Genomic DNA, 461,373 nt, shown 5'->3' with positions numbered 1-461,373 from the left:
CCTAAAGATTGATGATAAGGAGTGAATATGAAAGACAACGATTCATCCCGCTATAGCAAGTTGCTTGAGCAAATATCTGACTGGGTGGCGAAATCGGTAGAGCAGGATGTGGTAGACCTGATCGCCATTCAGTCCAGGGCAAAAGCCTATCTGCAGGCAGCCGGTGAGCTGAGCAAGGAAGAGATGCGTTTACTGGAAAACACCTTGACCAGAGATCTGGAAACCTTTGCGCATCATTGGCAGCAAGATGCCGATGCTTCTCCCTGGTGGCAGGCAACGAAAGACAAGTTATGGTCACTATTGGCTGATGCGTCGGATAAAAGTGGCTTAGCCCTGCATGAGTCCCTGCGGGACATTCAACATCAGGGTATCTATCATGTTGGTGAATTGGTGGCACTGGGCGAGCTTGAGTGTACCCGCTGCCATCACCGCCACTCAGTAACCCATGTTGAAAAAATTCGTCCCTGTCTGGAGTGCGGACATGAGCGATTTTCCCGGGCGCTAACGCACTCGCTTTAATAGGCATTGCTGCTGGTAAATCCTTTACACAAGGTCATAACAATGATTCTTAAATCAAAACTTATTGACCAGTTGTGTATATAGTCGAGATCGTATTCGACACGTTTGGCCATCTTACCAAGGGTTTCCGTTTCACCGCGAAAGCCGTTGATCTGCGCCCAGCCGGTGATGCCCGGTCGAACTTTATGCCGCAACATATAGCCTTCTATCAGGCGACGATATTCCTCGTTATGCGCAACTGCATGCGGGCGAGGGCCGACTATGGACATACGGCCTTGCAACACATTGATAAACTGCGGTAATTCGTCCAGTGAGGTGCGGCGCAAAAATGCGCCCAAGGCTGTAATTCGAGCGTCATTGCGGGTTGCCTGCCTGACCTTGCTGCCATTGTCCTGGCTGGTCATGGAACGAAATTTGTAAACCAGAATCGGTTTTCCGCCCAGTCCATAGCGCACCTGCTTAAAAATAGCCGGGCCGGGTGAGGTAAGTTTTACCGCTATGCCAATCAACAGCATGGGCAGAGCAATTGCTAAAAGAATTAAACTGGAAAGCAGGATGTCTTCAATGCGTTTGAGTGTGTTATTGGCCCCCTCAAAAGGGGTGTCAAAAACACTCAAGGTTTGCACCTCACCAACATTCTGCCATCTGGCGTTTAATAGGTTATAAGTGAAGAAGTTCGGAATGATGTAGACATTCGCTGTGGTGTCACTGCAGTGCTGGAGCAGTTCAAGTATGCGTTGTTCAGCGGACATCGGCATGGCAATATAGATGTGATCCACCTTGCGGGCTCGAGCCAGAGCTATTGCTTCATCAGTATTACCCCGCACATGTGCAGTAAGCGAATCCGGAAGACGGGCCAACTGCCGATCGTCAAACAGCCCTTCAAAACGGATACCCAGTTGATGGTGGCGTTGCATTTGCTCGATCAGCGCGGCAGCCACTTGTGTTGCCCCCAAAATGATGGCACTTCTGGTGTTATGACCGCGACGCCTGGATACTGCCAACAACCAGCGGAAAACCAGTCGCCAGGCGTTTAAAGACACAAAGCCTGAAATTATCCAGGCGACGATAGTGTTTTTTTGAATACTTGGCGCAGAGTCAAATAAAAACAGGCAGGAAATGGTGAGCAGCGCCGTTAATAACCAGGCGCTAGAGACGATTTTAAGCATTAACATCGATGACGCGGTACGCCAGGAGCGGTAAATATCCATAGCTTCTGCGCAAATCATGTAAATCACCACATTCACCAGCAACAGCACAACATAGGTGCTATTTAAAGGGAGTTGCCAATAGAATAAAAACCCTGCGTAAGACAAGCTGATAAGCAATAAATCCACCAGTCGGTAAGCGGTTGCAAAGCTGTTTTGGTGTGACTGTATAAAGCCTTGGCCCTGTTGGATGTTAGCTGGTGATCGCATCTGTCTCTCTCCCTGTATTGTGCCACTGGGGGCGTACTGACTAAATTGGCCAACCCTGTCGTAAAGCCGCGACAGCGTCTGTTTTGTGCTCAAAGCCTATTCACATGCCTGCTGGCGCTTCACTACACTGAGTTGCAAGTTAATGTGTCGTCTGCACAGCCCCTCTTATTCACACCCTTGTCCCTATTCAGGGACATAAATTCGCTGTAAACCCCTGAAAAAGGACCCAGTATCCGCGCATGGCGGCTTACTCTTCACCGGCATGTCGCATCAGTCGTGGCCTGCAGCGCCTGTTAACACTGGACTGAGCAATGGGCATACCAACAGAGAATTGTTACTGGCATGTAACTGGCATAGTCGTGACCCATATGAGCAATCAGGGAGCGACAATGACAGCTGTTTGTAACCGAATTCTCAGCAGCATCTTCTGGTGTTTAATACTGTTTGGTGTGGAAACGGCCTGGGGGCAGGACGGGCAAAGTGAAGAAACTGGCTACTACCAACTGGACTCGGGGGATCTGATTCAGATTACGGTATTCGGCCAGGCCGATTTGTCATTGCGCAGACGCTTGCCTGAAACCGGCATCATTCATTACCCCTTTCTGGGCGATATCCAGGTTGCAGGTCTTACTGCCCGACAATTAGAAGCTCAAATTTATCAGGGTCTGAAAGACGGCTATCTGGTCGCCCCGTCAGTATCCGTATCTATTGAAGACTATCGGCCCTTTTTTATCGACGGCGAGGTGAAGCGACCTGGGGGCTATCCATTTCAGCCTGGGCTGACCGTTGATAAAGCTGCCGCTTTGGCCGGAGGCTATACCGAGCGAGCGTCCCGCAGCGATATACAGATTCTGCGTAATCAACAGAAACAGCCTCAACGCTTTGATGCCAGCCCCACTGATAAAGTCCTGGCGGGCGACATCGTGACCGTCAAGCAGCGCTTTTTTTAATGGATGGTTTTATGCACAAGGAACACAGGAGCGCGATTTATGTCCCGGGATGACAGAGCGCAAATACCGGCCAGCTTGTTGGAGCCAGGGACTTTGGATTTTACCCAGCACTGGCAAACACTTATCAGATGTAAGTGGTGGATTCTGTCCTTTGCACTGCTGGGCGCAATGTTAACTGCTTTTGCTTTGCTTTTTGTGACGCCGCGTTATCAGGCTTCAGCCACCTTGATGATTGAAGCGCAGGAAAGCAAAGTGCTGTCCATTGAAGAAGTGTACGGGCTGGATTTCAGTCGCAAAGAATACTTTCAAACCCAGCATGAGGTATTGCGTTCGCGGCATATAGCACAGCGGGTGGTTGATGAACTGGGCTTGGCTGAACATGCCTATTTTGATCCCGACCAGCAACCGCCTTCGGTGCTGCCAGTTGGACGCTGGTTAAGCGAATTTCGGCAATGGTTAAAACAGCAACTACCAGCGCTTGCGGAGCGGGGCGAAAGTGAAGCAACTGAGACCAGCCAAGCGCAAAGTCATAATAAAAAAGTCATAGATAGTTTCCGGGCTGGCCTGAGCATAATTCCGGTTAAGAACACGCAAATGGTGATCATCGCCTACGAGAGTCCCTCACCCTGGTTGTCCGCACAGATAGCCAATAAGGTTGCCGAGGTCTATATCGACAATTACCTGCAAGCAAAGCTGGACATGACGAGTAAGGCTGCATCCTGGCTGAACGACAGCTTGGCAGGCCTGAAAACTAAACTCAGTGTGGCAGAAAAGCGTCTGGCAGATTTTTACGAGCAGGAAAAGCTGGTGGATCTGGATGGTGTCGTTGGCTTAGCGGCTGACGAGCTGCAGGGACTTAATGAGCAGCTTCTGCACGCGCAAAATCGTCTGGAACAAAGCCGCACTATTTACCAGCAGGTCAACCTGCAAAGTGCCGACATGTCAACCTTGTCGCGATTGCCGGAAGTCTTAAATCATCCTTCCATTCAGAACGTCAGACGGGCGGAAATTGAAGCCCAGCGCAAGCACTCGGATTTAAGCAAGGTATTTGGTCCGAAGCACCCGCGCATGATTTCCGCTCAGGCAGAGCTGGATACGATTCGTCAGAACTTTAACAGCCAGGTTCGGGAGTTAGTGTCTGGGATCAATATCGACTATCAATCTCTCCAGTCCCAGGTACAAGGGCTTAAAACGGCCGTTGAACAAGCTAAGCAGAATTTTCGTCGGCTGACGGCCTTAGAAACCCAGCATAAAGCCTTGCAACGAGAAGTGGACATCAATCAGCAGATGTATAACGCCTTTTTCACCCGCCTTAAAGAGACCAGTGAACTCGAAGGGTTTGAAAGCGCGAATGCCAGAGTGCTGGATAGCGCTCAGGTACCTTCAGTACCCAGTAAGCCCAATAAACAGCTGTTGGTATTGCTGGCGCTGGTTGTCTTTGCGGTACTGGGGGGGATCCTGGCCATAGTCCTGGATACCTTGTACAACGGCATTCGCTCGGTCAGGGATGCAGAACGAAAACTGGGATACCGCACTTTAGGGGTTATACCCAAACAGAAAAAACCACGCCGCAAAGATTTACCACTGCGCCATTATTTCCAGTCTGACCAGCATAGTTTTACTGAAGCCTTTCGCACCTTACGCACCAATTTGATGATGCTCACCGTGGAGTTTGAGCAGCGTACCTGGATTGTGACCTCCAGTGTCCCTGGTGAAGGTAAAACCATGACATCTGCCAATCTTGCCTTTGCCATGGGACAACTTGGCAGGACCTTGCTGGTGGACACCGACCTTCGGCGCAGCAGCTTGGCAGGCCTGTTTGAGCAACCCCAATTTCAACCTGGTTTGTCCAATGTTTTGTCAAATACTCACAGGCTGGATGAGTGCATCGTTAAGCTGCCTGAGTGGGAGATTGACTTGTTAACTGCGGGTTCACCCTCTGCAAACTCCCAGGAGTTACTCGCTTCTCAGCGTTTTGGGCAGATGATGAATAAGCTCAAAGCGCACTATCAATACATCATTCTGGATTCGGCACCGACGCTGGCGGTCAGTGATGCGTTAGTGACAGTGCCACACTGCAACGCACTCGTTTACGTGGTGAAAGCTGAAGCGGCCACGGCTCACCAGATTAAAGCCGGACTGAGCCGGTTTATGCAAAGCGGTTGCAGGATTGATGGTGTGGTTCTGAATCATCTTGATATCAAGAAAGCCAGCAAGATGGATGGTTACCAAGCGGCTTACGAGCAGTATGGCTATGGGGTACCTGCAGGCTAGGGGAGGTTGTTAGGCAGTGGGCCTTTACAACTTGAAATAAGCAAAACAGGAGTTAAACCATGAGATTAGAAGATGTCAGGTTTACCCAGGTTGGCGGATTGCGCACCGCCTGCGTTACCCGGGCGGAATTGGTGGATGTTATTGCGCAGAGAATTGCGGCGTACCGGCAACACCAAAGATTGGAGGACGAGCTGTCACCCATGTTGGTGTTTGATTCCAATGGCCAGGGTATTTCCATCGCGAACAGCAATCCCAATTTTATGGGCATTCTCAGACAGGCTGACCTGATCCATGCCGACGGCCAAAGTGTGGTGAAAATGTCCAGACTGTTTGCCGAACATCAGATCCCTGAACGAACCGCAACGACCGACACCATTCACGATATCCCTAATCATCACAAAGGCCGGCTTCGCCATTTCTTACTGGGTGGGCATAAACGCGTTGTAGAAGAGTGCGCCAAACGTCTGGAAGCCAAGTATGCAAATTTTGCGGTGGCTGGCACCCACGACGGCTATTTTACCAAGCACCAGGAAAAAGCCCTGTTAGATCGCATCAACCGTGTGCAACCCGATGTGTTGTGGGTCGGCTTAGGTAAGCCAAAAGAACAGGCGTTTTGTACCCGCAATAAGTTGTGGCTGCATGTGCCGGTTATCATCACTTGTGGGGGCTGTTTTAACTACATTACCGGTGACTATAAACGTGCGCCTTTGTTTATGCAGCGTATGGGCTTGGAATGGTTGCATCGGGCCGCCACTGAACCCCGCAAGTTGTTGTGGCGATATCTGACCACAAGCCCACATGCCATTTACTGTGCTTATAAGCACCGTCTCAGGTAGTGGAGGAAGAGATGAACAAGCCCGGGCATGTGTTATTTCTGCATAAGTTTTTCTTTGTTGATGGCGGCGTAGAGCGGGTGTCGCAGAATCTGGCCGACGGTTTGCAGCGCTTGGGGGTGACCTGTTCATTCTTCGTGTGGGATACCCAGGGTGATGCGGCGGCGGGCTACCAACAACTGGCAAAATCCTATGCCACAGCAACACCCTGCCAGCGGTTGGGGCGGGTTGGCAAACTTAAGCAGCTTATTACCTGCCTGAGGGAATGGCGGGTCGATGCGATAATCGCGGCGACCGAAACGGCTAATATGCTGGCATTTGCCTGTAAGCTGTATATGCCTGCCCTACATGTTATTTATACCCGCCATAGCGCACTGGATACACAAGAGCAGCGGCTGCCGGTGTGGATGGTTAAAGCGCTGTATAACATATACGCCATGCAGCGCTGCACTATTGTCGCGGTATCCAAACAATTACGTGATGAGTTGAAACGGGTGGTGAGGATCCCTTACTCACGGATCCTGTGCATTCCCAATGCGGTTATTCACCCCAAGCTGTTTGAATTGGCAGCGAAACCGACAGAGGTGTTACCCGCTGGCGCCTATTTCTGCGCGGTAGGACGCTTGGTGCAAGAGAAAGGTTTTGATTTGCTGTTGCTGGCCTATGCCCGGGCTTACAAGAGGGAACCTGAGTTGGCATCGCTGATGATTGTCGGCGCGGGTATTGAAGAAGCCAACCTTAAACAGTTGGCAGGTCGGCTGGGAGTTGAACATAAAGTGCGCTTTACCGGCTTTGTCAGTAACCCCTACGCGCTGATGCGTCATGCCCTGGCGTTTGTCTTGTCCTCCCGCCATGAGGGGATGCCAACGGTGATGATAGAAGCCATGGCCTTAGGCTGTCCGGTGATTGCATTTGACTGTCCAACCGGGCCATCTGAGCTGCTGGCAGGCGGCGAGCTGGGCATCTTGGTGAAAGCACAAGATGTTACGGCCTTGGCCGAGGCGCTGATGGCCCCTTGTGTAACCAGCAAGAACCTGGCGGCTAGCGTTCAGCAATACCATCAGGACTATGCCGCCCGCAGCTATTTGCAACAGATCCAGGAGCAGACATGGCCAGAATCACAATAATTCTGCAGGACCTTGGTGGTGGCGGCGCGGAAAAAATGATGGTGCGTCTGGCCAATCAACTGGCCGAAGGCGAGGATAGGGTGAGCCTCATTCTGCTGATGGCGGGGGGCGAGAACCTCCAGTATGTGAATGCTAAGGTGGACGTGTTTGAGCTGGGAGCATCGCGCAGCATTGCAGCCTTAGCCGGACTGCGACGACGCTTGCGCGCGCTGCAGCCGGATGCGGTGTTGTCGGTACTGACGCATGTGAATGTGATCAGCATTGTGGCCTGTGCCAGCCTTGGATGGCTGGCTAAGCTATCGGTCAGTGAGCGCAACACTTATTCATTGGATCGCCAGGTTAATCCGCAGTGGATGGTGCGCTGCGCTTATGTCCTCGCCCCCTGGCTTTATCGGCTCTTACCCAAACCTGTGATTGCCGTATCTAAAGGCGTGGCAAGTGACTTGGTGTTATCTGCTGGTATAGGTGCGCACCAGGTGACGACCGCACCCAATCCAGTTATTCATCACCAATGGCAATTACAGTCCCGCGTTGCATCACAGCATCCCTGGTTGCAGCAAAAACAAGGCAAGGTGATTGTGGCCATGGGCCGCTTGGTGGAGCAAAAAGGTTTCGATTTCCTAGTGGATGCTTTTGCTCGTCTGAATCAGCAGATGCTATGCCGTTTAATTATCTTTGGCGAAGGGCCGTTGCGTGAGGCTCTGACCGCGCAGGCTGCTAAGTTAGCGGTAAGTGAGCGCATAGACTTCGCCGGGTACTGCCCAAATCCATTGGCAGAAATTCGTCTTGCTGATCTTTTTGTTTTGTCTTCCCGCTTTGAAGGCAGCCCCAATGCACTGGTTGAGGCAATGGCATTGGGAACGCCGGTGGTGGCGTTTGATTGCCCGCATGGCCCCAGGGAAATTCTCGATGATGGCCAGTTGGCGCCGTTGGTGGAGATGGGTGATGTTGGCGGCTTATGTCAGGCCATGCTGGCGAGCTTGCAGTTACCGCTGAGCGACAGCGGTAGACAGCGGCTGATACAAAGTGTGCAGCGCTACCGCGCTTGTCAGGCAGCAGCGCACTATCGACAACTGTTGTTGGGGGTTAGCTGAGTATGCGGTTGCAACTGGACAGCATGAAGCGTTGTTGTCTGCTGCTGGCTTTACTTTACTACTGCGGTGTACTGGACTTTACCACCAGGCTGACCAGTGGTCGCGCTGACGACATGATGGCCTCGCACGCGGCGGGAGACCCGGCGCGTCAGATTATGGGCGTGCTTCTCTTGCTGCTGGTGGCGCTCTTACTCTGGCATTCGCGCAACGTCAAGCAATGGCGCTTGTCTGGCGATTTTGTTTGGTGGTGTTTGCTGGGCTATCTGGCCTTGTCTGTGCTCTGGTCATATGCGCCGTCGGTCAGCCTCAGACGAGTGGTGGCATTTAGCACGCTGGTGCTGACGGCCTATGTTCTGGTGCAAAGCTTCACGCTTATGTCACTGCTCAGATTTTTTGCCAGAACGGTTGGCCTGTTGACCCTGCTGGGGTTGTTGCTTGTTCCGCTGATCCCCGAACAAGTCATGGTGGGCGGGGGACTTCGTGCCAATGCCTTTGTCGGTTTGTTTGCCGATAAGAATGCCGGTGCCAGAAACTGCGCCTATGCCTTGTTGTTATTTGCCGGGTCCGGGCTGCATCTGACAACCCTGGATAAGTTTTTGATGTTGATTCTGACCATCGGCATTGTGTTAGCAGACTCGGCAACCGCCTGGGTCATGTTGATCGGCGGTCTGGGGTTGATTATGGCCCTGCGCTATCTGCACAGCCATGACCCAGCAACCTGTCGCCATCGTTTGCTGCTATTCGGCAGCTTGCTGGCGGGCGGGACGCTACTTGGTTATGCCTTGTATGCGGATTTGCTGACCTTATTGGGACGAGATCCGACCCTGACCAACCGGGTGGTTATCTGGGAGCTGCTTGCGCAGTATATCGAAACTGAACCTTATTTCGGCTTTGGTTTCGGCGCCTTTTGGGTGAGTGATGCGGCGCTGTCCTTCGTCACCCGATGGGGCTATATCGGCAATGCCCACAGTGGTTACTACGAAGCCATGTTGCATGGCGGTTTACTGTGTCTGTTGTTGGTGAGCGGTGTGATGCTTGCCAGCCTGTGGCAGGCCGGCAAGGCATATTGTCGTTCCCCGCAGGGACAGCATGTCGCCGCCATGCTGGCTATTTTGCTGCTGATGATCCCTATCAACGCGGTCGCTTTCGCGGTGCTGAACCATAACAGCTTCGACATGTTCTTGTTTGCCCTGATCTCTTTTTCTGCCTCGCGGTTAGCCGCTGAAACCAAGCACAATAACAGGAGAGTCCCATGAACTATACCACTCAAGATATCGCCGTCATCATCCCTGTCTATAACAATGCCGCCTTCATTGAAGACACCTTACATGCGCTGTTCCGGCAGCGGGCGCTGCCTGGTGAGGTTATTCTGGTCAACGATGGCTCGACCGATGACTCAAAACATGTCATTCAAAACAGTGCGTATGCCAATAAGATCACTTACCTGGAAATACCTAATCGCGGTCCCGCCGCCGCCCGCAACTGTGCGATAGCACATACCGATAAGCCTTGGGTGGCATTTCTGGACGCGGATGATCAGTGGAGTCATTGGCAGAAACTGCAAATGCAAATCGCGCTGGCTAATGCGCAGCCGCAGGCTGTGTTGATCGATAGTTTTGCCGAAGTTGACTGGGGACAGGAATTACCACTGGTTGTGCAGCGCGTTAAGCGAGGTATGGTGTTTGAACAATTCCTCAGTCGTAACGTGGTGAATGCCACCTCGTCGGTTTTAGCCAAAACAGCTGCCATTCGCCAGGTAGGCGGTTTTGATGAAGATCTGCGTTTTGGCGAAGACCGTTTGCTGTGGGCTAAGCTGGCGAAAGTGGGGGAGGTTCACACCCTTGAGGAAGTAACAGTACATAAAGTAAATCACGCTACCAATCTGACCGCAAAGGGTTATCGCAACTACAAATTCCGCTTGCTTTGTGTTCAGCGCCTGATGGAAATGGCTGGCTTGAGTCCCACACAGGCCAAGCAGGTATGGTACGAAAATATGCAGGAGTTTCTGCGCGAAGCCTTTAAAGCCAATGATGTGCGCTTTTTCCAGAAACTTTACCGACGCACGATGCAGTTGTCCGGTGGACGGGCCAGGATGAGCCGTTATGCGCTGATCAGCCTGTATGGCAGTCTATTTGGCCACTTTGCGCCGTTAAATCAGATGAGTTAAGACATGCGGCATCGATTAATCAATCTGGCCTGGATTTTTTACGAAAAAGCCGCCCTGTTGATATTGTCCATCGCTTCTTTCATAGTCTACGCGCTACTGCTGGGCCCCGAGCTGTTTGGATTAGGGGTGCTGGCTATTACCCTAATCGAAGCGGTCGGGGTGATTTTTTGCAGCGTACTGGAAGACCCTATGGTCAGGCGTCGCGTCCGCAGTAAACGCTTGTATGCCTCTGTATTCTGGTATGGCGGCGCTGGCGCCTTACTTGCGGCGATACTCCTGCCCCTCGCTTGCCTGCTGTTTGATGCCAGTCCTTTGTTCGTAGCCTTGGTTGCGGTTTCCAGCCTTAAACTGGTGATGACAGTGCAAAGCCGGCCTTTTGTTGCGGAGCTGCGCCGTCAGCGAAACTTCAAGGCGCTGGCTAATCGAACCTTGGCGGGGAAGATTGTCGGCGCCACCGCCGGCATCCTGGCGGCTTTGTCGGGATTGGGGGCTTGGGCGGTGGTCATACAAGCCTTGCTCATGGAATGCTGCGCGTTGGCTATGCTGCTTTACTGGCAAAGGGGGCTGATTACTGCCAGGTTGAAATTCCGTTACTTTTTACAGCTCGTGCAAAGTGGCCTGCCGCTAGGGGTTAAGATGTTCAGTCGCGGTATGTTGGTCAGGGCCGTCACACTGGTATTAGGCAGTGTCAGCGATGCCACTACCGTTGGCTATTTTTCCTTTGCGAACCGGCTGGTGGACCTTCCCCGTTTAGCCTTAAGCGATGGCTTGCTCAGTTACGCTTTACCCGCCATTGCCAAACGGGCCAAGGCTGGCCCCGAGGTTGGACGCTTTATCTGTGCTATCAGCTTAAGCACGGCGACCTTGATGGTACCGATGTTTCTAGGGGCGATGATGCTGGGCGGCGACCTGATTCATTTATTTTTCGATGCCCGCTGGCAACCGGCGAGCGGCGCATTTACCTGGCTATGTCTGCTGGCGGCTTTTCGTTGCCTGGTGATGTATGTGCCAGCGACGCTGGTGGCCATGGGCAAAGCCCGCTGGGGGATGGAAATCGACCTGATATTGCTGCTATTGGCATTGGCTCTGGTGTGGCTTTTCGGCAGTCATTGGGGGGTGATGGCCGCCGTAGCGGCCGTTGGTGTGCAATTGAGCGGCGACTTAGTTATCAAGACCATACAGTTAAACAAGCTTTTCCGGCTGCAGTGGCCGGTGCTGCTGTGGGATTACGCTCAGATAGGCATCGCTTGCGTGCTGATGATAGGGGCAATAGCCTGGGTTCAAGCGGATCAACAGACGCATCTGGCTGGCCTGTTTGTCAGTGTGGTGTTGGGGATAACGGTGTATTTAACCAGCCTTTCGGCTCTGAAGCCGGGGTGGGTCAGAGGCATCATGAACAGTCTTAGGCAGGGGTAGAATATGCAGTTTTATGCGTGGCGTTCAACAACGGCAGGAGAAGGAAACTTCGGCGATGATTTAAACGACTGGTTGTGGCCGGCACTGATGCCGGGTAACTGGCCGTTAACCCCCAATGTGCTGCTGGCGGGCGTCGGTACGGTGCTGACCCGCCAGTTGCCGGATGCTGAACGTATCCTGATTCTGGGCGCCGGTGCCGGGTATGGAAAACTGCCGGCGAGTTTGTCAAAGCCGCATTGCCACTGCTACGGTGTGCGTGGACCACTCACGGCGGCCTTGCTCGGCTTGGACACTCGTCAGGTCTTGGCTGATCCGGCGATACTGATCCCCGACGTGCTGGCGGTTCCGCAGTTACCGCCACTGGAACGACAGGTTGTCTTTGTGCCGCATCTGGACAGTGCCCGGCGGGCTGATTGGACAAGCGTGTGCCAATTGGCCGGGATTACCCTGGTTGATCCCAGGCAGGAGTCCAAAGCGGTGATCCGACAGTTGGCTAAAGCCAAGCTGGTGCTGGCGGAGTCAATGCATGCGGCTATTTTGGCTGATGCTTATCGGGTGCCTTGGATACCGGTGTGGAGCACGTGCGAGATAAATATGTTCAAGTGGGCTGACTGGGCTCTGGCGGTGGGCGCAAAGGTGCTACCAGAGCGGGTGTCACCACCTTCCAGAGCCGCCTGGTTAGACGATAAACTGGCGAGGGTTAGCCTGACCGACCTGGCGGATGTGCCCGGTCTGGACTTTACCCAAGAACCCGATATTCGGGCTGCCTTGCAGGCGATGCGGGAACAACAGCAGAAAAGCGCCAATCCCAGCTTGAGAAGAAAACGAAACCTCTACCTGCGTATCAGACGCCGGTTTTTGCTGCCTGCCTTGTCGATGCTGGGTAACCACCCAGATAGCCGTCTGCACCGGACCGCGGAGCAACTGCATAAGCTAGCCGATGGCCAAGGGTATCTGAGTGATGAACAGTCATTCCACTTTGCCAAAGAACGCTTATACCTGGCCTTAGCGCAGCTGAAAGCGGATCGTCGCCGTGGTTTCAAATCGGTTTCGCAGTCGCCGAATTCAACAGCGCAGCGAGAGGTGCAGCGGCAACCAGCGTAAGCTTTTAAGGAGAGCTTTGATTAGGGCTTTATTCCATTTCACATTAAGAAAGTCGCGTAGGGGCAGTCCCTCGCTGTATTGATGTTTTGCCTGCTTTATTGAGATGAGCAGATGAAGCCGGTAAGCCAGTTTACGGGCGCGAAGATAGCGCACTGAGATGCTGTCGTTGGCCAGTCGTTGTTCGTGGCGCTGCAGTACCCTGATACTGTCTTTGTAGTGCTGAATATTTAGACCAGATGTCATGTTTTGGCCATGGCAATGGTAATTAAAGCCTGGGCCGTACGCTTGGGCTATGCGACAGAGACCAGAGAGTTTTAGCCAACAGTCTGTGTCTTCCGCAAAGGTCAGTGTTGTATCGAACCCGCCTTGCTGATGCCACAAATGCCGATTGACCAGTACCCCTTGTGTCATGACAAAACCTTGTCTGCACAGTAAGCGTTGGAAAGCTAGGCTATGGAATAAGCGCCCCGATGGCGAGTCGCGTTCGCTTGCCGCATTTAATGCCTGTTCAATACCCAGCCGAGCAAAAAAGCTGTCTTTTAACGGCACGCCGTTGAGATATTTGCGGTTGTCGGTAAACACCATACCAACCTGGTAGGTACGAAACGCCAGTAGCGTTTGTATTTGCGAGTGTAGTTGTGTCACTGGCCATTCATCATCGGAGTCGAGAAACGCCAGCCATTCACCACGGGCCCGCTTTACCGCCGCATTTCTGGCCAGTGACGGTTTGCCACTGTTGGCCTGGCGTACATAGTGAAAACGCCGGTCTTGTAAATAGGGAGCAATAACCTGTTGGCTGTTGTCTGTGGAGCCATCATCAATAATGATGACTTCAAAGTCTGCAAAGCTTTGTTGCTTAATACTGTTCAGCGCCCGGGCAATGGTATTCTGTCGGTTGTAAACCGGGACTATTACACTGACCATAGGTTCGCAACTGGCGCTAAGCGGTTGCATCTGCTTAATATCCCAACAGGCGGCGTATTCGCGATTTTATGCCGCTGGGTGCTTTGAATAGTTGTTCCTGCTTGCCCTGGTGTAAGGCTAGAAACTGCTGTTGCCAGACGTCGCGTTGCCTATCTGCCTGGCGCTGGGTTAGTTCGCGAATAGTGCTGATGGGTAAGGTGATATCCATGGCCGAGGCGATGCGTTGTACGCCTGCCGTCAGGTCCGCCCGCAAGGCTTCATACTCCATATCCAAGAATCGACAGCCCTGTGATGCCAGCAGGTAGCGCCAACTGGCGGTGTCCTGGATGATTTTTTTCAGGCAGAAGTTTACATCCTGATAATCGAATTCGGCGTTGTCTTGTTTGGCTTCCTGACCCGCTATCCATACACCAGTTTGCTTTGCTTTGGAAAATGATAGGGCTTGCTTTAAGGTGTCTCGACGATGCAGTAGCACAAATAATGCATCAGGGAAGCGCTTAAGCAAATTAGGGAATCCCTGAAACTCGCGGATATGGTCGTAATGGACCTTAATAGAAAATACCCCATTTGCCGATGTGCGCCTCTGCTGCAAAATATCCAGTACGTTATGCAGGCCACGGGCGCCTAACTGTTTTTCCCATTCTTTGAGGTTAAGTGGATTGGCGTATTCAAGCGGAAAGCCGAATACGCCTGTACAGTACAGAGCATGTCCCAGCATATGGCTGCCACACCTTTGGGTTGACGCAATCACCAGAAATTTATCTGCTTGTTTTTGCTTGGCAAAGTCGTGCTCTTTACTGAATTGGTCCTGATAAAGGTGCATTGATACCTCCCTGGCTATTCAAACTGATAATTGAGTAAGTGAATTTCCTGCTGGTAATGCTGTGCAACCAGTTCGATGTCGGCTTGCCGATAAGCCTGTCGATAGTCCCTGGCGTCTCCGCTAATGGCATGGGGCAGATGGATGTTGCGGATACCCAGCTTGTCACAAATCAGCACAAAATCCTCTTGCAGGTTTTCAAAACGGCCCAGGTGGTCCAATGCAATCTGCCCATCAAAGTTGGTCAGCCAATGCAATTGTGAGCGCAGAAAGCCCTTTCCTATGAACCGCTGCAAAAAGTCTGAGAAGGGTATGTCGGCATCAATTCCCAATACTCTTCTGTGATAAGGGTCTCGCGTGGCATTTTTATACCAAGAGTAGGCTCTGTCCCAGGGGTTTCTGACAATGCTGAATTTGAAATACTGTTGGTATTGCCGTGGATTGACCTGCAAGCCATTACAAGGATTGCTATGGCGCCGCCAACGGTACTTTTCGCGTCTTAGTATCTCTTTGATATTTTCACTGTTCCGCCAGGCCTGCATAATGGGCAAGGGTTGTTGCAGCATACGCAGGCTACGATGGTCCTGTCCGTCCCGGCCACCACGATGAAAGGCGAAGTGACCCAGAGCTCTTTCAATACTCGTACCCGCGCATTTTGGGATGTGAATGAAAATACATTGATGCTGGTGAGATATCATTTGGCCTCTCTGAGTGTGTTGATGGGTAAAGCCCCAATAAGCACCTGATCCTGGCTGGTCAGGCGAGAAAAATTAGCTATCCGCAGTGCGGGCGGGATAGACAGTGCAATGGGGGAACCTTGCTGACTGAGTTGTTCTGCCACCTGGCGTTGAAGCATGTCGGGATTGGAGAAGGGAAGATCCAGTCGAGCTCGGTATTCGGGCTGTCCTGTCGCCAGGTTAAACAGGTAGTTATTGACGAAGTTTGATGCATCCAAAGGTAACTCATCGTAGATGCCGTAACCCATAACTTGCCAGTACCTATCATGGATAAACACATTGTTACGTGCATCCGTCCAAAAACTGTTGTCTCCTTTAAAGTTGGCGGCTGCAATGCCGTTGCTGCGACTGATCACCAGATTTTCAAAAATTAGGCTTTTTCCTATGGGGGCACTCAGCATTCCCCCCAGTTTAATTGCCGCCCAGGCCCGCTGACGCTGATCGCCAAGATTATAAATATGATTGTGAAATATATAGCTTGGCCCTTGTCGGATAGGAGTGGCACTGATGGCACTGTAACCCTGTTGCAGGTCGTTGTTGTATACCAGCACATTGCTCTGACCGCCGTCCAGCTCGATCAGGTCGTCATTGGCAAAGGCAATAACATTGTCATGAATAGCAGAGTCACGCACAAAACCGCCCCATGACTGGCCATTACTGCGGCTCTCAATCACGTCATTGAACCTATGCTTATCGGTTCCGACAAAATGGTTGTACCTAAGGACGATCTGCCCGGCGAAATCAGGGTTAGGGTGGTTGGCGGCGGCCAGGAAAGCTGTTGCACCATGTGGGTGCCCATATCCCCAGTGATTGGCAGCTGGAACGGGAGAATGAACATGGCAATGTTCAATGACTATCACGCCGCTTTGTTGCAGATTAAAACCGGCGTCATAGTTGATGGGCTGAGAGGCCTGGTCATTTTCGTACGCAAGGCCGTCACGAATATCCGTGGCATAACGTCCCCAACCCGCAACATCACAGCGATTAAACCACAGGTGATGCGCGTTGAGGCTGCTGATCGCATGTCGCCGGCCACCTCTTAGCCGGATATTTTCAAAATAGATGTAACTATTGTCGCCTATATTGAGCGCAACATCGTCCTGTTCCCCGGCCTGAATGGTCAGTTGGCCGTTGCCGACAATTTTCGCCCAGCCATCCGGCTTTCCTTCTATCTTCAACGCTTCCAAATCTAAAACGCCGCCCTGGTAGATATCCTGCAGGCGGTAAATTTTATTGGGATCTATGGGGGGCTGATTGCTGCGAGTATGAAAGGAGCGAACGAACTCGTGTTTTAGCTGCTCATCCTGATAAAGCCGGATGCGCAGATGATACTGGCTATCCTCGGCCAATCCGACCAGGCTGCCCGACAGGTTCTGATGGACAGGCTCGTGCTGCAAGTCCAAGGCTTGCTGCCATTGCAGGGCCCCATCTTGTTGAAAGGTCACGCGAGCTTGGTAACCGGTGGCGATATTTTGCAAGGTGATACTGGCGGAGTGAAACAAGGGAGTGATCAGAACCTCAACCAGTTCAAATGCGGGATTGTTGTTGGCTGGCGACAGTCTTGTACCAGCGTCAGTTTGTGGATGGCTTAACGCCGCCAGTTCCGCTGGTTGCAGCCTCATGGCGGCGATAGGCTCGGCTTGTCTGGCGGTGACTATAGCCCCATCTGCACATGCCAGTAAGGTCCATAGCGTTGCCATATAGAGACAGACCGATTTTGCGTTGAGCCGGTTAGCAACCTTCACTATTCATCCTCGCAGTCCTTATGCATCAAGGGCTTGGCCTCCTTTTCAGATAGCATGGAGCCTCAGCTAATGCTGGTAAGTTCGATATTTTAAAGATGAGGAGCAAAGACTATGCCGGATGGCACTGGTAGGTGAATTTTGCGTTGAAGAAGGGAGGTGAAAAGCAGACCGCACCAGCGTGGCGGGCGCGGTCTGGCAGGCTGGAGTTTAGAAGCTCAGTTCATAGCCAAGCGTGATGTAGCGCGGTTTACCCGGCTGCAAGCCGCCATGTACGCGGGTAGCGGCGTATTCGCGGTCAAACAGATTGTCGATCAGCAACGACAGGCGCTGATTGTCAGCCAACTGATAATGGACACTGGCATCTACCACAGTTTGGGCTTTGACCTTATCCAGATCGGCAATACTTCCCTGACCAGCGCTGGTGCGCATCTCCTGCTGATAACGCAGACTCAGGTTCGCCTGCCAGTCGCCGCTTTGCAGGCCGGTTTGTAACAGTAGTTGATGGTCAGGCAGGTAAGGCAACTCGTCGCCTTTTTGTACACTGCCCCAAATTTCATTGTCGGACTCAAAGCTGTTCTTAAATTCACCTTTGGTATAGGTGTAGGTCAGGCTGACCGGAATTCGCAGGTTATCCAACTGGAAAGCCTGGCTGACCAGCATTTCGAAGCCTTGAATATCTACTTCGCCGGCGTTGTATTGATTGCCAATATTGGCGTCATCACAACCCTGGCTGGCGGTACAGTTACCATGCATATTGTCATAGTCGCTGTTGAAGGCGATGGCTTCAAAGGCCAATTCGTTATCGCGATAACGTACCCCGGCTTCCATATTCAGGCTCTTTTCTTCGGCAGTTTGTTCGTTGCCCGGCGATGGGGGGGCCACACCACGTTGAACGCTGCCGATCATGACCCAGTTGTCAGCCAACTGATAGCTGATACCCAGCATGGGGTTGAGTAACGACAGACTGTGCTTTTTCACACTGGGGTCTTGCAGACGATCCGGTGCTTTATTCCAGTCTTCACGCTTCATTTCAACATCTTCGTAGCGTAAGCCTGCGTTAATGGTAAGGTCATCAAATACCATGCTGCCTTGAGCATATAAGGCCAGAGCATTGGCACTGCTCAAACGGTTAGTATCTGTACCTGGCACGCCAGCACTGTCCAAGCGCATAGTCAGGCTGCTGTCCATCATATAAGTGTCCGTCCACTGGAAACGGTCTTCCTCATCTTCATGCAGGCGAGCACCTAGCACTAACTGGTGGTCGCCAAGGCTCAGGCTGTACTCGGTCTGAATTCCCTGGCTAAGGTATTGGCGGTTATTGTTTTTCAAACGCACGGCTAATTCACCGTTTGGATTGGCTTCAAATTCACTGGCCAGTTCCAAACCGCCGCCGCTTAAACTCTTACCACCGATGCGATCGGCCTTATACCAGTTACGGGCAAATTCATTACGATAGACTGTGGTTACCAGACTACTTTCATTAGTCATCTGCCAGGTGTGTGATACCTGAATCAGGTCGTGATCGGTGTTCATCACATCCAACTGAGAGGCAGCGTAGCGACGGAAAGGGTCGCTAGCGAAGTCCTTATCGAGAATGCCAATGTAGGTTTCGTCAGAACGCTCTTCGGCTTGCGCCAGTTTAACTAACAGGTGATGACGGCCATCTTCGCTAAGCACTGCGGAAAACTTACCTAGCAGATCGTGTTTTTCAAAACCGGTGTCTTGTCCACCTGGCAGCGATTTGAAACCATCAGCCGCATAGCGAAAGCCTTCCACAACGGCTCCGAAGCGCTCATTTGAGCCGCCCAGTACCAGATGCTCTTTATTGAAGTTGTCTGTGCCCAGCGCCAGATTTAAGTGACCAGCAAAGGCTTGCTCTGGAATAGCGACGGAATTGAGGTTAATCACGCCACCTGTGGTGCGGGGACCAAAGCGAACGGAGGAAGTGCCTTTCAACACTTCCACCGACTGCATACGTCCCATAGTGGGGAAATAGTAAGCCGCTGGGGCTGTGTATGGAGCGGGTGCTGCAAGTACGCCATCTTCCATAATAATCAGCTTGTCTGAACGATCCTGGCCGGTGCCACGCATGCCGATATTTGGACGCAGGCCATAGCCATCTTCTTCTGTCACATAAACACCTGGAACGCTAACCAGGGCGCGCATCACATCGGTATAAGCAAATTGTGCCAATGTTTTACTGTCAAGGTAGTGGGCCGAACCAGGAATATGATTGATGGCTGTTGTTGAGCCTAAAACCGTGAGTTTTTCGATGTTGTCGTTAGCTAAAGCAGGGGAGGCTGCAATAGCAAGTGCCAGAGTCAGCTTGGAAACGTTGTGTGTCATGATAAATCCATCAAGGTTGATGTGTGCGAGAAGAATTAAAGCGTGCTAACTTTAACAATTCTGCTATTGCGAATCAATCTCATTGGCTTGTTTGCTTGAGCTAATTGCAACAGGTAAGGCCACTCAGTTCATTTAGCCCTCGTATGGGTGAACTTCCTTTACCTGCATGCTGTAGGCGGCGGTAGCAACCTCGTTTTCGGTAAGCTGTGTGGAAAGAATGCCTGACAGCCAATAGGCCTGATAAATATCCTCGACCTTATGTCCGGGAGGAAACTGCAAATAGATAATTTGGTTGGGTGGTGGTGGGGGCATATGAATGCAGGCGCCAAAATAGGGAACCAGAAATGCACTTTGTACTGTGTTATCTGAATGGTACTCCAGGGGTACGACAAATCCGGCCAGGCGCAACGCCTGCTGGTTGAATTCGGCGCGTATGCGGGTCGATACCAAGGCTTCGCTTAGTCGCTTGCGTTTAATCTCATCAATCTGTTGTTGAATACTGTCGGCTTCCTGCTGATCTGTCTGTGGAACAACGAAAGGATCCTCACTGTGATTGATTGGCGGCGCTTCATCAAAGGCCTTTTGATCTCGTTCTGGTAGCAAGGCTTCCCATTCGATAGTGCGAAAAACATCTCCAGCTAAGACCAACGGAGGGAATACAAGGATAAGCAAAATTGCAAGTCGCATTGGAAACCGACACAATAAACCAAATAATGTTACATCATAACAAAATGCAGTCTGAAGAGAACATGACGATGCAAGAAATCCAACCCGTAATACAACTGGATAAGGTTCGTTTTGGCTGGGAAGGCAAACCTTTACTGAATATCCAGCACTGGCAAGTGGATAAAGGCCAGAGGGTATTTTTATACGGGCCGTCCGGCAGTGGTAAGTCCACCTTACTGAACTTACTGTCAGGTATTCTGAAACCTCAGCAAGGCAAGATTAGCCTGTTGGGGCAGGATATAACGGCGCTTAGCGCTGGCAAGCGGGATCGTTTTCGGGCCAGGCATATCGGTATGATTTTCCAGCAGTTTAATCTGTTACCCTATTTAAGTGTGCAGGAAAACATCGAGTTAGCCTGGAATTTTGGTGGCAATGGTGAGCGTGACCAAGGGTTTCTAGCCCATATGCTGGAGCGTTTGGAGTTGCACGAGGCGCTACTGGCGCGCCGGGCCAGTAATTTGAGTGTGGGACAGCAGCAGCGGGTGGCGGTGGCTCGAGCTTTGTTAAACAAACCCGAAATTATCATTGCTGATGAACCAACGTCGGCATTGGATTCAGATTTAAGAGATCAGTTTTTGCATTTACTGCTTGGCTGCGTAGAAGAGACTAAGGCCACGGTGGTATTTGTCAGTCACGATAAGACCCTCAAAGATTATTTTGACATTCACCAGGACTTGCGTGCGCTTTCTGTCATTGAGGAGACTGCCTGATGCTGCTACGTATTGCCTCTGCCAGTTTATGGAATCGTCGCCTTACGGTACTTTTAACCGCATTTTCCATCGCTGTTTCGGTATTCATTATGCTGGGGGTGGATCATCTTAAAAATGAACTGAAGAGCAGCTTTGGTCGCACGGTTTCCGGTGTTGATTTAATTGTAGGGGCCAGAACCGGCTCTACTAACTTATTGCTGTACTCGGTATTTCGTATTGGCAATCCCAGCAACAACTTATCCTGGCAGACCTACCAGGCGCTAAGTCAGTCGAAAGAAGTGGCCTGGGCAGTGCCTATTTCTTTAGGCGACTCCCACAAGGGATACCGCGTGATGGGCACCACGCCGGATTACTTTACGCACTTTAAGTATGGTAGTCGTCAAGCTCTTAGCTTTGATAAAGGGACAGCCTTTTCCACCACACAGCAAGTTGTTTTGGGCAGTGAGGTGGCAGCTAAGCTGCATTATCATTTAGGTGATGAGTTGGTCATTTCTCATGGCACCGGTGAGGTGAGTTTTACCCATCATGATGCTTACCCGTTTAAAGTGGTTGGGATCCTGGCACCGACCGGCACACCTGTTGATCAGACAGTGCACGTCAATCTGGCTTCCATTGAGTTGATTCACACTTCGGGCAGTCATAGCGGGCACGACCATCCGAAAGTGCAAGTAACTTCTCAAGCTCAATCGAATCAAGAACATGCTGATGACCATGACCATGACCATGACCATGACCATGACCATGACCATGACCATGCGGCGCAGGGGGTAGGGCATGATCTACAGCCAGGCTCGGTTACCGCCATGCTGGTAGGGCTGAAGTCCCGTATCGGTACACTGACCTTTCAGCGTAAGGTCAATGAATACAAAGCAGAACCGCTACTGGCGATTATCCCCGGTGTCGCTCTTGCCGAGTTATGGCAGATGATGGGGATGGTGGAAAAAGCCCTGGCACTGATTGCCTTGCTTGTATTACTGGCGAGCTTATTGGGCATGACGACTATGCTGTTGGCCTCAATGAGGGAGCGTGAACGCGAGATTGCGGTATTACGTGCTATTGGCGCACACGCCAGCTTTGTGTTGCTGCTGATAGAACTGGAAGCCATTTTAATTGCTCTGGTTGGGGCGGCGGCAGGTTATCTGGGCTTAGCTGGTTTATTGGCGTTGTTAAAGGGCTGGATAAGCAGTGAGTATGGTTTGTTTATCAATAGCTTGCCGCTTTCTGGTTCAACCTTGGGGTACCTGGGGATTATCGTTGGGTTGGCCGCTGTGTTGGCCTTGATACCGGCTATCTTGTCATACCGTACAGCACTATCGCGTGGATTAAGCGTTCGCGTGTAGTATTAGGTAGATTCTCAGCGCTATAAACAAAACAACCGCCAATAGGCGGTTGTTTTTTTAAGGTGCTTGACGTTAGGAAAACTTACGACGTGCACCTAGACCAAGTAGTGCCAAGCCCAGCAGTGCCAGACTGGATGGTTCTGGAACAGTAGTCACATTGTGACCAATACCACCAACGTTGGCCAGGTCTTCACCACTGATATCGAAAGCGAAGAAGGAGCTGCGACCATTAAAGTTAGTTTGGTTTGCTGGTGACCAGTTGCCTGTTACCAAATCACCTGACTGGTAGTCACTGTTGTACTGTGTCAGCACGGCAAAGTAAGTGCCGATATTCAGCGAAATATTGATCAGGGCATCCCATGAATTACCGGAGCTCACCGATGTCACATTAGAGCCGTCATCATTGGATTGCAGCAGATTGTTAGCACTGTCGAATACAAACAACTGCGGGTCAAAGCCGCCATCTACAATGCTGGTACCAGCAGCGTTCACGCCACCCGCGTAACTGAAGCTGATCAAATTGACCTGAGTATTGTCTGCTGTTACATCAAATTGGATGTAGTAGCGACTATTGTCATCGTTAAAATTGCCAGTAAAGGATGATGTGATTAGCGCGGCTTGCGCAGTACAACAAAATCCGAAAAAGCTTAAAAGCGTGATAAGTTTTTTCATGTTTTATTCCCTAAAGTAACTACTTAATTCGGTGTGAGGGTGACAACTTTTTGTTATGCAGGAGGTACGGCATGAAGAAGTTGTGCCATGCCAAAGCTAAATTTGTGCCAATATTTATATTGATATTTATTTCAATAGGTTATGTGTTTTTCTTGCAAGGGCTTTACATGTGGTGTAAAAAAATTAGACATATACCAATGCTAACTTATTAGAGGTTATAAATGCTGGGTTAATGAAGTGTTAGCTCTGCTTACTTTAACCACAGCAAGAACACCATTTAGCAGTGTCATATTGGGTGGCAGATGACCTATATCAGCATCATAAATCACCGGAAATGGCGCGTCGGCAAATAGCTGTGTCAGTATTTGCTGATCATTGAATGTTGGGTCATGACTTGGGGCGGCATTGCGGCCGATTAGCAGTCCATTGAGATGTCTAAAGAAGCCTCGGTATTTCAACCCCTGCAAGGCGCGAAACATAGCTGGTGCACTTAGCTCAGCATTTTCCAGGTAGAGAATCATGCCCTGGCCTTGCGACCGCTGTTCAAACCTATTTATGTCAAAATATTCAGTACCGGCAAGGTGGATGAGGATATCCAGGCAACCACCGAATAAGTGACCGCGGCATTCCACTTCATCTGCCTGACCTAAAACCTTCCACTGGCTTTTAGGCCCAAGCTGTAGCCCTTGCTGCGGAAACTCACTGAAATTCAAGCCCTTTAATTGGTAATGGCTGGAAGCATGCTGAGTAAAGGACTGGCCTGATGCTAAGCTAAGCGGCATTAATGCTGAGGCGGTTAGCGGCTCACTTTCTGTCGGTACCATCTGCATCAGATTCGTCGTGTGGGCAGTACACCAACCTAATTTGCTCGTCAGGGCGTTTAACAAGGTACTGATATCTGAATGGCCGACCAGCCATTTAGGGCGAACCTTGGCCAACTGGTCGTAATCAAGCGCGTCCAACAGATCCATACCAATCTCGCCACCCCAGGGGGGCAAAATGGCGTCAACTTGTGGATCCAGCAAAAAGTCCATAAGTTCTTTTGTTCTGAGCGCCTTACTGGCGCTGACATGCTGATGATTGTCGCGTAAGCATTGTCCTTCAATGACGCGATAGCCCTGATTACGCAGATGCGCTAAAACCAAGTCTAAACGGGGATGCATTGCTTGTGGCACGCCGGAGGAGGGGGCTGTGATGGCAACGGTATCGCCTTTGTTAAGTGGCTTTGGGATGTGAAACATGCGGGTTAACCTAACAGGGTTTGGATACTGGTCTGACCCAGCGCATCGGCCAATAGAGCTTGCTGACGCTCTTCTTCTGTCAATATTCCCACCAGCGGAGTTTGGCGGCGCAACTTGCGCATACGCGGGCTGTCTTCCAATAATGCGTCATACATTTGTTGTGGTGCATCGGTTAAGTGCTCAAGAGCACAGTACCAAGTCAGATAGGCACCATGACCGAGCCGTCCTTGCTCTTTGCGGCTATCCAGAGTGCTGAATACGTTTTCGACCAGTGTAGGCTGCTGGCAAAGCTTATCTAGCATGGCTCTATGCAGAATAAGAATCTGCCGGTCGATATTTTCATCCTTAATGCCGGTTTTCTTAATTTGATAAGGGCGGTCTTTTTTATGGCGGCTGCGCATATTGTTACCTTAATAAAGGTCTTAGCATTTGCTCTAAGCCATTAACCTTAATTTCATGCACCAATGCGAGTTGCTCACCGAGTTTGCCGGCAGGAAATCCCTTTTGGGCAAACCACACCAGATAGGGTTCGGGTAATTCCAACAGTTTGCGACCGGCATATTTACCAAAGGGCATGGTTTGGTTAATGGCTTCCAGCATAAGTTGTTGCTCGTTCATTCGTTAGCCTCCTGCTGCTGGTGTTGCCAGAGTCTGGCGTAGTAGCCATTGCTCGCGAGCAACTCGCAGTGCTGACCTTGCTCAACAATCCGGCCCTGATGCATAACCAGGATATTGTCAGCATCCACTATGGTGGATAAGCGATGGGCAATCACCAGGCTGGTGTGACCTTGGGCTACTTCGCGCAGCGCCGTGAGTATGGCTCCCTCGGATTGACTGTCCAGCGATGACGTCGCTTCGTCAAATAACAAAATAGGCGGACGTTTGAGGATAACCCTGGCGATAGCAACCCGCTGCTTTTCGCCTCCCGATAATTTCAGCCCTCGTTCGCCCACCATAGTTTGATATCCATCTGGCAGTGATTCTACGAAATGTTCCAAGTGCGCCAAGCGAATGGCTTGCTTGACTTCCTGTTCACTGGCATCGGGTCTGGCGTAGTGCACGTTTTCGTAGAGGGTGTCATTAAATAGCACGGTATCCTGCGGGACGATACCAATGGCTTTGCGCAATGATGATTGGCTAACCTTTCTGATATCCTGACCGTCGATAAAAATGCCGCCATCGGAAACATCGTAAAATCTAAACAACAACTTAACCAGGGTTGACTTACCTGCTCCCGACTCGCCGACTACGGCAACCCGTTGACCGGGTTCAACCTTGAAATTGACGCCGCGTAAGATAGGGCGGTCATGTCGATAATGGAAGCTGACATTTTTAAATTCTATTTGCCCCTTGCTTATGTGTAGCGAAGTGCTGTTATTGGCATCACTGATAGCGGGGACTTTATCCAGCAACTTGAACAGATTCTCAATATTGGCCAGTGCACCACGGATTTCGCGGTATACAAAGCCAAGGAAGTTCAGCGGCATAAAAACTTGCATGGTGAAGGCGTTAATAAGGACAAAATCACCTAAGGTCATTTTACCTGCCGCTACCTGGTTGGCGGCCATCCACATCATGGCCGTCATGGCTGCAGCGATTACAAAAGCTTGCCCACCATTTAATACAAAAAGGGACAAACGGTTTTTACGCCGGGCTTGCTCCCAGTCGGCTAAATCCTGGTCGTAACGTTTGGCTTCATAATCTTCGTTATTAAAATATTTAACGGTTTCGTAGTTCAGCAGGCTATCTATGGCTCTTGAATTGGTGGAGGAATCGGCCAGATTCACTTCTCGTACATAGCGGGTGCGCCAATGGGTGGCTTTCACCGAAAACCATACATATGCAAATACAGACAGCATAATCACCACGGCAAAGCCAACGCCATAGTTGTGCAGCAACAGCCCGGCCACCAGGCTGATTTCCAGCAGTGTTGGGACTATATTGAACACCATAAAACGCATCAGAAAACCGATACCCGTGGTGCCGCGCTCAATATCCCGCGACAGGCCGCCGGTCTGGCGATTCAGGTGAAAATCCAGGTCCAGTCGGTGTAAATGTTCAAAAACTTTAAGGCCTAGACGACGCATGGCACGCTCGGTAACTCTGCCAAACAAGGTGTCGCGGATTTCACCCGCTAACACGCTGAATAGCCTAAGCAAACCATAGGCAACTATGAGTGCAATGGGTACTGCAACTAAAGCCACCTCTGGCGTTGAGACATTTAGATCATCTACCACGTGCTTAAGTACAAAAGGCATGCCGACACTGGCAAGCTTGGCACCGACCAGACATAGCAGTGCCAATAAAACCCGGGATTTGAACTCATTAAGATATGGAATCAGTTGCCAAAAAACTGACCAGTTGACCTGTTGATCCTCATCAATGGGAAATTTGCTGCGGCGCATGTTGTTGATATTGAGTGGTTAAGGGGGCGGATTGTAACAACCGTCAGAAGAAATCTATACCGCCTCTTGAAGAAAGCTTTTTACCTTCAGATAACGTTCTTCTTGCTCATCATTCAGCTTGCCGTTTTCAATTGTCAGGATACAGCGCTCCACCATGCTCGCAGCTCCTTCAGACAAACCCTGTTCGCGCACTTTCATGGCGATTGCCTGTAGCAAGTTCAATGCAATAGATGGGTTCTTGGGCATCAGGCTGTAAGCTTGACGAAAAGCTTTGAGCGCGGCTTCCAACTGACCGCTTTGATAAAAATCGACGGCGCTGTTGTTGAGCTCTTTAGGCGTTTGACGGATTTCTGCCTTCTCACGTTTTTCCTGCTGAATGTAATGCAGGAAAAGCTCGCCGTGCTCTGGCGTGAGTCGGCAGCGCCTTTCTATTTCGTCTAACACATTCTGGCAACGGTCATATAAGCCCAGCGTGTGAAATGCTTTGGCTTTGTCGAGCAAATCCTCTAAATCCTGGCTTTGGTTGGGTTCCTCGCTTAACTGTTCCACCAGTGCACGGGCCCTTTCTTTTTCATCCTGTAGGTACAAAAGACGGGCATTAACGACCTTTATCTGCTCCTGAAGCTCTGATTTGGGGAAGGTTTGCTGAAACTGACGAATATAGTCGTTTGCCTGTTTTATCAGGTTGGATGTCTCTTGCTCATCGGCGGTCATCGCGAAATCAATGCCAGCTCTGGCTACATTGATATAGTTTTGCGGCATATCGTGAATGGAATGCTTGGCAAATTTTACAATGCGCTTAGCAGCTTCAAACTGGGTCTCATAGTCATGGGTTAGACGGGATAAATTAATTGCTACCCTATGGCGGCGTAAGTTGCGGGGGGATATTTCCGCTGCCATTAGTACCGCTTCTAAAGCAGATTCAAAATCCTGTAGCTTTACGTGTAAGCCGCAAAGTAAATCATAGGCCACTAGCTGTGAGTCGGGTTTAAAGGCAAGTTGCAGGATCAGTTTTTCTGCTTCTTCATCCTCATCCAGCTTTATCAATGCATTCACTAACCCGAGTTTCGCCCAGGTAAAGGGCTGTACATTAATCACAGCATGATAGAATTCTTTTGCATCCCTGGCTTTGTCACAGGCGAGCAGCAGCTCACCTTTGGTCTTTAATGCCAGTGGAAAAAATTCAGCAAATTCCGGGCGGGTTAAAAACTCTTCAATGGCATCCAGAGCGTTGACAAAATCGTCCTTATCCATCAGGCGATAAATCGGATTAAGCACCTTCTTACGTTTTAAAACCCGGCTTAAACGTTTGTCCAAATCCTTGACGCTAAAAGGTTTGGCAAGAAAGTCATCGGGCTGGAGCTCGATTATGCTATGCACAAGCTCCGAATTAGTATCTGCGCTGATAAATATAAAGGCTGTGGTGAGGGGCAAGGCGTGGCTGTTTTTAAGCTGATCGTATAGGTAATAACCGTCCTGATCTTTTTTCAGGTTGTAGGAACAAACGATAAGATCAAAATGTTCCTCTTCGATGATCTTCAATGCGGCATTAGCTTTATCTACATAGGTAATATCACGAAAACCTAATTCCTCCAGCGAGTATTTGATATACCCCTGCGCCAGGACCTGCTCATCAATAATTAGTACCCGACAGGTTTTGGCCAGCTTCGCATCCATAGAACCCTGCTCTTTTTTCATCACTTAGGCTTAGCTTATCGCATATTTTGCAGGATGCTTAAATGCTTTATCAGGTAAACGACTTTGTTTGGTAAGGAAAAATAAGTGCGATACAGAGAATATTTTGGGGATAGGAATTGAAATAGCTGTGTATCCAAGCCTGGATAGCTAACTAAGGAAATTAAAACAGCACAGATTCTAGAACGTTATCTGCATTTCGGATAATCGGCAATGCCCGTGTTGGCGAAGGGAGCAGGTGGTGCTTGCACCGTATTACTGAAGATAAAATAAAAATTATGGTGGATGGTACTGGGTTCGAACCGGTGATGCCCGTGTTGGTAAAGGGAGCGGGTGGTGCTTGCACCGTATCACTGAAGACAAAATAAAAATTACAGATGGTGGACGGTACTGGGTTGGAGCCGGTGATGCCCGTGTTGGTAAAGGGAGCAGGTGGTGCTTGCACCGTATTACTGAAGATAAAATAAAAATTATGGTGGACGGTACTGGGTTGGAGCCGGTGATGCCCGTGTTGGTAAAGGGAGCAGGTGGTGCTTGCACCGTATCACTGAAGACAAAATAAAAATTATGGTGGACGGTACTGGGTTGGAGCCGGTGATGCCCGTGTTGGTAAAGGGAGCAGGTGGTGCTTGCACCGTATTACTGAAGATAAAATAAAAATTATGGTGGATGGTACTGGGTTCGAACCAGTGACCCCCGCCTTGTAAGGGCGGTGCTCTCCCAGCTGAGCTAACCATCCAGGGAGTATTGCTATTACATCTAGCAGAGATATATGGTGGATGGTACTGGGTTCGAACCAGTGACCCCCGCCTTGTAAGGGCGGTGCTCTCCCAGCTGAGCTAACCATCCAGAGAGATATTGCCTGCACAGAGAAGGTGGTGGATGGTACTGGGTTCGAACCAGTGACCCCCGCCTTGTAAGGGCGGTGCTCTCCCAGCTGAGCTAACCATCCATATTTCCTACCCGCCGTGCTGTGCTTGGCAAGTGGAGGCGTATTATAGGGAGGCGAGCTTAGCTGTCAACAGTAATTTTCCCGAAACGGTCCAAGTGAACAAAAACTCGTCATGGTGCTGTTGTTTGCGTCAATCTGGATAAAAGTTGCTCTGTTATTAACCGCTTAGGCAGATGGCTTTTCAACCGGCAAGGCCATAGGTTTCTGTCGTCAAGACTGGTAAAATACCGCCACTTTTGTTTGATAGGACAGCATAGAAGATGACAGTGGTGACCCGTTTCGCGCCCAGTCCAACAGGTTATTTACACGTAGGTGGCGCTCGCACTGCCTTGTATTCCTGGTTACACGCCAAAAACCAGGGAGGCAAATTCGTACTGCGGATTGAAGACACCGATATTGAACGTTCAACTCAGGAAGCCATTGATGCCATTTTAGAAGGGATGCAATGGTTGGGTTTGGACTGGGATGATGGCCCTTATTATCAAACCAAACGTTTCGATCGTTATAACCAAGTCATCGACAATTTGCTGGCCGAAGGTAAAGCTTACAAATGTTATTGCTCCCGTGAGCGATTGGATGCTCTACGTGAAGAGCAAATGGCTTCAGGACAGAAGCCCAAATATGACGGTAAATGTCGTCATGGTGTTGAGCAGGATGGTCCTTTTGTTATTCGCTTTAAGAATCCTCAGGACGGCTCGGTGATTATCAATGACCATATTCGTGGCCGTATCGAGATTGCCAATGCCGAATTGGACGATTTGATCATCCGTCGTACCGACGGCGCGCCAACCTACAACTTCTGTGTGGTGGTGGACGATTGGGATATGGGTATTACCCATGTTGTGCGCGGCGAAGACCATATCAATAATACGCCAAGACAGATCAATATTCTTGAAGCACTGAATGCGCCTTTGCCTGAATACGCTCACGTATCGATGATTTTGGGTGATGATGGTAAAAAGCTCTCTAAGCGTCATGGTGCGGTAAGCGTGATGCAGTACCGCGATGACGGATTTCTGCCACAGGCACTGCTTAATTATCTGGTGCGTTTGGGCTGGTCCCATGGGGATCAGGAAATTTTCAGCCTGGAAGAAATGATTAAGCTGTTCAGCCTGGATGCTATTGGTCAGTCAGCATCGGCCTTTAATACCGATAAATTGATTTGGTTGAATCAACATTACATTAAAACCTTGCCGGCAGCCGAGGTTGCTGAGTATGCCAAATGGCATTTTGAGCAGCAGGGCATTAATCTTGCCAATGGCCCGAGTCTGGAAGCATTACTGGCAATTCAGGGCGAACGGGTTAAAACCCTTAAAGAGCTGGCTGAGACCAGCCGTTATTTCTATGAAGAGTTTGAAGACTTTGATGAGAATGCGGCGAAGAAGCACTTACGTCCTGTCGCTAAAGAGCCTTTAGAGCTGGTTAAACAGAAATTACAGGAAATCAGTGACTGGAACCCGACTGCTATCCATGACGCCATCAATGCTACCGCAGAAGAGTTGGGTGTTGGTATGGGGAAAGTAGGTATGCCACTGCGTGTTGCAGCTACAGGCTCAGGGAACTCGCCGTCGCTGGATGTGACCTTAAACCTGCTAAAACCAGAGCAAGTTGCACAGCGTTTAGACAAGGCGCTCAATTATATAGCAAACAGATCGGAATCTTAAAAAAAGCGTTGACAGGGAATAGGGGCGTGCCTAGAATGCGCCCCGCTGTCACGGAACAGCGCCTGTTAGAGACGACGGGGCTATAGCTCAGCTGGGAGAGCGCTTGCATGGCATGCAAGAGGTCGGCGGTTCGATCCCGCCTAGCTCCACCAAGTCTCACTATGAAGGTTTGCGTTGGGTTGAAAGGTAACTTTCTACCGACAGAATTTGTAAGATAAAAGTGTCGCTCAGTTCGTTGGCTCACTTCGTCTTACAGAATTTTAGCGAAGCAGTGCTTCGCTGACAAAATTCTGTCCCCTTCGTCTAGAGGCCTAGGACACCGCCCTTTCACGGCGGTAACAGGGGTTCGAATCCCCTAGGGGACGCCACTTCATAGAATAACAGAAATCCAGGGGCTATAGCTCAGCTGGGAGAGCGCTTGCATGGCATGCAAGAGGTCGGCGGTTCGATCCCGCCTAGCTCCACCAAATTTTAGGTTGTGACAAAATGTCATAATCATTGCCAAGCCTAGTTGGCAAAGACAGAGAGTACTGTAAGAGAAGAATAATGCCGTTCAATTCGCATGGCTACGTTCACCTTACAGAAAATCTGCGAAGCTTGCTTCGCAAAGAAGATTTTCTGTCCCCTTCGTCTAGAGGCCTAGGACACCGCCCTTTCACGGCGGTAACAGGGGTTCGAATCCCCTAGGGGACGCCATATTCAGCTGACGGAAAAATCCGAAAGCAAAAGGAAGACTGCCAAGGCAGTAATAAGGAAATAGTTGCCAAGCCTAGTTGGCAGCGCAGAATTAAATTCAGTAAGGATAGTGCCGCTCAGTTCGCTGGCTCACTTCGCACTTACAGAATTTTAGCGAAGCGGTGCTTCGCTGACAAAAATTCTGTCCCCTTCGTCTAGAGGCCTAGGACACCGCCCTTTCACGGCGGTAACAGGGGTTCGAATCCCCTAGGGGACGCCATATAAAAAAATACCCTGGTCAGAAATGACCGGGGTATTTTTTTATATGCTGCATCCGCGCGGGATGCAGAGCCACTTGGGTTCGACTACAACGTCAGGAACGTTGTAGAACAGCCGTAGGCTGGCCCGCAGGGCGGAGGGCAGGAAGCCCGGAGTAATCCCCGGTTGAACACTTAGACAGTGCCAGCGATGACCGGGGTATTTTTTTATATGCTGTATCCGCGCGGGATGTAGAACCCCTTTGGGTTCGACTACAACGTCAGGAACGTTGTAGAACAGCTGTAGGCTGGCCCGCAGGGCGGAGGGCAGGAAGCCCGGAGTAATCCCCGGTTGAACACTTAGACAGTGCCAGCGATGACCGGGGTATTTTTTTATATGCTGAATCCGCGCGGGATGCAGAGCCCCTTGGGTTCGACTACAACGTCCGGAACGTTGTAGAACAGCCGCAGGCTGGCCCGCAGGGCGGAGGGCAGGAAGCCCGGAGTAATCCCCGGTTGAACACTTAGACAGTGCCAGCGATGACCGGGTTTTTTTTATATGCTGCATCCGCGCGGGATGCACAACCCCTTGGGTTCGACTGAATCGCAAAGCCTAGAACCCTGCATAGTCTGATTTTTTTCACCGAAAAATTCCGGCACAATATGTCCTAAAACCTAGAGTGGAACCAACCATGACACAGCCCCATACACCGGATGCACTGATAGATCAGGATCCTGAGACCCGTGCCGAGTATTGTTTTCAGTTATTACTGGACAAGCAACCACTATGGGGGCTGGAAGGCAAGTTGGGATGGGTAATGCTAAGCGCCGAAGGAGACGCCTGTACACCTCTGTTTCCTGACGCCCAAAGTGCCCAGCTGTGGGGAGCTCAGCAGTATCCAGAGTCTAAGCCCAAAATAATCCCTTTTGCACAGTTGCAACAGACATTGTTTTCCCAGTGGCAGCAAGACGAAGTGCTGCTGATGCTATTCCCTCTGGCGCAAGAAGAGGAGGGGATTATGGTTAAGGTGGAAGAATTGCTGGACGCACTGGCACAAGCGGGTGAGTAAAACCTTGCCCGTCACTGTGGGGCTTGGGGACACTAATGCCCTTATTAAAGTGTATATTGCCAACCGGCCCATGCCTTATCAGCATCTGTCTGTTTGCCAACCTTTAGTCAGTGGCGATATTGCCGAACTAGGCCAGGCCTGCGGCAATGGCTGGCGTAAGGTGTTTAATGTGTATGCCAAGCTGGTCTTTGCGCTGCAGGCGCAAGATATCAAACTAGCGTCGGGGACACCCAATTGGCAGCATTATCGCGACAATCACTTGCTACAAGCCAGCTCTGCAACGGCCCTTTTGTTTTCTCCGCCAGTTTTGGATGAGCAGCAGCAGGCCATACAGATTATCAGCGGCCGTACTTATGCCAATGCGCTGAACAAGCAGCAGAGTCTGGGACTTTTTTGGTTAACCCCTGAGTTCGCAGTAAATCCGCGTTATCGGCTATTTGTTTGCCCGTATTTTGATTATCGTCAACTGAGCAATGACAAGATTGGCTATTTACAATCTTTGCTTGGCGAATATTTAGCACAACCTTGTGGAGACACTGAATATGACTGAGCTGGCTGACAAGCTGCGCCAGACAACAGGATGGGACGCTCAAATGCGCGAGCTGATGCTGGCGGGGCGCGTTTTGCCATCGCCATCAGATGCGCTTTGCCAGCCTGAACATGAAGTGCCGGGCTGTGAGAGCCAGGTATGGCTTAGCTGCACCGTCAATTTACAAGGTTTGCTATCTGTGCAGGCGTGGTCAAACAGTAAGATTGTGCGGGGGTTATTAGCGGTATTGATAGAGTATGTGCAAAGCCATTCTATAGCCGAGATTCAATCACTGGATTTGGCCGGATATCTGGATACGCTTGGTCTTGGAAGGCACCTAAGCCAATCCCGCAGTAATGGCCTTAATGCCGTGATGTCAGCAATTAAAAGCCGGGCAATGGCGCTAAACTTAAACCAGCCATAGGCAAGGAGCCTGACATGGCACATCAGTTTGTCGATTCATCCGCTATTTCTTCCTCCCCAGGCCCTGTGGCCGACGCACAACGATTGGTCATTCTGGATATTTTACGAGGTTTCGCTTTGTGGGGGATCCTGCTGATGAATATCGAATGGTTTAACCGGCCGATATCTGAAATTGGCCAATGGGATGAGTCGCAGCAAGGCCTGTCTTTGGCGGCTGGTTGGTTCGTGCGGCTATTTATAGAAGGTAAATTTTATACCTTATTTTCCCTGCTATTCGGTATGGGCTTTGCGATTATGTTACGCCACGGCAAGGCGACTGGACGCGACTATTTTGCCTGGTTTTCACGGCGCTTGACGGTGCTTTTCCTGTTCGGTTTGCTGCATCTGGTGTTCCTATGGAGTGGCGATATTCTGCATAGCTATGCCATGGCAGGGTTTATCTTGCTGGGTATGGTGTGGTTGTTTGATAAGGGCTATCTGCAGGATTTGCAGCGGCCTCACAACCAGCTGCGCGTAGCGCTTTGGTGGCTTGGGGCGCCCAGTGTGCTGCTGTTGTTGGCAGCTTTACTGTTTAGTACTCAGGATACCGGCAATCAGCATGAGCAGGACTGGCAATACGAGCAGGCGGTAGAGGCCAGAGCTAAGCTGCTGATGTCAGGCGCGAAGCCTTTGCCTGTGGATGAAAACAGCACCGAGTTATCCGAGCCGGAGCTGCTCGAATTGGATGCCCGACTGCGCGCTGAGGAGCTTAAGCAAAATGCCCTTGAGCTTGAGCAGGAAATACAAGCTCTGGGGCAGGGGACATTTTTGCAAGCTAGCAAGTTCCGTTTGCAACAGGCAACAGCGGAGTTTCCGTTTAGCCTAATTAACATCCTGTTGGCGATCTTTCCGCTGTTTTTGCTCGGCTATGCGCTGCAGGGGAGCGGTATGATAGAAAATTATCAGCGCTATTCCAGAGTATGGAAGTTACTTTGCTGTGGGGGAATCGGCATAGGTTTGCCTTTGAGTTTATGGGCTCTGATACTTATGCAGGCTCCCAGGTTTGAGTTGGACTCCTGGTTAGGCGCGGTGGCCTATTCCCTGTACTATTTAAGCCAATATGTGTTGAGTGCCGGGTATCTGGGCGGATTGTTATGGCTTTGCAGTCAACCCCGTTGGTTGGCAAGGCTAAGTGGGCTTGCTGCCATGGGCAAAATGGCATTGACCCATTATTTAACCCATTCGTTGGTGCTGAGCCTGCTGTTTTTCGGTTATGGTCTGGGCTGGTATGGGCAAGTCGACAGAGCCTGGCAACTGCTTATTGCCCTTGCGCTGCTTATCTGCCAATTATTGATCAGCCCCTGGTGGCTAACGTATTTTCAGTTTGGGCCGCTCGAATGGCTATGGCGCTGCCTGACCTATAAAGCCTGGCAGCCCTTCAGAAGGGTAAAACCCGCAATGGATTAAGCCTGGGTTTGCCTCTGACAGCGCTCTAAGTATTTTTCAATACAACGTGCGGCGGCCACAAAACCGAAAGTTCCTGTTACGGCCACAGAGGCACCAAAGCCTGAGTTGCAGTCCAGCTTCATGCTGCCATCCGGAAATTGCTTAGCAGTACATACGCTGCCATCTTGCTGAGGGTATTTTAACTGTTCGGTGGAATACACGCAGTCCACCGAAAAGCGCCTTTTGGGATTGCTGGTAAATTTGTAATCGCGTCGCAATAGAGAGCGCACTTTGGCCGCCAGAGGATCCTGCACCGTCTTCGCCAGGTCAGCCACTTTGACCTGAGTGGGATCGGTTTGTCCACCCGCGCCGCCTATGGTCAGCACCGGTATTTTATTGCGCTTGCAGTGGGCTATCATGGCCGCCTTGGCTTTTACCGAGTCTGTGGCATCAATCACATAGTCGAACGTTTGCAGATAATCGCGGACATTCTCCGGTGTGACAAAGTCCTCAACACAATGTACCTGACATTGTGGATTAATCTGGCGGATGCGCTCCGCCATCACCTCGACCTTGCTTTGGCCGACGGTGTTTTGCAGTGCATGAATCTGACGGTTGGTGTTGGTGGTGCAGATATCATCCAGATCAATCAGGGTGAGTTCACCTACCGCCGTGCGCGCCAGCGCTTCTGCTACCCAGCATCCGACGCCACCTATGCCCACCACGCAAAAATGGGCCTGGCTTAACCATAGCGCCTGTTGGTTTCCGTATAACCGACTGGTACCGCCAAAGCGTTGGCTAAAATCACTCATTCACACACCACCCTAAGCTGTAGGGCGCGCACTATAGCACACTCTCTTTGTCCTCGGAAAAGTCGTTCTGGTGCCTAAATCAATCTATTGCATAAATATATAACCCTTTAGTTATTGTGGTCTTTTTTATAAAAACTTGATCTAGATCAAGTTTTGCGTGTGAGTCAGAGAATACTTTATTACATGAATTTAACATGTTCGTGCAGATCTAGTACGAACCTACATCGCTTTTTTCAGTTCCTTTAAATAATAATTATAGTAAGGATAGCTATGCGCAGAGGTGCGGCTGTAACGCAACAAGAAAAGCACTTTTCACCTGAACTCTATTTAATTACCACTACAGATCCCCGGGGAGTTATTACCTACGTTAATCAAGATTTTGTTGATGTGTCTGGCTACCAACAGGAAGAATTACTGGGCAAAAATCACAACTTAATCCGTCATCCTGATATGCCTAAAGAAGCCTTTGCTGATCTCTGGTCTACCATTCAGGCCGGTCGTTCATGGCGAGGTGTGGTTAAAAACCGCTGTAAAAATGGTGATCACTATTGGGTCGATGCTTATGTCACACCGGTTTTTTCTGAAGGGCGGATCGTCGAGTACCAGTCCATTCGGACGGCGCTGACAGAAGATCAGAAAAAACGAGCTGCGAAAGTTTATGCCAAATGGCCTTCACGCTTATCACCTGCTTGGCATTACGAATTGCCATGGGGTTGGCTATTGCCGCTTAGTCTGCCGGTAGCGAGTGCAGTGCAGGCATCCATCGGGCATGGTGTTGCTGCTTTGCTAACTTTGTCACTTTGGCCACTACTAGGTGTTTATGGCATTAAGCAAAATAGCGGTCATCGACAGATGAAAGCGCTGTTGCAACATGCAGAAATTAATCCTCTGATGGGATACATATACACAGGCAAGCGTGGAATCAGCGCTAATCTCAGCCATGCTTACGATTCGCAGCGAAAGGAATTAGAAGCGCTAATGGCCAGACTTAGCAATACAGCGGCACAGCTATTGGATGTTCGCAGTCAGGCTGCCAGTGATATCTGTCAGGCTGCTGATCTAAGCCTACAGCAACAGCAAAATATTGAAGCGCTATTGGATGATTTAGCCACTATGCTGCAGGCCCAAAATCAAACATCTGACTCGTCCCGCAGAACCAATGAATACTCCAGTCATGTCGAGAATGCTGCAAGGCAAGGCGAAGAGCAACTTAGCAATATGCGTCATGCTATGGCGCAGTTAAACGGTCAGTTGTTAGGGCTTCAGTCGGGTTTTAGTCAGGTCAACCACCAAAGTGGCAGTATTAGTCAGGTGGTCAATGTTATCCGAGAGGTGGCTGAGAAAATCAACCTGTTAGCGCTTAATGCTGCAATAGAGGCGGCCAGAGCGGGTGAGCAGGGACGAGGCTTCGCCGTTGTGGCAGACGAAGTCAGAGAACTGGCAAACCGCACTCAGCAATCTACAGAAGAGATTAGGAGTATTATTGACCAGCTGTTGCTGGCCGTTGATGCATCATCGGCGAGTATGGGGGAGGGAGCAAAGATGTCAGAATCAACTAATTTGGCTGTAGAAGAAGCGGTTACCTCTATTGCTGATATTCTCTGTGCTATCGGGGATATCAAGCAGCAGGCTCATCATACCGATCAGTCGACCTCTCGCCAGTTGGATACCTTAGAAGCATTAAATAAACGCGCCGATGACTTGTTTGAGCAAGCCAGATGTTCTGCCGCGGCGGCCAGCTCTGCGCAATTGAAAGGACAACAGTTGGGGGCCGATGTAGAGAAGCTGCATTTGCTGGCTCAGCATTTTTTGAGCCTGCAAAGAAGAGAGATGGTATGAATGAGTTAGCGATGTCCTTGCCTCGCTTTTCCGGGCAAGAAGCTATTGATGTATTACCTGATGTCGCGGATCTTTTGTTTAATGAAGCTAGTCAGGGGCTGATGTTAACTGATGCCAGTGCACGTATTGTTCGTGTGAATAAAACGTTTTGCCGAATCACAGGTTTTGCCAGTGAAGAAGTCATTGGCAAAACCCCTGCGCTGTTTCGCTCTTCCCAGCATCCGGCCTCATTTTATGAGGAAATGTGGCAGACCATATCTAAACAAGGTTGTTGGCAAGGTGAAATATGGAATCGCCGGCGAGACCATGCCATTTATCGTCAGTGGCTGAAAATCACGGAGATAAAAGACCAATCCGGTGAGGTTCGCTTCTACCTCGGGATGATGCAAGATCTCAGTGAACAGCCAACCCGGATAAGTCACTCATTCGACTTCATTCACTATGATCGCCTGACGGGGCTTGGCAGTCGGGAGATGTTGATCAATAGATTTCCTCAGGCCTTAGCACAATCTAAAGCAACACGAACTAAGCTTTTAATTCTTTGGATAGATGCCAGTCAACTGGGGCATATCAATGAACAGTATGGACTGACCATTGGCGATTTGGTGGTCAGGGTGCAGGGACTTCGGCTAAAAAAAATCATTGACGAGCAAGATACCCTGGTGCGTTTATACGCTGATGATTTTGTATTGCTTCATCAAAGTCGTGATGCATGCGCGGACATGCTTTGTGAAACAATTTTGGACGTATTGCGTCAGCCCATTAGTCTGGGGGATAAGCAAATCAGTTGCTGCGCCAGTATAGGCGTAGCATGTTTTCCACATGACTCTGACAAACGAGAGACGCTTCTTAACGCCGCTGAAATGGCCGTGCAAGATGCCAAACGCAGGGGAGGCAATTGTGTCGCCTATTATAATCCCTCGGATGGTCAGGCAAGTGTGCGCCGACATCAGATATTAAGGCGTCTATCCCAAGCGCTAGTTGACGATGATGATGCATTGCATTTATTTTTTCAGCCCAAGTGGAGCATGAATAGTCGTCACTTAACTGGTATTGAAGCGCTAATTCGCTGGCGTGATGTTGAGCTGGGCGATATATCTCCAGCTGAGTTTATTCCCATCGCAGAACAAAGTGACCTGATTATTAAACTGGACCGTTGGGTCGTTTTACAGCTTTGCAAACTGCTGCCGAATATGCGCGGTCAGAGTAGAGAGCTACCAATGCTGTCGATTAATTTGTCGGCCAGGCATTTATGTCAGCCAGATCTATGTGACTGGCTGCTGAGCTGTTTATCGGCCCATGGTGTGCGGCCTTGTGAATTGGAATTGGAAATCACAGAAACCGCATTAATGGACAACGAGGATAAGGCCAGCGAAATCCTGGTCGAGCTCAAAAGGCAAGGTTTCCATATTGCTTTGGATGATTTTGGTAGCGGTTACTCAAGTTTGAGTCACCTGAAAAACATGCCATTGGATACAGTGAAAATTGATCGCTCTTTGATTCAGGACCTCACCTGTAACAACAAAGCCTGCAGCATAGTTAAAAACCTGACGGCAATGGTTGCTGATTTATCGCTGAACCTAGTGGTCGAAGGTGTGGAAACCATAGAGCAACATGAGTTGCTCAGGCAACTTGGGTGCCAGCAATCTCAAGGGTATTTGTACGCCAGACCAATGCCCATGCAGGAACTCCTGGCACTATTAGCTTATCCTGCCTGGCATTTCAGCACAAAGCGCGAATAACATCGCTTTACTACATTTATCCCCTTGAAATAGGTGCAGCAGAGGAACTTTCGCGGTTTTCCTCTCTGCATCTATACTGTCAATATAATTTACATAATTCAGATAAGAAGACTTCACGTTATAAATAATATCCATAAAAAATAATTGGTTATATTTTGGTCTGAATCATGCTTAATTAAAAAGCACATGGACGTCAAAAGTTTTACATGAGGTAACTTACTTGAGGTTCATGATGTTTATGAAAGTGTTTGCCTTACTTTTTGCTGTTATCAGCTTATCCTGCCAAGCGTCACTCATCCGTGCCGATTTTCGTACTGAATCTAACCTACCTGATTTTGGGAATGGATTACCTCTGGTTTATCAGAGTCTTGACCAGCAAGTCGGGACTGGATTTGAATTAGATAGCGCTGACTTCTTACAAAACCCTGATGACTGGCAAGGCGGTGAAGTGTGGATAGACTATGATCCCTTGTCATCAGTTTTGACCTTGTTATCCCGAGATGACTGGGATTTTCAGACCTTTGATGCCTGGATCAGCAACATTGTGTTCTCCCAGGCTGGTGAAACTATCGCCAATATCGTACTCTTAACCAATAATCTGACGCAGGACGGTATTGTGCCTTTTATCAGCGTGACTGATAACAGCCTGCACATTAGCTACAGTGCCGGTTCTGATGTGTTTTTATTTAGTGGTGGCAGTGCAACTTTCAAGATAGAAACCTTGTTGTCACAAGGTGTGGTAACGGCTGCGGTGCCTGAGCCAGCATCTGTATTGTTGTTAATGGTCGGCGTGTGTGTGCTTGCTTACCGCCTAAACAAAAGAATCATTCTCCAATGACTTATGGCCCTGTTTAACAGGGCTTTTTTTTACCCTGGGTGCTTGAGCAGGGGAGTTACGCTTTTTAGAGATAATAAAGTTGGCATGGCTATCTGGTGCTGCCAGCTTGATAAAAAAAGCCAGCGTTGACGCTGGCCTTGATATGCTCGAACTCTATTGGTCAGAATTGCATTTCTGGAATATCGCCTTCAACGATAAGCTTACCAGCTGTTTTCTGCTTAATTTCCTCAACAGATACACCTGGGGCACGTTCGAGTAGGTGGAAAGCATTGTCACGAATTTCCAGCATAGCTAAATCGGTGATAATACGGTTTATGCAATTTACGCCGGTTAATGGCAGTGTACATTGCTCTAGCAGCTTTGAATTACCGTGTTTATCGGCATGAGTCATGGTAACGATGATATTTTTGGCGCCTGCAACCAAGTCCATAGCACCGCCCATACCTTTCACCAATTTGCCTGGGATCATCCAGGACGCAATGTTGCCATTTTGGTCCACCTCAAAGGCACCTAACACGGTAATATCCACATGGCCACCACGGATCATGGCAAAGCTTTCTGCTGAGCTGAAAATAGAAGCACCAGTACTGGCGGTAACAGTTTCCTTGCCCGCATTGATCATGTCGGCGTCCACCTGCTCTTCGGTTGGGTAAGGTCCCATTCCGAGTAAGCCATTTTCCGACTGCAACATCACTGTAATGCCTTGAGGGACATAGTTGGCGGCCAGGGTTGGAATACCAATGCCCAAATTGATATAGCTGCCGTCTTTAAATTCTTGCGCCACACGCATGGCGATTTGTTCTCTAGATAGGGCCATGTTGTTCTCCTTATGCGCTGCGAGTCACTTTGCGTTCAATGCGTTTTTCAAAGTTACCTTTAATAACGCGGTTGACATAAATACCAGGGGTATGAATTTGACTTGGAGGAATTTCCCCTGGCTCGACAATTTCTTCTACTTCTACCACGGTTATTTTGCCCGCGGTGGCGGCCATGGGATTGAAGTTTTGTGCAGTATGGCGGTAGACACAGTTGCCATAGCGGTCTGCTTTCCAGGCTTTGACAATGGCAAAGTCACCTGTAATAGATGGCTCAAGAATGTAAGGCCGGCCATTGAATTCGCGTACTTCTTTGCCTTCACCGACGGGGGTTCCGTAGCCTGTAGCAGTGTAGAATGCCGGGATGCCCGCGCCACCGGCGCGCATTTTTTCAGCCAGCGTACCTTGTGGTGTTAGCTCAACCTCTAGCTCGCCGTTGAGTAACTGTTTTTCAAACAGCGCATTTTCGCCCACATATGAAGCAATCATTTTGCGAATTTGCCGATCTTCCAGCAATATTCCCAAGCCAAAACCATCTACACCGCAGTTATTCGACACTACGGTCAGGCCACTTACGCCCATTTTCTTAATTTGTGCAATTAGGCCTTCAGGAATGCCGCACAGGCCGAAGCCGCCGGCGATCACCGTCATGTTGTCTTCCAGTCCGGCCATGGCCTCTTCGTAGCTGGACACCACCTTGTCAAAACCTGCCATCTGCTTCTCCTGTCTTATGATTGTTTGCCTGAATATCAGGTATAGCGTATCAGGCACTTGCCTCAGTATTGAGTAATGTTGTAAATATGTAAAATCAATTTAATTTAAGAATTAATTAATAATATTTATGAATGTGCAGGCGCCCAACAGCATCACAATTCGACAGTTACAAATTTTCGTTCAACTGGCCGAGAGCCGGTCTTTTGCTGAAGCAGCCCTTAGGCTGCATTTGTCCCAGCCAGCCTTATCCATTGCAATCCGTAAGTTTGAAGAGTCGGTGGGGGGCAGCTTGTTGTCGCGTAGTACCCGAATGTTGGAGTTAACGCCGGAGGGCCGGGCATTTTTACCTGTAGCACAGCGCCTATTACACGACTGGGATGAAGCCTTTACCGATTTACACAATTTGTTTGCCATGCAGCGAGGCAAGCTGACCATTGCGGCCATGCCGTCTTTTGCCAACAGCCTGTTGCCGCAAATACTTAAGCTGTTTCACCAGCAGCACGCCAATATCAATATCAGCTTATTGGATGTGGTGATGGAACGGGTCATGGAAGCCGTGTTGGATGGGCGGGCTGAGCTCGGCATTATCTTTGAGGCTCAGCATATGCCAGGACTTGAGTTTATGCCGCTTTGTGAAGACAGCTTTGTGGTGTTACTTAATCCAGAACACCGGCTAAGCCAGCTAAAATCACTGAGCTGGACTGATTTGCACGGGCAAAGTTATGTGGCGATGAACAGAGGGTCTACTATCCGGGCTTGGTGTGAAGAGGCCGTTAAACAGACGGATGCCCATATCAATATAGTTGCCGAGGCCAGTCAGCTATCTACGGTAGGGCAGTTGGTGGCGGCTGGTCTGGGGGTCTCTGTGGTTCCGGCCATTTGTCGTGAAGACATGTTACGCCGCGGACTTTGCTGCGTACCGCTGGCGCACTCGGGGCCAGCTAAACGTATTGGTGTGATTCGGCGCAGTCGAAGTAACTTGTCTGTGCCAGCCACGCATTTTTTGGCTCTGATATTTGAGCGTTTTGTGTTTGCTTAGCGGCAGAAATACCGACTGTGTATTTTCTGCCTTGTTACCATTTCTTCTTGGGCGCAAACAGCTCGTCTAAATCCGCTCGTTCTGAATCTTGCCGCTTAGCTCTGTCTGCGGCGTTGGCGTTACGTAGATTGTCTTTAATATTTTGCAACTGTTCTTCTAGCTCATGGCGCTTTTTGACAACGTATTCATCTGGATTGGGCTGGGCACTCAAGGCTGCAATAGCTTTCTCGTAGTATTGTCGTGCAGAGCCCAACATATTGCTCTGAATCGCACTTCGGGCTCGCTTGCCTAAGGTTTCGACATTGACTTTTAATTGCAGGCGCTCAAGGCGTTTGTCTTCTTCAATAAAGACATGGGTATCTACTTTGCCCTTAGAATTCTCTGAGCGCAACAAGGTACGAAGTTTCTTTATACCTTGTATTAACACTATGATTTGTTTGTCATTTTCTGGTAGCAGAAAGTGATCGCTCGGCGGCGCTAACTGCTCTGGCTTGGTGGCATCAACCCGTTCTTTGGCATCTTTGACCCGCTGCTTAATGTCCATGGCTTTGGGATTGAGCTCAAACATAGTCTGCAAGGCATTATGTACGCGCTTGTGTAATATCAGTATTAACTGCTGGGAAATTGGCATCTGCGCAGCAGCCATCAGCGCATCTTCTGTCTCGTCGACGATTGATTTCTGTTTAGCTAATTCGGCACGCTTTTCCGCTTCAACCTGCTCTTTATGCTGTTGAATGGCATTGATAACGATGGCCATAATGACCAAAGCAACAATCAAAATTATGATAGTGGGAAACAACATATACTTGTCACTTTTTTGTTATTGTAACTGCCTAGGCAGGGCATACTAAGGTAATCTCAGAGTAAATACACTGCCACCCAATACACCGCCGTTTTCCATGTGAATTGAACCTTGTCGGCCGTTATTATTATGAGCCTGAGCAATCATACGGGCGAAAAATAAACCCAGTCCTGTGCGACCGCTAGCAATGTCAAACTCGTGCATGGTGCTGTTGCCGGCTTGCAGCATACTCTCTGGATAACCCGGACCATCATCTTCAATACGAAAACACAAGTAACCTTCATCTTGAAAGGTACTGAGTTTCAACCGTTGTTTGCTGTATCGCATGGCGTTAATCAAGATGTCATTGAGCAGCACATTGATGAGATCTGCATCCAGGTACCAGGCAATATCTTCTTCGACGTCCACCTCTAACTGCATTTTCTTATTGGCAACATAGCCTTCGTTGGTTGCCAGCAAGTCATCAACAATGTCGCCAACATAATGTTCATCAACACTGATAGGCAAATTCTGTTTCTCTGCGCGATACAAGGATAACAGTTGCATCAGGCCGGTATTTAGTCGAAAAGCTTCATATTGCAAGCTCGCCAGATTTTCGCTGATCTGTGGATTCGCCTCGGGCATCATCTGGCTGAGATTTTCAATGGACTGCAATAACAGACACAGAGAATTTTTCATGTCGTGTACCCCGGCTGCCAGTACAGACGAGAAATCGATCAGCTTCGATGAGGTTGGCATAGTCACTACTACCCGGAAAAGATGTTCTGATTTATACCAATAATGCACCGGCAGGGAAAGCCAATTGCCTGGCCTGCCAATTGGTTATCGTCCATAAATGAAGAAAATCCCGGTATTTATCTAAAATTTTATGGAATTAATTTTCCCATCAGTATATATATTTTGCATATAAACAACCGCGCAAACGATGGCCCGCTCACCAGATGAAACTACAGCAACTCAGATACATAGTCGAAGTTCTCAATAATAACCTGAATGTGTCCGCCACAGCAGAGAGTTTATTTACCTCTCAGCCTGGCATTAGTAAACAGGTGAGGATGCTCGAAGATGAGCTGGGGGTGCAGATCTTCGGACGCAGTGGCAAGCATCTGACCCATGTGACCGAAGCGGGCAAAGATGTGATCAATATCTCTCGTGAGATTCTGGCCAAGGTAGAAAGCATCAAAGCTGTCGCCAGGGAACATACGCTGCCAGATCAGGGTAAACTGAATATTGCTACGACCCATACCCAGGCCCGTTATGCTCTGCCTGGTGTGATTAAAGGCTTTATGGGCAAATATCCGCGGGTGTCACTGCATATGCATCAGGGCACACCCTCACAAATCAGTGATTTGGCCGCTAAAGGTGAAGCAGATTTTGCTATCGCTACTGAAGCCTTGCATTTGTACAATGATTTGGTGATGTTGCCTTGCTATCACTGGAATCGCAGTATCATTGTTAATCGTGAGCACCCGCTGGCAAAGCGTACCTCAATCGCTATTGAAGATATCGCCGACTACCCGCTGGTAACTTATGTGTTCGGTTTTACCGGCCGCTCTGAGCTGGATGACGCCTTTAACCGCGCAGGGTTAGAGCCTAAAATTGTGTTTACCGCCACCGATGCTGATGTAATCAAAACCTATGTACGTTTAGGGGTAGGAATTGGTGTGATTGCATCTATGGCACTGGATGAAAAGTTGGATGCCGATCTGGTCAAGATTGATGCCAGCCATTTGTTCCAATACAGCACCACTAAGATTGGCTTCCGCAAAGGTTCATTCCTGCGTAGCTATATGTATGATTTCATTGAGCGCTTTGCGCCGCACCTAACCAAAGATGTGGTAGAGAAAGCCATGATGCAGAAAAACAACGACGATATTGAGCGGATGTTTAAGGATCTCACCTTGCCGGTGAAGTAAGTCAGAGCTAAATTTTTACGCCGAGGGGGAGACATTTATGTCTCCCCCTCGCATTTTCAAGCCCGGTAAAGAAACGGCTTAACATTCGATGATATTAACCGCCAATCCGCTGCGCGCCGTTGAGCAATTTACGCTGCAGCCCTTCCCTGTGCCGCAGCTTGTCCATCCGCCTTCGCCCTGGCGATAAAGTGTGATTTATCTTGGGCTACGGCGGCTGGCCGGGCATCCTGCCCGGAAAAGAAACGGCTTAACATTCGATGATATTAACCGCCAATCCGCCTATTGCCGTTGACCAATTTACGCTGCAGCCTGTCCCTGTGCAGCAGCTTGTCCATCCGCCTTCGCCCTAGCGATAAAGTGTGATTTATCTTGGGCTACGGCGGCTGGCCGGGCGTCCTGCCCGGTAAAGAAACGGCTTAACATTCGATGATATTAACCGCCAATCCGCCGCGCGCCGTTTCTTTGTACTTAGATTTCATATCGTTGCCGGTGTCCCACATGGTCTTAATGACTTTATCCAGTGACACTTTATGCTCGCCGCTGCCACGCATGGCTAATCGCGCGGCATTGATCGCTTTGATTGAACCCATGGCGTTGCGCTCAATACAAGGTACTTGTACCAGGCCACCCACCGGGTCGCAGGTCAGACCTAAATTGTGTTCCATACCGATTTCAGCGGCATTTTCCACTGCTGCGACACTGGCCCCGAGTATCTCTGTTAATGCGCCCGCGGCCATAGAACAGGCTACGCCCACTTCACCCTGACAGCCCACTTCAGCACCTGAGATGGAGGCATTCTTTTTATACAAAATACCTATTGCCGCCGCAGTAAGCAGGTAACGTACTGCTGTGTCTTCGTCCACCGGACGGACAAATTTGTCAAAGTAGCAAAGTACGGCGGGGATAATACCGGCAGCGCCATTGGTGGGGGCAGTTACCACCCGGCTACCTGCTGCATTCTCTTCATTGACGGCCAAGGCAAACAGATTCACCCAGTCCATGGCGGCCATGGGATCTGCGCTTTTTTCGTTTTGCAGTTTACGGTAGAGATCTGGTGCACGGCGTCTGACTTTCAGGCCGCCTGGCAAAATTCCTTCGGTCATTTTGCCTTTTTCTACGCACGCCGCCATGACCTGCCAGATATGCCAAAGCTTGGCGCGAATTTCTTTTTCACTCTGAAACACCTGCTCATTTTTCAGCATTAGGGTGCTGATGCGCATGCCATGTTCTTTGCAATGTGCCATTAGCTCTGCAGCCGTTTCAAAAGGAAAGGGCACGGGTTGTTCGTCATGTTTCAGCGCAGTGGCTTTCTCATCCTCGAAATCTTGTTCCTTGATAATAAAGCCTCCGCCAATACTGTAATACGTTTGGCTGGCTAGCAATTCCTCGCCCTGATAGGCAAAAAACGTCAGGCCATTGGAATGCAGTTTAAGGGTTTTGCGACGGTGGAAAACAATCGCCCCTTCTCGCGGAAAACTTACCCGTTTTTCACCACCCAGATTAATCTGCTGAGTCTTGTCTATCTCAGCCAGCATGGAATCGACCTCATCCACATCAACGGTTTCAGGTTCATGGCCGAGTAAACCCAGAATAACGGCTTTGCCGGTGCCGTGACCTTTACCTGTTTGACCCAAGGAGCCGTAAAGCTCGGTTTTGACAAAATCAGTGCGCTCAAACAGACCCTGATCCTTAAGATCCTGCAAAAAGGCTTTGGCCGCTCGCATAGGGCCAACTGTATGGGAGCTGGATGGGCCGATGCCGACACTGAACATGTCAAATACACTGATCATAGGGTTCTCATTTTAAAATTCTTGTAACTGTCCAATATTGACTATTCTGGTCAATCTGACAAACAGACAAAAGTAATGCCCCGGATTAGAAAAGTTAATCTGATGTAAAGTTTTCTGGCTAAAAGTCAGGCTGAGGCGATAGAACACCAAGAGACAAGGCACTGCAGCTGATACAGTTTGGTTACTCCAGATGATTGGCCAGATTGCGTACAAATGCCGCGGTGGCTCCCCAGATATGTTGATTCTGCCAGTGAATAAAATAAATTGGGTGGGGCAGGCCGCGGCGCTCAGCTAAGTGAATCATATGATTTTGTTTGTTCATCAGATAGCTCAGTGGCACTTCAAATACCGAAGCCACTTCATTGTGATCGGGTACTAACACCTTGGGGGGGCGCAATAGTCCGATGAAAGGTGTGACTTCATAGCCGCTGACCGTGCGATAGCGGGGGAGTTGCCCGACAATGTCTATGTTGCTGGTATCTATGCCAATTTCTTCACGAGTCTCACGCAGGGCTGTATCCAGTAAATCCGTGTCATTGGGTTCTTGCCGTCCTCCGGGAAAGCTGACTTGACCTGCATGGTGTTTAAGATGACTGGCCCTGCGGGTAAACAGTAATGTCAGCTCTTCACGTTCAATAATGGGCATGAGCACAGCGGCAGGGCAGCCAGGTTTTCTCAGTGGAAAATCAGCCTCGCCTTCTACCTGGCGGGCATGATGGAATCGGTTTAGAAACTCACTTTTGCGCATAAGTTATGGATGACTCCCCGAGACTACTCCTTGTCTGAACTGCAGTGTTTGGAAACGGTTGCTAATACAGGCAGAATTTTATTCACTTTATGCAGGGTCTCCTGATATTCAGCGTACGGCTGCGAATCCAGCACTATACCACCCCCTGCCCAGCAGTGAATGTGTTGATTTTCACATATCAGCGTACGTATGCAGATGCTGGTGTCCATACGACCCTGGGCGGATAAATACCCAATACTGCCGCAATACAAATGACGGCGATGGGGTTCCAGCTCCTCAATTACTTGCATGGCGCGTATTTTCGGGGCGCCGGTAATAGAGCCACCGGGAAAAGCGCCGCGCAACAAATCCATAGCAGACGCCTCAGGATTCAGCTTTCCCTCTACGGTGCTGACCAAATGGTGCACGGCCGGGAAGCTTTCAATATCAAACAGCTTAGGCACTGTTACCGAGCCACTTTGGCAGTGCTTGCTTAAATCGTTGCGCAGCAGGTCCACAATCATCAGATTTTCGGCCCGGTCTTTGTCAGCTTGACGTAATTCGTCGGCAAGGAGGGCATCCTGAACTGCGTCCAGGTGTCTGGGGCGAGTGCCTTTGATCGGCTTGGTTTGCACCTTATCGCCGTCTACTAATAAAAATCGTTCAGGTGACAAACTCAAAATTGCGGTGTTGGCTAAACGCATAAAGGCCGAAAAGGGCGCCTGATTACTGGCGCGCAGGGTCAAATAGGCCTGCCACTCATCACCCTCGTAGGGGGCGCTAAAGCGCTGCGCCAAATTTACCTGATAACAATCACCTGCCAGCAGGTAGTCATGAATGCGCGCCAACTTTTGCAGATATTCAGCCTCGCTCATATTGGCCTGCCAGCCACCGGTTAAGCTAAATTCACTGGCGCTCTCTGCTGGCTTATCTATCAGTGCTCTCAGTTCCTTTGCACTGGGTGTTGGGTAGTCAGGGTGTGCATAAAGCCGGGTCTGGCCAGTGTGGTTATCCCTTACCAGCGCCCAGCTATAAAAGCCTACCGCCATATCCGGCGCCTGAATATCTTTCTCTGCTTGCGCGGGCAGGGCTTCAAAACAGCGGCCCAGGTCGTAGCTAAAGTACCCCGCCGCACCGCAGGTAAAAGGCGCATCCAGGGGAGGGACATCACCGAATAGTGCATGGTTTAAGTCTTCCACCAGACTGAGAGGGTCGCTCTTTTGGGTTTCAACACTGTCAGTACTGCGTTGCCATATCTGACTGGTACCTTCAAAGGTTTGAATAGTGGCAACCGGGTCGGCCAACAGTATGTCGTAGCGGCCGTTTTCATGCTGGCTTTGCGCAGAGTCCAACAGAATTGCCCAGGGCTGGTCGGCAAAATGCGCGAACAGGCGCAGAATTGGTAAGTTATCAGGTAGTAAAGTGGTATTCACAACATTCCCAAAAAGGCATGAGATCCAGACCAAAGGCTAATCAGATACAGGCTATCCGGCCTTGGTCGCCGCGGCTAATGGGAGTATCATACTGCAACAACAAGAAAGACCAAGCAGGTAGCCGCATTGACGGTTACCGAGTGTGTAAAAATCAGACAACGCGATGAGGCAAAAGCATGGCTGTGATTCGTCAGCAGGATTTTATTGATAGCATCGAAGATGCCCTACAGTTTATCTCCTATTACCACCCGCTGGATTATGTGAAGGCGGTTGAGAAGGCCTACGAAAAAGAACAAAGCCAGGCCGCCAAGGATGCCATGGCGCAAATCCTGATTAACTCCCGTATGTCTGCCGAAGGCCACCGCCCGCTTTGTCAGGACACTGGCATTGTGACCTGTTTTGTCAAAATCGGTATGGGTGTGCAGTGGGATAAAACCGATATGACAGTGCAGCAGATGGTGGATGAAGGCACTCGCCGTGCTTATACCAATCCCGACAATCCGCTGCGCGCTTCAATTGTGGCCGACCCGGCAGGTAGCCGTAAAAACACCAAAGATAACACCCCTTCAGTGGTGCATATCGACATGGTGGAAGGTGACCATATCGAGGTGATGATCGCGGCCAAAGGCGGCGGTAGCGAAAACAAATCCAAGATGGTGATGTTAAACCCCAGCGATGATATTGCCGAGTGGGTAGTCAAAACTTTACCCACTATGGGGGCCGGTTGGTGTCCACCTGGCATGTTAGGTTTGGGTATTGGTGGCACAGCAGAAAAAGCCGCGGTGCTGGCCAAAGAAAGCCTGATGGACCCGGTGGATATCCATGAACTGATGGAACGTGGCGCCGAGACCACCGAAGAAAAACTGCGCCTGGATATATTCAATAAAGTTAATGCCCTAGGCATTGGTGCACAGGGGTTGGGCGGTCTGACCACCGTGGTGGACATTAAAATCAAGTCTGTGCCTACCCACGCAGCGTCTAAACCTGTGGTGATGATCCCTAACTGTGCGGCTACCCGCCACGTGCATTTCCATTTGGATGGCAGCGGCCCCGCCGAGCTAACCCCGCCTAAACTGGAAGACTGGCCACAAGTGACCTGGGAAGTGGGGGCGAATACGCGCCGCGTGAATCTGGATACCGTCACCAAAGAAGAAATTCAACAGTGGAAGTCCGGTGAAACTGTGTTGTTGTCAGGCAAAATGCTGACCGGTCGCGACGCTGCGCACAAACGTATTCAGACCATGCTGCAAAACGGCGAAGGCCTGCCAGAAGGGGTAGACCTGACCAATCGCTTTATTTACTACGTGGGTCCTGTGGATGCCGTGGGTAACGAAGTCGTTGGCCCCGCAGGCCCGACTACGGCGACCCGTATGGATAAGTTTACCGATATGATGCTGGAGCAAACTGGTCTTATCGGTATGATTGGTAAAGCCGAGCGCGGTCCTGCCACCGTCGAGAGCATTGCCAAGCACAAAGCCGTGTATTTGATGGCTGTGGGCGGCGCCGCTTATTTGGTGTCTAAGGCAATTAAGAAGTCCCGTGTGGTGGCCTTTGAAGATTTGGGGATGGAAGCTATCTACGAATTTGAAGTGGAAGATATGCCGGTGACCGTGGCGGTGGACAGCCAGGGCAGTAATGCCCACCAGACCGGCCCTGCCATCTGGAAAGCCAAAATTGAAGAACTGGACGCAGCATTGTCCAAGTAAAGCAAACTGATAAAGGCGTCTTTGGACGCCTTTATTCTACCTATCTTATCTAGTCATCCCGGGTTAGCACTTCCAGTAGCTCAATTTCGAAAATCAGGTTGCTGTTGGCAGGGATCTTGTCGCCGACTTGTCTCTCGCCGTAGGCCAGTGTCGCCGGTACCCACAGCTTGCGTTTACCGCCAACCTGCATACCTTGCATTCCTTGGAACCAGCCTTGGATCACTTTGTTAGCGGAGAGTACGGTCTGAAACGGGCGACCTTTATCGTAGGACGAATCAAATTCGCTGCCATCTTCCAGCCACCCGCGATAATGGGCGGTAATCAGCGCCCCTTTGACTGCCGTTTTGCCACTACCGGTTACCAGATCTTCAATTTTTACGCTGTCTGTCACGCCACTTCTCACTTGCATGGATCGCCAAAAACCGCAGCTTACGTGCATGTGTCTGCATTTTCTAGCTGAGGTGCCGTGATTGAGTGCTTATACCTCAACTTGGTGTGCCGCAAAAATGGCTATATGCTGTTGCCTTGATTGGTCGCCGACGGCTTTTATGTTGAAACTTTTTTTGCTCACAACTTTGGCGTTGGTGGCCTTTGCTGGCAATTCGGTGCTAAATCGTCTGGCGTTGCTGGACGGCGGTACCGATGCGGCCAGTTTTACTGCAATTCGACTGTTATCTGGTGCGCTGGTTTTGCTGCTGATTGCCTCGGCAAGAACCGGAACAGCGGAGGTTCTCAAACGCGGCAGTTGGCTGTCTGCAGCCATGTTATTTATCTATGCAGCAGCCTTTTCTTATGCCTACCAATGGCTTGAAACCGGCATTGGCGCGCTTATCCTGTTTGGTTTTGTGCAACTTAGCATGCTAGTAATGGGTATGTTGACCGGCCAGCGGCCGAAAAAACTCGAGTTGCTGGGCATGCTGGTAGCCATGGCGGGGCTGGGGTACTTACTGGCACCTGACAAATGGCAGCCGGACCCTTTGGGTTTTCTTTTGATGGCCACTGCTGGCAATGCCTGGGGCTGTTATACCTTGCTGGGTAAGGGCACCAAACAGCCGCTCAATGACACAGCAATGAATTTTGTTCGCGCCGCGCCGCTGGTAGCGATTCTGATGCTCTTTAGCTGGCACCATATGCAGGTGTCAGATAGCGGCGTGGTATTGGCGCTACTCTCCGGCATTCTTGCCTCGGGGATCGGCTATGCCATCTGGTATGCGGCCTTGCCACTGTTACCTGTATCGCTGGCGGCGTCCTTGCAGTTACTGGTCCCCTTACTGGCAACGGCGGGGGGAGTGGTATTCAGCGCTGAGCAGGTGTCAGTGAAACTGATGTTATCCGCGCTATTGATTTTGGGCGGTATCGCATTGGTGGTTAGAGCGCGAAACTTGCCTAAAGCCAGCTAAGCATCCCCCTCAGGGAGAAAGTATGCAGGTCCCTTACATCAGCAGATTTTTGCCCTTGCTAAGCTTTGGCTAAATCCGCTAGGCTGCAAAAAAACACAGGGATGGATTATGCAGCCTCATTCTTATCTCACAAGGCCTTCCAAACAGCAGATACGGGAACTGCCTCCCTTCGCTGGCCTAACACCCAAGAACATTCATATGCTGACCAGCGGCAACCAAGTGGCGGCGGCTTGCCAAGTGTTGGAGCAGGCCGATGTGCTGGGCTTTGATACGGAGAGCAAGCCAAGCTTTGTAGCCAATCAGTCCACTGGCGGCCCACATTTGCTGCAACTGGCTACCGATAAAGAGGCGTTTTTATTTAGCGCTGCCTTACTTGAGGGAAACGCTCACCTGGCGACAATTATTCAGGCCGAACATATTCTTAAAGTGGGCTTTGGTCTTCGCTCTGACAGAGGGCCTTTGCAGCATAAATTGGGGGTGGCACTTAAACCTTGTGTGGACCTGGCCAAGGTTGTGAAATCACTGGGTTATAAAGATCAGGTTGGGGTGCAGGCGGCCGTGGCTATTGTGCTTAAACAGTATCTGCCTAAGTCTAAACATCTGTCCACATCCAACTGGGCGCGTTTGCCCTTATCTGAGGCACAGATTGCCTACGCAGCCAATGACGCTTACGCCAGTTTATGTGTGTACCGGCATTTGCTACGCGCTTCTCCACAGCTTTTTAACACCTAACCTGGCGAAGCATGATGGCACTCAGGCAGGTTATCTTAAACTGGGATGGAAAAAGCTCGGACTATCTTGCCGGGGTTTACCTAAACCTTGCCTGCCAGGCTGACGCTATTACCCAACTGGTTAAATTGATGGCCGAGCCTGCTTGCCAACCCGGCGCCAGTTGGCTACTAAAGCAACATCTCGCTCATCTACAAGAACTGACTCCAGTGCAGCAAAACCGTTTACTGGATATCTTTGTTGCGCTGGACTGTTGGTAGACACAACTGCACCTTTTGCAATGCTTTGCGGCTTTTATCGTTGATGCTTCTCGCAAAACAGCAGTGGAAGCTAAGTTGCGTTGGGGGCTCAGCCATAGCAACAAATTTGTGCGAGCCTGGTCTTTTCACGGCCTTTTTTACTTGGCAAAGCAGTATCCTGATATGCAGGACGAGGTCACGCAGTTGCTGGAGACGGCGCTGGTTGATGAGCCTGCGTCAGTCAAAGCCAGGGTACGCAGCTTGTTAAAGCTAGGTTTTTAGTGCGTTTATGCCGCCAATCCAACGGCCTGCATGATAAACTCGCCAGTTGATTGGTAGGGCATAGTCCTGCAAACGAATTCTTTGTTGGAGAACAATAATAATGAATCTGGAACTCAATGCATTGCATCTGGCCCTTGGCTTTGGCGGGCTTGTGGTGGGCAGCGTTATTAGCTGGATGTTAGTGGCCAGTCGCGCCCGCACCGACAAGCAGCAGTTTCAGAACGAGCTGGATAAATTGGCGCAGCAGTTAGCGCAAAGTCAGCACAGTCTGCATCAGGCCTATGAGGAGGTCAGCGACAAAGAGCGGAGTATTGAGGCTTATCACCAACAGCAATTACAAGCGCAAAACCAATTGGGCCAGTTCCGCCAGCAGGCTGAGCGTATCCCCGAATTGCAGGCGCAAAGCCGCGAGTGGCAGGACAAATGGCAGCGCGCCAACGATCAGTTAAGCAGCCTTCGTACCCAGCTTGAGACGCAGTCGGCCCGATTTGAGCAAGAGCAAAAGGCCATGGCGGAAAAGCTGACGGTGTTGCAGGAAGCCGAAGGAAGACTCAAAGAGCAGTTTGAAAACCTGGCCAATAAGATATTTGAGCAGAAAACCCAGAATTTTAGCCAGGCCAGCAAGCAGAGTCTGGACTCCTTGTTAACCCCACTTAAAGATCAGATTGAAGGCTTTAAAAAGCAGGTTAATGATCAATATGTAAGGGAAGGGCAAGAGCGTGCCTCGCTGAAAACCGAGATCCTGGGTCTCAAAGAGCTGAATAAACAGATTACCGAAGAAGCCGCAGCGCTGACTAAGGCCCTTAAAGGCGACAATAAACAGCAGGGCAATTGGGGTGAGATTGTGCTGGAGCGCATTCTTACCGAATCTGGGCTGCGCGAGGGGCATGAATATGAAACCCAGGGCCAGTACAAAGATGAACAGGGCAAGGCTTACAAACCGGATGTGATTGTGCACTTGCCCGGTGGCAAGGATGTGATCATCGATGCCAAAATGTCACTGGCCGCCTATGAACGTTATTTTAATGAGCAGGACGATGACAGCCGCGCCCGCCATTTAAATGAGCATATTCAGTCTCTGCGTAATCATATTAAGGGCTTGGGTAATAAGGACTATCAGAAGTTAGATGGGGTGCGAACCCTGGATTATGTATTGATGTTCGTACCGGTAGAGCCCGCGTTTTTGCTGGCCATCGACCAGGCTCCCGACCTTATCAAGCTGGCGCTGGACAATAATATTATGCTGGTCAGTCCCACCAATCTGCTAGTGGCTCTGCGCACCATCAATAATATCTGGCAGTACGAATACCAAAATCAGAATGCACAGAAAATTGCCAAAAAAGCCGCTGACCTGTACGACAAGTTCGTCGCTTTTACCGCTGACATGGAAGGGCTGGGCGCGTCTTTGCAGACAGTGCAGAAGAAGTATGATGGTGCCCTGAAAAAACTCTCTGAGGGCCGCGGCAATCTGGTACGGCGAGCGGAAGAGTTTAAGAGCCTGGGCGTGCAATCGTCGAAGAAAATCAGCAGCAACCTGGCAGAATTGTCGGTTGACGAGGACGCTGATTAGAGCGTGTTGATCTTTTGAGTATGATTTTGCAGCAGTTTGTGGGCCCTTTATACAAGGCAGAGCGAACGTGGTGTAGTTATTCTACATGAGTGAGTGATAACGCCGTAGAAAGAGCCCACAAGCGCGGCCCGAAGGGTTCAACCCAGCCCCTCCTGCTCGGTGTTGCCGGGCTTTGACTTAGGCCCACTAGGCCTTCAGCCCGGCGTCGTGACCAGAAGGGGCTGGATTTGAACAAAATCTATACTCAAAAGATCAACACACTCTAATCTGCTGGCGGTTATTCTGCGGTTTCGCTATAGTGCCGGTAAGGCGCTGTTAACTTTTTGTTCTGGAAGGCAAAAGGGTGAAAGTTAGCAAAATAATGAGTGCCCCGGTGGTGACGGTCAAGATGGATGACAACCTACATCGGGTGCATGAAATATTTCAAAAACACAAATTCCACCATGTATTAGTGGTGGACGGGAAGACCTTACTGGGGGTTATTTCCGACCGCGACCTGCTAAAGGCAGTGAGTGCCCGTATTGGCTCATCCAGTGCGGACGCCAGAGATATGGCATCCTTTCAGAAAAAGGTGTATCAGATCATGACCCGTGATCTGATCACTATTAACCAAAACCACACCGTATTACAGGCTGTTAGGCTGTTTAATCGTCATCCCATTTCCTGTTTGCCCGTTGTTGATGATAATGATCATTGGGTGGGTATTGTCAGTTGGCGGGATATATTTAAACAAATTGAACAGCGTACAGATGGCAAATTGATCCCCGCCGATCCGACTAAGATTTGAGCTGGTCCTGTCTTTACCTGTGGCTATGCAGGGCGTAAACAATCGAATTCCCCCCCTAATCTGCGGCTGGTATGCTGTGGAAGATAATAGCTATTCAAAAAAGGATCGCCCGTGACGTTCAGACCCGCTCTTCTTTCTCTTGCCCTTTGCTCAGCGCTGTTTGGTGCCCAGGCCCAAGCCAATAGCGTTACCGACGCTATTAATAAAGATTTGCCGTCATTGATGAAGGTTTATAAAGACTTGCATCAACACCCGGAGCTAAGTGGCCAGGAAGTTAATACTGCCGCTAAGTTGGCTAAAGAAGCACGCAAGCTGGGCTTTGATGTCACCGAAAAGGTGGGTGGCACCGGCGTTGTGGCCTTGATGAAAAATGGCCCGGGTCCGGTAGTGATGATCCGGGCTGATATGGACGGCTTACCTGTCATCGAGCAAACCGGTTTGGACTTTGCGTCTAAGGTGATTGCGACCACCGAGGAAGGTATGGAAACCGGCGTCATGCATGCTTGTGGTCACGACACTCATATGACGGGCTGGCTAGGGGCTGCTCGTCAATTGGCGGCTCGCAAAAATGAGTGGTCAGGTACTCTAATGATGATCCTGCAGCCTGCCGAAGAGCGTGGGCGCGGGGCACGCGATATGCTGAATGACGGCTTGTTCAAGCGCTTCCCCAAGCCGGATTATGCCCTGGCGTTTCACAATTCATCTGCGGCACCGGCCGGTGAGATTGGCTATACCGCAGGTTACACCCTGGCCAATGTGGACAGCATAAATATCGTGGTACATGGGGTAGGAGGGCATGGTGCCTATCCGCAAAGCACCAAAGACCCTATTGTTTTAGCCAGTCGTATAGTCAGTACCTTACAAACCCTGGTTAGCCGTGAGCTGGATCCGCAGGACCCGGCAGTGGTCACTGTGGGGAGTTTCCAAGCAGGAAGCAAGCACAACATTATTTCTGATAAGGCGACCTTATTGCTGACAGTGCGCAGTTACTCAGATGCCACTCGTCAGCAAATCATTGATGGTATTACCCGTATCGCAAAGGGCGAAGCTATAGCGGCGGGGATCCCAGAAGATCTGATGCCGGAGGTTACCTATAAGAAAGAATACACGCCTTCCACCTGGAATGATCCTGACTTTACCCGACAAATGGCAGGTGTATTTGCCGAGCATTTTGGTGCAGATCGGGTTAAAGAAGGTAAGCCAAGTATGGCCGGTGAGGACTTTGGTCGTTATTACCGCGCAGATAACAGCATAAAAAGTATGATTTTCTGGGTAGGTGGTGTACCGCAGAATATCTGGGATGATGCACAGAAAAATGGCAGTAAATTGCCTTCTTTACACAGCCCGTTCTGGGCACCACAGGCGGATAAAGTGGTTGCCACAGGTGCTGAAGCACTGACGCTGGCGACACTTAAGCTTTTGAAAAAGTAACTCGCAATTGGCAGGCCGGTATTCCCAATCGGCCTGCCAAAAAAATCACCACATTCTGATTGATTTTCAGGCATAATGCGCCGGTCTTAATCCCCTCGGCCGAATACGCTTTCCCATTGTGAACAATGTTGTAGTAAAACTCTGCTTAATGCTAAGCCTACTTGGGCTTGGTTCATCTGTTGTGGCCAGCGAAGCGCTATGCAACAAAGAACTTAAAGTGCATCTGGACTTACATGCTCCTTCTGCTTATCTCAATGACCAACAGCGAGTGGTGGGCATGGATGCTGATATGGCTAACCTGATCCTAACCGAAGCGGGATGTCAGATAAGTTGGCATTTATTGCCAATGACGGGGGCCAGAATTATTCGTAGCCTGCAGGATGGCGAATTTGATGTGATGGTTCGTGCTTCAAACACTGCTGAACGACGGGAATACGCGTATTTTAGTCAGGCCTATCGCCAGGAGGTTGTGGGGCTGTTCAGCCATAAGCGGGATGGATTGCCCACTTCCCTGACATTGGAACAAGCCCAGGCAGAAGGACTGCGTTTAATTGGCCCGGCCAGCGGTTGGTACGGCGAGCACTTTCAGCGCTTAAGAGCGCGCTGGCAGGAATTGAATTTATATACACCTTATCCAGACGCCGCTAAAGCCACCGAATTGTTTTTCGCACATCCCAGCCGGGGTGAACTGGTTTTGGTCGATGCGGATATCTTTTTTCAAAATTTGGGTCCCGACCGCTATGACTCAGTGGTGCTAAATGGTTCGTCGTTGATTGTTACCCCGGCTCATCTGATGATCAGAAAAGGCGCCTTGGATACCACAGATTTAGCTGCAATTAACCAAGCTATTGAGACCCTGCTCAAAGAGGGGCGCTTGCAACAGTTGGAAAATCGTTATCGTCCTCTTGCTTTACAGCGTATGTTACCTCCCTCCTTATTCCCTGTTGTTCGATAACACCCCGGTAATCTGCGGGTTTGTTAGCTACTGCCACTACTCCTGTGACAGCCATGTTTATTCTTGACCGACATCAACTAAGTGCTCTTGAGCCATAGGATTATCTTGCATTTATATGATGTCACTTCATTATTGGCGTCGTGGTGTTGTGGCACCTGCTGTTTGTTTAACTACTGCGCTTTTGTATCCTTGCGAAAGGCGTTCGATGGAATTGAGAGTTCATTTTGGAAAAGATTATCAAGGATATTATCCGTAGCGTGTCTAATACCTACGGACAAGCGTTCTTTGAACAGATTTGTTTAGCACTGGATTACGCTATCAAAGCGGATTATACCTTTGTGGCTTCTTTACAAGCTGACGTGTATGAGGCCAAGACATTGGCGCTGGTGGCTAACGGTAAGCTTGTGGACAATATCAGCTATTCATTAAAGGATACGCCGTGCGCAGGGGTGCTGGATAGGCAGTCTTGCTGTTACCCCTCTGGTGTGACTAGTTATTTTCCGAATGACCAAATGCTTGTTGATATGCAGATCACCGGTTACTTAGGTACCGCGATTCATGACTCTGACGGTAAGGTGATGGGAATTGTAGTGGCACTCTACAAACGCCCCATTCATGAGCCAGATACAACGCAAACCTTATTTGAACTGTTTTCCGGACGCATATCCGGCGAGATGGAGCGTCTTCAATATCAGGAAAAGCTACAGCGTCTCAATGCGTCTCTGGAAAAACGGGTTGAAGATCGTACCAACGAGTTACAAGACGCTATTGCGCATTTGAAGGAAGCTCAGGAGCAACTTATTGAGTCGGAAAAAATGGCGGCTCTGGGCAATTTAGTTGCAGGTGTCGCCCATGAAGTGAATACCCCGCTGGGCGTCGCCATTACATCGGCTAGCGTGGTGCAGGATAGCTTGAATACATTTTGGCAGTTGCTCCATAAAGGTAAGGTACGACGCTCTGATGTGGCTGCCGTAGAACAACGCACCGCACAAGCTATGACGCTGCTGAGTAATAATTTGAGCAGAGCCAAAGAGCTGGTCACCAGCTTTAAGCAAACCGCCGCAGATCAAGAGTCACTCGTGCTTGAAGAGCTGGAGCTGATGCACTATTACCAGAATCTCTTGCATCTGCTGTCACCTAAAACACAACAAAAGCACATTAAGGTCAGCATGCACGGATGTATATCCCAGCCTGTTCTTACTTTTCCCGGCGCACATGCACAGATCCTGACGAACCTTATCAATAACAGTATTAATCACGGTTTTGATGAAGCAAAAAATGGCCAGGCTGAAATACAGATCTCGCTGATGCAAAAAGAGAATCATTTGATCATTCATTATCAGGATAATGGACGAGGGCTGTCCGAGCATGAGCGCATGCATATTTTCGAACCATTTTTTACCACGGACAGAAAGGCTGGCAACGTCGGACTGGGCATGTCCATTTTATTTAATTTGGTCACACAGAAACTCAAAGGGCAGTTGCAACTGGATCCGCCAGGCAAAGGGTTTGGCATCACCATACAATTACCCCAACAAAGTTAAGTTAGGTCTGAGCTACCAAGGGGATGTGCTGCTACAACTGTATACTGTTCAGGTAGTGGCTTATTTCCAGATCGGTCTCTTCTTCAAGCTCAACCAGTGCGCCCAGATCCGTCTTTAACCTGCGTATCTCACGACGCAGCCTGTCATTGTCTTTCAGTAGCTCTTCCCTTTGTGTTTTCGTGCTGTTTTCATCGATGATACTGGCTTGATTGTCCTTAAGCTGCTGCTGGTTTTGTTCAATCCTGCTTTCTATAGCCGCCATATCACGGCGAAGTTTGGCCAGCTTGTTCTCCATCTGATGTAGTTGTTGTCCCTGAAAATAGCCTTCCTGAAAGTCCTCGAACCGCTCGCTTTCACACAAGGTATTAAAATTGTTACCTTGCCTGCCCAGGGTTACGCCATTGGAATACACACAATAGTTAACAACGCCTTGTTGATGACCGGCCTGGTACTGCTCAAAATCACTGCTTAGTTGGTGTTTAGCGCAGTCAGCCTGATAGTCTCTGAATGCTGCCAATGCACGTCCCTGGCTGCCATCAGTCACACCCATAGCATACCAGTCTGCCACCAGGCATTCTTCCTTGCTGATGCTGGCACAGCCAGCAAGCAACAAGGCTGCCAGCGGAACGCTTAGTTTGAGGGTGTTGAACAGAGTTGGCATCGCGGGGGTCCTTATTGATTGAGTCCGGTACTTATCTTTTACAGTGTCCAGGATTATCGCAAAATTAAAGCAGATACGGACATTGACCTTAACCTATCTGCCTGAACAGAAAATTAACCCTGCCTAAGGCAGGGCTGATAAACAAACAGGCAAACGCAGCGACAGTCAGCAGACCGCCGCTTTTACGCTATTTGCTGGCGGGCGTGAGCTTCAGCAGTTCGCCATTAGGCTGGTCTGTCAGTAGATATAAAACCCCGTCTTGTCCCTGTTCCACATCCCTTACGCGCTGGCCGATATCCATGCGCTCTTCATGTGTGACTTTGTCGCCATCCAGCTCCAAACGTACCAATTGACTGAACTTCAAAGAGCCAACAAGGAGATCACCTTGCCAGGCATCAAATTGCTTGCCGGTGTAGAACAACATGCCACTGGGGGCGATAGATGGCACCCAATGATAAAGAGGCTGTTCCAGTCCATCTTGACTGGTGGTACCAATTTTTCCGCCACCATATTCTTCGCCGTAAGTAATAAGCGGCCAACCATAGTTCTTAGTGGCTCTGGCTATATTGACTTCATCGCCGCCCTGGGGGCCATGTTCATGGGTCCACAGTTCGCCGGTTTGTGGGTTCAGCGCCGCGCCTTGCATATTCCTGTGCCCCAAAGACCAGATTTCGTTTAGGGCACCCTCTTGATTAATGTAGGGATTATCTTTGGGGATCTCACCATCTTTACGGATGCGCACTACTTTGCCGTGATGGGTATCCAGGGTTTGTGCATCCTGGCGTCTGGAGCCGCGATCGCCCAGAGTAATAAACAGGTTGCCCTGGCGGTCAAACACCAAACGGCTGCCAAAGTGATAGGGGCTTTCTATTTTCGGGTTCGCTCTGAAAATAACTTCAAGATCACTTAGGCTATCGCCGTTTAGCTTGGCTCTGGCAACGGCGGTGCTGCTTTCTTTGCCATCATTTAACGGTTCACTAAAACTGAAATATATCCACTGATTACTGGCAAAATCAGGATCCAGTTGCACATCCAGCAAGCCGCCCTGACCGTATACCCTGATATCAGGTAAGCCTTGGATGGGCTCGCTGATCTGACCGGCTGGACTGATAATGCGCAAATTGCCACTTCGTTCGGTTACCAGCAGGTTGCCATCTGGCATAACGCTCATGCCCCAGGGGTGGGATAGGCCATCGGCGACTTTTTCAATACTGATGGTGGCTTTTTCGCTGGTTAAGGTGGTTGCTGCCAGTGTACTGTTACCCAGGCTCAGTGCGGTTAACAGCAGACTTGTTACTAGTTTCATTAAAATGCCTCGTTTATTGTAATTTTTTTAAGATAGTAATCTGATTATATCCTTAACGCAGCTAATCGGGTTGAACTTACCAGGATTAGCGGCCAAGTCTGACCGTTACTGCGGGATGCTTGGATTCACTGATTATCAGATTGGTTGCGGGCAAAAAAAACGCCTCATCAGAGGCGTTTATCGTTTTAAAGCAAGTCTACCCGGGTTCCCCACAGGTCGTACTCATCAGAATGCTCTATTTGTACTTTGACCAAGTCTCCGGGCTTAAGCTCGGTATCGCCGTTTAGGTAAACTACACCGTCAATCTCTGGAGCGTCGGCGTAGGTGCGTCCGATAGCGCCTTCTTCGTCTACTTCGTCAATCAACACATCCATTTGTGTACCGATACGCTTTGCCAGCTTGGCAGTACTGATTGCCTGTTGCTTCTCCATAAAGCGCTCATAACGTTCTTGTTTGACCTCTTCAGAGACAGGATCTGGTAGATCGTTAGCTGTCGCACCTTCAACGTCGGAATACTTAAAGCAACCAACCCGGTCAAGCTGCGCTTCGTCCAGGAAATCCAGCAGCATCTGGAAGTCTTCCTCGGTTTCACCAGGGAAGCCGACGATAAAAGTGGAGCGGATAACAAGCTGTGGGCAAACTTCACGCCAGGCTTTAATACGCTCTTTAGTACGTTCAGCGGCTGCTGGGCGTTTCATCAATTTAAGAATGCGCGGGCTGGCATGCTGCAGCGGGATGTCCAGATAAGGCAGAATTTTACCTGCGGCCATCAGCGGAATTACTTTATCCACTGAAGGGTAGGGGTACACGTAGTGAAGGCGCACCCAGATACCCATTTCGGCCAGTTTTTCACAGAGTTCGGTCATACCGGTTTTGACCGGCATGCCATTCCAAAAACCAGTACGGTTTTTCACATCTACACCGTACGCGCTGGTGTCCTGTGAAATTACCAATAGTTCCTTAACGCCGGCCGCTTGCAGGCGTTTTGCCTCGTCTAATACTTCACCGACGGGACGGCTAACCAGATCGCCGCGCATCGAGGGAATAATGCAGAAAGTACAACGGTGGTTGCAGCCTTCGGAAATTTTCAGATAAGCAAAATGACGAGGCGTTAGTTTTACACCATGATCCGGCACCAGATTCACAAAGGGATTGTGCTCGGGTTTTGGCAGATAGCCATGCACCTGTTCAACCACACTTTCATAAGCGTGTGGGCCAGTAATGGCCAGCACGTTGGGGTGTACTTCACGAATTTCATCTTCTTTTACCCCCAAACAGCCGGTCACTATTACCTTGCCGTTTTCAGCCAGGGCTTCGCCTATAGTATCCAGCGACTCCTGCACCGCGGAATCAATAAAACCGCAGGTGTTGACGATAACCAGGTCAGCATCGTTATAGGTATTCACCACATCATAACCTTCGGTACGCAGCTGAGTCAGAATGCGTTCTGAGTCCACCAGGTTTTTCGGGCAGCCCAGAGAAATAAAACCGATACGGTTACCACCAGCAATATCGACTTCCTGTCCCTGTTTGGCTTGTTCAGCCAAGACTTTCTTGGGGGTGTCCAGTGTCGTGGTCTGGTTCGGGGTATAGGTTTCTACGGTCATAGTGTCTCGCTGGCTAAAGGCATTACTGGCCGGCTCTCAGATCGGCCGGAAAAAAGTCGGCGGATTATACACAAAGCCTAGTGCAATGGCAGTAGCTTAGCTTAAAAACTGTGCAGTACGCAGGAGGTTTTAGTACGGATATCAGTATATGAATGGTGCTAATGCTGGCCGAATTAGCGCCCCATGGAGGAAAGGGGCGCCATAACCCGGTTTACTTAGACTTTGAACTGGCTTACCAGGCGTTGCAGGTCTTCTCCCAGCCTGGCCAGTTCCTGGCTGGAATTAGAGGTTTGAGCGGCTGAAACGGCATTTTGCTCAGACAAGCCGTGAATGTTATGCACGTTACGGTTAATATCTTCCACCACCGCAATCTGCTGCTCCGCTGCTGCCGCAATCTGGATATTCATCTGTGAAATTGTGTCCACCGATTGGGTAATCGCATCTAGAGCTTGGCCAGCCTGCTGGGCCTGTTCAACTGTGTTTCCGGCTCGCTGCTTACTTTGCTCCATGGCTTTCACCGCATTTTCCGCACCGGATTGCAGCACTTTAATCAGTTCTTCAATTTCCTCGGTGGAGTCATGGGTACGCTTGGCCAGCGTTCTCACCTCGTCGGCGACTACTGCAAAGCCACGCCCTTGGTCTCCCGCGCGGGCCGCTTCGATAGCCGCATTCAGGGCCAGTAAGTTGGTCTGCTCGGCAATATTCTTGATAATTTCGAGTACTGAGCCGATGTTCTCTGTCTGGCCCTGCAATCGCAGTATCACCTGGGCAGAGTCGTCTACATCTTTAGCAAGTTGATTAATAGTTTGCAGGGTCAGGGCAACAGTCTGATTGCCAGACTGCGACTGTGAATTGGCATCGTTGGCCGCTTGCGAGGCTTGCTCAGCGTTTTGCGCTACTTCGCGCACTGTCGCGGTCATTTCATTGATGGCGGCGGCAACTTGTTCTGTTTCATTACGCTGTTCGGAAACGTTTGCGCTGGACTGTTCGGTAACCTGAGACATCTCTTCGGCGGCCGCGGCGAGTTGCAAGGTGGCCGAACTGATTTGAGTGACGGTACTTTGCATCTTTTCTACAAACAGATTGAAGCTTTCTGACATCTGGCCCAATTCATCGTTACTCATTACCGGTAGACGCTGAGTGAGGTCGCCTTCGCCTTCAGCAATATCGCGAAGCACCTCGTTGGCTTTAAGGATGGGGCGTATCACCCCTTTGGTAATAAAGTAGGCCAAGCTCAAACCAACAACAATGGCAACCAGTGTCAGTAAGGCAATAGTTAAGGTTGTAGTTTGTATGGTGATCTCGGTTTTATTACCTTCGTCAATCAACGAACTGAATACGCTGTCGCTGAGTGACACAGCTTTGCTGGCAAGCTGTGGCCCCAGCGCATTTAATGATTCTATCGCCTGGCTTCTTAGGTCAATAGCACTGGCCGTTTGTTCGATGGCTTGGCGATAGTCGCTGATGTCGGCGAGAGCTTGCTTCAGTGCGCGTCGCTGAGACTCCGGCACGCTATCTGGCTTGACAGTCTGTAAGGAGACCATAGCCTGTTCAATATCAGCGAGCGCCGCAGAGAAGCTGTTTTTCTGATTGTCATTTAAGAACATAAACAGGTTGTATTTAGCCGATATGAGCCGTGTATAACCAGTGCTGACGGCGCGGAATTGCTGTTGGTTGTTTCCTTGTTCTTCAGCATCCAGAATTGTGTTTAAGCTCGACTCAATGCTTTTACCCACTGGAACAATGGTATTTGCCACCAGCGTCTGGCGGCGCTGCATGTTAGACACAACCTGCTCAAAAAATATCTTGTTGTACTGATCATTCATTTTCACAAGGTCACTGATCATGGCGACGCGCTGCGGATTCTGAATATCGGCCTGTGCTTTGGCAATCAGGGATTGTAGTGTCGCATCTTCCTGTTTAAAACGGTCGATGGTGGCTTGTGTTCCTGTGCTGAAGTAGTCCTTCACCTGCATGCGCTTGCGGTATATCTGACGCATCATGGTTGAGGCTGTACCAGAGTCTGGAGCGAGGTCCTGGGTGATTCCTTGTACTGATGTATTGATTTTGTTCAATTCCAAGTAAGCAAAGATACCAACCAACGCCATAAACAGAAGTATTAGGCTGGGAGAAATCATACTTTTCAGGGTGATGCTGAGGTTGCTAAGCGGTCCTGCTTTCGGTGCGCTCATTTACTGCTCCAATAAATAGATGTGAGGCGAAAGGCGTAGTTAGGGTATCGCTCATATGTTGCCAAAAATTAGCGAAAATCTTTTGCGTAGAATCAATAAAGGTATAGAAATGAATAATATACATGCGTCTGATTGGTTAAATAATCAGCATCGTGGGCCAGGGTATGAGTATCGACATAACGATGAGTGATGAACGGAAGGCAAATGAGTGCAATGTGCTGTTTGTCATCAAAGCGAATACTAATCCTGGTAGATCTGGTTACACTAACGCCTAAGATTGACAGGACTATTACCGATGCTGCGTAGCTTTTTTATTTTGGTGTTGAGCCTGGTTATATTGCCGCTTCGAGCCGAATCTCCTTTACCTTGTGAAAAAGTTGAGGGGCGGCCTTGTATTGCTTTGGTATTGGGCGGCGGCGGTGCGCGCGGCGGCGCACATTTGGGTGTTATCCGTGAACTTGAAGCGCGCCAGATCCCCGTCGATCTGGTGGTCGGCACCAGCATAGGGGCCTTTGTTGGCGGCTTGTATGCGTCGGGTAAAAGCCCGGATGAGATCGCGGATATTCTGCATGACCTGAATTGGGGTGATGGTTTTCGCGATCAGGTCTACCGTGATGAAATGCCTATGCGTCGCAAACAGCAGCGTGATGAGTACCCCATTCGATTGGAGTTGGGGGTTGGCCTGGAAGGGGTCAGGGTACCCAAAGGCGTGTTAGCCGGACAGGCCATGGCCGATCTCGTGGAGCAGGCCTTTGGCGTGCAGTCTGACTGGGTACATTTTGACCGTATGCCCATCCCATTTCGGGCGGTGGCCACAGATTTAACCAACAGTGATGAGGTGGTTTTAGAAAAAGGCAGCTTATTGGCGGCAGTACAAGCCTCTATGTCGATTCCCGGCGTCGTCAGGCCGATGAAATTGGACGGCAAGTTGTTGGTTGATGGTGGTGTCGCCAATAACCTGCCGGTAAGTATCGCCAAAGCCCTTGGTGCCGATAGAGTGATAGCGGTAAATATTGACGGTCCGCTGAAAAGCGCTGAACAACTGGACTCGGCGTTTGCCATTACCGAACAGCTAACCAGTTTTCTGGTTCGGCAAGGGGTGCTAAAGCAACTGGCCTTGTTGCAGGAGACTGACTTACATTTGCGACCGCAGATTGATGATATTGGCACCCTGGATTTTTTCCGCCTTGAAGAAGCCGTGGCCGCGGGACGTTTGATTGCCAATCAGCACGCCGAGCAGTTGCTGGATTTCAGCCAGGATGCCGACAGTTATCAATATTGGTTAAGTTCACATCGCAATGCGCTGGTCAGCGAAATGGCGATTAATCGATTGATTCTGGATAACCAAAGTCGTCTGGATGATGACGTATTGATTGAGCGTTTGGGTTACCAGGATGGCAAAGCGCTTGACTCAAAACAACTTCGTGAAGGTATCCGCAGCATGTATGGTCTGGATACCTTAGAGCGGGTGTCGTATCAGCTGTATCACACCGATGAGAAAGAAACCACTATGGTGCTCAAGGCTGAAGAAAAAAGCTGGGGGCCAGGCTATCTGAATTTTCGCTTTCGTCTTGAAGATGATTTTGGCAGTAACCGCCATGTACAACTTGGCGCTTCTTACACCCTGACCAATCTCTCAAAATTGGGGGCCGAGTGGCATTCTGAGCTGGCGCTTGGCACGGATAAGCTGCTTAGCAGCGAATTGTACTGGCCGGTGTTGTCACCTGCCACTTTTGTCACTGGTAAGATGGTGCGAGAAAGCGGCGCATTGGTAGTGGAAGACAGCAGAGGGTTGTCTTTAGGCGACTTCTATAAAGAACAGCTAATGCTGAGTGTGGATGCGGGATGGAATATTTCCGATGATGCCGTGCTCAAAGCAGGTTGGATCGACAAGAACGGCAGCTACCGATTGCCCGCTGCGTTGGCCAGCAGTTTTGGCTATAAGCATTTGCATTACGACAGACGCGGTCCTCAGTTCGCTTTTGCCTGGGATACCCTGGACAATAGTGCTTTTCCTACTCGGGGAATCAAGTTGTCGGCGGTTTATCAGTGGTTGGATGACCGCTTTGCTGACGAACATTCTGATAGTGTTAATCAATCCTGGGAGCTGGTGGGGGCTCATCAATGGCGGTCTCATTTACTTAAGACCCGTTGGCGCTTTGAACAGTATGAATCAGACGATGGCGATATAGCCTTGGAACAATATTCGCTGGGGGGGCTGTTTAATTTGTCGGGATACCCCAAAAACTATCTGTTTGGCCCCAAGGTAGCATTTGGCAGCCTGATCTACATGTACAAGTTACATGAAGACAAATTCGGCTTCTTTAAGTCTCCGCTGTACTTGGGTATGTCGGTTGAGCGCGGCAGAGTGGAAGACAACTGGTTACAGCCAGATATCAACAGGACGGCCCCTTGGATTTGGGCCGGTAGTATCTTCGCTGGTTGGGATAGCCCCATCGGGCCGGTGTTTTTGGGTTATGGACAGGCAGAGGCGGAGTATCAGGACAGCGCCTATCAGTTATATTTGTCCTTGGGCCAAACCTATTAACCCTAGTGTTCAGCCAAGCTGAGTCTTCAACCAGTGCGCCACTTTTTTGTGCACGCGGGGCTCCGTTAACATACCGATGTGGCTCATGGCATATAACTTTACCTGGCGGCTGTTGGGCTGCAAGGCACTGCTTAATGGGTAAACCACCAGATCATTACGAGAGCCCAATGTCATCAGGGCAGTATGCGGCGCTAATTCGGCCAATGTGGGTAAGCTGTTCAGACTGGGGCTGGCGGGGTGAAATAAACGCTTTAGCCAGGGAAGGGCAAAATCACCGACCATCGCCGTGCCTTTGTGAGGGGTACCTAAAGTGGCAATAGAGCCGATGAGTTTCAGATCATCCGGATATTGTTTTAGCAGCATGCGGATAACCAAACCGCCCATGGAATGGGCAACCAGATGAACTTTTTCACCATCTGCGACCTTGTGCAATACCTTATGCAGACGTTGCACATAGCGTTGAACTGGGGTGTAAGGCTTACCCAGATTAATGCTGTAGGTACGAAAGCCAATACGCTCCAAGTAAACCCGAAAAGACCAAAAGCAGTTGCCATTCATATGCAGGCCATGCACCAGCAACACCTTGGCACCGGTACTTGCCTGCAGTGGCTTAAGTCCCAAGCGGTTTTTACTGAGCAGATACCAGCTTAAACGCAGGATCGTCCAGACAATTTGCCAGATAAATGCCAGGCTGCCGAGTACGCCGAGCCTGGCATAACGCTGACCGGCTAACTGGTAGTAACGGCTTACCCGCCATTGCAACAGCACAAATGACAAGCCGTAAAATACCAAGAGTAAAACCAACAGCAATAGCAGATAGAACAACCAGATACTCATGCCGATACTTTGTTTAAACACTGCAATACACAACGAATATTGCTTTTATACATTAAAATTAATCGGAAAATGACTATATCGAACCAGAACAACATCGCAAAAAATGTCTGCCATTCTAGCTAAGGGGGAGTGTCAGGTTGGCATTTCAAGCGTTGGATTTATGGCACGCATAACAAACAATCCGACATTTTTCTTTTTCCGTCGCACTAGATCCTTGCGGATCTTTACCTGGCTCTCTTTGCTGATAATGATCGCCATCCTCAATCTTGCTATTGCATGCCTCACAATAATCAGGAAAAAGGTGATCGCACCATAAATGGCGGGATGCAAAACAGCTATCACATACATATAGATAAGTAGGAACGAAACCGGAATGCGTTTCTTGCCAAAAGTTAACGACTTTCAAGGGTCCAACTGCTTCAGTGCTTAATCCACATTGCTCGCATTGCCCATACTTGAAATGAAAGCTTTCCATTCAACATTTCTCGCTATGCTTTTACCGGAGTGACTACATTCCTTGCTTTTCAGCAAGGAGTAGGAAGTCTGTTGCATCTACTCTACCTATTACAATCTATTTTCCGCTTATGTGGTTGTGTTGTTAGGTGGTCGAAAATTCAAGTTTTTCTTAGCTATTAGAACGGTTTCACCCGGTTAATTTTCAATGCCGAAGGGCAGGTCATGATAGCTGCAGGTTTGTCCTGCCCGGCGAAATTTTGTCTCTTCACTGGGCATGGCTACCAGTGCCAAGCTGCCTAACTGCCAGCGAAGCGGCTGATTTGCTTTGCAGTTGCTGTCTAAAGTCGTGCGCCATATGCCTGAGCTCTTTTGCATTTGTAAGGCGTGACCCGTGAGCTTGAACTGCCATGCTTGGCTGGCGAGCTGATAGGTGGCGCTATCGCCGGGATTAAGATAGTGGCTCATGGCAACCAGTTGTCGTTTTCCACCTTGTAGCTTGTAGATCCCTTGTGCGCTGTCGATGATATACACCCCGCTTTGCCCGGCAACATGAAGATCTATGGACTGATTGCGCCACCCGACTAGAAGGGCGGCTTGCTCATCCAGACCAAAACCAAAACGCGTGCCGCTATGCATACTGAGTAACGCCAATCGTCCCTGACCATCTTGTTCAGACAGCTTGGTGTCGAGAATGCCAAGGTCAAACAGCCCCAATCCCCCTTGAGGCAGATAAACCAGATCGTCTTCATGCAAAGCCATGCAGGTGGTTTTGTCTATGCAGCCCAATGGCAGCGAAAATGCCCCGCGACGAAAAGCTTGTTCCGTGCTGCCACTGACCAACATTGGCACCGGATGTTGTTGGATGCCGCCGGAGAGCAATTTTATGCTTTGGCCGGAAGCGCTAACCGCCATGCGATCGGCCTGCACCATACGCCGGATCAGGGTCAGTTCGGCACTGGCCGAACCGTCTGGACGAAAGAAGGCCCTGACCGCCTGCAACAGATTACCCTCTGCAATATAGAGTCCCTGAAGCGACTGAATGTCAGCTAAAAGGTTTTGGGGATTTTGACAAGTCTGGCGGGCACGCACATTAAGTGCCTGTTGGGCAGGTTGTTTGGATTGTTCAATCAGCTGCGAACAGGCCGCTACGCCACTTTTTTCAAGCTGGCTGGCCAACTGGTATGCACCGCTAAGCGGTAGCCAAATAGCCGTCGCTCCCGCCTGTTCAAACAAGCTGACAAGATTGGCGGTACTTTGAGTTGGGCTGGCAGCGGTGACTATGCCAATACGCGGTTTACCCTCACCAGCCTGTCTGGCCTTAGCCATCTCAACGAAAAACCTGAGGGCAGGGGCAAGCTCGCTGTTGTTTGCGCAGCCTTGGTCAGAAAAAGCACAAGAAGCCGGTGTGGTGCCTGTGAGTAACAGTTGATATTTGCTGGCCGTCAGACCTTGCCAACTGTCTGATGCATAAGCTTTTACCGGCAGGATTAGAGCGACCCAAAGCAAACTTACCCAAGACTTTATCGACATCAATGTCTTCCTGGATGAAACGCTTGTCATAAATACCTGACCATTCTTCTGCATTGTCATTTCTCTGTCATTTTCTGAAGTAACCCATGACTCTGGCGTTGTTGTTCTTAATTTGTTCAATGCCAGACGGCCCTATTCTTACCTAAGTAAACAAATAATATTACCTGTCTGTCATAACGCATTGATTATAAAGCTATATGTACAAGAAGTTATGAATTTTTATGACGTCTTCCTGTTTTTATACCAAAGCACAGAATTGGATAAGTTTATATACGCTGCCCTGACCTGGGTGAAGCTAACCGACAAGCACCATTCAACACTTTGTGAAAGGAAGGACAATGAAAACAAAACTAACCCTGCTGTCTGTTGCCATACTGGCGTCGATGCAGGTGACCGCAGCACCTGCAGATTCTTTAATTCTGACCGGCGTTATTGATGGGCCACTAACGGGGGGCATTCCCAAGGCTGTCGAGCTTTATGTGGCAAAAGATATTGACGACCTCAGCCAGTGTGGTGTCGGCTTTGCCAATAATGGCGAGGGAACCGATGGTCAGGAATTTACCTTTCCAGCTCAGGCAGTTAGCGCCGGTACTTTTTTGTATGTGGCCTCTGAGTCGACGGGTTTCACTAGCTTCTTTGGTTTCTCACCCGATTTCACTTCAGGCTATGCGGGCGTAAACGGTGATGATGCCATTGAAGTCTTCTGTGATGGCGTGGTAGTGGATAGCTACGGTGACGAGAATGTCGACGGAACCGGTGAGGTGTGGGACTACCTGGATGGCTGGGCATACCGTGTTGCCAGCACGGGCCCGGATGGTGCTACTTTTGCTCCCGGTAACTGGACGTTTAGTGGCATTAATGCGCTGGACGGCGCGGCCAATAACGCCAGTGCCGGTTCTCCTTTCCCGCTTAAGTCATTTGGCTCGGAAACCGATCCCGGTGATGGGGGCGATACGGGGGGAAATGATGATGTTATTGATGGCAGCGTGTGTTTCAATTGCCCGGATTTAAGCAAGATAGCCGATGCAGCACTGTTTAATGATGCGCAATATTATGCGCCGGTTATTGCGGCTATCGGCGCAGGCAGTGCTGCAACAGAAGTTAAGCCGTTGCTAACTAACACCATCAGCAACGACCACCGGGTACTGAGCTACTCTGAAGTGTGGACCGCCCTGACAGTTACCGACCAAGACCCACAAAACAGCAACAACGTGACGCTACTTTACAAAGGCACGTCACTGGCCAAGTCCAGTAACGGCAGTGGCAGCCAAAGCAGCAACCCGGATAACTGGAACCGTGAACATGTATGGCCGAACAGCCACGGCTTCAATAGCCAGTCTTTTGAGGCTTACACCGATATTCACCACCTGCGTCCCACCGATATTTCGGTAAATGCCTCGCGTGGCAATCTGGATTTTGATAGCAGTGACTCCCCACTGGCTGAAGCGCCGCAAAACCGCATCGATAGCGATTCTTTTGAGCCAAGAGATGCAGTAAAAGGTGATGTGGCGAGAATGATGCTCTATATGGACGTTCGCTATGAAGGCGCGGATGTGACGCCTGATCTGCAGTTGGTGGACCGACTCACCGGCCCCGGTGAACCTGCACTTGGCAAATTATGTCGCTTGGTTGAATGGCACAATGCCGATCCGGTGGACAGTGTGGAACAGAACCGCAACAACGCCATCTACGAATTCCAGGGCAACAGAAATCCATTTATTGATCACCCCGAGTGGGTTGAGGTGTTGTACAGCGCAGATGAGTGCGACAACGGCGGCGGTGACAATGGTGGTGGCGATCCGCAAGATCCAACCCCAGGTGAAGCTGGTTTGATTTTCTCCGAATACGTGGAAGGTGCCGGCGGTAACAATAAAGCTATCGAGCTGTTCAATGCAACGGGCGCAACCCTTAATCTGTCTGGTTATCAGGTGTTGTTATATGCCAATGGCTCAACCTCAGCAGGTAACAAAGTAGATCTGCAGGGCGAACTTGCGTCTGGCGAGACTTATGTGATTGCTAATTCAGGCTCAAATGCTGAGATTCTGGCGGAGGCAGACATCACTGCCACTGTCACTTACTTCAACGGTAATGATGTGCTGGAGCTGCGTAAAAATGGCCAAGTGGTGGATAGCTTCGGTCAGGTTGGTAACAGCAGCAATTTTGCGGTGGATGTGACACTGGTACGTAAACCCGACATTGTCAGCGGCGATACCGACTCGTCTGACACCTTCGACTACAACCAGGAATGGATAAATCTGGGCACTAACGTGTTTACTAACCTGGGCTCGCATAATGGTGATGTAGGTGGTGAGCCGGGCAATGATATTGGTCTGTGTGGTGAAGACGCGACCTTGATCAGCGCCATTCAAGGCAGTGGTGCCGCATCGCCCATGGTGGATCAGAACAAAGTGATCGAAGGCGTCGTCACTAATACTGTGCCAAACCTGCGTGGTTACTTTGTGCAGGAAGAAAGCAGCCAGTGGGATAATGACAATACCACCTCTGAAGGTATTTTTGTTTACCAGGGCACGGAGAATAACCTGCCTGCAGTTGGCAGCCTGGTTCGGGTTAAGGGCAACGTCACTGAGTTTTACACCAGAACCCAGTTGGCTGCAGATGTTGCGCCTTTGGATTGTGGCACGGCGACTGTTGAACCCCTGACTATTAGTCTGCCGTTTGCCAGTGCCGAGCAGCCGGAATCTTTCGAAGGCATGTTGGTTAATTTCAGTCATGTGCTGACGGTGAACGACAACTTCAATCTGGGCCGTTATGGTGATGTGGGCTTGGGGAATGGCCGTAACTATATTCCTACCAACCTGCATGCGCCTGGCACGCCGGAAGCCATTGCACTGGCTGACCAGAACAAGCGCAACCGCATTATTCTGGACGACACTATCAGTGCTCAGAATCCGAACCCTGTGGTTTACCCAACCGGCGGCTTGTCTGCACAAAATACCCTGCGTACCGGAGATACAGTAACAGCCTTACTTGGCAACCTGGATTACAGCTTCAATGCCTATCGGGTCGTTCCTGCTCAGGAGCCAACCTTTGTGCATTCTAATGCCAGAACTGCATCGCCGGAGCTGACCCGCGGTAATGTCACCGTTGCCAGCCTCAATGTACTGAATTTCTTCAACGGTGACGGCCAGGGTAACGGTTTCCCCGCCGTTCGCGGTGCAGATGATCTGAACGAGTATCAGCGTCAATTGGACAAGTTAGTTCAGGCACTGGCGGCCATGGATGCAGATGTGATTGGCCTGATGGAAATTGAAAATGACGGCTACGGTGAGCTCAGCGCTATCGCCCAGTTAACCGAGGCCCTTAACCAACATCTGGGTGAAGAGCGCTATGCCTACGTAAACCCCGGTGTCAGCAAAATCGGCACGGACGAGATTGCGGTAGGTTTGATATACAAACCAGTGGCTGTGGACTTGGTTGGTCCGCCACTGATTAACAACAACAGTGTGTTCAGCCGTCCGCCCTTGGCGCAGCGTTTTGCGGCAACAGACAATGGCGCAGAGCTGACTGTGGTGGTGAATCACTTTAAGTCCAAAGGCTGCGGCGGTGCCTCAGGCGCTGACGCCGATCAGGGCGACGGTCAAAGTTGTTATAACACAACCCGTGTGGCCCAAGCCCAGGCACTGATTAACTGGATGGGCAGCGACCCGACATTTACCAGTAACGCCAACCATTTGGTAATTGGTGACTTGAATGCTTACGCCAAGGAAGACCCGATTCGTACCTTTACTGGCAATGGCTTTACTAACCTGGTAGAAACCCATGTGGGCGCCGAAGCCTACTCATACGCCTTTGGCGGTGAGATGGGGTATCTGGACCACGCAATCGGCAGCGAAGCCTTGGCTGAGCAGGTTGTGGATGTGGTCGAATGGCATATCAACGCCGATGAACCTCGTGCGCTGGATTACGACACCCAATACAACCATCCGCAGTTCTATGCGGCCAATCCATACCGTGTATCTGACCATGATCCAGTGCTCGTCAGCTTGAACTTGCTACCTCCACCTGTACCGGGTGACTTTGATGGTGACGGCGATGTGGATCGTTTGGACTTCACTGGCCTGCTGCGCGCGTTGGCGGCTAAACAGACCATAGATATGTCTTTTGATTTAAACCAAGACGGTACCGTCAACGTTCGTGATGCACAGTTAATGCGTCAGCTTTGTACACGTACCGGCTGTGCTACTGAATAAGATTTAAGGAGTGAAAAATGAAAAAGTTGATTACCTTATTTGCTTTACTGATGAGCGTAAACCTACAAGCGGCCATCATTAATGTAGAAACCGACCAAAGCAACTACCAGGTGGGTGATGAGGTGACTGTCACTATTACCGGTCAGAACCTGGCAGAGATTACCGCTTTCCAGTTCGATTTGTTGTTTGACAATACCGCCTTTGCCTATGTGTCAACCTTCGGCTCTGACCTGGGTGATGCTCTCTCCTGGCCTTGGATGCTGACCGACGAAGCTAATGCACTTGGGCGTGGTCTGGCATTTGTCGATTGGGACTTTGCGGGTATCGGTACGGATGCCGTGCTGACCATTGCCAAATTCAGTTTTACAGCAGTTAAGTCTGGTGTGTTTGGATTCGGTGTAGGTGGACCTGATGCGGTGTTTGGTGATATCAACGACCAGGACGTGCAGGCAAGTTTTGCGTCGCTGTCCAGTGTCGATGTGGCCGACGCCAGTGCAGTGCCAGAGCCAAGTGCATTAGCGCTGATGTTACTGGCGCTGGTTGGTTGGGCCGGTGTTCGCCGCCGTGCTTAAAATACTGCACTGAAAATAATGAAAACCCCGCTTAGGCGGGGTTTTTCGTGTTTGCCTTGGACAAGCTGCGCAACAATAGCCGGAACAACCATTCAAGTGGGCCTCGTTCAAACAAACTCAGGCAGATGACACTGAACACTACTGCAAACAGGCTGAATACACCTGCAGCCAGCAGCGCCATTTCAATAGTTTGATTACCCAGCATCCCCAGTGCTTCCAGAGTACCCATACCAAGGATGACATGAGCGACATACAAACTTAGCGCCATTTGTCCGGTTTTGATTAGAGGCGAACACAGGCGCGGTGCGCTATTGGCTACATATTGGCAAAGGCAGATGACAACCAGCGCGCTGCCGCTGGCTGACAGCATGTACAAAGGCATAGGGGGGATCATATCGGTGCTGATTAATATGCCAGCCTCGGCCAGCTCGACAGGATCGCTAATGACGGATGCCAGTAGCTGGCTACCCAGCCAGGACAAGCCCTCAGCAATAAGCCATAAACTCACGCCAAGTAGCAGCAATACTCTTTGGGTAGCAGGTTTGTACCACGACCTTCTGCCCAGCCACAAACCGAAGAGTAAAAATGCCAGCCAGGGAATAACAGGGTGAAAACCGTTAAACAGAATACGCCGCCACAGCCCATCCAGGCTCCACATATTATGGTAGGTGAGGGTAGTCCAGTCCCAGTGGCGGTCATAGTCCACCAGCAGCAACATCAGAGGAAATAGCAGGATCAGGGCAATGGCCAGTTGCAGCAGGCGCCGATCCGGGACGAAACAAACCAGTGCGGCCAGCATAAAATAGCAGCCGTAGAAATGCAGAATATCCGCTGGCCAAATAGTGATATACGCCAGACCTATGCCAAGTAACAGCACACCCCGGGTGAAGATATCAGTTTGCACTTGTCTGCGTTGAGACAAGGAGCCGCTTTGCTGCGCTTTCGCGCTGATAAGGGCAATGCCGATACCTGCCAGAATGACAAACAGCGCAGCTGCTCTGCCTTCCAATAGGCTGGTAAGATAAAGCCAATGAGCTTGGCCTTGCTCTGCTCCCATCACCAGTTTGAAGTTCACTATCACCATACCAAACAGGGCAAGGGCCCTGGCGAGGTCAAATCCCTGGTTTCTGCTTAGCATTTATCTCCTCCCTGTAAATTTTTGCTACAGATTAATGCTAACCAACAGATTTGGCGGCAAATTAAATGTAAAACACTGTATGTTGATGCCTACTTTTTCCACTTTTCCTTGGATTTGAGAAGCCTTAAGTAAGCGATAGTGGGGTATTGTGCCATTTGATTATTGATGGTGTCGTTTTTAACAAAATGCCCAAAGGTGTTTTTAGAACTGACAGTGGTTTTGCTGAACTGGCTGAGCTCATCCGGCAAACGTTTTATTTTAAAACTGTGTATGGTTCTGACGTCTGATGGGGTAGGCCACCAGGCAGCCAGAGTCGCATTGAGATGATCCCAGTAAGTGGGCTCTGCCATGCATACGGCCACCACTCTATGTCCGTGAGCAAGTGCTTCACGTAATGCCTGAAAAACGGTTTGCTCCAAGGTGTAACTTACCGACTGACCCTCTCGGTTAACCTTGATGTTTTTCCCAATAAATTCCCATTCATCAAGTAAGGTGCCATCTATTTGGGCAAGGGAATAACCAAATTTCTTGTAGGTGCCGAAGCTATAACCATGGCAAAAGTATTTCAGGTTGTCTGAGATGGTTTGATCATTGGCTACCCATACCACCACCAGTTTGCCTGCATCATTAGGTACCTTGTAATAATTACCATCGATAACCTGGCTGCCAGTGCTTTCTTTTTGCGGCTTATAATACTGACAGTCGGTATTTATTTTGTAACTGTTTCTGCCATTGGCATCTTTTTCGGACTTTGTTTCGGGATGATCTTTATTGGGGAAAAGCGGTTTCATCAAGTATTCTCCGGAGCTTGTTGGTGCTGATTTTAAGCGTTGGCCAGTGGCCTGAACCCGGATACGGCGAGTAGCAAAGAGGAGCACTATGACAACCTCCCTGTTATTCATCCTCGGCTAAGTATGGCAAACCGACGAGAAATATCCTGCTGTCATTTTCTTTAACTAAGGGCTTGCTATGCTGTTAAGCACCCAAGGGGCTGGCTAGGTAATCTCATGGGGATCCTAAACGCGGGGCGAGAGTAAAACCTTCTACGCTGTGGTGATGCACACAGGCTATTTCTGTAATCTGCAATTTCATTGGCAAGCTATTGAATTTGCTAACGTAAATCGGTACTGTCGGGCAAACTGACGCTCCGGCACAGTGTACCTTTCAATTAATGAGCCGGACCCCCGGCTCTGTTTTCGCGAGACAGGACTATGGCATACGATTTTGGCGCCAATACGCTGGGGATAAAGAACCCCTTTAAGTTTGAGGGTTTCACCAAGTTAATGGGTGGAATACTTATTTGTATGTTGGCGATAGTGCCGCTGCTGGGGATCAGTGAAGCGCTCAAACAGGACATGATTAAAGCCTGGTTGAACGCGGGGTTGGGCTTGATTCTTCTGATATGGGGATTACAGCAGGCCGGTGTTGGTCTGTTTCAAATGTTTAAGTATTTTGTCGGCCGTTCGGTACCGACCTCATTGGCGCAAAACTTTAATCCCAGTGAGCGAGAGAATGCTCAGGAAGAACGCGCTTTTACCGAGTACCGTGCCGAAGAGCTTGAATCCATGCTGATGGGGCGCAAAAACTCTACCTTCAAGGAGCCCTTGGGCTGGACTGCCAGGCTTATTCATACCTTGTTACCTAAGCTGATTTTTACCCCATACCCCATTCGTAACTTCGTGCAGGAGCTAGGTGGCCTGGTGGTAACCAGTGTGATGGCGCTGGTGGTATTTGCTGTGGCTTACTTTGTTTCCGTGTCGGGCCTGGTCGGTGAGGCCGGCATTTTGATTACCCCTGTGCTGTCGGTTTTGTTGCTGCTTTATCTGATTATGGCCTGGCGCAGCATGGCGGCATCACTGGTATCCGCGCGTAACCGCAAGCTGCACAGTAAAAATGCCACCAGTATTGCCAAACTGTTGGTGATCGCCATTGTCGTACCTGTTGGCCTTGGCTATCTGTATTCGCAGTTTAATGCCTCTACCCGCGGCGATCTGAAGCTGTGGTTTGACAATGTGATTGTATTCAGTGCCTGGGGCAACCTGGCGCTGCTGTTTGTGGTGAGTCTGGCGGTGATTGCCGTATCTGCACTGATGATTAAAGAGCGCTTCGCCTTGGCTCAGCCCAAAACCGAAGTGGCGGAGTTCCGTGAGAACATGCAGGAGTCGGTACACCCGAACGAAATCTTTATCAACATTGAAAATATTGTGTTGGCTAATCGCCGTTATAAAGAGATCCCCAACCGTATTTACCAGGGATTTGAGCCTGTTTTGCAGGAGCAAAGCCAGGGCAAGGGTAACTTCAAAGGGCAACTTTTGATTGAAACGCAGCCCGAAGTACATGAAATGGACTATAGCGCGACTTTTAAGCGTTTCCGTTTGCTGTCCACCATAGTGGGGCAAGCTTTGTTAGTTGCCGCCGCAGTATTGTTTTATTTTCTGGTGGGCAGCGCGTACGACATTTATGCTTTTGCCAGCGAACGCATGGCGGGGCTTGGCCGTATGTCAGACAGCCAAGCAATGGCGCTTTTGTCAGAGTTAGGCGCATTATCCTCTGCGGCTATTGTGTTGTTCTTCAGCTGGCAGACCCTATTGGCCGGTGGTCGTATTCTGGAACGTGGTACCCATTTGTTCTGGTCGGAAATGCAGTTTTCCAGCTTGCTGATGTGGATGAAAACCGAAGGCACCTACACCGAAAGTAAGATCTCCACAGGTATGGCGATTCATGACTCCACCCGTTCTGAGAACGTGGTGGTCAGAAGCTCCATTACCCCTTGGATCATTACCTCCAGGATCACTACCTCAACCTTTGCCACCAGTGGTACCCGCAATCTGGAAATGCCACGCTATGTACTGAGCTTGTCCAGAAATAGCGAGGAGCTGGACACTATTGTCAGGGAGATCAAAGGCTTCCTGCGTGGCCGCGAAGCGATAGCCTCGATTACCAATGAAAAAGATTTGCACAATGCCGAGACCATTTATCAGGTCAATCAGGCATCCCGTGCACCCATGCTGGATAACGAACAACAACAAAAACTGGAAGAAGCGGGGGCTGCCAGGCGCATTGAAGAGGGCGCGGGGCAGGATGGTCAGGACACTAACGACGTAGACAAACCAAACTAACCCGACAAGGCGGTACGAATAATTCGACCGCCTTTTATTTTTCACCCTCTCTACAAGGAGTTGAGCATGAAGCTGGAATCCCTGGCGCTGCATCACGGCTATGAATCGGAGGCCACCACCAAAGCGGCTGCCGTACCTATTTATCAAACCACCTCATACACTTTTGACAGCACTCAGCACGGCGCTGATCTGTTCGATTTAAAAGTGCAGGGCAATATCTATACGCGGATTATGAATCCCACCACCGCGGTGCTTGAACAGCGCGTGGCGGCCATGGAAGGGGGCATTGGTGGTTTAGCGCTGGCCTCGGGCATGGCGGCTATTACCTATGCTATTCAGTGTTTGTGTGAAGTGGGCAGCAATATTGTCAGCACCAGCCAACTCTATGGCGGCACCTATAACCTGTTTGCTCATACCTTCCCGCGTCAGGGCATTGAAGTGCGCATGTGTTCACACGACGACTATGAGGCCCTTGAAAACGCCATTGATGAAAACACCAAAGCGCTGTTTTGTGAGTCTATTGGTAACCCTGCCGGTAACGTGGTGGACATACAGAAGCTGGCCGAAATTGGCCTTCGTCATGGGGTGCCGCTGATTGTAGACAACACGGTGGCCACGCCGTATTTGTGCCGCCCCATTGAGCAGGGGGCCGCTATTGTGGTGCATTCCCTGACCAAATATATTGGCGGGCACGGTGTGGCCGTGGGCGGCATTATTGTTGACTCAGGTAAGTTTGACTGGGCGGCCAACAAAGCGCGTTTCCCACTGTTGAATGAGCCAGATCCCTCTTATCACGGCGTGGTGTATACCGAAGCGTTGGGGCCGGCCGCTTACATTGGCCGTTGCCGCGTGGTGCCGCTGCGTAATACTGGCGCAGCGATTTCGCCTTTCAATGCTTTCCAAATTCTGCAGGGGCTGGAAACGCTGGGCCTAAGAATGGATCGCCATTGTGACAACGCCATGCAACTGGCGCGTTATCTGTCTGATCACCCGCAGGTATCCTGGGTTAACTATGCCGGTTTAAGTGACAGCCCTTATCAGGCAAGCTGCCAGAAAGTCACCGGGGGTAAAGCCTCTGGTATTCTGAGCTTCGGTATCAAAGGCGGTAAAGAAGCCGGTGGGCGTTTTATCGATGCACTGCAAATGATCCTGCGCCTGGTTAATATTGGTGATGCCAAGTCATTGGCGTGTCACCCAGCCTCTACCACCCATCGTCAGTTGAATGACGAGGAGCTGAAAAAGGCCGGGGTCAGCGCCGACCTTATCCGTATTTCAGTGGGGATCGAGCATATCGACGATATTATTGCCGATGTAGCTCAGGCCCTGGATGCGGTAGGCCAGTAGTTTATGAATAAAGTGCAAGACATCAAAGGCGATTATCTGACTGTAGACGGCAGCCAAATCTACTACGAGTTGAGGGGCTATCCGCAGGATAAGACGCTGGTGATCTTGCACGGCGGACTGGGTTCCAGCCGGGATATGGCCTGCTTGCAGGCATATATTCCGGCTGGCTATCAGTGTGTGGCGATGGACTTTCGTGGTCATGGTCGCTCTTCATTGGGCTCACAGCCACTGACCTATGCCCGCTACCAGCAAGATGTCGAAACGCTGCTCGCCCATCTGGGTATTCAGCAGTATTCGCTATTAGGTTTTAGTGATGGTGGGATTGTGGCCTATCGATTGGCTGCCGCCAGTCCGCAAAAAGTTCAGCGGCTGATTGCAATAGGTGCCCAGTGGCGTCTTTTGCCTGATGATCCTTCTATTGAACTTCTGCAGGGCTTAACGCCCGACTTTTGGTGTGTGCATTTTTCCGAGGATGTGGCGTGGTATTACAGTGCCAACCCTGAACCGGATTTTGAATTGCTGGTGGATAAGCTGAAATCGCTGTGGTTGGATACAACGGAGAGTGGCTATCCCAATCAGCAGGTAACCAAGATAGTTTGCCCGGTATTGCAGCTCCGTGGTGACAAAGATTTTCTGCTTTCACTCAATGAAGCCAGACTGCTGGGAGAGCAATTAGGCCAAAGCGATTTTATGAATGTACCTTTTGCTAGTCATTCTGTGCATCAGGAAGCCGAAGACTTAGTTGGAGCAGTAGTAAGGCGTTTTCTTGTTTAATCTTCTGTCCGGGCAGGCAATTTTTCGACCCTCACAGTGCGACTAAGCCAATGTGTTTTGGGGTAGTCGATAGTCAGTTCAAAACGCGCATTTTGATTAAACACCAGTTGGAACCGATTTGCCGCGGTTTCGCTGATACTGCTGAGTAGATAGCTGTTGAGAAAGGGCGTGAAACTATAAGTGCCAACCACTTTAAGTCTGTGACTTAACACTATCACCTCATAGCCTTCCTCAAAGGGGCAATCCCAGTTAACCAGTAACAAATAGCAGTCTTTTAGCGCGAACTGCCGCTCGATTACAAAGCCTGGAATGCGTATTCCCAGACTCTGCCCCTTGTAATACAGCAAGGAGCTTAAAGGCCACTCATGGTAGTGGCCTTGATGCTGCTGCAGAGAAAATGAATCTATGGGTAACATGTTTGGTTACAGTGCGATTAAGGCCAGCTTATCGTGCAGATTGTTGAGCATTGTTTGCTGGTTTTGCTGACCATGCAAACCGTCTAGCAGGGTCATAAAGTAGCAGTCCATCAGCAAATTGGCGGCGATGGGATTGTAGTGGCTGCGGGAAAACAGGGTATGTTTAAAGTCTTCCAGTTCTGCTTCCAGATCGTCCCATTGCCAGATAAGTTCTCTGAATAACTCGCGGCTGAATTCTTTTTGTTCAAGGTAAAACTGGTAGAGGTGGCTGGCATAGTGCAGCAGCCTGTCTTTAGGGTTATCCAGTTGGTCTGTCTGACTGGCACATGCCAGGGTTTCATCCAGCTTATCCTGCAAACCTTCTTTCAATAAATCCAGCTTAGTGGGGAAGTGGGAAAACACCGTACCCGTTGCTACCTGTGCAGCTATGGCTATCTGCCGGGTGCTGGTTTGCGCATAGCCTTGTTCAGCAAAAAGCTGCCAGGCAGCAGCCAAAATTTGCTTACGGGTTTGCTGCTTCTTGTCCATCTTTTCTTCCAGATTGCCGCCAGGTATTTTGCACATTCTAGTTGAAAATTGAGCGTGCTCAAAATATATTAATGAGCGCGCTCAATTTAATAGGTGGAGATAATGAAAGAGTTTTGTGTACGTATACTGGGTTACATTCTGTTCCTGCCGTTTCTGTTCTTCTACAGTTACATTCTCGGACCTGTATTAAAGGCAGTATTGGTGCCAGGAGGACTGTTGTTGCTGTTTATGATTCAAGGTTGGAAAGACGGTGTTGTGCCTTTTATCAGTTGTATGAAAGGGCAGAAGTCTGACGCAAATAGATTGATACAAACAAAACCTTGAGCAGGGTAACCAGAAGCAACAGAATGGAAAGTATGAAGAATAATGGATTACTAATTGCCGCAGGCGGTGCCAGCCTGATCGCTGCCATTACCCATTTGGCTGTGATAGCAGGAGGGCCTGACTGGTATCGATTTTTTGGTGCCGGCGAGCAAATGGCGCAGATGGCAGAGCAAGGCAGCCTTTATCCTGCTTTACTGACCTTGGCAATCAGCGCCGTGCTAGGTATCTGGGGAGCCTATGCATTGAGTGCCGCACGCCTGATTCGTCGGCTTCCCTTACTGCGCACGGCCATGTGCTTAATCAGCTTCGTCTATCTGTTTCGGGGTCTGTATGGTTTGTTTATCGTGGCAGTAAATGACTATAAATTCTTTGAACAAGTACTGGAACGCCCGGTATTTATGCTGGTCAGTTCACTGATTTGCTTGGCCATTGGTGGCCTGTATAGCATTGGTCTGGCTAGGCAATGGCCATACTTGCGCGCAAACTAGAGGAATGTAGAGAATGGATATTCAACAGGACTGGCAGCAAATCCGGCGGATTTTTGCTCAGAGTTTCAGCTCGTCTTCCCATTATGCCATCGCCAGTATTGGTGAGGACGGTTTACCTCATGTAACCCCGATTGGCTCCTTGATGCTGACCGAACCAGGCAAAGGAATTTTCTTTGAAAAATTTACCCGGCAGTTACCGACTAATATCAGTCACAATGCCAGTATCTGCGTGCTGGCGGTTAACAGTGGCCGCTGGTTCTGGTTTAAGTCACTGCTCAGAGGTGGTTTTGACAACTGGCCCGCATTGAGGCTCAAAGGCGTGGCGGGTGAACGCAGAGAGGCCAGTGAAGAGGAATGTAAGCGCTGGTTTAAGCGGGTAAACGCCATGTCGTTTACTAAAGGTTATGATCTGATGTGGAAAGACATGTGTCAGGTCAGGGAGCTGCACTTTCACTCGGTGGAGCCGGTTAAAATTGGTGCCATGACGCGCGGCTTATAAAGCTGGGGTGGTTGTAGACATGCCCGATCTTAATAATCTTCCGGAGCAAGCACTGATTCACGCAAAGCTTCCCGGTGCCTGGTTTGCTGACTGTCACAGCATTGATATTGTTTATTCTGGTCAGTCGGCACTGAGTTTATTCTTGCAACTGGCCAGCCAGACACCTGGCTGGGTAAACGCCTTGATGCTGATACGCAATAAACTGGTTTCTTTGGCTGGGCTGAAAGATCTCGGCTTATTGAGTGGGCTGCAGAAAGGGCGGGCGGAGGCCGATTATCAGCCAGGTGATCGTGTGGGGATTTTCACACTTTTGCACAACAGCCATGATGAAGTGCTGCTCACGGATCAGGATAAACATCTGGATGTCATATTGTCCCTCCACATAAAAGTGGAAGGACAACAAGCCCGGCTGTTTGCCACGACGGTTGTGAATGTGCATAACCGACTTGGGCAACTTTATATGTTACCTGTCAGGCCCATTCATCGCCTGATCGTGCCACATTCACTCAAAACACTGGCGAACTCTATTGCCTGATGACCAGTATTTTTCCGGGGGCAATGCGGTCGTTGTCTAGATTATTCCAACTTTTCAGCAGCTCCAACTTTACCCCGTGTCGACGCGCAATAGTCCATAAACTATCACCTTGTTGTACTTGATACTGCAAGCTGCTGGCGAGGCTGGTATCAGCCGACGCGGTGGCAGGCAGTGGCAGCAATAATGTCTTTCCGGCGCGTATTTGGTTGGTCTTAAGCTGATTCAAGAATTTAATGTCTTCTATCTTCAGATCATAGCGTTTAGCTATCACGCTTAGGCTGTCGCCAGGTCGAATACGGTATTTAAGCCAGTTGTAGTCTTCCATGGGGGGCAGTTTATCCAATTGACTGGCAAATAATGCTTGCTTGTCGGCCGGGATCAGTAAATGGTTGGCACCTTTGGCCATGGCTGGAAAACGCTTGTGGCCAGGGTTTAGCTTGGCCAACTGTTGATGGCTAATGCCCGTTAAGCTGGCTACTACACTGAGATCCAAAGGTTGCGGTAATTCGACTAGCGTCACGGCTTGCTGGTTTGGAATGGGCGGGAAATGCATGCCATAAGACTCTGCATTCTTCAACAATGCTGCTGCGGCTAGCAGTTTAGGAACATAGCGACGGGTCTCTCTGGGCAGATCCAGGGCAAAAAATTCAGTGGATTTGCCCAGACGCTTATTCTTTTCAATGGCCCGAGCAACCCGGCCCTCACCGGCATTGTAGGCCGCCAAAGCATGCAGCCAATTACCCTCGAAACGCTGCTGTAAATAGTCGAAGAAGGCCAACGCGGCCTGAGTGGAGTCAACCACATCCAAACGGCCGTCATACCACCAGTTGATATCAACATCGTTATGCTTGGCGATTAACGGCGTCAATTGCCACAAGCCGCAGGCGCGCTCGCTGGAGCAGGCTTTGATATTAAAGTCGCTTTCAAACAGTGGGATCAGTGCCAGCTCAAGCGGAAATCCGCGTTCTTCTACTTGTTCAACAATATGTAGTAAGAAGGGGGCAGCACGTTGACTGATCACTTGCATATAGTTTGGGTGCTGCAAGTACCAGTCTATACGGGCTTTTACTTTGGGATGCTGCGAAACCGGCATCTGCATTTGCATACGAATACGTTGCCAGACATCGTCCACTTGGTGTGGAAGCACAACAGCAACCTCTGGCTTGCTGATAACGGGAGTTGGACTCGGTTTTACAACGACCGGCGCTGAGACGTTGTTTTGCACCAGAGGCGCTTCTGGGGCCTGGGTATTTTGGCAACCGGCGAGCTGCCATGTTAGACCGAATAGAAGAATTAAGCGTTTGATTAACATGAAAATTTATACCGCTTTGAAAAACGCGAAGGGCGGACTATATCATGGCTTTAGTGTGTAACTGAATACTGAGGGCTTTGGCAATACCTGCTTACATCTGCTCATTTTCCCTGCTTTTGTTATTAAGGTTATGATGCAAATAACAAAAATATGAGACTAATTATGTTTAAACCTGTTGTTGGCTTGTGTGCCTTGCTACCCCTTACGGTTCTGTCACAGTCGCTGCTGATTGAGAATACCACGCTGATTTCTCCTGAGCAGGATCAGCCTAAACAGTCAGCCTATGTTCGCATTCAAGATGGTCGAATCACCCAGGTGTCTTTTTCGCCTTTAGTCGCACAAGCTGGCGAGCAAAGACTGGATGCGACCGGCAAGTATCTTATTCCTGGTTTGATGGACAGCCACGTGCATCTGTCGTTAATGCCGGGTTTACTGCCTAATGGTGAACCTCAGGCGTTGCAGAAGCAATTTGAGATTCAGCAACCGCGAAGCTACCTGTACTTCGGCGTTACCCAACTGCTCGATCCTGCCCAGTCAACTGAACAACTTAAGGTTTTTAAAAGTCAGCCACTGCATCCTGATATCTATCATTGCGGTGCGACACCCATACTAGGCGGTTACCCGACCATGTTTACCGGGCCGGAACTGGCCAGCAAGATGTTCAGCTATATGATCATTCAGGCTGATACAGGAATACCCGTTCCTGAAGGTGTGAATCCTGCTGAGCATACACCGGAAGCGGTGGTAGCCAAGATGGCCAGTGAGGGCGCCAACTGCGTTAAAGTTTTTATCGAAGATGGCTTTGGTGAGCGCAGTGATTGGCCGAATATCAGTGCTGAGTTGCTAAACAGAGTGAAGCAGGCGGCCAAACAGCATAATCTTCCGGTTTTGGCTCATGCCAATGCCATTGATATGCAAAAAGTTGCTGTTGATGCCGGGCTGGATGTGATGGCGCACGGCATGTGGAACTGGAACCAATACCGACAAGAGCAACAGATGCCGGATGCGATTCGTCAGGTGTTGGATAGGGTGTTGAAAACTGGCATGACCTATCAGGCAACCTTTAATGTGATGGATAGTCTTACCGCTATTATGATGCCCGACGCGCTGGAACATAGTCATTATGCTAAAGTGGTGCCGCAAGAAATTCTGAGCTGGTATCAGACTGAACCAGCTCAGTGGTTTAAACAAGAGCTGTTAAGCGACTTTGGTGGATTGCCGACTGAGCGCATTCGCCAGATTCAACAGAGCACCATTGATAATGGCGAACGAGTTATCCAGTACTTGTATGAAAAAGGCCATCCTATGGTGCTTGCCTCAGATACCCCCTCTTCGCCGACTTATGCCGCACAGCCTGGGTTGTCTACTTTTAATGAGCTTCAGCATATGCATAACGTGGGCATTAGCCTGAAGGATATTCTGGCGGCGGCCACCGTCAACAACGCGCGTGCCTTTGGACTTGAGCAAGATTACGGCACCATCGAGCCGGGCAAAATGGCCAATTTACTGTTACTTAATCGTGATCCATTGCAGAGCATTGAGGCTTACGACAGCCTGGATAAAGTCATACTGCGTGGCGAAGTCATCGACAGGCAAAGCCTGGCAGCGTCACAATAATCAATTGGCAACAAACAGGAGTAAGGTTTGAGACCTATTGCATTGATTACCGGCGCCAGTCGCGGAATTGGGGCGGCTACCGCCAGAGTACTGGCTGGGCAGGGCTATGATCTTTGCCTCAACTACCGAAAAGAGACAGCCTTGGCTGAAGCCCTGGCAACAGAGCTGCGGGGCATGGGCGTTAGGGTTTTAACAGTGCGGGCCGATGTGGCTGATGAGGCGCAGGTTGTGGGAATGTTTGGGCAAATTGACCAACAGTTAGGCCCCATCAGTGCGCTGGTCAATAATGTCGGTGTGCTTAAAACCCAAAGTAAACTGGTGGATATGGACGCGGCCCGTATCAATCATATTCTAAGTACAAACGTGACCAGCGCCTTTATATGCTGTCGTGAAGCGGTTAAGCGCATGTCCAGCGAGTTTGGCGGAAAAGGCGGTGCTATCGTCAATGTCTCATCAGCCGCCTCAAAATACGGTTCACCCAACGAATACGTGGATTATGCTGCCAGCAAAGGTGCCATGGACACACTCACTGTGGGGCTGGCCGCAGAGGTGGCGGGGCAGGGGATCCGAGTGAATGCAGTGAGACCCGGGTTTATCGATACCGATATTCACGCCGATGGCGGCGAGCCAAACCGTCTTGAGCGGCTAAAAAGTGCCATTCCATTAAAGCGCGGTGGACAGGCCAGTGAAGTGGCCGAGGCGATTGCCTTTTTACTAGGCGCCGGGGCTTCTTATATGACCGGCAGTTTACTGGATGTGGCAGGCGGGCGATAAGCTCAAATGTGACCGCTAAGTACCTAAGTTATTGCCAACCTTGGGCATATAATACAGTGCTGGCATCAGCTTGGTTTTATCCGGGCTAAAGGGTGTATCAGACCAACTGGTCTTCATCATCTTTATATAGAAACCGCCTTCTTTAAGGAAAACTATGCGTTCTTCAATCCGCATCTGTCTGGCGCAAGTCAGCAGTCAGCGCGGGCTGATTGCGGCAAATATGCAATGCCACCTGCAGGCCATTGAGTTAGCAGCGCAGCATCACGCCGATATCCTAGTGTTTCCTGAGCTGTCCTTGTCTGGCTATGAACTGGATCTGGCCGCTGAGCTGGCACAAGAGCAGGCTTATTGCAAAGCTATGCTGTCTCAGGCTGCCTTAAAGCACAATGTACTAGTGATTGCCGGTTGCCCGCTGCCGGGTGAAGATGGCAAGGCTTACATAGGTGCGTTGTTATGTTTCCCGGATGGAAAAGTCGTTACCTACCGTAAGCAGTATTTGCATGCTGGAGAAGAGCAATATTGTTTAGCCGGGGATTCGCCCTGCTATTTTGATATCAAGGGACATAAAGTGGCGCTGGCTATATGTGCTGATTTTGCCGATCCCCGTCATGTTGCGCAGGCCAGAATGGCTGGTGCTGATATTTATCTGGCGAGTGCCCTGATAACAGCAGGCGGTTACCAGGCCGACAGCCACATTCTGGCAACTATCGCCAAACAGGGGCAATGTCCGGTGTTACTGGCGAATTTTATAGGTGAGACCGGTGGCTGGCAGGCCTGCGGACAAAGTGCGTTGTGGGATGCTGATGGGCAGCAAGTTTTTGTTGCCGATGATCAGCCGAGCCTGATTGTGCTGGATATTGATGCCAAGGGCGCGGAGGGGCGGCAATTGCATTTTAAGAACAATGAGTTTGTAGAAAATTAACCAAGAACCAACAGTATCCTGGCATAGTCACGTTGGCTGGGTTGAGGGATTAGGAGCCGGTAGTACCGGCTCTTATCATATTGGTTTAGCGATTCGCTGCTTTGCGTAGTTCAGAAACACTTTGGTAGCCAAGCCCCCAGTTGTCGGTGTTCACTTCTTCAATTACCACAAAAGTGGTTTTGGGATCTTTATTCAAAACCTTTACCAACAGCTCAGTCGTCCCTTTAATCAGTTGGCGTTTTTGCTCGCTGGTTACCCCTTCATCGGTAACTTTGATATTAACGTAAGGCATGGTCACTCCTTGTCGTGATATGAGTTAAACGGGTTATCGGCGTACTGTTTGGCCACAATGCGCCAGGTACCTTGCTCCTTTAAGAGGCCGAGATAATCAATAAAATGGCGCCCCAGCAGCGGGCAACTGACTTTGGCCATGGCTTGTTCACCGCAAAGCTCAATGGCCAAAATCTGATAGTCAAAGGGATGCCCTAATTCGCAAGGAACCGGCCGACTGGCCACCAGTTCCAGCCACTGCGCTTTGCTGCGGCGCACGCCGGGCGCATATAACCTGGCGTCGGCATCAAAAATGCGTTCCAGTAGCTTGATGTCGGCATTATGCAAACCTTCGAAGTACTGCATCAAAAGGGCTTCGACCACCTGTAACTCAGACAAATGTTGGCCGTTCACCATTAGGCTGCCTGTTGCTCGGCGGCAACAGAGGCCTGGTAGCTGGGAAGGGCACGGATTTGGTCGATCATCGCCCGGCTGCGCGGACCCAGTTCAATGCTGACCGGGAAGTACTGGCCCCAGCTCTCATACACGGCCAATAAAATGTCTGCCGCTGACGGACGATAACCACCCAGATAAGGCTGGTTAGCTAATTTTGTTTCCACCCGATTCCAGAGTGTATTGATTTTTTCGGCTGCGGCGTTCAGTGCCTGGGTTTTCGCCTCGCCATCGGGAAGTGCTGAACCAATAAAGAACAATTTACTGTAGGCCGGATGTACAGTGGCATTGGCAAAAAGCAGGTCCTCTATGGCCTGCTGACGCGCATCACCAGCCAAGGGCAGTAGCTCGTTAGGGTGCTTATTGAGAAGGTAGAGAATAATCGCTGCGCCTTCGGTCAGGATTTTATTATCCACCCCCAGAGCAGGGACGGCACCCAGAGGATTTACCCGCTGATAATCAGCAAGCCTGGCTTTGCTCACCAACTCCACTGGCAAATTCAGTTCACGTAAAATAATTTGGGTGGCGAGCGAGCAAGCCCCTTGAGAAAAATACAATGTGTACATAGCAAACTCCTTGGTTATGAATTCCAGTATGTTGGAACGGCTTCACTATAGGACTGTGTATTGAATTGATATATGGCTACAATGTGATAACTCTTTTTCCTGTATGGAAACAATATGGATAAATTAAAGGCCATGCAGCTTTTTGTGCGCGTGGCAGAGCTGGGCAGCTTTTCACGTGTCGCGGAACAAAGTGCCAGCAGTAAGTCCATGATCAGCAAACAAATCAGTAGCCTGGAGGACAGTCTGGGAGCGAGGTTATTGCAGCGCTCCACCCGCCGTTTGCAGCTAACCCAGCTAGGGGAAGATTATCTTGTGCGCTGCCGGGAGATTCTGCGCCAAGTGGAAGACAGCGAAGCTCATATTCAGGAGCAGCAGCAAGAGCCTAAAGGCCGCCTGCGCATCAATGCGGCGATGGCTTTGGGGTTAACCGCATTGGCTCCGGTATTTGCCGAGTTTATGCGCCGCTACCCGCATATTGAGCTGGATATCGAGTTCAGTGACCAGGCGCAGGATCTGCTCGAACATAACTTTGACCTTGGCCTTAGGGTAGCCAGTCAGGCCTTCGATTCTAGTTACGTTGGTAAAGCTATTACCCAATTCAGTTACAGCATTTGTGCCGCCCCTGCATATCTTGCCGCTCATGCCCCCATCCTTAAGCCGGATGACTTGAGCCACCACCAATGCTTTGAATACAGTTATTTTCGGCATAAAAATCACTGGCCGGTGGGGGCTGACGGTGTGGCTATCAGTGGCAATATGAAGGCCAACAGCTCGGTGTTTTTGCTGGATATGATCAAACAGGGCATGGGCGTAGGCTTTATTCCCCGCTTTATCAGTTACCCGGCTTTGCAACGTGGTGAGGTGGTAGAGATTTTAACCGAGGCCCCTAAACCCCTGATGACACTTTATGCGTTGTACCCGGTGAGACACTTTACGCCGCCCCGCCTGCAGCGCTTTATTGAATTTTTGCAGGATTGGTTTGCTCAGCACCCTTATCTTTAATGCGCAGGCCGCTAAGCCCGCGCATCAGTAAAACTAAGGGTGAGCAAAAGATGCCAGAAGCGGCGGAATACCCGGAAACATGCCAATGGCGGCCATCACGGCGCAAAGCACAGCAAAGGTCATTCCCGGAATAATCCAGCGTCCTGCGTGACCGAGCTCTTTACCTCTTTCTTTACAGCCAATCAGGCCCAAATTATCCAGCAGCACCGTGAGCGACCAGCCGAATACCGGGTTAACCAGCGCCGATGAGAAAATCACGATACCGGCCGACTGGGTGGTTTTACCTTCTCGGGTCATTTGCATACCGGCTTCCAGCAAGGGCAAGAATACCCCAACAATCAGCGCAACACTCAGTACCGGTGGCCATACGGCCAGATCCATGGGGTAACCCCACAGCGCAGCAACAATACAGAGTATGCCGGTTAAAATGGCTCCGCCAGGAATAGGGCGACGGGCAATGGCGGCTGGCACTATGTAGGTTCCCCAGGAAGAGGCCAAATTGCCACCGCCTAAGGTGCTGCCGACAATTTGTCTGGCCGAGGCTGACAGCATAGTGTCGTCAATATTCATCAGTACCTTGTCGGTTTTCTTCGGATAACTCAATTGCTGAAATACCCGGTGGCCAAGAAAATCTGGAGACCACATGGCTACCGCCAGCACCGCAAAAGGCGCCACCGCAATAAAGCTTTGTAGATCAGGTAAGCCTAATTGCCAGCCCGTATCTTCTCCCCACCAGTAGGCAGGTGACAGATTAGGAATGCTGGGGCTGGTGGTGAACTCAAAAGGTGCGCCTAAGGCAAAGGCAATCACCGCCGCCAGACAAGCGCCCAGCGGAATGGCTAGCCAGCGCATTTGAATATGTTCAAGCCAGGCGTACATTAATATGGTGCACAGGATCACCACAAAGGCGATATAGGCCATATCGAAGCTTTCGGCCCAGCTGTACAGCTTGGTTATTTGCGCGGTAATGCCAATAAAACCGAGGTAAAGCAGCAGCCCACCACATACCCCGTTACTGGTTAACCTGGCCAGCAAACTGCCGCCCTTGGTTATGCCGAGAATAAAACCGAACACCCCAATCAGGATCCCCAGCGCCATGGGATGACCACCAGAGGCAACAATCAAGGGTATCAAAGGGATCAGTGGGCCATGGGTGCCTGCTAAGTTAGCATTAGGGTTTAGAAAGCCGGATATCAGTACCACAAACAAAATCGCGGCAATCAGCATTTCAAAACGGGCATTCTCAATCACAAATTCCTGCGATAAGCCCAGTGGCCCGGCAAATGCACCCACCACGGCTGCCACCATAACAATTTTGCCTATGGTCGCGGCCATGGCCGGTACTAAATCTTCAAATTCGAATCGGTAGTCGCGAAAGGGCAGATTGGGCCGCCAGCGACGCGGCGCCATAATTTGCAGTTCATGTTCCAGATAGTCGCCGCGGGAAGAAAATGTACTGCTGGGTTTATGCCTTGATTGGTAAGACGTACTGCTGCTATCCGTCATGAAAGCATGCCCTCTGAGAAAAAGAAGGCAGTCTAGAAAGTGACGCTAACCAGAACAATCAGACCTTCGGTGTAGGCTGGCCAGAAATATCGGTTATTCCAGGAGTTAATGATAGATGTGTAATGTAGCCTGCTCGCGCAGCGAGAAGCTATCCAACTGTTTAGCTGCCTAAGCGATTTACAGTGGATACCATCTCAGAAGCCTTAAGCGGTCAGCTAACCTCAGATACTTCCCACAAAATCTGTGTCGGTACCGAGAACATATCCATTTTCAGGGACTGGCGAAAGTAGGGCACTTGTTCGACTTTGTAGGCCGAATGCTGATTAAGCGCTCAGCAAACCTTGCTACCTATCGAAAAACGTATTCTCCTAATTCTGGTCCATCCGTAAGGCATGTCTGGATGTGACCTGCGCCTTTGATTATTGGCGGTAAAGAGCCAGCCTCAACCATGCAGCAACAGATCGATTTGTACGAGATACTGCACCAGTTAACGAAAGGGTACAACGTTCCCGTGCTGGGTGTGAATTCATGTAAATTGGTTTATCAGCAAGAGGAATATTGTGCATTCATTGATGACACTTTACGTAACAGTATTTTCAAAGGCGTAAAGCTGTACCCTTCCATTGGCTATAGTCCGACCGGTGTGGTCATGGAATACCTTGAATTGTCTCGGCGTAAGACAATGACCCATACGCCAAAATAAAAATGTAAAAGAGGCTTATTACGTTTGCTCGCATGATTCAGCCCTTAAATTATGCGTTGATCGAGTCAATGATCTATAGTGCGCTGTTTTTCGCGCTTGCGTATCAAGTACGATGCTATATAGAAAACTTAAAGGCATCTTCCTTTTTACATTTTTGGGGACAGCTTGATATGCACAATAGATGGCAAGTTCACTGATGCTATTTTCGACTACCGGACTCGGTGGCTGAATCATATTTATTATAGATATCATGTGGTTATATGTATCTAAATTAACCCCTTTTTGCAAATTCATACCCTGATAGGCAATATGTTCTAAGTCGTCTCTGGTACCGTTTTTGTTAGCGTCTACTCCTTCGACTGTGGCTATCGCCTGCGTTTTATCCGGGTGCGGCGGCAGCGTCACTACTTTCGCTAAATTGCCGATGTTCTTCATCGCCTTTTCAAGCGCTAATCCCGCTTCTTCTGGTGTCATTGGGATTACAGTAATAACTAATGAGTCCGAGCTGGTTGCGCCCTCATTATCCGTAACAGTCAGTTGCAAGGTGACTTGCTGCTCAGTGATGCCTTTTGGGGCGCGGAATGAGATTTCCGGACTACTTGGATTTTCGATAAATACCGTTTTTCCTGATGTCTGCTTCCAATCGAAACGCGCTATCGAACCATCGCTGTCGGAACCACTGCCACTCAGTGTAATCTTTGATAGCTCTGTGACGGTTTGGTCTGGACCTGCATTGACTGACGGCACTTTGTTTTGCGAGTCTGAAAGTAATGGCTCGCTATTACCACCTGAAGCTCCTCCAGATGCAGTCATCAGGCCTGCCATTATGGCTACTGCAAGGTATTTTTTAACTCGTGGGGAAACATCAACCTTCCCTGTTTTATAACACATCTTCATTTCCTTTTACTGGGGGCAATTTTTAGCATTAGTTCCAAGCCTAACGCATCATTATACAGCTGTTAAATTGGCCTTATGCTCTGATGCAGCCAACATGCTGGCTGAAAGAGTAAGAAACAAGCAAAAACAGTACTTTTTAACATCATCAATCGTCACCTTAGGGTTACATCGGACTGTAAAAATGATCAGCAGGGGCAGGTTCATTGATATTGATAATGGTCAACTAGGCCAAAGCTTCGCAGCCGCTTTCTCCCCAGCTTAAAATAGGGAGCTGCTTATAGGTCATAAATGCCAGCAGGGAACGCGTGTCATAAAGGACTAGGAGGTCACGTATTCAAGACCTCGCCATGCGTCTTCGCCGTGGATACTGAAACTCAGTTTTTCTAAATCAATACAATAAAAATAGGTGGAATAAAACATGGACAGTTTTCCTCTATGGTTTCATGCTTGAGTGTGGCATAACCCCGGGAAAGGGGGAGTCCTATTATTCGTTATATGCCCGAGTTGCTCAGGAAATAGATGGAACCAATAGCTGAGACTGTCGATGCTGCTTTTGATATAGAAGTAGCGCTCTTTGAGCCCCCAATGAGGGGCCGAGAAGGTTATGTATCTGGCGTTCAGCCCAACCACCTGATTCCAGGCAAAGACTACTTTTTTATCGGTCGAGTCGAGTTTGAAGGTAAAAAGTGGCTGAAGCCAGGAGAAAAATGCAAAGCCAGGCTCGAATGTATAATTCCGAAGGCAGATTTAGAGCTGTTCGCGCCCGGCTTCGCTTGGCATATTTGCGAGGCATACAAAGTAGTGGGCTACGCGAAAGTGATTTAATGAAATCAGCATATAACAAAAACATTTTGCTGGTTGCCGCTAAAAGCGCGGCAAGGGAGAACCTACACGGCGCAGCTGCTCCGGTTGCCCCAAATGTTAAGTGTTAAATTCCTATGATCATATTCGCAGTTACAAAAGAAGGATTTCGAGAGCTTGAGGCTGTAATTGTAACGGGCAAGTACCCTGTCTGGATTGGTAGTAACGTTTTGAGTGAATCTGAACTTGCTAGCTATAGGGAAATGGATCTCGATATTACAAACTTTAGCTACGAGATAGATCCTGCAAATAACGAAGAGCTAGATGATGCTCTCGCAACAATTGCAGAGCATCACCCTAATGAAAGGGTATGGCTAGAATGCAGGCCGTAAATTAAGCAGAGCAAGGCAAGGCAGGATGCCGGTTGTAAATGGGACAGACATGTCATAGAGGACTAGGGAGTCATGTATTCAGGCCTTGCTATGGCGTCCTTCACGGTGAATACTGAAACTCAGTTTGGTTAAATCAATGCCATAGACATAGTTCAAATCAGACATGGACAGTTCTCCTCAATGTTTGCCAAGTAATCGTGGCATAACCCCGGGAAAGGGGGAGTCTATATCATTCGTTATGTGCCTCAGGAGTAGTTTTGAGATTTTTAGTCATAGCACTTTCTATTTTTGTTTGGTCTTGTAGTGAGTCTACGAATAGAGCGAACGAAGATTTAATCGGTACATGGATAATCAACCATGACTCAAATAGTATAGATTACAGTTTTATTGAGTATGAAAAGTCTGGCGACAAATGTGAAATTGCCTTTTCATTAGTAAACTCATTGGAAATTGAAATGTATTGGAATAAATGGGAACTTGTAGATGGAGTTATACATTCAACCATGTATAACACCACTTCATTTCTCGAGTTTGGCTATGAAATTCAGGATAGAATTTTGAAGTTAAACACCGGTGAGCTATTTGTAGATATGATTGTTCCCGAAGGCGATTATCAGACTGAATATCATTATAAGAACAAGGAAGCTGTGCCAGGGCAAATCTGCAATACCGTCAAAAAGGTATTCGAATTCAAGAGCAAAGAAATCGGTAATTCAAGCACATAACAAACCGCTGTAGCCGGTCGCAAGCTCCCTGGGACAATAACACGTGGGCTCAGTCACTTCGCTCCAATTTTAGCCCGCGTGTTATTGCCCCTAAGGGAGCGCTGGGGGATCCCCTCATAATTCAGGTCTCCCCAACGAATGTACAAGTCGGGAATATTCCTGCAGTGCCCAGTGCAATCGTTGTTCAGGAATGGGGTAGTTGGCGCGTTTCCTGACTTCTTTACCGAGTCTGACCACCGATAACACCAGACGATGAGATACGGTATTGGCCTGGAACTTCCGCTGCCACCCGACTTTTAAGGCAAACAAGCCAATCCACCAAAGCACCAGCGTGGCCAGTAAAGCAATCAGCAACAGGATATCGAGGCGCTTGGGGCAGCGGCTTTTACTGTGCCTGAGGCCCATGCCGTATTGTGGACTTTTCAGGTCACGGAAGCTTTCTTCAATCTGCATGCGCTTGGCGTACAGGTTAACGACTTGTTTGGCGTTGAAATAAGAAGGCGGCAAGTTAGTTGCCAGCAACCACGGCTCTTTGCTACCGGTTTGGTAACTACGCTGGGCGGTGTGAGAGCGCCCCGCTTTAGATGAACGCCGGTCTTTTCGCCCCTTAGGCCTGGCTTTATACAAGTGCAGTTCGCAGTGAATAGGGCTTTTGCGTCCAAGGCGTACCGGGCCAATATACTCAGCATGGTGGCAAGCTTGGGGATAGAGGGATTTATTGCTGTGCCACAGGGATTGGCCCACTGGTTGGAAACCGACTTCTCCACGTATCCGTCCCAGCCAAAACCAGCCCATGGATTCAACCTGGCGAAACCAGGTATTGCGATAACCGGCATCGGTCACAATCAAGGGGCACGTGCCCGCTGGCAGCACAGTGGCCAGCTCTGCCAGGAAGGCGTTGTGAGAGGCTGGCGAGTTGTACTGGGCGAAGGTAAAGGTGCGCTCATACAGTATCACCGAGCGGCCCCGGACACTGACGGAAGCCCGTAACGTCATCAAGCGTAATTGTTCACGCACATCAGACCAATCCACTAGGACGATGGGCATCGGATTAGCGCGGCACAACAACCTGGCATGCCAGCGGTACAAGACCTGACGCTGCTGGTGCAGGCCCGCATTACCCAACAGCCGGTCCATCCGTTTGATATTGTGCTTGGCCGAAACCGGACCTGCGATATTTCGGCCCAACTCCGTGAGCGACAGTTGGTGACCATCGAGTAGGGAGGACGTCGCGAGCATCAGGGAATCTAAGCGCTTGGCGTGAATTTCAGGGCATTGCTTTTTGAGCAAATCGTGTAAGATGGCAATGTCAGGCATGGTGTTGATATCTGGTAAGTTTTTGGCGAAATGAATTAGATCATTCAGCACCATGCGTGTCTATCTTATTGAATCTACTTTGTTTTATGAGGGGATTCGTTAGAAGGGAGCGTTATAAGCCACTATGAAATCTGTAAATTCACTTCCCGATGATGTAACAAACGAAGGGATTTTCTTCGTAGAAAAATACAAGCGGACAATGCTTGGCTTCATTGCACCAGCTTTTAGCTACTTCTTGGTGCCAACCGCGCTTCACTATGAATTGGTAGTTTTAGTCACTCTTTTCTATTTATATGTTGTTTTTATTTCAAAGACTTCTCGTATCTTATGGCAGTTCGCTAGGAGTACCTGGTTTAAGGTTTTCGGTTCACTAATATTTGGGTTAGTAGCCGTTGTATTTTTTAGGTTCTTCGATATAAATCATTGGCTTATTCATGAGGTGGGTTACATACCTGATGGAGAAGTTAAGCAATATTTTGCAGCCGTTTTCTTTGTGCCACTTGTTGCTGCATACTTTGACTCATTTAAGAAAGTAGAGTTGGCCTACTACAAATCAAAAGGATACGACTATAAAGGTCGGGTCGGGGATATATTCAGTGGCTAATAACAAAAACATCATAATCGGACTGGACTTCCTTTGTTTTTTGGAGAAACAAGCCTTTGTTTACTTACCTGAGAAGCCTGTTTTCAAACGACTTACTTATCGAATTAAGTGAGAATAAAGTCTCAATTAAAGTGTTTTCGTCAGACGTTCAATATGAGGACGAACCGCTGATAGCTATCGAAAAAGGGGCTAACGGAGAGGTTATCAAAGCGATAGGAATTGCGGTTAAGCGCCTGCAAACGAATAACACCAGTGTTCATAATCCTTTCAAACATCCTAGATCATTGGTTGCTGACTTTTTTCTTGCAGAGAAGATACTCCAATATGGTGTGAAGCAAGTTCATCAGTCAAGGATACGACCTGCACCAAGGATTATCATGCACCAGCTGGAGAAGACTGAGGGCGGACTTACCAGCATAGAAGAGCGGGTGTTACGAGAGCTTGCCTTGGGTGCAGGGGCAAGAGAAGTTTTGGTACATTTAGGCGGCAGAATAAACGTATCTACAGATAGTTTTGATGCAGTAAAAGCACGTTCAGTGGCAACTAAATAATAGATCAAAGGGGGCGTAGTTGTTGAAACAGTTTGAGAGAATTGGGCGGTGACAAGACCGTTATTGCAGTCAATCAACGCGATTGGCACAAAGCAGACATTAACCGACAACAACATCAATCAGTTGCTACCCCCTTAAGCGGCCCAAGCCGCTTTACCCCCCGCTTAAAATTCCCGGTCTGATCAGGTTGCTGCTAAAAGGCGGGCAATTTGCTGGGAGTAAATTGAGTGGAAGACGCGTCGGGAACGTCGTTTTCACGACCGTCTTTTCGCAGTGACCTGGACTGACGTTGTTGGGAATCCGCGGGCGCGCTTTCTTTGCGTCTCGTTTCTTTACCGCGCAGTAAAGAAATGGGACTGGTGCACCAGGGATGGTGCGTCATATAAGACAAGGAGGTCATGTATTCAGGCCTTGCTATGGCGTCCTTCACGGTGAATACTGAAACTCAGTTTGGCTAAATCAATGCCATAGACATAGTTCAAATCAGACATGGACAGTTCTCCTCAATGTTTGCCAAGTAATCGTGGCATAACCCCGGGAAAGGGGGAGTCTATATCATTCGTTAGGTTGCTGGGAGATCGTGGCGGTGTCTGAAAACGAAACTCAATGCTGGATGTGTGGTTCTCCGGCAGATAGTGCAGAGCACAAATTTAAGAAAGCTGATCTTGTGCGTGCTCATGGCAAGGGCCCTTACAAAGGTGATAGAGCTCTAGCCCTTGTCGTCGCGGGTTCTCAGAAACTGATACGAGGCTCAAATTCTAATGCGTTGAAATATGCGAAGAATTTGTGCAGCAATTGCAACAATGCGAGGTCTCAGCCTTGGGATCGAGCCTATGATCAATTGATCGATTGGGTTTTCGGAAACGAAGCAGAAGTTTTAAGTAAGCGCTTTATCGATTTTAGCTCGGTTTTTGGTGCCGATTTCGAAGATAGCCAACGCAACGTGTACAAATACTACGCGAAGAGTTTTGGCTGCCGTTTGGTGGATGCTGGTCATTCCGTGCCGGTCGATGTTTTGCAACTTTTTGATCTAGAGCACTTTCAAACGGCCCTCCGAATTACCTTTTCAGTAAATGAAGATGTGCTGATCCTTCCGAAGGAAAGTCGTGATGGATTCATCGGCCAATCAGATCTATATGCTTGGCTAGAGCGGACTCGTCCTGAACAGGTCAACGGGTATCAGTCGAACGAGCACGTTTCATGGTTTACGGCTCACTTCTGGTATGGCGTAAACCATGATGGCGCATGCGGGTCGTCTTGGTTGGCTGACAAACAATTAGTGTATCTGGGAAGCACCAAACCGTTGACGCCAGAGCAGAGAGAGGAGGCAAAAAGTCGTGCTGCAGCTACCTGGCAGGCGCCTTCATTGGATAATTTTTTCGCTGAGGCGGGCGTTAACTGCCCAAGGTGATAATGAGCGACGAAGATAAAATAGATAAACTTGTTAGAAGCGCTAAAGTGGCTCATATGAGCAATGCTAAGTGGCGAAAGCTGTTTTTTGCGTGCGAGGAGTATCCTGAGAATATAGGCGGTGTTTTGTGGAAGTTTTTGGATTGGGATCGACATATTGAATGCAGCATCTGCGCTACTGATGCACTACTTGATGATGAGAGGTTCGGTGATTGCAGTCCAGCTCCGTATGTCAGCTTAAGAGAAATTGAATGGATTTTTATTCCTGCCGTATACTCAAATCGTCATGCTGATGCGAAAAGACCTTTGCCAAATCTGAGCAATGATCTTAGGTCGATTCAAGAGCATTTATTAAAGTACTCACAGTTTCCCTTGAGCATAGATTCAACTGGAATTCGAATTGTTGGGTATGAGTGGTAAGCAGTTAACAAAGTGTGGCACGGCGACCGCTCATAGCTCGCATCGACGGGGTTGTTTGGAGCTTGTAGTGAACAAAATATTAAAGCGTAGAGCGCCAGTTAGCGGGGCATGCGCACGGCGTCAGGAAGAATCTAGTGATTAAATTCTTAGTGGGTGCTTTGTTTATCCCTTGTGTAACTTTTGCTGATACGGCCGTTCGCGCAGAAAGGCTGGAAATTATCCGCCACTTGAAGCAAGAAATTGCTAAACAGTATGTCCTTGATGAAAAAAAACCTGCGATATTAGATTCACTAGAAATATTATCTTCTTCTGAAGAACTAGAGCGTGTTTCGAGTGACAAAGAGTTTGCAGAAGCAATTGCTAATGATCTAAAGAAGTTTGATAAACACTTTAGCTTTTCATGGAAGAATGATGAAAAAATAGACGCCAATCAACCTTCAGAAAGTTATTGGGAAAGACTTGAACGTAAAAACTCTGGATTTAGTAAGGTTGAAATACTGGAAGGTAATGTTGGTTATATTGATTTTTGGGGTTTTGATAAAGTAAACAGCAATTCAACCGAGCGTGTAGCCAATGTTATGTCGATGGTTGCTGATACAAGCGCTATTATTTTCGATCTTAGGAATAATGGTGGCGGGCATCCAGAGATGTCACAGCTAATTAGTAGCTATCTATTTAAAAATAGGACTCATCTTAATAGTATTTATTGGCGTGATTCTGGTGAAGTTGATGAATTTTGGACCTTCAGAAAAGTTAAAGGAAAGAAGCTCGTCGATATCCCCATTTACATTTTAACGAGTAGTAAAACCTTCTCAGCAGCTGAAGATTTTGCTTATAGCTTACAGAGCTTAAAGCGAGCAGTCGTGGTCGGTGAAGTGACTGGCGGCGGAGCGCACCCAATGCGCTTTTTAGATTTTGGGAATGGTTTTGTTGCAGGTATTCCATATGGTAAAGCAATAAATCCGGTCACTAAAACAAATTGGGAATGGGTTGGCGTAAAACCGGACTTAGTCTCATCAAAAGACAGCGCTTTTAGTCTTGCATATTACACGGTTCTGGAAAACCTAGTGAAAACAGAATTGAACTTTGCCGCAAAGAATGAAATTAGGGATAAGTTGCAAGAGTTGTCTAAGACTCTGGGGACTGAGCTGTAAGGTTTAAATCGTCATACAACAATCGCTTTCAAAAACGCGATGGACTTTGGGCGCTCGACTAGCAACTCGTTGCTCGCGTTTGTGGCGGGTGTTGTAAGGATATTAGAGAATAATGCAGAGCTTCATGCTTACTTTAATGATTCTTGGTGTGGCATGTGTGCTATTGGCAACAGCGTTACTTGCTCTTGGCAAAAAATCTGGAGTAAGCCCTTGGCTGCCCTTCACAAAAGGTAGCTTTATTCTTCGAGAGTTACCCAATGTCGTTAAGCCAAGCTTCATAAGACCAATTATTTGGCTTTTACATATAGGATTGGGCTTAATTATTGTCACTATATTTACTTCAATTTGGCACTTTGGGAAGCGCTAATCCTGAGCATGTCTTGGATCAATAAAACTAGGTTTATTGATACTGAAGACGCTTACAAGTGAGGGATAATGAAACTGGGAGTATTGGTTTTTGATGGCTTTGAGTTACTGGATGTTTTCGGCCCACTAGAAATGCTGGGGCAGCTTGGCGATGAGCTTTCAATTGACATTGTATCTGAAACCGTCGGTAGCGTGGCGTCTGCCCAGGGGCCGAGCATAAACTCTGCGGTGGGGTTCAACTCAGCACTTTACGACATCATCTTAGTGCCTGGAGGTAAAGGAACCAGAACAGAGGTAAACAACCCTGAGTTGATCGCTTGGATATCTCGCCAGGCGTCAAGCGCGAAATATATCACTGCCGTATGTACGGGGAGTGCTTTATTAGCCAGGGCTGGGGTGTTGACGGGTAAAAGCGCAACCACCAATAAGTTGGCTTTTCATTGGGTGGCGTCACAGCTTCCTACTGCCAACTGGGTAGCCAAAGCGCGCTGGGTGCAAGACGGTCATATTTTTACATCGGCAGGCGTGTCTGCGGGGATTGATATGTCGCTGGCCTTAATCGCCCATATCTGGGGGCAGGATAGGGCAGAGAAAATCGCTGATTACTGCGAATATGTGTGGAATTCAGATCCAGATAACGACATTTTTTCGGCAAAATATAACTTACCCTAAAGCCACTACCGTCGGCAGCTGTTACACCGTTAAATGCTTAGGCCAGCATGCGGTTTAATGTTTCTTGCCTTAGAGCGTGGTGTCAGTGTTCAAGGAGAAAGCTGTGGCTTCAGTTAAAATGCTCAAAGCTGGTCAATATGCCGTTTCAGATGGTCGATTTATCGTAAAGCAAGGAACTAGTTGGTACGTACTCGATGCAGACTGCGAAATTGAATTGGGCCTCTTACCGACACTAGCCTCAGCTAAAGAGTATATTGCCGATGGTGTCACTTCACTTGGACACCACAATAGTTCGCCATCCCCTTGTGGTAACCGGCAACGTAAGAAGGAATTTAATGCATATCTAGCCTCGGAAGCCAAAAGTGGGAATTACGTTCCAGCTATTTTATGGTTGTCTGTCATGTTCGCTATCTGCATATTCTTCTTGGTTGTAAGAGGATACTAAAGTACCGAGTTCAAAGCCGTCACCAGACTTGAAATCTTATTGGAAGGGCAATTTTCTGCTGTTCACCAGGTTGTGTAAGCACCCCAAGTATTAGGTGCTATTGATGACTGCAATGGGGAAAAGCACGTATTGAGCGTTTAAAAAAACAATCCCTTAACTCGCACCTAGCCCCTTACACATCACTATTTAACATCATCCATTCGCTATTAAAGATATTGAATTTCAACGGCTTTCCAATCCATCTAGCTTGGCTAAAAAATAAACTGCGGTCTATATTTTCCTGGAAGTGCTTGGTCATCAAGCGGGCCACTGAACCAACATATTTTGTCAGGTTGCCGCTTTAGTTTGATAGCCAAAATACTTCAAGAACTGATTATTTTTCCAAGTGAAAGATAATCAGTTGATTTAGAAGTAATAAGCGGTGCGTTTTTGCACCGCGTAAATTGTCTCGAGGAGAATTGAGATGAATATAACGTTTGGAAGTATGTTGAGAGGTGTTCTTAGGATTGCAGCAGCACTCTCAATCATGTGCGGGAGTGCTTATGCGCAATCGCAAAAACCAAATATTCTTGTTATTTGGGGAGATGATATCGGCTGGCAGAATGTCAGCGCTTATGGGATGGGTACTATGGGGTATACAACCCCGAACATTGATAGCATAGGTCAAGAAGGAATTCGTTTTACCGATCACTATGCACAACCTTCTTGTACCGCAGGTCGCGCAGCGTTCCTGACCGGGCAGTATCCCATCCGATCGGGTATGACAACGGTGGGGCAGCCAGGTGATTCATTGGGGCTACAAAAAGAGTCTCCTTCGTTAGCTGAGGTGCTTAAGGCTCAAGGTTATGCCACCGGGCATTTTGGTAAAAATCACCTGGGTGACAGAAATGAACACCTACCTACCGTGCACGGCTTCGATGAATTCTTTGGCAACCTGTATCACTTAAATACTCAGGAAGAAGCCGAGCAGCGTGATTACCAGAACTTCGGCAAGGCGTACTCAGGCGACTTAGCGACTTATGAGAAAAAGTTTGGCACCCGAGGCGTTATTCATTCCTTTGCAACCGACAAGAATGATCGTACTAAGGACCCGCGCTTTGGTTTGGTTGGAAAGCAATCAATTAAAGACACCGGGCCACTCACGCAAGAGCGAATGAAGAATTTTGATTCTGCGGAAGTAATTCCGCTGGCGCAAAGCTTTATGAAAAAGGCTAAAGATGCCGGTAAGCCCTTCTTTGTCTGGTTGAACACCAGCAGAATGCACCTTTATACGCGGTTGGACGATAAATGGCGTTATGCGGCGGAGAAATATACATCAGAAGCCGACTACCATGGCTCTGGAATGCTGCAGCACGATCATGATATTGGCTTGGTATTGGATTTTCTCAAGCAGAATGGCTTAGACAGAAATACCATCATTTGGTATTCCACCGACAATGGTCCAGAGCATGCTTCCTGGCCACATGGCGCTACTACACCGTTTCGTGGTGAAAAGATGACGACTTATGAAGGTGGTGTGCGGGTATTGTCAATGTTGCGCTGGCCGGACAAGGTTAAGTCTAATCAGATAATGAATGGCATCCAAAGTCACATGGATATGTTCACCAGTCTTGCCGCTGCGGCAGGTGTGGACAATGTGGCTGAAAAAGTCATGAAGGAGAAAAAGCAATACATCGACGGTGTTAACAACTTACCTTATTGGTTAGGCAGTTCCAAAGAATCGGCCCGCGACCATATTTTTTATTACTATGAATCCAAGCTCACTGCCGCGCGGATAGGTCCCTGGAAGTTACATTTTTCAACGAAAGAGGACTACTATGCCAATCTTGTTCCTCGTACGGCCCCTTTGATATTTAACATTCGGATGGACCCATTTGAAAGTTACGATAATTCTGATTCATACGGCCATTTGATGCAAAAAGTATCCTGGTTACTTCAACCACTAGGAGAGCTGATGGGCCAACATTTACAGACGTTAGCTGAATACCCGCCGGTTCAAGGAGGGAAGTCGTTTGATATGTCGAATGTGGTCAAAGAATTTATTGATAAACCTAGGCAGTAGGCCGCTTTAGCCTTGCCGAGTCATTGATAAAATATCAATCGAAGAGACTAAAAGGGCCAGATTATCTGGCCCTTCTTTTTTACTTAACTTCTTCCCCGGCAGCCTGGCGGTCTGCATGGTAGCTTGAACGTACCATAGGGCCGCAGGCGGCGTGGCTAAAGCCTAGCTCGTAGGCGGTGTCACGCAGAGCGTCGAACTCATCCGGGTGGACATAACGTTTCACTGGATAGTGGTGGCGGCTGGGTTGCAGATACTGGCCCAGGGTCAGCATATCTACGTTATGTTCACGCAGGTCTTTTAGCACTTCGGCCATTTCCTGCTGGTTTTCACCCATACCCATCATCAGACCGGACTTGGTCATGATTTCTGGGTGCTGTTCCTTAAATTTACGCAGCAGTTCCAGCGACCATTTGTAGTTAGCGCCAGGGCGGCACTCACGGTACAAACGCGGAATGGTTTCCAGGTTATGGTTAAACACATCCGGTACGCCGTTTTTAAAGATTTCCAGCGCGGTATCCATACGGCCGCGGAAGTCCGGCACCAGCACTTCAATTTTGGTGCTGGGGCTGTGCTTGCGAATGGCATTAATACAGTCGACAAAATGCTGGGCGCCGCCGTCACGCAGGTCGTCACGGTCTACCGAGGTGATCACCACATATTTCAGCTTCATTTCGGCAATAGTCGTGGCCAGCTTTTCCGGCTCTTCGGCGCTCGGCGGCAGCGGCTTACCATGGGCCACATCGCAGAACGGGCAACGGCGGGTACAAATATCGCCGAGGATCATAAAAGTGGCGGTGCCGTGGGTAAAACACTCGGACAGGTTTGGGCAGCTGGCTTCTTCACACACCGAGTGCAGGTTGTTCTTACGCATAATGTTTTTAATGCGGTCGATACCTTCGGTACTGGAGGGTAGCTTGATTTTGATCCAGTCGGGTTTACGCAGCATCTGTTCCCGCTCGGTGGGGATGATGGTGACAGGAATATGTTTCATCTTGTCTTCGTCGCGCAGTTTTACTCCTGCTTCGACACGTACTGCTTTAGTCATCAAAACCTTCCCGATTGTCAGTGTGTTCGATATGAATGAGCCGGCAAAATGCCTGGCTTAATAGCTTGCCCGCTTCTGGCAGGTTGTCGGGCCCGCCGAGTTGGGCGGAGTGTATCATTTCCAGCCCGGCATAGCCGCATGGATTTATACGCTGAAAAGGCGACAGATCCATATTGATATTTAGCGCCAGACCATGAAATGAGCAACCTTTGCGAATACGCAGGCCAACCGAGCAGATTTTGCGCCCGTCCACGTAAACACCGGGGGCGTCGGCCTTAGGATAAGCGTCAATGCCATAAGGTTTGAGCATGTCTACCACGCACTGCTCAAGGGCGGTGACCAGCTCCCTTACGCCCACTTTCAGGCGTTTAATATTCAGCAGGATATACATCATTTGCTGACCAGGACCGTGGTAGGTAACCTGGCCGCCGCGGTCTACCTTGACCACCGGAATATCACCGGGGGCCAGCACATGCTCCTCTTTGCCAGCCTGGCCCTGGGTAAACACCGGGTTATGCTCCACCAACCAGATTTCATCGGCGGTGTCGGCGCTGCGCTGGTCGGTAAACTGCTGCATGGCATGCCAAATCGGGGCGTAATCTTGTCTGCCCAACTGGCGGATAATTAGCGGTTGTTCACTCACGGTTTACAGCACCACGCGAACCAGTTCCAGCTTACCCAGCTCGATATAAACGGATTCCATATGCTCCTTGCTGGTCACGCGCACATCAATAGATACCGAATGGTAATTGCCCTTAGTACTGGGACGGATACTGGGGTTATAGTTATCCGGGGCCAGTTGCTGCAGGCAGGCTACCACGTCCTCTGGCAGGCGCTCATGAGCCAGGCCGAGTACTTTAAAGGTTTGGTAGCAGGGGAACTCCAGCAGTTCATCAAAACGGGTTTCCATTTAAGGCTCCAATCAAATCGCAATGGCCTGTAAATGGCGACGCCCGGCGACTTTATCAAGCCCGGGAATGCCTTTACAGGGAGAGGGAGCGAATTATACCTAAAAGACCTGAATTGGCCCAGCCCGGCAAGCTTGCCTGGGCGATGGTTTGTCAGCTTTGGCTGCCAATCAGCAGGCTTGAACTTTAGTGATGGGGAAACAGTTGAATCGTCACCACGAAGGACACGAAGAGCACGAAGGATTAAAGGACGAATCGTTTCAGCCCACTTTTGAGTTTTACAACGTTGAAGTTTATCAATAGGCCTGTCGCTATATTGGCCAATCTCATGTAGGTCAGCAATTGAGCTTTGTGAATTTCCTTAACCAATTCAACGCTTTTAAGCTCGAGGATAAGCTTGTTGCATACCAGCATATCGACTCTATAGCCACAATCGAGACAAAAGCCTTTGTATTCGACAGGTAATTGATGTTGCAGCTTGAATTCTATACCGTTTAAATACAGTTCGTGAGCCAGGCATTGTTCATAGGTTGATTCAAGTAACCCCGGTCCGAGTTCTTTATGTACTTCTATTGCGCAACCAATCACTTTGTTGGAGAGCGTTTCGAATTCCATTTTCTGTTTTCCTTTTTGGTTTAGTATCTACTGCTCGGTAATTCACGCTCTCACATCCACAAAGAGCATGATGTAGGTGGTGGCTTTTTTCTGGGATGTCTTTAACTTCGTGTTCTTAGTGTCCTTCGTGGTGAGTAAAAAACGCCAAATAAACCGCGAATAGCACGAAGCACATGAAGGGCTGAATTATCTTCACGCCGCCTCATCTCATCTTAGTATTCTCTGTGCCATTCTTTGTGTAATTAATGTCCAATTTGTTAACAGCGGTGGCAGAGGTAGTTGTCGGGCATAAAGTGCTCGCTGCTGGCTTCCTGTATATACGGCCGGTAGCTGGAAGGATAAGGGGTTTGTAAAAACGAACCAGCAGTTGGGTAGGGGAATAGCTCATCCAGTCTGGCTACGCGCTGCTGATCAATACGTCGCTGTACATGACTGCGATTGACCATGGACGGGCTGGTAAGCCCTGCAGAAGAGGCAATATCCACCGCGGCATGCACGGTTTCCTTATGAAAACGCGCGACACGCTGGCCTTTGTCCTGCACATCCAGTCCTTTCACCAGTTTGGGATTTTGCGTGGTAATGCCGGTAGGGCAGCGGTTGGTATTACATTCCAGTGAGTGCACGCAGCCCAGAGCCAGCATCATGCCACGGGCGCTGTTGCAAAGATCAGCCCCCAGGGCCAGATTGCGCACCAGATGGAAGGCGGAAAACACTTTGCCTGAGGCGATAATGCGAATGTCTTCGCGCAGGTTAAAACCAATCAGGCAATCTTCCACAAAGGCAATGGCATCACGCAGCGGCATACCCACAGAGTTGCTGTACTCCAGCGGCGCAGCTCCTGTGCCGCCTTCGCCGCCATCCACGGTAATAAAATCCGGCTGAATACCGGTTTCCACCATAGCTTTACACAAGCCGATAAACTCACTCTGGCGGCCAATACAGAGTTTAAAGCCAACGGGTTTGCCGCCGGATTTTTCCCGCAACAAATGGATAAAATGCATCATCTCGATAGGGGTGGAAAAGGCGGTGTGGGCTGACGGGGAAATTACATCGCTATGCGGCTGTACATGGCGAATGCGGGCAATTTCATCGGTGTTTTTACTGGCTGGCAGTATACCGCCGTGACCGGGCTTGGCACCCTGGCTAAGCTTGATTTCGATCATCTTTACGCTGGCTTGTGTGGCCTTGTCGGCAAAAGTATCAGCGCAGAATTTGCCTTCACCGTCGCGACAGCCAAAGTAGCCTGTACCTATTTGCCAGACCAAGTCGCCGCCATGTTCCAGATGGTAGTCGGAGATGCCGCCCTCGCCAGTGTTATGGTAAAAGCCGCCGATTTTGGCGCCTTTATTGAGTGCCCTGACGGCGTTGTTACTTAGGGCTCCGAAGCTCATGGCGGAAATATTCAATAGGCTGGCAGAATAAGGCTGAAGGCAGTCTTTGCCGCCGATTTTTATCCGTGGTGAACAGTCCAGTTCATGAATATTGCGCGCGGCAATGGAATGGCTAATCCATTCATAGCCACTTTCATAGGTGTTGATTTTGGTGCCATAGGGCAGGGTATCTAGATCGCCCTTGGCGCGCTGGTAAACAATGCTACGAAACATGCGGTTAATGGGGGTGCCGTCCAGGTCTGACTCTATCAGATACTGGCGGGCAAAGGGGCGAAAGCTTTCTATCAACCAGCGACCCCTGCCAATCAATGGGTAGTTACGACGGATGCTGTGCTCGGTTTGCAGCATGTCGCGCAGGCCAATGACAAAGGTAATCGCCAATGGCACAAGTAACCAGGCTACCCAGCTCCAGGTTTGGGCCAACAGCAATAAAGCCACAGCCAGTAACAAATGGGATATCACAAAAGCAGCGCGCATGGTCTTTCCATGAAAAGCATTTTTACCAGCTTAAACGCCATGGGCACTTGATGCCAATGACTTGTGGGTCAGTAAAGTTGATATAAAACAATCAATGCAGATTCGGAGTGAATATTTTCGACGGAGTAGTTTTTCAGTCCATCCCTGGGCATCGATGACGAATGCTCCTGCAACGTCGGTATACGACCGCCAGGAACGGTGGAAGTGCAGAAAACGTCGGGAGCAGCTTTTCTGCCGACCGCCAAGGACGGTGGAAGTGCAGAAAACGTCGGGAGCAGCTTTTCTGCCCGTTCATCCCTGGACATCGCCACTCTTTGGCATCCATGCCATCGTGGCATACTGTTCATCCATGAACATAAAAGCCCGCTCGGGGCGGGCTTTGAGAAGTGATGGGCGATTTACTTAGCGAGGGCGTCGCTATGTACGCCGCGCATGGCACGACCAGATGGGTCAGCATTGCTGGTAAAACTCTCATCCCAGGCCAGGGCTTCTACTGTAGAGCAGGCAATGGATTTGCCGCTCGGTACACAGCGTGCCGCACTTTCCTGCGGGAAGAAGCTTTCAAAGATAGTGCGGAACAGATAGCCTTCTTTGGTATCAGGGGTGTTTACCGGGAAACGGAATTCGGCCGTTTGCATCTGCTTGTCAGTGACCTGGCTGGCAGCAAAATCTTTTACCGAATCAATCCAGGAATAGCCTACGCCGTCACTGAACTGTTCTTTCTGACGCCACAGTACTTCGGCAGGCAGGTACTCGCCGTTATCAAAGGCGGCGCGCAGTACGTGTTTTTCCATCTTGCCGTTGCCGCACATTTTATCTTTTGGATTCAAGCGCATGGCTACATCCATAAATTCCTTATCCAGGAACGGCACGCGGGCTTCCACACCCCAGGCAGAAGTAGACTTGTTAGCACGCAAGCAGTCGAACATATGCAGACGTTCCAGCTTACGTACGGTCTCTTCGTGCAGCTCTTTAGCATTTGGCGCTTTATGGAAATACAAATAACCGCCGAAGATCTCATCCGAGCCTTCACCAGACAGTACCATTTTGATACCCATGGCCTTGATCTTACGTGACATCAGGCTCATTGGCGTGGCAGCACGAATGGTGGTCACATCGTAGGTTTCCAGGTGGTAGATAACATCTTTGATGGCATCCAAACCTTCCTGAATGGTGAAATGAATTTCGTGGTGCACGGTACCAATCATATCGGCAACCTTGCGGGCTGCAATCAGATCCGGTGCACCTTCCAGGCCTACGGCGAAGGAGTGCAGACGAGGCCACCAGGCCTGCGTTTGATCGTTATCTTCCACGCGCTTGGCAGCATATTTGGCGGCAATAGCCGATACCAGCGACGAGTCCAGACCGCCGGACAGCAATACCGCGTAGGGTACGTCTGACATCAGGTGGCTTTTCACTGATTTTTCAAAGGCATTTTTCAGATCTTCCAGGCTGGTGTGGTTGTCCTTGATGTTTTCATAGTCCATCCAGTCACGCTGATAGTACTTAACCAGATCACCGGTTTTGCTCCACAGGTAGTGGCCCGGAGGGAATTCTTTGATGGTCTTGCACACCGGCGTCAAAGCTTTCATCTCAGACGCTACGTAGAAGTTGCCGTGCTCATCAAAGCCGGTGTATAGCGGAATAATACCGATATGGTCACGGGCGATGAGGTAAGCATCTTGCGCTTCGTCATACAGAATAAAGGCGAACATACCTTGCAGGTCGTCGATAAAGTCCACGCCCTTTTGTTGATACAAAGGCAGGATCACCTCACAGTCAGACTTAGTTTTAAACGCGTAAGGCGTTTCTAAACCCGCTTCCAACTGCTTGTGGTTATAAATTTCACCGTTTACGGCCAGGATCTGCTGATTATTATTCGAGATGAGCGGTTGGGCACCATTATCAAGGTCAACGATAGCCAGACGTTCATGGCAGAGGATGGCATTATTATTATTCCAAATCCCTGACCAGTCTGGGCCGCGATGGCGCAATAACTTGGAAAGCTCCAGTGACTTGGAGCGTAGCTCGGTGACATCCGTCTTGATGTCGAGAATACCGAATATACCGCACATAAAAAGAGGTCTCTCCTGGTTAAACAGATTGGTGCCGTTCCACTTGAAACGGCAGATTTCGGGCACATCCTGACCCTGGCGACAAACTTCCGTTTTGCCGGTTTTGTTACTAAAACGTGAAAAAACAGGGCGTTAGTAAAAAACTTTTGCCGAAAGCCGTCTTTTTCTGAAACAAAGCTTTCGTCCCCCCGACTGTGCCAGTCTCAGCGGAAAATGCAAGATGATTCTGTAATAAACTTTCTTATAAAGGCATAAACGCCGTGCAATGGACAAAATAAGGCGGGGGAGCGCGTTGCTCCCTGTTGGTCAGTCTCTAGTTAAGCCTGTTTTAATAGGGTTCCATCACTATCCGTGACACTGACGCTTACTTCGATACCTTGACGCACACTTTGGGTGACGACACAGAAGTCTTCAAACTGCGCTAAAGCCCTTTCTAAATGGGGTAGATGCTCTGCTGAGTTGCCCAGCTGCAGCTGCACATCCAGCTTGCCGATTCGCCATCTGCCGTCCTGACGTTCCAATGCGCCATTTACTGTCGCCGATACCTTACCTGGCTCTTCTTTAAACTTACGAATTGCGAACATCAAACTGGCCGCCAGGCAATTTGCTACCGAAGCGGCAAGCAAGCGCGACGGGTTGGGGCCGTTACCCTCACCAAGAGGGGCGGGTTCATCGCTGAAGACCTGGCCAAATTCGCCAAAGTCCACTTCAAATTTATAACCTTGCAGTAAGGTCAGAGAGACAGAAAATTCATGCTGTTCCGCCATAATCTACTCCGTTATCTGATGGTCTTATAGACTGACTTGGGTGAGATCTTATACTAAGGCAGTTAACAGGCTCGGGGGAACAGGCATGCAAAAATTAACACCAAGACTAGCGGTTGTGGCCATGGCAGGGATGTCTTTGATGACATTTCAGACGACAGCAAAAGAGGCACAGGCTTTCGATGAAGCGGCACTGCAGGCTGAAGCAAAGGCCCGAATAGGCCAGTTTGCCAAACAACTGAAAGGGACATTGCAACAAGCCATACAAAGCGGTGGTTTTGTTAAAGGTATCGAAGTATGCAGGGATGAAGCGCCACGTATTGCCAGTGCCTATTCTACGGACGGCTGGATGTTGGGGCGTACCAGCCACAAAGTGCGCAACCCAGCTAATCAGCCAGACGACTGGGAGCAGGCCCAAATAAAGATGTTTCAGCAAGCCTTGTCTGAGGGGCAGGCGGCTACTTCGTTAATGGCCAGCGAGTTACTAAATGGCCAATTCCGCTTTGCCAAACCGATTGTGACGGAGGGGCTATGCCTAGCCTGTCATGGTAGTCAATTAAGTGATGAAGTGCAGGTAGCACTTGATTCTCTCTATCCGCTGGATATGGCAACTGGCTTTAGTGCAGGTGAACTGCGCGGTATCTTTAGCGTAGAGAAAAAACTACCTTAAAAAACCTTTTTCTAATTAGGGTTATTTTACAGTCTGGTAATTTTCCTCTTTACTTAAGGCCTGGCGACTTGTCAGGCCTTTTGCTTTTTTTGCCTGGGTTAATTTAAGGGAACCCCATTGGGGCCTGGCAGTCACAACAATAAGACCCTTTTAATCTTTAAAACAGATTAACCTGTTTTTATTAATCTGATTTTTAAGATGGTGAGACGCTGCTAAGGTGTATCTATCTGAGATGAATATGTTCATCCAACTTTGCAATATGAAGAGGAATCAGACATGGAAAAACACAACCCGTCTTCTGGAGGCCAGTGCCCGTTTATGCATGGTGGCAATACTACAGCCGGTAGCAGCAACACCGCCTGGTGGCCAAACTCGCTGAATCTGGACATCCTGCATCAGCACGATCACAAAACCAATCCTATGGATGCCGATTTTAATTACGCCGAAGCGTTCAGCAAGCTCGACTTGGCGGCAGTTAAGGCCGACTTAAATGCGCTGATGACCGACAGTCAAGCCTGGTGGCCCGCAGACTGGGGACATTATGGCGGTTTGATGATCCGTATGGCCTGGCACGCAGCCGGTTCTTATCGTATTGCCGATGGGCGTGGTGGTGGCGGCACCGGTAATCAGCGTTTCGCGCCGCTTAACAGCTGGCCGGATAACGGCAATCTGGATAAGGCCAGACGTTTGCTGTGGCCGGTGAAAAGGAAATACGGCAACAGTTTGTCCTGGGCGGATTTGATTATTCTGGCCGGTAATGTGGCGTATGAATCCATGGGCCTGAAGACCTTTGGTTTTGCCGGCGGACGTGAGGATATCTGGCATCCGGAAAAAGATACCTACTGGGGTTCTGAAAAAGAATGGCTGGCACCATCCGGTAGTGAGAACAGCCGTTACAGCGGTGAGCGTGATCTGGAAAATCCATTGGCTGCGGTGATGATGGGCCTTATTTATGTGAACCCAGAAGGGGTGGATGGCAACCCCGATCCACTGAAAACCGCGCAGGATATGCGTGTGACCTTCGCCCGAATGGCCATGAATGACGAAGAAACAGTGGCCCTGACAGCCGGTGGTCATACCGTAGGTAAAGCACACGGTAACGGCGATGCGGCCAATCTGGGGCCAGCACCCGAAGGCGCGGATATTCATGAACAGGGCTTTGGCTGGATGAATCACACATCTAGGGGCGTTGGTCGTGATACCGTCACCAGCGGTATTGAAGGTGCCTGGACGACCAATCCGACTCAATGGGACAACGGCTACTTTGAAATGCTGTTCAACCATGAGTGGGAACTGGTAAAAAGCCCGGCAGGCGCCTGGCAATGGGAGCCAGTAAGTATTCGCGATGAAGATAAACCGGTGGATGTGGAAGATTCGTCTATTCGTTGCAATCCCATGATGACAGACGCGGATATGGCGCTGAAAGTGGATCCTGAGTATCGCAAGATTTCGGAAAAATTCCGCGCCGATCCTGCTTACTTCGATGAAGTGTTTGCCCGGGCTTGGTTTAAGCTTACGCACCGAGATTTAGGCCCGAAAAGCCGTTATCTGGGGCCAGAAGTTCCGGCTGAAGATTTGATTTGGCAGGATCCTGTGCCAGCCGTTACCTACACCTTGACTGATGCGGATGTGCAATCACTTAAAGCCGAGATCTTGTCCAGTGGCCTGACAACAGGTGAATTGGTCGCAACCGCCTGGGACAGTGCCCGCACTTTCCGCGGCTCTGACTATCGCGGCGGTGCTAACGGTGCGAGGATCCGCCTGGCACCGCAAAAAGACTGGGATGGCAACGAACCGGCCAGGCTGGAGAAGGTGCTGAATGTACTTGAAGAAATTCAAAGCGGTTTTGCGAAACCCGTCAGTATCGCCGATTTGATTGTATTAGGTGGCAGTGCTGCCATTGAAAAGGCAGCGCGAGACGGCGGAGTTAACATCAGTGTGCCTTTTGCGCCAGGCCGTGGTGACGCCACGCAGGACATGACGGATGTGGAATCCTTTGCGGTACTAGAGCCATTACATGATGCGTTTCGCAACTACCAGAAGCAGCATTATTCGGTACAGCCAGAGGAAATGATGCTGGATCGTGCACAGCTGATGGGCCTGACGGCGCATGAGATGACGGCGCTGATAGGTGGTATGCGGGTGCTGGGTACTAACTTTGGCGGTAGTACCCATGGCGTATTCACTGACAGGGTTGGGGTATTGAGCAACGACTTTTTCGTCAACCTGACCGATATGGATTACAGCTGGGTACCCACGGGGCGCAATTCCTATGACATTAAGCTGCGTACCAGCGGTGAAGTGAAATGGACAGCAACCCGGGTTGACCTGGTATTCGGTTCTAACTCAATTCTGCGTGCCTACGCTGAGGTGTATGCTCAGGATGACAACCGCGAGAAATTTGTCCGCGATTTTGTCAAAGCATGGACCAAGGTGATGAACGCCGACAGGTTTGACCTGAAGTAAAAAACAAAAAAAGCGCCGGTTATCCGGCGCTTTTTTTGCCTGCCAAAACTATCAGTTTTGCCTTATGTAGCTGGCATGCGACAGGTACAACGCATCTTCCAACTGCTCTAATCCCAATTGCAATTTCTCGCGACGTTCCACTACCACGCTGACACAGATAAAGTGGATATCGGCAGGAGCATCGGGTGTTAGGCTAATATGCAAATTGCTAATGGCTTGTTTTAGTTCTCTGCGCCTGTCATCTGAAATAGCAGGAGCGAAGACCATTAATTGTTCACTACTCCAGTGTCCGAGTAGCTCATTAGGTTGGAGTTGGGCACTGACTTGTTGCATGATTTTTTCCTGTAATTCATCCCCCATGGACAAGCCATAGTTCATAGTGGCCTGACGCAGTCCGAGTGCATCAATCATTAACAAGGTCAGGGGGAAGTCAGTGTTGCGAAGCTTTCCCAGCAATAATCTGTCCAGCGCCCGGCGATTCGGGTAGCCGGTAATGCTGTGGCGAAGGGATTGCTCCTCACTCAGGCGTGAAAGGGTTTGTACGTCGTGCCAGCGGCGAAAAGAGAAAAAACACAGCGCCATAATTAAATAGACGCCGCTGGGGACTAGTTCATCCAATTCCCAGGCTTCATGCTGACGCGATGCATGGTAAATCATCTCCAGCATGTCGACGTTACCCAGCATGACAAATACAAACAGGGTAGATAGAACAACAAACAGCAAATCCATAAGGAATCGCCGTCTGATTCGTGCCTTGAGTTTTTCGAGGATCACGACAACTACCTCAATGCCGGTTGTAACAGTCCATCGTCAAAGGAGACACCGGCCTCATGCCATGTCCAGAGATATAATAGGCCGGTTGTAAGTTCAACCGGCCCACAGCCGTTAGTTTTTGCGCTGGAATTCACTGGTGGGTAACCACTTAGGCCAATCCTGGCTGTCGGCGATGTCAAAACCCACTTCAAAGAACATGCGCGTGTCTTCTTCAACGCCACCAAAGTTCCAGCTTTCACGGAACTGGTCACACACTTGGTGGTAGCAACCACGGGTAATCACCTGTGTGCGTTTACGGTATTGCGCCGTTTCTTCATCCCAACTGTCAGTGCCTCCTTTAGCATACAGGGCCGGTACCCCTTTTTTGGCCAGGCTGAAGTGATCAGAGCGGTAGTAGTAGCCAGCTTCGGGCCGGTCTTCCTGAGTTAGATAACGTCCCTGGCCTTTAACCGCTTTCTCCAGATAGTTTTCCAACTCGGATTTGCCTTTACCTACAACAGCCACATCCTTAGTTCGCCCCAAAATGTTCATGGCATCCATATTCAGGTTAGCCACTGTCTTGTTTAGTGGAATAACCGGGTGTTCAGCGTAGTAGGCTGAGCCCAGCAGACCTTGCTCCTCAGCGGTAACTGCCAGGAAGGTAATGGAACGCTCAGGTGCTTGTTGGAGTGTGGTAAAAGCTTCAGCCATTTCCAATAATGCGGCGGTACCTGTGGCGTTATCGTGGGCTCCGTTATAAATATGATCGCCATTGAGGCTTTCGTCTTTGCCCAGGTGATCCCAGTGCGCAGTGTAAATTACATGCTCATCAGCATGGGCGCGACCGGGCAGGGTGGCGATAACATTACTGCTGGTTGAACGTTTCAGGGTGCTGTTAACTGTCACTGACGCAGTCACACCTAATGGCTGAGCAATAGGACCTTGTTGAGCCTTGGCTTTCATGTCAGCGAAGTCCATGCCGGCTTCGGCAAACAGTTTCTTGGCGGCATCCAGATCGATCCAGCCTTCTACCGCGACGCGACCGGCATTACCATCGGCGCTGGCCAAACTGTATTGCGGGCCGCTCCAGCTGTTACCCACTACCGACCAGCCGTAAGAGGCAGGCTCGGTTTCGTGGATAATCAAGGCGCCAGCGGCACCCTGGCGACTGGCCTCTTCGTACTTATAGGTCCAGCGTCCATAATAGGTCATGGTTTTACCCTGGAACTTGCCGCTATCCGGATTTTCAAAACCGGGATCGTTTACCAGGATCACTACGGTTTTACCTTTTACATCCAGGCCCGCATAGTCGTTCCAGTCGTATTCAGGTGCATTGACGCCATAACCAACAAACACCAGTTCGGAGTTGTCCAAAGACACGGTTTCCTGCTCACGCTTGGTAGCGACGACCATGTTTTCTTTGTATTTCAGGGTCTGACTACCTAACTTCAGGCTAACGTTGGGGTCAGCAGTAATTTCCAGCAAATTAACCGGCTGCAGGTAGCTGTCGCCGTTGCCTGGCTTGAGGCCCAAACGTTTAAATTCGCTGACCAGATAATCAACGGTTTTCTCTTCACCAATAGTGGTAGGCAAACGTCCTTCAAATTCGTCAGAGGCCAGGGTTTTGGTATGTTGGGCCAGTTCGGCAGCGGTAATGCTGTCATAGGCTTGTGAAAAATTATTCGTTGTCGTTGAGGTAGATGTACAACCAAGCGCCATAAAAAGTGGTGCAATAGCTACAGCCAATAGGTTTTTTTTCATTATCATCTCGTTTTGCATCACGTAAAATCCGGCCCAAGTATAGGTAAATCCCCGGATCAAGACCAGTCAGCCCATGTTGGACATACGCCCAAAATCCGCTCATTTTGCGACCAGCGGTAAGAAAAATACGACCACTACCAGACGTTTTGCCCAGCACCTTCCGCAAGAATGGTCCTCAGACGCATTTTTACGCCCACCATTCTCTTGGTTAGACGATCTATATGCTTTGTGCTGCATCAAAACCTGGCCGGATTTCAATTGGTTAAATGCGGACGCATCCTTGCCTGTGCGCTTTGTGTCGCAGCAGATGCTGGATGAGCAAACGCTTTGTTACGAGTCTTTTATCCACACCTATGAGCAGGTGCCTACCCGGCCTCAAAATTGGCACGACTTGTTTAATGCTCTGATCTGGAAGCAATTTCCGCGCAGTAAAAGCGCACTGAATCGCCTACATATGACGGATATTAATGCGGTTGGTTCCAATCAACGTACACCTAGGCGCAATCGTATTACCCATTTTGATGAATGTGGGGTGTTGCTGATTTACTCAACCGATGAGATCCCTAATCTTCTCAAACAGCATGAGTGGCACGGGGCATTTGTTGATCGCCGCAGTGATTGGGGAACCCGTGTTCAGGCGCTGGTATTTGGCCATGCCAACTATGAAATGTTACTCAAGCCTTATCTTGGATTGACCGGCAAGTGGCTGGGAATCCAGGTGCCAAAAGACTATTTTTCCTGGGACAACAAGCAGCAGCTCGCTTATGTTGATGAAAAACTGCTTGAGCGGCTGGAGCAACAAAACTGCCTAGGTGAAAGGGGAGCGTTGTGGCCTCTGCCTCTGTTAGGCGTGCCTGGCTGGTGGCCGGACAATGAGCAAGCCGCGTTCTATGCCAACCAGAATTACTTCATGCCCAAAAGAAAATGAAAAAAATCTGTTATTAAATTCTACCTTGCCAGACTATTGGTTCTGTGTAGCTGATTTCTAGTTACATTCAGAATAATAAGCACTGAAGAGGGAAGGAGCACAGATAGGTATGATTGAAATTAAGGGGCTGGCCAAAAAGTTTGTGGTCGAGAATGTTAAAAAGCTCAGTGATCAGGAAAAGCAAGATCCCAGGCTGAAGGGACGTTTTTTTCATTCCGTAGAGGATGTGAATTTTAACTGTGATAAAGGCCAGGTATTAGGTTTGCTTGGGCCAAATGGGGCAGGTAAAACCACCACCTTACGCATGTTGTCTACCGCTCTTAAGCCCACTGCTGGCAGTGTCAGTATTAATGGGGTGGATATCCTGGCGGAACCTTTGGTTGCCAGGCGTAAAATCGGCTTTCTATCCGGTTCCACTGGCCTTTACGGCCGTTTGACCGGCCGTGAGAATATCGAATATTTCGGTAGATTACATGGCGTCAGTGAGTCAGACCTTAAGCATCGAATCGATGAGCTGGCCAATCTTCTGGATATGCAGAGTTTTCTGGATAGACGCAGTGAGAGTTTTTCCACTGGCATGAAACAGAAAACCTCTATTGCCAGGGCGGTGATCCACCAACCAGAGGTGGTAATCCTGGATGAGCCAACCACTGGCCTGGACATTATGGCTACCCAAACCGTGCTGGATTTTATTCGCCGTCTCAAGGAGCAAGGCACACCGGTTATTTTCTCTACTCACCATCTGGATGAAGTGGATGAACTTTGTGACAAGGTGACGGTGATTGACAAAGGCCGTACCTGTTTTGATGGTTCGTTGCTGGACTTTAAAGCTTTGTCTGCCGGCTCTATGCACGAGTCGTTCCTGACCACGATAAAAGGAGCAGCATAATGTGGTTGGTATTTAAAAAAGAATTACTGGAGCTGTTACGCGACCGTAAAACCTTGTTTTTTATGATTGCCTTACCTTTGTTGTTGTTTCCGCTGATTTTTGGTGCCTTCGGCTTTTTTGCCAGCAAGGCGGTGAAAGATGCCGAGACCAAAGTGTTGAAGTACGCCATGGTGGGCAGTGAATATGCCCAGGGACTCAGCGCTTCACTTGCTGAGGCCAGCGACAAGTTTGAACTGGTTGAGGTGGACGCGGATGCAGACTTTAAACAGCTGATCCGTGATGAAACCATCGACTTTGCCCTTAAGGTACCGAGCAACTATGACCAGCCAGTGTTGGAAGGCGGCCAGGCCACTTTGGTGCTGGTGCTTAATGATGCAGGTCTGAATATGGTGCAATCCCGGATTAAGGAACTGGTTGATAGTCAGATTGAGGATAAGCGTCGCCAGGCTTTTGATGCCCTAGCATTAAGTGATTTACAGCAAGCGGGTTTGCTCAAACCCGTGGTTATTGAAAAAGAAGATGTGGCTGACAGCCGCGAGAACTGGGGTGAGAAAATCGGCGGTTTCCTGCCTTATATTTTGTTTTTACTTTGTTTGCAGGGCGCCATGTATCCGGCCACCGATATGGGCGCAGGAGAGAAGGAAAGGGGCACTCTGGAAACTTTACTCATTTCGCCCACTGAACGGCATAAACTGGTGCTAGGTAAATTCCTGACTATCGCCTTTGCTGGTGTGACTTGTGCCCTGATGACCATATTGAGTATGGCGGTGTGGGGTGTGGTACTTAGTCAGGGCATGGCCATTAAAGTAGTGGGTGAGTTTATGAGTGCCATCAGTGCACTGGATTTCATCCTGATGTTCCTGATGCTGGCACCTATTGCGGCTATTTTTGCTGCTTTGTTGCTGAGCTTGTCTATCTATGCCCGCAGTTTTAAAGAAGCGCAAAGCTATATGGGTAGCCTGATTATGGTGGCCATTCTACCGATTGTGATGGCGATGATGCCCGGTGTAGACCTCAAAGGCGGCTGGGCCTGGGTGCCCATAACCAATGTGGCGCTGGCCATCAAAGAGCTGATTAAAGGCACTATGGATTATGTGTCGTTGTTTGCGATTTTTGGCTCTACTGTCTTGATCGCTGGCGCCCTGATCGCCTTTTGCGTGTACTGGTTTAATCAGGAAAAAGTCCTGTTTAGATAACCCAACAAAGCGATGTGGCAGTTGTCACATCGCTTTCAACCCTGCACTTAACTCTCCCATGCTCTGCTGACTGCAAAGATCACTTCTTTAAGGCTTATAAGCCACCAAATATGTTCTCTTTCTCTACATCAAATTAGTACTTCTACTATCTGTTGAATGACTTGATCTGACGCTGTTCATGAACCAATTCCGATAATCGCTCATATTATCATTGTTAATACAATTGGTAATGGTTATCATTTGCATGAATTTGTTGGTCAATTTGACTGGCTTTCATTCTCAAAGCACAGGAACACAGGACTCATGGACAACTCTAGGCAAGCCAATGCCAATCAACACCTTCGCCGTCTCTCTTTTAGCCCAATTGTGATAGCCATTTTTTCGCTGTCTCTACCCGTTGTCGCGACAGAACAAGCTACAGAATCCAACAGTGAGCTGACAACGCAACAAGAGCCTGACGGCACTAACAAAGCCCGTGCCCAGGAATATGAGCGTATTTATGTGACGGCCTCCACGCATGGCAGCTATTCGGATGCGGCCACCAAATCAGCTACAAAGATGATTCTGTCACTGCGTGAAACACCGCAGTCAGTGTCTGTTATTACCCGTCAGTTTCTTGAAGATTGGAACACGGTCAATATCAAAGACATTCTGCAACACAGCACTGGTATACATACCAGTACCTTGGGGGGCTATGATCGCCCGTCTTTTATGATTCGAGGTGGCGAAGCCAACCTGATTCAGATTGATGGGGTCCAGCAGTTTCCCGGTGGTCGCCGGCCGGATGTGAACGGTGACTCCGTGGCCTTTGAAAGGGTAGAAATTGTGCGCGGTGCCAACGGTTTGATGACAGGCGTTGGTGAGCCTACCGCAACAATTAACCTGGTCAGAAAACGTGCCATCAGCCACCAAACCGATGCCCACATAGGGGTGAGTGCCGGGCGCTGGGGCTACCAACGTATTGAAGCCGATGTCAGCAGCCCGCTAACCGAAGAGGGGAATGTGCGTGGCCGCATCGCTGCCGCACACTATGACAGGGACAGCTTTATTGACCGCTATGGTCAGAAGAAAACTTCGGTTTATGCCACCTTAGAAGCTGATGTAGGCGATGCCACTTTGGTCCGTGGCGGCATTGAATATGCCGATACCGCCTCTCGCGGGGTGATCAATTCCCACGCGGCCCCTTACTATTTTGCCGACGGCAGTCTGGTCAATCCCAGGCGCAATATGACGGGCATGTCATCGACCTGGAGCTCCTGGCCGATTAAAGAGAAAACCTACTTTGTGGGTGTGGATCATGCCTTCGATAACGGCTGGCAGCTCAATGCCATTGCTACCTATAACACTATTGATATGCAAGGTGGTGAGCTGTTCTTTGTTTATCCTGAGGATTTCCTGAACCCTGATGGCAGCAGCCATCTGGGCTTGGGCTACAGTGCGGTAATTAGTAGCAGTGAAGATAAGCAGAAAACCTTTGATCTGACCTTACAAGGCACTTACGAGCTACTTGGCCGAGAGCATGATCTGATTCTGGGCTACAGCTACTTTAACCGCGACCGCACCAGCTTGGGTAATCAGGCCGATCAAACCACTATTTCGCTGGAACACCTGAATTACTTCACCTGGACAGGTGATGTGCTGCGTTATCCTTTTAAAGACACAGGCCGCAGTAGTTTAAATGAGAACAGCAGTGGCGGTGCTTTTATTGCGACCCGAGTGCATTTTACCGATGCCCTGAAACTGATAACTGGTGCCCGGCTAACCAACTGGGAAACCCGCACCCATATGTACAATCCCGCTAGCGGCGAATTTCGTATGACCCGCAGTGAGTACGAAGTGGATAAGGAGCTGACGCCTTACGCCGGCCTGGTGTATGAAGTGAATGACTACGCCAGTCTGTATGCCAGTTACACCGATGCGTTCAGACCGCAAAATTACTATGACGCCCAGGATGAGATTCTGGCGCCGGTCACAGGTCGTAGCTACGAAGGGGGCATCAAAACCGAATTTGATTTGCTGAATTTGTCGGCGGCTTATTTTGAATCCGAGCAAGATAATGTGGCCGAACGGGACGAAGCCTTTCCCCTAGGCTATATAACGCCCGGTGGTAATACACCATACCGCAGCAGCGGCAAGGGCGATAAAACCAAAGGCTATGAGCTGGAAGTGTCCGGCGAAGTGTATCAAGGCTGGAATATTTACGGCGGCTTCTCGTATGCCAAAACCCGTGACAGCTTGGGAGAGGTAATCAGAACTGAGATCCCGCAAAAGTTGTTTAATCTGAGTACCACGTACCAAATGCCCGGTACCTGGCAAGACCTGGTACTGGGTGCCGGTATGCATTGGCAGTCTTCCTATTATGTGGACAGCAAGAAACCGGCCGGGCTGGGCCGCAACGAAAACGGCTATGTGATTACCAGCCCAGAGCGGCGCGAGCAAGGCGCCGTGGCGCTGGTTAATTTGATGGCCAGATATAGTGTTAATGACCATTTTAGCCTGTCGCTAAACGTCAACAACCTGTTCGATAAAGAATACTTTAACAGTATCGCCTCATGGGATGGGGCCGTGGTGTGGGGCGAACCCAGAAACTGGACGCTCAGTGCCCGCTACGATTGGTAATAGCTAGTCTGACAGCCCACCGGCTTGCCGGTGGGCTGTACGTTTTTCTAAGGATAAGAAAATGATGTTTAGTGCATTTCTACTCAGCCTCTGTGGCTGCGTGCTGTTTTATCTCAGTCTTAACAACCAGCAATGGCTGACCCGGCCTTTACCTAACCGGCCCTGGCGCTGGCTGGCCTGGCTGGTATTGGGATTGTCCTTTGCCGCGTGGATGTGGGTAATCGATGCTAAGGCGGGTTTCTTTGCTGCACTGGTCTGCGCCATGTTGCTGCTTGGCCTGTTGCCCTTCTTCAGCTTACTCAACAAAAAAGGAGCCAAGCATGGGCAGGCGTGAACGCATTCAGCCACATTGGTGGAGCAAAAGCCTGGCCGGTATTGTGCTGGGCTTTGTTTTGGCCTTAGGAGTCACAGGGCTGTTCGCCTGGGTAGGGCCAGGTGGTCTGCACGCCGACAACAAAGTGCAATTCAATATGTGGGCCACTGCGCTGATTTGGATGCTGTTGTTCGCTTTTGTTTACCTGTTCAGTACTGGCCTTAGGGCCTGGTTATGGCTGGGTGGTGCCAGTATTGCGGTGTGGAGTTTGCTGTTGTTAACCCAGTCATTGATGCAAGGAGGTATATGATGCGCGGTGATATTCTGAAAACCTATAAGACGGTGCACACCTGGACCGGCCTTATCGGCGGTATGGCTTTGTTTATCTGCTTTTTCGCCGGTGCCCTGACGATGTTCAAGCCCGAGCTGGACCGCTGGGTCAGCCCGCCTGCCGAGCAACTGCCCTGGGTGGAAGAGGAGCGATTGTCCTTGCTAGTGCAGCAGGTGCTGGAAAAGCACCCTGAAGCGGCCAACAGCTTTACCTTACATATGCAGCCTAATGAAGGCACCGAAGCGCCTTTAAGCTGGCAAGTGCGCGGCAAAGACGGCAACAGCACCTTTTGGCTGGCGAGCCTGGATCAGGCTAATCATCTGTTGGTGCGTGAACATAGCCCTTCGCAGCTGGCCCATCTGGTTGACTTACTGCACCAGACCGCCGGTATTCCCGGTGAAGGCCATCATGCCTGGGGCGTGTATGTGATGGGCGTGGTGTGTTTTTTATATGGGCTGGCGCTGCTGTCCGGGGTGATCCTGCTGCTGCCATCTCTGGTGAAAGACTTCCTGTTGGTCAGACGGAATAAAACCAGCAAGCGTTTCTGGCTTGATGCGCACAATGCCATCGGCATTACCAGTTTGCCTTTTCATATTGTGATTGCCTGGACTGTGGTGGTGTTTGCGTTCCACGACCAGATTTACGATGGCCTGGGTGAGTTGGTGTATAAGGAGCAGCCCATGTTTGCCCGTGCCCCCGCCAATCCGGATGCGCCGACTTATGCCACCTCTGAACTGATGATGCCAGCACAGTTGGCGCCGGTGATTGCCGAGCTTTCTGATAACTTCCAGATTATGGAAGCCAGTTATTCCAGAGTGGCGGGCAATGCTCCCTCAGTGCGTGTTGCCGGTAGTGACGCTGAGCATATGGTGCGTTCGCCGTCCTTTGGCTTTGTCAGTCTCCATCCTTATACCGGCGAGGTGTTGGATAAGGATTACCTGCCAGGCTTTGAGGACAACTGGCTGGACATAGTGATCAGCGTGTTTGCCCTGCATTTTGGCAGTTATGGTGGCGATACCATACGTTGGGTGTACTTTTTGTTGGGCTTATCCGGTGCCTTTATTTTCTACAGCGGCAATTTGCTGTGGATTGAAAGCCGCAGACGTAAGCAGCGTGAGGCGGGGCAGATGGTTGAGCAGCAAAGAAATGCCTGTCTGATGGCGTCGGCTACCATAGGCGTGTGTTGGGGCTCGGTGGCCGGAGTCGCCTTTGCCATGAGTATTGGCAAGTGGGTAAGCGCTATGGGCGGCGATGCCAACGCGGCGTACCTTTGGGTGTATTACCTGGTGTTTTTAACTGCGGTGGGCTGGGCCTTTGTCTATGGGCCGGCCAGAGGTGCGGTGCATTTACTGTGGCTATGCGCTTTGGGCTGCTTAAGCATAGTTATCAGTGCCATGGCGGCCTGGGTGGCGGGGCCACCGTTATGGTGGCACGCCGGGCTTGCCATGGTGGAAATTACTGCACTGCTGTTCACGCTGATCTTTGCAAAAATGGCGATAAATACGCATAAGCGCGCCCGTTTTGGTGCCAGGGACAGTGTCTGGGCCTATACCCCTGGTACGGCATCTAACGGTGCATCCGTAGTGCCCGATACCGCGGCCAGCCAATCCTAACTGGGCAGTTTAGGCACGCTGATAGCGCATCAGGGTGTTTAAGGTGGGGTCACCTTGCTGGCGCAGCGACTGGCCCTGCTGTTTAAAGCCGAACGCCTGCATCATGTGCTGGAGTTCCTGCAAGGAATAAAAATGCCGGCGTTCGTCGGCATTGTATTGCCAGCTCTCCATGGTGCCCATATTGAATACATCATGGGCCAGGGCCACTAGATGCCAAATATGTTGGTCGTGCACATCATGGTCTCGCAGAATAAGCTGGCCGCCAGGTTTGAGCTTGTTGCGCAGGGTACCGATAAAAGACTCGCGCAGGTCAACCGGGCAATGATGAAAGCCGATATAAACCGTGATGAGATCCATGGACTGTTCGGCAAGCTGTTCAAGTGCCGGACGGTAATCATTCAGTGCCAGCCATTCACCGGCTTGGGCAATCTGGCCACGGTCCAGCATATCCTCAAGGGAATAATCCGGTGCTTGTTCGCTGATAAACACCCGCTGACCCTGAATATCCAACCGCTCTTCGAGACTGTCCAGATAGCGTCCGCTGCTGCCGATTTCCAGGTAACCTTCGAAGCGTTTTTCCGGCAACAACGGTTGGGTTTGTACCGCCATAATGTGCTTTTGCTTTTGCTTTTGCAAGGCCGGCAAGGCGTAGCGTAAATCTGCCAAAAGAGGACGAATTTCGTCCAGTTGCTGCTGCAAAAACTGATAAACCGCTTGGTCTTGACCCAAGTCCGTTACCGCCTGGTGAATAAGGGCCTGCAATTCCTGCTCAGGGTAAAGGTGAAATACGTTTTGCAGGAAAGGTAAAAAGTCGGCGCGCCGGGCACTGTCTGCATAGATATACCTGAAATTGCCAACCAGTTGCTCAGCGGAGGGGGAAGCCGCACTGCCAGTGGCAGCGCGCGAGGCCATACTGGCCAGCATCAGGGCGGTTAGTTCGATAAACTGGCGCCGGGTCATGGCCATGTTACTATTCCTTGGCAGTGGCTGTACAAAATCATATCAGAAGGACTTCTGCATGGGCACAGTGATAAAGCTGTTATTAAAGGTAGCGGGAAAGCTAGTTAAATGGAGCAGCATTTTTATTTTGCTGCTGGCCATTGCCACCATCTCAGTGATCTGGTCCAGCGGTGACAGCCACTTCAAACCTCAACCCCTGCATCCTATGGTTACTGACGTTACACAGCTGAATCCGGTTGTGGTGGCGCAGGTTATTGCTCCGGTAACCTTAGACGAGGTGGTGGCGGCGGTGAAGCATTCCACAGGCCCAATTTCCATCGGCGGCGGCCGTTACAGTCAGGGCGGACAGGTCAGTTATCCGGACAGCCTGCATTTGGATATGCGCCAGTTTAATCAGGTGCTGAACCTGGACCCCGACACTAAGGAAGTCACAGTGCAGCCCGGTATAACCTGGCGGGCCTTGCAGGAAGTGATTGACCCGCACGATCTCGCTATTCGTATTATGCAAACCTATGCCAATTTTACCGTGGGCGGGTCTATTAGCGTTAATGCCCATGGCCGCTATATTGGCGAAGGGCCATTAGCCCATTCGGTGAAGTCGATAAAATTGGTACTGGCCGACGGCACTGTGGTTAGCGCCTCCAGAGAAGAAAACCCCGCGCTGTTTTTTGCCGCCGTTGGCGGTTATGGCGGCCTGGGCGTGTTAGTGGAAGCCACTTTGTGGCTGACCGATAACCATAAGGTGGAAAGACAGCAGCAGAAAATGCCGCTGGCGGACTATAAAGACTATTTTTTCTCGACCCTGCGTGATGACAAGACGCTGGTTTTTCATAATGCGGATATTTATCCCCCGGCTTTTACTCAGGTTAGGTCAGTCAGTTGGTTTAAAACCGATAAGGCTGTTACCGTACCTGAACGACTTATTCCTGAAGACCAGGACTATTATTGGACACCTAAAGTGGCAGGCTGGGTGGCTGATTACGATACGGGCAAATGGTTGCGGGAAAACCTGGTGGACCCGTTGGTTTATGCCTCCGAAGCTGTTGAATGGCGTAACTATGAAGCCAGTTATTCGGTGCTGGAACTGGAGCCGTCGGATCGCAAAGCGGTGACTTACGCGCTACGTGAGTATTTTGTACCAGTACAGGCGCTGAACGAATTCAGTGCCAGAATGGCCGAGATTTTTCAGCGTCATCAGGTCAATATCATCAACGTATCCATTCGTCATGCCAAGGCTGATCCGGGCACTCTGCTGGCCTGGGCCAAAGGCGAAACCTTTGCGCTTGTGGTCTACTACCAGCAAGGAACAGACCGGCAAGCTATGGCCCAGGTAAAGGCCTGGAGCCGGGAAATGATTGACGCGGTGATTGCCGTGGGCGGCAGTTACTACCTGCCGTATCAGATTTATGCCGACGAGGCGCAGTTTCTCGCGGCTTATCCCAGAGCCCCTGAGTTTTTCGCGCTAAAACAGCAGGTCGATCCAGACTATCGTTTTCGCAACAGTTTATGGCGCCAGCATTATCCTGGCGAATTGATGAGGGGTAATCAGCAAGCGAGATTCCCTCAATATCAGCGCGCAGAGGAGCAAACGCTGCTGACGATCCCCGAATGGTATCTGGTGTTTAATCCCAGGGAATATGCCGATTTTCTCGCTGCCGGCCAAGCGCCCAGCGACTTTCCCTTTATGGCCAGTATTGACCGCTACTGGACTTTATACGACAGGGTGCTGGCCTTAACCCAGGACAAGTATCCGCATAATGAAGAGTACCTGACGATGCTACAGGTTATCGGTATCAGTACCACTGTGGAGTATTTGTTGAAGTCTGCTTATGAACAAAGCATTGGCCGCTTCAGCGCCTGGACGGCCAACGGGCAAACTCAGGAAGATGTGGTGATTGCCCAGGCACACCGGGCCTACAGTGAACTGATTTTTGATAAGGCCTGGTATGAGTTTGATTTTGCTTACTGGGTGGGCAAAATCTGGCAGGACAGCGATTTTTTTGGCGAGAATTTTATTCGTAAGCTGGAGCGCAAGCTGGCGTTTAGTCTCGAATTTGGCTTCAAGCAAGGTTATGCCGCGCTGATCGGTTATGCCGCCACCGTCACTTATGAACCGGCTGAGGGGCTGGTCTATTTGTCTGCCATTGTACCTGATACGGCCAGGCTGCCAGCACAGGTTCAGGTGCTGCATCAAAATGCCCAAGCCAGCATTTTGGCCCTGCCCAGATGGGGCGAGTTTAGTCGCCTGATACCCGAATTGGCAGGGCAGGGAGTACGCTTTTTGGATATATCCGGCAACAAAGGCCTTAGCCTGTCTGTGCTGCAGCCAATGGCCGAGAAACAAGAGCTTACCCACGCTGTTACTTTGTTTGGCTTGCCTATGGTGACCGCACAAGGGATGCAACAACGCTATCTGTGGGTGCAGGTTGAACAGTTGCATGCCTTGTTACAGGAGCTGGAGGATAAACAAATCAGGCTGGAACATATTTATGATTTTTAGCCAAGGTCGTGCATAAATTCTGCAAGTCGGGCCAGGTTCCACTAGGCAACTGAGGCTCAATACGTCATGCTATAGGCCTCAAGTAGTGTTTTTCTGTGACGACGTGACGCAACACATTCAATCTGTTCTGGCTGGCATACTCGATCAACTGATGGATGCAGTTTGCGTGGTAGACGAGCATGGGCAGTTTTTATTCTTAAGTGCCGCCTGTGAAGAGATCCTGGGGTATAAGCAGCATGAATTGGTGGGTAAACCCATGATCGAACTGGTACACCCTGCTGATCGGCAGCGCACTTTGAAGGCAGCCGGTGAGATTATGGCAGGGCAGCCTAAGCGTCATTTTGAAAATCGATACATACGCAAAGACGGTCGCATCATCGATATTATGTGGTCGGCCCGCTGGCTGGAAAAAGAACGGGTACGGGTTGCCGTGGCCCGTGATGTCACCCGCATAAAGCAAGCCGAGCGGGTGAGGGAAGCGGTCTACCGGATTACCGAAACCGCCTACGGGGCACAGGATCTGCAGTCCATTTATCAGGGCATTCATCAGATGTTGTCTAATTTGTTGGACTGCTGTGGTTTAACATTACTGCTAAGCGATCCCATCACACTCCAGACCGAGACGGTTTACCAAAGCGATGATTGCCCCATACCTTTAGCCGATGCCGAGGATATGCTGGCCTTGCACAAGGTAGTCACCACGGGGGAACTTATACGTCGTAATACGCAGCAGACGGCGAACACGGTGCATTGTGACTGGCTGGGATTACCGCTTCGGGCACAAGGACAGGTGATTGGTGCCATGTCGGTTCAACGTTGTCAGGGATGGCTGGCGCAAGACGAACAACAGTTACTGCAGTTTGTCTGCACCCAGATAGCGGCCACTATTGCCCGCAAGCAGGCAGAAGAAAAACTTTTGTATCTGGCTTCCCACGATATTCTGACTAACTTGCCAAACCGTATGCTGTTTATGGACAGATTTGATATGGCGCTTAAGCTTGGCGCCAGAAATCAATCGCGTGTGGGTTTGTTATTTGTGGATCTGGATAAGTTTAAGCAGGTAAACGATGCTTATGGCCACGATGTAGGTGACATGCTTCTGGTTGAAACGTCGCGGCGGCTGGAGTGTGCGGTACGTAATACCGATACGGTGGCGCGTATTGGTGGAGACGAATTTACCTTATTACTGAATTTTATTAATGACAGTCGGGACGCCGAATTGGTGGTGGAGAAAATTCTTGAAGCCATGGAAGCGCCTTTTGTGCTCGCCGATATACAACTGCAAATCTCAGCCAGTATTGGTCTGGCTATTTACCCTGACCATGGGCAAGACAAAGAGACCTTATTACGTGTCGCAGACAGCCTGATGTATCAGGTGAAAAAGAACAGCACGTCGCCACTTCTATAAAGCATCTTTCCAGCGTTGTTTGCCCACATGCTCTTTAAGCAGTTGCAAGCATTCATCCACAACCTTTAGCATTTCCTGATCCAGGGCTTGTTCCTGCAAGTTGCTGGCCCCCAGCCCATGTGTCATCAACTGGTCAATTTTATCCGGCGTGACATCCAACAACAGGTTAGCCAAACTCTGTACCACAATATCGGAGACGGCATTCTCCAACATCTTCTCAACGCTACCTCCCAGCACTGGTACCAGACGCAGACGAGCCACTTGCTGATTGTCGCGTACCGCTTTAGTCACACTATCTTGCACATGCTGGCGTACCACTTCACCGCTTTGTTCATGGTTAAGGGTATGGCCGGAATGCACCAATATAGAAGCCAACCACTGGCATAGCACAGGCCTGCGGGTAGCCAGTACCTTATTAATAATATCGTCCAGTAATGGCGAGCCCTGGCGCAGGTCATCTTGAGCATCAGACAACACCTTGATAACCACTCGGTCACTGACTTCTTCCACAAAAACCTGATAATAAAAACGTAAAAAGCGGTAAGGCGCGGTGTCTTTGATATCAATGATTTTGTATTTCTGTAAGCGGTAGAGAATGGAAAAAATGCGTAAAAAACGCAGAAACCTGGCACCGCCAACCGGGATGCAGCCGACTAAATCGTACCAGTGGATAAAAGGGTAAAAGTACCAGCGCAGGTAGTCTTTGCGCTTGATGGCAACCAACCAGCGCAGCATAAACTCACTGAGGAATATGCCCACAAACACCAAATCAATCAAAATAAAATTGGCGTGCAGCGGTTGGTACCAGTCAAGCAAGGCGGGAGAGAGCTGATTTAATGATTGTCTCACCATATTGGTGGCGTAAAGCGAGTCGAACAAAATCAGCGCCAGGTTAAGGATAAGCAAACCCAGCATAAAAAAGTCCAGTAAAAGCCAGGTACCTTCATGGCTTTCCCGTAAGCGCTTTAGACTGAAATTAAGCATAGTGAGGGAGGAGTTAAATGTTAGGTGAAGAGGCGTTATTTTGTTTACGTATGAGTCCACCCAGCAGCGCAAATATTACCCCCAGGCGATCCATGTGTGGTTTGGTGTTAGAACAAAAGCCGAGTTTATCTGCAAGCATCAGTTGGGTTTCCAATTCACTCAATGAGCCTCTGGCGATAACCAAAAAATGTTTAAATTCTGAGTTACTCTCTCTGGCTGCGCCCTCGGCAATGTTTGATGGCACAGACACGGCAGCTCTGCGCATCTGTGAAATCAAACCAAATTGTTCCGAACGAGGGAAAGTGTGTGTGAGTGCGTAAATGTGTTCAACCAATTCCATAGAGTGCTGCCACAATAGCAAGTCATGATGTTTCCTCACTCCTCACTCCTCACTCCTCACTCCTCACTCCTCACTCCTCACTCCTCACTCCTCACTCCTCACTCCTCACTTCTCACTCCTCACTCAGATCCTAGTCACATCCACATGCACTTTTAGCTTCTGGCCGGGTTGTAGATGCTTCTTGGCATTAAGTTGATTCCAGCGGGTGAGATCGTCAACCCCCACTTTAAACTTACCAGCAATGCGAGCCAGTGAGTCACCGTTTCTGACCGTGTAAGTTACAGTGCGCATAATCGCGTTGTCTGACTGGGTGCTGGACACTTTATTTACCCAAATCACCAGCTTTTTACCCGGCATCAAAGGGTCGGTGGGAGCCATACCATTCCATTTGGCCAGATTTCGCACATTCACGTCATATTTGCGGCTCAGATCCCACAGGGTATCACCACTTTTAACCTGGTGGCTGAGCTGATAGGACGCACGTGGCTTAGATTGTGTCTCTGCCAGGCGCTGTTCGGCTGACAGGCTGTAATAATCCTGGGATTTAAGGGCAACCGGGATAAGTAAATGATCGCCAGCGCGGATCATATTGCCTTTCATCTCGTTGACCTGCTGAATCACGTCTACCGAGGTATGGTACTTCTGCGCCAGCTTGAGCAGGCTGTCACCACTTTTAACCTGATGGCGAACCCAATTGAGACGCTTGGACTCATCCAGATCATTCAGGGCAATCATAAAGCTGTCGACTTTCTCCAAAGGCAGCAACAAGGTATGTGGCCCTTTGGGGTCGGTGGCCCAGCGGTTGTAACCAGGATTGAGGGCATGTAACTCTTTAACACTGAGGCCTGCCAAATCAGCGGCCAGTGCTAAATCAATCTGAGAGCCTACATCAACAACGCCGGTTACCTGACGATTCTCAATGGGCAGCCATTTGGCATCCCATGTATCGGCGTTTTTCAAAATATTGGCCAGCGCCAGCAACTTAGGTACATAGGCGCGGGTTTCGCGAGGCAGATCCAGAGACCAGAAGTCAGTGTTTTTGCCTTTGCGCTTGTTACTTTTGATGGCCCGGGCCACACGGCCCTCACCACTATTGTAAGCAGCCAAAGCATGTAACCAGTCACCGTCAAACATTTTGTTTAGGTAGACAAGGTAATCCATCGCCGCCTGGGTGGATGCCAGAACATCACGACGACCGTCATACCACCAACTTTGGTGCAAACCAAAACGTTTGCCTGTTTCAGGCACAAACTGCCACATACCGGCGGCGCGACCATGAGAGTAAGCAAAAGGGTCAAAAGCGCTTTCTACTATGGGGAGGAGGGCCAGTTCCATCGGCAGCTTGCGCTTTTCCAGCTCCTCAACAATCAGGAACAAAAAGGGTGCGGCACGTTTACTGACCCTGTCCATGTATTTGGGATGTTTAAGATACCAATCCTGCTGCACTTTAACCCGTTTGTCATCCGGCACCTCGAAAGCTAACTGGCTGGCAATTCGCGACCACAAGTTAGTAATCTGCTGCACTTCTTCTGGGTGATCGATGAGTTCCGGCACGGTCTCGATAGGGTGATTGATCTCATCAACAGGATGCGTGATGGGGATCGTTCCCTCCTGCGCAATCTGGCAGGTTTCGCTATCGTGCTCTACTTCTTCACAGGCCTGCATAACCTGGGCGGCAATTTCCAGCTCATTGTTCTGTTGCTCGTCAACCTGAGTTAATTCTTCGGTGGTCATACAACCACTTAGTCCCAACAAAGGAACAATAAAAAGTAATTTTCTCATCGGCGTACCTGATTCTCTCGTTGTTCTGACGCAACCAAGTAATTCCTTGGAATCTTATCGGCCGTCTAGGGTCATTCTGTGAGCTACCGTTTATGGCGGTAGATAGTGCTGCCATTGTAAGGCTTAAAAATGATCTTTCCAGCCCCGTAAACCGGCAAATACGTCCTCTGGGGAGTTGGCTTTTATACCCTGGTATTGTTCAACTTGTGAGCGAACCTGCTTACTGTCACAGCGTAAAAAGGGGTTAATGGCTCTTTCAAGGCCAATACTGCTGGGCAGCGTAGGCTTATTACCAAGACGCTGGGTATCCACCCAGACGCTGTAGTCCTTAAGGGCTTGATTATCTGGCTCAGCCGCTAGCGCAAAGCGCAAATTAGCCTGGGTATATTCGTGGGTGCAATAGACCTTAGTATCATCAGGTAGCTCTGCCAATTGGGTCAATGAGGCAAACATCTGCGCAGGGGTCCCTTCAAATAATCGTCCACAGCCCCCACTGAACAACGTATCCCCACAGAACAGACCAACCTGAGGGTGATAAAAGGCGATATGGTCCAGGGTGTGGCCGGGTAACAACATGACCTCAAAATCCAGCTCAAAGGCCTTGATAGTGCAGGTGTTATCCGGGCTAACATAATGATTAACCAGCGGTACACGTTGCGATTGCAAGCCATGGATGGTCACATCCGGATAAGCTGCTATCAGGGCTTTTAATCCGCCGATATGATCAGCATGGTGGTGGGTGATCAGAATATCGGTCAGATGCAGTTGTCGCTCCTGTAAAAAAGCCAGAGCAGGCGCCGCTTCTCCCGGGTCAACCAGCAAGGCGTGCTGCGCTGAATGCACGCACCAGATGTAGTTATCGGTAAAAGCAGGAATGGCAGAAACGGTCAGCATCAACGACATCTCTCACATAAAAATCACAACGGATAACAGCGTAACAGCTATGCAATAAAACTGGTATGCTAGGAGCCTAAGACAGCCAAATAGCCTGACGGTTCCTATGAAGCCGGCTCTGATCAGCAAAAAGCCCCGCTATCCTTCCACCTGGCAAGATTTGCCCAGTGGTTTGCTATTGCAGCAAGTGGTGGCCGAGCGTTTGCTGGAGCCCAGCCGTCATTGGTTTGGTTACCACTTGCTTAAAGTCGGGCAATTAAGTGCGGCCATTGATTTACCTGATTGCCCCATTAAGCATCAAGTTTCAATACATAATGGTCTGGGCAAAGCGCCGGGAATAACCGCGAAAACCCGCCAGTTGCCTGTTATGGAACGCTGTATTGATGCCTGCATTCTGGCCTTTGAGCTGGATTTTGCCCAGGATCCGCATCAAATACTGCGTGAAGTTAATAGGGTGATGATGCCGGATGGGCATCTGGCCCTGATTGGCTTTAATCCGCTAAGTCTGGCTGGGCTTGCCAAATATATACCGCTGCGTGCCGACAGCCTGCTACATGATGCCCGTTGCTTTTCCATGATGCGTATTAAGGATTGGATGAACCTGCTGGGCTTTGAAATTGTTGAGGAGCGCTGCCTGCTGCACACCGAACTATTGTTTGACCGTCAGGTCAATCCTGACAATAAGTTTCAGCAGTGGGCCAGTCATTATTGCCGCTGGTTCGGTTCGGTATACATTCTGATTGGTAAAAAGCGAGAGATTCCGCTTTCTTTGCAAAAGCCTAAGTGGTCACCTAAACCGGCCTTTATTGCCAAGCAGGCCAATATATAAAAAAAGCGCCCGAGGGCGCTTTTTTACTTATTTCACTTTCATACCCGGCTGGGCACCTTCGTGCGGCTCTAAGATCCACAGGTCTTTACCACCTGGGCCTGCTGCCAGCACCATGCCTTCAGATAAGCCAAAGCGCATCTTACGTGGGGCCAGGTTGGCTACCATCACCGTCAGCTTGCCTTCCAGATCTTCAGGCTGATAAGCCGACTTGATACCGGCAAATACTTGGCGGGTTTCGCCGCCCAAATCCAGCTGCAAACGCAATAACTTATCTGCGCCTTCTACATGCTCAGCCTTGGCAATTTTGGCGATACGCAGGTCAACCTTGGCAAAATCATCGAATTCGATGGTGGCGGCAATAGGGTCTTTTGCCAGCGGGCTGTCTGGCGCGGGGCCGGCTGTTTTGGCTTGCAGGTTTTCTTTAGAGGCTTCGATCACGGCATTTACCTTGTCGGTTTCAACACGTTGCATCAGTGCTTTAAAGGCATTGATGTTGTGGTCTGTCAGAACACGCTGGGCTGAGGTCCAATCCAACTGGTCGTTTAAGAACAGCTCGGCCTGCTCGGCCAGCTTGGGCAGTACCGGCTTCAAGTACACCATCAGGATGCGGAATAAATTGATCCCCAGTGAACAAATCTGCTGAGTCAGCAGTTGTTTGTCTTCATCCTTAATAGTTACCCAGGGGGCTTGCGCATCAATATATTGGTTGGCTTTATCGGCCAGGGCCATGATCTCGCGGATAGCACGGTTGTACTGGCGCTTTTCATAGGCCTGGGCAATAGACTCACTGGCATTTTGGAACTCGGCAATCAGCGCCGGTTCCGGCAGTTCGGCGGCCAGCTTGCCGTCGAACTTTTTGCTGATAAAGCTGGCGCAGCGGCTGGCGATATTGACTACCTTACCCACCAGATCCGAGTTGACCTTAGTCACAAAGTCCTCGAAATTCAGGTCGATGTCAGTTACCCCTTCGTTCAGTTTGCTGGCGAAGTAGTAACGCAGATACTCAGGGTTTAAATGATCCAGGTAGGTGCGGCCTTTGATAAAGGTGCCGCGGGACTTGGACATTTTGGCGCCGTTGACGGTCACAAAACCATGCACGTTAACACCGGTTGGCTTGCGGAAACCCGCACCTTCCAACATGGCCGGCCAGAACAGGCAATGGAAGTAGGTAATGTCCTTGCCGATAAAGTGATACAACTCGGTGTCGGTGCCTTTGTTCCAGAAGCTGTCAAAGTCCACGCCATTGGCGTCACAGAAATTTTTAAAGCTGGCCATGTAGCCAACCGGCGCATCTACCCATACGTAGAAGTATTTGCCGGGTGCATCGGGAATTTCAAAGCCAAAGTAGGGCGCATCACGGCTGATGTCCCACTGCTGCAGGCCGTCTTCAAACCACTCTTGTAGTTTGTTGGCCATTTCTTCCTGAATGGCACCGCTTTTCAGCCAGTCTTTGAGCATGCCTTCAAATTGCGGCAGGTCGAAGAAATAGTGCTCGGAGTCTTTCAGCACCGGCGTCGCGCCGGATACCACAGAGCGTGGATTCTTCACTTCAGTAGGGCTGTAAGTGGCGCTACAGACATCGCAGCTATCGCCGTTTTGATCTTCGGCGCCGCAGCTCGGGCAGGTGCCTTTGATAAAACGGTCCGGCAGGAACATCTGTTTTTCCGGGTCGTATAGCTGGCTGATGGTGCGTTTGCTAATATAGCCTGCATCGTTAAGGCGGCGATAAATCAGCTCGGACAGTTCACGGTTTTCCGGCGAGTGAGTGATATAGTAGTTGTCGTACTCCACGTGAAAATCCTGCAGATCCTGATGATGCTCTGCACGGGTTTGCTCCACCATTTGCTCTGGGCTGATACCCAGTTCCTGGGCTTTGAGCATAACCGGGGTGCCGTGGGCATCGTCGGCGCACACGCTGTAGCACTGATGGCCGCGCATTCGCTGAAAACGGGTCCAGATATCCGTTTGAATATGTTCCAGCAGGTGGCCCAGGTGAATGGAGCCATTTGCATAGGGAAGGGCACTGGTAACCAGAATTTTACGTTGCGAATCTGCCATAACCGCCTTAAGAATCGTAATAGAGGGTGGAGTTTGAAAAGAGGCAAATGTTACCCAAATCTGCGCCCTAATCATAGTTCTCTGTAAGTTGTAGCAAGGAGTTCGCCGTTGTTTTTTAAAAAACGCCATGCTGGCACTGATATTTCTTCCTTTATTGCTTGTGTTGCACGCTTTTTCTCATTGCCCGAGCAAAAGGTCAGTGGCTGGTTTATGCCTGAAAACGGCGGTTTGGTTCTAACCCTGCCGTTTGCCTGCCTGTCACAGCATCAAGCGCTGAGTCTGGCCCTGCAAAAGCTGGATGGGGGAGATAAGATCCAGATCCGTCAGAGCATTGCTTTTGGCGGTGATGCCAAACGCGGTCACAGATCCATTCGAAACTTACTGGCGGTGGCGTCGGGGAAAGGTGGGGTAGGTAAGTCCACCACTACAATCAATCTGGCCATGGCGCTGGTAGCTGAGGGGGCCAGGGTCGGTATTCTGGATGCTGATATTTATGGCCCTTCCATTCCCATTATGCTGGGGAATGCCGGTGAGCATCCCGAGTCCAGTGACAACCGCCATATGCAGCCGCTTCGGGCCCATGGGCTGGTGGCTAACAGTATCGGCTATCTGGTGCCTGCCGACGATGCAGCAGTATGGCGCGGCCCCATGGCCAGCAAAGCCTTGCAGCAGTTATTGAATGAGACCTTATGGCCACAGCTGGATTATCTGCTGATTGATATGCCGCCCGGTACCGGTGATATTCAGCTAACCCTGGCGCAGCAGGTGCCGGTATCCGGTGCGCTGGTGGTGACCACCCCACAAAATATTGCCCTGGCCGATGCGCAAAAGGCCATAGCCATGTTTAACAAGGTCAAGGTGCCGGTATTGGGAGTGCTGGAGAATATGAGCTATCACCAGTGCGAGAACTGTGGGCATAAGGAATTTTTGTTTGCCCAGGGGGGCGGCGAGCGCATCAGTGGGCAGAACAAGGTGCCGCTACTTGGGCATATCCCGCTGGATATCCATATTCGCGAATACACTGATGCCGGCAAAGCCCTTATTGTGGATAAGCCTCAAAGTGCCATCAGCCAGGCTTATGGGGCGGCGGCCCGGCAATTGGCTAAACAGTTGTATATCAGTGGCCAGGATAAGGCGCAGGCCATTGATATCAGCATAAAAGAAGCTGATTAAAAGCATTGAATCTAAACGGGGGCACAGGAATAATGACGGCCTCACACTTTTGTGCCCCGATTTCACCTGCCAACCGAGAATCACCATGCGTTTATGCGATAAAGACATCAAAACCTGGCTTAATGAAGGCAAGATCCAGATTCAGCCTATGCCTGAGGACAATATGATCAGCGGGGTAACCGTGGATATTCGTCTGGGCAATAAGTTTCGGGTATTTGAAGATCACGCTGCACCTTATATTGACCTAAGCGGCCGTCGCGAAGAAATGGAAGCGGCGTTGGAATCGGTGATGAGTGACGAGATTGAAATCGCCGAAGGCAAAGCCTTCTTTTTACATCCGGGTGAACTGGCCCTGGCGGTTACCCTGGAATCGGTAACCTTACCGGCCAACGTGGTAGGCTGGCTGGATGGTCGTTCGTCTTTGGCACGCTTGGGCCTGATGGTGCATGTGACGGCGCACCGTATTGACCCTGGCTGGTCTGGTAATATCGTGCTGGAGTTTTTTAACAGCGGTAAGTTGCCACTGGCCTTGCGTCCTAATATGAAAATTGGAGCGCTAAGTTTTGAAGTGTTGTCTGATTTTGCGGAGAAACCCTATAACGCCCGTCAGGATGCCAAATACAAAGATCAGAAGGGCGCTACAGCCAGCCGTATCAGCTCCGACAGCAGTCGCAGTTGAGCCCAGGCGCACCTAAAATTGCACACAGCTTGCCCAGGCTGCACAGATAATCGGCAAACAAACTTTTTTCTGTCATCTGGGCATTGCAAAGCCAGGTAAAATAAGTAAACTTTGCAGCCTCTTCAGTCGGCGTGTAGCGCAGCTTGGTAGCGCACTGTCATGGGGTGTCAGGGGTCGGAGGTTCAAATCCTCTCACGCCGACCATTTTCTCTCTTTCTGATGCCCACAGAATCTTAAATCTTCCTTAGCTTTCAACGAACCTGCGACATAAGCGCGTTAGCGGTTACCGTCGGAGTTCACCAATGCGTCTGGAACGCATTGGAACAGCTTCAGCTGGCCCGAAGGGCGGAGGACAGGAGTCCGGAGTAATTCCTCTCACGCCGACCATTTTCTCTCTTTCTGATGCCCACAGAATCTTAAATCATCCCTAGCTTTAAACGAACCAACAAAATAGGCGTTGGCGTTGATATTTAGCCCTCAACATTGAGCTATTTATCTTTATGCAGTTGATATAGTGCATCCTCAACCGTGCGTTGATATGCAGAAAGTTCAAACCAATAGGTTTGCATTTCAGAGTAGTCCCTCTCTGGCCAGCCGCCGAAACGCCAGAAAACCCAGCCGTCGCGATTAAATACATCGGCGGTAAAGAAAGAACATTCAACCTGCCCACAGCTGCAACCTAACAGTATGATCGAGGCTTTTCCCTCTTTAAGGCTCTGTAACCAGTTGGCCTGCGAATAGTATTGAACATCGGCTTGGTGTAAAAACACGTCATTGAATGGCGAAAACTGCTGTTGTTTTTCATAGTCTGCTACCAGGTCGGTAAGCCGCCTGCCGTTTATCGTTACACAAAGTCTGGTTTTAGCCACTTGCCCTTTCTTCGCCTGTTCGGTTTCCCAATTCAGTGCAAGCTGGTCCACATTCATCGCCCTTTAATTTGACTGCAAGGTAGCTTTATAAGCTAAGTAAGCTGTATTTGTCAGTCAGTTTGTTGGATATGACATTCTGCGGGGTAGGTTAAAAGTGTTGGTAATTTGCACAAATTTTCCTTAACTTACCGTTAGTTAACCTTGAGTCATGGGTCGTTGATGAGACCACTTTTTCGTGTACTTAAGCCTTGGGCAACCGCCAGGCTAATGCTTGTCGCTATTTTAATGGCACATCTGATTGCCTATGGTAGTAGCCATGAGTCCTCACCAAGCTATCGACTCAATGAGATCACAAACCATAGCAAACTCCTTGAAATACTTGATTACGCCTGCCAACAGCGACAGCCCCATCGTGCGAGTTTATTTATTATGTTTGCACCGCCGGAAACGCTTTGGGCAAACCAAGCTTACCGCTGTGGTGACAATAAGGTTTTTGAATTTTCTGAGCGAAGGCCACCCATAGGCTTACCCGTAGGGCTGTTTGACCAAGCTGATGAAGCTTGGTTACTAGAGGCTTATCGTTTGATTCAGCAAGGTACCTATTCCTTGATGGGAGAGTGGATCCGCCCTAAAAATCCCCGAGACATTAGTTTTCTGCACCGTGCTTTTGCCAAGTATCCTTATATAACTGCAAGGTTGATGGCCACAGCCCCCGCCCCGCATGTTGGTGAGGTTTGGCAAGGGCTTTATCAGCATATGGACCGCGTGTTGAAAGCATCTCAGTCACTGGACGATAAGCGTTTGCTTGCCTTTGCTATGGCGCGCGATGGTCGAGTGCAACAAGCATTAGCGATAATTGAGGAGCTGCTTGGGCAAGGGGATCAGACGAGTTTGTATCTGTTGCCTTATGTGACGCTGGATGTCCCTCAAGCTATTGACGATGAAATGGCTGACACCACTGAGCCGCTTTTGGGCTATCAGGTGTTAGCCATGCTTGAAAACTATGTTTATCAGCAGAATTACCCGGCGGGTTTTTGTCAGTGGGCACTAGGTTTAACGCCAGGCCCGCTGGCCGATTATGTTGCCACTGTGCTGGGGAATATTCAGGACAATTTGCGTTGTAAAGTTGGCAAGTAAATGCAGGATGTCGCCCATTTTCGGTATTTTATTGTTTATTCATGGTAAAAGCTTTTGAGTGATAGTGACGTTAATTCACATATGTCCAGAGACATTTGAAGTAGGTAAGGAAGTTTATTTTGAAAGCTGCAACAATTTTTTGGTTGATTATTGGCTTTTTGTCGTATTTTTTTACTGCGCCTATTGGCTTATTTTGTATTTTTATTCTGAGTACCTTTGCTGCCTTAGTTACAGTAGGTACCATAATTGAGGAATATTCTGAAGAGCTGGGTTTATCTCAGGTCTTAATCTATTTTTTCTTCATTAATCAGTGGCTTGGCTATAAAGGTAATCAATACTTGGGTTGGTTGTTTCTGGCTGGCAGCTTGGCTTTAATTATAAAATCTATATATTCCTTTTCTTATATATCCGATACAGATAACACCAGAATCTCTTCAGCATCACAAGGTGTGGTTAAAGCATTGCTGATTTTAGCAACCTGTGCGGTGTTTTTGTATGTGGTCAACGAAAAATCTATCAAGAGAATGACGGATACCTTTTCGCTATCCGAGACAAAGCAAAAAATGCTTATTGCCGAGCATAGAAAATTTGTCAGCCTGATAAATTATATCCCTGCACAGGCCGTTGAAATTGCCGAATCATTTGTCAGTGAAATCCGAGCGGAAGTGGTGGCTGCCAGTGGCCAAAATAAAAATGATGTCACAGCGCTGCAGCGCTGCGCTAAAAGCGATCTGAAAAACTTAGGTAGCTATAGCATTCCCAGTGGTACGGCAGTGCCGAAATTCGTTCGTTATGTTTTCCTGACGGAAAAAGAAAAAAATATACAAAAGTCCATTTACAATAAAGTAAAAACAACAAAGGGAAGTGATAAGGCCAATATGCAGGCTGCTGCCTATGCCTTTTCTCAGGAGCATTATAAGGTTGCCCTTTATTTTATGGATAAGTCCCGTGAACTTGATGAAATGCCAGAGTTAAATTCGGCGTTTTATTACTTTTACGCTCTGAGTGCACTTCGCGCTTCTGAAACGATACGAATGAAAGAAGATAAAGCAAATTGGCTGAAAAGAGCGGAAAGTTTTGCAAGTTATTATCTGACTCTGGAAGGTAAATGTGGGCGATATTCATCCGATGCGAAGAAAATTATAGATGGAGTGGCATTATGAGCAAGTTTTTACTCGCGGTGCTTGTTTATAGTTGTGTAATTGCCAGTGCGCTTGCCAACGACTCTTTAGACAAAAAGCTGAATCACCGCATTGAAACCGATGTACTGAAATTTCGTAATGTAAACGTACCTTTTCCTGCCTCAATGTTGGATGGCTATGAAGGCGACGCTGAGCCCAATGGCATGGCTGTGGTAGATATTGATGCCAAACTGGCAATTTATACTTTAGCCGGTGAGCCGGTTGTATATTGCCTGGCGACCTGGGCCTTTAAGAGTGCAAAGACTGCCGTTAACACCATATACGGGAAGAATGCCAGCAACACCGCTTATCCGCGCTTGCCACAAGAGGTTGAAAATAAAATAAGCCTGTATCGATTGAAATTGAAATTCCATACTGAGCTTACCTCTGGAAATTATATTGAGTGCGATCCGGGGGTAATGGGCAAGTCGGCGAGTAAGGATATAAGTTTTAATGTTCCAGATAGCCCAGCGTGGGATGCAGTATTTTTAAATAACAGTCTTTCAGGGCATTTGAGTGGCTCTGAAGCTAAAAGTTATTATCTCAGGTTGCTAAAACAGGGGGGAATTAGCGTAAATGCTATCAGCGAAGTGCTTGAGGCTGAGATAAATCTTTTCCCAGCGGGGAATTGGCTAAACCAGCAAAAAATACAGGCGATAGAAGATATAGAACTTGCCCCTGCTACGAACAAAAATCAAAGCGATGAGGCAATATGGCGCCAATTTGATGCTAGTCATCAGCAGCGTAAGTTGGACGAAACAGAAGAAAATGAAGCGTTTTTTGCAGAGCGCATCGCCGAGGTACAGGATGAATTATCGTCGTTAAGTGCCTTAAACAATGCTTGTGATAAGTTTGAACCTGCCAGCGGATTCAATGGGATGCAGGGTGCGATTAGTAGCCTGGCGCCCTGTTTATCCCAGCGTTTGCCTAAGTCGTACCTATTGTATAAATCCGTTAATTTTAGTGCAGCCTTAAGCCAATCATTTTCGTTGGTAGATATGTATCTTGCCAGTGAATTTGTTATTTTTTCTGGTAGAAATAAAAATGATAATTTCATTTTTAACTTGGATGGTAAGCCACTACGTAATCAAGCTTCTGTATTAGTGAATGAAGGTATCGAACATTATAAAGACTCAAGTTCCAGTAAGGGTATGAGTTTTTTTCATTCTGGCTTTAATTCTAGATATGCAGTTTTTAATAGAAGCTGGATAGGTCGGTCAAAAAATGTAGTAATACTTGATTCTGGCGGGAGTAAACTGTTTTCTATAGATAATCATCATGATATTCAACGAATTGCTGATATCGAAAAATTAAAAAACGAGGTGCTTTATACTAGTGTTTTTTTTGATAAAGCAAAAAATATTTATTTATCTAGGTCTATATCTCATTGGCGGGATGGGAAAGTAGAAGTTTATAGCCAATATTCTGCTGATGGAAAGTTTGTGAAGGATATCAGTGAAGATGAATATCATAGCCAGCGGAGAATGGTGGAATCGGCCAAATTAAGGTGGAAATGGGAAAAAAACACTAAAAAACCAACCTTGAAGATTCAACAGGCTGATAAATCTGCTCTGATTGACTTCTCCAGCCTGGACTTCTGTACCATGCTATTCGGAGAAGGAGAGGAACAGTCTATAGTGATAGGCCAATTCAGGCTAGATGGTGGTTGTTCTTCTCGTTATTATCTTATGGAAGTTTATATCAATCCTGACACCTATGAGTTAATTATGTTGTCGGGAGCTGTAGAGGGAGGCGGTTATGAAAATTATCAAGATACGCGACATTTTGGCGATGTTCATTTGTACCGATTTAAGCCGGTTTTTTAGTCACCCATTCAGTTTGGCGTTTCCTGAATGCGACAAAAATGGCCTAGTTTAAACCGGACCTGTTGCTGAAAATAACTCACCGTGGCGCTGGCATAGCCCGCTTCATCCATGCTGTTGCTGCGCCATTGTGTTTTCAGCGCGTCCAGTTCCGTTTGCACTCTGGTGAAGTACATCTCACTGGATTCGGTGGCTGGCCAAACACATATTTGCTGCACCTGCGCAATGGCTTGCGCAACCAAATACCCAGTGTTGCCCCAATGCCACCCCTGCTGTTGCATCTGTTGTGCCTTGCGGCGCTGGCGTTTAAATTCCCGGGCAAGTTGTGTTTGGTAGGTGCGTTGTCGAATGGATAAAACTGGGCTGCAATAGGCCCTGTCCAACCCCAACCAGGATGACAGCCACTCTGTAATCACCATCGGCTATTCTCTGTATTACTCAAGATGGGCATATTTAGACGAGTGCCTAAATTGGCTATTGATTGACCCAGTCCAGATAGGACATGGACACCTCTTCAATAATATCGACTCGTAGCGCTTGCATATCCAGCAACACCAGGGCATTGCGTCCCCACCAACTGCAATCAGCGATGCAAAGGATGGCCTCAACCTGATTGTTGCCGACTAGTGATAAATCAAACATAGGCGTAAAGTTTTTGCTTGATACCCCTGCATGATAGAAGCGGTACCAAGTACCGTGCTGATAAAATAGCCCGACGCCAAACCGCTCCCAGGTTGAAACATCATATATCAGGTTAATCAGCTTCCCCGCTGGCAGATTAATCTCCTCGATGGAAAAATCTTCTGCTTGCTGCATCTGGGAGATTAACTGCGTGAAGGCGTGGGGATCCTGAAGCGGAAGTAACGCAAAGTGATTGGGTTGAGATGGGCTGTATATCAATCCCGAAGGCGTCAGCTCGTCTGTCTTCATAATGCTGTCAGACAGTCTCTGCCATAAGGTTTCTGCCTGACCGGGCTGGGCTTTAACGCTAAGCGGCTCAGTTTGAGCAACTGCGCCAGGAAGCTGCAATAACGCGATCAGCAATAAAAAGTTAATCACATTTATACTCACTTTATAAATCAAGACCATAACCAGGCACCAGTATTCCCTGGGCCAACTGGGCTGTTAGCGAAACATAGGTCAGCCGGACGGAGGGCTTTGCAAGGCGCTAACACTATCTTTGAGCCTTGGTGCAGCAAAGTCCAGAAAACTGCGCATTTTTAGCGGCATGATACCGCGGGAAGCATGCAGTAAATGTATAGGCAGGGGGGATGGCTCATATTCCGGCAGAATTATCTGCACCTGACCTTTTGCAATGGCATCGGCGGCTTGATAGTGCAACAGTCGGGTAATCCCCACTTGGCGTATAGCGGCGCAAAGGGCAGCATCACTATTAGTGACGGAAAGTCTTGCTTGAATAGCTAATTCCAGCGAATTAGAGCTACCGGGCTGCTTAAAGCGCCAGGTTGTTGCATTGCGGTTGGTATCTTGGGTGACGCAAGGTAATTCTAGTAAATCTTCAGGGTGGCTGAGCGCAGGTATGTTTGATAGAAGTGCCGGGCTTACGCAGGTGATGACTCGTACGCTACCGACCTGGGTGGCGACCATAGTGCTGTCGGGCAACCGGCCGATTCTAACCGCCATATCCACATGTTCTTCGATTAAGTCCAGGTTATGGTCTGCCAGCAATAAGCGGATCCTGATCTCAGGATAGTTGGCCAGAAACTCACTGATAACCGGCAGCACATGTAAGCGGCCAAACATTTGTGGGGCGGTGATCACCAGCTCTCCTTTAGGCTGAGTATATTCACCACCGGCCTGGCGCTCTGCTTCTTCAACCTGTTCAAGAATTCGCTTAGACGCTGCTACATAGTGAATTCCAGCTTCAGTCAGACTGAGTTTTCGGGTTGTTCGGACAAGCAGGCGAGCGCCTAGTTGCTTTTCCAGGTCTGACACTTTGCGACTTAAGGTGGCAAGCGGCACCCCCAGGGCTTTGCTGGCGGCAGAAAAACTGCCGGTCTCTGTGACTTTAACCAGCATGGCCATAGCGTTAAGACGGTCCATTTTTATTCCATTATTCGGAAATATTTTTTCCAAAATTACCGGATTATCTTGATATTTGAAAGCTGGCAGACTGCATCCCGTACAATCAAACGGGAGATTTAATTCCATGAACCTAACCATGGCTGAATGCCCACAGCCTGTCATTGGCTATGACCATGTGGGGATCCGGGTATCCAACCGCAAGCGCGCCTTGCGTTTCTACGAAGGCTTGGGCTTTCGTGAAACCTATCGAATCTCCTACGGTGAGGCCAATGAAATGGTCAGCCCGGCAGGGGTAAGAATTAACCTGATTTTCAACGGCGTTACCCGCCGTGATGCCCGAAATGTGCTGTTAGATGAACCCATTAAGTTGCCCGGTATGACCCATCCAGCTTTTTTGGTGGCTGACATTGAGCAGTTTCAGTTGTGGCTGAAGCAACAAGGCATAGTGATTACTGAGGGGCCCAAACGGATAGGACCGCGGCGGGTGGCGCTGTTTATTCGCGACCCGGACGGCAATGTACTGGAGTTTAATCAATTGATCCCTGAGGAGGGTAAGCGTAATGAAACTGTATGATTTAGAGGTGTCGGGTAACTGCTATAAGGTGCGTTTATTTGCGGCATTAGCGCAGATTGAGCTGGAGTTGGTGGCCGTGGACTTTAGCCGCGGCGAACATAAAAGTGAAGCCATTTGCAGCCTCAACCCTTGGGGGCAAGTGCCGATTCTGCAAGACGAGGCATTGGTACTGCGTGATGCCCAGGCGATTTTGGTTTACTTAGCCGGTCGCTACGGTGGAGAGGCCTGGTGGCCGGGAGAAGCGCACTTGCAAGGGCAGGTAATGCAATGGTTATCCGTGGCAGCTAATGAGATCCAACATGGGCCGAGCGCGGCCAGGCTGATTAAAAAATTCGGCGCCAATTTGGATGCGCCGCTGGCACTGATGCGCAGTGAACATATTTTAGGGCTGATAGACAAGCATTTGGCTAAGCATCAATGGCTGGCCGCAGGCAGGCCGACTATCGCCGAATGTGCGGTATTTCCTTATGTGGCGCTGGCCTGGGAAGGTGATGTGGATATTAGCCCTTACCAAAACATTGCCGCCTGGATTGCACGAATCAAAGCGCTGCCAGGCTTTATCGCCATGCCTGGTATTGAGTTGGCGAGGTAGCTGAAACTAACGGGGGTTTAAAAGCCGCTGGCGCTTATTAGGTTATTACCAATGCAAGTAAAACAAGGCGCACCGAAATGCGCCTTGGTCGCTTTCCTTTAGTTTATTGCCCGGTTAACTTGGCCGGGTTCAGCAGTTCCTGCAGCTGTGCTAAGGGTATATCGGTCAGCTCGGCGGCCACCTCTATAACCGGCCTTTGCTGCTGGTAAGCCTGCTTGGCGATAGCGGCGGCTTTCTCGTAACCGATAATAGGGTTTAACGCCGTCACCAAAATGGGATTTCTGGCAAGGGCCGATGCAATATTGTGCTGGTTTACTTTTAATCCCTTCAACGCCTGCTCGGCCAGGGCCGTGCAACTGCCCGCCAGCAGACCGATGCTGTCTAAGAGATTACTGGCAATCAGCGGCAGCATCACATTTAGTTCAAAGTTACCCGACTGACCGGCCAGGGTGATGGCGCTGTCATGCCCTATAACCTGAGTACAGGCCATGGCCACGGCTTCGGGGATCACTGGGTTGACTTTGCCCGGCATAATGGACGAACCGGGTTGCAGCGCGGGTAGTTCAATTTCGGCTAGGCCTGCCAGCGGACCTGAGTTCATCCAGCGCAGGTCATTGGCTATTTTCATAAGCGCCACTGCCAGGGTTTTTAACGCGCCGGAGCAAGCCACTGCCACATCCTGGCTGCCAATAGTGAAGAATAAGTTTTCGGCGGGCTGAAAGGGAAGGCCGGTGGTGTGGCTGATCTGTTGGCAAAGCAGTGCAGAAAACCTTGGATGAGCATTGATACCGGTACCCACTGCCGTGCCGCCCTGAGCCAGCTGCAATAAGCGTTGTTGCTGTTCCTTAATCAGCGTTGTGGCATGACTGAGCTGTGCCTGCCAGGCTGAAAATACCTGCTCAAAGCTTACCGGCATGGCGTCCATCAGATGGGTACGGCCGGTTTTAACAATATCGCCGTGACTGGCGATTTGTGCCTCCAGCGCTTGATGGAGGCGATGTATAGCGGGCAGTAAATCATGCTCAAGGGCAATAGCGGCACTGACATGAATGCTACTCGGGATAGTATCGTTACTGCTTTGACCAAGATTGATATGATCGTTGGGGTGAACCTTTTCCCCCAGAATTTCCGTGGCCAGGGTCGCCAGTACCTCATTGGCATTCATATTACTGCTGGTGCCTGAGCCGGTTTGAAATACGCTCACCGGGTATTGGCTTAACTTAAGATTATCCAACTGCTGCTGGGCGGCGGTAGTAATGGCATGGGTTTGTGGCTGGGTAAGTAAACCGAGTTCGCCATTGGCGTGGGCGGCCGCTTGTTTAATCAGCAGTAGGGCGCGAATAAAGCCGGCTGGCATGGTTGCGGCACTGATGGCAAAGTTTTGCACCGCGCGCTGGGTTTGTGCCTGATACAAGGCGGATACTGGCACATGAAGTTCGCCCATGGAGTCTTTTTCGATGCGATGGCTCATAAAATCTTATGTCCTATTACGTGGTCCGGCGGGTCCTGTGCTGTCCCGCTGGTAAAGTGGCTGCAGCAAACGTCGCAGGTCGCGCTGCAGTTTGGAAAATCGTTCTGCCCCTTGGGGCGACTGCCGGTAAAGCGCCTGCAAGGCCAGCAGCGGTTGATAGAGCTGGTCAAGCAGGGTTTGCCTTTGCCAATGGCACTGGGCTGCAATGGCCCAACGTACCAGATTAAACAGCCAGCGTCTGAGCTGCCATTCTTGCATCAGCGGCTGCCCTGCATCAGCTAGCTGAAGGGTCAACTCATGGGATGCCTGATTGTAATAATAGAGCTGTTGTTGCCATTCGCACCCGGTCAGCGCCAGTAAATTTACTTCTGCCTGGTGGCAATGCTGCCAGGCTCTTTTGCTGATGGCTTTAAATGTGCGGTGCGACATCAGCGTGCCTGCCGGTAGCGTCTGGCCACTTCTGGCCAGTTAATGACCTGATAGATAGCCTCTATGTAGTCGGCCCGTTTATTCTGATACTTAAGATAATAAGCGTGCTCCCATACATCCAGGCCCAGAATCGGGGTGTGACCATGCATAAGCGGGCTGTCCTGATTGGCGCTGCTTTCCACCACTAATTGGCCCTTTGTGTTCAGACTTAACCATGCCCAGCCACTGCCAAAGCGTGACAATGCAGCCTGAGTAAAGGCATTTTGAAACTGGGCAAAACTGCCAAAGTGTTGGTCGATGGCCAGGGCGAGTTCGCCGTCGGGTCGGCCTTGCCCATTTGGGCTCAGTATGGTCCAGAACAGGCTATGGTTGGCATGTCCGCCGCCATGATCCCGCACTGCAGCTTGCAGCTGGTGCGGTAGTTCGTTGAGCTGGCCAAGCAGTTTTTCCAGCGACAAGCTGGTATAGGGCGTGTCTGTCAGCGCCTGGTTGAGCTTATTCACATAAGCTTGATGGTGCCGACCGTGGTGAATTTCCATGGTCAGACTATCCAGATAAGGCTCCAGTGCATCATAGGGGTAGGGCAGTGAAGGTAATTCAAACGGCATGGCACACTCCTTTAGTGATTTCCAATGGGAATAGACTGACGCAAAAGTAGGTTACTGGCCGAAGAGCTGCCGTAGTGGCGGCAGAACAGCGCCAGTGACATTTTGCATCGATGCAGATGGGGAAATAGCAAGGTCAGCTTGTCGTGGTTGTCCCGCATCAGCAAAAACAACCGGTTTAGGGCTTGCTCATGATAAGAGCGCGCTTTGTCAAATCGGCGCAAGCGGGACTCCAGATCAGCGAGGTTATGCAGGCTAATCACATGAATGGCAACATGCTCGGCGCACAATCTTGTCTGTAAAAGCCGCTCTGACAGATCTAAAGCGCTTAGATACCAGCGACGGGCTATAGATGTATTTAGGCTTTTGTAACGCCGAGATGCCGCGTTGGTGGCATATTGCCAGCGTTTTATCAGGCCCTGCGGATTGATGATAGTGCTATGGGTTGTGCCTGCAGGCTTAGACAGAGCGCTTGTCTCCGCTGGGTTTGCCCGGTCGGACTGATGAAGAGACAATCGTGAAAAACGTTCAGTTTGCTCTGTTTCGGTCTGAACGAAAACGCCTTTCTGATTTGCACAACGCATAGTGTTATTCCTTTAGCTAAGAGTGGTCCACGCAGGGCTGAATTCGAAAACGCCTTATAAGTTAATGATAATGATTATCAAATGCAATAAATTGTTTTATAGTGCAACCATTCGATGTTTACACAAGTGAATGGTGGCAATGAGAGCAGACAGCACAAGGCAAGCACGGCTTTTACCTGCATCGATGTGGCATGGTGGCACTGCCATAAAGTGGCGAGTATGTGGGTTGGCTGGGGTAGCTGGTCTGGTAGCGTTAATCTGGGCTGTGCCAACTGATGCCCTGGCTTGGGCGCTGGGGGGCTCTGCATTGGGCTTTCTTTCCACCGCGCTTGGGGCCATGTTGGTGTTATTGCCCGGTCGCTACAACCAGCGTTTTTTGGAACTGTCATTGGGGCTGTCCGGGGGCATGATGCTGGCAGCCGCGGTATTTTCCCTGCTGTTGCCAGCCATAGACACTGCCACCGAGATCTTCCCCCCGTTCTATGCACATCTTGCTGTGATACTTGCCACCTTAGGCGGGGCGTGGATGATGTGTGAGATAGAACGTCACGTACCCCACGGTCATCCGGTTGCCGGTGATACCGGCCCAGGCCATCGCCATTTAAGCCGGTTATGGCTGTTTGTGTTGGCGATTGCCTTGCATAACTTGCCCGAAGGTATTGCGGTCGGGGTGAGTTTCTCCGGGGCAGATTGGCACTCGGGCAGCAGTGTCAGCCTGGCTATTGCCCTGCAGGACTTCCCCGAAGGTTTTGCCATGGCTGTGGTATTGTTGCGTTTGGGGCTTGGCGTTTGGAAAGCGGTGGGCTGGTCGCTACTGGCTGGCTTGCTGGAGCCCTTAGGGGCGGTTATTGGGGTATTTTTAGGCGGTATAGCGGTTTTTGCTTATCCGCTGTCGTTGGCACTATCTGCTGGGGCCATGTTGTTTGTGGTGATCCATGAGGTTATCCCTGAAGTGCAAAGCCCGCGCACCAGTCGCTTAAGTGTGCAAGGTACCATGACCATGCTGGGCGGTTTTTTGTTGCTGTGGTTTTTAGACAGCCAGGCTTTTGTTCGCTTGCTGAGTTGATAAAGTCAAAAGGGAGCCTAAGCTCCCCTTGATCTTTATAGCCGCTCGTTAAGTCTCAGCGTTGATCCTATCCAATCAGGGCAGTCCTGAATTGGCCTTAAAAACTCATATTAATGCCAACTGCCGCACTGAGATCGTCGGCTTTGTCGGCATCAAAGTAGCGTTTGCGCATTTCAACATACACATGCTTATTTTGGCCTAGCTTGTAGTCATTGCCCAGCACCACGGCGCGTTGTTTACCACCCTCAATGGCTTGGTACCCTTTAGCGTATTCCAGGCTGCCATACACTCTGTGATTATCAAACAGCTGGTAACGTGCTCCCAGAGCGTAGTGGCGGGACTCGGCACTTTCTCCTTTTAGATGGTCTTCCAGCACATGCTGAGCGCCGTAGGCTGAAAGCTGCAAATCGCGGCTGACTTTCCACTTGGCGGAGGCCACATTGGTATAATACTTGGCATTTGGATACTGGTTGTTTTGATAGCCTGCTTCTAACTCAATATGTTTAAGACCACGATACGTCACCCCATAGCCGACACCATAATCCAGCTCGGTATCACTGACCCTTAAGCGCTGACTGCCTACCCTGAGCTGCGGGAGGCTGTCCAGTTGGCGGGCGAAGTTGTACTGGGCCGAGAGGCGAAAATCATCGGCATTGTAATGATATTGCAGGGTTTGTTCGGGGCGTTTGGTATTTAGCTCATCCTTGGTCAGATGCACCGATGCGCCAACGCGATGGCTGCGGTCAAAATCGTCATAGTTTTTGACAATGGCATTTTGCTGGCCGTACTGCAGGCTGCCCCACTGAGTTTTGATGCCCATATAGGCCTGACGAATTTTAAAGAAAGGGGAATAGTCGCTATTTGCATTAGTGCCCAGTTCAAAGCGGCCATAGAGTTTATGCCCGGCCAGGGGGTAACTGAATTTGATGCCGGCCTTACTGGCATTGTCTTTGAGCTCCCAGCGTTTATCGTCACCTTGTTTGGCTGGGTCCAAAGGCGAATAGGGGACTTTCTCCTGTTTGTCCTGATATACCCCAGATACTCTGAGACTGGCATAGGGGGTGATTTTTAATGGGACGATGGATTTTTTAAAGGCTTTTAGGGGCTGCTCAATACTGTAAGCGACCGGAATACTGGTAAGAAGGGCAATAGATAATAATGTCAGTGGCTGTTTCATCTGGTGTCTCCAAGTTGTTCTGCAGAGGAGATTAACCTTGGTTCACTGACAGTAAGCTGAGAGCCCTTGCAAGCTTTATGTAAGCTTCGGCTGGTAAAGTAGCAATCTGGTAATGCAAGCCATCTAGCACTTAGAAACTTGGTTAAGCAGGCCGGGTATGCTGCACACCGGCCTAAAGGGTTAAGCCTCTGGCGTATCGTGCAGTGGATTGATAAACCAGATATCCGGGGTTTTCTGGCACAGATTTAGGCTACGCTGTGCCTGACGGGATTGATGAGCAAAGTGGATCTCAACTTGGCGACATTGGGTCAGACCAAAGATGTCGTGAAGTGGCAGTACGTAACCGTCACGGGTTAAATCGTTATCCGTATCTACTTTCAGCTCATAGGGGCGACTATTAAGGAAATCCCGCTTGAGAATGGAGGGGGTGACGGCGGTATGGCGAACATAACCGAGCAGTTGGGTGCCACGTTCAATCAGGTACCAACTCTCATCCGGTGATTGTGCCAGTACGTTGACGATATCGTGCTTTTCCAGGTTGCCAAGCTCGCGGCTTTGTTTGCTGGGTTCGGCGTAAAGTTTTACCTTGCGGCGGGTAACATAAGGCAGGTCGATAAACATCAATTCAGACTCGGTATTGATTTCTTCCTTGCCTGCACGTTTGAGTTGAAAGGCCTGAAAGTTTACCGCCGCAATCTTCAGCGACCACGTAGCGTGGGTAATGGGATCCACACGGCTTAGTTCATCGGCTACAGGCTGCTTAAGCTGCTTGGCTAATTGTGACAATAACTGGGCACGGCCCCGGTCACTTAAATAGCTATCGAATTCCTCATTAATGCTAAGAGCAGCCAGGGCATGTTGTTTTTTAAGCTGAGTATCCAGAGGGCCGGCATCTTTAACCAGTTGGGTCAGCTGGCAGCCGCTTAGTGTCAGGGCGCCTGCCAGTGCAATGAGTAATTTGTACATAGGAATTGCCTCCGTGTTAGTCCATGGCTGCCAGTGTGCCGGGCAAATGCAGAACAATGCATAATCCGCTTGCTGCCAGACTGCTATCTTGCAAACGAATGTTGCCACCGTAGAGCAGCACGATATCCTGCACTATAGGCAGTCCCAGCCCGGTTCCCTGCGTGGTTTCATCCAGTCTTTTGCCTGGGCTGAATACGGCTTGACGCTGTTCCTCGGGAATACCAGGACCATCGTCTTCGATAGTAATTTCGATACCGCGCTCAATCTGTGCTGCACTAAACTTCACCTGGCTGTGGGCCCACTTACAGGCATTATCCATCAAGTTGCCGAGTACTTCGTCCAGATCATGAGGATCGCCAGAAAACACCAGATTGGGGTGACAGGCAAAGCTCATTTTCAAGCCCCTGGGCTTGTACAGTAATTCCAAACTAAAGACCAGCTCACTTAGGGTGTCTGCCACATTGGTTCGGGCAGATAACTTCTCGAACGAACCGGCTAACCTGGCTCGTGCTAAATGGGTATGTGTGCTTTGACTTAGTTTGTCGGCTTGCTCTAACACAATGCGGGCATCGGCTGGTGGCAGATTACTGGCATGATTTTTAAGCACAGAAATTGGATTTTTCAGGGCATGAGCCAGGTTTGAGGCCTGCAGGCGGGCGCGCTCTAGAATTTCTTTATTATTTTGCAAAAGGTGGTTTAGCTCGGTTTGCACTTCGGTTAATTCGCTGGGTAAGGTCAGTGTCAAAGACTCCTGGCTGCCATCCCGAATGGCCTTGATCCCTTGTTGCAAGCTTCGTACTGGCTGTAACAACTGCTTAAGCTGCCAGCGTAATATGAGGCCGAGAATCAGCCCGAGTAGGGCAAATGCACCGATAAGGCGGCTGGCAAACTGGATAACATCGCGCTGAATATCGGCCACAGGGCCACTTGCGACCACAAATACATACTGATCCTGGGAGTGAAAGTGTACACGTTGCACGGCGGCCCGCAGAGGCAAGCCAGTTGGGCCTTCAAGCGCCATAAAGCTCAACTGCGGAAGATTGATCTCATCCAAAAGTGGTGCGGGTGCGTCGGCATACAAAGAGGGTGACTGATATTTTACCTGCTGCTGGTGAATAACCTGCCAGTACCAGCCCGACAGGGGCTCCTGGAACCTAGCCGTAGAGGGAGTACCATTTAAAATCAGCTCGCCGTTTGGTTCAAACTGCGCTGCGGCTAACAATGAGTGCAATTGGTTGGTTAAAGTACGGTCAAAGCGCCGTTCGATATAGGAGTCGAACAGCAACACCAATGCCACAGATAAGACACTTAATGCCACAAACATAAACAGGGTAATCCGCCAAATCAGACGGTTACGCAGCGAGTAAGGCTTAGCTGTCGGCATTTAGCTGGTACCCTTGTCCACGTCGGGTTTGAATATGCTCGGTCCCCAGCTTTTTGCGTACCCGGTTAACCAGCACTTCAATCACATTGGAGTTGTGCTCAAAGTCCATTTGGTACAAATGCTCGGTCAGCACGGCTTTTGATACAACCTGACCCTGACGATTCATCAGATAGGCCAACAGACGGTATTCCAGTGCGCTAAGATCCAGATGTTTGCCGGCCAAAGTAGCACGTTGAGTGGCGGTATCCAGCTCCAGTGAGCCAGCGGCCAATACACTGGTGGCATGGCCGTTGCTGCGTCTGACCAAGGCTTCCACTCTGGCTAACAGCTCTTCCATTTCGAACGGCTTAATCAAATAGTCATCGGCACCGGCGCGCAGGCCAGTGACCCGCTCACGCCAGGTGTCACGGGCGGTCAGTATAATAACCGGCATCTTGTTGCCGTTGCGTCGCCAATCGGTCAATACACTGAGTCCGTCGCGACCCGGCAAGCCGATATCCAGTATGGCGATATCATACTCTTCGGTGTCACCAACAAACCAGGCCTCCTGGCCATCATGGCACTGATCCACGGCGAAACCGTGTTCGGTCAGCGCCTCGCTGATTTGCTCAGCGGCTTGCACGTTATCTTCTACTACTAAGGCGCGCATTTTTACTGTTCCTTTTGTGAGGTTTTATCCTTGTCGGCAGCTTCATCACCCACCAACTTATCCAACTGTCTGAATACCCGGTCGAGGGGATCCAACTGCTGATGGCTGTCATCTAATACCAACTCGAAGCTGCGGGTATCGTAATAACGGTGGCTGATATCACCTGTCCGGTTGACCAGTTTCAGCTTGAAGACCTGTTGACAGTTGAGCTGCTCAACGCTGGATTGCAGCAGGGTTTCATTGCGTTTCAGATCTTCAGCTTTGAACTTCTTGATAAAGCGATAGAACTCTTTTGCTGAAGGTGGGGTGCCTGCTGATGGACAGGAGGCTTGTGGTTCGTCCTGGGCATAGACAGGCGTGACCGGCAATAACAGCAATATTGCCAGGGCTGTGTAACGGCACATTGTAGATGCAGAAAACGACATAACCTGCCTATCGGAACTTCAGCAATGGAGGAGTATAAGTGGCCCAACCTTACAGCAACCTTACAGCAAGCTGCAGTTGATGGATGTGGTGCTGAAGAATAGCCTCAAATGAAAAAAATTAAAAAATTTTTACATTGTAACATTATGTATTTACTGGGTTTTTCCTAATCTTACGGTAAGCTTACAAGGTGTATAACCTTAGTGTCAGGCAACCTTTTCTAGTATGCGTTTCGTCGATTGGCGACACCGTCACTCAAGCAATACTTACAGAAAAGGAATTATATTATGTCTGCATCTACTCACACTACTGCTCACCGTCTTTTGGCCGCTAAACGCGCTTTTGTAACCCGTCGTGTACTAAGCGAAGACATGCAGGGGTTAACCGATTTGAGCCACATTCCACGCAGTGGAGACCTGGTTCTGGCCCGCGTGACAGAAATTGGCCATCACACCAAGATTGAACGTATCGACGGCCGTAAGGCCACCTTATATGAAGGTGACGAAATTATCCTGGCCTTTGGTAATCGCTATGCCCCGGATCAATTTGAAGCCTTAGTTCCTCAGGATCTGGCGGCCTGCCATATGGTGGCAGCAGGCGGGATAGCGGGCCTTGCTATTGGCTGGCATAGCCGTATTGAGATGCCCACGCAAATTGAGCCCATTGGTCTTATCACCAATGCCGCGGGTAAGGTGGTGAATGTGGCTGACTATAAGCTGCCTGCTCACCAGCACGGTATCAGGCAAATTGCGGTGCCAAGTGTGGTGGTGGTGGGAACCTCGATGAATGCAGGTAAAACCACCACGGCGGCTAACCTGATCCATGGGCTGACCACTGCCGGTTACACAGTCGGGGCGATGAAAATTACCGGCACCGGTGCGGGCGGCGATTTATGGCTGATGAAGGACTCTGGCGCAGCCCATGTGCTGGACTTTACCGATGCGGGCTACCCAACCAGCTTTAATATCGGCATTGAAAAAGCCAAAGGGATTTACCCGATATTGGCGGCGGAGTTAGTACGTAAGGGCTGTACCGCCATAGTGATTGAAGTGGCCGACGGCATTTACCAGCAGGAAACCCGCGCGATTTTGCAATGCGTTAAGTTTAAACAACAGTTCAGCAATGTACTGTTTGCGGCGCGAGAAGCCATGGGAGCACAAAGCGGTGCCAGTTGGTTGCAGGAACAAGGCTATCAGGTACAAGGGATTAGCGGCAGAATTTGTGCGTCGCCCTTAGCGACCCGCGAAGCGGCCCATGTGCTGGATATGGCGGTATATGGTCTTGAGGATCTGCGCGATCCGGCTAAAGCCTGTAGCATTATTGGCCAGGACGGCGTGGCGCATCAGGCGGATATTGCCTGATATGTCAAAGGCTATGGGATTTCCAAGCATAGTGACAGGGATCGGGCCGTTTCGGCTCGCTTCCCTGTCACTATTGGCGATGCTGAGTGTGGCCGCGAGCAGCTATAAACTCTTGTGGTTTGCCGATATCTGGCAGGCAAACATACTGCCCCTCAGTCTTGCACTACTTACTGGTGCCATAGTTAATATTGTGGCTCGACTGGCCCTGAGAACACTGGCCGAGCAAAACGGACAGCGATTGGTCATTGCCTATCGCCAGGCGTTATTCAGCCGCATGTTAGACGCAGATGTTGAGAATGGCCCAAACCGTCTTGGCGTGGCCATGAATCGACTGATTAGTGACGCCAACAGTGTGGCGCATTTTGCCGGCAGGGGATTAGGCTTTGTGCAGATGGGGGCGCTGGGCTGCTTTTGTTTTGGTGGGTTTCTGTTTACACAGAGTCAGGACCTGGCGGGCACACTATGTTTGGCATTGCTGGTAACGGCACTATGTCTGGGGGCATTAACGCCTTGGGCATTGGGTCTGGCTGGTGATATCAGGCGCAGCCGAGGCCGGTTAAGTGGACATCTAAGTGAGCGCTGTTTTGGGTACCTGACTGTAGGACGAAGCAACACGCAAAGGCAGGAGAATAAGCGTGTGCTTTTGCGGGGCAAGGCATTGGCACGCCAGCTTGTGCAATGGCAGTTTTTCCTGCTTTGCTGTCGCAGTTTAGGGCCGCTTTGCGGATTAACCGCGCTTATTTATACATCACCGGATTTCAGTGTTAAGCACTGGCCGCATTTAGTCAGGGTACTGACGCTGTCTCTGTGCCTGTTAAGCTTTGATTACCTGGTACGCAGCTGGGCTGACTGGATTAACTTTTATGTAGCCAGGCAGCGTTTACGCTTGGCATTCGACAAGATGCTAGCTGTCGCCAAAAGTGCCAAACGACGCCTCGCAAGAAAACAAGCTTATGTTCTAAAAGCACGTAACTTACAAGTTGCAGATGGAGCGCTCAGCATCAATATGGAAATTCCTGCCGGGGCTCGATTGCAGGTTTGCGGACAACGTGGCAAATCCGCTTTATGCCGCTTACTGGCCCAGCAGGCGGAGCCAGCCAATGGTTACCTGGTGCTTGGCAGCTATCGTTTTAGCAATATTGCACGTAATCGTCTGCATCAGCTGGTGTGTGTCATAGATGAACATAGTCAATTATTTAAAGGGTCGGTCTACAGCAATATCCTGTATGGCACTGGCCTGGCAAAAGGCCCTCAAGCTGTTGCTGTCGCAGAGTGGGTGGGTATCGAACCTGTGCTACTGGACAATGCCATAGGTGAGCTGGGCCGCGGCTGCTCGCAGCTTCTGTACGCCCGTATTTTGCTGGCCAGAGTAATATTGCTAAAGCCTGCGGTGTTGGTTTTGGATCATCCTGTGTTTATTGCGCATCCGCAGGTAAGGAAACTCGTCGCGTTGGTGGCCGAAACTCAGCCTTTTACGTTAATACAGGTGGTTGAGCCTGAATTCGCGCCTTTTACACCCAGTCACCTGCTGGATATGGATCGCGGGACGGTACGCCGGTATGAAACTTCGACCGCATTAAAGATGGATGTGCCGCAGGTAAGTAAACCTTGCATGCTAACCTGAATTATTCCGGAAAATGATATGAAGGCCGCTTAAGCGGCCGCAAGCTTTGAATACCAGGCATGTATGAGAAGTGCCTGATAAAACAAGGTTGGTGACGTGAACCCAGCATTGGTGAGTAGCTGACTAATATCATTGGGTGGGTCGACAACAACCTGCTCTCCCAGATAGGTGGGATTAATATTCAGCCCCGCCAATTGATGAAGCGCGACCCAATGCTGACAGATGGCGGCGAAACTGCTGTCTTGTCGATTCCAACTAAGTTCAGCATTAATCAACATGGCAGCGGGTTTTAGCCGTTTGGCAATATGCTTGAAGTAGGTCAGTCGGTCTTCAGGAGACAGAACGAAATGAGCCACCAGTATACTGGTGGCCGCATCAAAAGGCGCACGTTCAGGTAGATCATGTACAAAGCCTGTGAAAAATTCACAGCGCTGGCTGATACCTTGTGCCTGCGCTTTTTCCTGGCAGCGTAACAGCATGGCAGCCGAAGGATCGACTAAGGTAAATTGCCATTTAGGAAAAACAGTGGCCAGAAATAGCAACTCGTCACCTGTGCCAGCCCCTGCACATAAGATACGGGCATTTTGCGGCAAGGTAGAAAACAGCGCCTGCATCTGTAAATGCAAGGCATCTTTGATCGGTTGCAATTTTACCCGACTGCTGTCGTAGCGAGCGGCCATATCAGCACCAAAAGCGGGTTGATTTTGTGTTTGCATGACGACTCCTTATGCGTTTAGTTGCATTTGGATCAAGGCATGATGTACATGCACGCCAGCCATAACGCCCGATGCACTGGCCAGCGTGGCGTTCTGCATGGGAATGGCGATGTCGCCAGCTGCATAAACACCCAATACCGAGGTTTGCTGGCTTTCGTCTATTTTCACTAATGGCCCCATAAGGCCAGGTTCAAATTCGCAGCCTAGTTGCTCTGCCAGCGGGCTGGCCATGCGCGTGGTTGGTCCTACATATAAAGCGTTTATGCAAAGCTGGCGATTGTCCTGCAAGCGCACGGCACTAATTTCCGGGGCGTTACCGATGATTTCTGTTACTGGCGTTTGTTCGATTCTGACCCCGCGTTTTTCTAACATTTTCTGAACGTCAGGCTCGAGGGGAAATTGCCCTTGACTGAAATAAGTCGTAGGGCCCCAGTCCGGGATCAATTTGGCTTGATGTACTGACAGCGGTGAGGTTGCTAGCACCCCTAATGGCCGGTCGCGGTTTTCATAGCCGTGACAATAGGGACAGTGCAGTACCGTTTTACCCCAACGTGAGGCTAGCCCTGGAATATCGGGTAACTGCTCATGAAGCCCTGTGGCCAGAATGATCTTACTGGCATCTACTGAAGTGTTATCTGCTAATGTGGCAGTAAAACCCTCAGCATCTTTAACCAGATTAACAACTTCACCTTGATGCAGCGTAAAGTCGGGGTAGGGGAGCAATTTGGCCAGCGCTTTTTGGTGTATATCGTGCGGGGTTTCACCATCCAAGCCAAAGAAACCATGGGAATGCGAGGCAAAGCGGTTCCGCGGTTTTCCGCTGTCTATCACTATCACCTGTTTTCTGGCTCTGACCAGTTGTATTGCCGCTGACAGGCCGGCAAAGCTGCCACCAATAATCAGTACTTGTGTTTGCATAATTCACCTCATCGTTAAGTAACAATTATTGTTACATGATAGATTGAGTTTGTTCAACACAGGAAACATTAAATGTTACATAAGGCTGTGGTAGCATTTGCACAAATTCAATAGGTAAATTGCTATGCGCAAAGACAGTCGCCTCTCCCGCGTTCTTCATGCTTTGATCCATTTGGATCATCATGGCAAGCCAGCTACATCTGACGACATTGGTAAAATGCTGGGAACGAATCCTGTTGTGGTGCGCAGAACCATGGCGGCGCTGCGCGAGCAAGGCTATGTCAGTGCCGTAAAAGGGCATAATGGAGGATGGTCATTGGCCAGGCCTTTGTCTGATATCACGTTGTATGACATACACAAAGCTCTGGGAGACAGTTCGGTATTTACTATTGGCCTGACCGACGAGCACAATAGTTGCCCAATTGAGCACGGGGTTAATAATGCGCTGCGTGACGTGATGCACGAAGCCGAAGCGCTGCTGTTAGCACGATTTAAACAAGTGACGCTGGCCAAGTTGGCCAGCGAATTTGGTCAGCACAGCGCGTAAAGTAACTTCACGATGCTGTAGATATTTTTCGCTGGCATGTGGATTTTTGTATATACCTTATAGGGTGTGACAAATTTGTGACCGACAGGTGACAGGGTGAATCGCTGGCTGGAAATGTTTTGCTTATTTGGCTTGGTGCCAATGTCAGTTGCCATTCTGGCGTCATTCTACATTGGCTGGCTGATCCCCATTTTGCTGACCATTTGTACCTTGTGTTTGTGGTTATTGCTGAGCGACCCCCATTTTAAACGCTTTCGGTTGTGGCATATACAAGGCATAAAAGACTGTCTGCGCCATCAGCTGTTGTTGTTTGTGCCATTGGCACTGCTCATCAGCCTGCTTGTGTACTTGTGGCTGCCACAAGTGTTTTTCATCTTACCGCAACACGATAAATCCTTGTGGCTGCTTACCCTGGCGGTTTATCCGCTGGTGTCGGTACTTCCGCAGGAACTGGTGTTTCGTACTTTCTTTTTTCATCGTTACAAAGGCATCTTACCCTCTAAAACCGGGCGCTTGGGGTTAAGCACCGCCAGTTTTGCCTTGGCTCATGCAGCTTACGGTAACTGGCTGGCGGTGTTGCTCTCTGCCTTCGGCGGCCTTTTATTTGGTTACCGTTATCTGCAAACCCGTTCGACCTTAATTGTGGCAATTGAACATTCCATCTGGGGCATGTTTTTATTTACCGTTGGCCTTGGGGTCTATCTGGTGCAGGTAGACCTGCTGAAGTAGGGCAATTCCGGTGGATCTGTATTGCCTAACGACTATAATCGGCGGCAATTGCAACTTGTGCTGGAAATGATGATGAACACATCTCGCCGCTTACTGCCCGAATGGGCGCCTCAGGAAGCTGTGATCCTGGCCTGGCCCCATGAAGATACCGATTGGGCCCCCTGGCTGGAACAAGCCCGTAACTTATATCTAGAACTGATCCACGCCATTAATCAGGCCGATTGTGGGGTGTTGTTGCTGGTAAGAGAAGGCGATATGGCCGACTTCCAGCGCCGGGTAAACAGTACCGACAACGTACTGCTACTTAAAGCCAACCCCAACGATACCTGGTTGCGTGACTATGGTTTTCTGACCTGTCAGTCAGACCAGGGTATGCAGCCGGTGGAATACCAGTTTAACGGCTGGGGTAATAAATTTGATGCATCCCGTGACAACAGGGCGAATCGTGAGATTCTGGCTGATTTATGCAAATTGCCGCTGATCAGCACCGATATCGTAGCCGAGGGCGGCGCACTGGAAATTGATGCAGATGGCCATTTGCTGTCTACCTCGCTGTGTTTGCTGAATCCTGAGCGTAACGGCCAGATGAGCCTGGATGACTACCGCGCCCAATTTAAGCAATACCTGGGGGCCAGTCAGGTCAGCATCTTTGAAAACGGCCATCTGGAAGGGGACGATACCGACGGACATATCGACACCCTGGTACGTTTTACCCCAGATCAGGGGCTGGTGATCCAATCCTGTTTTAATCGCCCGGATGATGGTCACTTTGCGGGATTGCAGGCGCTGGTAGAAGAATGCCGTCAGGCCTTACCACAGCACCAGATTTTTGAATTACCACTGCCGGTGATTTTTAGCGATGAAGGCGATCGCCTGCCGGCATCCTATGCCAATTACCTGATTAACAATCAGCAGGTACTGTGCCCGATTTACGGCCAGCCCGAAGACAAACTTGCTCTGGAAGTACTGGCCAAGGCCTATCCGGCCCATCGGATTGTGGCGCTGGATTGTGCAGTGCTGGTGCAGCAATATGGCAGTTTGCATTGTATTAGCATGCAGGTGCCCCAAGGTACCTTAAAAGATGAAGTGATCGCGCAGTTGCGCAAAGGAGTTAGCGTCTATGGCTAAATTAAAAGTAGGTCTGGTTCAGCAGGCCGTGGCAGGCAACGACAAACAGGCCAACTGGCGAAAAAGTGCTGAGCAGGTGCGTCATCTGGCGGCGCAAGGTGCCGAGCTGGTGATGTTGCAAGAACTGCACAGCACACTGTATTTCTGTCAGGAAGAAAACACCGACTATTTTGATCTGGCTGAGCCTATTCCTGGCCCTGCAACCGAGTATTTTGCGGCCCTGGCCGCCGAGCTGAATATTGTGCTGGTGACCTCGTTGTTTGAAAAGCGTGGTTCGGGCCTTTATCACAACACTGCCGTGGTGTTCGACCGCAAAGAAGGCATGGTGGGCAAGTACCGCAAGATGCATATTCCTGACGACCCTGGTTTTTACGAGAAGTTTTACTTCACCCCTGGGGATCTGGGCTTTGAGCCGATTCAGACCAGTGTTGGTAAGCTAGGGGTATTGGTATGCTGGGATCAGTGGTATCCGGAAGCGGCGCGTCTGATGGCTATGCGCGGCGCGGATATGCTGTTTTATCCCACGGCGATTGGTTGGGATATTACAGATACACCGGATGAGCGTGAGCGCCAGCACACCGCGTGGCATACCATTCAACGTGCCCATGCGGTGGCCAACTCGGTGCCGGTGATCGTGGCCAACCGTACCGGCTTTGAAGCCTCGCCCATTGACGGCGACCCGGGAATTCAGTTCTGGGGCCAGAGCTTTATTGCCGGGCCGCAAGGTGAGCTGCTTGCCCAGGCCAGCAGCGACAAGGAAGAAACTTTATTGGTAGAGCTGGACTTGGCCCGTACCGAAAAAGTTAAACGTATCTGGCCTTACTTCCGTGACCGTCGCATTGACGCTTACGAGGATCTGACCCGCCGCTGGCGCGACTAATGCGCCTGGGCCCCGGTTTTTGCATCAAACACCGGGGCCTCGGAGCAGCATTGCAATGCAAAACATCAAAATTTTTATACTCTGTTGTCGAAGCGGACCGGCTAGCAACGACTAGTTGGCAGCAAACCCACTTTGACGCCCCGGTGAACGGCGCTTTATAACTGCAACGGAGCACCTATGAAGATTTCAATTGAAACCACGGTAAAGGCAACACTGCAGCAAGTTTGGCATGCCTGGACCAATCCAGAAGACATCACTCAATGGAATTTTGCCATCGACACTTGGTGTTGCCCGAGGGCGCAAAACCAAATGGTTGTGGGGCAGGGGTTTAACTATCGCATGGAAGCCAAAGATGGATCTATGGGCTTTGATTTTGTAGGTACCTACACGCAAGTTGAACCGCATAAAGTCATTCAGTACACACTCGGTGATGATCGCGAAGTCCGGGTGGAATTTTTGCCAACCGAGCAGGGCGTGAAGCTGGTCGAGACATTTGAAACCGAAGACGAAAATTCTGCCGAACAACAGCGCCAAGGCTGGCAGGGCATTCTGGATAACTTTAAAGCCCATGTTGAGAAGCAGCACTCATAAGGCTGTCAGGCTAAGCTTGCTCCAACAGGCTTAATGGGGAACTGGTTTGGCTATGAGATCAGCCGGCCCCCTCATAGGTAAATGGTGTTAGACAGCCACTTTTGCCCTCTCATCTGAACATTCTGTTCTGACGTGAACTCTCCCCATCTGCTCAATTAGTAATCTTTTAAGATGTTTATAGGGGCGGCTTGTTGCACAGCTCTTGATAATGCGCCGATTCAAATTCGGGAGCAAAGTATGCAACAGCACAAATTGATAACAAGTGATAGATGGCGAGTCCATTTTATCGCTCAGAATAGTATGATTTCCGCCATGCTGGCAGGGCTGATGGCCTGTGGTGGTGGTGGAGACAATCTGGCACCGGTTCCGGTTCCAGCGCCGCCAACGGAGACTTGTAGCAGTTGGCCAACCCTCTATCAACCCGAATATCGGGGACAAAGTGCGTTGCAGTCTGTTGTCAGGTTAAGCGATTGTTCGGTGATTGTCGCTGGTTATGAGGGGTCTACAGCACAAAGTCAGGCAGAAGGGAACAGCAACGCCTTTGTTGAAAGGTTAACACTGGATACCCAAGGCGCGGTTCAGCGTGTTTGGCGGTATGTGCTTGATACAACTGGCACGGATCAAATCAATCAGCTATTGCTCGACAACAATCAGATCCTTTTTGTTGGAGCCAGCAGCGGCGCACTGCCGGGGCAGGTTAATCAGGGTAAGCAGGATGTGCTAATTGGCAGATTGAGTGTCGACGGCAGTCTGATTGGGGTGTCGCAGCTGGGTACCGAGCGGCCTAATGTACCTGTGAAACTGTTCAAACTGGCGCCGGAGCAATATTTGCTGGTGGGCTATGATGATTACTTTATTCCAACTAATTATCTGGAAGCGAAGGAGAACCCTTGGCTAGCGCGCCTTGATGAGCATAGCCAGGGGCAGTTTCAGGTGCAGTGGTGGCAAACGGACGATACCCCTCAGGGGGATTTTTACACCAGCGCAGCAATGGACTCTGACTTATACGTCGGTTACCAAAGCGATATGGGGGAGTCCAGAGGTGCCTGGCTGAAGAAGCTGACGACTAACGGCGACCCTTATTGGTCGGTATCGCTGAGTAACAGTCCCATAGACACTATCGCAGGTACCCAGGTGGTGAATGAGGAGGTTTGGCTGATGGGAACCAGTTATCTGGCATTGGATCAAAATTATCAGGGAAGAGGGGATTTGTTCCTAGCCAAAATGTCACCAACCAGCGGCGATCTTATCAGTGTCGAAATGTTTGGCTCAGCAGCATTGGACTGGGCCAGACTGTTGATTCCTTATCAAGGTAAGTGGCTGGTATTAGCAGAAACGGGTTTGGATGAAGCGCTGACAGAGTGGGAGGTGTCGCTGTACCAGCACGATGGCCAGTTTTGGCAGAGCGAGTCTCTGCAAATAGGTAAGAAAACCCTGGTATCGTCTGCAGATGTGGTGGCTGAGCAGTTATTGACGGTTGGCTATTGGGTAGACGAGCAAGGACGAGCCAAGGCTTATATGGCGGGATTTTCGCTGTGACAGAGGGACAACTGAGCCTAGACCATTTACTCAGAGGCTGATAGAGAAGGGCGTCGTTGCTGTACTTGAGAAGTGCTTGACCTTTTGTTTTAACGCTTCAAACTGTACTTCATAGACGCCCATTTACTGCCATATGGACAGGCAAATGATGTTGCAGGTGATGTTTTGTCACATAAGCCGGTTTTTCGTCTTATATTGATTCTTATCTGTTTGCTTTTGCAGGCTACGTGTTTTGCCGATACCCTCAGGCGTGCTGTTCTCGATTTGCCCAGTTCTTTTGATCCTCGTCTTAATGTTACCAACACCGACAGTCTGCTAACCCTTGAGTTGTTTGCTGGGCTAACTCGTATAGATGGCCAAGGGCAGGTGGTTGGCGACGTTGCATCCCGCTGGGAACGATTAGGACAGGGAACAACTTACCGTTTTTACTTGCGTGAAGATGCCCGTTGGTCCGATGGTAAACCTGTTGTTGCCATGGATTTCGTGCAGGGATTCAGACATCTATTAAGCATAGGTAAGCCGCTTCCTAGCTGGTTTCTGCCAATACAATCCGACTTGCCGAGAGACCCAGCTACACATACCAATTCTGAGCCAACGTTAGGTATGTTTGCGGTGTCTGAACAGATCCTGGATATCGTTGTCTCTTCGCCCTCAGAGCAGTTGTTGTACTGGTTGGCGGACAGTGCAGCCATGCCGCTACCCTCGCACCTTTTTGCCGAGTCAGGCTATGGCTGGGCAAGGCAGCAGCCTTTGGTTAGCAATGGGCCTTATCAATTAGCTGAGGCAGAGCCTCAGCGGCTATATTTACGCCGTAGTTCTTTCTATCAGGAAGCTGAAAACGTTGCTATTGAACAGGTTGTATATGAGCGCTTGCCGGAAACCATTACCTTGGTCCGCTATTTGGCTCAAAGCCAAGCTGATGTGGCAAGCGGGCTTGCGTATTTTCAGATTAAAGGCGCGAAAAACCTACCTGGATACCAGTTTTCACGTCAGCGACGTATGACACTGCTGATGTTTTTTATGAATCCTCAAGCGCCAGCGCTGCAGGATCTGCGGGTCAGGGAAGCACTTTATATGGCCATGGACAGGAACATGATGGTGCATAATCGCGATAAAGGAGAAGAAGCGATGTTCGGGCTGATTCCCGATATGGCCCATTACGAAGCACTCTCCGGTACCAAATTGACCCAATCACAACAACGTGAGCAAGCCCGGCAGTTGATGAAAGCCGCCGGGTACAACCAAGACAAGCCGCTGTTGCTACGTATATTAACATCGGACCGGGAACCCAGTGTTATTGATGCTGCACTGGCTAAACGTATTTGGGCTGATTTACCGGTAAAAGTTGAAATTGAAAAAGCCCCCTTTAGGGAGGTAGTCAAGCGTATTCATGCCGGCCAGTTTGATATGGTCAGGCGTATGTGGCAAGCCGAGCATGGCGATCCCATGCGCATGTTGGATATATATCTGCCGCCTAATCTTGATTGGCAGGATTTGCCGCAAGAAAAATTACGGGGATTACTTGAGGTGGTTTCGCAAAGTGGTCGAAACCGTAATCAAGCGATCAAAGAGCTTGAACGCTTTTTAATGTCTCAGTACTTAACCGTGCCAGTGTTGCAGAATGTTACTTTTCACCTGCTGGCTAACCGGGTTATTGGTTGGTCAGATAATGCCCTGGCTCGTAATGAAAGTCGCTGGTTGTCTTTGGTTGAGTAAGCGACGGCATCTGTCATTCAGCCCAATGCGACCTTGATTGCTTGGAGTAATAGCAAGGGTGCCCGCTAAGCGCAGCCTCTTTGAGTGATGCCCCATCATTGTTAAAAATGCCACAAACTCCCTACTCGCCTATTGCTGAAGTCAGCGAGAGGGTCAGCCAAGAGATCAACTTGGTAAGTTTGCGGTTGTCGGTATGCTGCACATAGTAGCCTAACCCGGATGGGACGGCAGAATAAGACGGCACAGGACGCAGGCTGGTGGCATTTTTTACCAACGTCTGACCACTGAATACTAACCCCAGTCCCGCCTGGGCTTGCTGAACGGCGAATAGTTCCTGATCGAAATATTCCAGGCCGCAATTGTTCCAGCGCATGGGTGTTTGCTGGCGGTAAGCGTCCCAGGGAGCCGCTGGTAGACTGGCGTTTTTCCATTTGGGAATAAAAATCCTGCATCCCAGCCGCGCGTCGAACGCCGCCAGCTGTTCGGCGGTGCCATACAAGGTAAAGTACTCATGGCTAAGCCTGTGAGCCTGGTCAGTTATCGGGCCAAATCGAATTCCCAGAGAACTGACTGACTGCAATGGTTCCAACAATTCACCGCTGCGTATCTCCATTTGGGTGTCCGGCAACAAGGCTTGCAGTTCAGCCATACGAGGCAGCAACCACAGGGCCGCAAATGAAGACGTGCAACTGATCACCAGGCCCTGACTTTGCTGTTTGAGCTCGCTGAGTACCTGACCTATGGCCTGTAAACTGGCGTAGGTCACCTGCGCTAACTGTTCACCTGGGGCCGTAAGCCTGACCTGACGCACATGTCGACTGAATAATTGTAATCCTAACCATGCCTCCAGATTGCGAATTTGATGGGATACCGCCGTGGGGGTCAGGTGCAATTCATCAGCTGCCAGTTTAAAGCTCTGCAGGCGGGCTGCGGCATCGAACACCCTTAGGCTGTTAAGTGATGGATAGTCAGACATACTCAAAAGTCTTCATACATTCTATATAGATGAGTTTAATTCATCTTGTGTGTGAAAAGCATCTTTTGTCACTGGCAAGTGCAACTTGCAAAATGGCCACTCCTAACAGTGAAATGTGAGTTGCATACATGAGAATATTACGAATAGACGCCAGCGTAAGAGGGGATACTAATGAAAGGCATTCCTACCGTTCCATTTCAAGACAGCTTGGTAATGCCTTTATAGAACGACTAGAGATGAATAAATTTCATTATGAAATAAAGCTTCGAGATGTCGGTAAAACACCTCCTGCCTTTATTGATGAAAACTGGTTGGCGGCGTGTTTTACGCCGGAAGAAAAACGCACAACTGAGCAAAAACAGGTGCTGGCATTATCTGATGAGCTTTTTGATGAGCTGGTGTGGGCGGATACCTTGGTGATGACAACACCTATGTACAATTATGGCATGCCGGCAGCACTAAAGGCCTGGTTTGATCAGGTCAGTCGGGTAAACAAAACCTTTAGTTTTGATTTGGCGCGGGGCGACTTCCCTATAGCCCCTTTATTGTCTGGTAAACGTTTGATTTTGCTATCGTCCACCGGTGAGTTCGGTTTTGAAGCGGGTGGGGTGCGGGAACAGATGAATCACCTGGCACCGCATGTACGCACCTTATGCCATTACCTGGGCGTTGAACAAATTGATGAGGTGCAGGTTCAGTATCAGGAATTTGCCGATCACAGGCACGAGGCGTCAATGCAGCGAGGGTTTGCTGAGGTTCAGGCCATTGCCGATAGACTTAACAACGACGCGGTTGAGCAGCAAGAATCTGCTTGTGCTTAATGATACAGGGAGACGCTGGCCGGTCGCTGCAGCGACCGGCCAGACCTATCAGGCCAGATAGCTGATATGTTGATGGAAACGCAGAGTTAGTGCTGTACGAGCCGGGTCTATACCTAAGCTCTTAGCGAACACAGACAAAGCTTCTTCAACCCGGTTCATAAAATGACCGTAGCCGAACTCGGTATTGTCTTCTTTACCTGCCACGATAATAAAGTGTGCGGTTTCCACAAGATTATCGTTATCCCAGAAGCCAACAAACTGCTGACCTGGGGCATCAGGGTCGAAGCTGATTTTTTGCAGTTCAGCATTGTGTTGAGATTGGTCCACCTGGCTGTTACGCACCAGTGGGGTCAAGCCGTTGGCCACCATGGCCAGACGATCCAGTTTCTTATCTCTGGTGGCCTTCAGAAATTGCTCTTCTAAGGCCAGATATAGCGGGGCAAAGTTGGCAGCGCCCGTAGTGCCAAACTTCTGCTTAAGCTGGCGGGTCATAGGCAGACTCAGTGTCACATAACTGATTGCCGAGTGTTGCTGAGGCAGTTCACATTGTCTGGCTTTGTAACGTGGGTAAAGCCCACGTAATTTGTAACCGTAACTTTCTTTATGGCCCTTTTCATGGGCATATAAATCATAGGATAAATGCTGGTGGTCGCGGATTTTAATCTGGCAGTCCTGCTCTGGCAGCTCCGCTTTTAATTGGCCGATAACACTCATCACTTGTTGATGGAATTGTGCGGCGTGGGCGCGAATTTCCGGGCCGGTTGCCAGGAACAACAGGCGAATTTTACGCGCCTGGTAATCCGGGCTAACGAATAAATTCTGTCCTTCATGGATAGCCGGATCGTAGAAAAACAAAATTTGTTTACCGGTTTGGAAATGCATGGCTTCTGCGTGGTAACGCACCACAGGAAGCTTGTCATTGGCAATCATATGGACATTATGCAAGCCCGCTTGATCGGCCAGGGCAAAAAAGCGCTGGCTCAATTTTTCGTAGCAGGTTTCGGCGCTGTCAAAATGTTGATAGAAGCTGTCATCGGTTTTGATCTCTGCCATCAAATACTGGTTAGATCTGGCGTTGGTTGGAATATACACCCTATGTTTTGAATGACTGGCCATGCTGTCTCCTTGGACTATGTAACTGTTGATGGCAGGCATTCTATCCAGGCAAGTGTTACGAAAAGTTGTTCCAGATTAAGTTTTCATAGAGTTGTCGCATTTGCAGCGAAAACCCAACGACTTTTTGATCTCGAACAAATAATGTCACGGATCATGGGGCGCAATCGTTTAAGGGAACAACGCTCAAAGCATATAGCGGATAAGTTGCACTATGGCGAGTATGATCATTAAGGGCCAAATCCAGCGGCTGAGCTTGGCAACCTGTTCAGGCGTAAACTGATGACGAGAGCGTTCCAACAGCGGAATCAACACCAAAAGGGCGATAAATAGTCCTCCGAGTATATACAAAACCGTCATCAATCCATCCTTATAAGCTGACTTGACGCAACTGGGCTGACAGGCCGTTGGGTCTTTGCGGTAAATATGCCACAATCGGCGCCAAGATTATAACTACAAGGAACATCGATGGAATTCAAAATCGCCTCTGTTGTCCTGCTCGGTCTTAGCCTGACCGCCTGTGGCAAAGCGCCCGAACAAAGCAAAACCACAGAAACACAGCCGCAATCTGCCAGCACTGCGTCAAACCCTGCTATGGAAGTCAGCAAGGATTACCATTCCTTTGCCAACCCTGAGCAAATCAAAGTGACCCATCTGGATCTGGATCTTGATGTGGATTTCAGCCAGCACATTATTTCTGGTGACGCGACCATCCAATTTCAGCGCATTGAGCCTAACGCGTCGACGCTGATTCTGGATACCCGGGATCTGAGCATCGAACGGGTAACGGCTATGGGGCAGGATATTCCCTTCACCCTGGCTGATGCCGATCCGCATTTAGGCGCGGCACTCAGTATTGAAGTACCAGCTAAGGTTGAAGCGGTAACTGTGTCCTACCATACGTCGCCGCAAGCGAGCGGCGTGCAGTGGTTAACGCCAGAGCAAACCGCGGGTAAACAGCAGCCGTTCTTGTTCACGCAAGCGCAGGCTATTCATGCCCGAAGCTTTATTCCGCTGCAGGATTCTCCGCAAGTGCGGGTGACTTATCAGGCCACGGTTCGTACACCTGCGGAACTGTTGGCGGTGATGAGTGCATCGAACGATCCTGCTACTGAGCGTGATGGGGAATACCACTTTTCCATGCCGCAACCTATCCCGTCTTATCTGATAGCCCTGGCGGTTGGCGATCTGGCCTTCAAACCGATGGGTGAGCGCACTGGGGTGTACGCTGAGCCGTCCATGCTGGAGGCCGCTGCCAAGGAGTTTGAAGATACCGAAGCGATGCTGAATGTGACCGAGAAGAAATTCGGTAAGTACCGCTGGGACAGATATGATTTACTGATTCTGCCCCCCTCGTTCCCCTTCGGCGGCATGGAAAATCCTCGTTTGTCCTTTATTACTCCGACAGTGATAGCGGGTGACAAGAGTCTGGTGTCGCTGATTGCTCATGAACTGGCCCATTCCTGGTCGGGTAACACCGTAACCAATGCAACCTGGCGGGATCTGTGGCTAAACGAAGGTTTCACCACCTATCTGACCTACCGCATTATGGAAATGATTTATGGTCCTGAGCGCGAGCAAATGGAATTTGTATTGGGGCAGCAGTCGTTGCAAGCGGATATCGCCAGCTTACCGGCCGCTGATCAGATGCTGGCTATCGACCTACGTGGTCGCGATCCTGATGATGTGTTTTCTGATATCCCTTATGAAAAAGGTGCATTATTTGCCCGTGAACTTGAGCAAAAAGTAGGGCGTGATGCATTTGATAAATTTCTGATGGGCTATTTTGAGCATTTTGCTTTCCAGAGCATTACCACAGATCAGTTTATTGCCTACTTAAATGACACACTATTGAAGGAGCATGCAGAGAAATTGGATGCTCAGCGCATTCAACAGTGGATCTTCGAACCTGGTGTGCCTGAAGGTGCGCCCATGGCCCATTCTGACGCCTTTACGAAAGTGGATGCCGCGCGTGATAACTGGTTGGCTGGTGAACTAAAGGCCGAGCAAATTGACACCGCCAATTGGAATACTCACCAGTGGCTGCATTTCCTCAACAACATGCCAGAGTCTCTCTCTCAGGCTCAGATGACCGAGCTGGATAATGCCTTTGCTCTGACCCAGGTCGGCAATAATGAGATTGCCCACAGCTGGTTGCTGATGTCGGTAAACAACTGGTATGAACCGGCTTTTAGCCGTTTGCATGATTATCTGGTGCACATTGGCCGCAATAAGCTGGTTAAACCCCTGTATCAGGCGTTGTCGAAAACGGAAAAAGGTAAGGCCTTTGCTAAACAAGCGTTTACTGAAGCCAAACCCGGATACCATCCGTTGACGGTCAAAGCCAACGAAGGCTACGTCGAATAAAAGAAGGGCCGTCAGGCCCTTTTTTGTGCATATTGAAATAGGAGAAAACATGCTGCAGCGCATTCACCATGTCGCGATTATTTGCCGGGATTACCCACGCGCTAAAGCGTTTTATACCCAGACATTGGGTTTGCAGATCATTGCGGAAAATTACCGGGCAGAGCGGGATTCCTGGAAGCTGGATCTGGCTTTGCCGGACGGCGGACAACTGGAACTGTTCTCTTTTCCTGATCCACCGGCTCGCCCCAGTCGACCCGAAGCCTGTGGCCTGAGACACCTGGCCTTTGTGGTTAGTGATTTGGATAACGCGGTATCAGATCTACAGAGACATAAGGTGGAGGTTGAACCCATCCGGGTGGATGAATTTACCGGCAGGCGTTTTACCTTTTTCGCCGATCCGGATGGGTTGCCTATTGAGTTGTATGAAATTAGCTGAGTTGAAATTTCTCTACCTGACTTTCCAACTGTACGACTAATTGTTTGATCTGATCCGTAGCCTGGTGAGCTTGCTGAGACAAGCTGGCGTTATCCGCGGCAATTCGGGCGATTTCATCCACTCTGTTGCTGGTACCTTGCCCGGCCTTTAGCTGGGTATCGGCGGCATGGGAGATGTGCTCGCTCATGGCCATAATGGCAGACAAGGACTGGCCGATATGTAAAAGCTGCTCAGAGACCTGACCGGCATTTTTCACTGCCTGTTCGCTGGTGGCGATACTGGCATTGACTGACGACTTGGCTTCTTTGGTGGCGGTTTGCAATTTACCAATGGTCTGCTGGATCTCTCCCGTGCTGGCCTGAGTTCGCTGTGCCAGCTGCCTGACTTCGTCAGCCACCACAGCAAAGCCACGACCTTGTTCGCCCGCTCTGGCGGCTTCAATGGCGGCATTTAAGGCAAGTAGGTTGGTTTGTTCGGCAATGCCCTGAATCACCGACAACACGCTGGCTATCTGACTGACTTCGTCTTCCAACACCTGAATATTATTGCCGGCCTGTTCTATCTGACGCTCAAGCAGGGCAATGGTAGTGGCGGACTGATCCGTCAAGGCGTTGGCCTGTTTGCCTTGCTCGTCGGCAGAGCTGACAGACTGAGAGGTGAGGTCTGACTGTTCTGCGACTTGTTGGGCAGAATGGGTCAGTTCACCTATGGTGGTGGCAACTAATTGCGCCTGCGTATTCAGTGTATGAGTGAGTTTATCCAGCTCATCAAAACGTGACTGGGAATCCTGGCTCTGGGTTTGTAAGCTGTGAGAGGCGGATTTGATGCTTTGCACTACTTCGCGCAACTTACTTTGCATATAGATGACAGCACCAAGAATGCTGTCTCTGGCGATATTATCCTGATTGTCAGCCAGCCTGAGATCCCCTTTAGATACACGCATAACAGATTCTCTGACCTGGCGGATTTCGCCACCCAGCGCATGGCTTAAGCTAAAGCCGAAACGTGCCAGCGCCAGTGCCAGAATAATCGCGATAATTACAGACAGGCTTACCAGCCAAATAGCGGTATCCCAGTAGCGTTGGTCAACTTCCTGATAACTGATACCGGTTCCCACGTACCAACCCCATTGTGGGGTTTTTTGTACCACAGATGTCAGGTCGACAATGTCACCGTTGCGCTCATCATTCCAATAGTAAGTGATGATCTCACCGGTACGATTGCCCACCAGTCCTTTCACCATCTGGCCAATGCTTTTGCCTTGCGCGTCGGTAAAATCGTTAAAACTGGTGTCATGTAACTGTGGGTCGTGCGGGGTGGCTACGAAATCCAGTTGCTCGTTGACCACATAAACATATTCAGAATCGTGGTACTTATTTTCTCTGAGGATTTGCGTGGCCAGTTTCTTGGCTTGTTGCTCTAGCAACTCGCCGTTTGCCACCATGAGTTCAAATTGCTGGATTACGTTTACGGTGCTCTTCATCAACTGATTGATACGAGCAATGTTGTCACCTTCACTGGCTAGTCTTAGCACGTGCAAGCCAATAAAGGATACGGCAAGTAGCGATATAAAAATGCTGACAGCAAATGCGATGATTTTGGCGCGCAAACTTAAAGAGTGGAACATGGATCCCCCGAATTAGCTCAACGTCCGATGTGATTTATTGTGGTTTTATTTAAATCATCCTTGTGACAATTTACCAAATGTTATGGGATTGGCAACAATTTGATAGCCTTTGATGTTGTTAAATAACAAGACGTGTTTTAACTGCGCGCCAGCGAAAAGCATTATACCGCCATAAAAGCTAGTCGCGGCGGTGTTCGTTTGAAGTTAGCAACTCACTGATTAGTGTTTCCAGATAACTGATAACGATGAGTAACGTCAGGCTGGCAACCAGCGCAGCGACGGCGAATATTTGTTGTTCTTCGGGGTTGCCGAATAATAGATTAAGGACAAATAAGAAACCCAGAAGGAGCAAATAGACGCTAACGGCTTTAATGCGGTGGCGGCGAAGCACAAACTGCAGTTTTTGTTCTGACATGTTACATCCCTGATTAACATCCAGCGCGGCTGATGATGTCTGATAAAACGCTACTATTAACTTAGTCAGCAATGACCTGCTTATCAACTAACGCATTCAGGAAAACGTCCAGCACTCTTTTGTTTCGTTGGGATTGGCGGGTAACCACATAAAAATCAGTTTGGTATTTAAGCATATCCGGCAATAACGCGCGCATTTCCCCTTTTTCTACCCAACGTGTGGCATAGTGTTCGGGTAAGAAACCAATGTATTCGTGGGTTAGGATCAGAAATGCCACACCTTCTCTGTCATTGGAGGTGGCTGTTACATTGAGCTGATCGAACAATTGGGGCTGATTCATTTGTTCTGCGTAAATAGGCAGCACCGCGCTGTGCTGACCTATAGTTTGCAGGTCATCCGGGCTACTAAACAAAGGGTGGGCATTAGAGCAATACAAGGCGCTGGTTTCACTGTACAAGGGGTGTAACCTAAGCCCGTCAATCGGCTGGAGACTGGGCATCACCCCCACATCCAACTCGCCTTCTAATAACGCCAGGCTGATATCCGCGGGGTTGCTCATGCGGATATTAATGCGTATCTCACTGCTGATGTGCTTAAGTTTTGCCAGGGCATTGCTTATGGTGCGGTGTGGTATGGTGACCAAATTGTCAATAATGCCGATGTTCAGTTCGCCCTTCAGTACTGCGTAGGTATTGTTGACTTCTTCCTGGAACACATCGGTGGCATACATCAGCTTTTGCGCGGCTTCATACACTTTTTGGCCTTCCAGTGTCAGGCTGAAGCCTGCCCGGCCACGGTTGCATAGTTTCATGCCAAGGCGTTTTTCCAGATCCGAAATGTAGATGGATATGGCCGAGCGACTAAGATTTAGCAAGCTTTCTGCACCAGTAAAACTACCTGCCTGAACCACGGCGATAAAGGTTTTCAGCAATTTTAAGTCCAGGTTACTGACCTGACGCAGCTTACGGGAATTTATCATCGAGCTGATAGGTTAAAAAAAACTAAACTGAACTGTATCAGTTGAGGATTTATCGTCCAAAGAAATTTACCTAGATTTAGCATTCAAAGATCATTTGTCCGTTTCTTGTTCTTAGTTCATTCATCCAGGAATCCTTATATGGCGGCTTTTCACCCCAATCGTCAGTCGTTTTCCAGCCATTGGTTGGCATTTACCAGCAATCGACGTTTTCATAAGCACCCCAAAATGGTTAGTCATGCTGAGGGCATTTATTACTACACGCCAGAAGGCCATCAGCTTTATGACAGCCTGTCAGGCCTCTGGTGTACCCCTCTGGGACATGGCAATCGGGCGATTGCTGAGGCTATTAATGCACAAATGGGGCAATTGGACTATGCCCCGGCATTTAACGTTAGTCATCCACAGGCATTTGAACTGGCAGATAAGCTCGCCGAAATGGCACCAGGAGCACTGAATCATGTGTTGTTCTGTAATTCTGGTTCGGAAGCAGCTGATACAGCTCTTAAACTGGCTCGCGCTTATTGGCGGGCTAAAGGTCGCCCGGAAAAAAGCAAGTTCATCGGTCGTAGTAAGGGTTATCACGGGGTGAATTTCGGCGGTATCTCGGTGGGGGGAATTGGTGGCAACCGTAAAATCTATGGGCAAACACTGGATGCTTACCATTTACCTCATACCTGGTTGCCTGAGAACCGCTTCAGCAAAGGATTGCCTGAGCAGGGTGAACACTTGGCTGATGCCTTGTTAGCGATTTTGGAAGTTCAGGATCCCAGCAATATTGCCGCTGTTATGGTTGAACCCATGGCTGGGTCGGGGGGCGTTATTATACCTTCAGCCGGATATCTGAAGCGGCTTCGGGCACTTTGCGACCAGCATGATATTTTGCTGATTTTTGACGAAGTCATTACCGGCTTTGGTCGAATGGGAACCATGTTTGGCGCTGATTATTTTGATGTGCAGCCGGATATTCTGACCTGTGCCAAAGCGCTGACCAACGGCGTGATGCCGATGGGGGCGGTGCTGGCCAGCAGCGAAATCTACGATTGTTTGATGAATCAACCCGGTGATGATTACCTGATTGAGTTCCCGCATGGTTACACCTATTCAGCCCATCCGCTAGCCTGTGCGGCAGCATTGGCCAGTCTGAATCAGTTGCAACAGCCAGGTCTGTTGCCCAAAGTGGCGGATCTTGCCAAGGTGTTCGAGCAAGCTATTCACGAACTAAAGGGGCTGCCGTTGGTGGAGGATATTCGTAATATCGGGCTGGCGGGAGCGATTCAGTTGACTATGGATGCAAAGCAACCGCTTCGCCACGCCAGCGAAATCAGTGCACTGTGCTGGAAAAAAGGTGTGTATGTGCGATTCGGCGGCAACAACTTAAGCTTTGCACCACCTTTCGTTTGTGAGCCGGAAGATATCAGAGAAATCTTTGCCAGGGTGGCGGAAGCGCTTTCGGATTATGTCCGGACAATCGGAACCCCTTGAATTAAAACTTTATCTGGCGATGGGCTACACTCATGTAGCCCTTAACGTTGATGGTGGCTTGCATGCAAGTAACAGCATCTTCCATTCTGGCCTTATCATTATTGGCTGGGGTGGTCAGCCAGCAAGGACATGCCGCTGATAATCAACTCAACACGGACCTTTTCTCTCTTTCTCTGGATGAATTGTTGGATATCAAGGTCGAAGCCCGAAAAGTGGTGGAAGACCTGCAACTAACCCCCCTGGCAGTGTCAGCTTTATCTGGCCAGCAGTTACTTATGGGCGGCCACGATAGCCTGCTCGACGCGTCATATTTTTTGCCAAATATAGATGTGACCACGGTAGGGGAGAACTCTGGTTGTACACATTGTGCCAATATCACTATGCGCGGGGTCGGCCAGGTCGACCCCATTCCCACTATTGATCCCAGTGTCGGTATCTATGTAGACGGGGTTTACCACGCTCGTTCAGCGGGGGGGATTGTCAGGTTTCTCGATATTGATCATCTGGAAGTGCTGCGTGGCCCGCAAGGCACCTTGTTTGGTAAAAACACCATAGGTGGTGCAGTGCAGGTCTTTACCAACAAGGTGGCCAAGCAGCAAAGCCTGAGTGTAAAAGCTGATATGGGGGAGTATCAGCGGCGTGATATAGCCTTGGTGTGGAATCAGCCTCTGACCAGTGACAGTGGCCTGCGCCTGGCCTTGTCGAAAAATAGCCGGGACGGCTTTGTTACCCGCCTGAACGGCGAGCAGGAAGGTGGCCAGGATGATTTTAATCTGCTGGCCAAGTACCAATTGATATTAACCGATGCCCTGGACCTGACTCTTAGCTACAGCGGGCAGTGGCAGCAAAACGGCAGTGCACCTGCCGTCATTGAGGTAAAAAACGATGAGGCCAGCCTTATCCGGCTATTTAATCAGGCTGCCTCAGTGTCAGGGCGTTTTATGCCGTTGCAGCCCCTGCAAACCAGCCAGACCGGCTTTGACAGTGCAGCCACTTTGGGTAATGACAATAGCCTCAGCCAATACGCTTGGGCTGCTACTATCAATTGGCAAATATTCCCCTTACTCAATCTTAAATCTATTACCGCATATAACAGCATGAACGGGGTATACAGTCGTGATTTTGATCACAACCCGGTCAATATCGGGGTAACCCGTGACTGGCAGGGGAGCAACCAGCGCAGTCAGGAATTTAACTTAACCGGTCAGAATGGCTCGCTGGATTGGCTGCTTGGCCTGTTTGCCTTTGATGAAGATGTTGCATACCAGGCGGATTTTATCTTTTTTGAGAACCTGTATGCTGCGTTGGAAGCTTTGCCGGGTCCATTAGATGGCTCACCACTCAACCAGCCAACGGACATAGGCGGGCCGGGTAACCCCCTGAATATTAGTCTCGATTTGGATAATCGTTACATCAACTGGTTGAATAACCAAAGCTATGCATTGTTTGCCCAGACAAACTGGCAGTTAGACAGCCAATGGAGCCTGACGTTGGGAGGGCGGCTGACTTATGAGCGAAAATCCCAGCAGGTACTGGGTGTGGCGAATGTCTCCGGAGTGGAGCTATTCAGACGTACGGCACAGGATCCGCAAGGGGCGATTAAGAAGTCCTGGCGGGTGTTCTCACCATTGGTGGCGCTGCAATATCAATATCGCCCCAGCATGATGTTATATGGCTCAGCTTCCAAGGGCTTTAAATCAGGGGGCTTCAACGGTTTACCCAATTCCCCGGTAACGGCTCAGCCCTTTGATCCTGAATACCTGACATCCTATGAACTTGGCATGCGCTCGCAATGGTTGGATAACAAGTTACGTTTGAATCTGACCGGCTTTTACATCAACCATCAGGATATGCAGTTACGTGGTGGCCAGTCCAGTGAGGAATCAGGGCTTGAGATTCTGATTGATAATGTGGGCGAGGCGCGCAGTAAAGGCGTGGAACTTGAATGGCAAGCAAAGGTGAATACCAGGTTGGGACTAAGTGGCAGCCTGAGTTACATCGACGCAGAGTTTGTGGATGTGGGCAGCGCCACTCAGGTGACGTTAGACTCCAAGTTGATTCGAACTCCGACTTGGACTTCAAGTTTGGCGTTTTGGTATCGTTTGCCGCTGGCCGGGCAGAGCAGCGTCACCGCTCGTTTAGACTGGGCATTTCGCAGCAAGACTTACAACGATGTATTTAATTCTACCCTGGCGGTACAAAAGGCATTTAGCCTGGTTAATGCCAGGCTAAGTTGGGAGTTGAATGAACGGTGGAACGTGGCGGCTTTTGTGACAAACCTCACTGATACTCAATATGTTATCGGCGCTAATGATTTTACCCAGGCCTTTGGTGTGGCTGAGCGTTATCTTGCAGCCCCGCGTCAATGGGGAATTAGCCTAACCTACCAATTCTAGGTTTGTTTAAGTTGTTTCTGCCGTTGTTGGGGGCGTTGCTTCATATATTACATAGAGTTTTTTGCATGGTGTCAGACTGTGCCATATACCGCTGAACCCAGCCGGGATCACAAAGTGCTCACCGGCGAGGATCGGGGTTTTATTGCCTTGATCATCTTCCAGTTCAACTCGACCTTCCAGCAGTTGGCAGTATTCATGTTCGCTGTAGCTTACTCGCCAACTACCCACCTCACTGCCCCAGAAACCGACATGAAATTGATTGGTCGGGTCGGAGTAATGATTCGCAATATATTGGGTAACCGGGCCACTCAACTGTTTTTCCAGCGGAGTGGGGTAGCTGTCAAAACTGCTGTCTGTGCTGGTGAATTTAATGACTGACATCTTAGATCCCCAATTTGTCACGCAGGTTGTAATAAGCAGCACCTAAGGCCGTAAATGGAATCTGTAAGGCCCGCCCGCCCAATAGGGGTAAGTGTGGTAACTTGGCAAAAACGTCAAAGCGACCAGCCTGACCTGTCAGGGCTTCGGCGGCAACTTTACCGGCCAGGTGAGTGCAGGTGACTCCGTGGCCACTGTAACCTTGCATGTAGTAGATGTTGTTGTCCAAACGGCCAAATTCAGGTAGCCGAGATAAGGTCAGTAAGAAATTCCCTGTCCAGCTAAAATCAATTTTTACGCCTTTCAGGCTGGGGAAGGTGGCCTCCAGTTTGGGCCGAATCAAACGTTCTATATCGGCCGGATCGCGGGCACCGTACACCACGCCGCCGCCGTAAAGCAGTCGATGATCTGCCGTGGTACGATAGTAATCAAGCAGGTAATTGCAGTCTTCTACACAATAATTGGCCGGTAAAAGTTCGCGACAACGTGCTTCACCTAATACTTCAGTGGTAATGATTTGCGTACCACAAGGCATATTGCGTTTGCTTAGCTCAGGCAGCACATGGGTAAGATAGGCATTGGCACCGACGACCAGATAACGCGCGTTAACTGAACCCAGTGCAGTATGCACTTGCACGGTTTTACCCCGTTCCACCCGAGTGACCGGGCTTTGTTCAAATATTTGTCCACCCAGAGATTGAATAGCGCGGGCTTCACCTTGCGCCAGCTTCAAGGGCTGGATATGTCCGCTTAAACCATCACTAAGCCCACCGACATAGCGGTCGGAACTGACGATATCTGCCAGGGCATTACGATCTAACAGGGTGAGCTGCTGATTACCGTGTTGCTGCCATAAACGTTGCTGCGCCTCAAGATGCTGCATCTGTTTGGCATTCATGGCCACGAAGGCACCACCGGGCACATAGTCACAGTCAATTTGGTATTGCTCGATTAGCTGGCGGATAATCTCGCCCCCTTCGAACATCATGGCGGCCATGGCGTCACCAGCAGCCTGACCGTAGCGTGCGGCAATATGATCCACATCTCGGCTGTAGCTGTTAACGATTTGCCCGCCATTACGGCCACTGGCACCAAAACCAATACGGTTGGCTTCCAGCAAAACCACCTTCATTCCGGCTTGAGCCAGGTGTAAAGCTGATGATAAGCCGGTAAACCCCCCGCCTAAGATACATACGTCGGTATCCAGGGTACCCTGCAATTTGGGGTAATTGGTACTACCGGCATTAAACTGATAATAGCTGCTGACAAGTTCACCCATTATTTACCTCCCAATGGGGAAACCAGGCCCGATTGGGCCTGGCAAACGGCTAATCGGAGCGACTAGAAGTTGTAGCTGACGCCCAGGGTGAACTTGGATGAGTCGTCACCATCCAGGTCGTTGTACCAGGCGCTGACATCAAAAGAGAAGTTGCCATAGTCTTTAAGCACAGACAGGCGACCCCAGTCATAGTCTTCATCTTCGCCATATTCTTCCCAGCCCTGGCGGCCGTACTCGAGCTCCAGTGAGAGGTCTTCCTGAATGCTGAAACTGGCCACAACTGACATATGCAGGGCATTCATGTCTTCATAGGCGCTGGAGCCTAAAGAATCATTGGTGTAATCAAGATTCACACCCAAGCTGAAATTATCTGACAGAGCTTTGCTTAGCCCGGCGTGCAGTTCCATGTAGTTGTATTCGTTTTCATCCAGATAGGCGTAGTAAACTGCCATGAGGTCATATTCCAGCCCTTCAGACAATTCGCCGGCATAGCCGACGAACAGATCCACTTCTGTGTCATCTGTTACTGGGGATGCCCAGACTCCGGCATACCAGCCGGAGTTTTCCGAACTCCAATCAAGGCCAGCCTGAATGGCTGGGTCCTTGTCGTTCAGACTAAGGCCCCGGAACATATAGTCCGAAGTCAGTGTGACATAGCCGCTGACCTCGGCATTGGCCAGCGCCGGTAGAGCAAGAAGCAGGGCACTTGAGAGTAATTTGGTTTTGAGTTTCATCCTGGTTTCCTTCAATACATTATTGTTAGAATCTAGACGGGACAACTCACTCCGCCTTGGATTGGGACAGTTTCCCAATGGTCTTAATGTCAAAGACAAGATGACCGGGTTCGTTTTTAAACCTTTGCTATTTGCGACTGATTTCCTGATTGATCAAAGCTGGATCCATGTAGTTTTCAGCTCAGTGTATTTATCTAACGCATGAAGGGATTTATCCCTGCCGTTTCCGGATTGCTTAAAGCCACCAAAAGGCACCGTCATATCCCCGTCGTTATAGTTATTTATCCACACTGAACCGGCTCGCAGTTGTTTGGCGAGTTTATGGGCGCGTGACAAATTGCCAGTCCACAGTGCCGCGCCCAGACCGTAGTCGGTGTCATTGGCGATTTGAATGGCTTGCTGCTCATCGTCAAAGGGGATCACCGCCATCACAGGGCCGAAAATCTCTTCTCTGGCAATACGCATCTGGTTATTAACACCGGTGAAAATGGTGGGCTCAACAAAAGCCCCCTTGTCAGCATCAAGCGCCGCCTCGCCACCTAAGGCTAAAGTGGCACCACCTTGCTGGCCCCATTGAATGTATTGCAGCACATTGCCCTGATGCTGTTTATCCACCAAGGCCCCCATATTGGTGGCGGGATCTAAGGGGTCGCCGGGTTTGAAATAGCGACTGGCTTCCACGACTTTTTGTACAAACTCATCGTGAATACTGCGTTCCACCAACAAACGGGTGCCGGCCACACATACTTCGCCTTGATTGTAGAAACAGCCAGATGCGGCGCTGCGGGCGGCCTTATCCAGATCTGGGCAATCGGCGAAGATAATATTCGGGTTTTTGCCACCAGCTTCCAGCCAAACCCGTTTCATATTGGATTGACCGGCATATTCAAGTAGGGTGCGGGCGGTACGAGTAGAGCCGGTAAAGGCCAGGCAATCAACCTGCATATGCAGCCCCAGCGCTTTGCCTACTGTGTGGCCAAATCCTGGCACCACATTAAAAACACCGTCTGGAATACCGGCTTCACTGGCAAGGCGTGCCAGAAAAATCGCGGTCAGTGAGGATTTCTCCGAAGGTTTGAGTACCACAGAGTTGCCCGCCGCCAATGCCGGGCCAATTTTCCAGCAAGCCAGCCACAATGGAAAATTCCAGGGAGTAATAGCCGCTACCACACCAATAGGCTCGCGGGTGATGGTGGCCAGCACATCATCTTGGGTGGGGGCTACTTCATCATAGATTTTGTCGATGGCTTCGCCGTGCCAGCGAATCACATCGGCGCTACCCGGCACATCCACATGAAAACTCTCGCTGATGGGTTTGCCCATATCCAGGGTTTCCAGCGCAGCAAGCTCGGTTTGGTTTGCCTCCATTAAGGCGGCTAGTTTAATCAGTGTCTCTTTGCGTACTTTAGGTGACTGATTTCGCCATACGCCAGACTCAAAGCTTTGTCTGGCGGCACTGACCGCCATCTCAACATCGGCTTCATCACATTCAGCAATTTGTGCAATGACTTCGCCATTTGCCGGGTTAATGCAATCGAAGCTGCGTCCGCTTTGCGCTTGCCTATAGCCGCCGTTAATAAAGGCTCGCCCTTCGATTCGTTGCTGGCTGACAAGCGCTTGGCAATAGGCTTGCCACTGGGCATAGGTTTTGTCGCTCATCGGATTCTCCTTGGGCGTTAAAAACTGGCCGGGGTGACGGCACTGATAATTTTGCATACCTCATTACCCCGGTTAACAAACTGGTGGGGCAACTGGGTATTCAAATAGTAGCTGTCTCCGGCTTTTAATTGATATTCCTGATGGCCCTGCAATATGGTCAGTTCACCACTTAATACTGTGCCAGCTTCCTGACCTGGATGACTTATCCATTCTTCGCCGGTACCACTGCCCGGCGGATACACTTCCTGCAGAAAGGTCAGCTGCCGGTCGGCCTTTTCTGCCCCAACCAGCAGATATTGCACACCGTCACTACCTATGTCTGTCAGTTCGTCGGGGCCATAAACAAGCTTGTCCTCTTCGACAAAATCATGGGTAAAAAACTGACTAAGCGGCATCGACAGCCCGTTTAGTATCTTGTGCAGATTACTAATAGACGGGCTGACCGCATCCCGTTCAATCATCGACAGCGTGCTGTTGGGCAGATTGACTAGCTTGGCCAACTCCCGCTGGGACAGGCCTCGCTGCTTTCTCAATGCTTTAATACGCTTACCGACTTTCATGATTGTGACAACGCCCGTTGGTCGCGCAGCCGGGCTTTCTCCACCCGTCTGGCGTAGTACCAGGAGGCAAACACCAAACTGGTGACAATACCAATAATGATGGTTGCCAGGGCGTTGATTTCCGGACTGACGCCCAGTCGCACAGAGGAGAAAACCACCATAGGCAGGGTCGTTGAGCCTGGGCCGGAAACGAAGCTGGCAATCACCAGATCATCCAGGCTTAGGGTAAAGGCCAGCAACCAACCCGAAACCAGCGCGGGGGCAATCATCGGCAAGGTAATAGTAAAGAATACTTTAAACGGCGTTGCGCCAAGGTCCTGCGCCGCTTCCTCCACCGACATGTCCATCTCGGTCAGCCTTGAACCTACTACCACGGCAACATATGCAGTACAAAACGTGGTGTGCGCCAGCCAAATCGTTGTCATACCGCGACTTCCCGGCCAACCCACTAACTGTGCCATGGCCACAAACAACAGCAACAACGACAAACCCGTAATAACTTCCGGCATAACCAGCGGCGCGGTAATCATACCTCGTAGTAAGGTGCTGCCTTTGAAGCCCTTGAATCTGGCCAGCACAAAAGCGGCCAGGGTTCCCAAAATAACCGCTGCGGTGGCGGAGAAAAAGGCAATTTTCAGGCTGTTGGCCACTGCGTCTAACAGCTTCTGGTTGTCCAGCAGTGCTCCATACCATTTGGTCGAAAATCCCGCCCAGACTGTAACCAGGCGTGATTCGTTAAATGAATAAATGACCAAAATCAGCATTGGTGCGTACAGGAACGCCAATCCCAGCCACAACATCATCTTACTGAAGGAAAAACGCATCAGGCTTCCTCCGTTTGACGATTCTGGATGCGGTCAAACCACATAATAGGAATGATCAGCAACGCCAGCATGACAATGGCGACAGCCGAAGCGACCGGCCAATCACGGTTGTTGAAGAACTCTTCCCATAGCACCTTGCCTATCATCAGGGTCTGCGGGCCCCCCAGCAGTTCAGGGATGACAAACTCACCGACGGCCGGAATAAATACCAGCATGCAGCCGGCGATAATGCCTGCTTTGGTAAGCGGCACGATAACCCTGGTCAGGGTAGTGAAGGGCGACGCACCGAGATCCTGAGAGGCTTCCACCAGACTATGATCAAGCTTCATCATATTGGCGTACAGCGGCAGGATCATAAAGGGCAGATAGGCATAAACGATGCCGATATACACGGCAAAATCGGTATGCAGCATGATGATAGGTTCGTCAATAATGCCCAGGCTCATCAGAAAATTATTGATGTAGCCATTGGGCTTCAAAATGCCTATCCAGGCATAGATACGAATCAAGAAAGACGTCCATGACGGAAGAATAACCAGTAACAACAATACATTACGAGTTGATGCCGGTGCCCGGCTGATGGCCAGCGCCATCGGATAACCAATCAACAGGCATAACAGTGTTGAGACAAAGGCGATACGAATGGAGCTTAGATACGCGGTCAGGTACAAATCGTCGTTGAACAGATAGGCATAGTTGCCCAGGTTCAGGTCGATGGTCAGATGGTTGTCTTCATAGGTGACCAAATCTGTGTAAGGAGGAATCGCAATTTCGGTTTCAGCGAAACTGATCTTCAGCACAATAATAAAAGGCACCAGGAAAAACAGCAGCAGCCAGATGTAGGGGATGGCGATGACACCGCTGCGTGGTCTGAACAGCCAGCTTTGCCGGAGGCTTTTGAGCAGTTCCATGCTTATTCCTCCAGCACCACACAGGCATCTGGCGACCAGGAAACATACACTTCCTGTTCCAGTTCAAATGGCAGCTCACGGCGCCTGTCGTTGGTTTGGGTAACTTGAATAAACTGCTTATTGGGTAACAGGATATGATAAATACTGTGCTGGCCCAGATATGCCAAGTCATCAATGATACCCGTACCCCAGTTATACTGTTCGTCCGGCTGTTCTGCGCTGATACGGATTTTTTCCGGTCTGACGGCAACGCTCACCGGGCGGGTATTACCCGGACCACTGATACCGTGGTCTATGTATATGGGTCTGGCCAGGTTTGGCACATTAATAACCACATAGGCTGGCTCTTCTTCCACGATCTCACCGGCGAACAGGTTAACCTCACCAATAAAGTCAGCCACATAACGGCAATTAGGGAATTCATAAATGTCGTGTGGAGAGCCAATTTGCAGAATTTCACCCGCATGCATAATGGCGATACGATCAGCCATGGTCATGGCTTCTTCCTGATCATGAGTCACCATCACGCACGTTACGCCCACTTGCTTGATGATATTCACCAGTTCTAACTGCATTTCACCACGCAGCTTCTTATCCAGCGCCCCCATGGGTTCATCGAGCAGCAGGAGTTTAGGGCGTTTTGCCAGGCTGCGAGCCAGGGCAACCCGTTGACGCTGACCACCGGATAATTGGGCGGGTTTGCGCTGGCGATACTGGGTCATGTGTACCAGTTTGAGCATCTCTTCTACGCGGCTGGCAATGTCTGCCTTGCTTAATTTGTCCTGTTGCAATCCATAAGCAATGTTTTGCTCTACCGTCATATGCGGGAACAGCGCATAGGATTGAAACATCATATTAAATGGGCGGCGATAAGGGGGAATTTGCGCGATATCTTCGCCATTTAACAAGATCTTGCCACCGCTTGGAATTTCAAAGCCGGATAACATGCGCAGCAAGGTGGATTTTCCGCAACCGGATCCGCCTAACAGGGCAAAAATTTCACCCTGATAAAATTGCAGGTTGACGTCACGCACGGCCGGATGGCCGTCAAAATGCTTACTTAGATTTTTCAGTTCCAGCAACACCGGGCTGGGAGAGTTAGAAAGGTGTTTCAAGGTCATCGGTACGGGGATCCTTTATCGCAATTTGTCAGGTCCGGGCAACCCAATGGTGCCCGGACACACCCTATGATTACTTACCGGCCTTCATTTCCGTCCACACTTTATTGGTGGCGCGGGAAACTTTGGCTGGGCGTACTTCAAAGGTATAGAGCTTTTCCATTACCTCGGCAGGCGGGTAAATGGCGGGGTTTCCGGTAATTTCCGGGTCAACCATGCTGGTAGAGGTTTTGTTGCCGTTGGGGTAGGACACATAGTCACTGATACCGGCGATGACTTCGGGCTCCATCAGATAGTTTACGAAGTCGTAAGCGGCCTCAACCTGTTTGGCATCGGCCGGAATGGCCAGCATGTCAAACCACATGGCGGCGCCTTCGTTGGGGATCACGTATCCTACGGTCACACCGTTGTCGGCTTCTTCGGCACGATCAGCAGCTTGGAATACATCACCGCTCCAACCCACAGCTACACACACATCGCCGTTGGCCAGGTCATTGATATATTGAGAGGAATGGAAATAGCGGATATGCGGGCGAATGGATTTTAGCAATTTGCCGGCTTTTTCGATTTCCTTGGTATCGTTAGTATTTGGATCCATGCCCAGATAGTGCAGGGCAGCAGGTACGATTTCAGACGCGGCATCCAAGGTCACTACGCCGCACTCGGCGAGCTTGGAAATGATTTCGGGTTTGAAGATCATATCCCAGCTGTTGACTTCGAAGTCCTCACCTAAAATGGCTTTGACCTTCTCCACATTGTAGCCAATGCCTGTGGTACCCCACAGGTAAGGTACGGCATGCTCATTGCCCGGATCGACTTTTTCCAGTTTGGACATCAGCATAGGATCCAAATGCTTCCAGTTTGGTAGCTTGCTGCGATCGAGTTTGGCAAACACGCCAGCCTTAATCTGACGCCCTAAAAACTGAGCAGAAGGTACCACTACATCGAAACCGGTATTGCCAGTCAGTAGTTTAGCTTCGACTACTTCATTGGAGTCGAATACGTCATACACTACCTTGTTTCCAGATTTCTGTTCATAGTTGGCCACTGTGTCTTCGGCGATGTAATCGCTCCAGTTGTACACATGCACAGTGTCGGCCTGAGCTGCAGCGCAAACCGATGTGGCCAGCACGGAGCCGGCAAGTAACCGCAATTTTGGGGAGAATGTCATTGTTCTTCCTTATTCAATAAGTTGGAGGTTTAGGTCAATCGTGCTGATTTCACTGTTGTCCAGGTTTGTTATTGTTGTAATTGTGCCTGGGCCAAATCCAGTGCTTGCCAGGCTCTCTCAGTTAAGTCCTTGATTTCATTGCGGTCAAGAATGAATGGCGGAGCGATAATCATAGTATCGCCCGTGGCCCTCATGACCAGACCGGCCTGCAGGGACATGTCCCGGCAGACTGTACCGGCACGCCCGTTGCCGGCAAATCGCTGCTTGCTGGATTTATCCTTCACCAGTTCCAGCGCGCCCACTAATCCTTTACATCTGGCTTGTCCCACAAGTGGGTGATCGGCCAGGGGCAGCCAATAATCTCGCATAGCCTGACTTAGCTCATTTTTCACCTTGTCGATATGCCCTTCGGCCAAAATCTCCAGAGTGGCCAATGCAGCAGCGCAAGCTACCGGATGGCCTGAGTAAGTAAAACCATGGGCCAGATCATTGGTATGGGACAGCAGTGCCTCTGACACCCTGTCCGATACCAACACACCACCCAAAGGCACAAAGCCGTTGGTGATGCCTTTGGCAAACACGATAAAGTCTGGTTCAAGTTGATAGAATTGGCTGGCAAACCATTCTCCGGTGCGACCAAAGCCAAAGATGACCTCGTCAACCACCAGTAATACGCCGTACTGCTGACAAATTTCCTGTACGCGCGGCCAATAGCTGTCCGGTGGGATGATTACCCCACCGGCACCTTGAATGGGTTCGGCAAAAAAAGCGGCAACATGATCGGGACCCAAGGCCAGTATTTTTTGTTCCAACTGGTTGGCTGCCCATAGCCCAAAACTCTGCTCATCCATGTCAGCCACGTCTTTGCTGGCTTCGAACCAATAGGGTTGTGGAATATGATGAATTCCTCCCAAGGGTTCAAACTGCTCGTGCATAAAACCCATGCCACCGAGGCTGGCACCGCCAATAGTGCTGCCGTGGTAGGCGTTTTGCCGGGCAATAATAGCTTTTCGTTGTGGCTTTCCTCTGGCATCCCAATAGCGGTGAATTAATCTCAGCACTGAGTCATTGGCTTCGGAACCTGAATTGGTGAAAAACACCCGATTGAGATGTGCAGGTGCCTTGTCACTGATTGCTTGAGCCAACTCAGTAGCGCGCGGATGGGTGCACTGGAAGAAGGTATTGTAGTAGGGCAACTCTTCAAGCTGGGCGGCAATGGCCTGATTGATGCGCGGTTGACTGTAACCCAAGTTGCAGCACCATAACCCGGACATTCCGTCCAATAGCCGATGGCCGTTGGCTTCAAATATATAGGCACCCTGGGCATGACTTATCACCCTGGAGCCCTTGCGATTGATATCTGCCTGGTTGGTAAAAGGGTGCAAGTGATGCGCCGCATCAGCGGCTTGCCATTCTTGTAATGTCTTCATCGTTGACTCCTTTTGTCCCGCCAGGTCTGACAAGCCTCAATAAACCCCGTCAGTATCCGCGCATTTTGAGGATACTGCTCAGGACGCCATTCGGGGTGCCACTGTACGGCCAGCAGAAAAGATGAATGCGGACGCGAAAACGCCTCAATCAATCCGTCTTCGGCTCTCGCTTCAACTTGTAAGCCATGACCTAGCTCTTTAACCCCTTGCATATGAATGGAGTTAACCTGGATGCTTTGTTGTGAAGCGAACCATTCGCTTAGAATTCCTTGGCCACTCAATTGCACAGGATGGGCGGGGGCGTATTGCTGCTCAACTGGCTGTTCCTTGTCTTCTCGGTGATCCATCAGCCCTTTTATTTCATGCAACCTGTGGTGCAGGCTGCCGCCAAAGTAGACGTTGAGTTCCTGAAAACCCCTACAGATACCCAGCATTGGGAGGTCGGCAGTTAAAACACTATCGAATAAGGCCCAGTTGCTGGCGTCACGATGTGGATCGCGCTCGGCGTCATCACCTTCCTGTTCCGCTTCTTCGTAATAGCTGGGATGCAGGTTGGAATAAGATCCTGTTAGCAAAACACCATCCAGCTTCTCTATAAAAGCGGATTTGCATGCTTCCGACAGGGTATGAAAAAGCGCCGGGATAACCAGCGGTACCACGGGCGTATCGCCGTGCATCAAGGCCCGGATATATTTGTCGCCTGACTGATGATAGGCATGAGGACCACGCACTATCAGGTCTGCACAAACACCGATAAATAATGGACTGGCGTTTCGCACTTGTATGGCTCACTGAACAAAATATTGAAACGTTAGGTTCAAGCTATTGGAGTTAATAATAAAGTTCAAGTGGCAATCTGCTGATTTAGTGTGCAAAACATCAAAGCTTAGTTTAACTAATCGTTAACAAAGTGGTGTTTTTCAGGCTGGAATGTCCAATATGCTTTATGTTTAACTGAGATGAACACGAACAAGTGTTCAATATAATAAACGTCGGAGATGATCATGGAGTTAAGCTCCTTTCTTGTCAATTACCCGGATGTAGAAGTTTTTGACCTGATTCTGTCAGATTTAAATGGTGTGGCACGAGGTAAGCGGGTAAAGCGGGATGCCATTGAGTCCGTACTCGAGCAGGGCATGCACATTCCGTTCTCTGTGCTGGCGCTGGACGCATCCGGTGAGACGGTAGAAGAGTCGCAATTGGGGCTGGAGATTGGTGAGCCGGATCGCGTTTGTTATGCAGACTTAAAAACCCTAGCAATATGCCCTTGGCACACTCAATCTGCCGCTCAGGTGCTGTTCAGCATGTACGATTATGAGGGGGAGCCGGTGCTGCTGGACCCTCGTCATCAGGTGAACCGCGCTGTCAGCTTATTTAAACAGTTGGGCATGCATCCGGTGGTCGCGGTGGAGCTGGAATTCTATCTTATCGATGCCGAGCGTACCGAAACCGGCCATATTCAGCCCCCCATTTCTCCCAAAACCGGTAAGCGTGAAGCCAACACCCAATGCCATTCCATGCTCAATCTGGATGATTTTGCTGAATTTCTGTTGGATGTAGATAGTTGCTGCCAGGCCCAGGGCGTGCCAGCGGATACAGCGGTTTCTGAATATGCACCGGGGCAGTTTGAAATTAACCTGCGCCATGGGGACGATCCCTTGCTGGCCTGTGACCATGCCATGATGCTCAAGCGCATCATTCATCAGGTTGCCGAGCAGCATGGTATGCAAGCAACCTTTATGGCTAAGCCCTATGGGGCGTTGGCTGGCAGTGGGCTGCACTTACACGTAAGCCTGGTAGATGAGGACGGTGAAAATCTTTTTGGAGAAGGGGAAGCCGACGAGAATCCCTTACTGCTAAGTGCAGTAGCCGGGCTTTTAGAGACTATGCAGGAGAGCACTGCATTCTTATGCCCCAATATTAATTCCTATCGCCGTATGCAGCCCAATCTGTATGTGCCCATGTATGTCAACTGGGGCATTGATAACCGAACTGTAGCGGTGCGCATACCGCCGGGTGAGCCCCATAGCCGCCGGGTTGAACACAGAGTAGCCGGTGCGGATGCCAACCCTTATATAGCGATGGCGGCGGTGCTGTTTGCCATGTATCATGGTATCTCCAACAAGCTCACCCCACCTGCGCCGCAGGAAGGCAATACGTTCGAGTTCGACAACCCATCCTTACCTTGCCGTTTACCGGATGCACTGTCGCTGTTAAGCGAGTCGGTGGTCTTCAACCAATATTTTGGGGCTGACTTTATCCAAGTCTACCGGGCTTGCAAGGAGCAGGAACTGCTCAAGTTCGAACAAACCGTGACGCTCAAGGAATATGATTTTTATCTCAACACTCTTTGATGCAGATTTATGACCAACGCCAATTATTCGCTTTATCAGCCAGCTAACACCTTTGTATTCGCGTCCAAAAGCAAAATGGATAAGGATACCGACGTGGTCATTGGCGGCGTGCCCTTTGACCTTGCCACGTCTGGCAGGCCTGGGGCGCGCTTTGCACCTACCGCTATTCGCCAGGCTTCCGCCAATCTTGGCTGGGAGCAACGACGTCACCCATGGAAATTTTCCCTGAGACGAAAACTTAAGATTGCCGATGTGGGGGATGTCAATTTCTCCCATGGCGATGCACCCGGCGCCATGCAAGCGGTGCGCGAGCATATTAGTAAGGTCATGGACCTGGGGGCTATACCTTTTACCTTCGGTGGTGACCATTTGGTCACGTTGCCGGTATTACAAGCCATGGTGGCCAAACGGGGCCCTGTGGCACTGCTGCATTTCGATGCACACACCGACGATTATTCAGGTGGCAGTGAGTTCGACCATGGTAGTGTGTTTTATCACGCCAGGGAGCAGGGCTTACTACTAGATGGTAAGGTAATGCAGCTTGGGATCCGCACTGACCATTCCAGCAAGACGCCCTTTGAGGTGATCCCGGCCGAGCAGCTTTGGCATGCCAAGGCAGTGGATATTGCCGAGCGGATTAAGCAAACCATGGGGGATGCCCCGGTTTATCTGACCTTTGATATAGACTGTATTGATCCGGCCTTTGCACCGGGTACCGGTACGCCTGTTATCGGTGGAATCAGCCCGCATTTTATTTTAGAGCTATTGCGCCAACTGCAAGGGCTGAACTTCGTCGGTATGGACGTGGTGGAAGTCTGTCCCGCCTATGATCACAGCCAGATCACCAGCTTGTTAGCGGCCACGCTGACAACAGATATGCTTTATTTATTGGCCAGCCAAAAATAAGCCTAGGTAAAAGACACGACCAGGGTTTGCAGCATACGCTTGAGTTCTTCAAGTGTTTTGCTGCCTCTGGGTTTGGATTGATTGACCACCACTAATAATAAAGCGTGGCTGGTTTCATGAAAGGTTCGGCCAATACGCTGTCGTTCTGTCAACGGCAGTTTTACCCCCATTTTCTCCAGACGATTCGCTACGTGATTGATAACCAGTTCATCATGTTGTTCATCCAATGGCATCAATTGGGGGATGGCGAACATGGCTTGTACCAGATGCAAAATGCCCCGCTGCTTTTTGTATAACTGATGCATATGACTGACAAATAGCTCAGCAAAATCATGCAAGTTAGCCGGTGACTGCTGCTCATCTTGCTTAAGGGTATTTGCCATCTGTTGCAGCCAACGTTGTCCCATCGCATGTAAAATAGCTTCTTTATTGGGGTAATAGTGGTACAGAGTGCCAACTGAAATACCTACATCTTCTGCTATTCGTATGGTAGTAAGTGCCGCAGGTCCGAGTTTTTCTAAAAGCACAGCAGCCACTTCAAGTATCTGTTCCTGACGGGCAATAGAGCGCTTTTGGCTGGGTGATATCCTGGGTGTTAAAGGTTTGCTCATGTTTTATTAGTTTCCAAACTTATCACGCAGCGCATAGTAGAGCATGCCCGCTACCAGGCCGGGATAACGCAGCCACGTACCGCCAGGAAAGGTGGGAGTAGGGTAACGGGCCAACGCATTGAAATCATCCGGCTGACCGGCGATAGCTTGGTCAATCAGCTTACCAGCCAGGGTGGCTAAGGCTACACCGTGTCCTGAATAACCCTGTGCCACATAGATACGATTATCCAGACATTGAAAATGTGGCATACGGTTCAATGTAATGGCCAGAGTTCCTCCCCAGCCATACTCCAGTTCAATTCCCTGCAGTTGCGGAAAGATTTCTTCCAGATAGGGGCGGACAAAGGTACGGATGTCATCCGGGAAGCGCGATGAATAGTTCTCACCGCCACCAAACAGCAGGCGATGATCCGGCGTGGTGCGAAAATAATTAATCACAAACTTTGAATCGGCAACCGCAACATTGTCGCGAATAAGCTGCCGCGCGGTGTTTTCACCGAGCGGGCGGCTAGCCACGATGAAATTATTGATGGGCATAATTTTACCGGCTACTTTGGGAAATAAATCGCCAAGGTAACCGTTACATCCCAGCACCAGTTTACTTGCCATGAGCTGGCCATCAGCGGTATCAATTCTTATGCCTTGTTTAGTGCTGGTTACTTTTGTGGCACGGCTGCGCTCATACAGGCTGGCACCGGCTTGTTGGGCCAATTCGGCCAGCGCAAGAGTGAAATTCAAGGGGTGCAGGTGTCCGGCTCGCATATCCAGTTCGGCACCATGATAGCGTGGACTGGCCAGCATCTGCGACAGCTCATCCCGCTCAATATAGCGGGTATCGTGGTACCCATATTCTTCGTTGAGCTTTCGTACATTGTCACGCATCTCTTTGGCATGACTGGACTTAAAGGCTGTGTGCAAAACACCCGGCACGAAGTCACAGTCAATCTGGTGTCGGTCAATTAAGTTGCGCACCAAATCGATGGAATCAAGCGCCAGTTGCCATAGTTTACCGGCTGGCTCGTGGCCCACTTTAGCTTCGAGCGTGGTTTGGTCCAGCCGCTGCCCCGGACTGACCTGACCACCATTGCGTCCAGAAGCGCCAAATCCGAGGGTTTCTGCCTCCAACAATACGCAGCTTAAGCCTCGTGTTGCGCAGTGCAGGGCGGTAGACAAACCCGTTAATCCGCCACCAACGATACAGACATCAACCTGTTGCTGGCCGCTGAAAGTGGGGCAGTTAACCTGCTTGTTTACCGTCTGTTGGTAGTACTGGTGACGTATGTCTTCCATCCCGGCCTCTTTGTCATAGATTAGCGAGGTAAAGAACCCAAGCAGGTATAAAAATTAGCTTATCTGGCAATATGCCATATTGTTAATTAACACTTTTTACCCTAGCATATCGAATGATAATTCGAAATAGAATTATGAGCACAATCCAACAGGTGATATATGGATGATGTTAAGAAGTGGCTCTCCAGCCATCGCATCTCGGAAGTTGAATGTTTAGTGCCTGATATAACGGGCAATGCTCGGGGCAAATTTATTCCTGCGAAAAAGTTTATAAAGCAGGAAAGCCGCTTACCTGAGAGTATCTTGATTCAAACCGTAACCGGTGAATACACCAGTGAACATTACGATATTGTCAGCGAAACTGACTCGGATATGTTTCTGGAGCCTGATACCTCTACTATTCGCGAAGTCCCTTGGGCTGATGAGCGTACTGCGCTGATTATTCATGACTGCTATTTGTCCAGTGGTCAGCCTCACCCCTTGTCCACACGTAATGTGTTGAAGAAAATTTTGGCGCTTTATCAAAGTAAGGATTTGGTGCCTGTGGTGGCGCCAGAAGTGGAGTTTTTTCTGGTCGCGCAAAATACCGACCCGGACTATGAGTTAACCCCACCGGTAGGGCGCTCAGGACGACGTGAGTCAGCGCGACAAAGCTATAGCATTGATGCGGTGAATGAGTTTGAGAAAATCATTGACCAGATGTACGACTATTGCGAAAAGATGGAGCTGGGTATTGATACCTTGATCCATGAATCCGGGGCGGCACAGTTTGAAGTTAACTTCCTGCATGGCGACCCGCTTAAACTGGCCGACGAAGTTTTTCTATTTAAACGTGTGGTCAGGGAAATTGCCCTGTCGAACGGGGTGTACGCGACCTTTATGGCTAAGCCGATGCGTCGTGAGCCAGGTAGTTCCATGCATATCCACCAAAGCCTGGTAGATAGAAAAAGTGGACACAACGCGTTTTCCACCAAAGATGGCAAGTACTCCAGTTTGTTCTTCAATTATATTGCCGGGTTGCAAAAGTACGGCCCAAGTGCACTTTGTTTCTTTGCGCCTAATGTGAACTCTTATCGTCGTTTCACGCCGGATAATTCGGCGCCGATTAATTTTGACTGGGGATACGACAACCGGACCACGGGATTGCGTGTGCCGGATAGCGAACCTGATGGTTTCCGGGTAGAGAATCGTCTGCCTGGCTCAGATGCCAATCCATACCTGGCTTTTGCTGCAACATTAGCCTGTGGATACTTGGGTATTTTGGAAAATCTTCAACCTCAGCAAGCTAACGAAGGTAATGCCTATACGCAGGAAATCGAGGTCGCCCGCAATCTTGAGGAAGCGTTGCGTTTGCTGGATAAGTGCGAGCCCCTTCGTCACATCATGGGGGAAGACTTTGCATATGCCTACAGTGCCGTTAAGCGTAATGAATGCGAAGCCTTTAATGAGGTGATTAGTTCTTGGGAGCGGGAGTTCTTGCTGCTGAATGTTTAGCGACAAAGGGAATGAAATGAAGCACTGGTTTGAGCCAGTGCTTCACGCTTTATATATCCAGTGATGGATTACATTTGTGATTGCAGATAATTAGGCAGACCAACTAGTTTAATTAAACGTAGTTGTTGCTCCAGCCAGTAAGCGTGATCGTCTTCAGTATCTTTAAGCAAGCCGGTCAGCATATCGCGACTAACATAGTCCTGCTCTTGTTCACACAACTTAATGGTGTCTTTCAGCAAGCGTTGCACGTCGTACTCCAGGTTCAAATCTGCCTGCAGCATGGCGGGAACGTCCTGGCCGATATTCAGGCCATCCCGTTTGGTCATGTCTGGCGTACCTTCCAAAAACAAAATACGCTCGATTAAGGCAGCTGCGTGGCCTTTCTCGTCATCAAACTCGTGGTCAATGCGCTCGAATAACTTGTTCAGGCCAAAGTCCTGATACATCCGAGAGTGAATAAAGTATTGGTCCATTGCTGTCAGCTCGTTGGCCAGCAACAGGTTCAATGCGTCAATGATCTTGGCGTTACCTTTCATTGGTTCAAATCCGTGTATCAGAAAAGATGCCGTCAAGTGTAGTGTAATATTCGAATTATTGGAAATTGTTTATACAAATCAATGTATTATCTAATGATATCAATTCTCGTTGCCACTTCGTTTTGACCTCTTGTGATTCTCGCGCAGACAATCATGGAGTTTGAACTCAATACTGTTTAACAGGAATAAGGCTATTTACTCTTTATTAAAGTAAGAGAGAATCGTTGAAAATCCCCTATGGTCCTTTGGTCGTCTCTTTTATGCAGAGCGGAATCTATTGCTAACTACCGAATTTTGCTGGTTGTTTGTACGTTTAGCTGGTTAATTGAGCGAACGATCCATTGTTTCATTAATATTTCATAATTTGGCTTGCGCGGTCTTCGGGCCTATGTATAATACGCACCATCTTGAGACGGGGTGCTGAAACAGCCCAGACAAGAAAAGACTTCAGACGCGGGATGGAGCAGCCTGGTAGCTCGTTGGGCTCATAACCCAAAGGTCGTCGGTTCAAATCCGGCTCCCGCAACCAACTTGAAAAGCCGACAAGTTAACCCTTGTCGGCTTTTCGCTTACTGAATCCTCGGTAGGCTATACCGGCTGGCTAAGCTAATTGGGCTTAACTTGCAAATTGAGGCGGCGAACTTTATACTTTCGCCGTCGAAATCAGGACGGGCTCCCTCTTCATTGAATAGTAACGTCCTGAATTTCAAGGGGATGAAATACATTTTATGCATTTCTCCAGCAAGCTGTGCCTATATGCAGCTTGTTTCATCATCTTGTAACGATGATGCAGAATACTTGGACTAGAATCCAGACCTGACAAGCCCCGTAAATATCGGGGCTTTTTGTTAGTCTTGGTCCTCAGCGTTCGCTTTATTCCGTCAATGATGAGTAAAGGTAACGTTGGAATACATAGGTTGTAAGGGGCTTGTCCCCGAATATTGTCTGGGCTTTGTGCCCTTTTTTTGTTTTTGGAGCCTGGCTGTGTCAAAACTGGAACATGCCTTAACCGATATGCTGACCCCTGCTGTTGAAGCACTGGGGTTTGAGCTGCTTGGTATTGAATTTGTGCGCGCCGGAAGGCATTCGACCTTGCGCGTCTATATCGATCACCCAGACGGTATTTCGGTGGATAACTGCGCGGATGTTAGTCATCAGGTCAGTGCTGTTTTAGATGTGGAAGATCCGATTTCTACCGAGTATGACTTGGAAGTGTCGTCTCCCGGCATGGACAGGCCGCTATTTAAGGAAGCTCATTACCTTAGCGTAGTGGGAGAAACTGTGTCTGTGAAGCTGAGAATGCCAATGGACAACAGACGTAATTTCAAAGGAAAGGTGCTTGCTTGTGAAGACGGCACCCTGACCGTGGAAGTGGATGGCGTGTCCTATCAACTGGCCATAGCCAATATTGAAAAAGGTAATCTGGTTCCTAACTTCGACTAACGACAACAGAGTCGAAGTCGGCAGGCTGTTTAACCAGCAACGTGGAAGTATTGTGAGGCAACAGGGCAATGAATAAAGAAATTCTATTAGTGGCTGAGGCTGTATCCAACGAGAAGCAAGTACCCAGGGAAAAGATCTTTGAAGCGTTGGAATATGCTATCGCCAGTGCGACAAAGAAAAAGAATGAAGGCGAAATTGAGGTTAGGGTGAGTATCGATCGCGAAACCGGCGATTTTGATACCTTCCGTCGTTGGAGAGTCATTCCTGATGATCAGCACCAGGAGAATCCTTTTGCCGAAATTACGCTGTCTGCAGCGCAGATCGACGAGCCGGAAATTCAGCTTGGCGACTATGTGGAAGAGCAGATCGAGTCCATTGCCTTCGACCGTATTACTACACAAACTGCCAAGCAGGTAATAGTACAGAAAGTACGTGAAGCCGAGCGTGCTCAGGTACTGGCCGAATATGAAGACCGTGTTGGTGAATTGGTCACAGGTACTGTTAAAAAAGTTAACCGCGACAACATTATCATTGACCTTGGCAATAATGCTGAAGGTGTGATTTATCGCGAAGACATGCTACCCCGTGAAACCTTCCGTCCAGGCGACAGAGTGCGTGGTCTGCTTTATGTCATCAAGCCTGAAGCACGCGGTGCACAGCTGTTTGTCAGCCGTTCCAAGCCTGAGATGCTGGTCGAACTGTTCCGTATTGAAGTACCGGAAATAGCTGAAGAAGTGCTTGAAATAAAAGCCGCTGCCCGTGACCCAGGTTCGCGAGCCAAAATTGCGGTGAAGACCAACGACAAGCGTTTAGATCCTGTTGGTGCCTGCGTAGGTATGCGTGGTTCTAGGGTACAAGCTGTGTCCGGTGAACTGGGTGGTGAGCGTGTTGATATCGTGCTGTGGGATGAAAATCCGGCGCAATTCGTGATTAACGCCATGGCCCCTGCCGAAGTCGCCGCCATCGTCGTAGATGAAGACAACCGTACTATGGATGTTGCGGTTGAGGCAGACAATCTGGCTCAAGCCATTGGCCGTAGTGGACAAAACGTGCGTCTGGCCAGTCAACTGACTGGTTGGGAACTGAACGTGATGACGGTGGAAGACCTCAATGCTAAGCACGAAGAGGAAAACTCTAAAGTATTGCAGCGCTTTGTAAAAGGCCTGGATATTGACGAAGATTTCGCTGCCGTACTGGTGGAAGAGGGTTTCACGTCACTGGAAGAAATTGCTTATGTACCAGTCGCCGAGCTTCTGGCCATTGATGGCTTTGAAGAGGAGATGGTGGAAGAGTTGCGTGAGCGTGCTCGCGCCGCATTAACCACGCAGGCGCTGGCAAATGAAGAATCACTGGATAATGCAGAACCTAAGGAAGAACTGCTTAACCTGCCTGGCATGGAAAGACACGTGGCCTTTATTCTGGCCAGTCGCGGTATAACCGATCTGGAAGGCCTTGCTGAGCAAGGCGTCGATGAAATCAGTGATATAGAGGAACTGGGCGAAGAGAAAGCAGCTGAATTGATCATGGCTGCCCGTAACATCGTTTGGTTTAGTGAAGAGTAAGGTCAACGGGGGAACTAGCACTCATGGCAGATGTATCCATAGAAAAGCTTGCCGGTGATATTGGCACATCGGTTGACCGCCTAGTTCAGCAATTTGCTGACGCAGGTATTGAAAAGCGCCAGAACGATCAGGTGACGGAAGATGAAAAGCGCGTTTTGCTTGACCATCTGAGTCGTCAGCATGGTGGTGCAGGTACGGCTGAACCGACGCGCATGACACTTAAGCGTCGTACCACCAGTACCTTAAGCATTAATGCAGCGGGTAAGTCCAAGTCAGTCAAAGTCGAAGTGCGTAAAAAACGCACTTATGTAAAACGCAGCGAAACCGAAGAGGCGCGTTTGGCCGAAGAAGAAGCCAAACGTCGTGCTGAGGAAGAAGCGGCGCTTAAAGAAGCCCAACGGATTGCTGAAGAAGAGGCCAGAAAAGCGGCAGAAGAGAAAGCGCGTAAAGAAGCTGAAGCTAAGGCTCGCGCCGAGGCTGAGCGTGCCGAACGTGAACGTCGTGAAGCTGAGCAGCGTGAGAAAGAAACTAACCTGAGCGATGAAGAGCGTGCTGAGCGTGAAAAAGCTCGCCAGGAAGCTGAACAGATTCGTGTTGCTCAGGAAGAAGAAAGCCAGAAAAAATTGGAAAAAGAAGCCAAGAAAGCAGCCGAAAAAGCTCGCAAGTTGGCTGAAGAGAACGAGCGTCGCTGGAAAGAAGAAGATGAGCGCCGCCGTCGCCGTGAGGCAGAAGAAGTACATTTGCATTCCAATCGTTATGCTCAGGAAGCCGAAGACGAAGAGGATATGCAGTTTGAGCGCGGCGGACGCCGTCGCAAGGCCAAAAAGAAAAAGAACGCTGGTGCTGACTTGATGCATGGCTTCAACAAGCCAGCCCAGCCGGTGGAACGTGTGGTTAAATTAGGCGAAACAATTACCGTTGGCGAACTAGCCAACAAACTGGCTATCAAAGCTACCGAAGTGATCAAAACCATGATGAAAATGGGTGAGATGGTCACTATCAACCAAGTGCTGGACCAAGACACGGCCGTGCTGGTAGTAGAAGAGATGGGCCACAAATACGAGTTGGTTAACGACAATGCGCTTGAAGACGAATTGTTGGCAGAGGATACCACTGCCGACAAGACGACTCGTGCACCTGTTGTTACCATCATGGGTCACGTTGACCATGGTAAAACCTCTTTGTTGGATTATATCCGTCGTGCAAAAGTGGCTGCGGGTGAAGCGGGTGGTATTACTCAGCACATCGGTGCCTACAGCGTAGAAACCGACCTGGGCAAAATTACCTTCTTAGATACTCCTGGACACGCGGCCTTTACTGCTATGCGTGCTCGTGGTGCAACGGCCACGGATATCGTTATTTTGGTGGTGGCTGCCGATGACGGTGTGATGCCACAAACCAAAGAAGCCGTACAGCACGCGAAAGCTGCTGGCGTACCACTGATTGTTGCTATCAACAAGATGGACAAAGAAAGTGCCGATCCTGATCGGGTGAAAACTGAATTGTCGCAGTTGGACGTTATTTCCGAAGAGTGGGGCGGGGAGCACCAGTTCGTGCCTGTGTCTGCTAAGACTGGTATGGGCGTGGACAATCTGTTGGAAGCGATTTCCGTGCAGGCCGAAGTACTGGAACTGAGAGCCGTACCTAAAGGCCCAGCTAAAGGTCTGGTTATCGAATCACGTCTGGATAAAGGTCGTGGTCCGGTCGCTACCGTACTCGTGCAGCAAGGTGAACTGAAAGCCGGTGACATCCTGTTGTGTGGCTTTGAGTATGGTCGCGTGCGTGCGATGCGCGATGAGCATGGTCAGGATGTGAAAGTAGCGGGTCCTTCAACACCGGTTGAAATCCTGGGTCTGTCAGGTGTTCCTGCCGCAGGTGATGATGCTCGTGTGGTTCAGGACGAACGTAAAGCCCGTGAAGTAGCTAGCACCCGTCGTACCAAGCAACGTGAACTGAAGCTGGCCAAACAACAGAAGGCTAAGCTGGAGAACATGTTCGCTGATATGGAAGCTGGTGATGTCAGTGAGCTGAACGTGGTACTGAAAGCAGACGTACAAGGTTCTGTAGAAGCCATCAGTGATTCCTTACTGAAACTGTCTACCGACGAAGTGAAAGTAAACATCGTAGGTAGTGGTGTAGGTGGTATTACCGAAACTGATGCCAGCCTGGCTGCCGCTTCTGGTGCGATTGTTGTTGGTTTCAACGTTCGTGCGGATGCAACGGCTCGTAAGGTGATTGAGAACGAAGAAATCGACCTGCGTTACTACAGCGTTATCTATGACCTGATTGACGAAGTGAAAGGTGCAATGAGCGGTATGCTGGCACCTGAGTTCAAGCAACAGATCATTGGTTTGGCTGAAGTACGTGACGTCTTCCGTTCACCCAAGTTGGGTGCTATCGCTGGCTGTATGGTCACCGAAGGTATCGTCAAGCGTAGTGCGCCGATCCGCGTATTGCGTGACAACGTCGTGATCTACGAAGGCGAACTGGAGTCCCTGCGTCGCTTCAAAGATGATGTATCTGAAGTGCGTAACGGCATGGAATGTGGTATCGGCGTGAAGAACTACAACGATGTCCGCGTAGGTGACCAGATCGAAGTCTTCGAGACCATCGAGATCAAACGCGAAATCTGATTCCTGTCAGGGGCTTAGCCCCTGTTGTGTCAGAAATATAGGTAACGGGGGCCGCCACTATTGGTAACAGGCCTCCGTTGCTGTCTTTACGAGAGTAAAAATCATGGCAAGAGAATTTTCCAGAACAGACCGGGTCGGTCAGCAAATCCATAAAGAAGTTGCCAGTATCTTGCAAAACGAATTTAAGAATCGTGATCCAAGGTTGGGTCTGGTAACGGTTTCAGGTGCGGAGGTCTCTCGTGATCTGTCGCACGCCAAAGTGTTTGTGACGTTCTTCGATACGGATGAAGAAAAGATCAAAGAACAGCTGGCCATATTGGATGAGAATAAAGGCTTTGTGCGCACCTTACTGTCTAAGCGTATGAGCATGCGTACGGTACCGGCCATTCGTTTTGTGCAAGACGTGTCTATTACCGAAGGTATGCGTCTATCCAGTTTGCTGACGGATACTATTAATAAAGATAAAGAGCGTGCCCGTCAGGCTGGTAGAGATTTGGACGCAGAGGACAAAGAATAGGTGGCCAGGCGTAAGAAAGGCCGTGATGTTAACGGCATATTCCTACTCAATAAGTCGCTTGGTGGTTCCTCTAATCAAGTGATGCAACAGGTGCGTCGGGTCTTTGCTGCGGCCAAGGCCGGTCACACAGGCGCCCTGGATCCATTGGCCACCGGTATGCTGCCGATTTGTTTAGGCGAAGCGACTAAGTTTTCCCAGTTTTTGCTGGATGCCGACAAAACTTACCGCGTGACTGCCAAACTGGGTATTCGTACCACCACCTCCGATGCCGATGGCGAGATTGTTGAACGTCGCCCTGTTCAGGTCACTGAGCAGCAAGTAGTCGATGCGGTTATGGGGTTTAAAGGCAAAAGCAAACAGATCCCGTCTATGTTTTCCGCGTTGAAATATCAAGGTAAACCGCTTTATCACTATGCCCGACAGGGTATTGAGGTACCCCGCGAGGCTCGCGATATCGAAATTTTCGATATTCAGATCAGCCGTTTTGAAACGGATGAAGTGGATATGTTGGTACATTGCTCTAAGGGCACTTATATTCGTTCGTTGGTTGATGATTTGGGCCAGATGTTAGGCTGTTGTGCCTATGTCACTATGCTGGATCGCACCAGAGTGGCTGATTACCCCGTTGAACAAATGATGAGCTTCGATGATCTGCAAAGCTTTGCGGAAAGCTGCACGCAGGACGGGCAAACAGACTTCGACAAGTTGGATGCCTTATTGCTGCCCATGGATACTGCGGTGGCCAGTTTGCCAGCTGTGACTGTGAGCCTGCAAAAGCTGGGCTTTTTCAGTAACGGCAATCAGGTTGAAGCCGATACCGGCCAGTTAAACGGACTGGTGCGCGCTTATGCTGAAGATGATGGACGCTTCCTCGGCGTGGCCGAAGTAGAGCGCCCCGGACGCTTAGCACCCAAGCGGCTGGTGGTCTATTGATGTTATTTTACGCCGCTTGCTATTCTTTGCGGCGTCGCTATAATACCGCCTCTTTCCGACCCGCTGAATTAGTGATCGGCCGGTCTTAACTTAGGAGAAAGATATGTCACTAACTAAAGAAGAAACCGCAAAAATCATCGCTGATTACGGCGTAAAAGAAGGCGATACTGGTTCTCCAGAAGTGCAAGTAGCACTGCTGACTGCCAATATCAACAAGCTGCAAGGTCACTTTGCGGATCATAAGAAAGATCACCATTCTCGTCGCGGTCTGCTGCGCATGGTAAGCCAGCGTCGTAGCATGCTGGACTATCTGAAGAGCAAGAACCAGGACCGTTACCTGGAATTGATCAAGCGTCTGGGTCTGCGTCGTTAATCGCAGCTTCAAGAAGCTAATTAAAAGGCGCCAATCGGCGCCTTTTTTGTCTCTCAAGTAACGCTTTTAGCGTTATTTGTCGGTATATCCTTTACGGGTTAGTTTATCCAGATAGCCCATGGCGAAAGCTGATAACACGAAGGTCAGATGAATAATCACGTACCAGAACAACTTTTGGTTATCTATGGCCTGCGCATTCATAAAAATTTTCAGCAAGTGAATTGAAGAAATGGCGACGATGGAGGCGGCCACTTTATTCTTTAAAGAGCCTGAGTCCAGTTTCCCCAACCAATCCAGCTTTTCGCTGTCACCATCAATATCCAGTCTCGACACGAAGTTCTCGTAGCCGGAAAACATTACCATCACAATCAGACCACCGACCAGGACCAGGTCAATCAATGACAACACTACCAGGATAAGATCGGCTTCTTTCATCGACAGGATAATCGGCAGAATATGCAATACTTCCTGAAAGAACTTGATGCCCAGCGCCAGTAAAGCCAGGCTTAACCCCAGGTAGATAGGCGCCATCAACCAGCGCGAAGAGTAGATCAGTTTTTCAACCAGTTTTTCCATAATGGCATCCTCAAGTTGCGATGGCGCACATTATGGAGATAGTTTGTTGCATTGCAATCATCTAGCTCACTAACAGAGCGGATAGGCTTGCAGATTTTTATGCCGAGTGGGCTAACAAGCTTTGTTGGAAGCCGAATGATAGGGTTGAAGCTGCCGCACTTTGTTAAGCAGATGGCGATTCAATAAATGCGCCACAATCAATGATGTGCCGCCGCCAAGGCTGAATATCAGCTCCAACTCGTCATGGCTGAAAAGCGACAATACCAATAAGGTGATCCCTACGACAGCCATACCCAGAGGTGCCGGACTTTTATGCTGACAATGTGCCTTAGGTAAGCTAATCATCAATAGCAGCAGTATGGGGATGAACAGGACTAAATGAAACCATTCGGTAGTGAGGCTATCGACCAGCAGCCCAGTCGCCCCAAGTGCGACAAGCAATGGCGTAAACAAGCAATGGCAAATGCATAGTGCTGAAGCGAGAGCGCCAAGTATATCCTTCACGGTGAGTCTCAAAAATTAATTGTTATGTGATAATGTATCAATTGTGGGTTGCTGTCAATCCGACTGGGGCAGATGTTATTCGTCAGGTTGTCCAGGCCTGCAGCTTTTCAGCTTCTACGGCAGGACTGTATAAATATCCCTGACCGCAGTGGCAGCCTGAACCAAGCAGAAAGTCGCGCTGAGCCTGCGATTCAATACCTTCAGCGATAACGTCAAGGTTGAGTGCCTTTGCCATGGCAATAATTGCCAGCGTGATCTGACTGTCTTCATTATTGTCTGGCAGTTCACAAATAAAACTGCGGTCAATTTTAAGCGTATTGATGGGTAATCGTCGCAGATAGGAGAGGGAGGAGTAGCCTGTTCCAAAGTCATCAATGGATAACCTAAATCCCAGGTTACGTAAATGTGTAAGCAGTCCTAACGTCGTCTCCGCTTGTTCCGGGATCAGGCAGCTCTCCGTTAACTCAAGTTCTATCTGCTCGGCAGAGACCTGGGTTTGTTCCAGTATAGCTAACAACCTTTCGCAAAAATCCGGTGCGATGAGCTGTAATACAGAGATATTGATAGAAACCGGTACCTCTGGCAGACGCTTCGTTCGGATGTCGTCACACACGCGTATCAACACCTGCTCGCTAAGTAAGCCTATTAATCCCAGCTTTTCTGCCAGTGGAATAAAATCTTGCGGAGAGACCTGCCCAAGACCGGGATCATGCCATCGCACAAGGGCTTCAACGCCGATGAGTTGGCCTGTTCTAAGGTCAACTTTGGGTTGATACAAAACGCGTAATGTCTGATGTTGCAGGGCCAGACGGAGCCCCTGTTCCAGCCTTAACTCATCGGCTGTCTGTTGGCCTGTACTGGCTTGATAGAAGCAAAATTGGTTACGCCCGGCATTTTTGGCCTGATACATGGCAAGATCAGCATGTTTGATAAGTTGCTCGGAGCTTTGGCCGTCTTTGGGGAACAAGCTGATACCAATACTGGTGGTCAGGAAAAAGTCCTGTCCTTTTATGCGAATAGGGGCATCAAATTTAGCTACCAGACGCTTGGCAAGGCATTCCAATGAGGTAGCTTTGTCTACTTCCGGAATAAGAATAGTAAACTCGTCACCGCCGATGCGGGCCACGGATTCGCCTTCTCTGACCGTCGACATAAGTCTGTGTGCCACTTCTTTTAGAGCGTGATCACCGGCTTGGTGACCCAGGGTATCATTGATACGTTTGAACAAATCCAAATCTAAGAATAACACCGCCATGTTGTGATGATGACGGTGTGCATTGGCAATGGCTAAATGCAGCCTGTCCATAAACAGTCTGCGATTAGCCAGCCCGGTTAATTCATCAATGTAGGCTAACTGGTGAATTTGTTTTTCCTGGCGTTTTCGTTCGCTGATATCGCTGAAAATGCCAGCGAACTGGCATATTTCGCCTTGCTCCCCGCGAATCGCAGTAATCGACAGCCATTGTGGGTAGACTTCGCCGTTTTTGCGCTTGTTCCATATCTCGCCCTGCCACAGCCCTTGTGATAACAAGGTTTCCCACATATTTTTGTAGAATCGTGGCTCATGCAGGCCAGAGCTGAGCAAGTCGGGTTTTTGACCTACGGCCTCATCGGCGCTGTAGCCGGTAAGTAAAGTAAAGCTGGGGTTTACTGACTCAATAACACCGTTTACATCGGTGATCATGATCCCATCCAACGAGGCATCAATGACCTTTTGCGCCAAACGCAGATAATCGGTGGAGGTGCGCAGGGCGGCATCTCTGGCACGCAGTGCCTGCTTTAGCTGTTCTACATAAGTATGCTCAACGTTAAGCAGGATATCTGAAAAGGAAAGTAGTCCGCACAGCTGGTCTTGTTCATCGCAGACAGCCAGATGGCGGAATTTGTTTTCTTTTAGGATCTCGACAGCCTGCAGCAAGGTGCAGCTTTTCTTAACGGTCAATATTGGTTTAAGTGCCAATTCGCTTAATGAGACTTTGGCCGACGCAGTGGCGATAAATTTGACCAGGTCGCGCTCGGTGACAATGCCTTTGGCTTGTCCGTCGGTTTCCACCAAGGCGGCATCGACCCGTTGTTTGCGCATCGCTGCAACTCCTTCAGCCAGCGACTGACTGGCATTTAGCACGAGCGGAGGACGGTTGATTGTTGAGCCCACATCTCGCAAAGCCAGATAAAACTCAATACGTTGTTGTTTGACTATGTCGGTTTGCGTGAGTAATCCCAGCGGACGGTTTTGCTTATCCGTAACCAACAAACGGCGAATCTGTTTTTGCAGCATTAAACTGGCGGCGTCATTCAGCAACATGTCGCCTTGCACCTGGATTACGGGGTAACTCATCAATTCGCTGACTGGGGTTTCGTAATTCTGTGCTGAGTCAAAATCAATGGACTTGGCGTCGGCTTCGGTCCAAATACCGACAATATCTTCATGCTCTTTAACCAAGATACAGCTTACCTGATGGGTTTGCATCATCTGGGCGACGTCACGAATAGGCGTATGGGGTGGGCAGGTAATCAGATTACGACTAGCCAGCTCTGCAACTGTAGGTTCTGTATGACCAAGGTTTAAAAGTGGACCCAAAATGTCCTGCATAGAATTACCGCCTCAACAACACCGACCTTGTAGTCTACTGTAGATCTTTAACTGCATTTTTGATCCAGCACAAGTGGAATAGTGAGGTGACCGAGAGCAAGATAGTGCGGGTTGAATTGTTGATATGTTATATTGTATCTTTTACCCCTAAGAGGTAATTACTCTCTAATGGTGTAATTCTCATCTTGCTGGCTTGGAAGCTGTGTCTTGGGGGAATTATTGGTTTTTATTGATATGATATAACATTGAGGTTGCTATGATGAAGAAACACTTGATAGCCGTCAGTCTATCAAGCTTGTTCAGTGTCACTGCCATTGCGCAGTCATTGCAAGGGCAGGTGGTTGATACCAATGGGCAGCCAGTAAGCGGCGCTAACATTGAACTGCACGGTATTCACGGCACACAGACGGCCGATGCAAATGGCCAGTTTTTTTACCCGCAAGTACGCGAAGGTAAGGTGGAATTACATGTGTCGGCACCAGGCTTTGCACATAAAAGTGTCCGTCTGGACGTACAAAGTCAGGGATTGGCTGACTTACGTATTGTGCTATTGGACACCAGTATAGAAGTGGTGGATGTAACAGCCAGTCCTTTCCATGCATCGGCTATCGAGTCCGCGTTGCCTGTTACTGTACTAAGTGGCGACAGGTTGCGTAATAAGCAGGCGTCAACTCTGGGCGATACCTTGGCTGGTGAAGTTGGCGTACACAGCAACTTTCATGGTTCGGTCGCCAGCACACCCATTATTCGTGGCCTGGATGGGCCCAGGGTGCTTATCAGTCAAAATGGCTTGGACGCCGGTGATGCGTCCAGAGTAGGCCCTGATCATGCGGTGTCTGCTGAAGCCAGCACGGCGACGCAGATTGAGGTCTTGCGCGGGCCCGCTACTTTGTTCTATGGCAGCGGTGCCATTGGTGGGGTGGTTAATGTGGTGGATAACCGTGTACCAACGGATAGCCAAACCCGCGGGGAGTGGCTGCTGGAAAGAGAGTCAGTGAATAATCAGAAGCTGGCCTCATTTAACCTCAATACCGGTACCGACCGCGTTGCCATCCATGCAGATGGCTATTGGCGAGAGAGTGACGATTATCATTCTGCCGGTCCAGCCGAGCAGTTTGTTGAGCCTGGTTCATCGTCTCAGGTAAAAAACTCAGCAGCAGAGTCGCAAGGCTATACCCTGGGTGCCAGCTATTTACTGGACAATGGTTACCTTGGTCTGGCGTTTGGCCGACTGGATCGAGAATACGGTATTCCCGGCCATAGTCATGGCGACGAGGATGTCGCTGTATTTGCCGACATGCAGCAAGACCGGGTTCAGCTTATCAGCGAATTGCGTTTTGAGCAGGGACTAATAAACACGTTAAATCTGAAGATGGCCTACACCGATTATCAGCATGAAGAGATAGAGAACGGTCTGGTTGGGACAAAGTTTGCCAACGACAGTAAAGAGGCCAGGATTGAGTTTCTACATAATGAGATCTTAGGTTGGCATGGCGGCCTGAGCCTGCACTACAAACGCAGTGATTTTTCTGCAGTGGGCAACGAAGCCTTCACCCCACCATCTGTTACTGACAGTCTGGCGTTGGCGGTGATGGAAGAGCGGCACTTCGGCCCTGTTTTGGCGCAATTGGGTGCACGTATCGAGAGAACGACCTTAACCACCGATGAACTGCGTTTTCCCTTGGGTGTTGTGCATGATGAGCATGACCACAGCGCAGAAACTGGCGATCTGATTATACGTCGTTTTGATGCCGACCATGAATTCGACCCTTACAGTCTGTCTCTAGGATTGGTATGGGACTTCCAGGAGGGCTACAACCTGGGATTGTCATTGTCCCATTCTCAGCGTGCGCCCTCAGCGTCCGAATTATTGTCTTTTGGTCCGCATATTGGTACCGGCAGTTTTGAAGTCGGTGCACTGTTCCAACTTTATGAAGATGAGGAGGGGCATGCGAGCTTGGGGCTGACAGATAAGCCTATCGATCTGGAAACTGCCAACAATATCGATCTGACGTTGCGAAAGTTTAACGGGGATGTTGGATTTATTCTCAACGCCTTTTATAACCAGGTCGACAACTATTATTACCAGCAGGCCACCTCGCTGTTAGCCGACTCAGGGCATGGCCACGATCACGACCATGACCACGATCATGGGCACGGGGAAGGGGAATTACCTGTCTATCTGTTTGCACAAGACGACGTTCTGCTGCACGGTTTTGAATCTCAGGTGTTTTGGCAGTTCTTACCATCCTGGAAGCTCAGTCTACAAGGCGACTATGTGCGCGCCAGGCTGCAGGATGGTGGAGATCTACCCCGCACACCGCCACTGCGTATTGGCGCCAATCTAAGTTATCAAAGTCAGTCTATTAGTGCGGATGTGGGGCTAACCCGTTACTTCAGCCAGGATAAAACCGCACAGCTTGAAACTGAGACAGATGGTTATACCTTGCTGGATGCCAATCTGACCTATCACCTGGGCTTGGGAAGCCATGACTTGGCCCTTTATATCAAAGGTCACAATCTCACGGATGAAGAAGCCAGACCTCACACATCATTTTTGAAACATCTTGCTCCACTGCCTGGGCGCTCTGTGGCACTGGGCATCCGTGGATATTTCTGATCAAAGACAACAAAAAGGACACAAAATGAATTTGCAAACCAGACTAAAACATCTGAGCTTGTTTGTGGCAGCCGCCATGTTGGCTGCTTGTGGTGACGCTACCACTGAGATTGTCGAAAAAGAGCCTGTGGTCGTGCCGGGAGATGGCCATGACCATGGTGATGTCAGTGGAGCAGGGCGCCTACTGGTTACCAGTAAAGGCAGCAATCAGGTCAACCTTTACGAGCTGGAAGACAACAAGTTGTTGGCGACATTGGGCTTAACGCATGAACCTGCTTATTTGTATGCCTCCCCAACTAAACGCTTCGCGATGTTGGTCGAAAGAAGCGATGATCTGGTTGAGTTTATTGATGGTGGTATCTGGCAAGAAGATCACGGCGATCATCTGCATCCTTATGAGCAAGCCCCTGCCTTGGTCGATTTTACTTTGCCCGGCAGTCGTCCTACCCATGTGACGATGGGTGAAGAACAGATTGCGGTGTTCTTTGATGGGGACGGGCAAAATGGTATCAGTGCGTCCGTCGCCATGTTTAATGAAGCGCATATCGGTGCGGATAGCACAGACTACCCGGTTCATACGTTTGATACTCATATGCACGGTGCTGCTCAGGCCCGTGGGGAAAGCGTGTTTGCCACTCTCAGAGATGCCAATACCACCTCAACTCTGCCAGATCGCATTGCACGCTTTGATGCCCATGGCGATCACTTCCACCAGGAGCAAGTCTTCGACACCTTATGCCCCGCTTTACATGGCAGTGCGCAGAATCATGATGCTGTAGCCTTTGCCTGCGCAGACGGTGTTGTGGTGATAAGTGAAGAGAATGCCGAGTATAGTGCCAGTAAAATCCTCAATACTGAGGCGTTCAGCGAAGGCATGCGTATTGGGACATTGAGGGCTCACCTGGAAGGAGAGCAGTTCTTTGGTATAGCCGGTACCACGGTGTTTGTAATTAATCCAGAAGCGGGGGAGATGGAGTTGCTTGACTGGCAGCCCCACGCAGAGGCTAAGCTGCTCTCCCTGGAGGTCAGTCTGGATGGTGAAAACCTGATTATTCTTGATAGTCAGGGTTACCTGACGCTGCTTAGCGCTCATCAGCATGGTGATGAGCTGCACTGGGAACTGGCTCATAAATTGGATATTAGTGAGGCTGATGTTGCCTTGATGCCAGAAGGTAGCCGCTTTGAAATGACCTTATCCAATGAGTATATCTACATTGCCGATCCTATTGAAAAGCATGTGGTCATTGTGGATAGACATGAGGGCAAGATCAGTGGCGAATTAGCCCTTGGATTTACTCCTAACAAGCTTACCTGGCTGGGCATAGTGGGTGAGGCTGATGGTGGACACGTTCACTAAACCCGCCTGAAAACAGGGCCCGCCTCATTGGGCCCTGTATACCTTGCCCTTTTGACGTCATAATGGCGCAAATCAGCCTGGAATCTGCAATGCAAATCGTACGAGCCGTCCCCACTAATATCATCACTGGGTTTCTTGGCGTGGGTAAATCCACAGCCATTACTTACTTGCTAAAACACAAACCTGCCGATGAAGTGTGGGCTGTGCTAGTCAACGAGTTTGGTGAGATTGGTGTGGATGGTAATTTACTGGGTGCAGGTCAGGAGCCTGGTAAAGTTTTTATCAAGGAAGTGCCGGGAGGATGCATGTGTTGTGCATCAGGTTTGCCCATGCAGATTGCTTTGAATATGCTGCTGGCACGCAGTAAGCCTGACCGCCTGCTGATTGAACCTACTGGCCTGGGGCACCCTGCAGAAGTGCTGGCCAGTTTGTCATCTGAGCATTACCGAGGCGTACTGGATATTCAGCATACCCTGACGTTGGTCGATGCTCGAAAGGTGACGGACAGCCGTTATGCTCAGCATGATATTTTCCGCCAGCAATTACAGGTAGCTGATGTGATTGTGGCAAATAAAGTGGATCTGTATGAATCGGATTCAATAGCAAGACTGCAAGACTATCTTCGTGACCTGTCTATTGCCTCGCCGCTTCAGATAACCACCCAAGGCCAGATTCCTTTTGCCTGGCTGCTGGGCCGAAGTGGCTTTCAGGCATCCCTGTTTTCGCCGCCACAACCTTCATCAACAGAGACTTTTACCGAGTTGCAGACGCCAGTAAGCGGGTTCATCAGCAGACGAGGTCAGGCTGATGGTATGCACAGCTGCGGGTGGGTCTTTGCTCCGTCATATTGCTTTCACTACGAGCGGTTAATGTCGCTGATGATGGGGCTGCAGATGGAGCGGCTCAAAGCCATTATGCATACCAATCGGGGCTGGATGTTGTTCAATCAGGTCGATGGGGTGTTAACCAGCAGTGAACTTAATGACGCCCCTGACAGTCGTATTGAATGTATCAGCAGCCAGCCGGAAGATTGGTCACAACTGGAAATGGCGTTGCAATCACTAAGCTGCTGAGCATCAGGAAAGATAAGGGAGTGCTAGATGAAGAAATCGACAGTTTGGCTGTATATCGGATTAGCTTTGTGGTTGCTGGGCGGCGTACTTTTAGTCCTTGAGCATCATTTTTATCAGTATGTGGATGTTAATGGCGTGCTGCATGAGAGCTTGTTTTTACCTCTTGGTGTGCTGAGTTTTGTGCTAGGGGGCTCCGTGCTGAGTGTGACACTGTTATATCGTTTACTGAGTAATCTCAAGACGCATCCCGGTCCCTCTGATACGTCTTGCTAAGATGCGGCGCATTTTGCGCCCTAGGCTGAACTTAGTGGGAGGGGGCATTCAGATGGTCAGCTAGGCCTGCCAGTTGCAGTCCTTGCACATAGTCGACAATCGGAGCCAGTTCAGCAAAGCCTTCGGGAGAAAACCCATGTACCTTGTAGGTCAGAATGATCTCTGTCCCTTGTTCGTTAGCCTGAAGCGTCCAATCCAGTGCGCCATACAGGCCCATGCCTTGCAAAGGCCCAAGCCCGCCTGACATTCTCAGTAGCTTGCCTGGCTCGACAAAGGTGATCTGCATATGCATGGCTTGCTTGCCACCGTCTTTTTCACAAAAACATCCTCCCGCCTGGGGCTCAATACTCAGATTGGCACTTTTGCCCCACCAGGTATGATCCTCCGGCCACCATTTACTGACATCTTGTGTCAGCGCTTGCCAGGTCTTTTCCGCTGTTGAGTTAACCTGGACCCGATTTTCCAATACAAAACCATGGTCAGCCACAGCCACAACCTTAGCGCCGAGCGGTGTGCTAAGTAGACAACATAAAAGAGCAAAACAGAGTGATCGCATAAGTTTGTGCCGCTGGAAATATTGCTGTCAGCATAGTGTGGTCACTTGCTTTTGCCAACTTTGTCGCGATTGGTGCAAAAAAACAGCTAATGTTCAGGCTTTTAGCCACAGGAGTTTGACAGTCTGTAGGATTCAGGTTTCACTTGTGCAAGACATTCCTATCATCGCTACGTTTCATGCAAAAAGCCGTCGAACTCAATGCCCTACAACTCACCGCCAAACCCAGTCGCCGTCTGATTAATCAGGCCTTAAGCGATGAGCAGGCGCTAAGTGCGACTTTTATCGGTCAGCACCGAGCCCGCGAGGCATTAAATTTTGGCTTGGGGATAGATGCGAAAGGGTACAACCTGTATGTCATGGGTGAGGTGGCGACGGGACGTTTTACCCTGGTGCATGAGTATATCGCCAAGCATGTGAACAGTGCGCCAACGCCGGATGACTGGTGTTACATCAACAACTTTGATGACGAACGAGAGCCTTTTACGCTACGTCTGCCAGCTGGAGAGAGTCGCAAGTTGTCAGCGGATCTCAACAGCTTGGTTGATGAGTTGCTGGATACCTTTCCGGCTGCCTTTGATAACCCAGGCTATCAGCGAAAAAAAGCCAATATAAAGCGGCAGTTTGAGCAGCGTTACGAGAAAGCCATTGCCGAGGTGGAAGTCTTTGCGCAGCGCAACAGTGTCGCCCTGTACGAAGAAAACGGCACGATCAGTTTCTCACCCATAGTTAATGGTAAGCCGATTACGGATGAAGAGTTTGCGACGGCTTCGGAGCAACAGCGCCAACAGTTTTATGAAATCATCGTGCAGTTGGAAGAAAAACTCAGTGAGCAATTGCTGGAGTTACCGCAATGGAAGCGCGAAACCTCTGAGCAGGGGCGTGCACTGACTCGTGAGACGGCAGAGCAGGGCATCAAACCCCTACTTAAAGAGCTTGAACATAAATACTCAGGAGATCTGGGGATCCTGAAGTTTTTGCGTCAACTCAAACCGCATCTGATTGAGACAGTGATTGAGGTACTGGGCGAGGAAAACAAAGATGAAAAGTCAGAAGACTTTGACCGACGTACCGTACTGGAAGAGCAATATCTGCCGAATATTCTGGTCAGCCACGAATTAAATGGTGGTGCGCCGGTGGTGTATGAGCCTAATCCAACCTACCAAAATCTGTTTGGTCGGGTGGAATACACTAATGTGCAAGGCTCGGTGTTTACCAACTACCGGATGATTCGACCTGGCGCACTACACAAAGCCAATGGTGGTTACCTGTTGCTGGACGCCGATAAAATGATTCAGCAGCCCTATGTTTGGGAAGCACTTAAGCTGGTGTTGAAGCGCGGTGAGCTGAAAATGGATATCCAGCAACATGATATTGGCATGGTTAACTCCGTCACTCTTAACCCACAAAGTATCCCGGTAAAAGTTAAAGTGGTGCTGCTAGGCTCCCGCGACCTTTACTACACCTTGCAGGAATACGAAGACGAATTTCATGAGCTGTTCCGGGTGCTGGTGGACTTTGATCATGAAATTCCGCTGGATAAGGACACTTTGTACGATTTCGTTGGCCGGGTACGTTGTCATGTCCAGGAGATGGGACTAAAAGGGATCTCGGCCAAGGCCATGTACCGTCTGGTGGAATACAGCCTGCGACTGGCTGAACATCAGCACCGCTTATCGGCGCGCTTCGCTGATGTTATTGAGCTTTTACATGAAGCCCAATATTTCTGTACCCAGCAACATAGTGACGAATTGGACGTTACCCATATTGAAGCCGCTTTGGCGGCAAAAACGCAGCGCAGCGGCCGTATCAGTCAAGCCTTGCTGGACGATATCAAAGAAGGCCAGATCCTGATTGAAACCGACGGTGACGCCGTGGGTAAGGTAAATGGCCTCACAGTGCTTGAAATTGGTGACAGTTTATTCGGTACCCCAGCTCGTATTACTTCAACCGTGTATGTGGGCGCCAATGGAGTGGTGGATATTGAGCGTGAAGTGGAGCTTGGTCGTTCTATTCACTCCAAAGGCGTCATGCTGTTAACCGGCTACCTCGGGCATAAATATGCGCAGCTGTTCCCCCTAACCTTGTCCGCCAATATTGCCATTGAACAATCATATGGTCAGATTGACGGTGACAGTGCCTCTCTGGCTGAATTGGTGGCGCTCTTGTCAGCGCTGACCTTAGTGCCGGTTAAGCAAGGGCTGGCAGTGACAGGTTCTATTAACCAATATGGGCAAGTGCAGAGTATTGGCGGCGTGAATGAGAAAATTGAAGGCTTCTTTAAACTCTGTGCGCATCGCGGTCTGACCGGCGAGCAAGGCGTGGTTATCCCTAAATCCAACGAAGTAAATTTGATGCTGGATAAAGAAGTGATACAGGCTGTCAAAGCCGGACATTTCCATATTTATTCGGTAGAAACCGTAGATCAGGCGGCAGAGATTCTGATGGGACGTGAAGCCGGGGCGCTCAGTCCTCGCGCCCGATTCCCCAAAGGCAGCATCAACAGTCTGGCGGTTAACCGGCTGAGTCAGATTGCCAGCATCGTTAATGGTGCCGACGAGGACTAGCCCTGATTGAGAATGGACTGGCTGATTTGCTCGGCCAGTTCAATATCTTCGGCCGTGGCGGTCTTTTCAATGCGGCGCGCCTGCCATTGGTACTGGCTGGTTAAATCTGGATCTAGATGCTGTAACACCGTCAGATAGGCCAGGGCCTTAGCCGTTGACTGGCCACCTATTCGCTGTCCTACTGCATCCCTGACCAGCAACTGCAAGGCGTCAACATTGCCTTGGTGTGCGCTGTTCTCCAGCAGTTGTTGCCTGCGCGTCAGATAGTCTTGCCTGGCTTTTACATAAGCGTCTCGTTGCAGATTATCCTGGCCCGTGGCTTGCAGATAGAGTTTGGCTGACACTTTGCCTATTTCCGCGGCCGCTTGTGGATGTCCTGCCTGGGCAGCCTCCATCAACAGCGATGCAAAGCGGTTTTTCTGCGCTCGGCTGATGCCCCGGCAATACTCGTATCTGTCGTAATTGTTGGCAAACGACGTGCTGGAGTCGCCGGTTTGGCGAAGCTCGTCCAGTTTTTGCTGATGGGCCTCGTCGTTATCCTCACTGTAAAAACACCAAGATAAATTTCGCCCCAGTTGGTAAATGGCATTGACATCCTGCTGCTGCACTTTGGCTTCAAGTTCCTGCATACCTTGTTGCAAGGGCTGTGATAAACGCCACCCGGTGGAAATTGTTGCAACGGCCGGCGAGGTTAAATCTTCCTGCTGAAGAGGTGATTCAGTGGCCATTGGCGGCTTAATTTGCTGTGGTGGTTGAGACGGCCAGAGCCACCAGAGCAGCAGTGACGATAGCAGTAGTGTTGGAAATAGATAGCGCATAAGTACTTAGTGATCCTGGCCTGATGCCATTTGGGTGCCGCCGTCGTATACCACCTTGCCATCAATTAAGGTCATGCTGACTTTTGTGTCAGCCACAGTTTGGGGGGCTGAGGTATCCATTAGCTGACGATCCAGAATCACTATATCCGCGTCCATCCCCGATTTTAACTGGCCGCTGTGTGCGGCAATGCCCATCAGTTCGGCTGAATGGCGCGTGTAAGCTTCCAGTAAAGCCGATAAGGGTAAAGCTTCCTGGCTGTTGAGACTGGGACGTGCTGGCTCTTGTAGATTTTGTCTGCTGATTGCCACGGCCATAGCGGCAAAAGGGTTGTAGTCAGAGACGTTCCAATCGCTACCTCCGGCGATACTAGCACCGGCATTTCGCAAACTGGCGGCTGGATAAATCTGGTTGTGGCGATGTTCTCCCAGATAGGGGGCCAACGCATCGACACTGTATTCATCAGGCTGTGCCCACAACAGCTGCATAGAAGCTAAGACATTAAACTCGGCAAAGCGGGTAATGTCTTCAGGACTAATGAGCTGTAGATGGGTGATGGAGAAACGCACAGCAGGGGAATCCTCTACTGCCCGGGCTTTGGCAAAAGCATCCAGACTCTCACTGATGGCGGCATCACCAATGGCATGAATATGCAGGCTAAAGCCTTCAACTTGAGCGCGTTGGACAAAGGCATCTAAATCTGTTGGGGGAATATAGAGCTTACCGCGCCAGTTATCACCATGCTCGGCAGAGTTTAAGTAAGGCGCATGTAACGCAGCTGACTGAGTGGGGTACTCCATTACACCATCGGCATACAGCTTGATGGTGTCCGCCATCAGGCCACAAGACTCAGCCTGGTTACGCAGCTTATGTAAACGGGCAAACTCCTCGTCGTCCGTGCTTCCCTTACTGCCCAGAGCAAGATTCACTTTAGCCTGCAATTGATGTTGCTGTTTGAGGGAACAAAAGAGCGCTACGCTGTCTGCGTTACTGTTAGCCTCCAGAAAACTGGTGATACCATGTTGGTAAAAACCAGCCAGTGCGGCTTGCATGGCTTGTAATTTATGCGGTAAATCAGGTTTGGGTAAATGGCGACTGACCAAGGCTGTTGCACCGTCGACTAACATACCTGTGGGCTGCTGCTGAGCATCTTTGACAATACGGCCATCATGCGGCGCTTGCGTATCTGCTGTGATGCCGGCTCGCTTCAATGCCAAACTATTAGCCCAGCCGGTATGACCGTCGGTACTGATGATAAACAGCGGTCGGTCTGGTAAAAGCTGATCCAGCTTTTGTTTATCCAGCGCCAGGCCAACACTGGGCAGATTTAGCACCTCCAGCCAGTCTCCAGGGTATTGGCTGGCGCAAGTCTGGATATGTTCGCCCAGGGTATTCAGATCCATGGCCTGGTCGTTCAAATTACAGGCAAGTAATGCCAGTGCCCCTTCAATACTGTGAATATGGCTGTCGATCAGACCGGGTAATACCGTCTGCCCATTCAGGGGATGCACTACTGTGTTGTCACCAATTAGTGGCTGCACTTGTGTATCAGAACCGACCAACAGGATTTTTCCATCTTTTATTGCCAGCGCACTGGCCGTTGGAAGGTTAGGATCCTGGGTGAGAATATTGGCGCCCAAGATGACTCTGTCGGCACTAATAATGGGGGAATTTGATTGACTGGCACAGCCCGCCAGCAATAGGAGTGTTGCTACATATCCTAACTTCATTTTTATAATTTCCGTTATCTGATACAGCCAAAATTCGCCAGGCTATTGTTATCCCGGCGATAAGTTTTTGGCAAGCGTCAGTACGAAAGGTTAGAGCTTAAATTGGGCTTGGATTCCAGATAGGTTAGCAGCCAATCTGGTTAGCTGCGTGGATGCTTGTAAAACCTGTTCCTTACCTTCCGATACTTCATTACCTAAGGTTTTGAAGGCTTGAACCTGATGACGTGCTGTCACGGCTTGCTCGGCACAAGTTCGCACTTGTTGTGCCGACTGGTGGCTGATATCCAGCATACTTAAAATGTTCTGCCTGCTTTGTTCCAGCGCATCAACCAGCTCGCCAGTAAGATTTACGCAGTGCTGTGTTTGTTGTTGATTGGATGCCATGCCTGTCACGGCCGATTGAATGGAATCGACAATGGTCGCCAACATGGTATTGATTTGGGTGGTGGAATCCTGCGTACGAATAGACAAGCTGCGTATTTCATCCGCGACGACCGCAAAACCACGACCGCTTTCACCGGCACGAGCTGCCTCAATCGCTGCATTCAGGGCCAGTAAATTGGTCTGAGAGGCGATATCCGCAATAGTATTAACCACGCCGGTTACCTGATTTCCTGCTTGCTGCAAGGTGCTAAGTTTGACGGCACTGGACTCAATGTCGCTGGCCAAGGTGTGAATGCTTTGAGCGGTTTCAGCCAGCTGATGTTTATTCAACTGGATCTCCTCTGCGCCCTGATTGGCCTGTTGGGCTGCGAGGTCACAACTTTGTGCACTCTCATGCAGTTTGTTTTCAAGGCTCTGTATGTGTTGGCTTAATCCATCAATGTCTTGTCGTAACTGATGGATATGGCGGGAAGTCAGATTGGCGCTTTGTCCCAGTTGCTGGCTGGAATCTTCGATTTGTTCCACGGCTTGCCTGACTTCCTGAATACCCTGGTGGAATACGCCTAGTAAGCCGTTGACGCTAACAGACATAGTGGTGATCTCTGTACTGCCCTTGGCAGTCAAGCGGTTGCTCAGGTCTCGTTGCCGGGCAATTCCATTTAGCTGTTTTGCCAGGTGAACAATAGGCTGCTCAATTTGCCATCTAGCCAGGAGCAAGGCAATCAGCGCTACTACGCCAAGCACCGCGACCAATAACCATACGGCAAACTGCGCTTGTTGCAGCAAGCCGGCTATGTCATGGGCGCTGTCGGTTGCACTCTGGTGAAAGTGCTCGCCAAGTTGGTAGGAATGTTGAGCTAGCTGATTCGCAGCCTGGTGCAACTCGGCCAGATGCTGGCGGGCTAAATCCCAATCGACCTGTTGTTTGCTCATGGCTTGGGAGAGCGCTTCTAATCCAACTAATACTTGGCCAGAGTACTCATTCAGATCGGCAGCGGTTTTCTCTGCTGACTGCAAGCGTTGCTGCAATCCATGTATGTGTTCGCGAAGCTGGGCAACTTTGCTTTCGAATTCATCAGCTGACAATGTCAGGCCATATAATGAATACCCGGCTAACACTAACTCTTTGGTTTGCAGCTGCAATTGAGCGACGTTGTCCAGGGCGGGCAGGGTTTGACCGGTAAAGTCATCCACCTGATGCATTACCCGTTGTGTTGCTTGGCTTAACACCCATGCAGCAACTAGCGTGGCGACCAGCATAGCCAGGTAACCGAGTAAAATTCGCATACGCAAAGAAGCAAGAAGTGCAGTCATCAGGGGTCCTTTTTATTGATTGTCCGGCTTCGCACCGACATTTATTCAGCATTGACCCGCGATCATCTGATTGTCTTTCATTGTTCTTTGGTGAGGAGCTGATATCTTGAGTAAAAAGACTGCTCAAATGTCGCCCCTGTTGGTTAAAACACCCTGGTTATTGGTATTCTGTGTGGGGTATTTTCATCTTCTTAGCTATCCAGTAATCCACACTCAGATAACGCCCCGCACCTGCAAAAAACAGCATTAATAACATGACAAAATAGGTAATGGAAAACTCAATGCCGTTGTTAAGAATAACGAAGCTTCCGCTGCTGGTTAGCCAGTCATAATTGCCATATTCCTGCAACAACTGCTTGGCCATGGCGAGTTTGTCGGCAGACTCCAGAACCTGCTGGTTGGCAAACATACCGTGGGGATCGGCAATGGCCTGCCAGCCGTTTTGCCAATGCGCGCTAAATGCGGCGACCAACATGGTAATCATCAAGGGAATGCTGATGTAACGTACCCCCAACCCCAAGAGTAAGCAGGCGGCACCAAGCAGTTCTGTCCAAGTGGCGAGCCATGCCATCAGATAGGGGAAAGGTAAGCCTAAGCCCCATTCATGATTGCCAAACCACGCCACTACATCTTCAAACCCGCTTAGCTTGTTCATGCCGGCCATCCAGAATATGGGGACCAGATAGAGACGAAGGGACAGGGGGCCGAGAAAATCTAGTTTGCGGGTTTGATTCAAGCCGTGCTGTATTTTTTGGGCATAGGAGAAGATTGGCATTCAGATTCCAGAGTCAATGTAATGCATTAGTTGTTTTGACCCGCCGTTGGCAGAAAAATGTTCAAGCAATCTTGGTTTTCTGGGCATTGGCAGGAAGTTTTGCAGACCGGCCTGCAAAACGCCTGACTAATTCGCCGTTATCAGGCTTGCTCCAGTTGTTCGGGGCAATGGACAAGTTGATGGACATCTCCCTGCTCATCTTCCGTTTCAAGCTTGACGTCAAATCCCCAAAGTCGATGCAGGTGTTTCATCACTTCTTTACTGCTATCCGCCAAAGGAATTCGATTGTGCGGTACATAGCGTAGGGTAAGTGCACGGTCTCCTCGGACGTTCACGTTGTAGACCTGAATGTTAGGTTCCAGATTACTCAGATTGTATTGGGCCGAGAGTTTTTCCCGCAGAATCTGATAGCCTTCGGCGTTGTGAATAGCCGCTACCTGTAAGTGACTGTCTTTGTCGTCGTCATGAATAGCGAACAAGCGAAAATCACGCATCAACTTTGGTGACAAAAACTGGCTGATGAAGCTTTCATCTTTGAAATTCTGCATGGCAAAGTGCAATGTTTCTTGCCAATCGGAACCGGCAATTTCAGGAAACCATTGTTTGTCCTCGGGGGTGGGATGCTGGCACATACGTTTAATATCCATAAACATATTGAATCCCAGCGCATAAGGGTTGATACCTGAATAGTAAGGACTGTTGTATTCAGGCTGGGCCACCACACTGGTGTGGCTGTGTAAAAACTCCAGCATAAAACGGTCGGTGACTTTTCCCTCATCGTAGAGGTGATGCAGAATATGGTAGTGCCAAAAACATGCCCATCCTTCATTCATTACTTGGGTTTGCTTTTGTGGATAGAAGTACTGAGAGATTTTTCTCACAATGCGCACTAATTCCCGTTGCCAGGGTTCAAGCAATGGCGCATTTTTTTCGATGAAATACAGGATGTTTTCTTGGGGTTCTGCGGGAAAACGTTTGCGCTTGGGATCTTGTTCGTTGTCATCGCGTTGAGGCAAGGTTCTCCAAAGTTCATTTACCTGAGATTGCAAATATTTTTCACGGCTTTGCTGGCGCTCCTGCTCCTGACGTAAGGATAATTTTTGGGGGCGCTTGTATCTGTCTACCCCAAAGTTGGATAGCGCATGGCAGGAATCCAAGGTAGCTTCAACCTCCGCAATGCCGTACTTTTCCTCACAACGTGCCACATAGTTTTTGGCAAACACCAGATAGTCGATAATTGAACTGGCGTCTGTCCAGGTTTTAAATAAGTAGTTGTTTTTAAAGAAACTGTTATGGCCGTAGCAGGCATGAGCGATAACCAGGGCTTGCATAGTAATGGTATTTTCTTCCATTAAATAGGCGATACAAGGATCTGAGTTGATGACTATTTCATAGGCCAGCCCCATTTGCCCGCGCTTATAGCCTTGCTCGGTTTGAATAAACTTTTTGCCGTATGACCAATGGGTGTAATTGATGGGCATACCAATGCTCGCATAGGCATCCATCATTTGTTCTGCGGTAATGATTTCAATCTGGTTAGGGTAGGTTTCCAATTTGTAATGCCTGGCTACGCGGTCAATTTCAGCCAGGTATTGGTCAAGAAGTTCAAAGGTCCAATCGGGGCCGTCGGACAACGGCGCGCTTCGACGTTTCTTAATCACGCTGTCCCCTCCTTAATGTGGCATTGGTTCAACACATCTATCGTATTGAAGAGAAAAGTGATGCAATCTAAGCATGTCGGCCTTTGCTTTGAGTATAGATGTTTTTTTGAGTTCTCCAGCTAACAGTCTGGTTTTTGGCAATATTTAGTCGAATTCAGGAAAGGGCAGGGCTTCCTCAGGCATAGCTTGGTAAGCTCGCCAGCTTTCTTGCTGCTGTGAAGAAAGCCTGAGTGAGCCTATATCTCTGGCTAGCTGAGACAAATCTAAGCCCCAGTAATGGTTGACTCGATATTTTTTTAGCATTAAGTACAAAGCCAGCGCATATTGCGGATCATTTATTTCGGCTTTATAGGCATTAAAATACATTTTAATGCTGCGATAGGGGTGGGTGTGATGATAGCTGGATGCCCACCGGATATATTCTCTTGCCTGCTGTTCTGAATTGGCTTGGCATCGTTTAAACAGCAGTTTGTGGAGCAAGCCGGCACAAGATCTCTCAGGCGAAAGCTGCATTTCTGCAATCATTCTATCTGCCAAGTAAAGTTCTTCTGATGCATCCTGCGTTTTTCCGTTTACCAGATAGCTACAGGCATTGACTATATGTTCAAAAACATCCTCACCTGGGTGACCGGCAGGGCTGTGCTCAGGAACAAAATTGGGAGTATTAAATATATGGTATAGCTTCTTACCGAACCGATGCAGATTCTGACTGAAATTAGTCAAATTGAGGCGCTCGAAATACCACTTAGTGTCATTGCCACCATCCAGTTTTTCACTATGAGTAACCTTGTTAATCAAAGCAAGCGTGGCTGCCCAAAGCAGGATGACATTAGCGATGTAAGAATCCTGAAGCAGTTTCTCATATTTCGCCTTGAGATATTCGCCAGCGCATGGATAGCCTTTGAGAATATAGAGTACAGTGGCTTTTAACATCACCTCTGTGGGAGATAGCTGAGACTCTCGTGCGTCCTTGAGTACGTTAATGAACTCGTCATCTTTGGCCTCAGCGCTCAATACTCGCAACTTGAACCACATGAGTTTGCGACGCAGCAAACCTGAGTGCTGAACCTTGTCCGCAATAAGCTGTAATTCTTCAAGATTTCCTTGCAAATATGCAATGTTCATCTGCGCTTCCAACAAACGCTGCTGGTTGGTCAGTTTGTCTGCCGTGCTGTAAGCCTTGTGAGCATAACCTGCTGCAGTTAGCTCCTGAATTTGCATTGTGATGAGGGTGTCGCGAATTGGGCCTTCCATTAAGGTCAAATCCAGTCCCATAAGAGACTGAAGAAGATTGCTTGGCTTGGGAGGGCGCCTTAGCCGTTGCAAGGGACGAATTTGTCTTAACAGACGACAGGTATCATGTATTAATGTTTCTAGCGTTTGTTTGGACAAAGGTTTTACCAGTACAGGAGTAGGTAAAGTGCGATAGGGGAGATCGGCAAGCACCGCATCCTTTTGATTACTGATAAAAGCTGTTTGAGTTTCCTCGCTGATTCTTCTGGTGCGAATTAAAAAGCGCAGCAAGTCAGTACCTGTGTATAAGTCACCCAGGTCATAACCAAGTAACAGTAGCTCGGCATGCACCACATTGTGCTGCTTAAGAAGTTGTGGGCCGTTGCAAACAACTTCCAGCTGCTCTACACCCAGTTGAATCAGCATGTCACGCAACAAGTGACGGGTGCTTTGATTGTCTTCAACAATGAGGACTCTTAATTGTGCGGGATACACGCTATGCCTCTGGTAAATTTTGCATTTTATCGAGAATCATTCGTATTGTCTTTGGTGTAACTTGCTAACGCTGTCTGTTTGTAGAAAAAATAGCAGAAAGAAATCTTTACACTGGTTGCTCTGCTACGCTTGCTGTTGTAAAGCATTAGGTGATTGTCTGAACTGTGAGGAGCCTCGAATGTCAGACGTGCTATCTGGTCAAGGTCTGTGCGATACCCTTCTGTCGCCCTGTTCCGGAATTGAATTAATCGTTACCCCCAAAGAGAAAGACATTGGCGGCTTTTATGTTCGACGCTGTTTGCCGGTTGCCAAGCTGCGTTCGGTGGGGCCCTGGATCTTCTTTGACCATATGGGCCCGGTAGAGTTTAATGCCGGGCAGGGGTTAGATGTACGGCCCCATCCTCATATTAATTTGGCAACCGTTACCTACCTGTTTGAGGGCGAAATTTTGCATCGCGACTCCCTAGGGAGCTTGCAGGCTATCAAACCAGGGGATATTAATTTAATGGTAGCTGGTGCTGGGATAGTGCACTCAGAGCGGGAACGACCCGAAGTGCGCGAAACAGCCCACCGCTTGCACGGTTTGCAGCTTTGGCATGCTCTACCCGAAGCATTTGAAGAAACGCCACCCGCTTTTTACCACTATGGTGTCGAAGCCATTCCCAGTGTAGCTATTGACGAAGTGCCAGTAAGAGTCATGATGGGAAGGGCTTATGGGGTGGTATCGCCGGTGAAAACCTTCTGTGACACTTTATATTTGGAAGCGTTTCTTAAGGCCGGTCAAAGCCTGACATTGCCTTTAGCGCCTGAGCGCGCGGTTTATGTGGCCAAAGGCGGATTAACCATCAATGGCAAAGATGTGCCGCAGTGCAGTCTGGCCTTGCTGACTCCTGATTGTCAGATAAAAGTCACCGCCTCGTCCGAGACCCGCCTTGCGTTGATTGGCGGTGAGCCTTTGGGGGAACGTTTTATGTTCTGGAATTTTGCCTCCAGTCGTAAGGAGAGGATTGAGCAGGCTATGGCGGATTGGAAAGCACAGCGATTCGCTAAAGTGCCCGGTGATGAACAGGAGTTTATTCCCTTGCCAGAATAGCCTGTCGTCATAAAAATGCCTGACTTATATCTCGCCTACTCGGCGTTTGACGCAAAATCCGGGTTATTAGCTCAAAGCGCTGGATCTTATGGCTGATGAGTCACAGTATCCATGACGAGCAGACAACTAGTTCTCAATTCTTGAGTGCTTCTCCTGATGTTCGGTTGACAAGTGACGCGCACCAACCTTTTAAGGTGGTGTGCAGCACTGAAATATCTTTCAGGTGCTGAAGGAATGCCGACAAAATCACCGAACGCAAGCTTTGCTTATGCTCAAATGAAGAAAGATTCGTGTTTCTGGCTTGACACCTAGACCTATGCCGTAATAAATGCAGTGCCTGGCTTCTGCGAGCAATTTGTCTTAAGGTCACAGGTTGGGCTAGAACGGCAAAAACAACAATAACGAGAATGTAAAAGAGGAACGAATGAAGAAAACACTATTGGCATCATTGATTGCTTCAACTTTTGTGTTAGCCGCGTGCGGCGACAACAAAGCGCCTCAGGTTAGTCAAGCGCCAGCCGAGCAGGTGCAAAAAGGTAAGGCAGAGCTGGGGAGCTTTGGGGTTGATCTTACCGCCCGCAATGAAGCGGTAAAACCTGGCGATGACTTCTTTATGTATGCCAGCGGTACTTGGTATGACAATTTTGAAATGCCCGCAGATAAGACCCGCTACGGTGCTTTTAGCGAACTAGCAGACAAGAGCGAAGCTCAGGTTAAAGAAATTATTGATGAACTGGCTTCTGCCAAAGAGTTAAGCGGTGAGAAAAAACTGATTGCGGATTTTTACCATGCTTATATGGATATGGATGCTATCAATGCCAAAGGGCTCAGTCCAATTCAACCCATTTTGGATGATATTGCCGCTATCGATTCAGTAAAAGCTCTGACCCAGGCATTTGGTAATGCATGGCTAACAGGCACTAATTCGCCAATTAATGGGGGATTGTGGTACAACCGCCTGGATCCCAACAAGTACCAATTAACCCTGGGCGTAGGTGGCTTGGGTTTGCCAGATCGTGATTACTATCTGGAAGACTCTGAGCGTTTCACCAAGATTCGCCAGGCTTATCTGGCCAACATTGCTCAGATGCTGAGTTTTGCCAAGGTAGACAATGCTGAGCAAAAAGCTGAGCAAATTCTGGCACTGGAAACGCGTATCGCTGAAATTCAATGGCCACGTGAAAAGCGCCGTAATCGTGATTTGACCTTGAACCAGTTGGATCGCTCTGAGCTCTCTGATGCCTATCCAAACTATGATTGGAACAGCTACTTCGCGCCAAGCGGCCTGCAAGTACCAAATCTGAATATCAGCCAGCCAGAACCGGTTAAGGCGGTCATCGGTATCATCAACGACACCCCTCTGGATGTGTGGAAGGACTATCTGACCTACCATACCATCAGTGGCAATGCAGACTATCTGCCTGAAGCAGTTTATCAGGCTAATTTTGAGTTCTTTGGTAAAACCTTGAGTGGTCAGCAGGAACCTCGTCCACGCTGGAAGCGCGCGGTGGATGAAATGTCCGGTATCGAATCACTGGGCTTTGCCATAGGTAAGGTGTATGTGGAGAAATACTTCCCTGAAAGCTCCAAACAACAAATGTCCGAGCTGGTGGAGAATCTGCGTACTGCCTTAGGTGAGCGGATTAAAGGCCTTGATTGGATGGGCGAGGAAACTAAAGTCAATGCTCAGGCTAAGCTGGAAGCCTTCCGTCCCAAGATTGGTTACCCGGATAAGTGGCAGTCATTTGATGGCCTGACAATCAATAGCTCAGATGTACTGGCTAACGTGCATAACTTGCGCAAGTTCTTTAATGCTCAGGACGTAGAGAAGGAACTGCAGCCAACGGATCGTGAGCGTTGGGGTATGCCGCCACAACAGGTAAATGCCTATTACAACAGCTCATTCAACGAAATCGTATTCCCGGCCGCGATTTTGCAAGCGCCTTTCTTCGATCCTAATGCTGACCCGGCAGTAAACTACGGCGCCATAGGTGCGGTCATTGGCCATGAAATGGGTCACGGTTTTGATGACCAAGGGTCTAAGTCTGATGCCAAGGGTATTCAGCGCAACTGGTGGACAGATGCTGACCGTGCCGCTTTTGAAGCTAAAGCTGACAGCCTGGCTGCCCAGTACAGTGCTTATGAGCCTATTGAAGGTAACTTTGTAAATGGTCGCAACAGCCTGGGTGAGAACATCGGTGATGTTGGCGGTCTGGCTATGGCTTACCATGCCTATAAGCTCAGCCTCAACGGTAAGGAAGCGCCGGTTATCGATGGCTTGACAGGGGATCAGCGTTTCTTCCTGGCTTGGGCACAGGTTTGGAAAGAGAAGCGCACTGAACAGAGCATGCTCAACCAGTTACGCGCCGGTACTCACGCACCTGGTCGCTATCGTGCACAAGCGCCTCGTAACCACGATGCCTGGTACAAGGCCTTTAATGTGCAGCCTGGTGACGCCTTGTATCTTGCACCAGAAGAGCGTGTGCGTATCTGGTAACGTCAGTTTGACTGATATGGCCGCCTGAAATCAGGCGGCTTTTTCTTTAGGGCGCGTTGTGACTCGCCCTGATAACCTAACCTGAACTGAGTTTTTTGGATCTGATATGAGACTTTCCCGACTGCGTCTGCTGGTCATTCCCGCTGTTGTCAGTGTGCTTTTGGCTTGTGCTAATCATCAGCCTGAGCCGCCATTGCACTTCACCATACTGCATACCAATGATCACCATGGGCGTTTCTGGCGTAACGAGCAGGGTGAATATGGCATGGCTGCACGTAAAACGCTGATTGAGCAAATTCGTCAGGAAGTGGAAGGTCTGGGGGGCTCAGTGCTGTTGTTTTCTGGTGGTGACATCAATACAGGGGTACCCGAGTCTGACATGCAACAGGCCAAGCCGGATTTTCTCGGAATGCGGTTACTTGGTTATGATGCGATGGCGCTGGGTAACCACGAGTTTGATAATCCCCTTGAGGTTATAGAGCAGCAGCGCCAATGGGCTGGCTTTCCCATGCTATCTGCCAACATCTATGACCGTAAAACTGGGCAACGTCGTTACCAGGCTTATCAGATGTTTGAGCGACAAGGATTGCGCATTGCCGTGCTTGGTTTGACAACGGAAGACACGGCTAAAATTGGCAATCCTGAATACATTCGTGATTTGGAGTTTCGAGACCCTAAAGCGGAAGCCGTAAGGCTGGTGGCTGAGCTAAAGGTAAAAGAGCAGCCAGATCTGATCATCGTCCTAACCCATATGGGCCATTATGATAATGGCCAGCATGCTATTAATGCGCCAGGGGACGTGACCTTGGCACGCACCTTACCAACAGGCAGTGTTGCCATGGTGATTGGCGGTCACTCACAAGAGCCGCTTTGCATGGAGCGAGAGAACGTTCGACAGGTTGATTACCAGCCGGGGAGCGCGTGTAAACCTGATCACCAAAATGGCATTTGGATCATGCAAGCACACGAATGGGGCAAGTATGTCGGCCGTGCAGATTTTGTCTTCCAGCAGGGTAAGTTGACCCTGCAAGACTATCAACTGCTGCCGGTTAATCTCAAAGGTATCAATCTGCCGGTGATAGCAGAACATAGCGAAATGTTGGAATTGCTAACTCCCTATCAGGAGATTGGTCGTCAACAGTTGTCTGTGACCATAGGTGAGACATTGACACGGCTGGATGGTGACAGAACCCAAGTGAGATTTGAGCAAACCAACTTGGGACGCCTGATTGGCGCTGCACAGTCACACAAGGTTGGCGCGGATCTGGCGGTCATCAGCGGCGGCGGGATCCGAGACTCCATCGCCGCGGGGCCAATCAGTTATAAAGACGTTCTGAAGGTTCAGCCTTTTGGTAACACCCTGGCTTACGTGGATATGAGTGGACAGGAGCTATACGACTATTTGGCACAGGTGGCCACTAAGCCCATAGATACTGGTGCTTACCCACAGTTTTTCAGTGTCAGCATGACATTGCACAATGGTCAACCGCAGAAGGTACTTATTGGCGGTGAACCCATACAAATGGAGCGCACATATCGTTTGGCACTCAACAGCTACAACGCTTCAGGAGGTGACGGCTATCCGGTGTTGACCGGTCATGCAGGTTACGTGAATACCGGTTTTGTGGATGCCGACGTATTACGAGAGTTTATCGCCGGACATAGCCCGATAGATGGCAATACTTATTTGCCTATCGATTCGATACGCCAGCATTGATGGATTTACATTCAGTTGGTCCACACAGTGTAAATGCACGGTTGCCTTTGTGTTTGTAAAATGTTCATAATTCAGTGTTAAGGCCCGGTGTCCACCGGGCTACTTTTTATCGATCACACAGGGAATAACAAGATGGCATTGACAATCAATTTTGATTTGCAGGAACAAGACCTGGATTACTACCGCGACATTATGCAGAAAACGCAGACGGCGGTCAGGGAACTGGACCGCTCAGAAGTCTTAAATGCTGCGCGTAAGCTGGCAGGGGAAGTACGTGAACAGGTGCCTGACTTTGTTGCCAGTCGTTTAAAGCAGTTAGAGCAACTGGTTGATATGGTTGAAGATAATGATTGGGATCTGACAGAGGATGAAAAGCTGGATGTCCTTAGTGCCCTGGCTTATTTTTCCAAAGCCGAAGACTTGATTGACGACCGCTTGCCGGTATTGGGCTTTCTGGATGATGCCATTATGATTGAACTGGTGGCTCGTGAATTGGCGGATGATCTAAAAGCCTACGATGAGTTTTGCGTCTATCGTCGCCAGGAAATTGAGCGTCGTGGTGAAGAGGCTCATACCACTAAGGCTGACTGGCTGGAAGCTAAGCGCCAGGAACTGCATTCATGGATGCGTCGTCGTCGTGCTGAAAAACGTGGTAGTAGTGGTTCAGCCGGTTTCCGTTCGTTCTTCTCATTTCGTGGCTAAGCATTAACGCCATGCCAATGAAAAAGGGAGCCGAATCGACTCCCTTTTTTACGCCTCGGCAACAGTAGCCTCTCCTCATGCCGCTTGCTTTTTAAATAGCTCCCTGAATACCGGGTAAATATCCTCCACGCTACGTATATGTTTCATGGCAAAGTTGTCATTAAACTCGGCCAATGCTTCATATTCGCGCCACAGACTCTGATGCTGACGCTGGGTTATTTCTATATAAGCATAGTATCGTACTCTGGGCAGTAAGCGCTCTTGCAGCAAGCTGCCGCATTGCGGAGAGTCGTCAGCCCAGTTGTCACCATCAGAGGCCTGAGCAGCATAGATATTCCATTCACCTTGTGGGTAACGAGCCTGCACAATCTCATCCATCAATTTAAGGGCACTGGACACGATAGTTCCGCCGGTTTCCTGGGAATAGAAAAATTCCTGTTCATCCACTTCTTTAGCTTGGGTGTGGTGGCGAATGTACACTACCTCAACATTCTTATAAGTGCGGGTTAAAAACAGATACAGCAGAATATAAAAACGTTTGGCCATGTCTTTAGTGGCCTGGTCCATGGAGCCTGACACATCCATCAGGCAAAACATCACGGCCTTGCTGGTGGGGAGCGGGCGTTTTTCGAAGTTGCGAAAGCGCAGGTCAATGGTATCCAGAAAAGGTACTCTGGCAATACGGGCTTTAAGCTCCGCGATTTGTTTTTCCAGCCCCAAGATTTCCAGCTGGTGATCATGCTTATCGTCTTTGAGCGCTTGCAACTGAGCTTCCAATTCGCGCAGTTCCTTACGTTTTCCACCTGTTAGCGCAATACGTCTGGCCATCGAGCCACGTAAAGAGCGCACAATATCCAGATTGCTGGGGACACCATCGGTTTTAAAGCCCGCGCGATAGGTTTTGTATTCCACCAGTTTATCCAACTGGTTTTTCTTTAAATTGGGCAGCGCCAGGTCTTCAAATAGCAAGTCCAGGTATTCATCCTTGGATATCTGAAAGACGAACTCATCCTGTCCCTCACCGCTGTCTGAGGCCTTACCCTGACCTGAGCCACCGCCCTGACCACCTACTGGGCGCTGGATGCGATCGCCCTGAGTAAACTGGTCGTTTCCTGGGTGCACCATATCCCGCACACCGCCCTTGCCGGTATGGAAGATTGGCTCCTTGATATCCCGAGTAGGGATATTGACGCTTTCACCGTTGTCGATATCCGTTACGCTGCGTCGGGATACCGCATCCGATACCGCTTTTTTGATCTGTTGCTTGTAGCGACGGATAAAACGCTGCCGGTTAACCGTGCTTTTACCTTTGCTATTCGCTCTGCGGTCAATAAAGTGCGCCATACCACTACCTCGCGCTTCAAGATGATTTACGGACGCGTAGATACCATTCACACAATAATCTCACCTGTTTCTTGGTGTAGCCCTTCTCAGTCATGCGTTTGACGAAATCGTCATGCTTTTTCTGATCATCAGCGCTACTCTTAGCGTTGAAGGAGATAACTGGAAGCAGATCCTCTGTATTGGAAAACATCTTTTTCTCAATGACAGTGCGTAATTTTTCGTAGCTGGTCCAGGCCGGGTTTTTACCTTTATTGTTGGCTCTGGCGCGCAGTACAAAGTTAACAATTTCATTGCGAAAATCTTTGGGATTACTGATCCCCGCTGGCTTTTCAATTTTCTCCAGTTCGGCATTTAACGCCTCGCGGTCAAACAGTTGACCGGTTTCGGGGTCGCGGTATTCCTGATCCTGGATCCAAAAATCGGCATAGGTCACATAGCGGTCAAACAAGTTCTGACCATACTCGGAATAAGACTCCAGGTAAGCGGTCTGGATCTCCTTACCGATAAATTCCACATATTTGGGTACCAGATAGCCTTTCAGGAACTCTTTATATCTGTCAGTGGTGTCCTGTGGGAATTGTTCCCGTTCCACCTGACGTTCCAGCACATAGAAAAGATGCACAGGGTTAGCCGCGACTTCCTGTGGATCAAAGTTGAAAACCTTGGAAAGAATCTTAAAGGCAAAGCGGGTGGACAAGCCCTCCATGCCTTCATCTACCCCGGCGTAGTCGCGATACTCCTGGTAGGATTTGGCCTTGGGATCGGTATCCTTCAGGCTTTCGCCGTCATATACCCGCATTTTTGAGTAGATGCTGGAATTCTCTGGCTCTTTGAGTCGCGATAAAACGCTGAACTGAGACAGGATTTCCAGTGTGCCGGGAGAGCAGGGCGCGCCGGTCAGTTCGCTGTTTTCGATTAGTTTGCGATAGATTTTCTGCTCTTCGCTAACGCGAAGGCAGTAGGGCACTTTGACAATATAAACCCGGTCAAGGAAGGCTTCATTATTCCTGTTATTGCGAAAGGTCATCCACTCCGATTCATTAGAGTGGGCCAGAATAATGCCGTCATAGGGTAGGGCTGAAAAACCTTCGGTCGGATTGTAGTTACCTTCTTGGGTAGCTGTCAGCAAGGGGTGTAATACCTTGATGGGGGCTTTGAACATCTCCACGAATTCCATCAACCCCTGATTAGCTTTACACAAAGCACCTGAGTAGCTGTAGGCATCCGGGTCGTTTTGGGCAAAGGTTTCCAACTTGCGGATATCCACTTTACCTACCAGGGAAGATATATCCTGGTTGTTATCATCACCGGGTTCGGTTTTGGCCACACCAATCTGGTCGAGTACCGATGGGTGCATTTTTACCACTCTGAATTTGGAAATATCCCCGTTGTATTCGTGCAGGCGTTTTCTGGCCCAAGGCGACATGATGGTTTTCAGGTAGCGTTTGGGAATGCCATATTCTTTCTGAAGAATTTCGCCATCTTCGTCCGCATTAAATAAGGCCAGAGGATGGTCGTTGACCGGCGAGTCTTTGAGGCAATAGATAGGGACTTTTTGCATCAACTCTTTGAGCTTCTCAGCCAGCGATGACTTACCGCCACCTACAGGGCCGAGTAAATAGAGGATTTGCTTTTTCTCCTCTAATCCCTGCGCCGAATGTTTAAGGTAAGAGACTATCTGTTCGATAGCTTCCTCCATCCCGAAAAAATCAGAGAAAGATGGGTAGCGAGCTATCGTTCGGTTTGAGAAGATTCGGCTTAGTGCAGGATCCTGGGAGGTATCCACCATTTCTGGATCACCGATAGCCAGTAACAGCCGCTCTGCCGCATTGGCATATGCAGTCTTATCCTGTCTGCACAGGTCGAGAAATTCGCTGATACTGTATTCTTCTTCTTTGTGAGCTTCATATCGTTGTTGGTAGTGCTCGAAAATACCCATAACCACCTCCGGGATAATCAACTGGAATCACATGATTGATAGAAAAGAGAAGGCCTAGTGTTTCAGCTGCCTTTACCTAAAGGTTAGACGCTATTTTTCGCCTATGTGCTGCAATTTACAGATTTCATTGCAAAAAATTGTATGTAGGCGGGCAAAAACCGCATGCTGACGGGCCAAATTTGCTGCCGGTAAATTGCACCGGAAACAATTCCTAACTAAAAGCTCGGCATGCAGAGCGGTCTGAGCATGGGCAGGAACGATCGCAGAAAGTACACTGCAGGTTTTAGTTGCCGCGAGAAGCAAATGTATGAAAAAAATCCCGTACCCTTTAATTAAAATCGCTGTTATCGCTGCGTTAATTGCGCCAATCGCCGCCTGTCAGCAAACCCCTTCTGAGCAGGTGGTTAGCCAATCTGTGCAACAGATGGAAAATCCGTTGCTGGCTCCTTGGACGGGCCCATACGGAGGGTTGCCGGCTTTTGACAAGATGGCGTTGGCCGATGTAAAACCTGCTCTGGAGGCGGGCATGGCGCGTAATCTGGCAGAGCTAGATAGCATTGCCAACAATCCCGCCCCTCCCACTTTTGAAAACACCATTGTGGCCTATGAACGGGCAGGTAAAGACCTGGACAGGGTATTCACTTATTACGGCATTTTACGCTCCAACTTGTCCAGCCCCGAATTTCGTGCAATTCAAAAAGAGATGGCGCCAAAATTATCGGCGTTTAACTCCAAAATAGTGCAGAACGACAAGCTCTTTGCCCGTATTAAAGCTGTGTATGAGAGTGATGATTTAAAAACCTTGCGGGATGACCAGCAGCGTCTGGCATATCTGATTTATGACAGCTTCGCCAGTAATGGGGCAACCTTATCCGAGCAGGCGAAGGCGCGTTATGCAGCAATTAATCTGGAACTGTCGAAACTGCATACGCAGTTTGCCAATAATGTGCTGGCCGATGAAGAAAACTATGTGCTGTTTTTGCAGGCTGACCAATTAGGCGGATTACCCGACTCATTGGTCAAAGCAGCAGCTCAAGCAGCAAAAGAGCGAGGACAGGAAGGCAAATACGCTATTACCAACACTCGCTCTTCCATGGATCCCTTCCTGACCTTTTCCACCGAGCGAGGTCTTCGCGAAAAGGTTTGGCGTACCTATTACAGCCGCGGTGATAACGGTGATGCCCATGATAACAACGCCATTATTGCTGAGATTTTGAAACTGCGTCATGAGCGGGTGAATCTGTTGGGTTATGACAACTATGCCCAGTGGCGTTTGTCTAACCGTATGGCCAAGCATCCTGAAAATGCCTTGCAGTTGATGGAGTCGGTATGGCCGGCGGCTATTGCACGAGTGTCCGAAGAAGTGCAGGACATGCAGGCGATAGCTGATAGCGAGGGCGCGAATATTCGTATTCAGCCCTGGGACTATCGTTTCTACGCTGAAAAGGTACGCAAGGCCAAGTACGATTTGGACTCCAATGAGGTTAAACAGTATCTACAGCTCGATAAATTACGTGACGCCATGTTCTACGTGGCCGGGCGCTTGTTTAACTTTGACTTCAGCCCAGTGCCCGCTGGCACGGTGCCGGTGTTTCATGCAGACGTTCAGGTTTTCGAAGTTAAAGATAAGAACAGCGGTGAGCTGATTGGTCTTTGGTATCTGGATCCCTTTGCTCGTCAAGGGAAACGCAGCGGGGCATGGGCCAACAGCTATCGCAGCTTTACCAGCTTTGATGGGCAGCAAAGCGTTTTATCGTCCAATAACTCCAATTTTGTTAAAGCGGCACCTGGCGAAGCAGTATTGATTTCCTGGGATGATGCGACAACCTTCTTCCACGAGTTTGGCCATGCCTTGCATGCCTTATCCTCTAAGGTTGCTTATCCCACCCTAAATAGTGGCGTGCGCGATTACACCGAGTTTCAATCTCAGTTATTGGAGCGCTGGTTACTGACCGATGAGGTGATTAACAATTATCTCGTGCACCATCAAACTGGTCAGCCCATTCCGGCTGAATTAGTGGCGAAAATTAAGCAGGCAGCGACCTTTAACGAAGGCTTTAAAACCACTGAATATCTGGCCTCAGCCCTTATCGATTTGAAGCTGCATATGGTCGATCCGACAGATATCGACCCCGATGCCTTCGAGCGGGACACGTTGACGGCCATGGGCATGCCAAAGGAGGTGGTTATGCGTCATCGCACACCACAGTTTGGTCATGTATTTTCCGGCGAAGGGTACTCTGCTGGTTATTATGGCTACATGTGGGCTGAGGTGCTGACCTCCGATGCTGCTCAGGCGTTTGCCGAAGCTCCAGGGGGCTTCTATGACCAAGCCATGGCCGATAAGCTGGTGAAGCACTTGTTTTCAGTGCGTAATGCTCAGGACCCTGCTGATGCTTACCGGGCGTTTCGCGGCCGGGATGCCAAGGTGGATGCCTTGATGCAGGATCGCGGTTTTATGGTCGGTAAAAGCGTTAAAATGTGATTTTTTAGGGTTGTAAAAAAGGCCGCGTAAGCGGCCTTTTGTTATTCTGCCAAAGTGGCTTTGGGGTTTGGTCCCCATTGGTTTTCTTCGGCTTGGCTGTCCTGAATCATAAACAACAGTATTACCAGGAAACCAATCAGTGGGATGAGCAATAGCAATGCCCACCAACCGCTGCGACCGGTGTCATGCAGGCGACGAACCATAATGGCAATACTAGGGATGAATATCACCAGCGAGTAAATCATGCCGGGAATGCCACCGAGAAAACTCAGCACCAGTGACACGATAAAGTTAATGAGAAAGACCATCCAGTACTCTTCGCGTCTGGAACGGGTGGAGAAGGTGAAGTAATCAGTGAAAAATTTCTTATACCACTGCATTCGATTTCCTTATTCAACATATTGATTAGAATGAATTTTATATCAGAAAATCGAGACTTCAGCTATTCAGGATTAGTTATGTCGAATGATAAGGATGCTACCGCTGCCAGACTTGACCTGCCAATGTGTCTGGACAGTGGGCAGCTGTTGGTACAAGCAGAATTGGAGGCCATTGCCGAACACATTAGTCACCAGAGTATTGAACGCATTCAAGGCTTGTATATTTGGGGGAAGGTCGGACGCGGTAAGACCATGCTGATGGATAACTTTGCCAGGCAATTGCCTGCAAAGTGCGTTAGGCGCCAGCATTTCCATGAGTTTATGCGGGATTTGCATCTTAGCTTAGGGCAGATGAGCGGACGGGAAGACCCGCTGAAGCTTATTGCCCGACGTCTGGCTAACACATGTCGGGTGCTCTGTTTTGACGAGTTTTTTGTTTCTGATATCGCCGATGCCATGCTGCTGGGCAGGTTGCTTCAGGAGCTTTTCGCACTCAATGTGGTACTGGTTGCAACCAGTAATTGTGAACCGGCACAGTTATATGCAAATGGCTTGCAGAGGCAGCGATTTTTGCCTGCAATCGCCGCCATTGAGCAGCACTGCCAGATTATGCATCTGGATGGACAGATTGATTACCGCTTGCGTGAGCTTACGTCTGCACCCTGTTACTGGGTATACGATGCCCATGAGATGGCGCTGGCCAATAAGCGCCTGCTAAATGAATACCAACTAAAACGTGAAAACGACATGAGGCTGATGGGGCGGTCTGTTGCTTGTTTGGGAACAAACCGCAATACGGCGGCATTTAGCTTTGCTGAGCTTTGTCAGGGACCGCGAAGTCATTTGGATTACATTGAGCTGTGTGAACGTTTTGACACACTACTGTTGCTGGACGTTCCACCACTATCAGCGCCGCGACAAGAGCAAATAAAAGCCAGAGGCACCGAAGATGGCGCAGAGGGCTCCGGGCAGACCGGTGAGAGGATTGTCAGTTTGGGGGTTAATGACAATGCGACTCGGCGTTTTATTGCTTTGGTAGATCAGTGTTATGGGGCGAGCGTGAAGCTATTTGTAACGGCTCGTTTGCCCTTGGATTCCTTGTATACGGAGGGAGCGTTGCTGTTTGAGTTCGAGCGTTTGAAAAGCCGTTTGGTGGAGATGGGCTCGAAGGAATACCAAGAGGGTCAGTTATCTCAGTCCACAACTTATTGATCCATCTGAGCTGTTGTACGTAAGTTAAAGACCCATTGTTCAGGATACAGTCTATGCTCACTTTGCATCACTTAAATAACAGCCGTTCGCAGCGGATTCTTTGGTTGCTTGAGGAGCTGCAAGTTCCCTATGAAATTAAAACCTATCAACGTGATACAAAGACCATGCTGGCACCTCCTGCACTGAAAGACGTGCATCCACTGGGTAAATCGCCGCTGATTACCGATGCCGGCCAGCTGTTGGCAGAGTCCGGGGCCATTATCCAGTATTTGTGCGAGCAGTATGGACCCCAATGGATACCGGAAAAAGGTACCCAGGACTATTTGCAGTATCACTATTGGTTGCATTTTGCCGAAGGCAGTTTAATGCCACCCATGTTGTTGAAATTGGTCATGGATAAAATTCGCAGCAATCCAATGCCATTTTTTATCCGTCCCGTGGCAAAAGGCATCGCCTCTAAAGTGATGCAGGCTTTTGTCAGCCCCAATATTCAGAATAATCTGAACTTCATTGAACATTCGTTGGTTGAACGCCAGTGGTTGGCAGGCTCCAGACCAAGTGGCGCTGATGTACAGATGAGTTTTCCTCTTGAAGCTGCGTTGGCCAGGGGCTTAGTACCTGAATACCACACCAATATTCGCCGTTATGTAGAGCGCATTCACGCCCGGCCTGCCTATCAGAGGGCGCTAAAGGCGGGGGGAGACTATGCCTATGCGGGTTAGATCAGGCCTGCCTAATAGAGTCCTTTACTCAGCCTTCCCAGTGTAGCAACCGCATTTTCCACTTTGTCGGTCCAGGGCAAACCATAACTTAGCCGGATGCAGTGGCGGTATTTATCCGATGGCGCAAATAATGTGCCCGGCATTGAGCTGACACCTGATGGCAATGCTTGTTGAAAGAGCTGATTGCCATCCAGCCTTTTGGGGAGCTCCAGCCACAACACCGCGCCACCCGCCGGGCTGCTGACTCTGGTGCCAGCAACAAAGTGCTCGGCGATGCAGGCCAGCATGCGTTCCTTGTTGACGAAGAGCACCTGGCGAAGTTGACGAAGATATCTGTCATATTCGCCGTTGCCAATAAATTCTGACAGACTCCACTGATTGAGTAATGAGGATGAACAGGACAGGGCTCGCTTGAGGCTGGCAGCTTGGCCTGCAAAACCTGGGGCCAGCAACCAGCCGACTCGGTGGCTGGGGGCGGCAGTTTTGGAGAATGAACTACAGGTCAGCACCAACCCCTTTTTGGCATAACGCTGGGCGGGTATTCCCCTGTATTCACCGAAATACAGGTCACCATAAACATCGTCCTCTATGAGGTACACCTGTTTTTCTTCCAACAGCGCCACCAGTTGTTGTTTGGTACTTTCATCAATCAGCGCGCCCATGGGATTGGTAATACTGGATGAAAAAACACAGGCCTTAATGGAATGGCGTTCAAGTGCCTGAACTACATCCTCGACACTGATACCCTCTTGTGAGCAAACCGGAATTTCGTAAGCCAGCATGCCCAGACTCTCGATAAGTTCGAGAATGCCGAAGTAGCAGGGGGACTCAACCGCAATAATGTCACCAGGTTTGGCCACCAGTTTGAGTGCCAGGGTCAAGGCTTCCTGCGCACCGTTTGTGATGACAATCTGACTGGGGTCGACTGTCATATCCATGTCCAGATAACGCCGGGCAAGTTGCCGTCTTAGCGGTTCAAATCCAGCAAAGGGGCCATAACCTATGGCTTCTTCGCCCGCCATGGACATCACGCGTCGCATGATTCTTGCCAGTGCTTTGTTGGTTGGTAGGGCTGCCACTGGGTTGCAAATGCCCAGTGGCACAATGCCCGGCACATGAATGGCATTGTAGGCCTGCTCAATAAGTTGCTGCCTGCTGACCGGTAAGGCTTTGGCCGCTAATCTGGGTTTACGAGGCGTGGCATTGACCGTCAGGCTGGCGCGTAAGAAATAACCCGACTTAGGTCGGGATTCCACCATACCGATACGTTCAAGCTCTTCGTAAGCCTGCTTGACGGTAGGTACACTGATATTCAATGTGCTGGCTAACTGACGCAGTGAAGGAATGCGCTCACCGGCCCGCAAAGTGCCATTTGTCTGCATGTCACGAATAATGTCTGCCACCTGTCGATACAGGTAAGTGTGGTTTTCACGATTGACTAATGGTTGCATAATCTGTGCAGGTCGCTTTTTTACAATCTGTATATGTTCAGTATACAGATAATCTTTATCATAGCTCTCCCTGCAAATAAACCAGGACGTGCAATGAAAAACCTATTCCTTTATGTAACCACTGTGTTGATCTGGGGATCAACCTGGTTGGCGATTGAGTTTCAACTGGGCGTAGTACCGCCAGAGGTTTCCTTGGTTTATCGTTTTGGTCTGGCTGCAATCCTGATGTGGGGGTACTGCTGGTATCGCAAACTGCCCATGCAATTTGGATTGGTTCAGCATGGATTCTTTATGCTGTTGGCACTGTGTAACTTCGGCTTTAACTATTTGGTGCTGTATTGGGCGCAGGCTTATCTGACCTCAGCGCTCGCTTCAATCGCATTTTCCACCATGCTGCTGATGAATATCCTGAATACGCGTTTGTTCTTCGGCCAGCCTATTGCCGGGCGTATTTATCTTGGAGCCCTAATTGGCATCGCTGGAATTGTGCTGCTGTTCTGGCCGGACTTACAGCAACTCGATCTGTCAAATAAGGTCTTGGTCGGGCTGTTGATGGCGCTGGCGGGCACATTGATTGCCTCGTTTGGCAACATGGTCAGCGTACGCAACTCCAGGCGCCAGGTTGGGGTGCTACAGGGCAATGCATGGGGCATGTTGTACGGCACTCTGGTATTAGCCGTTGTGTCGGTATTAACGGGGGCCAGTTTTAGTTTTGACTTCAGGGCGCCTTATATCATTAGCCTGTTGTATCTGGCCATATTCGGTACGGTTGTTGCCTTTGCTTGTTACTTTGTGCTCCTGAAGAACATTGGCCCGCAAAAGGCCAGTTATGTGATTGTCCTGTTTCCGTTGGTTGCGGTGGCGCTGAGCAGTTGGTTTGAAGATTTTCACTGGAATCAATTTACCTTATGGGGATTCTTACTGGTGTTATGCGGTAACGCCTTGGTACTAACTCCTTATGCAAAGATTCGCAGTTGGATGACCTCAAGTCCTCTGTTTATGCAGCGTAAGGTTAGCCAATAGGTTATTGCTGAGCGGGTTTCTAGCTGCTATATCAAATACTGCTGGTTTGGTATTTTGGCAGAAGGACGATGACAGTGATGTTAAGCAATGAGCGTGGCTTTGCTGATAATCAAGATGGTTTGTCAGCGCAACTCAAGCACCTTCACGAGGTGGCGGCGCTCAATTTTAGTTTTCTGAGCCGTATTGCCGTGGCGCTGTACGACAGTAGTACCGATATGGTGCGTACTTTTGTCTACAGCGGCAAGACGTGCGGTCTGAATCACTATCAGGCAAAGCTCAGCGAATGCTATTCGTTGCAGGAACTGGCCCACTCTCATGGCACAAGGGTGGAACAAAACCTCAGTGTATTTGCTGACAGCAAACATCGTCATGCCTATGAAATATTCGAGGCAGGTTATCGCTCCAGTTACACGGTTCCCATGCTGTGGCAAGGTCAGTTACTCGGATTCGTGTTTTTTAACGCTGACCGTATTGATGCCTTCTCCCCCCGTTGTTTATCTGAATTGGATGTTATTGCGCAATTTTTGACCTTGCTGATAGCAACCCAGCAGTCCAATGCCAGAATGCTGCTGGCGACGCTGCGCTCTGCCCGGGATATGACCCATTCCCGGGATCCTGAAACGGCATATCATTTAGAACGTATGTCCCGTTACGCCAGGCTAATTGCTCTGCATACGGCAAATGAGTTTGGCGTAGATGATGATTTTGTTGAACATGTGTATTTATTCTCACCGTTACACGATTTGGGCAAAATCAGTATCCCAGACAGCGTGTTGCTCAAACCGGGCAAGTTGACAGACGCTGAGTTCGAGGTGATGAAAGGGCATACACTGACCGGCGCTGAGATGGTCGATAAGTTGATGGGAAATTTCGGCTTGAGCCATCTTCATCACATATCAGTTTTGCGTAATATCGTGCGCCACCATCATGAAGCGCTGGATGGCAGCGGTTACCCTGATGCTCTGCAAGGGCGGGATATTCCGCTGGAAGCAAGAATCGTGGCGGTGGCCGATGTATTTGATGCCCTGACCAGTAAGCGCCCCTACAAGGAGGCGTGGGACAATGACAGGGCATTTTTAACCTTGCGTGAGATGGCGGGAAGTAAGCTCGATCCCTTCTGTGTTGAAGCCTTAATCGACCAGCGAGCTGAAGTAGAAGAAATTCAGCGGGTTTTCAGGGAAAACCCGTTCGGTTAATTAACCTGTGTGGCGCTTGATTGCTGGGTGGTGTTTCGTTTGGGTAACCAAACTGCCAGCCCTAAACCCATCGCCGCTAATAACCAAGCCCACAGATCCCCAAACTTGGCGTAAGGGGTCTGGCCCTGATAACGGGGAACGCGGCTGACCAGCACGCCCTGCTCAAATTGCGGAAGCTGGTCGAGCACCCGACCATCAGCGTCGATGACTGCCGTAATGCCATTATTGGTGGCCCGTAGTACCGGGATACCGAATTCTTTGGCCCGTACCTGGGCTATTTCCAGATGTTGATGGGGGCCGTGAGAGTGACCAAACCAGGCATCATTACTGACCGTGAGAATATAGTCAGTATGATCATGCAGGTTGGCACGGATTTGATTAGGAAAAGCTATCTCAAAGCAGATGGCCGGGGCCAAGTGAAGCCCATTTGCTTGCAGATTACGTTGTTGAAAATCACCGCGGCTGAACGATGACATCGGCAAATCAAACAATGGCGCTATGCCACGCAACCAATCCTCAAAAGGAATAAATTCGCCAATTGGCAGCAAGTGATGCTTGGCGTAGCGGTTAGCATGTGGATAGCGATAATGGCCTTGTGCTTCGCCATTTTGACTACCCAAAACAATCAGATTATTGAAGGCGTCACGGGTCTCAAAATTGTAGTTAACAATGCCGGTTACTACTGCCGTCTGGTGACTGGCGGCGGTTTCATCCAGTTCCTGCAAATAACGCAGCGCCAGAGGCTCCAGCTTGGGAATGGCCGCTTCCGGCCAGATGATCAGGTCTGCATCCCAGTGGGAGTCGGTTAGTTGCCTATACAGGTTCATGGTGGGTAAATCCTGCTCGGGCACCCAACGCAGAGATTGTTGGATATTGCCTTGCACCATGACCAGTTTGACAGATTGTCCCTTATCCTCAGTCCACTGCTGTTTACCTAAAAGGTAACCGCTGATAAGAAGGACCGCGGTAATCATAAAGGCGGATTTAAAATGACGCTTAGGGACTAGCAAGCCGAGGCTACAGGCTAAGGTCACAAGGAGCACACTGACACCGGTTTCACCTAAAATTGGTAAATAGCCGCCAAGCGGCCCGTGCAGTTGACTGTAACCCAGCGACAGCCAGGGAAAGCCGGTTAGCATCCAGCTTCTGAGCCATTCACAGAAAAGCCAGATAAAACCGATACCTAATGGCCAATACGAAGGGGTAATAAAGCGTACCAGCAGCCATGAGGCGAGAGCGGGGTACAGAGCCAGATACGCACTAAGCAGTAGCATCAGACCTATGGATCCCACCAGAGGCAAGCCACCGAAATCCGCGATACTCACATGTACCCAGCTAATACCGGCACCAAACCAGCCCAGTCCAAAGCTCCAGCCGCTCAGAAAGGCATGTGACCTTCCTTTATTGCTAAGCAGCCAAAAGAAGCCGGCTAACAACAGCGGAGCGATAAACCAGACGCTAAATGGTGCGTATGAGAAGGTTAAACCTGCCCCCAGCAGAAAGCTGAGCAGGCAGGTTGGCAGCAGGCGTTTAGCCGCCTTGATCTTCGGCGTCATCCTTTTTCGGCAGACTCACTTTTAATTGGATCAAACGGCGTTTGTCCGCATTGGTGACGCGAAACTCAATACCATCGATAACCACGAATTCATCACGCATAGGCATGTGCCCAAATGCGCGCAGCACGATACCGCCAATGGTATCGGCTTCTTCTTCGTCAAAACCGGTATTGAAGTAATCGTTAAAGTCCTCCACAGAGGTCAGGGCTTTAACGGAAAATGTGCATTTATTCAGAGGACGGATATCATCCGTTTCATTCTCTTCAACATCATGCTCATCTTCAATTTCACCGACGATCAGTTCAAGAATATCTTCTATCGTCGCCAGACCCGACACACCGCCGTATTCATCCACCACAATCGCCATATGATAGCGTTCCTGGCGGAATTCACGCAGTAGTACATCAACGCGCTTACTTTCCGGAACGATAATAGCCGGGCGTAGGATATCTTTAAGTTTGAAATCTTTTTCGGGGTTGAAGCCGTATTCCAGCAGATCTTTAGCCAGCAGAATTCCCTCGATATGATCTTTGTCTTCGTTGATCACAGGGAAACGTGAATGGGCTGACTCTAATACTACCGGCAGGAACTCTGCGACAGTTTGGTCAATGCCGATGGTTACGATTTGCGCTCTGGGGATCATGATATCCCTGACACGCATTTCACTGATTTCCAGCACCCCTTCGATCATGTCGCGGGTGGCGTTGTCTATGACATCACGTTGCTGGGCTTCGTTGATTACTTCAACCAACTGTTCTCTGTTTTGCGGTTCTCCCGACAGGCTCTGGACTATCTTTTCCAGCCAGCCTTTATTGGAAGAACCGTTGCTAGAGTGGGGACTGTCGTCGCTCATAGGCTCCAATCTTGTATCTCAATGAGGGGGTATCATTCCCGATCCAGGTAAGGATCGTCAATGGCTAATTTTGCCAGGATGCGGATTTCCAGGTTTTCCATCTCCTCGGCATCAATGTCGTCTATATGGTCAAAGCCCAGTAAATGCAAGGTGCCGTGCACGCACATATGTGCCCAGTGATGTAATAGCGGCTTATGTTGTTCCGCCGCTTCCCGTGCAACGACCTGGGCGCAAATCACTAAATCACCCAGTAAACTTAGTTCAATACCAGGCGGTGCTTCAAAGGGAAATGACAGTACGTTGGTCGCATAGTCTTTGCCACGGTACTGATGATTCAATTCGCGGCTTTCGTCTTCATCAACTATGCGCACGGTTATTTCGCCCTCTGCCAGTTGCACTTCCTGCAACACGGCATCAAGCCAACTTTGAATATCTTGCTCTGTGGGTAGCTGAGGCGCGCTGCTGGCTAGCTGCAGGTCCAAAATGGCACTCATGGATTGTTTTCATCCTGCTTATTGCGCTCGGCGCGGCGGAGCTCTTCTTCGGCAAGTTTACGTTCTTCCTGTTCACGCTCATGTTCTTCATAGGCCAACACAATGCGGCTAACCACAGGGTGACGCACCACATCGGTGGCATCAAAGAAGTTAAACGAAATATCGTTGACGTCCTTGAGCACTTCAATGGCATGGCGCAGACCACTGCGAGCGCCGCGGGGCAGGTCTACCTGGGTGATATCACCCGTAATGACGGCCTTGGAATTAAAACCGATACGGGTCAGGAACATTTTCATCTGCTCAACCGTAGTATTCTGGCTTTCATCCAGAATGATAAAGGAATCATTCAGGGTACGGCCGCGCATATAGGCAAGTGGAGCGACTTCAATAACATTGCGCTCCAGCAGCTTTTCAACCTTCTCAAAGCCAAGCATTTCGAACAGCGCGTCGTAGAGCGGGCGCAAATAAGGGTCGACTTTCTGTGACAGGTCGCCGGGTAAAAACCCCAGCTTCTCACCAGCTTCCACGGCCGGACGTGTCAACAGAATACGGCGGATTTCCTGACGCTCCAGGGCATCCACTGCGCTGGCAACTGCCAGATAGGTTTTACCTGTACCGGCCGGACCAATGCCGAAGCTGATGTCGTGATTAACAATGTTCTGCACATATTGCGACTGGTGCGGATTACGCGGCTTAATCACGCCTCGTTTGGTTTTAATATGCACTTCTTTGCCGTATTTGCCTGCTTCGGCCTGCTCAATGCATTTGGCTTCCTGAATGGCCAGGTGCACCTTCTCTGCATCCAGTTCCGGAATAGTCCCTTTAACTGGCTGGGTTTCGATATACAACAGTTTCAGTAGCTCCGCGGTGGCCATGGTTTGTTGGGCCTTACCCATTACCTTGAACAGGTTGTCACGGTAACTGATTTCCACCCCAAGGCGGCGCTCAATCTGTTTGATATTGTCATCAAAGGGACCACAAAGGCTGGAAAGCCGTTTATGGTCATTAGGTTCCAGTACAAGTTCGTTACTGACCAGTTGATTGGGCAAAGATCCTCTCCTGCTTATTGCATACTGATAGGAATGTACTGACCAACACCCAGGGTGTCTGGTTGGTTGGCCTGCTTCTGAATGATGCTTTGGGGATTGACACTGACGCGCAGCCCCATATCAGCTTCCCGTCTTATTACTTCACCGCGCAGTGAGTTGGCAAACACATCGACGATCTTCACATCGACAAATTCACCAATCATGTCATCGCTGCCGACAAAGTTAACCACCCGGTTATTCTCGGTACGGCCACACAACTCGCCTGCATCTTTTCTGGATGGGCCTTCCACCAGTATGCGCTGTTCGGTACCTACCATCTTGCGGGCAATATCCATGGCCTGTTGGTTGATACGCTGTTGCAGCAGGTATAAGCGCTGTTTCTTGGTTTCTTCGCTGACATCATCCGGCAAATCGGCGGCCGGTGTGCCTGGGCGAGCGCTGTATATAAAGCTGAAGCTCAGGTCATAGCCAATGGTCTGGATAAGATCCATGGTGGCCTGGAAGTCCTCGTCGCTTTCACCAGGAAAACCAATGATGAAATCTGACGACATACTCAGGTCTGGGCGAATTTTCTTCAGGCGACGAATTTTGGATTTGTATTCGATGGCAGTATGACCACGTTTCATCATGGTCAGAATACGATCAGAACCACTTTGTACCGGCAGATGTAAATGATCCACCAGTTCAGGAATGTTGGCATAGGCTTCGATAATGTCGTCGGTAAATTCTACCGGATGCGAGGTGGTGTAGCGGATACGGTCAATGCCATCAATGGCCGCGACTAAATGAAGCAGTTCGGCGAAGGTGCAGATGCTGCCGTCATGATTGACACCACGAAAGGCGTTGACGTTCTGGCCTAACAGGTTTACTTCACGTACCCCTTGTTCAGCAAGCTGGGCGATTTCATAGATAACATCGTCCGCTGGGCGGCTGACTTCTTCACCACGGGTATAAGGTACCACACAGAAGCTGCAATATTTGGAGCAGCCTTCCATGATAGACACAAAGGCACTGGGGCCTTCTGCGCGTGGCTCGGGTAGACGGTCAAACTTCTCGATTTCCGGGAAACTGATATCCACCACCGGCGATTGTGTGCCTTTGACCTGGTTAATCATTTCAGGCAGACGGTGCAGGGTTTGTGGGCCGAACACGATATCCACATAAGGTGCCCGATCACGGATATGCTCACCTTCCTGCGATGCCACACAGCCACCCACACCAATAATCAGGTCGGGATTTTTCTTTTTCAGGGTTTTCCAACGGCCCAATTGGTGAAAGACCTTTTCCTGGGCCTTTTCGCGAATCGAGCAGGTGTTGAGCAGGATAACATCGGCCTCTTCGGGATTTTCAGTGGCCTGATATCCATGGGTTGAATCCAGCAGGTCAGCCATTTTCTCCGAGTCGTACTCGTTCATCTGGCAACCCCAGGTTTTGATGAATAATTTCTTGCTCATACTGCTTTAAGTAAAACCCTAATAAGTAAAAAAGAAAGGCCAGGTGCCTTCCTTTAAAAATTTGGTACGTGATTAACCGCGTATTTTACCGCCACTGGCGCCAGGTTGCCAGCTAATCACCATAACCATCTTTGACGAATAGTCAGATTGGCCGCCCAGATGATCAACAAGGTGCCTGCCAGTAAGCCTGCAGAGACAGGTTCCTGCCAGAACCAATAGCCCAGAAACGCGGCAAACAGCACGCTGCTGTATGTCAGCAGGCCAATGCGCACAGGCGAGGCCAGTTGAAAGGCTTTGGTCATCAGTAATTGGCCTATGGCGGCCATCAAGCCCATTAGCAGTAGCCAGGGCCAGGCCGCATTCGGCATAGGTTGCCAGTTGGCCAGCAAGGGGAAGAATGATACCAGTGTAGCCAGGCCGGTAAAGTAGAACACGATGCGTCCAGATGGCTCTGAATCGCTGAGTTTGCGGATGGTACATTTGGTAAAAGCGACAAAGGTTGCACAACAGAGTGCCAGCAGGACAAAGATATTCCAGCCGCCAGATTCTGGACGCAGAACAAAAGCGCAGCCGATAAAACCCAGGCCAATGGCCATCAGGCTTTTCTGACTGATGCGTTCTTTAAGCCAGAAATACGCAATAATCGGCACGATAAAGGGGGCCACAAGAAGGGCCATCATGGCTTGAGCCAGGGGAAGGTTGGCTAGCACATAGAAGAAGCAATACATGCCCAGCAGGCCGGATGTGGAACGCAGCAGATGTAAGCCAAAATGCTCGGTCTTAAGTCCTTGTGGGCCTACTTTACATAGCCAGGGCAGTAAAAACACCAGGGCAAACAGATTGCGGAAGAAAACCAATTGGGATTGATTCAGGCTGTCACTTAAGTGTTTTACCAGCGCGCCAACGCCAGCAAACAGGGCTTCTGCCAAAATCAGGCTCAGGGCGCCGAGCAACATGGGAGAGCGCATAACCATCCTGATAAAAATAAACGCGCGCCATTCTAACAGAGGCGCGCGTGGATGTTATGCGGGGTGCAGAAAAACCTGGTCTTTAGTTAAATATTGTCAGTCGCTTTCTGTATACAGGCTACGTAGCTTCTTCTTGTCTATTTTGCCTGTTGCAGTTAAGGGCAGTGCATCGACAAAGCGCACCTCATCAGGCTTCCACCATTTAGCCACTTTGCCTTCAAACCATTCGAGCAAGGCATGCTCGTCTGCCGCGTCTTTGTCTTTGGCAACCGCTAACAACAAGGGACGCTCATCCCATTGAGGATGGGGCATGGCTATCACTGCTGCTGTGGCGACATTCGGATGACGACAGGCAATTTCTTCCAGCGCCAGTGAACTTATCCATTCACCGCCGGATTTGATCAGATCCTTGGCTCTGTCTGTGATATGCATGTAGCCGTCTGGGTATAAACGTGCCACATCGCCTGTGCTAAACCAGCCGTCGGCTTTAAAGGCATCGGCGTTGGGTTTGCCAATGTAGCCACTGACAATCCAAGGGCCGCGAATCTGTAAGTCGCCGCTTTGCTCACCGTCATTGGCCAGTACCTGGCCCTTGTCGTCAACAATTCTCAACTCAACTCCAAACACGGCTTGCCCGGGACAAAGACGATGCTCACCCTGGCCTGCGCGGTTTACCGTGCCGATGGGGGAGGTCTCGGTCATGCCCCATGCCGGTCTTACTTCACAACCTAATGCTTCAAGCCCGGCGCGCAAGCCTTCGGTACAGGCGGCGCCCCCAACAATAACGCGTATACCGCCTGTTACTGGTGTTTGCTGGTGATTGACCCAGGCCTGTAACACTGTAGGGACACCGGCAGCCAGGGTGACCTGTTCCTGTTCAATAAGCCTGGACAGCATGGCGCCATCGCCCATAAACCGGCCGGGTAGTACCAGTTTGGCGCCTACCATGGCGCAGGCGTAAGGCAGACCCCAGGCGTTAACATGGAACATTGGCACAACCACCAAGGCGCTGTCTGTTGCCGATAAACCGGCAGAATCAGGCAGTGCGATGGCTAAGCTGTGTAAAACCGTGGAGCGGTGGCTATACAACACGCCTTTGGGATCCCCAGTAGTACCCGAGGTATAGCAGCAACCACAAGGGGTATTTTCATCCAAAACAGGCCATTCGAATACTTGTGACTGGCCTGCAATCAAGCTTTCATAATCATGCCAAGCTAAATGCTTGTGTGCCTGAAACCAGGCTGGATCCAATTGTGTGGCATCGCCCAGCACTATGACCCCTTTAAGTTGACTGAGGTTACCCAGGAGTGGCAGTACTAGCGGCACAAACATGGGGTCGACAAATAACCAGCGGCACTTTGCATCCTGGAGAATGTAGGCCAGCTGTTCACTGAACAGTCGGGGGTTGACGGTATGACAAATAGCCCCCAATCCGGGCACGGCAAAGTAAATCTCCATATGCCGCTGATCATTCCATGCCAGGGTTGACAGACAATCTCCGGGCTGGACCCCTAAACCTTGCAGAGCGTTGGCTAATTGGGCGACCCGCTCGGTCACGCTCTGATAACTGGCGTGATGGATTTCTCCATCAGCGCTAACACTGACAACTTGTTGCTCTGCATGTACACGACGCATATGCAGCAGGATATCACTGACATTCAAAGGCTTATTGGGGACCAGGTTCAGCATCGGGCTCTCCTTTTTTATACTTCTCTTATTATGGTTCAGAACTGGTATGTGGCGCGCAACGTCAGGGTACGCGGGTCTCCATAGTACCCAGTTACGATGGGAAAGCCACTGTCAGTTAAATCATAACCCGTGGTGCGATATTCCTTGTCGGTCAGGTTCTTACCTTCCAGCGCCAGACGCCAGTTGCTGTTATCCAGGTTAAGCAGCAGGGTGGCATTCAGCAGGCCAAATGCTGGCTGTTTGAGCAGTGCACTTTGGTTAGTTACCGGTTGTACCTCGTCTCGCCACTGGTAGTTGAGGCTGGCTGACAATTCCCCCATATCCTTCCAATTCCAACGTTTTTGCAGATTAAGGCTAAACGCCAGTTCAGGGACGTCGGTAAACTCTTTTTGCTTGGCCAGGTTTATTCCGCCACTTAAATATTCCTGGTAACTGGCATCCAGATAGGCAGCGTTACCCCATACACGCCAACCTTTTGCTGGGGTCCATAGGTACTCGAATTCTACGCCTCGAATACGTCCTTTACCGGCGTTAGTGAAATCACCAAAAAAGCCATCATTGTTGCCGTCATTGTCACTGTCGACACCGGTAAATATACTCAGCTGGATGTCTTTGTACTGGCTATGGAATAACGCAAGACTGAGTTGAAGTTGATTGAACAAGGTAGGTTTTATGCCCAACTCGTAGGTTAGCACGCTTTCTGGATCGTAGGCCTCGGCTGAATCGGGGACTTGCAGGGTATTGGCTCTTACATTAAAGCCGCCACTTTTAAAGCCTTTGGCCACGGAGCCGTATATCAGTAAGTCGGCATTAGGTTGGTAGTCCAGTGCCAGGCGTGGAGAAAAATCTGACCAACTTTCTTTATTGGTAAAGTCTGCGCTGACCAAACCGTTTGGCTGAGTAAAGTTATCATCGCTGAACCCTTGATTCAGTACTTGTGCTGTTTTACTTTCCCGCCCCGCTCGTAGTCCCATGCTCAGTCGCCAAAGCTCACTGAATTGCCAACTGGCATCACCGTATAAAGCCACTGTGCGCGTATCTACCTGGCCGCCGCTTACGCCATATTGATAGTAAATAGGACCTGGAATTAACGTTGGTGGGGCTAATCCCAGTGCCGCAAACGGCAGGGCAAAACGATTGCGTATTTGTCCGCCGGCTTCGGCTTCCATCAGATACAAGCCGAAGACCGCCTGCCATTCATCACCACTGTAGTTAAATTGCAGCTCCTGGCTTAGTTGGCGGTCAAAGTAGTCTGCATCAACATCAGCGATGGGGTAGGGACCGGTATCAAAGTCTATGGCACCCTGGGTATCGCCATCACGCCAGGCTGTCACCGCTTTCATACTCCAGCTGTTGTCTATGTCCCACGCCAGTGTTAGCGAAGCGCCCTGGCTGTTGGTGATATTTTTATCCAGAGTCATACCGTTATCTACATCATAACGGTCGGTGCTGACCGGTAAAGGAGGTTGGCCTTCAAAGTAAAGTTCAAAGCCATTTTCCAGCATGCGCCTGGCCCCACGCACATTGGCATTATCGCGAGTTTTATCCAGTGCCAGTGTCAGGGTGGTATCATCACTGGCTAGCCAGAGTAAGCTGGCCCTGGCAGTTAAAATATCTTTATTACTGACGTCTTTGCCAGTCAGACGATTCTCGCCAAAGCCGTCGCGATTAAATGAACCCACTGCGATACTGCCCAGCAGAGTGTCCGGCAATAAGCTCCCGGAAGCAGCGAGTTTGCCATCTATCTGTCCGTAACTTCCCATCGCCACGTCGGCTTTAAGGCTCAAGCTGTCTTGCGGTTGACGGGTGATATACTTGACTGCACCACCTACTGTATTGCGCCCATATAAGGTGCCCTGTGGGCCGCGTAATACTTCTACCCGTTCCACATCAAGCAGGTCCAGCAATGCCCCCTGAGGCCTCGCTAAGTAAACATCGTCAAGATAGATGCCAACGCCTGGCTCGACCCCCCAAAGGGGGTCGGACTGTCCAACACCACGTATATAGACGGTGGCGGTCGAGCTGGTACCTCGTGCTGCATAAATACTCAGTGACGGCACCTGACTTTGCAGATCCACCAGATTATTGATGGCATTGCGTTCTATGGTGGTTTTATCCAGAGCAGAAACCGCCAGCGGGATATCCTGCATGGTTTCGCTGCGTTTACGCGCAGTAACCTGGATCTTCTCGATGACGTTGTCCTGCTCTGAAACGGGCTGCTCGGCTTGTGTGGGTAACGCGCACAATCCGGCTAGCAGGGTAACTGAGGTACGGAGTTTATGCATGATGTTCTCCAATTTGTTGTTGTAGGGTTGGGCTGTCAGGATTTTGTGTTTGCATCCCTGCTCGGCACTGACTGCCGATAAATTCTGTCAATACCTTATTCAGTGCGTCTGGTTGGTCTATTGGGGTGGCATGACGAGAGTTTTCTATTACGACTAATCGGGCATTGGGCATCAGCCGGACGTATTCAGCTTTGTGGCTGATGGGGGTGTAATCCTGGTCGCTGCTGATGACCAAGGTAGGTTGCGTAATTCGGGGCAATGAGGATTGAACCGAGAACTGGGATATCGCACGCAGGGCGAGCTGATAACTGGTTTTGTCCATTTTCGCCATACCAGATTCAAACCGCTCTCTAAGGGCTTGCTGGTGGGGCTGAGGAAATAATTTTCGGCCAATGACTCGTCCTAGCGAACGCATGCCGAGCACGCTGATAATCAACTGTCTTAACATCAGCTGCCAACGTTTCTTGGCTGAATTGGCTAATGCTTGTGGACCGGAATTGATGATGACCAGAGATTGCACTGATTCTTTGGCGTGTAGGGCCAATTCAAAAGCAACCATCCCACCCATGGAGAAGCCGACGACATGATAAGCTGGCAACTGAAGATGTTCCATTAAGGCTTGTGCATCTTCCGCCAGTTGACGCATAAGGTAAGCCTGCCTGACGGCAGCACTTTGTCCATGCCCACGCAAATCCAACGCGATAACCCTGTTGTTAGTGCTCAGCGCCGCTATTTGGTAGAGCCAGTCTTCAGTGCATGAACCTAAGCCATGTAACAACAGCACCGGTGCACCTCGTCCTACGTCCTGATAGCGCAGGCGAACATTGTCATGATGAAAGTATTGCATACATCTCCATTAAGGAATCGGTAGTTCGGTTCCGAATTTAAGTTATGGAATATTGATTCCGATTTCAAGCGGAAATGTTAAATAAATGAAAATAAATTAAGGGGGCTTTCGGCTCTGGGTTTAACCGGGCTAGTTTTCTGTGTGGCTGGCTCTGCTCGTCACGCGTAAATAAGCCAGGATTATTTCGGCAAACTCCTGGATCATTTCTTCCTGACTAATCTGTGGCAGGTTACCTGTGACTGTATGTTGATTAAGTGCACCTATCAGAAAATGTATGCAGATTTGCATGGCCTTGGCGGGCTCAGGATGCTGAACTTCCTGAGTATGCAGCTTCAGCACCTCGACAACACGGCTAGCCAAATGCTCATTCAGCTGATGAACCCTATCCCTGAAATCGGTATCCTTGGAAGCTCTTAATATTAAGGCCCTGAGCACACCTTGCCGACCTTTGGTTAATCCCACCAGACATTCAGACAACGCGAATATAAACTGATGCAAAGGCCTGTTTTCCCAATCTGCAGGGTGTGTAAGCCTGTCCATGGTCGCTATGGTTGACTGGAAAAAGCGCTGAATCAACAACTGGGACAAGGTGTCTTTGTCTTGTAAGACACGATAAAAGGTCCCCACCGACGAGCTGCCTTGTTCGGCAATTTGCGCCACACTTGCGTTTTCAAAGGCGTTCTTTGCCAGCAATTGTTCTCCGGCAGCGAGCATGCGCTCCAATGCATCACGACTGCGTTGCTGAGCAGGTTCGGGAACGGATATAAACTGGGCAAAAGCAGGGCACTTCAACATAGCGGTTTTATAGGCTTTGCAATATTCAGAATAATAAATGGAATCTGCCTACCATTTAATCATGCATCGTCGTGTTAGCCAAGCGTTGGGCGAGTAGAAGTGCGGGAATGAAAAATGCCGCTGAGCATTTAATACAACAATGTCAGCGGCCCAGGGAGAGAGTTAAAGTTGTTCTGGCAGTACCTTTTTACCAGTGGTATCGCCGGCTTGAGGTGGATTGGCGGCAATCAGTTGCTCTGCTAACGCGCCAAGCAACTGATCTTGGATATCGTCTTCCAGTTTGTCTTCAATATCCTGCTTGGTTACCTGATATTGATACGCCATGTAGCTCATGCTGTTGTTCAACTTATAAGTGAACACATAACGAGGGAGGTCCTGATCCTGAGTCAGGGCGCCGTGGCTGCTAAGACTGACAAGCAAGCCGAGAGCGGCAACTAAGGCTATACGATTCATGGTTGTCTCCGGTGGTAGCAGAAGGTGCTTGATATATATGTAGCTGCAGAGAGGCAAAAAGTTGTTTTGCGGATGTAAGAAAGTTTGTCAGTTCGGGCATTTAGCCTTGAGTTGTTACAAGTCAAAGAAAAACCGCTGGTGGTCGACGAAATCACGCGCCCTGTCGTGCTATGCTTGCCGACAAATGGAGCCAAGTGTCTGAGAGTATGCAGAAATACGATGTTGTTGTGGTTGGTGGCAATATGGTTGGCGCAAGTGTTGCGCTAGGATTGGCTCACCAAGGGTATCGGGTTGCAATAATTGAGCCTGCGATGCCAACGCCTTTTGATCCAGAGCAGGCCCCCGACATAAGAGTTTCTGCTATTAGCCTGGCGTCAGAGCAACTGTTGGATAGATTGGGCGCTTGGTCGTTTATCAAGGCGATGCGGCATTGTTGCTATCGACGTTTATCTGTCTGGGAAGAACAAGGGCGTACCGATTTTTCCGCCAATGAACTGGACTGTGAGCACTTGGGACACATCATTGAAAACCGCATCGTGCAGTTGGGACTGCATCAAGCGCTGGCGGCGTATCCGGTAAGCTGGTTTAGTGCTGGATTAAAAGGATTCCAGCAAACCCATGAGATGACGGTGGCTGAACTTGATGATGGCACCAGACTGCAGGCCGAGTTGATCATCGGCGCAGATGGTGCTGCCTCTCAGGTTCGGCAATTATCGGGTATTGCGACCCATGGTTGGCAGTATGCCCAGCAAGCCCTGGCGATATCCATTAAAACCGAACAAGGTACGCAAGATATTACCTGGCAGCGTTTTCGGCCCAGCGGTCCATTGGCTTTTCTACCTCTTTACGATGGATACGCATCGCTGGTCTGGTACGACAGTGCTGAGCAAGTAAAGCGCTTGAAGTCTTTGACCTTTAATGAATTGAAAATAGAGATTCAATCCAACTTTCCTGAGCAGTTGGTTGATTTTGATATTCTGGAAACGGCCAGTTTCCCCCTGACACGCATGCATGCCAATAGTTACGTTCAGGGCAGGGTGGTGTTATTGGGCGATGCAGCCCATACCATTAATCCGCTGGCGGGACAGGGCGTTAACTTGGGTTTTAAAGACGTTGCCTGTCTGTTGGACCTGCTTGCAGACGATACCTGGCGCACGGATAAAAGTAAGCTGGATAAACTGCTTAAGCAATATCAGGACAAGCGCTACAAAGATAACCTGTTGATGATGTCGACCATGGATGTGCTGTATGCCACCTTCAGTAATGATCTTGCGCCAATAAAGGCTTTACGTAATTTGGGCCTGAGCGTGGCGCAACGAGCGGGTCTCTTAAAGAAACAGGTTACCCGCTACGCCATGGGACTTTGAATTCTAAAACTGCTATTTATCCACCAAAATTGCCCAGACACCGCCAATAAGCCCTGTCGCAATGATGAGCAGGGCAAAGGCGATGATCACCGAAACAACACTTTTAAACCAATCCCAGGCTTTTTTGGAGCCAGGTTGGATGAGTGTCAAAACCGACGAATACACCACAAGATAAATCACCGCCGTAAAGGGCATGCTTTGGGCATGAATACCCAATAACAAACATGCCAGTGATAACAAGCTAAGATGGCCGGAGAGGTACAGGAACAGCACTAAATACTCTATGGTGGAGTAAACAGATTTTGAGAAAAATAGCCTGGCCATCCAGGCATGTATGAGTGCGGTGAATAATCCCAGGTAGACGACGCCATTGTGAATAAGCATCTGCAGCTTTCCGAAGGCCTTGTCCTGGTTTACCTGACTGAGAGGCGTACTGGGATCGGACAGATTCACATCCATCATGGTGGCAACGAATAATGAGGCTGTCATTATCCAGAATGCATAATGCAGAGGGTTAAAGTAACGAATGCGCTTACCTTCGATGTAATCTCTGCAGGTTTGTACTGGCGCCAGAGTTAAACATTTCATGGTGTGAAAGAAAGGCGCATTGAGGTTAATTACACCTTGTTTAAGCATGTCCCAGACAGAGAGGAAATTAAGTCGCTGAGCTTTCTTTTGTCCGCAGTGTGAACAATAAGTATGGTCTTGTTGTTGGCCGCAATTCAGGCAGGATGTGCTGTTAAAGTCCATGAATTAAGATGTTGAAATACTTAAAGAACCAGACTTTATCTATATGCCTCTGGCTGGTCAATGTGTATGTTTTTTTACGGGCAGTTGATACGCAAACAGTTTTCCGATTCTGCCAATTTGGCTTGATAAAGGATTACCTGAAGGTTGTTAGACAAGAGATAAAGGCGGCACAAGCCGCCATGTTTAGTTATCTCGCCATTGCTCGGTACTGCCCTGAATTTCGCAGTTGCCGTTTCGATATTCAGGTGTCTGACCGGCTTTGCGCTGTGCCAGGTAGTCACGGCTGACATTAACGATAGTCGGGGTAAGCCACACTATGGCAATGATGTTAATAACCGTCATCAGGCCCAGCGCCATATCCGCCATGGCCCATACCTGAGGTAGGGAGGCCATGGAGCCCCATAAAATCATGGCCAGGTAACCCGCCGTATAAACACTACGTCCAGCGCGATTATCCAGTTTGAACATATGCAGGTTACTTTCGCCATACGCATAGTTGGCCACCACAGAAGTGAAGGCAAACAGACTGATAGCAGCAGCAACAAAGTCATTACCACCACCACCTAAATGAAAGGCCATCGCATCCTGCGTCAACCGAATACCTTCCATTTGCTCTCCTTGCGAGCCTCCGGCAAGCAAAATTATCATAGCCGTACAGGTACAGAGCACCATGGTATCCAGGAATACCCCCAGCATTTGTACATAACCTTGGCTGGCGGGATGATTCGGGTTTGGTGTAGCGCTGGCAGCGGCATGTGGTACGCTACCTGAGCCAGCCTCATTAGAATACAAGCCACGTTGAATACCATGTTTAAGGGCGGCACCAAAGGCACCCCCCGCAGCCTCCTGCAGACCAAAGGCAGAGGTGATAATGTTATACAGCATGGCTGGCACCTGCTCGATGTTCAGCAATGTAATACCGATAGCGACCAGGACGTAGCTGATACCCATAAGTGGCACCATCCACTCAGAGAAGCGAGCAATTCCACGCAGTCCACCGATAACTATCACACCGGCGAGCATGATAATCACTACACCGGCATGCAAGGTGGGAATACCATATGCGTGATTTAAAGCATCGGTGATGGAGTTGGCCTGCACGGCACTGAAGATAAAACCATAGCCAAGGAACAAACACAGGGAGAAGGCGATAGCCAGCCAGCGTTTGTTCAGCCCCTGTTGGATGTAATAGGCTGGTCCGCCGCGGTACTCGCCGTTACCGTCTTTTACTTTATAGAGCTGACCTAAAAGGCTCTCAGCAAAGCCGGTTGCCATGCCTAAAAAGGCAATAACCCACATCCAAAATACCGCACCGGCTCCGCCTAGTGAGATAGCGACGGCTACCCCAGCCAAGTTACCTGTGCCAACCCGGGCAGATAAACTGGTGCACAGTGCCTGAAAAGAACTAATACCGGCTTTGTCGTGCTGGCTGCTGCCTTTTAACAGGCTGAACATGTGGCGGAACTGGAAAATCTGTACGCCGCCAAGGCGGACACTGAACCAAATACCGGCAAGGATTAGCATGGCGATAAGTAGCCAGCCCCAAAGTACGCCGTTGACGGCGGAAACGATGTCGTGGATCACTGTTGCTCTTTATTCTTATTGGACTTCTGGACGCCTATACTGGCGTTATTGTGGTGTTCTGTCCAGCCGCAGAGGTGTGATAGGGCAGATAAAAAGCAAAAAGCCGGTCAGAGACCGGCTTTTCTTAATATGGCTGGGGTAGCTGGATTTGAACCAACGCATGGCGGGATCAAAACCCGCTGCCTTACCGCTTGGCGATACCCCAAAAGGGTCTAAACTATACCGAGAGAAATTGGCTGGGGTGGCTGGATTTGAACCAACGCATGGCGGGATCAAAACCCGCTGCCTTACCGCTTGGCGACACCCCAACATGGTGCGGAAGGAGAGACTCGAACTCTCACGCCGTGAAGCACTGGAACCTAAATCCAGCGTGTCTACCAATTTCACCACTTCCGCATTTATGGTGGCTACGGCGGGATTCGAACCTGCGACCCCAGCATTATGAGTGCTGTGCTCTAACCAGCTGAGCTACGTAGCCATCTTCGGTACTCGTCTTGAGTGGCGCGTATTATGCTGATCCTCCCTTTTAGCGTCAACCCCTTTTTTGACAGCTTTGTGTCGAATGCTCAGTATCTGTTCAGATTGATGGGAAATCACTGCATAACGATGAAAATATCAGCGAAATCAACAGAGTTTTAAGTAATTAAACAGGGGAATGGGTACCAATGGCCGGACATATTTATCCTGCAAGAGCTGGGCTGTTAATACTAAATGGAGAAAAATTCGCCGGTTGGGACGCCCATATCTACTGTGCATCGGCTAAATTTATAAAAAAATAACGTCGCACATAGAGATCTGTGCCTGGATCCGGCACAACGTAAATTTGCGGCAATAAAAAAGCCCGGGTAAACCGGGCTCTTTTGGTCTTAAACGTTGAAACGGAAGTGGATAACATCACCGTCTTTGACGATGTAGTCCTTGCCTTCCAAACGCCACTTACCGGCATCTTTGGCACCGGCTTCGCCTTTGAATTCAACAAAGTGATCAAAGCCAATGACTTCGGCGCGAATAAAGCCTTTCTCAAAGTCGGAGTGGATTTTACCCGCTGCTTGAGGTGCGGTTGAACCGATAGGGAAGGTCCAGGCACGCACTTCTTTTACACCGGCAGTAAAGTAAGTGTTGAGGCTGAGCAAGCTGTAACCGGCACGGATCACGCGGTTTAGCCCTGGCTCTTCCAGACCCATATCAGCCATAAACTCAGCGCGCTCATCGTCTTCCAGTTCGGCAATTTCGGACTCAATAGCCGCACATACTGCAACCACTACGGCATTCTCCGCCGCAGCAATGTCACGCACCTTGTCCAAGTAAGGGTTATTCTCAAAACCATCGTCATTCACATTGGCAATATACATGGTGGGTTTGAGCGTCAGGAAATTCATATAGGCAATGGCTGCCAGTTCTTCTTTTTCCAGCGCAACCATACGCAGCATTTTGCCTTCGTCCAAGTGGGGCTTAATTTTCTCCAGCACCTGCATTTCGTATTTGGCGTCTTTATCACCACCTTTGGCGCGCTTTCCTACGCGCAACAGTGCTTTTTCACAGGTTTCCAGATCGGACAGGGCTAATTCGGTGTTGATCACATCAATATCACCGGCCGGGTCAACTTTACCGGCAACGTGCACGATATTGTCATTATCAAAACAACGCACGACATGGCCAATGGCATCGGTTTCACGGATGTTAGCCAGGAATTTGTTACCCAATCCTTCACCTTTGGACGCGCCTTCAACTAAACCGGCGATATCGACGAATTCCATGGTGGTCGGGATGACGCGTTGCGGATTGACTATTTTGGCCAAGTCGTCCAAACGTGTATCTGGTACAGGTACCACCCCAGTGTTGGGTTCGATGGTACAAAACGGGAAATTGGCCGCTTCAATGCCAGCTTTAGTCAGCGCATTGAACAGGGTAGATTTACCGACGTTGGGTAAGCCAACGATGCCACATTTAAAACCCATGGTGATTCCTCAAGTTATTCCGCTTTAAACGAATGCAGGCGATTCATCGCCTTAGTCATCCCGTCTTTTAATAGTATTTCCGTGCAACGAATGGCTTCGTCGATAGCCGCATCGATCAATTGCTGCTCTTCTGCACGTGCTTTACCCAGCACGTGCCCGGTGACCTTGTTTTTGTCTCCCGGGTGACCAATACCAATCCGCAAACGGTGAAAATCTTTATTGTTGCCCATTTTGGCGACGATATCCCGAATACCGTTTTGACTTGAGCTGCCACCGGTTTTGAGTTTGACAATACCAGGAGGTAAATCCAATTCGTCAAACGCAACCAGTAGGTTGGCAGGTTCAATACGGTAGAAGTTCGTCATGGCTCCCACAGCTTGACCACTGCGGTTCATAAATGTCACGGGAATAAGCAGGCGCACGTCGTGACCGGCAATGTTGCCGCGTCCGGTAAGGCCAGAGAATTTATTTTCCAGACTCAGGGATATGCCATATTGGCGGGCGAGGGCAGTAACAAACCAGGCACCTGCATTGTGCCTGGTCTTTTCGTACTCGGGGCCTGGATTTCCCAGGCCCACGATCAGCTGGATATCAGCCAAGAGGATTATTCCTCAGACTTGGCTTCGTCCTCACCAGCAGCAGCGCCGCCTTTAGCAGCCTTGATGGTCACAACAGCTTGGTCGTGATCGGCACCTTTGGCCAGCTCTACCAGGGTTACACCCTTAGGCAGTTTCAGGTCAGACAAGTGCAGGGTTTGACCCAGTTCAACTGCAGTCAGATCTACCTCAATGAACTCAGGCAGGTTAGCTGGCAGACAGCTGATTGCTACGTCAGCAACGTGGTGCTCAGCGTGACCACCTTGGGTCTTGATAGCTGGAGCTGAATCTTCGTTGATGAAGTGCAAAGGTACGTGAGTAGTCAAAGCTTGCTTAGCATCAACGCGCAAAAAGTCGATGTGAGTCACTTTTGGCTTGAATGGGTGACGCTGCATGTCTTTAACCAGGGCTTCTACTTTTTTACCAGCGATGTTCAGAGTCAGAACGTGGCTGTAGAACGCTTCGAATTCCTGAGCTTGCAGTACTTTGTTGTGCTCAAGAGTCAGAGATACTGGCTCTTCACCGGCACCGTACAGGATTGCAGGTACTTTGTCTTCACGACGCAGGCGGCGGCTCGCACCTTTCCCCAGGTCTGTGCGGACTTCTGCATCCAGATTAAAAATCGCTTCAGACATAATTTACTCCAAAATATTAAGTAGGTGAGATTTCGCGACCAAAATCCCACAAGAATTATCTACCCTTCAAAAAAGGGCGGCGAATTCTAACACCGGGGGCGGGGTGACACAAGACGTTAGCTATTGAGTCGCTGGTGATTTATTGTCCGGTCTAACCTTAGATTACTGCTCGTTGCCTTTTTGGCTGACCTGAGTGTCGTCAATAATCCGAATAGACAGAATTTTAATCGGCGTACCATATTGTTGGATTGTCATTAGGTCTGTTATGGCTTGGGCTTCTACCGCGACAATCAGGCCATCACGACGGTATTCTTTAGCCAGTCCCATTGGGTGATACTTCTCACCATTTTGCGCATCAATAGCGTAAAAGCCGCCTTCAAAGCTTTTGTATTTGACCGTGCCCTGAAACACTAAACTGGTTTGTTTTTCATCCTTGGATGACATGGCTGGCTCCTGCTTGATAGTGGCGGCAGTGGTTTGACTTTCGGTCTGACAGCCTGCCATCAGGCCGATTAATAATAAAGCGGGTAGAGCTCGCATAAGCATCCTTGTAAAAGCTGTAGCATTATTGTCCAAGGTAGGGCTGAATCCAGTCTGAATCAAGTCGTTAGAATACGGGGCTACCCCTAAAATAAAAAAGCCGCTGTATTAGAGCGGCTTTTTGAAATGCATTCAGTCTAGTATTCGAACATAGCCGAGATGGATTCTTCGTTGCTTACCCGACGAATCGCTTCTGCGAGCATGTTCGACAAGCTTAGTTGCTTAACCTTGTCTAATGCCTGAATTTCGGCAGACAGCGGGATACTGTCGGTTACAACAATCTCGTCAATGACAGACTCTTTAAGATTTTGCGCAGCATTCCCGGAGAAAATTGCGTGGGTAGCGTAAGCGAAAACTCGCTTAGCGCCGTGCTCTTTTAACGCCAGCGCTGCTTTGCACAAGGTACCGCCGGTATCAATCATGTCGTCTACAATGATGCAGTCGCGATCCTGCACGTCACCAATAATGTGCATAACCTGAGAGACGTTAGCCTTAGGGCGACGTTTGTCGATGATGGCCAAGTCCAGATCGTTCATCACTTTGGCCAGGGCGCGGGCACGGACTACACCGCCGATATCGGGAGAAACGACCACTGGGTTGTCAAACTGACGCTGGCGCATATCCTCCAACAGAATCGGCGTGCCGAAGGCATTATCCACTGGTACATCAAAGAAGCCCTGAATCTGCTCGGCGTGCAGGTCAACGGTCAGTACGCGGTCAACACCAACGTTAGACAGAAAATCTGCCACCACTTTTGCTGTGATGGGTACGCGGGCACTACGAACACGGCGGTCCTGACGGGCATAACCAAAGTAGGGCAGTACTGCCGTAATACGGCCTGCCGATGCACGACGCAGGGCGTCGATCATCACGATCAATTCCATCAGGTTGTCATTGGTCGGTGCGCAGGTCGACTGGATAATAAAGACATCAGAGCCGCGTACATTTTCATGAATTTCGACGCTGATTTCGCCGTCGCTGAATCGTCCTACACTGGCATGGCCCAGTTTGGTGTAGAGTCGATCGGCGACTTTCTGGGCGAGTTCTGGAATGGCGTTTCCAGCAAATAGCTTCATATCCGGCACAGTAGGATCCTCAGTAGGCTATCAATTACAAGGTTCAAAAAAATGGGGTCAGGGTAAAATTAACGCATTCACAGGTGTTTATTGAAAATCCCGGCTGTGTAATTTTACCCTGACCCCATTCTTCTGTATGGCAATAGGAACGTTTATCTAGTCTAGTCCGTTTTGCGCTGCTCAAGTTGACTGTGCAGAGGAGAGATGTTGACCCCTTGAGCGACAAACCCCATAAACTCATCAGGCAAGGCATCGAGCACCTTTAATGCCTGTGATTGGTCTGCAAAAACGGCAAAGACACTGGAACCCGTGCCCGTCATTCGCGACGGCGCGTATTCTAACAACCAGTGTAATAGCTTTGCAACTTTCGGATGGTATCGACAGACCAATTCCTGGCAGTCATTGGTTGTGTTGTCAAAAGTATAATCCTGCCAATTCATGACTGGTGTTTGTCTGGGCAGCTCAAGATGGCGAAAGATATCGGCGGTTGCGATATGTACACCCGGCGTGGCGACTAAGAACCAATGTTGTGGCTGCGGTGCATCGACAAACTGCTCACCGACGCCACTGGCAAAGGTTGTGCGGCCATGCACAAACACTGGGACATCTGCGCCAAGTTGTAAACCAAGTTGTTCAAGCTGTTGCAAAGAGAGATTGCATTGCCACAGACTATTTAATACCAGCAAGGTGGTGGCCGCATTGGAGGAACCACCGCCAATACCGCCCCCCATAGGTAAGCGTTTATCCAACCAGATTTTGCAACCCGCATTGTCGGCAGCGAAGGGCTGCAGCAATCTGGCGGCCTTAACGATGAGATTATCTTCATCGGGCACACCGACCAAAGGCGTCATCAAGGCGATTTGATGATCTTCTGTGGGCTCGAAGGCCAGCCTGTCCCCGCAATCCAGTAATTGGAAAAGGCTCTGAAGATTATGATATCCGTCTTCCCGTCGTCCGGTGATATGCAAAAACAAGTTGAGTTTGGCCACGGACGGCCACCACGTTAGTTCACTAGCCATTTATCTACTCGAATTTTTATCAAATCACTGGGGGTTTTCAGTTCTAGCTGGTAGGGCAGAATGTAGTTCTGGGTTTGCCGATAATCACTCAGATTCACCAGCCAGCCTTCCTTGGTACGTATTTGTTGTAGTAAACCATTGTCTGCAAATATAGCCTGGTTATTGGCTGATACCTGACCCTTTAGCCAAGCCGGAATTTGCTCAACCGGAATGGCCCAACCTGTCAGGGCATACAGCAAGGCACTGGCGTCATGGTGCTGATAAGTACGATCTTCGTACTCAAGGCTAATTTGCTCATCAGACCTTTGCAGCGTCAGTATACGGGTACCGATAAAACTGCTCAGACCCAGCGAATAGTCTTCACGCTGTTGTTGCCAGTTGAGTGTGGCGCTGAAGCGCTCTTTCTCACCCCGATAGGCGAGCTTACCGTTGATTCGCCAATTCTGAAGTTGCGCTAATTGTTGCTGGTGCTGAAGGGCGTTAACCGAATATTCCACTGTGGGGCGGGTTGCGCAGGCGCTGAGTAAGCTAACGATCAACAGGTAGCCAAACAGGCGCATACGGGTGACAGGCATGATGTGTATCCAAAGCTTGAATGGCGGCTATGGGAACACAAAATGCCGGACGCTTTCAATAGGTTTGGCTTTTGCGTACAATGCGACGCCGTAATCCTTGGCATATCTGAAATAACTCGACAACCACATGGCCTTACTCGCACTCGGTATCAATCACAACACGGCTCCTGTGGAAGTCCGAGAGAAAGTGGCGTTTTCAGCCGATGCGCAGCTGGAAGCTTTGTTGTCCTTACAAAGTGAACTGGGTAGCCAGGAATCCGTGATTCTCTCCACCTGCAACCGAACGGAAATCTATACCCAATCGGAAAATCTCACCCATCCGGCGTTAATGGCCTGGTTGGCGCAATTTCATAGCGTTGAGCAACACACCTTGCAATCCAACAGCTATATATATGAAGAGCAGGATGCCATTCGCCATTTGATGCGGGTAGCCAGTGGTCTGGATTCTCTGGTACTGGGGGAGCCTCAGATTCTGGGGCAGGTTAAGCAGGCTTTTGTTTGTGCCAAAGACAGTGGCATGGTGGGAAGCCGTTTTGAACGGTTGTTCCAGCAAACTTTCTCGGTAGCCAAGAAAGTTAGGTCTGATACGGACATTGGCGCCAATGCGGTGTCGGTGGCGTATGCCTCAGTGCAACTGGCCAAACACATATTCTCATCACTGGACAAAATCAATGTACTGTTGATTGGTGCAGGAGAAACCATCGAGTTGGTGGCCCGGCATCTTAGTGAGCAAAAGGTACAGAGCATGATGGTGGCCAACCGAACGTTGGCAAGAGCGCAAGAACTGGCGGCCCCTCTTGGCGCAAAAGTGCTAACCCTGGCGCAGATCCCCGAGCATCTAGCCGAAGCCGATATGGTAATCAGTTCTACTGCCAGCCAATTGCCTATTTTGGGTAAAGGGGTGGTTGAACGGGCATTAAAAAATCGTCGTCATCAGCCCATGTTTTTAGTCGATTTGGCTGTTCCCCGGGATATAGAAGCTGAAGTCGCCGAGTTGGACGATGCCTACCTTTATACCGTGGATGATTTGCAGCAAATCGTGCAGCAGAATTTGGCGTCCAGGCAAAGTGCGGCAGAAAAAGCCGAAGCCATGATTGATATTGCCGTACGTGATTTTGTCCAGTGGCATGACGCACAGGCGTCCATGGATTTGGTGCGGGACTACCGTGCGCAAAGTGAAGCGAATAAGCAAAAGTTACAAGAGCGGGCGCTCAAACAGTTGGCGGATGGCAAGAACCCTGAGGAGGTAATTGTTGAGCTGGCCAATAAGCTGACCAACAGCTTGATCCATGCGCCTACCCAAGCCATTAAAGAGGCCGCCCTTAGTCAGGACAATAACAGCCTCAGCCTGTTGCAACGGGCCTTGGGATTGGAAAAGATCTAGGAAAATTAAAACATTATGAAACCATCCGTATTAGCAAAACTGGAATCCCTGATGGAGCGTTTTGAAGAAGTTCAAGCGCTGTTGGGCGAAGCCAGTATCATTTCCAATCAAGAAAAGTTCCGCAACTTGTCCAAGGAATACGCGCAACTGGAAGAATTAGTGAAATGCTTCCGTGCCTTCCGCCAGGCCCAGGACGATATGCAAAGCGCCCAGGAAATGCTTAAGGAAGATGACGCCGAGATGCGTGAGATGGCGGAGGAAGAAATTAAAGCGGCTAAGCAAAGTCTGGCCAGCCTGGAAACCGAATTGCAACTGCTGCTGCTTCCCAAAGACCCCAACGATGAGCGTAACTGCTTTTTGGAAATTCGCGCCGGCGCCGGCGGTGATGAAGCGGCGATTTTTGCCGGTGACCTGTTCCGCATGTACTGCCGTTATGCCGAAGGGCGTCGCTGGCGGGTAGAAATTGTCAGTGCTAACGAAGGTGAGCATGGCGGTTACAAAGAAGTCATTGCTAATGTTATCGGCGACGGGGCATACGGTGTACTTAAGTTTGAGTCAGGTGGCCACCGTGTACAGCGTGTGCCTGAAACCGAATCTCAGGGGCGTATTCATACTTCGGCCTGTACGGTGGCTGTGTTGCCCGAGTTACCTGAGTCAGAAGCCATTACTATTAACCCGGCAGAGCTGAAAATTGATACCTTCAGAGCCAGCGGAGCCGGTGGTCAGCACGTAAACAAAACCGATTCGGCTATTCGTATTACCCACTTACCAACTGGCTTGGTGGTGGAGTGTCAGGATGAACGTTCGCAGCACAAGAACCGCGCTAAGGCTATGTCGGTATTACAGGCCAGACTTAACCAAATTGAGCAGGATAAACGTGCATCTGAAGAAGCCAGCACCCGGCGTAATTTGGTCGGCAGCGGCGATCGCTCTGAACGCATTCGCACCTACAATTTCCCGCAGGGCAGGGTAACGGATCACCGCATTAATTTAACCTTGTACAAGCTAGATGAGATTGTAGAAGGTGACCTGAACGGTATTCTGGATCCTATTCGTCAGGAACATCAGGCTGATTTGTTGGCTTCTCTGTCAGATGAGGCTTGATTCTCCGACTATCCAGGATGCATTGCAGTGGGCCAGGTCAGAGCTGACCTGTTCCGACTCTGCCAGCCTGGATGCCAGAGTGTTACTCTGCCATTGTTTGCAGGTGTCGGCGGTTTACCTGCACACCTGGCCGGAAAAATTATTAGACGAAAACACCTGGCAACAATTCCAAGACCTCATTCGTAAGCGCGTTCAAGGTCTTCCTGTTGCCCACCTGACCGGAACCCGGGATTTTTGGACCTTAAGTCTGACGGTCAACGAGCATACCCTGATCCCACGTCCAGAAACCGAACTACTGGTTGAGACGGCATTATCCTTGTTTGACGATACACCAATAGATGCGTTGGATCTTGGTACCGGCACTGGGGCCATTGCCTTGGCGCTGGCTAGTGAGAGGCAAAGCTGGACAGTAACCGGCGTTGACCGCATAGAACAAAGTGTCGAACTGGCCAGGTTGAATGCCAGGCAAAATAACCTCGAGCAGGTGCGCTTTTTTGCCAGTAATTGGTTCGATGCCATTGACCAACACCGCTATTCGCTGATTATTAGCAACCCTCCCTATGTTGAACCGCACAGCCCCTACCTAACACAAGGGGATGTCAGGTTTGAACCCCTCAGTGCACTTACCGCCGAAGACCTGGGTTTGGCTGACCTTCGCAAAATAATTTCCCAGGCAAGTCAATATCTTGTTGATTCTGGCTGGTTACTGCTGGAACATGGACACGCACAAGGGCAGGCGGTAAGAGACCTGATGCAACAAGCCGGTTTTATGGGTATCAACACCCTAAAGGATCTGGCCGGTCTGGACAGGGTTACCCTGGGGCAATGGCCTGACATGGTATAACTTGCCGTCTTGCTCAGACAGACTATCCTGCTAACGGGTAGCGTTAAAAATATGAGCACAGCTAAAGGGTAGACGCGGAGGCGCCATGATGTCAGACGATCTGTTGTTCCTGGATGAGTCGGAAGAGGATGTTGTAGAGGAAAGAAGCACCTGGAAGGTGCTGATCGTTGATGATGAACCTGAAGTTCATGCCGTCACCAAACTGGCATTAAGCGACTTTGTTTTTCAGGATAAGGGCATAGAATTTATCAGTGCCTATACCGGCGCCGAAGCTAAACGTGTCTTCCTCGAACACGACGACATTGCCATTGTTTTATTGGATGTGGTGATGGAGACCGATGATGCCGGCCTGCAAGTGGCTGAGTTTATCCGCGGCGAAGCAAACAACCATTTTACGCGTATTATTCTCAGAACTGGCCAACCTGGTCAGGCGCCCGAAAAGCATGTCATCATCAACTACGATATCAACGATTATAAATCCAAGACTGAGCTGACGGCACAGAAACTCTTTACTGTGGTGATAGCAACCCTACGTTCCTACCGCGACATTATGGTGATTGAAGAAAACCGCAAAGGGTTGGAAAAAATCATCGCTGCATCGGCGGATTTATTCAGTATTCACTCGTTGGAAAACTTTATCGACGGCATAGTGCAACAGCTTTCCTCCTTACTAGGGGGGACACAAGATGCAGCCTATATTACCTCTGCCGTGGCAGGCCCGCGTCCCATCGACAGTGACCTATCCTCTGAGTTTTACGTATTTACGGGTAAGGGCGACTTTGCTAATCAGGAAGGACTGCCACTGGATAAAGTGCTAAGTGGTAACCAGTTGGAGTCTTGCCGACAAGCGCTACGCGAGCAGGAAATCGTGTATGCCGACGAATACCTGGTGGCTTACTGTAACAGCAAGAATATGCGCGGCTCGTTACTTTACCTTTCTGGCTTGCCACGAAGATTGACCGATACCGACAAGCGCCTGTTGGAAATTTTCTCGCAAAATGTGCAGATCGCTTTTGACAATGTGCTGTTGACTAAGGATATCGAAGATACCCAGCGAGAAATAGTCGAGCGCCTTGGCCAAATCCTGGAAAAGGAGATGGGTGGTGGTAAGCATATTCAGCGTATGACCCTGATCAGTGAGATGTTGGGCAGGGAATATGGATTAAGCCAGGACGATATTGATGTTTTAAAACTGGCGGTACCACTGCACGATGTCGGAAAATTAAAAGTGCCTGAGTCAATCCTGCTCAAACCCGGCAAGTTGAACGAAGAAGAACAGGAAATTGTGCGTAGCCATGCGGAGTTTGGCTATGAACTGCTAAAGGACTCCCGTCGCCCTATTATCAAAGCGGCGGCATTACTTGCCCGCGATCACCATGAATACTGGGATGGAAATGGTTATCCCCGTGGATTGAAGGGGGAGGAAATCCATATATTTTGTCGCATTACGTCTCTTGCTGATGTGTTCGATGCCTTGCATGCAAAACGATGCTACAAGGAAGCCTGGCCTTTGGATAAGGTCTTAGACTTGATTGAGTCCCAGCGTGGCAAGCAGTTTGACCCCTTACTCGTGGATATATTGCTGGCGAACAGAGACAAACTGGAAGCTATCTGTTTCGCTTATCCGGATGACTTGCCCTGCCATTAGTTTAATGACCCCAATTAAAGGAAATTTGCTCCTTGCTCATGGGCTTAGATGTGGCGCCGCACTTGGCGCTCGCTTTTCTGAGCAAGGCACAGTAAAGTTTACGCGCAGCGGGGCCCTGTGCCCCTGAGACTATAATTACAATAAGCGGAATGCGCTATGTACACTTTGGTAAAACACCTTCATCTCACCGCCATCGCAATTAGCCTTGCGTTGTTCATCTTACGCTTTTTCTGGCTGCAACGAGGCTCCTCAATGTTGCAGAAAAAGTGGGTTAAAATTGTTCCTCATGTCGTTGATACGGTTCTGCTGGCCAGTGCTATCACTTTGTGTGTGCTGATTGCCCAGTATCCTTTCGTTAATGCCTGGGTAACAGAAAAACTGATGGCTGTATTACTGTATATCCTGATGGGCTTGGTTGCCCTAAAACTGGGACGCACTAACAGTATTCGCTGGATAGGTTTTGTCGGCGCGATTTGCTGGTTGTTATTTGCTGCCAAAGTAGCCGTATTTAAGCAACCCTTGTTGTTTTCCTGACAGTTGATCATCTGTCGACCTTGCAGTAGTTGCCGCCAGAGGTAGAGAGTGTCGTCTTTGTTATCGCGTATTGAGCAAGCGCAGCCGCTTGAGGCTGCCTTGTTGGTGGGGCAAATGTTTGCGCCCATCGATGTCGAAATGCATCTTAGCCAGGTGCAGGAGTGGATCGACATGGGCAAGCAACGGCTGGAAGGCGCTTGTGAGCCGTTTGCTGCTTATCAGCGTTTCTTCTATACCGAGCTGGCGTTTGGTCCGGGGCATGACTTAATGGCGTCTGATATGGTCAGAATGGATAAAGTTATCGCCTATCGTACGGGTGGCTGTATTAGTCTGGCACTGCTGTTCTGTCATATTGGCCGTGCATTGGGTTTTGACTTGCAAGGCATCAACTTACCGGGTCATCATCTTGTTCGTCTGCGCTTAGCATCGGGAAGAATGCAGTTTTTTGATCCTCTAAATGGTATCGCTTTGAAATGGTCTGAGCTTGAGCATCAATGCCAGGCATTGATGTCAGATTTTGAAGAAGAGGATGCAGAGGAGTCTTCGCAATGGACAAGATGGCTTGAGCCAGCCAGTCACAGGGAGACAATATCCCGTCTGTTGCTGAACATGAAGAGTGCATTTATCCATGAGCTTAAGTTTGAACAAGCCTGGCAAGCCAGTGATATGTTGGTGCAATTGCATCCGGATGACCCTTATGAGCGTCGTGACCGGGGCTTTTTGTCGCAGCAACTTGATTGTCACAGTGGGGCGCTGGCAGACTACCGGTATTACATCAGCCAATGTCCGCAGGACCCTGCAGCCATGCTGTTGAAGCTCCAACTTAAGCATTATTTTAGAGAGCCGGCCGTTCTGCACTAAAAAGTGCAAGCTTACCGACTCGCCAGAAATAACAAGGAGGTCTGAATGACCCATTCCGCATTGATCACCAACGACGCCGTGGTGATTGGCTTGCTGGCCCTGATCCTGGGGGGCGTATTTTACACGTCGCACAGCAACCACCCATTTTTCAAAAAGTTTTACCGATATGTTCCCGCTTTATTGCTTTGCTATTTCATTCCTTCACTACTGAATACTTTCGGCATTGTTGATGGACATACGTCCAATGCCTATTACATGGCATCCCGATACTTATTACCTGCCTGCCTGGTATTACTGACAATGAGTATGGATCTTAAATCGATCATTGCGCTTGGTCCTAAAGCCCTGATTCTGTTTCTGACCGGTACTGTGGGTATTGTTATTGGCGGGCCCATTGCGTTATTGATTATGTCGGCTGTCGCCCCTGAAGCCATGAATGGGCAAGGGCCAGATGAAGTCTGGCGTGGACTGACCACCATTGCCGGCAGTTGGATAGGTGGTGGTGCTAACCAAGCTGCCATGAAAGAAATATTCGAAGTGGGTGGGGGAATTTTCTCTACCATGGTCACGGTCGATATCATTGTGGCTAATTTGTGGATGGCGGTTTTGCTGATCATGGCCGCCAATGCCAAGCAATTGGATGCCAAAAGTGGCGCTGATACTTCGGCTATCCAGGACATCATCGTCAAAGTTGAAAAATACGAAGCTGAGAAACGCCGCATTCCACATTTGAATGACCTGGTTGCCATATTCGCGATAGGATTTGGTGCTTGTGGTATTGCGCATTTCCTGGCTGATGCTATTCAGCCCTGGATGGTGGAACATGCTCCCTGGGGAGAGCAGTACAGCTTGCATAGTCAGTTTTTCTGGTTGGTGGTAATTGCGACCACTATCGGTATTGCTTTGTCTTTCAGCCCATTGCGTCATCTGGAACAAGCCGGGGCGTCAAAGGTGGGTAGTTTGTTTGTGTATATTCTGGTCACCACTATCGGTTTGCATATGGACGTGACCAAAATTGCTGAGACCCCGGTGTTCTTTGTGTTGGGTATCATTTGGATGTTGGTACACGCCTCTTTGATGTTGGCAGTGGCAAAACTTATTCGCGCCCCCATTTTCTATATGGCAGTCGGTAGCCAGGCTAACGTCGGCGGTGCAGCCTCTGCTCCTGTGGTGGCTGCCGCTTTCCACCCTTCACTGGCGCCGGTTGGAATCTTACTGGCGGTGATGGGGTATGGCCTGGGTACCTATATGGCCTATCTTTGTGGTTTGATTATGAAAGGAGTAGCAGGATGAGTAACCTGCAGCAGGTAGAATTCGCTGGTGTACAAGTCGCGAATGACAAACCTTTTGTCTTGTTTGGCGGGATGAACGTACTGGAATCCCGAGAGCTGGCGCTACGTATTGCTGAGCATTACAAGGAAGTGACCACACGTTTGGGTATTCCCTACGTATTTAAAGCCTCTTTTGATAAGGCTAATCGCTCCTCGGTAACTTCATATCGAGGCCCTGGTATGGAAGAAGGGCTGCGAATCTTTGAAGAAATTAAGCGCCAGTTTGAGGTTCCGCTTATTACCGATGTGCATGAACCATACCAGGCCGCGCCCGTTGCGGAAGTGGTTGACGTGATTCAATTACCGGCTTTTTTAGCCCGTCAGACCGACTTGGTGGTGGCCATGGCTAAAACCGGTGCGGTGATCAACGTCAAGAAACCGCAGTTTCTGGCACCGCACGAGATGCGTCATATCATCAACAAGTTCATGGAAGCGGGTAATGATAAGGTGATTTTATGTGAGCGCGGCACCAGCTTTGGTTACAACAACCTGGTGGTTGATATGTTGGGTATGGATGAAATGAAAGCCTTTGCGCCGGTGATTTTTGATGCGACGCACGCTTTGCAAAAACCCGGTGGTCGTGCAGATTCTGCTGATGGACGTCGTGCACAGGCCGCGCAGTTGGCGCGCAGTGGTATGGCACTAGGGTTGGCAGGGCTGTTTATTGAAGCCCATCCAGATCCTAATCAAGCTAAATGTGACGGCCCTTGTGCGCTGCAATTGGACAAATTGGAGCCTTACCTGCAGCAGATGAAGGCCTTGGATGATTTGATTAAAGGTTTTGCACCGCTGGATACCAGCGCCAGTTAATGCAGCTATTGCTGGTTACGGATATTTTTGGCGACGGCCCGTGGCTAAACCCACTTAGGGCCGTTTTTCCTGCTGGACAGATAAGATGCTTGTCGCCTTCTACAGATAAAATGGATTTTATTGACGAGCAGCATGCCTATCAGTCTTTTATGCAACTCTGTGACCATGAGTGTTATCAGGATAGGGTTAGCGCATTTATTCGTGACCTTGCTGAGGAGACGCTGATCGTGGCCTTCAGCGCTGGGGCCTCTGCCTGCTGGCGGGCGCTGGCCGAATATCAGGGTAAACAGATTAGTCATTTTATTGGTTTTTATCCGGGACAGATTCGCCATGCTTTGCATCTTACGCCAAAGGTAGACACCACCTTAGTCTTTCCATGTCATGAAGCGCATTTTACTCTGGAGCAGGTTATGCAGTCTTTAGCCGGACGGGATCGTATTCAGCTCATGCAGATGGAGTGGATGCATGGTTTTATGAATCCATGTTCAATGGGGTATGCACCGGCTGGAGAGAAGGCTGGATTGGAACTGATTGAGCGCAGATTGAGTTTATCAAGCGGGAAGTGAGAGACGGCGCAAGAAGACGGGGTAATGCACCCCGTCATCAGGGCGTAATTGTTAACACAGGGCAAAGGCTGCCTTATGTTTGGTGGAATTGCAGGGTAAGAACTAATCTGCCTTATTCAACAATTCCTGTTGCGAAGTTGCTTTAACGATAAGCTCCGCGTTGTTATCCTCGTTTGTCAGTGACAGTACACTTTTGACTTCTTCGATAACAGGTTTGGCCAGAGGTAATTCGAGACTGGCAACGGCAGCTTGAACTTGGGCCAGTGTTTGTTGTGCCAGAAATTCTTTGTCGAGTAATACGTTGGCACTAGCGCTTTGGCTACCTAGCAATACTAGGCCGAGGCTAAGAAATTTGATAGAGTTTTTCATCTGCAATACCTTAAGTAAAAATAATGTTAAAATTACGCTTTAATGAGGTTTTTGTTACAGAAATGTTTTTTTGAACACCTGTAACTTGTTACGTATAAAGTGATTTTTTATTTCACGGTTAAAATATAACCTAAGTGTTGCAAGCGTTAAATTGACATTAATTTAGGTAAATAGATTAGAAAAACTAATGAAAGAGTCATATTGATGTCACGCCGTCTACCCCCTTTAAATTCCCTCAAGGCGTTTGAGGCTGCCGCGCGGCACCTGAGCTTTACGCGTGCGGCTGATGAGTTATTTGTTACTCAAGCCGCGGTCAGCCACCAAATTAAGGCCCTGGAGGAATTCCTCGGGATTAAATTGTTTCTGCGTAAGAACCGCTCGTTACTGCTGACTGAAGAAGGCCAGGGCTATTACCTGGATATCAAGGATATCTTCAGCTCTTTGCAAGATGCCACGCAGCGCTTGCTGGCACGCGGGGCAAAAGGCGCCATCACTGTTGCTCTACCACCGAGTTTTGCTATTCAGTGGCTGGTGCCACGTATTCATAAATTCAGTGCTCAGTACCCGGATATTGATGTACGTATCAAGGCCGTGGACTTTGATGAAGGCCACCTGACCGACGATGTGGATGTGGCTATTTATTATGGCCGCGGTAAATGGCCTGGCCTGCAGGCGGATAAGCTGCATACCGAGTATCTGACGCCGATTTGTTCTCCCTTGCTTTTCCAGTCGGATAAGCCGCTGGATACCCTGGATGACCTGCGTTATCACCAGCTTTTGCATGATGCCTCTCGAGAGCCTTGGAAAAATTGGATCCGAGAGTTCAATGTATTGGGAGTCAATGTTAACCAGGGGCCCATTTTCAGCCACTCGATGTTGGTGTTGCAGGCAGCGGCACTGGGTCAAGGGATAGCGCTGGGGCATTCGGTTCTTGCTCGCCCTGAGATCCAGGCAGGGCGATTGATTTGTCCTTTTCCCGAAAAATTGATTACCAAAAATGCTTACTATGTGGTGTGCCACGAATCGCAGGCCGAGCTAGGTAAAATTGCGACCTTTCGCGACTGGGTGTTAACACAAGTTAAAGAAGAACAAGAACTTGATGATTTTAGTTGATAAGGCCGAGCAGCCCATTGCCAGTTTGCTGCTTGCGCATGGTGCCGGTGCCGGCATGCACAGTGATTTTATGCAGCAGATAGCGCAGGGGCTTAGCCACAAGGGTGTTGATGTCTATCGTTTCAATTTCCCTTACATGCAAAAAGCTGAGCAGGAAGGTAAAAGGCGCCCGCCTAATCCCATGCCAGTATTACAAAGTGCTTTGTTAGAGGTGTTGGACAGTGTGCCGACTAACTTGCCGCGTTTTATTGGCGGTAAATCCATGGGCGGCAGGGTGGCATCCATGATGGTCAACGAGCTGCCTGTCTGTGGCTGTGTGTGTCTGGGGTATCCCTTTCATCCTCCTGGGAAACCCGAAAAACTTCGCATAGCGCATCTTCAGGACGAGGGTAAGCCTGTGCTTATTATACAAGGCCAGCGTGACACCTTTGGTCAGGAAACGGAAGTTACTGATTATCAGCTTAACCCCAGGGTAACCATAGCCTTTCTACGCGATGGCGATCATAGTTTCAAACCGCGTAAGGCATCAGGTGTGAGCCTGAACGACAATATGCAAATTGCCTGTCAGCACATGGCAGCGTTTATCGGAGCACATTTATGAAGTGGATCCTGGCACTCGGGGCGTTTTACGGCATGACAGGCGTAATGCTCGGCGCTTTTGCCGCGCATGGTCTGAAAGGTCGGTTGTCAGAACCTTTGCTCAGTGCCTTTCAAACTGCTGTGCAGTATCAGTTATGGCATGCATTGGCGCTGGTACTTTTGTTCGTACTTTATCGCCAGCAACCACTGTCCTTGATTAAATGGTCGGCGCTGAGTATCAGTGTCGGTGTACTGCTGTTCAGCGGTAGTTTGTATTTGTTGGCTGTTACAGGCATAAAGTGGTTTGGTCCGGTTACTCCCATTGGTGGTGTGGCCTTTATTCTTGGTTGGTTACTGCTGCTTGTTGCCGCATTGAAGGGGGAGTCAGCCTGATGGCGGGACTATTAGCCTATTGCCGGGCCGGTTTTGAAGGTGATCTTGCTAATGAATTGCAGGAAAAAGCCGCACAACTGGAAGTGTTTGGTTTTGCTCGTACCAAAGCAAACAGTGCCTTTGTTTTGTTTGATTGTTACCAACAAGATGATGCCGAACGTTTAGCTCGCCAGCTACCGCTTAGTCAGGTTATTTTTTCCCGCCAGCAGTTTGCCTGTCTGGCTGTATTGGAAGCGCTTGACCCAACAGACAGGATCAGTCCCATTTTGGCAGCCTGTGAAGAATTTCCACTATGCGGTGACTTGCGGGTTGAATATCCAGATACCACCGAAGGACGAGAGCTGTCTAAGTTTTGCCGTAAGTTTTCGGTGCCGCTTCGTCAGGCTTTACGTAAAGCTGGTAAGCTGACCCAAAAGGAAAACCCCAAAAAGCCGGTGCTATTTGCCTTTTTTACCAGTAGCCAACAGCTGTTCCTTGGCTTTGCTGAGCCTGCTTCTGTGAGCCCCCATGCGCTTGGCATTATGCGTCTGAAGACGCCGGTCGATGCGCCAAGCCGTTCAAGTTTGAAATTGGATGAAGCCATTCAAACCTTCCTGACGCCAACAGAGCAGGAGAGCCGTTTTCAACCCGGCATGCACGGCGTCGATCTCGGTGCTTGTCCTGGTGGCTGGACCTATCAGCTGGTGCGCCGTGGACTCTTTGTACAATCGGTGGACAATGGTGCTATGGCACCGAGCTTGATGGAAACCGGACAAGTTCGTCATTACGCAGAGGATGGGTTTAAATTCAGACCTAAGAAAAAGAATGTCCATTGGTTGGTCTGCGATATGGTGGAGCAGCCCGTCAGGGTGGCTAGATTGATGGCCGACTGGGTTACTGAAGGCTGGTGTAAGGAAGCCATTTTTAATCTGAAACTACCCATGAAAAGGCGGTTTGAGACAGTACAGCAAGCCTTGCAGGCGATTGAGGAAGCAATGGGCAGCCGTGCCTATCGGATTCAAGCCAAGCATTTGTATCATGATCGAGAAGAGATCACCCTGCATTTGCGCCTGAAAAGCCAAGGCTAAATACCCTAGCGCAGGCTGCGCTTGAGTTTGGTCAGTAAATCACGCATCTGGCGAAGTTGCTGTTTGTGTTGCTGAGGTGGCAGCGGTCGAAAGCATAAATTGGTATAGCAGCGCGTCAGGGCAGTGAAATGCTGAGCGCTTAATGGCGGCACCTGTTCCTCCACCTGTGCACAGAAATCTGCCGGTCCCTGGCTTTTAGTGCGCTTTATGCCGCTGTGGGCAAGCAGTGCCAGTGCTTTTTGATAGTACCAGTTTGGTAGGTCGCGCTTTACCAATAACCAGCGTTTTATATGATAAAGCGCCAGCAACATGGCAATAGTTGCCAGGGCCCCCAGGCCAAATAAGGCGAGTTTGGCCGGGCTCAGATCACCCAGCAGGGCTTTAAGTAAATCCTGCTGGTTTTTGCGGTCGAAACCCAGGATCCAGCGACTCCACAGATAATCCATGTCGTCCAGCCACCCTCGCAATGCCTGAAAAAAGGCCATGCCGCGCAGTCCAGAGAGGGGCATATCAGCAAGAAAGCTCTGCTCGTGGGCAACCGCTTGCTCGAGACCATATTGAATGCGCATTGGGGCTACCCAGGCCGTGGGATCCAAGCGCTGCCAGCCATCTTCCGACAACCACTCCACCCAAGCATGGGCGTCGTACTGATAAACACTCATATATTGGTCGGTACGCATTTCACCGCCAAGGTAGCCGGTTACCAGGCGAGCGGGGATCCCATTCAGTCTGAGCAAGTAGGCGACAGTGCTGGCATAGTGACTGCAAAAACCAGCCTGTTGCTCAAACAAAAAGGTGTCTATGGGGTCAACTGGCATCGGCTGAGGTTTCAGTGTGTAACTGAAACCCTGCTGGCGCATATGCGAGGCGATGGCACGGATGTACGCTTGGGGAGTTGGATTGGCCTGCCAAAGTTCAGTGGCCCAGGCTTGGGTTCGCGGATTTCCGCCTTCTGGGAGTTGCAGGTTTAAACGCCCATCTACTTGTGGCAGCGCAGGCGGCAGTTGATTGTCATAATAAGATGTTACCCTATAGGCTAAAGCCGATTGCAGCGGAATCCTGCTTTGCAAGGTGTAATCATGGTTTTGCCAAAGGTGCTGATCCTGGCTGACCGCTGTATCTAACGCAAAAAGCCAGCTCTGTTGAGTCGGCTCGGCAATCACCTGATATTCGTAGTTGGCACCACTCACCTGCGGAGTAAAAGGCAAACCAGAACGCCAGAATCTGTCGGTAATGCGTTGCCGGTATGGATGCACCTGCCAACTGCGGCCATCAAATTCTTCCATTACCAATGCTCGCCAGTAACGCTTATTAGCTGGGGGTACATCCTGCTCGAAGGTTACTCTGAAGGCTAAGTCAGCGGAGCGGGCCAGTTCAGCAATATCTCCCGGTGTAACCTTATCTGACAAACCCGTATGGGCACCCTTTGCCGTGGGCATTTGCCACAGAGGGCCAAGTTTAGGTAGAACCAGTAGCATCAAAATGGCAATGGGCAGGGCCTGAAGACAAAGCGTCGCCACCCGTTTGGACAATATCAGCCAGGAAGCGGATGGATTGATGTGAAATGCCAGACTCATTAGCAAAAGCAGACATAGAACGGCGTAGAACAGGCTAAATGCAATGTTCTGATTAAATACCAACGCAGCACCTAGCAGGAAAAACTGTACGCCAATTAGTTGAAAGTAATCTCTGCGCGTGGCCAGTAACATGAGCTTAAGACTGCTTGCCATCACTAACAGGTTGAGCATGCCAAGCAATAACCCCAGCTCCCAGCCAAAGTAGGCCAGAACAATAGCGCATAGGACCGCCATTAGATTGAGGGTACGTACAGATAACTGATGCTTCTGCCAGTTCATATATAAACTAAAACGCATCACTGCTGCGCAGGTTACCAAGAGCAGTACCCACAGTTGCAAAGGTGCATAGAGACTTATGCTCAGAGTTAATAGCACAAAGGTCAGTAGCAGGTGAGCGCGGTTTTCTGAGGATGGATTTAACCTTAACATGTCAGACTGCCCGGAACATCGCGAGTGCGGTCAGGCAGGCTTGCAAGTGGGCCTGGCCTTTCCCCGGCGGTATTTCTTTGCCGGGCAATTGGAGACCGAATACCCAACCTTTCGCATCCAGCTCTAAGCAGCTAAAGCATAGTCGGGACAAGTTTTCTTCGAGATCTTTTCCTGCCGTTGCTAATACTAGCCAGCCGCTTTGTTGAACTTGTGCAGCAAACTTTTTGCTAAGTAAACCCTGGCCTTTGGCCGCTTGTTTCCAGGCCACGTGATAGAGGGGCTGACCCTGTTGATACTCAGTTAAAGAATCAAAATCATCTTGACCTAATCCCTGGCTAGATTGCAGGGCAGCATGCTCGCCTTGAGTCTCGCTGTGCTTGGTAGTAAGAGGCCATGGCTTGGCTAAAGGTGTAGGATAAACAACAACCTGAGCGTTAAAGGCAAGATGTGTCCAACAGCGGAACAAACCCAAGGGGTAGTAGCTACTCAGGGTTAGCCTTGGAGGTGAAAACACTCCTCTTTTGTACGGTGTAATACTTAAGGTGACAGGGTTGGTTAGGTTGTCCAGCTCAACAGCGTTTTCGGCCTTGTTGCCATACCAGGCAAAGTGGATTTTGCCTGCCTTTGACTGCTCCTGAGTGTCTAACCATACAGGGAAGAGTATAGGCGTATCTACATAGCTGTTATTGAGTTTCCCCAGTTGCAGAATCAGTCCTGAAAAATTCAGATAACTGGCAAACAAACTGACTAGCATCAGGGCGAGTAGGAAAAATCCTAATAGCAGGATCAGGTTGTTCTGATAGTTGGTGCCAAGCACGAACAAGGCCAGGCAGAGACTAAGGTAGAGAAAGCCAAATCGGGAAGGGAAGATAAAAATGTTGCTGCGGTTGAGGAAAATTTGTTGAGCCGGCGGAATCCGTCTGCTCAGCCATTTATTCATCCTGCGCTGTATGTAGCCAGCTATCATTATGCCGCCATCGTATCAACGCATTCCAAGAGCTTTCGGCTCAGGCTGGCATGGGCTAATCCATCAGCTTGGGATGAGCGTAATCTGTGTTCAGCCACGGCAGGTAATACCGCCTGGATATCCTCGGGGATAAGATAGTCCCTGTTATCTGTTACTGCCCAGGCTCTTGCTGCTAATAGCAGGGCTTTGCTGGCTCTGGGTGATAAAGCGTTGGCGAAAAGTTCAGACTCTCGACTGAAGGTGACGAGACGAAGGATGTACTCCAAAATGGCATCTGATGCATGCACGTCTTGGATTTGTTTTTGCAGGGATACTCTAAGCGCGCTGTCAATCATGGCTGGCAGGCTTTCACCTCGATCATTGTAAGCTTGCTGCAACATGGCCTTCTCGGCCTGCCAATTGGGGTAACCTAGCTGGATACGCATCAAAAATCTGTCCAGTTGCGATTCGGGCAGGGGATAGGTGCCAGCTTGATGCAGGGGATTCTGCGTACCTATAACAAAAAATGGTGATGGCAGAGCATGCGTTTGTCCGTCCAAGCTCACCTGGCGCTCTTCCATGGCTTCAAGCAATGCACTTTGAGTTTTGGGGCTGGCGCGATTTATCTCATCGGCCAGCACCACCTGGCTGAATATAGGGCCGGGATGAAAATGAAATTGCTGCTGCTGAGTATCGTAGATGTTGACTCCCAACATATCGGCTGGCAGTAAATCAGAAGTGAACTGGATACGAGAGAAATCCAGACCAAACACTTGAGCTAAGGCATGAGATAAAGTGGTTTTGCCCATGCCAGGCAGATCTTCTATTAATAAATGGCCACCGGCCAGCATACAACTCAGGGCAAGGCGTATTTCCTGCTGTTTGCCAATAATTAGTTGTCCGATCTGATTAATGGCTTGCTGAATTTGTGGCTGCATGCCCGTGCTTCCTTTTTGTTACTGGTTACCCACAAGGTGTGACAGTGATGTATCTCAACTTTGCTCATTCTCATTATAGGCAAAGCATCCAATGTCTGACTTATGAAGCGATGAGAGCAGAATGCCACAGAAAGTATAGAGATGGATTATCCGTGGAAATAATCAGGTATAAATAAAAAAGGCCGGAATACCGGCCTTTATTTTATGCTGCTGAGCAGATTAAACGGAATGTTTGTCCAGTTTACCTTGCTCTTTTAATTCGGCAAATACTTTGGGAATACGGCCAATGCCCGTCCAGGTATGCTCTGTACCGGACTTATCAGTGAAACGGTATTTAACTGGACGCTTTTGACCTGAGCGCTTGCTGGTGCTGGCTTCCGCACCTGCCAGATCTTCCAGACCTAAACCAGCTTCCTGCATTTGCTTCAAAATAGCGTCTTTCAGAGCCTGTTTCTTTTCCTGCTCACGCTCTTTCTCGGCTTCCTGTTCTTTCTTGTTTTCAATAACAGCGGCCAATTTTTCAGCAACCTGTTCCAGTTCGGCAAGAGATAATTCTCTTACTGCTGCTTGCAATCTACGGGCGTGCGTTAAAATATTGATGAAGTCGCTCATTCGTCCACCTTGTATAAATTCTGAGTCACAATGGTTGATAGGGTAGGCATACAAAAATAATGCTTAGTTAATATATTTGCAATACTAAATTAAATTATCAGGCCAAGTTTAGGCACGAATAAGACAATTTTTGTAGAACACTTTGAAAGTGATTACTTGGATATATTAAGTCGGCAATTTGAATTTAGCTTAACTTATTAAAAGTGCCAAAATATTGACGCTCAAATTTTACTTAATTATTCCGTGGCGGGTTTGTCAATCCCACACAGGCGCTAGGGAATATTACAAATTTTAACACTTTATTCATAATTGAATAAGGCGGCAAAGTTGGGACGCAATTATGACCACAAGGTAATTGTGGGCGATGAACAGCCTTGCAATGGTTATTTTAGGTTAATCGTGGATTTCTACCGTTGGGCTAATTCCTGTTTCGCAAAGTCCGAGTTTTATCATGACCAAATCCCACTCTAGAAAGCTCTAGCCAAAAATCAAACAGGTAGAACACATTTCAATGGTTAATCGACCCTTGCTTTTTCGAGTTTGAATCATAGGCCATGAGGCAAATGAATGCAGTTAGGCTCTATAAAGCACTGTATCCCTGGTGGCTTTTTGGCATAATTGCGCGCCTAGAGGAGACCGCATGCCGACAATCAAGCAAGTATTTGCCAAAGATGGTGCCCTATCCACTGTCATCAACGGCTTCATTCCGCGAGCAGCGCAAACCAGTATGGCTGAAGCTGTGCAGCAAGCTATTAAAGATAAACAGCAACTCGTGGTGGAAGCCGGCACAGGAACGGGAAAAACCTTTGCCTATTTGGCTCCGGCCTTGTTAAGCAATAAAAAGGTGATTGTTTCTACAGGTACAAAAAACTTGCAGGAACAACTGTTTCACCGGGATTTACCTTTGTTGAAAAGGGCGTTAGCCACTAATAAGCAAACAGTATTGCTGAAAGGGCGGGCGAATTATTTGTGTCTGCACCGATTGTCGCAACATTCTGCCGGCAGTGCAGTTACAGATAAGAGCTTGCTGCACGAGTTTAGTGTCGTCAGGCAGTGGGCCAGCAGCACTAAGTCAGGAGATGTAGGCGAATTAAAAGAACTGGCAGAAGATGCCAGGGTGCTGCCTTTTGTCACATCTACTCAAGATAATTGTCTGGGTAAGGATTGTCCTGACTATGAAGACTGTTATCTGGTTAAAGCCAGGCGACAAGCGCTGGATGCCGATCTGGTGGTGGTAAATCACCATTTGTTCTTTGCAGATATGGCGCTAAAAGATACAGGTTTTGGTGAGCTTATTCCTGAAGCCGATGTCATTTTGTTTGATGAAGCACATCAGATCCCCGATATTGCCACAGAATACTTTGGTGAAGCTTTGTCCAGCCGTCAGTTACAGGAACTGGGTATGGACATGGAGTTGGTTTACCGAACAAAGCTCAAAGATGCGCAGCAGCTGAGTAAAGTTGCTGAAAAGCTGAAGTATGTGACTTCGGATCTACGCCTGCTCTTCCCAGAAACCCCGGAGAAGGGTAACTGGCGTCAGGCATTGGAAGTTGAAGCGGTTACGCAGCAAGTTGATAAGCTGCGTGAAATTCTGGATGTGGTTTATGAGGTAGTAAAACTGCATTTGGGGCGCGATAAAGATCTGGATGCAATTTATGAGCGTTGCGCGCAGGCGCGCGGTGAACTGGAACGTCTCACCGATATTGACAAAAAAGGGGTGACCTTATGGTACGAAACTACCCCAAAACATATTATTTTGCATTTAACCCCACTCTCTATTGCCCGAAAGTTTGCCGACTATATGGCCGAGCCTAAACGCACTTGGGTGTTTACTTCGGCCACCCTGATGGTAGGGGACGGGTTTGAGCACTTTACCCGGCAATTGGGGCTGGGGAACGCCAAAACACTGGCGTTGGATAGTCCTTTTGATTATGCCAATCAGGCCATGCTCTGCGTACCCAGATACTTGCCCGAACCCAGTGCTTTTGCCATGCGTGAAACTCTGGTGAAAGTAGCTAGGCAACTAATAAAGGCCAGTGATGGACGCTGTTTCTTGCTATTTACCAGTCATGCAATGTTGAGAGAAGTTGCTCAGGCCCTTGAGGGAAGCATAGACAATCCAATATTAGTGCAAGGTACAACCAGCAAACGCGCCTTATTGGATAGTTATCTTGAAGCCAAAAATGCGGTGCTATTGGGTACTGGCGCATTTTGGGAGGGGGTTGATGTTCGTGGTGATGCCTTAACCTGTGTCATGATTGATAAATTGCCCTTTGCTGCCCCTGATGACCCTCTGCTCGAAGCTAGAATTGAAGATTGTCGTAAGCACGGCGGCAATCCGTTTGGGCAATTGCAGATTCCTCAGGCGGTTATTGCATTGAAACAAGGCGCCGGGCGTCTTATAAGAGACTACGCCGATCGCGGTGTGTTAGTGATATGCGACAATCGCCTGGTTACCCGAGACTATGGCAAGATCTTCCTGGCCAGTTTGCCCGCTATGCGCCGCACCAGAACTTTGCAGGATGCGTTGGCCTTTTTAACCGAAATACAAGAGAACCTGGTTGCATGAATATATTGGTTATTGATACTGCCACTGAGGCGTGTTCGGCGGCCCTTAGCTATCAAGGGCAAACCTTGTCGCGCTTTGAGGTCTGCCCTCAGCAACATAGTCAACGTTTGTTGCCTATGGTTGATGAACTGTTGGCCGACGCTGGCATTGGCCTGGCACAGTTAGATGCCCTGGCCTTTGGTCGTGGGCCGGGCAGTTTTACCGGGGTGCGCATTGCTACGGGCATGATTCAGGGATTGGCCATGGGCGCTGACTTAGCTGTTGTTCCAATCTCTACCTTGGCCACTATGGCTCAACAAGCATTGGACATATATGGACATGACAGGGTCATTGCGGCCATTGATGCCAGAATGGATGAAGTGTACGTCGGCCGTTATAAAAGTAATCAGGGCATTATGCAGCTTGTAGACACAGAACAAGTGATTGCACCTGAACTGGCACTGGCTGGAGCAGAATTATCTGGGTGGTATGGCGTGGGAACGGGTTGGCAGGCATATCCGCAACTTGATCCCAATAAAGATATCCGCCCTCTAACGGATATTCTGTACCCAGCTGCCGAGTACATGCTGCCGTTGGCTCAACAAGCCATGAGGTTGGGGCAAGCATTAGCTGTTGAGCAAGTGGAACCTGTCTATCTGCGCGACAAAGTCACTTGGAAAAAATTACCAGGTAGAGAATAGTGTGCTCCACGGTACGATTCTTGCGTATTGATATACTGGATATCAGCGAAGCTGTTCACTAATCTAGTGTTTAATTCAGCAACGTTAGGGTTAACTAAATAGTCCATGGTAGTTAAGTGGAAATAGAATCCTCAATTATTGCCCAGCAGCAAGGGCTAGTGGTAAATCCTGCGGTCAGGGGACCTGCGCGGGAGGATTCCGCGCGTAAGCCGCAAGATGATGCCCCTACGGAATATCCACGCAGTCAGGTCGTAGTGCGTCAAGGTAATGAAGATGCGCGAGTACAGGCCGATAAATACCGTCACCAGCAACAACAATTCTACGAACAGCCCAATTCACGGGGGCAGCAGGCTATTGAGGCTTACCAGAGTTTGGCGCGCAACCAACTGAAAGATGAAATTCAGCAGTCTATGGGGATAGACACCTACGTATAATGCTGTTGTTCTGGAACAAAGAGCCAGCTTGAGAGTCAACTCATCTAAATTGACAACATCAAACTAATTACAGCCAGGGTTGACCTTTGTCATGCAAGTTCAGTAGCTGTTCAGTTTACTGACAGATAATGAAGTAAAGCCCGAACCAGAACAGAGGTAGTTATGAAAAAATTGATACTCGCCGGCATGGTATTGTTAATGGCCGGATGCTCTTCATTACCAAAAGAGTTGCAGGTGGCAGAGGGTACCAAATTACTCAGTTATCAGGATGTGGCAGGGAATCCTGAACAAAGTACCGGGCAACAGGTCATGTGGGGTGGGGTAATTGCCGATATTAAAAATCAGAAAAGTGCCACCTTAATTGAGATGGTTCACTATCCCATTCGCAGCTACGGCCGTCCTACTTCTGGCGATGAGAGTGTTGGCCGTTTCCGTGTCAGAGTTAACGGCTTTCTTGATCCTATGGTGTACAAGCCTGGCAGAAGCTTGACCGTAACTGGCACGGTAACAGGTATCGAACAGGGACAGGTTGGTGAGTTTGAATACCAGTTCCCTGCACTGCAGGCCAGTGGCTATCATCTATGGAAAGAAATTCAGGAAGTAGAAGTCACAACTCTTGGCTACGGCTTTCACGGTCCCTATCCGTACGGCTGGTACAATTGGCATATGTGGCCCTATCATGAAAGGGTGATTATCCGAGACAAATCACCTTCTCGTGCTGACAGTCCCCAGCCGGTTAAGCCCACGTCGGTGCCTAAAAAAATCTCTCGCTAGTGGCAAATTATTGCCTCATTGAGTGGCAAAGAGGTAAAGTCAGGTAGAATAAGCGGCAAAGTATTGCCGCTTTTTTGTGTCTATTCAGCTCGAATGCGTCCTTTACCTCAGGTCTTCGATAGTGTTCAGGAGTAAAATGTGCAGGAAATAAATCTAGTCTTAAAACATCTGCGGTTATCGGCCCTGAGATTTGGTAATCCTGACGGCCCGAAAGTATTGGCGCTGCATGGTTGGCTGGACAATGCCGCCAGTTTTAAGCCTTTAGCTGAGCATTTGTGTGAATGGGATGTGGTTGCATTGGACTTGGCTGGCCATGGTCATTCCGAGCATCGAAGTGCAGATGCACATTACCATTTGTTGGATTGGGTGCAGGATATTCACGAAGTGTTGAACGTATTGGGATGGTCATCCTGTCATATGCTCGGCCATTCCCTCGGCGGAATAATTTCGTCTTTGTATGCCGCTACGTTCCCTCAGCAGGTGCTGTCATTGACCATGATAGAAGCCTTTGGTCCATTAGCGATGGATCCTGAGTCCAGTGCAAACCAACTACGCGAGTCTGTTTTAAGTCGTCTGGCTATCGATGAAAAGCCTGCCCGACATCCACCCAATACTGCCAAGGCCATTACTGCAAGGTTATTGGCCGGAGATTTAAGTAAGTCTTCAGCGCAAACCTTGGTGGAGCGAAACCTGGTTCAGAATGACGGTGTCTTGATGTGGCGAACCGACAGACGCTTGCGGACTATTTCATCATTGCGTCTGACTGAGCCCCAAGCCCAAGCATTTCTTGGAGCGATAAGCTGTCCTGTGCTAGTTGTTACCGGTGAGCAGGGCTTTGAGAAAGTCCGTAATAATGTTTTGAAGCGGCGAGAACTGGTTGCCCAGCTTGTGGAGGCTAGCAGCCCAGGCGGACATCATGTTCATATGGACAATCCTGTGGCTGTAGCTGAGCATATTCGCTGCTTTTGGCAGCAAGTCGCGTCCCTTTAGCCGCAACTTTTATCATTTATCTTTTTCCGGGGTTTGGCTACTATTGGGGCTAATTGGTTCCGGGGGCGTCCCGGAGATGAATATAATAAATAAAAAGAATGCCTCAGGAGGCAAAGTGGATAAGATTTGGCTAGAACACTACCCTGACAATATACCCTCTGAAATCGATCCGGATCATTACGCTTCATTGGTGGATATTTTTGAGCAGTCTGTTCAGAAGTACGCCGACCGGGTTGCCTTTATCAACATGGGCAAGGAGATGACTTTCAGGGAGCTGGATCAGTACTCCAGGCAGTTTGCTGCCTATTTGCAACATCAAGGGCTGAGCAAAGGCGATGCTGTAGCCATTATGATGCCCAACTTGTTGCAAAATCCTGTGGTGATTTTCGGTGTGCTAAGGGCTGGCTTAACTGTCGTTAATGTTAACCCGCTATACACCGCCCGCGAGTTAAAACATCAGCTAAATGATTCCAGTGCCAAAGCTATTATTATTGTTGAGAACTTTGCGCATACATTGGAAAAAGTTATTCAGGATACGCAGGTTAAGCAGGTGTATCTGACCCAGTTGGGCGACATGCTGTCTGTGCCTAAAAAGTGGGTAGTCAATCTTGTCGTTAAGCATGTGAAAAAAATGGTGCCGGTATTTTCACTGCCAGGCAGTCAGAGCTTGATGGCGGCCATTCACAGCGGCGCCAACCTGAGCTATCAGCGCCCGGAGCTGAGCGGCGAGGATATTGCCTTCTTACAATATACGGGCGGTACTACCGGCGTATCTAAAGGCGCCATGCTAACGCACCGTAATTTGGTGGCAAACCTAGAACAAATTTCGGTGATATTAGAGCCCGTGATCAAAGACGGGGAAGAGTTGGTAGTGACGGCATTACCGCTCTACCACATTTTCGCTCTGGTCGCGAATTGTCTGACCTTCGTTAAGTATGGTTGTCGCAATCTGTTGATTACCAATCCCAGAGATATGCCTGGCTTTGTGAAAGAACTAGGGCGCTATCCTTTTACTGTCTTGACCGGTGTCAACACGCTGTTTAACGGCCTGCTCAACACGCCAGGGTTCAAAGAGTTAGATTTTGCCAATCTGAAGTTTGCGTTGGGCGGCGGTATGGCTGTACAGCGCCCGGTCGCCGATAAATGGGCCAAGATTACCGGACAGGTGCTTTTGGAAGGCTATGGTTTGACTGAATGCTCGCCTGTGGTGAGTATCAATTATCCGACTATTACCAATGAGTACAATGGCTCTATTGGCATGCCAATTCCATCTACAGAAGTGAAACTGCTTGATGACAGTGGCAATGAAGTTGGATTCGGTGAACCTGGTGAAATGTATGTACGTGGTCCACAGGTCATGAAAGGCTATCTGAACAGGGAAGAAGCCACCCGGGAAGTACTCAATGACGGTTGGTTAGCGACAGGAGACATTGCCAAAGCCGATGAGATGGGGCGTTTTTACATTGTTGATCGCAAGAAAGACATGATTCTGGTGTCTGGTTTTAACGTGTTCCCCAATGAAATTGAGGAAGTCGCGGCCATGCATGATGGCGTCGCCGAAGTCGCGGCTTTGGGAGTTCCCAATGAAGCGACAGGTGAAATGGTCAAGCTGTTTGTGGTGAAAAAAGATCCAAACTTGACGGAAGAGGAGCTTATCAGTCATTGCCGTAAGCACCTGACGGCATACAAAGTGCCGCGTAAAGTTGAGTTTCGGACTGAATTGCCGAAAACTAATGTTGGTAAGATTTTGCGCAGAGAGCTTAAAGAGTAGCTTTTGTTGTATGATCTATCTGCGCTGGACAGAGTAATTCTATCCGGCGCTGCTTAAGCCTGTTTTCTACCTTGACCGAGGCATCTCTTTTCGCTGATGAGTTATCAAATGATTACCCAATCGTCGCAGTTGGCAGAATATTGTCGGCGTGCGGCGACTAAACCTTTTATCGCCGTTGACACAGAATTTGTTCGCACCCGCACTCTTTATCCGCAGTTGGGTTTGATTCAGCTTTATGATGGTGAACAGCTGGCATTAGTCGATCCTCTGGCTGTTGAGGACTTGTCCATATTGACTGAGCTTCTTGTTAACCCTTCGGTTGTCAAGGTATTGCATTCCTGCTCTGAGGATTTGGAAACCTTTTGGACGGCCATGCAGGTCATTCCAACCCCTTTGTTTGATACGCAGTTTGCCGCCGGGCTTTTAAATCTGGGAACTTCGCTTGGATACGCTAAGTTAGTGGAGCAGCGCCTGGGTGTGAGTCTGGACAAAGGCGAATCTCGCACCGACTGGCTGGCACGCCCGCTTAGCGAACAACAACTGGACTACGCTGCTAACGATGTTTTGTATTTGCATGGTTTGTATCCGGAGTTGGCCAAAGAGGTCGATGCACTGGGGCGCACCCAGTGGATCTATGATGAAATGAATCAGCTGGCGAATAAGAAGCGAAGCGAGTTACCTGACGAGTACGCCTATCTGAACATCAAGAATAATTGGCAACTGAAAGGAAAGGCGCTGCTGGTGCTTAAAGAATTGGCCTGCTGGCGTCAGCAAAAAGCCAAAAGCAAAAATCTGGCACTGAACTTTGTGTTTAAAGAACAGTTTTTGGTTGAGCTGGCTAAGCGTCAGCCCTCGCAGAAGAATGCGTTGTTTGCTACGCCTGGGATACCGCCTCAGGATGTGCGTCGTCATGGAGATGAATTATTGGCGATTATTCAACGCTGCCAGGTCATTGACTCGGAACATTATCCTGCCAAAATTGAACGCCTTGTTGATTTTTCCGCGTATAAGCGAGTGTCTCAGTCGATTAGACAGCTATGTGAAGAGATTGCTGGCGGTTTGTCATTGCCGGTTGAGATGTTGGGTTCAAAAAAACAGATCAATCAATTGTTAAAATGGCTGTGGTTCGACCTTGAAGAGGGTAAACTGACCAGCCTGAAACCTGATTTGCTGTGTGGCTGGCGAGGTCCTCTGTTGAAGGATGGCCTGAGCCAAATTGTCGGTGCTATTGAGCCGTAAAAGTTATAGTACCAAGCCTATACAGTCGTTACCGGAGTGTATGTCGCCGCTATGTTGTGCGCCATTTATCGTAGTAGTAGAAAAGACGAAACTTATCTTTTTGTTCGCAATCGAGACGATTTTTCTGATGTCCCGCAGGCTTTGATGGCGCATTTTGGTGCGCCCTCCCTCGTCATGGTCATGTCCATTACGCCAACCACCAAACTGGCAATTAGTGACGCCGGAAAAGTTTGCCAAGCTTTGACGGATACTGGCTTTTATTTGCAGTTACCCCCTCCCAAAGAAAACTTGCTGGATGAACATCGTCGTCAAATTCATCAGTCAAAGGAGCAAGATGATGCTTAGACGTTTATCTGTCACAGCGCTTGCGTTATGCAGCCTGAGTGCTTTCGCCAAGCCGGATTTTAATCAATATGTGACAACTCTTAAGCAGGAAGCGGTAGAGCAGGGTTTTAGTACTGAGTTTGTTGAACAGGCTTTTGCCAATGTAGAGTTTTATGAGCGAGCCGTCAGTTCAGACAAGAATCAACCGGAATTTAAACTGACTTTAGATAAGTATTTGTCTACCCGCGTGCCAGATTGGAAAGTGAAACAAGCCGTTGGTAAGTACAATGAAAATAAAGAGGTGCTGGAGGCCGTTGGCAAAAAGTTTGGTGTTCAGCCGCGCTTTATCATTGCCCTGTGGGGTAATGAAAGTAATTTCGGTCGAATCCAGGGTAAGTTTCCCGTTGTATCCGCGCTGACTACGCTGGCCTATGAAGGGCGTCGCGAAGCCATGTTTAAAAAGCAGCTCTTTGCCGCACTCAAGATTCTTAGTGAAGGTCATATTGAGCAAGAGAAGTTTGTTGGTTCCTGGGCGGGTGCTATGGGACAAAGCCAGTTTATGCCAACCTCCTTTCTAGCCTATGCCTATGATTTTGATGGTGATGGTAAGAAAGATATTTGGGGCAATCAGGCAGACGTATTTGCTTCTATCGCCAACTACCTTAAGACCGTTGGCTGGGATGACTCTCAGACTTGGGGACGACAAGTTAAGATTCCCGAAGGTTTCGATACCAAACTCAGTGGCTTAGACAAAAGTAAAATGCGAACCTTGAGTGAATGGCAAGAGTTAGGCGTGCGCCGTTATGATGGCACCGACTTACCAAGCCGTGAGCTGAAAGCCAGTCTTATTATGCCTGATGATGCAAAAGGGCGAATTTATCTGGTTTATGAAAATTTCCATACCTTGATGAATTGGAACCGTTCAACCTATTTTGGCAGTGCGGTGGGGTATTTATCGGATCGGATTAAGGCGGAGCTAAGAGATAGTCATGTATCTGCACCAGGACAATAGAGGTAACCCTATCGACCTACCGGTAGGTAAAGCAGTTTGTGTTGGCAGGAATTATCTGGATCATATCCACGAGCTGAACAATGAAGTGCCGGAACAAGCGCTGCTATTTATTAAACCGAGCACGGCGCTGGTTCCTTTTGAGGGGGAAATTGCCATTCCCACTGAACTGGGAGCTTGCCACAATGAGCTGGAAATTGCCGTACTGATGGCGAGCACTGTGCGCAAGGCTTCTCCTGAGCAAGCCATGGCGGCCGTATGGGGCTATGGTTTGGGATTGGATCTGACACTGCGTGATGTGCAGGACAAAATGAAGTCCAAAGGTCAGCCTTGGGAGAGGGCTAAAGCCTTTGATGGCAGTTGTCCTTTGACTGGGTATGTTGCAGCGTCGGAAATTAGCGATCCACAGGCTCTCGCATTCAGATTATCTGTCAATGGTGTGGAGCGTCAGCGCGGCGATGCAGCGCTGATGATTCATCGCATTGCGGATTTGATCAGTGAAATTTCCCAGCACTTTACCCTGTTACCTGGCGATGTGGTGCTGACTGGTACGCCCAAAGGGGTGGGGCCTCTATCCGCTGGCGATGAGCTAAACGCCGAGTTAATTGATTACCTGAAGGTGAATGCGCAAGTGGTGGCGGCTTGTTAACCCCTAACTTTTGGCAGCAGAAGTCGCTTGAAGACATGACTGACAAAGAATGGGAAGCCATTTGTGACGGTTGTGCTAAGTGCTGCTTGCACAAAATTATAGATGATGATGAAGGTGACGGTGGTTCTACTGATGTGTTGCGTCCTGGCGAACAGCTACATTACACCCGAGTTGCTTGCCACCTGCTCAACACCAAAAGCTGTGAATGCACTCAGTATGCAAAGCGTTCTGAACTGGTGCCAGATTGTGTAAAACTGACAAAAGACAATCTGCAGGATATTTTTTTTATGCCACCGAGTTGCAGTTATCGGCGCCTGTATGAAGGGAGGGGATTACCTTCCTGGCATCCGCTCCTTAACAAAGGCAAGAAAACGGCAATGCATAAGGCTGGCATGTCTGTCAGAGGGAAGACCATCTCAGATGACGGAATGTCGGTGGATGAATTGGAAGACTATATTGCTATTTGGCCATTAGCTGATCTTGATTAGTGGAAATGTAGTCAGTAAAGCCTGCCATCGTTTTAGGTTAAGCCATAAAAAATCCCGCGTTAAGCGGGATTTTTTATGGAAACTTAATTAGCTGATTCGGTCTAACAGCTCTTTACCTATGTCTGAAGCCAAGTGACCATTACTTTCAGCCCATTGCTGAAGTGGCATGCCGTCTTTTTCAGCTTGGCTCAAATCTGATTTGCTCATCTTCTTAATCATAAATACACCGACTTCAACGGCATTATTTTCCATTGAATAGCGGATCAGACTATTGCCGCCACAACTGATACCTGCGTAGTAATCACCCAGGCGCAGGTTGTAATCATCTTGTACTTTTTTCAGTTTTTTACGCAATTCTGACTTGTCATCGTTTTTAACAATGGTGCAAATATTTTGCAGATCTTCGTTAATGTCAGCAAAACTGGCAGGTGCAAATGCTAAGGTGCTCAGGGTGGTCAGAATAGCTAAAGTTGACTTTTTCATGATAGTTGCCTCTAAGTTAAAAAATAGTTAACGGTCTTGACGAGAGGCAGTGTATGAAAATTGATCTGGCGCAAAAAGACCGTAAAATCGTACCTGGGTATGGAGACTCATACCCATTTGCACCAAGCCTATAATTTGGAGATCAGCGTTCCTTGAGCTCAGAAAGTACCGCAGTGCGTGACGGTAATTGTTGAGGAGGCGGTTGTTCCCCGACAAGTTCGCTACCCCAGCGACGCAGTTTTTCAAAGCCGGCTAGACAGGCAAGCACGGCAATAATGGCAAACAGCATACCGGCAATGCCGAGGAGATTACGCTCTGCGTACAAGGTCCAGATAAACTGTCCGACACATAAGGTCGCTACCACTAATAAAGTGGGTTTGCGGCCGATTTTGGCGACGATAAATACCCCTAATGGGGCTCCTAATGCTACAACCGGCGCGGCGGCTAACCAGTTTTCAAATACCCCGGGTTGTAACCCTTGTCCGGAAAGAAATTTGACGGCCACACCCAGGACTGAGGTATAGGCCATAATTACTACCGAGGTAGGGATGGCTATTTTTAAATCTGCACGACATAGCAATACCAGCGCAGAATACACCACCATATCTATTCCAACACCCGTAACGGCGGCTACCGTAGCCCCGGAGAGCAAGCCTAGCCAAAGACCAAGACGAAAATCCCAGTTTTCGTCAAACTCTGTCATACCGCTATGGCCGGCTATTTCATCCAGACGATAAAGATGTAATAAACCGAAGCTGGCCCAGATCACAGCAAACACCAGTTTGATCCAAAGCTCAGGAATGTAGGGGGCGATAAAAAATATGCCTAGCGGTGTGCCAACCAGTGCGCCGAGCATGGCGCCTTGCAAAATAGCCCAAGCAATAGGTTGGCGTCTGGCCAGGATAAATATACTGGCACTGGTCATGCCGATGCTTTGAATCGCAAAACTAAAATCCCGGCCTAAACTGGCGGGTAACTCAAAAAGTAAAACCAATACTGGGAAGCCAACTGTACCGCCCCCCATAGGTGTGGAGCCTGCTGCATAACTGCCGATTGCCATAGCCAAGGCCATAGGCCAATGAGTAATTACCTCAGACCACAACCCTTTACCTGCAACCAGCCACAGCCACACCGCATAAAATCCTGCCAGCCAGAGGAACCAAACCCACAGTCTTGACTTAGGCGGGGAATGCATCGACATGAACTCAAACTTCTCCAAGTGTTTTGCCGATTCTACCAGCTAATACCTGTTCGCATAGGTTAATTCAAGCAGTGTCCAAATTAACGACTATTGAGTGTAAACAGTGATGTTTTAGTCATAGAGAACGGCCTGTTATTCATTCGGCTGGCAAATATCTAAGTTTTTGCTGTACTTAACCAGACTAACAATAAAAGTTTTATAACACTTCAAGCGGAACTTATGGACAAGGCAATACTGACAAGCCGTCCCACCAGTTCAGGGAACCAAAACAAATTAGCAGAGGCAGGTTTGGAATTGCTTCAGTTAGTTCGCCCTATCGTGGACAAAGGAATGATTGGTGGGGCAATGTCTGCGGACACTAAAGCCCTTTTGCAACTTTTCAGTTTCCCATTGGTGTGGGTGACTGAATATGGGGTGGTTAAACAAGCCAACAGTGCAGCAGCCAGATTGTTTGGACGGGACAATACTGAGGCCTGGGCGAATGTAAACATTCTTAACTGGGATGACCAAAATGAGCTGACCGAATTTTTTGCCAAGCTAAAGGAAAATTCGGAAATGTCCGGGCAACGGGTTGATTTACTTCTGGACATCAATACCAGAGTCAGTTGTAAGTTGTCGGGGATTTGTTGTCCTAATGCCTATGGTGAGGATGATTCTTACCTTTTGCTCTTAGAGCCCTACGAACTGCCTGCAACGAATAGTTTGGCTTTAGACCTTTTTGAAGCTAACCCGGTGTCAATTTGGATTGTTGAACGTTTCCACTATCACTTCCTTGCAGCAAATGAAGCGAGCCGAGCCTTATTGGGGATGGCTGCTAATGATATTCGTAAAGCCAGCTTGCTCCAACTGCTGCAGGAGCAAGATCGCGACTCATTTAAAACCCGTTTGACCTGCACGGCAAATGATAAAAGCCAGCAAGGAACTTTAGGCGTATGGCGAATCAATTGCTTGCGGGATGGGGGGCCAGAACCTAAATGGTTGGAACTCCTGGTTAATCCGCTTTACTACGGCGGCCGACAGGCCTTAGCCATGATAGTTCTCGATGTGACGTCCAGAGTGCAAGCTGAGCAGGAAACCCTGACTTGGTTTCGCGATATCAGCTATCAACGTACAGAATTAGAACAAATCCTAGACAGCATGGTGGACGCGGTGATCACCATCAATGATCAGGGAATTGTGGAGCATTGCAACCCCAGCACCTATGCGTTGTTTGGATTTAGTCGAAGCGAAATGGTCGGACAAAACATCAAGATGCTTATGCCGGAGCAAACTGCCGTAGAGCATGACAGCTATGTGCAAAACTATCTACAAACAGGCAAGGCTAAAATTATTGGCACAGGGCGAGAAGTGGTGGCACAGCATAAAGATGGCCACGCCATCAATGTCAGACTGACAGTTTCAGAATTACCCCCTGGGCAAGATGGAACTCGGCGTTTTCTTGGTTGTTGTCACGACTTAACGCAGCTCAAGGAGCAAGAGAAGCAACTGCTACTCAGCCAAAAGTTAGGGGCGGTTGGCAACCTGGCCAATGGCGTGGCGCACGACTTTAACAATATTCTCGGCATCATTTCCGGCTATGCCGAGCTCACGCAAATGGAGTTAGGTGAGCAGCCTGGCGGTCAATATCAGGCAAAAATACTGTCTGCCTGCGAGCGTGCTGCGGTGCTTACTCGTAAATTACTAGACTTTTCATCCAGTAAGCCAGGCCAAGAACAAATTCTCAGTATTGCCACTGTGCTGGCAAACATGGATGAGATGCTCGTAGAAGCCGTGACTCGTTCAGTGAACTTGCACTATCAGATTCAGGAGCAGCTTTGGCCGGTTAAGCTAGACAAAGGGGGGCTCGAGAATGTGCTGCTTAATTTAGCCATCAATGCGCGTCAGGCCATGCAAGAAGGGGGAAGCATTGTGTTGGCAGCGCGCAATTTGATGATGGGTAATTTAGAAGCCCAGACTTTTGGATTGACGGCAGGCGAATATGTCCAAATCAGTGTTATTGATAACGGTATCGGTATGGACGAGGACACCAAGCTTCATGTATTTGAGCCTTTCTTTACCACAAAAGGGAAAGATGGCACTGGATTGGGGCTGGCGCAGGTCTATTCTTTTGTGCATCGCAGTGGTGGCGGTATCGGATTAGAGTCCAATGTTGGACAGGGCACGCGTTTTGACTTGTATTTCCCGCGTTATCAGTCTGATGAACCTACTACCTTTCAGTCACAAGATACCAGTAACGATGCACTTAAACCTATTTACCGCCGCAGCGCGACTATCTTGCTTGTGGATGATGAGAAAGAGTTACTCAGTATTACCCGTGCTGTTTTGGAGTCAGCTGGCTACAAGGTACTGCAGGCAAATAACGTAGAAGATGCGCTGCGATTACTCACCATGCAAAGAGTAGATTTAGTACTTACGGATGTCGTCATGCCTGGCCGTGGTGGTATCTATCTGGCTGAGCAGGTTGAGAAATATTACCCAGATATCGAAGTGCAACTGATCACCGGATTTGCCAGCGAAAAATCTAATCCGTTGCTTCAGGAAAACCCTTATTACCAGAAAAGACTTATCAAGCCTGTTTCAGCAGCCGCACTACTTAGTCGTATGGACGAGTTACTGCGCCCCAATACCTTTCACTCTGCATAGAATTGTAAATCAGGAGTAATGCATGGATACAGAAACACAGAAAAAGCTTGTCCTTTATTTCGAAGATGATCCTGATATTGCCGAAGTGACAATCGCTACCTTAGTCGGGCAGGGCTTTGATGTATGTCACTTTGATGCCTTCCCGGAGAATGGGCTCAGTGCGGTGCGGGATAGAATAGCGACGCAACCTGACTTGGTCATTCTGGATGTGCAGTTACCAGGGCTGGATGGCTATGAAATTTGTGAGCAGTTGAGAACAGGTTATCTGAGTCCTGACGTGCCTATCATGTTTACCTCAGGATTGATGGCAGAAGAGGACATCCTTAAAGCCTATGCGGTGGGGGCGGATGACTACCTAATAAAACCAGTGCGACTTAAAGAGCTATTGCTGAAAGTGGAGCAGTTGCTGAAACATTACGAAAGTCATAAACAGGCTTCAGAACAATTTGATTCTGCGATGAAGATGGCTTTCGATGCAATGCAAACCAGCTCTGAACTTGGCGATATTTTGCGTTTTGTCGAGGCAACGCACAGGGTAACTGATAACGCCGCCTTGGCTGATCTAATTTTCTCCGCATTAGCGGGTTTTGGTGTGCAGGGTTCTGCTTATATTGAATTGGATGAACAGCGTTATTTTCGTGATGATGGTCGGCATGTTTCCTTGGAGTTGCAGTCTATGCAGGAAGCCAGAGACAAGGGCAGAATATTCAGCTGGAAACATTTTACCTTTTTCAACTATCAGCACTTCAGTGTTCTGATCCGCAATATGCCTATCGATGATGAAGAGCGTTATGGCGTGCTTAAAGACCAGTTTTGCCTTTTGCTTAATGGTGTGGACGCAAGAATTGATGCCATTCTGTTGGAGAGAAACAACCAACATAAACAGCAAGTGGCGAGAGAAGTGGCAGGCGCTATTGCTGAATTGGTGTTGGAAATGGAGCAGGATAAATCTGCGCTGTCAGGTCAGTTTGAAACCACCATTTTGAATCTGGAAAACAACCTATCAACGGAATTGATCCAGTTCAGTTTGCTCGAAGAAGAAGAACGATCTCTGATGTCCCATGTGGCACTAGCGATTAAAGATGCCACTGCGATCTTCGAAGAGAGCTTACGTAAAGAAGCCGAATACAAAGCGGTTATGCAACAGTTACTTTCCAAGCTTGAAAGCGAAAATGAAAATCCTTGTTAAAAAAATTATCAGTTAATTAGCGCATTCTCCAAACCTCTCCTACATTGGAAACAGAAACAAGGACTTGGATCGTATGTTGAAAAGTAAACTGGTTGTTTCCGACGGGCTCATTCTGGCTGGCTGCATAGCAACCAGCCTGATTCTGGAATCACAGGGGCTTGGCTATGTCGGAATTGCTGTTTTTTCCTTGGCAATCCTTATTTGGGTTTATCTCCGAACTAAGCCAGAACAAAATACATCTTCAACGCCTGATTTTAACCTTGAGCCAAACGTTAAGGTGCAGCAACTGCATGCTTTGGCGTCCGAATTGGTGCCAGCACTGCAAAGCTGTGAAGAAAGCCTTACTGACATCTTAACCACTCAGGATGATGCGGTTGCACTGCTCAGAACATCCTTTAACAAGTTGCAAAATTTAATGCAGCGCCAGGCACAGTGCATCCATAGTTTGTTGGCCAGTACAGACGGTAGCGATGAGTTCAATAGCAGCCGCATGCATGACTTTGCTCTGAGCACTGGGCATATGCTTGACCGTTTTATCGCGACGACCGTCAATATGTCTGCCTCCTCAATGGATCTGCTGGAGAAGGTCAACAAGATATACAACGCCATGCCACAAGTGATGAAGGCACTAAAGGATATTGACGACATCGCTTCGCAAACCAATTTACTGGCACTGAATGCAGCCATTGAGGCTGCGCGAGCGGGTGATGCTGGCAGAGGGTTTGCGGTGGTAGCTGACGAAGTTCGGGCATTGTCCAATCGCTCAGCGGAATTTAGTGAAGCCATTCAAAAACAGCTTAATACCATCAGTAAACAAATCGAGGCGTTGACTGGGGATGTCAAGGATGTTGCCTCACAGGATGTGAGCTATGTAATAGAGGCAAAGAAGGACATCCAATCAGCCTTGGACATGATCGTCACGAAAGCCGACGATGATAGCGCTACAACAAAGGAACTGGATGGCATTTCCCACGAACTTGATGCGGCCTTGCATGATGCCATCCGTGGTCTGCAGTTTGATGATATCAACGGGCAAAATCTCAAGTTTAACGCCAAGTTGCTGAGATTCACTCACGAACATCTTAGACAGTTGGGTGATGATGATTTGCAGACATTGGTTAGTGAGTTTCACCTCTACTTAGAAGAAATCAGAGTTAACCGGCAAACTCACAAAAATCCCGTGTCTTCTTCATCTATCAATGCAGGCGAAGTCGAACTTTTTTGAATTGAACCATTATCGGAGATAAGCGCGTGTCAGAGACTCATATTATTTCTTTGCCGGAAAGGTTCGATTTCAGCTTTCATGGGCCGTTTACCGCTGGCTATCAGGACGTCATTAAAAGCGGTGACATCAAACATATTGTTCTGGATTTCAGTCGAGTTGCGTACTTGGACAGCTCGGCACTTGGCATGATGGTGCTACTGCAGAAAAGGGCAACAGCTGCAGGCATTAATGCATCGATTCGCGGCGCTAAAGGCACCGCATTGGATATTCTTAACATGGCAAACATGCATAAGCTTTATGGCCGTATCTGAATTCATTCTCGACAATCCTGAAGGGCATACTAGTGTCTTGTTGATAGAAGACAGCGATGCACACAATAAGCTGCTGATGACCTATTTTGCGCAAAATGGTTTTAACTGTGATTCGGTCAGAACGTTGGCCTTGGGTCGCAGGCGGATAGAGAAAAACAGTTATGACATTATTTTGCTCGACCACCACTTACCAGATGGTCTAGGGCTGGATTTTATGGATATGTTGTCTGAGCGAGGAATTGATGTGCCTGTCATGATGATTTCTAGCAATGATGATTATCAGTTGATTCAGGAATGCTATGAGCAAGGGGTAAGTGATTTTATGCCTAAACCTCTGCATTTACCGCTACTGGTATTTAAGATTCAGCGCCTGATTTTCAATTATTGGTTACGTCAGAATGTTCAGACGCAAAACGCTAGACTTGAGGATTTGCTTACACAAAAGCAAGGTGAGGAGATCCTGGCTAAGCATGTGTTTGAGCATTTATCCAGTAAAGAACATTTATGTCATGAACATGTTCAATCTCTGATGCGGCCTTCCAGTGCTTTTAATGGTGACTTGCTATTAAGTCGCTGCTCGCCAGGAGGAAACTTATTTGTATTGTTGTTAGATGCGACGGGACATGGATTAGCCGCAGCGATAAGTGTCCTGCCAGTAGTCTCCATATTTAGGGCCATGGTATCAAAAGGCTGTCCAATGGCCATGCTGGCTTATGAACTTAATCAAAGACTGATCAGAGAGATACCAGGAGACAGGTTTGTTGCTGGTGTATTGGTGGAAGTAGACCCACACCGGCGGGAAGTTTCAGTTTGGAATGGTGGAATGCCAGACGCATTGCTTTGTGATGACAGTGGGCATGTTATGCATAGACTCATTTCTCGCCATATGCCATTCGGTGTCTTGGACAGTGAAGTATTCGATAGCAGCATAGAGACACTGCCACTGGGAGAGCTCGAATCGCAGCTATTTATGATAAGTGATGGCGTCATTGATCAAACCTCTCAATCTGGCGAAGCCTTCGGTATGCAAAGAGTGGAGCGTTTAATTGAACTGGGTCATGGTCAGGATACCGTCGAGCGAATCAGTAAAGCCCTGCAATTTCACTGCGGAGACGAAGAGTTCAGCGATGATGTGTCGATTTGCAGGGTCGATTGTAAGGCATACCTCAATACTCACTCAAGTGCTCAGATCCCTGCTTATTCTCACCCTGGAAATCTGCACTTTGAAACCCGTCTAAGCGGTTATCAATTGGGTGAGATGGACCTGCTGTCATGGGTGAACGCCTTGTTGCAGGTTTGCCCTCTGGCACCTGAGCTTCGTCAGAAGGTGTTTACTGTTTGTGCTGAACTGGTCAGTAACGCTATTGACCATGGTGTGCTGAGGCTTGATTCGACCCTTAAGAACGATATTGATGGTTTTGTAAATTATCTGGAACAACGAGAAAAGCGAGTGGCTACCTTGCAAGAATCAGATTGGGTTGAAGTTGCAATGGATTGGAATACTCCAGCCAATGAAGTTGCAGTGATGGTTAAAGACTCCGGGCTGGGATACCAGGCCATGGAAAATGTGACGGCAGATGACCATGGACTCTCTGGCAGAGGCTTGGCACTGGTACGGAATCTGGTCAGTGTTTTTCGATGTGATCCCCCAGGCAATCAGACATATGTGCTAATTAGGTGACAACATTATGGCAAAGCAAGTTTTGATAGTTGATGACTCGCCTTCCATTCGACAAATGGTAGAGGCAACACTGAAATCAGCGAGTTATGCGGTGACAGCAGCCAAAGATGGACAGGAGGCTTTTGATATTTGCAAAGGCGGCAAGAGTTTTGACTTTGTGCTGACAGACCAAAATATGCCGAGGATGGATGGGCTGACATTGGTTAAATCACTGCGCACTTTGCCAGCTTTTTCCCGTACCCCCATCGTCATGCTGACCACGGAAGCCAGTGATGAAATGAAGGCTCAGGGGCGTGCTGCCGGAGCCTCAGGTTGGATGGTTAAACCCTTTGACCCGCGCAAGTTGTTGGAAGTGGCGGCAAAAGTGATGGGCTGACGGGAGACCGATATGTCGATCGAAATGGAACAGTTCCACAATGTCTTTTTCGAAGAGAGTCAGGAGCATCTCGACGAGATGGAACAGCATTTGATGGAGCTGGATATTGAGCAACCCGACAAAGAACTGCTGAATAGCATTTTTAGGGCGGCGCATTCCATCAAAGGTGGCAGTGGTATTTTTGGTTTTGATGCACTTACCGGCTTAACCCATGTGATGGAGAACTTGTTGGATAGGGCTCGCAAGGATAGCTTGACGTTGACCTCATCTATTGTGGATGTACTGCTCAGTACCGTGGATATTCTCAAGGGCATATTGCACAGCTATCGTACGGGAGGCGATATTGATTGGTCAGCCATTGCGGCTGGTACAGAGGCTCTGGATGCCGTTTTGGGGGCCTCTGCACCTTTAGAAAGCCAAACAGAAGGGTACGGCTTGTTTGAGCAGCCATTGCTGGTAAACGAACTTGAAGGATTTGGACTTTTTGCCGATGAGCTTGGTGCTGAAAAGGATGAAGGATTTGGATTTTTCGCTCCGCCAGATGAGCCTGTAAGTGCCAGAAATGAGGATGAGCAGGCCTTTGGATTGTTTGAACCTTTGCCTCCGGCGTCTGAGAAGCCGGCTGAGGCAGAAACAGCACAAAAGCAGCCTGAAGAAAAATCAGCGCCACAGCCGCTAAGCAAATCTACAATGGAGCGAAAAGGGGGGACTGCTGCCGGTGAGTCCACCACCATTCGGGTTGACACCCAGAAAATTGATGCGCTGGTTAATCTGGTTGGCGAGCTGGTGATTACCCAGTCCATGTTAAGCATGATCTCTGGTAACGATAGCGCCGAGGCCGAGGAAAGAAGGCTGGCGGCATTAGCTGAACTGGAGCGCAATACCCGCGAGATTCAGGAAGCGGTGATGTCAATGCGTATGTTGCCCATGTCATTTGTGTTTAATCGATTTCCGCGTTTGGTCAGGGATTTATCCGGCAAGTTAGGTAAGAGTGTCGAGCTTTGCATCGAAGGTGGCAGTACCGAGATAGACAAAGGCTTAATCGAAAAACTGGTGGACCCACTAACGCATCTGGTTCGCAACAGTATTGATCATGGTATTGAGAAGCCGCAACGCCGAACTGAATGTGGCAAGAATGAAGAAGGCTTGCTGACGCTTCGGGCGGCCCATAAAGGTGGCAGCATACTGATTAGCATTATTGATGATGGTGCGGGGCTGAACCGTGAAAGAATTTTAGCCAAAGCCTATGAAAACTCGGTATATGTGCCTGAACACCCCAGTGACACCGACGTTTGGAATCTGATCTTTGCACCGGGCTTTTCCACCGCCGCAGAAGTCACCGATGTATCCGGGCGCGGTGTCGGCATGGATGTGGTACGACGTAACATTGAAGCACTGGGCGGACGGGTGGAGATTGAATCTGAACAAGGTCGGGGAGCGGCATTTCATATTCGCTTGCCATTAACCCTTGCGATTCTGGACGGTATGTGCGTTGCCGTTGATGGGCAAGTGTATGTGGTTCCGCTGGTAAATATTATCGAATCTATTCAGCCGCAACCTGAACAAATCAAAAGTATGGGTAATGACAAGCTGCTGTGGGTGCGTGACGAGTATTGGCCTTTGCTGCAACTTGGTCTGCATATGGGGGTTCAGGCCAGGCATCAGGATGCCACACAGGGCATTGTGGTGCTGATAGAAAGCGCTAAGAAACGATTCGGCTTACTAGTAGATAGCCTGGTGGGGCAACAGCAAGTGGTGATTAAAAGTTTAGAACAACACTACAAAAGGGTCGCTGGCGTCGCTGGAGCAACCATTATGGGGGATGGCAGTGTTGCGCTGATAATAGATGTTGAATCACTGTCTTCCAAGGTGAAAACAGCCCCACAACTAGTGCGGGAGGCATCCTGATTATGGCAACCAATAGTGCATTGGCGACACATACACAGCAACGTGAGTTTCTGACCTTCGTACTTGGCGATGAGCACTACGCGCTAGACATTATGGCAGTGAAGGAAATCCGGGGGTATGAGCCGGTAACCAGAATTGCTAATGCTCCGCCCTTTATTAAAGGTGTATTAAATCTTCGTGGCGACATAGTACCTATCGTTGATCTACGTATGAAGTTCAATGTGGGGGAAGCCACTTACACTGAATTTACTATTGTCATCATGTTGCATGTGGATAACCGCATTGTCGGCGTGGTGGTGGATGGTGTGTCTGATGTTATCAATCTGTCTGACGACGAAATTCGCCCACCTCCAGAGTTCGGGGTGGCGTTTGACAGTCAGTATCTGGTGGGATTGGCCGCAGTTGATGAGCAGTTGGTGATTCTGGTCAATATAGAGAAACTCATTTCCAGCGACGAGTTGGGCTTGTTCGAGCAAAAGCAGAACACAGTACAGGAGTGAAACATGAAAGCGCTCAAATGGATAAATGACCTGAGTATATCAATGAAGATGTTAGGTGTTGGTTTGTTAGTCGTGGTTGGTGTTTCATTGCCTACTTACATGCTGCTTGAAACATCTTATGCTGCCCAGGAGGCAGCCGAAGCTGAGTTGGCTGGCACCCATCCGGCCGACTCCGCTCTGGATCTGATGCGAAACATCGCTATGCATAGGAACTTGTCGACCCGGATAATCCAAGGGGAAGGCCAACTGCACGCAGAGATGTTGTCCAGACGGACGCAGGTTAGCAACAACCTGGATAAGCTGGCAAATCAGATGCACGGCGTATCCACAACGTCTATCGACCCGTTGCAGCAAAGTTGGCAGCAAACACTGGCTTTGGTGGACCGTAATGAAGCGGTAAAAACGGTTTTTGACGCACATTCACAGAATATCGCTGAAACCCGTAAATTACTCTACGCCGTCATGCGGGAGTCTGGCATGGCTTATGATCCGGAACCTGTCAGTTACCACCTGATTATTGCTAATTATGAGGTGCTGCCGCGGCTGGTAGAAGTGCTGGCGCAGATTCGTGGCGTGGGTAGTAAGGCTTTGTCGGCAGGGACGGCAGTTGAAGCAGACAAAATAGCCATGGTATCGGCGATGGACCAGCTACAGACACCACTGGAAAATTACATCGATAACCTCAGTGAGGCAGGTAAATACGACCGCTCACTGGATGGATACCTGTCCAGTGCCAGACAATTACAGGAACGCGTTGGTGCACTGTTGCAATTATCACGTCGTGAAGTTGTGGAGAAAACATCCCTGGAGTATTCAAGTGAGCGTTTTACTGCAGATTTTAATCAGGTGCTGGCAGGTTTTTATGAGCAAGGCGACAAATTATCCAATGAGCTCAGTCAACTCATTGTTAAACGAATAGACAGATTAGCCAATGAAAGGCTGGGCTCTATTACGGGGTTATTGGTGTTTTTCTTACTGGCCGCAATAGCTGCATTCTATCTGGTCAGGGAATTGATAAAAGCCATTAACAGAGCGATTTCTGCTGCGTCGGCGATTGCCAATGGCCAGTTTGATACTGAGCTTGATAATGCGCGGCGCGATGAAATAGGTAAGCTAAACCACGCCCTGGTCGAAATGACAGCTAAGCTACGCGAAGCCGCCAGACTGGCTACCGAATCCATGCGTGTGAAACAGGCATTGGACGGTGCTACCACCAATGTGATGATTGCCGATACAGATCGAAAAATCATCTATATGAATAAATCAGTGGAGACGATGTTACGAAGCGTGGAACCTGAGCTGAAAAAAGCACTGCCGGGTTTTGCTGTTGATAAAATAATCAACGGCAGCATGGATGGTTTTCATAAAAACCCGGCTCATCAGGCGTCTTTGCTTGAGAGCCTGAAATCCACTTATCAGACAGAAATTAAGGTAGGTAATTTGCATTTCCGCCTCACGGCTAATCCCATTGTGTCTCCTGACGGTAAAAGATTAGGGTCAGTAGTGGAGTGGCTGGATCGCACCCAGGAAGTACTTGCCGAGCAGGAAGTGACCCGGATTGTATCAGCTGCATCCCGCGGAGAATTCAGTGACCGAATTGAAGTTCAGGATAAGTCAGGCTTTATGCTGACGATTGCTGAAGGCATTAACAGTTTACTAACGATTACCGATACCGGGCTTAAGGACATTGCCAAGGTGCTTATGGCGATTGCCGATGGTGATTTGACCCAGCGTATCGATAGTGAATATCAGGGCACATTTGATGCGCTAAAAAATTACTGTAATGACACCTCTGACAAGCTCACCGATATGATAGGCCAGATACGTGAAGCTGCAGATACCATCAGCAGTGCTTCCAGTGAGATAGCACAGGGTAACTCGGATCTGTCTTCACGTACTGAACAGCAAGCGGCCAGTCTTGAAGAAACCGCCTCCAGCATGGAAGAACTAACCAGTACTGTGCGCCTGAACGCGGACAACGCCAAGCAAGCCAATGGTTTGGCTTCGCAAGCGGCCAATGTAGCGACCGACGGCGGCGACCTGATTCAGCAGGTCGTGAGTACCATGGCATCTATCAATGAGTCGGCTCAGAAAATTTCCGACATCATTGGCGTGATTGACGGCATTGCTTTTCAAACCAATATTCTTGCCTTGAATGCAGCAGTTGAAGCGGCAAGAGCCGGAGAGCAGGGCCGGGGATTTGCCGTTGTGGCGTCTGAAGTCCGAACGTTGGCACAACGTTCAGCGAACGCTGCCAAGGACATTAAATCTTTGATTTCTGATTCAGTCACAAAGATAGAAAACGGTAATGAGCTGGTGAATCGTTCTGGCGATACCATGAAAGAGATCGTTAATGCGATTAAGCGGGTTAATGACATCATGTCAGAAATTGCAGCCGCTTCGGCGGAACAGTCTTCTGGTATCGATGAGATTGGCAAAGCCGTTACTCAAATGGATGAAATGACGCAACAAAATGCCGCGCTGGTGGAAGAAGCTGCGGCTGCCTCAGAGAGCCTTCAGTCTCAGGCGCAACAGTTGGCTAGACAAGTTGCGACATTTAAGTTAGACAGCAGCATGGCGCCAGCTGTGGCATTGCTGCCGCCGTCCAAGCCCAAAAAAGTACAGGCTGTCAAACTGCAAAAGGAAAGCCGCAAAGCTAAACCTGTGGTTGCCAGGGTATCTTCAGTTGAAGAAGATGAGTGGGAAAGCTTCTAAAGGAGCCGAACGTGAACTCAGGTGAAAAGGAATTCGCTTATACCCTGGCTGATTTTGAGCAAGTGCGTAAGTTACTGTATCAGTTGACTCGTATCCATCTTGCCGACAGTAAAGACTCGATGGTGTATAGTCGTCTGGTCAGACGCTTACGCGCGCTGAAAATCCCCGGATTTAAGCAATACTTGCAATACGTACAAAGCCATGAAGATGAAGTGCAGCACTTTATTAATGCACTGACGACCAATTTGACCGCATTCTTCCGTGAATCCCATCACTTTGACCTACTGTCCGATTATTTGCGTCGGCACAGTGTTAAGCGTATCTGGTGTGCTGCAAGCAGCACAGGTGAAGAACCTTACTCCATTGCCATGACGGTTGCTGAGACCTTTGGACGTTTTGACGCTGGCATCGAGATCATCGCGTCTGATATTGATAGTGGCGCGTTGCAAACGGCACAAGCGGGGATCTACGCTGAAGAACGAATTAAGTCGATTACCAACGAGCAGCGAAAACAGTTTTTTTTAAAAGGCAAAGGCGCACAGCTTGGCAAGGTAAAAGTGGTTCCCGAATTAGCCAGGATGGTGTCATTCCGCAAAGTTAATCTGACGGATAAGAAATGGGATATAGATGGGCCTCTAGATGTGATTTTTTGTCGTAATGTAATGATTTACTTCGATAAACCAACGCAGATGGAAATATTACAACGCATGATTAGTCTGCTTAAACCTGATGGAATCTATATCGCAGGGCATTCCGAAAACTTCAGCCATGCGACTCATCTGGTTAAGCCTCTGGGGAAAACGGCCTATCTTCCTGTCAGGATGCAGTCAGCATGAGCGCCTTTGACTTGAACGACCAATATCTAGCGCCAAACCGTTATTTTGACCGGCATTTTGAATGTGACGCGGTGAAGATTTTGCCCGGAGAATACTACGTCACGGCTGATGGACTCATGATAGTAACGGTGCTCGGCTCATGTGTGTCTGTATGTCTGCGAGATCCCATTCGTTGTATCGGTGGTATGAATCATTTCTTACTGCCAAATGAGGGAGGCAACGACAACTCAACCTGGTCGGAATCAGCCCGTTATGGTGCTTACGCCATGGAGATTTTGATTAATCATCTGGTTAAGTTAGGGGCGAATCGCAACAGCCTTGAAGCCAAAGTATTTGGTGGGGGAAATGTATTGCGAGGCTTGACATCAAATACCGTAGGAGAGCGCAACTGTGAGTTTGTGTTGGAATACTTACAAATTGAGCAGATACCCGTGGTAGCCAGTGACTTATTGGACCAATATCCACGTAAAGTCTATTTCTTTCCCCATACCGGCAAGGTGATGGTACGTAAAATTAAATCCTTACATAACACCACTATTATGGACAGAGAAAGCGAATACAGGATGCGTATTCGTCATGCACGAAAAAGTGGTGATGTGGATCTTTTTTAAGGACTGCGTATGACGATAAAAGTGCTGGTTGTCGATGATTCTGCGTTGATAAGACAGTTGCTCGGCGAAATCATTCGACAGTCTCCGGATATGCAATTAGTCGGTGTTGCCCAAGATGCCTATGTGGCCAGGGATATGGTTAATCAATTTGCCCCTGATGTTATTACTCTGGACATTGAAATGCCCAAAGTTGACGGGCTGACCTTCTTAGATCGCCTAATGAAGGCCAGGCCAACGCCGGTATTGATGATTTCTACACTTACCGAAGCCGGTGCTGAAGCAACACTTCGAGCGCTTGAGTTGGGGGCGGTTGACTTTATTGCCAAGCCCAAGCTGGATGTGGCGCAGGGAATTGCAGAGTACAGCCAGCAAATTCTGGATAAGATCAGAATGGCAGCTACATCTCACGTGCGTAGGGCTCGCAGAGGAGAGAGTGGTCCACCCGCTAATTTTGTAAATAGCGGCACTGAAAAGCTTATTGCCATAGGCGCGTCAACGGGCGGTACCGAAGCGATAAAAGAAGTTCTGCGAGAGCTCCCAGCCAACAGTCCCGCAATTGTGATTACGCAGCATATGCCGCCAGGTTTCACTACCACTTACGCCAAACGTCTAGATAGTATTTGTGCAGTGTCCGTTAGTGAAGCCAAAGATGGTGAACGAGTCCTGCCCGGTCATGCCTATATTGCCCCTGGCAATTTACATATGCATATCGACAAATATGGGGCTGATTATCGGATTAGTCTGCTAGATACGGAACGAGTCAGTGGGCATAAACCCTCAGTTGATGTGATGTTTAATTCTCTGGCTAAGTGCGCTGGAAAAAATGTACTAGCGATCATTCTAACGGGAATGGGAAAAGATGGGGCTATCGGTATGCAGGCTATCAAAGCTGCTGGTGGGGTGACATTGGCCCAAGATGAGCAGAGTTGTGTGGTTTTTGGTATGCCGAAAGAAGCTATTAGGTTGGGGGCCGTTGACTCTATATTACCGCTGGAAGAAATTAGCCGTATGGCATTAGCAGAGCTTAACCGGTTGGGGGCTGGCACAAGGCTTTAGTCTATATTTGTTAACGCTTTATTACATTTTTGTCTGTTTATTGAGCGCCAGTAGTAACTTAGTATGACCTGTATACACCAGAACCCTCTGTTGTATAGAGATGCAGATTGCGGAAATAATTCTAAAAAGGAAATCTGATGAAATTCAAACTGCTTATAGGCTGCTGTGTATTGGTGATGAGTGGATGCGCATCCACAGATAGCGGCTCAACTAATAACATTAAAAGTGAAACTCTCTATAAGGATTTTATTGCCAATCAAGAACTCAAAAGTATTGAAAAGGCAGACCCTTTTATCCTCGCTGACTATATGATTTTAGATAAGCAGCATGTTGCGTTAACTGCAAGGAACAGAAAATACTTTTTAGCCGAGTTATCAAATGCACCATGCGCAGACCTTGAGTTTTCCGAACGAATAGGATTGCTGCAGCTTGAAAGGGACGCTGTCACGGCAGGTGACCAAATTGTCAGAATTGGTTTCGAACAACAAGGCTGCACAATTGAAACGCTCTACAAATTAAATCGTGTGCAATATGAAGAGTTATCAAATCTGAATATCAAGCGTCGCTATAATGCTGATATTAATGCCCCAGCTCGGTTTTAATGATTTCGGCTTAGGCGGCTTTGTGTTGACCTCAAGCCTCGAATCTAAATAGCTTAGATGCAGAACTTTAATCAATAAAAAACCCCGCATCTTTCGGTGCAGGGTTTGTTATTGGTGGAGCTGGCGGGACTTGAACCCGCGTCCAGAAAGCGTCAACCGTCGGTACTACATGCTTAGTCTGTCTTTTATTTAACTACGTTGGACCCCGGCAGACAGGGTTCCTTGTAGCTGTCCTGATACTATTTCGCGGTTCAACCTCAGGAAGTTTCCCTCGCTAGTCCATGATGATGACCTTCCGAACCTCTACCCATGGACGAGGCCAGAGTGGAAGGGCACTAAACCGGTTATTAAGCGGCTAGAGCGTAGTTTTCGTCGTTTGCGACTACTTTAAAGTGGCTTTTTTAAGAGGCCAGCCACAACCTCTGCATGCACCTCGGGCGTCCAGAATCCTGTCGAATCCAAAATCAGCCCCGAAAAGCGTATTGCCCTTTAAGGACAAGTGCTGACATCATAGCACAAGCAAATCATGTTTGTCTCTCAACTTATTGCAAGTGGTTGATTGTTAATCAGCTTTTGTGTTTCATCAGGCGTTCTTTCTGACGCGCCCAGTCTCTGTCCTTAATGCTGTCGCGCTTATCCTGACTTTGTTTACCCTTCGCCAGATAAATCTCCACTTTTACCCAGCATTTCTTCCAGTACATAGCGGTCGCCACTATGGAATAACCTTTTTGCTCCCTGGCACCCAACAGACGATTTAATTCGCGCTTATTCAGCAGTAACTTACGGCTGCGATCCGGGTCACAAATTACATGGGAGGACGCTTCCTTTAAGGGCTGGATTTTACAGCCCAGCAGAAAGGCCTCACCGTTCTGAATAATCACGTAAGCGTCGGAGAGATTCGCCTTACCGGCACGGATACTCTTAACTTCCCAGCCCTGCAAGGAAATACCTGCCTCGAATTTGTCTTCAAGGAAGTATTCATGCCTGGCTTTTCTGTTCAGCGCTATGGTGCTGCTTTGATTTGATTTGGTGTTCTTCTTTTTCATGGGCGCGTATTATACTGCAACGAATTTTTTTGTCTGCGACAGCGCATAAAATATTTCTTTGCAGACATTGGCATACCTGAGAAAAGGTAGACAGAGGAGAATCGATGCCAAACGTGAATCGCAGTGCACTGGTTGGTTACAGTGCCGAATCCATGTTTGATCTGGTTAATGATGTGAATGCTTATCCCCGTTTCCTACCCGGTTGTGCTGATACCCGCATCTTAGAAGCAGATAATGACTTTATGAAAGCCTCGTTGCTTGTTAGCAAAGGAGGGCTGAAGCAATGGTTTACGACCCAGAATCACCTAAAACGTGGCGAGTTTATACAGATGCAACTTGTGGACGGTCCATTTACGCATTTGCGCGGAGGATGGCGTTTTATTCCTCTGTCTGAGCAAGCCTGCAAGATTGAACTTAACCTGGAGTTTGAGTTTTCTAGCAAACTTGCAGAAATGGCTTTTGGCAAAGCTTTTTCGGCTATTGCCAGTAATATGGTGGCTGCATTTACCGAACGCGCCAAGGAGGTTTACCGTGACTGAAAAGCAGATTCGTCTGGAAGTAACCTACGCATTGCCTGATAAGCAAGCCCTACTGGAAGTGATAGTAGAGAGAGGGTGCACAGTTGATGAAGCTATTAAGGCTTCTGGAATACTAAAACGCTTTCCTGATATCAATCTGGATGAAGCCAAGGTTGGCATATGGTACCGGACTTGTAAGCTCACTGACGAACCAAAGGATGGCGATAGAATAGCCATTTACCGTCCATTAATCGCAGATCCCAAAGATGCCAGACGCCGCCGGGCAGAGAAAGCTAAAGACGAGGGCAGGGCAGATAAAGTAACAGGTGGGAGAGTTAATTCGCTTCGCTCTGGACAAGAATAAGTTCTCATACGATGCGTTTAGTGTTGCGCTCACCATCAAAGACAAGGAAGAAATATGAAATCAAGTTGGTTGGTAATGTTGTCAATTTTGCTCAGTACCGCTGCGGTAGCAAATCCTTACAACGGCAACTGGTATTTCGTGAAAGGACAATACACCAGAGATAATGGTGAGGTTTCACTTGCAGATAATAGTAGTTTGGTTGCGGTAAAGAGTGTTTTGGATAATAAGTTTTCACTGACGAACACTGAAAATGGTGTGTTTCTGGGGTATTTGTCGGGAGATTTTATTGTTGAAGGTAGCCAGTATAGCGAATCTATAAAAGAAGGCACTCGGTCTGAACATATTGGTAAAACCTTTGTGTTCTCTGGCTGGTTAGAGCACAAAGAAGAGTATGGACGTACCATTACGTACTGGCACCACAAAGGCTTAGTCGATGGAGTTAAGGAATATGAAGTGTGGCAAAAGCTGGAATAGCGTTATTCGCTGAATAGCAACACATCTTCCTGCCAATATTAGCGGGAAGATGTGCTAATGAGGATCATTGATCTAGGGGCGTATTAAACGTCTCGGGTAAGTCAAAGTCACCTTCAACTTTACTTATCTTACCTGCATCAAAATAGATGATGAGCTCTTTACGAATATGTTCATCACTCATGCCACGTTTCATTGTATAGACGTAGTACCATTTATCCTGATTGAAGGGATCATTCACCACAGGTTGACCAAGAATGTAAATTACCTGTTCTTTGGTCATCTGAATACGCAGCTTGTCTACGTCTTTTTGATCCAGGTAGTTACCCTGAGGAATATCAATACGGTAAATCCAACTACTGCAAGCCTGCAGGCTGGCCAACACTATAAGGCTGATGGCGAGTTTTTTGTACTTCATGTTGTTCTGGTTCTCTGAGGAAGGCTGCATCCTAACGTAGTTGGCTTGTAGCTGTCCAATTCCATACATCAAAGTTAGTCGGTTTTATGCTCAGTCTTACACTGAAATACCGGATAAAGAAGCGCCCGAAACAGCATCAACCTGTTCCGGGCTCCTCCACGCACTAAACTGATAATTCGCTGGTTGATAAATGGGGATCATCAGCAAATTTTCAATGCATTGGAAAAACTACAGACCCAAAAGTTCCCTGGCATTAGCCAAAGCGGTGTCGGTTAGCTTATCACCTGCCAATAACCTTGCCAGCTCCTCTATACGTTGCTGCTGCTCCAGTGGAATCATGTGTGTTTCAGTGGTTTTGCCATCACTAAATTTTGTCACCAACATTTGATGATGAGCACAAGCGGCTACCTGAGGTAGGTGAGTCACACACATCACTTGTGCATCCTTGCCCAGTTTTCTGAGTAGCTGGCCTACTACCGATGCTGTTGGTCCGCTAATGCCTGTATCTACTTCGTCAAATATCATGGTGGGCACTTTATGGTTAGTGCTGGCAATAACCTGCACTGCCAGCCCAATACGGGATAACTCTCCACCAGAGGCGACTTTTTCCAGGGCATCTGCTGGCTGCCCGGGGTTTGTGGCGACCATAAACTCTATGACATCCTGCCCGTGACGACTGATCGCTAACTGTGAGTCAAAGCGCACCTGAATGGAAAAACACGCCTGATTCATGTTCATTTGGCGGATTTCCCGCTGTACTTCATCTGCAAGCTTTGTCGCCGCTTTTTGTCGTGATTGGCTTAAGGTTTCTGCTGCTTGAAGGTAATCCTGCCTAAGTTGCTCCAAGGTAGCCGCTAAGGCCTCTAATTGATTGTCATCTTGCTGTAATTGTGAGAATTCCTGCGCCAGGGACTGATGATATTCATACAGTCCTTCTGGCATAACCTGGTGTTTTCTGGCCAATTCCATGGCTCTTGAAAAACGCGCTTCTACTTGCTGCATTCTGAAAGGATCAACTTCCAGGTCATCTATATAGTCGCGAAGTTGTTGGGACGCTTCATCCACCTGGATATTGGCTTCAGAAAGCAACTCAATAATAGGTGTCAGACTGGCATCGTGAGCTTGTAGTTCTGACAACCTGTCGATAGCGTGTTGGATAATAGATAAGGCATTAATATCGTCAGCATCATAGAGCTGATGGAAGCTAAGCTGAGATTGCTCCAACAGAGATTGGCTATGGCTTAAACGCTTGTGCTCGATTTCGAGCTGTTCAAATTCACCATCTTCAATGGCAAATTCGTCCAGTTCCTGAACCTGGTATTCCAACAGTTGTCGCCGAGCTTCCCGATGCTGCTGATTATCCTGCAATTGCTGATATTGTTTGCGGGTATCCAGCAATAGTTGGTAACGCTTGGTCAGTTCTTGCTGCAAGTTAGGGTGGTTGGCATAACTATCCAGCAATTCTCTTTGCACGTCTGCCTTTAGCAATTGCTGATGGGCATGTTGGCCATGAATACTTACCAGATATTGCCCCAGACTTTTGAGCTGCTGTAAGGAAACTGGTGCGCCATTGATATAAGCCTTGGAGCGGCCTTCCGCAGAGATTACTCGGCGAATTACGCATTCTGGTTCATCTTCTTGTAGCTCTTGCGTGGCAAGCCATTGCTGCGCTAAGGGGAGATTGTGCAAGCCAAAACAGGCGGTAATTTCCGCTTTATCGGCGCCTTTTCTTACCATGCTGGCTTCTGCTCGATCGCCTAGACACAGACTTAATGCATCAATGGCAATAGATTTACCTGCACCGGTTTCGCCTGTAATGGCGGTCATTCCGCTTTGTAGTTCAATATCCAGCGACTGGACAATAGCAAAGTTGCGTATAGAGAGTTGAAGCAGCATATAGTCACCTGTTTATCCATACAGTTAGCTGTAACTATATACAGTAATTTTGACTTGTCCAGATGGTGATGGAAAAATATTCTACGTACCATCTCTCGGCCTAATAGAGCTTACTTCCCCAACCGAGTTTGGTACGTAGAACGTTAAAATAGTTATAACTTTTAGGGTGGATTAAACGCAGTGTATAGGGGTTTTTACGCAGTTGAATCTCGTCCCCTGGCAATACACTGAGTACTACGTGGCCATCACAACTGACTTGCAATGCTTCGCTGTTGTCGTGGGAAACCACCAGGCGTACCACACTGTTTGCATCCACTACAATGGGACGGCTGCTAAGAGTATGAGGAAACATAGGAACCAAGGACAGCGCATCCAAATTGGGCGTCATAATAGGGCCGCCACCTGACAGAGAGTAGGCGGTTGACCCAGTAGGGGTTGCCACAATTAAACCGTCAGAGCGTTGGCTGAATACAAACTGCTCATCAATATGTACCTCAAATTCCATCATATGCGCCACTTTGCCGTGGTGGAGCACGGCTTCATTCACGGCGGCATTGCTGCTTTTAAGCTGCCCATGACGGAATACTTCCACTTCCAGTAAAAAGCGCTGTTCGGTGGCATAGTCTCCGGCAAATATGCCATCTAACTCTGTGGTGATGTTATCTGGGTGAATATCGGTCAAAAAACCCAGATTACCGCGGTTAACGCCGACCACCCCGATATTAAAGCGCGATAATACGCGTGCCGCACCCAGCATATTGCCATCGCCGCCCACAACTATGGCTAAATCGGCATGCTCGCCAATAGCAACCAAGTCCATCACTTCCGGTGTTTCCACATTCAATTCGCTGGCAACACGTTCTTCCACTAGTACACGTTTGCCTTTGCTGCGTAAATACGCATAGAGGGCTTGAAGGGTTTCACTCGTGCCCTGATGGTGGGGTTTGCCAATAAGGCCGACACAGTCGAAATGTTGGTGCATGCTCGGAAGTTCTAAAAAGGGATGCTATCTACTTGAAAATAATAAGGGTTAGCCGGCAAAAAGTCGCTGTTTAAAGTGCATAACCGGATAATTTGCATGGAAATGTTGATTTACCCCTTGAATCACAACCTGCCACCCCCATTTACCCAATCGTTTTTGGCATTCTTTTAGGTATTACGGAGAGGCGAATGAGCACCGAGCAGCAGCCACAACAAGAACAGCAGGCGCAAGAAGAGGTTATTCAAGAGCAAGTTCAATCAGAACAAACTCCTGAGCAACAGCGCATTGTTGAATTGGAAAATGCCCTGGCACAAGCAGAATCGAATCTGGCAGAGCAGAAAGATTCTGTACTGCGGGCCAGAGCGGACATGGAAAATGCCCGTAAGCGCGCTGAGGCTGAAGTGGACAAAGCCAGAAAGTTTGCGCTTGAGCGATTTGCCGGTGAACTGTTAACCGTTATTGATAATCTGGAGCGCGCGCTGCAAGTTGCTGATGCCTCCAATGATGCGGTTAAGTCACTGGTTGAAGGGGTCGCCATTACCCACAAGTCCTTTATTGCGACTATTGAAAAATTCGGCATGACGGTGATTGATCCGCAAGGACAGCCGTTCAACCCGGAATTGCATCAAGCCATGGGCATGCAGGAAAGTGCCGAGCTTGAGCCTAATTCAGTTATAGCAGTCATGCAGAAAGGTTATGAAATTAATGGTCGTTTGTTACGTCCGGCTATGGTCATGGTGTCTCGTGCACCTGAAGGTGGCGTGGACGTACAAGTGTAATTATTCACGAATAAACACATTTTATTTGGGGAATTTTTTTCGCCCGCTTGTTGAAAACAATCGAGCCAAACCCCACAAAGAAAGCATAAGTTTTTAAACGAATTTTCGGAGTAACGTCATGGGCAGAATCATTGGTATTGACTTGGGTACAACCAACTCTTGTGTTGCCGTGTTAGACGGTGACAAACCTCGTGTAATTGAAAATGCGGAAGGGGATCGTACTACCCCCTCCATCATCGCCTTCACTAAAGATGGTGAAACCTTGGTTGGTCAGCCAGCCAAGCGTCAGGCGGTCACTAACCCTAAGAACACCTTGTTCGCTATTAAGCGTTTAATTGGGCGTCGTTGGGAAGATAAAGAAGTTCAGCGCGATATCGACATCATGCCATTTGGCATTATTAAGGCCGACAACGGTGACGCCTGGGTCGATGTGAACGATAAGAAAATGGCGCCTCCGCAGATCTCTGCTGAAGTGCTGAAAAAGATGAAGAAGACCGCCGAGGATTATCTGGGCGAAGAAGTAACTGCCGCGGTTATTACCGTACCTGCTTACTTTAATGACTCACAGCGTCAGGCGACTAAAGATGCTGGCCGTATCGCCGGTCTGGAAGTAAAACGTATTATCAACGAACCTACCGCCGCAGCCTTGGCTTACGGTATGGATCGTAAGAAAGGCGACAACGTTGTTGCCGTATACGACTTGGGCGGTGGTACTTTTGATATCTCCATCATCGAGATTGATGAAGTTGAAGGCGAGCACACTTTTGAAGTACTGGCGACCAACGGTGACACTCACTTAGGTGGTGAGGACTTCGACAACCGCCTGATCACTTATCTGGTTGATGAATTCAAGAAAGAGCAGGGCATAGACCTGCGTAAAGACCCGCTGGCTATGCAGCGTCTGAAAGAAGCCGGTGAAAAAGCCAAGATTGAGCTGTCTTCAGCCCAGCAAACTGAAGTGAACCTGCCGTATATTACGGCTGATGCTTCAGGTCCTAAGCACCTGACCATCAAGGTAACCCGTGCCAAGCTGGAATCTTTGGTTGAAGACATGGTTAAGGCGTCTTTGGAGCCAGTGAAGCAAGCCTTGGCTGATGCTGACCTGTCTGTTGGTGATATCCACGATATCATCCTGGTCGGTGGTCAAACTCGTATGCCACTGGTACAGAAATACGTGACTGAGTTCTTTGGTAAAGAGCCGCGTAAAGACGTAAACCCAGATGAAGCGGTAGCTGTAGGTGCTGCAATTCAGGGTGGTGTACTGGCCGGTGATGTGACCGACGTATTACTGTTGGATGTTACCCCTCTGTCTTTGGGTATCGAAACCATGGGCGGCGTAATGACTAAGCTGATTGAGAAAAACACCACTATTCCGACTAAGAAGTCGCAGGTGTTCTCAACTGCCGAAGATAACCAGTCCGCAGTAACGGTACACGTACTGCAAGGCGAGCGTAAGCAAGCCTCTGGTAACAAATCACTGGGTCAGTTCAACCTGGAAGGTATCCGTGCTGCCATGCGTGGTCAACCGCAAATCGAAGTGACCTTCGATATCGACGCGGACGGTATCTTGCACGTGTCTGCTAAAGACAAAGACACAGGTAAAGAACAGAAGATCACTATCCAGGCTTCCAGCGGTTTGTCTGAGGATGAGATCAACAAGATGGTTCAGGACGCAGAAGCTAATGCTGAAGCCGACAAGAAGTTTGAAGAACTGGTGCAAACCCGCAACCAAGCTGACGGCCTGGTGCATGCTACCCGTAAACAGGTAGAAGAAGCCGGTGAAGCCTTGGGCGCAGATGACAAGGCTAAGATTGAAGAAGCCCTGTCAGCACTGGAAACGGCCATCAAAGGTACGGACAAAGAAGAAATCGAAGCCAAAACTCAGGCCTTGATTGAAGCGTCCGGCAAATTGATGGAAGTCGCTCAGGCCAAAGCTGCCCAAGGTCAAGCCGAGGGTGAAGGTCAGGCTTCTGCAAAAGCCACGGATGACGATGTTGTGGACGCCGAGTTCGAAGAAGTCAAAGACGACAAGAAATAATAATCTTGTGTCCTGTTAACGTGGCCGCCTATGCGGCCACGCTTAAGTGGGGTCAGCGTAAAATTACTCTGTTAGCCAAAGGTAACTTGTTAATTTTACGCTGGCCCCATTTAGCTGTATTCGGGAGCTAGTGAGCAATATGTCCAAACGAGACTATTACGAAGTGCTGGGCGTGGCGAAAGACGCCGCCGAGCGAGACATCAAAAAGGCTTATAAACGCCTGGCAATGAAATATCACCCTGACCGCACTCAGGGCGATAAGGCATTGGAAGAGAAGTTCAAGGAAATTCAGGAAGCTTATGAAGTCCTGACCGACGAACAAAAACGCGCTGCCTATGACAGATTTGGCCATGCCGGGGTTGACCCTAACCTCGGCGGCGGTGGGCATGGCGGCCATGCGGATTTTGGCGACATCTTTGGTGATGTATTTGGTGATATTTTTGGCGGTGGACGCCGCCAGTCCCGTGCTCGTCAGGGTTCAGATCTCAGGTACAACCTGGAAATGTCTCTGGAAGATGCGGTCCGGGGCAAGAACGTAGAAATCAAAGTGCCTACCTTGGTGGGCTGTGATGAGTGCGATGGTTCTGGTGCGAAAAAAGGTACCTCGCCGACCACTTGTCCAACCTGTCATGGTCAGGGTCAGGTGCAGATGCGTCAGGGCTTTTTTGCTGTGCAGCAAACCTGTCCTACCTGTTCCGGACGGGGCAAGATCATTGCCGATCCTTGCCGTAAGTGTCATGGCCATGGCCGCGTAGAAAAAACCAAGACCCTATCGGTTAAAGTACCGGCAGGGGTGGATACCGGTGATCGTATTCGCTTAAGCGGCGAAGGCGAAGCAGGGGAAATGGGCGGACCGGCGGGAGACTTGTATGTGCAGGTGCATATTAAAGATCACCCGATTTTTGTTCGCGACGGCAACAACCTGTATTGCGAAGTGCCTATTAGTTTCACCCGTGCTGCCCTGGGGGGCGAGATTGAAGTGCCGACCCTGGACGGCAAGGTGAAGCTAAAAATTGCCCCTGAAACCCAGACTGGTCGTATGTTCCGTTTGCGCGGCAAAGGGGTTAAATCGGTACGCAGCGGCTCGGTAGGCGACTTAATGTGTAAGGTGGTGGTGGAAACCCCGGTCAACCTGACCAGTCGTCAGAAAGAGTTGCTTGAAGAGCTGGATAAATCCATGGGCACCGGTGACGAAGCGGCTAAATTCCGCCCCAAGGAAAAAGGTTTTTTCGACGGCGTTAAGAAGTTTTTCGACGACTTAACTAACTAAAATTATTAGTTATTTGAAAGCCCCGTTCAGTTTGCGGGGCTTTTTTATTTGTCGTAACATGTTTGGGAGTTGTAAAAAAATTACGAAAAGGAAAGCATGCGTATATTAATCACAAGTATCTTAGTTTTATTAGGGTTTGGGTTGAAGGCGAAGGAGCAAGACCTTTATCAGCCTCTTGTGTATCAGCATAATGGTAGTGAACTACCTTACAGGGTGCTGTATCCAAAGGATTTTGATGCAAATAAACGGTATCCCTTAGTACTCTTTTTACATGGTGCAGGCGAGCGGGGGAATGACAACACCCAGCAGCTTACCCATGGTGCCGCGTTGTTCACCGAAGAAAGCGTGAGAACAAAATATCCTGCTATTGTAATTTTCCCACAGGTTCCAAAAGAGCAGTATTGGGCTAATGTAAATATTGATCGCAGTACACAGCCTTTAAGCTTGGTTTTTTCCTCCAGTCCAACTCCAACAGCGGTTATGGCAAAGACTATTGCTTTGATGGAAGACTGGACCGCAAGACCCTATGTAGATGACAAAAGAGTATACGTAAGTGGCTTGTCCATGGGAGGTATGGGGACATTCGAAATACTCTATCACAAGCCTGATATGTTTGCGGCTGCGGTAGTTATATGTGGTGCTGGGGACGCAGCTTTTGCCGATACGTATCGAAAAGACATGCCATTTTGGTTGTTCCATGGTAATCAGGATAAGGTAGTGGATGCTAAGTATACGCAGATAATGTCTGACGCTATTGGCGCCGCTGGTGGGAAGGCTAGAGTAACTTGGTATCCTGAGGTGGGTCATGACAGTTGGAACAATGCCTTTGCTGAACCAGAATTGCTTCCCTGGCTGTTTTCTCATTCTCTACCGATTAACTGACGCGTTTTTTCTGGAGTTGTAAGGTGCGAAGGGGATTGTTATTGGCATTGTTCTGTTGGGTTGCCAGCAGTGTGGCATCTGAACGCATCGTTCGGGTCGGATTGAACTATTCCGCTCCCTGGGCTTATTCCAATGAACAAGGCGTATTGCAGGGTATTGATCACGACATTGTGTTCCAGGCCCTGTCTGCGGCCGGTTATCAGGTCCAAATTGAGCTTTTTTCTCATGAGCGCATGTTGCAAAAATTCAAGGCACGCGAGCTGGATTTTGCCAGCCCTATTGCCTTCGACATACCCGGCGCACATAAGAGTCTGCCGTATATGGAGATCCAGGATATCGCGGCCAGTTTGACCAGTGCAAACTTGAATGTAGCGCAATTGTCCGATTTGGGCGACAAGCGCGTGGTGGCCTATCAAAAAGCCATAGATGTACTGGGTGAGCCTTTTGCTCTGGCCCTGAAACCGCAGAATTATCTGGAAATGGTGGAGCGGGATCGTCAGTTTGATTTGCTGTTTAGCGGCAAAGTTGACCTGGTTGTCGGCGATAAATTAGTGCTGGAATATCATAGCCGAAAAATGTACGGCGAGGGTCAGATTCGAATTCACCCCCTGTTTGCCAAGCAAACTTACCCAGCCGCCGCTTGGGATCCCGACATCATCAAAGCCTTTAACCAGCATTTGATAGTGATGCAAAAGAAGGGCGACATTCAGGCGCTGATGCGCCTCCCAAGGCCTTAGTTCAGCCCATCTTCGATGCTTATTCCCAAATCAGTAATTTATATGGACGTTTAGATGGCTGACTGGCGCATGAAATTAAGGCACAATCCCAGCCAGGTCAAAGAATCGGATTGAAATAGCATGAATGTGGGGATATTTGGTGCCAATGGTCGCATGGGCAGAGTGTTAATTGATGCCGTGCAACAAGAGCCTGAAGCTAGCCTGAGTGCAGCGCTGGTACGCAGCGGCTCTGACTGGCTGGGAATGGATGTTGGTGAACTGGCTGGGATCGGCAAATTGGGCTTGGCCGTCAGCGACAGACCCGACGAGCAAGCCGCCAATCTTGATGTGATGATTGACTTTACCTTACCCGCAGCGCTGGAAGCTAACCTCAATTGGTGTGTCGCGCAGAATAAACCTGTTGTTATCGGCACCACAGGATTGAGCCCACAACAGTTGGACATGCTGCATCAAGCTGCTAAAAAGATCCCTGTGGTGTTTGCCGCTAACTACAGCGTGGGTGTTAACCTGCTGCTGAATCTCTTAAAGCAAACCGCCAGAGTAATGGGGCATAGCTGCGATATTGAAATATGGGAAGCTCATCACCGCAATAAACTCGATGCTCCTTCTGGTACTGCCATGGCAATGGGAGAGGCCATTGCCGATGAGCTCAACTGGGATTTGAATCAATGCGCAGTATACGGGCGAGAGGGTCATACCGGCGTCAGACCCCAGCAACAAATCGGCTTTGCCACCATACGTGCCGGTGATGTAGTAGGGGAGCATACCGCCATGTTCGCTGATATTGGTGAGCGCATTGAGCTTACCCATAAAGCCAGCAGCCGGCTGACCTTTGCCAAAGGAGCGGTTCGCGCGGCGCTTTGGCTTAAAGATAAACCGGCCGGTTTATATAATATGCAGCAGGTGTTAGGGCTGGAAGGGTAGTCCCTGTTTTATTGATGGTATAGAAGCTTCTATCAGTCGATGGGAATAGATAGCAGGTCAGGATACCGCTCAAGCCTCTGGCCTAACTGAACGGTATCCGTGTTTACAGCACCTAAGGCATACTTATACTCAGTAGTGGTGCACTTAGGTTGTTGGCATTCAGGCTAATCCGGTACTCGCCGGTATTGGCTAATATCAGCATCAGGTTATCATTGGAGCCGGGCTGCAAAGCCACAGTGTCCCCTGACGCAATCTGCCAGGCACCACCCAGATTTGCCCCGCCACTTGCCCCCCAATCCGCATCGGCCACTTTAACCTGATGTGAGCCAGCTGGCAGAGTTAACAGGGCTTCGTAAACGCCTCCACCCACATAGGCCAAAGGCATGCTGGTGCCCCAACCATTAAGGCTGCCTCTTAGGTAAAGCACATGGCTACCGTAAGGTGCAGGAATGCTGCCTGGATCGCTTGCCGTTACGGTCAACTGTGGACTGATTGGATCGTCTGCCACCAGTTCGAATCGGTAGTCTCCACTTTGCGGAATGCTCAGACTCAGGTTATGACCCTGCTGATAGAGTGTCTGTGTAGCACCTAGTGTGAGCGCGAATCCTCCACCTAAATTAGCCATGTCAAAATGCGTATCGGCTATCTTGAATTCAAACTGACCCGCATCCAAAGTAGTTTGTAGTAGGTAACGGTTGTTTCCTTGATACTGAAAAGGTGTCGAGGTATCCCAGTTATTGAAGTCGCCACGCAAGTAGAGGGTTTGCTCTGCATACGGAGGTAGGGCGCTGATGCCTTCGCCTTGCTGGCCTTGTTGGAGCTTAACAAACACAGCCGTTGTATAAGCTGGCACTGTTACCACTCCGGCAATGGCACTGGCTTGCTGGACTATTTGGTCCTGCGATAGTTGCTGTAATGGATGCAGAATAAAGTCATCCGCTACCGGACCAGCAAACTGCCGACTGTGACTACTGCTGTTGAACACCACCACAATAGCATCCAACTGCGGATCCAAATCCACTAAGCCAATACCGTCATCCAGACTCATTACAATCAGTCCTTGTGTCTGATTAGGGCCTGTGTTGTGAAATTTAATCCGCTGTCGAACTTGTTGTGCATCGGTCAGAGAAAACAAAGGGCTGCTGGTGCGTATTTGCAAAAACTCCTCGAACATTGCGGCACTAAGCGCAATGGCTGTAGCGCCCACCAGGCTATTGGGATTGGCACTGGCGGCACTGATTGCTGGCCAGTTCTGCTGATTATCGGCGGCTCTGGGCAGGCCTATGTTCCAGTTATTGTCTTGCATACTGACATCAACCCGGTTGAACCAGTCGCCCGAATCATATGTATTGCGATCAATGGACTTTGAGCGCAGTAATTCAGAGCCAAAATGCAAGAAGGGTATACCCTGACTAAGCAGTGGAAAGCTAAGTGCCTGAGCCTGAATACGGACCCGCTCTTGTGCATTCAACTGGGCGGGTAGAACCAGTTGCAGCTTATCCCAAAGTGTTTCGTTATCGTGCTTAGATACGTAGTTAACTGTATCAGCGGGATCATCGGCATATCCAGCTGGCTGGCCATTCCACTGGTATTCATGGGCTGACAGATAGCTGCCACTGGCTGCTTCGAAGGCGAAACTACTGATATTGCCAACCAGGCCAATTCGGGCCGTATCTTGCTGATGTAAGCTGCCATTGGCGACGAACAAGTCGCCACTTCTAAGGGCCTCGCGCTGACGATCAGAAAAGGTTCCGACTTCGGTCCCTGCCATGGCCAATTGCGAGGCTTGGACAAATCGCCTGTTGTCTGTGACCTCACCAAAGTTCCAGCCTTCGCCGTAAAAATAGGTGTCGGGATCCACAGCTCTGACGGCATCGCGGGCATCAAGTATGGCCTGGCGGGGGATATGTCCCATGAGATCAAAACGAAAACCATCGAAGCCGAATTGCTCGGCAAAGATCACTAATGAGTCATTCATTAGTTTTGCCATCATACGCATTTCGGTCGCGGTATTTTCACAGCAGGTTGAGTTTTCAATCCGGCCACTGTACTCGTTAAGGCGCTGATAGTAACCGGGTACCAGCTTGTCCAGCACCGCGTTGTTATTGAGGCCTGATGAGGCGGTATGGTTGTATACCACATCCAAAACCACGCGCAGCCCCATACTGTGTAAGGCCTGGTTCATGGCTCGCATTTCAAGAATACGGGCGGGCCCGTCAGGGTCACTGGCGTAGCTACCTTCTGGTGCAGCAAAATGCTGAGGATCATAACCCCAGTTAAAGCCATCCAAAGCGCGCATGGCATCAACCAGCGCCTGGGCATCGGCACTATCTGGACTATAGCTGGTGAATACTTCAAGTAGTGAGCGGTTGGGATCTTCTACCCCACAAACCGGCGCATTGGCATTGAATTGACATAGACGGCCTACGCTATCGTTAATGTCGACTCGTTGCGAGCTATCTTCCTCAATTGAGGCGATGTCGTTGGCCGGCAGCAGATGAATATGAGTCAGCCCTGCTTGTTGTAAACGCTGAAGATGTTGTACCGATTGGCTGTTAATTTCGGTAAATGCCAGGTATTTTCCGCGGTTTTGCTGACTGACGCTTTCATCCCATATACTGAAGTCTCGAATATGGGTTTCATAAATCACATTCGCCTCCGGCACACTGACCTCAGGGACCATATGACCGTCCCAATTGTTCGGTTTCAGGTCATTGTCTTCAAGGTTAACAAATTGGCTGTACTGGCCGTTAGTGGACAAACTGACGCTGTATGGGTCGGTGGCAATCAGGGTTTCAATGGCATCGGTAGCAGGGTGAAAGACCTCAATCTCAAACCGATAGAAATGGCGATCCAGACTGGCTTTGTTGGCGCTGTATGTCCAAATACCGGTGTGTTCGTCTTTGTGCATCTCGTGACTATTCAGCAAGCTTTTGGCCTGATCAAAAACCTGTAGCGACAGTTGCCTGGCGGTAGGGGCCCAAACCGATACTGTTACTTGGTCACCGGCATAGGTGAGACCGAGTGCCGATTCATCGGCATCCGCCTCGTTTCGCGTGTACAGATGGTCCAGCAATCTACCAATTTGCACACGGGTGATATCAACCAGGTTGCCTGTATTGTCCAAAGCCACGGCCACGAGTTGTGCCTTTATCAGAGACTTGGCTTGCGCGTCTGTGACCGATAAGTTGAATCCTTTGAATCCGCCCAGATGTGGATCTTGTTGGTAGAACTGCGGACTGACCGTTGCAGGCTGTAATGGAATAAAGGCAAGGTTTGCCAATATGCTGGTATCAAGGGGAGAGAGGTTTGCTGAGTGACTGTAATACAACCGATATTCGGCTGCGTCGTCTGTTGCCCAAAGCAGGGTATCGGTGGCCTGCCAATGTGCGCGGGCACCATCAAGGAATAGTGGACGCTGGATGATAGGCTGATACCAAATCTCAGGATAGCCATCAAAGGTAAAGGCCTGGTTGCCTTTTTGTGGCTCAAAGCGACTGTTGTCCGGGCCGAGTGCCTTGTCGTTGCCCTTATGAATTATGAAGTTGTAGCAATTGGCACCAGGTTCAATGTTTAGAATGTAGTAAGCACCATAGTCCGGATGTATCCCATCTGCAGGGTAAGGCGTTGACCAGTTATTAAAATAAGGGGCATCTGTGGTCGGAGCTGCATAGTTACCACAGCCTTCACCATTCCATAAATGCAGGCCCCAGCCGTTATAGTCTTGATCGTCGCGTTGATAAAATATCGCAATCTGATGTTCGCCAAGCACCAAGCCTGTACCTATGGCTTGGCTTTGCAGCGCTAAAGTTAACGCGAGGGGGACGCGGCTTAGGGCCAACTGAATGCTGAATTCTGTACTTTGTCCGGCAGCCAGGCTGTTCACATTCAGGTCAATATAGGGCTTGCCTTCTACCTCACCGCTGCTGTTGAGAATGCTGTGGCTGGTGTTTTCGATCAGCACGCGCATCGGCCCTGATATAAGCTCAGTACCTTGGTTGGTCAGTGTGACTTGGCTGACATACTGACGATTCACCCGATCAAATAACGGTTTTGTGGCGTAGCTGAAATGAGCTTGGGATTGTATTTGCCACTGCGCGAGGACAGGCAGTGACAACACGCAGAGTAAGAATCCTATCAGGCGGGTTTTCATTGTGCTCTCCTTCTGCGTACACATAAGGCCGCGGCACCTGCCAACATCAGAAGGGGGAGGCCGGGTTCATTAATAGATGACACAAAGGTGTTTAGCTGCACATTATCGATGGCCAGCGTCGAGAATAGTCCGTCGCCAATGACCGCACCTTCTTGCAATGTGAAGTCTAAAAACCAGCCGGTTTGATTATAGAAACTGTTGTCCAGCATTATGCTGAATGTGCCGGCGGCATAAGTGGATGATTGTAATAAAACCCCAGACAAGCCATCTGCGCCATATAAGTTGCCCAGGCCATCATTTAGCCCAACATTAAAGTAGTCACCTAATTGCGGATCGCCATCGTTGCCAAAGAAATGCCAGTCAAAACTCAACCAGAGCTGTTCTCCCGTCTGCACTTGCAAGTCCAATTCCTGATAAAGGGTGTTGGCGAAGAATGCCTGGGTGCTCTGGCCATCATCCACGCTTAACAAAGCTCGGCAGTTTCCTGCCTGATTTTCAATCGTAAAGTCCTGGCCTGCACTGGGTGAGCCGAGCCCGTCGGTATCTTGCTGCCAGTGACTAAAATCGCAGCTTTGAAAATCGCCATTGCCAATCATCGCTGCCTGGCCGGGGGCCGCCGCGAGTAAACACAAGGGCAATAACAGGGTTGAATATGCTTTCACTGGACACTCCATTTGTTGAATAGTGAGTTAACAAAATTGCTACAAGTTGCTGACCTTAGTTGAACAAAAACTCACCGCACAAGCATGACTTAGCCATTTACGCCATGAATACGTATGCAAGCTGGATAAAGTAAAAGAATGGCCTGTTTGGGTATTTGGGCGGGCAAGTGTGGCGCTTTAGCTGTATTGAGCAACGTCATAGCCGAAGAGCCTGATGACTCAATCGATCGTTAAGTAACGGTGATAATTAGAGATACATTATGTGGTTCACGCTGGGCAAAATGTTTCTATGGGAGAGAAGAAAAAGCATAGGCATTCTAGCAATTACTTGTGTTTTTGTGTGTTTAGACAAGAATTTATGATTAAAGCCCCATTTGTATAATATTTCTAATTCAGAATAGACGAATTAAGCAAACTAATGTAGACTACTAAGAATTTGCCAAAATTTTGCTTTTTACCGGGGGAATCCGGCTTGCAGAGCCAGCAAAACAAGTAAACGGGATGTAAATTAGCAATTTACACCCGTTTTTTTTAGGTTGCCAAAATATCCATATTGCTTAGTTAACGGGATATGGATAGCGAATAGGAGGTTGACTTGACTAAATCCGCCCTTTTGGTCCTTGAAGACGGTACAGTTTTCAAAGGGACCGCCATCGGAGCCGAAGGTATTGCTGTTGGAGAGGTGGTGTTTAATACCGCCATGACAGGATATCAGGAGATCCTTACCGACCCGTCCTATGCGGAACAGATAGTAACACTGACCTATCCCCATATCGGCAACACCGGGACGAACGAAGAAGATCAGGAATCCACCAGTATTTGGGCCAAAGGCCTGATCATCAGAGATCTTCCCCTCATTGCCAGTAACTTCCGCAACCAGCAAAGCCTTTCAGATTATCTTAAGCAGCACAATATTCTCGGTATCGCCGACATTGATACGCGCCGCCTGACACGCATTCTGCGTACCACTGGCGCGCAAAACGGTTGTATTGTGGCCGGTGATAACCTGGATGAAGCGAAAGCTTTAGCGGCAGCGAAAGGCTTTCCAGGACTTAAAGGCATGGATTTGGCCAAAGTGGTATCGACCAAAGAAGCCTTCGTGTGGAATCACGGCTCCTGGCGTTTAGGTAAAGGTCATGATGAAAATCGTCAGGATCTGCCTTTCCATGTCGTCGCCTATGATTTCGGTGCCAAGTTGAATATTCTGCGTATGCTGGTTGACCGTGGCTGTAAGCTAACCGTAGTGCCCGCACAAACCTCTGCTGAAGACGTCCTGGCGCTGAATCCTGACGGGGTGTTCCTGTCCAATGGCCCTGGTGACCCGGAACCTTGTACTTACGCAATTGACGCTATCAAAGCCATTCTGGACAAAGATATTCCGGTATTCGGTATCTGTCTGGGGCATCAGTTGCTGGCACTGGCCAGTGGTGCCAAGACCATCAAGATGAAACATGGTCACCACGGCGCTAACCATCCGGTGAAGGATATTCCTAACAGCCGTGTGATGATCACCAGCCAGAACCACGGTTTCGCGGTAGACGAAGACAGTCTCACCGACAACCTGGAAGTGACGCATATCTCTTTATTCGATAAAACCATTCAGGGTATTCATCGTACCGACAAACCGGCCTTCAGCTTCCAGGGACACCCTGAAGCCAGCCCGGGACCGCACGATGCTGCACCATTGTTTGACCATTTCATCGAATTGATTGCGGCCAGCAAGAAGTAATAGGGGGAAGCATGCCAAAACGTAATGATATACAAAGTATTCTGATTCTCGGCGCTGGCCCTATTGTCATCGGTCAGGCCTGTGAATTTGACTATTCCGGTGCTCAGGCCTGTAAGGCGCTGCGCGAGGAAGGCTACCGGGTGATTCTGGTGAACTCCAACCCGGCCACCATCATGACTGACCCGGAAATGGCCGATGCCACTTACATCGAGCCGATTCACTGGGAAGTGGTGAAAAAGATTATTGAAAAAGAGCGCCCAGATGCGATTCTGCCTACCATGGGCGGCCAGACGGCACTAAACTGTGCACTAGAGCTGGATAAGCACGGCGTACTGGCTGAGTTTGGTGTGGAAATGATCGGCGCGACTGCTGATGCCATCGACAAAGCCGAGGACCGTGAGCGCTTTGACCAGGCTATGAAGAGCATAGGTCTGGAATGCCCCCGCGCTGAAATTGCCCACACCATGGAGCAAGCCCATGATGTGCTGTCGCGTATCGGCTTCCCTTGTATTATTCGTCCATCTTTCACTATGGGTGGTACCGGCGGCGGAATCGCGTACAACATCGACGAGTTTGAAGAAATCTGCCGTCGTGGTCTGGATTTGTCTCCCACCAACGAGCTGCTTATCGACGAATCTTTGATTGGTTGGAAAGAGTACGAGATGGAAGTGGTACGCGATAAAAACGATAACTGCATTATCGTATGTACCATCGAAAACTTCGACCCCATGGGTATTCACACCGGCGACTCAATCACTGTTGCACCAGCGCAGACGCTGACCGACAAAGAGTTCCAAATAATGCGTAATGCAGCCATGGCGGTATTGCGTGAAATCGGTGTGGAAACCGGCGGCTCCAACGTACAGTTTGGGGTTGACCCTGAAACTGGCCGTATGGTGATTATCGAGATGAACCCCAGGGTATCTCGTTCATCTGCTCTGGCCTCCAAAGCAACAGGGTTCCCTATCGCCAAAGTGGCGGCCAAGCTGGCAGTGGGCTATACGCTGGATGAGCTGGCTAACGATATTACCGGCGGTCTGACCCCAGCCTCGTTTGAACCGGCTATCGACTACGTGGTGACTAAGATCCCACGTTTTAACTTCGAAAAATTCCCTGGCGCCAACGACCGTCTGACCACGCAGATGAAGTCGGTAGGTGAGGTGATGGCCATAGGTCGTAACCAGCAGGAGTCCTTGCAAAAAGCCATTCGCGGTCTGGAAATCGGCTCACACGGTTTTGACTCTGTGGTTGACATCAACGACCCGGAAGCCAAAACCAAGATTATCCGTGAACTGCGTGAAGCCGGGGCCGAGCGTTTGTTCTATATCGCTGATGCCATGCGTATCGGTATGACGGTGGATGAAATCTTCGGTCTGACTAACATCGATCCTTGGTTCCTGGTACAGATTGAAGAGCTGGTGCAGCTTGAAATCGAGGTTACTGAGCGTGGTTTGTCAGGCATTGATGAAGAGCTGATGCGTAAGCTTAAGCGTAAAGGCTTCTCTGATGCCCGCCTGGCAGCCCTGACCAACGTAGCGGAAGAAGATGTGCGTGGTAACCGTCGTAAGATGGGTATTGTGCCGGTTTACAAACGGGTAGATACCTGTGCAGCCGAGTTCGCTACCAGCACTGCCTATATGTACTCCAGCTACGATGAAGAATGTGAAGCCAATCCATCCAACCGCGACAAGATCATGGTATTGGGCGGTGGCCCAAACCGTATCGGTCAGGGTATCGAGTTTGACTACTGCTGTGTACACGCGGCCCTGGCCATGCGTGAAGACGGTTACGAAACCATTATGGTTAACTGTAACCCGGAAACTGTGTCTACCGACTACGATACATCGGATCGTTTGTACTTCGAGCCGGTAACGCTGGAAGACGTACTGGAAATCGTCCGGGTTGAGCAGCCTAAAGGTGTAATTGTACAGTACGGTGGGCAAACCCCGCTGAAACTGGCTCGCGCCCTGGAAGCCAACGGTGTACCCATTATCGGTACCAGCCCTGATGCCATCGACCGTGCCGAAGACCGTGAGCGTTTTCTGCAGATGGTGCATAAGCTGAATCTGAAACAGCCAGCCAACGCAACGGTCAGCAATGTTGAGCAAGCGTTGGAACAGGCTGAGCGTATCGGCTTCCCGCTGGTGGTTCGTCCTTCCTACGTGTTGGGTGGCCGCGCCATGGAAATCGTTTACGACATTAAAGATCTGAAGCGCTATCTGAATGAAGCGGTAAAAGTGTCTAACGACTCTCCGGTATTGTTGGACCGCTTCCTGGATGACGCCATCGAAGTGGATATTGACGCCATTTGCGACGGCGAGAATGTGGTGATTGGCGGTATCATGGAGCACATCGAGCAAGCCGGTGTTCACTCAGGTGACTCAGCCTGTTCATTGCCTCCTTACAGCCTGGACAAAGCCATTCAGGATAAGATGCGCGATCAGGTAAAAGCCATGGCGCTGGAATTGGGTGTAGTGGGTCTGATGAACACCCAGTTTGCGGTTAAAGGCGGCGAAGTGTACTTGATTGAGGTTAACCCTCGTGCTGCCCGTACCGTGCCTTTTGTTTCTAAGGCGACGGGTGTGGCCCTGGCCAAGGTGGCAGCGCGTGCTATGGTGGGACAAACCCTAGTACAGCAAGGCGTTACAAAGGAAATTATTCCGCCTTACTACTCAGTAAAAGAAGTGGTGATTCCTTTTGCCAAGTTCCATGGTGTTGACCCGTTGCTAGGCCCTGAAATGCGCTCTACCGGTGAGGTAATGGGCGTGGGTGACAGCTTCGAAGAGGCCTATGCCAAGGCAAACCTGGGTGCCAGCGCACCATTGCCTAAGCGTGGTAAGGCGTTGTTGTCTGTGCGTGAAAACGACAAGCGTCGTCTGGTTGAATTGGCGAAGGCCATGCTGGCCAAAGGCTTTAAGCTGGAAGCCACCAGAGGGACTGCGCAGGTGATTACCGAGGCCGGTCTTGAGTGTGCAGTGGTCAACAAACTGTCTGAAGGGCGTCCTAATATTGTCGACGCCATCAAAAACGGTGAGTACTGCTACATCATCAATACTACCGAAGGGCGTCAGGCAATTAACGATTCCGTGTATATTCGTCGCGAAGCACTCTTGAATAAAGTGGCGTATACCACCACTATGAATGCAGCGTTTGCTACCATGCATGCCCAGGAAGCCGATGACCGGGCCCGGGTAAGCTCCGTACAGGAATTACACGAGAGAGTAAGTCGTTAATGCAACAGATACCCATGACAGCTAAGGGCGCACAAATGCTGCGCGAAGAGCTGAACCATCTGAAGTCGGTTAAGCGTCCTCAGATTATCCAGGCCATAGCCGAAGCCCGTGAACACGGCGATCTTAAAGAGAACGCCGAGTACCATGCTGCTCGTGAGCAGCAGGGCTTTTGCGAAGGACGTATTCAGGATATTGAAGCCAAACTGTCGGTGGCACAGATTATTGATGTCACCAAGATGGCCAATAATGGCAAGGTGATTTTCGGTGCAACCGTTGCTTTGCTGAATCTGGATACCGAAAGCGAAATTACCTATCGCATCGTGGGCGATGATGAAGCGGATATCAAAAACAACCTGATCTCCGTTAATTCACCTATCGCCCGTGGTTTGATTGGTAAAAGTCTGGATGACGTTGTACAGATTCAGACGCCTGCCGGTGTTGTGGAATATGAAATTATTGAGGTTGAGTACCTGTAATTCAGGGGAAAACTGAATAGAAAAAAGGGCCGTGTGGCCCTTTTTTATTGCTTGCTTGTCAGGGCCGTTTACCTACCGGGATCATGATGTGGGCATAGGGAGTGTCTTTCCACATTACGTATGGTCCTCCGTAGTAAGGATCGGTAGGCAAAGCGTCCAATAGCGCCTTATCTGGTGTGATGAGCATCAGGTGCGGTCCTTCCACTATCCATTGGTTATCCTTGCTTTCACCTTCAGCGAAAGGGTCGGTATTGCTGGCGCCACCGTCTCCTGCCAACATATAGGAAATACCAATACCTGTAGCTTCAAAGGGCTGCTTGTTCATCCAGGCGTGGGCCCAGGCCATCCAAGTGTCGTCCATACACATGGGGGACGTGCCTTGCAGTTGTGGCGGGGTAGGGAAGCAGGTGTAGCCGCTATCGCCTTGTTGCAGAACATTCTTGTCCCAGTCCATTACCGTCACCTTGTCCCTCAGTGTGGGTGGTGCGGCATTCAGCGCATCATCAAGCATGGCTTGTTGATTGTCTGCCGCCATACTTCCTAGGCTTGCTATTGCCATCAGAGTGGTAAGCGTTAAGGGGCGGATATTCATGGGATTTCCTCATGAACTGTCATCAGGGAAACTGAGAAGCTCAGTATAGTTCAAAGTGCATCAGCAAGACGTACAGCCTCAAACTCAGTATCATGGCAGCCTGACAATCAGGGAGACCGACAGTGCAAGCAAGTTTCTGGCAGCAAAAATGGCAAAATAACGAATTGGGCTTTCATTTACCCGAGCCTCATCCCAAGTTGGTCAGGCATATTGGTCGTTTAGGGTTAAAACCCGGTGACCGGGTTTTTCTGCCGCTGTGCGGCAAAAGTCTGGATATCGCCTGGTTGCTTCAACAAGGTTTCAAGGTGGTCGGTGCTGAGTGGGTACAACAGGCGGTAGAGCAACTTTTTGCTGAGCTTGGGGTTGAACCGACCATTACCCAAATTGGCCAGCTTAGCCGATACAGCGCCCATCAACTGGATATATTGGTCGGCGATATTTTTGCTGTGGATGCTGATACCTTGGGGCTGGTTGATGCGGTATACGATAGAGCCGCTTTGGTCGCGTTGCCGGCTGACAAGCGTATTCTGTATAGCCGCCATCTGGCTGCCATCAGCGGATTTGCTTCCCAGCTTTTAATTAGCTTTGAGTATGACCAGAGCTTACTCAGTGGCCCCCCATTTTCTGTGCCGCCAGAGGAGGTAAAAGCCCATTATCAGGATATGTTTACCCTTGAACTCTTGGAGTCAAAGGCCATTAAAGGTGGCCTGAAGGGCAAATGCCCGGCGGATGAGCAGGCCTGGTTGTTATCGGCCAAATCATAATGAAAACGGGGAATATGGTGCTTGCAACCGATAGGTTGACTATCAGAGTGTTGCACCCTCATGAATGGGAGCTGCAGCACGAATACGAGGTGCAGAACAAAGATCACCTCGCCCCTTGGGAGCCATTGCGTGCGCCAGACTACTTTACTCCCGCACAATGCCAAGCGCGGATTGCGCAGCGTTTTGCTGATTATCAGGCTGGCTGTCAGCTGCCGCTGGTGGCATTTGAGCATCAGAGCGGGCAATTAGTCGCGCAGGCTTGCTTTAGCCAGATTGTGCGTGGCCCTTTTCAGGCCTGCTATTTGGGCTACTCGATGGATCATCGTTTTCAAGGGCAGGGACTGATGTTTGAAATGCTCTCACCTTGTATTGAGTATATTTTCGGGGAGTTAACGTTGAATCGAATTATGGCTAACTATTTGCCCGAGAATAAACGTAGTGCGCGTTTGTTGGCGCGCTTGGGGTTTGCGCAGGAAGGCCTGGCCAAGCGCTATTTAAAGATTAATGGCCGATGGCGGGACCATGTCCTGACGGCCAAATTAAGCCCTTATCAGTAATAAAAAACGGCCCAATTGGGCCGTTTTTTATTGATGCATAGGGGTTAAAGCTTGAACTCAACCACTTTACGGCCGAGTTTTTCCAGCTCAGGTTTAAGTGTTTTGGCGTCACCCACCACCACTGTCAGCATTTCATCCAGTTTAAGATGCTTGGCTGCCAGGGCATTGATTTCCGCTTTACTGATGTTATCAACAATGGCCGAACGTTCTTTGACAAAGCTTGGCTTTAGGTCAAATTCCAGAATTTGCGCCAGGAAACCCAGTTTGGCACGCGGCGTCTCATACTTCAGTGCGTCTTTTTGATTGATGGCCAGACGCATAAAGCTTAGCTCTTCGTCACTGATCCCCTTTTCGGCGTACTGGCTAATCTCTTTGTAGAACTCAGCCAGAGCGGCTTGTGTGGCATCAGCACGCACATCGGCAGAGGCCGAGAAAGTTCCCGTGTATTGGTCTCCCCAGAAACCTGTCCAGGCCCCATAGGTATAGCCTTTGTCTTCACGTAGGTTCATATTGATGCGGCTGTTAAATGCCCCTCCCAGTGGGAAGTTCATCAGGCCAGTGCGGTAGTATTCGCCGGTAATATCTATGGGTAGCGCAGGTTTAGCGACGCGGATAGCGGATTGTGCCGCTTCGTCTTTATTTACCAGGTAAATAACACCCGGCTCAAACTGCGCTGTACCAATGCTGGGCGCGGTATGTGGGGCTTGTCCTTGCCAGGCTCTCAGCTTAGGCATGGCCGAGAATACTTCAGCCTTGTCCAGGCTGGACACCAGGATCATCTCACCACCCACCGGTTTAAACCAGGTGTTGTAGAAGGCTTTCACGTCATCCAGACTGATACTGGCCAACGTCTGCTCTGTACCGCCGTCAGGCAGTCCAGCAATGCTGTTACCGTACATAAGTTGCCTGGTGGCTTTACTGGCCAGATAACCTGCATCTTTTTGGGCATTTTTAACCCCTTCGATGCGCTGCTTCTGAATGCGAGCAAAGTCATCTTGATTGAAAGCAGGTTCAAACAGGTATTCTTCCAGTAAGGCGAGCGTCGCTGGCAGGTTCTCACTCAGGCTGTTAACAAATACGTTGAGATTTTCGTCTCCGGCCGACACCCGAATACTACTACCCAGCTTTTCCAGCTCACGGGTCATCTGCTCACTGCTGCGAGACTGAGTCGACTCGGTCAGCATGGCGGCCAGAATACTCGCTACGCCGGCTTTATCCAGGTTTTGTTGGTAGTTGCCGCCGCGAATCTTCAGCAACAGAGATGTGGTGGGCGTTTCGTCATTGTGGGTGCCAAGTACTTCAATGCCATTTTCCCAGTTTTCCTGCCAGTACTGTGGCACGGCCACTGCAGGATTTGCGCCCGGAGCAGGGCGAATGGAACGGTCAAAGTCGTCTTTGGCTACCCTGACGTTCAAGTCATCCGCTGTGGTGGTGGAAGGGCCCATTTCTAGTGGTTTCGGCAGGGTGAAGTTATCTGCTGCGGCTACAAGTTGTGTCTGGCCTTTGGGTACCACACTCATCACCACAGAAGGTTTGCCTTTGATGTAAGTGTTATAGACTCGCATCACGTCTTCTTTGCTGACGCGTTTATAACGATCTACCTGCTCGTTAATGTAATTGGGGTTGCCCAGCAAGGTCTCATAGTTGGCCAATTGTGCCACTTTGCCATGGACAGATTGCAGGCCAAATATCGCGTCAGACAGCATTTCTGCTTTGATTTTTGCCAAGTCATCATCAGTTACGCCGCGCTGCTCAAACTCGGCCAGACTATTACGGATAATGCTCTCCATATCAGCCAGGGTTTTACCTGACGCTGGGTGAGGCAAGGCGAAAAGCGTAAATTGACAAGCTAATTCAGAACAGCCGTGGCCGGCAGAGGCCTGTACTGCCAGTTGATTCTTCACCAAGTTCTGGTACAGCAGCGAATTGTTGCCAGAACCGATGATCTGCATCAGTACATCTAAAGGGGCTTCATCTGCATGGAACAAATGCACCGTGGGGTAGGCAATATACACTAAGGGCAGGTGCACATTGTCTTCCATGGAAATATAACGGGTATTATCCAGACTGACTTTAGGCTTGGCCATAGGTTCTACTTCTGGACCTGCCGGAATAGAGCCAAAGTATTTTTCTACCAGGGCCAGTACTTCTTCGGCTTTAACGTCGCCGCCTACGGTCAGGGTGGCATTGTTTGGCCCATACCAGCGCAGGAAGAAGGCTTTGAGGTCGTTAACATTGACCCGGTTTAAATCGTCCATCCAGCCAATCACCGGCCAGGAATAGGGATGGCCTTCGGGATAAAGGGCCTGGGCAACTCGCTCTCCTAAGCGTCCATAGGGTTGATTGTCGATACGTTGACCCCGTTCGTTTTTGACGGTTTCACGCTGGACCTCAAATTTTTCCTGGGTTACCGCATCCAGCAAGAAACCCATGCGATCCGCTTCCAACCACAGCATGGTTTCCAATTGGTTAACCGGCACGGTTTCAAAGTAATTGGTACGATCTGAATTGGTGGTGCCGTTCATGGTGCCACCGGCCTCGGTAACAATCTTAAAATGTTCATCATCGGCGACGTTTTCAGAGCCTTGGAACATCATATGTTCGAAGAAATGCGCAAAGCCCGATTTACCCAGCTCTTCGCGGGCGGAACCAACATGATAAGTAACATCAACATGTACCAGAGGATCGGAGTTATCCTCATGGACAATCAAGGTCAAGCCATTCGCTAATCGGTATTTTTTATAGGGAATAACCAATTGTGTTCCCTGGTTGGCAACACTTTCAACTAATGTTGTTGTGTTGGAAGGCACCTGCTGGGTGCTGCTGCAGGCGCTTAGGCCGGCGATGGCCATAGCAATGACTAGTTTATTTACTTTCACTTTTATTGTTTCCCGTTTTTTTATCGTCCATGGCGCATGTTGCGCGAGTTAGGAGCTTTTAGTGCAAACGCCAAACTATGAAAATACTCGCTTCCTTTTGCAATCACAAACTTGTTAGAAAGCATTACAACTGTTTGTTAATTAATCAGAAGTTTGCAAGCTTAGGATTTGCTTCGTGTTTCAAATGGCGGCTCGCTTTGTCGCTTCTGCTTGCAATCTATGCAGTTGGTCATGCACCCAGTTCAGGCTGGGGCGCGGGATTTCCGTAGTTTGATTGGCAAGATCTGAGGCTTGCTGTAGGTAATGCAAGGATTGGGCGCCCAATTCGGCCTGTAAACTAATTTTGGCCAGCTCTACCAAGGGCTCATACTGCGCAGGGTGATCCTCTCGAATTGAGCGCCAGGCCAAGATAATTTTCTCTAAGTTTGATTGAGCTTGTTGTGCATCGCCTTGTCGCAATTGAATTGTGGCTGTAAGCAGGGCGGTTTCCAGAGTTTTCGAGTGGGCATATCCCCACATTTCAGTCTCTTTGGCGAGAACCATATTGGCAAGCGTACTTGCTTGTTGGAGTCGGTCAGTTTGCTGGTAAAGGCTAGCCAATGAACTTTGCGCTTGATACAGCAGGCCATTTACCTCGCCCACCAGCGGCGGTAAACCGGCAATTACCTCGTCTAACAACGCTTCGGCCGCTTGGTATTCACCTTGCTTAAGCTTAACCCTGGCCAATCGATACTTAGCTTCATAGGCGTCCTGATGGGCGTTGCCGTAAATTTTTATGCTGCTTTGCAAGTATTGATTGGCATAGTCGACCGCCTTTTCATGGTTACCGAGCATTTCTTGCAAGGTTGCCAGGCGACCTAAGTTATACACAGTAAGGCTGTGCTGCTCACCCAAAACTTCAGCAGAGCGGGTTAAGCCTAATTGGAAATAGTCTGCAGCCTGAGCATAGTTCCATAGTGCGAAGTGATCGGCCCCTAAACTGGTGATGGCCAATATAGTGACAATGTTATCTTCACCTAAGGCTTTTCGGGCAGCTTGAAGAACCTGCATATGTATATCAACCGCATCTTGGGAACGACCGGTATCGTTGTAAAACCCTCCCAGGTTGGTCATTTGTCCGAGTGTGAATTCGCTGTCCGGCCCGCGCACGATTTTACTCAGCTCCACTGCCTCTTCGAGCAATGGTAAGCGCTCGGTATGCCGGTCAGCACGGCTATAGGTATTGCTCAGTGACAACAGCACATTCAGCAGGCCCCTGCTGTCACTGTTATTGTTGGCGCGATGAATAGCCAGGGCCTTTTCCAAATGCGCTATAGCGGGTAGCAGTACGCCAATACGATAGTAAATGTCGCCGACTTCCCGTCTGACTGCGGCTTCTATCAAGGGCTGCTTCGCCAGGGCACTGTTTTCATCATCCAGTTTGGCGCTGGCGCTATCCAGTACTTCGCGCAAACTGATTTCCCGGCCTTGTGCCTCTGTGGGGCGGAGTTTATTAAACATCGAGGTCAGAAAACGGCTGACCGCTTCTGACTTTCCGCGCTCAGTTTCGGCTTTATCGCGCTGCTGCTGAGCTATATCCCTTTCGGCTTTGACTTGCACTGACTGCAACCAGATTGCCGTTGATGCGACGCTAACCATAATCAGCAAAGTCAGGCTAAGTGCGCTGGCCAGCATATTACGCCGCAAGAATTTTCCGCTTCGATACATCAGCGAGCTGGCACGGGCCTTAACAGGTTTGTGATTCAGAACATTGTCGAGATCCTTTCCCAGCTCCCAGACTGAGGCGTAGCGCATCTCCGGCTCTTTGTTTAAGGCTTTAAGCAATATGTTGTCCAAGTCGCCTGCCAACTGGCGGCTCAACAACCTGTTGGGTTGTGCTTTGTTGTCGGATACCTCCAAAACCGCTTGGCTGGGTGGGCGAGGGACGGTTTCCAGGATGGACTTTTCTAAGGCAAAGGGCGTGCTTTTAGCCTCAAATAGCGGCATGTCGGTAAGCAGTTCATAAAACAAGGCGCCCAGCGCATACACATCGGTTGCCACGGTAATACTATGCCCCTGAATCTGTTCTGGGCTGGCATACAAGGGGGTCATGGCGCGTTCTTGAGTGCGGGTATCCATGCCCCACTGATCATTGAGTGTGTTGTCGAGTAATTTGGCAATGCCGAAATCCAGTAACTTAGGTTCTCCATCGGCCTGGACTAAAATGTTGGACGGCTTAAAGTCGCGGTGCACAATCAATTTTTGGTGGGCGTATTGGACGGCCTGACAAACTTTAATAAACAATCTTAATTTACCAGGCAGATCCAGTCCGCGTTTCTGACAGTGCTGTTTAATGTCCAGACCATCAACATATTCCATCACTAAGTAGGGAAGCCCCTGTTCGGTGGTGCCGCCGTCCAATAGCCGGGCGATGTTTGGATGCTGTAACTGAGCCAGGATTTGGCGTTCAGTTTTAAACCGCTGCTGCATCGCCTGACTGGTTTGCTGGCTGGTGCGAATAAGTTTAATGGCCACTTGTTGCTGGTATTGATGGTCGGCTCGCTCAGCCAGATAAACCGCCCCCATACCGCCTTCTGCCAAAGGTTTTAAAAGTCGGTAGGGGCCAAGCAACTGACCACTGAGATCTTGATCGGGGTTCAAAAATGCCTGAGCAGCTTGTAATACCGGTGTTATCAAGGTGTCGGCATGTCCGTCGTGAGCCAGCAGTGAGTATACTTTGTCAACCAACGCCGAATCATTGCCGCATTGTTCCTGCAAAAAAGCGAGCTGCTGTGCTTGTGGAAGTTCTTGTGCCTGATGAAATAGCGCTTCTATGCGTTGCCAATCGTTGTCCTTCATTTGCTGCCCTGATGTTGTTTGCCGATGTGTGAGTGAAAACTGTACAACAAGGCCTTAATAGTAGCCTATCTACTTGGTATTTCAGCGATTATTTGAATATGACTAAGATTCGGGGGAATCCATAGTGAGAGGATTGTGGAGAAACCACAGAGCACAAAAAAAACAGGCCCCGTGTGGGGCCTGCTAGCTTACATATTCGGGTAATTGGGTCCACCCGTGCCTTCCGGCACCACCCAGCGAATGTTCTGAGTTGGGTCTTTAATGTCACAGGTTTTACAGTGCACACAGTTTTGCGCATTTATCTGCAGCTTGGGCCCGTCACTTTCTTCAACTATTTCATAAACCCCGGCGGGGCAGTAGCGCTGCGCTGGCTCATCAAAACGCGCCAGATTAACGCTAATGGGGATTGTGTTATCTTTGAGCTGTAAATGGCAAGGCTGGTCTTCTTCATGGTTGGTGTTAGACAAAAACACCGATGACAGCTTATCAAAACTCAAAACACCATCCGGTTTCGGGTAGGTCAGTTTCTGACACTGACCCTTGTCTTTCAACTGTTCGTGATCCACGCTGTCGTCTCGCAGAGTAACCGGCAGCTTTCCGGCGAACCAATTTTGCTCAAGTGTGTTAAAGGCACCGCCCCAAAATGTGCCGAACTTGTGCATAGCTGGGCCGAAATTACGCGAACGGTAGAGTTCATCAAATAACCAGGAGGCACTGAGTTTCTCAGCATAGGCCTGTAGATCTTGACCTTCACCGCCAGATTTTATCGCGTCAAATAAGGTTTCGGCGGCGAGCATGCCGGACTTCATGGCCGTGTGATTGCCCTTGATCTTGGCAAAGTTCAGGGTGCCGGCTTCACAACCCACCAGCAACCCGCCAGGGAAGGTCATCTTTGGTAAGGAGTTTAAACCGCCCTTGGCAATGGCGCGTGCCCCATAGGCCACTCGTTTTCCACCTTGCAGATATTGTTTATATACCGGGTGGTGCTTGAGGCGCTGGAATTCATCAAAAGGACTGAGGTAAGGGTTGCTGTAATTTAAATCCACAATCAATCCCACCAGAACCTGACCGTTCTCGGCATGGTACAAATAGCCGCCACCACTGGCTTCATTTAATGGCCAGCCGCCACTGTGCACCACCAGACCTTCCTGATGTTTATCGGCAGGCACATCCCAGATTTCTTTAAAGCCAATGGCGTAATGTTGTGGGGATTTGTCTTTGTCTAATGCGAATTTGGCAATCAGTTCTTTGCCCAAATGGCCGCGGCAGCCCTCAGCAAATACAGTGTACTTAGCGCGTAATTCCATACCCGGCATAAAGCCGTCCTTCGCTTCACCTTTGGCATCCAGGCCCATATCGCCGGTTATTACCCCTTTGACTACATCGTCTTCGATAATCAAACTGGCGGCGGCAAAACCGGGGAAAATCTCTACACCCAGTTCCTCTGCCTGTTGAGCCAACCAGCGACAGACATTGCCCATGCTGACAATATAGTTGCCCTCATTGTGCATGGTCTTGGGGGTCATAAAGCCGGGAAGTTTGCTGCCATCAGCTTCGTTCTTAAGTAGATAGATATGATCTTCTTTAACTTGGGTGGTCAGCGGCGCCCCTTTCTCCTGCCAGTCAGGAAAAAGCTCGTTGAGGGCGCGAGGTTCGAATACTGCACCGGAGAGTATATGAGCGCCTACTTCTGAGCCTTTCTCCACCACACAGATCATCAGCTCTTGATCATGTTCGCGGCTAAGCTGAGCAAGGCGGCAGGCGGTGGAAAGACCCGCCGGTCCGGCTCCGACAATAACGACGTCAAATTCCATCGATTCTCTTTCCACTACAGACTCCTCAAAATGTCTTGTTACTGGTCTATTCTTGCTCTGTGCCTCTAGCTAAAGGCGTAGGCTATAGCTGTTCTAGGTTAATAAAGTATCAGCCCAGGATTAATTTGTTGTAAATTTATCTGCCCGCGGCAAAGGGTAGTGTTGGTTGACGTTTACGTCAACAGGAAGTACATTTTTGCCATAAACGGAATGCTCCCACCCCGAGGGGCAACACAGGAATTGCCCTGTATCCTCAAATGAAGGTGTCAAGATGAAGATATTAGTGCCAGTTAAACGCGCCATTGACTATAACGTCAAGGTGCGGGTGAAGTCGGATCAATCCGGTGTGGACCTTGCCAATACCAAAATGGCCATTAACCCATTCTGTGAAATTGCTGTGGAAGAGGCTGTGCGCCTGAGAGAACAGGGGATTGCCAGCGAGATTGTGGTGGTCTCAATTGGTGATAAAGCCTGCCAGGAACAAATTCGTACGGCCTTGGCGTTAGGCGCTGATCGTGGCCTGCATATTGAAACCGAACAGTCGCTGGAATCATTGCAAGTCGCCAAACTGCTGCAAAAAGTAGTGGAAGCCGAGCAACCGCAATTGGTGATTCTGGGTAAACAGAGCATTGATTCAGATAACAACCAAACCGGCCAAATGCTGGCAGCCTTATGCGGTTTGCCGCAAGGTACCTTTGCTTCAAAAGTGGAAATTAGCGGTGACAAGGTCAAGGTTACCCGCGAGGTGGACGGCGGCTTACAAACCGTATCACTGACCTTGCCAGCGGTGGTAACCACCGACCTGCGTTTGAACGAGCCCCGTTATGCCTCACTGCCAAATATCATGAAGGCCAAACGTAAACCGCTGGATGTCAAAGCTGCAGCGGATTTTGGGGTGGAACTGACATCCAAGGTTAAGCTGCTCAAAGTGGAAGCGCCTGCTCAGCGTCAAGGCGGTGTGAAGGTGGCTGATGTGGCTGAGCTGGTGGCAAAACTGAAAAATGAAGCGAAGGTGATCTAATGGCGATTCTGGTATACGTAGAACATGACAACGCGCACCTGAAGGCGGAAAACCTTAAGCTGGTGGATGCGGCTATAAAAATGGGCAGCGAGCTGCACTTATTGGTCGCCGGTTACCAGTGTCAGGACGTGGCTCAGCAAGCGGCAACACTGGCTGGCGTGAGCAAAGTGTTGGTGGCCGATGATGCGGCTTATGAGCACCAGCTCGCTGAAAATATTGGTGAACTGGTTACTGAGCTGGGGCGTGATTACAGCCATATCCTGGCCGCGGCCACCACCACGGGTAAAAACTTTATGCCCCGGGTGGCGGCGCTACTGGATGTTGCGCAAATCTCCGACATTATCAAAGTGGAGAGTGCCGATACCTTTGTGCGCCCCATTTATGCTGGTAACGCTATCGCTACTGTGCAAAGTGAAGATGCGATCAAGGTTATCACGGTACGTACCAGTGCGTTTGATGCCGTTGAGCAAAGCGGTAGCGCTGCGGTAGAGGCCATTAGCCTTAGCAAGGAAAATAGCTTAAGTGCCTTTGTGGGGGCTGAACTGACCAAGTCTGAGCGTCCGGAGCTCACCGCGGCGCGCGTGGTGATTTCCGGTGGACGTGGTATGCAAAATGGCGACAACTTTAAGTTGTTGGAAGGCATTGCAGATAAGCTTGGCGCGGCCATTGGCGCGTCTCGTGCGGCGGTAGATGCAGGCTTTGTACCTAACGATATGCAGGTGGGACAAACCGGTAAGATTGTCGCCCCAGAGCTGTATATTGCGGTTGGTATCTCCGGTGCAATTCAGCATTTGGCGGGTATGAAGGACTCCAAATTCATTGTGGCTATCAACAAAGATGAAGAAGCGCCAATCTTCCAAATTGCCGACTATGGTCTGGTAGGTGATCTGTTCCAGATCCTGCCCGAACTGGAAGCCAGTTTGTAATTGCAGATAGCGTGAAAAAAAGGCCGTTCAGCTTTGCTGAGCGGCCTTTTTACTTTAGTCATCACAGTAACCGGCAGCGACTCGAACTTGCTGCTTTATTCGTCAAGTGGTATTAGCTCAGCACGGAAGGAATAAATATTTTCAACATTCTTGGTTTTGTAAATATATTATTCGAATATTTCTTGAACTCCTTTTCTGTCAACAACATAATGGCTCGGCATCTGTACTAAAAACATAATAAATCATCACTTAGCTTCATGACTAAATGTAGGCAACGTGCAACAAAGAATAAGGAGACAGGGGCATGGGAACCGTTAAAACCTTCAGGCTGTTGAGCTTGGCAATAGGCTTGTCGGCGATGAGTTGGCAGGGCGTCGGCGCCGAGCAGCCAGTGCCAAAGCTAGAGATCATTCAGCAACAGATTGATGCCGGTGAGTTCACAGCAAGCAAAGTGCTTATTGAGCAACTTTTGGCGTCAGCGCACTCGCTTTCCCCTGAGCAGTATGACGCCTTTGCCTTTGAATTGGAGCGTATGGGTCGCATTGAGCGCGACTTCCCTTATGATTTTTCTGCATTGCTCAAAAATGTGCGTCGCTATATTCCACAAGCGACCGAGCAGGACGTGCAAGCCTGGTTAGCTCAGAATGTTATCGAGTCCATGCTGATTGATGGGGAAATGCGCTACTTCAAAAGTTCCGGTTATAACCTGATGCATTTAAGCACGGCAGCGCTGGCCAGGCACAAAGAAGTCAATCCACAAGCCAGTTATGACAAACCTGATCCGCTGTATCAAGTGCACCCACACCACAGTGATGTATTGAGCGGCAAGGATATGCCTGTGCGCTTTGAGATTGAATACAAGTTAACCGTCAATGCCGATGCGATACCTGCGGGGGAACTGCTTAAGGCCTGGCTTCCTTATCCTAAACCTATCGAAGGACGTCAGTATAATATTGAGTTGGTGAGCAGTGCGCCTGATGTGGTTAGCCTTGCCCCGGCTGATACGGCGCAAAGAACCGCTTATTTTGAAGCGCCTGCCAAAGCAGGCGAGAAAACCGAGTTTTCGATCCGCTACCGTTATACAGCCAAAGCCTGGCATCAGCCTATTGAACCAGAAAAAGTGGTGCCACTGACACAACCTGAAATGTATCAGGATTATCTGGCTGAGCGCTTACCCCATATTCAGTTCAGCGATGAGCTGAGACAATTATCGGCACGTATCGTCGGCGATGAAACCAACCCTTACCGTATCGCGCAAAAATTGTTTGCCTGGGTTGATACCATTCCCTGGGCCACCGCCCGCGAGTACTCCACTATTCGTAATTTGTCAGAGTATGCCGCGACCACCGGTCACGCTGATTGTGGTCAGCAAACCATGTTGCTGATGACCTTGCTACGTATGAACGGTATTCCCAGTCGCTGGGAGTCAGGATGGGAATTTTCCGACAGCGACTTTGACACTATGCATGACTGGGGGCAGTTTTATCTGGCGCCTTATGGTTGGTTGCCCATGGATGTAACGCATGGCGTGTTGAACAGCGACCAGCCTGAACTGGCCTGGTTTTATCTGGGGGGAATTGACGCCTATCGCTTGATATTCAACAGCGATTATTCGCAGCCCTTCGTACCACAAAAGCAGCACTTTAGGTCTGAAACCCTGGACTCACAGCGCGGTGAAGTAGAGTGGCGGGGCGGCAATCTGTATTTTGACCAGTGGCGGTATTCCATGAACTGGCGTGTCATTGAGTAAGAGTAGGGGCATCATGCCCCTTTCTTGTATTTGAACTGGCCGGTAAGCTCGCGCCGCATTCCCTGGCTAATGGACAACAAACGGGGCGGAACGAGCTGTCATGCTAATAACGCCGATTTATTGCCCCAGCTTAAAAGTATGTACCTGCTGCTCTAAGGTTTGTGAAAGCTGTTGCAGCTCGTTGCTGATGGTCTTGTTGCCCTTGGCGTCCTCAAGGGATTGCTCAGCATTATCGAGAATTCGCAAAATACTTTGGTTAATTTCTTCCGCCGCCAGATTCTGTTCATCTGTGGCATTCGCGATTTGCGTATTCAATTCGTTAATCTGCCGCATGTTCTCCGTCATATCTGCCAGTGATTCTGCAAGTTTTTGAATTTGCTTGGCTTTGATATCTGCCTCGTTGCAGGAGGCTTCCATAGTCTGGACTGTTGCCGCGGCGTCTTTTTGCAGTACTGCGATAGTGCGATGGATCTCATCGGTGGAGTCATGAGTGCGATTGGCTAATGTGCGCACTTCATCGGCCACCACGGCAAATCCTCGTCCCTGTTCTCCGGCCCTGGCAGCTTCGATAGCGGCATTCAAGGCCAGCAGATTGGTTTGTTCTGCAATGGCACTGATGACCTCCAGCACTTTGCCAACCTGCATCGTTTGGTTCTGTAATCGGTTTACCTGCTCCGTGGCCTGGCGGACATGACCTGCCAGTTGGTTAATGCTTTGCTCTGCCTCGGCGGCAATATCCCGACTATGAAACGCGAGTTTGGCGCATTCGTCTGTGGTTGCATGGGCTTGGTGACTGATCTGTTTGACTTGGGCGGATGAACATTCCAGTTCATTGATGGCGGCCGCTACTGAGTCTGTGCTGATTTTCTGTTCAAGGATCATGCGCTCAGAGGTGTCTGCAGAGTTGATAATACGCAGTGCAGATTGGTTCAGTACCGCGCTGGACTGAGAAACTTTAGCCAGGTTTTGCTTAAAGACGTTCATCATTTTATTAAAGTTTCTAGCTAAACGTCCTAATTCGTCATCTGTGGGGTCGTTGACCGTCAGACTGAGATCCTGATTTTCGGTGGCCAGGCGCATAGTGCGGCCTAATTGGGTAATACGATGTATGAGTTTTTTCTTAAACCAGATACCAAGCCCGGTAAAGGTAAGTATAAAAATGCCGGCCAGCAGCAAGGCACTTTGGATGGCGTTGCGATGAATATTATTATCCAGATTGGATAGCGAATAACTGATTTTTACCGCGCCCAATACTTCTCCTTCACTGGCTTGATGGCAACCCAAACAGTTGGTCCCTTTGTAATCGCTGCTGGCAATCATGGGTTTATAGTAGGTCATGATGCGTTCGCCCTTGTTTTCGCCAATAAACAGAGACTGCTCACCTGCCAGGGCCTGACGGTCCTCGGCCGTTTTTGCAGACTGCTCACTATAACCCTCGCCGTACATGTCCTTGATCTTCTGTCCTCTGAGTATCAAGGCCTCGCGGATGTCCTCATGGGCGCGAAATTTTTCACTCAGGGTATCGCGGGTGTGCATAGTGCCGGTCAACATCAGGGTATTGATCGAATCAAAGTAGTTATCAGCCAGGAGTTTGACATTGGACTCCACCGTTGACTCAGCCAACGAACGCTGCTGCTCGTAAAGCATAAAGGTCACAGCTGTCAGCACCAACAGGCAGGTAACGAACAGCAGAAGATAGATTTTGTGGTGAATGTGAGAAAAGCGCATGACGATACTTGCCGGTTGAATCGGGGAGGGCATTAGATTACGTCGTAGGAAGGTTTGACTTGATCCAGCCCAAGTTTCGCTATTTGTTGGTCAATAATTCGGCAGTTATCGGAGGCTTTAACTTAGCAAACAGTCCTAGAAGTCGACCTTGCCACGCAGGTTTTTCTTGGCGCCGGCCTTTTTCTTGCTGTCTACACGGCGCTTTTGTGAGGCCTTGGTCGGCTTAGTTGCCCGCCGGACCTTTTGGGTTTTTCCCGCTGCTCGGATGATATCCAGAAGACGGTTCAGGGCATCTTCACGGTTTTGTTCCTGGGTTCGATAGTTCTGCGCTTTTATGATCAGAATGCCGTCATTACTGATACGACTGTCGGCCAATGTCAATAACCGCTCTTTGTAGAAATCAGGCAGAGACGATGCGCGAATATCGAAACGCAGATGAATGGCACTGGACACTTTATTGACGTTTTGGCCACCACTGCCCTGAGCGCGAATAGCGCTAAGCTCAACCTCGGTTGGATCCAATTGTACGTTACGGCTGATTTGTAGCATCTTAGGGTATCAAGAGTCAGCAGGCAGCAAGCTGACTTTGCTGCCTGTAAACTGTCAAGTGGTTAGGGAAGCACTTTCTTGTAGGGCTTTACAATGGTGCGCTGGTATACACCGGCCGCCATATAGGGATCGGCATCGGCCCAGGCCTGGGCCTGTTCCAGGCTGTCAAACTCAGCAATCACCACTGAGCCGGTAAAACCCGCTTCGCCGGGATCTTCGCAATCAATGGCCGGGCAGGGACCCGCAACCAGTAATTTACCTTGGTCTTTCAGGGCTTGCAGTCGAGCCAAGTGGTCAGGTCGGGCGGCTTTGCGCTGTTCCAGACTACCGGCTTTATCTTCGGAGAAAAATACATACCACATGGCTTTTATCCCTGTTTATTTTCGTCGATTTGTTCATCTTGTTTTTGCTCTTCCGGCATGTAGCGGTAGGCATACATAATGGTCAGAATGGTAAAAATCAGGGTGGCACCTGTCATGCCAAATACTTTGAAGCTAACCCAGGTATCCTGACTGAAGCCATAAGCCACGTAGATATTGGCTAATGCACTGAGCATAAAAAAGGCAGCCCAACTCAGATTGATACGCTTCCAAATGGCTTCGGGTAATTCCATGGCACTGCCCAGCAACTCTTTGAGGGCCGGGCGTTTCATGACCTGACTACCCAGCAAGATTGCCGCGAAAATCACATACACAATGGTGGGTTTCCACATAATAAAGTGCTCGTCATGTAGAGCGATGGTCAGGCCGCCGAACACCACGATCATGGCAAAAAACACCCACTGCTTTTTCGGAATTTCTTTAGTACGTATGTAGGTAACCAGCATTTGCACGGCAGTGGCCGCCATCAATGCGCCGGTTGCCCAGAAAATATCGGCAAATTTGTAAGCCAGGAAGAACACCAGCAGGGGCAGGAATTCCATCAAAAATTGCATAGTCGCGTTTACCTCTTTATCGCAATGGGAGGATAGTACCGAGTTTTGTCATTTCAGGACAGGGCAAGATTGTGAATAGATATATCGGCAGGACAAAATGCGGCAGCGCCGAATGACGCTGCCGGGGATTTTATTTATTGGTGGCGGATTTCATGCCCGCGACAAATTCGCTTAAACGGGTCAGCATCATGGCTTTATCATCCAGATGTTGCTCAATGATCTTAACTGTTGCAGAGCCGGCAATGGCACCGGCAGCGCCAGCCTCGATAGCGGCTTTAACCTGTTCGGGCTTAGAAATACCGAAGCCCAGAATGGGTTTGGCTGCCCCCACGTCATGCAGCTTACTGATAAGGTCAGATGCGGGCATATCGGCGGCGGTTTCTGTTCCTGTTACCCCGGCTCTGCCAAGCAGATAGGTATAGCCGCTGGACAGCTCGCCAATCTGCTGCAAGGTGGCTTGAGAGGCATTGGGCGGCGCTATCAGAATTTGCTGAATGCCATGGGCCTTGGCGGCAGCCATAAAGGGCTCAGCCTCTCGAATCGGTACATCGGCAATCAGAATCGAATCAACGCCGGCTTCGGCCGCCAGTCGGTAAAACTCATCAATACCGGGCGCCAATACTAAATTGCTATACAGTAACAAACCGATGGGAATGTCTTTATGGTGTTCACGGATGCGATGAATAATGGCCAGACAGTCACGGGGCGTGACGCCTTTTTCCAAGGCTCGAATGGCGGACTTCTGGATAGTCGGGCCATCGGCGATGGGATCGGAAAAAGGAATGCCAAGCTCAAGGGCATCGGCACCGCCAGCTACCAGAGCTTCCACCACCGCCAGGCTGGTTTCTACATCCGGGTCACCCAAGGTCACAAAAGGAACGAAAGCGCCTTGCTTTTCGCTTTCCAGGCGCTGGAACATCTGTGCATATCTATCCATTGTGGGTATCCCCTTTCAAAAACTGCTGTACGTGAGCGAGATCTTTATCGCCGCGACCTGACAGGTTAACCACAATCAGGGTTTCCTCTTCAGCGGCGTCCGCCATATTCAGGGCATGGGCCAGCGCGTGGGAAGACTCCAATGCCGGAATAATCCCCTCTTTGCGGGCCAGCAACTGGAAGGCATTCAGTGCTTCTTCGTCGGTGACCGATTCATAAGTGGCGCGGCCTATATCATGTAAATAGGCATGCTGAGGGCCAACGGCGGGGTAATCCAGACCGGCCGATACGGAGTAAGACTCTTCAATTTGGCCTTCCGGCGTTTGCATAATGTAGCTGTAGGCACCATGCAGAATACCTCTGGTACCCTTAGCAATGGCAGCACCATGCTCATGGGTATGCAAACCTTTACCGGCGGGCTCAACACCAATAAGTTGCACTTCTGGGGTATCAATAAAGTCAGCAAAAGCACCAATGGCGTTAGAGCCACCACCCACACAAGCTACGACCGCATCGGGCAGGCGACCTTCTTTTTCCAGGATCTGGGCGCGAATCTCTTCGCCAATCATCTTATGGAATTCCCGCACTATGGTGGGGAAGGGATGAGGGCCAGCCGCGGTGCCGAGCAAATAGTGGGCATCCTGGTAGCTGGCAGACCAGTCACGCAGTGCTTCATTTACCGCGTCTTTGAGGGTACCAGAACCGGCGTTAACCGGAATCACTTCGGCGCCCATCAAACGCATACGGAACACATTGGGAGCCTGACGCTCAACATCTTTGGCCCCCATATAAATACGGGCCTTCAGTCCCAGCAGCGCACAAGCCAGGGCGGTGGCCACACCGTGCTGACCGGCGCCGGTTTCGGCGATGACCTGAGTTTTACCCATACGTTTGGTCAACAGTGCCTGACCCAATACCTGATTGGTTTTATGCGCGCCGCCATGTAACAAGTCTTCGCGCTTCAGGTACAAGGTGACTTTGGGGTTACTGACCAGGTTACGGGTTTTGGTTAATGGCGTAGGACGTCCGGCATAGTCATTCAGCAGGCTTTTAAATTCCTGTTGAAAGTCCGGGTCCTGCTGCGCGTCGAGAAAGGCCTGCTCTAATTGTTCCAGGGCCGGAATTAACAGTTCGGGTACGTACATGCCGCCGTAGTCACCGAATTTGGTGGATAGCTGTTTACTCATTAGTAGTCTCTTAATTGGGTAAATAGTTGCTGTAATTTTTGCTGGTCTTTCACGCCTGGGCGGCTTTCTATGCCGGAGTTTACATCAAGTAATGCCGCTCCGGTGGCTGCTGCCAGTTTTATATTGTCGGGGTTAAGTCCGCCGGCCAGCGCCAGTTTGGTCTTATCGCTGATGCTGCCCAGCAATGCCCAGTCGAATTGCTGGCCAGTACCGCCAAAGCTGCTGCCTATCTGGCAATCCAGCAGGTAGTGGTCAACCAAGGGGTTATCCATTTCGGGCAGGCTGGTGGTCACCCCCAGTGCTTTCCATATTTGGCACTCTGCAGGCAACTGCCCACGCAGGGCGCGAATGTAGTCGTCGCTCTCCTGACCATGTAGCTGCACAGCCACCAACTTCAGTTGGGTGGCAAATTGGGTGACATCATCCAGTGGTGCATTGACGAATACACCCACGTAATGAAAGGGCACTTGCTCTACTATGGCCTGCGCTTGAGTCTGGCTGATACGGCGTTTGGACTGCTCAGCAAAGATAAGCCCGCCATAACTAGCACCTGCGGCTTTTACCGCCTTAGCATCTTCTATACTGGTTAAACCGCAGACTTTTACCTGACCGAACAGCAGCTGTTGCACGGCTTGGGTTAAGTCCTGCTGGGCCATCAGCGAACTGCCTACCAGAAAACCATCGGCCAGCGGAGCTAAACGCAGGACATCCTGATGGGTATAAATACCCGACTCAGAAATCACCAACGCGTCTTGGGGCAACAGCGGCGCGAGTTTTTCCGTGGTTGCCAGGTCGGTACTCAGGTCACGCAGATTACGGTTGTTGATGCCGATAATTTTAGCGCCAAGGCGTGCCGCACGGTGCGCTTCCTCTTGGTTGGATACTTCGGTCAGTACATCCAACCGGTAATGTTCGGCTAGCTCGGCCAGTTCCTGATACTGGGCATCATCCAGCACCGACAACATCAGCAATATGGCGTCAGCGTTGTAGTAACGAGCCAGATGCACCTGGTAGGGGTCGATAAAAAAGTCTTTGTTCAATACCGGCTGGCTGACCCGCTCGGTGACATACTGCAGATAGTCATAGCTACCCTGAAAATACTTTTCATCGGTGAGCACCGAAATCGCCGCGGCATAAGGCTTGTAGGCAGCCAGGATCTCATCGAGATCAAATACCGGTCTAATCAACCCTTTGGAAGGAGAAGCCTTTTTACATTCAAAAATAAATCCGGCCTGAGGCTGGCTTAAGGCCTCGAACATGCTTTTGCTTGAGGGTGTCAGGCCGTCGATAAAACTTTCCAGAGGTAGCGCCTGTTTGCGGGCGATAAGCTCCTGGCGTTTATCTTCGACAATTTTTTCCAATACGTTGGCCACAATTTACTCCTGACTGATGGCAGCGCTTAGTTGAATTAATTCCAGAGCCTTTTGGCCTTGCATGATGTCCATCGCCATTTCCGCACCTTGGGCGAAATTGTCGGTTTTACCCATTAGAGTTAACAATGCGCCGGTGTTAATAGCCACCGCCTGGCAATGGGCGGCTTGGCCTTTACCGCTTAGCAGCGCTTCAATCATGCGTTTATTGTCTTGTGGCTCAGCGCCGGTAATGGCGCTAATGGGCTGCTGTGGCAGGCCGAAATCCCTTGGGGTTAGGGTGAATTCGCGAATTTCGCCATCTTCCAGGCTCGCCACCTGGCTTGGGCCATGCAGCGCAAATTCGTCCAAACCGCTGCCATGGACCACTATGGCCTTTTGATAACCCAGCAGTTTTAAGGTTTCGGCAAAGGGCCTGACCAGTTCGGGTAAATAAACGCCGATCAGCATATGGCTTGGTTTGGCCGGATTAACCAAGGGGCCCAGCAGATTAAATAAGGTGCGGGTTTTTAATGCGGTTCTGACCGGCATGGCATGGCGAATCCCGGCATGGTAATTGGGGGCAAACAAAAAACACAGACCGGATTCATCCAGACAGCGCCTGGCGGTGTCGGCGCTCATGGTCAGGTTCAGGCCAAACTCGCGGAATAAATCCGCCGAGCCTGACTTACTGGACACGCTACGGTTACCATGTTTGGCCACTTTAATGCCGCATGCGGCACCCACAATAGCACTGGATGAGGAAATATTCAGAGTGTTGAAGCCATCCCCACCAGTGCCGACAATATCGGCAAACTCGTAATCAGGGCGCGGGAAGGGGGCCGCATGGCTGACCAATGCTGAGGCGGCACCGGCAATCTCAGCCGGGGTTTCACCACGCACTTTCAGAGCCGTCAGTACCGAGGACAGTACAATGGGGTCCATGTTGCCTTCAATTACCTCACTGAACAGTCTGAAGCTTTCCTCCTGAGTCAGGGGCTGCAAGGCGTAGAGCTTTTCTAACTGGTCTTGCATCTTGTTTATCCTTGTTGGTTACACAGATAGTCAATGCTTTGGGTAAGCAACTGACTACCTTGTGAGGTCAGAATGGACTCTGGGTGGAATTGGAAGCCCAGCATATTGTCTCGTGCCTGGTAGACCGCCATGGGCACCTGCTGATAATTGGCCAGTACCTCTAGCCCTTCGGCCAGTTTGGTGGCCATCAGCGAGTGATATCGAGCCACGGGCAGCGGATGCGGCAGGGTCTTAAACATTTTGTCCTGGCAGTGGTTGATCGCGGAGGATTTACCATGCATTACTTCGCCGGCACGACCCACTTCACCACCATAGTGTTCAACAATGGCCTGGTGGCCAAGACAAATGCCCAGCACCGGGAATTTCCCTTGCACTAGCTTTAAAAGCGCCGGCATACAACCTGCTTCGCTGGGGGTACCTGGGCCAGGGGAGAGCATTAACAAGGCATTGCCCTGGCAGGCCTGCATCTGCTTGAAAATAAATTCGGCATCCAGATTGTTGCGATACACGGTCAGGTCAAAGCCCAGACAGCGCATTTCATCCACCAAGTTGTAGGTGAAAGAGTCAAAGTTATCGAGCAAAAAAACGTGGGGCTTGTTCATGCCAATTTCTCCTGATGCGCGTCCACTATGGCACGCAGCACCGCCTGGGCTTTACTGCGGGTTTCATTGGCTTCACTGACCGGATCCGAGTCATACACCACACCGGCGCCAGCCTGCACATAGGCGGTACCTTGCTTCACAAAAGCAGAGCGAATAACAATGCAGGTGTCCATATCGCCCTGACTGTTCAGATAGCCTACAGCGCCGCCATAGCTGCCTCGGCGCTGTTTTTCTACTTCACGAATCAGTCTGGCGGCGGATACTTTGGGGGCACCGACCAGCGTGCCCATATTCATGCAGGCTTGATAGGCGTGTAGTGCGTCGAGATCCGGGCGAAGCTGACCCACTACACGGGAAACCAGATGCATCACTTGCGAATAGCGGTCGACCTTGAGTAAGTCCTTCACATAACGACTGCCGGGTACGGACACTCTGGCAATATCGTTACGGGCCAAATCCACTAACATCAGGTGCTCGGCTTTTTCCTTTTCGTCTTCGCGCAGATTCAGCTCGATGCGGCTATCCAGATCCATATTGATACTGCCATTGGGATTAAAGCCCCGTGGTCGGGTACCGGCAATGGGATAAACCTCTACCTGATTGCTCTGGCTGCAGTATTTGAGGGCCGACTCAGGTGAGGCACCGAAAATACAAAAAGCCTCATCTTGCAGGAAGAACATATAAGGGCTGGGGTTTTGTTGTTTGAGTTTAGCGTAGGCAAGGTGCGGATCGGGGCAGGGCAGGCTGAACGTTCTGGACGGCACAACCTGAAAAATATCACCGGCCAGAATATGCTCCTTCAGTGCGCGTACATCCTGCTGATAGGTCTCATCGCTTTTATCCACGCTAAGCTGCTCGCGGCTGACCCGGGGCACAGCCTGCTGATGATAGCTGCCGCCTTGTATTAGTTGCTGGTTAAGCTGCTCTAAGCGCTGGCTGACAGCAAAGTAATTTTGCGCCACATTACTGCCTGAAAACACGCTGCCGATAATATCGGTAGTCTGGGTTTGATGGTCTATCAGAATCAGCGTTTCGGCCAGGTAGAACACAAAGTCCGGGCAGGTGTTGGCGCCATTGGGCACATCTGGCAGGGCTTCAAAACCTGCCAGTAAATCGTAGGCAAAGGCGCCGCCCAGAAATACCGCATGGGGATGCTGACGCAGTGGCTGCACCTGATTGACCAGGGTACGCAGGCTATCAAATACCGATTTAGCTTTAAGGCGGTTGTCTTCATCCAGTTGGCTGTCAGCCGCAGCGAAAGTCAGTGTCAGTGCGTCATCGCTGGTTTGTTGAACCTGGCTGGCATGACTTTGACTGACCAACAGCGGCAACAGGGCTTTACCGTTATCGGTCAGCGCCTGCACGGTAACAGTGTGGCCGTTACAGGTGAGTTTAAGAGCTGCATCGACCAGTAGCAGGCTTTTGAGGTCGTCTTTGCTGTCGATTTCTGCCGATTCCAACAACAGGCTGTTCGCCTTGTTATGGCACAGCTGTTGATAGAGATTTAAAGGGTTCGCCTGATACTGGCTTGAGACAATCAGGGTCTCGACCTTCCCTGGATGCTCACTTAATTGCGCTAAACTCATGTTCCCGTTCCGATAGTATAAAAACAAAAAAGGCCCGCAGATGCGGGCCTTCAGAATGCTTTTCCAAGCACAAACGCACACAGCCCGCTAGTTCGGGTTGTGCCACCACCAAATTGTGTTGATTGCGTTGATGTTCATGGATTCTTTGCCTGAATGAGGTACGCTGTTCGTACCAAATTGTTATAATCTTGATGCTTTATAGAAGAAAACAAAATAGATGTCCTGTCAATAGCCAATGTGGGAAAAGATGAAAATAGATTTGCACAGCCACACTCATCATTCTGATGGGGCCTTATCTCCCCGTGAATTGGTGGACAGAGCGCATAACATGCAGCTCGATGCGCTGGCCATAACCGACCATGATACGGTTGCCGCCATTGAAGAGGCTAAAGTTTACCAGCAAACGCAAAAAAGGCCGTTGTGGCTGATCCCTGGGGTAGAGATATCTACCCGTTGGCATGGCTTTGATATTCATGTGCTGGGACTGAATCTTAATCACCAGGATCCCAAACTGCTGGAGCGATTAGCAGGCCAGAGCGAAGCGCGTGAAAAGCGTGCCCAGGAAATGGCAGAAAAGCTCGCTAAGGCCGGTGTTGAGGGCATCTATGCGGATGCCAAAGCCCTGGCTGGCGTAGGGCAATTAACCCGTTCCCACTTTGCCAGGGCGCTGGTTAAACGGGGCGCGGTAAAAGACCATGAGGATGCGTTTAGAAAGTATCTGGGTAAAGACAAGCGCGCCTTTGTTAAACCACAGTGGCCGGAAATTCCCGACGCTATTCAGTGGATCCAGGAGGCCGGGGGCAAAGCCGTGCTGGCCCATCCGGCCAGGTACGATTTATCTGCCAAATGGTTGCGCCGTTTGCTGGTGTTTTTTGCCGAATCGGGTGGCCATGGTATGGAAGTCACCCACCCGCAATTAGCGCCGGATATGAAGCGCCAGCTCGCCAGCTATGCCAAGGAATATGGACTGCAAGCCTCTGTAGGTTCTGATTTCCATTTTCCCGGCCGCTGGACGGAGCTTGGTCGCAACTTGCAGATGGATCCCGAGTTAGTGCCGGTTTGGCAAAGCTGGTCGGCACCGGCAAGCGCCACAGAGTAAGCGGGTAAAGCGCAAAAAGCGCTTGCCATGCCAATCACTTATGCCACCATTAGGGTATCTGTGTTTACTGAGCCAGTGAATGAGTCAGTTTTTTTATGTCCATCCGGACAACCCTCAACAACGCTTGATGAAGCAAGCTGTGGATATGATAAAAAATGGTGCCGTGGTGGTGTATCCCACCGATTCTGGCTATGCCATAGGTTGTCATCTCGACGACAAGCAAGCTCTTGAGCGTATTATTCGTATTCGCGAGCTGGGTAAAGATCATAACTTTACGTTGATGTGTCGCGATATGTCGGAATTGTCGGTGTACGCCAGAGTAGATAATCAGGCCTTCAGACAGATTAAAAACAACACCCCTGGAGCTTATACCTTTATTTTGAAGGCCACCAAGGATGTACCGAAACGCCTGCATCACCCTAAGCGCAAAACCATTGGTATTCGTGTGCCGGATAATCGTATTGCCTTGGCGCTGCTCGAAGAACTGGGCGAGCCGTTAATGTCTACCTCGCTGATTTTACCTGGTAACCATGTGGCCGAGTCGGACCCAGAAGTTATCCGCGATATGCTGGAAAAGCAGGTAGATCTCATCATAAATGGTGGCCATCTTGGCGAACATCCCACCACCGTGCTGGATCTTTCCGAAGGTGAATGTGTGGTGATCCGTGAAGGTGAGGGAGACGTTTCCGCCTTTGTCTGAGCCCCTGGACCCGCCCAATGACAATCTGACCCGAGGGCCGGTGCAGCAGCCGCTGCCACTGGCCTTTGTGCATGGCGAAGCCTTCCTGGAAAGGCCTGAAGACCTGTATATTCCCCCTGATGCCCTGGAAGTGATTCTGGAAAGCTTCGAAGGGCCTCTGGATTTATTGCTGTATCTGATTCGCAAGCAAAAATTCGATATTGCCAGCTTGCCGGTCCTACAAATTACCCGTCAGTACATGGAATATGTTGAGGTCATGAAAGATCTTAAACTGGAGCTGGCCGGTGAGTATCTGCTAATGGCGGCCATTCTTGCTGAGATTAAGTCCAGGGTCCTGCTGCCCAGACGAGCTGATGCGCCGGAGGACGAGGAAGACCCAAGGGCTGAGCTGATTCGTCGCTTGCGTGAATACGAAGCCATTAAACAGGCCGCTCAAGAGCTGGATACCTTGCCGCGTCAGGAGCGAGACTTTTTCCTGGCGGGCGCCCAAACCAGTGATAATTGTCAGCCCATCCGCATTTTACCTACTGTTACCTTGCAGGAGCTGGTATTGAGTTTTCAGGATGTACTGACGCGTGCTGCTGCCTTTGAGCATCACCATATTAAACGCGAAGCACTCTCTACCAGAGCGCGTATGAGTGCCATCTTGGAAAGACTGGATGGCGAAGAGCAGTTTGTCGCCTTTGTAGCGTTGTTTACCCTGGAAGAGGGGCGGGCCGGTGTGGTGGTGACCTTTCTGGCCGTACTGGAGTTGGTGAAAGAGTCGCTGATTGAGCTGGTACAAGCTGCTCCTTATGCCCAGATCCATGTAAAAGCCCGCCAACAACGAGAGGATGCCTATGGCACGGATATCTAATGAGCAGCTAAAACAACTGGTGGAAGCGGCTATTTTTGTGGCCGATGCCCCCATTAGTGCCGAGAGATTGCAAGAAACCGTGCTGCTGGATTTAAACGTCGGTCAGAAACGTCTGAAAAGCATTCTGGATGAGCTGCAACTGGATTATCGCCCCCGCGGCGTGCAGTTGGTAAAAGTGGCCAGTGGTTATCGTTTTCAGTCCATGGACAGTCTGGCTCCCTGGCTGTCCAAACTTTGGCAGGAGCAAGCGCCTCGTTATTCCCGTGCCTTGCTGGAAACCCTGGCATTGATTGCCTATCGCCAGCCCATCACCCGTGGCGAGATTGAAGATGTACGCGGGGTATCGGTCAGCTCACATATTATTAAGACCCTCAGTGAACGAGGCTGGATTAAGGTTGTCGGGCACAAAGAAGTGCCGGGCCGCCCCGCCTTATATGCGACAACCAAAGCTTTTCTGGATTATTTTTCCCTCGGCCATCTGGACGAATTACCCTCAGAACTGGACTTTGCGGCACTTGCTGATCCTACTGCTGTGCATAGCGAGCAAAAGCTGGATAACGAAGAGCTACACTAAGGCTGGTGCATAACCAGCTTGGCGAGTAGAATAGCGGCCTTTTTAACGCTAATGTTCATTGGGAATATGGCGAACGCGAGGCGCACGTGAGCGAAAAACTGCAGAAGGTACTGGCCAATGCCGGTGTCGGATCCCGTCGGGAGATGGAAAAGTGGATTACCGGAGGCCGGGTGTCTGTTAATGGACAACTTGCCACGCTGGGTCAACGGGTTGAAGCCGAAGACAAAATTCGGGTTGATGGCAAGCTGTTGGATATCCAAACCGAGAAGCCCATTTGCCGGGTGTTGATGTACAACAAGCCGGAAGGGGAACTCTGCAGTCGTAGCGACCCGCAAGGGCGTTCCACCGTTTTTGACCGTCTTCCTCGCATTAAACAAGGCCGCTGGATTGCCGTTGGTCGTCTGGATATCAACACCAGCGGATTGTTGCTGTTTACCAACGATGGTGAACTGGCTAACCGCCTGATGCACCCCAGTCATGAAGTGGAACGCGAGTACGCAGTGCGCGTATTTGGCGAAGTGACAGATGACATGATTCGTCGACTGAAAACCGGCGTTAAGCTGGAAGACGGGGATGCCAAATTTACCACTATTCGTCGCCATCCAGGTGATGATGAAAGCATGAACCAGTGGTTTAATGTCACCTTAAGCGAAGGTCGTAACCGCGAAGTTCGCCGTATGTGGGAATCCCAGGACGTTAAAGTTAGTCGTCTGATCCGCGTACGTTACGGTGATATGGAATTAGAAAAGCGCCTGCCACAAGGTGCCTGGGTTGAGTTACAGCTTAAGGACGTTAACGCCTTGCGTAAACTCGCTAAGCTGCCTCCGGAAAAAGAAACCTTGCTGGCCGCCGAGGATAAAAAGCGCCTGGATCACGTGCGCATATCCCGTATGCGTCGTGCCGTACGTAAGCACCAGATAAACAAAAAACAGTAAGCCATTGGCCGCTTTCGCGGCGCTTTAGTGACGGGCACCCCTGTCCGTCGCACACACCCTTGTTGGAGCGGTTATGCAAACAGTTGTCGTTAGGCATTGGTATGGGTTTGGCTTGGCACTGCTTACGGCGGTGCTGTGGGGCATGTTGCCAGTTGCGCTTAAGCTTTGTCTGGAAGTGATGGATGCCATCAGCATCACTTGGTACCGCTTCACTGCGGCGGCGCTGGTGGTGGGTTTGATGCTATACAAAGCCAAAGCTTTTCCTCCCATGCGCGCTATCAGTCGCAGCAATAACTTTTTGATCGCTGCCGCTGCCATAGGCCTGATTGCCAACTATGTACTTTACCTGCAAGGGCTGGAATACCTGAATCCGGAAACGGCTCAGGTGGTGATCCAACTGGCACCATTTCTGTTAATGGTAGGTGGGATCATCATCTACAAAGAGCATTTCAACCGCCTGGAAACCGTGGGCGCTTTGATTCTGGTGTCCGGGCTGATGTTGTTTTTTAATGACCGTTTACCTGTATTGTTCAATTCATTGGGCGAATACACTCAGGGTGTACTGTTGATTGTGGTGGCGTCTATCACCTGGGCCTGGTACGCCTTGTCGCAAAAGGTATTACTCAAAGCTGTCACCGCCAAACAACTGACCCTGATTCTATACTGTGCCGGTGGGCTAGCGTTGTTGCCGTTTTCTGATCTGGCCTCGGTAACTCAGCTTAATACCTTGCAGGTGTTTGCGCTGTTGTTCTGCTGCGCCAATACCGTAGTGGCTTACGGTGCGTTTACCGAAGCGCTGAATGTCTGGCATGCTTCTAAGGTCAGCGCCGTGATTGCACTGGCGCCACTGTTTACCTTTGCCAGCATGGAAATGGCCGTGTGGATTTGGCCAGACCATTTTGTCGCCAGTGAACTGGATAAATGGGCCTATATTGGCGCCGGTATGGTGATGCTTGGCTCCATGTTGGCGGCTGCGGGTAAGGCCAAGGTGAAAAAAGACTGATGCTGCATATTCTGCTGCATGGCCTGATCCCGCTGTTGATTGCTCTAAGCCTTGCCGGTAAACAGTGGCGAAGAGCCTTTGTTATTATGATGCTGACTATGCTGGTGGACCTTGACCATTTACTGGCGACTCCCATTTATGACCCTGAGCGTTGCAGTATTGGCTTTCACCCTTTGCATCAATGGCCGTGGTTTATCTTGTATGGGGTGTTGGCTTTGTTACCCAAGACGCGCTGGATTGGCGTGGGACTGGTGATCCATATGTTGTTGGATTGGCAGGATTGCTATTTTTAAGGCAAGGGCAGGGGAGATATGACAGGCAGCCTATTGGGGGAGATATGACAGGCAGCCTATTGGGCCACCTGCCATTGATAATATGCTTAGGGCACAACCACAATTTTGCAGCCGTTAGTCGCCCCTTCGGTTTCCATTTCATCGCCGTAGGTCATGATGAATTGATCGCCAGACTCAACCAGATTCAATTCTTGCAAACAGGCAATCACGTCATTTTTCAGTTGGCCAGGTACGCTACCAGTGGAGTCAAAGTACACCGGCTTGACGCCGCGGTACAAGGCCATCACATTCAAAGACTGTTGATGACGGGATAACCCATAAATTGGCAGGCTGCTGGTAATACGAGACATCAAACGCGCGGTACCGCCACTTTCCGTCAGGGCGACAATGGCCTTGATGCTGGATAAGTGGTTAGCCGCATACACAGCTGACAGGGCGGTGGTTTCGCTGATTGAGCTGAAATGCTCGTCGATACGGTGCTTGGATATTTTCACGCTGGGGTGAGTTTCTGCCCCTTCACACACGCGCGCCATGGCCTTCACCGTTTCCACCGGGAATTGACCGGCGGCAGTTTCTGCCGACAGCATTACCGCATCGGTACCATCCAGCACAGCGTTCGCCACGTCCATCACTTCGGCACGAGTTGGTAGCGGGCTGGAAATCATCGACTCCATCATCTGGGTGGCAGTGATCACCACTTTATTTAACTGGCGGCTGCGAGAGATCAACTTCTTCTGTACGCCGACCAATTCGGCGTCACCGATTTCCACACCCAGATCGCCACGGGCTACCATCACCGCGTCACTGGCTAAAATGATGTCATCGATAGCTTCATCGCTGGCAACAGTTTCAGCACGCTCTACCTTGGCGCAAATTTTGGCCTGGCAACCTGCCGCTTCGGCCAGTTGACGGGCATAGCGCAGATCATCGCCATTTCTGGGGAAAGACACCGCCAGGTAATCCACGCCCATCAACGCCGCGGTTTTAATATCTTCTTTATCTTTATCTGTCAGGGCTTCGGCTGACAACCCGCCACCTTGGCGGTTAATGCCTTTGTTGTTGGACAACTTGCCACCAACGGTTACTTTGGTGTGTACCTTGTTACCCACCACTTCCGTCACCTGCAATTGGATACGTCCGTCATCTAACAGCAGAATATCGCCAGGATTAACGTCTTGAGGCAGGGCTTTGTAATCGATACCCACTTGCTGCTGATCGCCTTCATCACGGCCAAGATCGGCATCCAGAATAAAATCTGCACCTACCGCGAGATCAACCGGGCCATTAGCAAATTTGGCTACACGGATTTTGGGACCTTGTAAGTCGCCTAAAATGGCAATGTACTTACCCAATCGCTTTGCAGCTGCGCGAACCCGCTTAGCGCGATTAATGTGATCTTCGGCGGTGCCATGGGAAAAGTTCATACGCACTACGTTAGTGCCCGCGGCAATAACGGCTTCAATTCTTTCATCTGTGTCGGTGGCGGGGCCCAGTGTCGCAACGATCTTGGTTCTTCTTAACATGTTTTGATTCGCTCGCTTTGTGACAGGTCGGGCAAATGGCCCAACCCGGTTGAATCTCTGAAGGACAGTGTACAGCACTTATTGCTGTAATTTTATTACAGAATTCTAGCGAAAAACATGTTGCCTGTGAAACTTTTTAACAGAATATCTGGTAGGAACAGCTACAGGCTCGCCAGAATTGGCCAGGCGTTGGCGGTTAACCAACGCCTTTACCCGTTAACCCTGTTTTTTGTCGTATCGGGACTCGCGCAGGGTGTCTTTCACTCGTTTTAGGTTCTCACGGAATTTGGTACCGCGACGCAAGGTAAAGCCAGTTGCTAGTACATCAATCAGGGTCAACTGGGCGATACGTGATGCCATTGGCATGTACATATCAGTGTCTTCTGGCACATCCAATGAAATAACCAGGCTACACTCTTTCGCCAGAGGACTGTCTTTGGAGGTAATACCTATTACCGTGGCATCATTACCACGGGCAATCTGGGCGATTTCAACCAGGCTTTTGGTGCGGCCGGTGTGGGAAATCAGCACCACCACATCTTCTTCTGAGCTGTTCATACAGCTCATGCGCTGCATCAGAATGTCATCGAAATACACCACAGGTACATTGAAACGGAAAAACTTATTCAGGGCGTCATGGGCTACCGAGGCGGAAGCACCGAGGCCGAAGAATGAAATCTTCTGCGCCTGGGTAAGCAAGTCCACCACGCGGTTGATGATATTGACGTCCAGAGATTGGCGCGCAACTTCCAGCGCAGCCATAGTAGATTCGAATATCTTCTTGGTATACTCGTCCGGCCCGTCGGATTCCTCAACGTGACGGTTCACATAAGGTGTACCATTGGCCAGACTTTGTGCCAGGTGCAGTTTAAAGTCGGGGAATCCCTTGGTGTCCAGGCGGCGACAAAACCGGTTAACGGTGGGCTCGCTGACATTAGACATCTTGGCCAGCGTGGCAATGCTGGAGTGTATGGCCGTCTGTGGGTTGGCCATAATAACTTCCGCGACTTTACGTTCAGACTTGCTGAACAAAGCTTGGCTTTGGCTGATTTTTTCAAGAATGTTCATAGGCGCTGCAGAATCTACTTATAATTGTAAGAGTCTATTTTTGTAAGTTTTTGACAGATTTGCTAGCTTTTTCGCCCACTTTCGTGGGAATGCTTGGCAGGCCTGCGTAAAAACTTACAAGTCAAGTTGTAATTTTACTACATTTGATGTTTACTAACGGGAAGTTTACCAAGTCAACCGATGGTTATTTAGTAAATTTACCGCGTTTTGGTAATTTTTTTGATTTTATTTTAATCGGGTTGAAACCACATGGTGTTGGAAAATACTGTTGAACCTTGCGACTTTGTGATCTTTGGTACCAAAGGGGACCTGGCACGTCGCAAACTCTTACCATCTTTATACCAGCTTGAAAAAGCGAATCTGGTACACAGTGATACCAAGATTATCGGCGTAGCGCGTCACGAGCATAGTGACGAGGAATACGTAGCCATGGTCCGGGAAAATATTGAGAAATTCAGCGGTGAAACACTGTGTGAGGATACCTGGAGCCGTTTCTCTGCCAAGCTGGACTATGTTTGTCTGGATATGCAGGATGCGAAAAGCTACGACTCGTTCAAAAGCCATGTCAACGCTGCCCGCACTATGGTCTGTTATTTGGCTACTCCGCCTTCTATTTATGGCGATATCTGTAAAGGCTTGAATGAAGCCGGCATTATTGACCCAAGTATGCGTGTGGTGCTGGAAAAGCCCATAGGTCATGACCTGGCGACGTCCAAAGTCATCAACAACCAAGTTGCTGAGTACTTTAATGAGAATCAGATTTACCGCATCGACCATTATCTGGGTAAAGAAACGGTACTGAACCTTATTGCCCTGCGTTTCGCCAACAGTATTTTTGCTACCAATTGGGACCACAACTGTATCGATCATGTACAGATCAGTGTGGCTGAGTCCGTAGGTATCGAAGGGCGCTGGGGCTACTTTGACGAAGCAGGACAAATGCGTGACATGGTGCAAAACCACCTGTTGCAGATTCTGACCCTGATTGCCATGGAGCCGCCAACGACATTGGATGCTGACAGCATTCGTGACGAAAAGCTCAAAGTACTTAAAGCGCTGCGCCCCATCAACAGCGGCAATATCAGCGAGAAGACAGTTCGTGGTCAGTACACCGGTGGTTTTGTTAAAGGTAAAGAAGTCCCGGGTTACCTGGACGAGCCAGATGCCAACCAGAAAAGTGAAACCGAGACCTTTGTTGCACTGAAAGTGGAAGTGGATAACTGGCGCTGGGCGGGTGTGCCTTTCTATTTGCGCACAGGCAAGCGTATGCCGACTAAGGTCAGCGAAATTGCTATCTACTTTAAGCCGCAGCCGCATAACTTGTTCAAAGACAGTTTTGCCAAACTGCCACCGAATAAGCTGACCATCCGTTTGCAGCCTGATGAAGGGGTGGAAATCACCGTGATGAACAAGGTGCCAGGCTTGACCGGCTCCAGTTCCATGAACCTGCAAAAATCCAAGTTGAACCTGAGTTTCTCGGAAACCTTCGGTGATGAGCGTATTGCCGATGCTTACGAAAAGCTGTTGCTTGAAGTGATGATAGGTAACCAAGCGCTGTTTGTGCGTCGTGATGAAATCGAACAAGCCTGGACCTGGGTTGACAGCATTATTGGTGCCTGGGAAAGCAGCAACGAGCCACCTGAGCCTTATCAGGCCGGTACCTGGGGACCTGTTGCGTCTATCGCTTTGATGGCTCGCGATGGTCGCGCTTGGTATGAAAGCAAGCTAGGAAGTAAGAGATGATAGAGTCTAACTTCCCGTCGGTAGACGCGTTAAATAGCGGCTTCGCTGCAAAAATTGCCGACTTGCTGCGTGAAGGCATTGCCGCGCGCGGCAAGGCCAGCTTGATTGTGTCTGGTGGCCGTACCCCACAGGGGATGTTTGCCCAGCTGTCTGAACAAGACCTGGATTGGTCCAAGGTGGTGATCAGCCTCGCCGATGAGCGCTGGGTGGATGCCTCGGACGACGCCAGCAATGAGAAGATGGTGCGTGGTCATTTACTCAAAAATAAAGCCGCAGCGGCGCGCTTTGTTGGTTTGAAAAACGCTGCCGACAGTGCCGAGCAAGGCGTGGCAGGCTGCGTAAGCGAAATTAAACAGATTCCAGTGCCTTTTGATGTCGTGATCTTGGGCATGGGCGAGGACGGGCATACCGCATCCTTGTTCCCATGTTCAGCGCAAATTGCGCAGGGGCTGGATCTCAACTATCCACAGCCATACTTGGCCGTACAGCCAACCACAGCGCCTCATTGGCGTATGTCGTTGTCTCTGGCCGCGCTGCTGGATAGCCGAAAGATATTTTTACACCTGACCGGTGAAGGCAAAAAGGTCGTGCTTAATCAGGCACTGGCCGGTACAGATGAATTTGAGATGCCCATACGCGCGGTACTGCAACGTGCCGATGTGGAATTGGTGTGGGCACCCTAGGAGAGAACTATGCATCCCACCATCCAGGAAGTTACCGAACGCATTATTGAGCGAAGCAAAGCGACGCGCGCTGAGTATCTGGCCAAAATTGAAAAAGCCCGTCGTCAGGGGCCGCATCGCGGCGTGTTGTCTTGTGGCAACCTGGCGCACGGTTTTGCCGCCTGTAACAGCGACGACAAAGCCAGCTTGCGCAGTATGACTAAAGCTAACGTGGCCATTATATCTTCTTACAATGACATGTTATCCGCGCACCAACCTTACGAAAACTATCCGCGGTTAATTAAGGAAGCGATTCTTGAGGTGGGCAGTGTGGCGCAGTTTGCCGGTGGCGTACCCGCCATGTGCGACGGCGTGACACAAGGTAACCCTGGTATGGATCTCAGCCTGATGAGCCGCGACGTGATCGCGCAATCTACGGCTGTGGCACTCTCTCACAATATGTTTGATTCAGCACTAATGCTGGGGATCTGCGACAAGATCGTTCCTGGATTACTGATTGGCTCGCTGGCCTTTGGCCACCTGCCGACCGTGTTTGTGCCGGCCGGCCCTATGCCTTCCGGTATTCCGAATAAGGAAAAAGCTCGGGTACGTCAGGCCTATGCTGAAGGCAAGGCAACACGTGAAGAGTTGCTGGAAGCCGAATCTAAGTCTTACCACAGTGCCGGCACTTGTACCTTCTATGGTACCGCCAACAGTAACCAGTTGGTGGTCGAAGTGATGGGCTTGCATTTGCCGGGTTCATCCTTTGTGAATCCAGGTACGCCGCTACGTGATGCCTTGACCCGTGCTGCGGCAGTACAGGCAACTCGTCTGACTGACCTGGGTGATAACTACATGCCTATTGGCCATATTGTCGATGCTAAGAGTATCGTCAATGGCCTGGTGGCACTGCTGGCAACCGGTGGTTCAACTAACCACACTATGCATTTGGTAGCAGTGGCACGTGCAGCGGGCTACCTGATTAACTGGGATGACTTCTCTGATATTTCCAATGCGGTACCTCTGCTGACCCGTATTTACCCCAACGGCTCGGCCGACATAAACCACTTTGTGGCGGCTGGCGGTATGGCACTGCTGTTCCGTGAGCTGCTGGATGCCGGGTTGTTGCATAACGATGTTAACACTATCTGCGGCAAAGGCCTGGAGCAGTACACCAAAGAGCCGGTGCTGGAAAACGGTGAACTGGTATGGAAAGACGGCCCGAAAACCTCCCTGGATACCTCGGTATTCTCATCGGTGAGTGCGCCGTTTAAACCTGACGGTGGTCTGGCGGTACTGAACGGGAATCTGGGCCGCGGTGTGATTAAAACCTCGGCACTGCGCGATGGTAAAACCCATATCAAAGCCCCGGCTGTGGTGTTTGAAGACCAGTTTGACCTGGATCGCGCCTTCAAAGCCGGTGAGTTGGACAGAGACTGTATCGTGGTGGTGCGTTTCCAAGGGCCAAAAGCCATTGGTATGCCGGAATTACACCGCCTGACACCACCTCTTGGTGTGTTGCAAGACCGTGGTTATCAGGTCGCCCTGGTCACCGACGGCCGTATGTCTGGCGCGTCAGGTAAGGTCCCAGCAGCTATCCACATGACCCCGGAAGCCTATGACGGCGGACTGCTGGCCAAGGTCAAGGACGGCGACATCATTGAGCTGAATGCCGAAAATGGTGAACTGACCCTATTGGTAGATGAAGCAGAATTGGCCCGTCGCGAGACGAAGTTGGCGTCCTTGGACAACCACTTACAAGGTATGGGGCGTGAGCTGTTTGCCGGTATGCGCGCCAGCTTAACCGGTGCCGAAGAGGGCGCCTGTTCCTTGTTTGTTAAGCAGGTACAAGCGCTATGACAGCCCAATTTGTGGCAGACGTAGGCGGCACTAATATCCGCCTAGCGCAAGTCGTGGATGGTCAGATTACACAGGTTAAAAAGTACCTGTGTAATGACTATGCCACTATCGCCGATGCCATTCGTGCTTATACACAAAACTTTCCAGCGCTTAAGTTTGCCGCAGGTTGTATTGCCATTGCCTGTCCGGTAGACAAAGACCTGATCAAAATGACCAACCACAACTGGCAGTTTTCCAAGTCGGCCCTGAAAGCCGAGTTGGCCTTGGATTGTCTGGAAGTGATTAATGATTACACCGCCATTGCCATGTCGCTGCCAGTGTTGACCGACGAGCAGAAGGTACAAATCGGTGGCGGCCAGGCGCAGGCTGGACAGAATATTGCGGTGTTCGGCCCTGGTACAGGTTTAGGGGTTGGTCATCTGACTGCTATCGAAAGCGGTTGGCAGTGCCTGGATGGCGAAGGCGGTCATGTGGACTTCGCCCCCATCGACGAGCTGGACCTGGTTATCTGGCGCTTCTTGAATAAAAAACATGGCCATGCATCTGCCGAGGAGATCCTCTCCGGTCGCGGTTTGGTGCAGGTCTATCAGGCCCTGGCTGAACACGCGGGGCAGAACGCTGAGCTTAGCGAGCCTGCTGATATCACGCAAAAAGCCTTAAGTGGTGAATGTCAGTTGTGTCTGGCGACACTGCAGCAGTTTTGTCGGGTGATGGGCAGCTTCGGTGGCAATTTGGCATTGAATCTGGCCACTTTTGGCGGTGTATATATCGCCGGGGGCATAGTGCCGCGCTTTGTTGATTTCTTACGTGACAGTGAATTCCGTCAGCGTTTTGAAGCAAAAGGGCGTTTCAAAGACTATGTGGCAGCCATTCCCACATTTGTAATTACTGAACCGGATCACGGCCTGATTGGCACGGCCGCTTACTTGACCCAGCATTTTAAAGGTTAATCTCGATGACTAAAGATTGGATGATTTCTTCCGAGCAACTGTTCGCTCAAGGACCTGTGGTACCTGTGCTGGTGATCAAAGATGTGGCGCATGCCGTGCCCTTGGCCAAAGCCTTGATTGATGGTGGCATTCGTGTGCTGGAAGTGACACTGCGTACGCCAGCCGCCATTGACGTGATCCGTGAGATTGCTGACAAAGTACCTGAAGCCTTAATTGGGGCCGGCACTGTGACTAATGCTGCGCAGCTTAAGCAAGTGGCCGAAGCCGGGGCAAAGTTTGCTATCAGCCCAGGACTGACAACTGAACTGTTGGAAGCCGGTAATGCCTCTAAAATCGCCTTGATCCCAGGAATTTCTTCAATTTCTGAGCTGATGAAAGGCCGTGATTTGGGCTATACCCATTTTAAATTTTTCCCGGCCGAAGCGTCAGGTGGCATTAAAGCATTAAAATCTATTGGTGGCCCCTTCCCGGATGTGGTGTTCTGCCCAACCGGTGGTATAGGTGCAAATAATTATTTGGATTACTTGGCACTGCCGAATGTGCGTTGCGTAGGTGGTTCCTGGTTGGCCCCTGATGATGTGGTGGCTGAGGGTAACTGGGCCAAGATCACTGAGTTGGCTAGCCAAGCGGTGAAAGGTGCCGCCGCGGTAGACAGTGCGTCAGCTTAAGCAAAAAGACAATAGAACAAAGCCGGCAAAAGCCGGCTTTATTTTTAGCCAATGATTTGTGTCAGGGTGTGGCTGTGACCTGGGGCTAACTCTATGCCTTGTGTAATAGCGGCTTCAATACAGAGCATCTGCTGGTAACCATCTGTCGTCATATCGCCCATTTGCGCGCTTTTATCCTGCCACGGGTTCCAAACCACAATGCTGTCGTGCCCACTAAATCCAATCGCTGTTTGCTGCCCGGCCTCACGGATATGGACGTCAGACACGGCATTTAACTGAATTCTGTCGGTTTCCTGCGTAATAACATAGGGGCTGGGCGTCTCTTCCACTAAAAGATTACCGACCTTATCCATGTAAGCACCGGATAAACCATCAACCACCACCTGATCGATGTGTTTTACGCGAAAATAACTGTGCAGGGCGCCACCAAAGCGCAAAGACTTAGATTGGCGGTTGTGCGTGACGAGATTAACAGTCAGCTGTTCACCAATCAGCAGTTCCAGCATGAGTTCCAACTGCCCGCCGCCTGCCAGATGGCTAAACTCAGGCTGTAGTTGAATGCGGGTAAGATCATTGTCGTCATCTACGCGTAGGACTTGCCACATTTGGTCTCGCACAAAACCATGGGCGGGCAGCGCGGGTTCTGCAGCGGCACCAAACCATGGCCAGCAGACAGGAATACCGCCACGTATAGCCTTGCTGCCATCCATCACGGCCTTAGGGCTCATCCACAATCGTTGGCGATTGTCTCTTTTGGGCATGTAACTGAGTACATGGCCACCAAACAACGACAGCTCCAGACTGGCCTGTGGATTATCCACACTGATAATGGGCATACCCTGATCGGAGATTCGTTGAAAAACATGGGTGGAAAGTTTCACGGCGGCTCCTTCTACCTGGCCAAAAACGCATAAATAAAGCTGACAACTATTCCTTTTTACTTCGATATACCGTCATTCCCTGACATGGTCGATGAAAGCTCCCTGCTACATTAACATACGACCGCCATGGATGGTGGAAGTGCCGAAAATGCAGGAGCAATTTTCTGCCCGTCCATCCCTGGACATCGTCGATGAAAGCTCCCTGCAACATCGACATACCGTCCATCCATGGACATAAAAAAGGCAGCCGGGTGGCTGCCTTGAGGATATCTCAGTGTTACAGGCTAAGCCAGTATTGAGCATTATCCAGCATACGGTTGCTGAAGCCCCATTCGTTGTCATACCAAGACATGACTTTCACCAGCTTACCTTGAACTTTAGTTTGGGTGGCGTCGAACACTGACGAATAAGGAATGTGGTTGAAGTCAACGGAAACCAGTGGCTGTTCGTTTACATTCAGCACTTCACTCATAGGCGCGGTTGCAGCAGCTTTGGCGATGATCTCGTTAACTTCTGCGACGCTGGTTTCACGACCGGCGATAAAATTCAGATCAACCAAAGATACGTTAATAACAGGTACACGTACTGACATGCCATCGAACTTACCTTTCAGCTCTGGTACCACTAAACCTACGGCGGCAGCCGCACCGGTTTTTGATGGGATCATCGACATAGCCGCTGCACGGGCACGGCGCACATCGGTGTGATACACGTCACTCAAACGCTGGTCGTTGGTATAAGCGTGAATGGTGGTCATCAAACCGCTTTCGATACCCAGTGCGTCATACAAAGGCTTGGCAATGGGCGCCAGACAGTTAGTAGTGCAAGATGCGTTAGAGATAACCGTCATATCACCGGTCAACACATCATGGTTTACCCCATAGACCACTGTGGCATCGACATCGGTGCCAGGAGCTGAAATCAGGACTTTACGCGCACCAGCTTTAATATGTGCTTCGGCGTCGGCTTTCTTGGTGAACAAACCTGTACATTCGAACACCACATCAATACCCAGCTCGCCCCAAGGCAGGTCTGCCGGGTTACGCTCTGAATAGATGTTAATTTTGTCATCATTGACATAGATGGCTTCGTCGTCATGACGAACAGAAGCAGCAAAGCGACCATGTGCGGTGTCATATTTAACCAGATGCGCATTGATAGAGGCATCACCCAGGTCGTTGATGGCAACGATTTTCAGGTCGTAGTGTTTTTCTGATTCGTACAGAGCTCGCAGTACGTTGCGACCTATACGTCCGAATCCGTTAATGGCAACTTTGATGGTCATGACATTCCTCGGCTTTTTTGCACTTGTTGAAATTTAATTACAGAAATTATGGATCAAACTGAACGACAAGGCAAAGCTTCATCCTTGTATTGTTGTTAAATTACAAAAAAATATTAATGCAATCGTATTCCCATAGACTAGCCTGTAATTCTTAACTAGCTTGTAGTCTGGTATCCGTTCATGCTCTGGCTAGCGGCCAGGCATAACGTAACGGAGTTGCCTGGCAACGCCACAGCCACTTTTCGCACGAGACGGGTTTTGCATCCAAGTCAGCAGACCTTTCACTCAGCAAAACAGTCTGTTAGCGTAAACATCAACCGGATGATTGCATCCTTAGTATGGCGATTCGAAACCCATGAACCAATCTGTTATCGATAGACTGTTAGAAATCAGAGGTATTGAGTCCGATTATATCGATGCCTGGGGTAACCCGGCACATATCGACGCTGCCAGCAAAATTAAGCTTTTGGCCGCCATGGGCTACCCGGTCGATGACGACAGTGCGCTTGTCGACAAGCTGGAGCAGGAACGTCAGCAGGTCTGGTGGCGAGCACTGGATCCTGTGCAGGTTAACCGGGTGGACGAACCTTTGCTATTTACCTTACGTTTGCCTATCGAACTGGTTAACGACAGGTACCTGTTACGTCTGAACTGTGAGAGTGGCAATGTTATTGATCAGCCCGTGGTACCCAGTGACGGTGAGCTGATCAATGTCGGTGAGGTACAGGACGATGAGTTTCAGGAATATTTGCTGTGCTTTAACAGCCCATTGCCGCCGGGGTACCACCAACTTTCGTTATTGGCCGAGGACGAGCAAACTCTGGCCATGATGCGCTGGATTGTTGCGCCAGCGGCTTGCTACACGCCACCCGCTATTGCCGATGGGGGCAAAGTGTGGGGGCTAAGCGTACAGCTATATTGTCTGCGCAGTGAAAATAACTGGGGAGTCGGGGATTTTAGTGATCTATGCCAATTGCTCGAAAAAGCCGCAGGGCAGGGCGCGCATTTCATCGGACTCAATCCTATCCATGCCTTGTATCCTGCTAACCCCGACGCGTGCAGTCCGTACAGCCCGTCATCGCGCCGCTGGCTGAATATTATTTATCTGGACGTGACGGCTATTGAAGGCTTTCATGAGCCTGGCATTCAATCCATCTGTCAGCAAAAGCTGTTTCAACAACAGCTATCGCAGGCGAGAGCCAGTGAATATGTCGATTATCAATTGGTTACCGAGTTAAAACTGGCCGTTCTAGAACCTTTGTTCGCACAGTTTCAGGCCAGTGATTTGGCTTCTAATTCAGCCCTGGCAAAGGGGTTTTATCGCTTTATCGAAGAAGGTGGTGAAAGCCTTAAGATGCTTGCCACATACGAAGCTCTGCAAGCGCATTTTAAAGCGCAAGGGCTGCCGTATTGGGGATGGCCGGTATTTCCAACTGCCTATTCGGAATTTCACAAACCCAAAGTTCAGGCATTTGCCAAGCAGCATGCTGAGCAAGTGTTGTTCTATCAATTTTTACAATGGCAGGCTGCGCGCCAATTAGAAAAAGCCCATCAGGTGGCGGAAAAACATGCAATGTGCATCGGACTGTACCGGGATCTGGCGGTAGGTGTCAGTGAAGGCAGTGCTGAGATTTGGGGCAACCAATCCCTGTATGCCACCAACGCCAGTATTGGTGCACCGCCGGATGTCCTTGGGCCGCTTGGGCAAAATTGGGGATTGCCGCCGATGGATCCTCAGCAGCTCTACCTGCAGGCGTATCAGCCTATTATCGATTTATTTGCCGCCAATATGCGCTCCTGTGGTGCCCTACGTATTGACCATGTGATGGCGTTGCTGCGACTGTGGTGGGTGGCCAGGGGAGACAGTGCCAAACAGGGCGGTTATGTGTATTACCCGGTGGATGATCTTTTGGGTATTCTGGCACTGGAAAGTCAGCGTAATAAGGTCATGGTAATCGGCGAGGATTTAGGCACGGTGCCCGATGCAATCCGCAGTAAATTAGCGGATAACGGTATTTATTCGTATCGGGTGTTTTTCTTTGAACAAGCTCAGGATGGCGGCTTTTACTCACCGGCCCATTATCCGGTTCAATCAATGTCTACTCTGACCACCCACGATATGCCGACGCTAACCGGCTATTGGCATTGCCTTGACCTGGAACTCGGGCAAAAATTAGGTTTGTACCCCTCTGAAGCGCTATTACAAGGGCTATTCCACGCCAGGCACGACAACAAACAGCGTATTCTCGACTCATTACATGGCCACGGCAGCATCGCTTCTTCAATTAGTGGGCAGGTCGATGAGGTGGGGATGAGTAATGCCCTGAATCAGGGCATGCAGCTGCATATGGCCAAAGGCAGCAGTGCACTGCTTAGTCTGCAACTGGAAGATTGGCTGGAGATGGATGCACCGGTGAATGTGCCAGGCACCAGTGACGAATATCCCAACTGGCGGCGTAAGCTCAGCACGACGCTGGAAGCCTTGTTTGCCGATCCTGCGCTCAAATCCCTGAGCCAAAAATTGACCGAAGCAAGGCAACAGGCCGGGCAACATTCGTCTCGTTAATAAGGAACTATGGATGCAGTCAGTGGAGTTACAACAGCGTCTTTGTGCTGAACCTTTTAGCCTGTTAGGCGTGCACAAGGCTGGGCCATTTACCCGCATAAGGACTTGGTTACCTGGGGCGCTGGAAGTCAATGTGGTGACCCTTGATACCAATGAGATTCTGGGCAGAATGCGCCGTGAAGGCAATTCAGCCTTATTTGAACTAGAGCTTGCTGCCGACTGGCCGGCCTGTTTGTATAAGCTGGATATCCTGACCAGCAATGGCCGCTATGAGCGAATTGACCCTTACCAGTTTCAGCAACAGGCCTACCATGCGGTGCATTTTGTTGATCAGGACCCGCAAAATCTTTATCAACAGTTGGGGGCACAGTTAATCAGCCTGGATGAGGGGCTGCCCGCGCCGGTTAGCGGCACGCGCTTTGCCGTGTATGCGCCGAATGCTCGGGCGGTATCTGTTATAGGTGACTTTAACTGGTGGGATGAATCGGCCCACCCCATGCAGAAAACCAGCTTAGGTTATTGGGTGCTGTTTGTGCCTGGCCTTACAGCCGGACAGCGCTATAAATATGCGCTTAAAGACAGCCATGGCAATGCGTTACCGCATAAAGCCGACCCTATCGGCTTTCAGGCTGAGCAGTATCCTTCCCATGCTTCAGTTATCTATAACCATCAACAATATCAGTGGCAGGACAGCGCCTGGCGGCAACGTGACGGGGAGAATCCCTATCAGCGGCCGATGAGCATTTATGAGGTTCATTTAGGCTCCTGGCGACGCAAGTTCACTGAGCAGGGTAGTGAGTATTTGTCTTATCGGGAACTGGTAAAGACGTTGTTGCCTTATGTGAAGGATATGGGATACACACATCTGGAGATATTGCCGGTGTCGGAGTACCCCTTTGACGGCTCCTGGGGCTATCAACCCGTGGGACTGTTCGCGCCCACCAGTCGCTTTGGCGATCCGGATGACTTTAAGTACTTTGTCGACCAATGCCATCAGTCAGGGCTCGGTGTGATCATTGACTGGGTACCGGCGCATTTCCCGGAAGATGGACACGGCCTGGCACGCTTTGACGGTACGCATGTGTATGAATACGCCGACCCACGCAAAGGTTGGCATCCGGATTGGAATTCCTGCATTTATGATTTTGGTAAGGACGAAGTGCGCCAGTTCCTGGTAGCCAGTGCTTTGTATTGGTTGGATAAATTTCATATTGACGGTTTGCGAGTGGATGCGGTGGCGTCAATGCTTTACTTGGATTACTCCCGCAATGAGGGGGAATGGATCCCCAATGTTGACGGCGGTAATCACAATTACGAGGCCATCAGCCTATTGCGCTGGATGAACCAAGAGGCGTACCGGCGTTTTCCTAATATTATGACCATTGCTGAGGAGTCCACCTCTTTTGCCAAGGTATCACGTCCTGTATACGAGGATGGACTGGGCTTTGGTTTTAAATGGAATATGGGCTGGATGCATGATTCCTTGCATTATATTGCCAAAGACCCGGCGTATCGTAGTTACCACCATAATGAACTGACCTTTTCCATGGTGTATGCCTACGATGAAAATTTTATTCTGCCCCTGTCTCACGATGAAGTGGTGCATGGCAAAGGCTCACTGCTAAGAAAAATGCCTGGCGATGAATGGCAGCAGGCCGCTAATCTGCGCTGTTATGCAGCCTTTATGTTCGGTCATCCGGGTAAAAAGCTGAACTTTATGGGGAATGAATTTGGCCAGAGTGCGGAGTGGAATCATGATGCCAGCCTGCAATGGCATTTGCTTGAATACGACAAACATAAGGGTATTCAGGCACTGTACCGCAGTTTGAACCATATCTATTGTCGTTACCCGGCGCTTTATGAATGTGACCATCAGAGCCATGGTTTCGAGTGGATAGATCATCATAATGCTGAGCAAAGCATTCTGGCCTTTGTGCGTAAATCTGTTGATGCCAGGCAGAAAGTCTATGTGATTTGTAATTTCACTCCGGTGCCAAGAAGCGAATTTCGTATCGGGGTGTTGGATAAAGGACAATATCAGGTGCTGCTGAACACCGATGAAAGCCAGTACTGGGGCAGTGATTTTACGCAGCAAAAGCAGTATCAGGCAGAGGAGCAAGCGTGGCATGATAAACCTTATTCGCTGGCCCTTGAGTTACCACCATTAGCGACTTTATATCTGATTTATGAGCAAGATAGCTGAGCCTGAATCACAGCTGGTTACTATTGGTTTGCCCAAACCCCTGGGCGCCACCCTGACCGCTAGCGGTTGTAATTTTGCTGTGCATGCACCCAATGCCCAATCGGTGGTGCTTTGTTTGTTTCATGCGGATACCGAGGAGCCGCTGCTGGAAATTCCGCTGCCTACCCGCAGCGGTAAAATTTGGCATGGACATGTTGAAGGGATCCAGCAAGGACAGTTGTATGGCTACCGGGTGCATGGCTCATCGCAAAGTGAAACCGGCCACTGTTTTAATCCGGATAAGCTCCTTATCGATCCTTACGCGAGGAAACTCAACCGACCAGCGGTTTGGAACAGCCGGCAGTATCAAGGCGATAGCCAGTTCATGCTGCCAAAATGTGTGGTTTGTGAGCCTTGCGGGGATTTTCCCACAGAGGAGAAGCCCAATTATTCAGCGGCAGAGACCATACTTTATGAAGCCCATGTTAAAGGGCTGACACAGTTGCACCCCGAGGTACCTAAAGCCAGACAAGGCAAGTTTCTTGGTGTCTGTGAGCCCGTGGTGTTGGAGCACCTCAAAGCGCTGGGTGTCACGGCCGTGCAACTGATGCCGGTAATGGCCTTTATGCCGGAACCTTTCATTACCAACAAAGGCCTGACTAACTATTGGGGCTACAACCCGGTTAACTACTTTTGCCCGGATCCGCGTTATGCCATTGACGATCCCATCAGTGAATTTCGCACTATGGTGCACAGCCTGCACTGCGCCGGCATTGAAGTGATTCTTGATGTGGTGTTTAACCATACGGCAGAAGGTGGCGTGGATGGCCCGATATTGTCTTTCAAAGGCTTCGATAACCAAGCCTTTTACCTGTTTGAGCACAACGAATTTGGTATTCCTGACTATCAGCGCTACCTGAATAACTCTGGGTGCGGAAATTCAGTGAATACCGCCCATCCTTTTGTAATGAAGCTGGTGATGGATGCCCTTCGTTATTGGGTTCAGGTAATGGGCGTGGATGGCTTTCGCTTTGATTTGGCAGCCAGTTTGGGGCGTGATCCCTATGATTTTACCGGCCAGTCTGGATTTTTCCGGGCGCTACGACAAGATCCTGTGCTGGAAAACGTCAAACTCATCGCAGAACCCTGGGATTTGGGCATTGGCGGTTACCGCCTGGGGCAGTTTCCTTCCTATTGGCAGGAATGTAACGATAAATACCGCGACCAGGTCAGGGCATTCTGGCGGGGAGATAAAGGCCAAACCCGCGATTTTGCTACGCGCTTGCTTGGCTCCAGGGATATTTTTCATAAAGATGTGCGAGCCATTACCAGCTCGGTGAATATGATTACCTATCATGACGGCTTTACCTTGCAGGATTTGGTCAGTTACGCCGAGCGGCATAATGAAGCGAATCTGGAACAAAATCGTGACGGTCATGGGCATAATTTGTCAGCCAATTACGGGGTGGAAGGGCTGACCCGTGATAAGCATATTTTGGCCTTGCGAGAACGACAAAAGCGTAATCTGTTTGCTACCTTGCTGCTTTCTCAGGGCGTTCCTCATATCTTGGGCGGTGATGAGCTCAGCCGCACACAGCACGGCAACAACAATGCTTATTGTCAGGACAATGAAATCAGTTGGTTTGACTGGGAGCTGACTCAGAGTAAACAGGATTTCCTGGCTTTTTGTTCAGGGGTAATCCGCCTTCGAAAGCAAAGTGAGTTGCTTAGCTACCTGAATTTGCATGACGACCATTACAGCCTGCAGTTTAACGTGGCGAAAGTGGGCTGGTATCGGCCAGACGGTGAGCGTAAGGTGGAAGACGATTGGCATGATACCAACAATCAAGCTTTTGCTGTCGAACTTAAAGGGGATGGGCCGCAAGCTGAACATTGGCTTATGTTGTTTAACGCCAGTGACCATGATGTGAACTTTACCTTACCAGGTTGTGAGGCCTGTTGGCGTTTGGTATTGGATACCCGCTATGCTCATCCGGGCGAGATGCCGCCGTTTAGCATGCTGGATAGCTTTACGCTGGCGTATAAAAGTCTTTGCTTGCTGAATGCCCAGTGAAAGTTACAAGCTGGCAATGAGTGTGTATAATCGCCGCCAATTTTTCCAGGGCCGCCTGCGCCAACCATAGATAACAGGACTTGAATATGCAGCAAGACAACCAACTATGTGACATCGGTTTTATTGGCTTGGGCGTGATGGGGAAGAATTTGACCCTGAACCTGGCTGATAACGGTTATCGTATTGCCTGTTTTGATTTGGACCAAACCAAGATCGATGCCATCATCGCGCAGGATGAAAAAGAGCGCACCGGTGATAGTGCACGTGTAGTGGGTTGCCGTTCATACACTGAACTGCTGGCCAAACTGAAAAAGCCCTGTCTGATCGTGCTGTCTGTACCTGCTGGTGAGCCGGTTGACCATGTGTGTCACCATTTAATTGATGCTGGCATCGGCGCCGATGATATCGTCGTAGATACCGGTAATAGTCTGTGGACCGACTCGGTAGAGCGCGAAAAGCAGTACAAAGGCAAGTTTATCTTTTTCTCCACCGCGGTGTCTGGTGGTGAAGTCGGCGCCAGATTCGGACCTTCCCTGATGCCTTCCGGTGACCCCTATGCCTGGACCCGCATCAAGCCAGTGTGGGAAGCGGTGGCTGCCAAAGTCGATCCTGCCACAGGTAAACCCATTGAATCCAACACCCCAGGTAAGCCGGTAAAAGAAGGTGAGCCTTGTGCAACCTATATTGGCCCGGTCGGTGCCGGTCACTACGTAAAAATGGTGCATAACGGAATTGAATATGCCGATATGCAGCTTATTTGCGAAGCCTACCAAATTATGCGCGACGGTCTGGGCATGCAAGCGGGAGAAATTGCTGCCACATTCCGTGAGTGGAATGGGGGGCTGCTAAATAGTTATCTGATTGAAATCAGTGCTGAAGTGCTGGACAAAGTGGATGAAGAAACCGGCCAACCACTGGTTGACCTTATCCTGGATAAAGCCGGCCAGAAAGGCACTGGTTTATGGACTGCGGTGAGCGCTCTGCAAGTAGGTAGTCCAGCGCAGACCATCACTCAGGCGGTATTTGCCCGCAGCATTTCCAGTCTGAAGAACGAACGTACCAAAGCGGCTGAAGTGTTGCATGGCCCAGCTAAGGTTAGCTTGACAGAAGAACAGAAACAGCGCGCCGTGCAAAACCTGCATGATGCCCTGTACTGCTCAAAAATCTGTGCTTACGCCCAGGGCTTCCAATTGATGGCCATGGCCAGTAAAGAGCAGGAATGGAAATTGGATTTTGCCCAGATTGCCAAAATTTGGCGTGCGGGTTGTATTATCCGTGCGGTATTTCTGCAATCTATCACTCAGGCATACGAGCAGAACGATAATTTGGCGAACCTGTTGTTGGATCCGTTTTTTGCCAGCCAGATCCAGAGCTTCCAGGGTAATTGGCGCCAGGCCGTGGCGGATGCCACCTTGATGGGCATCCCGTGCGCTGCCATGTCCTCTGCACTGAACTACTATGATTCATACCGTTGTGCGGTGTTACCGGCTAATTTGTTGCAAGGCCAGCGTGATTACTTTGGCGCCCATACTTTTGAGCGGGTTGATAAGCCGCAGGGCAAGAAATTTCACATTGAGTGGAGTCTGCCGGGACAGCCACAAGTGGCGATTAAACGCTAAGATTGTCGCGTAAATAAAAAAAGCCAGCTTAATGCTGGCTTTTTTATAAATATTTTTCTGAAAGTGGCTTTCAGAATTCGCTGAAAATCTTCTATTACTGCGGCGCTGAGAATTGTCCCTGTTCAATCAGCTCGACATAAGATTCTGCTTGTTTTTGGATAGGTTTAAGCTGTCTGGACTGCTGAATTAACAGCGCCTCTAAGCTGGTTAAATCCAGATCGTCCACACCAAATTCGCGGCCCGCAAAACCCCATAAATACGCCCAGTCGTATTGTTCTTCCTTCATAAACAAGCTGGTCAGGCTGCGAAAAATTTCCGGGTCTACTTCATCACCTTCTTTATACAGTTCGAGTGCATGGTACAAGAGTTGAATGGTCTTGGGACGGTCGAATTTAATGTAATAAGTGGCCAGTGCCACTTGCATTTCAGGGTATTGCAGGCGGTTGGTTTTCTCATACTCCAAAAAGTGCTTAAGCGCTTCGTCATTATGGAAGCGAGACCAATGATAGTAGAGGAGGTGAGGTGACATGGAGTCACGGGTTTCGGCGGCCAAACGTTTAAGCTCGCGCTCTGCGGTAAGCAAACCTTTGACACGTTCCGTTTTCTTTTCTTTGAGCTTGATGTGCTCAATCTGAGAGGCTTTAGCGATACACTTTTTGTACTGCTCAAAGTCCAGCAACAGATCATAGTTGAGCTTGTCTGTGGGAGTGTGGCTTTGCTCAAAACGGTGCTTGATGATGTTGGCTTTCTCGGCCCGGCACCAACCATCCGGATTTAAGTCGCTGCACATTTGTGGATTCTGCTCACAGATATCTTTGACGTTAACCTGATTAAATGTATCGCAGCCAGACAATACCAGTAGCAACAACAGGGGCGACAATCTGCCCATAATAACTCCCGGAAAATGAAAAAAGTTTACCGATAAATTCTCTATAAATCAGCAATTTTGCTTAAAGCTGAAACTTTAGCACAATTTGGCGACAGTCCCTTGTTTCATTAAAATAGCGGCCGTTTTTGACAATGCCAAGGAGCAGGCCAATTTAGAAGCCTCTTGTCAAACATAACCCTACAACATTCAATTTAGTCGTAAAGGTCGAGTGCATGAATCATCAACATGAACAAGAGTTACTCAATAGCTGGCAGGAAAGACAAGAGTTTGCAGAAAAGATGCAACCCTTGCTGGGCAAATTACATCGTGACAAAGCCATTGAGGTGACGTTATACGGCCGTCCGCTATTAGGCGCCAACAGCATCGATATCATCAAGGCCCATCGCACGGTGCGACTGCATACTGGTGAGAAGCTGCGTCTGCGTGAAAGCTGGCCTTTACTGGAAGCCATCAGCGAAATGAAGCTGGCTCCGGCGCAAATTGACTTGGGCAAATTGGCTTACAACTATCATTACGGCGAAGGCAAGGGTAAGGAGCTGCATGCATACCTGCGTGAAGAGCTGGCTGACATTGTCGACCGTGATGATGAACATGCACCTCAGGACGTTGTGCTTTACGGATTTGGCCGTATCGGACGTTTATTGGCACGTTTACTGATTGAACGTCACGGCAAAAATAACAAACTGCGTCTGCGTGCTATTGTGGTGCGCGGCGGTAAAGACGGTGATCTGGAAAAGCGTGCCAGCCTGCTGCGTCGTGATTCCGTTCATGGTCCGTTTAATGGCAGCATCACGGTGGATAAAGAGCGTAGCGCTCTTAAGGCCAACGGCGCCTATATTCAGGTGATCTATGCTAACAGCCCGGCTGAGGTGGATTACACCCAGTACGGTATCGATAACGCCATTGTGATTGATAACACTGGGATGTGGCGTGACCGCGATGGTTTGTCGCAGCACCTGCAGTCCAAAGGGGCTAAGAAAGTGTTGCTGACAGCCCCAGGTAAAGGTGACATCAAAAACATCGTATACGGTGTTAACCAGGGTGATATTGAAGCAAGTGACAATATTGTTTCTGCAGCCAGCTGTACGACTAATGCCATTACACCGGTACTGAAAGCGCTGGATGAACACTATGGCATCAAGAATGGCCATGTGGAAACCGTGCACTCTTATACTAACGACCAGAACCTGATTGATAACTTCCATAAGGCGGAACGCCGCGGTCGTGCCGCGCCGCTGAATATGGTGATTACCGAAACTGGTGCGGCTAAGGCCGTGTCTAAAGCTTATCCTAAGCTGGCCGGTAAACTGACGGGTAACGCTATCCGTGTACCTACCCCCAATGTGTCGCTGGCCATTCTGAATCTCAATCTGAATAAAGAAACCAATCGCGAGGACATCAACGAGTTTCTGCGTAAAACGGCGCTGTTCTCTGATCTGCAGCACCAGATTGATTACACCGCATCAACAGAACTGGTATCCAGTGACCTGGTCGGTTCACGTTTTGCCTCAGTAGTTGACTCACAAGCCACCATAGCCGAAGGCGACCGTACCACGCTGTATGTTTGGTACGACAATGAGTTTGGCTATAGCTGCCAGGTAATGCGCGTGGTGCAGGATATGGCAGGTCATCCTGTGCCAACCCTGCCAGCCAGCAAAAAAATTGGCTAATTTTTACTAAAACTCTTAGCTATCGAGAGAAAAGGGTAAGGCAGCAATGCCTTACCCTTTTTTATAACTGCGGTTTTATCTTTGTGGCTGGTCGTTTCGAAAATCCTAAAATGCATTCCCTTGGACCCGAATATTGCTAGTACATAAAGCTATTTTTCACGTTTACAGGTTAAATCCGTGTCGGTATGTTTGACTAATGATGTAAAAGGATTTTCGATAGTTTATGAGCACGTTTTTACGGTGGATTTTAGTCGCACCTGTCTCTCTGGTTGGATACTTTATAGCCTTGTTTTTGGGGATGGGCGTCATAATGATTGCCGAAGCGTTGTGTCCCGCTCAGTATCTGATTTCAGAAACCTGCTTTGCCCCTTATATGCAGTCTGTGGAGACTGTTTCACTGCTCTTTTTTCCTGCGCTTGCGGCAGCACTTGTTGTATTGCTCCCATATATCACAGCCCCTTCATATAAATTTCTAACCGCTTGTATTGTCTATATGACTGGTGCTGGCGTGGCTATCTATATGGGGCTGTCTACGGGTGCTTACACCAGCTTATTTGCCACGCTTATTAGCGGTGCTTTGATGCTTTATGTTGTTTATCGAACTGTCGCTTTCAGAAAAATTTAGACAGTAGGGCGATTGTTCGATGCCTATGAACCTATTGTGAGCAGATTCGGATACCTATCGAACATATCTAAATAAAACTTGGGTATTAGTGGGGTTTCAGGTCGGAATCATCGCTGTGCATGTCGAATTGTAGGTGGCCCATTCGTTTAAGCAGTAACGAGTTTTATATTCGTTGTCTGTAATCATAAGGAGAAACCACTATGACCGACATTGCCAAAAACACTATTTGCCTCTGGTATGAACGTGAAGCAGAGGAAGCGGCGCGATTTTATGCGGATATTTTTCCAGATTCTTTTGTTAAAGCCGTGCATCATGCACCTGGAGACTATCCAGCAGGACAGCAAGGGGATGTGCTAACGGTGGAGTTTAGTCTGATGGGTATTCTCTGTCTTGGCATGAATGGCGGGCCAGGGATGCAACCAAACGAGTCCTTTTCGTTTCAAGTGGCCACACAAGATCAAGAAGAAACCGACCGTTATTGGCATGCCATCGTGAGTCATGGTGGCCAGGAAAGCGAGTGTGGCTGGTGCAAAGACAAATGGGGGATTTCCTGGCAAATTACCCCGGTTGCGCTGACCAAAGCCTACACCAGCTCTGACCGACAGGCGGCTCAACGTGCGTTTAATGCCATGATGACTATGAAGAAAATTGATATAGCAGCCATAGAAGCGGCCTTTCGAGGATAAAGAAACGGGGAGCTGGTCTGATGATGGGACAGACCATGGTGGCGGAGCTCAACATACAGTAATTGTCGGCTTGTCACAGGATATGAGTCGGATAACTTATTACTAAAACTCGTAGCTATCGAGAGAATAGGGTAAGGCAGCAATGCCTTACCCTTTTTTATGGCTGGGGTTATGTGGTTTGGGTGACGGCTATGGCAAAAGCCCGGGTTGGCAGTGCATTAGGATCAGACCCCCGCTAAGATGTCTGATTCCTTTATCAAGGGGGGGTAACATTGCTTCTGTGGTTTTAGGAATGTCTGGCAATTCAAGGGATGTTCAGTAATAGATGCTAGAACATTTGCTAAGTGCGTAAAATGTGATTAATTTTGAAACAACTAAAAACTGGAAAGGAAACTAGTTATGAAATTACCTAAGGTTGTTTTGCTTTATACCTTCACTTTCGTTGCCGTGACCAGCGTTGCAGGGAAGAGTTTTGCCCAAGCCGACCCCTTCTGGCTAAAAAGTTGGAATGAAGCGCAGCAGACTCGCCCTGAAGTCATTAGTGCCAAAGGCAGAATTGCCGCTGAGGACGAGCCAGGCACGCCTTTTGTTATACATGGTCGGGTATTTACACCTGATGGCCGCACTCCTGCTCCAGGAGTTGTAGTGCACTCCTACCATAGGGATCAAAGAGGCTACGATTTTGGTTCTGAAGATAATCCGCTTACAACCTGGCGGTTACAGGGATGGGCAAAAACCGACGCCCAGGGACGATTTGAATTTCAAACTATCCGACCCGCAGCGGATTATATGGGCAGGGAAGGTGCGCATATTCACTTCACCCTTGAGTCGCCCGATTTTGGCCGGCAGTGGGCTCCGACAACTTATTTTCTAAATGATCCCCTAGTACCAGAGACGCGGATCAGGCAGTCCAGTGCGGCGGGCGACTTTGGTTGGGTACGGGAGGTAGTAACCGTTGATAATGTGCAGCAGATTAGCGTGAATATTCGCCTGAAAGACAAAGCAGACTTCTGATTTAGGCGCACATCAGTTATCAACTGATGGTGGTTCAATGTCATAGCGCTGATATGAAAACAGCGGGTATTCGACCCGCTGTTTTTCAATACTTTGGCTGATTAGCGCTGGAAGGGATACACAGAGCCCAGTTTCAGAATTTGGGTCAGTTCATCCAGGGCACTGCGTGATTCGCTCAGAAGCTGTGGGTCACGCAGGTCATCAACGCTCAGGACATCGCGGTAATGCTTGTCCACCCAAAGGTTCAGGCGTTCAAACAGGCCATCATTGATTAAGGTGTTGGGGTTGACGGCATCTACTTCTTTGTCGGTTAGCGCCACACGTAAGCGTAGACAAGCCGGGCCGCCACCATTTCGCATACTTTGCTTAACATCAAAGAAGTGAACTTGCTTGATGGGGGTACCTAAAGTGACCAGCTTGTCCAGATATCGAGCAACCGCCGGATTTTCCTGACATTCGGTGGGGGCAATAATGGCCATCTCACCATTGGGCAGGCTGATAATCTGGGTGTTAAACAAATAGGTTTTTACCGCATCTTCAACGCTGACATCACTGGTATTCACCTGAATAAAGTGCAGCTTATCGTCGCCATATTTTTGCTGGATCTCGGCCAGAGCCGCCTGGGTATTGTGGAATGCCTGCTCATGGTAGAACAGCACATTACGATTACCCACGGCTATCACATCATTGTGGAATACGCCCTGATCTATTACATCGGGGTTTTGCTGCACATACACCACACCTTCATCACTTAAGCCATGCAAGCGAGCGACGGCCTGACAAGCTTCCAGAGTCTGACGGGCAGGGAAGCGGGTAGGGGCGGGTTTGCTGCTGTCGAAGGCATGGCGGCCATAGACAAAAATTTCCACCCCGGCATGGCCATAATCGCTGCAAAGACGTGTATGGTTGGCCGCACCTTCATCACCAAAGTGTTCGTTGTCTGGCAAATGCGCGTGATGCTGGAAGAAACGTTCGTCGGCGAACGTGGCCTTTAAGATATTGCCCGTAACTTGTGGCTCAAGCGATCGGTGAAACTTGTTTGTCAGGTTGGCTGGGGTGAAATGCACACGTCCGTCAGCAGTATCGGCACTGGGTGACACGGTGGCAGCATTGGCAGTCCACATACTGCTGGCTGAACAGCAAGCCAGAAAAATCGCGGGTGCTTGTTTGGCGGCCTTTTCCAGTACCTGGCCATCGGTGCCAGTAAAGCCCAGTCTGCGCAGGGTTAATATGTCTGGGCGCTCTTGCGGTGCAAGTACCCCTTGTAGCATGCCCATATCGGCCAATGCCTTCATTTTCAGCAAGCCCTGCTTGGCGGCTTGTTTAGGACTGCTGGTTGACTTGGCATTGTTCAGTGATGCCACGTTACCGAAGGACAGGCCTGCGTAATTATGCGTTGGACCTACAAGTCCGTCGAAATTTACTTCAAACTGTTTCATTGTCTATCCGATTCCAAGCTTAGGGGTTAGCATTCCTGCGCCAGCAATAATCTCTGCTAATGGCTGCGGGCAAAAGACGGGGCCACTATAAGGTTTTCTTATGTCTCTGCCAAATGTGCACCCTGGGCTTAAGTGCTTCCCGATGCATAGTGGTTGGTTAAGGATGAATAAAGCCACTGTCTAGGCGCATAATTAACAATGCATTTCTCTACTATTCAATAGCTTAGCAGTTCTTGGGCGAATAACTCTGCAGATGAAAAAAAATTAAAAAATTTCTTTCTGATGCTGGATATTTAAGCAATTTAGCGGAATTCGGATACCTTTAAGAAAATTGAATACTTGCGTTATGGGCTCGGGTTAACGAGAATCGCCCCCGAATATAGAAGAACGCAAAGATGATAATCACTGGTAAGTTAAATGTAAGCCGGTGGTATATAAAGGAAGACGAACGGAAGTAAATCTTGTTTTCCTCTCTTATTGTGGATATATCTAAAAAATACACTCAGCGCCAAGCACGAAAACGGCGTATTTAATGCTTCCTCGGATAGGGAAGCTAGCATGAAGAATTAAGAGCAAAAGGTTATATGGCAAAATCCCTGGTAATAGTCGAGTCCCCTGCAAAAGCCAAAACAATTAATAAGTACCTGGGTAGTGACTTTATCGTCAAATCCAGTGTTGGGCATATTCGGGACCTGCCAACCAAAGCCCTGGGCAATGTACCGGGCAAAAAGTCCAGCAAAGAACTCAAGGCAATGTCCGATGCAAAGCGGGAGGCCTACCTTCGCCATCACGAATACCTGAAACTGGTAGATCGTATGGGCGTAGACCCGGAAAATGACTGGGAAGCCCACTACGAAACCCTGACCGGCAAGGAAAAGGTCGTTAGTGAGCTGAAAAAGCTGGCCAAGAATGCAGACACTATCTACCTCGCAACGGACTTGGATAGAGAGGGAGAGGCTATTGCCTGGCACTTACGTGAGCTGATTGGCGAGAAGGATAAAACCTTTAAGCGGGTGGTGTTCAACGAGATCACCAAAAACGCCATTAAAGATGCCTTTGCCCAGCCGGGTGAAGTCAATATGGACAGAGTCAATGCCCAGCAGGCCAGGCGCTTCCTGGACCGTGTAGTGGGCTTTATGGTTTCCCCGCTGCTGTGGAAAAAGATTGCCCGTGGTTTATCCGCTGGCCGTGTGCAGTCTGTGGCCGTGCGTCTGGTGGTGGAACGCGAGCGCGAAATTAAAGCCTTTGTTCCTGAAGAATACTGGGACGTACACGCTGATCTGCATAGCCAGGCAAAGCATGCATTACGCATGCAAGTGGTGAAGCAGGCGGGTGAAGCCTTTAAGCCGGTGAATAAAGCGCAAACACAGGCTGCTGTGTCACAGCTGGAAAACGCCCGCTATGAAGTGGTCAGCCGCGAATCTAAGCCTACCCAAAGTCGCCCGTCCGCGCCGTTTATTACCTCAACCCTGCAACAGGCAGCCAGCACACGTCTGGGTTTTGGGGTAAAGAAAACCATGATGATGGCGCAGCGCTTATATGAAGCCGGCCACATCACCTATATGCGTACCGACTCTACCAACTTAAGTGGTGAAGCGGTGGAAGCCTGTCGTGACTTTATCCAGGACAATTTTGGTAAAGCTTATCTGCCCGACTCAGCACTGCGTTATGGTAGCAAAGAGGGGGCTCAAGAAGCTCACGAAGCCATTCGTCCGTCTAACGTACAGGTTAAATCTGATTCTTTATCGGATATGGAGCGTGATGCGCAGCGTTTATATGAACTGATCTGGCGTCAGTTTGTAGCCTGTCAGATGACCCCGGCTAAGTATGACGCCACTACCATTCGTGTGCAGGCTGGCGAGTTTGAGCTGAATGCCAAAGGTCGGGTACTGAAGTTTGACGGTTGGACTCGTGTGCAGCCACAAGTGCGGGGTAAAGGCGATGATGATCTGACCCTGCCCGATGTCAAAGAAGGTGAAGTACTGGCGCTGGATAAGCTGGATCCCAAACAGCATTTTACCAAGCCGCCAGCACGTTTCAGTGAAGCCTCACTGGTCAAAGAGCTGGAAAAACGGGGTATTGGCCGCCCGTCTACCTACGCCAGTATCATTTCTACCATTCAGGACCGCGGCTACGTACGTCAGGAAAATAAGCGATTCTACGCTGAGAAAATGGGTGAGATCGTCAATGACAGGTTGATGGAGAATTTCCAGGATCTGATCAGTTATGACTTTACCGCCAATATGGAACAGCATCTGGATGAAATTGCCGAAGGCAAGCTGTTCTGGAAACAGGTGCTGAATGAATTTTACGGTGACTTCTATCAGAAGTTGCTGCAAGCGGAAAAACCGTCCGACGAAGGCGGAATGCGTTCCAATGAAGCGGTGATGACTGACATCGCCTGTGCCAAGTGTGGCCGGCCAATGACCATTCGTACTGCTAGTACTGGGGTGTTCATGGGCTGTTCTGGCTATGCCTTGCCGCCTAAAGAGCGTTGTACGCATACCATGAACCTGACCTCCGGCGACGAAGTGGTTAAGGTTGAAGATGACGATGAGCTGGAAACCGAAGTACTGCGTGCCAAGCGCCGCTGTGATTTGTGCGGTACCGCCATGGACAGTTATCTGATTGATGAAGGTCGCAAGCTGCATGTTTGTGGTAACACGCCGATTTGTAAGGGCTTTGCGGTAGAGCAGGGCACCTTCAAGATCAAAGGCTATGACGGCCCCCTGATTGAGTGTGATCGCTGTGGCTCTGATATGGAGCTGAAAAACGGCCGCTTCGGCAAATACTTCGGCTGTACCAACGAGGCTTGTAAGAATACCCGTAAGCTACTGAGAAATGGTGAGGCGGCTCCGCCTAAGGAAGACCCGGTTGATTTGCCTGAGCTGCCTTGCAGCAAGTCTGACGCGCATTTTGTGTTGCGGGATGGGGCGTCTGGTATTTTCCTGGCGGCACATAACTTCCCTAAATCCAGGGAAACCCGCGCACCGCTGGTGGAAGAGTTGGCGCGTTTTAGAGACCGTCTGCCCGAGAAATTCTTCTATCTGGCTGATGCACCTAAGCAGGATCCAGATGGCAATAAGGCCCTGGTGCGTTTTTCACGTAAGACCAAACAGCAATACGTGATGACTGAAACCCCTGAGGGTAAAGCCACTGGTTGGAGTGCCTGGTTTAAAGATGGCAAATGGTCATCAGACGACAAACGTAAAAAGTCCTAACAGATAGACAATAAAAAATGCCGGCGACTTGCCGGCATTTTTGTTTTTAACAGTGTGTTCGCGTTAGCGAGCAGTCCAGCCACCGTCTAATACCAGTGTTTGACCACAAATGTTTTTGGCCGCATCAGACAGCAGAAACGCGGCGCTGCCAGCCAGTTCATCAATGCCAATAAAGGCCTTCTTCGGCATAGGCTCGAGCATGATTTTGTTTACTACCTCTTCTTCACTCATGGCATTTTCCCTGGCCTGTGCAGCGATTTGCTGTTCAACCAGCGGGGTTTTTACATAAGAAGGGCACAAGGTATTAATGGTGATGTTCTGCTCACCCAGTTCCAGCGCCATGGTTTTGGCAAAGCCCAACAGACCGTGCTTTGCAGCGACGTAAGCGGATTTGTAGGGAGATGCCACCAAAGAGTGAATAGAGCCGACGTTGATAATGCGACCAAAATTACGCGCTCGCATTCCGGGTAAAAAAGTTTGGGTTAGCAGCGCCGGGCCAACCAGCATCACGTTGATAAGCTGTTGCCACTTGGCTGGGGGAAAGTCCTCAAGGCGTGACACATGTTGTATTCCGGCATTGTTTATTAGTACATCCACTTCAAGGGGGGCAAGGCGCTCGGGTAGGCTGGCAATTTGTTCTGCATCGGCCACATCCAGCGCAATTGCCCTGGCATTGATCCCCTCTGCGTTAAGTTGCTGGCAAGCGCGCTGTGCGGCGTCTAACTGAATATCCGCGATAACTAATTGGTGCCCCAGTGTGCCGAGATGTTGAGCAATACCCAAACCTATACCACTGGCACCGCCGGTAATGAAAATTGTGCGCTGCATTAGTTTACTCCCGCCAATGCGTTAATCATGTGTTCCACGGCCTGAATCTGCGGACCTTGCTTGGTGGCATATTTGTCGTTGGTATAACCCCACCAATCCCAGCAAGCTTGTGGATTTAGTGGCATCAGGGTGGACTGCTTGGTTTGCGGATAAAGCACCACAGTATTGTGTTTGTCGGCCCATTGGTTAATACCGGTGAGACGGGCATAGTCGTTACCTACGGCTTCAATATTCTGATTGCAGCCATGAAAGCTCACATGCACCTGACAGGACTGACCTGCGGCACAATTAGCCGGTACGTACAAAAATGCCTGGTCGGCCATACCTGAGGCATGCTCTCCGCCGAGTTTTTGTTGGTCAATACTGATGAGATTGCCGGGTTTGTCCACGCTATGCTCGCTGGCATCCGGGCTGATAAAACTCAGCATGTCGCTGGCAGCATCAAAACCACAGTTGCCAATAAAAGGTGACTTAGAGGTACTGCATTCGCTGCCTTGCTCCTTGGTAGGGAACAAGTGGGCAAATGGCTTGTCGCTGAGATACTTAACCTGCGCTTCACCAACCCAGCCTTGATATTGCTCAGCCAGTGCATCGGCCACAGGCTGAATGATCTTTTCATCCAGGGTGCCTCGTAGCAGCCACACTTTGTCGCCTTTTAGTCCCTCGGCCGGGTCAACCAAGGCTTCGCTGCGCCAGCCATCCAGGATGGCTTGAATGTCCTCAAGCGGGATTGCCCCTTCCTGTTTGTTTACGCATTGATTCAGCGCAGTCAGAATGCTGTTACGGGCGCAATAGTAAGGACCGGCCGCAATAACCCCGACACCGCTGACCCAGTTGCTGTGGGCCAGGTGAAACTGGCTGGCCATATAGCCGCCACTGGATAGACCGGACAAGGTAATCTGCTGTATGTCCAGATTAAGTTTAGGTACCTCGGCGTATGCCAAAGAGCTGGTCAGTGCAGATAAAGCCAGGGTACGAATAAGTGATGTCTTCATGATTAATCCTGCATAAGAAAACGTTGGATTTGGTCGGCCACCTGGCTGATGTTGGCTACGCCATCCAGATGCCCCATCGGGCCGACGATAGGCACCAGGGTTGAGTTTTTACCGGCTTGAAGCAGTGCCTGATGAGGTTGTTCGGCCAGGTAAGGCATCAGCAGTAAGTCATGGCTGGCCGGAATAAACAGGGTTTTGGCTTTTACCTGCTGCATGGCCTCGGCCAGCGGTTTGTCCTGACCGGCCAAAAACAGCTGACTGGCACGTATCAAATAGAGCACATGGTTGGCGTCGGTAACTTTAGCCCTGGCCGCTGCCATATTGCGTAGCCAGTTTACCACCTGATGGGATTGGTGAATGTCAGCCAAAGGGGCTTCTTCCAGGCTTTGGTGCTGGGGATTGCTGCTATTGATAAAATCCGGATACAACGCTTGCTGGGTAAGTAGCATCAACCCTGTGGTTAAGCCTGCCAGTGGTGGCTCGCCTTGATAATAGTTTCCCTGATTCCAGTTGGGATCCACCTTAATGGGTAGACCCCATTGTTCAAGCGCCGCCACTGTCCAGGCATCGGACTGCCCGGCACCTATGACAGAAATCATACGGGGTATCCAATCCGGATAGGTGGTTGCCCACTCCAGCGCCTGCATTGAGCCCATAGAGGGGCCGGCAACGGCATACAGCTTAGTGATGCCCATGGACTCAAGCAGGGCTTTTTGCACATTGACAAAATCACGGATAGTGACCACCGGGAAGGCCAGACCCCATGGCTTGCCTGTATCTGGATTGATGGTAGCAGGGCCTGTGGTGATCACATTGGGGTCATGGGCGTTGAAGTTAACTAAGGTGTCGACACTCAGCACAAAGAACTTGTTGGTATCTATGGCTTTGCCCGGTCCGATAATGGCATCCCAGTAGCCTGGGGTTGCATCATCAGGCTGATATTTTCCGGCCGCATGGGAGCTACCGGAAAAAAAGTGAGTAATCAAAATCACGTTAGATTTGTCAGCATTGAGCGAGCCATAGCTTTCATAGCCCACTTGCAACTGCTTGATGGTTTTGCCACCAAAAGTAGTAAATTCAGGGAGTTCAAAGCGCTGCTTTTGGGTTAGCAGCTCTGAAGCAAAGCACTGGGTATGAAGCAGCAGCATAAGTGCAATCCACCATTTTCCTTGGGTTAAACGCATGTTGATTTTCACTCCTAGAACCAGTTGAACAGGGCGACGGCCATGGCCAGTCCAATCAGCGGTACCACAACCGTCAGTGCACCCACTGACCAGTAAGCCCGTTGATGGGTTTCATGGCAGATAGCACGAATGGTGGTGACCACATAACCGTTGTGCGGCAGGGAATCCAGCGCACCTGATGAAATAGACACAATGCGGTGCAGTTGCTCGGGGTCCACGCCCTGATCGATATAGTGAGGACCGATTAAGGGCAGGGCAATGGCCTGACCGCCTGAAGCTGAGCCGGTTAAACCCGCCACTACGCTGACGGCCACTGCGGCACCGATTAATTCATTGCCGGGCAGACTGGTCATCACTTCCACTGCCGATTGAAAGGCGGCGGTGGACTTGGCAATAGTGCCAAAGCCCACCACGGCGGCGGTATTGCCAATGGCCACTAAGGCGCCTGTGGTACCCATGCCAATAGCGGCGTTGAGGTTATGGAAGTGTTTATAGTTAATCACCATCAGGGTCAGTACCCCACCGCCCAGTGCCACAATCAGTGCCATCTGTTGCAGGCTTTCATGCAAGGTAAAGGACAAGATCAGCACCACCAAGAGCGGAAACAGGCCCGTCAATGGGTGCGGGTAGTCACGCTCGGCAATCACTGGGTCTTCGGGTTTAGCATCAAAGGCCTCACCGTTGGCAACGGCTTTGCCAATCATGCGTTTTAGCCACCAGTAGCCGAAACTTGCCATAAAGATGGCTACCACTAAGCTGACTTCCCAAGCCGCAAAAGGCGAGGTACCCAGGTACTTTATGGGGATCCAGTTTTGGATTTCCGGGGAGCCGGCCGAGGTCATGGTAAAGGTCACTGAGCCGAACGCCAGAGCCGCTGGAATAAAGCGTCGGGGCAGATTGGCGTCTTTAAACAAACTCAGCGCCATAGGGTAGACCGAAAAGGCCACCACAAACACACTGACACCGCCGTAGGTCAAGATGGCACAAGCCAAAACCACGGCGGCAACGGCGTGTTGCATACCCAGTTTATCGATGATCCAGCGGGCTACAGCATCGGCTGCACCCGTGTCTTCCATAAATTTGCCGAACAAAGAGCCGAGCAAAAACATAAAAAACCACGAGGCAATGAAACCGGAGAAACCATTCATATAAGTGACGACAAAGTTCCCGTCACCAATAAACACCGGTAAACCACTGGTCAGCGCAACTATCAGGGCGCAAAGCGGCGCGGCAATAAACAGGTTCATTCCGCGAATGGTCAGAATTATCAGCAGTACCAGACCACCGACCAGACCTATTAAACTCAACATAAGCTGTCCTTTATTCGTATACCTGTTATCTGTCAGGTTCGTTAACCTTGGAGCAGCGGGAACACAGTCCTTACTCCGGTGACCTTTGTTAACTAAATACAGGACACAAGGATTGTGAGCCAGGAGACGGGCAGCGCCCATAGTACTATGGTACAGAATACCTTTTCGCCACTTTGTTCTAGAGTACCCATGACCTTGTTAACAAATGCAACAAAAAATCAACAACCAGATTGCAAGCATGGGAAGATGAAGCATATGAAACTCTCAAATAGAACATCCTGCGCCCTGGCCGTAGCCGCCGCATTAGCCAGTTTACCTGCTGTAGCCCAGGAGGCGGAGAAAGCTGCCAAAGGGTTGGAGCGCATCGAAGTTACCGCCCGTAAGACGGTGGAAAGCATTCAGGAAGTACCGGTTGCCGTTACCTCGGTCGGTGCTGTAGAGCTGGCCGAAAAAGGTATCAGCACTGTGGTTGAAGTGCAGCAAATGTCGCCCAATACCACATTACAAAAAAGCCGAGGCACTAACTCCACCCTTACTGCCTTTATTCGTGGTGTAGGTCAGGAAGATCCACTCTGGGGTTATGAGCCCGGTGTCGGTATTTATGTGGATGATATCTACATGGCAAGACCGCAAGGTGCGGTGCTGGATATCCTCAATGTTGAGCGTGTTGAGGTATTGCGCGGTCCGCAGGGCACGCTGTATGGAAAAAACACTATAGGTGGCGCGGTTAAGTATGTCACCAAGCAAATGACCGGTGATACTGAACTATCTGTTAAAGGTACGGTAGGTAGCTATGGTCAAAAGGATCTTAAGTTCAGCGGTCAGCTTCCTCTGCTTGAAGACAAGCTGTATTTGGGGGTTGGGTACGCCAATCTGAATCGCGACGGCTTTGGTAGCTTTCTGACCTCCGCGTTGGATGGCCAGGACCGTGAAAACTACAACAAAGACCTGCAGGCCTATCGTTTGACGCTGGAATACCAGCCCACTACCGATCTGTTTGTCAGGTTGAATTACGATAAAACCGAAGATAAATCTAACGCGAAAGGCGGCTATCGCCTGCTACCCAGTATTCTCACTGATGCACCAGTGCCAGACAGCAAATATGACTCTTACACCAGTTTGCCTACCTGGAATAAGGTGGAAAACGAAGGCCTGAGCCTGACTATCGACTGGGAAATCAACGATGAGTTTGCGTTCAAGTCGATTACTGCACGTCGTGAAGGCTACTCGCCAACCAATATCGATTTTGACAACACCTCGCTGCGCATTTTTGACGTACCGGCCATTTATGACGATGAGCAGTTTACCCAGGAATTCCAACTAAACTATCAAACCGATGGGTTTAAGATGGTTTCAGGCTTGTACTACTACACCGCCGATTCCTGTGGTCAGTTTGAAGCCATTCTGGATGTGCTGGGGCAAACCGCTTTTGGCACCCCCGGCCTGACCCGTGAAGTGCGCGGGTGCAGCAACGGCGACAGTATTGCGGCGTATGCTCAGGGCACCTATGATTTGACCGACAAGCTGTCGTTGACGGCTGGATTGCGTTACACCAAAGATGAAAAGGAAGCGACCGTGTATAACGGTCTGGTATTCACCACGGTTTACCCTGAAAGTGGCTGGGTGCCAGGCTACGTACGCGATGAAAACCTTATCAATGCGTCAGTTCCTAAAGTGCTGGATGACAAGGACGACTGGTCACGCCTGACGCCTAAACTGGGTCTGGAGTATCAGTACAGTCGTGACATGATGTTCTACGCCAGTTATGGTCAGGGCTTTAAATCCGGTACCTTTAACCCTCGTGCCAGTGGCCCGGAGATTGCGGCTGATCCAGAGATTGTTGATTCATTTGAAATCGGCATGAAGAGTGATTGGAACAACACCGTCCGCTTTAACGCCACATTGTTTATGCTGGACCACAAGGACAGACAATATATCTCTGTGATTCCGGATCCCAATGATTCGTCGGTGCTGAACCAACGTTTGGGCAACATAGGTAGTTCGGAAGCCAAAGGTGCCGAAATTGAGCTGACAGTGGCAGCCAGCGATGATTTGAAAATCTTCGCCAACCTTGGTTACATTGATGCCGATTTTAAAGAAGTATTGTCTTATGTAGACCCCAATACGCCTATCGATATCTCTGATCGTTATAGTGTGACCAATACCCCGGAAGTAACGGCAAGCCTTGGTTTTAACTACACTATTGCTTCCTCCATGGGCGATTTTATTGTCAACGGTAACTACTACTACCGTAGTGAATACGACTTGGTGGAGCTCGACAACTTATTGAGCCAAGATAGCTACGGCCTGGTGAACCTGGGGATCAACTGGTACAGCGACGATGGTCACTGGACGGTTGGCTTGCATGGTAAGAACCTGACGGACGAAGAGTATCTGGTCGGTAATTATGCCTTTATCGCCAAAGATCCTGCCAACCCTGGCAACTATATTCCAGGTTTAGGCGGCGACCATACGCTGATTGGTTATTACGGCGACCCCAGAACCTTCAGCCTGACAGTAGGTTATCGTTTCTAATCGACAGGAAATTAACAGGGGCGGATTTTCCGCCCCTTCTTGATCTGATTGCCAACCTGAAAGATAGTTAGGGCCCCGGAGCCAAGTATTACCATTATGACCAGTCAAGCCAGAGCCATTATTGCCGATGATCACCCTTTGTTTCGCAGTGCCATGAAGCAAGCCATGCAGGCCGCCCTGGGCGGTGAGATCCTGGAAGCGGCGAATCTGGACGAAACCTTATCTACCCTGGCTGCACATGCCTCAATAGAGCTGGTATTTCTGGATCTGAATATGCCTGGTAATCAGGGCTTAACCGGTTTGACCAGCCTGCGCAACGCTTACCCCGGTGTACAGGTTTTGATTGTCTCAGCAGAGGAAGACCCGGATATCATCCGTCGCGCGCTGGACTTTGGCGCCAGTGGCTATTTACCCAAATCGGCGCCGCTGGAATGTATTGCTCAGGCAGTGGCAGCGGTACTCGACGGTGAACAATGGCTGCCGGATGGGATGCAGATTGAGCAAAATAGTGGCCCGGCTACTGCCGAGCGTGACTTTGCCGATAAGCTTAACCAGTTAACCCCGCATCAGTTTAAGGTGCTGAAAATGGTGGCGGATGGGCTGTTAAACAAACAGATCGCCTGGGAATTGCAGGTCCAGGAAACCACTATTAAACAGCATGTATCGGCTATTTTGCGAAAGCTCGAAGTGATTAACCGTACGCAGGCGGGCGTATTGTTTAAGCAATTTATGCAGCCCGATGGGCGTTAAAGTATCTGCTTAATCAGACGTTTAAGTGCCCCGGCTTTAACCGGCTTATGTAAAAAGCTGAACCCCGCCTCAATGGCTTGCGAGCGAATAATTTCATCATGGTTGGCCGAGTTTAAGATAGTGGGGATTTTGCCTCGCCACTGATGATACAACTGCTGGGCCAAATCTGTGCCTATGGCACCATGATCCAAATGATAATCCATGAGTAACAAGTCTGGCGCATTCGGCATTTGCTGCAGCGCCTGGCTACCGTTAGATGCGGTGGTGACCTGTGCGCCCCACTGCTCAAATAGCTGGCTCATGGCGGTAAGCACCTGCTTTTCATTATCCACTAACAGCACCGATTTGCCGCTTAACCACTGAGCGTTGTCAGTGACCTCGGCTACCGGTGTTATCTGCTTGCGATGGGCCGAGGTAGCTTGCTCTATTTCCACCGCAAAACAGCTCCCTTTACCCAAGACTGAGTTTAGGATCAGGTTGTGGCCAAGCAGTTTACTGATGCGTTCTACTATGGTCAGTCCAAGGCCTAAGCCTTGTTTGTTGCTTTTCTGCAGCTGGTGGAATTCGTCAAATATTTCCTGCTGCTGGGCTTTGGCAATACCCGGCCCGGTATCCCATACCTGCAACAACAGTTTACCTTGACGTCGCCTGACACCAACCACAACCTTGCCGTGCTCGGTGTAACGGACGGCGTTGGACACCAGGTTTTGAATAACACGGCGTAGCAGCTTTTTATCTGAGCTGACAAACAGACGGGTGGGCTGATAGTGCAGGTCGAGCTGTTTTTGTCCAGCAATCAGGCTGAATTCCGCCATCAGCGGGTCCAGGATCTCACTTAAGGCAAATGACTGACGGTTTACTTTTAAGATACCGGAGTCCAGTCTGGTCATATCCAGTAGCATCGACAGCAGCTCTTCTGCGTTATTTAAAGATTGCTGCAGGCCACTGGCTAATTCTTCCAAGGGCGTTGCGCGGCTTTGCTGAGCAATCATACCCGCAAACAAAGTGGCGGCATTAAAAGGTTGCATAAGGTCGTGTCCGGCCGCAGCCAGAAACTTGGTTTTACTGTCATTGGCGCGATCGGCTGCCAGCTTGGCTTGTTGTAACTGTTCGGTACGCTCGGCAACCCTCAGCTCGAGACTTTGCTTGGCGTCTTCTAAAGCCCGCTGGGTTTGCACGTGCTCGGTAATATCCGCATAAGTGGTAACAAAACCACCGCCTGGCATGGGATTACCCTGTAATTCAATAACCCGGCCATCGGGCTGACTGCGCAGGTACTTATAGCTGCTACCCTGACGAATATGGTTCAGGCGCTTGACTACCTCAGTATCGATATCGGAAATATCACCCAACATGCCGCGCCTGGCGTTAAAACGCAGCAGCTCTTCCAGTGGCAGGCCAGCGCGAATAAACCCCTCTGGGTAGTTAAACATGCTGATATAGCGGCTGTTCCAGGCAAGCAGCTTGAGGTGACGGTCAACCACACTGATGCCTTGTTCAATATGCTCCACGGAGGACTGCAATAATTCATGGTTAAACTGATAGTTCTGGCTGGCTTCTTCCACCAGACCAACCAACTCTTCAAGTGGCACGCTGTGTTGCTCGGTTAAGGCCGAGAGTAAGATTCGCGCCCCGGCGTTACCCACCTGAGCGGCCAATTCACGTTCAACACGGCGAATCAACTGGCCGCTGGCATAGGCCTGCTGATCGCTGTCCATGATGCTGTTTTGCAGGCGGGTTTGTTGCTTCTCGGAGAGAATTTTCTGGCTCACCGCGAGCAAGGTACTGATTCGGATGGTGGGCACAGATTGCTGAGTGGCGCGCTCTGCACTGGGCTGCTTGAAGCGCCCGCGCAGCAGGTTCATAAGCACAAATACCACTAGGTTGATGCTCAAACTGAATATCACACCCAGGCTCATGTCGTGATCGCTGGGCACGGACTCAAAATAATAGCTGGCCTTGATACTGGGCCACAGCAGCCATACTACCCAGCCGCTGCAGCCAGCAAGGATACCGGCGACTGCCGCCAGGCGGCTGCTGCGCTGCCAATACAGCGCAAACAACATAGCTGGAGCCAGTTGCGCTAGCAGTGCCATGGCAATGATGCCGCTGTTGACCAAGGGCGCGGCCTGACTCAGATACTGAGAATACAAATATGACAGGCCAATCACCAAAATAACCGTCAGGCGGCGGATACCGAGCAGCACGGATGGGCGTAAGACTTGTTGCTGATCGGCGCGAAAATGTAGCTTCAGCCAAAGTGGGGTGATCAGGTTATTCGCCATCATCACCCCCATAGCAAGGGTGGCCACAATGATCATACTGGATGCCGCGGATAAACCGCCAATAAAGGCCACCAGGGCAGACCAACTGCTGTCGGCCAGCATAGGTAGTGCCAGCACATAAGTATCGGCGTTGGTATCGGGCAACAGCAGCTTGCCGGCCAGGGCAATAGGCAGGACAAACAAGTTAATGGCGAGCAGATACAAGGGAAACAGCCAGCGGGAGCGCTTGAGTTCCAGCTCGCCGTTATTCTCGATGTAGTTAACGTGGAACTGACGAGGCAGGCAGAACATTGACAAAAAGCCCAGCAGCATATGGCAAAGATAAACCAAAGGGGCACTGTCTTGACCTGTCAAAATCGGCCGGGTTTGCGGGTTGAGCTGTACTTGTCCCAGCAAATCCAGTACCCCGTCAAACATCTGGTAACAGACAAACAAGCCGACCAGCACTAATGCCAGCATTTTAACTAATGATTCAAAGGCTATGGTCAGCATCAGGCCGGGATGTTTTTCGGTCAGACTCAGACTACGGGTACCAAACAAAATGGCAAAAATCGCCATTAACAAGGCCACATAAAAGCTGATGCCGCCTGGCCACTGGGTTTGGTCGGTGGCCAGCAGGCTGACACTGGTGGTAACGGCGTCAAGCTGCAGAGCAGTGTAGGGGACTACACCAATAAAGCAGATAAGGGTGACAAAAGCGGCAACAAAGTGCGAATGCTTGTACTGGCTGCCGATAAAATCTGCCAGCGAGCTGATGTTGTGCTGCTGACACCAGCGAATAATCCGCACTAACAAGGGGTAGCCCAGTGCAAAGGCCACCACGCTGCCTACATAAGTCGGGGTAAAGGCCCAGCCATAAGTGGCCGATTGTGCGGTGGTGCCAAAAAAGGCCCAGGATGTGCAGTGTACGCCCAGTGCCAGGCTGTAGATGAGTGGCCGCTGTTTATGACTGGCTGCGCCATGAAAACGATCGCCCCAAAACCCTACCGCAAACAGCAAGGATAAATAAACTATCGCTAACAGGGTTAGAAGCCAGATGCTGAACATAATGCAACAGTATGAAAAATAAGGGCTTTGTTACTATACGATGGGCTGCCGGTGATTGCTATAGGGGAATGGCTCAGACTACATTTTTACAGGAGGCATGCTGTTCACCCTGGTTAAATCATACTCAATGTCATGATTGGCGTAAAAATTGCGTAGTTAAGGCCAAGTTGATTCGCTTGTGAGCCAAGGGGCGTTAATTAATATGGCGAAAAGATCAAATACCGCATTTGGATGTTTGCTGCTAGGCCTGGCACTAATGGCTGGCTGTGCCAGTCAAACCACCAGTCTACCCGTTGAATCAACTGTTCAATCGGGTAACCTGCATGCTCAGGTTGAGCGTCTAGCCAGACAATTATTTGACACATCGGGTCGGATTAACCCTGATGCACCTTTGGCGGTTGGCACAATACTGCCCTCGCATCTGCAAAACGGCAAAAGTTTGCCGGAATTCCAGGCGTTGGGAGTGCAGATCCAGGAAAGCCTGGTGACATTTTCTACCCAGGCCGGACTCAATGTCGTCGAATTTAAAGCCTTACCTGCGGTGCATATCACTGCAGGGCAGGACGTAATGCTGTCACGGGATGTTGAGGCTTTAAGTTCAGAAGTCAATTTGCAATACCTATTGACCGGTACCTACTCAGAGCAGGAGCAAAGTTTGCTGGTTAACCTGCGATTGATTGAGTTGCCATCAAAACGCCTGCTCGCCGCTGCTACTGATTACCTGCCTAAAGATGTTGCCTGGGCGCAAGGTAAGGTAACCAGCCGTAATCAAATGCTTTATCGGGGTGAGTACTAGTGGGGAATAGCATGAAGAATATTTGTTTAACCGCGGCATGTATTGCTGTTATGGCTGGCTGCTCTGCAAGCCCCGACCAGACTCAAGCGGACGCACAAATCTCAGCCGCTCACCAGGCCAGTTTGGGGTTCGGAGAGCAGTATAAGCACCAGTTTTTAACGCAACAGGTGGGAAACAAAGCAGAACGTGCATCACCGCAATTGCATAATATCAACCACTATGTCCGCGGTATCATGCAGGAACTGGTAAATAACCTTCAGTACGTTACCTCCAGCACACCTATGGCGGTGAGTAGTTTCGTATTTGTTGATGGGGCATTCGATCAAGCGAGTTTGTTAGGCAATCAAATTGCTGAGAGTTTTATCCACGAGATACACCAGTTCGGTATTCCTGTGATTGATATCAAGGCAAGCGACTTCATTCGCATCACGGAACAAGGTGACTTTGTACTCACCCGGGACTACCTGGAAGTCTCAGCGACCCAGCCAATTGAGTATGTAGTCACTGGAACACTGGCCAAACATCAAGGTGGCTACTTGGTGAATGCACGGGTTGTGGGAATGAAGTCCAAAGCGGTGGTTGGTTCTGCGCAGGGGTTCCTGCCCGCAGAGATTGCCAACGCACTGCTTAATAGTGGCAAGCCAGCCGAAGGCGTGAAGCTGATTAAAGGCTAGCTTCAAAGAGAATTGAGTTTATTTGACCAGGAGTGTCAGTATGCAGATCCAATCTGGGTTAAGTCTGATGGACTACCTCAATGATCCTGCCAAGTCTCAACAGGCGTTGGACAGGGCGGTGCAATACCAACAACAGAATGTTGCGGGTGAGCTCACCGAGTTGGATGCCGGTATTGGGCAAATGAGCGACAGCCAGATAGATGAAACGCTGAAGAAAATCGAAGAGGGGCAGTCATCCGTCAGTCTAAAAAGTCTGGATAACATGATCGCCTTTTATATGAAGCCGGTGGCTGGGCAACTGCAAGATTTGGCTGAACGCTTTGGCATAAAGGAACAGACTCAGATTAAACACGTCGATGGACGTTGGCATGTTGAAGGGGCGGAGGCAGACGATGCTGCTCCTGAGCTCCAGCGCCTGCAGCAATACCTTGATGCCGACCAAGGGTTACAAAAGCGTATGGATCAGCTGAACCGGCTATCGGAGTTTTATGAGTGGGGTCTCACTCGCGACAACGCGGCACAGTTGAAAGAAGCGAAAGTGGCAGATGATGATGTTGTCGCTTACTTAAAGCAAGGCCGCTCCCACTTGATGGGAATGGATAGTTTTACTCTGTCAACATCTGAGCTTCAGTTAAACAGCCGGGGTGAGGCGCAGCATCTATACGACGCCGCCAAAAAATTATTTGGCATAGCTGAACCCAAGTCATAAGCCTTGCCTAGGCAAGGCTTCGCTTATCAGAGCAATTCTTCTCCGGAAAACTCACCAACCTCACAAACATATTGGCGAGGCTTAAGCTTTTCGCACAAATGCTCAGCATCCGGCACATTGCTGAAAGGTCCAACATTGAGGTTGTAAAGTGTCTGGCGAGGATGCTCCGCTTTTAATAACTTGGCTGACAAACCCGTCAATATTTTGCCGTCTCGTTGTTGAATGAGATACCAACCAAACTTTGCACTTTGTGGTTTTAAAAAAGCGGCGATGCGAAGTCCATATACAGTGCCTGCTGTTGTTGGTTCATTCGTTGCGTTGGTGGAGGGAAAGTCACTTATTGAGGCGTTGGGCAACTGTATAGGTTCATTTTTTACTTGGCTCTCCTTCATAGGTGGTGGTGCCATCAACACTTCTTCCTGCAGGTTATCTTGGTACATTGGGGGAGACTCTTGTAAATCTGATGCGCGGTTTACCTCTGCAATCAATAACGCCAGGTCTGCCTCTAAGTCGTTTAAACGCTGAATGCCCGCTTTCGCTTCGCGCCATTCCTGCACATATTGGCGTACTTCATCGCTGCTGATGGCTTCATCGGGCAGGCTTGGTGACTCAGTGCTGTATGTGATGCCATTGTCTAGGGTGCTACATGCAGACACGGTCAGAATCAGTAAAGGCAGCATGGATAAACTCAGCGCACGTATGCTTGAGTTGGAAGGTGTTCTGGCGCGCATTGACATTTTAATGTTCTCAAAACCTATTTGTAGAAAAAGATTGCATGTTCTGTGCCATATGATAATGCCTTACCTTAGTAGCTGAAAGGCTGGCGCGTAAATTGCATTTTAAAGTCTACAAAGGTTGTTTTTCTGACTTATGAAGATTGCTGCCCCCAACTCGTTGGTGTTGAAGGGAGTCAATTGAGGATAGGTGGCAGTTTTTTGCCGCAGTCGAAGAACAATAGGCAATAACATGGCAAGTCAATTTTTATCCTAGGTGGAAAGGGGGCAAAGGTGAGAGCTTATCTGTTTAGTGGTGTTGTACTGTTGGCAGGGTGTCAGGTGACCGATGTACAGCAATCCAGCATAGAGGCAGAGTCGGCCTTTCAACCAGGGGTCTTTACCCCGGTCAGTCAGAATACGCATCCTGCTACTATTCAGGATCACATTCGTATGTTGATGAACCAAATGGCGCTAACCATGCAGGAAGTGCATGACAATACAGCGGTAGTGGTGGCAGATTTTGTCTATGTTGATGGTGCCTACGACAAATCGGGTTTGCTTGGACAACAAGTTGCGCAGAGTTTTATGAATGAACTGCATCAATTTGGCGTCAAGGTGTTGGATCATAAGACCATGGATTATATCAGGGTGACAGAAAGCGGTGATCTGGTGTTGAGTCGTGACTATACCGAGCTGCGCCCTGACATCCAAGCCAGCTTGGTTCTAACTGGTACACTGACCAAACATCGCCTCGGTGTGATGGTGCAGGCCCGATTGGTTGACCTCAAATCAAAAGAACTCAAAGGCTCAGCACAGACTTTGCTTCCTTCAGCACAGGTCAATGCATTGATTGCCTCTCATTCACGTCAGGATATGCCTGCATCTGGCAGGTAAAGGGGGGAATATGAAAGTTATCGGTTTGATTTGTGCCTTATTATTATCTGCGTCACCGGCATTCAGCGATGCACCCACCTCGACTTCCCGCGGGAATTGGGCAACAGACGGACAGCGTTTTGTTCCATTGCATCATCACAAACGCTTGGCTAGCTATGTTGAACAAATGGTAATGCGCCTGAATATTGATGAGCAGGGTCTCAGCAAAAAGAACATCGCCGTAGCCTCTTTTGTGGATTTTGATTCAACCCTGACTAAAACCAGTATGCTTGGTAATCAACTGGCTGAAAATTTTATGCAAGAGTTGCGAAAGCAAGGTTTCTCTGTCACAGAAAGTAAAAGCACGGGCAGTATCAAAGTAACTGTAAGTGGGGATATTGCGTATTCACGTCAAGCCCATGAAGTGCCAAAAGTACAATCATGTTGCGTACTAACCGGTACTATCATTTATAGCCCTGCGGGCATTGAGGTGAATGCCCGCTTGTTTGATCTTCGCAATAACGAGGTTCTGGCCAGTGCTGACGGCTTGATTCCATATTTTGTCGTCAGCCACCTGGGACAGATGAATTAACCTAGTTGCTTAAATCTGTTAGCGGCGCGTTATTGTAATCACTGACCATGCAACCGATACCCACAGCTTTAAGCGAATTGCAGTGTTCCGTTGCATGCTGTTCTGTGACAAATGCACCGGCTTTCAGTCGAAAGTAATCAGTACTTTTTACCTTAATCTTTTGATAATTAGCCGGAAGATCTGCCAGTAACTGCGGGTACTTGGTAGATAGCTCCCGCCAAAGACCATTTAAGCGGGCAGGAGATGTGACTGCTGTCAATTGTAAAGCAAATTTCGGCTGCATCTCATTTTCATTTTGAAACTTACTTTGTGTCGAGGTGGCCGTTGTTTCAGCAAGATTTTGATTACTTGCAATTGGTGCTATTGTCGAGACTTGCTCTGTTTGCGGCTCTTGATGTGGGGTAGGTGACTGGCTTGACATCTGATCCAATTGACCAATCAATAGTCCAAGTTCCTCTTCCACCACCACTAGGCGTTGTAGCCCTTCACGCATGGATTGCCATTCTTCCACGACAGCATCATATTTTTTCTGTTTTTCTTTTAGTATGGCGAGTTCTGCGGCCATATTAGCTTGTTCATTCCCCTGGCTGTTGGGGGGAGTGGCTGACTGGCAGGCACATAAACCTAAGGTGCCAATCAAAATGCTTAATGCTGTAACGCGTTGCCGGCTTTTCATTTTCCTGCTCCGGTATTTAGTAGGCAAAGTTATGATATTCCACTTTGCAGGGAATATTTTGTTGCGCTAGTTGCTGACAATATTGTGCGGTCTCATTGGCCGCGTCACGGTCGCCTTCAAAATAGGCTAGACCCAAAACGTACTGCTTGGTGTCTTTGGATTTAATATAAAATGGCTGCATTGAAGTAACCGCTTGAACACGCTTTTTTAATAGCTGGTAATACAGTTTGAGTAGTGCAGGTGAATGGAACTGTCCGGCTGTTGCAACATAGCCGCTGGCTGACTCGAGAGGTGCCAGCACAAAATCAGCGCCTGTGATAAGGTCACCCCGGTTGGACAGATTCACCCGCTTGCCTTTGCCGATCCGAAGCTGTTGACGATTCGCCATGTCCGGATCAATTTCCAGACGATACTTGCCGGGCAGCAGATTGGTAAATAAGTAATAACCGTCGTATTCGCTACGCGTGCTGGCAACGATATTGTCGTTTAAGTCCCGAAGATTCAGTTTTACTCTGGGGGCAGACTCCTGAGAGCCATCGGCATTGGCAAAGTAAACCGAGCCATCTAATTCGCCAGACTTTGCTACCGGAATATCTACTTGCTGGATAAAACCGGGGCGAGCAGGTACGGAGACCCCCTCTGTGGTGGTGATATAGAACTCCTTGAAGCTGTTTTCATCTACCACAATATCTGTTTGGCGATTATTCGGCAGGGCAGTCAGCATGGCCACGCCCTGCTCGTTCGTTCTTGCTGAACGAAAGGACTGTGTAGCCTTCACTTTTACTCCTTCGATAAGGGGTTCTGATTCATCATATTGGTTGTCCATATCCAGATCTTCAAATACCCGCACTGACACGCCTGCGGCTCCACCTAGAGTGCGGTTGCTTGCGAAAAGGTTACCTGAACTTGGGTCATAGCCGACGCTGAACCTGGCTGTCATACCCAAGGTCCAATTGTCATTACTGTTGTAACTGGCATTGGCGCTGAGTGTAAACTCTTCATGTCGCCAGTTTAGCCGAGCGTAAAGCTGGTCTAGATCGTTTTCGATATCACGTGAATATTGTAGTTCTGCATTTAAGTCATAGGCCCATCTATAGAGTAGATTGGCGCCGTATGAAGCTAATGCCGTATCCGGTTGAACATTGTAGTCGGCGTAAAAACGAGTGTAGAAACGTCCAAAATTGTTCCGATAAAACAGTGAGCCTCCAGCAGTTTTATTCGACGGGCCATTGTTTATTAAACTTTCAGCATCCGTGTGTTGCCAATAAAAACTATGTGAAACTGACCCATAGGCACTGTTCAGCCCAATGGCATTTTGCCACAGCCGGGTTTGCTGACCTTGTGCATCCTCTTGCAGCGACAAGTTATTCTGGTAGCTAAGAGGTAACGAGGTTCTGCTGAACAACGTACCTGAATGCGTAAGGTTGTATCTGTAGTCGACATTTGTGTTTTGATGGCCAGTGACCGCATCTGTGACTAAGTTTTCGTTTCTAATGTAGCTAAGATCCAGGTTGCTGTTTAGCCAACCCGTTCTGAAAAAAGCAGAAAGACGCTTTGAGCCATCATCATTTCGATGGACTAGGGTATTAAGTAAGCCCAAATCCCAAAGCTGAACGTTTGTTCTGAGGGTTAAATCTGTTTGATTTTCACCTGCTTTGGGAACGAAGTGGCTGGTACCTAGGCCAACGGAGAGCCAATCAGTCAAACCATAGTCAAAAACGGCGCTGGTGAGTAAGCCCAGTTGATCGTCTGCCAATTCCGGATCATTAACACCAAATACCGTGCGATTCGCATCTACCATTGACAATTGATAACGTCCCTGGCCTGCTGCAACGCTGTTTGAATCAACGACAATGGACTCGGTTTTACGCTCAATCTGGCCTTGGGGGCCATAGAATACCAATTCAAAGTTGTTGCTACCAAAACTTAGTTCGACATCATTGAATTCATATCGGCCATTTTCAATGTTTAGCTGAGAATCTAGTAATACGCCGTTTCTATAAAGTTCAACATCCCAGCCGGCTTGCACATCGCCGGTTAAATTGACTTGTTGGTTGTCTCCCAACTGGCCTTCATTCAGGTTGTTTACGGAAAATCCGCGGCTTTGAGCCTGGGTTACTTGTCCACCTGGATTAACCGGCGTTACATCACCAAGCGCGAAGTATGAGGCACTTAGAGCACCGAGCAGATCTTGTTCGGCAGAAGATTTAGAAAGCGTTAATCTGGCCTGCTGTAATAGATCGCCTTTCAATCCAGACAGATAAAACTGGCTGTTGAGATAAGCAAAATCCTGGCTTGAGAGAACGGAATAGCTCCCAGAGCGATGTTGGTCATTGGCCGTCGCTGATATTTGCGCATCCAATAGTGGCGTAGAGAAAAGTTGGTATCCTGAATCGTTTAAAGGAAGCACGGACTTGGTTTCGGTTCCCAGCTCGACACTGCCTCGTGATAATCTGGCAAGTCGTTGTTCAACGGGGAATGGGGTATTGGAATGAATCACCAGCTTCAACTGGCTTTCAAACATCTCGTAGTTAAAGTTAAGAATTTGAGCCAAGCTGGCAAGTTCCACATAAACATCATCGGGTTCAACGGAAAATGACTGACTATCCAGAACAAAGGCGTGTTGCCCTAGGGTTATCTGTAAATACTCAATGGCAGGTTGCTGCATGGAGAAAGGAATATCTTGCCGATATACCCATCCACTGGCTTGCATATTAGTAAGATCGAAATCAACGGCAAAGTCAGCGAGTCTGAAAAAGTCGGCCAGACCAACTTTTACACCCTGTTCTGACGCAATGGAAATCACCTCTGTGACGGGCTTATCTTTAAGCCACAAGGATAAGATTAGTTCTTCACCTGGTTGAAAACGTCGAACCACCTGTGTGGCAGATTCGCTAGTGGCGGGGCGTTTCATGTGGTCAGAGGGGGTACGATACTTCTTGGCGATCCGTTGAAGTAGTTCTTGAACAGAAGTGTTGGCCCCCGCAGCTGCAAATGCTGGTTCAGAGCATATCGGCAGACAAAGCAGCAGGGTAGCGGAGCACAAGACGCCCGACAACTTGTTATTTTTATCGAACCACACGATTCGCTTTTACCCTGATGTTGTTATTGGTTAGTGGGTAAGGGCTTAATAGCTGCCTTATTAATTCTTATACTTTGATCTATAAAGACTTTACCGTCAAACTCTCTGACACCTTTGTATTCGACTCGAAGCTGGCCATTAGCCGAAACAAAACGCTCTGCCATCCATGTCGGCTGGATAATAAACTTGTCATTGTCGGGCCAGGCATTGGCTTCATTGGATTTCGCGATAGGGACTTCGGTGCCGCCATCAGGCTTCCAATAAACCGTCCAGTTTCCTAATACTGAGTTACGTCCACTCCGTGCTATCTGCAAAACTACAGCCCCGACTTGTGAGGTGGAGTCATAATAGAGTTCGGCTTGGTCAATGTTCAATTGGTATTCTAGTTGCCCTTGCCTGACGGTGACTGGAATTGCAAAACTTACTAACATGTTTATTTGCATGCTGGTGGCGTTATCTTTATTTTCATCCTTTGGTGGGGGAAGCGCCTTAAAATTCAAGTGCGAGCGATATTCGCCCTCCGCTAGCTGGGCAGGTCTTCTTAACATGAGTTTGATCATTTGTCGTTCGCCCGGCTTCAAGGTCACCTGACGTGGAGAAAATCTGACCATACTGCTTGCAATAGACAGGCCCGATTGCTCGGCGTCTGCTACATCAATATAGCCGCCTGCTGGATTAGCGACTTTCTCTAACCACTCAAGTCTATAGGTGTTTACTGTCTTGCTTGTGTTGGTCAGGCTGATTTGCGCGGCTCTGGTTGATTCATCAAAGCTCACTCGTGTCGGATAGATTAGCAGGTTGGCAAACACCAAAGATGACCAGAAAGAGGTCAGTATCAGCAAACACAGTTTAAGGCCTTTAGAATTCGTCATTAGTGTCCTCAAAAGCATTGTTAGTAAGATATCTCTATATCCAACATTATTTGATAATCCGCGGGGCCAAGATAAGGCTGGCCATTTCCCGACGTTGTTAGTGTTCCGCCTATAGTAAACTGCGCATCGCCGTTTATATCAGCTTTAACTGTAGGTGGTATATCCAACGCCGTAATTACAAACTGTGCTGAGCCAGGTATTGCCACCGAAGAATAAGCAGGTAATGAAGGGGTCAGTGAAAACGAAGTAAAAGGGGGCAGTTCGGTTAGCGTGTAGGTACCTGGCGTGCCTTTCTCTATCACTAACAAACGACCGGTATAAGACTGGTTGCCGTTTCTTGCCAACGTTGTACTGCTAACCTGACTGTTATCTGAAATTGCAAGCCGACCAAAAGTGAATGGTGTATCAATTAATAGATCTGCATTTGCTAAAGTGCATATCAGGCAACTTGCCAATCCTACCCATCTGAACATAAAAAACCGGCCTGAAACCCTAGCAGATAATTGCATATGGTAATCAGACCGGTCTGATGGATCAATAAGTTACTGAAACATCAAAGCTACCGTTATAAGCAGCATTTTCATAAGTAGCCGTAGTCAAAGTGTATGCAGTAGGATCGGTAATCAGAGTTGCACCAACAGTGAAGGTGGCTGCCCCTGTACCGTCAACTGAAATGGTACCTGCACCGGCAGTCAGGGAGATGGCGCCTGGAGTACCTGAAGACTTATAAGCAGTGAAGTCGATCAATTGAAAACCAGGAGAGCCAGCTGGCGCTGTAGTGGTCAGGTTAACGGCTGCACTGGGTACATTTACATTCAGCGTTGCAAAAGCGGCAACACCAGTGATGTCAAACTGTGGGCGAGTGGGTGTACCGCCAACAGATTGAATTTCTGAATCACCAGCACCAGTGATACAAGGTGCACCAGCGCCTGGAGCATAAGCCGAAATTGAAGACGCAGGGTTTGCAGGCATTACAATGCCTGAACATTCATCTGACGTAGAATCTGGTGTAGCGCGAACTGTGCCGAAGTCAAGTGTGCCGGTCAAAGCGAAACCAATGGTGTTGTCGACAGATACAGTGGCTGGAACTGATACAGTTTCAGCTTGCACTGCACCAACAGCAGACAACAGCATCGCTGCGCTAAGGCCTTTTGCAATTTTAGAAAGTTTACTCATTTTCGTGATTCCTAAAGGTTATCTGATAATTATCACACCCATAGAATGACTTGGATTCTGGGATGCATGATATCTATCGGCCTGTTTTAAAAAACGTTTAACTTTTTATTCATAAAAACAGTCTGTTGGGGATAAAAAATGTTTATTACCTAATCTATCCCTGAAATTGCAGTCACTACGGTAAATTAACATACTTCCTTACCATGAAAATATACAGGTTTGTTACTTATATCAACATTTTTTGTTACGTCATAAATCGGCGTTCTCTGCCACATTTTTGAAATTATTTGTATTTTAAACAAAGACATAGCCATTGAACTTTACGCTTGGTAGTGTGTGGTTCAAGAGGTGCGTTAGTTATATCATTATTGGTGTATTTCTTGGGGTGCTCGTAAAGTGAACAATTGGTGGTAGGAGATAATCTGTTTAAAAATAAGAGACTCGAGTATATTTAAATGGCGGATTTATACTTTTAAAAGTATGTGATTTAATAAGTTTCCAGTCTGCGCACAGACTCCTTGTCTGACGTGGCTTACAAGATATATTGCCACATAAAAAATGACCATAGTTGAATAATATTGTGCATTATTATCATGCCGCAATGCAGAATGTTTTAAAAACTAATGTAAGGAAAGACAATGCTTAGTACCCGAGTCGGGATTATTTTTGTTTGCCTGGCGTTGAGCGCTTGTGGTCTTGGTGTGCAGCAGTCGGTAGATAGTGCACCAAAAAAAAATCATTTAGCTGGCCAATGGCAGCTAACTGAATTAGCTGGGCAGCCCGTTCAAACTGAAAAAGCGCCATACTTGGACTTTAGCGAAGAAGGTAAAGTGAGTGGTTTCGCTGGTTGTAACCGTTTCTTTGGACAGGTTGAAGTGGAGGGGTTATCCATTCATTTTGGCAAACTAGGGGCAACTATGATGGCCTGTCCAAACATGCAGCTTGAAAGCCAGTTTATGCAAGTGCTGGAAAAGGCTGACAATTACACTATGGGTAGCAATGACAGCCTGAGTCTGAATAAGGCCAGAATGGCGCCTCTGGCCCGTTTTGAGCGGGTAAAAGCGGATTAAGCGCGTTTTGCCAGAATCGCTTTGGCTACTTTGGACTGATTTTCCCGTCCCAATGCCTGCATGATGGCATGTCCGGCATCAACCAGCGCATCCAGGTTGATGCCGGTATCTATGCCCATACCGTGCAGCATATATACCACATCTTCACTGGCTACATTGCCTGATGCGCCTTTGGCATAAGGACAACCCCCTAATCCTGCCACCGAGCTATCTACCACGGCGATCCCCTGTTGCAGGGCCACCAGAATATTGGCTAGCGCCTGACCATAGGTGTCGTGAAAGTGTACCGCCAATTTTTCAGCTGGCAGATGGCTTAGCAATAGCTTGAGCAGGGCAGCGGTTTTAGCCGGCGTACCTACACCAATGGTGTCGCCTAAAGACACTTCATAGCAGCCCATGTCCAGCAATTTCTGTGACACTGCCAGTACACTTTGTGGGGAGATATCACCTTCATAAGGGCAGCCAAGCACGCAGGATACATAGCCGCGTACTCGGATCCCCTTTAGTTTCGCAACTGCCATAATGGGCGAAAAGCGGGCCAGGCTTTCTTCTATGCTGCAGTTGATATTCTTCTGGCTGAAGCTTTCTGAGGCAGCAGCAAATATCGCCACTTCGTCGGCACCCGCCGCGAGCGCAGCCTCAAAGCCTTGCATATTGGGGGTTAGCGCCGAATAAACCACACCGGGTTTTCGCGAAATGCTGCTGAAGACCGCGCTGCTGTCGGCCATTTGCGGTACCCATTTGGGAGACACAAAACTGCCGGTTTCAATCATGCCGAGGCCTGCACTCGCCAGGTTTTGCACTAAGGCGATTTTATCTTCAAGGGCAATGCTGGCAGATTCGTTTTGCAAGCCGTCTCTTGGCCCCACATCGACAATTCTGACTTTGCTTGGATACTGGATGTTGTTCACTTGCTTTCTCTTTTAGGGCGCCAGTCTTCCTTTCAGAAGCTGGCGCCTTCTATCCTTAACGTTCGGCTGCTTCAAAACTCAATAGTTCTGCGCCGCCGTCTACCAGTTCGCCACTTTGATAGAAAAACTCAATCACTTTTCCTGCCGACGGTGCTTTGAGGCTGTGTTCCATTTTCATGGCTTCCATAATCACCAGCACCTGGCCTTTTTCTACCTGGTCTCCGGGGCTTACCATCAGATTAACTATGGTGCCGTTCATCGGGGCCGTTAGACCGCCACCGTGGGCGTCAGCATCCAATAGGCCCAGATCCGGTAGCTGTTGTTTAAAGTGCAGGGCGCTATGTTGGGTATATAGCGAGCAACCTTGCTCAGCTTCAGCGGCGTGACTAATAGTGATCTTCTGGCGGTGTCCGTCAATCACGGCGGTCAGCACATCGTCGTGAATGTGGCCCTGGCACTGCACATTAAAACCCTGGCCGGTGATTTGATAACTGGCTTGTGCACCGCTATTTAAGCGTGACACCTGAACCGCATGCACCTGGTCGTGTATTTGAATGTCCAGCCCTTGCACATAGTTGGCATTAGCCCGCCATGCAGTCAGATTTTGCCAGGGGCTGAAAGGGTCCTGACTGTTCTGACTTAATGACTGTCGGCCTTGCTCCTGATTGAGGACAATATAGAGCGCGGCCAAGGGCAGCAAACTGGCAAGATCGCTTTCATTTTGCAAAAAAATCTCGCTTTGATGCTTGTCGATAAAGGCTGTGTCCAGCTGTGCTTGCTTAAATGCCTTGGTATTGGCCAGGTTGTATAGAAAATCAATATTGGTGGTAACACCTTTGACCCGGTACTCGGATAACGCTTTTACCAAACGGCGTAGTGCTTTGGGTCTGTCTTCATCCCACACGATAAGCTTGGCTATCATAGGGTCGTAGTAGACTGAGACCTTGTCGCCCTGGCGCACGCCAGTGTCTACCCGCACGTAGTCCGACTCTTCCGGCGGCTGCAGGAAATTCAGCGTCCCCGTAGCAGGTAAGAATTCGTTGTCTGGATCTTCAGCATATATGCGAGCTTCAAAGGCGTGGCCATTGATTTGCAGCTCGTCCTGGCTCAATGGCAGTTCTTCGCCGCTGGCAACTCTTAACTGCCATTCCACCAAATCCTGACCGCTGATCATCTCGGTAACCGGATGCTCAACCTGTAGCCGGGTATTCATCTCCATAAAGTAGAAGCTGCCGTCGGTATCCAATAAAAACTCTACCGTGCCCGCACCCACATAACCTATGGCGGCTGCGGCTTTCAAGGCGGCTTCGCCCATCTGGCTACGTAGCGTGTCGCTCATGCCAGGAGCAGGGGCCTCTTCAATGACTTTTTGGTGACGGCGCTGCACCGAGCAGTCGCGCTCGAATAAGTACACGCCGTTGCCATGCATATCGCAGAAAACCTGAATCTCCACATGGCGCGGTTGGGTCAGGTACTTTTCCACCAGCATAACTTCATCATTAAAGCTGGCCATGGCTTCGCGCTTGGCGGCTGCCAATGCTTGTTCAAATTCAGCGCTGCTGTGTACCTGGCGCATACCTTTGCCACCACCGCCAGCGGCGGCTTTTAGCAATACCGGGTAGCCCATGTCATCGGCGTGCTGTTTGAGCAGGGCGGGCGACTGGTCTTCACCATGATAGCCGGGAACCAGTGGCACACCGGCAGCTTCCATAATCTTTTTCGCCGCCGATTTTGAACCCATGGCGTCAATAGCCGCTACCGGCGGGCCAACAAACACAATTTGGTTGTCTTCACACAGGCGGGCAAAGTTGGCATTTTCGGACAGAAAACCATAGCCGGGGTGAATCATATCGGCCCCAACCTTACGCGCTACCTCAATAATACGTTCGGCTTGAAGATAGCTGTCTTTTGATGGGGACGGTCCGATATGCACGGCTTCATCGGCCATTTGCACATGCAGGGCGTCTGCATCCGCATCCGAATAAAGCGCCACCGTATGGATCCCCATGCGTTTGGCGGTTTTAATAATGCGGCAGCTGATTTCACCCCGGTTGGCAATGAGCAGTTTGATTAGCATAAATTACTCCTGATACCAGTTGGGGCGGCGTTTTTGTAAAAAGGCTTGCAAGCCTTCCTGACCATGTTCAGAAACGCGCACTGTGGCAATGCGAAGACTGGTCTTTTCCATTAACTCTTCATCGTCACCAGCTTCGGTCACATCGAAAATCAGCTGTTTAGCCGCGGCTACCGCATCCGGACTATTATGCAGAATGTGGCTGATAAGGTCTTCCACCGTTTGATCTAACTCTTCTTCGGTAACTGTTTCGCTCAAAAGCCCCAGACGTCTGGCCCGGTGAGCCGAGAAAACCTCGGCGGTGGTAAAATAACGCCGGGCAACCCGTTTACCCATGGCTTCAATGACATAGGGGCTGATGGTGGCGGGGATCAGTCCCAGCTTAACTTCACTTAGGCAAAACTTGCTCAGGCGACTGCCAATGGCCATATCACAACAGGCAATCAAGCCCACCGCGCCACCAAATGCGGCGCCTTGCACCTTGGCGATAGTGGGTTTTGGCATAAAGTTTAAGGTGTGCAGCATCATGGCCAGCGCCTTGGCATCTGCCACGTTTTCTTCAAAACTGTAAGAGGCCATGCGCTGCATCCAGTTAGCGTCGGCCCCGGCACAAAAGCTCTTGCCATTGGCGGCCAGCACCACAACGCGCACACTGGGATCTTCACCGGCTTGTTTGAACAGGTCTGTTAACTGGCGAATTAACTGGTCGTCAAAGGCATTGTGTTTTTCTGGACGGTTCAGGGTGATGGTCGCCACACCTCTTGCATCCAAATTGTAGAGTACATCAGACATACCAAGCCTCCTTACATACGGAACACCCCAAAACGGGTGTCCTCCAGTGGTTTATTAAGCGCCGCTGATAAACTCAGCCCCAACACCTGACGCGTATCTGCCGGGTCTATTACGCCATCGTCCCATAGTCTGGCTGAGGCGTAGTAAGGGTGGCCCTGATGTTCGTAGTCATCAATGATGGGCTGCTTAAAGGCTTGTTCTTCTTCCTGACTCCAGGTTTCACCTTCGCGGGCTTTTTGATCGCGTTTTACCTGGGCTAATACCCCGGCGGCTTGCTCGCCGCCCATCACGGAAATACGCGCGTTAGGCCACATAAACAAAAAGCGCGGGTCGTAAGCACGACCACACATGCCGTAGTTTCCGGCACCGAAACTGCCACCAATAAGCACGGTAAATTTAGGTACTTTGGCGCAGGCCACGGCTGTCACCATCTTGGCACCATGTTTGGCAATACCACCGGCTTCATACTGCTTACCCACCATAAAACCCGTGATGTTTTGTAAAAATACCAAGGGGATCTTGCGCTGCGCACAGAGCTCAATAAAATGCGCGCCTTTTTGCGCAGACTCACTAAAAAGAATCCCGTTATTGGCCACAATGCCCACCGGATAGCCGAAGATGCGTCCAAATCCACACACCAGCGTACTGCCGTATAGCGCCTTAAATTCATCAAATTCGGAGCCATCTACAATACGGGCGATAATTTCCCGTACGTCGTATTGCTGGCGGCTGTCTTTCGGAATGATGCCGTATATGTCACTGGCATCGTAAAGCGGGTCTTGCGGCTGCGCGAGGTTCAAACTCACCGGCTTAGTGCGATTTAATCTGGCTACCGCATCACGAGCCAGTTTCAGAGCATGATGGTCATTGTTAGCCAGATAATCCGCTACCCCTGAGGTGCGGCAATGTACATCACCGCCACCCAATTCCTCAGCCGTTACCACTTCACCCGTGGCAGCGCGCACTAGTGGTGGGCCGCCAAGGAAGATGGTGCCTTGCTCTTTTACGATAATAGATTCATCCGCCATGGCTGGCACATAGGCACCACCGGCCGTACAAGATCCCATCACCACCGCGATTTGCGGTATATTGGCTGCAGACATGTTGGCCTGGTTATAGAAAATCCGGCCGAAGTGTTCACGATCGGGGAACACATCATCCTGGCGGGGCAGGTTAGCACCGCCGCTGTCTACCAGGTAAATACAGGGCAGATTATTCTGCTCGGCAATAGTCTGCGCGCGCAGGTGCTTTTTAACTGTCAATGGATAGTAGGTACCGCCTTTGACCGTGGCATCATTGGCCACCACCATGCATTCCACGCCGCTGACCCGGCCAATACCGGCAATCAACCCGGCTGCCGGGACATAGTCTTCGTAGACCTGCCAGGCGGCTAACTGGGAGAGTTCTAAAAAAGGTGCGCCTGGGTCAAGCAAGGCGTTGATACGCTCTCTGGGTAGTAATTTTCCGCGATCTGTATGGCGTTTATTGGCTTGCTCGCCACCACCCTGGCGGATCTGGGCGACTTTCTCGCGCAGATCATTAACCTGAGCCTGCATATGTGCGACGTTAGCGGCAAATTCCTGGCTCTTTGTGTTTATCTTTGATTCAATCCGGGGCATCTAGCCTCTCCTGCTAAATAGTTGGCAGATAATCAGTAAGTGCCTGGCAGATGGTCTTCAGCCAGGCAATTCGAACAGACTGACGACTGCTTAAGCGGATTCCTTAAAGAGTTCGCGACCAATCAGCATACGGCGAATTTCCGATGTGCCGGCACCAATTTCATACAGCTTGGCGTCGCGTAATAAACGGCCCGCTGGGAACTCGTTGATATAGCCGTTGCCGCCCAAAAGCTGAATGGCATCCAGCGCCATTTTGGTGGCTAACTCCGCTGCATAGAGAATAGCACCCGCGGCATCCTTACGAGTTGTTTCGCCTCTGTCACAGGCTTTGGCGACGGTATATACGTAGGCGCGCGCGGCGTTCATCTGGGTGTACATATCCGCCACTTTGCCTTGCACTAATTGGAATTCACCAATACTTTGGCCAAACTGTTTACGGTCGTGAATATAAGGCACCACCAGATCCATACAGGCTTGCATAATGCCAAGGGGGCCGCCTGACAGCACCAAACGTTCGTAATCCAGACCGCTCATCAGCACTTTTACGCCGCCGCCTTCCACACCCAGAATGTTTTGCGCTGGCACTTCGCAATCTTCAAACACCAGCTCGCAGGTATTGGATGAGCGCATGCCCAATTTGTCGAGCTTTTGCGCCTGGCTAAAACCCGGCGTGCCGCGTTCCACAATAAAGGCCGTAATGCCCTTGGGGCCGGCACTGACATCGGTTTTAGCGTAAATCACATAGGTATTGGCATCCGGACCATTAGTGATCCACATTTTGTTGCCGTTTAAGATATAGCGGTCGCCTTTTTTCTCGGCGCGCAGCTTCATGCTAACCACATCAGAGCCCGCATTGGGTTCGCTCATCGCCAGGGCGCCAATATGCTCACCACTAACCAGTTTGGGCAGATATTGTTCGCGCTGGGCATCATTGCCGTTTTTATAGATCTGATTTACGCAAAGGTTAGAATGAGCACCGTAGCTCAGGGCAATACCGGCACTGGCCCGGCTGATCTCTTCCATGGCCACCACATGGGCCAGATAGCCCATATCCGCACCGCCATATTGCTCGGAAACAGTAACACCCAGTAAGCCCATATCACCGAACTTGGGCCACAGTTCATTGGGAAACGCGTTATCTTCGTCGGCCTTGGTGGCCAGCGGGGCAATTTCACCTTGGGCAAAGGCATATACATGCTCTCTGAGCATGTCGATTTCTTCACCGAGATCGAAGTTCAATGTAGGGTAGGGGGCATTCATGCGAGTTTTCCTCTTAATTGTTGTTCCAGCTCGGCGCGGCAACGCTCTTCTAGATCATCCAGTTCAGTCATCAGCATGCGGATATCTTCTAATTGTTGGTTTAGCACCGCACGCTTGTCGGTAATCATTTCCAGTACTAGCTGGTTCTGAGATTTTGAATTCTGATCGCTGTCGTAAAGGTTAAACAGGGTTTTGGTTTCTGCCAGGGAAAAGCCCAGTCGCTTACCGCGCAGAATTAACTTCAGGCGCACCCGGTCCTTATTGTGGTAGATGCGTACCTGGCCATTACGCTCAGGCTCCAGCAGGCCTTGCTCTTCATAAAAACGGATAGAGCGAGGGGTAATGTCAAATTCTTTTGCCAGTTCGCCAATACTGTATGTGGTCGTCGTGGTCATGCTACTTTACGTTTACGTAAGCTGTAAGTTAACCTAAAGGTAAAGTAACACTAACAAGGCGTCAACAACCCCGTGTCGAAGATGCCGATTTGCTAAGGCCGCATCTGAGGTGAACTGTTCAATATGCTGTACGTTAGGTCTATGGTCGCCATGCCATTGTCTACAGTAAACTGAACCGCAGATGGTCAGCGCTGACCTTGTACCCAATATAAGAGGAACCGATATGAGTCAGGATTCAATCGTAATAGTCGCGGCCCAGCGCACGCCAATGGGCGGCTTTGTGGGCAGCTTGTCGTCACTCAGTGCCACTGAACTGGGCGCAAAGGCTATCGCCGCAGCGGTGGGCGAAGTGAACGGTGTGCAGGTAGACGAAGTGATTATGGGCTGCGTACTGCCAGCAGGCCTTGGCCAGTCACCAGCTCGTCAGGCGGCGATAAAAGCGGGATTGCCTCTGTCAGCCGGCGTAACTACCATCAATAAGGTTTGTGGCTCGGGAATGAAGGCAGTGATGCTGGCGCATGACCTGATCAAAGCGGGTTCCATCAACACCGCTGTTGCTGGTGGTATGGAAAGCATGAGCAACGCACCTTACCTGTTGCCTAAAGCGCGCAGTGGTTACCGCATGGGGCATGGTCAGGTACTGGATCATATGATGCTGGACGGCCTGGAAAATGCCTATGATGGTAAGGCGATGGGGTGCTTTGCCCAGGATACAGCAGATAAAGAAGATCTGACCCGAGAAAAAATGGACGCCTTCGCCTTATCTTCGCTTTCAAAAGCCAAACTGGCTATTGAGTCTGGTGCCTTTGCCAATGAAATCTGTGCCGTGACTGTCAGCACCCGTAAAGGGGAGGTTGAGGTCAGCCAGGACGAAGGGCCGGGCAATGCAATGCCGGAAAAAATCCCCAATTTAAGGCCAGCCTTCAAAAAGGACGGCACTATCACTGCGGCCAACTCCAGCTCTATTTCTGATGGTGCGGCGGCCCTGGTGGTCATGCGTGAATCTGACGCGCTGGCTCAGGGGTATAAGCCTCTGGCGCGTATTTTAGGTCACAGCACGCATTCCATTGAGCCGGAGAATTTTACTGTTGCCCCGGTTGGCGCTATGCAAAAACTGCTGGATAAACTGGGCTGGCAGGCTGGTGATGTGGACCTGTTCGAAATCAATGAAGCCTTTGCCATGGTCACCATGCTGGCTATCCGTCAGTTGGATCTGGATGAAGCCAAGGTTAACGTGAATGGCGGTGCATGCGCCCTGGGCCATCCCATAGGTGCTTCTGGTGCCCGTATTCTGGTGACCTTGATCCACGCTATGAAAAACCGCGGCCTGAAACGCGGTATGGCCTCTTTGTGTATTGGCGGCGGTGAAGCCACGGCCATGGCTGTGGAGCTTTGCTAAGCAAGCATGCCGCATTCGCGAAGGCTAGAGAATAAGAGGGGACCATATGGTCCCCTCTGACTTTGGTTCATTCTAGCTTTTTCGTCTCAATCTCTGTATCGACGCGATACCTGCTAAAAACACCAGCCAGGTCGCAGGCTCAGGTATACCCGCTGCTGCCCGGGCATTTGCCACAATATAACCGTCATCGCCTGATACATAGTTTGCCAGGGTGTCACCAAACACCCAATTCACACCATAAGCCATGTTGGTTAACAGTTCGCGCGGTGCACCAGAACCCAAGCCGGCCCAACCTGCCAAAAGCTCAGCGACGGTTGGCGCTTGTATGGTAAAGCTGGCGAGGTCGGCAAAGGTCAAGCCGATACCGTTGTTGGGAAGCCACGTCATATCGGCATTTTCATACAGCTTAGCGGCTTTATCACTCAAATCGGCGAAGTTCAGTGAGTAACCATCATTATAAAGCGCCTGAAATGCCGGATTGGACGGTTCATTGGCCACCACCGCAAAGTTTCCCAACCCGTCGGTAATCCAGAAGTTAAGGTATGGGCCGGTTGCCGGGCCACTCCCTGGGGCAAAGCGTGTTACATCGTCCAATCTGTCTATGCTGAGGTTGGTAATCTGACCCAGTGTGGCACCATTAATATCATTGGAGCCCAGTGCAGCCTTGTCACCTGGGTTATCAATGATGAATTCAACCTGCGTGCCGCTGTCATTGATGATAGGGGTACCTCTTATCTCAAAAGGAATGAAGTCGGCCATGGCCAGTGATGAGTGAAGAATCAGATAAGCGACAAGTCCGATACCCAGTTTGCTTGGATGATTAATTGGAATCATTAATTTCTCCTTGAAGGGTTATGACCAACCTTATTTTTCACTGCTAGTTGGTACGCTCGTTCAAGCAAATCTTGAGCCATGAATAATTATCTTTTAAATCAAAAGGATATATTTTCTTCTTTGGGGTGGGTTATTTTTGTGTATAAAAAACAGACAGGCTTGTCGTGGAGTTTTAGCTTGTCTCGAAGAAGGTGTTGAGATGCCTGATGCGTCGGGTGTTGCGGTTTTTCCAGGCTTTTTAGCTGTCTGCTCGTCGTGTTTTTATGCAAATTTATTAAATACTTACCCGCAAGCTATCTGTAAAAGCCGCAGACAAGGCTATACTGGGCAGCATCATTTATTGTCCTTGGATCTTCGATGAAGTTTCGTTTTCCTATTGTCATCATTGATGAAGATTTTCGTTCTGAAAATATCTCCGGCTCTGCTATTCGTGACCTGGCTACCGCCATTGATAAAGAAGGTATGGAAGTGGTGGGCTTTACCAGCTATGGAGATTTAACCTCCTTTGCCCAGCAATCCAGCCGGGCGTCCTGTTTTATTGTGTCTATTGATGATGAAGAATTCGAAGACGGTACGGATGAAACTGTGGCTAAAGCCTTGATGGCGATAAAGCGCTTTATCCGCGAAGTTCGCCGCCATAATGCGCATATTCCCATCTTTTTGTATGGTGAAACCAAAACCGCACGACATTTTTCCAATGATATTCTGCGCGAGCTACACGGTTTTATTCATATGTTCGAAGATACGCCGGAGTTTGTGGCCAGGCATATCATTCGAGAGGCGAAAAAATACCTGAACGCCCTGGCGCCGCCTTTCTTTAATGCTCTGATGGAGTACGCCAGCGACAGCTCCTATTCCTGGCACTGCCCCGGACATTCCGGGGGAGTGGCGTTTTTGAAAAGCCCCGTCGGGCAAATGTTCCATCAGTTTTTTGGTGAGAATATGCTGCGCGCCGATGTTTGTAACTCGGTAGACGAACTGGGCCAACTGCTTGATCACACTGGCCCGGTAGCGGACAGTGAGCAGAACGCTGCCAGAATCTTTGGCTGCGACCATTTGTTCTTTGTGACTAACGGCACCTCAACCTCCAACAAGATTGTCTGGCACAGTACTGTCGCACCAGGGGATATTGTGGTGGTGGACAGAAACTGCCATAAGTCGATTCTGCATTCGATCATCATGACGGGCGCCATTCCGGTGTTTTTAATGCCCACCCGCAACCATTACGGCATTATCGGGCCCATTCCTAAGTCAGAATTTTTGCCTGAAACCATCGCCAAGAAGATTGCCGCTAACCCATTTGCCCGGAATGCGGCCAACAAGAAGCCCAGAATTCTGACTATCACCCAAAGCACCTATGACGGCATTGTTTACAATGTTGAAGAAATTAAAGACGTACTGGGCGACGCTATTGATACGTTGCACTTTGATGAGGCTTGGCTGCCGCATGCGGCCTTCCATGAGCTTTATCATAATATGCATGCGATTGCTCAGGACCGTCCTCGTTCCAGCGATCCACTAGTGTTCGCTACGCAGTCCACCCATAAGTTGCTGGCTGGCCTTTCTCAGGCCTCACAAATTCTGGTGCAGGACAGCGATACCCGTAAGCTGGATAAACACCGCTTTAATGAATCCTATCTGATGCATTCTTCCACCAGTCCGCAATATGCCATTATCGCTTCTTGCGATGTGGCAGCGGCTATGATGGAGCCGCCGGGGGGGCGCACCCTGGTGCAGGAGTCACTTACCGAAGCCATAGATTTTCGCCATGCCATGCGTCAGGTGGATGACGAGTTTGGTGAAGACTGGTGGTTTAAGGTGTGGGGGCCGGATGAACTGCCAGGCGACGGTGAGCCAAAGCAGGAAGATTGGGTTATTAAAGAGTCTGATGAATGGCACGGTTTCGGCAATATTGCCACCGGCTTTAATATGCTTGACCCCATCAAGGCGACTATTATCACCCCCGGATTGGATATGGACGGGCGCTTTGATGAATTTGGTATTCCGGCCGCGATTGTGACCCGCTACCTGGCCGAACATAACATCATCATTGAAAAGACCGGCCTGTATTCCTTCTTTATTATGTTTACCATCGGCATTACCAAAGGTCGTTGGAACTCCATGGTTACGGAATTGCAGCAGTTTAAAGATGATCATGACCAAAACCTGCCACTTTGGCGCGTAATGCCGGAGTTTGCTGCTAAGCATCCTCGCTACGAGCGGGTCGGTCTGAAGGATCTTTGCCAGCAAATCCATCAGGTTTACAAAGAGTTTGATGTGGCCCGAATTACCAAAGATATGTATTTATCTGACTTTATTCCGGCCATGACACCTGCCGATGCCTGGTCGCATATGGCCCATCGTAATGTAGAGCGGGTGTCTATTGACGAGCTGGAAGGGCGGATCACCGCTATGCTGGTCACCCCTTATCCACCGGGGATCCCACTGCTTATTCCTGGCGAGCGGTACAACAAAACCATAGTGAACTATTTGAAGTTTGTGCGTGAATTTAATCGCCGCTTCCCCGGCTTTGAAACTGACGTGCATGGTTTAGTGCGCGAACAGGTCAACGGGGTGGAAGAGTACTTCGTGGATGTAGTGAAAAACCCGTAAGGGATGTGCCGGGTTTGTGAGCAAGCCCGGCGTTAATCGAAGCTAATTGCCGGTAAACCGGCACCTATCACGATGTTCCAGGGACGCACTTGCCAGGACGTCACCAGTCCAGACTGGACGTAAGGGTCTTGACGGGCAAAGTCGTCAACGGTCTCGGCTGATTCAGCCTTGAATAATAGCATCGCTTGGTCGGTGGGCGCGCTTAGTGCGCCGCCAGCCAGCAATTCACCTCGTGCACTGGCTGCTTTAGCCAACTGAATATGGGCGTCACGATACATAGGGCGACGCGCTAAATAGTCGTCGGCAACGGTATAGATTAGCAGATAGTGCATGTTGCGCTCCTTTGTGTATCAAACCAACCAGAGGTGCCTTTACACCGCGAGCTGTTGTTTCTGCGCCCGCTGAATATAAGCAAGGCGCCAGCCCAGTAAGATGGCGGCTGATGTCAGACCGACAATAAAGCCGATCCAGAACCCAGTCGCGGCCATTGCCGGTACTATCCAGTCCGTCAACCCGAGAATACAGCCGGTACTTAGACCAATCACCCAATAAGACACAAAGCTGATATAGAACATGGCCTTGGCATCTTTATAGCCTCTTAAGGCGCAGCCTGAAATTACCTGGATCGCGTCAGAGAATTGGAACAGGGCGGCCAAAAACATCAAATCCGCTGCCATTTTTACTACCTGTTGGTCGGCGGTATAGAGGCCGGAGATTTGATAACGCAGCAAGAAAGACACAGATGCGGTAAGGGTAGCCGAACAAATACCGACCAGCCAGGCACCTTGTACCGCGCGTTTGGCGTTATCCGGTTGGTCTTCGCCGAGTAAATGCCCGACCCTGATGGCGAGCGCCAGGCCAATGCTTAATGGCGCCATAAACATCAAAGAGGAGAAGTTCAAGGCAACTTGGTGAGCCGCCACCACAGTGGCTCCATAAGGTGCCAGTAGCAGCGCCACCACAGCAAACAAGGACACCTCAAAGAGAATGGTCATGGCAATAGGCACGCCCAGCTTTAAGATCTCGGCAATTTCATTAAAGCGCGGTGCATACCATTGTTGGAACATATGAAAACGCCGCATAGAAGGCGCAAAGTGATGGTACAGCCAGGTGCTTAACATCATGGCGGCAAACACCAGCGAGGTAGCAATACCACAGCCCGCACCACCAAAGGCTGGCACGCCAAACTCGCCATAGATAAAAATGTAGTTAGCCGGGATATTCACCAGCAGGCCGATACCCATAATCACCATACTGGGACGGGTAACAGACAGCCCTTCACAATATTGACGAAACACCTGATATACAGCAAAGCAGGGGGCGCCAAACAGCAGGTATTGAATGTATTCCAGGGTAATGCGCTGAAGCTCTGGCTCCATGCCCAATTTGCCGTGCAGGCTGGGCACAAAAAATGCGGCCAGCGCCAGGGGCGCGGAGAGCATTAACGCCAGCCACAAGGTTTGCTGACCTTTCTCCGGGATCTCGTCAAACTTCTTTGCCCCGTTCAGGCGCGACACAATAGGTGGCAGTGCTAAGATAATTCCCTGCAGGAAAAACAGCAGCGGCATAACCACACTGGCAGCAATAGCTACGGCCGCCATATCGGTGGCAGACACACGGCCAGCCATAATGGTATCGGAAACGCCCATCAAGGTTTGGGTAACCTGGGCAATCAATAATGGCCAAGCAAGTTTGGTAAGTTGGCGGATCTCGTGACTAAGGTTCATCGTCTGCGACTGCATATCATCGGGGCGTTGTTATACCACAGCCAGCAAGGCCTGAGGATGAATTTTCGTTTAAGCAACAAAACAACACTTTAGATAGCCGTAGCTCGGAAAATCCGGGGTCTGTTCCGCATTTCTTTGACCCGGACGTTTGCCTGCACAAACCTGGGGCAATCCTGCACCTTAATGAACAGCGTGTTTGGCATGCTATATTCTTTCAATCCGTTAACGCATTGAATTTAAATAAAAATAAATCTTGGCACTAAGTCTGCTAACTCTAAAGCGCAACAGGTGGAACGGTACAATTCTATCGCTGGATGCGATGAGCGGACTTGCCAGGAGGGTATGTGGCCTATGTCCACACAAAACAACAATAACAAGAACGGCTAAGCCGACATTAAAATAAGATACCGCCACCTTTCCTAAGGCATTTGCCTACGGGGAACAATAAGCAGGCAGTGTGCCTGATGCTCTTGCAATAAGGCCCGGGTTTGTGTGAGGACCCGGGCCTTCTTTTCTGGTCCTAATGCTATTTACCGCAGATATTCCACCATGGCCCGCGCGGCGTTATTCACTTTATGGCTAATGTAAAAATCTTTGCGCTATGCTGAGCGAAAGAAGACCTCTAGAATGCAGGTCTAGGATAATACCGAGCCTCTGAGTCTACACCTTTTGGCATGATTCTTTGGCCGCAGGTCATGTGCCTGCCAGGGTTGTGCGAGAAATCAAGCAGCCTCCCATGTTTGGAAAGGTAAAATGCAGGACGACAATAAGCTCATTGACAGATACGGGCGCAGGTTTCGTTACTTGCGGCTGTCTATTACTGATGTTTGTAACTTCAGGTGCAACTATTGCCTGCCTGATGGTTATCAGTGTGACAGTGATCGTGATTTTCTGGCTACAAATGAAATACACACCTTAGCACAGGCGTTTGCGGGCCTGGGCACGCGTAAGATTCGCGTTACTGGCGGCGAGCCTTCGCTGCGAAAAGATCTCGCCGACATAATCGCCTTGTGTGCCAATACAGCCGGTATTGATGAAGTGGCACTGACCACCAACGGCTTTCAACTGCAATCCAAAGTGCAAAGCTGGCAGCAAGCCGGGTTGACGTCACTGAATGTCAGTATTGACAGCCTGGACCCTCGACAATTCGCTGCCATTACCGGCCACGATAAATTGCGCGATATTTTAGCCGGGCTGGAACAGGCTGCAGCCTTAGATTTGAAGGTCAAAGTGAACGCGGTTTTACTTAAACCTTATAGCGAAGGTCAGTTACACGGCTTCTTACACTGGCTGAAAAGCACGCCGCTCACCCTGCGATTTATCGAACTGATGCAAACCGGCGACAACCAACGCTTTTTTAATGACAACCATGTGTCTGGTCAGCCGATTAAACAGCAACTGCTTGAGCAAGGCTGGCAACCTGTGGTCAGGGCCAGTACTGCGGGGCCGGCTGAAGAATTTTGGCACCCTGACTATGCCGGGCGAATTGGTCTGATTATGCCTTACAGTAAAGACTTCTGTGCCAGTTGTAACCGCTTGCGGGTATCTGCACTAGGTAAGTTGCATTTATGTTTATTTGCCGAGCAAGGATTGGATATACGGCCCTTGATGCAAGCCGGAGATGTGGCCGCTCTTCAGCAGCGTTTACGCGACTTACTTGGGCAAAAAGATGCTAGCCACTGGTTGGATAAAGGCTATACCGGGGCAACCCGCCATCTTGCTATGTTAGGCGGCTGAAAACATCGCTTCAAGCCCTGTGTATTCTGCATTTAGGCTATGCGCCGAAACAATATAAAAAGGAGCGGCTAATGAGCCAGCTTAGTCATATTAACAGTCGTGGTGAAGCCAGCATGGTGGATGTTACCGACAAAGCGGTTAGTCAACGCACCGCCTGGGCCGAAGGCTATATTCGCATGTCAGCGCGTACCTTGCAGATGATAAGTAGCGGTGAACATGCCAAAGGCGATGTGTTTGCCGTGGCGCGTATCGCCGGTATTCAGGCCGCCAAGCAAACCGCCAGTTTGATCCCCTTATGTCATCCCTTGATGCTTTCCAAAGTGCAACTGGATTTTGAAGCAGAGCCCCAGCAAAGCCGGGTCAGAGTCATTGCCATGTGTAAGCTAGCGGGCCAAACCGGGGTGGAAATGGAAGCCCTGACTGCCGTGAGTGTGGCGGCATTGACCCTGTTTGATATGTGTAAAGCGGTGGATCCGGCCATGGTGATCGAAGGGATACGGGTTTTAGAAAAGCAAGGCGGTAAGACCGGCCATTGGCAAGCAGGGGAACTGGCATGATTAAGGTATTGTTTTTCGCTCAACTTCGTGAAGTGCTGGACTGCGCCAGCCTGGAGTTGGAAGCCAATGTCAGCAATATTGCTGAACTTCGAGCGCAACTGGCGCAAAAAGGCCAGCGCTGGCAGGAATTTTTAGCCTCGGATAAAGCCCTGGTGGCGGTTAATCAAACCCTGGTCAATGAAGATTGCACCCTTAACAGCGGCGACGAAGTGGCCTTTTTCCCGCCCGTTACCGGTGGCTGAGCTTAGGTTAATCAGTAAGTTGATATGAGCAAAATACAAATGACTAAAGCGCCAGAGCAAGAGCATATTTCAGTGCAACAGCAGGACTTCGATCTGGCCGCTGAATATCAGGCACTAACCGCGAATAACCAAAGTGATGGGGCCGTGGTGCATTTTGTCGGCTTAGTGCGGGATAACAATCTGAGCCGACAGGTGCAAGCCCTGGAACTTGAGCATTATCCGGCTATGACAAGCAAAGCCCTTAGTGAATTGGTGGATGAGGCGCGACAGCGCTGGCACTTGGGCCGAGTCCGGCTAATTCACCGGGTAGGAAAACTTAACTTAGGCGAGCAAATTGTGTTTGTGGGTGTTACCAGCAAACACCGTGGCAGCGCTTTTGCCGCCTGCGAATTCTTAATGGACCAGCTGAAAACCCGCGCACCTTTTTGGAAAAAGGAACATACCCAGCAAGGCGCACACTGGGTTGAGGCGAGGGAGTCTGATCGGGTTAAGGCAGGGGAGTGGTAGTTATCGATTTCTGGCTGTCAGGCTAAAAGCGTATTTACCACGAAGATCAGAATAGCACGAAGGGGTAATCCTCCCTTAAATCAACCGTTTGCTTAATGTCGAGAGAGCGATATTACTAAGATATGAGTGATCTAATTTGGATATGACCCTTTTTATCTGTAACTGCTCAACCACTAAGCCTTCAGATAACATTCAGAGAATCAAAAGCTTAGATATACGGTGGTAGCTATTAACCCTTCGTGTATTTCGTTGTCCTCCGTGTTGATTTGAATTTTTGTTTTCTCACCACGAAGATCAGAAGAACACGAAGAGGGGAGTAATCATCCCTTAGGTCAACCGTTTGCGTAATGTAGAGAGAGCGATATCACTAAAAATGAGTGAACTAATTTTCAGTTGCCACTTTTTATTCTCGGTTTCGCGCAGCCAGTGTCTCGCTTTGCCCATTTTGACTGGCTACATACTGTTGAATTTTATGACATTTATATCCAAGGGTTTGGACATATAGAGACCTATATAAATCCCAATTCTCGCTTTCCCAAATGTGGGGGCGCTAAAAGAGCTAGCAAGCTTTGCTAAGGTGTTGTTAGTATGGGAAAAATCAATGGAAACTGTGACTTCTTGGCGTCTTTCACTGTGCGGTATAACGCGAATTCACAGTAATAAGCTGTTATACGTACAGTCGAGGCTAGGCGTGCATTCATGAAATATATTGTCGGATTTGTTTGCTGCATTGTCGCTTTCACTGCTGGTGTAATGTTTAAAACCATTTTTTTCTATAGTTCAACTAATGCCTATCTAGTGAACGAAGAGTTGCTAGTAGATTCGAAGGATGGGCGCGGTGTAATACCAAAAGGCACGGAGTTGTACTTGCATTCCAACGCCCACGGTACGTATACCTATTATTTGTACATTGATGTACCGCATAAATTGTCAGAGCAGAAAATTGTTAAAACCAAATTTGATAGTTATGGTGGCATAAAGCGGATAGTTGGTGTGCCCGAAGAGCAATTGGTTAAGTAGTGTATACGTATAACAAGTTGCTAAATTTCGTTCCGGCCACAAAAAGCGTGGCCTCCACGGGACTGCCTACGCTACGCTGCGGCAGCCCATTAGCAAAGCGTTAGCATGAATAAGGTGCATCTAGATATACCACTAATAAGGAGATAAAAATGGAATGGTTAAATAATATAACTTCTCAACATATAACAACAATATTGACTGCGGGTATATTATTTGTTGCTTATACTCAACTGCGCTTACTTAATTATAATGAAACCAAATTTTTCACTATGAACTTTATAAAGGACTTTGAAAAAAACAACGAGCTAAGAACATCATTAAAAAACATCCAAAACAAAGTAACTTATAAGAATAACTTTGACCTAATTGATATGAAAGTTGATGCTCCTGATGTCTATACGGTATTAAACTTTTTTGACTCTTTAGCAATTGGAGTTGAACAAGAGATACTAATCGAGAGTTTAGTTTATGATTATTTGCACCACCCATTAAAAAAAGCTGTCGAAGCTTTAATTCTAGGCAAACCTAATAGTGAATGGACTGTTACTAAAAAGCATAGCCATGAAACTGGTTACGAACATCTGATTGAGTTATACAATAAGTGGGAAAAAGTCGGTCGCCCAACAGCAAAATTTAAAGCTTGGAATCCGTTTTCGTAATGTGAAATTCATGCTAACAAGCGCCATCAAAACGCCGCTTCGCGGCTCGGCTCGCAACACGCTGCTCGCGTTTGTGGCGGGCGTTATATATCTTAGGATCTCGAATGTTACGAAAGCCGCTAATTTATCTCTTTACTCTACTCTGGCTAACTGGATGTGCGGTATATCCAACCTCACGAACGTACTTTGAGCCCAACCCAGAAGATGGCACGCCTCGTTCATCTTCAAGCTGCGGCTACAATGCCGCAAAGAATGACTCTCTTCTCCGAGAATATGAAAATTTCGAACTAAGTGTTACACCGCACTACAAAGAAGGAGAAGACCTACAAGTAACAGTGCTAGTTCAAAGTAAGGAGAAAAACGTAATTATTAACACCAGTAAAATTGAGCTTTTTTCATCACTCAACGAAGGTGTAGTTTTAGCTTTAGAGGCAAACAAGACCTACTACGAGCCTCGTAGCAATTGGCCCTATCATATGGAATGGCACCACATTATTTATCCAGCTAAATCAGAATCATTAAATTCATTTTCTATCATTTTCAATTCTGGCAGCATACTGTTAAATGGTCAGGCTATAGAGATAAAAGAGTTTAGGTTCAATAAAACTAAAAAAAACGACATTTACTATGCCTCAATTAATTGCTAAAAAACGAAATATAACAAGCGCCTTAAAAAATGGATGCAAAACGCTTGGCCTGCGCTCATTCTTCGCTGATTTTAGCCAAGCATTTATGCGCCCATAAGTAAGGCGTTATAAGCTCAGGGATAGTTATGCGTAAGATTTTTATTTTTTTGCTGTTGCTTTCACAAATAGCAAACGCTTCACCAACTATTTCAGATATAAGCCTTACACCTCAAGAGGCCTTTTGTCTCGGCTTTACTTTGGTTCGTCCAACTGACGAAAATGTCGGGTTATCTTTTCCTCAGGTCATAGATGACAAGTGGTTTCCTGTAGCAACATTGGTGCAATATAGCTTCAACTCAACACCAATATTTATTACAAAGACCAAATTTGAAAAAAGCGACAAACAAGATCACATGGTGATTTTAGGATTCTATGAAACCATTCATAGTGGTGGCGATGCGGCCATTTCTATAACTTACCAGTGCAAGAGTGGGTGCGGTGTTGACTATCTTAAGAATTATACGGTGCCCTCAATAGTCAACTATGTAAATAGTGGGCAACAGCTGTGCTTATAACAAGCCAAGTCAGCGGGACTATTTCTCGCTGCGCTCGTGTTTTCCGCTGTTTAAAGCGTTAGCTACTCCTCGGGAAATATGGTCGTTATATGAAAATCTTGTTCTTCTTATTTTTGTGTTTCTTTTCGCTCTGCACTAATGCTGTGGTGAAGAGGCACGATATCCCTCCCGAAAAGTATGTTTTAGAAAAAGGACCTGAGTACCTTATTGATATGCCGCATGAAGGCCATGGTGTTCTAATCGCCCAGCATTGGGTTGTGACGGTCGCACATACTATTTTTTATGATTATGTTGGTAAAAACTTAAAAATAGGCTCGAAGACTTACCAAATAGAAAAGGTTCATATACACCCTGATTATACTGAGCCTGGCAAAAATTTATTGAAAGGCGATTTAGCGCCTTTAATGAGCTTTTTTAAATCTAGAAGTGATATTGCTCTAATCAAGTTAACTTCACCTGTAATTGATGTAAATCCAATCAATATATATACGGGTGAAAATGAAGTAGGCGAAATAATTACGGTATTTGGCAGGGGAGCTACAGGTAATGGATTAACCGGCGAAGATCTTTCTACTAAGCCACTTCGTGTAATGAACCAGTTTCAAAATATTGTTCAAATCGCAGAAAGTAACTGGATAGCATTCACGTTCAACAAACCAGAAAATGCTTTACCACTTGAGGGTATGCATGGTTCAGGAGATAGTGGTGGGGCATCTGTTATATTTCAAGATGGCACCCCATTTCTGGTAGGTTTATCAAGTTGGCAATTGGGGCATGGTGACATATCCACTTTTAAAGGTGGCTTGTATGGAACTGTTGCTTATCAAGTTAGGGTGTCAAATTACCGTGACTGGATATTAAGAGTAATGGGTAGCTAAGTAACGCGGTGGACTGCGGCCGCTGGACTCGCAACAAGTTGCTCGCGTTTGTGGGTAAGACCAGTGTCAAATCAGTGAGAGATAATGAGTCAAATATTATTAATTATCGGCGTTTCAATATTCGGTGTGCTTGGCACTATACATTTGCTCTATACGTTTTTTACCGAGAAGTTTAGTCCATATGATCCATCCGTAGCTGCGGCTATGGAAGGCTCTTCGCCGAGACTTACTAAAGAAACAACGATGTGGCGTGCTTGGGTAGGCTTTAATGCTAGTCATAGTTTAGGTGTAATGCTGTTGGCGGCCATATATATTCCTCTAGGTATTTACCATTTTGAATTAATCCAAAATTCTCTATGGTTTTCTCTACTTCCTGTAATTGTTAGCATATCTTATTTAATTCTCGCCAAAAAATACTGGTTCAAAATACCGTTTATAGGAGTTTTAATCTCTTTGGTTTGTTTCATAGGTTCAGCATGGCTGGTCAACATATAACAATCACAACCACGTTAGCCCCTTCGGGGCCGGACCTCCATTCCAGCGCTTCGCGCTTCCATTTCGGCCCGTGTTTTGGGTAAGACCACCCCCAGAATACGCGCAATGAACTAGGAATGTTAATGAACAAGTTTTTTTTAGTTTCGCTATTGTTGTTGACCTTTATGACGAATGTAGAAGCAACATCAGACCAAGAAAAAATTGCCAAATCTGAATATCCAACGGATACACTTTATAAAATCTGGCTAGAACAGCAAAAAGACAAAGATGCTGCGCTGAAGTTTTACGACGCTCTTACCGAAAAGCATCTGATTGAATTGGATCAGAAAGACACTAACTTGGCCACCGTAACTTACTTTGCTAAAGGCAGTGCTGACACCGATTACATTATGCAGTCTGGCGGGCCAGATTTTTATGGGCTAAGGTTTAAGCGTCTGGCTGGTTCGGATGTATTTTACTGTGTGCAGAAAATTCCTCGCGATGCGTGGTTTGTATATGGCATTAATGAGTTCCGCGTCACGGCAATCAAAGGTGCCGCAAACTTGTTACAAACCTCGGCGGAACATATTGCTGATGGCGTAGTGATTGGTCCAACCGCACCATTATCTGACCTGATAAAGAGTAAGCCAGATGTGCCGCGTGGCACTTTGCGTGAAGTGATGGTGGCCAGCAAAGCGCTTGGCGAACAGCGTAAGATTGAGGTCTATCTGCCAGCGGGTTATAACCCAAAAGTTGCGCATCACCTGCTGTTACAGTTTGACGGTCAAAACTACTCCGCAACCGATATGCAGCGGTCGGCATGGGAAGGCTGGACACCGTTGCCAACGATTCTGGATAACTTAATCCACCAACAAAAAATTGGCCCCACGGTGACTATTTTTATCCATAACCAAGGCAATCGTTCAGGGGATCTGATCAACGACAAAATGGCAGACTTTGTTGCGCTGGAGTTAGTCAGCTGGGCACGCACCAATTTTAATATTTCAGCAAAGCCAAAAAATATTGTGGTTTCCGGGCCGAGCCGGGCTGGTTTTGCGGCTGCCAATACCGCTTTTCGACACGCAGATATCGTAGGTTCGGTTTTATCCCAGTCAGGCTCGTTTTATTACACCTTGCAGGAACAAGAAAATTGGCCCATTTATCCTGAATTTGAAGGTAAATTACTGCGCGACTACAAAACGTCTGCACAGCTGGATATTCAATTTTATCTTGATGTAGGTTTGTATGATTTGGGTTTAGCTTCGGTAGGGACCAACCGTCAGTTGCGTGATGTGTTGGAGCTTAAAGGTTATAAGATTGATTATTATCAGTATAAAGGTGGACATTCCCATCTTGGCTGGCGGCATACGATCGGCAAAGGCTTGATTTCTTTGTTAGGAAAGGAGAATGCTAACAATAAATTGCAGCGGACTGGCCGCTGAATTTGGGCGTTTCTGAGGATACTAAAGTGCTAGGTGAAAGTTTAAATGCTCGAATACCTGCCTATAAAAAGGTATTCGCTAGCGGAGAAATTCAGAAGACTTATCAACGCCTAGTTGGGATAGTTCAAGGTTTAAGAACGGAATGCCATAAAACTTATAAAGGTGAGTTTTCAGTTGCTAATGTGCTGCATGGGTACATTGACTTTACATACTTTTATTTGCAAAACGAGTACCTGAAAAAGCACAAACTCAAGCTGGCTATTGTACTTAATCATCAAAAGGCGCGTTTTGAACTTTGGCTGCTCGGGCAAACAAGGGATATTCAAGTTAATTTTTGGAATAAATTGAAGGGTGAGAAATGGGTAAACAAAGATTCAATGCCCGAGTGGTCAATTTTTGAAATTGTAATGCTCGCCAATCCTGACTTTGACAATACTGAGAAGCTTTCAAAATCTATTCACAGTGCATTTACTGAGTTATCAAATGAGATTTTTGACCTGCTAGCGTCATATGAGTAGCTGTAATGAACAAGCCAGTTAATCCCACCTTGGACTTGCCCTGCTTTAACGACACGCAATTTACTCGCCCTTGTTAACAGATTTTCCGGTTAGTCCTCAGATGTCATATTCGTCTGTATTAAACCTTCGTAGCTCTTGGTGTTCTTGGTGGTAAACACCAGTGCCTTCTTAAAAAACTGAACGTATTTACCCGTAAGCTGGCCGTGTCTGGCTAGGCGTCTAAGATGTTTGTGTGGCACAACAGTGCTTTGGCTAGGACCTGCCGGCAAGGTCTGGCATGATGGATTTACAACAACATAAAAAGATAACGACAAGAGGCACCATGACAACAGGAAAACTTACCCCTATCGCTCTGGCCCTGATAATGGGCCTGGGCAGCCCCGCTCTGATGGCTGAGGAAGCCGATGGCAAAGACAAAGAACCCAAGTGGGATGTGCTAAATCCGCCGCTGGAGATGACCAGCGTAAGCATCAATACCAACCAAACCACCTGGTCGAGTTTGGATATCAGCCCCGACGGCAAGCAGTTTGTGTTTGATATGCTGGGCGATCTTTATATCAGCGACATTAAAGGCGGTAGCGCTAAGGCGCTGACTAATGATTTAGCCTTTAACGTGCATCCGGCCATTAGCCCGGATGGCCAGCGTATTGCGTTTATTTCGGACCGCGATGGCAATACCAACGTGTGGACCATGAAGATCGATGGCAGCGATCTTAAACAGGTCACTAAAGTACAAAAAGATGTAGTGCATTCCCCCAAGTGGAGCCCGGATGGCCAGTATATTGCCGCGACCATAGGTAAGGTTTCCACTCGCAGTATTCCCGCGGGAGAGATTTGGCTGTTCCATCATAGCGGTGGCAGCGGCTTGCCCATTAAAGAGCGGGACAACGGCAAAACCGAGCAGCAAAACCAGGCCGACCCGGCCTTTTCTCCGGATGGTCGTTATATCTATTACACCAAAGACATGAGCCCTGGCGGTACTTTTGAATATAACCGCGACCCGCTGAAAAGCATTTTCGCTATTCGCCGCTATGACCGGCAAACCGGCGAGGACATCACCCTGGTCAGTGGGGTAGGTGGCGCGGTGGTGCCCACCCCGTCGCCGGATGGCAAGCAACTGGCCTTTGTGCGCCGGGTAAGAGAAAACACCGGCTTGTTTGTAATGGACTTAACCTCTGGCCGTGAAACCCTGCTGACCGATAAGCTTGAGCGCGACATGCAGGAAGGTTTTGGCTCGGAAGGTTACTTTGCCTATTTCGACTGGACGCCAGATAGCCAAGAGATTCTGTACTGGACTGGCGGCACCTTTCATAAAATCAATATGAGTGGTAAGGAAGTGGCCCAAGTGCCGGTGGACGTTAAGGTTGAAAAGCAGATTGCCAAGGCGCTGCGCTTCCCGGTAGATGTGGCCCCGGATGAATTTGATGTGAAAATGATCCGCTGGGCGCAAACCTCGCCTGACGGCAAAACCGCCTTGTTCCAAGCGCTGGGTAAGCTGTATGTCAAAGACCTTAAAAGCGGCAAGCTCAAGCGCCTGACCAGCCAGAACGAGCAGGATGAGTTTTATCCACGCTTTAGTAATGACGGTAAGTCCATTGTGTATACCACCTGGAATGACCAAAAGTTAGGTGAGGTCAGAGTGATCTCTGCTAAGGGCGGGCGCAGCAAAGTGGTGAGCGCGCAGCCCGGTCATTATGCCGAGCCAAGTTTTAATCTAGACGGCAGCCAGGTGGTGTATCGTAAGTTCACCGGCGGTTATCTGCTAAGCGCAGAGTGGTCGCTGGAGCCAGGTATTTATCTGGCGGATATCAAAAGCGGTGAAAACCGCAAGCTGGTGAATAGTGGCTCTGCGCCGCATTTTGCCGGTGATAACAGCCGGGTCTATTTTACCGAGCCTTCCTCCACAAATACTAAACTGGTGAGCGTTAATCTCGACGGTAAAGACAAGCGTGAACACTTGGATGGTGGCGACCAGGCGGTGGAGTTCCGCTTATCTCACGATAGTAAATGGCTGGCCTTTACCTATCAGTACAATGCCTACATTGCACCCTATGCTGAGACCGGCAAGTTGCTAACTGTGGGACCAACTATGAGCTCACTGCCGGTTAAGCAAGTATCCAGCCGTGCCGGTGAGTTTCTGACCTGGCGGGCCGACAATCAGGCCTTAAGCTGGCACCATGGGCCGCTGCTGTTTGAACGTGAGCTAAAAGATGCCTTTAGCTTTGTCGACGGCGCCCCCGACACCTTGCCAGAGCCGGTCAGCGAAGGGATTGATCTGTCGTTTAAACATAAAGCGGATAAGCCGGACGGGCTGAAAGCCCTGGTGGGCGGGCGTTTGGTAACCATGCGCGATGCCAACCAAAGCCAGGAAGTGATAGAAAACGGTGTGGTGCTGATTGAGAACAACCGCATTAAGGCCATTGGCAAGCAAGGTGAAGTGGAGATCCCCCGTAGCGCCCAGATACTGGATATCAGTGGCAAAACGGTGATCCCTGGGCTGATTGATGCCCATGCGCACGGTTCGCAAGGCAGTGATGAAATTATTCCGCGTCAGAACTGGCGTAACTTTGCCGATGTGGCCTTTGGGGTAACCACCATTCACGACCCATCTAACGACACCACAGAAATATTCTCGGCGTCTGAAATGCAAAAGGCTGGCGAGATCATCGCCCCACGTATTTATTCCACCGGCACCATTTTATATGGCGCCAACTGGCCATCCATCAAAGCCATTTTTGATGACGCCGGTGATGCCAAATTCCATTTGCAGCGTCTGAAAGACGTGGGTGCGATTTCGGTGAAAAGCTATAACCAGCCACGCCGTGATGTGCGCCAACAGATTATTGCTGCTGGTAAGGATCTGGGCATGATGGTGGTGCCGGAAGGGGCGGGGCGCTTCCTGCTGGATATGACCATGCTGGTTGACGGCCATACCGGTCTCGAACACTCCATCCCGCTGTCCAATGCCTATTCCGATGTGACCCAGCTTTGGGCGGCATCGGGTTACGGCTACACTCCCACCTTTGTGGTGACCATGGGCACTATTATGGGTGAAGAGTATTGGTACGATAAAACCGAGGTGTGGAAGAACGAGCGCCTGCTGCGTTATACCCCGCATTATATGCTGGATAGCCGCGCTATTCGCCGCCCCACCGCGCCGGATGAGCAATACCACCACTTTGATGTAGCCGCTTACGCGAAAAAGCTTCGTGATAACGGGGTCAGCGTACATATTGGTGCCCATGGTCAGCGTCCGGGTCTGGGGGCACATTGGGAGCTGTGGCATATGCAGCAGGGCGGCTTTACCCCTTGGGAGGCTATACGTGGCGGCACCATCGATGGTGCTAAACACCTGGGCATGGATAAAGACATAGGTAGCCTGGAGGTTGGTAAACTGGCTGACATGGTGGTAATTGACGGCGATGTGCTAAGCGACCTTAAACGCTCTGAATATGTGGATTACACCGTGCTTAACGGCCGTATTTACGATGCGAAAACCATGAACGAAGTGGGCAGCAAAGATAAGCGCAAGGCGTTTTTCTTTGAAAACAGCAAGGTACAGAGTATGCCGGTGCAAACCCAGCAAAATCTGGAGGCCAAAGCCCGCTCGTTGCACTGGGTGCACGAGCACTAATCAATTCACTCAAGGCGGCCGGTTGGCCGCCTTTTTTATGATAAGCGGTAATAGGCGATTCGACAGCTTTCGCTGCCTTAACCACTAGTGGCAGTCTCCTGGCTTTTTTATTGGCGCCGGGCTCACAACTCTTTATAGTTTGGCGACTCCCTCGACACTAACCAGTAAGAAAGGATAAGCCTGGTGGCTGTCCAAAGTAAGGATGTTGTTATGTCTAGCCGTTTTCGATTTTTCACCACCTTTCGCCTTTTTTCTTTGTCATTTTGTGCATTTACGGCGGTAGCCAATGGCGCAGAGCGCCTGGATGGATACCCTCAGGCGGCCGAGATCCCAGTAGGGGAAGTGCGACTGTTTAAGCTTGCCGATGGCGTATGGAGCCATGTGGCTACCCACGACTACAACGGTGTGCTTTATCCGTCAAATGGTCTGATAGTCAAAGAGGGTAACGAACTACTGTTAATTGACACGGCCTGGGGGGCAGAGAACACCCGCGCGTTGCTGCACGAAATAAAAATGCAGATTGGTTTGCCGGTTACCCGTGCTATTTCCACCCATTTTCACGATGACAGGGTGGAAGGCGTGGAGGTGCTTAAGCAGGCTGGGGTGAAAACCTATGCCACCTCGTTAACCCGCCAATTGGCTAAAGCTGAAGGCAATGAAATACCACAGGACACATTGCCAGCCTTATCAGCCAGCGGCGATTCCTTGCAATTTGGTCCGGTTGAATTGTTTTACCCCGGCCATGGTCACGCGCCGGATAATCTGGCCGTGTATGTGCCAGAGGCTAGAGTTTTATTTGGCGGCTGCGCCGTGCATGAACTGGCGCGTCAGAACGCCGGTAACACCTCACATGCAGATCTGGCCGAGTGGCCGGTGTCGGTCACCCGGATTTTGCAGCAGTATCCTAAGGCTGAATTAGTCATCCCTGGCCATGGCTTGCCCGGCGGCCAGGACCTTTTGACTCATACCATTGAGATAGTTAAGGCGCAAAAACGCTCTAAAGGTCAATAACCTATTGTGAGCGACAAACCACAGATCATTCTGCGCGCAAAGCCGGACGGTAAGCCTTATGATCCGGAATTTGTGCCAGCAGATATTGCCGCGAAAATGGCGCGGTTATTTGAAAACGCCGAGGTGAATTTTCTGAGGCTCTCAACGGCGGCGCAAGTGGTCTATTCAGAATCAGACCAACACCACATGCATGTTGCTGACCCGTATTTGGTGGTGAGCAGTATCAAAGCGCTGCTGGAAAAACAGCTCTGAACTTTTTAGCCAGGCAGTTGGCTTTATAAGCTTTATTGAAGTCAAACTGATGTCTTGAATCGCGCAGTACTATCAATTTCGAGACAATTTGTAACGCGTTTTCAAATTCCGCTGATGACTATGTTAGGGTTGAAGCCAAGCAGCATACAGGCAGGAGCATAACAATGACGGTAAAGCGAATTGTAGCCAATATCTCAGCGCCGGATACGGATAAGGCCTGTGCATTTTATACGGCAGTTTTTGGCTTGGAGCTGGTGATGGATCATGGCTGGATCAAGACCTTAAGTGCCGGCAATAGCATGACCACGCAAATCAGTCTGGCTTCACAAGGCGGTGCTGATACTGAGGTGCCGGATTTATCTATCGAAGTGGATGATCTGGATGCGGTGCTTAGCCGCGTGAAAGCCGCCGGTATTGCCCTTGAATACGGCCCGGCTTCAGAGCCCTGGGGCGTGCGCCGCTTCTATATTCGCGACCCGCAAGGTACCTTAATCAATGTGTTGCAACACAACTAAACTCGCGAGTAAATAGTGAGCAGGAGTTTGACTATGCCCCAAAGCTGTGGCCCCTTCTTTTGGCGAGACCCTCGTATGCCTTATGTGGAGCTGCGGGTTGTCAGGGAAGGGCGCAAGGTTTGTTATGCGCCGCATAGTCACCTGCAATGGTCTTTGGGGGCGATTACCGAGGGGTGCAGTACCTTTGTTTATCAGGAGAAGGAGGTGCTGGTCACGGCTGGCACCTTGGTGATGATGAATCCCCAGTGGGTGCACGCCTGCAATCCGGTTGATAACCAGCCCTGGGGCTATCTGATGCTGTATATCGATGCTAATTGGCTGACCCAACTGCGCTTTGATGCCGGGCTGCTAGGCAGTTGCCACTGGCAGGATATCACCACGTCGGTGATCCGCGAGCCCCAATGGTTTGATGGTTACTGCCAACTGGCCGATTGTTTGTTGGATGACAGCCGTGTATTGCTGGATAAGCAAGTGGCGGTTGTGGAATACCTCAGTGCCTTGTTCTTCGAACTAGCCGACAGCCAAGAGCCGCGGTTAGCCGCTGTGCCGCAAAAGCTGCAAAAACTGGCCGATTATATTCGCATACACGCAGCTGATGATGTGTCTCTGGATAGCTTGTGTGAGCAATCTGGCTACAGCCCTGGTCATTTGGTGCGGGCCTTTAAACAGTATTTCGGGTTAACCCCTCATGCGTATTTACTGAATTGCCGGGTACAACTGGGTCAGCACGCGTTAAAGCAAGGCCAACCCATTGCACAAACGGCGTTAGAACTGGGCTTTGCCGACCAGGCGCATTTTCAGCGTACCTTTAAGCGCTTGGTGGCGGCTACGCCTAAACAGTACCGTCAATCTTTACCCGAACAACAAATACAGCGTACTCAATGCAAGTAGCAGCGCCAGAGTGCGGTTGATAATTATCAACGTCTGGGGACGATGAACATAGCGCTGCAAGTAGGCACCGGCATAGACCCAGCAGCTTAGTGACAGCCAACAAATCGGCAGATATAGCCCGGCAAATACGGCCACCTGCCATATATCCTGACCATTAGTGTAGGCGGCAATGCCGGACGCTGACGCCAGCCAGGCTTTAGGATTAAGCCACTGCATCAGCGCGCCGGTGAAAAAACCGGGGGCGCTAAGTTTGCGATCTTCAGGTAAACGGCCGTTATCACGCATTAGTTGCAGACTTAAATACAGTAAAAATGCGGCACCCAGCCAGCGCAGCAGATTATCAAGCCCAGCCACAAGCTGCATAGCTGAATAAAGGCCCAAGCCAATGGCCAGAAACAACAGCACAAAGCCCAGCGTTGCACCGGTGACGAATATCAGCCCTTGTGCTACTGGGTAGCGGGTTCCGCTGCTTAAACACACCAGGTTAACCGGGCCAGGTGAAATTGACGCTGCCAGTGCAAACGCCCCCATAGATAAAAGCATGGCAAAGCTCATACCGTTCCTTAGTCAGTTAGTTTGGGGCAGTCTGTCTGGATGTCAGGGCGAAGTATTGAAGAAAATTGCTGTTTGGCTGTTTCTAAGAGGCTATATTGGCCACATTGACAAGGCATTCCGCCAAGATGCTAAGCTGGGTTTGTGAAAAATTGGCTGGCTGCAATATGGAAATTCAGGAGGCATTTATGACTCAGGACACTAAATCACAATTTCATGCTGAATTGTTGCGCCCGAAAGTTGCGGGGAATGAGGAGTGGTCATTTATTGTGTTGCCGCTGGATGTCAGTGAAAAGCTGCCCAGGCGCGGTCGAACCAGTATTGACGGATACATCAATAACCACAGTTTTACAGCACAACTGGAGCCAGATGGCCGAAAGAGCCATTGGCTCAAAGTCGATCTCGCACTCATGCAGGCCGCTGCCGTGAGCATTGGTGATGAAGTTGAATTTGAGATACAAGCGGTGGCTGAAGAGCCGGAGCCCGAGCTTCCTGCTGATTTTCAGCAAGCCTTAAACAATGTGCCAGAGGCGCAAGCCACCTGGCAGGCAACCACCACGCTTGCCCGAGTTGATTGGCTGCATTGGATAACCACTGCTAAGCAGGCCAAAACCAGGGCAAAGCGTATTCAGGACGCCTGTAACATGCTGGCGTCGGGAAAGAAACGGGTGTGCTGCTTTGATCCTTCGGGCTTTTACAGTAAGGCCTTATCGGCACCTGAGGTTGCTTAGTCGCCTTACACCAGGCGGCTAAATACTTGTTCAGGCTTTGGCAATAGTGACTGCCCGCACTGGAGCGGGGTAGCCTTCAATGGTCTTGCTTAAGTCGTTGGGATCCAGGAAGTCTTTCAGTGAATGGGTGCGCATCCATTCCGTACTGCGCTGCTCATCCAAACTGGTGGTGGACACATCTACCGTACGGATGTCACTAAAGCCCACCCGCGCCAGCCAGTTTTCCAGTGCCGCGACGCTTGGAATAAACCATACATTACGCATCTGGGCATAGCGCTCGCCGGGCAGCAATACGGTCTGTGCATCGCCATCTACCACCAGAGTCTCTAATACCAATTCACCGTCTTTTCTAAGCAGGCTTTTGAGCTGTTGCAAGAAGTCCAGCGGGCTCTTTCTGTGATACAGCACACCCATGGAAAACACCGTATCGAAACTCTTTAGTTCGGGTAAAGCTTCGATCCCAAGAGGGAGCTGAAATACGCTATCGTCGCCAATAAAGTGATTAAGAATCATGAACTGCATTAAAAATAGCGGATAGGGGTCAACGCCTACTGCCAATTTTGCACCTTCACCACGCATGCGCCACAAGTGATAGCCGCTGCCACAGCCTACATCCAACACTGAACGTCCGGCCAAAGGACTCAGATGGGGAAGCACTCTGTCCCATTTCCAATCAGAACGCCACTCGGTATCAATATGCACACCATGGATATGAAATGGACCTTTACGCCAAGGCTTAAACTGCTGCAGTAGACCCAGGATCTGTTTCTGCTCATGGGGCGTCACATCGTGCTCGCTACCGACTCTGACCTGGCGGAGCAAATCAATATCTGCTGGTTGCGTTATGGGTAGTTTACTGAGTAATTTCTGCCATTTATCCAGATCGGTTTTATGTTGCTTATACCAATCGGCCAATTGCGCTGGCAGTACTTCCAGCCAGGGAGACAGTTCAGTGCCAGCAATACGGCGGTAAAAATCCTGAAAATGTTGCATGCTTTACCTACTTGATGGCGACAATGGAGGAGAAGTTAAAGCACTTAAACCACAAGATCACGTCGCTGAATCCGGCTTGCTGTAATCGTTTTGCATGCGCTTCAAAACTGTCTGTTTTCATTACGTTTTCCAGGGCTGTGCGCTTCTGGCTGATTTCAAGCTCACTGTAGCCGTTACGACGCTTAAACTCATGATGCAATTCAATCAGCAGCTCATTACCTTGCTCTGAGGGATGACGGATCTTCTCTGATAACACCAGGATGCCGCCGGGATTTAAACCATCATAAATACCCTGGATGATGGCCTGGCGCTGATCCGGTTCGATAAACTGCAAGGTAAAGTTCATCACCACCATAGAGGCATTGTGGATAGCAACGTTTTGTAGGTCGTCGCATAGCACCTCAATGGGTACTTCAGATTTAAACGCCTGGATATGGCGCTGACAACGTTCCACCATGGCTTGTGAGTTGTCTACGCCTATTATCCGGCAATCTGGGGCCTGGATATAGCGACTGGCAGCTAAGCTTACCGCCCCTAAAGAGCAGCCCAGATCGTACAATCTAGAACCGGATTGCACATAACGGCCAGCCATTTGGCCTATGGCGTCTACTATGGTGCTGTAGCCGGGGACTGAGCGCTGGATCATATCCGGAAAGACTTCGGCGACATTTTCGTCAAAGCGAAAATCAGAAACCCGGCCCAAGGGGCTGGAATAAATAGCGTCTTTACCAGATGAAATCATACTGCACAGGGCCAAAAGAAAAGGGCGGCCATTTTAACGAATGCCTCCTAGGCTGTCACCCCGCCGGTTGGCGTGGTGTGTTGGTGCTTTTCTAGGCAGATGAACCGGCTTTAGTTATTGCGACTTATGCCAGTCAGTGACATTTTGCTAGGATGTAAATAATCTTGTTATTAAGTCATGCAGTTTATGTCTTCAAATCCTTATCCAATCGGCACGCCAGGTCAGCCCTGGGGTGCAAGTGAAAAATTAGCTTGGCTGGCCAGTCAGCATATTCAACGTTCTTATGCTGATGAGGTGGAAAGGCACATTCTGGCTTTGCAGGATAGTTTTAATCTGGAGCAGTATGGCCAGTTAGATTATGCCGATGGCCAGTATGCGCTGTGGGGGCTACGCAGCAAAAACTGGCAGCCAGAACTTCCCACTGCATTAGTTACAGGCGGTGTACATGGCTACGAAACCAGTGGCGTGCAAGGGGCTTTGCGTTTTGCACAACGCCATGCGGCTGATTATTTGGGTAAAGTGAATTTGTTGATTGCCCCCTGCATCAGTCCCTGGGGTTATGAAACTATTAACCGTTGGAACCCTGATGCCATTGACCCTAACCGTTCTTTCTATGTAGGTAGCAAAGCCGGAGAGTCGGTGGCGCTGATGCATTGGCTGCGCAAAATGGATGTGGCAGTGACTATGCACATTGACCTGCACGAGACCACAGACACCGATAACTCAGAGTTTCGCCCTGCGCTGGCGGCCAGAGATGGCAAAACCCATGACAACTGGAATATTCCGGATGGCTTCTATCTGGTCGGCGACACCTTTAGTCCGATGCCAAAATTTCAGCGGGCCGTACTGGATGCTGTACAAGACGTCACACATATTGCCGAGGCTGATGAGAATAACCAACTAATAGGTTCGCCGCTTGTTCAGTTTGGTGTGGTCAATTACGACACGAAAAAGTTGGGTTTGTGCGCCGGGGTAACCGATGCCTTGTATGTGACAACCACAGAAGTGTATCCCGATAGCCCCAAGGCAACGCCCGAACAATGTATCCAGGCCCAAGTGGCGGCAATCCGCGGGGCGTTGGGCTATGTGCTTAAACTGAAAGCTTAATCTGGATAGGTGCGCAATTGCGCTTACTTTCCGGATGTATTGGCTTCAAAATCCTCTGACCATTGTACTGCCTGGCTATATAGGTCGGGCAGAATGCTCTCTTCAAGTTTTAACGCATTGCTATGTTTTTGTGTCCAGAACCAGCTACCACTTTCGTATGCTTTAACCAGCGCCAGCACTGAACAAAGTGTGCCTGGTTGGCTGAGCAGTGCCTGCTTGACCTCATCTTCCAGTGGTAAGCGCTCCAGTACCTGGTCCATGGGCTGTCCCAATAAGGCATCAACCAGGGAAAACAATCCGCATAGAAACGCCATACCTGTTAGCGCTGGCGCGACTTTAGCGCATAGCAGTTCGCAAAAACGTGCGCGCAGAATCGACATGCGAATCAGTTCTAGTGGCTTATTGTTTCCACCAAGATGCGCGGTAGCGATAAGACAAATAAACTTGCGGGCCTGTTCTTCGCCAAGATAAATCAGTGCCTGCTTAATTGAGCCTATGGGCTCGCGCACTTCGAACAGTCCTGAGTTAATAAATCGCAGTAGTTTATAGGAGAGTGACAAATCTCGCTCAAAGTACATGGCCAGTTTGCTGTAACTGAAATTAGGTTTGAGCACTTCCAGATAAATAGCCAGTATCATATGATGCTGGGCTTCAATATCCGTGTGTTCCACCATTTCTGGCACGCAGAAGAAATAGCCCTGAAAAAAATCAAACCCCAGGTCTTTAGCCTGAGTAAATTCCTCATGGGTTTCGATTTTCTCAGCAAGAAAGCGCACGCCCTTGCGCATACGCAGCACTGGCAAAAGGGCAGCGACGTCGTCCAAGCTGGTGCGCTGGATATCAAACTTAATTAGCTTGGCGAAGTTTAAAAAGCGTTCCCAATCCGGGTGATAAACGAAATCATCAAGGGCAAAGCGGTAGCCGGCATGGAATAATTGCCGACATGCCGCGTAGATTTCATCGTTCGGCTCTACGTCTTCTAGTACCTCAATCACAATATCCTTTGGCGGAAGGAGTGCTGGGACGTGATCAAGTAAGCTTTGCTGGGAAAAGTTAATCAGCGCCATTTTATTACGGCACAGGTTTTTAAAACCGATATTCAGGTGCTGATTTAAGACCAGCCTGCTGGTAGCCACATCTGGTTTGACGTGGCGGGGAAACGCATTTTCAATGCCGTCCCTGAAAAACAATTCGTAAGCGACGGTCTGTTGGCGTCGATTAAGAATAGCTTGCCTTGCTGTGTAAACTTTCATAAAAACGAATCACTTCCTTTATACCGGGGACATACGGCAAGGACGGAAGGCCCCTTGCCGACAACAACAAACCCGGAGTACGCCTTAAGGCGCACGATGCGAACAACACAGAGCAGGCTTGCCCAACTCTGATCACAAGAGCGCAGATTATACAGTATATTTTTGGCTCTCAGGTCAGGCCTTTTGATGAAACGCCCGAACCTCACGTTGAACGATAGTTTACGCCGGGTTCACTTGTTGCTAACAAACATCGGTAAAGCTAGAGCACCGTTTGATTTACACCTTTTAACTTCCTTATTTTTAGCTCTTTTTTAAGCATTTACCTAGCGGGAAAAACGTACTTTCGTGTAGAATTCTGCGTTTTATTCTTTTTGTGCGGCAATTCTGAGGCCGCGCATAGCCAGATGCATTGAAATTGAGGAAAACATGGATCTTGAAGCCATAAGCAAAGAGGCCGCAGAATTGGTGGCCAACGCCACCGACATGGTCGAGTTGGATAAGGTCAGGGTCGAATTCCTTGGCAAAAAAGGCAAGCTGACAGAGCTGCTGAAGGGCCTTGGGAAACTGTCCGCAGAAGAACGTCCTGCTGCTGGTGAGCAGATCAACAAAGCCAAACAAGGGGTCCAACAGCTGATTCACGAGCGATCCGAGCTCCTGCGTCGTCAGGAACTGGATGCCAAACTGGGTCAGGAACGGGTGGACGTTACCTTACCTGGCCGCGGCAAGGCCAGTGGTGGACTGCATCCGGTTAGCCGCACCATTGAACGCATTGAAAGTTTCTTTGCGGAATTAGGCTTCTCTGTTAAACAGGGGCCAGAAATCGAAGATGCATTTCACAACTTTGATGCGTTGAACATTCCTGCCGATCACCCGGCACGGGCTAACCACGATACCTTTTATTTCAATCCGGATTTGATGTTGCGCACGCAAACCTCCGGTGTGCAAATTCGTACCATGGAAATGCAGAAGCCGCCTATTCGGATTATCTCGCCAGGGCGCGTGTATCGTAACGATTACGATCAGACCCATACCCCAATGTTCCATCAGGTTGAAGGCCTGATGGTGGATAAGAATGTCAGTTTTGCTGATCTGAAAGGTATCCTTAGCGATTTCGTGCGCAACTTCTTCGAAGAAGATTTGGAAGTACGTTTCCGCCCATCTTATTTTCCTTTTACTGAGCCTTCAGCGGAAATGGATGTTAGAACCAGCAGTGGTAAATGGCTTGAAGTGTTAGGCTGCGGGATGGTGCATCCCAACGTATTGCGTGCCGTGAATATCGACCCCGAGATCTACACAGGTTTTGCCTTTGGAATGGGGATCGAGCGTCTGACCATGCGACGCTATGAAGTGAATGACTTGCGTGCATTCTTCGAAAACGACCTGCGCTTCTTGAAACAGTTTAACTAGGAATTAATAGCAGCATGAAATTCAGTGAAAAGTGGTTAAGAGAATGGGTTAACCCTGCTATTTCTACCGAACAATTATCTGAGCAGCTCTCCATGGCAGGCTTGGAAGTCGACGGCATTGAAGCGGTTGCACCCGAGTTCAGTGGTGTTGTGGTTGGTGAGGTAGTGGACTGTGGTCAGCACCCTGACGCCGATAAACTGCGCGTCACTAAGGTAAATGTAGGCGGCGATGAGCTGTTAGATATCGTCTGTGGAGCACCAAACTGCCGTTTGGGCTTGAAAGTTGTTGTCGCAGTGGTTGGCGCGGTACTGCCAGGCGACTTTAAAATCAAGAAAGCCAAGCTGCGTGGTCAGCCTTCTCATGGCATGTTGTGTTCAGCTTCTGAACTTGGTTTGTCTGATGATCACGACGGGATTATTGAACTGCCGCTGGATGCCCCAATAGGCCAGGACATCCGTGAATACCTGCAGCTTGATGATGTCAGCATCGAAGTGGACCTGACGCCTAACCGCGCTGATTGTTTAGGTATCAAAGGGTTAGCTCGCGAAGTGGGTGTATTGAATCAGCTGCCTGTTCAGTCCGTGGCTGTTGAGCCTGTGCCCGCACAAACCACACATAAGCGCGGTATTGTGTTACAGGCCCCGCAAGCTTGCCCTCGTTATTTGGGCCGCGTAATTGAAAACGTAAACATGCAGGCCAAAACGCCAACCTGGATGAAGGAGCGGCTGCGCCGCAGTGGCGTGCGTAGCATTGATCCAGTGGTGGATGTGACTAACTATGTGTTACTCGAACTTGGCCACCCTATGCATGCTTTTGATAACGACGCACTGCAGGGCGATGTGCAGGTCCGTTTAGCCAAGGACAAGGAAAAGCTGGTGTTGTTAGATGGTCAGGAAGTTGAGCTGGCTGACAATACCTTAGTGATTGCGGATGAACACAAAGCGCTGGCCATGGCGGGTATCTTTGGTGGTGAGCATTCAGGTGTGACGGCTCAAACCAAGCATATCTTCCTCGAAAGCGCTTTTTTTGCGCCGGACGCTATTAAAGGCAGGGCACGTCAGTATGGTTTACATACCGATGCGTCACACCGTTACGAGCGCGGCGTTGACTATAAGCTACAGCGTGAGGCAATGGAACGTGCCACAGCATTGTTGTTGAGCATTGTTGGTGGTCAGGCCGGGCCAGTCGTTGAAGCAGTGAGCGAAGCGCACTTGCCAGCAGAGCGCCAGGTGACATTGCAGCGTGCCAATCTGGACAGATTGATCGGCATTCATATCGATACCGATAAAGTCACGGATATTTTTCAGCGCCTGGGATTGAATGTTCAGCAAGGTCAGGAAAGTTGGACCGTTGATGTACCCAGCTACCGTTTCGACATCGCAATAGCCGAAGATCTGATTGAAGAAGTGGCCAGGGTTTATGGTTATCACAATATTCCGCCGGCTGCGCCTTCCGCAAGCTTGCAGATGTCTAAACACCAGGAACGTAATACGCCGTTGATGCTGATGAAACAGCGTCTGGTCAGCTTGGGTTACCAGGAAGCCATCACTTATTCCTTTGTTGATCCTAAGGTGCAGAAGAGCCTATACCCTGATCTAAACGCCCTGGAGTTGCCGCATCCTATTTCGGTAGAGATGTCCTCTATGCGTTTGAGCTTGTGGCCCGGATTGTTACAAGCCGTGTCATATAACCAGAAGCGCCAGCAAAGCCAGGTTGCGCTGTTCGAAACCGGTTTGCGTTTCTTACCCGATGCCAATGAAGCGGCAGGGGTGTCTCAGCAGGCAGTGATCGGTGGCGTACTGGCGGGTATTCGCCAGACGGAACATTGGGATATGACCACAGCGGCGGTAGATTTCTTTGATATTAAAGCCGCGGTGGAAGCCTTGATTGCAACCGCTGCTGCCCCTGATGAATTCAGCTTTAAAGCTGTTGAACACAGTGCGTTACACCCAGGTCAGGCGGCCGCAGTGTACCGCAATGGCAAGCAGGTCGGACTGTTGGGTGCGATTCACCCTCAGTTTGAAAAAGAGCTTAAACTCAATGGCCGTACTTACGTATTTGAGCTGGAATTGGATGCGCTCAGCGAGCGACGTATTCCTCAGGCCAAAGAGATTTCACGTTATCCTGCCAATCGCAGGGATATTGCATTGCTGGTCAAGGACAGCCATACTGTCGCTGACATACTTGCTTGCATAGAAAAATTTGGTGGAAATCAGCTAGTTGGCCTAAACTTGTTTGACCTATACAGAGGTAAGGGCATTGCTGAGGGGTATAAGAGCCTGGCGATTTCCTTGACACTGCAGGACCCAGCGAGAACCCTTGAAGAGCATGAGATTCAAGCTGTGGTAGAGCGAATTCTGGCCGCGTTGTCAGAGCAATTTGAGGCATCTCTGAGGGATTGAGTTTATGGCGCTGACGAAAGCCGATATGGCTGAACATTTGTTCGAAAAGCTGGGCATGAATAAACGTGACGCTAAAGACCTGGTTGAATCCTTTTTTGAGGAAGTCAGGGAAGCTTTAGAATCCGGTGAGCAGGTTAAACTGTCCGGATTCGGCAACTTTGACCTTCGCCAGAAGAACGAGCGTCCTGGGCGTAATCCCAAAACCGGCGAAGATATTCCAATCAAAGCCAGAAGGGTTGTGACCTTCCGACCTGGTCAGAAGCTTAAGAGCCGGGTGGAAAACTCCGAACCACAGGCTTAAGCAATATAAGGCGCACATAATGTGCGCCTTATTGTTTTCAAGCCTTATAACGTATTTTTGGTAATACCTCGCTATGGGTATTTATACATGGCGGCACTATCGTTTTTGCCGTTTTCTATTAAAATTCCTGCCAATGCAGCCACTCCTTTTTGTCTGTTCGTTTCAGACTAATGCGAATTGCAATTTGACCTGATTGACCTGCGCCTTTTTCCTGTGTTTGGCCTGGTTTTGTATAGCGATTTTTGTGTGAGGTTTGCATGCCTGTAACTAAAGCCCAACCCGATCTACCAAGCCCGCCGCCCAGTTTGCTGGGACGCTGTGTTTATATTAAACGCGGACCATATCAAGGTCGCACCGCCAAAGTCTTGCGTAAAATGGGTGACAATACCTATCAGCTAGGGGAACAGGAGCTCGGTCCTGAAACTATCGTCGTCAACCGTGATGATGTGATCGCCGGTAGGCGCAGCAACGGAAAAAAACGGGCTAAGTGATCCTGGCGGCAGTATTTCTCGTAAGTTAAGCTATTAAGAAGCAATCTACCGAGAATATCCATGCCAAAAATTGGCGTCAGCGCTTGCGTTATGGGTGATCAGGTTCGCTATGACGGTGGTCACAAACAATCGACTTTTGTAACCCGGCAACTGCAGCCCCACGTTACTTATCAGCCAATTTGTCCGGAAGTTGGCATTGGCATGCCAGTGCCTCGTCCGACTATCCACCTGCGTGAAATGACCGATGGCATTCATTTGACTGATTCACGTAATGGGTTAATAGATCATACCGACGCTATGCGGACATTTTTTGCTAAAAAGTTGCCTGTCCTTGAGCAATTGGATGGCTATGTGGTGGCGGCTAAGAGTCCCAGTTGCGGTATGGAGCGTATCAAAGTGTACGACAGTGAAGGGCAACTATTGCACCGCAGTGGTCAGGGGCTTTTTACCCAGTTACTCAAGGAGCATTTTCCACACCTGCCAGTTGAGGAAGATGGGCGACTGAATGACGCCGGTTTACGCGAAAGCTTTATCACTAGGGTGTTTGTTTACCACGAATTCAGACATCAGGTGCTGGATAGTCTAAGCGTCAATACCTTGGTGAAGTTTCACAGTCGGCATAAATTACTTGTGATGGCATACAGCCCGGTGCTGTATCGTTCTTTGGGGCGATTGGTTGCTAAGGCCAAAGGACAGGAACATACCATAGCGCAGGAATACCTGGCTCTGGTTATGCAAGCCTTGTCTAAGCCGACCAACAGACGTAAGCACACCAATGTACTGATGCATATGCAAGGCTACTTCAAACGTGATTTAACCTCTGCAGATAAACACGAGCTCAGCCAGCAGATTGACAATTACCGATTAGGGCGGGTTCCTTTACTGGCACCGGTGACATTGCTTAAACACCATTTGCGGCATTTTCCTAATGCGTACTTGGCTCAGCAATCCTATTTCGATCCTTATCCGCAAGAACTAGGACTGAGGGCCTGAGCATTGACAGCCTTGGTGTGGTTGCGTAGTGATCTACGCACGGTCTGGCATAGCCCGTTAGCTTATGCCACAGACAATCATAAGCAGGTCAGTGCGGTATTCTTTGTTACACCTTTGCAGTGGCAGCACTATGGGCTAGCACCGATCAAACTTGATTTGCTAATGCGACGGCTACTGGCATTGAAAACTGAGCTGTCAGAAAAAGGCGTGCAGTTAAACCTCATCGAAGCTGATGATTTTGATGCTATTCCTGCCGCACTTAAAAGACTATGCACTGAGCAAGGCATTACCCATGTCTACTGTAATGCGGAGTACGAGTTAGACGAGCGCAGACGTGATCAGGAGGTGAAAGAACTCCTGGGTGCTCAACAGATTAAGATGGGCTTCTTTCATGATACTTGTCTGGTTCGCCCTGACCATTTACTCAACAAGCAAGGTCTGCCTTATAAAGTATTCACACCTTATTTTCACCAGTGGTTGGAGAATGTTAGAGGCAACCTGCCAACACCTCAGCAGTGGCATGCACCTAGTGATTCCCTGAATTTTTCCCACTCACTAACCACTGACAGTAATTCGTTACCCTGTTGGTTAGACGGCAGTAGCAAGGATTGGCCTTGTGATGAAGGGGATATCCTTAACCAGGTACAGAGCTTTCTTACTGACAAAGTTAATGATTATTGGGAACAGCGAGACTTTCCTGCGCAATCGGGCACCAGTGGCGTTTCTCCGTACTTGAGTATTGGTGCGGTGGCCCCAGCGCAATTAGCTCATGAGATGCTTGTTCAATATGGCCCAGAACTGCTTGAAGGGCAGGGCGGGGCCTTTGTGTGGCTGCGTGAACTCGCCTGGCGGGATTTTTATCGTTATGTGATGTTTCATTTTCCTCATGTATGCCGTTACCACTGCTTCAACGACAAATACGATAGCTTTGCTTGGCACAACGACAAATCATTATTTGACGCATGGAGTCAGGGACAAACAGGTTACCCCATTGTGGATGCCGCGATGCGTTGTTTGAATGCCACGGGGTGGATGCACAACCGACTGCGCATGATAGTGGCGAGTTTTTTATGTAAACACCTGCTATTGCCCTGGCGATGGGGCGAAGATTATTTTATGTCAAAATTGATTGACGGGGACTTTGCCTCGAACAATGGCGGTTGGCAGTGGAGTGCTTCGGTGGGAACCGACGCAGCGCCTTACTTTCGTATCTTTAATCCTGCGGCGCAGGGACAGCGCTATGATCCTGACGGTGAGTTCCTGTTGCAGTGGGTGCCAGAATTAAAAAAGGTTCCGCTTAAATACCTGCATGAGCCACAAAAGTGGCCAGGAGCCAGTGGCTTGGACTATCCACGACCTGTTGTTGAACATAAACAGGCCGTGGCGAATACTAAGGAGCGTTTTTCCCAGTTTTTGGACAGTGTGAAATCGTCCAAATAATCCCGGCATAAAAAAAGCGACCTGACGAGGTCGCTTTTTTTGAGGTCGCTTAATCCAGCGCGATTAACGCGGCTCGCGACACAGATTATCTTTAGCAGCCAGTTGCTCAGCCCAGTAGGCTTTTACTGAAAATGAAGATTGCTTGGCTTTGGCCTTAGCTTTAGGCACTGCTGGTTTCTTCGCAGCAGGTTTTGCTTCGGCGGTTTTCTTTTCAGCCTTGGTCGCTGGTGCGGCTTTGCTACCACCCAGCTCAGCGATCATTTCTTCCAGCTGTGCCAGACGCAGATTTTTACCACCATCGACGGAATACCAACCACCCTTAGCTTCGATCGTTGGCGCCTTTCCATGGGCGGCCTGGTAGGCTTCGGTGAACTTAGCGATAATCTCGTCTTTATCCATCTTACTCATACTCGGGGACTCTCCCAATACATTAAACTCGTGCTTTTCGGCACGTAAAACAGCAGAATGCATTGTTATACCCTCTTTGCTTTTTAATGTCTAATTTTCAACCCTTTTGTAACAAAAACAGGCGAATCATGACGATTTCAAGACAAGAACTCTGCCAATATCTGGATAATTTACTGAGTCCAGGCAAAATCAAAGACTATTGTCCCAATGGTCTGCAGGTTGAAGGGCGTAATACTATCCACCGGGTGGTAACGGGGGTTACGGCCAGCCAGGCTTTAATTGATGCAGCAATTGAACAGCAAGCCGATGCCATATTGGTTCATCATGGTTATTTCTGGCGGGGCGAGGATGCCACGATTCGCGGCATGCGTAAGCAACGTCTGGCAAGCTTACTTAAGCATGATATCAATTTGCTGGCCTACCATTTGCCCCTGGATATTCATCCCGTGCTTGGTAACAACGCACAGCTTGCCAAGCTATTGGATATTCAAACAGAGGGCGGCTTAGATGCTGATAATCCTCAATCAGTGGCTATGCGAGGGCGTTTTGCTGAGCCACTTGATGCACAAGCTATTGCCCGTCGTATAGAGGCTAAACTCGGCCGTGTGCCTTTAGTGGAAGCCACAGATAAACCCATAAAAACAGTAGCCTGGTGTACCGGCGGTGGACAAAGTTTTATCGATTTGGCCGCAGAGCAGGGCATAGATGCTTTTATCAGTGGTGAGGTGTCGGAACAAACCATTCATGTGGCGAGGGAATGTGGCATTGCGTTTTTTGCTGCAGGTCATCATGCCACTGAGCGCTATGGTGCAAAGGCCCTTGGTGAGCACCTGGCAAAAGAACTGGGATTGGCAGTGACCTTCGTTGACATACCCAATCCCGCTTGACGGATATCGCTATGCATAAACAGTACAGCCAGGACCAGAGTTTCGATCGTATAGCCGAGAAATTTGAGAAAAACATCTACGGTACGACCAAGGGGCGGCTACGCCATGAGTTGCTTGAGCACTATCTGCTCCAGTACCTGCCGTCAGCACCTCAAAGAGTATTGGATGCCGGTGGCGGAACCGGCGTTATGACTAAGACCCTGGCGCAACTGGGGCATCAGATACTACTTAACGACCTGTCAGAAGATGCGCTGAATATTGCCAGACAAAAACTGGCAGACTACCCGCAAGTCAGCTACCACTGTGGCCCTTTGCAGGAGATTAACGAGCAAACGCAGTTTGATGTGATCCTTTGCCATGCCGTGCTGGAATGGCTGAGCCAGCCACTGGATGCCATTGAAGGATTGTTAACCAAGCTGGCCCCAGGGGGGCAATTGTCATTGAGCTTCTTCAATAGCGATGCGCATTTGTTCAGCAACGTTATCTACGGCAATTTTGATTACATCGATAAAGATTTTGTGGTGCCTAACCGGGTCAGACTTAATCCCAATAAAGCGGTGTGCCCGGCACAGGTTTTGGCGTATCTGGAAGCGGCCGGATTAACGGTGATTCACAAAGCCGGGATTCGTTGCTTCCACGATTACGTGCGTGATAAAAGCATTCAAACCACGCACTACGAGCAGCTAAAAGCGAAAGAGCTGGAATACGGCACCAGCCACCCCTTTGTTTGGCTGGGCCGTTATTTTCATGTTATAGCCATTAAGCCAGGCGAGTGAGGTCGTCACTTTTACCTTGCGCGGTCAGTCGTAGGTTGTTGGTTGTGGTTTGGGCAATCTGTACCAGTGCCTCATGGGTGAAAAAGCCCTGATGGCCGGTGATCAACACATTGGGGAAGGTGCAAAGTCGCTGGAAAATGTCATCCTGAATAATTTGATTAGACAGGTCTTCAAAAAACAGATCACCTTCCATTTCGTATACGTCTAGGCCGAGAAAACCTATCTTTTGACTCTTCAAGGCCTGAATGACAGCTTGCGTGTCAATTAATGCGCCGCGAGATGTGTTAATCAGCATGACACCGCTTTTCATCTTAGTCAGGCTTTGCTGGTTGATCATATGTTTAGTGTCTGGTGTCAAGGGGCAATGCAATGAGAGGATGTCTGCCTGCTCAAATAGACTGTCCAGTTCAACATACTTTCCTCCCAGTGTGGTGATTTCATCTGTTGGATAGGGATCGTGGCACAGCACTTGGCAACCAAAGCCTTTGAATAATCGGGCGGTCGCCAGACCAATGCGTCCAGTGCCGATAATGCCGACGGTTTTACCGTGCAGGTTGAAGCCCAGTAAGCCATCAAGAGAGAAATTTCCTTCCTTGATTCGGTTATAGGCCTTGTGCAGTTTACGATTCAGCGTCAGTACTAATGCCAGAGTGTGTTCTGCAACCGCTTCTGGTGAATAGGCCGGTACTCTGGAAACACCCATGCCAAGTTGTTTGGCATGTTCTAAATCCACGTTGTTAAAACCAGCGCAGCGCAGCGCAATATGACGCACGCCACCCGCATGCAGGGTGTTCAATACGCCAGCGTCCAACTGGTCATTTACAAACACACAAACCGCATCAAACCCCTGTGCCAGGCTGGCGGTTTGATTGTTCAGTCGAGATTCGATAAAGCACAGCTCTAACCCCTTGCCGGCCAGGGATAAGTATTGTTCGTCATAAGCCTTTGCACTGAATACTGCGACTTTCATGGACACTCCTTGTTGAGATTATTTTGACGCTAACAGGCGCTGAATATCGGCCTGAATAGATTCTGGTGTTGCTGTCGGGCTGAAACGTTTTACCACGTCACCCTGTTGGTTGACCAAAAACTTAGTGAAGTTCCATTTTATCCGCTGTGAACCAAATATGCCCGGCGCCTGAGCCTTTAAATGGGTATACAGAGGGGGAGTCGTTGGACCGTTCACGTCAATTTTGGCAAAGATTGGAAAGCTCACCTTGAAGTTTAGCTCGCAAAACGATTGTATCTCTGCGTTACTTCCCGGTTCCTGCTGGCCAAACTGGTTGCAAGGAAATGCCAGTACCTCGAAGCCCTGCGAGGAGAATGTCTCGTATAAGTGTTGTAACCCGGCATATTGTTTAGTGAACCCGCATTGGCTGGCCGTATTCACGATAAGTAGCACCTTACCGCGATAATCAGCCAGATTTTGGGTTTGGCCGTTACTTCGTTGCATGTCAAAATCATACACGGACTTTGTCATTATTGGTTCCTGCATCTTCAAACCCGACAGCTTAACTGGTTTGGGCTGGTATGGGCCTTAATGTCAGCATAAATTTGATTATTCGCCAAGTACAAGAAGGGCCGTTTCATGAAAGTCAGTTTTATCGGGTTAGGTGTGATGGGATTTCCCATGGCCGGACATTTGCAAAAAGCCGGTCATCAGGTGTGTGTGTATAACCGTACCAGGCAAAAAGCTTTGGATTGGGTAGAGAAATACCAGGGAACCATGGCTGACACACCTAAAGCGGCGGCAAGTGGTGCCGAACTGGTTTTTGTCTGCGTGGGTAACGATGACGATCTGCGCTCAGTGGTATTGGGTGAGCAAGGAGCGCTGGCTGGTATGCAGGCTGGCACTGTGCTGGTTGATCATACAACCGCTTCTGCAACCGTAGCACGTGAACTGGAAGCGCTTTGCGAAGCACAACAGGTGGGCTTTCTAGATGCACCGGTGTCAGGCGGACAGGCTGGTGCCGAGAATGGGCAATTGACTATTATGGTGGGAGGAAAACAGCCGAGTTACGCCCTGGCTGAGCCGGTAATGCAGAGCTATGCGCGTTTTTGTCGTTTGTTAGGTGAGTGTGGCACCGGGCAGTTAGCTAAAATGATGAACCAGATTTGTATCGCGGGGGTGGTGCAAGGTTTAGCTGAAGCAATGAATTTTGGTCAAAAAGCAGGGCTGGATTGCGAAGCTGTTGTTGAGGTTATCAGTAAAGGTGCTGCCCAATCCTGGCAAATGGAAAACCGACATAAGACGATGTTGGCTGACCAATATGAGTTTGGCTTTGCGGTAGATTGGATGCGTAAAGACTTAGGTATCGCTTTGCAGCAAGGCCGGGAGCTTGGTGCAACCTTACCTATGACTGCTTTGGTTGATCAATTCTATGCTGATGTACAAGCTATGGGAGGAAATCGTTGGGATACCTCCAGCCTGCTGGCAAGATTGAAACGCTAGTTGGTAATCAGGTGGGCTGAAAATGCCACTGATGTTCGAAATAATGTACCCGGCCGCGAGAATAATCGCGGTCGGCTTTCCAAGTGCGATTATTGAGTTTTACCACTACTCCTGAATGCACTTTTTTGCTGCTGAGCAGACCGATAGTATCCAGATATTCGTCTTTGGACTTTCTTAGCGTCTCAACTTTTTTGATTACCCAGCCGAGCAATTCCTCTTCACTCTTATAAAGCTTAACTGCCATGTTGACTTTCTTGGCCAGATCATTGGGGAGTTGCTTCTTCTTGATGACGTCGATTCGGGTTTTATGGCGGATATAGTTATCCTGAAT

At 49.6% G+C, this 461,373-nt stretch carries 413 protein-coding genes, 14 tRNA genes, 1 other RNA gene, 2 pseudogenes and 1 riboswitch (1 of these 431 running past the window's edge); of the genes and pseudogenes, 238 read left to right on the top strand and 192 right to left on the bottom strand.

Translation table 11 applies throughout. The annotated features are described in order from the left end of the window. The first annotated feature begins 27 nt into the window (after nt 1–27). Nucleotides 28–519: a zinc ribbon-containing protein gene (locus KJY73_RS18525; protein ID WP_214345150.1), complete on the top strand. Its 492-nt coding sequence runs from the start codon at nt 28–30 to the stop codon at nt 517–519. On the opposite strand, the gene KJY73_RS18520 is transcribed toward KJY73_RS18525, so the two are convergent. Further along, a complete protein-coding gene (locus KJY73_RS18520; protein ID WP_214345149.1) occupies nt 516–1,937 on the bottom strand; it encodes an undecaprenyl-phosphate glucose phosphotransferase in 1,422 nt (473 codons plus the stop codon). The genes KJY73_RS18525 and KJY73_RS18520 overlap by 4 nt on opposite strands. A gap of 389 nt (nt 1,938–2,326) precedes the next feature. Between KJY73_RS18520 and KJY73_RS18515 the strand changes: the two genes are divergently transcribed. From KJY73_RS18515 to KJY73_RS18475, 9 genes are read left to right on the top strand one after another with little or no spacing between them, the layout of a single operon-like run. Beyond that, a complete protein-coding gene (locus KJY73_RS18515; RefSeq protein ID WP_214345148.1) occupies nt 2,327–2,887 on the top strand; it encodes a polysaccharide biosynthesis/export family protein in 561 nt (186 codons plus the stop codon). A gap of 39 nt (nt 2,888–2,926) precedes the next feature. Further along, nucleotides 2,927–5,161, top strand: a complete 2,235-nt coding sequence (locus tag KJY73_RS18510; RefSeq protein WP_214345147.1) for a GumC family protein — start codon at nt 2,927–2,929, stop codon at nt 5,159–5,161. Nucleotides 5,162–5,220: 59 nt separating this feature from the next. Beyond that, nucleotides 5,221–5,997, top strand: a complete 777-nt coding sequence (locus tag KJY73_RS18505) for a WecB/TagA/CpsF family glycosyltransferase (RefSeq protein WP_214345146.1) — start codon at nt 5,221–5,223, stop codon at nt 5,995–5,997. Between the two features lie 11 nt (nt 5,998–6,008). Next, nucleotides 6,009–7,121, top strand: a complete 1,113-nt coding sequence (locus tag KJY73_RS18500; RefSeq protein ID WP_214345145.1) for a glycosyltransferase — start codon at nt 6,009–6,011, stop codon at nt 7,119–7,121. Beyond that, nucleotides 7,103–8,215 (top strand): glycosyltransferase, encoded by a 1,113-nt coding sequence (locus KJY73_RS18495; protein ID WP_214345144.1) that lies wholly within the window; start codon nt 7,103–7,105, stop codon nt 8,213–8,215. Before KJY73_RS18500 ends, KJY73_RS18495 begins: the two co-directional genes overlap by 19 nt. 2 nt (nt 8,216–8,217) lie before the next feature. Then, nucleotides 8,218–9,471, top strand: coding sequence for an O-antigen ligase family protein (locus KJY73_RS18490; RefSeq protein ID WP_214345143.1), 1,254 nt, complete (start codon nt 8,218–8,220; stop codon nt 9,469–9,471). Continuing rightward, nucleotides 9,468–10,382, top strand: coding sequence for a glycosyltransferase family 2 protein (locus KJY73_RS18485; protein WP_214345142.1), 915 nt, complete (start codon nt 9,468–9,470; stop codon nt 10,380–10,382). The genes KJY73_RS18490 and KJY73_RS18485 overlap by 4 nt, the downstream gene beginning before the upstream one ends. 3 nt (nt 10,383–10,385) lie before the next feature. Continuing rightward, on the top strand, nt 10,386–11,798 hold the full coding sequence (locus KJY73_RS18480) for an oligosaccharide flippase family protein (RefSeq protein ID WP_214345141.1): 1,413 nt from the start codon (nt 10,386–10,388) through the stop codon (nt 11,796–11,798). 3 nt (nt 11,799–11,801) lie between these two features. After that, the gene (locus KJY73_RS18475; RefSeq protein WP_214345140.1) at nt 11,802–12,902 is read left to right on the top strand and encodes a polysaccharide pyruvyl transferase family protein; all 1,101 of its coding nucleotides are present in this window, start codon (nt 11,802–11,804) and stop codon (nt 12,900–12,902) included. Here the strand turns inward: KJY73_RS18475 and KJY73_RS18470 are convergent. The 6 genes from KJY73_RS18470 to KJY73_RS18445 form a co-directional block, all read right to left on the bottom strand. After that, on the bottom strand, nt 12,864–13,856 hold the full coding sequence (locus KJY73_RS18470; RefSeq protein ID WP_214345139.1) for a glycosyltransferase family 2 protein: 993 nt from the start codon (nt 13,854–13,856) through the stop codon (nt 12,864–12,866). The two genes, KJY73_RS18475 and KJY73_RS18470, sit on opposite strands and share 39 nt — an antisense overlap. Before the next feature lie 4 nt (nt 13,857–13,860). Continuing rightward, nucleotides 13,861–14,649, bottom strand: a complete 789-nt coding sequence (locus tag KJY73_RS18465; RefSeq protein ID WP_214345138.1) for a Stf0 family sulfotransferase — start codon at nt 14,647–14,649, stop codon at nt 13,861–13,863. Between the two features lie 14 nt (nt 14,650–14,663). Then, nucleotides 14,664–15,344 (bottom strand): sulfotransferase family 2 domain-containing protein, encoded by a 681-nt coding sequence (locus KJY73_RS18460; protein ID WP_214345137.1) that lies wholly within the window; start codon nt 15,342–15,344, stop codon nt 14,664–14,666. Next, nucleotides 15,341–17,128, bottom strand: coding sequence for a hypothetical protein (locus KJY73_RS18455; protein WP_214345136.1), 1,788 nt, complete (start codon nt 17,126–17,128; stop codon nt 15,341–15,343). The genes KJY73_RS18460 and KJY73_RS18455 overlap by 4 nt, the downstream gene beginning before the upstream one ends. Before the next feature lie 207 nt (nt 17,129–17,335). Continuing rightward, complete coding sequence (locus KJY73_RS18450) at nt 17,336–19,474, bottom strand: TonB-dependent receptor family protein (protein ID WP_214345135.1); 2,139 nt, start codon at nt 19,472–19,474, stop codon at nt 17,336–17,338. A gap of 132 nt (nt 19,475–19,606) precedes the next feature. Then, nucleotides 19,607–20,161 carry a DUF3299 domain-containing protein gene (locus KJY73_RS18445; RefSeq protein ID WP_214345134.1) on the bottom strand — a complete coding sequence of 185 codons (555 nt, stop codon included), beginning with the start codon at nt 20,159–20,161 and terminating at the stop codon, nt 19,607–19,609. A gap of 62 nt (nt 20,162–20,223) precedes the next feature. On the opposite strand from KJY73_RS18445, the gene KJY73_RS18440 reads away from it, so the two are divergent. Further along, complete coding sequence (locus tag KJY73_RS18440) at nt 20,224–20,910, top strand: ABC transporter ATP-binding protein (RefSeq protein ID WP_232848726.1); 687 nt, start codon at nt 20,224–20,226, stop codon at nt 20,908–20,910. Further along, complete coding sequence (locus tag KJY73_RS18435; RefSeq protein ID WP_214345133.1) at nt 20,910–22,250, top strand: ABC transporter permease; 1,341 nt, start codon at nt 20,910–20,912, stop codon at nt 22,248–22,250. Before KJY73_RS18440 ends, KJY73_RS18435 begins: the two co-directional genes overlap by 1 nt. 72 nt (nt 22,251–22,322) lie before the next feature. On the opposite strand, the gene KJY73_RS18430 is transcribed toward KJY73_RS18435, so the two are convergent. The 6 genes from KJY73_RS18430 to KJY73_RS18405 all read right to left on the bottom strand — a co-directional run bounded on the left by KJY73_RS18430 (nt 22,323) and on the right by KJY73_RS18405 (nt 28,266). Next, nucleotides 22,323–22,922 carry a DVUA0089 family protein gene (locus tag KJY73_RS18430; protein WP_214345330.1) on the bottom strand — a complete coding sequence of 200 codons (600 nt, stop codon included), beginning with the start codon at nt 22,920–22,922 and terminating at the stop codon, nt 22,323–22,325. Nucleotides 22,923–23,137: 215 nt separating this feature from the next. Next, on the bottom strand, nt 23,138–24,163 hold the full coding sequence (locus KJY73_RS18425; protein WP_214345132.1) for a S66 family peptidase: 1,026 nt from the start codon (nt 24,161–24,163) through the stop codon (nt 23,138–23,140). Between the two features lie 5 nt (nt 24,164–24,168). Further along, nucleotides 24,169–24,564 (bottom strand): hypothetical protein, encoded by a 396-nt coding sequence (locus tag KJY73_RS18420; protein WP_214345131.1) that lies wholly within the window; start codon nt 24,562–24,564, stop codon nt 24,169–24,171. A 4-nt stretch (nt 24,565–24,568) separates the two neighbouring features. Further along, complete coding sequence (locus KJY73_RS18415) at nt 24,569–24,781, bottom strand: DUF3820 family protein (RefSeq protein ID WP_214345130.1); 213 nt, start codon at nt 24,779–24,781, stop codon at nt 24,569–24,571. After that, the gene (locus KJY73_RS18410) at nt 24,778–26,568 is read right to left on the bottom strand and encodes an ABCB family ABC transporter ATP-binding protein/permease (protein WP_214345129.1); all 1,791 of its coding nucleotides are present in this window, start codon (nt 26,566–26,568) and stop codon (nt 24,778–24,780) included. The genes KJY73_RS18415 and KJY73_RS18410 overlap by 4 nt, the downstream gene beginning before the upstream one ends. Nucleotides 26,569–26,622: 54 nt before the next feature. After that, a complete protein-coding gene (locus tag KJY73_RS18405) occupies nt 26,623–28,266 on the bottom strand; it encodes a response regulator (protein ID WP_232848725.1) in 1,644 nt (547 codons plus the stop codon). 337 nt (nt 28,267–28,603) lie between these two features. On the opposite strand from KJY73_RS18405, the gene KJY73_RS18400 reads away from it, so the two are divergent. Beyond that, nucleotides 28,604–28,825 carry a hypothetical protein gene (locus tag KJY73_RS18400; protein WP_214345128.1) on the top strand — a complete coding sequence of 74 codons (222 nt, stop codon included), beginning with the start codon at nt 28,604–28,606 and terminating at the stop codon, nt 28,823–28,825. Nucleotides 28,826–28,926: 101 nt separating this feature from the next. Here the strand turns inward: KJY73_RS18400 and KJY73_RS18395 are convergent. The 3 genes from KJY73_RS18395 to KJY73_RS18385 form a co-directional block, all read right to left on the bottom strand. Further along, nucleotides 28,927–29,002: transfer RNA gene (locus KJY73_RS18395), tRNA-Val, on the bottom strand. A 34-nt stretch (nt 29,003–29,036) separates the two neighbouring features. Then, nucleotides 29,037–29,112, bottom strand: a tRNA-Val gene (locus tag KJY73_RS18390). A 27-nt stretch (nt 29,113–29,139) separates the two neighbouring features. Then, nucleotides 29,140–29,215: transfer RNA gene (locus tag KJY73_RS18385), tRNA-Val, on the bottom strand. A gap of 260 nt (nt 29,216–29,475) precedes the next feature. On the opposite strand from KJY73_RS18385, the gene gltX reads away from it, so the two are divergent. The 10 genes from gltX (at nt 29,476) to KJY73_RS18335 (ending at nt 35,279) form a co-directional block, all read left to right on the top strand. After that, nucleotides 29,476–30,879, top strand: a complete 1,404-nt coding sequence (gltX, locus tag KJY73_RS18380; RefSeq protein WP_214345127.1) for a glutamate--tRNA ligase — start codon at nt 29,476–29,478, stop codon at nt 30,877–30,879. Nucleotides 30,880–30,955: 76 nt separating this feature from the next. Then, a tRNA-Ala gene (locus tag KJY73_RS18375) sits at nt 30,956–31,031 on the top strand. 140 nt (nt 31,032–31,171) lie between these two features. Then, nucleotides 31,172–31,247, top strand: a tRNA-Glu gene (locus KJY73_RS18370). A 23-nt stretch (nt 31,248–31,270) separates the two neighbouring features. Further along, nucleotides 31,271–31,346, top strand: a tRNA-Ala gene (locus tag KJY73_RS18365). 153 nt (nt 31,347–31,499) lie between these two features. Continuing rightward, nucleotides 31,500–31,575, top strand: a tRNA-Glu gene (locus KJY73_RS18360). 183 nt (nt 31,576–31,758) lie between these two features. Next, nucleotides 31,759–31,834, top strand: a tRNA-Glu gene (locus KJY73_RS18355). Nucleotides 31,835–32,503: 669 nt separating this feature from the next. Further along, on the top strand, nt 32,504–32,881 hold the full coding sequence (locus KJY73_RS18350) for a DUF2750 domain-containing protein (protein WP_214345126.1): 378 nt from the start codon (nt 32,504–32,506) through the stop codon (nt 32,879–32,881). Further along, nucleotides 32,874–33,431, top strand: coding sequence for a DUF6942 family protein (locus KJY73_RS18345; protein ID WP_332874229.1), 558 nt, complete (start codon nt 32,874–32,876; stop codon nt 33,429–33,431). The genes KJY73_RS18350 and KJY73_RS18345 overlap by 8 nt, the downstream gene beginning before the upstream one ends. Then, complete coding sequence (locus tag KJY73_RS18340; RefSeq protein WP_214345125.1) at nt 33,424–33,834, top strand: SufE family protein; 411 nt, start codon at nt 33,424–33,426, stop codon at nt 33,832–33,834. Before KJY73_RS18345 ends, KJY73_RS18340 begins: the two co-directional genes overlap by 8 nt. A 14-nt stretch (nt 33,835–33,848) precedes the next feature. Beyond that, nucleotides 33,849–35,279: a DUF418 domain-containing protein gene (locus KJY73_RS18335; RefSeq protein WP_214345124.1), complete on the top strand. Its 1,431-nt coding sequence runs from the start codon at nt 33,849–33,851 to the stop codon at nt 35,277–35,279. Here KJY73_RS18335 and tcdA read toward each other — a convergent pair. Further along, nucleotides 35,276–36,070 (bottom strand): tRNA cyclic N6-threonylcarbamoyladenosine(37) synthase TcdA, encoded by a 795-nt coding sequence (gene tcdA, locus KJY73_RS18330; protein WP_214345123.1) that lies wholly within the window; start codon nt 36,068–36,070, stop codon nt 35,276–35,278. The two genes, KJY73_RS18335 and tcdA, sit on opposite strands and share 4 nt — an antisense overlap. Before the next feature lie 270 nt (nt 36,071–36,340). Here tcdA and KJY73_RS18325 point away from each other — a divergent pair, with 270 nt between their 5' ends. From KJY73_RS18325 to KJY73_RS18315, 3 genes are all read left to right on the top strand, one after another. Then, on the top strand, nt 36,341–37,909 hold the full coding sequence (locus KJY73_RS18325) for a methyl-accepting chemotaxis protein (RefSeq protein ID WP_214345122.1): 1,569 nt from the start codon (nt 36,341–36,343) through the stop codon (nt 37,907–37,909). Then, nucleotides 37,906–39,651 carry a putative bifunctional diguanylate cyclase/phosphodiesterase gene (locus KJY73_RS18320; protein WP_214345121.1) on the top strand — a complete coding sequence of 582 codons (1,746 nt, stop codon included), beginning with the start codon at nt 37,906–37,908 and terminating at the stop codon, nt 39,649–39,651. Before KJY73_RS18325 ends, KJY73_RS18320 begins: the two co-directional genes overlap by 4 nt. A 229-nt stretch (nt 39,652–39,880) precedes the next feature. Next, nucleotides 39,881–40,489 (top strand): PEP-CTERM sorting domain-containing protein, encoded by a 609-nt coding sequence (locus KJY73_RS18315; RefSeq protein WP_214345120.1) that lies wholly within the window; start codon nt 39,881–39,883, stop codon nt 40,487–40,489. Nucleotides 40,490–40,649: 160 nt separating this feature from the next. Here the strand turns inward: KJY73_RS18315 and KJY73_RS18310 are convergent, their stop codons facing one another. After that, complete coding sequence (locus KJY73_RS18310; protein ID WP_214345119.1) at nt 40,650–41,306, bottom strand: CoA transferase subunit B; 657 nt, start codon at nt 41,304–41,306, stop codon at nt 40,650–40,652. 10 nt (nt 41,307–41,316) lie between these two features. Beyond that, nucleotides 41,317–42,018, bottom strand: a complete 702-nt coding sequence (locus KJY73_RS18305) for a CoA transferase subunit A (RefSeq protein ID WP_206593856.1) — start codon at nt 42,016–42,018, stop codon at nt 41,317–41,319. 127 nt (nt 42,019–42,145) lie between these two features. On the opposite strand from KJY73_RS18305, the gene KJY73_RS18300 reads away from it, so the two are divergent. Continuing rightward, nucleotides 42,146–43,057: a LysR family transcriptional regulator gene (locus KJY73_RS18300; protein ID WP_214345118.1), complete on the top strand. Its 912-nt coding sequence runs from the start codon at nt 42,146–42,148 to the stop codon at nt 43,055–43,057. 34 nt (nt 43,058–43,091) lie between these two features. On the opposite strand, the gene KJY73_RS18295 is transcribed toward KJY73_RS18300, so the two are convergent. Further along, entirely contained in the window at nt 43,092–43,859 is a 768-nt protein-coding gene (locus KJY73_RS18295; protein ID WP_214345117.1) for a hypothetical protein, read from the bottom strand. A 45-nt stretch (nt 43,860–43,904) separates the two neighbouring features. Further along, on the bottom strand, nt 43,905–44,597 hold the full coding sequence (locus KJY73_RS18290; protein WP_214345116.1) for a sensor histidine kinase: 693 nt from the start codon (nt 44,595–44,597) through the stop codon (nt 43,905–43,907). Nucleotides 44,598–44,800: 203 nt separating this feature from the next. Here KJY73_RS18290 and cysB point away from each other — a divergent pair, with 203 nt between their 5' ends. Then, the gene (cysB, locus tag KJY73_RS18285; RefSeq protein ID WP_206593860.1) at nt 44,801–45,775 is read left to right on the top strand and encodes an HTH-type transcriptional regulator CysB; all 975 of its coding nucleotides are present in this window, start codon (nt 44,801–44,803) and stop codon (nt 45,773–45,775) included. 416 nt (nt 45,776–46,191) lie between these two features. Here the strand turns inward: cysB and KJY73_RS18280 are convergent, their stop codons facing one another. The 3 genes from KJY73_RS18280 to pabB all read right to left on the bottom strand — a co-directional run bounded on the left by KJY73_RS18280 (nt 46,192) and on the right by pabB (nt 49,725). Then, on the bottom strand, nt 46,192–47,565 hold the full coding sequence (locus KJY73_RS18280) for an L-serine ammonia-lyase (RefSeq protein ID WP_206593861.1): 1,374 nt from the start codon (nt 47,563–47,565) through the stop codon (nt 46,192–46,194). 181 nt (nt 47,566–47,746) lie between these two features. Further along, nucleotides 47,747–48,313, bottom strand: a complete 567-nt coding sequence (locus KJY73_RS18275; RefSeq protein WP_214345115.1) for a CoA pyrophosphatase — start codon at nt 48,311–48,313, stop codon at nt 47,747–47,749. A gap of 23 nt (nt 48,314–48,336) precedes the next feature. After that, the gene (gene pabB / locus KJY73_RS18270) at nt 48,337–49,725 is read right to left on the bottom strand and encodes an aminodeoxychorismate synthase component I (RefSeq protein WP_332874228.1); all 1,389 of its coding nucleotides are present in this window, start codon (nt 49,723–49,725) and stop codon (nt 48,337–48,339) included. A gap of 176 nt (nt 49,726–49,901) precedes the next feature. Here pabB and KJY73_RS18265 point away from each other — a divergent pair, with 176 nt between their 5' ends. Then, nucleotides 49,902–51,431 (top strand): fumarate hydratase, encoded by a 1,530-nt coding sequence (locus KJY73_RS18265; protein WP_206593863.1) that lies wholly within the window; start codon nt 49,902–49,904, stop codon nt 51,429–51,431. 49 nt (nt 51,432–51,480) lie between these two features. Here KJY73_RS18265 and KJY73_RS18260 read toward each other — a convergent pair whose 3' ends face one another. After that, entirely contained in the window at nt 51,481–51,840 is a 360-nt protein-coding gene (locus KJY73_RS18260; protein WP_232848724.1) for an FKBP-type peptidyl-prolyl cis-trans isomerase, read from the bottom strand. Nucleotides 51,841–51,979: 139 nt separating this feature from the next. On the opposite strand from KJY73_RS18260, the gene KJY73_RS18255 reads away from it, so the two are divergent. The 9 genes from KJY73_RS18255 (at nt 51,980) to KJY73_RS18215 (ending at nt 60,368) form a co-directional block, all read left to right on the top strand. Then, on the top strand, nt 51,980–52,831 hold the full coding sequence (locus tag KJY73_RS18255; RefSeq protein ID WP_214345114.1) for a DMT family transporter: 852 nt from the start codon (nt 51,980–51,982) through the stop codon (nt 52,829–52,831). A gap of 108 nt (nt 52,832–52,939) precedes the next feature. Beyond that, nucleotides 52,940–53,563, top strand: coding sequence for a 3'-5' exonuclease (locus tag KJY73_RS18250; RefSeq protein WP_214345113.1), 624 nt, complete (start codon nt 52,940–52,942; stop codon nt 53,561–53,563). Between the two features lie 11 nt (nt 53,564–53,574). Beyond that, nucleotides 53,575–53,820 (top strand): hypothetical protein, encoded by a 246-nt coding sequence (locus tag KJY73_RS18245; protein ID WP_214345112.1) that lies wholly within the window; start codon nt 53,575–53,577, stop codon nt 53,818–53,820. A gap of 63 nt (nt 53,821–53,883) precedes the next feature. Then, nucleotides 53,884–54,081 carry a hypothetical protein gene (locus KJY73_RS18240; RefSeq protein ID WP_214345111.1) on the top strand — a complete coding sequence of 66 codons (198 nt, stop codon included), beginning with the start codon at nt 53,884–53,886 and terminating at the stop codon, nt 54,079–54,081. A gap of 100 nt (nt 54,082–54,181) precedes the next feature. Next, the gene (rmuC, locus tag KJY73_RS18235) at nt 54,182–55,651 is read left to right on the top strand and encodes a DNA recombination protein RmuC (RefSeq protein ID WP_214345110.1); all 1,470 of its coding nucleotides are present in this window, start codon (nt 54,182–54,184) and stop codon (nt 55,649–55,651) included. A 343-nt stretch (nt 55,652–55,994) separates the two neighbouring features. Then, nucleotides 55,995–56,438: a CBS domain-containing protein gene (locus KJY73_RS18230; protein WP_206593868.1), complete on the top strand. Its 444-nt coding sequence runs from the start codon at nt 55,995–55,997 to the stop codon at nt 56,436–56,438. A gap of 111 nt (nt 56,439–56,549) precedes the next feature. After that, the gene (locus KJY73_RS18225; protein ID WP_332874227.1) at nt 56,550–57,869 is read left to right on the top strand and encodes an amidohydrolase; all 1,320 of its coding nucleotides are present in this window, start codon (nt 56,550–56,552) and stop codon (nt 57,867–57,869) included. Between the two features lie 148 nt (nt 57,870–58,017). Next, complete coding sequence (locus KJY73_RS18220; protein WP_214345109.1) at nt 58,018–58,824, top strand: substrate-binding periplasmic protein; 807 nt, start codon at nt 58,018–58,020, stop codon at nt 58,822–58,824. Nucleotides 58,825–59,048: 224 nt separating this feature from the next. Then, on the top strand, nt 59,049–60,368 hold the full coding sequence (locus tag KJY73_RS18215) for a sensor histidine kinase (RefSeq protein WP_214345108.1): 1,320 nt from the start codon (nt 59,049–59,051) through the stop codon (nt 60,366–60,368). Between the two features lie 31 nt (nt 60,369–60,399). Here KJY73_RS18215 and KJY73_RS18210 read toward each other — a convergent pair whose 3' ends face one another. The 4 genes from KJY73_RS18210 to KJY73_RS18195 form a co-directional block, all read right to left on the bottom strand. Continuing rightward, complete coding sequence (locus KJY73_RS18210) at nt 60,400–61,029, bottom strand: DUF2799 domain-containing protein (RefSeq protein ID WP_214345107.1); 630 nt, start codon at nt 61,027–61,029, stop codon at nt 60,400–60,402. Between the two features lie 187 nt (nt 61,030–61,216). Next, nucleotides 61,217–62,335 carry a PQQ-dependent sugar dehydrogenase gene (locus KJY73_RS18205; protein ID WP_214345106.1) on the bottom strand — a complete coding sequence of 373 codons (1,119 nt, stop codon included), beginning with the start codon at nt 62,333–62,335 and terminating at the stop codon, nt 61,217–61,219. A 185-nt stretch (nt 62,336–62,520) separates the two neighbouring features. After that, entirely contained in the window at nt 62,521–63,942 is a 1,422-nt protein-coding gene (rimO, locus tag KJY73_RS18200) for a 30S ribosomal protein S12 methylthiotransferase RimO (protein ID WP_214345105.1), read from the bottom strand. Nucleotides 63,943–64,157: 215 nt separating this feature from the next. Next, nucleotides 64,158–66,134: a methyl-accepting chemotaxis protein gene (locus KJY73_RS18195; RefSeq protein ID WP_214345104.1), complete on the bottom strand. Its 1,977-nt coding sequence runs from the start codon at nt 66,132–66,134 to the stop codon at nt 64,158–64,160. Between the two features lie 295 nt (nt 66,135–66,429). On the opposite strand from KJY73_RS18195, the gene KJY73_RS18190 reads away from it, so the two are divergent. Next, a complete protein-coding gene (locus tag KJY73_RS18190; RefSeq protein WP_214345103.1) occupies nt 66,430–68,682 on the top strand; it encodes a patatin-like phospholipase family protein in 2,253 nt (750 codons plus the stop codon). Between the two features lie 9 nt (nt 68,683–68,691). Here the strand turns inward: KJY73_RS18190 and KJY73_RS18185 are convergent, their stop codons facing one another. Together KJY73_RS18185 and KJY73_RS18180 are read right to left on the bottom strand one after the other, a co-directional pair. Then, the gene (locus KJY73_RS18185; protein ID WP_214345102.1) at nt 68,692–69,519 is read right to left on the bottom strand and encodes an alpha/beta fold hydrolase; all 828 of its coding nucleotides are present in this window, start codon (nt 69,517–69,519) and stop codon (nt 68,692–68,694) included. 651 nt (nt 69,520–70,170) lie between these two features. After that, nucleotides 70,171–71,505, bottom strand: a complete 1,335-nt coding sequence (locus tag KJY73_RS18180; RefSeq protein ID WP_214345101.1) for a hypothetical protein — start codon at nt 71,503–71,505, stop codon at nt 70,171–70,173. 338 nt (nt 71,506–71,843) lie between these two features. On the opposite strand from KJY73_RS18180, the gene KJY73_RS18175 reads away from it, so the two are divergent. Both KJY73_RS18175 and KJY73_RS18170 read left to right on the top strand, forming a co-directional pair. Next, nucleotides 71,844–75,716, top strand: a complete 3,873-nt coding sequence (locus tag KJY73_RS18175; RefSeq protein WP_214345100.1) for an ExeM/NucH family extracellular endonuclease — start codon at nt 71,844–71,846, stop codon at nt 75,714–75,716. 17 nt (nt 75,717–75,733) lie between these two features. Further along, nucleotides 75,734–76,288, top strand: coding sequence for a cohesin domain-containing protein (locus KJY73_RS18170; protein ID WP_214345099.1), 555 nt, complete (start codon nt 75,734–75,736; stop codon nt 76,286–76,288). A 31-nt stretch (nt 76,289–76,319) separates the two neighbouring features. Here the strand turns inward: KJY73_RS18170 and KJY73_RS18165 are convergent, their stop codons facing one another. Beyond that, nucleotides 76,320–77,426: a DUF418 domain-containing protein gene (locus KJY73_RS18165; RefSeq protein ID WP_214345098.1), complete on the bottom strand. Its 1,107-nt coding sequence runs from the start codon at nt 77,424–77,426 to the stop codon at nt 76,320–76,322. 89 nt (nt 77,427–77,515) lie between these two features. Then, entirely contained in the window at nt 77,516–78,217 is a 702-nt protein-coding gene (locus KJY73_RS18160) for a hypothetical protein (protein WP_214345097.1), read from the bottom strand. Nucleotides 78,218–78,637: 420 nt separating this feature from the next. On the opposite strand from KJY73_RS18160, the gene KJY73_RS18155 reads away from it, so the two are divergent. The 3 genes from KJY73_RS18155 to KJY73_RS18145 all read left to right on the top strand — a co-directional run bounded on the left by KJY73_RS18155 (nt 78,638) and on the right by KJY73_RS18145 (nt 82,663). Further along, the gene (locus KJY73_RS18155) at nt 78,638–80,545 is read left to right on the top strand and encodes a hypothetical protein (RefSeq protein ID WP_214345096.1); all 1,908 of its coding nucleotides are present in this window, start codon (nt 78,638–78,640) and stop codon (nt 80,543–80,545) included. Nucleotides 80,546–80,611: 66 nt separating this feature from the next. After that, nucleotides 80,612–81,889, top strand: coding sequence for an O-acetylhomoserine aminocarboxypropyltransferase/cysteine synthase family protein (locus KJY73_RS18150; protein ID WP_214345095.1), 1,278 nt, complete (start codon nt 80,612–80,614; stop codon nt 81,887–81,889). Between the two features lie 3 nt (nt 81,890–81,892). Next, on the top strand, nt 81,893–82,663 hold the full coding sequence (locus tag KJY73_RS18145) for an alpha/beta fold hydrolase (protein WP_214345094.1): 771 nt from the start codon (nt 81,893–81,895) through the stop codon (nt 82,661–82,663). On the opposite strand, the gene KJY73_RS18140 is transcribed toward KJY73_RS18145, so the two are convergent. Together KJY73_RS18140 and KJY73_RS18135 are read right to left on the bottom strand one after the other, a co-directional pair. Beyond that, on the bottom strand, nt 82,660–83,079 hold the full coding sequence (locus KJY73_RS18140; RefSeq protein WP_214345093.1) for a hypothetical protein: 420 nt from the start codon (nt 83,077–83,079) through the stop codon (nt 82,660–82,662). The genes KJY73_RS18145 and KJY73_RS18140 overlap by 4 nt on opposite strands. Before the next feature lie 6 nt (nt 83,080–83,085). Continuing rightward, nucleotides 83,086–83,607 carry a TetR/AcrR family transcriptional regulator gene (locus KJY73_RS18135; RefSeq protein ID WP_214345092.1) on the bottom strand — a complete coding sequence of 174 codons (522 nt, stop codon included), beginning with the start codon at nt 83,605–83,607 and terminating at the stop codon, nt 83,086–83,088. Nucleotides 83,608–83,709: 102 nt separating this feature from the next. Between KJY73_RS18135 and KJY73_RS18130 the strand changes: the two genes are divergently transcribed. The 4 genes from KJY73_RS18130 to KJY73_RS18115 are packed head-to-tail and all read left to right on the top strand — an operon-like array spanning nt 83,710 to nt 85,453. Continuing rightward, nucleotides 83,710–83,931 carry a hypothetical protein gene (locus KJY73_RS18130; protein ID WP_214345091.1) on the top strand — a complete coding sequence of 74 codons (222 nt, stop codon included), beginning with the start codon at nt 83,710–83,712 and terminating at the stop codon, nt 83,929–83,931. Nucleotides 83,932–83,963: 32 nt separating this feature from the next. After that, entirely contained in the window at nt 83,964–84,419 is a 456-nt protein-coding gene (locus KJY73_RS18125; protein ID WP_214345090.1) for a hypothetical protein, read from the top strand. A gap of 13 nt (nt 84,420–84,432) precedes the next feature. Next, complete coding sequence (locus tag KJY73_RS18120) at nt 84,433–84,918, top strand: hypothetical protein (protein WP_214345089.1); 486 nt, start codon at nt 84,433–84,435, stop codon at nt 84,916–84,918. A gap of 19 nt (nt 84,919–84,937) precedes the next feature. After that, the gene (locus KJY73_RS18115; protein WP_214345088.1) at nt 84,938–85,453 is read left to right on the top strand and encodes a DUF2867 domain-containing protein; all 516 of its coding nucleotides are present in this window, start codon (nt 84,938–84,940) and stop codon (nt 85,451–85,453) included. Here the strand turns inward: KJY73_RS18115 and KJY73_RS18110 are convergent. Beyond that, nucleotides 85,443–86,600 carry a LysM peptidoglycan-binding domain-containing protein gene (locus KJY73_RS18110; RefSeq protein WP_332874226.1) on the bottom strand — a complete coding sequence of 386 codons (1,158 nt, stop codon included), beginning with the start codon at nt 86,598–86,600 and terminating at the stop codon, nt 85,443–85,445. The two genes, KJY73_RS18115 and KJY73_RS18110, sit on opposite strands and share 11 nt — an antisense overlap. Nucleotides 86,601–86,927: 327 nt before the next feature. On the opposite strand from KJY73_RS18110, the gene KJY73_RS18105 reads away from it, so the two are divergent. The 3 genes from KJY73_RS18105 (at nt 86,928) to KJY73_RS18095 (ending at nt 90,078) form a co-directional block, all read left to right on the top strand. Continuing rightward, a complete protein-coding gene (locus tag KJY73_RS18105) occupies nt 86,928–88,382 on the top strand; it encodes an amidohydrolase family protein (protein ID WP_214345086.1) in 1,455 nt (484 codons plus the stop codon). 27 nt (nt 88,383–88,409) lie between these two features. Further along, nucleotides 88,410–89,156 carry an SDR family oxidoreductase gene (locus KJY73_RS18100; protein ID WP_214345085.1) on the top strand — a complete coding sequence of 249 codons (747 nt, stop codon included), beginning with the start codon at nt 88,410–88,412 and terminating at the stop codon, nt 89,154–89,156. A gap of 154 nt (nt 89,157–89,310) precedes the next feature. Next, entirely contained in the window at nt 89,311–90,078 is a 768-nt protein-coding gene (locus tag KJY73_RS18095; RefSeq protein WP_214345084.1) for a carbon-nitrogen hydrolase family protein, read from the top strand. Nucleotides 90,079–90,163: 85 nt separating this feature from the next. Here the strand turns inward: KJY73_RS18095 and KJY73_RS18090 are convergent, their stop codons facing one another. The 3 genes from KJY73_RS18090 to KJY73_RS18080 are packed head-to-tail and all read right to left on the bottom strand — an operon-like array spanning nt 90,164 to nt 91,367. After that, complete coding sequence (locus KJY73_RS18090) at nt 90,164–90,370, bottom strand: tautomerase family protein (protein WP_214345083.1); 207 nt, start codon at nt 90,368–90,370, stop codon at nt 90,164–90,166. A gap of 2 nt (nt 90,371–90,372) precedes the next feature. Next, a complete protein-coding gene (locus KJY73_RS18085; protein WP_214345082.1) occupies nt 90,373–90,765 on the bottom strand; it encodes a nuclear transport factor 2 family protein in 393 nt (130 codons plus the stop codon). Next, nucleotides 90,765–91,367 (bottom strand): glutathione S-transferase family protein, encoded by a 603-nt coding sequence (locus tag KJY73_RS18080; RefSeq protein ID WP_214345081.1) that lies wholly within the window; start codon nt 91,365–91,367, stop codon nt 90,765–90,767. Before KJY73_RS18080 ends, KJY73_RS18085 begins: the two co-directional genes overlap by 1 nt. Nucleotides 91,368–91,481: 114 nt before the next feature. Here KJY73_RS18080 and KJY73_RS18075 point away from each other — a divergent pair, with 114 nt between their 5' ends. Continuing rightward, entirely contained in the window at nt 91,482–92,369 is an 888-nt protein-coding gene (locus KJY73_RS18075; protein ID WP_214345080.1) for a LysR family transcriptional regulator, read from the top strand. A 33-nt stretch (nt 92,370–92,402) separates the two neighbouring features. On the opposite strand, the gene KJY73_RS18070 is transcribed toward KJY73_RS18075, so the two are convergent. Further along, nucleotides 92,403–93,875: a DUF3360 family protein gene (locus KJY73_RS18070; protein ID WP_214345079.1), complete on the bottom strand. Its 1,473-nt coding sequence runs from the start codon at nt 93,873–93,875 to the stop codon at nt 92,403–92,405. Between the two features lie 448 nt (nt 93,876–94,323). Between KJY73_RS18070 and KJY73_RS18065 the strand changes: the two genes are divergently transcribed. Beyond that, entirely contained in the window at nt 94,324–94,578 is a 255-nt protein-coding gene (locus KJY73_RS18065; protein WP_214345078.1) for a hypothetical protein, read from the top strand. Between the two features lie 18 nt (nt 94,579–94,596). Here KJY73_RS18065 and KJY73_RS18060 read toward each other — a convergent pair whose 3' ends face one another. Then, complete coding sequence (locus KJY73_RS18060; RefSeq protein WP_214345077.1) at nt 94,597–95,469, bottom strand: PKD domain-containing protein; 873 nt, start codon at nt 95,467–95,469, stop codon at nt 94,597–94,599. Nucleotides 95,470–95,994: 525 nt separating this feature from the next. On the opposite strand from KJY73_RS18060, the gene KJY73_RS18055 reads away from it, so the two are divergent. The 3 genes from KJY73_RS18055 to KJY73_RS18045 all read left to right on the top strand — a co-directional run bounded on the left by KJY73_RS18055 (nt 95,995) and on the right by KJY73_RS18045 (nt 97,393). Beyond that, nucleotides 95,995–96,300: a hypothetical protein gene (locus KJY73_RS18055; protein WP_214345076.1), complete on the top strand. Its 306-nt coding sequence runs from the start codon at nt 95,995–95,997 to the stop codon at nt 96,298–96,300. 113 nt (nt 96,301–96,413) lie between these two features. After that, complete coding sequence (locus KJY73_RS18050) at nt 96,414–96,668, top strand: hypothetical protein (RefSeq protein WP_214345075.1); 255 nt, start codon at nt 96,414–96,416, stop codon at nt 96,666–96,668. A gap of 257 nt (nt 96,669–96,925) precedes the next feature. Next, on the top strand, nt 96,926–97,393 hold the full coding sequence (locus KJY73_RS18045; RefSeq protein ID WP_214345074.1) for a hypothetical protein: 468 nt from the start codon (nt 96,926–96,928) through the stop codon (nt 97,391–97,393). 114 nt (nt 97,394–97,507) lie between these two features. Here the strand turns inward: KJY73_RS18045 and KJY73_RS18040 are convergent, their stop codons facing one another. After that, the gene (locus tag KJY73_RS18040; RefSeq protein WP_214345324.1) at nt 97,508–98,710 is read right to left on the bottom strand and encodes an IS4 family transposase; all 1,203 of its coding nucleotides are present in this window, start codon (nt 98,708–98,710) and stop codon (nt 97,508–97,510) included. Nucleotides 98,711–98,834: 124 nt separating this feature from the next. Here KJY73_RS18040 and KJY73_RS18035 point away from each other — a divergent pair, with 124 nt between their 5' ends. The 8 genes from KJY73_RS18035 (at nt 98,835) to KJY73_RS18000 (ending at nt 106,394) form a co-directional block, all read left to right on the top strand. Beyond that, nucleotides 98,835–99,314 (top strand): hypothetical protein, encoded by a 480-nt coding sequence (locus tag KJY73_RS18035; protein WP_214345073.1) that lies wholly within the window; start codon nt 98,835–98,837, stop codon nt 99,312–99,314. Between the two features lie 56 nt (nt 99,315–99,370). Next, a complete protein-coding gene (locus KJY73_RS18030) occupies nt 99,371–99,865 on the top strand; it encodes a rod shape-determining protein (protein ID WP_232848723.1) in 495 nt (164 codons plus the stop codon). 580 nt (nt 99,866–100,445) lie between these two features. After that, nucleotides 100,446–101,276 carry a hypothetical protein gene (locus tag KJY73_RS18025; RefSeq protein ID WP_214345072.1) on the top strand — a complete coding sequence of 277 codons (831 nt, stop codon included), beginning with the start codon at nt 100,446–100,448 and terminating at the stop codon, nt 101,274–101,276. A 2-nt stretch (nt 101,277–101,278) separates the two neighbouring features. Continuing rightward, a complete protein-coding gene (locus KJY73_RS18020; protein ID WP_214345071.1) occupies nt 101,279–101,695 on the top strand; it encodes a hypothetical protein in 417 nt (138 codons plus the stop codon). A gap of 134 nt (nt 101,696–101,829) precedes the next feature. Further along, nucleotides 101,830–102,849 (top strand): S41 family peptidase, encoded by a 1,020-nt coding sequence (locus KJY73_RS18015; RefSeq protein ID WP_214345070.1) that lies wholly within the window; start codon nt 101,830–101,832, stop codon nt 102,847–102,849. Nucleotides 102,850–103,284: 435 nt separating this feature from the next. Further along, on the top strand, nt 103,285–103,887 hold the full coding sequence (locus tag KJY73_RS18010) for a DJ-1/PfpI family protein (protein WP_214345069.1): 603 nt from the start codon (nt 103,285–103,287) through the stop codon (nt 103,885–103,887). Between the two features lie 103 nt (nt 103,888–103,990). Next, nucleotides 103,991–104,332 (top strand): hypothetical protein, encoded by a 342-nt coding sequence (locus KJY73_RS18005; RefSeq protein WP_269813797.1) that lies wholly within the window; start codon nt 103,991–103,993, stop codon nt 104,330–104,332. A 463-nt stretch (nt 104,333–104,795) separates the two neighbouring features. Then, nucleotides 104,796–106,394, top strand: coding sequence for an arylsulfatase (locus KJY73_RS18000; protein WP_214345068.1), 1,599 nt, complete (start codon nt 104,796–104,798; stop codon nt 106,392–106,394). Nucleotides 106,395–106,473: 79 nt separating this feature from the next. On the opposite strand, the gene lipA is transcribed toward KJY73_RS18000, so the two are convergent. The 7 genes from lipA to KJY73_RS17965 all read right to left on the bottom strand — a co-directional run bounded on the left by lipA (nt 106,474) and on the right by KJY73_RS17965 (nt 113,672). Further along, nucleotides 106,474–107,439 carry a lipoyl synthase gene (gene lipA, locus KJY73_RS17995; RefSeq protein ID WP_214345067.1) on the bottom strand — a complete coding sequence of 322 codons (966 nt, stop codon included), beginning with the start codon at nt 107,437–107,439 and terminating at the stop codon, nt 106,474–106,476. Next, nucleotides 107,432–108,016, bottom strand: coding sequence for a lipoyl(octanoyl) transferase LipB (gene lipB / locus KJY73_RS17990; protein ID WP_232848766.1), 585 nt, complete (start codon nt 108,014–108,016; stop codon nt 107,432–107,434). Before lipB ends, lipA begins: the two co-directional genes overlap by 8 nt. Before the next feature lie 69 nt (nt 108,017–108,085). Beyond that, the gene (ybeD, locus tag KJY73_RS17985) at nt 108,086–108,349 is read right to left on the bottom strand and encodes a DUF493 family protein YbeD (RefSeq protein ID WP_188697288.1); all 264 of its coding nucleotides are present in this window, start codon (nt 108,347–108,349) and stop codon (nt 108,086–108,088) included. 241 nt (nt 108,350–108,590) lie between these two features. Further along, a complete protein-coding gene (locus KJY73_RS17980) occupies nt 108,591–108,962 on the bottom strand; it encodes a GxxExxY protein (protein ID WP_214345065.1) in 372 nt (123 codons plus the stop codon). Between the two features lie 257 nt (nt 108,963–109,219). Continuing rightward, nucleotides 109,220–110,830 carry an FMN-binding glutamate synthase family protein gene (locus KJY73_RS17975; protein ID WP_214345064.1) on the bottom strand — a complete coding sequence of 537 codons (1,611 nt, stop codon included), beginning with the start codon at nt 110,828–110,830 and terminating at the stop codon, nt 109,220–109,222. A 398-nt stretch (nt 110,831–111,228) separates the two neighbouring features. Continuing rightward, nucleotides 111,229–112,905: an asparagine synthase B gene (asnB, locus tag KJY73_RS17970; protein ID WP_214345063.1), complete on the bottom strand. Its 1,677-nt coding sequence runs from the start codon at nt 112,903–112,905 to the stop codon at nt 111,229–111,231. A gap of 317 nt (nt 112,906–113,222) precedes the next feature. Beyond that, nucleotides 113,223–113,672 (bottom strand): OsmC family protein, encoded by a 450-nt coding sequence (locus tag KJY73_RS17965; RefSeq protein WP_214345062.1) that lies wholly within the window; start codon nt 113,670–113,672, stop codon nt 113,223–113,225. A gap of 85 nt (nt 113,673–113,757) precedes the next feature. Here KJY73_RS17965 and KJY73_RS17960 point away from each other — a divergent pair, with 85 nt between their 5' ends. Together KJY73_RS17960 and katG are read left to right on the top strand one after the other, a co-directional pair. Beyond that, nucleotides 113,758–114,339 (top strand): Tll0287-like domain-containing protein, encoded by a 582-nt coding sequence (locus KJY73_RS17960; protein WP_214345061.1) that lies wholly within the window; start codon nt 113,758–113,760, stop codon nt 114,337–114,339. 276 nt (nt 114,340–114,615) lie between these two features. Beyond that, a complete protein-coding gene (gene katG / locus KJY73_RS17955) occupies nt 114,616–116,805 on the top strand; it encodes a catalase/peroxidase HPI (RefSeq protein ID WP_214345060.1) in 2,190 nt (729 codons plus the stop codon). A gap of 51 nt (nt 116,806–116,856) precedes the next feature. On the opposite strand, the gene KJY73_RS17950 is transcribed toward katG, so the two are convergent. Both KJY73_RS17950 and KJY73_RS17945 read right to left on the bottom strand, forming a co-directional pair. Then, a complete protein-coding gene (locus KJY73_RS17950) occupies nt 116,857–117,534 on the bottom strand; it encodes a diguanylate cyclase domain-containing protein (protein ID WP_214345059.1) in 678 nt (225 codons plus the stop codon). 156 nt (nt 117,535–117,690) lie between these two features. Then, nucleotides 117,691–119,319: a M28 family metallopeptidase gene (locus tag KJY73_RS17945; protein WP_408611398.1), complete on the bottom strand. Its 1,629-nt coding sequence runs from the start codon at nt 119,317–119,319 to the stop codon at nt 117,691–117,693. 73 nt (nt 119,320–119,392) lie between these two features. On the opposite strand from KJY73_RS17945, the gene KJY73_RS17940 reads away from it, so the two are divergent. The 7 genes from KJY73_RS17940 to KJY73_RS17910 all read left to right on the top strand — a co-directional run bounded on the left by KJY73_RS17940 (nt 119,393) and on the right by KJY73_RS17910 (nt 127,208). After that, a complete protein-coding gene (locus KJY73_RS17940) occupies nt 119,393–120,247 on the top strand; it encodes a DUF3025 domain-containing protein (protein WP_214345057.1) in 855 nt (284 codons plus the stop codon). A 109-nt stretch (nt 120,248–120,356) separates the two neighbouring features. Then, nucleotides 120,357–121,136 carry an ATP-binding cassette domain-containing protein gene (locus KJY73_RS17935; protein ID WP_214345056.1) on the top strand — a complete coding sequence of 260 codons (780 nt, stop codon included), beginning with the start codon at nt 120,357–120,359 and terminating at the stop codon, nt 121,134–121,136. Beyond that, the gene (locus tag KJY73_RS17930; protein WP_214345055.1) at nt 121,136–122,332 is read left to right on the top strand and encodes an ABC transporter permease; all 1,197 of its coding nucleotides are present in this window, start codon (nt 121,136–121,138) and stop codon (nt 122,330–122,332) included. The genes KJY73_RS17935 and KJY73_RS17930 overlap by 1 nt, the downstream gene beginning before the upstream one ends. A 303-nt stretch (nt 122,333–122,635) precedes the next feature. Beyond that, on the top strand, nt 122,636–124,951 hold the full coding sequence (locus tag KJY73_RS17925) for a TonB-dependent siderophore receptor (RefSeq protein ID WP_214345054.1): 2,316 nt from the start codon (nt 122,636–122,638) through the stop codon (nt 124,949–124,951). A 61-nt stretch (nt 124,952–125,012) separates the two neighbouring features. Next, complete coding sequence (locus tag KJY73_RS17920) at nt 125,013–125,285, top strand: hypothetical protein (protein ID WP_214345053.1); 273 nt, start codon at nt 125,013–125,015, stop codon at nt 125,283–125,285. Beyond that, the gene (locus KJY73_RS17915) at nt 125,272–125,574 is read left to right on the top strand and encodes a hypothetical protein (RefSeq protein ID WP_214345052.1); all 303 of its coding nucleotides are present in this window, start codon (nt 125,272–125,274) and stop codon (nt 125,572–125,574) included. Before KJY73_RS17920 ends, KJY73_RS17915 begins: the two co-directional genes overlap by 14 nt. Continuing rightward, complete coding sequence (locus KJY73_RS17910) at nt 125,574–127,208, top strand: PepSY-associated TM helix domain-containing protein (RefSeq protein ID WP_214345051.1); 1,635 nt, start codon at nt 125,574–125,576, stop codon at nt 127,206–127,208. The genes KJY73_RS17915 and KJY73_RS17910 overlap by 1 nt, the downstream gene beginning before the upstream one ends. Before the next feature lie 9 nt (nt 127,209–127,217). Here KJY73_RS17910 and KJY73_RS17905 read toward each other — a convergent pair whose 3' ends face one another. Next, complete coding sequence (locus tag KJY73_RS17905) at nt 127,218–128,174, bottom strand: class I SAM-dependent methyltransferase (RefSeq protein ID WP_214345050.1); 957 nt, start codon at nt 128,172–128,174, stop codon at nt 127,218–127,220. Between the two features lie 52 nt (nt 128,175–128,226). Here KJY73_RS17905 and KJY73_RS17900 point away from each other — a divergent pair, with 52 nt between their 5' ends. Together KJY73_RS17900 and KJY73_RS17895 are read left to right on the top strand one after the other, a co-directional pair. Beyond that, nucleotides 128,227–130,668 (top strand): FAD-binding oxidoreductase, encoded by a 2,442-nt coding sequence (locus KJY73_RS17900; protein WP_214345049.1) that lies wholly within the window; start codon nt 128,227–128,229, stop codon nt 130,666–130,668. Nucleotides 130,669–130,771: 103 nt separating this feature from the next. Beyond that, on the top strand, nt 130,772–132,076 hold the full coding sequence (locus KJY73_RS17895; protein WP_214345048.1) for a diguanylate cyclase domain-containing protein: 1,305 nt from the start codon (nt 130,772–130,774) through the stop codon (nt 132,074–132,076). On the opposite strand, the gene KJY73_RS17890 is transcribed toward KJY73_RS17895, so the two are convergent. The 4 genes from KJY73_RS17890 to gloB form a co-directional block, all read right to left on the bottom strand. Beyond that, a complete protein-coding gene (locus KJY73_RS17890; RefSeq protein ID WP_232848722.1) occupies nt 132,071–132,991 on the bottom strand; it encodes an ion transporter in 921 nt (306 codons plus the stop codon). The two genes, KJY73_RS17895 and KJY73_RS17890, sit on opposite strands and share 6 nt — an antisense overlap. A gap of 82 nt (nt 132,992–133,073) precedes the next feature. Then, nucleotides 133,074–133,439 (bottom strand): four helix bundle protein, encoded by a 366-nt coding sequence (locus KJY73_RS17885; protein ID WP_332874225.1) that lies wholly within the window; start codon nt 133,437–133,439, stop codon nt 133,074–133,076. An 84-nt stretch (nt 133,440–133,523) separates the two neighbouring features. Further along, the gene (locus tag KJY73_RS17880; protein WP_214345046.1) at nt 133,524–135,182 is read right to left on the bottom strand and encodes a lytic transglycosylase; all 1,659 of its coding nucleotides are present in this window, start codon (nt 135,180–135,182) and stop codon (nt 133,524–133,526) included. A 123-nt stretch (nt 135,183–135,305) separates the two neighbouring features. Next, nucleotides 135,306–136,085, bottom strand: a complete 780-nt coding sequence (gene gloB, locus KJY73_RS17875; RefSeq protein WP_232848721.1) for a hydroxyacylglutathione hydrolase — start codon at nt 136,083–136,085, stop codon at nt 135,306–135,308. A gap of 97 nt (nt 136,086–136,182) precedes the next feature. On the opposite strand from gloB, the gene KJY73_RS17870 reads away from it, so the two are divergent. Beyond that, a complete protein-coding gene (locus KJY73_RS17870; protein WP_214345045.1) occupies nt 136,183–136,905 on the top strand; it encodes a class I SAM-dependent methyltransferase in 723 nt (240 codons plus the stop codon). Nucleotides 136,906–136,932: 27 nt separating this feature from the next. On the opposite strand, the gene metG is transcribed toward KJY73_RS17870, so the two are convergent. Continuing rightward, nucleotides 136,933–138,963 (bottom strand): methionine--tRNA ligase, encoded by a 2,031-nt coding sequence (metG, locus tag KJY73_RS17865; RefSeq protein WP_214345044.1) that lies wholly within the window; start codon nt 138,961–138,963, stop codon nt 136,933–136,935. Nucleotides 138,964–139,071: 108 nt separating this feature from the next. Here metG and apbC point away from each other — a divergent pair, with 108 nt between their 5' ends. The 3 genes from apbC (at nt 139,072) to KJY73_RS17850 (ending at nt 141,019) form a co-directional block, all read left to right on the top strand. Beyond that, the gene (gene apbC / locus KJY73_RS17860) at nt 139,072–140,136 is read left to right on the top strand and encodes an iron-sulfur cluster carrier protein ApbC (protein WP_232848720.1); all 1,065 of its coding nucleotides are present in this window, start codon (nt 139,072–139,074) and stop codon (nt 140,134–140,136) included. 85 nt (nt 140,137–140,221) lie between these two features. Then, nucleotides 140,222–140,815: a dCTP deaminase gene (gene dcd, locus KJY73_RS17855; protein WP_214345043.1), complete on the top strand. Its 594-nt coding sequence runs from the start codon at nt 140,222–140,224 to the stop codon at nt 140,813–140,815. A gap of 127 nt (nt 140,816–140,942) precedes the next feature. After that, nucleotides 140,943–141,019: transfer RNA gene (locus KJY73_RS17850), tRNA-Pro, on the top strand. Between the two features lie 284 nt (nt 141,020–141,303). Here the strand turns inward: KJY73_RS17850 and KJY73_RS17845 are convergent. Continuing rightward, nucleotides 141,304–141,735 carry a hypothetical protein gene (locus KJY73_RS17845; RefSeq protein WP_214345042.1) on the bottom strand — a complete coding sequence of 144 codons (432 nt, stop codon included), beginning with the start codon at nt 141,733–141,735 and terminating at the stop codon, nt 141,304–141,306. 168 nt (nt 141,736–141,903) lie between these two features. On the opposite strand from KJY73_RS17845, the gene KJY73_RS17840 reads away from it, so the two are divergent. The 3 genes from KJY73_RS17840 (at nt 141,904) to KJY73_RS17830 (ending at nt 145,828) form a co-directional block, all read left to right on the top strand. Further along, a complete protein-coding gene (locus KJY73_RS17840; protein WP_214345041.1) occupies nt 141,904–142,821 on the top strand; it encodes a hypothetical protein in 918 nt (305 codons plus the stop codon). 119 nt (nt 142,822–142,940) lie between these two features. Further along, nucleotides 142,941–143,984 carry a hypothetical protein gene (locus tag KJY73_RS17835; protein ID WP_214345040.1) on the top strand — a complete coding sequence of 348 codons (1,044 nt, stop codon included), beginning with the start codon at nt 142,941–142,943 and terminating at the stop codon, nt 143,982–143,984. After that, the gene (locus KJY73_RS17830; protein WP_214345039.1) at nt 143,981–145,828 is read left to right on the top strand and encodes a hypothetical protein; all 1,848 of its coding nucleotides are present in this window, start codon (nt 143,981–143,983) and stop codon (nt 145,826–145,828) included. Before KJY73_RS17835 ends, KJY73_RS17830 begins: the two co-directional genes overlap by 4 nt. A gap of 8 nt (nt 145,829–145,836) precedes the next feature. Here the strand turns inward: KJY73_RS17830 and KJY73_RS17825 are convergent, their stop codons facing one another. From KJY73_RS17825 to KJY73_RS17815, 3 genes are read right to left on the bottom strand one after another with little or no spacing between them, the layout of a single operon-like run. Continuing rightward, nucleotides 145,837–146,244: a hypothetical protein gene (locus KJY73_RS17825; protein WP_214345038.1), complete on the bottom strand. Its 408-nt coding sequence runs from the start codon at nt 146,242–146,244 to the stop codon at nt 145,837–145,839. 55 nt (nt 146,245–146,299) lie between these two features. Then, the gene (locus KJY73_RS17820) at nt 146,300–146,914 is read right to left on the bottom strand and encodes a hypothetical protein (protein WP_214345037.1); all 615 of its coding nucleotides are present in this window, start codon (nt 146,912–146,914) and stop codon (nt 146,300–146,302) included. 51 nt (nt 146,915–146,965) lie between these two features. Continuing rightward, a complete protein-coding gene (locus tag KJY73_RS17815) occupies nt 146,966–147,889 on the bottom strand; it encodes a LysR family transcriptional regulator (protein WP_214345036.1) in 924 nt (307 codons plus the stop codon). A 106-nt stretch (nt 147,890–147,995) separates the two neighbouring features. On the opposite strand from KJY73_RS17815, the gene KJY73_RS17810 reads away from it, so the two are divergent. After that, on the top strand, nt 147,996–148,445 hold the full coding sequence (locus KJY73_RS17810; protein ID WP_232848719.1) for a VOC family protein: 450 nt from the start codon (nt 147,996–147,998) through the stop codon (nt 148,443–148,445). Then, nucleotides 148,432–149,037 carry a glutathione S-transferase family protein gene (locus tag KJY73_RS17805; RefSeq protein WP_214345035.1) on the top strand — a complete coding sequence of 202 codons (606 nt, stop codon included), beginning with the start codon at nt 148,432–148,434 and terminating at the stop codon, nt 149,035–149,037. Before KJY73_RS17810 ends, KJY73_RS17805 begins: the two co-directional genes overlap by 14 nt. A gap of 103 nt (nt 149,038–149,140) precedes the next feature. Here KJY73_RS17805 and KJY73_RS17800 read toward each other — a convergent pair whose 3' ends face one another. From KJY73_RS17800 to KJY73_RS17785, 4 genes are read right to left on the bottom strand one after another with little or no spacing between them, the layout of a single operon-like run. Further along, nucleotides 149,141–150,508 (bottom strand): class II fumarate hydratase, encoded by a 1,368-nt coding sequence (locus KJY73_RS17800; protein WP_214345034.1) that lies wholly within the window; start codon nt 150,506–150,508, stop codon nt 149,141–149,143. A 6-nt stretch (nt 150,509–150,514) separates the two neighbouring features. Beyond that, the gene (locus KJY73_RS17795) at nt 150,515–150,937 is read right to left on the bottom strand and encodes a hypothetical protein (protein WP_214345033.1); all 423 of its coding nucleotides are present in this window, start codon (nt 150,935–150,937) and stop codon (nt 150,515–150,517) included. Then, nucleotides 150,937–151,545: a superoxide dismutase gene (locus KJY73_RS17790; RefSeq protein WP_214345032.1), complete on the bottom strand. Its 609-nt coding sequence runs from the start codon at nt 151,543–151,545 to the stop codon at nt 150,937–150,939. The genes KJY73_RS17795 and KJY73_RS17790 overlap by 1 nt, the downstream gene beginning before the upstream one ends. Before the next feature lie 11 nt (nt 151,546–151,556). Beyond that, nucleotides 151,557–152,126 (bottom strand): tetratricopeptide repeat protein, encoded by a 570-nt coding sequence (locus tag KJY73_RS17785; protein ID WP_214345031.1) that lies wholly within the window; start codon nt 152,124–152,126, stop codon nt 151,557–151,559. 139 nt (nt 152,127–152,265) lie between these two features. Between KJY73_RS17785 and KJY73_RS17780 the strand changes: the two genes are divergently transcribed. Next, the gene (locus KJY73_RS17780; RefSeq protein ID WP_214345030.1) at nt 152,266–153,192 is read left to right on the top strand and encodes a ZIP family metal transporter; all 927 of its coding nucleotides are present in this window, start codon (nt 152,266–152,268) and stop codon (nt 153,190–153,192) included. Nucleotides 153,193–153,289: 97 nt separating this feature from the next. On the opposite strand, the gene KJY73_RS17775 is transcribed toward KJY73_RS17780, so the two are convergent. The 5 genes from KJY73_RS17775 to KJY73_RS17755 form a co-directional block, all read right to left on the bottom strand. Next, nucleotides 153,290–154,369, bottom strand: a complete 1,080-nt coding sequence (locus KJY73_RS17775) for a porin (RefSeq protein ID WP_214345029.1) — start codon at nt 154,367–154,369, stop codon at nt 153,290–153,292. Between the two features lie 180 nt (nt 154,370–154,549). Beyond that, on the bottom strand, nt 154,550–155,335 hold the full coding sequence (locus KJY73_RS17770) for an SH3 domain-containing protein (protein ID WP_214345028.1): 786 nt from the start codon (nt 155,333–155,335) through the stop codon (nt 154,550–154,552). Between the two features lie 16 nt (nt 155,336–155,351). After that, nucleotides 155,352–156,719, bottom strand: coding sequence for a sensor histidine kinase (locus KJY73_RS17765; RefSeq protein ID WP_214345027.1), 1,368 nt, complete (start codon nt 156,717–156,719; stop codon nt 155,352–155,354). Next, nucleotides 156,706–157,368 carry a response regulator transcription factor gene (locus tag KJY73_RS17760; protein ID WP_214345026.1) on the bottom strand — a complete coding sequence of 221 codons (663 nt, stop codon included), beginning with the start codon at nt 157,366–157,368 and terminating at the stop codon, nt 156,706–156,708. The genes KJY73_RS17765 and KJY73_RS17760 overlap by 14 nt, the downstream gene beginning before the upstream one ends. Nucleotides 157,369–157,370: 2 nt before the next feature. Next, the gene (locus tag KJY73_RS17755; RefSeq protein WP_214345025.1) at nt 157,371–157,793 is read right to left on the bottom strand and encodes a hypothetical protein; all 423 of its coding nucleotides are present in this window, start codon (nt 157,791–157,793) and stop codon (nt 157,371–157,373) included. Nucleotides 157,794–158,078: 285 nt separating this feature from the next. Between KJY73_RS17755 and KJY73_RS17750 the strand changes: the two genes are divergently transcribed. Both KJY73_RS17750 and KJY73_RS17745 read left to right on the top strand, forming a co-directional pair. Beyond that, nucleotides 158,079–159,152, top strand: coding sequence for a P-loop NTPase family protein (locus KJY73_RS17750; RefSeq protein WP_214345024.1), 1,074 nt, complete (start codon nt 158,079–158,081; stop codon nt 159,150–159,152). 1 nt (nt 159,153) lies between these two features. Further along, on the top strand, nt 159,154–160,776 hold the full coding sequence (locus KJY73_RS17745; RefSeq protein WP_214345023.1) for an ATP-binding cassette domain-containing protein: 1,623 nt from the start codon (nt 159,154–159,156) through the stop codon (nt 160,774–160,776). Between the two features lie 29 nt (nt 160,777–160,805). On the opposite strand, the gene KJY73_RS17740 is transcribed toward KJY73_RS17745, so the two are convergent. Continuing rightward, complete coding sequence (locus KJY73_RS17740) at nt 160,806–161,492, bottom strand: class I SAM-dependent methyltransferase (protein ID WP_214345022.1); 687 nt, start codon at nt 161,490–161,492, stop codon at nt 160,806–160,808. A gap of 9 nt (nt 161,493–161,501) precedes the next feature. Continuing rightward, complete coding sequence (locus KJY73_RS17735; protein ID WP_214345021.1) at nt 161,502–162,410, bottom strand: NAD(P)/FAD-dependent oxidoreductase; 909 nt, start codon at nt 162,408–162,410, stop codon at nt 161,502–161,504. 124 nt (nt 162,411–162,534) lie between these two features. On the opposite strand from KJY73_RS17735, the gene KJY73_RS17730 reads away from it, so the two are divergent. From KJY73_RS17730 to KJY73_RS17700, 7 genes are all read left to right on the top strand, one after another. Further along, the gene (locus KJY73_RS17730) at nt 162,535–162,957 is read left to right on the top strand and encodes an Rrf2 family transcriptional regulator (RefSeq protein ID WP_214345020.1); all 423 of its coding nucleotides are present in this window, start codon (nt 162,535–162,537) and stop codon (nt 162,955–162,957) included. Nucleotides 162,958–163,053: 96 nt separating this feature from the next. Continuing rightward, the gene (locus KJY73_RS17725; RefSeq protein WP_332874224.1) at nt 163,054–163,686 is read left to right on the top strand and encodes a CPBP family intramembrane glutamic endopeptidase; all 633 of its coding nucleotides are present in this window, start codon (nt 163,054–163,056) and stop codon (nt 163,684–163,686) included. A 72-nt stretch (nt 163,687–163,758) separates the two neighbouring features. Next, entirely contained in the window at nt 163,759–164,814 is a 1,056-nt protein-coding gene (locus tag KJY73_RS17720) for an agmatine deiminase family protein (protein ID WP_214345019.1), read from the top strand. Then, nucleotides 164,807–165,694: a carbon-nitrogen hydrolase gene (locus tag KJY73_RS17715; RefSeq protein ID WP_214345018.1), complete on the top strand. Its 888-nt coding sequence runs from the start codon at nt 164,807–164,809 to the stop codon at nt 165,692–165,694. The genes KJY73_RS17720 and KJY73_RS17715 overlap by 8 nt, the downstream gene beginning before the upstream one ends. 177 nt (nt 165,695–165,871) lie before the next feature. Then, complete coding sequence (locus tag KJY73_RS17710) at nt 165,872–166,285, top strand: SRPBCC family protein (RefSeq protein ID WP_214345017.1); 414 nt, start codon at nt 165,872–165,874, stop codon at nt 166,283–166,285. A 237-nt stretch (nt 166,286–166,522) separates the two neighbouring features. Further along, nucleotides 166,523–167,824 (top strand): hypothetical protein, encoded by a 1,302-nt coding sequence (locus KJY73_RS17705; RefSeq protein ID WP_214345016.1) that lies wholly within the window; start codon nt 166,523–166,525, stop codon nt 167,822–167,824. Nucleotides 167,825–167,989: 165 nt separating this feature from the next. Beyond that, complete coding sequence (locus tag KJY73_RS17700) at nt 167,990–169,540, top strand: ABC transporter substrate-binding protein (RefSeq protein ID WP_214345015.1); 1,551 nt, start codon at nt 167,990–167,992, stop codon at nt 169,538–169,540. 121 nt (nt 169,541–169,661) lie between these two features. Here the strand turns inward: KJY73_RS17700 and KJY73_RS21950 are convergent, their stop codons facing one another. Then, nucleotides 169,662–170,516, bottom strand: a complete 855-nt coding sequence (locus KJY73_RS21950) for a LysR family transcriptional regulator (protein WP_214345014.1) — start codon at nt 170,514–170,516, stop codon at nt 169,662–169,664. 128 nt (nt 170,517–170,644) lie between these two features. Between KJY73_RS21950 and KJY73_RS17690 the strand changes: the two genes are divergently transcribed. Beyond that, the gene (locus tag KJY73_RS17690) at nt 170,645–171,337 is read left to right on the top strand and encodes an FMN-dependent NADH-azoreductase (protein ID WP_214345013.1); all 693 of its coding nucleotides are present in this window, start codon (nt 170,645–170,647) and stop codon (nt 171,335–171,337) included. Nucleotides 171,338–171,385: 48 nt separating this feature from the next. Here KJY73_RS17690 and KJY73_RS17685 read toward each other — a convergent pair whose 3' ends face one another. Next, the gene (locus KJY73_RS17685) at nt 171,386–172,453 is read right to left on the bottom strand and encodes a DUF3083 family protein (RefSeq protein WP_214345012.1); all 1,068 of its coding nucleotides are present in this window, start codon (nt 172,451–172,453) and stop codon (nt 171,386–171,388) included. Nucleotides 172,454–172,636: 183 nt separating this feature from the next. After that, entirely contained in the window at nt 172,637–172,810 is a 174-nt protein-coding gene (locus KJY73_RS17680) for a hypothetical protein (RefSeq protein WP_206593947.1), read from the bottom strand. A gap of 108 nt (nt 172,811–172,918) precedes the next feature. On the opposite strand from KJY73_RS17680, the gene KJY73_RS17675 reads away from it, so the two are divergent. Both KJY73_RS17675 and gloA2 read left to right on the top strand, forming a co-directional pair. Continuing rightward, a complete protein-coding gene (locus KJY73_RS17675; protein WP_214345011.1) occupies nt 172,919–174,817 on the top strand; it encodes a M1 family metallopeptidase in 1,899 nt (632 codons plus the stop codon). 49 nt (nt 174,818–174,866) lie between these two features. Next, a complete protein-coding gene (gene gloA2, locus KJY73_RS17670) occupies nt 174,867–175,253 on the top strand; it encodes an SMU1112c/YaeR family gloxylase I-like metalloprotein (protein WP_214345010.1) in 387 nt (128 codons plus the stop codon). Here gloA2 and KJY73_RS17665 read toward each other — a convergent pair. From KJY73_RS17665 to KJY73_RS17655, 3 genes are all read right to left on the bottom strand, one after another. Next, nucleotides 175,246–176,880 (bottom strand): methyl-accepting chemotaxis protein, encoded by a 1,635-nt coding sequence (locus KJY73_RS17665; protein ID WP_214345009.1) that lies wholly within the window; start codon nt 176,878–176,880, stop codon nt 175,246–175,248. The two genes, gloA2 and KJY73_RS17665, sit on opposite strands and share 8 nt — an antisense overlap. Before the next feature lie 178 nt (nt 176,881–177,058). Beyond that, nucleotides 177,059–177,295, bottom strand: a complete 237-nt coding sequence (locus KJY73_RS17660; protein WP_206593951.1) for a hypothetical protein — start codon at nt 177,293–177,295, stop codon at nt 177,059–177,061. 61 nt (nt 177,296–177,356) lie between these two features. Beyond that, the gene (locus tag KJY73_RS17655) at nt 177,357–178,274 is read right to left on the bottom strand and encodes a LysR family transcriptional regulator (RefSeq protein WP_214345008.1); all 918 of its coding nucleotides are present in this window, start codon (nt 178,272–178,274) and stop codon (nt 177,357–177,359) included. A gap of 138 nt (nt 178,275–178,412) precedes the next feature. On the opposite strand from KJY73_RS17655, the gene KJY73_RS17650 reads away from it, so the two are divergent. Continuing rightward, the gene (locus KJY73_RS17650; RefSeq protein ID WP_214345007.1) at nt 178,413–179,756 is read left to right on the top strand and encodes an aminotransferase class III-fold pyridoxal phosphate-dependent enzyme; all 1,344 of its coding nucleotides are present in this window, start codon (nt 178,413–178,415) and stop codon (nt 179,754–179,756) included. A gap of 62 nt (nt 179,757–179,818) precedes the next feature. After that, on the top strand, nt 179,819–182,152 hold the full coding sequence (locus KJY73_RS17645; protein WP_214345006.1) for a TonB-dependent receptor: 2,334 nt from the start codon (nt 179,819–179,821) through the stop codon (nt 182,150–182,152). Nucleotides 182,153–182,158: 6 nt separating this feature from the next. Here the strand turns inward: KJY73_RS17645 and KJY73_RS17640 are convergent, their stop codons facing one another. The 11 genes from KJY73_RS17640 to KJY73_RS17590 form a co-directional block, all read right to left on the bottom strand. Further along, on the bottom strand, nt 182,159–182,533 hold the full coding sequence (locus KJY73_RS17640) for a cupin domain-containing protein (protein ID WP_214345005.1): 375 nt from the start codon (nt 182,531–182,533) through the stop codon (nt 182,159–182,161). Nucleotide 182,534: 1 nt separating this feature from the next. Beyond that, a complete protein-coding gene (locus tag KJY73_RS17635) occupies nt 182,535–183,809 on the bottom strand; it encodes an NAD(P)/FAD-dependent oxidoreductase (protein WP_214345004.1) in 1,275 nt (424 codons plus the stop codon). A 62-nt stretch (nt 183,810–183,871) separates the two neighbouring features. Further along, nucleotides 183,872–184,543 carry a TorF family putative porin gene (locus KJY73_RS17630; protein WP_214345003.1) on the bottom strand — a complete coding sequence of 224 codons (672 nt, stop codon included), beginning with the start codon at nt 184,541–184,543 and terminating at the stop codon, nt 183,872–183,874. A gap of 153 nt (nt 184,544–184,696) precedes the next feature. Next, nucleotides 184,697–186,202 (bottom strand): aldehyde dehydrogenase, encoded by a 1,506-nt coding sequence (locus tag KJY73_RS17625; protein WP_214345002.1) that lies wholly within the window; start codon nt 186,200–186,202, stop codon nt 184,697–184,699. A 17-nt stretch (nt 186,203–186,219) separates the two neighbouring features. Then, on the bottom strand, nt 186,220–186,762 hold the full coding sequence (locus tag KJY73_RS17620; protein ID WP_206593959.1) for a cupin domain-containing protein: 543 nt from the start codon (nt 186,760–186,762) through the stop codon (nt 186,220–186,222). Then, nucleotides 186,759–187,589 (bottom strand): ABC transporter permease subunit, encoded by an 831-nt coding sequence (locus tag KJY73_RS17615; protein WP_206594023.1) that lies wholly within the window; start codon nt 187,587–187,589, stop codon nt 186,759–186,761. The genes KJY73_RS17620 and KJY73_RS17615 overlap by 4 nt, the downstream gene beginning before the upstream one ends. Further along, nucleotides 187,586–188,497 (bottom strand): ABC transporter permease subunit, encoded by a 912-nt coding sequence (locus KJY73_RS17610; RefSeq protein ID WP_206593960.1) that lies wholly within the window; start codon nt 188,495–188,497, stop codon nt 187,586–187,588. The genes KJY73_RS17615 and KJY73_RS17610 overlap by 4 nt, the downstream gene beginning before the upstream one ends. 2 nt (nt 188,498–188,499) lie before the next feature. Next, nucleotides 188,500–189,618, bottom strand: coding sequence for an ABC transporter ATP-binding protein (locus KJY73_RS17605; RefSeq protein WP_214345001.1), 1,119 nt, complete (start codon nt 189,616–189,618; stop codon nt 188,500–188,502). A 70-nt stretch (nt 189,619–189,688) separates the two neighbouring features. Continuing rightward, nucleotides 189,689–190,786, bottom strand: coding sequence for an extracellular solute-binding protein (locus KJY73_RS17600; RefSeq protein WP_214345000.1), 1,098 nt, complete (start codon nt 190,784–190,786; stop codon nt 189,689–189,691). Between the two features lie 68 nt (nt 190,787–190,854). After that, nucleotides 190,855–192,216: an aminotransferase gene (locus KJY73_RS17595; protein WP_214344999.1), complete on the bottom strand. Its 1,362-nt coding sequence runs from the start codon at nt 192,214–192,216 to the stop codon at nt 190,855–190,857. Continuing rightward, nucleotides 192,213–192,995: a gamma-glutamyl-gamma-aminobutyrate hydrolase family protein gene (locus KJY73_RS17590; protein ID WP_214344998.1), complete on the bottom strand. Its 783-nt coding sequence runs from the start codon at nt 192,993–192,995 to the stop codon at nt 192,213–192,215. Before KJY73_RS17590 ends, KJY73_RS17595 begins: the two co-directional genes overlap by 4 nt. A gap of 225 nt (nt 192,996–193,220) precedes the next feature. On the opposite strand from KJY73_RS17590, the gene KJY73_RS17585 reads away from it, so the two are divergent. Both KJY73_RS17585 and speB read left to right on the top strand, forming a co-directional pair. Continuing rightward, the gene (locus KJY73_RS17585) at nt 193,221–194,570 is read left to right on the top strand and encodes a glutamine synthetase family protein (protein WP_232848718.1); all 1,350 of its coding nucleotides are present in this window, start codon (nt 193,221–193,223) and stop codon (nt 194,568–194,570) included. Nucleotides 194,571–194,579: 9 nt separating this feature from the next. Beyond that, nucleotides 194,580–195,476, top strand: coding sequence for an agmatinase (speB, locus tag KJY73_RS17580; protein ID WP_214344996.1), 897 nt, complete (start codon nt 194,580–194,582; stop codon nt 195,474–195,476). Nucleotides 195,477–195,478: 2 nt separating this feature from the next. Here speB and KJY73_RS17575 read toward each other — a convergent pair whose 3' ends face one another. Together KJY73_RS17575 and KJY73_RS17570 are read right to left on the bottom strand one after the other, a co-directional pair. Next, the gene (locus KJY73_RS17575; protein WP_214344995.1) at nt 195,479–196,087 is read right to left on the bottom strand and encodes a TetR/AcrR family transcriptional regulator; all 609 of its coding nucleotides are present in this window, start codon (nt 196,085–196,087) and stop codon (nt 195,479–195,481) included. A gap of 6 nt (nt 196,088–196,093) precedes the next feature. Further along, nucleotides 196,094–197,377, bottom strand: a complete 1,284-nt coding sequence (locus KJY73_RS17570; protein ID WP_214344994.1) for an NAD(P)/FAD-dependent oxidoreductase — start codon at nt 197,375–197,377, stop codon at nt 196,094–196,096. A 159-nt stretch (nt 197,378–197,536) separates the two neighbouring features. On the opposite strand from KJY73_RS17570, the gene KJY73_RS17565 reads away from it, so the two are divergent. Then, nucleotides 197,537–198,871 carry a glutamine synthetase family protein gene (locus KJY73_RS17565; protein WP_206593969.1) on the top strand — a complete coding sequence of 445 codons (1,335 nt, stop codon included), beginning with the start codon at nt 197,537–197,539 and terminating at the stop codon, nt 198,869–198,871. A 68-nt stretch (nt 198,872–198,939) separates the two neighbouring features. Here the strand turns inward: KJY73_RS17565 and bfr are convergent, their stop codons facing one another. Beyond that, a complete protein-coding gene (gene bfr, locus KJY73_RS17560) occupies nt 198,940–199,407 on the bottom strand; it encodes a bacterioferritin (protein WP_214344993.1) in 468 nt (155 codons plus the stop codon). 452 nt (nt 199,408–199,859) lie between these two features. Between bfr and KJY73_RS17555 the strand changes: the two genes are divergently transcribed. The 7 genes from KJY73_RS17555 to rpsO all read left to right on the top strand — a co-directional run bounded on the left by KJY73_RS17555 (nt 199,860) and on the right by rpsO (nt 206,868). Then, nucleotides 199,860–199,936: transfer RNA gene (locus tag KJY73_RS17555), tRNA-Met, on the top strand. 455 nt (nt 199,937–200,391) lie between these two features. Further along, nucleotides 200,392–200,850 carry a ribosome maturation factor RimP gene (gene rimP / locus KJY73_RS17550; RefSeq protein ID WP_206593971.1) on the top strand — a complete coding sequence of 153 codons (459 nt, stop codon included), beginning with the start codon at nt 200,392–200,394 and terminating at the stop codon, nt 200,848–200,850. 68 nt (nt 200,851–200,918) lie between these two features. Then, complete coding sequence (gene nusA / locus KJY73_RS17545) at nt 200,919–202,412, top strand: transcription termination factor NusA (RefSeq protein ID WP_214344992.1); 1,494 nt, start codon at nt 200,919–200,921, stop codon at nt 202,410–202,412. 23 nt (nt 202,413–202,435) lie between these two features. After that, a complete protein-coding gene (gene infB / locus KJY73_RS17540; protein ID WP_206593973.1) occupies nt 202,436–205,045 on the top strand; it encodes a translation initiation factor IF-2 in 2,610 nt (869 codons plus the stop codon). Nucleotides 205,046–205,148: 103 nt separating this feature from the next. Continuing rightward, nucleotides 205,149–205,562, top strand: a complete 414-nt coding sequence (rbfA, locus tag KJY73_RS17535; protein ID WP_214344991.1) for a 30S ribosome-binding factor RbfA — start codon at nt 205,149–205,151, stop codon at nt 205,560–205,562. Further along, nucleotides 205,563–206,495 carry a tRNA pseudouridine(55) synthase TruB gene (gene truB / locus KJY73_RS17530; RefSeq protein ID WP_214344990.1) on the top strand — a complete coding sequence of 311 codons (933 nt, stop codon included), beginning with the start codon at nt 205,563–205,565 and terminating at the stop codon, nt 206,493–206,495. It abuts the gene before it with no gap. Nucleotides 206,496–206,598: 103 nt separating this feature from the next. Next, on the top strand, nt 206,599–206,868 hold the full coding sequence (gene rpsO / locus KJY73_RS17525) for a 30S ribosomal protein S15 (RefSeq protein ID WP_206593976.1): 270 nt from the start codon (nt 206,599–206,601) through the stop codon (nt 206,866–206,868). A gap of 72 nt (nt 206,869–206,940) precedes the next feature. Here rpsO and KJY73_RS17520 read toward each other — a convergent pair whose 3' ends face one another. From KJY73_RS17520 to KJY73_RS17510, 3 genes are all read right to left on the bottom strand, one after another. Beyond that, complete coding sequence (locus KJY73_RS17520; protein ID WP_206593977.1) at nt 206,941–207,444, bottom strand: TIGR00645 family protein; 504 nt, start codon at nt 207,442–207,444, stop codon at nt 206,941–206,943. A 111-nt stretch (nt 207,445–207,555) separates the two neighbouring features. Beyond that, nucleotides 207,556–207,948 (bottom strand): MerC domain-containing protein, encoded by a 393-nt coding sequence (locus KJY73_RS17515; RefSeq protein WP_214344989.1) that lies wholly within the window; start codon nt 207,946–207,948, stop codon nt 207,556–207,558. 82 nt (nt 207,949–208,030) lie between these two features. Then, nucleotides 208,031–210,541 carry an EAL domain-containing protein gene (locus KJY73_RS17510; RefSeq protein WP_214344988.1) on the bottom strand — a complete coding sequence of 837 codons (2,511 nt, stop codon included), beginning with the start codon at nt 210,539–210,541 and terminating at the stop codon, nt 208,031–208,033. Between the two features lie 256 nt (nt 210,542–210,797). On the opposite strand from KJY73_RS17510, the gene KJY73_RS17505 reads away from it, so the two are divergent. The 4 genes from KJY73_RS17505 to KJY73_RS17490 all read left to right on the top strand — a co-directional run bounded on the left by KJY73_RS17505 (nt 210,798) and on the right by KJY73_RS17490 (nt 215,864). After that, on the top strand, nt 210,798–213,161 hold the full coding sequence (locus KJY73_RS17505; protein ID WP_214344987.1) for a TonB-dependent receptor: 2,364 nt from the start codon (nt 210,798–210,800) through the stop codon (nt 213,159–213,161). Nucleotides 213,162–213,186: 25 nt separating this feature from the next. Then, complete coding sequence (locus KJY73_RS17500) at nt 213,187–214,518, top strand: YncE family protein (protein ID WP_214344986.1); 1,332 nt, start codon at nt 213,187–213,189, stop codon at nt 214,516–214,518. Nucleotides 214,519–214,607: 89 nt separating this feature from the next. Continuing rightward, the gene (locus KJY73_RS17495; RefSeq protein WP_214344985.1) at nt 214,608–215,591 is read left to right on the top strand and encodes a CobW family GTP-binding protein; all 984 of its coding nucleotides are present in this window, start codon (nt 214,608–214,610) and stop codon (nt 215,589–215,591) included. 27 nt (nt 215,592–215,618) lie between these two features. Then, nucleotides 215,619–215,864 carry a DUF3955 domain-containing protein gene (locus tag KJY73_RS17490; RefSeq protein ID WP_206593983.1) on the top strand — a complete coding sequence of 82 codons (246 nt, stop codon included), beginning with the start codon at nt 215,619–215,621 and terminating at the stop codon, nt 215,862–215,864. A gap of 31 nt (nt 215,865–215,895) precedes the next feature. On the opposite strand, the gene KJY73_RS17485 is transcribed toward KJY73_RS17490, so the two are convergent. Continuing rightward, nucleotides 215,896–216,420: an SRPBCC family protein gene (locus KJY73_RS17485; protein ID WP_214344984.1), complete on the bottom strand. Its 525-nt coding sequence runs from the start codon at nt 216,418–216,420 to the stop codon at nt 215,896–215,898. Between the two features lie 176 nt (nt 216,421–216,596). On the opposite strand from KJY73_RS17485, the gene KJY73_RS17480 reads away from it, so the two are divergent. Then, complete coding sequence (locus KJY73_RS17480) at nt 216,597–218,984, top strand: Lon protease family protein (RefSeq protein ID WP_214344983.1); 2,388 nt, start codon at nt 216,597–216,599, stop codon at nt 218,982–218,984. Here KJY73_RS17480 and KJY73_RS17475 read toward each other — a convergent pair. The 6 genes from KJY73_RS17475 to KJY73_RS17450 all read right to left on the bottom strand — a co-directional run bounded on the left by KJY73_RS17475 (nt 218,981) and on the right by KJY73_RS17450 (nt 227,392). Beyond that, complete coding sequence (locus tag KJY73_RS17475; protein WP_214344982.1) at nt 218,981–219,802, bottom strand: hypothetical protein; 822 nt, start codon at nt 219,800–219,802, stop codon at nt 218,981–218,983. The two genes, KJY73_RS17480 and KJY73_RS17475, sit on opposite strands and share 4 nt — an antisense overlap. A 6-nt stretch (nt 219,803–219,808) precedes the next feature. Further along, a complete protein-coding gene (locus tag KJY73_RS17470) occupies nt 219,809–221,530 on the bottom strand; it encodes an amidohydrolase (RefSeq protein ID WP_214344981.1) in 1,722 nt (573 codons plus the stop codon). A 90-nt stretch (nt 221,531–221,620) separates the two neighbouring features. Continuing rightward, a complete protein-coding gene (locus tag KJY73_RS17465) occupies nt 221,621–223,228 on the bottom strand; it encodes a methyl-accepting chemotaxis protein (protein WP_214344980.1) in 1,608 nt (535 codons plus the stop codon). A 157-nt stretch (nt 223,229–223,385) separates the two neighbouring features. Then, nucleotides 223,386–224,003, bottom strand: a complete 618-nt coding sequence (locus KJY73_RS17460; RefSeq protein WP_214344979.1) for an HvfX family Cu-binding RiPP maturation protein — start codon at nt 224,001–224,003, stop codon at nt 223,386–223,388. A gap of 140 nt (nt 224,004–224,143) precedes the next feature. Next, nucleotides 224,144–225,664, bottom strand: a complete 1,521-nt coding sequence (locus tag KJY73_RS17455; protein WP_408611396.1) for a SpoVR family protein — start codon at nt 225,662–225,664, stop codon at nt 224,144–224,146. A 144-nt stretch (nt 225,665–225,808) separates the two neighbouring features. Then, nucleotides 225,809–227,392, bottom strand: a complete 1,584-nt coding sequence (locus KJY73_RS17450) for a response regulator (RefSeq protein ID WP_214344978.1) — start codon at nt 227,390–227,392, stop codon at nt 225,809–225,811. Nucleotides 227,393–227,570: 178 nt separating this feature from the next. On the opposite strand from KJY73_RS17450, the gene KJY73_RS17445 reads away from it, so the two are divergent. The 4 genes from KJY73_RS17445 (at nt 227,571) to KJY73_RS17430 (ending at nt 233,401) form a co-directional block, all read left to right on the top strand. Further along, nucleotides 227,571–228,485 carry a pirin family protein gene (locus KJY73_RS17445; RefSeq protein WP_214344977.1) on the top strand — a complete coding sequence of 305 codons (915 nt, stop codon included), beginning with the start codon at nt 227,571–227,573 and terminating at the stop codon, nt 228,483–228,485. 424 nt (nt 228,486–228,909) lie between these two features. Then, nucleotides 228,910–230,982, top strand: coding sequence for a M13 family metallopeptidase (locus tag KJY73_RS17440; protein WP_214344976.1), 2,073 nt, complete (start codon nt 228,910–228,912; stop codon nt 230,980–230,982). A gap of 106 nt (nt 230,983–231,088) precedes the next feature. Beyond that, a complete protein-coding gene (gene ushA / locus KJY73_RS17435) occupies nt 231,089–232,699 on the top strand; it encodes a bifunctional UDP-sugar hydrolase/5'-nucleotidase UshA (protein WP_214344975.1) in 1,611 nt (536 codons plus the stop codon). A gap of 132 nt (nt 232,700–232,831) precedes the next feature. Continuing rightward, the gene (locus KJY73_RS17430; protein WP_214344974.1) at nt 232,832–233,401 is read left to right on the top strand and encodes a DUF1232 domain-containing protein; all 570 of its coding nucleotides are present in this window, start codon (nt 232,832–232,834) and stop codon (nt 233,399–233,401) included. A gap of 75 nt (nt 233,402–233,476) precedes the next feature. On the opposite strand, the gene KJY73_RS17425 is transcribed toward KJY73_RS17430, so the two are convergent. Together KJY73_RS17425 and KJY73_RS17420 are read right to left on the bottom strand one after the other, a co-directional pair. Next, on the bottom strand, nt 233,477–234,745 hold the full coding sequence (locus KJY73_RS17425; RefSeq protein WP_214344973.1) for a YeaH/YhbH family protein: 1,269 nt from the start codon (nt 234,743–234,745) through the stop codon (nt 233,477–233,479). Nucleotides 234,746–234,761: 16 nt separating this feature from the next. Further along, the gene (locus KJY73_RS17420) at nt 234,762–236,684 is read right to left on the bottom strand and encodes a PrkA family serine protein kinase (protein ID WP_214344972.1); all 1,923 of its coding nucleotides are present in this window, start codon (nt 236,682–236,684) and stop codon (nt 234,762–234,764) included. 307 nt (nt 236,685–236,991) lie between these two features. Between KJY73_RS17420 and KJY73_RS17415 the strand changes: the two genes are divergently transcribed. Then, nucleotides 236,992–239,169, top strand: coding sequence for a M3 family metallopeptidase (locus KJY73_RS17415; protein WP_214344971.1), 2,178 nt, complete (start codon nt 236,992–236,994; stop codon nt 239,167–239,169). Nucleotides 239,170–239,210: 41 nt separating this feature from the next. On the opposite strand, the gene KJY73_RS17410 is transcribed toward KJY73_RS17415, so the two are convergent. After that, the gene (locus tag KJY73_RS17410) at nt 239,211–239,549 is read right to left on the bottom strand and encodes a DUF805 domain-containing protein (protein ID WP_206593996.1); all 339 of its coding nucleotides are present in this window, start codon (nt 239,547–239,549) and stop codon (nt 239,211–239,213) included. A 78-nt stretch (nt 239,550–239,627) separates the two neighbouring features. Between KJY73_RS17410 and zapE the strand changes: the two genes are divergently transcribed. Continuing rightward, the gene (zapE, locus tag KJY73_RS17405) at nt 239,628–240,761 is read left to right on the top strand and encodes a cell division protein ZapE (RefSeq protein WP_214344970.1); all 1,134 of its coding nucleotides are present in this window, start codon (nt 239,628–239,630) and stop codon (nt 240,759–240,761) included. A gap of 53 nt (nt 240,762–240,814) precedes the next feature. After that, nucleotides 240,815–241,483, top strand: a complete 669-nt coding sequence (locus KJY73_RS17400) for a glutathione S-transferase (RefSeq protein WP_206593998.1) — start codon at nt 240,815–240,817, stop codon at nt 241,481–241,483. A gap of 11 nt (nt 241,484–241,494) precedes the next feature. Here KJY73_RS17400 and KJY73_RS17395 read toward each other — a convergent pair whose 3' ends face one another. After that, nucleotides 241,495–242,934, bottom strand: a complete 1,440-nt coding sequence (locus KJY73_RS17395; protein ID WP_214344969.1) for an aminotransferase-like domain-containing protein — start codon at nt 242,932–242,934, stop codon at nt 241,495–241,497. A gap of 93 nt (nt 242,935–243,027) precedes the next feature. Here KJY73_RS17395 and KJY73_RS17390 point away from each other — a divergent pair, with 93 nt between their 5' ends. Together KJY73_RS17390 and KJY73_RS17385 are read left to right on the top strand one after the other, a co-directional pair. Next, entirely contained in the window at nt 243,028–243,957 is a 930-nt protein-coding gene (locus tag KJY73_RS17390; RefSeq protein ID WP_206594000.1) for a DMT family transporter, read from the top strand. A gap of 68 nt (nt 243,958–244,025) precedes the next feature. Further along, nucleotides 244,026–245,153: an HD-GYP domain-containing protein gene (locus tag KJY73_RS17385; RefSeq protein WP_232848717.1), complete on the top strand. Its 1,128-nt coding sequence runs from the start codon at nt 244,026–244,028 to the stop codon at nt 245,151–245,153. On the opposite strand, the gene lnt is transcribed toward KJY73_RS17385, so the two are convergent. The 11 genes from lnt to KJY73_RS17330 form a co-directional block, all read right to left on the bottom strand. Then, complete coding sequence (gene lnt / locus KJY73_RS17380) at nt 245,150–246,709, bottom strand: apolipoprotein N-acyltransferase (protein WP_214344968.1); 1,560 nt, start codon at nt 246,707–246,709, stop codon at nt 245,150–245,152. The two genes, KJY73_RS17385 and lnt, sit on opposite strands and share 4 nt — an antisense overlap. Then, entirely contained in the window at nt 246,684–247,562 is an 879-nt protein-coding gene (gene corC / locus KJY73_RS17375; protein WP_206594002.1) for a CNNM family magnesium/cobalt transport protein CorC, read from the bottom strand. The genes lnt and corC overlap by 26 nt, the downstream gene beginning before the upstream one ends. 32 nt (nt 247,563–247,594) lie before the next feature. Then, entirely contained in the window at nt 247,595–248,056 is a 462-nt protein-coding gene (gene ybeY, locus KJY73_RS17370; protein ID WP_214344967.1) for an rRNA maturation RNase YbeY, read from the bottom strand. Then, the gene (locus KJY73_RS17365) at nt 248,053–249,105 is read right to left on the bottom strand and encodes a PhoH family protein (RefSeq protein WP_214344966.1); all 1,053 of its coding nucleotides are present in this window, start codon (nt 249,103–249,105) and stop codon (nt 248,053–248,055) included. The genes ybeY and KJY73_RS17365 overlap by 4 nt, the downstream gene beginning before the upstream one ends. Nucleotides 249,106–249,119: 14 nt before the next feature. Further along, the gene (miaB, locus tag KJY73_RS17360) at nt 249,120–250,559 is read right to left on the bottom strand and encodes a tRNA (N6-isopentenyl adenosine(37)-C2)-methylthiotransferase MiaB (RefSeq protein ID WP_206594005.1); all 1,440 of its coding nucleotides are present in this window, start codon (nt 250,557–250,559) and stop codon (nt 249,120–249,122) included. A gap of 116 nt (nt 250,560–250,675) precedes the next feature. Continuing rightward, a complete protein-coding gene (locus KJY73_RS17355) occupies nt 250,676–251,527 on the bottom strand; it encodes a DMT family transporter (RefSeq protein ID WP_206594006.1) in 852 nt (283 codons plus the stop codon). Between the two features lie 96 nt (nt 251,528–251,623). After that, nucleotides 251,624–253,216: a long-chain fatty acid--CoA ligase gene (locus KJY73_RS17350; RefSeq protein ID WP_214344965.1), complete on the bottom strand. Its 1,593-nt coding sequence runs from the start codon at nt 253,214–253,216 to the stop codon at nt 251,624–251,626. Between the two features lie 35 nt (nt 253,217–253,251). Then, the gene (locus KJY73_RS17345) at nt 253,252–255,501 is read right to left on the bottom strand and encodes a TonB-dependent receptor (RefSeq protein WP_214344964.1); all 2,250 of its coding nucleotides are present in this window, start codon (nt 255,499–255,501) and stop codon (nt 253,252–253,254) included. Continuing rightward, nucleotides 255,494–256,348, bottom strand: coding sequence for an alpha/beta fold hydrolase (locus KJY73_RS17340; protein WP_214344963.1), 855 nt, complete (start codon nt 256,346–256,348; stop codon nt 255,494–255,496). Before KJY73_RS17340 ends, KJY73_RS17345 begins: the two co-directional genes overlap by 8 nt. A 129-nt stretch (nt 256,349–256,477) precedes the next feature. After that, entirely contained in the window at nt 256,478–257,143 is a 666-nt protein-coding gene (locus tag KJY73_RS17335) for a TetR/AcrR family transcriptional regulator (protein ID WP_214344962.1), read from the bottom strand. Nucleotides 257,144–257,305: 162 nt separating this feature from the next. After that, nucleotides 257,306–257,596, bottom strand: a complete 291-nt coding sequence (locus KJY73_RS17330; RefSeq protein WP_214344961.1) for a hypothetical protein — start codon at nt 257,594–257,596, stop codon at nt 257,306–257,308. Nucleotides 257,597–257,802: 206 nt separating this feature from the next. On the opposite strand from KJY73_RS17330, the gene KJY73_RS17325 reads away from it, so the two are divergent. After that, nucleotides 257,803–258,963 carry an FAD-dependent monooxygenase gene (locus KJY73_RS17325; protein ID WP_214345314.1) on the top strand — a complete coding sequence of 387 codons (1,161 nt, stop codon included), beginning with the start codon at nt 257,803–257,805 and terminating at the stop codon, nt 258,961–258,963. A 12-nt stretch (nt 258,964–258,975) separates the two neighbouring features. On the opposite strand, the gene KJY73_RS17320 is transcribed toward KJY73_RS17325, so the two are convergent. The 13 genes from KJY73_RS17320 to lolB form a co-directional block, all read right to left on the bottom strand. Continuing rightward, complete coding sequence (locus KJY73_RS17320; RefSeq protein ID WP_214344960.1) at nt 258,976–259,599, bottom strand: DUF3667 domain-containing protein; 624 nt, start codon at nt 259,597–259,599, stop codon at nt 258,976–258,978. A gap of 297 nt (nt 259,600–259,896) precedes the next feature. Continuing rightward, the gene (locus KJY73_RS17315) at nt 259,897–261,297 is read right to left on the bottom strand and encodes an alanine/glycine:cation symporter family protein (RefSeq protein WP_214344959.1); all 1,401 of its coding nucleotides are present in this window, start codon (nt 261,295–261,297) and stop codon (nt 259,897–259,899) included. Between the two features lie 130 nt (nt 261,298–261,427). Then, nucleotides 261,428–261,502, bottom strand: a tRNA-Gln gene (locus tag KJY73_RS17310). A 28-nt stretch (nt 261,503–261,530) separates the two neighbouring features. Continuing rightward, nucleotides 261,531–261,605 (bottom strand) — tRNA-Gln (locus KJY73_RS17305). A 3-nt stretch (nt 261,606–261,608) separates the two neighbouring features. Further along, nucleotides 261,609–261,693: transfer RNA gene (locus KJY73_RS17300), tRNA-Leu, on the bottom strand. Between the two features lie 5 nt (nt 261,694–261,698). Next, nucleotides 261,699–261,775 (bottom strand) — tRNA-Met (locus KJY73_RS17295). Nucleotides 261,776–262,163: 388 nt separating this feature from the next. Continuing rightward, nucleotides 262,164–263,255, bottom strand: coding sequence for a redox-regulated ATPase YchF (gene ychF / locus KJY73_RS17290; protein ID WP_214344958.1), 1,092 nt, complete (start codon nt 263,253–263,255; stop codon nt 262,164–262,166). Between the two features lie 14 nt (nt 263,256–263,269). Further along, the gene (gene pth, locus KJY73_RS17285; protein WP_214344957.1) at nt 263,270–263,854 is read right to left on the bottom strand and encodes an aminoacyl-tRNA hydrolase; all 585 of its coding nucleotides are present in this window, start codon (nt 263,852–263,854) and stop codon (nt 263,270–263,272) included. 5 nt (nt 263,855–263,859) lie between these two features. Continuing rightward, the gene (locus tag KJY73_RS17280) at nt 263,860–264,486 is read right to left on the bottom strand and encodes a 50S ribosomal protein L25/general stress protein Ctc (RefSeq protein ID WP_206595976.1); all 627 of its coding nucleotides are present in this window, start codon (nt 264,484–264,486) and stop codon (nt 263,860–263,862) included. A gap of 162 nt (nt 264,487–264,648) precedes the next feature. Beyond that, nucleotides 264,649–265,026 (bottom strand): hypothetical protein, encoded by a 378-nt coding sequence (locus KJY73_RS17275; RefSeq protein ID WP_206595975.1) that lies wholly within the window; start codon nt 265,024–265,026, stop codon nt 264,649–264,651. Between the two features lie 137 nt (nt 265,027–265,163). Next, on the bottom strand, nt 265,164–266,111 hold the full coding sequence (locus KJY73_RS17270) for a ribose-phosphate pyrophosphokinase (RefSeq protein WP_206595974.1): 948 nt from the start codon (nt 266,109–266,111) through the stop codon (nt 265,164–265,166). Between the two features lie 152 nt (nt 266,112–266,263). Next, nucleotides 266,264–267,121, bottom strand: a complete 858-nt coding sequence (ispE, locus tag KJY73_RS17265) for a 4-(cytidine 5'-diphospho)-2-C-methyl-D-erythritol kinase (RefSeq protein WP_214344956.1) — start codon at nt 267,119–267,121, stop codon at nt 266,264–266,266. Then, nucleotides 267,106–267,696 (bottom strand): lipoprotein insertase outer membrane protein LolB, encoded by a 591-nt coding sequence (gene lolB / locus KJY73_RS17260; RefSeq protein ID WP_214344955.1) that lies wholly within the window; start codon nt 267,694–267,696, stop codon nt 267,106–267,108. Before lolB ends, ispE begins: the two co-directional genes overlap by 16 nt. Nucleotides 267,697–267,823: 127 nt before the next feature. On the opposite strand from lolB, the gene hemA reads away from it, so the two are divergent. The 9 genes from hemA to KJY73_RS17215 all read left to right on the top strand — a co-directional run bounded on the left by hemA (nt 267,824) and on the right by KJY73_RS17215 (nt 276,778). Next, the gene (hemA, locus tag KJY73_RS17255; protein ID WP_214344954.1) at nt 267,824–269,080 is read left to right on the top strand and encodes a glutamyl-tRNA reductase; all 1,257 of its coding nucleotides are present in this window, start codon (nt 267,824–267,826) and stop codon (nt 269,078–269,080) included. Nucleotides 269,081–269,095: 15 nt separating this feature from the next. Then, nucleotides 269,096–270,184: a peptide chain release factor 1 gene (gene prfA, locus KJY73_RS17250; protein WP_206595970.1), complete on the top strand. Its 1,089-nt coding sequence runs from the start codon at nt 269,096–269,098 to the stop codon at nt 270,182–270,184. Then, a complete protein-coding gene (gene prmC / locus KJY73_RS17245) occupies nt 270,174–271,028 on the top strand; it encodes a peptide chain release factor N(5)-glutamine methyltransferase (RefSeq protein ID WP_214344953.1) in 855 nt (284 codons plus the stop codon). The genes prfA and prmC overlap by 11 nt, the downstream gene beginning before the upstream one ends. An 88-nt stretch (nt 271,029–271,116) precedes the next feature. Beyond that, nucleotides 271,117–272,676 (top strand): DUF3369 domain-containing protein, encoded by a 1,560-nt coding sequence (locus tag KJY73_RS17240; protein ID WP_214345313.1) that lies wholly within the window; start codon nt 271,117–271,119, stop codon nt 272,674–272,676. A gap of 156 nt (nt 272,677–272,832) precedes the next feature. After that, entirely contained in the window at nt 272,833–273,210 is a 378-nt protein-coding gene (locus KJY73_RS17235; protein ID WP_214344952.1) for a SirB2 family protein, read from the top strand. A gap of 48 nt (nt 273,211–273,258) precedes the next feature. After that, nucleotides 273,259–274,071 (top strand): SirB1 family protein, encoded by an 813-nt coding sequence (locus KJY73_RS17230; RefSeq protein ID WP_214344951.1) that lies wholly within the window; start codon nt 273,259–273,261, stop codon nt 274,069–274,071. 45 nt (nt 274,072–274,116) lie between these two features. Continuing rightward, entirely contained in the window at nt 274,117–275,364 is a 1,248-nt protein-coding gene (locus KJY73_RS17225; protein WP_214344950.1) for a DUF819 family protein, read from the top strand. Continuing rightward, nucleotides 275,361–276,212 carry a 3-deoxy-8-phosphooctulonate synthase gene (gene kdsA, locus KJY73_RS17220; RefSeq protein WP_214344949.1) on the top strand — a complete coding sequence of 284 codons (852 nt, stop codon included), beginning with the start codon at nt 275,361–275,363 and terminating at the stop codon, nt 276,210–276,212. Before KJY73_RS17225 ends, kdsA begins: the two co-directional genes overlap by 4 nt. A 110-nt stretch (nt 276,213–276,322) precedes the next feature. Beyond that, on the top strand, nt 276,323–276,778 hold the full coding sequence (locus tag KJY73_RS17215) for a hypothetical protein (protein WP_214344948.1): 456 nt from the start codon (nt 276,323–276,325) through the stop codon (nt 276,776–276,778). Between the two features lie 102 nt (nt 276,779–276,880). On the opposite strand, the gene KJY73_RS17210 is transcribed toward KJY73_RS17215, so the two are convergent. Beyond that, nucleotides 276,881–277,147: a hypothetical protein gene (locus KJY73_RS17210; protein WP_206595962.1), complete on the bottom strand. Its 267-nt coding sequence runs from the start codon at nt 277,145–277,147 to the stop codon at nt 276,881–276,883. A 204-nt stretch (nt 277,148–277,351) separates the two neighbouring features. Here KJY73_RS17210 and KJY73_RS17205 point away from each other — a divergent pair, with 204 nt between their 5' ends. The 4 genes from KJY73_RS17205 to rlmM are packed head-to-tail and all read left to right on the top strand — an operon-like array spanning nt 277,352 to nt 280,299. Then, nucleotides 277,352–278,260 (top strand): transcriptional regulator GcvA, encoded by a 909-nt coding sequence (locus KJY73_RS17205; RefSeq protein ID WP_206595961.1) that lies wholly within the window; start codon nt 277,352–277,354, stop codon nt 278,258–278,260. Then, a complete protein-coding gene (locus tag KJY73_RS17200; protein WP_214345312.1) occupies nt 278,247–278,861 on the top strand; it encodes an alpha/beta family hydrolase in 615 nt (204 codons plus the stop codon). The genes KJY73_RS17205 and KJY73_RS17200 overlap by 14 nt, the downstream gene beginning before the upstream one ends. After that, the gene (locus KJY73_RS17195; protein ID WP_214344947.1) at nt 278,858–279,232 is read left to right on the top strand and encodes a DUF423 domain-containing protein; all 375 of its coding nucleotides are present in this window, start codon (nt 278,858–278,860) and stop codon (nt 279,230–279,232) included. Before KJY73_RS17200 ends, KJY73_RS17195 begins: the two co-directional genes overlap by 4 nt. After that, entirely contained in the window at nt 279,232–280,299 is a 1,068-nt protein-coding gene (gene rlmM / locus KJY73_RS17190) for a 23S rRNA (cytidine(2498)-2'-O)-methyltransferase RlmM (protein WP_214344946.1), read from the top strand. Before KJY73_RS17195 ends, rlmM begins: the two co-directional genes overlap by 1 nt. Before the next feature lie 5 nt (nt 280,300–280,304). Here the strand turns inward: rlmM and KJY73_RS17185 are convergent, their stop codons facing one another. The 4 genes from KJY73_RS17185 to KJY73_RS17170 form a co-directional block, all read right to left on the bottom strand. Beyond that, the gene (locus KJY73_RS17185) at nt 280,305–282,305 is read right to left on the bottom strand and encodes a transglutaminase TgpA family protein (RefSeq protein WP_214344945.1); all 2,001 of its coding nucleotides are present in this window, start codon (nt 282,303–282,305) and stop codon (nt 280,305–280,307) included. 1 nt (nt 282,306) lies between these two features. Beyond that, nucleotides 282,307–283,245 carry a DUF58 domain-containing protein gene (locus KJY73_RS17180; RefSeq protein ID WP_214344944.1) on the bottom strand — a complete coding sequence of 313 codons (939 nt, stop codon included), beginning with the start codon at nt 283,243–283,245 and terminating at the stop codon, nt 282,307–282,309. 26 nt (nt 283,246–283,271) lie between these two features. Then, nucleotides 283,272–284,189: an AAA family ATPase gene (locus KJY73_RS17175; RefSeq protein ID WP_214344943.1), complete on the bottom strand. Its 918-nt coding sequence runs from the start codon at nt 284,187–284,189 to the stop codon at nt 283,272–283,274. A gap of 219 nt (nt 284,190–284,408) precedes the next feature. After that, nucleotides 284,409–284,801: an H-NS family histone-like protein gene (locus KJY73_RS17170; RefSeq protein ID WP_214344942.1), complete on the bottom strand. Its 393-nt coding sequence runs from the start codon at nt 284,799–284,801 to the stop codon at nt 284,409–284,411. Between the two features lie 640 nt (nt 284,802–285,441). On the opposite strand from KJY73_RS17170, the gene KJY73_RS17165 reads away from it, so the two are divergent. From KJY73_RS17165 to KJY73_RS17115, 11 genes are all read left to right on the top strand, one after another. Beyond that, complete coding sequence (locus KJY73_RS17165; protein WP_214344941.1) at nt 285,442–287,370, top strand: ATP-dependent DNA helicase; 1,929 nt, start codon at nt 285,442–285,444, stop codon at nt 287,368–287,370. After that, a complete protein-coding gene (gene tsaB / locus KJY73_RS17160; RefSeq protein WP_214344940.1) occupies nt 287,367–288,050 on the top strand; it encodes a tRNA (adenosine(37)-N6)-threonylcarbamoyltransferase complex dimerization subunit type 1 TsaB in 684 nt (227 codons plus the stop codon). The genes KJY73_RS17165 and tsaB overlap by 4 nt, the downstream gene beginning before the upstream one ends. A 116-nt stretch (nt 288,051–288,166) precedes the next feature. After that, the gene (locus tag KJY73_RS17155; RefSeq protein WP_214344939.1) at nt 288,167–288,484 is read left to right on the top strand and encodes a hypothetical protein; all 318 of its coding nucleotides are present in this window, start codon (nt 288,167–288,169) and stop codon (nt 288,482–288,484) included. Nucleotides 288,485–288,646: 162 nt separating this feature from the next. After that, nucleotides 288,647–289,258 (top strand): Slp family lipoprotein, encoded by a 612-nt coding sequence (locus tag KJY73_RS17150; RefSeq protein ID WP_214344938.1) that lies wholly within the window; start codon nt 288,647–288,649, stop codon nt 289,256–289,258. Between the two features lie 138 nt (nt 289,259–289,396). Beyond that, a complete protein-coding gene (locus tag KJY73_RS17145) occupies nt 289,397–290,248 on the top strand; it encodes an alpha/beta fold hydrolase (protein ID WP_214344937.1) in 852 nt (283 codons plus the stop codon). 115 nt (nt 290,249–290,363) lie between these two features. Continuing rightward, on the top strand, nt 290,364–292,019 hold the full coding sequence (fadD, locus tag KJY73_RS17140) for a long-chain-fatty-acid--CoA ligase FadD (protein ID WP_214344936.1): 1,656 nt from the start codon (nt 290,364–290,366) through the stop codon (nt 292,017–292,019). 108 nt (nt 292,020–292,127) lie between these two features. After that, complete coding sequence (rnd, locus tag KJY73_RS17135) at nt 292,128–293,258, top strand: ribonuclease D (RefSeq protein ID WP_232848714.1); 1,131 nt, start codon at nt 292,128–292,130, stop codon at nt 293,256–293,258. Between the two features lie 51 nt (nt 293,259–293,309). After that, nucleotides 293,310–293,603 carry a YcgL domain-containing protein gene (locus KJY73_RS17130; RefSeq protein WP_214344934.1) on the top strand — a complete coding sequence of 98 codons (294 nt, stop codon included), beginning with the start codon at nt 293,310–293,312 and terminating at the stop codon, nt 293,601–293,603. Continuing rightward, nucleotides 293,593–294,594: a lytic murein transglycosylase gene (locus KJY73_RS17125; protein WP_214344933.1), complete on the top strand. Its 1,002-nt coding sequence runs from the start codon at nt 293,593–293,595 to the stop codon at nt 294,592–294,594. Before KJY73_RS17130 ends, KJY73_RS17125 begins: the two co-directional genes overlap by 11 nt. Then, nucleotides 294,572–295,240 carry a fumarylacetoacetate hydrolase family protein gene (locus KJY73_RS17120; protein ID WP_214344932.1) on the top strand — a complete coding sequence of 223 codons (669 nt, stop codon included), beginning with the start codon at nt 294,572–294,574 and terminating at the stop codon, nt 295,238–295,240. The genes KJY73_RS17125 and KJY73_RS17120 overlap by 23 nt, the downstream gene beginning before the upstream one ends. After that, the gene (locus tag KJY73_RS17115; protein ID WP_214344931.1) at nt 295,234–295,728 is read left to right on the top strand and encodes a YcgN family cysteine cluster protein; all 495 of its coding nucleotides are present in this window, start codon (nt 295,234–295,236) and stop codon (nt 295,726–295,728) included. Before KJY73_RS17120 ends, KJY73_RS17115 begins: the two co-directional genes overlap by 7 nt. Nucleotides 295,729–295,815: 87 nt before the next feature. On the opposite strand, the gene KJY73_RS17110 is transcribed toward KJY73_RS17115, so the two are convergent. After that, a complete protein-coding gene (locus KJY73_RS17110) occupies nt 295,816–296,211 on the bottom strand; it encodes a DUF3718 domain-containing protein (protein WP_206595943.1) in 396 nt (131 codons plus the stop codon). A 142-nt stretch (nt 296,212–296,353) separates the two neighbouring features. Beyond that, on the bottom strand, nt 296,354–297,412 hold the full coding sequence (locus tag KJY73_RS17105) for a sulfite exporter TauE/SafE family protein (protein ID WP_214344930.1): 1,059 nt from the start codon (nt 297,410–297,412) through the stop codon (nt 296,354–296,356). Nucleotides 297,413–297,757: 345 nt separating this feature from the next. On the opposite strand from KJY73_RS17105, the gene KJY73_RS17100 reads away from it, so the two are divergent. The 14 genes and pseudogenes from KJY73_RS17100 to KJY73_RS17040 all read left to right on the top strand — a co-directional run bounded on the left by KJY73_RS17100 (nt 297,758) and on the right by KJY73_RS17040 (nt 313,065). Then, nucleotides 297,758–300,055: a hybrid sensor histidine kinase/response regulator gene (locus KJY73_RS17100; RefSeq protein ID WP_214344929.1), complete on the top strand. Its 2,298-nt coding sequence runs from the start codon at nt 297,758–297,760 to the stop codon at nt 300,053–300,055. 22 nt (nt 300,056–300,077) lie between these two features. Continuing rightward, nucleotides 300,078–301,244, top strand: a complete 1,167-nt coding sequence (locus tag KJY73_RS17095) for a response regulator transcription factor (protein WP_214344928.1) — start codon at nt 300,078–300,080, stop codon at nt 301,242–301,244. Between the two features lie 73 nt (nt 301,245–301,317). After that, on the top strand, nt 301,318–302,469 hold the full coding sequence (locus tag KJY73_RS21945) for a methyl-accepting chemotaxis protein (RefSeq protein WP_214344927.1): 1,152 nt from the start codon (nt 301,318–301,320) through the stop codon (nt 302,467–302,469). A gap of 26 nt (nt 302,470–302,495) precedes the next feature. Beyond that, entirely contained in the window at nt 302,496–302,780 is a 285-nt protein-coding gene (locus tag KJY73_RS17085; protein ID WP_214344926.1) for an STAS domain-containing protein, read from the top strand. Further along, a complete protein-coding gene (locus KJY73_RS17080; protein ID WP_214344925.1) occupies nt 302,767–304,461 on the top strand; it encodes a SpoIIE family protein phosphatase in 1,695 nt (564 codons plus the stop codon). Before KJY73_RS17085 ends, KJY73_RS17080 begins: the two co-directional genes overlap by 14 nt. Before the next feature lie 7 nt (nt 304,462–304,468). Beyond that, nucleotides 304,469–304,837: a response regulator gene (locus KJY73_RS17075; RefSeq protein WP_214344924.1), complete on the top strand. Its 369-nt coding sequence runs from the start codon at nt 304,469–304,471 to the stop codon at nt 304,835–304,837. A gap of 12 nt (nt 304,838–304,849) precedes the next feature. Further along, nucleotides 304,850–306,745, top strand: coding sequence for a chemotaxis protein CheA (locus KJY73_RS17070; protein WP_214344923.1), 1,896 nt, complete (start codon nt 304,850–304,852; stop codon nt 306,743–306,745). A 2-nt stretch (nt 306,746–306,747) separates the two neighbouring features. Next, nucleotides 306,748–307,245: a chemotaxis protein CheW gene (locus KJY73_RS17065; protein ID WP_214344922.1), complete on the top strand. Its 498-nt coding sequence runs from the start codon at nt 306,748–306,750 to the stop codon at nt 307,243–307,245. 3 nt (nt 307,246–307,248) lie between these two features. After that, nucleotides 307,249–308,388 (top strand): annotated as a pseudogene (locus KJY73_RS22065) (HAMP domain-containing protein); the annotation flags it as partial. 60 nt (nt 308,389–308,448) lie between these two features. Continuing rightward, nucleotides 308,449–309,960, top strand: a pseudogene (locus KJY73_RS22060) (methyl-accepting chemotaxis protein); the annotation flags it as partial. An 11-nt stretch (nt 309,961–309,971) separates the two neighbouring features. Continuing rightward, the gene (locus tag KJY73_RS17055; RefSeq protein ID WP_214344920.1) at nt 309,972–310,796 is read left to right on the top strand and encodes a CheR family methyltransferase; all 825 of its coding nucleotides are present in this window, start codon (nt 309,972–309,974) and stop codon (nt 310,794–310,796) included. Next, nucleotides 310,793–311,407, top strand: a complete 615-nt coding sequence (cheD, locus tag KJY73_RS17050; RefSeq protein ID WP_214344919.1) for a chemoreceptor glutamine deamidase CheD — start codon at nt 310,793–310,795, stop codon at nt 311,405–311,407. The genes KJY73_RS17055 and cheD overlap by 4 nt, the downstream gene beginning before the upstream one ends. Nucleotides 311,408–311,416: 9 nt before the next feature. Next, nucleotides 311,417–312,463: a protein-glutamate methylesterase/protein-glutamine glutaminase gene (locus tag KJY73_RS17045; RefSeq protein WP_214344918.1), complete on the top strand. Its 1,047-nt coding sequence runs from the start codon at nt 311,417–311,419 to the stop codon at nt 312,461–312,463. 137 nt (nt 312,464–312,600) lie between these two features. Then, nucleotides 312,601–313,065, top strand: coding sequence for a DUF6491 family protein (locus KJY73_RS17040; protein ID WP_214344917.1), 465 nt, complete (start codon nt 312,601–312,603; stop codon nt 313,063–313,065). A 112-nt stretch (nt 313,066–313,177) separates the two neighbouring features. Here KJY73_RS17040 and ssrA read toward each other — a convergent pair. Next, nucleotides 313,178–313,537: a transfer-messenger RNA gene (gene ssrA / locus KJY73_RS17035) on the bottom strand. Between the two features lie 94 nt (nt 313,538–313,631). Continuing rightward, nucleotides 313,632–314,111 (bottom strand): SsrA-binding protein SmpB, encoded by a 480-nt coding sequence (gene smpB, locus KJY73_RS17030; RefSeq protein ID WP_214344916.1) that lies wholly within the window; start codon nt 314,109–314,111, stop codon nt 313,632–313,634. 104 nt (nt 314,112–314,215) lie between these two features. Between smpB and KJY73_RS17025 the strand changes: the two genes are divergently transcribed. Genes KJY73_RS17025 through KJY73_RS17015 form a run of 3 tightly spaced genes read left to right on the top strand, consistent with a single transcriptional unit; the run spans nt 314,216 to nt 315,467 of the window. After that, on the top strand, nt 314,216–314,650 hold the full coding sequence (locus tag KJY73_RS17025; protein WP_214344915.1) for a type II toxin-antitoxin system RatA family toxin: 435 nt from the start codon (nt 314,216–314,218) through the stop codon (nt 314,648–314,650). Continuing rightward, a complete protein-coding gene (locus tag KJY73_RS17020; RefSeq protein WP_206595938.1) occupies nt 314,643–314,993 on the top strand; it encodes an RnfH family protein in 351 nt (116 codons plus the stop codon). The genes KJY73_RS17025 and KJY73_RS17020 overlap by 8 nt, the downstream gene beginning before the upstream one ends. Before the next feature lie 54 nt (nt 314,994–315,047). Beyond that, nucleotides 315,048–315,467, top strand: coding sequence for a hypothetical protein (locus tag KJY73_RS17015; protein ID WP_214344914.1), 420 nt, complete (start codon nt 315,048–315,050; stop codon nt 315,465–315,467). Between the two features lie 64 nt (nt 315,468–315,531). Here KJY73_RS17015 and KJY73_RS17010 read toward each other — a convergent pair whose 3' ends face one another. The 3 genes from KJY73_RS17010 to nadK all read right to left on the bottom strand — a co-directional run bounded on the left by KJY73_RS17010 (nt 315,532) and on the right by nadK (nt 318,760). Then, nucleotides 315,532–315,882 (bottom strand): outer membrane protein assembly factor BamE, encoded by a 351-nt coding sequence (locus KJY73_RS17010; protein WP_206595937.1) that lies wholly within the window; start codon nt 315,880–315,882, stop codon nt 315,532–315,534. A gap of 228 nt (nt 315,883–316,110) precedes the next feature. Continuing rightward, on the bottom strand, nt 316,111–317,778 hold the full coding sequence (gene recN, locus KJY73_RS17005) for a DNA repair protein RecN (RefSeq protein ID WP_214344913.1): 1,668 nt from the start codon (nt 317,776–317,778) through the stop codon (nt 316,111–316,113). Nucleotides 317,779–317,878: 100 nt separating this feature from the next. Continuing rightward, entirely contained in the window at nt 317,879–318,760 is an 882-nt protein-coding gene (gene nadK, locus KJY73_RS17000) for an NAD(+) kinase (protein WP_214344912.1), read from the bottom strand. A gap of 188 nt (nt 318,761–318,948) precedes the next feature. Between nadK and grpE the strand changes: the two genes are divergently transcribed. From grpE to dapB, 6 genes are all read left to right on the top strand, one after another. Further along, a complete protein-coding gene (gene grpE / locus KJY73_RS16995; protein WP_214344911.1) occupies nt 318,949–319,539 on the top strand; it encodes a nucleotide exchange factor GrpE in 591 nt (196 codons plus the stop codon). 118 nt (nt 319,540–319,657) lie between these two features. Continuing rightward, nucleotides 319,658–321,577, top strand: coding sequence for a molecular chaperone DnaK (dnaK, locus tag KJY73_RS16990; protein WP_214344910.1), 1,920 nt, complete (start codon nt 319,658–319,660; stop codon nt 321,575–321,577). Nucleotides 321,578–321,716: 139 nt separating this feature from the next. Beyond that, on the top strand, nt 321,717–322,847 hold the full coding sequence (gene dnaJ, locus KJY73_RS16985) for a molecular chaperone DnaJ (protein ID WP_214344909.1): 1,131 nt from the start codon (nt 321,717–321,719) through the stop codon (nt 322,845–322,847). Between the two features lie 96 nt (nt 322,848–322,943). After that, nucleotides 322,944–323,729, top strand: coding sequence for a carboxylesterase family protein (locus tag KJY73_RS16980; RefSeq protein ID WP_214344908.1), 786 nt, complete (start codon nt 322,944–322,946; stop codon nt 323,727–323,729). 23 nt (nt 323,730–323,752) lie between these two features. Further along, nucleotides 323,753–324,466 carry a substrate-binding periplasmic protein gene (locus tag KJY73_RS16975; RefSeq protein ID WP_214344907.1) on the top strand — a complete coding sequence of 238 codons (714 nt, stop codon included), beginning with the start codon at nt 323,753–323,755 and terminating at the stop codon, nt 324,464–324,466. A 120-nt stretch (nt 324,467–324,586) separates the two neighbouring features. Beyond that, nucleotides 324,587–325,390: a 4-hydroxy-tetrahydrodipicolinate reductase gene (dapB, locus tag KJY73_RS16970; protein WP_214344906.1), complete on the top strand. Its 804-nt coding sequence runs from the start codon at nt 324,587–324,589 to the stop codon at nt 325,388–325,390. Between the two features lie 112 nt (nt 325,391–325,502). Here the strand turns inward: dapB and pulA are convergent, their stop codons facing one another. Beyond that, nucleotides 325,503–329,543, bottom strand: a complete 4,041-nt coding sequence (pulA, locus tag KJY73_RS16965; RefSeq protein ID WP_214344905.1) for a pullulanase-type alpha-1,6-glucosidase — start codon at nt 329,541–329,543, stop codon at nt 325,503–325,505. Continuing rightward, entirely contained in the window at nt 329,540–330,205 is a 666-nt protein-coding gene (locus KJY73_RS16960; RefSeq protein WP_214344904.1) for a hypothetical protein, read from the bottom strand. Before KJY73_RS16960 ends, pulA begins: the two co-directional genes overlap by 4 nt. Nucleotides 330,206–330,800: 595 nt before the next feature. Between KJY73_RS16960 and carA the strand changes: the two genes are divergently transcribed. From carA to greA, 3 genes are read left to right on the top strand one after another with little or no spacing between them, the layout of a single operon-like run. Next, a complete protein-coding gene (carA, locus tag KJY73_RS16955) occupies nt 330,801–331,934 on the top strand; it encodes a glutamine-hydrolyzing carbamoyl-phosphate synthase small subunit (protein WP_214344903.1) in 1,134 nt (377 codons plus the stop codon). 11 nt (nt 331,935–331,945) lie between these two features. After that, nucleotides 331,946–335,167 carry a carbamoyl-phosphate synthase large subunit gene (gene carB / locus KJY73_RS16950; RefSeq protein ID WP_214344902.1) on the top strand — a complete coding sequence of 1,074 codons (3,222 nt, stop codon included), beginning with the start codon at nt 331,946–331,948 and terminating at the stop codon, nt 335,165–335,167. Beyond that, complete coding sequence (gene greA / locus KJY73_RS16945) at nt 335,167–335,643, top strand: transcription elongation factor GreA (protein WP_206595325.1); 477 nt, start codon at nt 335,167–335,169, stop codon at nt 335,641–335,643. The genes carB and greA overlap by 1 nt, the downstream gene beginning before the upstream one ends. Before the next feature lie 58 nt (nt 335,644–335,701). On the opposite strand, the gene KJY73_RS16940 is transcribed toward greA, so the two are convergent. Beyond that, the gene (locus KJY73_RS16940) at nt 335,702–336,235 is read right to left on the bottom strand and encodes a hypothetical protein (RefSeq protein WP_214344901.1); all 534 of its coding nucleotides are present in this window, start codon (nt 336,233–336,235) and stop codon (nt 335,702–335,704) included. Nucleotides 336,236–336,357: 122 nt separating this feature from the next. Here KJY73_RS16940 and tmpT point away from each other — a divergent pair, with 122 nt between their 5' ends. Together tmpT and KJY73_RS16930 are read left to right on the top strand one after the other, a co-directional pair. Further along, nucleotides 336,358–336,999, top strand: a complete 642-nt coding sequence (gene tmpT, locus KJY73_RS16935) for a thiopurine S-methyltransferase (RefSeq protein ID WP_214344900.1) — start codon at nt 336,358–336,360, stop codon at nt 336,997–336,999. Continuing rightward, nucleotides 336,999–337,556: a GNAT family N-acetyltransferase gene (locus tag KJY73_RS16930; protein WP_214344899.1), complete on the top strand. Its 558-nt coding sequence runs from the start codon at nt 336,999–337,001 to the stop codon at nt 337,554–337,556. Before tmpT ends, KJY73_RS16930 begins: the two co-directional genes overlap by 1 nt. A 44-nt stretch (nt 337,557–337,600) precedes the next feature. On the opposite strand, the gene KJY73_RS16925 is transcribed toward KJY73_RS16930, so the two are convergent. The 3 genes from KJY73_RS16925 to KJY73_RS16915 form a co-directional block, all read right to left on the bottom strand. Continuing rightward, nucleotides 337,601–340,435, bottom strand: coding sequence for a M16 family metallopeptidase (locus tag KJY73_RS16925; protein WP_214344898.1), 2,835 nt, complete (start codon nt 340,433–340,435; stop codon nt 337,601–337,603). Nucleotides 340,436–340,615: 180 nt separating this feature from the next. Beyond that, nucleotides 340,616–343,273, bottom strand: a complete 2,658-nt coding sequence (locus KJY73_RS16920; protein WP_214344897.1) for a serine/threonine-protein kinase — start codon at nt 343,271–343,273, stop codon at nt 340,616–340,618. A 188-nt stretch (nt 343,274–343,461) separates the two neighbouring features. Continuing rightward, nucleotides 343,462–345,102: an electron transfer flavoprotein-ubiquinone oxidoreductase gene (locus tag KJY73_RS16915; RefSeq protein ID WP_332874222.1), complete on the bottom strand. Its 1,641-nt coding sequence runs from the start codon at nt 345,100–345,102 to the stop codon at nt 343,462–343,464. Nucleotides 345,103–345,358: 256 nt separating this feature from the next. Here KJY73_RS16915 and KJY73_RS16910 point away from each other — a divergent pair, with 256 nt between their 5' ends. The 3 genes from KJY73_RS16910 to KJY73_RS16900 all read left to right on the top strand — a co-directional run bounded on the left by KJY73_RS16910 (nt 345,359) and on the right by KJY73_RS16900 (nt 348,784). Further along, on the top strand, nt 345,359–346,108 hold the full coding sequence (locus tag KJY73_RS16910; RefSeq protein WP_214344896.1) for an electron transfer flavoprotein subunit beta/FixA family protein: 750 nt from the start codon (nt 345,359–345,361) through the stop codon (nt 346,106–346,108). Beyond that, a complete protein-coding gene (locus KJY73_RS16905) occupies nt 346,108–347,034 on the top strand; it encodes an electron transfer flavoprotein subunit alpha/FixB family protein (RefSeq protein WP_214344895.1) in 927 nt (308 codons plus the stop codon). Before KJY73_RS16910 ends, KJY73_RS16905 begins: the two co-directional genes overlap by 1 nt. Before the next feature lie 304 nt (nt 347,035–347,338). After that, nucleotides 347,339–348,784, top strand: a complete 1,446-nt coding sequence (locus KJY73_RS16900) for a transglutaminase-like domain-containing protein (protein WP_214344894.1) — start codon at nt 347,339–347,341, stop codon at nt 348,782–348,784. Nucleotides 348,785–348,901: 117 nt separating this feature from the next. Here the strand turns inward: KJY73_RS16900 and KJY73_RS16895 are convergent, their stop codons facing one another. The 10 genes from KJY73_RS16895 to KJY73_RS16850 form a co-directional block, all read right to left on the bottom strand. Beyond that, entirely contained in the window at nt 348,902–350,512 is a 1,611-nt protein-coding gene (locus tag KJY73_RS16895; RefSeq protein ID WP_214344893.1) for a methyl-accepting chemotaxis protein, read from the bottom strand. A gap of 135 nt (nt 350,513–350,647) precedes the next feature. Next, nucleotides 350,648–351,061 carry an alternative ribosome rescue aminoacyl-tRNA hydrolase ArfB gene (gene arfB / locus KJY73_RS16890; protein ID WP_214344892.1) on the bottom strand — a complete coding sequence of 138 codons (414 nt, stop codon included), beginning with the start codon at nt 351,059–351,061 and terminating at the stop codon, nt 350,648–350,650. Between the two features lie 62 nt (nt 351,062–351,123). Further along, a complete protein-coding gene (locus KJY73_RS16885) occupies nt 351,124–351,423 on the bottom strand; it encodes a YciI family protein (protein WP_214344891.1) in 300 nt (99 codons plus the stop codon). Between the two features lie 5 nt (nt 351,424–351,428). Beyond that, nucleotides 351,429–351,995: a septation protein A gene (locus KJY73_RS16880; RefSeq protein WP_206595314.1), complete on the bottom strand. Its 567-nt coding sequence runs from the start codon at nt 351,993–351,995 to the stop codon at nt 351,429–351,431. Nucleotides 351,996–352,125: 130 nt separating this feature from the next. Beyond that, a complete protein-coding gene (gene trpA, locus KJY73_RS16875) occupies nt 352,126–352,932 on the bottom strand; it encodes a tryptophan synthase subunit alpha (protein WP_214344890.1) in 807 nt (268 codons plus the stop codon). Beyond that, nucleotides 352,925–354,118, bottom strand: coding sequence for a tryptophan synthase subunit beta (gene trpB, locus KJY73_RS16870; RefSeq protein ID WP_214344889.1), 1,194 nt, complete (start codon nt 354,116–354,118; stop codon nt 352,925–352,927). The genes trpA and trpB overlap by 8 nt, the downstream gene beginning before the upstream one ends. Beyond that, nucleotides 354,118–355,491 carry a bifunctional indole-3-glycerol-phosphate synthase TrpC/phosphoribosylanthranilate isomerase TrpF gene (trpCF, locus tag KJY73_RS16865; protein ID WP_214344888.1) on the bottom strand — a complete coding sequence of 458 codons (1,374 nt, stop codon included), beginning with the start codon at nt 355,489–355,491 and terminating at the stop codon, nt 354,118–354,120. The genes trpB and trpCF overlap by 1 nt, the downstream gene beginning before the upstream one ends. Before the next feature lie 3 nt (nt 355,492–355,494). Continuing rightward, complete coding sequence (gene trpD, locus KJY73_RS16860; RefSeq protein ID WP_214344887.1) at nt 355,495–356,502, bottom strand: anthranilate phosphoribosyltransferase; 1,008 nt, start codon at nt 356,500–356,502, stop codon at nt 355,495–355,497. Between the two features lie 5 nt (nt 356,503–356,507). Continuing rightward, nucleotides 356,508–357,104: an aminodeoxychorismate/anthranilate synthase component II gene (locus KJY73_RS16855; protein ID WP_214344886.1), complete on the bottom strand. Its 597-nt coding sequence runs from the start codon at nt 357,102–357,104 to the stop codon at nt 356,508–356,510. Further along, nucleotides 357,101–358,690, bottom strand: coding sequence for an anthranilate synthase component 1 (locus KJY73_RS16850; RefSeq protein ID WP_214344885.1), 1,590 nt, complete (start codon nt 358,688–358,690; stop codon nt 357,101–357,103). Before KJY73_RS16850 ends, KJY73_RS16855 begins: the two co-directional genes overlap by 4 nt. Before the next feature lie 247 nt (nt 358,691–358,937). On the opposite strand from KJY73_RS16850, the gene KJY73_RS16845 reads away from it, so the two are divergent. From KJY73_RS16845 to KJY73_RS16815, 7 genes are all read left to right on the top strand, one after another. Further along, nucleotides 358,938–359,789 (top strand): PHP domain-containing protein, encoded by an 852-nt coding sequence (locus KJY73_RS16845; RefSeq protein WP_214344884.1) that lies wholly within the window; start codon nt 358,938–358,940, stop codon nt 359,787–359,789. A 79-nt stretch (nt 359,790–359,868) separates the two neighbouring features. Continuing rightward, nucleotides 359,869–360,489, top strand: a complete 621-nt coding sequence (locus KJY73_RS16840; protein ID WP_206595306.1) for an L-threonylcarbamoyladenylate synthase — start codon at nt 359,869–359,871, stop codon at nt 360,487–360,489. Next, a complete protein-coding gene (locus KJY73_RS16835) occupies nt 360,482–361,345 on the top strand; it encodes a segregation and condensation protein A (RefSeq protein ID WP_214344883.1) in 864 nt (287 codons plus the stop codon). The genes KJY73_RS16840 and KJY73_RS16835 overlap by 8 nt, the downstream gene beginning before the upstream one ends. After that, a complete protein-coding gene (scpB, locus tag KJY73_RS16830) occupies nt 361,329–361,919 on the top strand; it encodes an SMC-Scp complex subunit ScpB (protein WP_206595304.1) in 591 nt (196 codons plus the stop codon). Before KJY73_RS16835 ends, scpB begins: the two co-directional genes overlap by 17 nt. A gap of 86 nt (nt 361,920–362,005) precedes the next feature. Next, nucleotides 362,006–362,854, top strand: a complete 849-nt coding sequence (rluB, locus tag KJY73_RS16825) for a 23S rRNA pseudouridine(2605) synthase RluB (protein WP_206595303.1) — start codon at nt 362,006–362,008, stop codon at nt 362,852–362,854. Nucleotides 362,855–362,927: 73 nt separating this feature from the next. After that, complete coding sequence (locus tag KJY73_RS16820) at nt 362,928–363,857, top strand: DMT family transporter (RefSeq protein WP_206595302.1); 930 nt, start codon at nt 362,928–362,930, stop codon at nt 363,855–363,857. Beyond that, the gene (locus KJY73_RS16815) at nt 363,857–364,150 is read left to right on the top strand and encodes a DUF6122 family protein (RefSeq protein WP_214344882.1); all 294 of its coding nucleotides are present in this window, start codon (nt 363,857–363,859) and stop codon (nt 364,148–364,150) included. The genes KJY73_RS16820 and KJY73_RS16815 overlap by 1 nt, the downstream gene beginning before the upstream one ends. Before the next feature lie 86 nt (nt 364,151–364,236). On the opposite strand, the gene pyk is transcribed toward KJY73_RS16815, so the two are convergent. Both pyk and KJY73_RS16805 read right to left on the bottom strand, forming a co-directional pair. Next, nucleotides 364,237–365,673, bottom strand: a complete 1,437-nt coding sequence (gene pyk, locus KJY73_RS16810; protein ID WP_214344881.1) for a pyruvate kinase — start codon at nt 365,671–365,673, stop codon at nt 364,237–364,239. 216 nt (nt 365,674–365,889) lie between these two features. Continuing rightward, on the bottom strand, nt 365,890–366,741 hold the full coding sequence (locus KJY73_RS16805) for a MurR/RpiR family transcriptional regulator (RefSeq protein WP_206595299.1): 852 nt from the start codon (nt 366,739–366,741) through the stop codon (nt 365,890–365,892). 249 nt (nt 366,742–366,990) lie between these two features. Between KJY73_RS16805 and zwf the strand changes: the two genes are divergently transcribed. The 5 genes from zwf to KJY73_RS16780 are packed head-to-tail and all read left to right on the top strand — an operon-like array spanning nt 366,991 to nt 372,624. After that, on the top strand, nt 366,991–368,484 hold the full coding sequence (zwf, locus tag KJY73_RS16800; RefSeq protein ID WP_214344880.1) for a glucose-6-phosphate dehydrogenase: 1,494 nt from the start codon (nt 366,991–366,993) through the stop codon (nt 368,482–368,484). Further along, nucleotides 368,481–369,167, top strand: coding sequence for a 6-phosphogluconolactonase (gene pgl / locus KJY73_RS16795; protein ID WP_214344879.1), 687 nt, complete (start codon nt 368,481–368,483; stop codon nt 369,165–369,167). Before zwf ends, pgl begins: the two co-directional genes overlap by 4 nt. A 9-nt stretch (nt 369,168–369,176) precedes the next feature. Beyond that, complete coding sequence (gene edd, locus KJY73_RS16790; RefSeq protein ID WP_214344878.1) at nt 369,177–371,006, top strand: phosphogluconate dehydratase; 1,830 nt, start codon at nt 369,177–369,179, stop codon at nt 371,004–371,006. After that, the gene (locus KJY73_RS16785; protein ID WP_206595295.1) at nt 371,003–371,956 is read left to right on the top strand and encodes a glucokinase; all 954 of its coding nucleotides are present in this window, start codon (nt 371,003–371,005) and stop codon (nt 371,954–371,956) included. The genes edd and KJY73_RS16785 overlap by 4 nt, the downstream gene beginning before the upstream one ends. Before the next feature lie 5 nt (nt 371,957–371,961). Next, nucleotides 371,962–372,624 carry a bifunctional 4-hydroxy-2-oxoglutarate aldolase/2-dehydro-3-deoxy-phosphogluconate aldolase gene (locus KJY73_RS16780; RefSeq protein ID WP_206595294.1) on the top strand — a complete coding sequence of 221 codons (663 nt, stop codon included), beginning with the start codon at nt 371,962–371,964 and terminating at the stop codon, nt 372,622–372,624. A gap of 44 nt (nt 372,625–372,668) precedes the next feature. On the opposite strand, the gene KJY73_RS16775 is transcribed toward KJY73_RS16780, so the two are convergent. Further along, complete coding sequence (locus KJY73_RS16775) at nt 372,669–373,505, bottom strand: D-hexose-6-phosphate mutarotase (protein ID WP_214344877.1); 837 nt, start codon at nt 373,503–373,505, stop codon at nt 372,669–372,671. 277 nt (nt 373,506–373,782) lie between these two features. Next, nucleotides 373,783–374,790 (bottom strand): type I glyceraldehyde-3-phosphate dehydrogenase, encoded by a 1,008-nt coding sequence (gene gap, locus KJY73_RS16770; protein WP_206595292.1) that lies wholly within the window; start codon nt 374,788–374,790, stop codon nt 373,783–373,785. A gap of 355 nt (nt 374,791–375,145) precedes the next feature. On the opposite strand from gap, the gene malQ reads away from it, so the two are divergent. The 4 genes from malQ to gndA all read left to right on the top strand — a co-directional run bounded on the left by malQ (nt 375,146) and on the right by gndA (nt 383,231). Beyond that, nucleotides 375,146–377,356: a 4-alpha-glucanotransferase gene (malQ, locus tag KJY73_RS16765; RefSeq protein ID WP_214344876.1), complete on the top strand. Its 2,211-nt coding sequence runs from the start codon at nt 375,146–375,148 to the stop codon at nt 377,354–377,356. Between the two features lie 13 nt (nt 377,357–377,369). Beyond that, the gene (gene glgB, locus KJY73_RS16760) at nt 377,370–379,559 is read left to right on the top strand and encodes a 1,4-alpha-glucan branching protein GlgB (protein ID WP_214344875.1); all 2,190 of its coding nucleotides are present in this window, start codon (nt 377,370–377,372) and stop codon (nt 379,557–379,559) included. Beyond that, entirely contained in the window at nt 379,543–381,612 is a 2,070-nt protein-coding gene (gene glgX / locus KJY73_RS16755) for a glycogen debranching protein GlgX (RefSeq protein ID WP_214344874.1), read from the top strand. The genes glgB and glgX overlap by 17 nt, the downstream gene beginning before the upstream one ends. 86 nt (nt 381,613–381,698) lie before the next feature. Further along, nucleotides 381,699–383,231 carry an NADP-dependent phosphogluconate dehydrogenase gene (gndA, locus tag KJY73_RS16750; protein WP_214344873.1) on the top strand — a complete coding sequence of 511 codons (1,533 nt, stop codon included), beginning with the start codon at nt 381,699–381,701 and terminating at the stop codon, nt 383,229–383,231. 94 nt (nt 383,232–383,325) lie between these two features. Here gndA and KJY73_RS16745 read toward each other — a convergent pair whose 3' ends face one another. After that, nucleotides 383,326–384,120 (bottom strand): DUF2989 domain-containing protein, encoded by a 795-nt coding sequence (locus KJY73_RS16745; protein WP_206595287.1) that lies wholly within the window; start codon nt 384,118–384,120, stop codon nt 383,326–383,328. Nucleotides 384,121–384,332: 212 nt separating this feature from the next. On the opposite strand from KJY73_RS16745, the gene KJY73_RS16740 reads away from it, so the two are divergent. From KJY73_RS16740 to KJY73_RS16725, 4 genes are all read left to right on the top strand, one after another. Then, a complete protein-coding gene (locus tag KJY73_RS16740; RefSeq protein WP_214344872.1) occupies nt 384,333–385,790 on the top strand; it encodes a glyceraldehyde-3-phosphate dehydrogenase in 1,458 nt (485 codons plus the stop codon). A gap of 223 nt (nt 385,791–386,013) precedes the next feature. Next, a complete protein-coding gene (locus KJY73_RS16735; protein WP_214344871.1) occupies nt 386,014–386,415 on the top strand; it encodes a hypothetical protein in 402 nt (133 codons plus the stop codon). 200 nt (nt 386,416–386,615) lie between these two features. After that, nucleotides 386,616–387,101 (top strand): VOC family protein, encoded by a 486-nt coding sequence (locus tag KJY73_RS16730; RefSeq protein WP_214344870.1) that lies wholly within the window; start codon nt 386,616–386,618, stop codon nt 387,099–387,101. 399 nt (nt 387,102–387,500) lie between these two features. Further along, nucleotides 387,501–388,115: a dioxygenase family protein gene (locus KJY73_RS16725; protein WP_214344869.1), complete on the top strand. Its 615-nt coding sequence runs from the start codon at nt 387,501–387,503 to the stop codon at nt 388,113–388,115. Between the two features lie 101 nt (nt 388,116–388,216). Here the strand turns inward: KJY73_RS16725 and astB are convergent, their stop codons facing one another. Next, the gene (gene astB / locus KJY73_RS16720) at nt 388,217–389,554 is read right to left on the bottom strand and encodes an N-succinylarginine dihydrolase (protein ID WP_214344868.1); all 1,338 of its coding nucleotides are present in this window, start codon (nt 389,552–389,554) and stop codon (nt 388,217–388,219) included. 584 nt (nt 389,555–390,138) lie between these two features. Here astB and topA point away from each other — a divergent pair. Further along, nucleotides 390,139–392,775 carry a type I DNA topoisomerase gene (topA, locus tag KJY73_RS16715; RefSeq protein ID WP_214344867.1) on the top strand — a complete coding sequence of 879 codons (2,637 nt, stop codon included), beginning with the start codon at nt 390,139–390,141 and terminating at the stop codon, nt 392,773–392,775. 63 nt (nt 392,776–392,838) lie between these two features. On the opposite strand, the gene KJY73_RS16710 is transcribed toward topA, so the two are convergent. From KJY73_RS16710 to KJY73_RS16695, 4 genes are read right to left on the bottom strand one after another with little or no spacing between them, the layout of a single operon-like run. Continuing rightward, on the bottom strand, nt 392,839–393,603 hold the full coding sequence (locus KJY73_RS16710; RefSeq protein WP_214344866.1) for a 3-hydroxybutyrate dehydrogenase: 765 nt from the start codon (nt 393,601–393,603) through the stop codon (nt 392,839–392,841). Further along, nucleotides 393,603–394,598: an extracellular catalytic domain type 2 short-chain-length polyhydroxyalkanoate depolymerase gene (locus KJY73_RS16705; RefSeq protein ID WP_214344865.1), complete on the bottom strand. Its 996-nt coding sequence runs from the start codon at nt 394,596–394,598 to the stop codon at nt 393,603–393,605. Before KJY73_RS16705 ends, KJY73_RS16710 begins: the two co-directional genes overlap by 1 nt. A gap of 2 nt (nt 394,599–394,600) precedes the next feature. Next, complete coding sequence (locus KJY73_RS16700) at nt 394,601–395,746, bottom strand: E22 family MetX-like putative esterase (protein ID WP_232848745.1); 1,146 nt, start codon at nt 395,744–395,746, stop codon at nt 394,601–394,603. 50 nt (nt 395,747–395,796) lie between these two features. Next, on the bottom strand, nt 395,797–397,092 hold the full coding sequence (locus tag KJY73_RS16695) for a GntP family permease (protein ID WP_214344863.1): 1,296 nt from the start codon (nt 397,090–397,092) through the stop codon (nt 395,797–395,799). A gap of 255 nt (nt 397,093–397,347) precedes the next feature. Here KJY73_RS16695 and KJY73_RS16690 point away from each other — a divergent pair, with 255 nt between their 5' ends. Both KJY73_RS16690 and KJY73_RS16685 read left to right on the top strand, forming a co-directional pair. Further along, a complete protein-coding gene (locus KJY73_RS16690) occupies nt 397,348–399,627 on the top strand; it encodes a TonB-dependent receptor (protein WP_214344862.1) in 2,280 nt (759 codons plus the stop codon). 96 nt (nt 399,628–399,723) lie between these two features. Next, nucleotides 399,724–400,377, top strand: coding sequence for a response regulator transcription factor (locus tag KJY73_RS16685; protein ID WP_214344861.1), 654 nt, complete (start codon nt 399,724–399,726; stop codon nt 400,375–400,377). Here the strand turns inward: KJY73_RS16685 and KJY73_RS16680 are convergent. Then, a complete protein-coding gene (locus KJY73_RS16680) occupies nt 400,374–403,709 on the bottom strand; it encodes a hybrid sensor histidine kinase/response regulator (protein WP_214344860.1) in 3,336 nt (1,111 codons plus the stop codon). The two genes, KJY73_RS16685 and KJY73_RS16680, sit on opposite strands and share 4 nt — an antisense overlap. A 202-nt stretch (nt 403,710–403,911) precedes the next feature. On the opposite strand from KJY73_RS16680, the gene KJY73_RS16675 reads away from it, so the two are divergent. From KJY73_RS16675 to KJY73_RS16665, 3 genes are read left to right on the top strand one after another with little or no spacing between them, the layout of a single operon-like run. Further along, nucleotides 403,912–404,505, top strand: a complete 594-nt coding sequence (locus tag KJY73_RS16675; RefSeq protein ID WP_232848713.1) for a FlgO family outer membrane protein — start codon at nt 403,912–403,914, stop codon at nt 404,503–404,505. 11 nt (nt 404,506–404,516) lie between these two features. Then, nucleotides 404,517–405,179, top strand: coding sequence for a FlgO family outer membrane protein (locus KJY73_RS16670; RefSeq protein WP_214344859.1), 663 nt, complete (start codon nt 404,517–404,519; stop codon nt 405,177–405,179). 40 nt (nt 405,180–405,219) lie between these two features. Next, nucleotides 405,220–405,888: a hypothetical protein gene (locus tag KJY73_RS16665; protein WP_214344858.1), complete on the top strand. Its 669-nt coding sequence runs from the start codon at nt 405,220–405,222 to the stop codon at nt 405,886–405,888. Nucleotides 405,889–405,914: 26 nt separating this feature from the next. Here the strand turns inward: KJY73_RS16665 and KJY73_RS16660 are convergent, their stop codons facing one another. After that, the gene (locus KJY73_RS16660) at nt 405,915–406,568 is read right to left on the bottom strand and encodes an SPOR domain-containing protein (RefSeq protein ID WP_214344857.1); all 654 of its coding nucleotides are present in this window, start codon (nt 406,566–406,568) and stop codon (nt 405,915–405,917) included. A 327-nt stretch (nt 406,569–406,895) separates the two neighbouring features. Between KJY73_RS16660 and KJY73_RS16655 the strand changes: the two genes are divergently transcribed. Further along, nucleotides 406,896–407,498 (top strand): FlgO family outer membrane protein, encoded by a 603-nt coding sequence (locus KJY73_RS16655; protein WP_214344856.1) that lies wholly within the window; start codon nt 406,896–406,898, stop codon nt 407,496–407,498. Nucleotides 407,499–407,508: 10 nt separating this feature from the next. Further along, nucleotides 407,509–408,069 (top strand): FlgO family outer membrane protein, encoded by a 561-nt coding sequence (locus tag KJY73_RS16650; protein ID WP_214344855.1) that lies wholly within the window; start codon nt 407,509–407,511, stop codon nt 408,067–408,069. Nucleotide 408,070: 1 nt separating this feature from the next. Here KJY73_RS16650 and KJY73_RS16645 read toward each other — a convergent pair whose 3' ends face one another. The 5 genes from KJY73_RS16645 to KJY73_RS16625 form a co-directional block, all read right to left on the bottom strand. After that, nucleotides 408,071–408,745 carry an SPOR domain-containing protein gene (locus KJY73_RS16645; protein WP_214344854.1) on the bottom strand — a complete coding sequence of 225 codons (675 nt, stop codon included), beginning with the start codon at nt 408,743–408,745 and terminating at the stop codon, nt 408,071–408,073. 16 nt (nt 408,746–408,761) lie between these two features. Beyond that, on the bottom strand, nt 408,762–411,659 hold the full coding sequence (locus KJY73_RS16640; protein ID WP_214344853.1) for a hypothetical protein: 2,898 nt from the start codon (nt 411,657–411,659) through the stop codon (nt 408,762–408,764). A gap of 191 nt (nt 411,660–411,850) precedes the next feature. Next, nucleotides 411,851–412,699, bottom strand: coding sequence for a fimbrial biogenesis chaperone (locus KJY73_RS16635; RefSeq protein ID WP_214344852.1), 849 nt, complete (start codon nt 412,697–412,699; stop codon nt 411,851–411,853). A gap of 20 nt (nt 412,700–412,719) precedes the next feature. Next, entirely contained in the window at nt 412,720–413,172 is a 453-nt protein-coding gene (locus KJY73_RS16630) for a DUF4402 domain-containing protein (RefSeq protein WP_214344851.1), read from the bottom strand. A 61-nt stretch (nt 413,173–413,233) separates the two neighbouring features. Continuing rightward, a complete protein-coding gene (locus KJY73_RS16625; RefSeq protein ID WP_214344850.1) occupies nt 413,234–413,875 on the bottom strand; it encodes a hypothetical protein in 642 nt (213 codons plus the stop codon). A gap of 638 nt (nt 413,876–414,513) precedes the next feature. Here KJY73_RS16625 and KJY73_RS16620 point away from each other — a divergent pair. Beyond that, nucleotides 414,514–414,945: an META domain-containing protein gene (locus KJY73_RS16620; protein ID WP_214344849.1), complete on the top strand. Its 432-nt coding sequence runs from the start codon at nt 414,514–414,516 to the stop codon at nt 414,943–414,945. Here KJY73_RS16620 and KJY73_RS16615 read toward each other — a convergent pair. The 6 genes from KJY73_RS16615 to KJY73_RS16590 form a co-directional block, all read right to left on the bottom strand. Further along, complete coding sequence (locus tag KJY73_RS16615) at nt 414,942–415,856, bottom strand: hydroxymethylglutaryl-CoA lyase (RefSeq protein ID WP_332874220.1); 915 nt, start codon at nt 415,854–415,856, stop codon at nt 414,942–414,944. The two genes, KJY73_RS16620 and KJY73_RS16615, sit on opposite strands and share 4 nt — an antisense overlap. A gap of 55 nt (nt 415,857–415,911) precedes the next feature. Continuing rightward, nucleotides 415,912–417,933, bottom strand: a complete 2,022-nt coding sequence (locus KJY73_RS16610) for an acetyl-CoA carboxylase biotin carboxylase subunit (protein ID WP_214344848.1) — start codon at nt 417,931–417,933, stop codon at nt 415,912–415,914. 3 nt (nt 417,934–417,936) lie between these two features. Further along, nucleotides 417,937–418,722: an enoyl-CoA hydratase/isomerase family protein gene (locus tag KJY73_RS16605; RefSeq protein ID WP_214344847.1), complete on the bottom strand. Its 786-nt coding sequence runs from the start codon at nt 418,720–418,722 to the stop codon at nt 417,937–417,939. 11 nt (nt 418,723–418,733) lie between these two features. Continuing rightward, a complete protein-coding gene (locus tag KJY73_RS16600; protein ID WP_214344846.1) occupies nt 418,734–420,341 on the bottom strand; it encodes a carboxyl transferase domain-containing protein in 1,608 nt (535 codons plus the stop codon). Between the two features lie 90 nt (nt 420,342–420,431). After that, nucleotides 420,432–421,601, bottom strand: a complete 1,170-nt coding sequence (locus KJY73_RS16595; RefSeq protein ID WP_214344845.1) for an isovaleryl-CoA dehydrogenase — start codon at nt 421,599–421,601, stop codon at nt 420,432–420,434. Continuing rightward, nucleotides 421,598–421,996, bottom strand: coding sequence for a MerR family transcriptional regulator (locus KJY73_RS16590; RefSeq protein WP_214344844.1), 399 nt, complete (start codon nt 421,994–421,996; stop codon nt 421,598–421,600). The genes KJY73_RS16595 and KJY73_RS16590 overlap by 4 nt, the downstream gene beginning before the upstream one ends. Before the next feature lie 223 nt (nt 421,997–422,219). Here KJY73_RS16590 and KJY73_RS16585 point away from each other — a divergent pair, with 223 nt between their 5' ends. Further along, nucleotides 422,220–423,395 carry an acetyl-CoA C-acyltransferase gene (locus tag KJY73_RS16585; protein WP_214344843.1) on the top strand — a complete coding sequence of 392 codons (1,176 nt, stop codon included), beginning with the start codon at nt 422,220–422,222 and terminating at the stop codon, nt 423,393–423,395. Between the two features lie 72 nt (nt 423,396–423,467). Here KJY73_RS16585 and KJY73_RS16580 read toward each other — a convergent pair whose 3' ends face one another. Next, complete coding sequence (locus tag KJY73_RS16580) at nt 423,468–424,229, bottom strand: PEP-CTERM sorting domain-containing protein (protein WP_214344842.1); 762 nt, start codon at nt 424,227–424,229, stop codon at nt 423,468–423,470. Nucleotides 424,230–424,586: 357 nt separating this feature from the next. Here KJY73_RS16580 and KJY73_RS16575 point away from each other — a divergent pair, with 357 nt between their 5' ends. Beyond that, nucleotides 424,587–426,842, top strand: coding sequence for an Orn/Lys/Arg family decarboxylase (locus tag KJY73_RS16575; protein WP_214344841.1), 2,256 nt, complete (start codon nt 424,587–424,589; stop codon nt 426,840–426,842). Between the two features lie 32 nt (nt 426,843–426,874). On the opposite strand, the gene KJY73_RS16570 is transcribed toward KJY73_RS16575, so the two are convergent. Together KJY73_RS16570 and KJY73_RS16565 are read right to left on the bottom strand one after the other, a co-directional pair. Then, complete coding sequence (locus tag KJY73_RS16570; RefSeq protein WP_214344840.1) at nt 426,875–427,174, bottom strand: YciI-like protein; 300 nt, start codon at nt 427,172–427,174, stop codon at nt 426,875–426,877. 39 nt (nt 427,175–427,213) lie between these two features. After that, nucleotides 427,214–428,569 (bottom strand): MATE family efflux transporter, encoded by a 1,356-nt coding sequence (locus KJY73_RS16565; RefSeq protein WP_214344839.1) that lies wholly within the window; start codon nt 428,567–428,569, stop codon nt 427,214–427,216. A 632-nt stretch (nt 428,570–429,201) separates the two neighbouring features. Further along, nucleotides 429,202–429,336, top strand: a riboswitch (molybdenum cofactor riboswitch). On the opposite strand from KJY73_RS16565, the gene moaA reads away from it, so the two are divergent. From moaA to KJY73_RS16480, 17 genes are all read left to right on the top strand, one after another. Next, on the top strand, nt 429,323–430,306 hold the full coding sequence (gene moaA, locus KJY73_RS16560) for a GTP 3',8-cyclase MoaA (RefSeq protein WP_214344838.1): 984 nt from the start codon (nt 429,323–429,325) through the stop codon (nt 430,304–430,306). Its footprint overlaps the riboswitch before it by 14 nt. 71 nt (nt 430,307–430,377) lie before the next feature. Next, complete coding sequence (gene moaC / locus KJY73_RS16555; protein ID WP_214344837.1) at nt 430,378–430,863, top strand: cyclic pyranopterin monophosphate synthase MoaC; 486 nt, start codon at nt 430,378–430,380, stop codon at nt 430,861–430,863. Beyond that, on the top strand, nt 430,860–431,105 hold the full coding sequence (gene moaD, locus KJY73_RS16550; RefSeq protein WP_214344836.1) for a molybdopterin synthase sulfur carrier subunit: 246 nt from the start codon (nt 430,860–430,862) through the stop codon (nt 431,103–431,105). The genes moaC and moaD overlap by 4 nt, the downstream gene beginning before the upstream one ends. A gap of 24 nt (nt 431,106–431,129) precedes the next feature. Then, the gene (moaE, locus tag KJY73_RS16545; protein ID WP_232848712.1) at nt 431,130–431,612 is read left to right on the top strand and encodes a molybdopterin synthase catalytic subunit MoaE; all 483 of its coding nucleotides are present in this window, start codon (nt 431,130–431,132) and stop codon (nt 431,610–431,612) included. A 699-nt stretch (nt 431,613–432,311) separates the two neighbouring features. Further along, nucleotides 432,312–432,632: a hypothetical protein gene (locus KJY73_RS16540; protein ID WP_214344835.1), complete on the top strand. Its 321-nt coding sequence runs from the start codon at nt 432,312–432,314 to the stop codon at nt 432,630–432,632. Nucleotides 432,633–432,781: 149 nt separating this feature from the next. Next, nucleotides 432,782–433,291, top strand: coding sequence for a DUF4760 domain-containing protein (locus KJY73_RS16535; protein ID WP_214344834.1), 510 nt, complete (start codon nt 432,782–432,784; stop codon nt 433,289–433,291). A 104-nt stretch (nt 433,292–433,395) separates the two neighbouring features. Continuing rightward, on the top strand, nt 433,396–433,938 hold the full coding sequence (locus tag KJY73_RS16530; RefSeq protein ID WP_214344833.1) for a hypothetical protein: 543 nt from the start codon (nt 433,396–433,398) through the stop codon (nt 433,936–433,938). Between the two features lie 125 nt (nt 433,939–434,063). Next, complete coding sequence (locus KJY73_RS16525) at nt 434,064–434,492, top strand: hypothetical protein (protein WP_214344832.1); 429 nt, start codon at nt 434,064–434,066, stop codon at nt 434,490–434,492. Between the two features lie 89 nt (nt 434,493–434,581). After that, nucleotides 434,582–435,370: a trypsin-like serine protease gene (locus KJY73_RS16520; RefSeq protein ID WP_214344831.1), complete on the top strand. Its 789-nt coding sequence runs from the start codon at nt 434,582–434,584 to the stop codon at nt 435,368–435,370. Nucleotides 435,371–435,454: 84 nt separating this feature from the next. Further along, on the top strand, nt 435,455–435,865 hold the full coding sequence (locus KJY73_RS16515; RefSeq protein WP_214344830.1) for an LIC_13387 family protein: 411 nt from the start codon (nt 435,455–435,457) through the stop codon (nt 435,863–435,865). A 122-nt stretch (nt 435,866–435,987) separates the two neighbouring features. Further along, the gene (locus KJY73_RS16510) at nt 435,988–437,286 is read left to right on the top strand and encodes an alpha/beta hydrolase (protein ID WP_214344829.1); all 1,299 of its coding nucleotides are present in this window, start codon (nt 435,988–435,990) and stop codon (nt 437,284–437,286) included. Nucleotides 437,287–437,312: 26 nt separating this feature from the next. Next, nucleotides 437,313–437,804 carry a DUF7000 family protein gene (locus KJY73_RS16505; RefSeq protein WP_214344828.1) on the top strand — a complete coding sequence of 164 codons (492 nt, stop codon included), beginning with the start codon at nt 437,313–437,315 and terminating at the stop codon, nt 437,802–437,804. Between the two features lie 322 nt (nt 437,805–438,126). Next, nucleotides 438,127–441,438 (top strand): amidohydrolase family protein, encoded by a 3,312-nt coding sequence (locus tag KJY73_RS16500; RefSeq protein WP_214344827.1) that lies wholly within the window; start codon nt 438,127–438,129, stop codon nt 441,436–441,438. A gap of 210 nt (nt 441,439–441,648) precedes the next feature. Further along, the gene (bla, locus tag KJY73_RS16495; protein WP_214344826.1) at nt 441,649–442,449 is read left to right on the top strand and encodes a subclass B1 metallo-beta-lactamase; all 801 of its coding nucleotides are present in this window, start codon (nt 441,649–441,651) and stop codon (nt 442,447–442,449) included. A 6-nt stretch (nt 442,450–442,455) separates the two neighbouring features. Next, nucleotides 442,456–442,701, top strand: coding sequence for a hypothetical protein (locus KJY73_RS16490; RefSeq protein WP_214344825.1), 246 nt, complete (start codon nt 442,456–442,458; stop codon nt 442,699–442,701). 164 nt (nt 442,702–442,865) lie between these two features. Beyond that, complete coding sequence (locus KJY73_RS16485) at nt 442,866–443,216, top strand: VOC family protein (protein WP_214344824.1); 351 nt, start codon at nt 442,866–442,868, stop codon at nt 443,214–443,216. Between the two features lie 33 nt (nt 443,217–443,249). Next, a complete protein-coding gene (locus tag KJY73_RS16480) occupies nt 443,250–444,107 on the top strand; it encodes an AraC family transcriptional regulator (RefSeq protein ID WP_214344823.1) in 858 nt (285 codons plus the stop codon). Here KJY73_RS16480 and KJY73_RS16475 read toward each other — a convergent pair. Beyond that, the gene (locus KJY73_RS16475) at nt 444,069–444,662 is read right to left on the bottom strand and encodes a LysE family translocator (RefSeq protein ID WP_214344822.1); all 594 of its coding nucleotides are present in this window, start codon (nt 444,660–444,662) and stop codon (nt 444,069–444,071) included. The genes KJY73_RS16480 and KJY73_RS16475 overlap by 39 nt on opposite strands. Nucleotides 444,663–444,847: 185 nt before the next feature. Here KJY73_RS16475 and KJY73_RS16470 point away from each other — a divergent pair, with 185 nt between their 5' ends. Beyond that, on the top strand, nt 444,848–445,390 hold the full coding sequence (locus KJY73_RS16470) for a YdeI/OmpD-associated family protein (protein WP_214344821.1): 543 nt from the start codon (nt 444,848–444,850) through the stop codon (nt 445,388–445,390). Between the two features lie 30 nt (nt 445,391–445,420). Here KJY73_RS16470 and cmoB read toward each other — a convergent pair whose 3' ends face one another. Both cmoB and cmoA read right to left on the bottom strand, forming a co-directional pair. Next, a complete protein-coding gene (cmoB, locus tag KJY73_RS16465) occupies nt 445,421–446,383 on the bottom strand; it encodes a tRNA 5-methoxyuridine(34)/uridine 5-oxyacetic acid(34) synthase CmoB (protein ID WP_214344820.1) in 963 nt (320 codons plus the stop codon). 7 nt (nt 446,384–446,390) lie between these two features. Further along, nucleotides 446,391–447,122 carry a carboxy-S-adenosyl-L-methionine synthase CmoA gene (cmoA, locus tag KJY73_RS16460; RefSeq protein ID WP_214345306.1) on the bottom strand — a complete coding sequence of 244 codons (732 nt, stop codon included), beginning with the start codon at nt 447,120–447,122 and terminating at the stop codon, nt 446,391–446,393. Nucleotides 447,123–447,311: 189 nt separating this feature from the next. Between cmoA and KJY73_RS16455 the strand changes: the two genes are divergently transcribed. After that, the gene (locus tag KJY73_RS16455) at nt 447,312–448,232 is read left to right on the top strand and encodes a M14 family metallopeptidase (protein ID WP_214344819.1); all 921 of its coding nucleotides are present in this window, start codon (nt 447,312–447,314) and stop codon (nt 448,230–448,232) included. Between the two features lie 23 nt (nt 448,233–448,255). Here the strand turns inward: KJY73_RS16455 and KJY73_RS16450 are convergent, their stop codons facing one another. Continuing rightward, the gene (locus KJY73_RS16450; RefSeq protein WP_214344818.1) at nt 448,256–449,485 is read right to left on the bottom strand and encodes an EAL and HDOD domain-containing protein; all 1,230 of its coding nucleotides are present in this window, start codon (nt 449,483–449,485) and stop codon (nt 448,256–448,258) included. Nucleotides 449,486–449,911: 426 nt separating this feature from the next. Here KJY73_RS16450 and pheS point away from each other — a divergent pair, with 426 nt between their 5' ends. The 6 genes from pheS (at nt 449,912) to phrB (ending at nt 456,519) form a co-directional block, all read left to right on the top strand. Continuing rightward, nucleotides 449,912–450,892 (top strand): phenylalanine--tRNA ligase subunit alpha, encoded by a 981-nt coding sequence (gene pheS, locus KJY73_RS16445; RefSeq protein ID WP_206596075.1) that lies wholly within the window; start codon nt 449,912–449,914, stop codon nt 450,890–450,892. 14 nt (nt 450,893–450,906) lie between these two features. Beyond that, nucleotides 450,907–453,294, top strand: coding sequence for a phenylalanine--tRNA ligase subunit beta (gene pheT, locus KJY73_RS16440; protein WP_214344817.1), 2,388 nt, complete (start codon nt 450,907–450,909; stop codon nt 453,292–453,294). 4 nt (nt 453,295–453,298) lie between these two features. After that, nucleotides 453,299–453,595 carry an integration host factor subunit alpha gene (locus KJY73_RS16435; protein ID WP_188697804.1) on the top strand — a complete coding sequence of 99 codons (297 nt, stop codon included), beginning with the start codon at nt 453,299–453,301 and terminating at the stop codon, nt 453,593–453,595. Nucleotides 453,596–453,852: 257 nt separating this feature from the next. Further along, entirely contained in the window at nt 453,853–454,086 is a 234-nt protein-coding gene (locus KJY73_RS16430) for a DUF3912 family protein (RefSeq protein ID WP_206596073.1), read from the top strand. A gap of 60 nt (nt 454,087–454,146) precedes the next feature. Beyond that, entirely contained in the window at nt 454,147–455,079 is a 933-nt protein-coding gene (locus KJY73_RS16425) for a YbgA family protein (protein WP_206596072.1), read from the top strand. Nucleotides 455,080–455,082: 3 nt separating this feature from the next. After that, complete coding sequence (gene phrB / locus KJY73_RS16420) at nt 455,083–456,519, top strand: deoxyribodipyrimidine photo-lyase (protein WP_214344816.1); 1,437 nt, start codon at nt 455,083–455,085, stop codon at nt 456,517–456,519. A 63-nt stretch (nt 456,520–456,582) separates the two neighbouring features. On the opposite strand, the gene KJY73_RS16415 is transcribed toward phrB, so the two are convergent. Further along, complete coding sequence (locus KJY73_RS16415; protein ID WP_214345305.1) at nt 456,583–456,927, bottom strand: hypothetical protein; 345 nt, start codon at nt 456,925–456,927, stop codon at nt 456,583–456,585. A gap of 134 nt (nt 456,928–457,061) precedes the next feature. Here KJY73_RS16415 and KJY73_RS16410 point away from each other — a divergent pair, with 134 nt between their 5' ends. Beyond that, entirely contained in the window at nt 457,062–457,814 is a 753-nt protein-coding gene (locus KJY73_RS16410) for a Nif3-like dinuclear metal center hexameric protein (protein ID WP_214345304.1), read from the top strand. 11 nt (nt 457,815–457,825) lie between these two features. Continuing rightward, nucleotides 457,826–458,590 carry a methyltransferase gene (locus KJY73_RS16405; RefSeq protein ID WP_214344815.1) on the top strand — a complete coding sequence of 255 codons (765 nt, stop codon included), beginning with the start codon at nt 457,826–457,828 and terminating at the stop codon, nt 458,588–458,590. Here KJY73_RS16405 and KJY73_RS16400 read toward each other — a convergent pair. Together KJY73_RS16400 and KJY73_RS16395 are read right to left on the bottom strand one after the other, a co-directional pair. Continuing rightward, the gene (locus tag KJY73_RS16400; protein ID WP_214344814.1) at nt 458,574–459,560 is read right to left on the bottom strand and encodes a 2-hydroxyacid dehydrogenase; all 987 of its coding nucleotides are present in this window, start codon (nt 459,558–459,560) and stop codon (nt 458,574–458,576) included. The two genes, KJY73_RS16405 and KJY73_RS16400, sit on opposite strands and share 17 nt — an antisense overlap. An 18-nt stretch (nt 459,561–459,578) precedes the next feature. Further along, entirely contained in the window at nt 459,579–460,070 is a 492-nt protein-coding gene (locus KJY73_RS16395) for a glutathione peroxidase (protein WP_214344813.1), read from the bottom strand. Between the two features lie 108 nt (nt 460,071–460,178). Here KJY73_RS16395 and KJY73_RS16390 point away from each other — a divergent pair, with 108 nt between their 5' ends. Beyond that, complete coding sequence (locus KJY73_RS16390; RefSeq protein ID WP_214344812.1) at nt 460,179–461,042, top strand: NAD(P)-dependent oxidoreductase; 864 nt, start codon at nt 460,179–460,181, stop codon at nt 461,040–461,042. A gap of 7 nt (nt 461,043–461,049) precedes the next feature. Here the strand turns inward: KJY73_RS16390 and KJY73_RS16385 are convergent, their stop codons facing one another. Beyond that, on the bottom strand, nt 461,050–461,373 hold the 3' end of the coding sequence (locus tag KJY73_RS16385) for a DUF342 domain-containing protein (protein WP_214344811.1). The gene runs 1,332 nt beyond the window's last position; only the last 324 of its 1,656 coding nucleotides appear in the window; its start codon lies beyond the right edge, outside the window; its stop codon occupies nt 461,050–461,052.

The sequence above is a fragment of the Bowmanella yangjiangensis genome, from assembly GCF_018531185.1.
GTDB classification, from domain to species: domain Bacteria; phylum Pseudomonadota; class Gammaproteobacteria; order Enterobacterales; family Alteromonadaceae; genus Bowmanella; species Bowmanella yangjiangensis.
This window is presented reverse-complemented; position numbering and strand designations above follow the sequence as displayed.

What these genes read in the sequence shown, in the direction of transcription:
- KJY73_RS18525 (WP_214345150.1), top strand. Translation starts at nt 28, where the DNA reads ATGAAAGACAACGATTCATCCCGCTATAGCAAGTTGCTTGAGCAAATA.
- KJY73_RS18520 (WP_214345149.1), bottom strand. Translation starts at nt 1,937, where the DNA reads ATGCGATCACCAGCTAACATCCAACAGGGCCAAGGCTTTATACAGTCA.
- KJY73_RS18515 (WP_214345148.1), top strand. Translation starts at nt 2,327, where the DNA reads ATGACAGCTGTTTGTAACCGAATTCTCAGCAGCATCTTCTGGTGTTTA.
- KJY73_RS18510 (WP_214345147.1), top strand. Translation starts at nt 2,927, where the DNA reads ATGTCCCGGGATGACAGAGCGCAAATACCGGCCAGCTTGTTGGAGCCA.
- KJY73_RS18505 (WP_214345146.1), top strand. Translation starts at nt 5,221, where the DNA reads ATGAGATTAGAAGATGTCAGGTTTACCCAGGTTGGCGGATTGCGCACC.
- KJY73_RS18500 (WP_214345145.1), top strand. Translation starts at nt 6,009, where the DNA reads ATGAACAAGCCCGGGCATGTGTTATTTCTGCATAAGTTTTTCTTTGTT.
- KJY73_RS18495 (WP_214345144.1), top strand. Translation starts at nt 7,103, where the DNA reads ATGGCCAGAATCACAATAATTCTGCAGGACCTTGGTGGTGGCGGCGCG.
- KJY73_RS18490 (WP_214345143.1), top strand. Translation starts at nt 8,218, where the DNA reads ATGCGGTTGCAACTGGACAGCATGAAGCGTTGTTGTCTGCTGCTGGCT.
- KJY73_RS18485 (WP_214345142.1), top strand. Translation starts at nt 9,468, where the DNA reads ATGAACTATACCACTCAAGATATCGCCGTCATCATCCCTGTCTATAAC.
- KJY73_RS18480 (WP_214345141.1), top strand. Translation starts at nt 10,386, where the DNA reads ATGCGGCATCGATTAATCAATCTGGCCTGGATTTTTTACGAAAAAGCC.
- KJY73_RS18475 (WP_214345140.1), top strand. Translation starts at nt 11,802, where the DNA reads ATGCAGTTTTATGCGTGGCGTTCAACAACGGCAGGAGAAGGAAACTTC.
- KJY73_RS18470 (WP_214345139.1), bottom strand. Translation starts at nt 13,856, where the DNA reads ATGCAACCGCTTAGCGCCAGTTGCGAACCTATGGTCAGTGTAATAGTC.
- KJY73_RS18465 (WP_214345138.1), bottom strand. Translation starts at nt 14,649, where the DNA reads ATGCACCTTTATCAGGACCAATTCAGTAAAGAGCACGACTTTGCCAAG.
- KJY73_RS18460 (WP_214345137.1), bottom strand. Translation starts at nt 15,344, where the DNA reads ATGATATCTCACCAGCATCAATGTATTTTCATTCACATCCCAAAATGC.
- KJY73_RS18450 (WP_214345135.1), bottom strand. Translation starts at nt 19,474, where the DNA reads ATGACACACAACGTTTCCAAGCTGACTCTGGCACTTGCTATTGCAGCC.
- KJY73_RS18445 (WP_214345134.1), bottom strand. Translation starts at nt 20,161, where the DNA reads ATGCGACTTGCAATTTTGCTTATCCTTGTATTCCCTCCGTTGGTCTTA.
- KJY73_RS18440 (WP_232848726.1), top strand. Translation starts at nt 20,224, where the DNA reads ATGACGATGCAAGAAATCCAACCCGTAATACAACTGGATAAGGTTCGT.
- KJY73_RS18435 (WP_214345133.1), top strand. Translation starts at nt 20,910, where the DNA reads ATGCTGCTACGTATTGCCTCTGCCAGTTTATGGAATCGTCGCCTTACG.
- KJY73_RS18430 (WP_214345330.1), bottom strand. Translation starts at nt 22,922, where the DNA reads ATGAAAAAACTTATCACGCTTTTAAGCTTTTTCGGATTTTGTTGTACT.
- KJY73_RS18425 (WP_214345132.1), bottom strand. Translation starts at nt 24,163, where the DNA reads ATGTTTCACATCCCAAAGCCACTTAACAAAGGCGATACCGTTGCCATC.
- KJY73_RS18420 (WP_214345131.1), bottom strand. Translation starts at nt 24,564, where the DNA reads ATGCGCAGCCGCCATAAAAAAGACCGCCCTTATCAAATTAAGAAAACC.
- KJY73_RS18415 (WP_214345130.1), bottom strand. Translation starts at nt 24,781, where the DNA reads ATGAACGAGCAACAACTTATGCTGGAAGCCATTAACCAAACCATGCCC.
- KJY73_RS18410 (WP_214345129.1), bottom strand. Translation starts at nt 26,568, where the DNA reads ATGCGCCGCAGCAAATTTCCCATTGATGAGGATCAACAGGTCAACTGG.
- KJY73_RS18405 (WP_232848725.1), bottom strand. Translation starts at nt 28,266, where the DNA reads ATGAAAAAAGAGCAGGGTTCTATGGATGCGAAGCTGGCCAAAACCTGT.
- gltX (WP_214345127.1), top strand. Translation starts at nt 29,476, where the DNA reads ATGACAGTGGTGACCCGTTTCGCGCCCAGTCCAACAGGTTATTTACAC.
- KJY73_RS18350 (WP_214345126.1), top strand. Translation starts at nt 32,504, where the DNA reads ATGACACAGCCCCATACACCGGATGCACTGATAGATCAGGATCCTGAG.
- KJY73_RS18340 (WP_214345125.1), top strand. Translation starts at nt 33,424, where the DNA reads ATGACTGAGCTGGCTGACAAGCTGCGCCAGACAACAGGATGGGACGCT.
- KJY73_RS18335 (WP_214345124.1), top strand. Translation starts at nt 33,849, where the DNA reads ATGGCACATCAGTTTGTCGATTCATCCGCTATTTCTTCCTCCCCAGGC.
- tcdA (WP_214345123.1), bottom strand. Translation starts at nt 36,070, where the DNA reads ATGAGTGATTTTAGCCAACGCTTTGGCGGTACCAGTCGGTTATACGGA.
- KJY73_RS18325 (WP_214345122.1), top strand. Translation starts at nt 36,341, where the DNA reads ATGCGCAGAGGTGCGGCTGTAACGCAACAAGAAAAGCACTTTTCACCT.
- KJY73_RS18320 (WP_214345121.1), top strand. Translation starts at nt 37,906, where the DNA reads ATGAATGAGTTAGCGATGTCCTTGCCTCGCTTTTCCGGGCAAGAAGCT.
- KJY73_RS18315 (WP_214345120.1), top strand. Translation starts at nt 39,881, where the DNA reads ATGATGTTTATGAAAGTGTTTGCCTTACTTTTTGCTGTTATCAGCTTA.
- KJY73_RS18310 (WP_214345119.1), bottom strand. Translation starts at nt 41,306, where the DNA reads ATGGCCCTATCTAGAGAACAAATCGCCATGCGTGTGGCGCAAGAATTT.
- KJY73_RS18305 (WP_206593856.1), bottom strand. Translation starts at nt 42,018, where the DNA reads ATGGCAGGTTTTGACAAGGTGGTGTCCAGCTACGAAGAGGCCATGGCC.
- KJY73_RS18300 (WP_214345118.1), top strand. Translation starts at nt 42,146, where the DNA reads ATGAATGTGCAGGCGCCCAACAGCATCACAATTCGACAGTTACAAATT.
- KJY73_RS18295 (WP_214345117.1), bottom strand. Translation starts at nt 43,859, where the DNA reads ATGTTGTTTCCCACTATCATAATTTTGATTGTTGCTTTGGTCATTATG.
- KJY73_RS18290 (WP_214345116.1), bottom strand. Translation starts at nt 44,597, where the DNA reads ATGCCAACCTCATCGAAGCTGATCGATTTCTCGTCTGTACTGGCAGCC.
- cysB (WP_206593860.1), top strand. Translation starts at nt 44,801, where the DNA reads ATGAAACTACAGCAACTCAGATACATAGTCGAAGTTCTCAATAATAAC.
- KJY73_RS18280 (WP_206593861.1), bottom strand. Translation starts at nt 47,565, where the DNA reads ATGATCAGTGTATTTGACATGTTCAGTGTCGGCATCGGCCCATCCAGC.
- KJY73_RS18275 (WP_214345115.1), bottom strand. Translation starts at nt 48,313, where the DNA reads ATGCGCAAAAGTGAGTTTCTAAACCGATTCCATCATGCCCGCCAGGTA.
- KJY73_RS18265 (WP_206593863.1), top strand. Translation starts at nt 49,902, where the DNA reads ATGGCTGTGATTCGTCAGCAGGATTTTATTGATAGCATCGAAGATGCC.
- KJY73_RS18260 (WP_232848724.1), bottom strand. Translation starts at nt 51,840, where the DNA reads ATGCAAGTGAGAAGTGGCGTGACAGACAGCGTAAAAATTGAAGATCTG.
- KJY73_RS18255 (WP_214345114.1), top strand. Translation starts at nt 51,980, where the DNA reads ATGTTGAAACTTTTTTTGCTCACAACTTTGGCGTTGGTGGCCTTTGCT.
- KJY73_RS18250 (WP_214345113.1), top strand. Translation starts at nt 52,940, where the DNA reads ATGCAGCCTCATTCTTATCTCACAAGGCCTTCCAAACAGCAGATACGG.
- KJY73_RS18245 (WP_214345112.1), top strand. Translation starts at nt 53,575, where the DNA reads ATGATGGCACTCAGGCAGGTTATCTTAAACTGGGATGGAAAAAGCTCG.
- rmuC (WP_214345110.1), top strand. Translation starts at nt 54,182, where the DNA reads ATGAATCTGGAACTCAATGCATTGCATCTGGCCCTTGGCTTTGGCGGG.
- KJY73_RS18220 (WP_214345109.1), top strand. Translation starts at nt 58,018, where the DNA reads ATGCTAAGCCTACTTGGGCTTGGTTCATCTGTTGTGGCCAGCGAAGCG.
- KJY73_RS18210 (WP_214345107.1), bottom strand. Translation starts at nt 61,029, where the DNA reads ATGCCAACTCTGTTCAACACCCTCAAACTAAGCGTTCCGCTGGCAGCC.
- KJY73_RS18205 (WP_214345106.1), bottom strand. Translation starts at nt 62,335, where the DNA reads ATGAAACTAGTAACAAGTCTGCTGTTAACCGCACTGAGCCTGGGTAAC.
- rimO (WP_214345105.1), bottom strand. Translation starts at nt 63,942, where the DNA reads ATGACCGTAGAAACCTATACCCCGAACCAGACCACGACACTGGACACC.
- KJY73_RS18195 (WP_214345104.1), bottom strand. Translation starts at nt 66,134, where the DNA reads ATGAGCGCACCGAAAGCAGGACCGCTTAGCAACCTCAGCATCACCCTG.
- KJY73_RS18190 (WP_214345103.1), top strand. Translation starts at nt 66,430, where the DNA reads ATGCTGCGTAGCTTTTTTATTTTGGTGTTGAGCCTGGTTATATTGCCG.
- KJY73_RS18185 (WP_214345102.1), bottom strand. Translation starts at nt 69,519, where the DNA reads ATGAGTATCTGGTTGTTCTATCTGCTATTGCTGTTGGTTTTACTCTTG.
- KJY73_RS18180 (WP_214345101.1), bottom strand. Translation starts at nt 71,505, where the DNA reads ATGTCGATAAAGTCTTGGGTAAGTTTGCTTTGGGTCGCTCTAATCCTG.
- KJY73_RS18175 (WP_214345100.1), top strand. Translation starts at nt 71,844, where the DNA reads ATGAAAACAAAACTAACCCTGCTGTCTGTTGCCATACTGGCGTCGATG.
- KJY73_RS18170 (WP_214345099.1), top strand. Translation starts at nt 75,734, where the DNA reads ATGAAAAAGTTGATTACCTTATTTGCTTTACTGATGAGCGTAAACCTA.
- KJY73_RS18165 (WP_214345098.1), bottom strand. Translation starts at nt 77,426, where the DNA reads ATGCTAAGCAGAAACCAGGGATTTGACCTCGCCAGGGCCCTTGCCCTG.
- KJY73_RS18160 (WP_214345097.1), bottom strand. Translation starts at nt 78,217, where the DNA reads ATGAAACCGCTTTTCCCCAATAAAGATCATCCCGAAACAAAGTCCGAA.
- KJY73_RS18155 (WP_214345096.1), top strand. Translation starts at nt 78,638, where the DNA reads ATGGCATACGATTTTGGCGCCAATACGCTGGGGATAAAGAACCCCTTT.
- KJY73_RS18150 (WP_214345095.1), top strand. Translation starts at nt 80,612, where the DNA reads ATGAAGCTGGAATCCCTGGCGCTGCATCACGGCTATGAATCGGAGGCC.
- KJY73_RS18145 (WP_214345094.1), top strand. Translation starts at nt 81,893, where the DNA reads ATGAATAAAGTGCAAGACATCAAAGGCGATTATCTGACTGTAGACGGC.
- KJY73_RS18140 (WP_214345093.1), bottom strand. Translation starts at nt 83,079, where the DNA reads ATGTTACCCATAGATTCATTTTCTCTGCAGCAGCATCAAGGCCACTAC.
- KJY73_RS18135 (WP_214345092.1), bottom strand. Translation starts at nt 83,607, where the DNA reads ATGGACAAGAAGCAGCAAACCCGTAAGCAAATTTTGGCTGCTGCCTGG.
- KJY73_RS18130 (WP_214345091.1), top strand. Translation starts at nt 83,710, where the DNA reads ATGAAAGAGTTTTGTGTACGTATACTGGGTTACATTCTGTTCCTGCCG.
- KJY73_RS18125 (WP_214345090.1), top strand. Translation starts at nt 83,964, where the DNA reads ATGAAGAATAATGGATTACTAATTGCCGCAGGCGGTGCCAGCCTGATC.
- KJY73_RS18120 (WP_214345089.1), top strand. Translation starts at nt 84,433, where the DNA reads ATGGATATTCAACAGGACTGGCAGCAAATCCGGCGGATTTTTGCTCAG.
- KJY73_RS18115 (WP_214345088.1), top strand. Translation starts at nt 84,938, where the DNA reads ATGCCCGATCTTAATAATCTTCCGGAGCAAGCACTGATTCACGCAAAG.
- KJY73_RS18105 (WP_214345086.1), top strand. Translation starts at nt 86,928, where the DNA reads ATGTTTAAACCTGTTGTTGGCTTGTGTGCCTTGCTACCCCTTACGGTT.
- KJY73_RS18095 (WP_214345084.1), top strand. Translation starts at nt 89,311, where the DNA reads ATGCGTTCTTCAATCCGCATCTGTCTGGCGCAAGTCAGCAGTCAGCGC.
- KJY73_RS18090 (WP_214345083.1), bottom strand. Translation starts at nt 90,370, where the DNA reads ATGCCTTACGTTAATATCAAAGTTACCGATGAAGGGGTAACCAGCGAG.
- KJY73_RS18085 (WP_214345082.1), bottom strand. Translation starts at nt 90,765, where the DNA reads ATGGTGAACGGCCAACATTTGTCTGAGTTACAGGTGGTCGAAGCCCTT.
- KJY73_RS18080 (WP_214345081.1), bottom strand. Translation starts at nt 91,367, where the DNA reads ATGTACACATTGTATTTTTCTCAAGGGGCTTGCTCGCTCGCCACCCAA.
- KJY73_RS18075 (WP_214345080.1), top strand. Translation starts at nt 91,482, where the DNA reads ATGGATAAATTAAAGGCCATGCAGCTTTTTGTGCGCGTGGCAGAGCTG.
- KJY73_RS18070 (WP_214345079.1), bottom strand. Translation starts at nt 93,875, where the DNA reads ATGACGGATAGCAGCAGTACGTCTTACCAATCAAGGCATAAACCCAGC.
- KJY73_RS18065 (WP_214345078.1), top strand. Translation starts at nt 94,324, where the DNA reads ATGCAGCAACAGATCGATTTGTACGAGATACTGCACCAGTTAACGAAA.
- KJY73_RS18060 (WP_214345077.1), bottom strand. Translation starts at nt 95,469, where the DNA reads ATGTGTTATAAAACAGGGAAGGTTGATGTTTCCCCACGAGTTAAAAAA.
- KJY73_RS18055 (WP_214345076.1), top strand. Translation starts at nt 95,995, where the DNA reads ATGGAACCAATAGCTGAGACTGTCGATGCTGCTTTTGATATAGAAGTA.
- KJY73_RS18050 (WP_214345075.1), top strand. Translation starts at nt 96,414, where the DNA reads ATGATCATATTCGCAGTTACAAAAGAAGGATTTCGAGAGCTTGAGGCT.
- KJY73_RS18040 (WP_214345324.1), bottom strand. Translation starts at nt 98,710, where the DNA reads ATGCCTGACATTGCCATCTTACACGATTTGCTCAAAAAGCAATGCCCT.
- KJY73_RS18035 (WP_214345073.1), top strand. Translation starts at nt 98,835, where the DNA reads ATGAAATCTGTAAATTCACTTCCCGATGATGTAACAAACGAAGGGATT.
- KJY73_RS18020 (WP_214345071.1), top strand. Translation starts at nt 101,279, where the DNA reads ATGAGCGACGAAGATAAAATAGATAAACTTGTTAGAAGCGCTAAAGTG.
- KJY73_RS18010 (WP_214345069.1), top strand. Translation starts at nt 103,285, where the DNA reads ATGAAACTGGGAGTATTGGTTTTTGATGGCTTTGAGTTACTGGATGTT.
- KJY73_RS18000 (WP_214345068.1), top strand. Translation starts at nt 104,796, where the DNA reads ATGAATATAACGTTTGGAAGTATGTTGAGAGGTGTTCTTAGGATTGCA.
- lipA (WP_214345067.1), bottom strand. Translation starts at nt 107,439, where the DNA reads ATGACTAAAGCAGTACGTGTCGAAGCAGGAGTAAAACTGCGCGACGAA.
- lipB (WP_232848766.1), bottom strand. Translation starts at nt 108,016, where the DNA reads ATGCAGCAGTTTACCGACCAGCGCAGCGCCGACACCGCCGATGAAATC.
- ybeD (WP_188697288.1), bottom strand. Translation starts at nt 108,349, where the DNA reads ATGGAAACCCGTTTTGATGAACTGCTGGAGTTCCCCTGCTACCAAACC.
- KJY73_RS17980 (WP_214345065.1), bottom strand. Translation starts at nt 108,962, where the DNA reads ATGGAATTCGAAACGCTCTCCAACAAAGTGATTGGTTGCGCAATAGAA.
- KJY73_RS17975 (WP_214345064.1), bottom strand. Translation starts at nt 110,830, where the DNA reads ATGCGCGCTGCTTTTGTGATATCCCATTTGTTACTGGCTGTGGCTTTA.
- asnB (WP_214345063.1), bottom strand. Translation starts at nt 112,905, where the DNA reads ATGTGCGGTATATTCGGTATTCTCGACATCAAGACGGATGTCACCGAG.
- KJY73_RS17965 (WP_214345062.1), bottom strand. Translation starts at nt 113,672, where the DNA reads ATGGCGGAACAGCATGAATTTTCTGTCTCTCTGACCTTACTGCAAGGT.
- KJY73_RS17960 (WP_214345061.1), top strand. Translation starts at nt 113,758, where the DNA reads ATGCAAAAATTAACACCAAGACTAGCGGTTGTGGCCATGGCAGGGATG.
- katG (WP_214345060.1), top strand. Translation starts at nt 114,616, where the DNA reads ATGGAAAAACACAACCCGTCTTCTGGAGGCCAGTGCCCGTTTATGCAT.
- KJY73_RS17950 (WP_214345059.1), bottom strand. Translation starts at nt 117,534, where the DNA reads ATGGATTTGCTGTTTGTTGTTCTATCTACCCTGTTTGTATTTGTCATG.
- KJY73_RS17945 (WP_408611398.1), bottom strand. Translation starts at nt 119,319, where the DNA reads ATGAAAAAAAACCTATTGGCTGTAGCTATTGCACCACTTTTTATGGCG.
- KJY73_RS17940 (WP_214345057.1), top strand. Translation starts at nt 119,393, where the DNA reads ATGTTGGACATACGCCCAAAATCCGCTCATTTTGCGACCAGCGGTAAG.
- KJY73_RS17935 (WP_214345056.1), top strand. Translation starts at nt 120,357, where the DNA reads ATGATTGAAATTAAGGGGCTGGCCAAAAAGTTTGTGGTCGAGAATGTT.
- KJY73_RS17930 (WP_214345055.1), top strand. Translation starts at nt 121,136, where the DNA reads ATGTGGTTGGTATTTAAAAAAGAATTACTGGAGCTGTTACGCGACCGT.
- KJY73_RS17925 (WP_214345054.1), top strand. Translation starts at nt 122,636, where the DNA reads ATGGACAACTCTAGGCAAGCCAATGCCAATCAACACCTTCGCCGTCTC.
- KJY73_RS17920 (WP_214345053.1), top strand. Translation starts at nt 125,013, where the DNA reads ATGATGTTTAGTGCATTTCTACTCAGCCTCTGTGGCTGCGTGCTGTTT.
- KJY73_RS17915 (WP_214345052.1), top strand. Translation starts at nt 125,272, where the DNA reads ATGGGCAGGCGTGAACGCATTCAGCCACATTGGTGGAGCAAAAGCCTG.
- KJY73_RS17910 (WP_214345051.1), top strand. Translation starts at nt 125,574, where the DNA reads ATGCGCGGTGATATTCTGAAAACCTATAAGACGGTGCACACCTGGACC.
- KJY73_RS17905 (WP_214345050.1), bottom strand. Translation starts at nt 128,174, where the DNA reads ATGGCCATGACCCGGCGCCAGTTTATCGAACTAACCGCCCTGATGCTG.
- KJY73_RS17900 (WP_214345049.1), top strand. Translation starts at nt 128,227, where the DNA reads ATGGGCACAGTGATAAAGCTGTTATTAAAGGTAGCGGGAAAGCTAGTT.
- KJY73_RS17890 (WP_232848722.1), bottom strand. Translation starts at nt 132,991, where the DNA reads ATGCTGGGTTTGCTTATCCTTAACCTGGCGCTGATTTTGTTCGACTCG.
- KJY73_RS17880 (WP_214345046.1), bottom strand. Translation starts at nt 135,182, where the DNA reads ATGAGAAAATTACTTTTTATTGTTCCTTTGTTGGGACTAAGTGGTTGT.
- gloB (WP_232848721.1), bottom strand. Translation starts at nt 136,085, where the DNA reads ATGTCGTTGATGCTGACCGTTTCTGCCATTCCTGCTTTTACCGATAAC.
- KJY73_RS17870 (WP_214345045.1), top strand. Translation starts at nt 136,183, where the DNA reads ATGAAGCCGGCTCTGATCAGCAAAAAGCCCCGCTATCCTTCCACCTGG.
- metG (WP_214345044.1), bottom strand. Translation starts at nt 138,963, where the DNA reads ATGGCAGATTCGCAACGTAAAATTCTGGTTACCAGTGCCCTTCCCTAT.
- dcd (WP_214345043.1), top strand. Translation starts at nt 140,222, where the DNA reads ATGCGTTTATGCGATAAAGACATCAAAACCTGGCTTAATGAAGGCAAG.
- KJY73_RS17840 (WP_214345041.1), top strand. Translation starts at nt 141,904, where the DNA reads ATGAGACCACTTTTTCGTGTACTTAAGCCTTGGGCAACCGCCAGGCTA.
- KJY73_RS17830 (WP_214345039.1), top strand. Translation starts at nt 143,981, where the DNA reads ATGAGCAAGTTTTTACTCGCGGTGCTTGTTTATAGTTGTGTAATTGCC.
- KJY73_RS17825 (WP_214345038.1), bottom strand. Translation starts at nt 146,244, where the DNA reads ATGGTGATTACAGAGTGGCTGTCATCCTGGTTGGGGTTGGACAGGGCC.
- KJY73_RS17820 (WP_214345037.1), bottom strand. Translation starts at nt 146,914, where the DNA reads ATGGTCTTGATTTATAAAGTGAGTATAAATGTGATTAACTTTTTATTG.
- KJY73_RS17815 (WP_214345036.1), bottom strand. Translation starts at nt 147,889, where the DNA reads ATGGACCGTCTTAACGCTATGGCCATGCTGGTTAAAGTCACAGAGACC.
- KJY73_RS17810 (WP_232848719.1), top strand. Translation starts at nt 147,996, where the DNA reads ATGAACCTAACCATGGCTGAATGCCCACAGCCTGTCATTGGCTATGAC.
- KJY73_RS17805 (WP_214345035.1), top strand. Translation starts at nt 148,432, where the DNA reads ATGAAACTGTATGATTTAGAGGTGTCGGGTAACTGCTATAAGGTGCGT.
- KJY73_RS17800 (WP_214345034.1), bottom strand. Translation starts at nt 150,508, where the DNA reads ATGAGCCATCGCATCGAAAAAGACTCCATGGGCGAACTTCATGTGCCA.
- KJY73_RS17795 (WP_214345033.1), bottom strand. Translation starts at nt 150,937, where the DNA reads ATGTCGCACCGCACATTTAAAGCCATCAGCAAAAGAGCCTGGCAGCAT.
- KJY73_RS17790 (WP_214345032.1), bottom strand. Translation starts at nt 151,545, where the DNA reads ATGCCGTTTGAATTACCTTCACTGCCCTACCCCTATGATGCACTGGAG.
- KJY73_RS17785 (WP_214345031.1), bottom strand. Translation starts at nt 152,126, where the DNA reads ATGCGTTGTGCAAATCAGAAAGGCGTTTTCGTTCAGACCGAAACAGAG.
- KJY73_RS17780 (WP_214345030.1), top strand. Translation starts at nt 152,266, where the DNA reads ATGAGAGCAGACAGCACAAGGCAAGCACGGCTTTTACCTGCATCGATG.
- KJY73_RS17775 (WP_214345029.1), bottom strand. Translation starts at nt 154,369, where the DNA reads ATGAAACAGCCACTGACATTATTATCTATTGCCCTTCTTACCAGTATT.
- KJY73_RS17770 (WP_214345028.1), bottom strand. Translation starts at nt 155,335, where the DNA reads ATGTACAAATTACTCATTGCACTGGCAGGCGCCCTGACACTAAGCGGC.
- KJY73_RS17765 (WP_214345027.1), bottom strand. Translation starts at nt 156,719, where the DNA reads ATGCCGACAGCTAAGCCTTACTCGCTGCGTAACCGTCTGATTTGGCGG.
- KJY73_RS17760 (WP_214345026.1), bottom strand. Translation starts at nt 157,368, where the DNA reads ATGCGCGCCTTAGTAGTAGAAGATAACGTGCAAGCCGCTGAGCAAATC.
- KJY73_RS17755 (WP_214345025.1), bottom strand. Translation starts at nt 157,793, where the DNA reads ATGTCGTTTTCTGCATCTACAATGTGCCGTTACACAGCCCTGGCAATA.
- KJY73_RS17750 (WP_214345024.1), top strand. Translation starts at nt 158,079, where the DNA reads ATGTCTGCATCTACTCACACTACTGCTCACCGTCTTTTGGCCGCTAAA.
- KJY73_RS17745 (WP_214345023.1), top strand. Translation starts at nt 159,154, where the DNA reads ATGTCAAAGGCTATGGGATTTCCAAGCATAGTGACAGGGATCGGGCCG.
- KJY73_RS17740 (WP_214345022.1), bottom strand. Translation starts at nt 161,492, where the DNA reads ATGCAAACACAAAATCAACCCGCTTTTGGTGCTGATATGGCCGCTCGC.
- KJY73_RS17735 (WP_214345021.1), bottom strand. Translation starts at nt 162,410, where the DNA reads ATGCAAACACAAGTACTGATTATTGGTGGCAGCTTTGCCGGCCTGTCA.
- KJY73_RS17730 (WP_214345020.1), top strand. Translation starts at nt 162,535, where the DNA reads ATGCGCAAAGACAGTCGCCTCTCCCGCGTTCTTCATGCTTTGATCCAT.
- KJY73_RS17720 (WP_214345019.1), top strand. Translation starts at nt 163,759, where the DNA reads ATGAACACATCTCGCCGCTTACTGCCCGAATGGGCGCCTCAGGAAGCT.
- KJY73_RS17715 (WP_214345018.1), top strand. Translation starts at nt 164,807, where the DNA reads ATGGCTAAATTAAAAGTAGGTCTGGTTCAGCAGGCCGTGGCAGGCAAC.
- KJY73_RS17710 (WP_214345017.1), top strand. Translation starts at nt 165,872, where the DNA reads ATGAAGATTTCAATTGAAACCACGGTAAAGGCAACACTGCAGCAAGTT.
- KJY73_RS17705 (WP_214345016.1), top strand. Translation starts at nt 166,523, where the DNA reads ATGCAACAGCACAAATTGATAACAAGTGATAGATGGCGAGTCCATTTT.
- KJY73_RS21950 (WP_214345014.1), bottom strand. Translation starts at nt 170,516, where the DNA reads ATGTCTGACTATCCATCACTTAACAGCCTAAGGGTGTTCGATGCCGCA.
- KJY73_RS17690 (WP_214345013.1), top strand. Translation starts at nt 170,645, where the DNA reads ATGAGAATATTACGAATAGACGCCAGCGTAAGAGGGGATACTAATGAA.
- KJY73_RS17685 (WP_214345012.1), bottom strand. Translation starts at nt 172,453, where the DNA reads ATGGCCAGTCATTCAAAACATAGGGTGTATATTCCAACCAACGCCAGA.
- KJY73_RS17680 (WP_206593947.1), bottom strand. Translation starts at nt 172,810, where the DNA reads ATGACGGTTTTGTATATACTCGGAGGACTATTTATCGCCCTTTTGGTG.
- KJY73_RS17675 (WP_214345011.1), top strand. Translation starts at nt 172,919, where the DNA reads ATGGAATTCAAAATCGCCTCTGTTGTCCTGCTCGGTCTTAGCCTGACC.
- gloA2 (WP_214345010.1), top strand. Translation starts at nt 174,867, where the DNA reads ATGCTGCAGCGCATTCACCATGTCGCGATTATTTGCCGGGATTACCCA.
- KJY73_RS17665 (WP_214345009.1), bottom strand. Translation starts at nt 176,880, where the DNA reads ATGTTCCACTCTTTAAGTTTGCGCGCCAAAATCATCGCATTTGCTGTC.
- KJY73_RS17660 (WP_206593951.1), bottom strand. Translation starts at nt 177,295, where the DNA reads ATGTCAGAACAAAAACTGCAGTTTGTGCTTCGCCGCCACCGCATTAAA.
- KJY73_RS17655 (WP_214345008.1), bottom strand. Translation starts at nt 178,274, where the DNA reads ATGATAAATTCCCGTAAGCTGCGTCAGGTCAGTAACCTGGACTTAAAA.
- KJY73_RS17650 (WP_214345007.1), top strand. Translation starts at nt 178,413, where the DNA reads ATGGCGGCTTTTCACCCCAATCGTCAGTCGTTTTCCAGCCATTGGTTG.
- KJY73_RS17645 (WP_214345006.1), top strand. Translation starts at nt 179,819, where the DNA reads ATGCAAGTAACAGCATCTTCCATTCTGGCCTTATCATTATTGGCTGGG.
- KJY73_RS17640 (WP_214345005.1), bottom strand. Translation starts at nt 182,533, where the DNA reads ATGTCAGTCATTAAATTCACCAGCACAGACAGCAGTTTTGACAGCTAC.
- KJY73_RS17635 (WP_214345004.1), bottom strand. Translation starts at nt 183,809, where the DNA reads ATGGGTGAACTTGTCAGCAGCTATTATCAGTTTAATGCCGGTAGTACC.
- KJY73_RS17630 (WP_214345003.1), bottom strand. Translation starts at nt 184,543, where the DNA reads ATGAAACTCAAAACCAAATTACTCTCAAGTGCCCTGCTTCTTGCTCTA.
- KJY73_RS17625 (WP_214345002.1), bottom strand. Translation starts at nt 186,202, where the DNA reads ATGAGCGACAAAACCTATGCCCAGTGGCAAGCCTATTGCCAAGCGCTT.
- KJY73_RS17620 (WP_206593959.1), bottom strand. Translation starts at nt 186,762, where the DNA reads ATGAAAGTCGGTAAGCGTATTAAAGCATTGAGAAAGCAGCGAGGCCTG.
- KJY73_RS17610 (WP_206593960.1), bottom strand. Translation starts at nt 188,497, where the DNA reads ATGGAACTGCTCAAAAGCCTCCGGCAAAGCTGGCTGTTCAGACCACGC.
- KJY73_RS17605 (WP_214345001.1), bottom strand. Translation starts at nt 189,618, where the DNA reads ATGACCTTGAAACACCTTTCTAACTCTCCCAGCCCGGTGTTGCTGGAA.
- KJY73_RS17600 (WP_214345000.1), bottom strand. Translation starts at nt 190,786, where the DNA reads ATGACATTCTCCCCAAAATTGCGGTTACTTGCCGGCTCCGTGCTGGCC.
- KJY73_RS17595 (WP_214344999.1), bottom strand. Translation starts at nt 192,216, where the DNA reads ATGAAGACATTACAAGAATGGCAAGCCGCTGATGCGGCGCATCACTTG.
- KJY73_RS17585 (WP_232848718.1), top strand. Translation starts at nt 193,221, where the DNA reads ATGGAGTTAAGCTCCTTTCTTGTCAATTACCCGGATGTAGAAGTTTTT.
- speB (WP_214344996.1), top strand. Translation starts at nt 194,580, where the DNA reads ATGACCAACGCCAATTATTCGCTTTATCAGCCAGCTAACACCTTTGTA.
- KJY73_RS17575 (WP_214344995.1), bottom strand. Translation starts at nt 196,087, where the DNA reads ATGAGCAAACCTTTAACACCCAGGATATCACCCAGCCAAAAGCGCTCT.
- KJY73_RS17570 (WP_214344994.1), bottom strand. Translation starts at nt 197,377, where the DNA reads ATGGAAGACATACGTCACCAGTACTACCAACAGACGGTAAACAAGCAG.
- KJY73_RS17565 (WP_206593969.1), top strand. Translation starts at nt 197,537, where the DNA reads ATGGATGATGTTAAGAAGTGGCTCTCCAGCCATCGCATCTCGGAAGTT.
- bfr (WP_214344993.1), bottom strand. Translation starts at nt 199,407, where the DNA reads ATGAAAGGTAACGCCAAGATCATTGACGCATTGAACCTGTTGCTGGCC.
- nusA (WP_214344992.1), top strand. Translation starts at nt 200,919, where the DNA reads ATGAATAAAGAAATTCTATTAGTGGCTGAGGCTGTATCCAACGAGAAG.
- infB (WP_206593973.1), top strand. Translation starts at nt 202,436, where the DNA reads ATGGCAGATGTATCCATAGAAAAGCTTGCCGGTGATATTGGCACATCG.
- rbfA (WP_214344991.1), top strand. Translation starts at nt 205,149, where the DNA reads ATGGCAAGAGAATTTTCCAGAACAGACCGGGTCGGTCAGCAAATCCAT.
- rpsO (WP_206593976.1), top strand. Translation starts at nt 206,599, where the DNA reads ATGTCACTAACTAAAGAAGAAACCGCAAAAATCATCGCTGATTACGGC.
- KJY73_RS17520 (WP_206593977.1), bottom strand. Translation starts at nt 207,444, where the DNA reads ATGGAAAAACTGGTTGAAAAACTGATCTACTCTTCGCGCTGGTTGATG.
- KJY73_RS17510 (WP_214344988.1), bottom strand. Translation starts at nt 210,541, where the DNA reads ATGCAGGACATTTTGGGTCCACTTTTAAACCTTGGTCATACAGAACCT.
- KJY73_RS17505 (WP_214344987.1), top strand. Translation starts at nt 210,798, where the DNA reads ATGATGAAGAAACACTTGATAGCCGTCAGTCTATCAAGCTTGTTCAGT.
- KJY73_RS17500 (WP_214344986.1), top strand. Translation starts at nt 213,187, where the DNA reads ATGAATTTGCAAACCAGACTAAAACATCTGAGCTTGTTTGTGGCAGCC.
- KJY73_RS17495 (WP_214344985.1), top strand. Translation starts at nt 214,608, where the DNA reads ATGCAAATCGTACGAGCCGTCCCCACTAATATCATCACTGGGTTTCTT.
- KJY73_RS17490 (WP_206593983.1), top strand. Translation starts at nt 215,619, where the DNA reads ATGAAGAAATCGACAGTTTGGCTGTATATCGGATTAGCTTTGTGGTTG.
- KJY73_RS17485 (WP_214344984.1), bottom strand. Translation starts at nt 216,420, where the DNA reads ATGCGATCACTCTGTTTTGCTCTTTTATGTTGTCTACTTAGCACACCG.
- KJY73_RS17480 (WP_214344983.1), top strand. Translation starts at nt 216,597, where the DNA reads ATGCAAAAAGCCGTCGAACTCAATGCCCTACAACTCACCGCCAAACCC.
- KJY73_RS17475 (WP_214344982.1), bottom strand. Translation starts at nt 219,802, where the DNA reads ATGCGCTATCTATTTCCAACACTACTGCTATCGTCACTGCTGCTCTGG.
- KJY73_RS17470 (WP_214344981.1), bottom strand. Translation starts at nt 221,530, where the DNA reads ATGAAGTTAGGATATGTAGCAACACTCCTATTGCTGGCGGGCTGTGCC.
- KJY73_RS17465 (WP_214344980.1), bottom strand. Translation starts at nt 223,228, where the DNA reads ATGACTGCACTTCTTGCTTCTTTGCGTATGCGAATTTTACTCGGTTAC.
- KJY73_RS17460 (WP_214344979.1), bottom strand. Translation starts at nt 224,003, where the DNA reads ATGCCAATCTTCTCCTATGCCCAAAAAATACAGCACGGCTTGAATCAA.
- KJY73_RS17445 (WP_214344977.1), top strand. Translation starts at nt 227,571, where the DNA reads ATGTCAGACGTGCTATCTGGTCAAGGTCTGTGCGATACCCTTCTGTCG.
- KJY73_RS17440 (WP_214344976.1), top strand. Translation starts at nt 228,910, where the DNA reads ATGAAGAAAACACTATTGGCATCATTGATTGCTTCAACTTTTGTGTTA.
- ushA (WP_214344975.1), top strand. Translation starts at nt 231,089, where the DNA reads ATGAGACTTTCCCGACTGCGTCTGCTGGTCATTCCCGCTGTTGTCAGT.
- KJY73_RS17430 (WP_214344974.1), top strand. Translation starts at nt 232,832, where the DNA reads ATGGCATTGACAATCAATTTTGATTTGCAGGAACAAGACCTGGATTAC.
- KJY73_RS17425 (WP_214344973.1), bottom strand. Translation starts at nt 234,745, where the DNA reads ATGGCGCACTTTATTGACCGCAGAGCGAATAGCAAAGGTAAAAGCACG.
- KJY73_RS17420 (WP_214344972.1), bottom strand. Translation starts at nt 236,684, where the DNA reads ATGGGTATTTTCGAGCACTACCAACAACGATATGAAGCTCACAAAGAA.
- KJY73_RS17415 (WP_214344971.1), top strand. Translation starts at nt 236,992, where the DNA reads ATGAAAAAAATCCCGTACCCTTTAATTAAAATCGCTGTTATCGCTGCG.
- KJY73_RS17410 (WP_206593996.1), bottom strand. Translation starts at nt 239,549, where the DNA reads ATGCAGTGGTATAAGAAATTTTTCACTGATTACTTCACCTTCTCCACC.
- zapE (WP_214344970.1), top strand. Translation starts at nt 239,628, where the DNA reads ATGTCGAATGATAAGGATGCTACCGCTGCCAGACTTGACCTGCCAATG.
- KJY73_RS17400 (WP_206593998.1), top strand. Translation starts at nt 240,815, where the DNA reads ATGCTCACTTTGCATCACTTAAATAACAGCCGTTCGCAGCGGATTCTT.
- KJY73_RS17395 (WP_214344969.1), bottom strand. Translation starts at nt 242,934, where the DNA reads ATGCAACCATTAGTCAATCGTGAAAACCACACTTACCTGTATCGACAG.
- KJY73_RS17390 (WP_206594000.1), top strand. Translation starts at nt 243,028, where the DNA reads ATGAAAAACCTATTCCTTTATGTAACCACTGTGTTGATCTGGGGATCA.
- KJY73_RS17385 (WP_232848717.1), top strand. Translation starts at nt 244,026, where the DNA reads ATGACAGTGATGTTAAGCAATGAGCGTGGCTTTGCTGATAATCAAGAT.
- lnt (WP_214344968.1), bottom strand. Translation starts at nt 246,709, where the DNA reads ATGACGCCGAAGATCAAGGCGGCTAAACGCCTGCTGCCAACCTGCCTG.
- corC (WP_206594002.1), bottom strand. Translation starts at nt 247,562, where the DNA reads ATGAGCGACGACAGTCCCCACTCTAGCAACGGTTCTTCCAATAAAGGC.
- ybeY (WP_214344967.1), bottom strand. Translation starts at nt 248,056, where the DNA reads ATGAGTGCCATTTTGGACCTGCAGCTAGCCAGCAGCGCGCCTCAGCTA.
- miaB (WP_206594005.1), bottom strand. Translation starts at nt 250,559, where the DNA reads ATGAGCAAGAAATTATTCATCAAAACCTGGGGTTGCCAGATGAACGAG.
- KJY73_RS17355 (WP_206594006.1), bottom strand. Translation starts at nt 251,527, where the DNA reads ATGCGCTCTCCCATGTTGCTCGGCGCCCTGAGCCTGATTTTGGCAGAA.
- KJY73_RS17350 (WP_214344965.1), bottom strand. Translation starts at nt 253,216, where the DNA reads ATGCTGAACCTGGTCCCCAATAAGCCTTTGAATGTCAGTGATATCCTG.
- KJY73_RS17345 (WP_214344964.1), bottom strand. Translation starts at nt 255,501, where the DNA reads ATGCATAAACTCCGTACCTCAGTTACCCTGCTAGCCGGATTGTGCGCG.
- KJY73_RS17340 (WP_214344963.1), bottom strand. Translation starts at nt 256,348, where the DNA reads ATGCAATACTTTCATCATGACAATGTTCGCCTGCGCTATCAGGACGTA.
- KJY73_RS17335 (WP_214344962.1), bottom strand. Translation starts at nt 257,143, where the DNA reads ATGTTGAAGTGCCCTGCTTTTGCCCAGTTTATATCCGTTCCCGAACCT.
- KJY73_RS17330 (WP_214344961.1), bottom strand. Translation starts at nt 257,596, where the DNA reads ATGAATCGTATAGCCTTAGTTGCCGCTCTCGGCTTGCTTGTCAGTCTT.
- KJY73_RS17325 (WP_214345314.1), top strand. Translation starts at nt 257,803, where the DNA reads ATGCAGAAATACGATGTTGTTGTGGTTGGTGGCAATATGGTTGGCGCA.
- KJY73_RS17320 (WP_214344960.1), bottom strand. Translation starts at nt 259,599, where the DNA reads ATGCTTAAACAAGGTGTAATTAACCTCAATGCGCCTTTCTTTCACACC.
- ychF (WP_214344958.1), bottom strand. Translation starts at nt 263,255, where the DNA reads ATGGGTTTTAAATGTGGCATCGTTGGCTTACCCAACGTCGGTAAATCT.
- KJY73_RS17280 (WP_206595976.1), bottom strand. Translation starts at nt 264,486, where the DNA reads ATGTCTGAAGCGATTTTTAATCTGGATGCAGAAGTCCGCACAGACCTG.
- KJY73_RS17275 (WP_206595975.1), bottom strand. Translation starts at nt 265,026, where the DNA reads ATGCGAGCTCTACCCGCTTTATTATTAATCGGCCTGATGGCAGGCTGT.
- ispE (WP_214344956.1), bottom strand. Translation starts at nt 267,121, where the DNA reads ATGGCTAGTGAACTAACGTGGTGGCCGTCCGTGGCCAAACTCAACTTG.
- lolB (WP_214344955.1), bottom strand. Translation starts at nt 267,696, where the DNA reads ATGCCTGTCACCCGTATGCGCCTGTTTGGCTACCTGTTGATCGTTAGC.
- hemA (WP_214344954.1), top strand. Translation starts at nt 267,824, where the DNA reads ATGGCCTTACTCGCACTCGGTATCAATCACAACACGGCTCCTGTGGAA.
- prfA (WP_206595970.1), top strand. Translation starts at nt 269,096, where the DNA reads ATGAAACCATCCGTATTAGCAAAACTGGAATCCCTGATGGAGCGTTTT.
- prmC (WP_214344953.1), top strand. Translation starts at nt 270,174, where the DNA reads ATGAGGCTTGATTCTCCGACTATCCAGGATGCATTGCAGTGGGCCAGG.
- KJY73_RS17240 (WP_214345313.1), top strand. Translation starts at nt 271,117, where the DNA reads ATGTCAGACGATCTGTTGTTCCTGGATGAGTCGGAAGAGGATGTTGTA.
- KJY73_RS17235 (WP_214344952.1), top strand. Translation starts at nt 272,833, where the DNA reads ATGTACACTTTGGTAAAACACCTTCATCTCACCGCCATCGCAATTAGC.
- KJY73_RS17225 (WP_214344950.1), top strand. Translation starts at nt 274,117, where the DNA reads ATGACCCATTCCGCATTGATCACCAACGACGCCGTGGTGATTGGCTTG.
- kdsA (WP_214344949.1), top strand. Translation starts at nt 275,361, where the DNA reads ATGAGTAACCTGCAGCAGGTAGAATTCGCTGGTGTACAAGTCGCGAAT.
- KJY73_RS17215 (WP_214344948.1), top strand. Translation starts at nt 276,323, where the DNA reads ATGGATTTTATTGACGAGCAGCATGCCTATCAGTCTTTTATGCAACTC.
- KJY73_RS17210 (WP_206595962.1), bottom strand. Translation starts at nt 277,147, where the DNA reads ATGAAAAACTCTATCAAATTTCTTAGCCTCGGCCTAGTATTGCTAGGT.
- KJY73_RS17205 (WP_206595961.1), top strand. Translation starts at nt 277,352, where the DNA reads ATGTCACGCCGTCTACCCCCTTTAAATTCCCTCAAGGCGTTTGAGGCT.
- KJY73_RS17200 (WP_214345312.1), top strand. Translation starts at nt 278,247, where the DNA reads ATGATTTTAGTTGATAAGGCCGAGCAGCCCATTGCCAGTTTGCTGCTT.
- KJY73_RS17195 (WP_214344947.1), top strand. Translation starts at nt 278,858, where the DNA reads ATGAAGTGGATCCTGGCACTCGGGGCGTTTTACGGCATGACAGGCGTA.
- rlmM (WP_214344946.1), top strand. Translation starts at nt 279,232, where the DNA reads ATGGCGGGACTATTAGCCTATTGCCGGGCCGGTTTTGAAGGTGATCTT.
- KJY73_RS17185 (WP_214344945.1), bottom strand. Translation starts at nt 282,305, where the DNA reads ATGTTAAGGTTAAATCCATCCTCAGAAAACCGCGCTCACCTGCTACTG.
- KJY73_RS17180 (WP_214344944.1), bottom strand. Translation starts at nt 283,245, where the DNA reads ATGAATAAATGGCTGAGCAGACGGATTCCGCCGGCTCAACAAATTTTC.
- KJY73_RS17175 (WP_214344943.1), bottom strand. Translation starts at nt 284,189, where the DNA reads ATGCAGCCACAAATTCAGCAAGCCATTAATCAGATCGGACAACTAATT.
- KJY73_RS17170 (WP_214344942.1), bottom strand. Translation starts at nt 284,801, where the DNA reads ATGAGCGACTTCATCAATATTTTAACGCACGCCCGTAGATTGCAAGCA.
- KJY73_RS17165 (WP_214344941.1), top strand. Translation starts at nt 285,442, where the DNA reads ATGCCGACAATCAAGCAAGTATTTGCCAAAGATGGTGCCCTATCCACT.
- tsaB (WP_214344940.1), top strand. Translation starts at nt 287,367, where the DNA reads ATGAATATATTGGTTATTGATACTGCCACTGAGGCGTGTTCGGCGGCC.
- KJY73_RS17150 (WP_214344938.1), top strand. Translation starts at nt 288,647, where the DNA reads ATGAAAAAATTGATACTCGCCGGCATGGTATTGTTAATGGCCGGATGC.
- rnd (WP_232848714.1), top strand. Translation starts at nt 292,128, where the DNA reads ATGATTACCCAATCGTCGCAGTTGGCAGAATATTGTCGGCGTGCGGCG.
- KJY73_RS17130 (WP_214344934.1), top strand. Translation starts at nt 293,310, where the DNA reads ATGTTGTGCGCCATTTATCGTAGTAGTAGAAAAGACGAAACTTATCTT.
- KJY73_RS17125 (WP_214344933.1), top strand. Translation starts at nt 293,593, where the DNA reads ATGATGCTTAGACGTTTATCTGTCACAGCGCTTGCGTTATGCAGCCTG.
- KJY73_RS17120 (WP_214344932.1), top strand. Translation starts at nt 294,572, where the DNA reads ATGTATCTGCACCAGGACAATAGAGGTAACCCTATCGACCTACCGGTA.
- KJY73_RS17110 (WP_206595943.1), bottom strand. Translation starts at nt 296,211, where the DNA reads ATGAAAAAGTCAACTTTAGCTATTCTGACCACCCTGAGCACCTTAGCA.
- KJY73_RS17105 (WP_214344930.1), bottom strand. Translation starts at nt 297,412, where the DNA reads ATGTCGATGCATTCCCCGCCTAAGTCAAGACTGTGGGTTTGGTTCCTC.
- KJY73_RS17100 (WP_214344929.1), top strand. Translation starts at nt 297,758, where the DNA reads ATGTCTGCGGACACTAAAGCCCTTTTGCAACTTTTCAGTTTCCCATTG.
- KJY73_RS17095 (WP_214344928.1), top strand. Translation starts at nt 300,078, where the DNA reads ATGGATACAGAAACACAGAAAAAGCTTGTCCTTTATTTCGAAGATGAT.
- KJY73_RS21945 (WP_214344927.1), top strand. Translation starts at nt 301,318, where the DNA reads ATGTTGAAAAGTAAACTGGTTGTTTCCGACGGGCTCATTCTGGCTGGC.
- KJY73_RS17080 (WP_214344925.1), top strand. Translation starts at nt 302,767, where the DNA reads ATGGCCGTATCTGAATTCATTCTCGACAATCCTGAAGGGCATACTAGT.
- KJY73_RS17075 (WP_214344924.1), top strand. Translation starts at nt 304,469, where the DNA reads ATGGCAAAGCAAGTTTTGATAGTTGATGACTCGCCTTCCATTCGACAA.
- KJY73_RS17070 (WP_214344923.1), top strand. Translation starts at nt 304,850, where the DNA reads ATGTCGATCGAAATGGAACAGTTCCACAATGTCTTTTTCGAAGAGAGT.
- KJY73_RS17065 (WP_214344922.1), top strand. Translation starts at nt 306,748, where the DNA reads ATGGCAACCAATAGTGCATTGGCGACACATACACAGCAACGTGAGTTT.
- cheD (WP_214344919.1), top strand. Translation starts at nt 310,793, where the DNA reads ATGAGCGCCTTTGACTTGAACGACCAATATCTAGCGCCAAACCGTTAT.
- KJY73_RS17045 (WP_214344918.1), top strand. Translation starts at nt 311,417, where the DNA reads ATGACGATAAAAGTGCTGGTTGTCGATGATTCTGCGTTGATAAGACAG.
- KJY73_RS17040 (WP_214344917.1), top strand. Translation starts at nt 312,601, where the DNA reads ATGAAATTCAAACTGCTTATAGGCTGCTGTGTATTGGTGATGAGTGGA.
- smpB (WP_214344916.1), bottom strand. Translation starts at nt 314,111, where the DNA reads ATGAAAAAGAAGAACACCAAATCAAATCAAAGCAGCACCATAGCGCTG.
- KJY73_RS17025 (WP_214344915.1), top strand. Translation starts at nt 314,216, where the DNA reads ATGCCAAACGTGAATCGCAGTGCACTGGTTGGTTACAGTGCCGAATCC.
- KJY73_RS17015 (WP_214344914.1), top strand. Translation starts at nt 315,048, where the DNA reads ATGAAATCAAGTTGGTTGGTAATGTTGTCAATTTTGCTCAGTACCGCT.
- KJY73_RS17010 (WP_206595937.1), bottom strand. Translation starts at nt 315,882, where the DNA reads ATGAAGTACAAAAAACTCGCCATCAGCCTTATAGTGTTGGCCAGCCTG.
- recN (WP_214344913.1), bottom strand. Translation starts at nt 317,778, where the DNA reads ATGCTGCTTCAACTCTCTATACGCAACTTTGCTATTGTCCAGTCGCTG.
- nadK (WP_214344912.1), bottom strand. Translation starts at nt 318,760, where the DNA reads ATGCACCAACATTTCGACTGTGTCGGCCTTATTGGCAAACCCCACCAT.
- grpE (WP_214344911.1), top strand. Translation starts at nt 318,949, where the DNA reads ATGAGCACCGAGCAGCAGCCACAACAAGAACAGCAGGCGCAAGAAGAG.
- dnaK (WP_214344910.1), top strand. Translation starts at nt 319,658, where the DNA reads ATGGGCAGAATCATTGGTATTGACTTGGGTACAACCAACTCTTGTGTT.
- dnaJ (WP_214344909.1), top strand. Translation starts at nt 321,717, where the DNA reads ATGTCCAAACGAGACTATTACGAAGTGCTGGGCGTGGCGAAAGACGCC.
- KJY73_RS16980 (WP_214344908.1), top strand. Translation starts at nt 322,944, where the DNA reads ATGCGTATATTAATCACAAGTATCTTAGTTTTATTAGGGTTTGGGTTG.
- dapB (WP_214344906.1), top strand. Translation starts at nt 324,587, where the DNA reads ATGAATGTGGGGATATTTGGTGCCAATGGTCGCATGGGCAGAGTGTTA.
- pulA (WP_214344905.1), bottom strand. Translation starts at nt 329,543, where the DNA reads ATGAAAACCCGCCTGATAGGATTCTTACTCTGCGTGTTGTCACTGCCT.
- carB (WP_214344902.1), top strand. Translation starts at nt 331,946, where the DNA reads ATGCCAAAACGTAATGATATACAAAGTATTCTGATTCTCGGCGCTGGC.
- greA (WP_206595325.1), top strand. Translation starts at nt 335,167, where the DNA reads ATGCAACAGATACCCATGACAGCTAAGGGCGCACAAATGCTGCGCGAA.
- KJY73_RS16940 (WP_214344901.1), bottom strand. Translation starts at nt 336,235, where the DNA reads ATGAATATCCGCCCCTTAACGCTTACCACTCTGATGGCAATAGCAAGC.
- KJY73_RS16930 (WP_214344899.1), top strand. Translation starts at nt 336,999, where the DNA reads ATGAAAACGGGGAATATGGTGCTTGCAACCGATAGGTTGACTATCAGA.
- KJY73_RS16920 (WP_214344897.1), bottom strand. Translation starts at nt 343,273, where the DNA reads ATGAAGGACAACGATTGGCAACGCATAGAAGCGCTATTTCATCAGGCA.
- KJY73_RS16910 (WP_214344896.1), top strand. Translation starts at nt 345,359, where the DNA reads ATGAAGATATTAGTGCCAGTTAAACGCGCCATTGACTATAACGTCAAG.
- KJY73_RS16905 (WP_214344895.1), top strand. Translation starts at nt 346,108, where the DNA reads ATGGCGATTCTGGTATACGTAGAACATGACAACGCGCACCTGAAGGCG.
- KJY73_RS16900 (WP_214344894.1), top strand. Translation starts at nt 347,339, where the DNA reads ATGGGAACCGTTAAAACCTTCAGGCTGTTGAGCTTGGCAATAGGCTTG.
- KJY73_RS16895 (WP_214344893.1), bottom strand. Translation starts at nt 350,512, where the DNA reads ATGCGCTTTTCTCACATTCACCACAAAATCTATCTTCTGCTGTTCGTT.
- arfB (WP_214344892.1), bottom strand. Translation starts at nt 351,061, where the DNA reads ATGCTACAAATCAGCCGTAACGTACAATTGGATCCAACCGAGGTTGAG.
- KJY73_RS16885 (WP_214344891.1), bottom strand. Translation starts at nt 351,423, where the DNA reads ATGTGGTATGTATTTTTCTCCGAAGATAAAGCCGGTAGTCTGGAACAG.
- KJY73_RS16880 (WP_206595314.1), bottom strand. Translation starts at nt 351,995, where the DNA reads ATGCAATTTTTGATGGAATTCCTGCCCCTGCTGGTGTTCTTCCTGGCT.
- trpA (WP_214344890.1), bottom strand. Translation starts at nt 352,932, where the DNA reads ATGGATAGATATGCACAGATGTTCCAGCGCCTGGAAAGCGAAAAGCAA.
- trpB (WP_214344889.1), bottom strand. Translation starts at nt 354,118, where the DNA reads ATGAGTAAACAGCTATCCACCAAATTCGGTGACTACGGCGGCATGTAC.
- trpD (WP_214344887.1), bottom strand. Translation starts at nt 356,502, where the DNA reads ATGCAAGACCAGTTAGAAAAGCTCTACGCCTTGCAGCCCCTGACTCAG.
- KJY73_RS16855 (WP_214344886.1), bottom strand. Translation starts at nt 357,104, where the DNA reads ATGAACAAGCCCCACGTTTTTTTGCTCGATAACTTTGACTCTTTCACC.
- KJY73_RS16850 (WP_214344885.1), bottom strand. Translation starts at nt 358,690, where the DNA reads ATGAGTTTAGCGCAATTAAGTGAGCATCCAGGGAAGGTCGAGACCCTG.
- KJY73_RS16845 (WP_214344884.1), top strand. Translation starts at nt 358,938, where the DNA reads ATGAAAATAGATTTGCACAGCCACACTCATCATTCTGATGGGGCCTTA.
- KJY73_RS16840 (WP_206595306.1), top strand. Translation starts at nt 359,869, where the DNA reads ATGAGTCAGTTTTTTTATGTCCATCCGGACAACCCTCAACAACGCTTG.
- scpB (WP_206595304.1), top strand. Translation starts at nt 361,329, where the DNA reads ATGGCACGGATATCTAATGAGCAGCTAAAACAACTGGTGGAAGCGGCT.
- KJY73_RS16820 (WP_206595302.1), top strand. Translation starts at nt 362,928, where the DNA reads ATGCAAACAGTTGTCGTTAGGCATTGGTATGGGTTTGGCTTGGCACTG.
- KJY73_RS16815 (WP_214344882.1), top strand. Translation starts at nt 363,857, where the DNA reads ATGCTGCATATTCTGCTGCATGGCCTGATCCCGCTGTTGATTGCTCTA.
- pyk (WP_214344881.1), bottom strand. Translation starts at nt 365,673, where the DNA reads ATGTTAAGAAGAACCAAGATCGTTGCGACACTGGGCCCCGCCACCGAC.
- KJY73_RS16805 (WP_206595299.1), bottom strand. Translation starts at nt 366,741, where the DNA reads ATGAACATTCTTGAAAAAATCAGCCAAAGCCAAGCTTTGTTCAGCAAG.
- zwf (WP_214344880.1), top strand. Translation starts at nt 366,991, where the DNA reads ATGGTGTTGGAAAATACTGTTGAACCTTGCGACTTTGTGATCTTTGGT.
- pgl (WP_214344879.1), top strand. Translation starts at nt 368,481, where the DNA reads ATGATAGAGTCTAACTTCCCGTCGGTAGACGCGTTAAATAGCGGCTTC.
- edd (WP_214344878.1), top strand. Translation starts at nt 369,177, where the DNA reads ATGCATCCCACCATCCAGGAAGTTACCGAACGCATTATTGAGCGAAGC.
- KJY73_RS16785 (WP_206595295.1), top strand. Translation starts at nt 371,003, where the DNA reads ATGACAGCCCAATTTGTGGCAGACGTAGGCGGCACTAATATCCGCCTA.
- KJY73_RS16780 (WP_206595294.1), top strand. Translation starts at nt 371,962, where the DNA reads ATGACTAAAGATTGGATGATTTCTTCCGAGCAACTGTTCGCTCAAGGA.
- gap (WP_206595292.1), bottom strand. Translation starts at nt 374,790, where the DNA reads ATGACCATCAAAGTTGCCATTAACGGATTCGGACGTATAGGTCGCAAC.
- malQ (WP_214344876.1), top strand. Translation starts at nt 375,146, where the DNA reads ATGAACCAATCTGTTATCGATAGACTGTTAGAAATCAGAGGTATTGAG.
- glgB (WP_214344875.1), top strand. Translation starts at nt 377,370, where the DNA reads ATGCAGTCAGTGGAGTTACAACAGCGTCTTTGTGCTGAACCTTTTAGC.
- glgX (WP_214344874.1), top strand. Translation starts at nt 379,543, where the DNA reads ATGAGCAAGATAGCTGAGCCTGAATCACAGCTGGTTACTATTGGTTTG.
- gndA (WP_214344873.1), top strand. Translation starts at nt 381,699, where the DNA reads ATGCAGCAAGACAACCAACTATGTGACATCGGTTTTATTGGCTTGGGC.
- KJY73_RS16745 (WP_206595287.1), bottom strand. Translation starts at nt 384,120, where the DNA reads ATGGGCAGATTGTCGCCCCTGTTGTTGCTACTGGTATTGTCTGGCTGC.
- KJY73_RS16740 (WP_214344872.1), top strand. Translation starts at nt 384,333, where the DNA reads ATGAATCATCAACATGAACAAGAGTTACTCAATAGCTGGCAGGAAAGA.
- KJY73_RS16735 (WP_214344871.1), top strand. Translation starts at nt 386,014, where the DNA reads ATGAGCACGTTTTTACGGTGGATTTTAGTCGCACCTGTCTCTCTGGTT.
- KJY73_RS16730 (WP_214344870.1), top strand. Translation starts at nt 386,616, where the DNA reads ATGACCGACATTGCCAAAAACACTATTTGCCTCTGGTATGAACGTGAA.
- KJY73_RS16725 (WP_214344869.1), top strand. Translation starts at nt 387,501, where the DNA reads ATGAAATTACCTAAGGTTGTTTTGCTTTATACCTTCACTTTCGTTGCC.
- astB (WP_214344868.1), bottom strand. Translation starts at nt 389,554, where the DNA reads ATGAAACAGTTTGAAGTAAATTTCGACGGACTTGTAGGTCCAACGCAT.
- topA (WP_214344867.1), top strand. Translation starts at nt 390,139, where the DNA reads ATGGCAAAATCCCTGGTAATAGTCGAGTCCCCTGCAAAAGCCAAAACA.
- KJY73_RS16710 (WP_214344866.1), bottom strand. Translation starts at nt 393,603, where the DNA reads ATGCAGCGCACAATTTTCATTACCGGCGGTGCCAGTGGTATAGGTTTG.
- KJY73_RS16705 (WP_214344865.1), bottom strand. Translation starts at nt 394,598, where the DNA reads ATGAAGACATCACTTATTCGTACCCTGGCTTTATCTGCACTGACCAGC.
- KJY73_RS16700 (WP_232848745.1), bottom strand. Translation starts at nt 395,746, where the DNA reads ATGCTGCTGCTTCATACCCAGTGCTTTGCTTCAGAGCTGCTAACCCAA.
- KJY73_RS16695 (WP_214344863.1), bottom strand. Translation starts at nt 397,092, where the DNA reads ATGTTGAGTTTAATAGGTCTGGTCGGTGGTCTGGTACTGCTGATAATT.
- KJY73_RS16690 (WP_214344862.1), top strand. Translation starts at nt 397,348, where the DNA reads ATGAAACTCTCAAATAGAACATCCTGCGCCCTGGCCGTAGCCGCCGCA.
- KJY73_RS16685 (WP_214344861.1), top strand. Translation starts at nt 399,724, where the DNA reads ATGACCAGTCAAGCCAGAGCCATTATTGCCGATGATCACCCTTTGTTT.
- KJY73_RS16680 (WP_214344860.1), bottom strand. Translation starts at nt 403,709, where the DNA reads ATGTTCAGCATCTGGCTTCTAACCCTGTTAGCGATAGTTTATTTATCC.
- KJY73_RS16675 (WP_232848713.1), top strand. Translation starts at nt 403,912, where the DNA reads ATGGCGAAAAGATCAAATACCGCATTTGGATGTTTGCTGCTAGGCCTG.
- KJY73_RS16670 (WP_214344859.1), top strand. Translation starts at nt 404,517, where the DNA reads ATGAAGAATATTTGTTTAACCGCGGCATGTATTGCTGTTATGGCTGGC.
- KJY73_RS16665 (WP_214344858.1), top strand. Translation starts at nt 405,220, where the DNA reads ATGCAGATCCAATCTGGGTTAAGTCTGATGGACTACCTCAATGATCCT.
- KJY73_RS16660 (WP_214344857.1), bottom strand. Translation starts at nt 406,568, where the DNA reads ATGCTGCCTTTACTGATTCTGACCGTGTCTGCATGTAGCACCCTAGAC.
- KJY73_RS16650 (WP_214344855.1), top strand. Translation starts at nt 407,509, where the DNA reads ATGAAAGTTATCGGTTTGATTTGTGCCTTATTATTATCTGCGTCACCG.
- KJY73_RS16645 (WP_214344854.1), bottom strand. Translation starts at nt 408,745, where the DNA reads ATGAAAAGCCGGCAACGCGTTACAGCATTAAGCATTTTGATTGGCACC.
- KJY73_RS16640 (WP_214344853.1), bottom strand. Translation starts at nt 411,659, where the DNA reads ATGAAACGCCCCGCCACTAGCGAATCTGCCACACAGGTGGTTCGACGT.
- KJY73_RS16635 (WP_214344852.1), bottom strand. Translation starts at nt 412,699, where the DNA reads ATGACGAATTCTAAAGGCCTTAAACTGTGTTTGCTGATACTGACCTCT.
- KJY73_RS16630 (WP_214344851.1), bottom strand. Translation starts at nt 413,172, where the DNA reads ATGTTCAGATGGGTAGGATTGGCAAGTTGCCTGATATGCACTTTAGCA.
- KJY73_RS16625 (WP_214344850.1), bottom strand. Translation starts at nt 413,875, where the DNA reads ATGAGTAAACTTTCTAAAATTGCAAAAGGCCTTAGCGCAGCGATGCTG.
- KJY73_RS16620 (WP_214344849.1), top strand. Translation starts at nt 414,514, where the DNA reads ATGCTTAGTACCCGAGTCGGGATTATTTTTGTTTGCCTGGCGTTGAGC.
- KJY73_RS16610 (WP_214344848.1), bottom strand. Translation starts at nt 417,933, where the DNA reads ATGCTAATCAAACTGCTCATTGCCAACCGGGGTGAAATCAGCTGCCGC.
- KJY73_RS16605 (WP_214344847.1), bottom strand. Translation starts at nt 418,722, where the DNA reads ATGTCTGATGTACTCTACAATTTGGATGCAAGAGGTGTGGCGACCATC.
- KJY73_RS16600 (WP_214344846.1), bottom strand. Translation starts at nt 420,341, where the DNA reads ATGCCCCGGATTGAATCAAAGATAAACACAAAGAGCCAGGAATTTGCC.
- KJY73_RS16595 (WP_214344845.1), bottom strand. Translation starts at nt 421,601, where the DNA reads ATGAATGCCCCCTACCCTACATTGAACTTCGATCTCGGTGAAGAAATC.
- KJY73_RS16590 (WP_214344844.1), bottom strand. Translation starts at nt 421,996, where the DNA reads ATGACCACGACGACCACATACAGTATTGGCGAACTGGCAAAAGAATTT.
- KJY73_RS16585 (WP_214344843.1), top strand. Translation starts at nt 422,220, where the DNA reads ATGAGTCAGGATTCAATCGTAATAGTCGCGGCCCAGCGCACGCCAATG.
- KJY73_RS16580 (WP_214344842.1), bottom strand. Translation starts at nt 424,229, where the DNA reads ATGATTCCAATTAATCATCCAAGCAAACTGGGTATCGGACTTGTCGCT.
- KJY73_RS16575 (WP_214344841.1), top strand. Translation starts at nt 424,587, where the DNA reads ATGAAGTTTCGTTTTCCTATTGTCATCATTGATGAAGATTTTCGTTCT.
- KJY73_RS16570 (WP_214344840.1), bottom strand. Translation starts at nt 427,174, where the DNA reads ATGCACTATCTGCTAATCTATACCGTTGCCGACGACTATTTAGCGCGT.
- KJY73_RS16565 (WP_214344839.1), bottom strand. Translation starts at nt 428,569, where the DNA reads ATGAACCTTAGTCACGAGATCCGCCAACTTACCAAACTTGCTTGGCCA.
- moaA (WP_214344838.1), top strand. Translation starts at nt 429,323, where the DNA reads ATGCAGGACGACAATAAGCTCATTGACAGATACGGGCGCAGGTTTCGT.
- moaC (WP_214344837.1), top strand. Translation starts at nt 430,378, where the DNA reads ATGAGCCAGCTTAGTCATATTAACAGTCGTGGTGAAGCCAGCATGGTG.
- moaD (WP_214344836.1), top strand. Translation starts at nt 430,860, where the DNA reads ATGATTAAGGTATTGTTTTTCGCTCAACTTCGTGAAGTGCTGGACTGC.
- moaE (WP_232848712.1), top strand. Translation starts at nt 431,130, where the DNA reads ATGAGCAAAATACAAATGACTAAAGCGCCAGAGCAAGAGCATATTTCA.
- KJY73_RS16540 (WP_214344835.1), top strand. Translation starts at nt 432,312, where the DNA reads ATGAAATATATTGTCGGATTTGTTTGCTGCATTGTCGCTTTCACTGCT.
- KJY73_RS16535 (WP_214344834.1), top strand. Translation starts at nt 432,782, where the DNA reads ATGGAATGGTTAAATAATATAACTTCTCAACATATAACAACAATATTG.
- KJY73_RS16530 (WP_214344833.1), top strand. Translation starts at nt 433,396, where the DNA reads ATGTTACGAAAGCCGCTAATTTATCTCTTTACTCTACTCTGGCTAACT.
- KJY73_RS16525 (WP_214344832.1), top strand. Translation starts at nt 434,064, where the DNA reads ATGCGTAAGATTTTTATTTTTTTGCTGTTGCTTTCACAAATAGCAAAC.
- KJY73_RS16520 (WP_214344831.1), top strand. Translation starts at nt 434,582, where the DNA reads ATGAAAATCTTGTTCTTCTTATTTTTGTGTTTCTTTTCGCTCTGCACT.
- KJY73_RS16515 (WP_214344830.1), top strand. Translation starts at nt 435,455, where the DNA reads ATGAGTCAAATATTATTAATTATCGGCGTTTCAATATTCGGTGTGCTT.
- KJY73_RS16510 (WP_214344829.1), top strand. Translation starts at nt 435,988, where the DNA reads ATGAACAAGTTTTTTTTAGTTTCGCTATTGTTGTTGACCTTTATGACG.
- KJY73_RS16500 (WP_214344827.1), top strand. Translation starts at nt 438,127, where the DNA reads ATGACAACAGGAAAACTTACCCCTATCGCTCTGGCCCTGATAATGGGC.
- bla (WP_214344826.1), top strand. Translation starts at nt 441,649, where the DNA reads ATGTCTAGCCGTTTTCGATTTTTCACCACCTTTCGCCTTTTTTCTTTG.
- KJY73_RS16485 (WP_214344824.1), top strand. Translation starts at nt 442,866, where the DNA reads ATGACGGTAAAGCGAATTGTAGCCAATATCTCAGCGCCGGATACGGAT.
- KJY73_RS16480 (WP_214344823.1), top strand. Translation starts at nt 443,250, where the DNA reads ATGCCCCAAAGCTGTGGCCCCTTCTTTTGGCGAGACCCTCGTATGCCT.
- KJY73_RS16475 (WP_214344822.1), bottom strand. Translation starts at nt 444,662, where the DNA reads ATGAGCTTTGCCATGCTTTTATCTATGGGGGCGTTTGCACTGGCAGCG.
- KJY73_RS16470 (WP_214344821.1), top strand. Translation starts at nt 444,848, where the DNA reads ATGACTCAGGACACTAAATCACAATTTCATGCTGAATTGTTGCGCCCG.
- cmoB (WP_214344820.1), bottom strand. Translation starts at nt 446,383, where the DNA reads ATGCAACATTTTCAGGATTTTTACCGCCGTATTGCTGGCACTGAACTG.
- KJY73_RS16455 (WP_214344819.1), top strand. Translation starts at nt 447,312, where the DNA reads ATGTCTTCAAATCCTTATCCAATCGGCACGCCAGGTCAGCCCTGGGGT.
- KJY73_RS16450 (WP_214344818.1), bottom strand. Translation starts at nt 449,485, where the DNA reads ATGAAAGTTTACACAGCAAGGCAAGCTATTCTTAATCGACGCCAACAG.
- pheS (WP_206596075.1), top strand. Translation starts at nt 449,912, where the DNA reads ATGGATCTTGAAGCCATAAGCAAAGAGGCCGCAGAATTGGTGGCCAAC.
- pheT (WP_214344817.1), top strand. Translation starts at nt 450,907, where the DNA reads ATGAAATTCAGTGAAAAGTGGTTAAGAGAATGGGTTAACCCTGCTATT.
- KJY73_RS16435 (WP_188697804.1), top strand. Translation starts at nt 453,299, where the DNA reads ATGGCGCTGACGAAAGCCGATATGGCTGAACATTTGTTCGAAAAGCTG.
- KJY73_RS16430 (WP_206596073.1), top strand. Translation starts at nt 453,853, where the DNA reads ATGCCTGTAACTAAAGCCCAACCCGATCTACCAAGCCCGCCGCCCAGT.
- KJY73_RS16425 (WP_206596072.1), top strand. Translation starts at nt 454,147, where the DNA reads ATGCCAAAAATTGGCGTCAGCGCTTGCGTTATGGGTGATCAGGTTCGC.
- KJY73_RS16415 (WP_214345305.1), bottom strand. Translation starts at nt 456,927, where the DNA reads ATGAGTAAGATGGATAAAGACGAGATTATCGCTAAGTTCACCGAAGCC.
- KJY73_RS16405 (WP_214344815.1), top strand. Translation starts at nt 457,826, where the DNA reads ATGCATAAACAGTACAGCCAGGACCAGAGTTTCGATCGTATAGCCGAG.
- KJY73_RS16400 (WP_214344814.1), bottom strand. Translation starts at nt 459,560, where the DNA reads ATGAAAGTCGCAGTATTCAGTGCAAAGGCTTATGACGAACAATACTTA.
- KJY73_RS16395 (WP_214344813.1), bottom strand. Translation starts at nt 460,070, where the DNA reads ATGACAAAGTCCGTGTATGATTTTGACATGCAACGAAGTAACGGCCAA.
- KJY73_RS16390 (WP_214344812.1), top strand. Translation starts at nt 460,179, where the DNA reads ATGAAAGTCAGTTTTATCGGGTTAGGTGTGATGGGATTTCCCATGGCC.